General features: G+C 61.1%; 445 protein-coding genes, 10 tRNA genes, 1 other RNA gene, 4 pseudogenes and 2 riboswitches (2 of these 462 running past the window's edge). Of the genes and pseudogenes, 288 read left to right on the top strand and 172 right to left on the bottom strand.

Going from position 1 to position 451,544, the window contains the following annotated elements:
• From WDB91_RS13160 to WDB91_RS13135, 6 genes are all read right to left on the bottom strand, one after another.
• Positions 1 to 93, bottom strand: partial view of a TRAP transporter substrate-binding protein gene (locus WDB91_RS13160; protein ID WP_339112997.1) — the start only. Its footprint begins 1,011 nt before the window's first position; 93 of the gene's 1,104 nt are visible here — the first part of the coding sequence; the start codon lies at positions 91 to 93; its stop codon lies off the left edge, out of view.
• A gap of 196 nt (positions 94 to 289) precedes the next feature.
• A complete protein-coding gene (locus tag WDB91_RS13155; RefSeq protein ID WP_339112996.1) occupies positions 290 to 1,384 on the bottom strand; it encodes a TRAP transporter substrate-binding protein in 1,095 nt (364 codons plus the stop codon).
• A gap of 176 nt (positions 1,385 to 1,560) precedes the next feature.
• Positions 1,561 to 2,391: an arginyltransferase gene (locus WDB91_RS13150; protein WP_339112995.1), complete on the bottom strand. Its 831-nt coding sequence runs from the start codon at positions 2,389 to 2,391 to the stop codon at positions 1,561 to 1,563.
• Between the two features lie 162 nt (positions 2,392 to 2,553).
• Complete coding sequence (locus WDB91_RS13145) at positions 2,554 to 3,033, bottom strand: DUF2852 domain-containing protein (RefSeq protein ID WP_339112994.1); 480 nt, start codon at positions 3,031 to 3,033, stop codon at positions 2,554 to 2,556.
• 128 nt (positions 3,034 to 3,161) lie between these two features.
• Entirely contained in the window at positions 3,162 to 3,629 is a 468-nt protein-coding gene (locus WDB91_RS13140) for a YbaK/EbsC family protein (protein ID WP_339112993.1), read from the bottom strand.
• Between the two features lie 55 nt (positions 3,630 to 3,684).
• A complete protein-coding gene (locus tag WDB91_RS13135; RefSeq protein WP_339112992.1) occupies positions 3,685 to 3,987 on the bottom strand; it encodes an HNH endonuclease in 303 nt (100 codons plus the stop codon).
• A gap of 112 nt (positions 3,988 to 4,099) precedes the next feature.
• On the opposite strand from WDB91_RS13135, the gene WDB91_RS13130 reads away from it, so the two are divergent.
• Both WDB91_RS13130 and WDB91_RS13125 read left to right on the top strand, forming a co-directional pair.
• Complete coding sequence (locus WDB91_RS13130) at positions 4,100 to 6,877, top strand: glutamine-synthetase adenylyltransferase (RefSeq protein WP_339112991.1); 2,778 nt, start codon at positions 4,100 to 4,102, stop codon at positions 6,875 to 6,877.
• The gene (locus WDB91_RS13125; protein ID WP_339112990.1) at positions 6,877 to 7,167 is read left to right on the top strand and encodes a hypothetical protein; all 291 of its coding nucleotides are present in this window, start codon (positions 6,877 to 6,879) and stop codon (positions 7,165 to 7,167) included. The genes WDB91_RS13130 and WDB91_RS13125 overlap by 1 nt, the downstream gene beginning before the upstream one ends.
• A gap of 80 nt (positions 7,168 to 7,247) precedes the next feature.
• On the opposite strand, the gene eda is transcribed toward WDB91_RS13125, so the two are convergent.
• Together eda and edd are read right to left on the bottom strand one after the other, a co-directional pair.
• Complete coding sequence (gene eda / locus WDB91_RS13120; RefSeq protein ID WP_339112989.1) at positions 7,248 to 7,889, bottom strand: bifunctional 4-hydroxy-2-oxoglutarate aldolase/2-dehydro-3-deoxy-phosphogluconate aldolase; 642 nt, start codon at positions 7,887 to 7,889, stop codon at positions 7,248 to 7,250.
• Positions 7,890 to 7,910: 21 nt separating this feature from the next.
• Positions 7,911 to 9,731 (bottom strand): phosphogluconate dehydratase, encoded by a 1,821-nt coding sequence (gene edd / locus WDB91_RS13115; RefSeq protein ID WP_339112988.1) that lies wholly within the window; start codon positions 9,729 to 9,731, stop codon positions 7,911 to 7,913.
• 243 nt (positions 9,732 to 9,974) lie between these two features.
• On the opposite strand from edd, the gene WDB91_RS13110 reads away from it, so the two are divergent.
• The 3 genes from WDB91_RS13110 to WDB91_RS13100 all read left to right on the top strand — a co-directional run bounded on the left by WDB91_RS13110 (position 9,975) and on the right by WDB91_RS13100 (position 13,118).
• Positions 9,975 to 11,168 carry a class I SAM-dependent rRNA methyltransferase gene (locus WDB91_RS13110; protein ID WP_339112987.1) on the top strand — a complete coding sequence of 398 codons (1,194 nt, stop codon included), beginning with the start codon at positions 9,975 to 9,977 and terminating at the stop codon, positions 11,166 to 11,168.
• Positions 11,168 to 11,713 (top strand): PIN domain-containing protein, encoded by a 546-nt coding sequence (locus WDB91_RS13105; protein ID WP_339112986.1) that lies wholly within the window; start codon positions 11,168 to 11,170, stop codon positions 11,711 to 11,713. The genes WDB91_RS13110 and WDB91_RS13105 overlap by 1 nt, the downstream gene beginning before the upstream one ends.
• A gap of 184 nt (positions 11,714 to 11,897) precedes the next feature.
• A complete protein-coding gene (locus WDB91_RS13100; RefSeq protein ID WP_339112985.1) occupies positions 11,898 to 13,118 on the top strand; it encodes an MFS transporter in 1,221 nt (406 codons plus the stop codon).
• A gap of 34 nt (positions 13,119 to 13,152) precedes the next feature.
• On the opposite strand, the gene pgi is transcribed toward WDB91_RS13100, so the two are convergent.
• The 5 genes from pgi to WDB91_RS13075 form a co-directional block, all read right to left on the bottom strand.
• Positions 13,153 to 14,757, bottom strand: a complete 1,605-nt coding sequence (gene pgi, locus WDB91_RS13095) for a glucose-6-phosphate isomerase (protein WP_339112984.1) — start codon at positions 14,755 to 14,757, stop codon at positions 13,153 to 13,155.
• Positions 14,758 to 14,810: 53 nt separating this feature from the next.
• Positions 14,811 to 15,482 carry a 6-phosphogluconolactonase gene (gene pgl, locus WDB91_RS13090; RefSeq protein WP_339114523.1) on the bottom strand — a complete coding sequence of 224 codons (672 nt, stop codon included), beginning with the start codon at positions 15,480 to 15,482 and terminating at the stop codon, positions 14,811 to 14,813.
• Positions 15,482 to 16,954 (bottom strand): glucose-6-phosphate dehydrogenase, encoded by a 1,473-nt coding sequence (gene zwf / locus WDB91_RS13085; RefSeq protein WP_339112983.1) that lies wholly within the window; start codon positions 16,952 to 16,954, stop codon positions 15,482 to 15,484. The genes pgl and zwf overlap by 1 nt, the downstream gene beginning before the upstream one ends.
• A gap of 128 nt (positions 16,955 to 17,082) precedes the next feature.
• Positions 17,083 to 17,553 carry a DUF2478 domain-containing protein gene (locus WDB91_RS13080; protein WP_339112982.1) on the bottom strand — a complete coding sequence of 157 codons (471 nt, stop codon included), beginning with the start codon at positions 17,551 to 17,553 and terminating at the stop codon, positions 17,083 to 17,085.
• On the bottom strand, positions 17,553 to 18,770 hold the full coding sequence (locus WDB91_RS13075; RefSeq protein ID WP_339112981.1) for an MFS transporter: 1,218 nt from the start codon (positions 18,768 to 18,770) through the stop codon (positions 17,553 to 17,555). The genes WDB91_RS13080 and WDB91_RS13075 overlap by 1 nt, the downstream gene beginning before the upstream one ends.
• 65 nt (positions 18,771 to 18,835) lie before the next feature.
• On the opposite strand from WDB91_RS13075, the gene WDB91_RS13070 reads away from it, so the two are divergent.
• From WDB91_RS13070 to WDB91_RS13020, 11 genes are all read left to right on the top strand, one after another.
• Positions 18,836 to 19,468, top strand: coding sequence for a DNA-3-methyladenine glycosylase 2 family protein (locus tag WDB91_RS13070; protein ID WP_339112980.1), 633 nt, complete (start codon positions 18,836 to 18,838; stop codon positions 19,466 to 19,468).
• Positions 19,465 to 20,127, top strand: coding sequence for a dienelactone hydrolase family protein (locus WDB91_RS13065; protein WP_339112979.1), 663 nt, complete (start codon positions 19,465 to 19,467; stop codon positions 20,125 to 20,127). The genes WDB91_RS13070 and WDB91_RS13065 overlap by 4 nt, the downstream gene beginning before the upstream one ends.
• Positions 20,128 to 20,330: 203 nt before the next feature.
• Positions 20,331 to 20,930 carry an HNH endonuclease gene (locus WDB91_RS13060; RefSeq protein ID WP_339112978.1) on the top strand — a complete coding sequence of 200 codons (600 nt, stop codon included), beginning with the start codon at positions 20,331 to 20,333 and terminating at the stop codon, positions 20,928 to 20,930.
• Between the two features lie 537 nt (positions 20,931 to 21,467).
• On the top strand, positions 21,468 to 22,598 hold the full coding sequence (locus WDB91_RS13055) for an NAD(P)H-dependent glycerol-3-phosphate dehydrogenase (protein ID WP_339112977.1): 1,131 nt from the start codon (positions 21,468 to 21,470) through the stop codon (positions 22,596 to 22,598).
• A gap of 1 nt (position 22,599) precedes the next feature.
• On the top strand, positions 22,600 to 23,382 hold the full coding sequence (locus WDB91_RS13050; protein WP_339112976.1) for an HAD-IIB family hydrolase: 783 nt from the start codon (positions 22,600 to 22,602) through the stop codon (positions 23,380 to 23,382).
• Between the two features lies 1 nt (position 23,383).
• Entirely contained in the window at positions 23,384 to 24,883 is a 1,500-nt protein-coding gene (gene ggpS, locus WDB91_RS13045; RefSeq protein ID WP_339112975.1) for a glucosylglycerol-phosphate synthase, read from the top strand.
• A gap of 354 nt (positions 24,884 to 25,237) precedes the next feature.
• Positions 25,238 to 25,444 carry a cold-shock protein gene (locus WDB91_RS13040; protein ID WP_339112974.1) on the top strand — a complete coding sequence of 69 codons (207 nt, stop codon included), beginning with the start codon at positions 25,238 to 25,240 and terminating at the stop codon, positions 25,442 to 25,444.
• Positions 25,441 to 25,671, top strand: a complete 231-nt coding sequence (locus WDB91_RS13035; RefSeq protein WP_339112973.1) for a hypothetical protein — start codon at positions 25,441 to 25,443, stop codon at positions 25,669 to 25,671. The genes WDB91_RS13040 and WDB91_RS13035 overlap by 4 nt, the downstream gene beginning before the upstream one ends.
• A 59-nt stretch (positions 25,672 to 25,730) precedes the next feature.
• Positions 25,731 to 25,889, top strand: a complete 159-nt coding sequence (locus tag WDB91_RS13030; protein ID WP_339112972.1) for a hypothetical protein — start codon at positions 25,731 to 25,733, stop codon at positions 25,887 to 25,889.
• Between the two features lie 183 nt (positions 25,890 to 26,072).
• The gene (locus WDB91_RS13025; RefSeq protein WP_339112971.1) at positions 26,073 to 26,573 is read left to right on the top strand and encodes a pyridoxamine 5'-phosphate oxidase family protein; all 501 of its coding nucleotides are present in this window, start codon (positions 26,073 to 26,075) and stop codon (positions 26,571 to 26,573) included.
• Between the two features lie 158 nt (positions 26,574 to 26,731).
• The gene (locus tag WDB91_RS13020) at positions 26,732 to 27,436 is read left to right on the top strand and encodes a YoaK family protein (protein ID WP_339112970.1); all 705 of its coding nucleotides are present in this window, start codon (positions 26,732 to 26,734) and stop codon (positions 27,434 to 27,436) included.
• An 82-nt stretch (positions 27,437 to 27,518) separates the two neighbouring features.
• On the opposite strand, the gene WDB91_RS13015 is transcribed toward WDB91_RS13020, so the two are convergent.
• Together WDB91_RS13015 and WDB91_RS13010 are read right to left on the bottom strand one after the other, a co-directional pair.
• Positions 27,519 to 27,929, bottom strand: coding sequence for a hypothetical protein (locus WDB91_RS13015; protein ID WP_339112969.1), 411 nt, complete (start codon positions 27,927 to 27,929; stop codon positions 27,519 to 27,521).
• 240 nt (positions 27,930 to 28,169) lie between these two features.
• A complete protein-coding gene (locus tag WDB91_RS13010; RefSeq protein WP_339112968.1) occupies positions 28,170 to 29,237 on the bottom strand; it encodes an SDR family oxidoreductase in 1,068 nt (355 codons plus the stop codon).
• A 99-nt stretch (positions 29,238 to 29,336) separates the two neighbouring features.
• Between WDB91_RS13010 and WDB91_RS13005 the strand changes: the two genes are divergently transcribed.
• Positions 29,337 to 29,735: a helix-turn-helix domain-containing protein gene (locus WDB91_RS13005; protein ID WP_339112967.1), complete on the top strand. Its 399-nt coding sequence runs from the start codon at positions 29,337 to 29,339 to the stop codon at positions 29,733 to 29,735.
• On the opposite strand, the gene WDB91_RS13000 is transcribed toward WDB91_RS13005, so the two are convergent.
• The 4 genes from WDB91_RS13000 to WDB91_RS12985 form a co-directional block, all read right to left on the bottom strand.
• Positions 29,732 to 30,991, bottom strand: coding sequence for an MFS transporter (locus WDB91_RS13000; RefSeq protein ID WP_339112966.1), 1,260 nt, complete (start codon positions 30,989 to 30,991; stop codon positions 29,732 to 29,734). The two genes, WDB91_RS13005 and WDB91_RS13000, sit on opposite strands and share 4 nt — an antisense overlap.
• Positions 30,992 to 31,176: 185 nt before the next feature.
• Entirely contained in the window at positions 31,177 to 34,224 is a 3,048-nt protein-coding gene (locus tag WDB91_RS12995; RefSeq protein ID WP_339112965.1) for a M10 family metallopeptidase, read from the bottom strand.
• A gap of 137 nt (positions 34,225 to 34,361) precedes the next feature.
• Positions 34,362 to 34,790, bottom strand: a complete 429-nt coding sequence (locus tag WDB91_RS12990; protein ID WP_339112964.1) for a hypothetical protein — start codon at positions 34,788 to 34,790, stop codon at positions 34,362 to 34,364.
• 1,499 nt (positions 34,791 to 36,289) lie between these two features.
• Positions 36,290 to 36,379: transfer RNA gene (locus WDB91_RS12985), tRNA-Ser, on the bottom strand.
• A gap of 347 nt (positions 36,380 to 36,726) precedes the next feature.
• Between WDB91_RS12985 and WDB91_RS12980 the strand changes: the two genes are divergently transcribed.
• Positions 36,727 to 37,290 carry an outer membrane beta-barrel protein gene (locus WDB91_RS12980; protein ID WP_339112963.1) on the top strand — a complete coding sequence of 188 codons (564 nt, stop codon included), beginning with the start codon at positions 36,727 to 36,729 and terminating at the stop codon, positions 37,288 to 37,290.
• A gap of 65 nt (positions 37,291 to 37,355) precedes the next feature.
• Here the strand turns inward: WDB91_RS12980 and WDB91_RS12975 are convergent, their stop codons facing one another.
• From WDB91_RS12975 to WDB91_RS12950, 6 genes are all read right to left on the bottom strand, one after another.
• On the bottom strand, positions 37,356 to 37,973 hold the full coding sequence (locus WDB91_RS12975) for a TetR/AcrR family transcriptional regulator (RefSeq protein WP_339112962.1): 618 nt from the start codon (positions 37,971 to 37,973) through the stop codon (positions 37,356 to 37,358).
• Positions 37,966 to 38,862: a polyphosphate kinase 2 gene (gene ppk2, locus WDB91_RS12970; protein WP_339112961.1), complete on the bottom strand. Its 897-nt coding sequence runs from the start codon at positions 38,860 to 38,862 to the stop codon at positions 37,966 to 37,968. The genes WDB91_RS12975 and ppk2 overlap by 8 nt, the downstream gene beginning before the upstream one ends.
• 108 nt (positions 38,863 to 38,970) lie before the next feature.
• Positions 38,971 to 39,939, bottom strand: a complete 969-nt coding sequence (locus tag WDB91_RS12965) for an alpha/beta hydrolase (protein WP_339112960.1) — start codon at positions 39,937 to 39,939, stop codon at positions 38,971 to 38,973.
• Positions 39,914 to 40,834, bottom strand: coding sequence for a homoserine O-succinyltransferase (gene metA, locus WDB91_RS12960; protein ID WP_339112959.1), 921 nt, complete (start codon positions 40,832 to 40,834; stop codon positions 39,914 to 39,916). The genes WDB91_RS12965 and metA overlap by 26 nt, the downstream gene beginning before the upstream one ends.
• Positions 40,835 to 40,889: 55 nt before the next feature.
• On the bottom strand, positions 40,890 to 41,762 hold the full coding sequence (locus WDB91_RS12955) for an ATPase (RefSeq protein ID WP_339112958.1): 873 nt from the start codon (positions 41,760 to 41,762) through the stop codon (positions 40,890 to 40,892).
• 74 nt (positions 41,763 to 41,836) lie between these two features.
• Positions 41,837 to 42,982 carry an outer membrane protein transport protein gene (locus WDB91_RS12950; RefSeq protein ID WP_339112957.1) on the bottom strand — a complete coding sequence of 382 codons (1,146 nt, stop codon included), beginning with the start codon at positions 42,980 to 42,982 and terminating at the stop codon, positions 41,837 to 41,839.
• Between the two features lie 293 nt (positions 42,983 to 43,275).
• Between WDB91_RS12950 and WDB91_RS12945 the strand changes: the two genes are divergently transcribed.
• Positions 43,276 to 44,175 (top strand): GNAT family N-acetyltransferase, encoded by a 900-nt coding sequence (locus WDB91_RS12945; protein WP_339112956.1) that lies wholly within the window; start codon positions 43,276 to 43,278, stop codon positions 44,173 to 44,175.
• Positions 44,176 to 44,262: 87 nt separating this feature from the next.
• Here WDB91_RS12945 and guaB read toward each other — a convergent pair whose 3' ends face one another.
• Positions 44,263 to 45,711, bottom strand: coding sequence for an IMP dehydrogenase (gene guaB / locus WDB91_RS12940; RefSeq protein ID WP_339112955.1), 1,449 nt, complete (start codon positions 45,709 to 45,711; stop codon positions 44,263 to 44,265).
• Positions 45,712 to 45,957: 246 nt separating this feature from the next.
• Between guaB and WDB91_RS12935 the strand changes: the two genes are divergently transcribed.
• Together WDB91_RS12935 and WDB91_RS12930 are read left to right on the top strand one after the other, a co-directional pair.
• Positions 45,958 to 47,127 carry an RsmB/NOP family class I SAM-dependent RNA methyltransferase gene (locus WDB91_RS12935; RefSeq protein ID WP_339112954.1) on the top strand — a complete coding sequence of 390 codons (1,170 nt, stop codon included), beginning with the start codon at positions 45,958 to 45,960 and terminating at the stop codon, positions 47,125 to 47,127.
• 98 nt (positions 47,128 to 47,225) lie between these two features.
• Positions 47,226 to 49,571 carry an ATP-binding protein gene (locus WDB91_RS12930; protein WP_339112953.1) on the top strand — a complete coding sequence of 782 codons (2,346 nt, stop codon included), beginning with the start codon at positions 47,226 to 47,228 and terminating at the stop codon, positions 49,569 to 49,571.
• Here the strand turns inward: WDB91_RS12930 and WDB91_RS12925 are convergent.
• Positions 49,559 to 50,167 carry a hypothetical protein gene (locus WDB91_RS12925; RefSeq protein ID WP_339112952.1) on the bottom strand — a complete coding sequence of 203 codons (609 nt, stop codon included), beginning with the start codon at positions 50,165 to 50,167 and terminating at the stop codon, positions 49,559 to 49,561. The genes WDB91_RS12930 and WDB91_RS12925 overlap by 13 nt on opposite strands.
• Positions 50,168 to 50,382: 215 nt before the next feature.
• On the opposite strand from WDB91_RS12925, the gene recA reads away from it, so the two are divergent.
• The 4 genes from recA to WDB91_RS12905 all read left to right on the top strand — a co-directional run bounded on the left by recA (position 50,383) and on the right by WDB91_RS12905 (position 55,530).
• Positions 50,383 to 51,450: a recombinase RecA gene (recA, locus tag WDB91_RS12920; RefSeq protein WP_339114522.1), complete on the top strand. Its 1,068-nt coding sequence runs from the start codon at positions 50,383 to 50,385 to the stop codon at positions 51,448 to 51,450.
• A gap of 112 nt (positions 51,451 to 51,562) precedes the next feature.
• Positions 51,563 to 52,441 carry a helix-turn-helix domain-containing GNAT family N-acetyltransferase gene (locus WDB91_RS12915; protein WP_339112951.1) on the top strand — a complete coding sequence of 293 codons (879 nt, stop codon included), beginning with the start codon at positions 51,563 to 51,565 and terminating at the stop codon, positions 52,439 to 52,441.
• An 89-nt stretch (positions 52,442 to 52,530) separates the two neighbouring features.
• A complete protein-coding gene (gene alaS / locus WDB91_RS12910; RefSeq protein WP_339112950.1) occupies positions 52,531 to 55,185 on the top strand; it encodes an alanine--tRNA ligase in 2,655 nt (884 codons plus the stop codon).
• Between the two features lie 54 nt (positions 55,186 to 55,239).
• Entirely contained in the window at positions 55,240 to 55,530 is a 291-nt protein-coding gene (locus tag WDB91_RS12905) for a DUF1330 domain-containing protein (RefSeq protein ID WP_339112949.1), read from the top strand.
• 25 nt (positions 55,531 to 55,555) lie between these two features.
• Here WDB91_RS12905 and WDB91_RS12900 read toward each other — a convergent pair whose 3' ends face one another.
• Positions 55,556 to 56,494 carry a hypothetical protein gene (locus tag WDB91_RS12900; protein ID WP_339112948.1) on the bottom strand — a complete coding sequence of 313 codons (939 nt, stop codon included), beginning with the start codon at positions 56,492 to 56,494 and terminating at the stop codon, positions 55,556 to 55,558.
• A gap of 278 nt (positions 56,495 to 56,772) precedes the next feature.
• Between WDB91_RS12900 and cysS the strand changes: the two genes are divergently transcribed.
• From cysS to WDB91_RS12865, 7 genes are all read left to right on the top strand, one after another.
• Positions 56,773 to 58,158 carry a cysteine--tRNA ligase gene (gene cysS / locus WDB91_RS12895; RefSeq protein WP_339112947.1) on the top strand — a complete coding sequence of 462 codons (1,386 nt, stop codon included), beginning with the start codon at positions 56,773 to 56,775 and terminating at the stop codon, positions 58,156 to 58,158.
• Positions 58,159 to 58,183: 25 nt separating this feature from the next.
• On the top strand, positions 58,184 to 59,800 hold the full coding sequence (gene cimA, locus WDB91_RS12890) for a citramalate synthase (RefSeq protein ID WP_339112946.1): 1,617 nt from the start codon (positions 58,184 to 58,186) through the stop codon (positions 59,798 to 59,800).
• A complete protein-coding gene (locus WDB91_RS12885) occupies positions 59,797 to 60,552 on the top strand; it encodes a squalene/phytoene synthase family protein (RefSeq protein ID WP_339112945.1) in 756 nt (251 codons plus the stop codon). The genes cimA and WDB91_RS12885 overlap by 4 nt, the downstream gene beginning before the upstream one ends.
• A 115-nt stretch (positions 60,553 to 60,667) precedes the next feature.
• Positions 60,668 to 63,793 (top strand): methyl-accepting chemotaxis protein, encoded by a 3,126-nt coding sequence (locus tag WDB91_RS12880; RefSeq protein WP_339112944.1) that lies wholly within the window; start codon positions 60,668 to 60,670, stop codon positions 63,791 to 63,793.
• Positions 63,794 to 63,875: 82 nt separating this feature from the next.
• Complete coding sequence (locus tag WDB91_RS12875) at positions 63,876 to 64,922, top strand: chemotaxis response regulator protein-glutamate methylesterase (protein ID WP_339112943.1); 1,047 nt, start codon at positions 63,876 to 63,878, stop codon at positions 64,920 to 64,922.
• 68 nt (positions 64,923 to 64,990) lie between these two features.
• Positions 64,991 to 65,431, top strand: a complete 441-nt coding sequence (locus tag WDB91_RS12870) for a chemotaxis protein CheD (RefSeq protein ID WP_339112942.1) — start codon at positions 64,991 to 64,993, stop codon at positions 65,429 to 65,431.
• A gap of 109 nt (positions 65,432 to 65,540) precedes the next feature.
• Positions 65,541 to 66,797, top strand: a complete 1,257-nt coding sequence (locus WDB91_RS12865) for an ATP-binding protein (RefSeq protein ID WP_339112941.1) — start codon at positions 65,541 to 65,543, stop codon at positions 66,795 to 66,797.
• On the opposite strand, the gene WDB91_RS12860 is transcribed toward WDB91_RS12865, so the two are convergent.
• Together WDB91_RS12860 and mnmA are read right to left on the bottom strand one after the other, a co-directional pair.
• A complete protein-coding gene (locus tag WDB91_RS12860; protein ID WP_339112940.1) occupies positions 66,798 to 68,168 on the bottom strand; it encodes an MFS transporter in 1,371 nt (456 codons plus the stop codon).
• Positions 68,169 to 68,359: 191 nt separating this feature from the next.
• Complete coding sequence (mnmA, locus tag WDB91_RS12855; RefSeq protein ID WP_339112939.1) at positions 68,360 to 69,499, bottom strand: tRNA 2-thiouridine(34) synthase MnmA; 1,140 nt, start codon at positions 69,497 to 69,499, stop codon at positions 68,360 to 68,362.
• 126 nt (positions 69,500 to 69,625) lie between these two features.
• Here mnmA and WDB91_RS12850 point away from each other — a divergent pair, with 126 nt between their 5' ends.
• From WDB91_RS12850 to recG, 4 genes are all read left to right on the top strand, one after another.
• Positions 69,626 to 69,904, top strand: a complete 279-nt coding sequence (locus WDB91_RS12850) for a DUF1153 domain-containing protein (protein WP_339112938.1) — start codon at positions 69,626 to 69,628, stop codon at positions 69,902 to 69,904.
• A gap of 96 nt (positions 69,905 to 70,000) precedes the next feature.
• The gene (locus WDB91_RS12845) at positions 70,001 to 70,708 is read left to right on the top strand and encodes a response regulator transcription factor (protein ID WP_339112937.1); all 708 of its coding nucleotides are present in this window, start codon (positions 70,001 to 70,003) and stop codon (positions 70,706 to 70,708) included.
• 202 nt (positions 70,709 to 70,910) lie between these two features.
• Positions 70,911 to 73,031 (top strand): NAD-dependent DNA ligase LigA, encoded by a 2,121-nt coding sequence (ligA, locus tag WDB91_RS12840; RefSeq protein WP_339112936.1) that lies wholly within the window; start codon positions 70,911 to 70,913, stop codon positions 73,029 to 73,031.
• Positions 73,031 to 75,121 (top strand): ATP-dependent DNA helicase RecG, encoded by a 2,091-nt coding sequence (recG, locus tag WDB91_RS12835; protein ID WP_339112935.1) that lies wholly within the window; start codon positions 73,031 to 73,033, stop codon positions 75,119 to 75,121. The genes ligA and recG overlap by 1 nt, the downstream gene beginning before the upstream one ends.
• A 340-nt stretch (positions 75,122 to 75,461) precedes the next feature.
• Here recG and WDB91_RS12830 read toward each other — a convergent pair whose 3' ends face one another.
• Both WDB91_RS12830 and WDB91_RS12825 read right to left on the bottom strand, forming a co-directional pair.
• On the bottom strand, positions 75,462 to 76,871 hold the full coding sequence (locus tag WDB91_RS12830; protein ID WP_339112934.1) for a methyl-accepting chemotaxis protein: 1,410 nt from the start codon (positions 76,869 to 76,871) through the stop codon (positions 75,462 to 75,464).
• A 56-nt stretch (positions 76,872 to 76,927) separates the two neighbouring features.
• Positions 76,928 to 77,359: an iron-sulfur cluster assembly scaffold protein gene (locus WDB91_RS12825; RefSeq protein ID WP_339112933.1), complete on the bottom strand. Its 432-nt coding sequence runs from the start codon at positions 77,357 to 77,359 to the stop codon at positions 76,928 to 76,930.
• Between the two features lie 61 nt (positions 77,360 to 77,420).
• On the opposite strand from WDB91_RS12825, the gene hisI reads away from it, so the two are divergent.
• Positions 77,421 to 77,783 carry a phosphoribosyl-AMP cyclohydrolase gene (gene hisI / locus WDB91_RS12820; protein ID WP_339112932.1) on the top strand — a complete coding sequence of 121 codons (363 nt, stop codon included), beginning with the start codon at positions 77,421 to 77,423 and terminating at the stop codon, positions 77,781 to 77,783.
• Here the strand turns inward: hisI and gluQRS are convergent.
• The 7 genes from gluQRS to WDB91_RS12785 form a co-directional block, all read right to left on the bottom strand.
• Positions 77,780 to 78,610 (bottom strand): tRNA glutamyl-Q(34) synthetase GluQRS, encoded by an 831-nt coding sequence (gene gluQRS, locus WDB91_RS12815; RefSeq protein ID WP_339112931.1) that lies wholly within the window; start codon positions 78,608 to 78,610, stop codon positions 77,780 to 77,782. The genes hisI and gluQRS overlap by 4 nt on opposite strands.
• A 6-nt stretch (positions 78,611 to 78,616) precedes the next feature.
• On the bottom strand, positions 78,617 to 79,960 hold the full coding sequence (trmFO, locus tag WDB91_RS12810) for a methylenetetrahydrofolate--tRNA-(uracil(54)-C(5))-methyltransferase (FADH(2)-oxidizing) TrmFO (protein WP_339112930.1): 1,344 nt from the start codon (positions 79,958 to 79,960) through the stop codon (positions 78,617 to 78,619).
• A gap of 158 nt (positions 79,961 to 80,118) precedes the next feature.
• Positions 80,119 to 80,469 (bottom strand): DUF6614 family protein, encoded by a 351-nt coding sequence (locus WDB91_RS12805; RefSeq protein WP_339112929.1) that lies wholly within the window; start codon positions 80,467 to 80,469, stop codon positions 80,119 to 80,121.
• Positions 80,470 to 80,715: 246 nt separating this feature from the next.
• Positions 80,716 to 81,420 carry a porin gene (locus WDB91_RS12800; protein ID WP_339112928.1) on the bottom strand — a complete coding sequence of 235 codons (705 nt, stop codon included), beginning with the start codon at positions 81,418 to 81,420 and terminating at the stop codon, positions 80,716 to 80,718.
• 96 nt (positions 81,421 to 81,516) lie between these two features.
• Positions 81,517 to 84,228 carry a DNA gyrase subunit A gene (gyrA, locus tag WDB91_RS12795; RefSeq protein ID WP_339114521.1) on the bottom strand — a complete coding sequence of 904 codons (2,712 nt, stop codon included), beginning with the start codon at positions 84,226 to 84,228 and terminating at the stop codon, positions 81,517 to 81,519.
• A 237-nt stretch (positions 84,229 to 84,465) separates the two neighbouring features.
• Positions 84,466 to 84,930: a disulfide bond formation protein B gene (locus WDB91_RS12790; RefSeq protein WP_339112927.1), complete on the bottom strand. Its 465-nt coding sequence runs from the start codon at positions 84,928 to 84,930 to the stop codon at positions 84,466 to 84,468.
• The gene (locus WDB91_RS12785; protein WP_339112926.1) at positions 84,927 to 85,505 is read right to left on the bottom strand and encodes a YqaA family protein; all 579 of its coding nucleotides are present in this window, start codon (positions 85,503 to 85,505) and stop codon (positions 84,927 to 84,929) included. The genes WDB91_RS12790 and WDB91_RS12785 overlap by 4 nt, the downstream gene beginning before the upstream one ends.
• A gap of 193 nt (positions 85,506 to 85,698) precedes the next feature.
• Between WDB91_RS12785 and WDB91_RS12780 the strand changes: the two genes are divergently transcribed.
• Positions 85,699 to 85,782: transfer RNA gene (locus tag WDB91_RS12780), tRNA-Leu, on the top strand.
• 111 nt (positions 85,783 to 85,893) lie between these two features.
• Here WDB91_RS12780 and WDB91_RS12775 read toward each other — a convergent pair.
• The 7 genes from WDB91_RS12775 to WDB91_RS12745 form a co-directional block, all read right to left on the bottom strand.
• Positions 85,894 to 86,889 carry a tyrosine-type recombinase/integrase gene (locus WDB91_RS12775; protein WP_339112925.1) on the bottom strand — a complete coding sequence of 332 codons (996 nt, stop codon included), beginning with the start codon at positions 86,887 to 86,889 and terminating at the stop codon, positions 85,894 to 85,896.
• A complete protein-coding gene (locus tag WDB91_RS12770; protein ID WP_339107146.1) occupies positions 86,886 to 87,059 on the bottom strand; it encodes a hypothetical protein in 174 nt (57 codons plus the stop codon). Before WDB91_RS12770 ends, WDB91_RS12775 begins: the two co-directional genes overlap by 4 nt.
• Positions 87,060 to 87,216: 157 nt before the next feature.
• On the bottom strand, positions 87,217 to 87,597 hold the full coding sequence (locus tag WDB91_RS12765; protein WP_339112924.1) for a hypothetical protein: 381 nt from the start codon (positions 87,595 to 87,597) through the stop codon (positions 87,217 to 87,219).
• Positions 87,598 to 87,729: 132 nt separating this feature from the next.
• Positions 87,730 to 88,005: a DUF2312 domain-containing protein gene (locus tag WDB91_RS12760; protein WP_339114520.1), complete on the bottom strand. Its 276-nt coding sequence runs from the start codon at positions 88,003 to 88,005 to the stop codon at positions 87,730 to 87,732.
• A gap of 160 nt (positions 88,006 to 88,165) precedes the next feature.
• A complete protein-coding gene (locus WDB91_RS12755) occupies positions 88,166 to 88,315 on the bottom strand; it encodes a hypothetical protein (protein ID WP_339112923.1) in 150 nt (49 codons plus the stop codon).
• Between the two features lie 179 nt (positions 88,316 to 88,494).
• A complete protein-coding gene (locus WDB91_RS12750) occupies positions 88,495 to 88,680 on the bottom strand; it encodes a hypothetical protein (RefSeq protein ID WP_339112922.1) in 186 nt (61 codons plus the stop codon).
• Positions 88,681 to 89,067: 387 nt separating this feature from the next.
• The gene (locus tag WDB91_RS12745) at positions 89,068 to 89,712 is read right to left on the bottom strand and encodes a S24 family peptidase (protein ID WP_339112921.1); all 645 of its coding nucleotides are present in this window, start codon (positions 89,710 to 89,712) and stop codon (positions 89,068 to 89,070) included.
• A gap of 351 nt (positions 89,713 to 90,063) precedes the next feature.
• Between WDB91_RS12745 and WDB91_RS12740 the strand changes: the two genes are divergently transcribed.
• The 18 genes from WDB91_RS12740 (at position 90,064) to WDB91_RS12655 (ending at position 101,986) form a co-directional block, all read left to right on the top strand.
• Positions 90,064 to 90,417, top strand: a complete 354-nt coding sequence (locus tag WDB91_RS12740) for a hypothetical protein (protein ID WP_339112920.1) — start codon at positions 90,064 to 90,066, stop codon at positions 90,415 to 90,417.
• 5 nt (positions 90,418 to 90,422) lie between these two features.
• The gene (locus WDB91_RS12735; protein ID WP_339112919.1) at positions 90,423 to 90,617 is read left to right on the top strand and encodes a hypothetical protein; all 195 of its coding nucleotides are present in this window, start codon (positions 90,423 to 90,425) and stop codon (positions 90,615 to 90,617) included.
• Between the two features lie 14 nt (positions 90,618 to 90,631).
• Entirely contained in the window at positions 90,632 to 91,588 is a 957-nt protein-coding gene (locus WDB91_RS12730; RefSeq protein WP_339112918.1) for a hypothetical protein, read from the top strand.
• A complete protein-coding gene (locus WDB91_RS12725) occupies positions 91,588 to 91,821 on the top strand; it encodes a hypothetical protein (RefSeq protein ID WP_339112917.1) in 234 nt (77 codons plus the stop codon). The genes WDB91_RS12730 and WDB91_RS12725 overlap by 1 nt, the downstream gene beginning before the upstream one ends.
• A 187-nt stretch (positions 91,822 to 92,008) precedes the next feature.
• Positions 92,009 to 92,467, top strand: coding sequence for a DUF1937 family protein (locus tag WDB91_RS12720; protein ID WP_339112797.1), 459 nt, complete (start codon positions 92,009 to 92,011; stop codon positions 92,465 to 92,467).
• A complete protein-coding gene (locus WDB91_RS12715; protein ID WP_339112916.1) occupies positions 92,467 to 93,102 on the top strand; it encodes a hypothetical protein in 636 nt (211 codons plus the stop codon). Before WDB91_RS12720 ends, WDB91_RS12715 begins: the two co-directional genes overlap by 1 nt.
• 181 nt (positions 93,103 to 93,283) lie before the next feature.
• The gene (locus WDB91_RS12710; protein WP_339112915.1) at positions 93,284 to 93,877 is read left to right on the top strand and encodes a hypothetical protein; all 594 of its coding nucleotides are present in this window, start codon (positions 93,284 to 93,286) and stop codon (positions 93,875 to 93,877) included.
• A complete protein-coding gene (locus tag WDB91_RS12705; RefSeq protein WP_339112914.1) occupies positions 93,874 to 94,548 on the top strand; it encodes a hypothetical protein in 675 nt (224 codons plus the stop codon). The genes WDB91_RS12710 and WDB91_RS12705 overlap by 4 nt, the downstream gene beginning before the upstream one ends.
• A 184-nt stretch (positions 94,549 to 94,732) precedes the next feature.
• On the top strand, positions 94,733 to 94,996 hold the full coding sequence (locus tag WDB91_RS12700; protein WP_339112913.1) for an HNH endonuclease signature motif containing protein: 264 nt from the start codon (positions 94,733 to 94,735) through the stop codon (positions 94,994 to 94,996).
• The gene (locus tag WDB91_RS12695; RefSeq protein WP_339112912.1) at positions 94,996 to 95,217 is read left to right on the top strand and encodes a hypothetical protein; all 222 of its coding nucleotides are present in this window, start codon (positions 94,996 to 94,998) and stop codon (positions 95,215 to 95,217) included. Before WDB91_RS12700 ends, WDB91_RS12695 begins: the two co-directional genes overlap by 1 nt.
• Positions 95,218 to 95,338: 121 nt before the next feature.
• Positions 95,339 to 95,815: a hypothetical protein gene (locus tag WDB91_RS12690; RefSeq protein WP_339112791.1), complete on the top strand. Its 477-nt coding sequence runs from the start codon at positions 95,339 to 95,341 to the stop codon at positions 95,813 to 95,815.
• Complete coding sequence (locus WDB91_RS12685) at positions 95,802 to 97,511, top strand: terminase large subunit (RefSeq protein WP_339112911.1); 1,710 nt, start codon at positions 95,802 to 95,804, stop codon at positions 97,509 to 97,511. The genes WDB91_RS12690 and WDB91_RS12685 overlap by 14 nt, the downstream gene beginning before the upstream one ends.
• 8 nt (positions 97,512 to 97,519) lie before the next feature.
• Positions 97,520 to 98,734, top strand: a complete 1,215-nt coding sequence (locus WDB91_RS12680; protein ID WP_339112910.1) for a phage portal protein — start codon at positions 97,520 to 97,522, stop codon at positions 98,732 to 98,734.
• A 44-nt stretch (positions 98,735 to 98,778) separates the two neighbouring features.
• Positions 98,779 to 99,567: a head maturation protease, ClpP-related gene (locus WDB91_RS12675; RefSeq protein WP_339112909.1), complete on the top strand. Its 789-nt coding sequence runs from the start codon at positions 98,779 to 98,781 to the stop codon at positions 99,565 to 99,567.
• Positions 99,568 to 99,593: 26 nt separating this feature from the next.
• Entirely contained in the window at positions 99,594 to 100,886 is a 1,293-nt protein-coding gene (locus WDB91_RS12670) for a phage major capsid protein (protein ID WP_339112908.1), read from the top strand.
• Between the two features lie 52 nt (positions 100,887 to 100,938).
• Complete coding sequence (locus WDB91_RS12665) at positions 100,939 to 101,379, top strand: hypothetical protein (protein ID WP_339112907.1); 441 nt, start codon at positions 100,939 to 100,941, stop codon at positions 101,377 to 101,379.
• Positions 101,376 to 101,651 carry a head-tail connector protein gene (locus tag WDB91_RS12660; protein WP_339112906.1) on the top strand — a complete coding sequence of 92 codons (276 nt, stop codon included), beginning with the start codon at positions 101,376 to 101,378 and terminating at the stop codon, positions 101,649 to 101,651. The genes WDB91_RS12665 and WDB91_RS12660 overlap by 4 nt, the downstream gene beginning before the upstream one ends.
• Positions 101,651 to 101,986 (top strand): head-tail adaptor protein, encoded by a 336-nt coding sequence (locus WDB91_RS12655; protein WP_339112905.1) that lies wholly within the window; start codon positions 101,651 to 101,653, stop codon positions 101,984 to 101,986. The genes WDB91_RS12660 and WDB91_RS12655 overlap by 1 nt, the downstream gene beginning before the upstream one ends.
• Here WDB91_RS12655 and WDB91_RS12650 read toward each other — a convergent pair whose 3' ends face one another.
• Entirely contained in the window at positions 101,987 to 102,241 is a 255-nt protein-coding gene (locus WDB91_RS12650; RefSeq protein WP_339112904.1) for a hypothetical protein, read from the bottom strand.
• Between the two features lie 35 nt (positions 102,242 to 102,276).
• Here WDB91_RS12650 and WDB91_RS12645 point away from each other — a divergent pair, with 35 nt between their 5' ends.
• The 18 genes from WDB91_RS12645 to WDB91_RS12560 all read left to right on the top strand — a co-directional run bounded on the left by WDB91_RS12645 (position 102,277) and on the right by WDB91_RS12560 (position 116,302).
• A complete protein-coding gene (locus WDB91_RS12645; RefSeq protein WP_339112903.1) occupies positions 102,277 to 102,681 on the top strand; it encodes a DUF3168 domain-containing protein in 405 nt (134 codons plus the stop codon).
• A gap of 18 nt (positions 102,682 to 102,699) precedes the next feature.
• Entirely contained in the window at positions 102,700 to 103,134 is a 435-nt protein-coding gene (locus WDB91_RS12640) for an HK97-gp10 family putative phage morphogenesis protein (protein WP_339112902.1), read from the top strand.
• A complete protein-coding gene (locus WDB91_RS12635) occupies positions 103,127 to 103,312 on the top strand; it encodes a hypothetical protein (RefSeq protein ID WP_339112901.1) in 186 nt (61 codons plus the stop codon). The genes WDB91_RS12640 and WDB91_RS12635 overlap by 8 nt, the downstream gene beginning before the upstream one ends.
• Before the next feature lie 2 nt (positions 103,313 to 103,314).
• Positions 103,315 to 103,767: a phage tail tube protein gene (locus tag WDB91_RS12630; RefSeq protein WP_339112779.1), complete on the top strand. Its 453-nt coding sequence runs from the start codon at positions 103,315 to 103,317 to the stop codon at positions 103,765 to 103,767.
• The gene (locus WDB91_RS12625) at positions 103,767 to 104,117 is read left to right on the top strand and encodes a gene transfer agent family protein (RefSeq protein WP_339112778.1); all 351 of its coding nucleotides are present in this window, start codon (positions 103,767 to 103,769) and stop codon (positions 104,115 to 104,117) included. Before WDB91_RS12630 ends, WDB91_RS12625 begins: the two co-directional genes overlap by 1 nt.
• 47 nt (positions 104,118 to 104,164) lie before the next feature.
• The gene (locus WDB91_RS12620; protein WP_339112900.1) at positions 104,165 to 104,320 is read left to right on the top strand and encodes a hypothetical protein; all 156 of its coding nucleotides are present in this window, start codon (positions 104,165 to 104,167) and stop codon (positions 104,318 to 104,320) included.
• Between the two features lie 3 nt (positions 104,321 to 104,323).
• Positions 104,324 to 106,795 (top strand): hypothetical protein, encoded by a 2,472-nt coding sequence (locus tag WDB91_RS12615; RefSeq protein ID WP_339112899.1) that lies wholly within the window; start codon positions 104,324 to 104,326, stop codon positions 106,793 to 106,795.
• Positions 106,792 to 107,466, top strand: coding sequence for a hypothetical protein (locus tag WDB91_RS12610; RefSeq protein ID WP_339112898.1), 675 nt, complete (start codon positions 106,792 to 106,794; stop codon positions 107,464 to 107,466). The genes WDB91_RS12615 and WDB91_RS12610 overlap by 4 nt, the downstream gene beginning before the upstream one ends.
• A complete protein-coding gene (locus WDB91_RS12605) occupies positions 107,463 to 108,032 on the top strand; it encodes a hypothetical protein (protein ID WP_339112897.1) in 570 nt (189 codons plus the stop codon). Before WDB91_RS12610 ends, WDB91_RS12605 begins: the two co-directional genes overlap by 4 nt.
• Positions 108,020 to 108,415, top strand: a complete 396-nt coding sequence (locus tag WDB91_RS12600; RefSeq protein WP_339112896.1) for a hypothetical protein — start codon at positions 108,020 to 108,022, stop codon at positions 108,413 to 108,415. Before WDB91_RS12605 ends, WDB91_RS12600 begins: the two co-directional genes overlap by 13 nt.
• Complete coding sequence (locus tag WDB91_RS12595; protein ID WP_339112895.1) at positions 108,416 to 110,437, top strand: hypothetical protein; 2,022 nt, start codon at positions 108,416 to 108,418, stop codon at positions 110,435 to 110,437.
• A gap of 63 nt (positions 110,438 to 110,500) precedes the next feature.
• The gene (locus WDB91_RS12590) at positions 110,501 to 112,366 is read left to right on the top strand and encodes a sialidase family protein (RefSeq protein WP_339112894.1); all 1,866 of its coding nucleotides are present in this window, start codon (positions 110,501 to 110,503) and stop codon (positions 112,364 to 112,366) included.
• Positions 112,367 to 112,379: 13 nt separating this feature from the next.
• Positions 112,380 to 113,120, top strand: a complete 741-nt coding sequence (locus WDB91_RS12585) for a hypothetical protein (RefSeq protein ID WP_339112893.1) — start codon at positions 112,380 to 112,382, stop codon at positions 113,118 to 113,120.
• Positions 113,121 to 113,208: 88 nt separating this feature from the next.
• Positions 113,209 to 113,598, top strand: coding sequence for a hypothetical protein (locus WDB91_RS12580; protein ID WP_339112892.1), 390 nt, complete (start codon positions 113,209 to 113,211; stop codon positions 113,596 to 113,598).
• Entirely contained in the window at positions 113,595 to 114,041 is a 447-nt protein-coding gene (locus WDB91_RS12575; protein WP_339112891.1) for a hypothetical protein, read from the top strand. The genes WDB91_RS12580 and WDB91_RS12575 overlap by 4 nt, the downstream gene beginning before the upstream one ends.
• 42 nt (positions 114,042 to 114,083) lie before the next feature.
• Positions 114,084 to 114,857 (top strand): lysozyme, encoded by a 774-nt coding sequence (locus tag WDB91_RS12570; protein ID WP_339112890.1) that lies wholly within the window; start codon positions 114,084 to 114,086, stop codon positions 114,855 to 114,857.
• Positions 114,839 to 115,228 (top strand): hypothetical protein, encoded by a 390-nt coding sequence (locus WDB91_RS12565; RefSeq protein ID WP_339112889.1) that lies wholly within the window; start codon positions 114,839 to 114,841, stop codon positions 115,226 to 115,228. Before WDB91_RS12570 ends, WDB91_RS12565 begins: the two co-directional genes overlap by 19 nt.
• A 309-nt stretch (positions 115,229 to 115,537) precedes the next feature.
• Positions 115,538 to 116,302 carry a CatB-related O-acetyltransferase gene (locus WDB91_RS12560; RefSeq protein ID WP_339112888.1) on the top strand — a complete coding sequence of 255 codons (765 nt, stop codon included), beginning with the start codon at positions 115,538 to 115,540 and terminating at the stop codon, positions 116,300 to 116,302.
• Between the two features lie 416 nt (positions 116,303 to 116,718).
• Here WDB91_RS12560 and qatD read toward each other — a convergent pair whose 3' ends face one another.
• The 11 genes from qatD to WDB91_RS12505 all read right to left on the bottom strand — a co-directional run bounded on the left by qatD (position 116,719) and on the right by WDB91_RS12505 (position 125,574).
• Positions 116,719 to 117,486: a Qat anti-phage system TatD family nuclease QatD gene (gene qatD, locus WDB91_RS12555; RefSeq protein ID WP_339112887.1), complete on the bottom strand. Its 768-nt coding sequence runs from the start codon at positions 117,484 to 117,486 to the stop codon at positions 116,719 to 116,721.
• Complete coding sequence (gene qatC / locus WDB91_RS12550) at positions 117,483 to 118,646, bottom strand: Qat anti-phage system QueC-like protein QatC (RefSeq protein ID WP_339112886.1); 1,164 nt, start codon at positions 118,644 to 118,646, stop codon at positions 117,483 to 117,485. Before qatC ends, qatD begins: the two co-directional genes overlap by 4 nt.
• A gap of 148 nt (positions 118,647 to 118,794) precedes the next feature.
• Positions 118,795 to 119,115, bottom strand: a complete 321-nt coding sequence (locus tag WDB91_RS12545; RefSeq protein WP_339112885.1) for a hypothetical protein — start codon at positions 119,113 to 119,115, stop codon at positions 118,795 to 118,797.
• A 447-nt stretch (positions 119,116 to 119,562) separates the two neighbouring features.
• Positions 119,563 to 121,320, bottom strand: a complete 1,758-nt coding sequence (locus tag WDB91_RS12540) for a P-loop NTPase fold protein (protein WP_339112884.1) — start codon at positions 121,318 to 121,320, stop codon at positions 119,563 to 119,565.
• Between the two features lie 704 nt (positions 121,321 to 122,024).
• The gene (locus WDB91_RS12535; protein ID WP_339112883.1) at positions 122,025 to 123,065 is read right to left on the bottom strand and encodes a tyrosine-type recombinase/integrase; all 1,041 of its coding nucleotides are present in this window, start codon (positions 123,063 to 123,065) and stop codon (positions 122,025 to 122,027) included.
• Positions 123,062 to 123,262, bottom strand: a complete 201-nt coding sequence (locus WDB91_RS12530; RefSeq protein ID WP_339112882.1) for a hypothetical protein — start codon at positions 123,260 to 123,262, stop codon at positions 123,062 to 123,064. The genes WDB91_RS12535 and WDB91_RS12530 overlap by 4 nt, the downstream gene beginning before the upstream one ends.
• Positions 123,263 to 123,481, bottom strand: coding sequence for a hypothetical protein (locus WDB91_RS12525; protein ID WP_339112881.1), 219 nt, complete (start codon positions 123,479 to 123,481; stop codon positions 123,263 to 123,265). It abuts the gene before it with no gap.
• A 125-nt stretch (positions 123,482 to 123,606) separates the two neighbouring features.
• On the bottom strand, positions 123,607 to 123,876 hold the full coding sequence (locus WDB91_RS12520) for a hypothetical protein (protein WP_339112880.1): 270 nt from the start codon (positions 123,874 to 123,876) through the stop codon (positions 123,607 to 123,609).
• Positions 123,877 to 124,092: 216 nt separating this feature from the next.
• Positions 124,093 to 124,344 carry a DUF2312 domain-containing protein gene (locus WDB91_RS12515; RefSeq protein WP_339114519.1) on the bottom strand — a complete coding sequence of 84 codons (252 nt, stop codon included), beginning with the start codon at positions 124,342 to 124,344 and terminating at the stop codon, positions 124,093 to 124,095.
• Between the two features lie 209 nt (positions 124,345 to 124,553).
• The gene (locus WDB91_RS12510; RefSeq protein ID WP_339112879.1) at positions 124,554 to 124,703 is read right to left on the bottom strand and encodes a hypothetical protein; all 150 of its coding nucleotides are present in this window, start codon (positions 124,701 to 124,703) and stop codon (positions 124,554 to 124,556) included.
• 265 nt (positions 124,704 to 124,968) lie between these two features.
• Positions 124,969 to 125,574 carry a helix-turn-helix domain-containing protein gene (locus WDB91_RS12505; RefSeq protein ID WP_339112878.1) on the bottom strand — a complete coding sequence of 202 codons (606 nt, stop codon included), beginning with the start codon at positions 125,572 to 125,574 and terminating at the stop codon, positions 124,969 to 124,971.
• A 421-nt stretch (positions 125,575 to 125,995) separates the two neighbouring features.
• Here WDB91_RS12505 and WDB91_RS12500 point away from each other — a divergent pair, with 421 nt between their 5' ends.
• The 29 genes from WDB91_RS12500 to WDB91_RS12360 all read left to right on the top strand — a co-directional run bounded on the left by WDB91_RS12500 (position 125,996) and on the right by WDB91_RS12360 (position 157,452).
• Complete coding sequence (locus WDB91_RS12500) at positions 125,996 to 126,460, top strand: hypothetical protein (RefSeq protein WP_339112877.1); 465 nt, start codon at positions 125,996 to 125,998, stop codon at positions 126,458 to 126,460.
• Complete coding sequence (locus tag WDB91_RS12495; RefSeq protein WP_339112876.1) at positions 126,460 to 126,918, top strand: DUF1937 family protein; 459 nt, start codon at positions 126,460 to 126,462, stop codon at positions 126,916 to 126,918. Before WDB91_RS12500 ends, WDB91_RS12495 begins: the two co-directional genes overlap by 1 nt.
• Positions 126,918 to 127,532, top strand: a complete 615-nt coding sequence (locus WDB91_RS12490; protein ID WP_339112875.1) for a hypothetical protein — start codon at positions 126,918 to 126,920, stop codon at positions 127,530 to 127,532. Before WDB91_RS12495 ends, WDB91_RS12490 begins: the two co-directional genes overlap by 1 nt.
• 261 nt (positions 127,533 to 127,793) lie before the next feature.
• Entirely contained in the window at positions 127,794 to 128,372 is a 579-nt protein-coding gene (locus WDB91_RS12485) for a hypothetical protein (RefSeq protein WP_339112272.1), read from the top strand.
• Positions 128,369 to 129,040, top strand: a complete 672-nt coding sequence (locus tag WDB91_RS12480; protein WP_339112874.1) for a hypothetical protein — start codon at positions 128,369 to 128,371, stop codon at positions 129,038 to 129,040. The genes WDB91_RS12485 and WDB91_RS12480 overlap by 4 nt, the downstream gene beginning before the upstream one ends.
• A gap of 98 nt (positions 129,041 to 129,138) precedes the next feature.
• Positions 129,139 to 129,426 carry a hypothetical protein gene (locus WDB91_RS12475; protein ID WP_339112274.1) on the top strand — a complete coding sequence of 96 codons (288 nt, stop codon included), beginning with the start codon at positions 129,139 to 129,141 and terminating at the stop codon, positions 129,424 to 129,426.
• Positions 129,419 to 130,129, top strand: coding sequence for a hypothetical protein (locus tag WDB91_RS12470; RefSeq protein WP_339112275.1), 711 nt, complete (start codon positions 129,419 to 129,421; stop codon positions 130,127 to 130,129). Before WDB91_RS12475 ends, WDB91_RS12470 begins: the two co-directional genes overlap by 8 nt.
• Positions 130,130 to 130,261: 132 nt before the next feature.
• Positions 130,262 to 130,924, top strand: a complete 663-nt coding sequence (locus tag WDB91_RS12465; RefSeq protein WP_339112276.1) for a DUF1441 family protein — start codon at positions 130,262 to 130,264, stop codon at positions 130,922 to 130,924.
• Positions 130,925 to 130,927: 3 nt separating this feature from the next.
• Positions 130,928 to 133,153 carry a terminase gpA endonuclease subunit gene (locus tag WDB91_RS12460; protein ID WP_339112873.1) on the top strand — a complete coding sequence of 742 codons (2,226 nt, stop codon included), beginning with the start codon at positions 130,928 to 130,930 and terminating at the stop codon, positions 133,151 to 133,153.
• 2 nt (positions 133,154 to 133,155) lie between these two features.
• Entirely contained in the window at positions 133,156 to 133,359 is a 204-nt protein-coding gene (locus WDB91_RS12455) for a hypothetical protein (RefSeq protein WP_339112278.1), read from the top strand.
• A gap of 5 nt (positions 133,360 to 133,364) precedes the next feature.
• On the top strand, positions 133,365 to 134,822 hold the full coding sequence (locus WDB91_RS12450) for a phage portal protein (protein ID WP_339112279.1): 1,458 nt from the start codon (positions 133,365 to 133,367) through the stop codon (positions 134,820 to 134,822).
• Positions 134,806 to 136,926 carry a head maturation protease, ClpP-related gene (locus tag WDB91_RS12445; RefSeq protein WP_339112872.1) on the top strand — a complete coding sequence of 707 codons (2,121 nt, stop codon included), beginning with the start codon at positions 134,806 to 134,808 and terminating at the stop codon, positions 136,924 to 136,926. The genes WDB91_RS12450 and WDB91_RS12445 overlap by 17 nt, the downstream gene beginning before the upstream one ends.
• Before the next feature lie 91 nt (positions 136,927 to 137,017).
• Positions 137,018 to 137,350: a DUF2190 family protein gene (locus tag WDB91_RS12440; protein ID WP_339112871.1), complete on the top strand. Its 333-nt coding sequence runs from the start codon at positions 137,018 to 137,020 to the stop codon at positions 137,348 to 137,350.
• Complete coding sequence (locus tag WDB91_RS12435) at positions 137,347 to 137,667, top strand: hypothetical protein (protein ID WP_339112870.1); 321 nt, start codon at positions 137,347 to 137,349, stop codon at positions 137,665 to 137,667. The genes WDB91_RS12440 and WDB91_RS12435 overlap by 4 nt, the downstream gene beginning before the upstream one ends.
• Before the next feature lies 1 nt (position 137,668).
• Positions 137,669 to 138,079, top strand: coding sequence for a hypothetical protein (locus WDB91_RS12430; protein ID WP_339112869.1), 411 nt, complete (start codon positions 137,669 to 137,671; stop codon positions 138,077 to 138,079).
• Positions 138,080 to 138,117: 38 nt separating this feature from the next.
• A complete protein-coding gene (locus WDB91_RS12425; protein WP_339112868.1) occupies positions 138,118 to 138,321 on the top strand; it encodes a hypothetical protein in 204 nt (67 codons plus the stop codon).
• Between the two features lie 3 nt (positions 138,322 to 138,324).
• Positions 138,325 to 138,774 (top strand): hypothetical protein, encoded by a 450-nt coding sequence (locus WDB91_RS12420; protein WP_339112867.1) that lies wholly within the window; start codon positions 138,325 to 138,327, stop codon positions 138,772 to 138,774.
• Positions 138,775 to 138,885: 111 nt separating this feature from the next.
• A complete protein-coding gene (locus WDB91_RS12415) occupies positions 138,886 to 139,341 on the top strand; it encodes a hypothetical protein (protein WP_339112866.1) in 456 nt (151 codons plus the stop codon).
• Between the two features lie 80 nt (positions 139,342 to 139,421).
• The gene (locus WDB91_RS12410) at positions 139,422 to 139,691 is read left to right on the top strand and encodes a hypothetical protein (protein ID WP_339112865.1); all 270 of its coding nucleotides are present in this window, start codon (positions 139,422 to 139,424) and stop codon (positions 139,689 to 139,691) included.
• Positions 139,692 to 140,340: 649 nt separating this feature from the next.
• A complete protein-coding gene (locus WDB91_RS12405) occupies positions 140,341 to 146,400 on the top strand; it encodes a hypothetical protein (RefSeq protein WP_339112864.1) in 6,060 nt (2,019 codons plus the stop codon).
• Positions 146,397 to 147,311 (top strand): hypothetical protein, encoded by a 915-nt coding sequence (locus tag WDB91_RS12400; RefSeq protein ID WP_339112863.1) that lies wholly within the window; start codon positions 146,397 to 146,399, stop codon positions 147,309 to 147,311. Before WDB91_RS12405 ends, WDB91_RS12400 begins: the two co-directional genes overlap by 4 nt.
• On the top strand, positions 147,311 to 148,294 hold the full coding sequence (locus WDB91_RS12395) for a hypothetical protein (RefSeq protein WP_339112862.1): 984 nt from the start codon (positions 147,311 to 147,313) through the stop codon (positions 148,292 to 148,294). Before WDB91_RS12400 ends, WDB91_RS12395 begins: the two co-directional genes overlap by 1 nt.
• A 10-nt stretch (positions 148,295 to 148,304) precedes the next feature.
• Complete coding sequence (locus tag WDB91_RS12390) at positions 148,305 to 148,640, top strand: hypothetical protein (protein ID WP_339112861.1); 336 nt, start codon at positions 148,305 to 148,307, stop codon at positions 148,638 to 148,640.
• 37 nt (positions 148,641 to 148,677) lie between these two features.
• Positions 148,678 to 149,262: a hypothetical protein gene (locus WDB91_RS12385; RefSeq protein WP_339112860.1), complete on the top strand. Its 585-nt coding sequence runs from the start codon at positions 148,678 to 148,680 to the stop codon at positions 149,260 to 149,262.
• A 799-nt stretch (positions 149,263 to 150,061) separates the two neighbouring features.
• Positions 150,062 to 150,868 carry a DNA adenine methylase gene (locus WDB91_RS12380; RefSeq protein WP_339112859.1) on the top strand — a complete coding sequence of 269 codons (807 nt, stop codon included), beginning with the start codon at positions 150,062 to 150,064 and terminating at the stop codon, positions 150,866 to 150,868.
• 64 nt (positions 150,869 to 150,932) lie between these two features.
• Positions 150,933 to 151,649 carry a lysozyme gene (locus WDB91_RS12375; protein ID WP_339112858.1) on the top strand — a complete coding sequence of 239 codons (717 nt, stop codon included), beginning with the start codon at positions 150,933 to 150,935 and terminating at the stop codon, positions 151,647 to 151,649.
• Positions 151,631 to 152,005 carry a hypothetical protein gene (locus tag WDB91_RS12370; RefSeq protein ID WP_339112857.1) on the top strand — a complete coding sequence of 125 codons (375 nt, stop codon included), beginning with the start codon at positions 151,631 to 151,633 and terminating at the stop codon, positions 152,003 to 152,005. The genes WDB91_RS12375 and WDB91_RS12370 overlap by 19 nt, the downstream gene beginning before the upstream one ends.
• A gap of 781 nt (positions 152,006 to 152,786) precedes the next feature.
• Positions 152,787 to 153,263, top strand: coding sequence for a hypothetical protein (locus tag WDB91_RS12365; protein ID WP_339112856.1), 477 nt, complete (start codon positions 152,787 to 152,789; stop codon positions 153,261 to 153,263).
• 949 nt (positions 153,264 to 154,212) lie between these two features.
• Complete coding sequence (locus WDB91_RS12360; RefSeq protein ID WP_339112855.1) at positions 154,213 to 157,452, top strand: metallophosphoesterase; 3,240 nt, start codon at positions 154,213 to 154,215, stop codon at positions 157,450 to 157,452.
• A gap of 718 nt (positions 157,453 to 158,170) precedes the next feature.
• Here the strand turns inward: WDB91_RS12360 and WDB91_RS12355 are convergent.
• Positions 158,171 to 158,722: a fasciclin domain-containing protein gene (locus WDB91_RS12355; protein WP_339112854.1), complete on the bottom strand. Its 552-nt coding sequence runs from the start codon at positions 158,720 to 158,722 to the stop codon at positions 158,171 to 158,173.
• 300 nt (positions 158,723 to 159,022) lie between these two features.
• On the opposite strand from WDB91_RS12355, the gene WDB91_RS12350 reads away from it, so the two are divergent.
• The 5 genes from WDB91_RS12350 to WDB91_RS12330 all read left to right on the top strand — a co-directional run bounded on the left by WDB91_RS12350 (position 159,023) and on the right by WDB91_RS12330 (position 163,116).
• Positions 159,023 to 159,742, top strand: coding sequence for a hypothetical protein (locus tag WDB91_RS12350; protein WP_339112853.1), 720 nt, complete (start codon positions 159,023 to 159,025; stop codon positions 159,740 to 159,742).
• A gap of 96 nt (positions 159,743 to 159,838) precedes the next feature.
• Positions 159,839 to 160,072 carry a hypothetical protein gene (locus WDB91_RS12345; protein WP_339112852.1) on the top strand — a complete coding sequence of 78 codons (234 nt, stop codon included), beginning with the start codon at positions 159,839 to 159,841 and terminating at the stop codon, positions 160,070 to 160,072.
• Positions 160,073 to 160,275: 203 nt separating this feature from the next.
• Complete coding sequence (gene fdhA, locus WDB91_RS12340) at positions 160,276 to 161,457, top strand: formaldehyde dehydrogenase, glutathione-independent (RefSeq protein ID WP_339112851.1); 1,182 nt, start codon at positions 160,276 to 160,278, stop codon at positions 161,455 to 161,457.
• 329 nt (positions 161,458 to 161,786) lie between these two features.
• Positions 161,787 to 162,620, top strand: coding sequence for a polysaccharide pyruvyl transferase family protein (locus WDB91_RS12335; RefSeq protein WP_339112850.1), 834 nt, complete (start codon positions 161,787 to 161,789; stop codon positions 162,618 to 162,620).
• A 226-nt stretch (positions 162,621 to 162,846) separates the two neighbouring features.
• Positions 162,847 to 163,116, top strand: coding sequence for a hypothetical protein (locus tag WDB91_RS12330; RefSeq protein ID WP_339112849.1), 270 nt, complete (start codon positions 162,847 to 162,849; stop codon positions 163,114 to 163,116).
• A 187-nt stretch (positions 163,117 to 163,303) separates the two neighbouring features.
• Here WDB91_RS12330 and WDB91_RS12325 read toward each other — a convergent pair whose 3' ends face one another.
• From WDB91_RS12325 to WDB91_RS12305, 5 genes are all read right to left on the bottom strand, one after another.
• Positions 163,304 to 164,674, bottom strand: coding sequence for an IS1182 family transposase (locus tag WDB91_RS12325; protein WP_339112261.1), 1,371 nt, complete (start codon positions 164,672 to 164,674; stop codon positions 163,304 to 163,306).
• Between the two features lie 155 nt (positions 164,675 to 164,829).
• The gene (locus WDB91_RS12320) at positions 164,830 to 165,267 is read right to left on the bottom strand and encodes a hypothetical protein (protein WP_339112848.1); all 438 of its coding nucleotides are present in this window, start codon (positions 165,265 to 165,267) and stop codon (positions 164,830 to 164,832) included.
• The gene (locus WDB91_RS12315; RefSeq protein WP_339112847.1) at positions 165,267 to 165,650 is read right to left on the bottom strand and encodes a hypothetical protein; all 384 of its coding nucleotides are present in this window, start codon (positions 165,648 to 165,650) and stop codon (positions 165,267 to 165,269) included. Before WDB91_RS12315 ends, WDB91_RS12320 begins: the two co-directional genes overlap by 1 nt.
• 8 nt (positions 165,651 to 165,658) lie before the next feature.
• Positions 165,659 to 167,029: a hypothetical protein gene (locus WDB91_RS12310; RefSeq protein ID WP_339112846.1), complete on the bottom strand. Its 1,371-nt coding sequence runs from the start codon at positions 167,027 to 167,029 to the stop codon at positions 165,659 to 165,661.
• Between the two features lie 294 nt (positions 167,030 to 167,323).
• On the bottom strand, positions 167,324 to 168,151 hold the full coding sequence (locus WDB91_RS12305) for an oxidoreductase (protein ID WP_339112845.1): 828 nt from the start codon (positions 168,149 to 168,151) through the stop codon (positions 167,324 to 167,326).
• 95 nt (positions 168,152 to 168,246) lie between these two features.
• Between WDB91_RS12305 and WDB91_RS12300 the strand changes: the two genes are divergently transcribed.
• Positions 168,247 to 169,134 (top strand): AraC family transcriptional regulator, encoded by an 888-nt coding sequence (locus WDB91_RS12300; protein ID WP_339112844.1) that lies wholly within the window; start codon positions 168,247 to 168,249, stop codon positions 169,132 to 169,134.
• A 323-nt stretch (positions 169,135 to 169,457) separates the two neighbouring features.
• Here WDB91_RS12300 and WDB91_RS12295 read toward each other — a convergent pair whose 3' ends face one another.
• Complete coding sequence (locus tag WDB91_RS12295) at positions 169,458 to 169,688, bottom strand: hypothetical protein (protein WP_339112843.1); 231 nt, start codon at positions 169,686 to 169,688, stop codon at positions 169,458 to 169,460.
• 41 nt (positions 169,689 to 169,729) lie between these two features.
• Between WDB91_RS12295 and WDB91_RS12290 the strand changes: the two are divergent.
• Positions 169,730 to 170,992: pseudogene (locus WDB91_RS12290) on the top strand (IS3 family transposase).
• A 31-nt stretch (positions 170,993 to 171,023) separates the two neighbouring features.
• On the opposite strand, the pseudogene WDB91_RS12285 reads toward WDB91_RS12290, so the two are convergent.
• Positions 171,024 to 171,831: pseudogene (locus WDB91_RS12285) on the bottom strand (transposase); the annotation flags it as partial.
• A gap of 87 nt (positions 171,832 to 171,918) precedes the next feature.
• Entirely contained in the window at positions 171,919 to 173,103 is a 1,185-nt protein-coding gene (locus WDB91_RS12280) for an MFS transporter (protein WP_339112842.1), read from the bottom strand.
• A 97-nt stretch (positions 173,104 to 173,200) separates the two neighbouring features.
• Between WDB91_RS12280 and WDB91_RS12275 the strand changes: the two genes are divergently transcribed.
• From WDB91_RS12275 to WDB91_RS12255, 5 genes are all read left to right on the top strand, one after another.
• Entirely contained in the window at positions 173,201 to 173,800 is a 600-nt protein-coding gene (locus WDB91_RS12275) for a TetR/AcrR family transcriptional regulator (RefSeq protein WP_339112841.1), read from the top strand.
• Between the two features lie 334 nt (positions 173,801 to 174,134).
• Positions 174,135 to 175,538, top strand: a complete 1,404-nt coding sequence (locus tag WDB91_RS12270) for a gluconate:H+ symporter (RefSeq protein WP_339112840.1) — start codon at positions 174,135 to 174,137, stop codon at positions 175,536 to 175,538.
• A gap of 758 nt (positions 175,539 to 176,296) precedes the next feature.
• A complete protein-coding gene (locus tag WDB91_RS12265) occupies positions 176,297 to 179,665 on the top strand; it encodes a Hint domain-containing protein (protein ID WP_339112839.1) in 3,369 nt (1,122 codons plus the stop codon).
• A 224-nt stretch (positions 179,666 to 179,889) separates the two neighbouring features.
• A complete protein-coding gene (locus WDB91_RS12260) occupies positions 179,890 to 181,149 on the top strand; it encodes a Hint domain-containing protein (RefSeq protein ID WP_339112838.1) in 1,260 nt (419 codons plus the stop codon).
• Positions 181,150 to 181,376: 227 nt separating this feature from the next.
• Positions 181,377 to 181,976: a Hint domain-containing protein gene (locus WDB91_RS12255; protein WP_339112837.1), complete on the top strand. Its 600-nt coding sequence runs from the start codon at positions 181,377 to 181,379 to the stop codon at positions 181,974 to 181,976.
• 98 nt (positions 181,977 to 182,074) lie between these two features.
• Here WDB91_RS12255 and WDB91_RS12250 read toward each other — a convergent pair whose 3' ends face one another.
• The gene (locus WDB91_RS12250) at positions 182,075 to 182,212 is read right to left on the bottom strand and encodes a DUF1127 domain-containing protein (protein ID WP_339112836.1); all 138 of its coding nucleotides are present in this window, start codon (positions 182,210 to 182,212) and stop codon (positions 182,075 to 182,077) included.
• Between the two features lie 170 nt (positions 182,213 to 182,382).
• On the opposite strand from WDB91_RS12250, the pseudogene WDB91_RS12245 reads away from it, so the two are divergent.
• From WDB91_RS12245 to WDB91_RS12225, 5 genes and pseudogenes are all read left to right on the top strand, one after another.
• Positions 182,383 to 182,568, top strand: a pseudogene (locus WDB91_RS12245) (GntR family transcriptional regulator); the annotation flags it as partial.
• A gap of 108 nt (positions 182,569 to 182,676) precedes the next feature.
• Complete coding sequence (locus WDB91_RS12240; RefSeq protein ID WP_339114518.1) at positions 182,677 to 183,798, top strand: PLP-dependent aminotransferase family protein; 1,122 nt, start codon at positions 182,677 to 182,679, stop codon at positions 183,796 to 183,798.
• A 120-nt stretch (positions 183,799 to 183,918) separates the two neighbouring features.
• Positions 183,919 to 184,809 (top strand): ABC transporter permease, encoded by an 891-nt coding sequence (locus WDB91_RS12235; protein ID WP_339112835.1) that lies wholly within the window; start codon positions 183,919 to 183,921, stop codon positions 184,807 to 184,809.
• Entirely contained in the window at positions 184,806 to 185,612 is an 807-nt protein-coding gene (locus WDB91_RS12230) for an ABC transporter permease (RefSeq protein ID WP_339112834.1), read from the top strand. The genes WDB91_RS12235 and WDB91_RS12230 overlap by 4 nt, the downstream gene beginning before the upstream one ends.
• 5 nt (positions 185,613 to 185,617) lie before the next feature.
• Complete coding sequence (locus WDB91_RS12225) at positions 185,618 to 186,712, top strand: ABC transporter ATP-binding protein (RefSeq protein ID WP_339114517.1); 1,095 nt, start codon at positions 185,618 to 185,620, stop codon at positions 186,710 to 186,712.
• A 156-nt stretch (positions 186,713 to 186,868) separates the two neighbouring features.
• On the opposite strand, the gene typA is transcribed toward WDB91_RS12225, so the two are convergent.
• From typA to WDB91_RS12205, 4 genes are all read right to left on the bottom strand, one after another.
• On the bottom strand, positions 186,869 to 188,686 hold the full coding sequence (typA, locus tag WDB91_RS12220; RefSeq protein ID WP_339112833.1) for a translational GTPase TypA: 1,818 nt from the start codon (positions 188,684 to 188,686) through the stop codon (positions 186,869 to 186,871).
• A gap of 72 nt (positions 188,687 to 188,758) precedes the next feature.
• The gene (locus tag WDB91_RS12215; protein WP_339112832.1) at positions 188,759 to 189,091 is read right to left on the bottom strand and encodes an SMR family transporter; all 333 of its coding nucleotides are present in this window, start codon (positions 189,089 to 189,091) and stop codon (positions 188,759 to 188,761) included.
• Positions 189,092 to 189,144: 53 nt separating this feature from the next.
• Positions 189,145 to 189,852, bottom strand: coding sequence for a YitT family protein (locus WDB91_RS12210; RefSeq protein WP_339112831.1), 708 nt, complete (start codon positions 189,850 to 189,852; stop codon positions 189,145 to 189,147).
• A gap of 84 nt (positions 189,853 to 189,936) precedes the next feature.
• Complete coding sequence (locus tag WDB91_RS12205) at positions 189,937 to 190,536, bottom strand: YitT family protein (RefSeq protein ID WP_339114516.1); 600 nt, start codon at positions 190,534 to 190,536, stop codon at positions 189,937 to 189,939.
• 240 nt (positions 190,537 to 190,776) lie between these two features.
• On the opposite strand from WDB91_RS12205, the gene WDB91_RS12200 reads away from it, so the two are divergent.
• Positions 190,777 to 191,097, top strand: a complete 321-nt coding sequence (locus WDB91_RS12200) for a hypothetical protein (protein WP_339112830.1) — start codon at positions 190,777 to 190,779, stop codon at positions 191,095 to 191,097.
• A gap of 58 nt (positions 191,098 to 191,155) precedes the next feature.
• On the opposite strand, the gene WDB91_RS12195 is transcribed toward WDB91_RS12200, so the two are convergent.
• The 4 genes from WDB91_RS12195 to WDB91_RS12180 all read right to left on the bottom strand — a co-directional run bounded on the left by WDB91_RS12195 (position 191,156) and on the right by WDB91_RS12180 (position 194,332).
• The gene (locus WDB91_RS12195) at positions 191,156 to 192,364 is read right to left on the bottom strand and encodes an NADP-dependent isocitrate dehydrogenase (RefSeq protein WP_339112829.1); all 1,209 of its coding nucleotides are present in this window, start codon (positions 192,362 to 192,364) and stop codon (positions 191,156 to 191,158) included.
• 249 nt (positions 192,365 to 192,613) lie between these two features.
• Positions 192,614 to 193,237 (bottom strand): HD domain-containing protein, encoded by a 624-nt coding sequence (locus tag WDB91_RS12190; RefSeq protein ID WP_339112828.1) that lies wholly within the window; start codon positions 193,235 to 193,237, stop codon positions 192,614 to 192,616.
• Between the two features lie 205 nt (positions 193,238 to 193,442).
• Complete coding sequence (locus WDB91_RS12185) at positions 193,443 to 193,673, bottom strand: hypothetical protein (protein ID WP_339112827.1); 231 nt, start codon at positions 193,671 to 193,673, stop codon at positions 193,443 to 193,445.
• Entirely contained in the window at positions 193,673 to 194,332 is a 660-nt protein-coding gene (locus WDB91_RS12180) for an alpha/beta hydrolase (RefSeq protein ID WP_339112826.1), read from the bottom strand. The genes WDB91_RS12185 and WDB91_RS12180 overlap by 1 nt, the downstream gene beginning before the upstream one ends.
• Before the next feature lie 296 nt (positions 194,333 to 194,628).
• Between WDB91_RS12180 and WDB91_RS12175 the strand changes: the two genes are divergently transcribed.
• The 10 genes from WDB91_RS12175 (at position 194,629) to WDB91_RS12130 (ending at position 202,870) form a co-directional block, all read left to right on the top strand.
• Complete coding sequence (locus tag WDB91_RS12175; protein ID WP_339112825.1) at positions 194,629 to 195,087, top strand: Rrf2 family transcriptional regulator; 459 nt, start codon at positions 194,629 to 194,631, stop codon at positions 195,085 to 195,087.
• A gap of 142 nt (positions 195,088 to 195,229) precedes the next feature.
• Positions 195,230 to 196,309 carry a cysteine desulfurase family protein gene (locus tag WDB91_RS12170; RefSeq protein WP_339112824.1) on the top strand — a complete coding sequence of 360 codons (1,080 nt, stop codon included), beginning with the start codon at positions 195,230 to 195,232 and terminating at the stop codon, positions 196,307 to 196,309.
• Positions 196,310 to 196,398: 89 nt separating this feature from the next.
• Entirely contained in the window at positions 196,399 to 197,913 is a 1,515-nt protein-coding gene (gene sufB / locus WDB91_RS12165) for a Fe-S cluster assembly protein SufB (RefSeq protein WP_339112823.1), read from the top strand.
• A gap of 18 nt (positions 197,914 to 197,931) precedes the next feature.
• Positions 197,932 to 198,246 (top strand): heavy metal-binding domain-containing protein, encoded by a 315-nt coding sequence (locus WDB91_RS12160; protein WP_339112822.1) that lies wholly within the window; start codon positions 197,932 to 197,934, stop codon positions 198,244 to 198,246.
• Positions 198,247 to 198,260: 14 nt separating this feature from the next.
• A complete protein-coding gene (gene sufC, locus WDB91_RS12155; RefSeq protein WP_339112821.1) occupies positions 198,261 to 199,034 on the top strand; it encodes a Fe-S cluster assembly ATPase SufC in 774 nt (257 codons plus the stop codon).
• The gene (locus tag WDB91_RS12150) at positions 199,034 to 200,344 is read left to right on the top strand and encodes a SufD family Fe-S cluster assembly protein (protein WP_339112820.1); all 1,311 of its coding nucleotides are present in this window, start codon (positions 199,034 to 199,036) and stop codon (positions 200,342 to 200,344) included. The genes sufC and WDB91_RS12150 overlap by 1 nt, the downstream gene beginning before the upstream one ends.
• A gap of 3 nt (positions 200,345 to 200,347) precedes the next feature.
• Complete coding sequence (locus tag WDB91_RS12145; protein ID WP_339112819.1) at positions 200,348 to 200,845, top strand: YIP1 family protein; 498 nt, start codon at positions 200,348 to 200,350, stop codon at positions 200,843 to 200,845.
• A gap of 2 nt (positions 200,846 to 200,847) precedes the next feature.
• Positions 200,848 to 201,432: a YIP1 family protein gene (locus WDB91_RS12140; protein WP_339112818.1), complete on the top strand. Its 585-nt coding sequence runs from the start codon at positions 200,848 to 200,850 to the stop codon at positions 201,430 to 201,432.
• A 67-nt stretch (positions 201,433 to 201,499) separates the two neighbouring features.
• A complete protein-coding gene (locus tag WDB91_RS12135; protein WP_339112817.1) occupies positions 201,500 to 202,720 on the top strand; it encodes a cysteine desulfurase in 1,221 nt (406 codons plus the stop codon).
• 73 nt (positions 202,721 to 202,793) lie between these two features.
• Positions 202,794 to 202,870: transfer RNA gene (locus WDB91_RS12130), tRNA-Arg, on the top strand.
• Between the two features lie 66 nt (positions 202,871 to 202,936).
• Here the strand turns inward: WDB91_RS12130 and WDB91_RS12125 are convergent.
• From WDB91_RS12125 to WDB91_RS12055, 15 genes are all read right to left on the bottom strand, one after another.
• Positions 202,937 to 204,061, bottom strand: coding sequence for an integrase (locus WDB91_RS12125; RefSeq protein WP_339112816.1), 1,125 nt, complete (start codon positions 204,059 to 204,061; stop codon positions 202,937 to 202,939).
• A 188-nt stretch (positions 204,062 to 204,249) separates the two neighbouring features.
• Positions 204,250 to 204,888, bottom strand: a complete 639-nt coding sequence (locus WDB91_RS12120) for a hypothetical protein (RefSeq protein WP_339112815.1) — start codon at positions 204,886 to 204,888, stop codon at positions 204,250 to 204,252.
• A complete protein-coding gene (locus WDB91_RS12115) occupies positions 204,885 to 205,805 on the bottom strand; it encodes a hypothetical protein (RefSeq protein WP_339112814.1) in 921 nt (306 codons plus the stop codon). Before WDB91_RS12115 ends, WDB91_RS12120 begins: the two co-directional genes overlap by 4 nt.
• A 42-nt stretch (positions 205,806 to 205,847) precedes the next feature.
• On the bottom strand, positions 205,848 to 206,024 hold the full coding sequence (locus WDB91_RS12110; RefSeq protein WP_339112813.1) for a hypothetical protein: 177 nt from the start codon (positions 206,022 to 206,024) through the stop codon (positions 205,848 to 205,850).
• Between the two features lie 13 nt (positions 206,025 to 206,037).
• Positions 206,038 to 206,217: a hypothetical protein gene (locus WDB91_RS12105; protein ID WP_339112812.1), complete on the bottom strand. Its 180-nt coding sequence runs from the start codon at positions 206,215 to 206,217 to the stop codon at positions 206,038 to 206,040.
• Positions 206,218 to 206,658: 441 nt separating this feature from the next.
• Positions 206,659 to 208,731, bottom strand: a complete 2,073-nt coding sequence (locus WDB91_RS12100; protein WP_339112811.1) for a DNA cytosine methyltransferase — start codon at positions 208,729 to 208,731, stop codon at positions 206,659 to 206,661.
• A gap of 211 nt (positions 208,732 to 208,942) precedes the next feature.
• A complete protein-coding gene (locus WDB91_RS12095) occupies positions 208,943 to 209,260 on the bottom strand; it encodes a hypothetical protein (RefSeq protein WP_339112810.1) in 318 nt (105 codons plus the stop codon).
• A 12-nt stretch (positions 209,261 to 209,272) separates the two neighbouring features.
• Positions 209,273 to 209,554 (bottom strand): hypothetical protein, encoded by a 282-nt coding sequence (locus tag WDB91_RS12090; RefSeq protein ID WP_339112809.1) that lies wholly within the window; start codon positions 209,552 to 209,554, stop codon positions 209,273 to 209,275.
• Positions 209,551 to 209,802: a hypothetical protein gene (locus WDB91_RS12085; protein WP_339112808.1), complete on the bottom strand. Its 252-nt coding sequence runs from the start codon at positions 209,800 to 209,802 to the stop codon at positions 209,551 to 209,553. The genes WDB91_RS12090 and WDB91_RS12085 overlap by 4 nt, the downstream gene beginning before the upstream one ends.
• A gap of 214 nt (positions 209,803 to 210,016) precedes the next feature.
• Positions 210,017 to 211,000: a DUF2303 family protein gene (locus tag WDB91_RS12080; RefSeq protein WP_339112807.1), complete on the bottom strand. Its 984-nt coding sequence runs from the start codon at positions 210,998 to 211,000 to the stop codon at positions 210,017 to 210,019.
• 3 nt (positions 211,001 to 211,003) lie between these two features.
• Positions 211,004 to 211,393, bottom strand: a complete 390-nt coding sequence (locus WDB91_RS12075; protein WP_339112806.1) for a hypothetical protein — start codon at positions 211,391 to 211,393, stop codon at positions 211,004 to 211,006.
• Positions 211,394 to 211,537: 144 nt separating this feature from the next.
• Positions 211,538 to 211,723 carry a hypothetical protein gene (locus WDB91_RS12070; RefSeq protein ID WP_339112805.1) on the bottom strand — a complete coding sequence of 62 codons (186 nt, stop codon included), beginning with the start codon at positions 211,721 to 211,723 and terminating at the stop codon, positions 211,538 to 211,540.
• A gap of 308 nt (positions 211,724 to 212,031) precedes the next feature.
• Positions 212,032 to 212,448, bottom strand: coding sequence for a hypothetical protein (locus WDB91_RS12065; protein ID WP_339112804.1), 417 nt, complete (start codon positions 212,446 to 212,448; stop codon positions 212,032 to 212,034).
• Positions 212,432 to 212,629 carry a hypothetical protein gene (locus WDB91_RS12060; RefSeq protein WP_339112803.1) on the bottom strand — a complete coding sequence of 66 codons (198 nt, stop codon included), beginning with the start codon at positions 212,627 to 212,629 and terminating at the stop codon, positions 212,432 to 212,434. Before WDB91_RS12060 ends, WDB91_RS12065 begins: the two co-directional genes overlap by 17 nt.
• 181 nt (positions 212,630 to 212,810) lie before the next feature.
• Entirely contained in the window at positions 212,811 to 213,506 is a 696-nt protein-coding gene (locus WDB91_RS12055; protein WP_339112802.1) for a LexA family transcriptional regulator, read from the bottom strand.
• 97 nt (positions 213,507 to 213,603) lie between these two features.
• On the opposite strand from WDB91_RS12055, the gene WDB91_RS12050 reads away from it, so the two are divergent.
• The 18 genes from WDB91_RS12050 (at position 213,604) to WDB91_RS11965 (ending at position 225,805) form a co-directional block, all read left to right on the top strand.
• Positions 213,604 to 213,825: a hypothetical protein gene (locus WDB91_RS12050; protein ID WP_339112801.1), complete on the top strand. Its 222-nt coding sequence runs from the start codon at positions 213,604 to 213,606 to the stop codon at positions 213,823 to 213,825.
• A 1-nt stretch (position 213,826) separates the two neighbouring features.
• Positions 213,827 to 214,180: a hypothetical protein gene (locus WDB91_RS12045; RefSeq protein WP_339112800.1), complete on the top strand. Its 354-nt coding sequence runs from the start codon at positions 213,827 to 213,829 to the stop codon at positions 214,178 to 214,180.
• 199 nt (positions 214,181 to 214,379) lie between these two features.
• Positions 214,380 to 215,351 (top strand): hypothetical protein, encoded by a 972-nt coding sequence (locus WDB91_RS12040; protein ID WP_339112799.1) that lies wholly within the window; start codon positions 214,380 to 214,382, stop codon positions 215,349 to 215,351.
• A complete protein-coding gene (locus WDB91_RS12035) occupies positions 215,351 to 215,584 on the top strand; it encodes a hypothetical protein (protein ID WP_339112798.1) in 234 nt (77 codons plus the stop codon). The genes WDB91_RS12040 and WDB91_RS12035 overlap by 1 nt, the downstream gene beginning before the upstream one ends.
• Before the next feature lie 187 nt (positions 215,585 to 215,771).
• A complete protein-coding gene (locus WDB91_RS12030; protein ID WP_339112797.1) occupies positions 215,772 to 216,230 on the top strand; it encodes a DUF1937 family protein in 459 nt (152 codons plus the stop codon).
• Positions 216,230 to 216,865, top strand: a complete 636-nt coding sequence (locus WDB91_RS12025) for a hypothetical protein (RefSeq protein ID WP_339112796.1) — start codon at positions 216,230 to 216,232, stop codon at positions 216,863 to 216,865. The genes WDB91_RS12030 and WDB91_RS12025 overlap by 1 nt, the downstream gene beginning before the upstream one ends.
• A gap of 181 nt (positions 216,866 to 217,046) precedes the next feature.
• Positions 217,047 to 217,640, top strand: coding sequence for a hypothetical protein (locus WDB91_RS12020; RefSeq protein ID WP_339112795.1), 594 nt, complete (start codon positions 217,047 to 217,049; stop codon positions 217,638 to 217,640).
• Positions 217,637 to 218,311, top strand: coding sequence for a hypothetical protein (locus tag WDB91_RS12015; RefSeq protein ID WP_339112794.1), 675 nt, complete (start codon positions 217,637 to 217,639; stop codon positions 218,309 to 218,311). The genes WDB91_RS12020 and WDB91_RS12015 overlap by 4 nt, the downstream gene beginning before the upstream one ends.
• A 184-nt stretch (positions 218,312 to 218,495) precedes the next feature.
• Positions 218,496 to 218,759 (top strand): HNH endonuclease signature motif containing protein, encoded by a 264-nt coding sequence (locus WDB91_RS12010; protein ID WP_339112793.1) that lies wholly within the window; start codon positions 218,496 to 218,498, stop codon positions 218,757 to 218,759.
• The gene (locus WDB91_RS12005; RefSeq protein ID WP_339112792.1) at positions 218,759 to 218,980 is read left to right on the top strand and encodes a hypothetical protein; all 222 of its coding nucleotides are present in this window, start codon (positions 218,759 to 218,761) and stop codon (positions 218,978 to 218,980) included. The genes WDB91_RS12010 and WDB91_RS12005 overlap by 1 nt, the downstream gene beginning before the upstream one ends.
• Before the next feature lie 120 nt (positions 218,981 to 219,100).
• On the top strand, positions 219,101 to 219,577 hold the full coding sequence (locus WDB91_RS12000; protein WP_339112791.1) for a hypothetical protein: 477 nt from the start codon (positions 219,101 to 219,103) through the stop codon (positions 219,575 to 219,577).
• On the top strand, positions 219,564 to 221,273 hold the full coding sequence (locus tag WDB91_RS11995) for a terminase large subunit (protein WP_339112790.1): 1,710 nt from the start codon (positions 219,564 to 219,566) through the stop codon (positions 221,271 to 221,273). The genes WDB91_RS12000 and WDB91_RS11995 overlap by 14 nt, the downstream gene beginning before the upstream one ends.
• Positions 221,270 to 222,496: a phage portal protein gene (locus tag WDB91_RS11990; protein WP_339112789.1), complete on the top strand. Its 1,227-nt coding sequence runs from the start codon at positions 221,270 to 221,272 to the stop codon at positions 222,494 to 222,496. Before WDB91_RS11995 ends, WDB91_RS11990 begins: the two co-directional genes overlap by 4 nt.
• Positions 222,493 to 223,329, top strand: a complete 837-nt coding sequence (locus WDB91_RS11985) for a head maturation protease, ClpP-related (protein ID WP_339112788.1) — start codon at positions 222,493 to 222,495, stop codon at positions 223,327 to 223,329. Before WDB91_RS11990 ends, WDB91_RS11985 begins: the two co-directional genes overlap by 4 nt.
• Positions 223,330 to 223,355: 26 nt before the next feature.
• Positions 223,356 to 224,648, top strand: a complete 1,293-nt coding sequence (locus WDB91_RS11980) for a phage major capsid protein (protein ID WP_339112787.1) — start codon at positions 223,356 to 223,358, stop codon at positions 224,646 to 224,648.
• A gap of 52 nt (positions 224,649 to 224,700) precedes the next feature.
• On the top strand, positions 224,701 to 225,198 hold the full coding sequence (locus WDB91_RS11975; protein WP_339112786.1) for a hypothetical protein: 498 nt from the start codon (positions 224,701 to 224,703) through the stop codon (positions 225,196 to 225,198).
• Positions 225,195 to 225,470 (top strand): head-tail connector protein, encoded by a 276-nt coding sequence (locus WDB91_RS11970; protein ID WP_339112785.1) that lies wholly within the window; start codon positions 225,195 to 225,197, stop codon positions 225,468 to 225,470. The genes WDB91_RS11975 and WDB91_RS11970 overlap by 4 nt, the downstream gene beginning before the upstream one ends.
• The gene (locus WDB91_RS11965) at positions 225,470 to 225,805 is read left to right on the top strand and encodes a head-tail adaptor protein (RefSeq protein ID WP_339112784.1); all 336 of its coding nucleotides are present in this window, start codon (positions 225,470 to 225,472) and stop codon (positions 225,803 to 225,805) included. The genes WDB91_RS11970 and WDB91_RS11965 overlap by 1 nt, the downstream gene beginning before the upstream one ends.
• Here WDB91_RS11965 and WDB91_RS11960 read toward each other — a convergent pair whose 3' ends face one another.
• Complete coding sequence (locus tag WDB91_RS11960) at positions 225,806 to 226,060, bottom strand: hypothetical protein (protein WP_339112783.1); 255 nt, start codon at positions 226,058 to 226,060, stop codon at positions 225,806 to 225,808.
• A 35-nt stretch (positions 226,061 to 226,095) separates the two neighbouring features.
• Here WDB91_RS11960 and WDB91_RS11955 point away from each other — a divergent pair, with 35 nt between their 5' ends.
• Genes WDB91_RS11955 through WDB91_RS11910 form a run of 10 tightly spaced genes read left to right on the top strand, consistent with a single transcriptional unit; the run spans position 226,096 to position 232,056 of the window.
• On the top strand, positions 226,096 to 226,500 hold the full coding sequence (locus WDB91_RS11955; RefSeq protein ID WP_339112782.1) for a DUF3168 domain-containing protein: 405 nt from the start codon (positions 226,096 to 226,098) through the stop codon (positions 226,498 to 226,500).
• A gap of 18 nt (positions 226,501 to 226,518) precedes the next feature.
• The gene (locus tag WDB91_RS11950; RefSeq protein ID WP_339112781.1) at positions 226,519 to 226,953 is read left to right on the top strand and encodes an HK97-gp10 family putative phage morphogenesis protein; all 435 of its coding nucleotides are present in this window, start codon (positions 226,519 to 226,521) and stop codon (positions 226,951 to 226,953) included.
• A complete protein-coding gene (locus WDB91_RS11945) occupies positions 226,946 to 227,131 on the top strand; it encodes a hypothetical protein (RefSeq protein ID WP_339112780.1) in 186 nt (61 codons plus the stop codon). Before WDB91_RS11950 ends, WDB91_RS11945 begins: the two co-directional genes overlap by 8 nt.
• 2 nt (positions 227,132 to 227,133) lie before the next feature.
• A complete protein-coding gene (locus WDB91_RS11940) occupies positions 227,134 to 227,586 on the top strand; it encodes a phage tail tube protein (RefSeq protein WP_339112779.1) in 453 nt (150 codons plus the stop codon).
• The gene (locus WDB91_RS11935; protein ID WP_339112778.1) at positions 227,586 to 227,936 is read left to right on the top strand and encodes a gene transfer agent family protein; all 351 of its coding nucleotides are present in this window, start codon (positions 227,586 to 227,588) and stop codon (positions 227,934 to 227,936) included. The genes WDB91_RS11940 and WDB91_RS11935 overlap by 1 nt, the downstream gene beginning before the upstream one ends.
• Positions 227,937 to 227,983: 47 nt before the next feature.
• Positions 227,984 to 228,139: a hypothetical protein gene (locus tag WDB91_RS11930; protein ID WP_339112777.1), complete on the top strand. Its 156-nt coding sequence runs from the start codon at positions 227,984 to 227,986 to the stop codon at positions 228,137 to 228,139.
• 3 nt (positions 228,140 to 228,142) lie between these two features.
• Positions 228,143 to 230,608: a hypothetical protein gene (locus WDB91_RS11925; protein WP_339112776.1), complete on the top strand. Its 2,466-nt coding sequence runs from the start codon at positions 228,143 to 228,145 to the stop codon at positions 230,606 to 230,608.
• A complete protein-coding gene (locus tag WDB91_RS11920) occupies positions 230,605 to 231,279 on the top strand; it encodes a hypothetical protein (protein WP_339112775.1) in 675 nt (224 codons plus the stop codon). The genes WDB91_RS11925 and WDB91_RS11920 overlap by 4 nt, the downstream gene beginning before the upstream one ends.
• On the top strand, positions 231,276 to 231,845 hold the full coding sequence (locus WDB91_RS11915; RefSeq protein ID WP_339112774.1) for a hypothetical protein: 570 nt from the start codon (positions 231,276 to 231,278) through the stop codon (positions 231,843 to 231,845). The genes WDB91_RS11920 and WDB91_RS11915 overlap by 4 nt, the downstream gene beginning before the upstream one ends.
• Before the next feature lie 34 nt (positions 231,846 to 231,879).
• The gene (locus WDB91_RS11910; RefSeq protein ID WP_339112773.1) at positions 231,880 to 232,056 is read left to right on the top strand and encodes a hypothetical protein; all 177 of its coding nucleotides are present in this window, start codon (positions 231,880 to 231,882) and stop codon (positions 232,054 to 232,056) included.
• Here WDB91_RS11910 and WDB91_RS11905 read toward each other — a convergent pair.
• Complete coding sequence (locus WDB91_RS11905; RefSeq protein ID WP_339112772.1) at positions 232,053 to 232,205, bottom strand: hypothetical protein; 153 nt, start codon at positions 232,203 to 232,205, stop codon at positions 232,053 to 232,055. The genes WDB91_RS11910 and WDB91_RS11905 overlap by 4 nt on opposite strands.
• 109 nt (positions 232,206 to 232,314) lie before the next feature.
• Between WDB91_RS11905 and WDB91_RS11900 the strand changes: the two genes are divergently transcribed.
• The 16 genes and pseudogenes from WDB91_RS11900 (at position 232,315) to WDB91_RS11825 (ending at position 246,316) form a co-directional block, all read left to right on the top strand.
• Entirely contained in the window at positions 232,315 to 232,713 is a 399-nt protein-coding gene (locus WDB91_RS11900; protein WP_339112771.1) for a hypothetical protein, read from the top strand.
• Positions 232,714 to 234,735 carry a hypothetical protein gene (locus WDB91_RS11895; RefSeq protein WP_339112770.1) on the top strand — a complete coding sequence of 674 codons (2,022 nt, stop codon included), beginning with the start codon at positions 232,714 to 232,716 and terminating at the stop codon, positions 234,733 to 234,735. It abuts the gene before it with no gap.
• 63 nt (positions 234,736 to 234,798) lie between these two features.
• Complete coding sequence (locus WDB91_RS11890; protein WP_339112769.1) at positions 234,799 to 236,418, top strand: SGNH/GDSL hydrolase family protein; 1,620 nt, start codon at positions 234,799 to 234,801, stop codon at positions 236,416 to 236,418.
• Position 236,419: 1 nt separating this feature from the next.
• Entirely contained in the window at positions 236,420 to 237,127 is a 708-nt protein-coding gene (locus WDB91_RS11885) for a hypothetical protein (RefSeq protein ID WP_339112768.1), read from the top strand.
• Positions 237,128 to 237,169: 42 nt separating this feature from the next.
• A complete protein-coding gene (locus tag WDB91_RS11880; protein ID WP_339112767.1) occupies positions 237,170 to 237,859 on the top strand; it encodes a hypothetical protein in 690 nt (229 codons plus the stop codon).
• A gap of 40 nt (positions 237,860 to 237,899) precedes the next feature.
• On the top strand, positions 237,900 to 238,616 hold the full coding sequence (locus WDB91_RS11875) for a lysozyme (protein ID WP_339112766.1): 717 nt from the start codon (positions 237,900 to 237,902) through the stop codon (positions 238,614 to 238,616).
• Entirely contained in the window at positions 238,598 to 238,972 is a 375-nt protein-coding gene (locus WDB91_RS11870) for a hypothetical protein (protein WP_339112765.1), read from the top strand. Before WDB91_RS11875 ends, WDB91_RS11870 begins: the two co-directional genes overlap by 19 nt.
• Before the next feature lie 559 nt (positions 238,973 to 239,531).
• Entirely contained in the window at positions 239,532 to 240,704 is a 1,173-nt protein-coding gene (gene opgC / locus WDB91_RS11865) for an OpgC domain-containing protein (RefSeq protein WP_339112764.1), read from the top strand.
• A gap of 148 nt (positions 240,705 to 240,852) precedes the next feature.
• Complete coding sequence (locus tag WDB91_RS11860) at positions 240,853 to 241,524, top strand: class I SAM-dependent methyltransferase (RefSeq protein ID WP_339112763.1); 672 nt, start codon at positions 240,853 to 240,855, stop codon at positions 241,522 to 241,524.
• Positions 241,525 to 241,607: 83 nt separating this feature from the next.
• Positions 241,608 to 242,984, top strand: a complete 1,377-nt coding sequence (locus WDB91_RS11855) for an amidohydrolase family protein (RefSeq protein WP_339112762.1) — start codon at positions 241,608 to 241,610, stop codon at positions 242,982 to 242,984.
• A gap of 110 nt (positions 242,985 to 243,094) precedes the next feature.
• Positions 243,095 to 244,033, top strand: a pseudogene (locus tag WDB91_RS11850) (pirin family protein).
• Positions 244,034 to 244,287: 254 nt separating this feature from the next.
• Positions 244,288 to 244,364, top strand: a tRNA-Asp gene (locus WDB91_RS11845).
• 38 nt (positions 244,365 to 244,402) lie between these two features.
• Positions 244,403 to 244,479: transfer RNA gene (locus tag WDB91_RS11840), tRNA-Asp, on the top strand.
• A 32-nt stretch (positions 244,480 to 244,511) separates the two neighbouring features.
• Positions 244,512 to 244,588, top strand: a tRNA-Asp gene (locus WDB91_RS11835).
• Positions 244,589 to 244,694: 106 nt separating this feature from the next.
• Complete coding sequence (locus tag WDB91_RS11830) at positions 244,695 to 245,960, top strand: glutamate-5-semialdehyde dehydrogenase (RefSeq protein WP_339112761.1); 1,266 nt, start codon at positions 244,695 to 244,697, stop codon at positions 245,958 to 245,960.
• A 122-nt stretch (positions 245,961 to 246,082) separates the two neighbouring features.
• On the top strand, positions 246,083 to 246,316 hold the full coding sequence (locus WDB91_RS11825) for a hypothetical protein (protein WP_339112760.1): 234 nt from the start codon (positions 246,083 to 246,085) through the stop codon (positions 246,314 to 246,316).
• Positions 246,317 to 246,393: 77 nt separating this feature from the next.
• Here WDB91_RS11825 and WDB91_RS11820 read toward each other — a convergent pair whose 3' ends face one another.
• Positions 246,394 to 247,032 carry a histidine phosphotransferase family protein gene (locus WDB91_RS11820; RefSeq protein WP_339112759.1) on the bottom strand — a complete coding sequence of 213 codons (639 nt, stop codon included), beginning with the start codon at positions 247,030 to 247,032 and terminating at the stop codon, positions 246,394 to 246,396.
• On the opposite strand from WDB91_RS11820, the gene WDB91_RS11815 reads away from it, so the two are divergent.
• The 3 genes from WDB91_RS11815 (at position 247,031) to WDB91_RS11805 (ending at position 248,940) form a co-directional block, all read left to right on the top strand.
• On the top strand, positions 247,031 to 247,204 hold the full coding sequence (locus WDB91_RS11815; RefSeq protein WP_339112758.1) for a DUF3553 domain-containing protein: 174 nt from the start codon (positions 247,031 to 247,033) through the stop codon (positions 247,202 to 247,204). The genes WDB91_RS11820 and WDB91_RS11815 overlap by 2 nt on opposite strands.
• Before the next feature lie 135 nt (positions 247,205 to 247,339).
• Positions 247,340 to 248,107, top strand: coding sequence for a GNAT family N-acyltransferase (locus tag WDB91_RS11810; protein ID WP_339112757.1), 768 nt, complete (start codon positions 247,340 to 247,342; stop codon positions 248,105 to 248,107).
• Positions 248,104 to 248,940, top strand: a complete 837-nt coding sequence (locus tag WDB91_RS11805; protein ID WP_339112756.1) for a lysophospholipid acyltransferase family protein — start codon at positions 248,104 to 248,106, stop codon at positions 248,938 to 248,940. The genes WDB91_RS11810 and WDB91_RS11805 overlap by 4 nt, the downstream gene beginning before the upstream one ends.
• Here the strand turns inward: WDB91_RS11805 and WDB91_RS11800 are convergent.
• Together WDB91_RS11800 and WDB91_RS11795 are read right to left on the bottom strand one after the other, a co-directional pair.
• Positions 248,929 to 249,156 carry a ribbon-helix-helix domain-containing protein gene (locus WDB91_RS11800; protein ID WP_339112755.1) on the bottom strand — a complete coding sequence of 76 codons (228 nt, stop codon included), beginning with the start codon at positions 249,154 to 249,156 and terminating at the stop codon, positions 248,929 to 248,931. The genes WDB91_RS11805 and WDB91_RS11800 overlap by 12 nt on opposite strands.
• Entirely contained in the window at positions 249,153 to 249,353 is a 201-nt protein-coding gene (locus tag WDB91_RS11795) for a DUF4169 family protein (protein ID WP_339112754.1), read from the bottom strand. The genes WDB91_RS11800 and WDB91_RS11795 overlap by 4 nt, the downstream gene beginning before the upstream one ends.
• Before the next feature lie 151 nt (positions 249,354 to 249,504).
• Between WDB91_RS11795 and WDB91_RS11790 the strand changes: the two genes are divergently transcribed.
• The 6 genes from WDB91_RS11790 (at position 249,505) to WDB91_RS11765 (ending at position 256,407) form a co-directional block, all read left to right on the top strand.
• Positions 249,505 to 251,190 (top strand): ATP-binding cassette domain-containing protein, encoded by a 1,686-nt coding sequence (locus WDB91_RS11790; RefSeq protein WP_339112753.1) that lies wholly within the window; start codon positions 249,505 to 249,507, stop codon positions 251,188 to 251,190.
• 1 nt (position 251,191) lies between these two features.
• The gene (locus WDB91_RS11785) at positions 251,192 to 252,832 is read left to right on the top strand and encodes an ATP-binding cassette domain-containing protein (RefSeq protein WP_339112752.1); all 1,641 of its coding nucleotides are present in this window, start codon (positions 251,192 to 251,194) and stop codon (positions 252,830 to 252,832) included.
• Between the two features lie 120 nt (positions 252,833 to 252,952).
• Positions 252,953 to 254,563, top strand: coding sequence for a cytochrome ubiquinol oxidase subunit I (locus WDB91_RS11780; protein WP_339112751.1), 1,611 nt, complete (start codon positions 252,953 to 252,955; stop codon positions 254,561 to 254,563).
• Between the two features lie 6 nt (positions 254,564 to 254,569).
• Positions 254,570 to 255,730: a cytochrome d ubiquinol oxidase subunit II gene (gene cydB / locus WDB91_RS11775; RefSeq protein WP_339112750.1), complete on the top strand. Its 1,161-nt coding sequence runs from the start codon at positions 254,570 to 254,572 to the stop codon at positions 255,728 to 255,730.
• 15 nt (positions 255,731 to 255,745) lie between these two features.
• Positions 255,746 to 255,856, top strand: coding sequence for a cytochrome bd-I oxidase subunit CydX (gene cydX, locus WDB91_RS11770; RefSeq protein WP_339112749.1), 111 nt, complete (start codon positions 255,746 to 255,748; stop codon positions 255,854 to 255,856).
• A 92-nt stretch (positions 255,857 to 255,948) separates the two neighbouring features.
• Positions 255,949 to 256,407, top strand: coding sequence for an NUDIX domain-containing protein (locus tag WDB91_RS11765; protein WP_339112748.1), 459 nt, complete (start codon positions 255,949 to 255,951; stop codon positions 256,405 to 256,407).
• A 49-nt stretch (positions 256,408 to 256,456) separates the two neighbouring features.
• Here WDB91_RS11765 and fumC read toward each other — a convergent pair whose 3' ends face one another.
• The 4 genes from fumC to ssrA all read right to left on the bottom strand — a co-directional run bounded on the left by fumC (position 256,457) and on the right by ssrA (position 259,554).
• Positions 256,457 to 257,851 (bottom strand): class II fumarate hydratase, encoded by a 1,395-nt coding sequence (gene fumC / locus WDB91_RS11760; RefSeq protein WP_339112747.1) that lies wholly within the window; start codon positions 257,849 to 257,851, stop codon positions 256,457 to 256,459.
• 159 nt (positions 257,852 to 258,010) lie between these two features.
• The gene (locus WDB91_RS11755; protein ID WP_339112746.1) at positions 258,011 to 258,484 is read right to left on the bottom strand and encodes a ClpXP protease specificity-enhancing factor SspB; all 474 of its coding nucleotides are present in this window, start codon (positions 258,482 to 258,484) and stop codon (positions 258,011 to 258,013) included.
• A gap of 104 nt (positions 258,485 to 258,588) precedes the next feature.
• Positions 258,589 to 259,017 (bottom strand): ester cyclase, encoded by a 429-nt coding sequence (locus WDB91_RS11750; protein ID WP_339112745.1) that lies wholly within the window; start codon positions 259,015 to 259,017, stop codon positions 258,589 to 258,591.
• A 181-nt stretch (positions 259,018 to 259,198) separates the two neighbouring features.
• Positions 259,199 to 259,554: a transfer-messenger RNA gene (ssrA, locus tag WDB91_RS11745) on the bottom strand.
• 170 nt (positions 259,555 to 259,724) lie between these two features.
• On the opposite strand from ssrA, the gene ndk reads away from it, so the two are divergent.
• On the top strand, positions 259,725 to 260,147 hold the full coding sequence (gene ndk / locus WDB91_RS11740; protein ID WP_339112744.1) for a nucleoside-diphosphate kinase: 423 nt from the start codon (positions 259,725 to 259,727) through the stop codon (positions 260,145 to 260,147).
• Between the two features lie 79 nt (positions 260,148 to 260,226).
• Here ndk and WDB91_RS11735 read toward each other — a convergent pair whose 3' ends face one another.
• Positions 260,227 to 260,712 carry an Rrf2 family transcriptional regulator gene (locus tag WDB91_RS11735; RefSeq protein ID WP_339112743.1) on the bottom strand — a complete coding sequence of 162 codons (486 nt, stop codon included), beginning with the start codon at positions 260,710 to 260,712 and terminating at the stop codon, positions 260,227 to 260,229.
• Between the two features lie 170 nt (positions 260,713 to 260,882).
• Here WDB91_RS11735 and speB point away from each other — a divergent pair, with 170 nt between their 5' ends.
• From speB to WDB91_RS11710, 5 genes are all read left to right on the top strand, one after another.
• Positions 260,883 to 261,854, top strand: coding sequence for an agmatinase (speB, locus tag WDB91_RS11730; RefSeq protein WP_339112742.1), 972 nt, complete (start codon positions 260,883 to 260,885; stop codon positions 261,852 to 261,854).
• An 80-nt stretch (positions 261,855 to 261,934) separates the two neighbouring features.
• The gene (locus tag WDB91_RS11725) at positions 261,935 to 263,551 is read left to right on the top strand and encodes an FMN-binding glutamate synthase family protein (RefSeq protein ID WP_339112741.1); all 1,617 of its coding nucleotides are present in this window, start codon (positions 261,935 to 261,937) and stop codon (positions 263,549 to 263,551) included.
• 234 nt (positions 263,552 to 263,785) lie between these two features.
• Complete coding sequence (locus WDB91_RS11720; RefSeq protein ID WP_339112740.1) at positions 263,786 to 265,015, top strand: MFS transporter; 1,230 nt, start codon at positions 263,786 to 263,788, stop codon at positions 265,013 to 265,015.
• A gap of 121 nt (positions 265,016 to 265,136) precedes the next feature.
• Entirely contained in the window at positions 265,137 to 265,532 is a 396-nt protein-coding gene (locus tag WDB91_RS11715) for a glyoxalase superfamily protein (RefSeq protein WP_339112739.1), read from the top strand.
• A 127-nt stretch (positions 265,533 to 265,659) separates the two neighbouring features.
• Complete coding sequence (locus WDB91_RS11710; RefSeq protein WP_339112738.1) at positions 265,660 to 267,975, top strand: Tex family protein; 2,316 nt, start codon at positions 265,660 to 265,662, stop codon at positions 267,973 to 267,975.
• Positions 267,976 to 268,003: 28 nt separating this feature from the next.
• Here WDB91_RS11710 and WDB91_RS11705 read toward each other — a convergent pair whose 3' ends face one another.
• The 9 genes from WDB91_RS11705 to WDB91_RS11665 form a co-directional block, all read right to left on the bottom strand.
• Positions 268,004 to 268,396: a hypothetical protein gene (locus WDB91_RS11705; RefSeq protein ID WP_339112737.1), complete on the bottom strand. Its 393-nt coding sequence runs from the start codon at positions 268,394 to 268,396 to the stop codon at positions 268,004 to 268,006.
• A complete protein-coding gene (locus WDB91_RS11700; RefSeq protein ID WP_339112736.1) occupies positions 268,393 to 268,779 on the bottom strand; it encodes a response regulator in 387 nt (128 codons plus the stop codon). Before WDB91_RS11700 ends, WDB91_RS11705 begins: the two co-directional genes overlap by 4 nt.
• A 12-nt stretch (positions 268,780 to 268,791) precedes the next feature.
• Positions 268,792 to 269,637 carry a protein-glutamate O-methyltransferase gene (locus tag WDB91_RS11695; protein WP_339112735.1) on the bottom strand — a complete coding sequence of 282 codons (846 nt, stop codon included), beginning with the start codon at positions 269,635 to 269,637 and terminating at the stop codon, positions 268,792 to 268,794.
• The gene (locus WDB91_RS11690) at positions 269,634 to 270,101 is read right to left on the bottom strand and encodes a chemotaxis protein CheW (RefSeq protein WP_339112734.1); all 468 of its coding nucleotides are present in this window, start codon (positions 270,099 to 270,101) and stop codon (positions 269,634 to 269,636) included. Before WDB91_RS11690 ends, WDB91_RS11695 begins: the two co-directional genes overlap by 4 nt.
• A 5-nt stretch (positions 270,102 to 270,106) precedes the next feature.
• Positions 270,107 to 272,293, bottom strand: coding sequence for a chemotaxis protein CheA (locus tag WDB91_RS11685; RefSeq protein ID WP_339112733.1), 2,187 nt, complete (start codon positions 272,291 to 272,293; stop codon positions 270,107 to 270,109).
• Positions 272,294 to 272,304: 11 nt separating this feature from the next.
• Positions 272,305 to 272,670 (bottom strand): response regulator, encoded by a 366-nt coding sequence (locus WDB91_RS11680; RefSeq protein ID WP_339112732.1) that lies wholly within the window; start codon positions 272,668 to 272,670, stop codon positions 272,305 to 272,307.
• Positions 272,667 to 272,942, bottom strand: coding sequence for an STAS domain-containing protein (locus WDB91_RS11675; protein WP_339112731.1), 276 nt, complete (start codon positions 272,940 to 272,942; stop codon positions 272,667 to 272,669). The genes WDB91_RS11680 and WDB91_RS11675 overlap by 4 nt, the downstream gene beginning before the upstream one ends.
• 122 nt (positions 272,943 to 273,064) lie before the next feature.
• Positions 273,065 to 274,042 carry an ROK family protein gene (locus tag WDB91_RS11670; protein ID WP_339112730.1) on the bottom strand — a complete coding sequence of 326 codons (978 nt, stop codon included), beginning with the start codon at positions 274,040 to 274,042 and terminating at the stop codon, positions 273,065 to 273,067.
• A gap of 81 nt (positions 274,043 to 274,123) precedes the next feature.
• Positions 274,124 to 275,149, bottom strand: a complete 1,026-nt coding sequence (locus tag WDB91_RS11665; protein WP_339112729.1) for a LacI family DNA-binding transcriptional regulator — start codon at positions 275,147 to 275,149, stop codon at positions 274,124 to 274,126.
• A 234-nt stretch (positions 275,150 to 275,383) separates the two neighbouring features.
• Between WDB91_RS11665 and WDB91_RS11660 the strand changes: the two genes are divergently transcribed.
• Together WDB91_RS11660 and WDB91_RS11655 are read left to right on the top strand one after the other, a co-directional pair.
• Positions 275,384 to 277,015, top strand: a complete 1,632-nt coding sequence (locus WDB91_RS11660) for an alpha-amylase family glycosyl hydrolase (protein WP_339112728.1) — start codon at positions 275,384 to 275,386, stop codon at positions 277,013 to 277,015.
• A 78-nt stretch (positions 277,016 to 277,093) separates the two neighbouring features.
• Entirely contained in the window at positions 277,094 to 278,572 is a 1,479-nt protein-coding gene (locus WDB91_RS11655; protein WP_339112727.1) for a trimethylamine methyltransferase family protein, read from the top strand.
• A 55-nt stretch (positions 278,573 to 278,627) separates the two neighbouring features.
• On the opposite strand, the gene WDB91_RS11650 is transcribed toward WDB91_RS11655, so the two are convergent.
• From WDB91_RS11650 to WDB91_RS11635, 4 genes are read right to left on the bottom strand one after another with little or no spacing between them, the layout of a single operon-like run.
• On the bottom strand, positions 278,628 to 279,953 hold the full coding sequence (locus WDB91_RS11650) for an HlyC/CorC family transporter (RefSeq protein ID WP_339112726.1): 1,326 nt from the start codon (positions 279,951 to 279,953) through the stop codon (positions 278,628 to 278,630).
• A gap of 30 nt (positions 279,954 to 279,983) precedes the next feature.
• On the bottom strand, positions 279,984 to 280,931 hold the full coding sequence (locus WDB91_RS11645; RefSeq protein ID WP_339112725.1) for a site-specific tyrosine recombinase XerD: 948 nt from the start codon (positions 280,929 to 280,931) through the stop codon (positions 279,984 to 279,986).
• Positions 280,928 to 282,544: a hypothetical protein gene (locus tag WDB91_RS11640; protein ID WP_339112724.1), complete on the bottom strand. Its 1,617-nt coding sequence runs from the start codon at positions 282,542 to 282,544 to the stop codon at positions 280,928 to 280,930. The genes WDB91_RS11645 and WDB91_RS11640 overlap by 4 nt, the downstream gene beginning before the upstream one ends.
• A gap of 22 nt (positions 282,545 to 282,566) precedes the next feature.
• Entirely contained in the window at positions 282,567 to 282,716 is a 150-nt protein-coding gene (locus WDB91_RS11635; RefSeq protein WP_339112723.1) for a hypothetical protein, read from the bottom strand.
• Positions 282,717 to 283,030: 314 nt separating this feature from the next.
• Between WDB91_RS11635 and WDB91_RS11630 the strand changes: the two genes are divergently transcribed.
• From WDB91_RS11630 to guaA, 3 genes are all read left to right on the top strand, one after another.
• Positions 283,031 to 283,549, top strand: coding sequence for a shikimate kinase (locus WDB91_RS11630; RefSeq protein WP_339114515.1), 519 nt, complete (start codon positions 283,031 to 283,033; stop codon positions 283,547 to 283,549).
• Positions 283,542 to 284,651: a 3-dehydroquinate synthase gene (gene aroB, locus WDB91_RS11625; protein WP_339112722.1), complete on the top strand. Its 1,110-nt coding sequence runs from the start codon at positions 283,542 to 283,544 to the stop codon at positions 284,649 to 284,651. The genes WDB91_RS11630 and aroB overlap by 8 nt, the downstream gene beginning before the upstream one ends.
• 150 nt (positions 284,652 to 284,801) lie before the next feature.
• Positions 284,802 to 286,364, top strand: coding sequence for a glutamine-hydrolyzing GMP synthase (gene guaA / locus WDB91_RS11620; protein ID WP_339112721.1), 1,563 nt, complete (start codon positions 284,802 to 284,804; stop codon positions 286,362 to 286,364).
• 681 nt (positions 286,365 to 287,045) lie between these two features.
• Here guaA and WDB91_RS11615 read toward each other — a convergent pair.
• The 7 genes from WDB91_RS11615 to WDB91_RS11585 all read right to left on the bottom strand — a co-directional run bounded on the left by WDB91_RS11615 (position 287,046) and on the right by WDB91_RS11585 (position 294,585).
• Positions 287,046 to 288,812, bottom strand: coding sequence for a hypothetical protein (locus WDB91_RS11615; RefSeq protein ID WP_339112720.1), 1,767 nt, complete (start codon positions 288,810 to 288,812; stop codon positions 287,046 to 287,048).
• A 273-nt stretch (positions 288,813 to 289,085) separates the two neighbouring features.
• Positions 289,086 to 290,384, bottom strand: coding sequence for a pyruvate dehydrogenase complex dihydrolipoamide acetyltransferase (locus WDB91_RS11610; protein WP_339112719.1), 1,299 nt, complete (start codon positions 290,382 to 290,384; stop codon positions 289,086 to 289,088).
• A 12-nt stretch (positions 290,385 to 290,396) separates the two neighbouring features.
• The gene (locus WDB91_RS11605; RefSeq protein ID WP_339112718.1) at positions 290,397 to 291,770 is read right to left on the bottom strand and encodes a pyruvate dehydrogenase complex E1 component subunit beta; all 1,374 of its coding nucleotides are present in this window, start codon (positions 291,768 to 291,770) and stop codon (positions 290,397 to 290,399) included.
• Between the two features lie 14 nt (positions 291,771 to 291,784).
• Positions 291,785 to 292,810 (bottom strand): pyruvate dehydrogenase (acetyl-transferring) E1 component subunit alpha, encoded by a 1,026-nt coding sequence (gene pdhA / locus WDB91_RS11600; RefSeq protein WP_339112717.1) that lies wholly within the window; start codon positions 292,808 to 292,810, stop codon positions 291,785 to 291,787.
• A 186-nt stretch (positions 292,811 to 292,996) separates the two neighbouring features.
• Positions 292,997 to 293,293 (bottom strand): septum formation initiator family protein, encoded by a 297-nt coding sequence (locus WDB91_RS11595; RefSeq protein ID WP_339112716.1) that lies wholly within the window; start codon positions 293,291 to 293,293, stop codon positions 292,997 to 292,999.
• 199 nt (positions 293,294 to 293,492) lie between these two features.
• Positions 293,493 to 294,053, bottom strand: a complete 561-nt coding sequence (locus tag WDB91_RS11590) for a peptidylprolyl isomerase (protein ID WP_339114514.1) — start codon at positions 294,051 to 294,053, stop codon at positions 293,493 to 293,495.
• A gap of 25 nt (positions 294,054 to 294,078) precedes the next feature.
• A complete protein-coding gene (locus WDB91_RS11585; protein WP_339112715.1) occupies positions 294,079 to 294,585 on the bottom strand; it encodes a peptidylprolyl isomerase in 507 nt (168 codons plus the stop codon).
• Between the two features lie 213 nt (positions 294,586 to 294,798).
• On the opposite strand from WDB91_RS11585, the gene WDB91_RS11580 reads away from it, so the two are divergent.
• Both WDB91_RS11580 and WDB91_RS11575 read left to right on the top strand, forming a co-directional pair.
• Positions 294,799 to 295,989: a phosphoglycerate kinase gene (locus WDB91_RS11580; RefSeq protein WP_339112714.1), complete on the top strand. Its 1,191-nt coding sequence runs from the start codon at positions 294,799 to 294,801 to the stop codon at positions 295,987 to 295,989.
• A gap of 218 nt (positions 295,990 to 296,207) precedes the next feature.
• A complete protein-coding gene (locus tag WDB91_RS11575; protein ID WP_339112713.1) occupies positions 296,208 to 297,110 on the top strand; it encodes a fructose bisphosphate aldolase in 903 nt (300 codons plus the stop codon).
• 204 nt (positions 297,111 to 297,314) lie between these two features.
• On the opposite strand, the gene tyrS is transcribed toward WDB91_RS11575, so the two are convergent.
• Positions 297,315 to 298,565, bottom strand: a complete 1,251-nt coding sequence (tyrS, locus tag WDB91_RS11570) for a tyrosine--tRNA ligase (RefSeq protein ID WP_339112712.1) — start codon at positions 298,563 to 298,565, stop codon at positions 297,315 to 297,317.
• 59 nt (positions 298,566 to 298,624) lie between these two features.
• Between tyrS and WDB91_RS11565 the strand changes: the two genes are divergently transcribed.
• Both WDB91_RS11565 and WDB91_RS11560 read left to right on the top strand, forming a co-directional pair.
• Positions 298,625 to 299,722, top strand: a complete 1,098-nt coding sequence (locus tag WDB91_RS11565; RefSeq protein ID WP_339112711.1) for an anhydro-N-acetylmuramic acid kinase — start codon at positions 298,625 to 298,627, stop codon at positions 299,720 to 299,722.
• Between the two features lie 124 nt (positions 299,723 to 299,846).
• Positions 299,847 to 300,164, top strand: coding sequence for a hypothetical protein (locus tag WDB91_RS11560; protein WP_339112710.1), 318 nt, complete (start codon positions 299,847 to 299,849; stop codon positions 300,162 to 300,164).
• Here WDB91_RS11560 and WDB91_RS11555 read toward each other — a convergent pair whose 3' ends face one another.
• From WDB91_RS11555 to WDB91_RS11540, 4 genes are all read right to left on the bottom strand, one after another.
• Positions 300,165 to 300,590 carry a cupin domain-containing protein gene (locus WDB91_RS11555; RefSeq protein WP_339112709.1) on the bottom strand — a complete coding sequence of 142 codons (426 nt, stop codon included), beginning with the start codon at positions 300,588 to 300,590 and terminating at the stop codon, positions 300,165 to 300,167.
• Positions 300,587 to 301,501, bottom strand: coding sequence for a DMT family transporter (locus WDB91_RS11550; RefSeq protein ID WP_339112708.1), 915 nt, complete (start codon positions 301,499 to 301,501; stop codon positions 300,587 to 300,589). The genes WDB91_RS11555 and WDB91_RS11550 overlap by 4 nt, the downstream gene beginning before the upstream one ends.
• A gap of 201 nt (positions 301,502 to 301,702) precedes the next feature.
• Positions 301,703 to 302,980 carry a phosphopyruvate hydratase gene (eno, locus tag WDB91_RS11545; protein ID WP_339112707.1) on the bottom strand — a complete coding sequence of 426 codons (1,278 nt, stop codon included), beginning with the start codon at positions 302,978 to 302,980 and terminating at the stop codon, positions 301,703 to 301,705.
• Between the two features lie 168 nt (positions 302,981 to 303,148).
• The gene (locus WDB91_RS11540) at positions 303,149 to 303,856 is read right to left on the bottom strand and encodes an endonuclease/exonuclease/phosphatase family protein (RefSeq protein ID WP_339112706.1); all 708 of its coding nucleotides are present in this window, start codon (positions 303,854 to 303,856) and stop codon (positions 303,149 to 303,151) included.
• A 166-nt stretch (positions 303,857 to 304,022) separates the two neighbouring features.
• Here WDB91_RS11540 and WDB91_RS11535 point away from each other — a divergent pair, with 166 nt between their 5' ends.
• Positions 304,023 to 304,697: a hypothetical protein gene (locus WDB91_RS11535; RefSeq protein ID WP_339112705.1), complete on the top strand. Its 675-nt coding sequence runs from the start codon at positions 304,023 to 304,025 to the stop codon at positions 304,695 to 304,697.
• 3 nt (positions 304,698 to 304,700) lie between these two features.
• Here the strand turns inward: WDB91_RS11535 and WDB91_RS11530 are convergent, their stop codons facing one another.
• Positions 304,701 to 306,128: a YdiU family protein gene (locus WDB91_RS11530; RefSeq protein ID WP_339112704.1), complete on the bottom strand. Its 1,428-nt coding sequence runs from the start codon at positions 306,126 to 306,128 to the stop codon at positions 304,701 to 304,703.
• 102 nt (positions 306,129 to 306,230) lie between these two features.
• Here WDB91_RS11530 and WDB91_RS11525 point away from each other — a divergent pair, with 102 nt between their 5' ends.
• Positions 306,231 to 306,449: a DUF2945 domain-containing protein gene (locus WDB91_RS11525; protein WP_339112703.1), complete on the top strand. Its 219-nt coding sequence runs from the start codon at positions 306,231 to 306,233 to the stop codon at positions 306,447 to 306,449.
• Complete coding sequence (locus WDB91_RS11520) at positions 306,449 to 307,429, top strand: DNA topoisomerase IB (RefSeq protein WP_339112702.1); 981 nt, start codon at positions 306,449 to 306,451, stop codon at positions 307,427 to 307,429. The genes WDB91_RS11525 and WDB91_RS11520 overlap by 1 nt, the downstream gene beginning before the upstream one ends.
• On the opposite strand, the gene WDB91_RS11515 is transcribed toward WDB91_RS11520, so the two are convergent.
• Positions 307,426 to 308,361 carry a nucleoside hydrolase gene (locus WDB91_RS11515; RefSeq protein WP_339112701.1) on the bottom strand — a complete coding sequence of 312 codons (936 nt, stop codon included), beginning with the start codon at positions 308,359 to 308,361 and terminating at the stop codon, positions 307,426 to 307,428. The two genes, WDB91_RS11520 and WDB91_RS11515, sit on opposite strands and share 4 nt — an antisense overlap.
• 79 nt (positions 308,362 to 308,440) lie before the next feature.
• Positions 308,441 to 309,442, bottom strand: a complete 1,002-nt coding sequence (locus tag WDB91_RS11510) for a Fe(3+) ABC transporter substrate-binding protein (RefSeq protein WP_339112700.1) — start codon at positions 309,440 to 309,442, stop codon at positions 308,441 to 308,443.
• A 243-nt stretch (positions 309,443 to 309,685) separates the two neighbouring features.
• Between WDB91_RS11510 and WDB91_RS11505 the strand changes: the two genes are divergently transcribed.
• Together WDB91_RS11505 and WDB91_RS11500 are read left to right on the top strand one after the other, a co-directional pair.
• Entirely contained in the window at positions 309,686 to 310,528 is an 843-nt protein-coding gene (locus WDB91_RS11505; protein WP_339112699.1) for a MipA/OmpV family protein, read from the top strand.
• Positions 310,529 to 310,664: 136 nt separating this feature from the next.
• Positions 310,665 to 312,071, top strand: a complete 1,407-nt coding sequence (locus WDB91_RS11500; protein WP_339112698.1) for a sulfotransferase — start codon at positions 310,665 to 310,667, stop codon at positions 312,069 to 312,071.
• Here the strand turns inward: WDB91_RS11500 and WDB91_RS11495 are convergent, their stop codons facing one another.
• The 5 genes from WDB91_RS11495 to WDB91_RS11475 form a co-directional block, all read right to left on the bottom strand.
• The gene (locus tag WDB91_RS11495) at positions 312,072 to 313,925 is read right to left on the bottom strand and encodes an ABC-F family ATP-binding cassette domain-containing protein (RefSeq protein WP_339112697.1); all 1,854 of its coding nucleotides are present in this window, start codon (positions 313,923 to 313,925) and stop codon (positions 312,072 to 312,074) included.
• Positions 313,926 to 313,973: 48 nt separating this feature from the next.
• Entirely contained in the window at positions 313,974 to 314,621 is a 648-nt protein-coding gene (locus tag WDB91_RS11490) for a hemolysin III family protein (protein WP_339112696.1), read from the bottom strand.
• Between the two features lie 111 nt (positions 314,622 to 314,732).
• Positions 314,733 to 315,824, bottom strand: coding sequence for an amino acid permease (locus WDB91_RS11485; RefSeq protein ID WP_339112695.1), 1,092 nt, complete (start codon positions 315,822 to 315,824; stop codon positions 314,733 to 314,735).
• Positions 315,825 to 315,962: 138 nt separating this feature from the next.
• The gene (locus tag WDB91_RS11480) at positions 315,963 to 316,391 is read right to left on the bottom strand and encodes a hypothetical protein (RefSeq protein ID WP_339112694.1); all 429 of its coding nucleotides are present in this window, start codon (positions 316,389 to 316,391) and stop codon (positions 315,963 to 315,965) included.
• Between the two features lie 230 nt (positions 316,392 to 316,621).
• Positions 316,622 to 317,668 carry an extracellular solute-binding protein gene (locus WDB91_RS11475; RefSeq protein ID WP_339112693.1) on the bottom strand — a complete coding sequence of 349 codons (1,047 nt, stop codon included), beginning with the start codon at positions 317,666 to 317,668 and terminating at the stop codon, positions 316,622 to 316,624.
• A gap of 177 nt (positions 317,669 to 317,845) precedes the next feature.
• Between WDB91_RS11475 and WDB91_RS11470 the strand changes: the two genes are divergently transcribed.
• The 5 genes from WDB91_RS11470 to WDB91_RS11450 all read left to right on the top strand — a co-directional run bounded on the left by WDB91_RS11470 (position 317,846) and on the right by WDB91_RS11450 (position 324,816).
• Positions 317,846 to 319,261 carry a deoxyribodipyrimidine photo-lyase gene (locus WDB91_RS11470; protein WP_339112692.1) on the top strand — a complete coding sequence of 472 codons (1,416 nt, stop codon included), beginning with the start codon at positions 317,846 to 317,848 and terminating at the stop codon, positions 319,259 to 319,261.
• Between the two features lie 75 nt (positions 319,262 to 319,336).
• A complete protein-coding gene (locus WDB91_RS11465; RefSeq protein ID WP_339112691.1) occupies positions 319,337 to 319,825 on the top strand; it encodes a TrgA family protein in 489 nt (162 codons plus the stop codon).
• A 47-nt stretch (positions 319,826 to 319,872) separates the two neighbouring features.
• Entirely contained in the window at positions 319,873 to 321,012 is a 1,140-nt protein-coding gene (locus WDB91_RS11460; protein ID WP_339112690.1) for an NUDIX domain-containing protein, read from the top strand.
• A 253-nt stretch (positions 321,013 to 321,265) separates the two neighbouring features.
• Positions 321,266 to 322,297: a cysteine synthase A gene (locus WDB91_RS11455; protein ID WP_339112689.1), complete on the top strand. Its 1,032-nt coding sequence runs from the start codon at positions 321,266 to 321,268 to the stop codon at positions 322,295 to 322,297.
• Positions 322,294 to 324,816: a DUF3772 domain-containing protein gene (locus tag WDB91_RS11450; RefSeq protein WP_339112688.1), complete on the top strand. Its 2,523-nt coding sequence runs from the start codon at positions 322,294 to 322,296 to the stop codon at positions 324,814 to 324,816. The genes WDB91_RS11455 and WDB91_RS11450 overlap by 4 nt, the downstream gene beginning before the upstream one ends.
• 33 nt (positions 324,817 to 324,849) lie before the next feature.
• On the opposite strand, the gene dld is transcribed toward WDB91_RS11450, so the two are convergent.
• On the bottom strand, positions 324,850 to 326,529 hold the full coding sequence (gene dld, locus WDB91_RS11445; RefSeq protein WP_339112687.1) for a D-lactate dehydrogenase: 1,680 nt from the start codon (positions 326,527 to 326,529) through the stop codon (positions 324,850 to 324,852).
• A 181-nt stretch (positions 326,530 to 326,710) separates the two neighbouring features.
• Here dld and prfA point away from each other — a divergent pair, with 181 nt between their 5' ends.
• The 3 genes from prfA (at position 326,711) to WDB91_RS11430 (ending at position 329,757) form a co-directional block, all read left to right on the top strand.
• Complete coding sequence (gene prfA / locus WDB91_RS11440; protein WP_339112686.1) at positions 326,711 to 327,772, top strand: peptide chain release factor 1; 1,062 nt, start codon at positions 326,711 to 326,713, stop codon at positions 327,770 to 327,772.
• Positions 327,773 to 327,774: 2 nt separating this feature from the next.
• The gene (prmC, locus tag WDB91_RS11435; protein ID WP_339112685.1) at positions 327,775 to 328,620 is read left to right on the top strand and encodes a peptide chain release factor N(5)-glutamine methyltransferase; all 846 of its coding nucleotides are present in this window, start codon (positions 327,775 to 327,777) and stop codon (positions 328,618 to 328,620) included.
• Between the two features lie 324 nt (positions 328,621 to 328,944).
• Positions 328,945 to 329,757: a DUF4167 domain-containing protein gene (locus WDB91_RS11430; protein ID WP_339112684.1), complete on the top strand. Its 813-nt coding sequence runs from the start codon at positions 328,945 to 328,947 to the stop codon at positions 329,755 to 329,757.
• Between the two features lie 56 nt (positions 329,758 to 329,813).
• On the opposite strand, the gene rsmA is transcribed toward WDB91_RS11430, so the two are convergent.
• From rsmA to lptF, 6 genes are all read right to left on the bottom strand, one after another.
• Positions 329,814 to 330,656 carry a 16S rRNA (adenine(1518)-N(6)/adenine(1519)-N(6))-dimethyltransferase RsmA gene (rsmA, locus tag WDB91_RS11425; RefSeq protein WP_339112683.1) on the bottom strand — a complete coding sequence of 281 codons (843 nt, stop codon included), beginning with the start codon at positions 330,654 to 330,656 and terminating at the stop codon, positions 329,814 to 329,816.
• Between the two features lie 95 nt (positions 330,657 to 330,751).
• Positions 330,752 to 331,723 (bottom strand): 4-hydroxythreonine-4-phosphate dehydrogenase PdxA, encoded by a 972-nt coding sequence (gene pdxA / locus WDB91_RS11420; RefSeq protein ID WP_339112682.1) that lies wholly within the window; start codon positions 331,721 to 331,723, stop codon positions 330,752 to 330,754.
• A 79-nt stretch (positions 331,724 to 331,802) separates the two neighbouring features.
• Positions 331,803 to 333,083: a peptidylprolyl isomerase gene (locus WDB91_RS11415; protein WP_339112681.1), complete on the bottom strand. Its 1,281-nt coding sequence runs from the start codon at positions 333,081 to 333,083 to the stop codon at positions 331,803 to 331,805.
• Positions 333,084 to 333,139: 56 nt separating this feature from the next.
• Positions 333,140 to 335,401, bottom strand: coding sequence for an LPS assembly protein LptD (gene lptD, locus WDB91_RS11410; RefSeq protein ID WP_339112680.1), 2,262 nt, complete (start codon positions 335,399 to 335,401; stop codon positions 333,140 to 333,142).
• A gap of 3 nt (positions 335,402 to 335,404) precedes the next feature.
• Complete coding sequence (lptG, locus tag WDB91_RS11405) at positions 335,405 to 336,520, bottom strand: LPS export ABC transporter permease LptG (protein WP_339112679.1); 1,116 nt, start codon at positions 336,518 to 336,520, stop codon at positions 335,405 to 335,407.
• The gene (gene lptF, locus WDB91_RS11400; RefSeq protein ID WP_339112678.1) at positions 336,517 to 337,638 is read right to left on the bottom strand and encodes an LPS export ABC transporter permease LptF; all 1,122 of its coding nucleotides are present in this window, start codon (positions 337,636 to 337,638) and stop codon (positions 336,517 to 336,519) included. Before lptF ends, lptG begins: the two co-directional genes overlap by 4 nt.
• A 229-nt stretch (positions 337,639 to 337,867) precedes the next feature.
• On the opposite strand from lptF, the gene WDB91_RS11395 reads away from it, so the two are divergent.
• From WDB91_RS11395 to tgt, 4 genes are all read left to right on the top strand, one after another.
• Entirely contained in the window at positions 337,868 to 339,331 is a 1,464-nt protein-coding gene (locus WDB91_RS11395; protein WP_339112677.1) for a leucyl aminopeptidase, read from the top strand.
• A gap of 3 nt (positions 339,332 to 339,334) precedes the next feature.
• Complete coding sequence (locus WDB91_RS11390; protein ID WP_339112676.1) at positions 339,335 to 339,796, top strand: DNA polymerase III subunit chi; 462 nt, start codon at positions 339,335 to 339,337, stop codon at positions 339,794 to 339,796.
• Positions 339,797 to 340,009: 213 nt separating this feature from the next.
• Positions 340,010 to 340,762 (top strand): YoaK family protein, encoded by a 753-nt coding sequence (locus tag WDB91_RS11385; RefSeq protein ID WP_339112675.1) that lies wholly within the window; start codon positions 340,010 to 340,012, stop codon positions 340,760 to 340,762.
• Positions 340,763 to 340,879: 117 nt separating this feature from the next.
• Positions 340,880 to 342,010, top strand: coding sequence for a tRNA guanosine(34) transglycosylase Tgt (tgt, locus tag WDB91_RS11380; protein ID WP_339112674.1), 1,131 nt, complete (start codon positions 340,880 to 340,882; stop codon positions 342,008 to 342,010).
• 111 nt (positions 342,011 to 342,121) lie between these two features.
• Here tgt and WDB91_RS11375 read toward each other — a convergent pair whose 3' ends face one another.
• Positions 342,122 to 342,826 carry a hypothetical protein gene (locus WDB91_RS11375; RefSeq protein WP_339112673.1) on the bottom strand — a complete coding sequence of 235 codons (705 nt, stop codon included), beginning with the start codon at positions 342,824 to 342,826 and terminating at the stop codon, positions 342,122 to 342,124.
• A 3-nt stretch (positions 342,827 to 342,829) separates the two neighbouring features.
• Positions 342,830 to 343,450 (bottom strand): thiamine phosphate synthase, encoded by a 621-nt coding sequence (locus WDB91_RS11370; protein ID WP_339112672.1) that lies wholly within the window; start codon positions 343,448 to 343,450, stop codon positions 342,830 to 342,832.
• A gap of 129 nt (positions 343,451 to 343,579) precedes the next feature.
• On the opposite strand from WDB91_RS11370, the gene WDB91_RS11365 reads away from it, so the two are divergent.
• The 5 genes from WDB91_RS11365 (at position 343,580) to WDB91_RS11345 (ending at position 349,020) form a co-directional block, all read left to right on the top strand.
• On the top strand, positions 343,580 to 344,347 hold the full coding sequence (locus WDB91_RS11365) for an RNA methyltransferase (RefSeq protein WP_339112671.1): 768 nt from the start codon (positions 343,580 to 343,582) through the stop codon (positions 344,345 to 344,347).
• Between the two features lie 39 nt (positions 344,348 to 344,386).
• On the top strand, positions 344,387 to 344,638 hold the full coding sequence (locus WDB91_RS11360) for a hypothetical protein (protein WP_339112670.1): 252 nt from the start codon (positions 344,387 to 344,389) through the stop codon (positions 344,636 to 344,638).
• Positions 344,639 to 344,742: 104 nt separating this feature from the next.
• Positions 344,743 to 345,885, top strand: a complete 1,143-nt coding sequence (ctaA, locus tag WDB91_RS11355; RefSeq protein WP_339112669.1) for a heme A synthase — start codon at positions 344,743 to 344,745, stop codon at positions 345,883 to 345,885.
• Between the two features lie 5 nt (positions 345,886 to 345,890).
• Complete coding sequence (locus tag WDB91_RS11350) at positions 345,891 to 347,363, top strand: carboxypeptidase M32 (protein ID WP_339112668.1); 1,473 nt, start codon at positions 345,891 to 345,893, stop codon at positions 347,361 to 347,363.
• A gap of 202 nt (positions 347,364 to 347,565) precedes the next feature.
• On the top strand, positions 347,566 to 349,020 hold the full coding sequence (locus WDB91_RS11345) for a sugar porter family MFS transporter (RefSeq protein ID WP_339112667.1): 1,455 nt from the start codon (positions 347,566 to 347,568) through the stop codon (positions 349,018 to 349,020).
• Between the two features lie 27 nt (positions 349,021 to 349,047).
• On the opposite strand, the gene WDB91_RS11340 is transcribed toward WDB91_RS11345, so the two are convergent.
• The 8 genes from WDB91_RS11340 to queF all read right to left on the bottom strand — a co-directional run bounded on the left by WDB91_RS11340 (position 349,048) and on the right by queF (position 357,214).
• Positions 349,048 to 350,412, bottom strand: a complete 1,365-nt coding sequence (locus WDB91_RS11340) for a cytochrome P450 (RefSeq protein WP_339112666.1) — start codon at positions 350,410 to 350,412, stop codon at positions 349,048 to 349,050.
• Positions 350,409 to 351,641, bottom strand: coding sequence for a hypothetical protein (locus WDB91_RS11335; RefSeq protein WP_339112665.1), 1,233 nt, complete (start codon positions 351,639 to 351,641; stop codon positions 350,409 to 350,411). Before WDB91_RS11335 ends, WDB91_RS11340 begins: the two co-directional genes overlap by 4 nt.
• Before the next feature lie 60 nt (positions 351,642 to 351,701).
• Positions 351,702 to 352,403 (bottom strand): M48 family metallopeptidase, encoded by a 702-nt coding sequence (locus tag WDB91_RS11330; protein WP_339112664.1) that lies wholly within the window; start codon positions 352,401 to 352,403, stop codon positions 351,702 to 351,704.
• The gene (locus WDB91_RS11325; RefSeq protein ID WP_339112663.1) at positions 352,400 to 353,050 is read right to left on the bottom strand and encodes a DedA family protein; all 651 of its coding nucleotides are present in this window, start codon (positions 353,048 to 353,050) and stop codon (positions 352,400 to 352,402) included. Before WDB91_RS11325 ends, WDB91_RS11330 begins: the two co-directional genes overlap by 4 nt.
• On the bottom strand, positions 353,047 to 353,415 hold the full coding sequence (locus tag WDB91_RS11320; protein WP_339112662.1) for a hypothetical protein: 369 nt from the start codon (positions 353,413 to 353,415) through the stop codon (positions 353,047 to 353,049). The genes WDB91_RS11325 and WDB91_RS11320 overlap by 4 nt, the downstream gene beginning before the upstream one ends.
• Positions 353,412 to 354,593 carry a VWA domain-containing protein gene (locus tag WDB91_RS11315; protein WP_339112661.1) on the bottom strand — a complete coding sequence of 394 codons (1,182 nt, stop codon included), beginning with the start codon at positions 354,591 to 354,593 and terminating at the stop codon, positions 353,412 to 353,414. Before WDB91_RS11315 ends, WDB91_RS11320 begins: the two co-directional genes overlap by 4 nt.
• Positions 354,594 to 354,706: 113 nt before the next feature.
• Positions 354,707 to 355,966 (bottom strand): DUF2927 domain-containing protein, encoded by a 1,260-nt coding sequence (locus WDB91_RS11310; RefSeq protein WP_339112660.1) that lies wholly within the window; start codon positions 355,964 to 355,966, stop codon positions 354,707 to 354,709.
• A 783-nt stretch (positions 355,967 to 356,749) separates the two neighbouring features.
• Positions 356,750 to 357,214, bottom strand: coding sequence for a preQ(1) synthase (gene queF / locus WDB91_RS11305; protein ID WP_339112659.1), 465 nt, complete (start codon positions 357,212 to 357,214; stop codon positions 356,750 to 356,752).
• Positions 357,215 to 357,421: 207 nt separating this feature from the next.
• Here queF and WDB91_RS11300 point away from each other — a divergent pair, with 207 nt between their 5' ends.
• The 6 genes from WDB91_RS11300 (at position 357,422) to WDB91_RS11275 (ending at position 362,881) form a co-directional block, all read left to right on the top strand.
• Positions 357,422 to 358,534, top strand: coding sequence for a Ppx/GppA phosphatase family protein (locus WDB91_RS11300; protein WP_339112658.1), 1,113 nt, complete (start codon positions 357,422 to 357,424; stop codon positions 358,532 to 358,534).
• A gap of 3 nt (positions 358,535 to 358,537) precedes the next feature.
• Entirely contained in the window at positions 358,538 to 359,290 is a 753-nt protein-coding gene (locus WDB91_RS11295) for an RlmE family RNA methyltransferase (protein WP_339112657.1), read from the top strand.
• Positions 359,291 to 359,408: 118 nt separating this feature from the next.
• The gene (locus WDB91_RS11290) at positions 359,409 to 360,380 is read left to right on the top strand and encodes a helix-turn-helix domain-containing protein (protein WP_339112656.1); all 972 of its coding nucleotides are present in this window, start codon (positions 359,409 to 359,411) and stop codon (positions 360,378 to 360,380) included.
• A 158-nt stretch (positions 360,381 to 360,538) separates the two neighbouring features.
• Positions 360,539 to 362,068: an aldehyde dehydrogenase gene (gene adh / locus WDB91_RS11285; RefSeq protein ID WP_339112655.1), complete on the top strand. Its 1,530-nt coding sequence runs from the start codon at positions 360,539 to 360,541 to the stop codon at positions 362,066 to 362,068.
• 82 nt (positions 362,069 to 362,150) lie between these two features.
• A complete protein-coding gene (locus WDB91_RS11280; protein ID WP_339112654.1) occupies positions 362,151 to 362,492 on the top strand; it encodes a DUF779 domain-containing protein in 342 nt (113 codons plus the stop codon).
• A 149-nt stretch (positions 362,493 to 362,641) separates the two neighbouring features.
• Entirely contained in the window at positions 362,642 to 362,881 is a 240-nt protein-coding gene (locus WDB91_RS11275; protein WP_339112653.1) for a hypothetical protein, read from the top strand.
• 159 nt (positions 362,882 to 363,040) lie between these two features.
• Here WDB91_RS11275 and WDB91_RS11270 read toward each other — a convergent pair whose 3' ends face one another.
• On the bottom strand, positions 363,041 to 363,907 hold the full coding sequence (locus tag WDB91_RS11270) for an AraC family transcriptional regulator (RefSeq protein WP_339112652.1): 867 nt from the start codon (positions 363,905 to 363,907) through the stop codon (positions 363,041 to 363,043).
• A gap of 98 nt (positions 363,908 to 364,005) precedes the next feature.
• Positions 364,006 to 364,896 (bottom strand): tRNA (adenosine(37)-N6)-dimethylallyltransferase MiaA, encoded by an 891-nt coding sequence (gene miaA / locus WDB91_RS11265; RefSeq protein ID WP_339112651.1) that lies wholly within the window; start codon positions 364,894 to 364,896, stop codon positions 364,006 to 364,008.
• Between the two features lie 133 nt (positions 364,897 to 365,029).
• Between miaA and pyrH the strand changes: the two genes are divergently transcribed.
• The 12 genes from pyrH (at position 365,030) to lpxB (ending at position 377,162) form a co-directional block, all read left to right on the top strand.
• On the top strand, positions 365,030 to 365,764 hold the full coding sequence (gene pyrH, locus WDB91_RS11260) for a UMP kinase (protein ID WP_339107381.1): 735 nt from the start codon (positions 365,030 to 365,032) through the stop codon (positions 365,762 to 365,764).
• 100 nt (positions 365,765 to 365,864) lie between these two features.
• A complete protein-coding gene (gene frr / locus WDB91_RS11255) occupies positions 365,865 to 366,428 on the top strand; it encodes a ribosome recycling factor (protein ID WP_339112650.1) in 564 nt (187 codons plus the stop codon).
• 144 nt (positions 366,429 to 366,572) lie between these two features.
• Positions 366,573 to 367,256 carry a polyprenyl diphosphate synthase gene (uppS, locus tag WDB91_RS11250; protein ID WP_339114513.1) on the top strand — a complete coding sequence of 228 codons (684 nt, stop codon included), beginning with the start codon at positions 366,573 to 366,575 and terminating at the stop codon, positions 367,254 to 367,256.
• The gene (locus WDB91_RS11245) at positions 367,253 to 368,047 is read left to right on the top strand and encodes a phosphatidate cytidylyltransferase (RefSeq protein ID WP_339112649.1); all 795 of its coding nucleotides are present in this window, start codon (positions 367,253 to 367,255) and stop codon (positions 368,045 to 368,047) included. Before uppS ends, WDB91_RS11245 begins: the two co-directional genes overlap by 4 nt.
• A gap of 4 nt (positions 368,048 to 368,051) precedes the next feature.
• Positions 368,052 to 369,215 (top strand): 1-deoxy-D-xylulose-5-phosphate reductoisomerase, encoded by a 1,164-nt coding sequence (gene dxr / locus WDB91_RS11240; RefSeq protein WP_339112648.1) that lies wholly within the window; start codon positions 368,052 to 368,054, stop codon positions 369,213 to 369,215.
• A 13-nt stretch (positions 369,216 to 369,228) separates the two neighbouring features.
• Positions 369,229 to 370,575, top strand: coding sequence for an RIP metalloprotease RseP (gene rseP, locus WDB91_RS11235; RefSeq protein WP_339114512.1), 1,347 nt, complete (start codon positions 369,229 to 369,231; stop codon positions 370,573 to 370,575).
• Positions 370,576 to 370,715: 140 nt separating this feature from the next.
• Positions 370,716 to 373,061: an outer membrane protein assembly factor BamA gene (gene bamA / locus WDB91_RS11230; RefSeq protein WP_339112647.1), complete on the top strand. Its 2,346-nt coding sequence runs from the start codon at positions 370,716 to 370,718 to the stop codon at positions 373,059 to 373,061.
• A gap of 3 nt (positions 373,062 to 373,064) precedes the next feature.
• Positions 373,065 to 373,784, top strand: coding sequence for an OmpH family outer membrane protein (locus WDB91_RS11225; RefSeq protein ID WP_339112646.1), 720 nt, complete (start codon positions 373,065 to 373,067; stop codon positions 373,782 to 373,784).
• 137 nt (positions 373,785 to 373,921) lie between these two features.
• On the top strand, positions 373,922 to 374,383 hold the full coding sequence (gene fabZ / locus WDB91_RS11220) for a 3-hydroxyacyl-ACP dehydratase FabZ (protein WP_339112645.1): 462 nt from the start codon (positions 373,922 to 373,924) through the stop codon (positions 374,381 to 374,383).
• Positions 374,384 to 374,393: 10 nt separating this feature from the next.
• Positions 374,394 to 375,194 (top strand): acyl-ACP--UDP-N-acetylglucosamine O-acyltransferase, encoded by an 801-nt coding sequence (gene lpxA / locus WDB91_RS11215; protein WP_339112644.1) that lies wholly within the window; start codon positions 374,394 to 374,396, stop codon positions 375,192 to 375,194.
• Positions 375,195 to 375,216: 22 nt separating this feature from the next.
• Entirely contained in the window at positions 375,217 to 376,014 is a 798-nt protein-coding gene (gene lpxI, locus WDB91_RS11210; RefSeq protein WP_339112643.1) for a UDP-2,3-diacylglucosamine diphosphatase LpxI, read from the top strand.
• Positions 376,014 to 377,162: a lipid-A-disaccharide synthase gene (gene lpxB / locus WDB91_RS11205; RefSeq protein WP_339112642.1), complete on the top strand. Its 1,149-nt coding sequence runs from the start codon at positions 376,014 to 376,016 to the stop codon at positions 377,160 to 377,162. Before lpxI ends, lpxB begins: the two co-directional genes overlap by 1 nt.
• A gap of 27 nt (positions 377,163 to 377,189) precedes the next feature.
• Here the strand turns inward: lpxB and WDB91_RS11200 are convergent, their stop codons facing one another.
• The 6 genes from WDB91_RS11200 to cobU all read right to left on the bottom strand — a co-directional run bounded on the left by WDB91_RS11200 (position 377,190) and on the right by cobU (position 386,285).
• Positions 377,190 to 378,083: a transglutaminase family protein gene (locus WDB91_RS11200; protein WP_339112641.1), complete on the bottom strand. Its 894-nt coding sequence runs from the start codon at positions 378,081 to 378,083 to the stop codon at positions 377,190 to 377,192.
• 6 nt (positions 378,084 to 378,089) lie between these two features.
• Entirely contained in the window at positions 378,090 to 380,507 is a 2,418-nt protein-coding gene (locus tag WDB91_RS11195; protein WP_339112640.1) for a circularly permuted type 2 ATP-grasp protein, read from the bottom strand.
• A 25-nt stretch (positions 380,508 to 380,532) separates the two neighbouring features.
• A complete protein-coding gene (locus WDB91_RS11190) occupies positions 380,533 to 383,865 on the bottom strand; it encodes a transglutaminase family protein (RefSeq protein WP_339112639.1) in 3,333 nt (1,110 codons plus the stop codon).
• Between the two features lie 115 nt (positions 383,866 to 383,980).
• Complete coding sequence (locus WDB91_RS11185) at positions 383,981 to 384,733, bottom strand: adenosylcobinamide-GDP ribazoletransferase (protein ID WP_339112638.1); 753 nt, start codon at positions 384,731 to 384,733, stop codon at positions 383,981 to 383,983.
• Entirely contained in the window at positions 384,730 to 385,776 is a 1,047-nt protein-coding gene (gene cobT / locus WDB91_RS11180) for a nicotinate-nucleotide--dimethylbenzimidazole phosphoribosyltransferase (RefSeq protein WP_339112637.1), read from the bottom strand. Before cobT ends, WDB91_RS11185 begins: the two co-directional genes overlap by 4 nt.
• A complete protein-coding gene (gene cobU, locus WDB91_RS11175) occupies positions 385,773 to 386,285 on the bottom strand; it encodes a bifunctional adenosylcobinamide kinase/adenosylcobinamide-phosphate guanylyltransferase (RefSeq protein WP_339112636.1) in 513 nt (170 codons plus the stop codon). Before cobU ends, cobT begins: the two co-directional genes overlap by 4 nt.
• A 47-nt stretch (positions 386,286 to 386,332) precedes the next feature.
• Here cobU and WDB91_RS11170 point away from each other — a divergent pair, with 47 nt between their 5' ends.
• Genes WDB91_RS11170 through cobD form a run of 4 tightly spaced genes read left to right on the top strand, consistent with a single transcriptional unit; the run spans position 386,333 to position 389,696 of the window.
• A complete protein-coding gene (locus WDB91_RS11170; protein ID WP_339112635.1) occupies positions 386,333 to 386,929 on the top strand; it encodes a histidine phosphatase family protein in 597 nt (198 codons plus the stop codon).
• On the top strand, positions 386,920 to 387,762 hold the full coding sequence (locus WDB91_RS11165) for a propanediol utilization protein (RefSeq protein WP_339112634.1): 843 nt from the start codon (positions 386,920 to 386,922) through the stop codon (positions 387,760 to 387,762). Before WDB91_RS11170 ends, WDB91_RS11165 begins: the two co-directional genes overlap by 10 nt.
• Entirely contained in the window at positions 387,759 to 388,697 is a 939-nt protein-coding gene (cbiB, locus tag WDB91_RS11160) for an adenosylcobinamide-phosphate synthase CbiB (RefSeq protein ID WP_339112633.1), read from the top strand. Before WDB91_RS11165 ends, cbiB begins: the two co-directional genes overlap by 4 nt.
• Positions 388,698 to 388,709: 12 nt before the next feature.
• Positions 388,710 to 389,696: a threonine-phosphate decarboxylase CobD gene (gene cobD, locus WDB91_RS11155; protein ID WP_339112632.1), complete on the top strand. Its 987-nt coding sequence runs from the start codon at positions 388,710 to 388,712 to the stop codon at positions 389,694 to 389,696.
• On the opposite strand, the gene WDB91_RS11150 is transcribed toward cobD, so the two are convergent.
• Both WDB91_RS11150 and cobO read right to left on the bottom strand, forming a co-directional pair.
• On the bottom strand, positions 389,676 to 391,121 hold the full coding sequence (locus tag WDB91_RS11150) for a cobyric acid synthase (protein ID WP_339114511.1): 1,446 nt from the start codon (positions 391,119 to 391,121) through the stop codon (positions 389,676 to 389,678). The two genes, cobD and WDB91_RS11150, sit on opposite strands and share 21 nt — an antisense overlap.
• A gap of 230 nt (positions 391,122 to 391,351) precedes the next feature.
• Positions 391,352 to 391,996 (bottom strand): cob(I)yrinic acid a,c-diamide adenosyltransferase, encoded by a 645-nt coding sequence (cobO, locus tag WDB91_RS11145; protein WP_339112631.1) that lies wholly within the window; start codon positions 391,994 to 391,996, stop codon positions 391,352 to 391,354.
• Positions 391,997 to 392,035: 39 nt separating this feature from the next.
• A riboswitch (cobalamin riboswitch) is annotated at positions 392,036 to 392,263 on the top strand.
• Positions 392,264 to 392,358: 95 nt separating this feature from the next.
• Between cobO and WDB91_RS11140 the strand changes: the two genes are divergently transcribed.
• Genes WDB91_RS11140 through cobJ form a run of 7 tightly spaced genes read left to right on the top strand, consistent with a single transcriptional unit; the run spans position 392,359 to position 400,364 of the window.
• Positions 392,359 to 392,724: a DUF1636 domain-containing protein gene (locus WDB91_RS11140; RefSeq protein WP_339112630.1), complete on the top strand. Its 366-nt coding sequence runs from the start codon at positions 392,359 to 392,361 to the stop codon at positions 392,722 to 392,724.
• Between the two features lie 3 nt (positions 392,725 to 392,727).
• Positions 392,728 to 393,771, top strand: a complete 1,044-nt coding sequence (cobW, locus tag WDB91_RS11135) for a cobalamin biosynthesis protein CobW (protein ID WP_339112629.1) — start codon at positions 392,728 to 392,730, stop codon at positions 393,769 to 393,771.
• 3 nt (positions 393,772 to 393,774) lie between these two features.
• Entirely contained in the window at positions 393,775 to 397,044 is a 3,270-nt protein-coding gene (gene cobN, locus WDB91_RS11130) for a cobaltochelatase subunit CobN (protein WP_339112628.1), read from the top strand.
• Positions 397,035 to 398,231 carry a precorrin-3B synthase gene (gene cobG / locus WDB91_RS11125; protein WP_339112627.1) on the top strand — a complete coding sequence of 399 codons (1,197 nt, stop codon included), beginning with the start codon at positions 397,035 to 397,037 and terminating at the stop codon, positions 398,229 to 398,231. The genes cobN and cobG overlap by 10 nt, the downstream gene beginning before the upstream one ends.
• A 30-nt stretch (positions 398,232 to 398,261) precedes the next feature.
• The gene (locus WDB91_RS11120) at positions 398,262 to 398,891 is read left to right on the top strand and encodes a precorrin-8X methylmutase (RefSeq protein ID WP_339112626.1); all 630 of its coding nucleotides are present in this window, start codon (positions 398,262 to 398,264) and stop codon (positions 398,889 to 398,891) included.
• A gap of 1 nt (position 398,892) precedes the next feature.
• Positions 398,893 to 399,609 (top strand): precorrin-2 C(20)-methyltransferase, encoded by a 717-nt coding sequence (locus WDB91_RS11115; RefSeq protein WP_339112625.1) that lies wholly within the window; start codon positions 398,893 to 398,895, stop codon positions 399,607 to 399,609.
• On the top strand, positions 399,606 to 400,364 hold the full coding sequence (gene cobJ, locus WDB91_RS11110; RefSeq protein ID WP_339112624.1) for a precorrin-3B C(17)-methyltransferase: 759 nt from the start codon (positions 399,606 to 399,608) through the stop codon (positions 400,362 to 400,364). Before WDB91_RS11115 ends, cobJ begins: the two co-directional genes overlap by 4 nt.
• On the opposite strand, the gene WDB91_RS11105 is transcribed toward cobJ, so the two are convergent.
• The gene (locus WDB91_RS11105) at positions 400,361 to 401,098 is read right to left on the bottom strand and encodes a cobalt-precorrin-6A reductase (protein WP_339112623.1); all 738 of its coding nucleotides are present in this window, start codon (positions 401,096 to 401,098) and stop codon (positions 400,361 to 400,363) included. The genes cobJ and WDB91_RS11105 overlap by 4 nt on opposite strands.
• Here WDB91_RS11105 and cbiE point away from each other — a divergent pair.
• The 17 genes from cbiE (at position 401,097) to WDB91_RS11020 (ending at position 417,233) form a co-directional block, all read left to right on the top strand.
• Positions 401,097 to 402,272: a precorrin-6y C5,15-methyltransferase (decarboxylating) subunit CbiE gene (gene cbiE / locus WDB91_RS11100; RefSeq protein ID WP_339112622.1), complete on the top strand. Its 1,176-nt coding sequence runs from the start codon at positions 401,097 to 401,099 to the stop codon at positions 402,270 to 402,272. The genes WDB91_RS11105 and cbiE overlap by 2 nt on opposite strands.
• Positions 402,269 to 402,643, top strand: coding sequence for a cobalamin biosynthesis protein (locus WDB91_RS11095; protein ID WP_339112621.1), 375 nt, complete (start codon positions 402,269 to 402,271; stop codon positions 402,641 to 402,643). The genes cbiE and WDB91_RS11095 overlap by 4 nt, the downstream gene beginning before the upstream one ends.
• Positions 402,640 to 403,425, top strand: a complete 786-nt coding sequence (gene cobM / locus WDB91_RS11090) for a precorrin-4 C(11)-methyltransferase (protein WP_339112620.1) — start codon at positions 402,640 to 402,642, stop codon at positions 403,423 to 403,425. Before WDB91_RS11095 ends, cobM begins: the two co-directional genes overlap by 4 nt.
• Positions 403,422 to 404,726 (top strand): cobyrinate a,c-diamide synthase, encoded by a 1,305-nt coding sequence (locus tag WDB91_RS11085; RefSeq protein ID WP_339112619.1) that lies wholly within the window; start codon positions 403,422 to 403,424, stop codon positions 404,724 to 404,726. The genes cobM and WDB91_RS11085 overlap by 4 nt, the downstream gene beginning before the upstream one ends.
• The gene (cobA, locus tag WDB91_RS11080; protein WP_339112618.1) at positions 404,723 to 405,451 is read left to right on the top strand and encodes a uroporphyrinogen-III C-methyltransferase; all 729 of its coding nucleotides are present in this window, start codon (positions 404,723 to 404,725) and stop codon (positions 405,449 to 405,451) included. Before WDB91_RS11085 ends, cobA begins: the two co-directional genes overlap by 4 nt.
• 73 nt (positions 405,452 to 405,524) lie before the next feature.
• A riboswitch (cobalamin riboswitch) is annotated at positions 405,525 to 405,737 on the top strand.
• Between the two features lie 53 nt (positions 405,738 to 405,790).
• Entirely contained in the window at positions 405,791 to 406,456 is a 666-nt protein-coding gene (locus WDB91_RS11075; RefSeq protein WP_339112617.1) for an energy-coupling factor ABC transporter permease, read from the top strand.
• A gap of 105 nt (positions 406,457 to 406,561) precedes the next feature.
• Positions 406,562 to 407,317, top strand: coding sequence for a precorrin-6A synthase (deacetylating) (cobF, locus tag WDB91_RS11070; RefSeq protein WP_339112616.1), 756 nt, complete (start codon positions 406,562 to 406,564; stop codon positions 407,315 to 407,317).
• A gap of 456 nt (positions 407,318 to 407,773) precedes the next feature.
• On the top strand, positions 407,774 to 408,070 hold the full coding sequence (locus WDB91_RS11065) for an STAS domain-containing protein (RefSeq protein ID WP_339112615.1): 297 nt from the start codon (positions 407,774 to 407,776) through the stop codon (positions 408,068 to 408,070).
• 75 nt (positions 408,071 to 408,145) lie between these two features.
• Positions 408,146 to 408,511 (top strand): response regulator, encoded by a 366-nt coding sequence (locus tag WDB91_RS11060; protein ID WP_339112614.1) that lies wholly within the window; start codon positions 408,146 to 408,148, stop codon positions 408,509 to 408,511.
• Entirely contained in the window at positions 408,511 to 410,466 is a 1,956-nt protein-coding gene (locus tag WDB91_RS11055) for a chemotaxis protein CheA (protein ID WP_339112613.1), read from the top strand. The genes WDB91_RS11060 and WDB91_RS11055 overlap by 1 nt, the downstream gene beginning before the upstream one ends.
• Positions 410,463 to 410,948: a chemotaxis protein CheW gene (locus WDB91_RS11050; protein WP_339112612.1), complete on the top strand. Its 486-nt coding sequence runs from the start codon at positions 410,463 to 410,465 to the stop codon at positions 410,946 to 410,948. The genes WDB91_RS11055 and WDB91_RS11050 overlap by 4 nt, the downstream gene beginning before the upstream one ends.
• A complete protein-coding gene (locus tag WDB91_RS11045) occupies positions 410,939 to 412,579 on the top strand; it encodes a methyl-accepting chemotaxis protein (RefSeq protein ID WP_339112611.1) in 1,641 nt (546 codons plus the stop codon). The genes WDB91_RS11050 and WDB91_RS11045 overlap by 10 nt, the downstream gene beginning before the upstream one ends.
• Positions 412,576 to 413,070, top strand: a complete 495-nt coding sequence (locus WDB91_RS11040; protein ID WP_339112610.1) for a chemotaxis protein CheW — start codon at positions 412,576 to 412,578, stop codon at positions 413,068 to 413,070. The genes WDB91_RS11045 and WDB91_RS11040 overlap by 4 nt, the downstream gene beginning before the upstream one ends.
• Before the next feature lie 39 nt (positions 413,071 to 413,109).
• A complete protein-coding gene (locus WDB91_RS11035) occupies positions 413,110 to 413,955 on the top strand; it encodes a CheR family methyltransferase (RefSeq protein ID WP_339112609.1) in 846 nt (281 codons plus the stop codon).
• 6 nt (positions 413,956 to 413,961) lie between these two features.
• Positions 413,962 to 415,056 (top strand): chemotaxis response regulator protein-glutamate methylesterase, encoded by a 1,095-nt coding sequence (locus tag WDB91_RS11030; protein ID WP_339112608.1) that lies wholly within the window; start codon positions 413,962 to 413,964, stop codon positions 415,054 to 415,056.
• Positions 415,056 to 416,675: a hypothetical protein gene (locus WDB91_RS11025; protein WP_339112607.1), complete on the top strand. Its 1,620-nt coding sequence runs from the start codon at positions 415,056 to 415,058 to the stop codon at positions 416,673 to 416,675. Before WDB91_RS11030 ends, WDB91_RS11025 begins: the two co-directional genes overlap by 1 nt.
• A gap of 90 nt (positions 416,676 to 416,765) precedes the next feature.
• Entirely contained in the window at positions 416,766 to 417,233 is a 468-nt protein-coding gene (locus WDB91_RS11020) for a DUF3429 domain-containing protein (protein ID WP_339112606.1), read from the top strand.
• Between the two features lie 62 nt (positions 417,234 to 417,295).
• Here WDB91_RS11020 and WDB91_RS11015 read toward each other — a convergent pair.
• From WDB91_RS11015 to WDB91_RS11005, 3 genes are all read right to left on the bottom strand, one after another.
• A tRNA-Asn gene (locus tag WDB91_RS11015) sits at positions 417,296 to 417,370 on the bottom strand.
• Between the two features lie 55 nt (positions 417,371 to 417,425).
• A tRNA-Asn gene (locus WDB91_RS11010) sits at positions 417,426 to 417,500 on the bottom strand.
• Positions 417,501 to 417,570: 70 nt separating this feature from the next.
• Positions 417,571 to 418,488 carry an MBL fold metallo-hydrolase gene (locus tag WDB91_RS11005; RefSeq protein WP_339112605.1) on the bottom strand — a complete coding sequence of 306 codons (918 nt, stop codon included), beginning with the start codon at positions 418,486 to 418,488 and terminating at the stop codon, positions 417,571 to 417,573.
• A gap of 41 nt (positions 418,489 to 418,529) precedes the next feature.
• Between WDB91_RS11005 and WDB91_RS11000 the strand changes: the two genes are divergently transcribed.
• A complete protein-coding gene (locus WDB91_RS11000) occupies positions 418,530 to 419,873 on the top strand; it encodes an ATP-binding protein (protein ID WP_339112604.1) in 1,344 nt (447 codons plus the stop codon).
• Positions 419,874 to 419,880: 7 nt separating this feature from the next.
• Here the strand turns inward: WDB91_RS11000 and WDB91_RS10995 are convergent, their stop codons facing one another.
• Positions 419,881 to 420,057 carry a hypothetical protein gene (locus WDB91_RS10995; protein WP_339112603.1) on the bottom strand — a complete coding sequence of 59 codons (177 nt, stop codon included), beginning with the start codon at positions 420,055 to 420,057 and terminating at the stop codon, positions 419,881 to 419,883.
• A 276-nt stretch (positions 420,058 to 420,333) separates the two neighbouring features.
• Here WDB91_RS10995 and lon point away from each other — a divergent pair, with 276 nt between their 5' ends.
• From lon to WDB91_RS10980, 3 genes are all read left to right on the top strand, one after another.
• Positions 420,334 to 422,751, top strand: coding sequence for an endopeptidase La (gene lon / locus WDB91_RS10990; protein ID WP_339112602.1), 2,418 nt, complete (start codon positions 420,334 to 420,336; stop codon positions 422,749 to 422,751).
• 127 nt (positions 422,752 to 422,878) lie between these two features.
• Positions 422,879 to 423,226 carry an HU family DNA-binding protein gene (locus WDB91_RS10985; protein ID WP_339112601.1) on the top strand — a complete coding sequence of 116 codons (348 nt, stop codon included), beginning with the start codon at positions 422,879 to 422,881 and terminating at the stop codon, positions 423,224 to 423,226.
• A gap of 59 nt (positions 423,227 to 423,285) precedes the next feature.
• Positions 423,286 to 423,360 (top strand) — tRNA-Val (locus WDB91_RS10980).
• Between the two features lie 646 nt (positions 423,361 to 424,006).
• Here WDB91_RS10980 and WDB91_RS10975 read toward each other — a convergent pair.
• Positions 424,007 to 424,096, bottom strand: a tRNA-Ser gene (locus WDB91_RS10975).
• Between the two features lie 199 nt (positions 424,097 to 424,295).
• Here WDB91_RS10975 and WDB91_RS10970 point away from each other — a divergent pair.
• From WDB91_RS10970 to WDB91_RS10955, 4 genes are all read left to right on the top strand, one after another.
• Positions 424,296 to 425,381 carry an AI-2E family transporter gene (locus WDB91_RS10970; protein ID WP_339112600.1) on the top strand — a complete coding sequence of 362 codons (1,086 nt, stop codon included), beginning with the start codon at positions 424,296 to 424,298 and terminating at the stop codon, positions 425,379 to 425,381.
• 430 nt (positions 425,382 to 425,811) lie between these two features.
• Positions 425,812 to 426,300, top strand: coding sequence for a CHAP domain-containing protein (locus tag WDB91_RS10965; protein ID WP_339112599.1), 489 nt, complete (start codon positions 425,812 to 425,814; stop codon positions 426,298 to 426,300).
• A 144-nt stretch (positions 426,301 to 426,444) separates the two neighbouring features.
• Positions 426,445 to 430,197, top strand: coding sequence for a methionine synthase (gene metH, locus WDB91_RS10960; RefSeq protein ID WP_339114510.1), 3,753 nt, complete (start codon positions 426,445 to 426,447; stop codon positions 430,195 to 430,197).
• The gene (locus WDB91_RS10955; protein ID WP_339112598.1) at positions 430,197 to 430,871 is read left to right on the top strand and encodes a DUF1045 domain-containing protein; all 675 of its coding nucleotides are present in this window, start codon (positions 430,197 to 430,199) and stop codon (positions 430,869 to 430,871) included. Before metH ends, WDB91_RS10955 begins: the two co-directional genes overlap by 1 nt.
• A 14-nt stretch (positions 430,872 to 430,885) precedes the next feature.
• On the opposite strand, the gene WDB91_RS10950 is transcribed toward WDB91_RS10955, so the two are convergent.
• Positions 430,886 to 431,449: a DUF882 domain-containing protein gene (locus WDB91_RS10950; RefSeq protein WP_339112597.1), complete on the bottom strand. Its 564-nt coding sequence runs from the start codon at positions 431,447 to 431,449 to the stop codon at positions 430,886 to 430,888.
• A gap of 304 nt (positions 431,450 to 431,753) precedes the next feature.
• On the opposite strand from WDB91_RS10950, the gene WDB91_RS10945 reads away from it, so the two are divergent.
• Genes WDB91_RS10945 through WDB91_RS10930 form a run of 4 tightly spaced genes read left to right on the top strand, consistent with a single transcriptional unit; the run spans position 431,754 to position 436,036 of the window.
• Positions 431,754 to 433,391, top strand: coding sequence for a L,D-transpeptidase family protein (locus tag WDB91_RS10945; protein WP_339112596.1), 1,638 nt, complete (start codon positions 431,754 to 431,756; stop codon positions 433,389 to 433,391).
• Positions 433,392 to 433,440: 49 nt separating this feature from the next.
• Positions 433,441 to 434,541 carry a UDP-3-O-(3-hydroxymyristoyl)glucosamine N-acyltransferase gene (locus WDB91_RS10940; RefSeq protein ID WP_339112595.1) on the top strand — a complete coding sequence of 367 codons (1,101 nt, stop codon included), beginning with the start codon at positions 433,441 to 433,443 and terminating at the stop codon, positions 434,539 to 434,541.
• Positions 434,542 to 434,548: 7 nt separating this feature from the next.
• Positions 434,549 to 434,827, top strand: coding sequence for an acyl carrier protein (locus tag WDB91_RS10935; RefSeq protein ID WP_339112594.1), 279 nt, complete (start codon positions 434,549 to 434,551; stop codon positions 434,825 to 434,827).
• Positions 434,828 to 434,830: 3 nt separating this feature from the next.
• Entirely contained in the window at positions 434,831 to 436,036 is a 1,206-nt protein-coding gene (locus WDB91_RS10930) for a beta-ketoacyl-[acyl-carrier-protein] synthase family protein (RefSeq protein WP_339112593.1), read from the top strand.
• A 45-nt stretch (positions 436,037 to 436,081) separates the two neighbouring features.
• Here WDB91_RS10930 and WDB91_RS10925 read toward each other — a convergent pair whose 3' ends face one another.
• Positions 436,082 to 436,717, bottom strand: coding sequence for an invasion associated locus B family protein (locus WDB91_RS10925; protein ID WP_339114509.1), 636 nt, complete (start codon positions 436,715 to 436,717; stop codon positions 436,082 to 436,084).
• Between the two features lie 523 nt (positions 436,718 to 437,240).
• Here WDB91_RS10925 and WDB91_RS10920 point away from each other — a divergent pair.
• The gene (locus WDB91_RS10920; RefSeq protein WP_339112592.1) at positions 437,241 to 438,788 is read left to right on the top strand and encodes a helicase HerA-like domain-containing protein; all 1,548 of its coding nucleotides are present in this window, start codon (positions 437,241 to 437,243) and stop codon (positions 438,786 to 438,788) included.
• A 3-nt stretch (positions 438,789 to 438,791) separates the two neighbouring features.
• Here WDB91_RS10920 and WDB91_RS10915 read toward each other — a convergent pair whose 3' ends face one another.
• Positions 438,792 to 439,091 carry a DUF6477 family protein gene (locus WDB91_RS10915; protein ID WP_339112591.1) on the bottom strand — a complete coding sequence of 100 codons (300 nt, stop codon included), beginning with the start codon at positions 439,089 to 439,091 and terminating at the stop codon, positions 438,792 to 438,794.
• A 206-nt stretch (positions 439,092 to 439,297) separates the two neighbouring features.
• Between WDB91_RS10915 and WDB91_RS10910 the strand changes: the two genes are divergently transcribed.
• A complete protein-coding gene (locus WDB91_RS10910; protein ID WP_339112590.1) occupies positions 439,298 to 440,302 on the top strand; it encodes a DUF6456 domain-containing protein in 1,005 nt (334 codons plus the stop codon).
• Positions 440,303 to 440,348: 46 nt separating this feature from the next.
• On the opposite strand, the gene WDB91_RS10905 is transcribed toward WDB91_RS10910, so the two are convergent.
• Positions 440,349 to 441,854, bottom strand: a complete 1,506-nt coding sequence (locus WDB91_RS10905; RefSeq protein ID WP_339112589.1) for a catalase — start codon at positions 441,852 to 441,854, stop codon at positions 440,349 to 440,351.
• A 107-nt stretch (positions 441,855 to 441,961) separates the two neighbouring features.
• Here WDB91_RS10905 and WDB91_RS10900 point away from each other — a divergent pair, with 107 nt between their 5' ends.
• The 5 genes from WDB91_RS10900 (at position 441,962) to WDB91_RS10880 (ending at position 448,153) form a co-directional block, all read left to right on the top strand.
• Positions 441,962 to 442,903: a LysR substrate-binding domain-containing protein gene (locus WDB91_RS10900; protein ID WP_339112588.1), complete on the top strand. Its 942-nt coding sequence runs from the start codon at positions 441,962 to 441,964 to the stop codon at positions 442,901 to 442,903.
• A 152-nt stretch (positions 442,904 to 443,055) separates the two neighbouring features.
• Positions 443,056 to 444,006: a lipoyl synthase gene (gene lipA / locus WDB91_RS10895; RefSeq protein WP_339112587.1), complete on the top strand. Its 951-nt coding sequence runs from the start codon at positions 443,056 to 443,058 to the stop codon at positions 444,004 to 444,006.
• Positions 443,954 to 444,385 (top strand): DUF4186 domain-containing protein, encoded by a 432-nt coding sequence (locus tag WDB91_RS10890; RefSeq protein ID WP_339112586.1) that lies wholly within the window; start codon positions 443,954 to 443,956, stop codon positions 444,383 to 444,385. The genes lipA and WDB91_RS10890 overlap by 53 nt, the downstream gene beginning before the upstream one ends.
• Positions 444,386 to 444,508: 123 nt before the next feature.
• The gene (locus tag WDB91_RS10885; RefSeq protein ID WP_339112585.1) at positions 444,509 to 447,199 is read left to right on the top strand and encodes a Hint domain-containing protein; all 2,691 of its coding nucleotides are present in this window, start codon (positions 444,509 to 444,511) and stop codon (positions 447,197 to 447,199) included.
• 102 nt (positions 447,200 to 447,301) lie between these two features.
• Positions 447,302 to 448,153: a bestrophin family ion channel gene (locus WDB91_RS10880; protein ID WP_339112584.1), complete on the top strand. Its 852-nt coding sequence runs from the start codon at positions 447,302 to 447,304 to the stop codon at positions 448,151 to 448,153.
• 58 nt (positions 448,154 to 448,211) lie between these two features.
• On the opposite strand, the gene WDB91_RS10875 is transcribed toward WDB91_RS10880, so the two are convergent.
• Positions 448,212 to 449,384, bottom strand: coding sequence for an ROK family protein (locus WDB91_RS10875; protein WP_339112583.1), 1,173 nt, complete (start codon positions 449,382 to 449,384; stop codon positions 448,212 to 448,214).
• Positions 449,385 to 449,561: 177 nt separating this feature from the next.
• On the opposite strand from WDB91_RS10875, the gene WDB91_RS10870 reads away from it, so the two are divergent.
• Complete coding sequence (locus WDB91_RS10870) at positions 449,562 to 450,869, top strand: extracellular solute-binding protein (protein ID WP_339112582.1); 1,308 nt, start codon at positions 449,562 to 449,564, stop codon at positions 450,867 to 450,869.
• On the top strand, positions 450,869 to 451,544 hold the 5' portion of the coding sequence (locus WDB91_RS10865) for a sugar ABC transporter permease (protein WP_339114508.1). 299 nt of this gene lie beyond the right edge of the window; only the first 676 of its 975 coding nucleotides appear in the window; it begins with the start codon at positions 450,869 to 450,871; its stop codon lies beyond the right edge, outside the window. The genes WDB91_RS10870 and WDB91_RS10865 overlap by 1 nt, the downstream gene beginning before the upstream one ends.

Raw genomic sequence — 451,544 nt, 5'->3', positions numbered from 1 at the left:
GGTTTCCTGCGCGATGGCCGGAGCTGCAAGCGAGGCACCGGCTGCGGCCATGCCGCCCAAAGCACCTTTGCGAATAAACGAACGACGATCCATGTTTCCTCCCAATCGTCAGAAAATCTTTCGGCGATAACTCCTCTTATCGCCTCGTTTGGATATATTGCCTTACCAATTCGACTTGTAAAGAACTTCCTCCTTTCAAGCTTGCGCTTTCTGGCTGTCTCGCGCAAGAAAAAACCCGAGCCATCGGCCCGGGTTCTTTTCTGCTTGGTTTATAAGCGGATGCTCTGGCTCAGAGCGCGCCCTGACGTTGCTGGACCATCATGAACGTGTCGTAATTATACTCGGCGACCTGCGTCCACAGATAGTATTCCTTCTCGAAAGCAACCATCGAGTCATACATCTTCTTGAAGGTCGGGTTGGTTTCCGAGATCTCGGCATAGACGGCCTTGGAGGTCTCGAAGCAGGCCTGCAGGATCTCTTGGCTGAACGGACGCAGCTGGGCGCCTTCTGCCAGGAGGGTGCGCAGCGCCTTCGAGTTTTCGTAGTCATAGGTCTCGAGCATATTGGCATTCACGCTCTGGCAAACGGTCTGCAGAAGCGATTTATATTGCTCGGGCAGGGCGTCATAGGCGGGTTTGTTGAACAGGAAGTGCACCATCGCGCCACCTTCCCACCAGCCGGGATAGTAGTAATAGGGCGCGACCTTCACGAAGCCCAGCTTCTGGTCGTCATAGGGGCCGACGAATTCGGTCGCGTCGATGGTGCCTTTCTCGAGGGCGGCATAGATGTCACCGCCCGACAGCTGCTGCGGCACGACGCCCAGACGCTCGAGCATCTTGCCCGCAAATCCGCCGACGCGGAATTTGAGGCCCTTGAGGTCATCGACGGTATTGATTTCCTTGCGGAACCAGCCGCCCATCTGCGCACCGGTATTGCCCCCCGGGAAGCCGATCAGGCCCTTGTCCGAAAGGAACTCGTTGAACATGTCATTGCCGCCACCCATGCGCATCCATGCGTTCATGCCGCGCGCCGACAGGCCGAAGGGAAGCGCGGTCGGGATCGCCCAGACCGGGTCTTTGCCCCAGTTGTAATAGGTCGGGAAATGCGCGACCTCGACGGTGCCGGCGGCTGCCGCATCTGCCGATTGCAGGCCGCCCACGATTTCACCCGCCGAGAAGGACTGGATCTGGAACGCGCCATCGCTGGCCTCGGCCACGCGTTTACCAAGCTCCTGGCTGTTGCCATAGAGTGCGGGCAGGGAGTTCGGGAAGGCCGAAGCCAGACGCCATGTGATCTGCGGCTTTTCCTGCGCGATGGCAGGGGCGGCAATGGCGGATGCGGTCGCGCCAATCGCGGCCGAGGAAAGGAAGGAGCGGCGGTCCATGATGATCGTGTCCTGAGCGTTTTACTAAGTCTTGCGGGCGCATTCCTGTCAGGCCGCAAGGGATCTGTAAAGCTTTTATACAAGGGCACAGGCCGCAAAAGGCCGGTTTCGGCCCATCGGGCGCGGGATGGGAAGGGCTAGCCCTCGGACGTAATCAGGCTTATTTTGGCGGAGCGTTATTTCTTGGTTGTGTCCGGCAGGTTGATCTGTGCGACCTGCTCGGCGATCGGATCGACCGAGAGCGGGTGGATCTGGTCCTCATGCTCCTGCGGATCCCCGATATCGATCCACTTGCCGCCCTTGAAGATTTCGAGAGCCCCAAATTTTGCCTTGTAGCCCATCTTGCGCGAGCCGGGCACCCAATAGCCCAGATAGACGTAAGGAAGCCCCGCCTTCAGCGCGATATCCACATGATCAAGGATCAGATAGGTGCCGAGGCTGTTTTTCTGTAGCATCGGATCATAGAAGGAATAGACCATCGACAGCCCATCATCGAGCACATCGGTCAGACAGACGGCCATCAGATCGCGGGTCGAGCCCGGACGGTCGGCGGATTCGCGATATTCGATCACGCGCGATTTGATGGGCGTTTCCTCGATCATCGCGGCGAATTCGAAAATATCCATATCGGCCATGCCGCCATCGGCGTGACGGCTGTCGAGATAGCGCCGGAAGAGGGCGAATTGCTCCTCGGTGGCCCAGGGACTGGTCGCGTTACGCTTGAGCCAGTCGTTCTTTTTCAGCACGCGTTTCTGGGTGCGGGTGGGGACGAAATCGGCCACACGGATACGCGCCGACAGGCAGGCTGTGCATTCGGCGCAGGAGGGACGGTAAAGCACGTTCTGCGAGCGCCGGAAGCCCTGCCGCGAGAGCGCGTTGTTCAGCTTTTCCGCTCCCTCACCCTGAAGGGCGGTGAACAGCTTACGCTCGGCCCGCCCGTCCAGATAGGGACAGGGCTGCGGAGCGGTCACATAGAACTGCGGTGCAAGCGGGAGGGAATGACGCATGAAACTCGCGGCGGTTTTGAATTATTACCCTAAGGTAGCAAGCTTGCGCCCATGCGCCAAGGCCCCTGAACGAGGTTGTGACGGCGAAAAAGCAAACTCCCGACGTTTTGACGCCGGGAGTTGTTAAATTCGCCTTAAGCTTGGGCGGAATGGAGTTGTATCTTACTTAGCGTCACCTTTTTCGGCATGTGCTGGATCGAGCGCGGCGTCGTTTGGTGCATCGCTCTCGCTAGCCGCACGGGCGCGCTCGTCCATATACTGGTCGAATTCGGCTTTGTCGCGGGCGTCACGCAGGCGCTTGAGGAAGGCCTCGAAGTCATTCTGCTCGCGTTCGAGGCGGGCAATGGTGTCGGCTTTGTAATTGTCGAAGGCGGCATTCCCCGAGGGGCGCGACATATGCACGCCATAACCTGCAAATCGCTCGCCTCCGAAACGGCGCGCCTCGGTCCTGCGGCGGCAGCCCTTTCCGAACCGTCCGGTGAACAGGATGAAACCCAGCACCAGAAGGCCGAACGGGCCGGTGAAGATGAAGGCCGCGACCATCAACGCGATCCAGGAGATCGGCCCGTTCTCGTCCATCCATGCGACAGCACGGCGGATCGGTCCGAGGCGAGGGGCGGCAGAGGCATCGAGATAGGACATCGGGATTTGGCTCCTGAAAGCGGGTTGGGATCATGTGAATGCTTTTCACATGAACAGAGGTAAGAGACCTCCACCCGCCGTTCAAGTCCTCATGTAAATCTTTTTTACATACCCTTTCGGTTGAGGGACTATTCGGTGAAAAAACCGGTTTGCGCCTGTGTGGCCTGCACCAGATCGGCAGGCGTGATCCGGAACAGATGGCGCGGAGTGCCGGCTGCTGCCCAGACCGTCTCGAACTCGGAGAGGCGCGGATCGAGATAGGCTCGGACCGGCGTCAGATGCCCCACGGGCGAGACACCGCCAATGGCAAAACCCGTGACCTCCCGCACCTTGGTGGCATCGGCGCGCGCCAGCGCCTGTCCGGCCAGACCGGTGGCGCGGGTCTGGTCCACGCGGTTGCCGCCCGCCGTCAGAAACAGCAGGATCTCGCCCGTCTCGGCCCCCTCGAAGATGATGGATTTCGCGATCTGGTCGATCTCGCAGCCGACCGCCTCTGCCGCGTCCTGCGCGGTGCGGGCATTCTCGGTCTCGATGATCTCGATCTCGAGGCCCGCGGTCTCGAGGGCGGCTTTCACGCGTTTCAGGGATTTGCTCATGGGATATCCTTTCCTTGTGCCCTTGGTTGCACTGCAGGGCCGGAAAGGGAAGCCTCTAGCGCGTCTTGCGCCGTCCGCCGCTGGAGCGTGCATGGAATGTGGGCGGGCGCCTGACGATCCAGTTCAGGAAGGGCGCCATCGCAGGATGGGCACGCAGCGCCTCGGGCGTGTTCAGATCGCGCGCCAGTTCGGTCTCGCTGAAAGTCTTGTGAATCTCGTTATGGCAGATCTGGTGTAGCAGAACAGTCGGGCCGTTCTTGCCGCCGCGCAGCTTGGGAACCAAATGGTGCAGACTTTGGCGCGCCTCGCGTGGTATAGGTCGCAGACAGAGGGGGCAGATCGGGTCGTCTTGGCGCATCGGAGGCCCTCACAGGAAATATTAACCGGATAGGGTAATTGGCGGCGCCTGCCCGTCAAATATCCGCTAAGCTGTTATTGACCCTTGAGGGTTGCCAAGCCACTGTCGAGCCATGAGTTTTACATCCAGATTAACCCGTCTTCCCATCGTTGTGGATCAGGAGCGTGCCGATACGGTTGTCGCGCTCTATCAGGGGCTTCCGCCCGAGGTTATGGCATTGGTCGAGGGGGTGTCGGGGACAAGCCCCTTCCTTGCCACGCTTCTCGAACGCGAGCGCGACTGGCTCGGGCCCTATCTGGAGCGCAATCCCGAGGATGCGATCCGTGCCGAGTTCGACCGTCTGCCGGAGGTGGCGCCGCCCGAGATGGGCGTCGAGCTGCGCCGCGCCAAACGTCGGGTGGCACTGATCATCGCACTGGCCGATCTGGGGGGGATCTGGGGGCTCGAGGAGGTGACGCGCACGCTCTCGGCCTTTGCCGATCTGGCGGTGGATCTGGCGCTGAAATCGCTTCTGTCCGAGGAAATCCGGCGTGGCAAGCTGCCCGGTGTGTCGCCCGACAGGCTGGAGACGGCCTGCGGGATGGTGGCGCTGGCGATGGGCAAGATGGGGGCGGGAGAGCTGAATTATTCCTCCGATATCGATCTGATCTGCCTTTTCGACCAGACCCAGTTCGACCCCGACGATATCCTCGAGATCCGCGCGGGGCTCGTGCGGGTCACGCGCAAGATGGCGAAGATGCTCACCGATATCACCTCCGATGGCTATGTCTTCCGCACCGATCTGCGGCTGCGCCCCGATGCGGGGGCGACGCCGGTCTGCCTGTCGATGGCGTCGGCCGAGCTGTATTACGCCGCCGAAGGCCGGACATGGGAACGCGCGGCCCATATCAAGGCACGTCCCTCGGCAGGCGATCTGGCGGCGGGGGCTGCATATCTGGAGCGTCTCTCGCCCTTCATCTGGCGCAGGCATCTGGACTTCGCCACCATTCAGGACACGCATGACATGCGGCTGAAGATCCGCGACCATAAGGGGCTGAACGGGCCACTCAAGGTCGAGGGGCATAATCTCAAGCTCGGTGTCGGCGGTATCCGCGAGATCGAGTTCTTCACCCAGACCCGCCAGCTGATCGCGGGCGGGCGCGACCCCGACCTGCGCGACCCCACAACGGTGGGCGGGCTGGCGGCATTGGCGCAGAAAGGCTGGATCCCGCGGGAGGTGGCCGCCAGGCTGACGGTGCATTACCGCGCCCATCGCGAGATCGAGCACCGGTTGCAGATGGTCAATGACACCCAGACCCAGATCCTGCCGCAAAGCCCCGAAGGGATCGCACGGATCGCCGCGATGATGGGCGAGGGTGACCCTGTGCGCTGGATGACGCAGTTGAAAGAGCGGCTCGAAGAGGTGGAGACGCTGACAAGCGATTTCTTCGCGCCTACACAGGAAGCAAGCCCGCGCCCTGCGCTCTCGGAGCGCGCCGAGCAGACGGTCTCGCGCTGGACTTCCTATCCCTGCCTGCGTTCGGCGCGGGCGCGTGGCATTTTCGCTCGGATCGAGCCGGAGATCCTGCGCAAGCTGCAGAGGGCCGCCGATTTCGAGGAGGCGCTGGGCCAGTTCGATACGTTCCTGCGGGGCCTGCCGGCGGGGGTGCAGCTCTTCTCGCTTTTCGAGGCCAATCCGCAGCTGATCGATCTTCTGGTCGATATCTGCGGCACCTCGCCGATGCTGGCCAATTATCTCTCGCAGAATCCTGGTGTTCTGGATGCGGTGATCGGCGGCAGTTTCTTCGAGGCCTGGCCCGGCATCGCACGGCTGGAGGCGGATCTGGACGCCACCCTGGCACGGGCCAGCGATTACGAGAATGCCCTCGATCAGGCGCGGCGCTGGGCCAAGGAGTGGCGCTTCCATGTCGGGGTGCACCATCTGCGCGGTCTTATTGAGGCCTCCGAAGCGTCGAAATATTTCGCCGACATCGCAGGTGTGGCGATCGAGCGGCTCTGGCCTGTGGTGTGCGATGAATTTGCCCGCAAATACGGCCCGCAGCCCGGGCGTGGGGCCTGTGTGATGTCGATGGGATCGCTGGGGGCAGAACGGCTGACGGCGGCCTCCGATCTGGATCTGATCGTGATCTATGATGCGGCGGGGGTCGAGATGTCGGAGGGACCCAAACCCCTGCCATCGCGCCAGTATTTCGCCCGTTTGACGCAGGCGCTGATCACCGCCGTCTCGGCGCAGCTGCCGCAGGGACGGCTATACGAGGTCGATATGCGGCTGCGCCCGTCGGGGCGGTCCGGGCCGGTGGCAACCTCGCTCGAGGCGTTCACCACCTACCAGATGGAAGAGGCCTGGGTCTGGGAGCATCTCGCGCTCACGCGGGCACGGCCCATCACGGGCGATCCCTCGCTCGCGGCAGATCTGGAATACCAGCGCCGCGAGGTGCTGCGGGCGCGGGGCCGCGATGCGCGGGTGATCCCCGATCTCAGGGAGATGCGGGCGCGGATCTTTGCGGCCAAACCCAGCGACGATCCGTGGGAGGTCAAGACCGGTCCGGGGCGGCTGCAGGATATCGAGCTGTTCGCGCAGAGCCTCGCCTTGCGGGCCGGTGCGCCGGCGCGGCGCGTCGAGCTGCAGCTGCGGGCAGGCGCGCGCGAAGGGATGATCAGCCGGGAGCAGGAGGCGCGTCTGGCCTCGATTTATCGCAGCCTGTGGCAGCTGCAATCGGTCAAGCGCCTCCTGAGCGAGACAGGGTTCAATATCGATACGATCGGTGAGGGCGGCCGGGCCTTCCTTCTGCGCGAGACAAGCCAACCCGATATTAAGACTTTGCAGGCTATGGTTGCATCACTGACAAGAGAGGCCGCGATGATTTTAGACCTTGTGCTGGGCGCCTGATGGGGCGTGCCGTATTACCGCTCGGGCGTGTCGATCCGCGCGCCTATATCCGGACCGCCTTCGAGAGCGGGGCGATCGAGGCGGAAACCTGCCGGAGGCTGATTCTGGAATGGGCGTTACGCTTGCCGCAGGATGTGCAACCGACCGAAGCGGCGCGGGTGCTTCTGGCCGAATATCACGGGCATGATGCGCATCCGATGTATCAGCTGTTGCTGAAGGTGCTGGCCGATCCCGTGGCCCCGGCGCAGGCGGCCCAGAGCGAGGAGCCGCCCCAGCATAAGGATCCGTAGGGCAGTGAAGGGCCCGGTGGGGTAACAAGGCCGCGTCGGTGTGACGCGGCCTTTTTCGGTTGGTCTTCTGGGGCGGGGGCTCAGGCGCGCAGCGCTGCGGCTTCGCGGGCCAGCGTCTCGATCCCCGCCCAGTCGCCCGATTGCACCAGCTTGTCGGGGGCAACCCAGGATCCGCCACAGCAGATCACGTTTTTCAGCGCCAGATAGTCGCGGGCATTGCCCATATTGATGCCGCCGGTGGGGCAGAAGCTCATCTGCGGTAGCGGGCCGCCGAAGTTTTTCAGCGCCGGCGCGCCACCATTGGTTTCGGCGGGGAAGAACTTCACCATGTCATAGCCGAGTTCCAGAAGCTTCATGACATCCGAGGGGGTCGCCGTGCCGGGCAGGAGCGGCAGCCCCTCATCGGCGCAGGCCTTGAGGAGAGTGTCGGTGATCCCGGGGCTCACCCCGAATTTGGCGCCTGCCGCCTTTGCGGCCTTCACATCGGCGGGCGTCAGAAGCGTGCCTGCGCCGACCACGCCACCCTCCACATCGGCCATCGCACGGATCGCCTCCAGCGCGCAATCCGAGCGCAGGGTGACCTCCAGCGCGGGAAGCCCGCCCTTGACGAGCGCCTTGGCCAGAGGCACCGCATGGGCGACCTCCTTGACGACGATCACGGGGACGATGGGGGCCAGTTCGCAAATCTTGCGGGAGGCGGCGGATTGTTCTGCGGGGGTCATGTGAGACTCCTTTCGTGATGATCAGACGACAACGGCTGCGCCGCTGGTCGAAGGCCCGACCTGATTGCGGAAGGCCTCGAACAGCTCGCGCCCGAGACCGACATGATTTGCCGAAAGATCCTCGACCACGGCCTCGCGCGTGTCCAGATCCGCCGAGAGGCAGGTCAGTTCGCCTTTGGGTGCATCGAGCCGGACGATATCGCCATCGCGCAGCTTGGCCAGCGGCCCACCATTGGCGGCTTCGGGCGAGACATGGATCGCGGCGGGCACCTTGCCCGAGGCACCCGACATCCGGCCATCGGTCACCAGCGCGACCTTCAGCCCGCGCTGTTGCAGGACGGACAACACCGGCGTCAGCGAATGCAGCTCGGGCATGCCATTGGCCTTGGGCCCCTGGAAGCGCACGACAACGATCGTATCTTCGGTGAATTCGCCACGGGTGAAAGCGTCCTTGACCTCGGACTGGTCCTTGAAGATACGCGCCTTGGCCTCGACCACGCGATGCTCCTCGGCCACCGCCGAGATCTTGATCACGCCACGGCCCAGATTGCCATTGAGCTGCTTGAGGCCACCGGTTTTGGCAAAGCCCGAAGAGGCGGGGCGCAGGATCTTGTCGTTAAGGCTTTCCTCCGCGCCGTCCTCCCATGTCAGCTTTCCGTCGATTAGCTTGGGCTCCTGCGCATAGCGCGCCATGCCATCGCCCGCGACGGTCTTGGCGTCGCCATGCATCAGCCCCTCTTTCAGCAGCTCGCGGATCATGAACTGCAGGCCGCCCGCCGCGTGGAAATGGTTCACATCGGCCAGACCGTTGGGATAGACCTTGGCCATCAGCGGCACGACATCCGAGATATCGTCGAAATCCTCGAGATCGAGCGCGATGCCTGCGGCCTTGGCCATTGCGGGAAGGTGCAGCACGAGGTTGGTGGAGCCACCGGTGGCCATCAGCCCCACCAGACCGTTCACAAAGGCCCGTTCGTCAAGGATTTCGCCCGCGGGGCGATAATCATTCCCCAGTGCGGTGATCTCGGCGGCGCGTTTTGCGCCCGCAATGGTCAGCGCCTCGCGCAGGGGCGTGTTGGGATTGACGAAGCTCGCGCCCGGCAGGTGCAACCCCATGAACTCCATAAGCATCTGGTTGGTATTGGCGGTGCCGTAGAAGGTGCAGGTGCCCGGACCGTGATAGGAGGCCATCTCGGCCTTCATCAGTTCCTCGCGGCCCACTTCGCCGGTGGCATAGAGGTTGCGGATACGCGATTTCTCGTCATTGGGCAGGCCGGAGGTCATTGGCCCTGCGGGCAGGAAAATCGCCGGAATATGGCCGAAGGTTGCAGCCGCCATTATGAGACCGGGCACGATCTTGTCACAGACACCCAGATAGATCGCGGCATCGAAGGTGTTGTGCGAGAGTGCCACACCCGAGGCGAGCGCGATCACATCACGGGAAAAGAGCGACAGCTCCATCCCCGGCTGGCCCTGGGTCACACCGTCGCACATGGCGGGCACACCGCCTGCGACCTGCGCCGTGGCACCGGCTTCGGCGGCAGCTTTCTTGATCAGCTGCGGGAAGGTCTCGTAGGGCTGGTGGGCCGAGAGCATATCGTTATAGGCAGTGACGATACCGATATTGGGGGCGCGTCCGGCGGCCAGTGCTTCCTTGGCATCGCCCATCGCCGCATAGGCATGGGCCTGATTGCCGCAGGTTAGATGGGCGCGGGCAACACCTTTGGAGGCGGCCTCGCCAATGCGGGCAAGATAGTCGTCGCGCATACCCTTCGACCGTTCGCGGATCCGGTCGGTGACACGGGCGATGGTGGAGTTCAACGGGGTGGCTGTATCAGTCATGATGGGCTTTCCTGATCAATTGACACGCGCAGCCCGAGGCGATGAAAATGACTCGGGCACCGTGCTTGCGACGACTTTAGTCGGTTAGCGCTAACAGTGCAACCGACGGGTATATGTCCGATATTTGGACTCTTGCGGCCCTTTGGCAAGGCGATCCCCGTCGTCAGGGGCTTTGCAAGGGGGGCACTTGGCGCTAGGAGGGGCCCAACACCGCTATTCCGCGCCTGTCCGAGGAGACTTCCCATGTCCACCGATCTGCCCGTCGTCCGTCTGCGCCCCAAAGGGGAGGCACGCGCCATCCGTCATGGTTTCCCGTGGGTCTATGAGGACGAGCTGGTGCTGGACCGCCGCACCAAGGCGATCGCGCCCGGCACCTTCGCCATATTGGAGGATGACGCGCGTCGTCCGCTGGCGCTGGTGACGGTGAATCCCAAATCCAAGATCATCTGCCGTGTGATGGACCGCAACGCCGAAGCCGTCATCGACCGTGCGTGGCTGGTGGAAAAGATCGCCCGCGCAGCCCAGATGCGCGACCGTCTGTTTGGCGCGCCCTTCTACCGTCTGATCCATGCCGAGGCCGATGGCCTTCCGGGCGTGATCATCGACCGCTTCGGTGATGTGGCGGTGATCCAGCCCAATGCGGCATGGGCGGAAGCCATGATCGGAGATCTCTCCGCCGCGCTGGTCGAGGTGACGGGCGTGGGAACTGTTATCAAGAACGGTTCGGGCCGTGCTCGTAACCTCGAAGGGCTGGCCGAAGAGATGGTCACGCTGCAAGGGGGGATCGATGCGCCGGTGCCGGTGCAGATGAATGGCGCGGTCTATATGGCCGATATCATGGGCGGGCAGAAGACGGGTCTCTTCTATGACCAGCGTCCAAACCATGCCTTCACCGCGCAGCTCTCCAAAGATGCGCGTGTTCTCGATGTGTTCTCGCATGTGGGTGGGTTTGCATTGGCCGCTCTGGCCAATGGTGCGGCCTCGGCGCTGTCGGTCGATGGCTCGGCTTCGGCGCTGGATCTTGCCGAACAAGGTGCCAAGGCCATGGGGATGGGGGATAGGTTCTCCACCCGTAAGGGCGATGCCTTTGTCACGCTCGAAGCTCTGGCGGCAGAAGGGGCGGAATATGACGTGGTCATCTGTGACCCGCCCGCCTTTGCGCCCGCAAAGCCCGCGCTTCAGGCCGGTCTGCGCGCCTATGAGCGGATCGCGCGTCTGGCGGCCCCTCTGGTGGCCAAGGGCGGCTATCTGGTGCTGTGCTCGTGCTCGCATGCCGCCGATCTCTCAAGCTTCCGTGGTGCATCGACCCGCGGGATCGGCAAGGCAGGGCGTTCGAGCCAGTTGCTCCATACGGGCTTTGCGGGGGCTGACCACCCGATGCTGCCGCAACTTGCGGAAAGCGGCTATCTGAAATCGCTTTTCTTCCGGCTTGACTGATGAAGCTGGTTCTTGATGCCTGTGTTCTCTACCCGACCGTGTTGCGGGAGATCCTGATCGGGGTTGCGGCCAAGGGGCTTTACCAGCCCCTCTGGTCGGAACGATTGCTGGAGGAATGGGCACGCGCAGCCGCCCGCCGCAACGAAGCTGACGAGGTAATCGCCCGTGGAGAGGTCGCGATGCTCAAGGCGCGCTTCCCGCAGGCGATGATTGCCCGTCACGAGGGGTTGGAGAACCGTCTGCATCTGCCGGATGAGAACGACATCCATGTTCTGGCCACGGCGATTGCCGGACATGCCGATGCGATTGTCACGATGAATGCCGCCGATTTCCCGCGCGGGGTGCTGCAATCCGAGGGGCTCGACCGCCGGAGCCCCGATGATGTGCTCTGGGCGCTTTGGTCGGATCATCCGGAGAAGGTGGCCCAGGTGGTGGAGGCCGTGCGCCAAGAGGCCGAGCGTTTGTCGGGCCAGCCCCAACCGATGCGCGCGCTTCTCAAACGCATCCGGCTTTCGCGTCTGGGGCGCGCCCTTGAAACCAAGTGAGCCGCTTGACGGCTTGCATTTCCTGAGATAGCTCATGATAACCGGAGCGGATCAGCCGTGATCGCACATCTCCGGTCGTAAGCGTTTAACGTCAACCAACGCACCTTCTTCCCGCTCGGTCGGGGAGGGTGCTGGCATGACCAAACGCCCCTCCTGCCGATGTGGACAACATCGGAGTGAGTATATGTCTGACAGACTGTCCGAAACCATCAGTGACCCGCCCTATGATGACCGCAAGGGCACGCAGCTTCTGCTGGTCCTCAGTGCCATCCTGTTCTTCGCCTATATCTGTGTCGCGATGCCGCTGCCGGTGGTCTCGGTCCATGTCGTGCAGGCGCTGGGCCTGAGCAATGCCTGGGGCGGGCTGGCCGCCGGTATGGCCTTTATCACCACCATCTTCAGTCGCGCATGGGCGGGCGGGGTTGGGGACCGGATCGGCGCCAAACCTGCCATGGCGCGCGGGCTGTGGTTCTATCTTTTGGGCGCCATTATCTGTATCGTGGCGGGTTTCCTCACCGCGCAGCCATGGCTGGCGCTGGGCGTGTTGCTACTGGGACGCGCGGTGGTGGGCATAGGCGAGAGCTATGTCTCGGTCAGCATGGTCTCATGGGGGATCGGGCTTGTGGGCACGCATCGCTCGGGCAGGGTGATCGCCTTCATGGGCGCTGCGATCTATGGCGCGCTCGGGGTCGGGGCGCCGCTGGGGCTGGGCCTCTATCATCTGGGAGGCTTCAGCCTCGTGATGTGTCTCAGCGCAGTGCTGCCCGCGCTCAGCCTGATTGCCATCGTCAAACTGCCCGCCGTGGCTCCACATGCCTCAACCTTGCGGCGCTCGTTCCTGAATGTCATCGGCACGATCTGGAAACATGGGTTTGTGATCATGGCGCAGGGCATCGGCTTTGCAGCGATCGGGGCGTTCTTCTCGCTCTATTTCATCGCGCAGGGCTGGCAGGGAGCCGGGCTCGGTCTCTCGGCCTTTGGCGCGGGCTTCGTGCTGGTGCGGATGCTGTTCGGCCACTTGCCTGACCGGATCGGTGGGCTGCCGGTGGCGATGGTGTCCCTGATGGTCGAAGTGGTGGGGCAACTTCTGATCTGGGGCGCACCGATGCCGACGCTGGTGCTCTTGGGGGCGTTCATGACGGGGCTCGGGTGTTCGATGATCTACCCGTCGATGGGGCGCGAGGTGGTGGCGCTGGTGGCGCCGCAGCAACGCGGCATGGCTCTGGGCGGATTTGCGGCCTTTCAGGATCTGGCCTACGGGTTGACGGGGCCGCTGGCGGGGATTCTGGCCGACCGTGCGGGCTATGGCCCGATCTTCCTGATTGGCGCCTGTGCCGCGGGTGCAGGACTGGTGATGGTGCTCTGGCTGAAGCGTGCAGCCAGTCTTTCCATCCAGAAAGCCTGACATGAAAAAGGGGGCCGTTCGGCCCCCTTTCTGATCAGTGTTGGGCGTCGCGCACCATCTGCGCGAGCCTTAGCGTCGAGCCATCCTTGCCCGCGCCATCGGCCTCGCCAGTCAGCACCGGCTGGAGCGCGAGCGCCAGCTCTTTGCCCAGCTCCACCCCCCATTGATCGAAGCTGTTGATGCCCAAGATCACACCCTCGACAAAGACGCGGTGCTCGTAAAGCGCCACGATCCCTCCGAAGACCTCGGGGGTCAGCATCGGGTAGATCAGCGTGGTCGAGGGGCGCGAGCCGGGGAAGACGCGATGCGCCGCCTGACGCTCCAGTTCCGCACCCTCGAAGCCCTTGGCCGCCATCAGCGCGCGGGCTTCCTCCATCGAGCGGCCCCGCATCAATGCCTCCGACTGCGCGAGGCAGTTGGCCGCGAGCAGGATGTGCTGATGCGCCAGATCGGGCTCGTGACCCTTGGTGGCGATCATGAATTCGCACGGGATGATCCGCGTGCCCTGATGGATCAGCTGGTAGAAGGCATGCTGGCCATTCGTGCCGGGCTCGCCCCAGACCACGGGACCGGAATGATAGGGCAGGGCCTCGCCATCCATCGAGACGCGCTTGCCGTTGCTCTCCATCTCCAGCTGCTGCAGATAGGCCGGAAGCCGCGACAGGCGTTGGTCATAGGGCAGCACGGCGCGGGTCGCGAAATCGCAGAACTGGTTGTGCCACATGCCCACAAGCGCCAGCATCACGGGCAGGTTCTCGGATAGCTCGGCTGTGCGGAAGTGGTCGTCCATGGCGGCGGCGCCCGACAGGAAATCGCGGAAATGCTTCGGGCCGATGGCGATCATCAGCGAGAGCCCGATTGGCCCCCACATCGAATAACGCCCACCCACCCAATCGGCAAAGCCGAAGACACGCTCGGGCGTGATGCCGAAGGCTGCCGTCTTCTCGGCCGAGGTGGAAAGCGCCACGAATTGCTCTGCCGGATCCTCGACCTTGGCCGCCATCCATGCCTTGGCCGTCTCGGCATTGGTCATGGTCTCGATGGTGGTGAAGGTCTTGGAGGCTACGATCACGAGCGTGGTCTCGGGGTCGAGCCCCGCCAGCGTGTCATGGATATGCGCGCCATCGACATTGGAGACGAAATGGCAGCGCGGCCCGTCATGATAGGGGGCAAGCGCCAGACAGGCCATGGCCGGACCCAGATCCGAGCCGCCGATACCGATATTGACCACATCTGTGATCCGCCCGCCCGCCGCGCGGAATTTGCCGCCGCGCACGTCATCGGCAAAGCGCACCATCCGGTCATAGGTCTCGCGGACACCGGTCATGACATTCTCGCCATCGATCTCGATATCCGTATCCAGATGGCGCAGGGCGGTATGCAGCACCGCGCGACCCTCGGTATCGTTGATCTTCGCCCCCGAGAACATCGCCTCGCGCTTCTCGGCCAGACCCGATTGTTCGGCCAGCTGGATCAGCAGATGGCGGGTCGGGGTGTCGATATTGGTTTTCGAGTAGTCAAAGACAAAAGGACCGGTCGCGGCGCTGTATCTCTCGGCACGATCCCCGTCGAACAGGTCCAGAATCTTACGATCGCGCACATCCTCGGCACGGCTGCGCAGGGTCTTCCAAATGCTCATGGATCTTCCTTTATTTGACCTGATCTTGGTGTTTTTTGTGGCGCTGACTCGGGTCAGGCCGCCCAGTGCACGGTGGCGTTATGCAGGATGGATTTGATCGGGGCCTGTTCGATGGGCAGGTTCTGCGCCGCCTCGATAGCCTTCTTCTTTTCTTCGCCGGTGATCAACACATGGGTATGCATCGCATCTTTCAGCACCCGGGCGGTCATGGTGATGCGCGGCTCGCCCGCAGCTTCGGCCCTGAGCGCCATCAGCTCGGGTGCGTCATCCGAGAGCGCCTCTTCCAGACGGTCGGCACCGGGGAAGAGCGAGGCGGTGTGCATATCCGCCCCCATCCCCAACAGCAGCACCGAGATGGGCAGGTTGGGGCGCAGGTTGTCCGAGAGCGCGTCAAGGCGCTCCTCGGGGGTGTCGGCATTCATATAGAGCGGCAGCAAGCGGGCCTTGGCGGCCCTGTTGGTCAGGAGCCGCTGCGAGATCAGCGCGGTGTTCGAGCGCGGGCTGGAGACCGGCACCCAGCGTTCGTCATTGAGCACCACCGCAACATTGGCCCAGTCGAGATCGATCTCGCTGAGGATGTCGAATATCGGCCCCGGCGTGGTGCCGCCCGGCACCGAGAGCGTCGCGCGGCCTTCCTGCGCCAGTGCTGCACGCAGCTGCGAAGCGATCTGGTCGGCCAGCGACACCATCAGCAGCTCGCGGTCGGGATAGGTTTTGAATTCCATCATTTGATATGTCTCCAGCGCCGCCCGTCACGATGCATCAGCATGAGCGCATCATCAGGGCCGGTCGTTCCGCTATCATAGGGGCTCGGCGTGTCACCACGCTCTTCCCAGCCTTGGATGATCGGATCGGTCCATGCCCATGCGGCCTCGACCTCGTCTCCGCGCATGAAGAGCGTCTGGTTGCCACGGATGACATCCATGATGAGGCGCTCGTAGGCGTCGGGCATATCGGTGCCTTCTTCGCCAAGTGCCTGGGCGAAGGACATGTCCAGCGGCACCTGTTTGAGGCGCATACCGCCCGGACCGGGCTCCTTGATCATCATCTTGAGGTTCATACCCTCATTGGGTTGCAATCTGATGACAAGCTGGTTGGGCTGCCAGCTGCCTTCCGCCTCGTCAAAGATCGAATGCGGCGGCTCCTTGAAGGTGATCGCGATTTCACTGGTGCGGGCGCGCAGGCGCTTGCCGGTGCGCAGGTAGAAGGGCGTGTTCTTCCAGCGCCAGTTGGCGATATGCACCTTCATCGCGATATAGGATTCGGTCTTGGAGTTCGGGTCTTCGGAATCCTCGAGATAGCCCGGCATCGGCTTCTCCTGATCGTCGCGATGCCAGCCCAGATATTGCCCGCGCACGATATCCTGCGGCGGCACCGGTTGCAGGGCCCGGATCACTTTCAGTTTCTCGTCGCGCACGGCGTTGGGGTCGAAGTGATAGGGCGGTTCCATCGCGATCATGCACAGAAGCTGCATCAGGTGGTTCTGCACCATGTCGCGCATCGCACCCGATTTATCGTAATAGCTGCCGCGACCGCCCACTCCGACCGTCTCGGCGACGGTGATCTGCACATGGTCGATATATTGCGAGTTCCAGATCGGCTCGAAGAGGATATTGGCAAAGCGCACGGCCATCAGGTTCTGGACGGTTTCCTTGCCCAGATAATGGTCGATCCGGTAGATCTGGTGTTCTTCGAAATGTTCGGCCAGCGCGGCGTTGAGTTTGCGCGCCGAGGCCAGATCGCGACCGAAGGGCTTCTCCACCACGATACGGGCGTCATTGCCGGCAATGCCATGGGTCTTGAGACGTTCGGCCAGATCGCCGAAGAGGGCGGGGGCGACCGAGAAGTAGAAGGCGTTGATCACCTCGGGACGGATCAGCGATTTCAGCTCGGACCAGCCCGCCTCGCCGCGTGCATCGATCGAGACATAATGCAGGCGTTCGATGAAGGCGTCGATCTGGGTGGCGTCCTGTTTGGCAGGAGCCACGAATTCCTTGATCGCGGCGCGGATCTGGGTCTGGAACTCCTCGCGCGATTGCTCGGTCCGGGCCGCACCGATAAGGCGCGCTTCGTCGGGCATCTGGCCCGCAAGAAAGCGCCGGAACAGACCCGGAAAGATCTTGCGATTGGCAAGGTCACCGGTCGCGCCGAAAATAACCAGATCGAATGCGTCCACCGGGATGATGCGCGAAACCATGATATCCTCCGTAAATCACTGTTACCTTGGCGATGTTAGCGGTAACGGACCGCAATTGGCCATAACAGCACTCAAAAGTCTAGTGCCCGAACGGGATGTGCGCAAATTCTGAGCGGAAGTTTTTGCCTTCAACCGCGAAGAAATGCTTCAAGTGCATGAATATCCAGTTCTAATTTCTGTGCAAGGGGGGCCGCAAACGCATGGAAGGCGGCTTCCGTCTGGGCAGGGACGCCCAAGAGCACGGGGCGTCCGTCTTCGATTGCCTGCGCAATCAGTGGGCGCACGCCGCGTCCTTCGGCTTCCTGCTTGCCGAATTTGTTCAGAATCAGCGGGGTCGCGGGGGGGAGCTTTGCTACATCCTGCGAGAGGCGGAATACCGCCTCTTCCAGCGCGCCACCATCGAGCGTGCATGAGGCTGCCCCCGTGCCCAGATCCTGCCGGATCGGCCAGCGCAGATCGGCGGGCCAGAGATGGACCAGCAGGTGATCCTCGGGGTCAGGGCTGACCAGAGCGGCCACATTAGGGCGCATATGCTGTGCCAGTTCAGCCAGAATTCGGTCGGTCTCGCCGCGGATCGGAGATTGGATATAGCCCAGCATCAGAGGCGCTCCTTCGGGCGCAGGGCCAGCCAGATCAGCGCCGCCCCCGCCAGCGTGACCAGTGGAACCATCGCCAGATTGACCGCCTGCCAGCCTGCCTGCGGATCACCGCCTTCGAGGCAGTTCATCAACCCGCCCGAGCTGAGCGACGCGAGGAACACGCCGCCGAAGACGATGGAATCATTGAGCCCCTGCACGGTGGCGCGCTCTTCGGGCGCGTAGCTTTTGGCCAGCATCGCAGTGCCACCGATAAAGCCGAAATTCCAGCCGATCCCCAAGAGCACCAGCGCGCCGAAGAAATTCATCAGCTCCACTCCGCTCAGCGCTACAGCCCCTGCGCCGATCAGGATCACGAGCCCGGTGCCCACGATCATCTTCGCCCCGAACCGCGCGATCAGATGGCCGGTGAAGAAGGAGGGAATATACATCGCCAGCACATGCGCCGAAACGATATCGGCGGCGTTATTTGGGGTAAAGCCACAACCCACCACCGCTAGCGGCGAGGAAGTCATCACGAGGTTCATCAACGCATAGGAGACCATCGCGCAGATGATCGAGACGGTGATCGTCGGGTCGCGCAGGAGTGCCATCTTGCCGCGTCCCTTGGGGGCTGTGGCTTGGGCGTGCTGGTCGGGGCGCGGAATATCGAGGAAGCTGAACAGCACCGGTCCGATCGCGTTGAGCGCGATGATCACCAGATAGGTTGCCATGAATGGCACGAGCGTAGCCTGCGCGGTCAGCTTGACCAGTTGCGGCCCCAGAAGAGCCGCCACCAGCCCGCCCGCCATCACATAGCTAATCGCCTTTGGGGCAAATTCGGGCGAGGCGGTATCGGTTGCGGCAAAACGGTAGAAGCCCTGCGAGGACATATAGATGCCGGTGAAGAGCGCGCCAAAGGTAAATAGCGTGAAACTGCCCCAGTAGAGCCCGCCCGCACAGATCGCAGCGCCCAGAGCCCCCGCGATATTAGCAAGGATGAAGCCTCGCCTGCGCCCGTGCCGCCCCATGAAACGTGACAGCGGCTGTGCTGTGAGCACCGACCCCAGAATGATGAAGGACAGGGGCAGGGTGGCCAGACAGGCATTGGGCGAGAGCATCTGCCCCGCCAACCCGCCAATGGTGAAGATCATCGGCATCTGCGCCCCAAGAATGGCTTGGGCCAGAACCAGAATGAGCGTGTTGCGGCGGTCGCGCGCGAGGGGGAGGGTGCTGTTCATGCGCCTATGGTTAAGGCGGGTTTTCGGGGCTGGCAAGCGGGCTTCATTTCGGTCAAGCTCGGATCATGCAGATGAGGATCATCACCACCGCCGAGGACGTGGCCGAAGGGGCCGCCTATCTGGCCCGTATCGAGCCGCGTTTTGCCCATGTGCTTGATCTGACAGGCCCGTGGCCGCTGCGCCGCCGCCTCGCGGGCTTCGAGGCGCTGCGCGATGCCATTCTGGGCCAGCAGGTCTCGGTGGCCTCGGCCAATGCGATCAGGGCAAAGCTCGAGGCGGCAGGGCTGGGCGGACGCCGCGCGATTGCGCAGGCCGCGCCCGAGGATCTGCGCGCCTGCGGATTCTCGCGCCCGAAGATCCGCTACATGCAGGCGCTCGCGCAATCGGATGTGGATTTCGAGGCCTTCGGTGCCATGTCCGACGAGGCGATTTTCGATACGCTCCTGCCGGTTCCGGGAATCGGGCGCTGGACCGTGGAAATCTATCTGATGTTCGCAATGGGCCGCGCCGATGTGTTCGCGCCCGATGATCTGGCACTGGCGGAAGCCGCCCGAATGCTGTTTGATCTGCCCGAGCGCCCGAAGCCGCGCCCGTTCCGCGAGATGGCCGCCCGTTGGGCGCCGTGGCGGGCGGTGGCGGCCCGCGGGCTCTGGGCCTATTATGCCCATCAGAAAAAACGGGAAGGGGTGTCACCATGACGCGCGAATTGAAACAGGGCCGCAAGGGTCCGAAATCTGGCGAGACGAAATCGGTGGTGGTGCTCTTGCATGGCTATGGCGCCGATGGTGCCGATCTGCTGGGGCTCGCGGACCCTTTGGGCGAGCATCTGCCCGACACGCTGTTCATCGCGCCCGATGCGCCCGAGAGCTGCGCGGCCTCGCCCTTTGGCCGGCAATGGTTCCCCATTCCGCGCTTTGATGGCTCGACCGAGGCACAGGCGATGGCAGGTATGGAGGCCTCCGAGGCCGACCTCAACGCCTTCCTTGACGGGGTGCTGGAAGAGACCGGCCTGCCGGCCAGCGCGATGGCGATCATCGGGTTCAGCCAGGGCACGATGATGACGCTGCAGGTCACGCCGCGCCGCGCTGCGCCGGTGGGCGCGGTGGTGGGCTTTTCGGGCCGCCTGATCCGCCCCGAGCTGCTGGCGGCCGATGTGGTCTCGCGCCCGCCCGTGCTGTTGTGTCATGGCGATGCCGATGAGGTCGTGCCGTTCTCGTGTATGTCCGAGGCAGGGCAGGCGCTCGTGGAGAACGGGTTCGAGGTCTATGCCCATGTCCAGAAAGGCACCGGTCACGGAATCGCTCCGGACGGTCTTTCGGCCGCACTGGGCTTCCTGAACACGCATCTGCCGAAATAACAGGCAGGTCGCGAGCTGTCATGGCTCTGTCGTGCGGACCTGTTATCGGTTCTTACGACCGAGGCGCATCGTGAAACTCCGACCAGATCAAGAGGCTTGTCAGAATCCGAACGCCATATATAGTCAGGATATCGGCTGGGGCGCTCCCCTGCGCCCCTGGACATGTTTCGGACATGCCCCGCCGCGCGAGAATGGAGTGACTTATGCTGGACCACGCAGACAGGACGGATTTCAGGCATTATTTCACACGGGAGGCCGCGTCGCTGCGCCGTCATCCGGCGCTTGTGCTCAATGCGGACTTCCGGCCCCTGAGCTACTATCCGCTTTCCCTCTGGCCGTGGCAGGAGGCAATCAAGGCGGTCTGTCTCGATAGGGTGACCATACTCGCCGAATACGAAGAGGTGGTGCGAAGCCAGCGTGCCGAGATACGCCTCCCCTCTGTTGTGGTGCTGAAAGAATTCGTCCAACCCAGAAAGCGCGTGGCCTTCACGCGCTTTAATCTTTTTCTGAGGGACGAGTTCGAGTGCCAGTATTGCGGTTGCAAGGACCACCTCACCTTCGATCATGTGATCCCGCGCTCGCGGGGGGGAGTGACCAGCTGGGAAAACGTGGTGGCGGCCTGCTCGCCCTGTAATCTGAGAAAGGCCAACAAGCCGCTCTCGCGCTGCGGGCTGAAGTTGCGCCGCCTGCCAAAGCGACCCAGCTCCGAGGACATGCTTCGCGTCGGTCGCCGTTTCCCGCCGGGCCATCTTCACAAGAGCTGGATGGACTTCCTTTACTGGGATGCCGAATTGGAGGCGTGATCGCTTTCTGCCATTCGTTGCCGGTCGTGCGGTATGGGGATGTGTTCCGACAGGCTCGATGGCCCGAGGTGCTATCTTTGATCAATTCCGGAAAATGCACCTGCGCATCGCGTCTTCGTCCAGAACTTTCCAGGCGAAGTTTCATGGTTATGGGTAATCAAGGCGTCTGCGCAGCTTCCAGCTCACGCTTGCCCGGTATGCCTTCTTTTTAAGCGCCTTGGCCATCTCCTGTAACGCGCTGTCAGACCTTGCAAACCGGAGCTTTCCTGTTCTTTCTGATCAAAAAGTTCTTCTGCAGCGCGGCAATCGCGGTTGACAGGCTGCGCTGCGCTCCTACCATTTAGGACAGGGTTGGTGACAGACCTGTTCCGCGCCGGCGTCGGTTGAGTTTCTCCTGATTGCCTTTCGCGCGGACCCGCGTGAGCGCGATACTGTCTGCAGTATCTTCCGCCCTATGTCACGGTCGCCGGTTTCGGCGTGTGGGCGCGCATGGCCATGTATGAAGCAGTCCAGAGCCCCCTGAAAGGAGCTCCGTCCATGAAGGATTCCGAACCGGTGTCCACATCACATCCTCCCTCGCGCCCCTATGAACGGATTGCCGTTCTGGGCGCGGGAAGTTGGGGAACCGCACTTGCCTCCGTCCTCGCCCGCAACGGCCATCAGGTTCGCCTCTGGGCCCGCCGCCCCGAGCTTGCCGAGGAAATCAACGGCGCATCCGAAAACAGGCAGTATCTCAAGGGCATCGTACTTCCTCGCGGGATCGAGGCCACAAGCGATCTGGAGCGGGCGCTTGACGGCGCGGAGACCGTTCTGGTGGTCACGCCCTCCTCGACGCTGCGCAATATGTGTCAGGCGATGCGCCCGCACCTGCCCGAGGGGGCGCCGATCGCGCTGGCCTGCAAGGGGGTGGAGCGCCGCAGTGGCTATCTGTTGTCCGAGGTCGTGAGTGAGGAGCTTCCCGGCCATCCGGTGGGCGCCGTCTCCGGCCCGACCTTTGCTGCGGAGACCGCGCTCGACCATCCGACCGCCGCAACTGTGGCGTTTCTCTTCTCCTATGCGGACCGCCTGAACCCCGAGAAAAGCCCTGCCGTCCGGCTGGCCATGTCGCTTTCGGGAGGCGGGTTCCGGCCCTATGTCTCGGATGATCTGGTGGGCGTCGAGGTGGGCGGCGCGGTCAAGAACGTGATCGCGATCGCCTGCGGCATGATGTCGGGCGCGGGCTTTGCCGAGAACACACGCGCCGCGCTCATCACCCGCGGGATTTACGAAATGAAGGCGCTGGCCGAGGCGCTTGGGGGTAAACGCGAGACCGTGACGGGGCTGTCCGGCGCAGGCGATCTGACGCTGACCTGCAGCTCGACCACCTCGCGCAATATGTCGCTCGGGTTCCAATTGGGGCAGGGCATACCGCGCCCGTCCTGTTTCGAGGGGCGCGATATCGTGGTCGAGGGGGAGGTGAACGCCGTCTCGGTGACCGATCTGGCACATCGCATCGGGGTGCCGATGCCGATCTGCGAGACCGTGAATGCGGTGCTGCACAAGGGCGCCGACCTGCGGGAGGCCTTTGCCGAGCTATGGGCCCGCCCGATCGAGGCCGAGCCGAATGCGCTCAACCTGTCCTTCGCCCATCCTTCGCCAGATATGCCGCTACAATTCGGAGACGTTTGAGATGAACGTACATATGTCCCCCCGCCCGTCCATTGCCGCACGCCGCTTCACCCTTGCCACCGATCTGGATGGCACCTTTCTGGGTGGGGCCGAGCAGGAACGCGCGATGCTCTACCGATGGATCGAGGAAAACCGTGACAGTGTCGGGCTGATTTTCGTCACCGGACGTGATCCGGAATTCATCATGGAGATGTGTCGCGAGCGTGGTCTGCCTTGGCCCGAATATGTCGTGGGCGATGTCGGCACCACGATCGCGCGGGTGCGCGAGGATGGCCATGTCGAGCCGATCCCGGTGCTCGAGGAAGATATCGCCGCGATCTGGAACGATGCGGGGCCGCATGTGCGTGCGGCACTGGAGGGCCATCCCGGTCTGACGCTCCAGCCGACGGCCTTCCGCTACCGTGTGAGCTATGATCTCGACCCTGAGACCTTTGACGAAAGTGCCAAGGACAAGGTGAGCCGGATGGGTCATGACTGGCTGATTTCCGACAATAGATATTTCGACGTCCTGCCAAAAGGCATCTCCAAAGGGCCATCGATCCGGCGGCTGGTCGAGCATCTCGGCATTCCGCCCGCGCGCGTGCTCTGCGCCGGCGATACGCTCAACGACCTGTCCATGCTGGTCTGCGGCCTGAATGCGGTTGCCGTCGGCAACTCGGAGGCCGCGCTCATGGCTGGAGTGACCGGCTGCGAGACCGTTTATTCCGCCAAAGCCCATGGCGCGGGTGGCATCATGGAAGCCATCAACGCGCTCGACCTTCACGACGCCCCGAAAGGAGTCTGATATGTCCTCGGATCTTGTTATCGTCTATCACCGCCAGCCCTATGAAGAAGTCGAGGTGGATGGCAAAATCGAATATCGCGAGAATAAATCACCCAACGGGATCGTGCCGACGCTCAAAAGCTTCTTCGGGCGTGTCGACAAGGGCGCATGGGTTGCGTGGAAGGAAGCCGCCGATCCGGAGCGGCCCGATTTCGAGCGGATCATCGAGATCGATGATCCGCATGGCAAATACACCGTCTCGCGTCTTCCGCTGACCAAGGAACAGGTCTCGAGCTTCTACCACGTCTCCTCGAAAGAGGCGTTCTGGCCGATCCTGCACGGGTTCAAGGAGCGTTACAGCTACGACCCTGTCGACTGGCCGACATTCCGCGAGGTGAACTGGGCCTTTGCCGAGGCCGCTGCCGCCGAGGCGGCCCATGGTGCCGTAGTCTGGGTGCATGATTACAATCTCTGGCTCGTGCCCGGCTATCTGCGCACCCTCCGCCCCGATGTGAAGATCAGCTTCTTCCATCACACGCCATTCCCCAGCGCCGATATTTTCAATGTCCTGCCGTGGCGCAAGGAAATCCTCGAGAGCCTTCTGGCCTGTGATGTGGTGGGCTTCCATATCCCGCGCTATGTGAATAATTTCGTCTCCGCCGCGCGCTCGCTTCTGGAGGTCGAGCCGGTCAAACGGGAGAAGGTAAAGCCCGAGATGAACGCGCAGACCTCGGCGCTATCCGAGCAGTCGGTCGTCACCGAACTCGAATACGAGGGGCGCAGTATCCGTCTGCAGGCAAGCCCCGTGGGTGTCGACACCGGATATATCCAGGACCTCGCGCGGAGTGCTGAAACGGAGGCCAAGGTTCAGGAGATCAGGGCCGAGAAGGGCGATGCCAAGCTGATGCTCTCGGTCGGGCGCACCGATTATACCAAGGGCGGGATCGAGCAGCTGGAGAGCTACGAGCGGCTGCTGGAAACCCATCCCGAGCTGCGCGGCAAGGTGCGTCTTATGCATGTCTCGGTCGCCGCCAATGCCAATATGACGGCCTATTTCGAAATACAGGAACAGCTCGAGGCCATTGCTGGCAGGATCAACGGGCGCTACGGCTCGTTCGAGTGGCAGCCCATCGCCCTGATCTCGCGCCCCGTGCCGTTCAGGGATCTCGTGGCCTATTACCGCGCGGCGGATGTGGCCTGGATCACGCCGCTGGCTGACGGGATGAACCTTGTGTGCAAGGAATATGTCGCGGCCCGCACCGATGGGGACGGGGTGCTGGTCCTGTCCGAATTCGCGGGCGCCGCCGTCGAGCTGGCAGCCGCCGTTCCGACCAACCCGTTCTCGCATAAATCCATGGATAGCGCGATCCATTTTGCTCTCGAGATGCCCGAGGAGGAGCGCCGTGGCCGGATGAAGGCCAACCGTATGATGGTCGAGAAACAAGATATCCGCTACTGGGCCGAAGACCAGATGCAGGCTTTCGCGAATGCCCTCGCGCGGATGGATGTCGCGGTCGGATAAAGGATGCCCCGCGCATCAATGGCCGGAACAGGCGCTGTAACCGCGAACGCGCGGTTATGGCGTTTTCCTATGATGACGGATCGGGAACAGAGGGCAGGGTCTCGTGCGGGCAGAGGGACGCTAGATGAGCGATCCGATAATGAAATTATAAAATCCGCAATTTTATAGAAATTTATCTTTGCGCGTTTTCCAGAAATTCCTTGCTATCTACCTGTAGGCGGTCCATATAAGGCAGGCTTAGGCTTTTCTCTTCGAATTTCTGCCGCCGGCTCGTCCGGCCTCGGTGATCGACTTGGATCGATTTTTGCCGGGTTGCCGCATGTCGCGGGCAGCATAATTCAGGAGTTTACGGATATGGCCAATGGCACCGTGAAATGGTTCAACGCAACTAAGGGTTTCGGTTTTATCGAGCCCGAAAATGGCGGGACCGATATCTTTCTTCATATCTCCGCGCTTGAGCGCGCCGGTATCAACCGCGTTGATGATGGTCAGAAAGTGACCTTCGACACCGAACAGGGTCGTGACGGTCGCGTATCGGCCAGCAATCTGGCGATTGCTTGAGCCGTCTGCTGACTGATTTCGTAACGCAGATCTCTCGGGATTCGGCCTCCGGGACGAAGCGCCTCGGGACGCAGAAACTTTCGGTGCAGAAGGCTTTCAAGCCTGAAAAGCGCGCGGAAAAGACCGCCCCCGAGTTCAGGCTCATGCAGGAGGCTGAGGCCAAGGAGCGCGCCGAGAAAACGGCGCGCCTCAAGGCCGCACGATTGGCGCGTGACGGGAATGAATAGTCCTTATCAGGGCTGTTCCAACCGGCCAGCTCCGCTCTGGTCTCTCGAGGAGGATCGCGATGGGATATTCGCCCACCAAAAAGCAGCTTGATCTGAAAGAATTCCTCAGCCAACCCGGCAAGAAGAATACTGGCAGGAAAAGCTTCGGTTACCGCAGCGGTCCAAGCAAAACGAAACCGGTCGAGACCGATCATCCGGTCGATAAGAAGGACGATTGAACAGGCGCGACAGCCGCCGTTCTCTATCCGTTCGCAAACGAGGGGCAGGCCACAGGTCTGCCCCTTTTGCATGGCATCTCTGCGTCGTCTACCTCTGCGATCTCTCTTCCGGATCATGTGGCAAGGAACGCTTCCGCCAAGGATGCGTTGTGGCACCAAGAGATCAGACCGAGGAGGATCGTTATGAGCGTTTACAAAGATCTGGAGAAAGACCCGAAAGAGACCCTGATCAAACAGGCCAAAGCGCTTCGGGCAGGGATGCTCGGGGTTCAGGGATCCACCCAGCACATGCAGCCGATGACCCATTATCCTGATTGGGATGCGGGCGAGATCTGGTTTATCACCTCGAAGGAAACGGATCTGGTGAAACAGCTGCCGCCCGATGCGATGGCGCATTTCTGTCTGATGGGCGGCGATCAGGACTTTCAGGCCTGCCTGAGCGGTATGCTCTCCGAAGTGAATGCGCCGCAGAAGCTCGAAGAACTGTGGAGCCCGATTGCGGCGGCCTGGTTCGAGGGGGGCAAGGAGGATCCGAATATCACGCTGCTGCGGATGACGCTGCGCGAGGCCGCACTCTGGGGGGCAAGCAGTAGCGCGCTCAAATTCGGGATCGAGATCGCAAAGGCCAATATGAAGGACGAGCATTTGCCCGATATCGGGACGCATAAGGTGATTTCTTTCTGAAATCAGTTGTATAGCCGCATGATGCGGAAGAGGGGGGCGGACCGCGCGGTCTGCCCCTCTTTTTTGGGGCGGGGTGGCACCGAGGGGAGAGTCTTGGGGAGAGGTTTGCCATTCGTGACAGGGCGGCTATGCTGCGGCCAGTCAGGACGGGTGGGGCGATGCTTATTCGGGTCGGTGAGGAACGCACGGAAGCGATCGATATCAGTCTGGCGGGGGTGCTGTCGTTTGTTGCGGGCGGATTGAATGCGGTCGGGTTCATTATCGTGGGCTCGTTTACGGCAAATATGACTGGCAATGTCTCCGCTATGGCGGACGAGATCGCGACCGGGCATCCCGGGGTCGGCCTCTTGCTGGCGGTCTATGTGTCGGCCTTCATCGCGGGCGCGATGGTGGCCGCATTGATGATCGCCGCCGGCGAAAAGCGCGGTGTGAGATCCATCTACGCGCTGGGGATCGGAGTCGAAGGGATTATTGTGGCGGCGCTCGGGGCCGCCTTGCTTGCCTTTGGCCAGACGCCGCTCCAGCTGGCGACGATCCTGCTGCTCAGCTTCGTCATGGGCCTGCAGAACGCGGTGACGACGATGATCTCCAAAGCAAAGGTGCGCAGCACACATGTCTCGGGCATGGCAACCGATATCGGGATCGAACTGGCGGCGTTATTGGGGGATGCACAGGCGCGCAAGGCAGCGCTGCCCAAACTCCGTCTGCATAGCGTCACGCTCGCCGCGTTCACGCTCGGGGGTATCGTCTGCGCGGTGCTCTTTACCGCAATAGGGATGTGGGTCTTTTGGGTTGCGGCGTTCGGGCTGATGATGGTTTCCGGTGCCGAGTTGTATCGGGCCTGTCGCTTGAACCGTCCCTAACTTATAGCAAACATGCCGCCCTCCGGCACATGGCGGAAGGCGGCTCACTGGCTACATCTCAAAAGCCGTTACCGGCGATGCCTCACTGGGCCGTGATAGTTTGCATTACCAGCTTGTCATCGACCTTGATCGGGCCGTCTTCCTTGGCACCGAGCGTGTATTCGAAGGCGCCGGTCTGCATGCCACCGGCTTCGCTATGGACCATAAGCATCAGCATATCGCCCGGCTCCACGGCTTCGGTCAGGATGGCCGGAACATCCATGTTCTCGCCCGCGCGCAGCGGTGCATAGCCGACAACGGGACCGGGCTTCATGTCGGCATCGGTCCGGTGCACAACGAGCCAGCCGTTTTCGGGTGCCATGATCTTCTCTGCGCTCACGATGCCATTGGCGACCGACTGGTCCGATGCCATGACCATCGGCGTCATGTGGTTGTCGGCATGGGCGATACCGGCAGTTGCGATGGCGAGAGCTGCGAGGGTCAGGGTTTTCATTTCGGGTTTCTCCTCCGTTGAATGTGCCGAAGTCACGAACCTCGTAAGAATTAGTTTCACAAAATCCCACAAAGTCTCGCATGGAGGTGATAAGTATTTGATATTCAATCAGAAGAATGTGAAATATTTCTTGGAAATATCGGCAGGCTGGGGCAGGGTGCGGGCCCATGCCCCGGCAAATTCTCTGGATGCGACAGGCGCCTGCAGGAGAGGGAGTCCCTTCCGCAAGCGCCTGCGACCTTATTTGGCGGGGATGATCCGCTCCGCAACGAGCCTCTCGAAGAGGTCAAAGAAGGCGTCATCCGTGGCGATGTAGCCCGTGAAGCCCAGTTTGCGGCTTCGGGACATATCCGTGACGACCTCGATCGGTCGACCGAGATCGGCATCGGTGTGCCAAGGCGAGGCGAGCCGGTCCAGATCGCGCTCCGCAAGACCGTATTTATCGGCGATCCCTGCCCAGATCTCGCTGTCTTCGGCCATCTGCTCTTCCAGCGGACGGGATGTGCCGTCGAACTCCACCGCCTCGATGCCGAACCACTCGGCGATCCGGTGCCACATCCAGTTCCAGCGGAAGACATCTCCGTTGACGATGTTGAACGCCGTGTCATGCGCCTGCGGGGACGTTGCCGCCCAGATCGTTTGAGCCGCAAGCTGGCGGGCATCGGTCATATCGGTGAGCCCTTCCCATTGGACCTGCGAGCCGGGGAAGCGGAACGGACGCCCGGTCTCGCGGCAGATCGTGGCATAAACCGCCAGTGTCTGGCCCATATTCATGGCATTGCCCACGGCCTTGCCGATCACGGTATGCGGGCGATGGACGCTCCAGGTGAACCCATCACGCTCTGCGGCCTCGAATAGCGCGTCTTCCTGTGCGTAGTAAAAGTTTTCCACATCCAGCCGGCCCTGTTCCTCGCGGAAGGGCGTTTTGGGCAGCGTACCCTGTCCATAGGCCTCGAACGGGCCGAGATAATGTTTGAGACCGGTCACGAGGGCGACATGCTCGACACATTTCTGGGGCCGGAGAGCCGCAAAGAGATTGTTCAGCATCTGAGCATTGACGCGGATATTCTCGGCTTCGCTCTCCATTCGCAGCCATGTGGTCAGGAAGACATGGGTGGGGGCGATCCCGTCGAGTGCGTGCGCAAGTGCTTCGGGGTCAAGCAGATCGGCGGCAACCGGCGTTACGCCGGTTGTTGTGTTCGGGCGACGGGCGAGGCCGAACACCTCGAACCCCTCCCTCATGAGCTGTTCGGCGATTGCAGTGCCTTGGATGCCGGTCACTCCGACGACGAGGGCGCGTCTGGTCATGTCTTGCTCTCCTTTTCTTTCGACTTTGTGCTACCTAGACACGCGATCGTGCCGCCGCTAGACGGCACCGAATTGGAACGTAGGCACCAAGAGGTAACCATGCAGGCGGGCAGCAAAGATCGGGAATGGCGTGAGGATTGCGCACCCAGAAGGGTGCTCGAGATCTTCTCGACCAAATGGACAAGCATGATCCTGCATACGCTGCACGCCGTTCATGACGGTCAGGCGCGTAGCGGTGCGCTGCAGCGTAGCCTGCCCGGGATTTCCAAGAAGATGATGATCCAGACCCTGCGCGACATGGAAGAGAGCGGCCTGATCGCGCGTCATGTCGAAGCTGTCGTGCCGCCCGCCGTCAGTTACAGCCTGACGCCGCTGGGGCACCGTTTTGTGGATCTGGTCGAGACCGTCTATGACTGGGGGCGGCGCAATAGCGATGCGCTGGACGGGCTGCAGGCACGTGCGTCCTCGCGCCGTGGTTCGGGGGAAGTATCTGGCTAGGCCTTGTCGGACGCGTCCTCCTCGGCCTGCTCGACTGCCCATGCCGTTGCAGCTTCCACGGCAACGGGCGAGGTGGAGGGCAGGACGTTGAGATAGCTCTCTGTGTTCTCGACCCTGATCGGCGGACGCTGTGTCATGCGGAACAGCGCATAGAGCACGATCAGGGCAAAAGTCGCCGACAGAAAGAGCCAGAACCCCTGCGGGCCGATTGCCTGCATGGCCCAGCCGCTGATCAGCGGCCCGCCCACCGCGCCGATCCCGAAGACAAAGACCAGCCCTCCCGAGGCTGCGGGCATGTCATCTGGCGGCAGGTCATCGTTGGTATAGGCAAGAAACAGCGAGTAGAGAGGGGTCGTCACCCCGCCACCAAGGAAAGCCGACAGAAGCAGCAGTGCCTGGCTGCCGCCACTCAGGAATCCGAGCGCGCAGGCCACCGCCCCGAGCAGGGCTGTGCCAAGGATCAGCTTGCGCCGGTCCATCATATCGGAGAGCCAGCCGATCGGATATTGCAGAAGCAACGCGCCCGCAAAGATCATCGCCACGAAGAGCGCGATCTGCTCGGTTGAAAGCCCGATCTGGACGCCGAAGACGGCCCCCATCCCCGATTGCGTGGCGTAGATCCCGCCCAGCAGAAAGATCCCGATCGTGGCGAGCGGCGCATGGCGAAAAAGCGCCTTGAGCGACATCGGCCGCGTGACCGTGACGACAGGGGTCGGGGCGACCGAGAGCAGGATCGGACCGAAGGAGAGGGAGACGAGGATCGAGGCGACGATAAACAACGTGGCCTGCTGTGCATCGCCCAAGGTCAGCAGCCATTGCGCGCCGATGATCCCGAGCGTCTGGGCCATCATATAGGCCGACAGCACCTTGCCCCGCGTGGTGTTGGTAGAAGCGTGATTAAGCCAGCTTTCCGCAGAGACATAGACCCCCGACATGCAAAAGCCGATGACCAGACGCAGGCCGGTCCATGCCCATGTCTCGGGGATGAGCGGCAGCGCGATCAGACCGGCTGACATGAAGCTGCCCAAAGCGGCAAAGACCCGCACATGGCCCACGCGCCGGATCAGCTGCGGTGTCTGGTAGGCACCCAGAAGGAAGCCCACATAATAGCCCGAGGTAATGATCGCCAGCGCGCTTGCGGTAAACCCCTCGAGATCCCCACGCAGGCCGATCAGGGTAAACTGCATGCCGTTTCCGAGCATGATGAGAAGGGTCCCGAGCAAGAGGGCCCAGATGCTACCAAGCACAGAAAACATCACGCACCTCTCGCGACAGACGGACTATTCCGAGAGCCTTTCAGGCTGCGCCATACTGTCGCGGCCATGAGCGGCATGGAGGTGGCGAGACGCGACATCTTTGGCGCAATATGCGGGGCGTCTCCATCCGGAAGAGGGCAGGCGGGGCGGGCCATTCCTGTGGCGCGCCCTCGTCACTTCAGATTTCAGACGAACCAGCTGCTGTCGATCTCGGTTGCTGCCGAGAGACCGCGCAGCGTGGCCAGGTGGATCGCATCGCCACTGCCTGCTGCACCATCGGTGTCGATATCGAGATAGCAGGTGCTGGCATTGATCGCGGTCAGCGAGACCACTCCGCCGGACACGGCATCGTCCAGACCGAAGCCGAGATCTGCGAGAATATAGGAGATATCGATCTTGTCGCCCAAGCGGATCGAAAAATCTGCAACCAGATCACCCGCATCGCCGAGATCGGTGAAGGCAAAGGTATCGGCGCCCGCACCCCCGCGCAGGATGTCTGCCCCCAGACCGCCGGTCAGAATATCATCACCCGCGCCGCCATTGAGATCATCCGCACCGGCACCGCCCAGCAGGGTGTCATTGCCGGTGCCACCGGCCAGCTTGTCGATCCCGTCTCCGCCATCAAGCACATCATCCTCGGTGCCGCCATCAAGACGGTCATCACCCGCCCCACCCGAGAGGCTGTCATTGCCCTGCAGACCGGTCAGGATATCGGCGCCGTCATCGCCAAGGATGGTGTCGGCCCCGTCAAGTCCGGACAGGCGATCATCACCCGCTCCGCCATAGATCAGGTCATCGCCCGCATCGCCATTGACACGGTCATTGCCATCGCCGCCCGACAATGTGTCATGCCCGTTGCCGCCGCTGAGCAGGTCATTCCCTGCACCGCCATCGATCTGGTCATCATCATTATCGCCATAGGCGCGGTCATCGCCGTCACCGGCAAAAAGGATGTCATTGCCATCGCCGCCCTTGAGCATATCGCTCTCCGCGCCGCTATCGAGGAGATCGTCACCGGCATCGCCTTTCAGCTGGTCCTTGCCGCTGCCCGAGAAGATGATGTCGATCCCTGCGCCACCCGCAATGTTGTTGCGACCGTCACCGGCATTGATCACGTCATCTCCCGCACCGGCATCGATACGGTCATTGCCATCGCCTGCGGTCACGATGTCATTGCCTGCACCGGCATAGATCATGTTATTGCCATCGCCTGCGTCAATCAGGTCATCACCGAGATCGGCATAGATCTTGTCGGCCCCAGCACCGGCATAGACGGTATCATTGCCGTCGCCCGCATAGAGGCGGTTTGTGCCGTCGCCCGCGTCGATATAGTCGTCGCCCGCATCGCCATAGGCGAGATCATTTCCTGCACCGGCATAGACCACGTCATTGCCGATCCCTGCATAAAGCCGGTTATTGCCCTCGCCGCCATCGATCAGGTCATCACCGGCCTCGCCATAGAGCTGGTCGTTGCCCGTCTCGCCCAGAAGCGAATCCGTGCCCTCGCCGCCATAGAGCATGTCATTGCCAGCCCCGCCAAGCAGGCTGTCATCGCCGCTCATACCGTAGATCTTGTCATTGCCCGCACGCCCGTCGATGGTGTTGTCGGCCTCATTTCCATAGGCCTGATCGCGTCCTGCGCCGAGAACGGCATTCTCGATCTGGGCGCTGGCATCCAGCGTCAGGCTGCGTGCGCCGATCTTGCTGACGGCACCGCTGGCGAGGTCGAGTTTGATTATGCCGGTATAGGCGCTGAAATCGAGCGTGTCGGAACCGCCATCGAGATCGGTGATCGTGTGGCCGGTGCGCGCCCATCCCAGAACATCGGCATTGGTATAGCTATAGACCGTATCGAGCCCCGACCCGCTGCCGCCCGCACCGCCTGCAGTGCCGTCGAGAATGCCCGAAACAGGGGTGCTGGCCGAGACGCCTGCGAGGAAGGCCAGGGTCACGGTGCCGCCCGCGCCTGTGCCATAAGGGTCGAAGATCAGGTTCGAGCCGCCGGAGGTCGCGCTGAGATAGAGCAAACCGTCGGCCACGGCATCGCTGCCGGTATAGCCCACGGAATCAAGAAGTGCGGAGACATCGATCCGGTCGCCATCCGTGCCGGAGAAATCTGCGATCCGGTCGCCTGCATCCGTCACCGCGGTGTAGGAAAACACATCGGCACCGCTGCCACCCACCAGCGTGTCGCTGCCCGCGCCACCCACCAGCGTATCATTGCCCGCTCCGGCATAGATCGCGTCATTGCCCGCGCCGGTGATGATCAGGTTATCGGCCGTATTTCCGGTTACCGTGTCATTGCCCGAACCCGTGACCGCATTCTCGATGATGGTGCCGCGCGCGATGGACAGGTTTCCGGTCTTGCCCTCGATATCGGAATAGGTCTCTGCATTGAGGTCGATGCGCTGGTTGGCGCTGCGCGAGGAGAGGTTGATCGTGTCGGTGCCACCATTGTCATAGAGGCAGACCGCCCAGCCATCTTTCAGATCCATCCCCGTCTGGCTGAGCGAGGTGCTGTCGCCATAGACCGTATTGCCGGTATTGACCGTGGTCGAGCTGCCGTAAAGGGTCTGGATGGCCACGATATCGGCCAGCATCGGGGTGGCTACGAAAGCATAGCTGAAGGTGCTGTTGGGGTTTTCGAGCTGGTCGAAATAGGACATCACCGAGATCGCCCAGCTGTCATTGGCAAAGACCGCATCGGTGCCGAAATTGGCCGAGCCGTTATAGCTGCCCGCATGGCCCAGACCCAGCGCGTGGCCGATCTCGTGGATATAGGTCTGAAGGTAGTAATCGCCGTAATTCTGCCAGCTGTTATTGACGTTCACGACCGAGCTGAGGATCGTGTTGCCGCTGGTCGAGGAGGTGGCATAGGCGCCCGAGGCCGAGGTCTGGAAGGTGATGCTGGCCGTGCCTGTGGTTTGCACGAACGTCAGCCCCGTCACCTGTTCCCAGGCCTCGAGCGCCTCGAGCGCGGTCGTCTTGGCCAAGCCGGTGAGCTTGGTCAGGTTTACCGTCAGCTGGCCGCCTGTCGAGACACTGAAGCTGCGTTGCTGCGCCCCCACCGAGGTCCAGAAATCATTGGTCAGCTGTTTGGCGGCCTGATCAAGCGTATAGGTCGGCAGCGAGGCTGAGGTCATGGAGCTGCCGGTGCCGCTCTCGAGATTGGTCAGCCCGTGGCTGTCATATCCGGTTACGGCAGGATTGAGGGATTGGCAAAGGAGACACATCGGCTGGTCCTCACTGGCAGGGTCTGGCGATCTCGGGCGAATGTTCTGGCGGGATCTGGGTTGGAAAGGGTCGGGCTCCAGCAGGGGAGCCGATCATGATGATGCGGGACCAGTGATGGCCCTGTCAGGGATGGACCTCAGAGAGGCAAGTCGAAATTCTGCGTAAGATCCGCTGCGAAATCGCGCAGCAAATCATCGCCGATTTCGCGGTCCATGGCCGAGAGCCCGATCGTCGGGCCGGTTGCCCCATGGCCGGTTGCGTCTTCCCAGCTGAGAAAGCCGCTGATCACAGTGTTGTTGAAAGTGGTCGAGGAGTAACGCACGAGGATCTGCCCGCCGTCGAGCGGCGCGTCCTGCATGGGAACGGAAAGAACCTTCTCGCCTTTGGCAAGCTGGCTCAGGGCCGATCCCAGTGCCTCGCGGAAGACAGTCGGTAGCGCGGGATCGCTATAGAGAAGGATCGCTGCGCGGTCAGCGGATTCCTGCGGGGCACCGAGAAGACTGAAGGGCAGGGCGGCCAGCAGAGTGGTCGCAGTGGTGCCGATAAGGGTGGACGCAAGACGCATGGGACAGACTCCGCTCGAAAAGGGGCTGAGTTCTTCAGCTTTAGCGAGACCGTTCTGGCTCTGTAGGTTTATTGGCTTACGGAGCGTCAAAGGAAACTTGGCGGCGCAATTGTGGCTGAAACGGGGCGCATCCCGAAAACTGGAAAAGTTACGGGTGTTATGTTTTCCAGTGGATTGGGACGGAGCTATACGCGCGCCAAAGACCTGGTCAGCTCGGCTGTGCAAGCAGATACGAGCCCGTAGGACCAGAAAACCGGACTGCGGTTCCGGGCTTTCGGCTCTTGATGAAATTCATCATGGAACCAAAACGTTTTGCGGGAGATTATTGGATTTCTGCCCCTGAGCATGGGGCAAAACGCACCGTGTGACCTTGGCCGTCTGGCAGATTTCTTTTTCGGAGGAGAGAGGACTGGCTGTGGGAATGCCGGAACGGGTCAGGGAGCTGATGTGGCCGTGCGAAGGCGATGACAGTTGAAAAACGAGAGCCGGAAGGGGGACGCTGGGGCGCGACAGTTTGCTGATGAGGGAGCGAAGGCGCGGTCAAGCAGAACCTTGTCGCGTTCGAAGTGCTAGCGCCGAGCCTGAGGCTGGTCTGCACTTTCTGGAACCGACATATGTCTAAGCTTGGGACGCCGCGAAGATATCCCGCAAAGCGCAACCCGTCTAAAGGGACGCGGCTTCGGTCGCATTCATGTCAAATGAAACATGCCGCGAGCTCGAGGGGATCCATGGAGGGGGGCTATGCGCAACTGACCGGCGCCTGCGCGTGTCTGCCAGCGCCTTCCCTGAAGCCATTTCGCTGCGCCAGTCACTCGGTTCTCTTCTCGCCACGGTCCGTGCCGGTCCTGACACCAGCCGCCAGTCCCATTAGCTGCTCGGCGGCCAAGGCGATCATCTTGCGCAAGGTTGAGGCGCAGGGCGACCTTATCAGGGTATCCGATGATCACACGGAACTACACCATTGGCTGGGACACGGTCGCCTAGCCTGACGCGCCGCGCAAGCTAACAGGCCCAAGTCAAACGGCGCTGGTCCGATTGGCTGGTATCGGGTGTCACCCTGTCAGCCATTTGAAATGTAAGCCCGTGAGAGATGGCAGGGCATGGGCAATAGGGCGGATGCGGCTCGTTCTGCCCTATTGCCTATGCCCCGTAAGTGCGTGGCATGGGGGTGATGCTGCGGAAGACTGAAACGTTTGAAAAGACGATGGTCAAAAAAGCTCGCATCACATGTGGCCAAAGACCCGGAAAGGCGAACCGTGCCAAACTCTGGCGGTCGTGTGAAAGAACCGCTGGGCGCCTCACGGCGCGCTAGCTACGGGACGAAAGGCGCTGAAGGGTGAAGCCGTTATCGCCCTTGCCAAGCGCACGCCTTGGTATGCGTATCGAGAAAAGGTCTCAGCAAGGAAACAGCAAGCACGTCTAGCACTTCGGCTTTCGATGTGTCGGATATTGAGCCAACTCTGTTTTCATTAAAATTATACAATGAAAACAGAGATAAATGGCGGAGAGACAGGGATTCGAACCCTGGGTAGGCTTTCACCCACAACGGTTTTCGAGACCGCCCCGTTCGACCGCTCCGGCACCTCTCCGCACTGGATCATCTTTCGATCGGGTAGCGGGGATGTACCCAGAAGCCGGAGGGAGCGCAACAGCTTTTTTCAGCTTTTTCCAAATTTTTTTCCGGCGTTCAGAAAATGCCGTTCGTGATCAAGCAAGAGGCTGAAATAGCATCTGAACGAATGAGTTCACTTCTGGATGTCTAAGAAAATACTTATATATTTCCTTACCTTGCGTAATCTTCGGGAACCATTCACGCTCACGTGTTGCGCCGTTTCTTGTGAACGCGACCCCTCTCGCAATTCTGGACAGCAGGTATATGTGAGGCGGGTGAGCTTGAGAGGGACAGCCCTCAGGATAACAATAAAGGAGAGTTACGATGAAAACTCTGGTTCTGGTTTCGACCGCACTTATCGCAGGCGCCGGCGCAGCAATGGCTGGTGGCTATTCGCAACCCGTCGTGGAAGCAGCTCCGGTTGCAGCCCCCGCTCCGGTCGTTGTGCCGGCAGCAAACTGGACCGGCTTCTATGCTGGTGCACAAGTTGGCTACAACAACATGGAAGGCGACTTCTCGGATGACCGTGGCGGTTCGCTCGGCGTTCAAGCTGGCTACAAATACGACCTCGGCAAATATGTCGTTGGTGGCGAAGTCGACTATTCCGCGCTCGACGCGAACACCTATGACAACATGGGCCATATCAAAGCCCTCGCCGGTGTGAAAAATGGCCAGTGGCTGTACTACGGCACCCTGGGTGGCGCCTATTACGACGCAGACGACAATTCCGACTGGGCACCGTCCATCAGCGCAGGCGTCGACTACATGTATAACGACAACTGGGTTGTGGGTGGCGAAGTCTCCTACGCCGATACCGACGATTTCGACGGTACCGATCAAGACTTCAACAACACCACGGTTGCTCTGAAAGCATCCTACAAGTTCTGATTTTTTCCGGAAATCGGACTTGGGAGGCGCGCCATAGGCGCGCCTTTTCTCTTGCGGTGAGGTAATTAGCGGTCGGGAGGCAGAATTCCCAAGCCGCGCAGGTAGATCCCCACGCCGCTTTCCAAGAGATCTTCGGGGCTGTAGGGGCTTGAAGAGCCAGCGGGCGGACGGGCATGCAGCTCGATAACGCCGTGTGACATTGCTGCGATATGGGCCGAGACCATTGCAACCGGTGGGCGGCGCTCGGCAGGGATATGCGCCAAAAGGGCTTCAGTTGCCTGATCCATTACCTGACGCGCCTTCAGCGCCACTTGCCCCACGACATCGGAGGTTTGCGGCGAGAGCCCGCTTTCGAACATTGCCATATAATGGCCGGGGTAGCGCTTGGCGAAAGCCAGATAGGCGCGGCCGACCGCGCTGAAGGCGGTCAGCGCCGATGGTTTGCCGCGATTCCAAGCATGTTCCAGTAGATCCCCGAAAATCAGGAACCCCTGACGGGCGCATTCGGTGATCAGATCCTCGCGTCCGGCGAAATGGCGATAGACGGCGGCAGGTGTCACACCTGCGGTCTTTGCCGCCTCCGAAAGCGTAAAGCCCGTGGGGCCTTTTTCCTCGATCAGGCGTAGGGCCGCCTCCACCAGTGCTCGGCGCAGATCGCCGTGATGATAGCCTTGTTTAGACATTCAGGATGTCGAGCCCGCCGCAAATTGTTGGATCGATCCCGCCTATAGCATCGCGATCCTTGCCGGGATAGCTGATCGCGTTGAGAATCGTCTGGATCGCGGCGATACGCGCGCGTTTCTTGTCGTCGGAGCGGATGATCGTCCAGGGCGCATGCAGATTGTCCGAGCGTGTCAGGGTTTCGGTGATCGCTTGGCTATAGGCCTCCCATTTACGCAGGCCCTCGACATCGATCCAGCTCAGTTTCCACTGTTTCAGCGGGTCTTTCTCGCGGTCGAGGAACCGGCGCAGCTGCTCGGCGCGGTCCACGTTGAGCCAGAGCTTCACAAGGATGATCCCGTCATCGACGAGCATCTTCTCGAATTCGGGAAGCTGGTAGAAGAAATGTTCGCGCTGTGCCTGTGTGCAGAAATCGAAAACCTTCTCGACAACGCCACGGTTATACCAGCTGCGGTCGAAAAGCGCGATCTCGCCCTTGGCGGGAATGCGCTCGACATAGCGCTGGAAATACCATTGCGAGGCCTCGCGGTCATTGGCTTTGGGCAGCGCCACCACATAGGCCGAGCGCGGGTTGAGGTTTTCCTGAACCCGTTTGATCGTGCTGCCTTTTCCGGCGGCATCGCGGCCCTCGAAAAGCACCATCATCCGCTTACCCGAGGCTTTCAGCCCGTAATGCATTTTCACGAGCTCGATCTGCAGCGCCTGCATATGCCTGTCATAGTCCTTGCCCTTCATCGCCACCCGATAGGGGTAGGAGGGGCTGAGCATATTCTTGGGGCCACACCTCCGTATCGCGTCACGGATCTCCTGCGGTGCGCCATTCTCGAGATAATCGGTAATCTGGCCGATAAAGGGCACTGGCTGCGTTCCGGGCTGCGGGATCTCGCTCATGGGCTCTCCTCTGGGTTACCCTACTATGCAAAAGCGGCGCAGACGGAGCAAGAGGCCGCAAAGAAGATCTTGAAAACTCGAGGTTTTCCTGACCCACGTAGCAGCGGGTCAATTTTCGAGCCGCTTGATGGCCTCTAGCACATCAGGCACGCGGGTCTGCTCGATCATATGGCCTGCACCTTTGAGCACAGTCAGACGCGCATGGGGCAGGGCACGGGCCGTGGGGCGCGAATGGATCTCTAGCCCCACGGTGGTGTCCTGATCGCCATGCAACAGCTCGACCGGCACGCTCACCTTGCCATAATCGGGGACCATCTGCGCAATCTCGGCCTTCAGATGCGCCCGCTGGCGTGCATTGGCCCGCATCGTGACGCGGCGCAGGGTCATATCGGGGCCGAAATGCGCGATATAGCCGTCGGGCATCGCTTCGGGCTCGAAGACCTCTTCGACTGCGGATGTCACAGCGCTCTCGGGGGCCCAAGCGGTGATCAGCGGCACGGCAAGCGTCTGGCCCAATGGCGGCGCTGTCAGCTTGTAAAGCCATGGCAGATCGCCCTCCCATGTCTGGGACGCCGCTGACAGAAGCACCAGAGAGCTGAGGCTGTCGGGCGCTTGCGTGGCCCATGCCAGCGCCACTGCCCCGCCATAGGAATGGCCCAGAACCATCGGGGTCTTCGCGCCCAGTTGGTCCACTGCCTGTCGCAGCACGGCGGCTTGCTGGAAAATGCTGTCATCTTCCATCGGCTGCGAATAACCGAAACCGGGGCGGTCGACGATGAAGAGCCGGTGGTCCTCGACAAGCGCGGGGGCCAGCCGGAAGGTCATGTCGCGCAGGCTGCCCGATGCGCCGTGGATCAGCACGATCTGGGGCGCATCTTCCGGACCTTCGACCTTCACATGCACGATCTGGCCGGCATGCGGGCCATCCGCCAGCGTCACCATTGTGCCGGTAGGCGGATAGCGGGCCTCTGCGCGCGCCTCGCGATGTTCAGCCTTCAGCACGGTGCAGCCCGACACCACCCCCGCGCAAAGCGCCAGTAAAAGCGGATATTTAAGCGCCGATATCGCGAAGGTCATAAGGGGTATCCTGATAAATCTGGTTGATCCAGTTGCCGTAAAGAAGATGGGCATGGCTGCGCCAACGATTTTTAGGCATCCGGCTGGGGTCGTTCTCAGGATAATAATTCACGGGAAGGGCAACCGGTTTCCCCGATGCCAGATCACGATCATATTCTTCTTTCAGCGTGGTGCTGTCATATTCGAAGTGGTTGAACACATAGAGTGCGCGCGAAGCGCTGTCCTCGACAAGACAAGGGCCGGTTTCATGGCTGTCGAGCAGCATCTTGAGCCCCGCGGCCTCCATCTCGGATCGGCGCATCTCGGTCCAGCGCGAGACGGGCACCAGACAGTCATCGGAAAATCCGCGCAGGAATACCGAGGTCGGGTCACAATTGTCGTGGCGGTAGAGGCCGAACTGTTTCTTGGGCAGGATATGTTTGGGAACAGCGTTGTTGTGATAGGCCATCGCCATGCCGCCCCAGCAGACGCCGAAGGTGGAAAACACATGGGTCCGCGCCCAGTCGAAGACGCGGCGGAGCTCGTCCCAATAGGTGACCTCCTCGAAGGGCAGATGTTCTATCGGGGCACCGGTGATCAACAGCCCGTCAAAGCGCTCGTCCGCGGCCTCGACCTCGGCGAAGGGGCGGTAGAAGGCCTCCATATGTTCGGCCGCCGTATTCTTGGTCTGGTGCTCGCTCATACGGATCAGCTGGAAATCGATCTGCAGGGGCGTCGCACCGATCAGACGCGCGAACTGGTTCTCGGTCTGGATCTTCTTCGGCATCAGGTTCAGGAGCCCGATCCGCAGGGGCCGGATGTCCTGCGTCGCTGCACGCCCCGGGCTCATCACCATGACGCCTTCCTTCGACAGGATGTCAAAGGCGGGAAGCGTTTCGGGGAGGGTGATGGGCATTGGTCTAATCCTGAAAAGGGGTATTGGCGGGATTTAGCAGATAGGTGCTAACAGGTTATTTGGGAAGGGCGGAGGCGATCAGCTGCGTGAAGTCCTGTTCATCGCGCACGGTTGCCACCTGTTCGGCCTTCAGCGTGATGCCCCAGTTCCGCGCCATCGCGTCGTAGCGCGGCTGACGGTGTTCGAGCGCCTGACGGTAGGTCCAGCGGACAAAATCATCAGGGTTCACCTCGTCTTCCTTGAGGCCGCGCTCCACACGGTATTCCACCCATTTCCGTTCGAGGAACTGGGGTTGGTAATACATGGGCTTGGGGGCACGATCAAAACGGCGCACCAGCTCGTCGGTATGGGCGTCAGAGCCCTCGATCCAGACCATCAGATTGTGGGTGGAAAGCTCCGACAGGATCGGGTCCTTTGGATCCTCGGGGTTGACCACCTCGCAGATCGAACCACCGGAATCACAGATGAAATTCGGGATGTTATAGATGTTACGGGCGCGACGAATGAAATGGGTCGTGTCCAGCAGGGCCGCCGTCTCGGCGCGCATATGCTGGTTCTGGCGCAGCATGTATTCCTCGAAGGGCAGACCACCCTTTTGCGGCGATCCGGGTTTGCCCAGATAGGTCGAGAGGGGCGCCAGATTGTCGAATGTGATGTTGGAGGCGATATAGACCGCATCCTGCAACAGCAGTTCACGCAGGAACGGGACCTTCATCGCCTCGCTTTTGAAGTTGTCGGCGATATACTCGCCCATATAGCGGGTGCCGATCCGGTAATCGACGGAGTAATGGAACCAGCCGCCCGCCGCGCGGAGCATCGACGAAAGATAGGTCTTGCCCAGACCCGACATGGCAAACAGCAGAACCTGCTTGTTCTTTGTCGAAAGCCACTCGGCCTGTGTTTTGTAGATCGGTGATCTGTAACTCATCGGCATGCCCACCCCGTCTGCATTTGGTTGCAGCTTTATCGGGTTATGGGGCGAAGGTCACGGGTGTTTTGCGCTCAGAAACGGTAGCTGATCCGCATCCCCGCACCCCAGCCGGAATTGTCATCGAACCCGGCGATGCGTGTGTCGGCGCCGCCAATCTCGACATAGCGCAGTGCAAAGCTGCTCGACACGGCCTCATGGGTCCAGGTCGCGGCAAGCGTGAGGCTTCGATAGCCATCGGTCGGACCGAGATTGCCCACGATATTACCGCTCGAGGGTTCATAGGTCGCGATCACCGCGCCCGACCAGCTTTCGGTGAAACGATGCCCGAGACCGAGCGAATAGGTCACCGTATCCTCGATCGGATCAACGAGATTGCTACCGTCGCTGCTGAAGGCGGTGGCGCGGTAGAGGCCGGGAGCCACCGAGAACGCACTCCAGTCGGTCCAGCGGATGGTGCCGAAGAGAAGCGTGTCGGGGGCGATACCGGTTTGCGCTTCCAGGAGCACCGATTGCGGGATCTCGCTCGTCCAGCTCGTGGTGGCGGTCTGGCTGCCATAGGGCGTGCTATAGGTTTCCCGCCCGTCGAAGTCATGCGTGATCGAGGAGAGATAGGTGAGCGCCACGCGCGCGCCGATCTCGGGCTTTTCCCAAGCCACCCCAAGGATATACCCCATATCCGTCTCGCGCGAGGCGTCCACATCATAGCCGAGGGTGACGCCCGGCAGGCTGGGCGGGGCAAGGTTCAGACTGGCGATCCCTGTCATCTGTTCCACGAGAATACCTGCGAGGGTGGAGATGGCAGGGGTCAGGCGGTAACGCAGAACGCCGGTCAGAGCGCTGCTATCCAGAGTTGCGGAGGAGCCCTCGAGAATATAGCCGGAGCCGGTCCGCGGATAGGAGACATCGGCCCCGTAGGGATGATCGAAGCTGATCATCAGATCCGTTCTGTCCCCCAGAAGCAGCTTGGCGCCCAACGTCCAGAGACCGAAATCCGTCGTCATATCTCCCGATCCTGTGCCCGCCAGCGGCCCGAAGGCCGGAGAAAGCCGCCCCGAGACATCAGGCCGGAAGCCGCCCAGCTCGAATTGCACGACACGCCCCTGTTCGAAGAGGAGGCCGGTCGAAAAGGCAGTTCGCTCGATGCCGCCTGCAAATACCGGCGCGGTCGAAAGAGCGCAGAGGGCACAAGTCGTCATCAGCGTGAGCGGTGCAAGCATAGCAAAGGTCCATCAAGGGAAATATCAAAGAAATCGGACGTGTGAGGCTACGTCTGGCGCAACTCGCCCCCTAGGTGTGTTTGCGCTATAAGTCACCAGAAATTATGAAAGATCGTGAATCCGATCAACCATATGGCAGAAAGCGCACAGGCGATGATAGCTGCGGCCCAGACCGTATATCGCGGGGCCGGTATCTCCGGCAGGTTCATTTTGCTCGACATTTCCGGTCCCTTTTTTCGAGAGTTCGGATGGCATTAAGCACGCGTTAGGTGAATTTGTGCTTAACAGAGACTATGAACAGGATATCGGTTACAGAATCGCGCTTGGATGCCGAAGGGTGGAATGCCGCTCTGCAGGCATTCAATGCTGCATATCCACCTGCCTATCAGCAATTCGGTGCCTATGGCGAGATTGCGCGGGCGGGGGGGCGGCGTGTGGCCCGTTTGGTGCTTTCGCTGAAGGAAGAGCGCATCGCGCTGGCGCAGGTGATCGGACGGCGCGGTCTGTGGTGGCTCGGGCGTGGGCCTGTCTTTGCCAAGGGGGTTTCCGAGGCGGATCGGGCACGGGCTTTGCGGGCACTCGCACGGCGTTTTGCGCCGGGTCTGTTTATCGCAACGCCCGAGGCACCGGTTGCTGGGCGTGGCCTGATCCCCATCGTCACCGCGCGCCATCAGGCGCTCTGGGCCTTGGGCCCGGATGTGGCCAATCTGCGGTCTTCTCTGGACGGAAAATGGCGCAACCGCTTGGCTTCGGCCGAACGAAAGGGGATGCGGATCACGCTGGAGGAAGATCCGGCTTGGCTTCTGGATGCCGAGCATCAGCAAAGAAAAAAACGTGGTTACAAGGCCTTGCCGCGTGACTTTACCACCGCATGGGAGATGGCGATGCCCGGATCGGTGCTCTCTCTTGGGGTGCAATCCGATGCGGGAGAGCGGCTGGCAGGGGTTGTCATGATGTGCCATGGGCGCTCGGCGACCTATCAACTGGGCTGGTCCGGTGAGGAAGGGCGCAAGACGGGGGCGCATAACTTCCTGCTCTGGCAGGTCTCGATCGCGCTTAGGGCGCAGGGTATTCGTTATATCGATCTGGGCGATATCAATTCCGAAGAGGGCGCCGGGCTGATGCGTTTCAAGCTTGGCACAGGCGCGAGTGTGCATCGCCTCGGGGCAACCATGCTGGTGCTGCCGATCTAGGCACCTCCGCCTGAGCGTCTTCGGGCAAAGAAAAATCCGGAGCATTCCCATGCTCCGGATCGGGGTTCTGTCACCAAAGGCCCGCAATCAGCCGATGCGGTAATTCGGGCTTTCACGGGTGATCTGCACGTCGTGCACATGGCTTTCCTTCAGGCCCGCGCCGGTGATACGGACAAATTCGCAGCCCTTGCGCATATCCTGGATCGTGGCCGAACCGGTATAGCCCATAGCCGCGCGCAGACCGCCCACCATCTGGTGGATCACGGCACCGGCTGCCCCTTTATAGGGAACCTGACCCTCGATCCCTTCAGGCACGAGCTTGTCGGATGCGGCATCCTTCTGGAAGTAACGGTCGGCCGAGCCGCGTGCCATCGCACCCAGTGACCCCATCCCACGATAGGACTTGTAGGAGCGGCCCTGATAGAGGATGACCTCGCCCGGAGATTCATCGGTCCCGGCAATCGCCGAGCCGACCATGGCACAGCTGGCACCTGCCGCGATGGCTTTGGCGAAATCGCCCGACATCTTGATGCCGCCATCGGCGATGATCGGGGTATCACCTGCGCCGGCCACACAATCCATGATCGCGGTCAACTGCGGAACACCAACACCCGCCACAATACGGGTGGTGCAGATAGAGCCCGGACCGATGCCGACCTTCACAGCATCCGCGCCCGCATCGATCAGCGCCTTGGTAGCGGCCGCCGTTGCCACATTGCCTGCAACAACCTGCACATCCGAACGGTAGGCCTTGATCGCCTCGACAGCCTTGGCAACACCCGCAGAGTGGCCATGCGCGGTATCGATCACGATCAGATCGCACCCCGCATCCACAAGCGCGGTCGAACGTTCATAGCCTGCATCGCCGACGGTCGAGGCCGCAGCCACGCGCAGGCGACCTTTCTCGTCCTTGCAGGCGAGCGGGTTCAGAACAGCCTTCTCGCTATCCTTCAGCGTGAGAAGACCCGTCAGATGGCCATTGGCATCGGTCACCAGAAGCTTCTCGATCCGGCGCTCTTTCATCAGCTTGCGGGCCTCGTCGCGGTCGGCGGGCTCTTGCAGGATGGCGAGATTATCGCGGGTCATCATCGCCGAGACGGGCGTTTTGGCATCCGAGGCAAAGCGCATGTCGCGATTGGTCACGATGCCGACCACGCGGTTGTTCTCGTCCACCACGGGGAAGCCCGAGACATTGTAGCGGGTCACCAGATCCTGTGCATCGGCCAGCGTCTGGTCGGCGCGCAGGGTGATCGGGTTGTAGACGATGCCGGATTCGAACCGCTTCACACGGCTGACTTCCTCGGCTTGCTGGTCCACCGACAGGTTGCGGTGGATTACGCCCATTCCGCCAGCCTGAGCCATGGCGATCGCCATGCGGCTTTCGGTCACGGTATCCATGGCCGAGGAGAGAAGAGGGATATTCAGGCGGATCGATTTGGTAACGAAGGTCGAAACATCGGCCGTCGAGGGCAGCACACTGGATGCTGCTGGAACTAGAAGGACATCGTCGAAGGTAAGCGCCTCGCGAATCTGCATAACCGGGTCTCCGTGGCAGGGTTCGTTTGACGCTTCCTCCTTTCACCACTTCACAGGAAAAGCAACCCCATGAACGTAATGATTCGTGCATAGGGGCTGTGCATCCCGAGAAAAGGGCAATGGGTCGGGGTGTGGGGCTCACGCAACGTCGGGAGTTTGATTGCCACAAGGCACTGGCTAAATCGTGAACAACACTGGCAAAGTCACCGATCTTTGCGTAGCGATAGGAAAAAGGAAGAGGTTCCCATGACCCCGGCAGCCCGGGTCGCAGCAGCGATCGAGATTTTGGATTTGGTTCTGTCGGGCAATCCGGCGGAGCGGTGCCTGACGACATGGGCACGCAATAACCGCTTTGCAGGCTCGAAAGACCGTGCAGCGATCCGCGACCATGTGTTCGATGCGCTGCGTTGCCGCGAGAGTTTTGCCCGTCTGGGCGGGAGCGCGGGCGGACGGGGTCTGATGATCGGGGCCTGCCGCGCCGAGGGGCGGGATCTGGCCGAGGTGTTTTCCGGCATCGGGCATGCGCCTACGCCGCTCTCGCCCGAGGAAGAACAGGCGCTGCTGGGGCCGGTTCCCGAGGGGGTGGAGCTGCTTGACTGGCCCGAATGGCTGGTTCCCCGGCTCAAGGACGATCTGGGCGCGGATTTCGGGCCGGTCAGTCTGGCGCAGCGCGAACGCGCGCCAGTGTTCTTACGGGTCAATCTGGCGAAATGCACGCGCGAGGATGCACAAGCCCAGCTGCGCTGCGATGATATCGATGCCGAGCCGCATCCGGCGGCGCTGAGTGCGCTGAAGGTGACGCGGGGCGCGCGCAAGCTGCGCAATGCCCGTGCCTATCAGGAAGGTTCGGTCGAGCTGCAAGATCTTGCCTCGCAGATCGCCATAGAGGCGCTGCCGCTCGAGGGCGTCTCGCGCGTGCTCGATTACTGCGCGGGCGGTGGCGGCAAGGCGCTGGCGCTTGCGGCGCATGCACCGCATCTGAAGATCGACGCGCATGATATCGATGCGGGACGGATGAAGGATCTGCCGGTCCGTGCCGGGCGCGCGGGCGCGCGGATCAATGTGCTCCTGCCCGAGACCGTGGCGGGAGAGTGGGATATGGTGCTGATCGACGCGCCCTGTTCGGGATCGGGCACCTGGCGGCGGACACCCGATGCGAAATGGGCACTGACGCCCGCCCGCCTCGATGAGCTGGTGCGTCTTCAGGACCGGATCCTGCGCGAGGCTCAGGCCTATGTCGGGCCGGGCGGATATCTCGTCTACATGACCTGTTCGCTGCTTAAATGCGAGAATGACCAGCAGGCTCAGAAAGTTTCGGTTAACCCTGAATGGGAATGGATTGACCATCGCCAGCTGACCACTCAGGATGGCTCGGACGGGTTTTTCTATTCGATATTCAAGCGTGTGGCCGAATGATCTGTGGTCGCTGGCCTCGTATATATCCGCCGCAGGAGACACAATTAGAGGTTGTGCTTTGATGCCTGTTAATTTGCCCTTAACTGATTTGATGCTTCATGCCTGAGAACAAAGACAAAAACGAGGTTCATAAGGTGGCGCATCCCGATCAGCCCGTGGAGAACATTGGCAGAAATGCCGGTGTTGCGAGCTCTGGTGCCGTATATCTGCTGATGGCGGCGCTGGGGGCGATCGTGGCGGGGCTGGTGGTGCAGGACCGGATCGTGATGATCGCGCTGTTTGCGGTGGCCACAACTTTTGTGGCGATCTCGGTCGGAATGAAGCTGACCCAGGTCTGGGCGCGCAGGCAGCGGCGACAGATGCATCTGCAGATCGCGAATTTCGTGGCGCAGGATGCCTCGCCCTCCTTCACGACCGATGCGGAAGGAGAGATCGGCTATCAGAACCGCGCGGCGCTGGAACGGTTCGGCTCGCGCGGGCAGCAAAGCCTGACCCATACATTGGGCGAGCTGTTTGCCAATCCCGGATCGGTGCTGAACCGGTTGCAGGCAAAGGCTACGGCTCTGGGCGCTGCGCGCGAGGATCTGGTAACCCGTCGCGGCCATGTGCGGTTGTCGGTGCATCAGATCGGCGATGGTGATTTCCTCTGGCGGCTGGAAGATATGGCCGAGCGCCCCTCTGGCGGGCGCGGGGCCGAGACCATCAGCCTGCCGATGCTGACCGCGTCTAAAAACGGCACGATCCTGTTTATGAATGAGGCACTGCGCCGCCTAACGGGCGAACGGTATCGCACGCTCGACCGTATTTTCAATGACCTGCCTCTGCGTTCGGGCGAAGAGCACGAGATCGGAACGCCGAACGGCCCGATCCGCTGCCTTGTGTCCGAGATCGAGGCTCGCGCGGGTCGGCGCGAGATCTATCTGCTCCCTGTGTCGGAAAACCGGCCGATCCCGCATGATCCGGCCTCGTTCGAGGCGCTTCCCGTGGCGCTTTTGCGTGTGGACGGGCAGGGGCGCATCATTGCTTCCAACCGCGCCAGCCGGGCGCTCCTAGGGCTTTTGCCGCCCAATCCGACGATGGTCGATATGTTCGAGGGATTGGGGCGGCCGGTGAATGACTGGGTCGTCGATGCGCTGGCAGGACGTGCCGAACATCGCCCTGAAGTGCTCCGGACCCGTCACGGCGATAAGGAGACCTATCTTCAGATCACGCTCAGCCGTGTGGTCGAGGAGGGGCGTCCCGGATTGGTTGCGGTTCTTTCGGATGCGACGCAGCTGAAAACGCTGGAGGCGCAATTCGTCCAGAGCCAGAAGATGCAGGCTATCGGCCAGCTGGCTGGCGGTGTTGCGCATGATTTCAACAACCTGCTGACGGCGATTTCGGGCCATTGCGATCTGCTGATGCTGCGCCACGATAAGGGCGATCCCGATTTTGCCGATCTCGACCAGATCTCGCAGAATGCCAACCGTGCGGCGTCGCTGGTCGGACAGCTGCTGGCCTTCTCGCGCAAGCAGACCTTGAAACCGCAGGTGCTGGATCTGCGCGATACGCTCTCCGATCTGACCCATCTGCTAAATCGCCTCGTTGGGGAGAAGGTCTTGCTGTCGCTCCAGCACCCCCTCGATCTGCGCCAGATCAGGGCCGATAAACGCCAGCTCGAACAGGTTCTTATGAACCTCGTGGTGAATTCGCGCGATGCCATGCCGGAAGGCGGAGAGATCCGGATCGAGACGGAGAACCTCTATCTCAAGGAAGATTTCAAACGCGATCGAGTCTCGGTACCCAAAGGCGATTACGTCTCCGTCAAGGTGATCGACGAGGGTATGGGGATTGCGCCCGACAAGCTGATCAAGATTTTCGAACCCTTCTACACGACCAAGCGCACGGGCGAGGGCACCGGCTTGGGGCTTTCGACGGCCTACGGGATCATCAAGCAGACGGGGGGCTATATCTTCTGCGACTCGGTGCTCGGCTCGGGCACCTGTTTCACGATCCTGCTTCCCGCGCATGACAAGACACAGGCCGATGAGGAGGATGTTGCCAAGCCGATCGTCACGCAGGAACTGGCGCAGAATGACCGCACGGCCACTGTATTGCTGGTCGAGGACGAGGCCCCGGTGCGGGCTTTTGCGTCGCGCGCGCTCAAATTGCGCGGCTATACCGTTTTCGAAGCCGAGAATGCCGAAGAAGCGCTGGAAATCCTCGAGGACGAGGGGCTGACAGTGGATATTTTCGTGACCGACGTCATCATGCCGGGAATGGATGGGCCGACATGGGTGGTCGAGGCGCTCAAGAAGCGTCCCGGTACGGCGGTTGTCTTCATGTCGGGCTATGCCGAGGATGTTTTCCTCGATGGCAAACCGCCGATCAAGGGCTCGGCCTTCCTGCCCAAGCCTTTCTCGCTCAGCGAACTCACGGCGACGGTGCAGAATCAGCTTGGCTGAGGCTGAGCCATTTCCTCATAGAGGTGGAAATCATCTGCCATGAATGCAACCAAGCGCGCCTCGACGGGCGCGCTCAGATCCGTGTTGACCATAGGCGGCACATTGATCCGTGGCAGCGATATCTCGAACATCAACCGGTCTTCGAGAAAATGTACGAAATCCTGAATGTTTTCGTAGCGGTAGAGTCGATCCACAAGCAGTTTGCCTTGACCGTCGGTCAGATAATGGGCCTGAGTTTTGAGTTGCGCATAAGCCGGAAGAGAACCTGTCATGAAATCCAGGGTAAAGGTCTCGAAGCTTTTCCCCTGAAGGGGGTTCTCGGGTAGATCGAAGCTATCCCGCAGCAGGAAACGATACCATGAGCGCAACCACTCCACGGGATGCCGGATCAGGGCGACGGTTGTGAAAGGGGTGTCGGAATTCTCTGTCAGATAGGGCTTGAGATGGTTGTGGAAATCGAGCGCCGTCATATGCTTGAGAGGAACCGGACGCTGCATCGAAACAGAGGCGAGGGGTTCCAGCGCGGTTTCGATCGCTGTCGATCCGGCCTTTGGTGTCGCAAGAAAAACCAGCTTTTGGTCCCAGAATATGAGCATTGTCCGCCTAAAATTTTATCGATCCTGTGCATCTGCCGCGATGCAATTGGCATATAAACTATTGATTAACCAAACGGGCGCAAGGTTTATGAAGCCGATGGCTTGAATTGTTCTTGTTTTGGTCCCAAATTCGGCTTAACGAACATTACTAGAACATTCACCATGTCCGGGCAATTGTGATCCGGCGTGCACTGTGAAATAAGGAGATGATCCTAATGGTAACGGCGGGCCTTTTCGATATGGCGGACAAGATGAAAGCAGATAAGCAGAAAGCACTGGAATCGGCGCTTTCGCAGATTGAGCGACAATTTGGCAAAGGCTCGATCATGAAGCTTGGCGAAGGCGCCAAGATCGATATTGAATCGACCTCGACAGGCTCTCTGGGGCTGGATATCGCACTGGGTATCGGTGGGTTGCCGAAGGGCCGGATCGTCGAGATCTACGGGCCCGAAAGCTCGGGCAAGACCACGCTAACGCTTCACACGGTCGCGGAAGAACAGAAGAAGGGCGGGGTCTGTGCCTTCGTCGACGCCGAACATGCGCTGGATCCGTCCTATGCACGCAAGCTGGGCGTTAATCTTGATGAACTACTGATCTCGCAGCCCGATACCGGCGAGCAGGCGCTTGAAATCGTCGATACGCTCGTGCGCTCGGGCGCGGTGAGCCTTGTTGTGGTCGATTCTGTCGCGGCACTGACGCCGAAAGCCGAGATCGAGGGCGACATGGGCGATGCGACGGTCGGTGCGCAGGCACGCCTGATGAGCCAGGCCATGCGCAAGCTGACCGCATCGATCGGCCGTTCCAACTGCATGGTCATCTTCATCAACCAGATCCGTATGAAGATCGGCGTCATGTTCGGTAACCCCGAAACCACATCGGGTGGTAACGCGTTGAAATTTTACGCCTCCGTGCGTCTGGATATCCGCCGTACCGGCGCGGTGAAGGACCGTGACGAGGTGGTGGGGAACGCGACCCGCGTGAAGGTGGTCAAGAACAAGGTGGCGCCGCCCTTCAAACAGGTCGAATTCGACATCATGTATGGCGAAGGCATCTCCAAGGTTGGCGAGTTGATCGACCTTGGCGTAAAGGCCGGTGTCGTCGAGAAATCGGGCGCGTGGTATTCCTACGGAGATGAGCGGATCGGGCAGGGGCGCGAGAACGCCAAGCAGTTCATGCGTGATCATCCCGATGTTGCGGATGCGATCGAAGCGAAGATCCGTTCGAGCCATGGTTTGAACCTCGATTCCGACGATAAGGATGATGCGCTGACAGAAGAGGAATAAGCCTCTTTTGTAAGCGTAGTAAGAAAACCGGACCGTCATGGCCCGGTTTTTTATTGCTTGGCAGATTAAGCTGACTAAAGTCAGATATAATGTAAAACATAGGTCAGGTATTATGCGGGATGTCGAAAGAGGCGTGGATCGCCTGCGGCGCTTCAACAGGGTGGTGACGCTGGAACTCGGAGCGCTGGATGCGAGCTTTCTGGGGCGCGGGCGGCCGCTTCTGGAGGCGCGGGTGCTGCATTCGGTAGGATCGGGAGTTTCCGATGTCGGTGAACTGCGTGAGCGGTTGAATCTCGATTCCGGCCTGATGAGCCGGCTTTTGCGCAAGCTCGAGGCCGAGGAGCTGATCGTTCTCTCGCCCGATCCGAAAGACGGCCGCCGCAAGCGCATTTTGCGCACGCGTAAAGGGGAGCGGGAATTCGAGGCTTATGAGGCCCTATCCGATCAGGCGGCGCAGGCCGTGCTTGCGCGGGTGAAAGATCGCGACGCGTTCCTGAAGGCTGTGGATCTTGTCGCCTCGGTGATCGGAAGCGAGCGGATCGAAATTATCGAGGTCGATCCCGATGATGCCCGCGCGATCGCCTGTGTGAACGCCTATGTGGCCGAGCTGTCACGTCGTTTTGGCGAGGACTTCGACCGCGCGCGCTCCGGCGAGCCCGAGGCCTATGCTATGCGCCCGCCGCGTGGGACCTTCCTTCTTGCCCTTTCCGAAGGGGTGGCGATGGGATGTGTCGCGCTCAAGGATATGGGGGAACGTGCTGAAATCAAACGGCTCTGGGTCGATCCCTCGGCGCGTGGGATGCGGCTCGCTCAGCGTTTGATGCGCGAGGCCGAGACACGCGCCTATGCTTTGGGGCATCGGGAACTGGTGCTCGATACTTCGGCAAAACTTCCCGAGGCACGGGCTTTCTATCTTAAAACCGGCTGGTCCGAGATCGAGCGCTATAACGATAACCCCTATGCCGATTATTTCTTCCGCAAGGAATTATAGACCACAACAGCCCGATCTCGCCGCGCTTTGCTGGACAGCCAGCCCGCGCGGCGCTAAACGGGTGAAAATCCCCAAAAAGGGCGCATGATATGGTCTCTCTGAACGAAATCCGGTCCACCTACCTCAACTTCTTCGAGCGGAACGGGCACCGGATCGTGCCCAGCTCGCCGCTGGTGCCGCGCAACGACCCCACCCTGATGTTCACGAACTCCGGCATGGTGCAGTTCAAGAACTGCTTCACCGGTGTCGAGAAACGGGATTATACCCGCGCGACCACCGCGCAGAAATGCGTGCGCGCAGGCGGCAAGCATAACGATCTCGACAATGTGGGCTATACCGCGCGTCACCACACGTTTTTTGAAATGATGGGGAATTTCTCCTTCGGTGACTATTTCAAGGAAGGTGCGATCAATTACGCATGGGAGCTTCTGACGAAGGATTTCGATATCCCGAAGGACAAGCTTCTGGTCACGGTTTACCACACCGATGACGAGGCCGCCGAGATCTGGAAAAAGGTCACCGGTTTCGAGGATCACCGCATCATCCGCATCCCCACGAAGGATAACTTCTGGCAGATGGGGCCGACCGGCCCTTGCGGCCCCTGCACCGAGATCTTCTTCGACCACGGCGAGCATATTTCAGGTGGGCCTCCGGGCAGCCCCGACGAGGATGGCGACCGTTTCATCGAGATCTGGAACAACGTCTTCATGCAGAACGAGCAGTTCGAAGACGGTTCGATGGTCGAGTTGGACATGCAGTCGATCGATACCGGCATGGGTCTGGAACGGATCGGCGCGCTCCTGCAGGGCAAGCACGACAATTATGACACCGATCTGATGCGCCATCTGATCGAGGCCTCGGCCCATGCCACCTCGACCGATGCCGATGGTCCGGGCAATGTCCATCACCGCGTGATCGCCGATCACCTGCGCTCGACCTCGTTCCTGATCGCCGATGGCGTGATGCCTTCGAATGACGGGCGCGGCTATGTGCTGCGCCGCATCCTGCGCCGCGCCGCGCGTCATGCGCATATGCTGGGGGCCAAGGATCCGGTGATGTTCAAGCTGGTGCCGGCGCTGGTGCGCGAGATGGGCGCGGCCTATCCCGAGCTGGGTCAGGCGCAGGCGCTGATCGAGGAGACGCTGAAGCTGGAAGAGACCCGCTTCAAGGTCACGCTCGACCGTGGTCTGAAGCTGCTCGATGACGAACTGGCGAACCTTCCCGAGGGCGCGGCCCTTCCGGGCGAGGCGGCGTTCAAGCTCTATGATACCTATGGCTTCCCGCTGGATCTGACGCAGGACGCGCTGCGCGAGAAGAAACTGACCGTCGATACCGACGGGTTCGATGCGGCGATGGCCGAGCAGAAGGCCAAGGCGCGTGCTGCATGGTCCGGCTCGGGTGAGGCGGCAGATGGCAAGATCTGGTTCGAGCTGGCCGATAAGCTGGGCGTGACCGAATTCTTGGGCTACGATTCAGAAGTGGCCGAAGGCCAGATCACCGCGCTTGTCGCGGAAGGGGCAGAGATTGCCGACAGCACCGGCACCTGCATGATCGTGGTCAACCAGACGCCGTTCTACGGCGAGTCCGGTGGTCAGGTTGGCGATACCGGCCTGATCGAGACCGAAACAGGCAAGGCGCGCATTACCGACACCAAGAAGGTGGCGGGCGTGTTCATCCACATCGCCGAGGTGACCGAGGGAAAGATTGCCCGCGGTCAGGGCGCACGTCTGGTTGTGGACCATGCGCGCCGCTCGGCGATCCGTGCGAACCACTCGGCCACGCACCTCTTGCACGAGGCGCTGCGCCGTGCGTTGGGCGATCATGTGGCCCAAAAGGGCTCGCTCAATGCCGAGGACCGTCTGCGGTTCGATTTCAGCCATGCCAAGGCGCTTTCGCCTGAGGAAATGGCCCGCGTCGAGGCCGAGGTGAACGAGTTCATCCGCCAGAACACTGCCGTTGATACTCGCATCATGACCCCCGATGACGCCCGCGGCCTTGGCGCTCAGGCGCTCTTTGGCGAGAAATATGGCGATGAGGTCCGCGTGGTCTCGATGGGCAAGCTGGCGGGCTCGGGCAAGGGCACGGCGGGTGATGTCTATTCGCTGGAGCTTTGCGGCGGCACCCATGTGACCCGCACCGGTGATATCGGGGCCTTCGTGGCGCTTGGCGATAGCGCCTCCTCCGCGGGTGTGCGCCGCTTCGAGGCGCTGACCGGTCAGGCCGCGATCGACTATCTCAAGGCGCAGGAAGCGCATCTGGTCGAGGCAGCTCATGTTCTCAAGGCGGCGCCTGCTGACCTGGCAGAGCGTGTGAAAGCGCTTTCGGACGAGCGCAAGGCTCTGGCCAATGAAGTGGCACAGCTGCGCCGGGAACTGGCTATGTCGGGTGGGTCCACCGGCGGTAACGAGGCCGAAGAGATCAACGGCATCAAGGTTGTGGCGCAGTTCCTGACTGGTGTCACCGGCAAGGATCTGCCGCCGCTGGTGGATGAATACAAGACCAAGCTCGGTTCGGGCGCGGTGCTTCTGGTGGCCGATGCCGGTGGCAAGGCGGCTGTGGCCGCAGGTGTGACCGAGGATCTGACCGCGCGTCTGTCGGCTGTGGATATGGTCCGTGCGGCGGCCGGTGCGCTGGGTGGCAAGGGCGGCGGTGGCCGTCCCGATATGGCGCAGGCAGGCGGTGCCGATCCGTCGAAATCGGATGAGGCCATTGCCGCGGTCAAAGCGCTGATCGAAAGCAAATAACCAAACGGGGCTGCAGGGAAATCCGCGGCCCTTTTTTCTGACAGGAGAGAACCGATGCCGGGTGCTTATTGGATTGCCCATGTGACCGTGACCGACCCCGAGGCCTATGGCAAATATGCCGAGCTGGCAGGCCCTGCTATTGCCGAGAGTGGCGGTAAGTTTCTGGCGCGTGGGGCGCGTTTCGTGCAACTCGAGGGCAAGGAGCGCCCGCGCAATGTAGTGGCCTGGTTCCCGAGCCTCGAGGCCGCCGTGGATTGCTATAACGGTCCGTCCTATCAGGCCGCGCTCACCCATGCCAAAGGCGCAGCCGAGCGCGAACTGCTCGTCGTCGAGGCGATGGACTGACCCTCAGATCTTGCGCGAGGCGCCTTCAGGGGCGCGTCGCGACGCGGGCCTCACTGTCGCCCGTGGTAGTGCGCAGGCTTTTGCGGAGTTTTCTGAGTTTCCAGTGATCGGTCTGCCGCAATGCCAGATCGGTCCCGCGCATCGCCAGCGCGTCATGCCCGCGCGCGTGGGCATTCGTCAGCATCAACGTCGTGTAATACACATATTGATGGCGCACGCGGAGCGCCCGGGCCAGCCATCTGTCGCTCAGATCGCCCGTCAGCGCGTGGAGCGACACCTCTTTGAGGAGACGGAGTTTCAGCAGAACGAACGGGAGCTTATGGCCGAAATGGCGTAGCTGGTGAAACCGGACCTGCGGGGCGGTAAGCCGTTCGGCATGGGCTTTATCCTGGGCGATGAACGGGTCGTAGAAGATCTCCGCCGAGGCGAGATCTCTCGTACTATAGGCGGCATCACCATAGGGAAGGGACCAATCGCCTTTCAGGGCCGCAGCGGCGTACCGGTCCTCGAAAGGCACGCGGGAGGGATCGAGCGTCGATTGCGGCGCAAAGGCCACCACATGCGCCCCCGGCGCGAGCCGCGAGAAGGTCAGCGCCCCGAACCCGCCCATCGAGGCGCCGTAAAAGCTCACACGGTCGAAGCGTTTGAAAAAGCCTTCGTCGCGCAGGGTCTCGAGCGCCGCGATCAGTTCTGCATCGCGATACCAGTCATTGCGGTTGTTGATGACGCCGAGCACCGACCAGCCTTGTCCCTGAAGCAGGTGTTGTCCCCAAGGATGCTGCTCGCCGCCAGTCTGGCTTGTCGTGAGATTGCCGAAGCTGACCACCAGATGCCGCCCCGCGGCCCCGCCTTGCGGCAGATAGGCCAGCGCGTGATGCGCCAGCTCGTGACAGAATCCACCCGATTGACGGGCCTCGTCGGTCACGGCGCGAAAGGAGCGGTCAGGGATCACGGTCTCGTTCATGCGTATTTCCTGTTTGTCGCGGGAAGGATAGTCCCGTAAGGCATCAAGGTAACGCGCCGTTTGTCCTGACGTTCCGATTGGCCCCCATGTGTTGAGTTTGCGCTTCACATCTGTCCGCACTCAGGCTAAGAGATGGCCCATGACCCAGACCGCAACCATCACGATCTGCTGCATTATCGGCTGACATCCGTCGGGCGGTCCGGTCATGCTTTCCCAAAGCTCACACCCCGAACCCGCCCGAGCGGTGGCCGTTTCATGCTGTGGGGGAGAGATTAGAGATGACCCAGATACGCTTGCGCAACACGATGTCCCGTCAGGTGCAGGATTTCGCGCCGATTGATCCGACAAATGTGCGGCTCTATCTGTGCGGGCCGACGGTCTATGACCGCGCGCATCTGGGCAATGCCCGCCCTGTGGTGGTGTTCGATGTGCTGCAGCGGCTGCTGCGCCATGTTTACGGGGCGCAACAGGTGACCTATGTCCGCAACTTCACGGATGTGGATGACAAGATCAACGCGACCGCTTTGAAACGCCGCGAGGAGGGGGCCGCAGGCACGCTCGAGGAGCTGATCCGTGCCCGCACCGAGGAAACCATCGCCTGGTATCATGCCGATATGGACGCTTTGGGGGCCGAGCGCCCGGATCACGAACCGCGCGCGACCGATTACATCAATGCGATGATCGCGATGATCGAGCGTCTGATCGAACAGGGTCATGCCTATGCCGCCGAGGGCCATGCGCTCTTCCGTGTGCGCTCGTATAAGGACTACGGCAGGCTTTCGGGGCGCTCGGTCGATGATATGATCGCGGGCGCACGGGTGGAGGTGGCGCCCTATAAGGAAGATCCGATGGATTTCGTGCTCTGGAAACCTTCGGATGACGGTTTGCCGGGGTGGGACAGCCCGTGGGGCCGTGGCCGTCCGGGCTGGCATATTGAATGCTCGGCCATGAGTTATGAGCTTTTCGGCGAGAGTTTCGATATCCATGGTGGCGGCATCGATCTGCAGTTCCCGCACCACGAGAACGAGGTGGCGCAAAGCTGCTGCGCCCATCCCAAAGGCGAGTTTGCCCGTTTCTGGCTACATAACGAGATGCTGCAGGTGGAGGGCAAGAAGATGTCCAAATCCCTGGGCAATTTCTTCACCGTGCGCGATCTGCTCGATGAGGGCATTCCGGGCGAGGTGATCCGCTTCGTGTTCCTGCAGACGCATTATTCGAAGCCGATGGACTGGACGGCCGAGAAGGCGCGCCAGGCGGAGGCGACGCTGCGCAAGTGGCGGGCGGCCGTTGCGGGCATCGAACCCGCGCCGGCCGCAGCGCCCTCGGTCATCGACGCGCTGGCGGATGATTTGAACACGGCGGGCGCCATCGCGGCATTGCATGCGTTGGGCGATCCGGCGGAGTTGAAGGCATCGGCACAGATGCTGGGGCTGTTGCTGGATGATATGGGCGCGTGGGCCGAGGCACCGGTGGTGGATCTGTCGGCCTATGCCGAGCATCTCGCCGCCCTGCGCGCGAGCGCGATGGAGACCAAGGATTTCGCCCCCGTCGATGCGATGAAGCAGGCGCTGGTTGCGGCGGGGGTCGAAGTGCGGATGTCGAAGGCGGGGGTGGAGCTTTTGCCAGCCGTGGGATTTGCACCGGAGAAGCTGCCTGCGCTCTGAGGTGCGGCAGAGAGGGAGAGAAACGGTGAAAGAGCGTCTTTATCTTTATGACACGACCCTGCGCGACGGGCAGCAGACCCAAGGGGTGCAATTTTCGGTGGCCGAAAAGGTCAAGATCGCGCAGGCGCTCGACCGGATCGGGGTGGATTACATCGAGGGCGGCTGGCCGGGGGCAAACCCGACCGATAGCGATTTTTTCGAGGCGCGTCCCGAGACCCGCGCGACCTTTACCGCATTTGGCATGACCAAGCGGGCGGGGCGGTCAGCGGCCAATGACGAGGTGTTGGCGGGGGTGATGAATGCCAAAACGCCTGCGGTCTGTCTGGTCGGCAAGACCCATGATTACCATGTGTCCACAGCGCTCGGGATCACGCTCGAAGAAAATCTCGAAAGCATTAGCGCCAGTGTTGCCCATATGGTGTCCGAGGGGCGTGAGGCGCTGTTTGATGCCGAGCATTTCTTTGACGGATTCAAGGCGAATCCCGGCTATGCGCTGTCCTGCGCGCGGGCGGCCTATGAGGCGGGTGCACGCTGGATCGTGCTATGTGATACCAACGGCGGGACGCTGCCTGCCGAGATTTCCGCCATCGTGGCCGAGGTGATTTCGGCGGGTATTCCGGGAGAGCGTCTGGGCATCCATTGCCATGATGATACAGGCATGGCTGTGGCCTGTTCGCTGGCCGCGGTGGATGCGGGGGTGCGCCAGATCCAGGGCACCCTGAACGGGTTGGGCGAGCGCTGTGGCAATGCCAATCTCACCGCATTGATCCCGACGCTCCTTCTGAAAGAGCCCTATCGCTCGCGCTTTGACACGGGAGTGCCGGAGGCCGAGCTTGCGGGGATCACGCGGCTCTCGCGCAAACTCGATGATATTCTCAATCGCGTGCCTTTGCGCTCGGCCCCCTATGTCGGCGCTTCTGCCTTTACCCATAAGGCAGGGCTTCATGCCAGCGCGATCCTGAAGGATCCGGCGACTTACGAGCATATCCCGCCCGAGACGGTGGGCAATACGCGGCAGATCCCGATGTCCAATCAGGCCGGGCAGTCGAACCTGCGCGCGCGTCTGGCGGATATGGGGCTCGATATCACCAAAGGCGACGAGCGGCTGGGGCAGATTCTCGACGAGATCAAGCGCCGCGAGGATCACGGCTATGCCTATGACGGCGCCCAGGCGAGTTTCGAGCTGGTGGCGCGCCGCGCACTGGGGGAATTGCCGCGCTATTTCAAGGTCGAACGTTACCGCGTCGTGATCGAGCGCCGTCATAACGGGCGCGAGATGGCAAATTCCTCCGAGGCGGTCGTCGTGCTGGAAGTGGGCGGGGAGCGGATGCTCTCGGTCTCGGAAAGCTGGGATAACGAGGGCTATGATCAGGGGCCTGTCAACGCTTTATGGCAGGCGCTGGCCAAGGATCTCGGGCCCTATCAGTGCCATATCGAGGATATGAAACTGGTCGATTTCCGCGTGCGGATCACCGGCGGCGGGACGGCGGCCGTGACGCGCGTGGTCATCGATAGCGAGGATGGCAATGGCAACCGCTGGTCGACAGTGGGCGTGAATGCCAACCTCGTGGACGCTTCCTTCGAGGCGCTTCTGGAAGCGATTCAGTGGAAATTCCTGCGTGACGGGGTGCGCCCGCTATGAGGGGGTTGACCGAGGCCGAGGCGCATTGTGCGAAACTTGTCGAGGAGGGGGATCCCGAACGGTTTCGCGCACTGATGGCGACGCCCGCGGCCGACCGGCGCAGGCTCTGGCCGCTCTATGCGGTCAATCTGGAGCTTGCGCGTGCGCCCTGGGCCTCTAAGGAGCCGATGATTGCCGAAATGCGCGTGCAATGGTGGGTCGATGTGCTGGAGGCGCTGCGTGATGATGGATCGCTGCCGCCATCGGAGATCGGTCCGGCACTGGCAGGGTTGCGCCCCGTTGCGGGGTATCTGGTCGCGCTGGCCGAGACGCGACGGCGTGATTGCTGGCCGGAGGAATTTGCCGATGGGGAGGCGCTCTGGGCCTATCTCGACGGAACGTCCGGGGCGATTTATTGCGCGGCGGCGCAGCTCATTGGAGCCTCCGATGCGGAGGTGGCCATGCGGCCACACGCACAGGCGGCGGGGCTTGCGGCCTATCTACGCGCGGTGCCCGAGATCGTGCGGCGGGGACGTCACCCCTTGCCTGACGGACGGCCGGAGGCCGTGGCGGCGCTGGCGGCAGAGGGCCTGATGCGGCTTGATGCAGGGCCCTTGTCGCGTCTTGGACGGCGCGCATTGCTTCCGGCGTGGGAAAGTCGTGCAATTTTGAGCGATATTCTTCAGGATCCAGAAAGTGTTAGCCAAGATTTTCCAATAAAAAACAGGTTGAAGCGACAGTTTTCCTTCCTGTTTGCGGCGATGAGAGCCTAAGCCTATTCCAGCTTAAATGAATCTTCAGCAGTTCACAGCATGGTCGTGACCTAACGCGGGGGCAAAGCTCCGTATTGGGTTTGGGTACTGCTGGTGCCCGAGTGGAGGCTGCTGGATGAAAGTTGTTGATAATATGAAGATCGGGGTCAAGCTGCCCCTGTTCTTGTTTACTATTGCTCTTATCGCTTTGTCGGTTATGGCATTTACCGCCTATCGGGACTCGCGGGCGCTCCTGGAAGACGCCGCGATCGAACGTCTTAGTCATGTCGCCGATGTCCAGTCAGATCGGGTGCAGGAGTGGGAAGCCAATATCCGCTCCGAAGTCCGCAACACGATCGGTTCCGATATCGTCCGGGAAGCCCTGCGCGATTTCCAGAATTCGTGGACCCGGCTCGGGGATGGTGCAGCAGACCAGATCCATTCTGCCTATGTCACCGATAACGCTTATCGTGCCGAGGACCGCTGGAAGCTGAACGGCTCCAGTGACGGCTCTCTCTATACCAAACGGCACGAGAAATATCACCCCCTGCTCCTGCAGATGGCGCAGCGCGCAGGGTTCTCTGATATCTTCGTGGTCAGCGCCGAAGGCGACATTCTCTATTCTATCGAGAAAGCCGACGATTTCGCGACCAACATCATCGATGGCCCTTTCGCGGGTAGCAATGTCGGGATGCTGCTCCAGCAAGCCCTGAAGGCGAGCACCGAGAACCCGCTTGTTTCCGATGCCAGCATGCATTCCGCCGACCACAGCGGCACGCTGTCCTATTTCATGGCGGCGCCGATTCTCGATCGTGCGGGAGAGGTCAAGGGGGCGCTGGCCTTCGAGATCCCGCTTTCAGGTCTGGATGCGATCCTGGCCGATAATCGCGGTCTGCAGGAGACGGGGCAGAGCTATCTCGTCACGGATGATTTGAAATACCAGAATAATCTGCGTCTGGCGGATGGACCGACGGTCATGAAAACCGCCCCCGACAACGCGGCGATCCAAGGTGCATTGGCCGGACAAAATGGGGTGTCGGAGATCAAATCGGTTCTGAGTGACCGTGATGTCACGGCCGCCTATGTCCCGATCAATCTTTTCAACCACAAAGCGGCTCTGGTCGTGGAGCAAGGGAATAGCGAACTTTTCGCACCCATCCTCAAGCTGGCAGAATCGATGAGCCTGCATGGTGGACTGGTCCTTCTGGCCTTGATCGGACTGGCATGGTGGATGGCGCGTGGACTGTCCAAGCCGCTGCTCGGGCTGAAGGCGACTATGGATAAGCTGGCGGCAAAAGACTTCGATATCACCGTCCCGTTTACCCGCCGCAAGGACGAGGTAGGCAAGATGGCGGTTGCGCTCGAGGACTTCCAGCTCGCACTTGCCACGGCCGAGGCTGCATCGCTTGATGTTACCCTAAAGGGAGCAGCGTTCAACGCAGGCTCGTCATCAATGATGATGGCTGACACCGATTTTAACATCAGCTATGTCAATCCTGCCATGACCGAGCTGATCGCGACAAGGCTTGATGATTTCCACGTTCTGGATCCGTCGATCACTGCGGATTCGATGGTGGGCCGTTCAATCGATACCTTCCATAAAAACCCGCAGCGGATCCGAGATTTCCTGTCCGATAGCGCGAACCTGCCTTATTCGGCCAATCTGAAAATCGGTCAGGCGCAATTCGCGCTGGGGATTTCCGAAGTCATTATGCCCGGCGAGGGACGGATCGGCTATGTGGTGGAATGGCGCGATGTCACCGAGATCGGTATCTCGCGTGCGGTCCTCAAAGCACTCGATTCAGCGCAGATGTTGGGCGAGGGTGGTCTGGATGGGCGTATTACCCATGTGAACCAGAACTATTGCGACGCCGTAGGTATCAGCGCCGACGAGTTTATCGGCCAGCCCTTCGTTGACGTCACCGATACAGTAGATAGCGAGCTGACCATGGCAGATGTGGCGCAGCGTGTTGTGGGCGACGGTGTCTCCGTCACCGGCACCTGGCGGATCTATACCAAGGACGGTCGAGAGGCCATCTCGGAAGGGATCATTTCGCCGGTCCATGACGAGATGGGGGAAGTGGTCAAGATCATCTTCATCGGTAGCGACGTTACGGCCGCGCGCAAAGCACTCGCGGCGTCTGCCGAGGCCAGTCGCCAGATGACGTTGCGCCAGACCAAAGTTGTCGAAGCGCTGCGCGTTGGGCTGAAATCACTTTCGGACGGCAATCTGACTTCGCAAATTTCCGAGCGCCTCGGGGACGAGTACGAAGAGCTGCGCGGAGATTTCAACACAGCCGTCGATCGTCTTGCCGACGCGATGCGGATCGTTATCGACAATGCCGTAGCTATCGATAATGAGGCGCGCGAGATTTCGAATGCGGCAGAAGATCTGAGCCGTCGGACCGAACAGCAGGCAGCGACCCTCGAAGAGACGGCAGCAGCACTTGATCAGCTGACCTCTTCGGTTGCCAGCGCCTCCGACGGTATCAACGAAGCTGATCTGATTGTCATGCAGGCCCGCAAGGATGCGGAAAGCTCAGGTCAGGTCGTGCAGCAGGCGGTCGAGGCGATGGGCGAAATCTCGGAAAGCTCGCAGAAAATCTCGAAAATCATCAGTGTCATTGATGACATTGCCTTCCAGACGAACCTCCTCGCTCTGAATGCTGGCGTCGAAGCTGCACGGGCCGGGGAAGCGGGGCGCGGCTTTGCGGTGGTCGCCTCGGAAGTGCGCGCTCTGGCCCAGAGATCCTCAGAGGCGGCCCGCGAAATCGATGGTCTGATCACCGCCTCGTCCGATCAGGTCAATCGTGGTGTGGGCCTCGTCGGTCAGGCCGGGAATGCGCTGGAGACGATCCTTCGCTCCGTAAGCGACATCGCCGAGCGCGTCGGAAGAATTGCGACTTCGGCCAAAGAGCAGGCCTCCGGTCTTTCGGAGATCAATACATCGGTGAACCAACTCGATCAGGTGACACAGCATAACGCGGCAATGTTCGAAGAAACGACGGCGGCAAGCCAGTCTCTGAGCCAGAGCGCGAATGCCCTCAACGAGACGACCCGTCGGTTTGCTCTCGGCGATAGAAAGGCTGTTCCGACGGCGATGCCGGAAACCAAGCCTGTGGTCAAACCGAGCATAACGGTCAAAAGTGCAGCCAAACCGAAAGCGCCGGCTCTCAAGGCACCTCCCGTACCTAAAGTCGAAGGTAATCTGGCGAGAAAGGTCGAGCCTCCGCCGGTGAATGACGACTGGGAAGACTTTTAAGACCTGTCCGAGGGGCATGATCCCCTCGGCATGACTAGCAAGAAACTTAGCACGTCGATTTTGACGGCAGGAAAGGCAAGAAATGAGTGCCAAACGTGTTTTGATCGTCGATGACTCTCCTACTATCCGGCAGTTGATCCGCGCCCAGTTGCAGGGGGATCCGCGCTTGGTGGTTGTGGGTGAGGCTTCTGACCCATATGATGCACGAGAAAAAATAAAGGCTTTGGCGCCCGATGTTCTAACGCTTGACGTCGAAATGCCGCGTATGAATGGGCTGGAATTTCTAGAAAAGATTATGCGCCTTAGGCCGATGCCGGTCATTATGGTCTCGACCTTGACACAACGCGGGTCGACAAAGGCCATGGAAGCGCTTTCGCTCGGTGCGGTGGACTGTATTGGGAAGCCCAAATACGGAAACCCGATCGAGGCGTTCGGTATTTTGCCGGATCTGCTCGTCGCCGCCGCCGATGCCCGCCTTCGTTCCGGACCACGAAAGAAGATCGAGCCGGCAAGCGGTTTTACCTGGAACGGCAAGATTATTTTGATCGGATCATCGACAGGCGGGGTGGATGCATTGGAGACGGTGCTGTCCGGCTTTCCGGTAAACTGTCCGCCGACATTGATCACCCAGCATATGCCGGAAAGCTTCCTCGCGAGTTTTGCGCGACGTCTCCAAGGCTGTATCGCACCCAACATGGCGCTGGCTAGAGACGGGGTGCCGCTTGCACAGGGCAATGTCTATCTGGCGCCGGGGGGCGCGCACCACCTTGCGCTAAGACCGGGAGAACCGGCCAGATGCCGGCTCGATACAGGAGAAAAACGTAACGGACACCGACCCTCTGTCGAGGTGCTCTTCGACTCGGCCTTACCGATGGCCTCCAAAGTTGTCTCCGTTATGCTGACCGGTATGGGGCGTGATGGCGCCGATGCGATGTTGCGGTTACGGCAGGCTGGGGCGCGGTGCTTTGCGCAGGATTCGGCCACCAGCGTCGTCTACGGGATGCCGCGGGCTGCGGTCGAGAATGGTGCCGCCGAGAAGGCCGTGCCACTCGGCCGGATCGCGTCGACGGTTCTTGCGCAATGCGGCCGTCAGGCAGCCAGTGTCGCACGCGGAGGGCGGTTTGCATGAACACGCTTGGTATTGGGCGACCAAAACACATCTCTCAGGGAGAGTTCTCGGTGGGCACTCTGGATGGTATGTCGATCACAACCATCTTGGGCTCCTGCGTGGCGACCTGCCTCTATGACGAACATAGCGGCGTCGGGGGAATGAACCATTTCCTCCTCCCCGAAGGTACGGGCTCGACCGCAAGTTTCGGCGTCAATGCGATGGAACTTCTTATCAACGAAATCATCAAGAATGGCGGCAATCGTGCGACCTTGAAGGCGAAGGTTTTTGGGGGCGCGCGGATGATTGCCGGGCTTTCGGATGTGGGCGCGAAAAACGGCAGCTTCGTTCTGGATTTCCTGCGTCGTGAGGGCATCGCCTGTGTCGGTCAAAGCCTTGGCGGCACACAGGCGCGACGTGTCGAGTTCTGGCCAAATGGAGGGCGGGCACGACAGCGTCTTCTGGGCGAGGCGCAAGTGATCGAGACGCCGCCGCCGCCGCCGCCGAGTAATGATGTCGAGCTTTTCTAATCCGAGTACGGCTGAATCAATGCAACGTGATACCCTCCATCCCATGGATCATAGGCGCGAGATCGACAGGCTGATGAGGCTTGAATTCGGTTCACGAAGCGAGTTGCTCTTGCGTTATCTTGCTGTGTTCAACGGTGGCCTCACCTTGCATTTCTATCTCCAGTGGACTTCGGCATTGTTATGGACACCGGTCTATTTCGCGCTGCAGGCGCTCTATTTCGTCTTCCTGCGCACGCGCGGCAAAGTCTGCACTGCGCGCGACACCTATATAGCCTGCGCGATGTTTCTCGTTCTGCTCGCTTGGTTCATCTGGCTGCCCGCATTGATGCTGCTCGAGCAGGACACGGCGCTTCGTATCAGTGCAGCAGCGGGGCTGGGGTGCCTGATGGTTTTCCTGATCCGGCGGAGTGACCGGTTGATGGTGATGATCTACGGGGAGATCCTGCTGGTGGGCGTGACATTGGGCGCGGTCGCCTTTCTGGTGCTGCCACAGGTTTCCTCGTTGAGTGCCAAATCTGCGATGCTGGTCTGTTGTGTAGCGCTGATTGTCTATTTCGCCAATGCCTTGCTCGAAGGTCGCAAAATGCGGCTTGATGCCGAGCGCGCATCGGAGCGGACGCTGCAGGCCCAGAAAATGGAGGCCGTAGGGCAGCTTGCGGGCGGGGTCGCGCATGACTTCAACAATATTCTCACCGCGATCATTGGCAATCTGGATCTTTACGAACTCACCGACGAGCGGCCCGAGCGGGATGATATGGTGCGCAATGCCAAAGAGGCGGCAGAACGTGCCGCGACCCTGGTCCAACAGCTTCTGGCCTATTCGCGCAAATCCAACCTGCAAGCGGAAGCTCGCGATATCGAGGTGATGCTCGAGCGGGTCAGGGTGCTTGGTGCACGGCTCATTCCGGCATCTATCTCGCTTGAGGTGGTCAGCACGCATCGGCAGAACTGGGTCAAGGTCGACGAGACCCTGCTGATGACCGCCCTGATCAACCTGATCGTCAATGCACGCGATGCGATGCCCAAAGGGGGGCGCATCCGAATTTCGGCCATGCACCGGCATTTCGACAGCCCCGAACTGATGGCGGACGGGCATATTCTCCAGCCCGGGAATTATGTTGAACTGACTGTGGCCGACACCGGAACTGGCATTCCGGAAGCGGTGCTGGATCATGTGCTCGAGCCCTTCTTCACTACCAAACCGGTCGGGAAAGGGTCGGGGCTAGGGCTTTCGATGGTATTGGGCTTCGCGCGCCAGTCGGGTGGCGGATTGACGTTGCGCAGTTCGGTGGCCGGAACGCATATATCGATCTACTTGAGCGAGGTTGATCCGCCAGCACATGCGATATCGCATCGCGCTGCCTGATCAATGTTGCGTCGACAATCGCGGCTTGACATCCTTATGGCGCAGGGCCGCGCCGTCTTCGGGGCGTAATCTGCTGAAAACCAGCATGGCGATCGGGCCGGTCACGGCAACAAGGGCGAAGGCCAGCGTGAAGGCATGGAGCGGGATCAGACTGTTGCTGATCGTCAGATCCAGAGAATAGGCCGAAAGTTCGAGCGCGCCTCCGGCCAGGGCAATACCCAGTGTCAGGGACATCTGCTGGGCGACGGCCGAGAGGGAGGCGCCCTTGCTCATCTCTTCGGGCGGAAGATCTGCGAAGGTGATAGCATTGATCGCGGTAAAGGTCAGCGCTTGCGCCACGCCTCCGGTCAGAAGCAGGGGAACGAGATACCAGTCGGTCGGGCTACTGATGGTCCCGAAGCCGAGCAGGCTAGCCGCCCGAATAAACGTGCCGAATATCAGGACCGGCCGGAAGCCGAAACGGTCGACGACGCGACCGGAAAATCCCCGGATGCTCAAGGCTCCGATCGCAGTCAGTCCGGCCAATGCGCCCGAGGCAAGAATGGACATACCGAGGCCCAACTGGAAGAGGAGCGGCAGTAACAAGGCAATGGCTCCGTTGCTCAACCGAAAGGCCGTGCCTCCCCATATCCCAATAGAGAAGGTCCGGTGCCGGAACAGGCGCGGATCGAGCAATGCGTCGCTGCGGCCTCTGGCGCGCAGCGTATAGAGGACCATCAGCCCAAATCCCATCACACTCAGGCCCAATGCGGCGGGCATCGGCATGATATGTTCTCCGAGTGAGCTCAGCCCTGCCATGATCGCCGCAAGACCTATTGCCGAGAGGATGAACCCCATGATGTCGAACGGAACGGGATCTGCGGGCAGATCCCGGGGCAAGTGTCGCGCGGCCAGTATCAGGGCGATGCTCCCGAGCGGGATATTGATGAGGAAGATCCATCGCCAGCCGAGAGATTGCGTCACGAGCGCACCGATGAACGGACCCAGTGCCGGCCCGAGAAGGGCGGGCGCGGTCAGGTACACCATCGCGCGGACCAGTTCTTTCCGATCGGTGTTGCGCAGTACGATCAGTCGGCCGACCGGTGTCATCATTGCAGCCCCCAGTCCCTGGAGGGCGCGAGCGGCGACCAGCCCACCCAGATCGGACTGCATCGCGCAAAGTGCGGAGGCGCCGATAAACACACTCATCGCGGAGAGAAACACCCGTCGGGCCCCGAACCTGTCCGCGATCCAGCCCGACACCGGCACGAATGCCGCGAATGCGATGAGATATGTGGTCATCGCCATCTTTAGCGAGAGCACGGCGACATCCAGATCGCGCGCCATCACGGGAAGGGCGGTTGACAGGATCGTCGCGTCGATCAGCTCCATCAGCAGAGCAAAGGCGATGGTCAGGGGCAGAATATTTTCGCGGAGTCTGTGCATGATCGTGCCTTATAGAATGGCCCGATCCTAATATGTCTCGTAGGCCTGTCCATGTCAGGGGTGCACAGGCCTATGTGTTTCAGTTCGATACGCGATTTATGTCATGCTGGCACTGGTGCGGTCCTGCACAGGCTCGCTCAGCGTCCCTTCCAGATCCAGCCGCCGCCGAAGATACGGCTGTCGTCATTGGAATAGAAGACGCAGGCCTGGCCCGGCGAGACGCCTTCTTCCGGCACGATCAGCTCGACTTCCGCCTCGCGGTCAGAGAGAGGCCGGATAATGGCGGCCCGCGGCGGACGGGTGGAGCGCACCTTCACCGAGACATGCCATTCCTTACGGGAGGTGAAGGGCTCGTCACCGAGCCAGTTGATCTCGCGCACGGGGATGGTGCGGGTGGCCAGTGCCTCTTTCGGGCCGACGATAACCCGCCGGTTATCGGGGTCGAGTTTGACGACATAGAGCGGATCTGCCATGCCGCCGATGCCCAGACCGCGCCGCTGTCCGATGGTATAATGGATCACACCGCGATGCTCTCCCAGAACATTGCCGTCCATATCGACGATTTCCCCGGGATCGGCTGCCCCGGGACGGAGTTTCTCGATCACGCTGGCATAATTGCCATCAGGCACGAAACAGATGTCCTGGCTATCGGGTTTATCTGCGACGGGAAGGCCGTGTTTTGCCGCCAATGCGCGGGTTTCGGCTTTGGAATGCAGATGTCCGAGGGGAAAACGCAGGAAGGAGAGCTGTTCGGGGGTCGTCGAGAACAGGAAATAGCTCTGGTCACGATTCGAATCGGCTGCGCTGTGAAGCTCGGGGCCATTGGCGCCCATCTTGCGCTGGATGTAATGACCCGTGGCCATGCAATCGGCGTCGAGATCTTTGGCAGTTTCCAGAAGATCCTTGAACTTCACCCGTTCGTTGCAGCGGATGCAAGGTACGGGCGTGGCTCCACCAAGATAGGCATCGGCGAATTCGTCGATCACCGCCTCCTGAAAGATGTTTTCATAATCAAGCACATAATGTGGGAAGCCCATGGTTTCCGCAACACGGCGCGCATCATGGATGTCACGTCCCGCGCAGCAGGCCCCTTTCTTTGCAAGTGCCGCACCGTGGTCATATAGCTGCAACGTCACGCCCACGACATCATAGCCCTGTTCCGCCAGTTCTGCCGCAACGACAGAGCTATCGACGCCGCCAGACATGGCTACGACGACTCGCGTGTCTTCGGGGCGCTTGGCAAAACCGAGCGAATTGAGTGGCATATCCTTGCTCATGGAAAACGTCCTTTAACCAGATGGGCAGAAATATCAGAAAATGCTACCTATTCTCAAGGGTTAGTTTCACCCGTCGTTAAGACCCGTCAGTCACATTGCTTTACATCGAAGTGAAGGGGTGTGCCCATGTATCTTAAAAAAGTCGATGGTCCGAGGTCGATCACACTACCTGATGGTACGATTCTGACCCGCGCGGACCTCCCGCCTGCCGAAACGCGCCGTTGGGTGGCGTCGCGTAAGGCAATTATTGTGAATGCCGTATCCCACGGCCTCATCACGCGCAATGAGGTCCTTGAACGGTACGATCTGTCCGATGAAGAGCTCGATATCTGGACCCAGGCGGTTCAGAAACACGGGCTTGCGGGATTGAAAGTGACGGCAATCCAGAAATTCCGACAACCTTAGGGGGAATTGAAAAAATTAACGTTCTGGGGTAAGAGTGTGTTAACCATTTGGTGCGAGGGTTTCAGATAACCAAGGAATTAATGCGGAGAACGGAATATGCGGATTTTGTTGGTGGAGGACGATCCCACGACGTCGAGAAGCATTGAGTTGATGCTGACTCATGCGAATCTAAACGTCTATTGCACTGATCTTGGTGAAGAAGGGATCGATCTCGCCAAGCTGTATGATTACGATCTTATTCTGCTCGATCTCAATCTGCCCGATATGAACGGTCACGAGGTTCTGCGTCAGCTACGTCTGTCGAAAGTCGACACGCCGATCCTGATTTTGACCGGTGCCGATGACACCGAGAACAAGATCAAGGGCTTCGGCTTTGGTGCCGATGACTACATGACCAAACCCTTCCACCGTGAAGAGCTTGTGGCACGGATCCATGCGATTATCCGGCGCTCCAAAGGCCATTCGCAATCCGTGATCCGTACCGGCAAGGTCTCGGTCAATCTCGATGCGAAAACGGTCGAGGTCGAAAACAAGCCTGTCCATCTCACGGGCAAAGAGTACCAGATGCTCGAACTGCTCAGCCTGCGCAAGGGGACGACCCTCACCAAAGAGATGTTCCTCAATCACCTCTATGGTGGTATGGACGAGCCCGAGCTGAAGATTATCGACGTGTTTATCTGCAAACTGCGCAAGAAGCTCGCGGATGCAACTGGCGGCGAGAATTATATCGAGACCGTCTGGGGCCGTGGCTATGTTCTGCGTGATCCCGATCCGGGTGAGATGGAGCGTCGGGTTGCTGTTTAAGGCCGGCCTCGTAACCACCTGTTCCTTGTAGAGCCATCGGAAGCCGCGCGAAAGTGCGGCTTTTTCTTTTGGTTAACGCCATTAACGAAGAGCGCCGCGGACGTCATAGGGTGCGGCTTTGTGCCTGCGATGCGCTGGACGAGGGCAGGAGAAGATCATATCTGTGGGGCGCGCGATCGAGCTTAGACACAGGACCCCGCCCATGACGACTTCCGCCACTCCCATCGGTGATTTGACTAAAGAGGCCGCTGTGCAGGAGGTGGAGGAGCTCTCGGCAAAGCTCGGGCAGGCCAATCAGGCCTATCATACCGAAGATGCCCCCGAGATTTCCGACGCGGATTATGATGCGCTCAAGCGTCGTCTTCTTGCCCTCGAAGAGGCGTTTCCGGAGTTGCGTCGCGCGGATAGCCCGACGCAAAAAATCGGCGCGGCACCCGCTGATGGCTTTGCCAAGATCCGCCATGAACAACGAATGATGAGCCTCGGCAATGCCTTCGAGGACGCAGATGTCGAGGATTTTGTCCGTGGTATCCGAAAATATCTGGGACTTGCCGCCGACGCGCCCCTGCCGTTTACGGCGGAGCCGAAGATCGACGGGTTGTCGCTCTCGCTCCGGTACGAGCAGGGAAAACTGGTTTATGCGGCCACTCGCGGTGATGGCGAGACCGGCGAGAACGTCACCGAGAATGCCAGAACCATCCCCGATATCCCGAAGAGCCTGCAGGGCGCGCCCGATATTCTGGAGGTGCGCGGCGAGGTCTACATGGGCCATGCCGATTTCGCGGCGCTCAATGAGGCGCAGGAAGAGCGTGGCGACAAGCGCTTTGCCAATCCGCGCAACGCGGCCGCAGGCTCCCTGCGCCAGCTCGACCCCAAGGTGACCGCGCGCCGCCCGCTGAAATTCTTCGCCTATGCGTGGGGCGTGCTCTCGGCCCCGCTGGCCGAGACGCAGAAAGGCGCCATCGAGCGTCTGGCCGAGCTCGGCTTCTCGACCAATCCGCTTACGAAGCTCTGCACCGGATCAAAGGAGATGATCGCGCATTACCACGCGATCGAGGCGGATCGCGCCGCTCTGGGCTATGATATCGACGGCGTCGTCTACAAGGTGAACGAGCTTGCATTGCAGGGACGTCTGGGCTTCCGCTCGACCACGCCGCGTTGGGCGATCGCCCATAAATTCCCTGCCGAACTGGCCTGGACCCAACTCGAGAAAATCGAGATTCAGGTCGGTCGCACCGGCGCACTTAGCCCCGTGGCCCGTCTGACGCCGGTGACCGTCGGCGGTGTCGTGGTGTCCAATGCCACGCTCCATAACGAGGATTACATCGCAGGGCGCGATTCCAGGGGGGCGGAAATCCGTGGCGGGCGTGATATCCGGGAGGGAGACTGGGTGCAGGTGTATCGCGCCGGTGATGTGATCCCGAAGATTGCCGATGTCGATCTGAGCCGCCGGAGCGAGGACGCTCAGCCCTATGATTTCCCGCATCACTGCCCCGAATGCGGGTCCGACGCGATCCGCGAGGAAGGCGATGCGGTGCGCCGTTGTTCGGGCGGCCTGATCTGTCCGGCCCAACAGGTCGAGAAGCTCAAGCATTTCGTCTCGCGCGCGGCCTTCGATATCGACGGGCTGGGTGCCAAACAGGTCGAGGCTTTCTACGAGGATGGCTGGGTCAGGGAGCCGGTCGACATCTTCCGTCTGCGCGCGAATTACGGGCCGGGTCAGGTGCGGCAGTTGAAAAACCGCGATGGTTGGGGCGAGAAATCCGCGCTCAAGCTGTTCGATGCGATCGACGATCGGCGCGAGATCGCGCTGGCGCGGGTGATCTTCGCGCTCGGCATCCGCCATGTGGGCGAGCAGACCGCCACGCTGCTGGCACGCCATTACGGCAATTGGACCGCTTTCGAGGAGGCGATGACGCAGGCCGCCGAGGGCAATGCCGCATGGGAGGATCTCATGGGGATCGACGGTGTCGGTAAGGTTCTGGCCGAAAGTGTTGTGAGCACTTTCCATCAGGAGGCCGAGCGCGGCTCCATCGACCGGCTGATTGCCGAGCTGGATGTGCAGGAAGCCGAGAAACCCAAAGCCGATAGCGAGGTTGCGGGACTGACCATTGTCTTTACCGGCACGCTCGAGAAGATGACGCGCTCGGAGGCCAAGGCGCGGGCCGAGGCGCTGGGGGCGAAGGTGGCGGGGTCGGTCTCAAAAAAGACCGACATTCTCGTGGCAGGCCCCGGTGCGGGATCGAAGGCCAGCAAAGCCGCCGATCTGGGCGTGCGGGTGATCGATGAGGACGAGTGGCTCACGCTTGCCGGACAGGGCTGATGGCAGGGCGTCCCGAGATCCTGTTTCCGCTCTTCGGCAAGCTTGAAAGCCTGCCGGGGATCGGCCCGAAGCTCGCGCAGACCATGGCGCAGGCGGGGATCGAGAAGCCCCGCGATCTGCTGCTGACTTTGCCCTACAGCCTCATTGACCGGCGGCCGGTTCCGACGGTGAATGGCATGCCGCATGGGCAGGTGGTCACGACCGAGGTCACCGTGCTGCGCCATATCAAGGCATCTCGGGCGGGGGCGCCTTCGCGGGTGATTGTCGAAGATGCCGAGGTCGAGATCACGCTGGTCTTCTTCCGTGGCAATGACCAGTGGTTCCAGAAGCAGCTGCCCTTGGGCGAGCGCCGGATCGTGTCGGGCAAGATCGAGATCTATGAGGGCCGCGCGCAGATCGTGCATCCCGATTTTATCCTGCTGCCCGATGAGGTAAAGGACATCCCGCGCTTCGAGCCGGTCTATCCGCTTTCGGCGGGGATCACGCAGAAGGTGATGGGCAAAGCCTCAGCCGGCGCGTTGGAGCTGTTGCCGGAGCTGCCCGAATGGATCGACCCCAATCTGAAAACGCGTGAGGGCTGGCCCGATTGGGCGCAGGCCATGCACGGGGCGCATGCGCCCGAGGATCTGGCACAATGTATGCCGCAATCGCCCGCGCGGCTGCGGCTGGCCTATGACGAGCTCTTCGCCCATCAGCTCACTCTGGCGCTGGCGCGACGCACTGCCAAGCGCAAGCCGGGCCGTGTCACGCAGGGCGACGGCAGGATCGCGGCGCGCATCCTGAAGGCGCTGCCCTATAGCCCGACTGCGGCGCAGAGCCGCGCCGTGGCCGAGATCCGCGCCGATATGGCATCGGACAAGCGGATGAACCGCCTTTTGCAGGGTGATGTGGGCGCAGGCAAGACGCTGGTGGCGTTGCTCGCACTGGTTACGGCGGTCGAGGCGGGCGGGCAATCCGTGATGATGGCGCCCACCGAGATCCTCGCGCGCCAGCATATGGAGGGGATCGCCCCCATGGCGCGTGCGGCGGGCATCCGGGTCGAGCTGCTGACTGGGCGTGACAAGGGGTCGGATCGCGCGGCCAAGCTCGAGGATCTGGCCGCAGGGCGGATCGACATTCTGCTCGGCACCCATGCGGTGTTCCAGAAAGATGTGCAGTTCCACGATCTGCGTTTCGTGGTGATTGATGAACAGCACCGTTTTGGCGTGGCACAGCGCATGGAATTGGGGGCCAAAGGACAGGCGGTGGATATCCTCGTGATGACCGCAACGCCGATCCCGCGCTCGCTGGCGCTGACCCAATACGGCGATATGGATGTCTCGATCCTTGACGAGAAGCCACCCGGACGGACGCCGGTCAAGACCGCGCTGATCGCCGACGAGCGGCTGGCCGAGGTCACCGCACATCTGGCGCGCGCGGTCGAGGAGGGGCGGCAGGCCTATTGGGTCTGCCCGCTGGTCGAGGAAAGCGAGAAATCCGATCTGCAATCCGCCGAGGAGCGGTTCAAGCATCTGCGTGCGACGCTTGGCGATGAGGTGGTGACGCTGGTCCACGGTCAGATGAGCCCTGCCGACAAAGATGCCGCGATGGCGGAGTTCGTGTCGGGGGCCAAGCGGGTTCTGGTGGCGACGACGGTGATCGAGGTGGGGGTGAACGTCCCCAATGCCTCGATCATGGTCATCGAGCGGGCGGAGAGCTTCGGGCTGGCCCAGCTGCACCAGCTACGCGGGCGCGTGGGGCGGGGGGCTGCGGCCTCGACCTGTCTGTTGATGTATCGTGCGCCGCTGACCGAAACCGGCGAGCGGCGTCTGAAGGTGCTTCGCGATAGCGAGGACGGGTTCCGCATTGCCGAGGAAGACCTCGCGCTGCGGGGCGCGGGCGATATGATCGGCACGGCGCAATCGGGGTTGCCGCGCTTCCGTGTGGCCGATCTCGAACGTCAGGCAGGGCTGATGGCCACCGCACAGACGGATGCGCGCGCGCTTCTGGAACGCGACCCGACGCTCGAGAGTGAGCGCGGGCGCGCAGCGCGCACCTTGCTCTGGCTGATGGAACAGGATCGTGCCATCCGTCTTATTTCCGTAGGGTAATCTAAAACTTTCTAAAAATGTTCTTTACTTGTTCTCATTTAAGTGAGAACAAAGTGGCAACAGATGTAAGGAGGTTACAGAATGCTTCGTAAAATCGGTTCGATGATTGAGGGCGATAATCTTGTGTCCGACGTGCTTGGTGTTGCGTCGATTTGTGTGACCTTCTTCGGTCTTCTGTGCCTTCCGGGGCTTTTCTAAAGCTCTTCTGCCTCGCGCTTTGGCCGCACTGTCCCCGCGGGCCGCATCCTTATCGTTTGCCTGAACGATGCCTCATCACACCAAGGATGCCTTCAAAGCGCATGACTTGCCGCCATCTCCCCGATGGCGGCTTTTTCTTCACCTAGAACGCATAGGCGATACGCAAGCCGCCCCAGTGGCGTCCGTTGACGGTGATCGGCGCAGAGAGGTCTTTCATCAGAACAAAGTTCCCATCTCCCATGTCGCGGCGGTAGATCTGCAGAACAAAGGGCGCGGTGGAACGGCCCGCGCGCAGGCCCACCCGGTCGTCGAAGATCCTGCGGTTCCGGCAATTGGCCACGTTCCAGACGGGATCTTGGCCCTGTGGTTTGGAGAATTTTCGGTTATGGGTTGGCAGATAACCGTTCTGGTCCACGGCGGCGCAGAACACGATCTTCGGGTCTATCTCGAGAGCCGCTTCCTGAATGGGCGGCAGAACCTCATCGGTGAAACCGGTGAAGCGCGTCATGACCTGCAGCGGATCGCTACCCGCGACGGGCTGATACTGCCTATCGAAGAGGGCGGCCATATCGATACGCCCATTGGCCACCGCCGTGGCGAACAGGTCACTGACCCGTGCTGCCTCGTGCTGCACGAACCTGATAAGCGCGGCATCTTCAATTGCTCCGCCAAGCCGGACGGAATGCTGCACAATGGTTTCGCCAACGGTGATCAGCGCATTGGCGCGGCCCTGTGCCTGCGTCACCTGATCCGCACCCTGGCGCATTGTCTTGGTCATCGCGGCAAAGGCAGGTCCGAAGCGGCTATTGGCCTCCCTGACCTCAGCGGTGCGTTGTGCGATATCCGATATGGCCTGACGGGTCTCGCCGACTGATTGCGTCATGCGCGCCATCGCGCGATCGGTTTCTTCGGTCCCGCTGAGCACCTGTGAGGCATCATTGGTGATAGCTTCTGCCTCGCTACGCAGGGTTTTAATGCCGCGGTCCAAGCCCTCGATCGCATTGCTGATCCCGTCCGCCGTAGTGGCTGTCTTGCGCGAGAGTTCGTTCACGGCCTCGGCCACCACGGCAAAGCCACGCCCCGCATCGCCTGCACGTACGGCTTCGATCTTGGCATTGATGGCGAGGATGTTCACTTGCGTGGCGATCTGCCGGATGCTGCTATTTTGTGATGTCACCTGCGCCAGCGTCTGGCCGATATCCGCCATGCGTGTGGCCACCGAGGTAACCCAGCCAGCGATCTTATGCGCGTGCTCCGCCGTCTTCCGCATCTGGGCTGCGGTCTCTGTGACATTGCTCTGTGTGCGTTCTGCGGCATCGGACACGGCGCTGATGCCGCTCAGCACGCTCTCATTGGCCGACTGGATAGTATGCGCGGCCCGATCGGCGGCAGCCAGATGGGTGCTCTGATCTGCGGCCGCCATTGCGAGCAAATCCAGTGCGGCTGCGATCTCGACGATCTCGCGCCCGAGCGTAATCGCTTCGCGCCCGATCTGGCTCAGATCATCCGACGCAGGACGGGCCTCACTCGCGGAAAAGGACAGATCATTCATCAAAAAGCGCCTCCACACTTATGGGAGGAGCCTTTCAGAGAAGCTTTGAGAAGCCGTTAATCCTGCTCAAAGGCCATCAACGTGGCATCGGGCGCCAGCAGGATAGATCCATGCCGGTTGGGATAGTCCTGAGCCGCGGTCAGAACTTCGTAGTCGCCAAAGGGCGTGTCTGGCACCGGCCCTTGGCCAGCCAGCATCAGTGCCAGGTCGTCGCGCAGTTTTTGCACCTCGGCGCGGGAGCGGCCGATAACATTCTGACCGAAGATCGCAGCAGAGGCCTGACCGAGCGCGCAGGCCCGCACATTCTGGCTGTAACCCGCGATCCGTCCATCCTTCAGATCAAGCGCCACCTCGACCGTCGAGCCACACAGAGGGGCCCGTTTCTTGGCGGTGTGGTGGGGGGCGGGCAGGGGGGCGGTATGGGGAATATCGGCCGCCAGCGCCAGTATGCGCTGCGAATACAGCTTGAACAGATCGCCGTCGCTCATGGTCTTTCCCCTTACTTCCGTTTGCGATAGATAGGGCCTTCACCTTGCAGAGGAAACCCCTATGTCGCTCGATCTTTCCAGCCTGAAATATGATGCCAATGGTCTGATCCCCGCCATCGCCCAAGATGCCGAGAATGGTGAGGTGCTGATGATGGCATGGATGAATGCCGAAAGCCTCGCGAAGACGCTCGAGAGCGGCCATGTGACCTATTGGTCGCGTTCGCGCCAGAGCTTCTGGGCCAAGGGCGAGAGCTCGGGGCATATGCAGCATCTGGTCGAGCTGCGCATCGATTGCGACCGTGATTGCCTGCTGATGAAGGTCACGCAAAAGGGGCCGGCCTGCCACACCAACCGCCGCAGCTGCTTCTATACATTGGTCGAGAATGGCCACGAGGTCATCACCTCCGAGCCGATGGACGACTAAAGTCCGACCATCGCCCGTATCTCGGCGGGCGATGCGCCCTCGTGGCGGTAAAGCGAGATGGCGCGCGCATCATCGCGCTTGGCCAGCCGCTTGCCATTCTCGTCGCGGATCAGCCGGTGGTGATGGTAGCGCGGCGTGGGCAGCTCCAGCACCGCCTGCAACAGCCGGTGCAGCATCGTCGCCTCCGCAAGGTCCGCCCCACGGATGACATCGGTGATGCCTTGTTCGGCGTCATCGACCACCACCGACAGATGATAGGCGGCCGTGCCGATATCCTTGCGCATCAGGACGATATCGCCATGGTCCTGCAGCAGGCGGGCAGGGTCGAGCACATGCTGTCCCGCCCCAAGGCCGGTTTCTTCCCATGTCAGCGGATGCTGGATCGTGCCAAGTGCCGCCGCCATATCCAGCCGCACCGCATCGCCCTCCTGCGGATATTCGCCTTTGCGGTGGCGGCAGGTGCCCGGATAGAGATGGGGGGCAGCCACCCCTTCCTGCGGTGCCGAGAGCGCCTCCTGGATGTCGCGCCGCGTGCAGGCACAGGGATAGGCCAGCCCGCGGTCGATCAGATCATGGATCACGGCCTGATAGGTCTCGCGCCGGTCCGAGAGCCGCATCACGGGTTCGGGCCATGACAGCCCCAACCAGCGCAGATCCTCGTAGCAGGCCGCCTCATATTCGGGGCGGCAGCGCTGCGTGTCGTTATCCTCGATCCGCAGGAGGAAGACGCCGCCCTCGGCCTGCGCCCTATCCCACGCAAGAAGCGCGGAATAGGCATGCCCCAGATGCAGAAGCCCCGTGGGCGAGGGAGCAAACCGCGTGCGCATCGGCCCTCACTTGGGCTGGGCGTCAAGCCACGCGGTGAACTGCTCTTTCGCGCGGTCGGTATAGAGTTTGTACCGGTCCTTGCGGCCGCGCCGCCCGCCACGCGCCTCGACCGGCGGGAATAGCCCGAAATTCACATTCATCGGCTGGAAGGTCTTGGCCTCCGCGCCACCGGTGATGTGGTTCACAAGGCTGCCCATTGCGGTCTCGTATGAGGGCGGCGGCAGATCGCGGCCAAGGATCTCGGCGGCAGCCATCCGGCCCGCCAGAAGCCCCATGGCCGAGGATTCCACATAGCCCTCGACGCCGGTAATCTGCCCCGCAAAACGAATATTGGGGCGCGATTTCAGCCGCATCTGGGTGTCCAGAAGAGTGGGCGAGTTGATGAATGTATTGCGGTGGATACCGCCCAGCCGCGCAAAACTCGCATTCTGCAGGCCCGGGATCATCCGCAGCACTTCCGTCTGCGCGCCATATTTCATCTTGGTCTGGAAGCCTACGATATTATAGAGCGTGCCCAGTGCGTTATCGCGGCGTAGTTGCACCACGGCATAGGCTTTTTCCTCGGGCTTGTGGCTGTTGGTCAGGCCGATGGGCTTCATCGGGCCATGACGCAGCGTCTCGCGTCCACGCTCGGCCATCACCTCGATCGGCAGGCAGCCATCGAAATATTTCGCCGTCTCGCCATCATGGAACTCGGTTTTGTCGGCGGCCAGAAGCGCGTCGATGAAGGCCTCATATTCGGGCTTGGTCATCGGGCAGTTGATATAGGCGGTGCGCTCTTCCTCGGTCTCGCCCTTGTCATAGCGCGATTGCAGCCATGCGATATCCATATCGATCGTGTCGAAATAGATGATCGGGGCGATGGCATCAAAGAAGGCCAGCGCATCGGCACCGGTCTCGAGGCGGATGCTCTCTGCCAGCGCGCCCGAGGTCAGCGGGCCGGTGGCCACGATCCAATGCCCGTCCTTGGGCAGTTCGGTAATCTCGCCATAGCGCGTCTCGATCAGCGGGTGATCCTTGATCGCACGGGTCACACCTGCCGAGAACGCATCGCGGTCCACGGCCAGCGCGCCCCCTGCGGGCAGGCTGTGACGATCGGCCATCGACATGATCAGACCGTTCGCGGCCCGCATTTCCCAATGCAGGAGCCCCACGGCGTTCTGCTCGTCATCATCCGAGCGGAAGGAATTCGAGCACACCATCTCGGCGAAATCACCGGTGCGGTGGGCAAAGGTTTCAACGGTGGGGCGCATCTCGTGCAACACGACACGCACGCCTGCGGATGCGGCCTGCCACGCGGCTTCGGAACCGGCCATGCCGCCGCCAAGGATATGGAGTGTATCTGTCATGGCGCGGGTCTAGGCCAAAGCCGGTAATTTGAAAAGAGACATTCTCGTGGCCAAGCCAACTGGAGCGTTGAGGAGACACAAGGCCCCCTCGGGGCGGGCCACAGGCCCGATCCCGCGCGCGGTGAAGGGGCTCGATGCCGCTTTGCCGCGCGGGACCCTCAGATCAGCGCGATGCGCTCGCGGCGCTCCGGGTCGGGGAACTCGCGGTAGAGCCCCACGCTGCTTGTGGCGATCATACCATGCATCAGGTCATATTTATGAGCCAGCGCATCGTCGCCATGCCCCACGGCGCGGAACGCCTCCTCGAGCATGGCCATATCCGTCACCTCAATCTCCAGCAGGAAATCGGCCTGACCATCGGCCCCGAGCCCCAGCTTGCGCCGCATCAGCCGCCACGAGCGGATCAGTCCGCGCTCCTGCAAAGCCCCATACCAGCCATCGGCTGCCGCAGCAAAAGCCAGCGCCTTACTGCCCGAATTCAATTCGATCATACAATGATAGAGATTCATCTCCGCCCTCCCGGTCACGCCTCGAAAAGAGCAGGAACATTTTGATATTCGATTAAAAAAAAGCCCCTCAAAAAGAACCTTTCTATCGGTTTTGACACAAACCTTTCGAGGCTGGGGACGGGATCCTTCCACCCGCTCTGGTTGCAGACTGTAATAGGCCAGAGCGGAAACAGGGATCACCAGTTTCTGCATATGAAAAGGCGACCCCCAAGAGGGCCGCCCCTGATCTTGCGCAGATCGCCCGGTTCAGTGGCCGACGATCAGATCCGACAGGCTGTGATCGCTGAAGCTCACACCACCCTGACCCAGATCCGCACGCAGGCCGATGCCTACATAGCTTTCCGCATCATCATGATTGGCATCGTTGAAGCCCAGCTCGCCCGTCATCGCATAGCCATTGCCCAGATCATATTCACCGGTGGCCGCATAGCGGCGGCCCGTGACATCATCGGTGTCGTAATAATCAAGGCGGCCGCCAACCTTGACCTGCGAATTCAGCGGCATGGTTGCGGAGACGTTATAGAGGTTGCCCTGCATATCGGCATCATCGCTCTTGACGTGATTATAGGCGCTCTCCACCGAGAACATGCCATAATCGCCCTTATACTCGACGCCTAGCGTGGTGTAATCATCGCCGTCGATCCGCTCGAAACCGGCACGCGCACCGAATTTCATCATGCCATTCATATTGTAGATGGCATGGAGCGCGGTGGTATGGCCATCCCAGCTGTCATCCCAGTAGCGATTGAGCGCCATATCGCCCTGAAGCGAGAATTGCGGCGTGAAGCCGACTTCCATCTGCCCACCGATGTTGGTGCGCGACTGGTCGCGCGAATCCGCGTCGAGATAATTGAAATGTGAAGCGCCGACATTGGCGCCGACGATATCGGCCGCATGGGAGGCCATGGGCGCGAACCCTGCCAGCAGGGCGAGGATGGCTGTCTTTTTCATATGTCTACTCTGCTCGTTGGTCTGTGATCTTGCGCCACAGATTCTGGTAAGCCGTAAAGGAAAGGGCAGGTCACATCGCTGTGCCTGCCCTTGGTTTTACTCGTCTTCGGAAGCGCCGTCAGCGGGTGGCGTATCGTCAGTCTGTGACGTTTCCGTGATTGGCAGCTCCTCGCCATCCTCATCACCCTGATCGGCGATACGGGCGACCGAGACCACCGTCTCGCCGACAGCCGTGTTGAAGACCCGCACACCGCCTGCGCCACGCGAGCGGAAGGAGATCCCGTCCACCGGACAGCGGATCGACTGGCCGGTCGAGGTGGCCAGCATGATCTGGTCTCCCATTTCGACAGGGAAGGATGCCACGAGATCGCCGCCGCGCATCTTCTTCTCGAAGGCGGTGACGCCCATGCCCCCACGCCCGCGCACGGGGTAGTCATGGCTCGAGGAGGTCTTGCCAAGGCCCTTGGCGGTAATCGTCAGGATCAGGTCCTCGGCCGCCGACATTTCGGCATAGCGCTCGGGCGAGAGCTGGCCGCCCTCGACCGCGTCGTCCTCCTCGTCGGTCTCGTCCTCTTCGGTGATACCGGCCATCAGACGGCGCTGCTTGAGATAAGCGGTGCGTTCTTCCGAGGTGGCATCGAAGTGGCGGATGACGGACATCGAGACGACCTCGTCCTCGCCCAGCAGCTTCACGCCGCGCACGCCGACCGAATTACGCGAATTGAACACCCGCACTTCCGGCACGGGGAAGCGGATCGCGCGGCCCTTGGCCGTGACCAGCATCACATCGTCATCCTCGGAACAGATGCGCGCATTGATCAGACGCATGCCCGCATTCTCCTCCTCGAATTTCATCGCGATCTTGCCGTTACGCATGACATTGGTGAAATCCGAAAGGCGGTTGCGGCGGACGGTGCCTGCCGAGGTGGCAAAGACCATCTGCAGATCGTCCCACTCGGCCTCGTCGCGGTCCACCGGTGTGATGGCGGCTATGGAGACGCCCGCAGGGATCGGCAGAATATTGACGATCGCCTTGCCCTTGGAGGCACGCGAACCGGCCGGCAGCTGCCAAGTCTTCATCTTGTAGACCATGCCTTCGGTCGTGAAGAACAGAAGCTGCGTATGGGTATTGGCCACAAACATCGTGGTCACCGCATCATCATCCTTCAGACCGCCGCCCGACAGCCCCTTGCCACCGCGTTTCTGCGAACGGAAATCGGCCAGCGGCGTGCGCTTGATATAGCCCGACTGCGTCACAGTCACGACCATATCCTCGCGCTCGATCAGATCCTCGTCGTCGATATCGCCGATGAAATCGGCAATCTCGGTGCGGCGCGGGACGGCGAACAGCTCGCGTACTTCGCGCAGCTCGTCCGAGATGATCGCCATGATCCGCTCGCGCGAGGCGAGGATGGCAAGGTAGTCCTTGATCTTCTCGGCCAGTTCCGCCAGCTCGTCGGTGACTTCCTTGACCCCGATCTGGGTCAGGCGCTGCAGGCGCAGATCGAGGATCGCGCGGGCCTGCACCTCGGAGAGGTTGTAGGTGCCGTCATCATTGACCGGATGCAGCGGGTCATCGATCAGTTTCAGATATTCGACGATATCATGTGCGGGCCAGCGCCGCGTCATCAGCCGCTCGCGGGCCTCGGCCGCATCGGCCGAGGAGCGGATCGTGGCCACGACCTCGTCCACATTCGAAACCGCCACGGCGAGACCGCAGAGCACATGGCTGCGCTCGCGCGCCTTGCGCAGCTCGAACGCGGTGCGACGCGCGACCACTTCCTCGCGGAAGGTGATGAAATGCGACAGGAAATCGCGCAGGGTGAGCTGCTCGGGGCGGCCGCCATTGAGCGCCAGCATGTTGCAGCCGAACGAGGTTTGCAAAGGCGTCAGGCGGTAGAGCTGGTTGAGCACCACATCCGGCGTCGCATCGCGCTTCAGCTCGATCACCACGCGCACACCGACACGGTCGGATTCATCGGCAATGTTGGAGATGCCTTCGAGGCGCTTGTCGCGCACCAGCTCGGCGATCTTCTCGATCATCGAGGCCTTGTTGACCTGATAGGGGATCTCGTCGACCACGATGGCGAAACGGTCCTTGCGAACCTCCTCGATGCGGGTCTTGGCGCGGATCACCACCGAGCCGCGGCCCTCAAGGTAAGCCTTGCGCGCACCGCCACGGCCAAGGATCAACCCGCCGGTCGGGAAGTCGGGGCCGGGGACGATCTGCATGATCGCCTCGGTCGACATATCGGGATTGTCGATCAGGGCAAGGGTCGCATCGACCACTTCGCCCAGGTTATGCGGCGGGATATTGGTGGCCATACCCACCGCGATACCGCCCGCACCATTGACGAGCATATTCGGGAACCGAGCAGGCAGGACGACCGGCTCGCGGTCCTTGCCATCGTAGTTGTCCTGAAAATCGACGGTGTCTTTCTCGATATCGGCCAGCAGGAAGGCCGCGGCCTTCTGCATGCGGACTTCCGTGTAGCGCATGGCGGCGGCACTATCGCCATCCATCGAGCCGAAATTGCCCTGACCATCCAGAAGCGGCAGCGACATCGAGAAGGGCTGGGCCATGCGGACCAACGCATCATAGATCGCGGCATCGCCATGGGGGTGGTATTTCCCCATCACGTCGCCCACCGGACGCGCCGATTTGCGATAGGGCTTGTCATGCGTATTGCCCGTCTCATGCATCGCATAGAGGATGCGGCGGTGCACGGGCTTGAGGCCGTCACGCAGATCGGGGATCGCGCGCGAGACAATTACGCTCATCGCGTAATCGAGATAGGCCGTCTTCATCTCGGACGCGATGGAGACTATGGGAAACTGTTCGGAGGAGGGGCGCCCCGCCCCGTTTTCCTCGGTGTCCGGCGTATCGGGAGTATCGTTCACGCGCGCCTCAATTCTTCTAGATCTTGTTGGACCTTCTTATAGCGCGCCCGAGGGCTGGTATGCAACTTCCAAACCCCGATGAGTGGGCAAAGAAAAACCCGACGGCCTGTGCGGGCCGTCGGGTCAGGTAAAGCGGTGTGGGGTTCAGCGTTTCGCGCCCAGTGCACCGCGAATCCAGAAGAGGCACAGAACGAGCGAGAGGATCACGTTCAGATTGGCCATGGTCACGCCGAACATCTCCCAGGAGATCTGGTCGCACTGGATCAGCGGGGCGGAGTTGATCTGCGCCATGAGATCATCGACCGAACCCGAGACGCCGCTCGAGGTGCAGCTGGTAGGGCCTTGGATAATGTGCCGCTCGACCAGTGAGTGATAGGCGCCGATGCCTGCGGTCGCCAGCGCGGCAACTGCGCCCAGCCACGCGAACTGGCGCGGCAGGCGCAGCGCGAGGATGGCGATCCCTATGACGATGGCCGCGGCATGGGGCCAGCGCTGCAGCAGACACAGATGGCAGGGCGCAAAGCCAGAAGCCTGAAAGAGGAACGCTCCGGCGAGAAGGGCGGCCGAGCCAAGCGAAGCGAAGAGGATGGAGAGGCGGGAATGGGTCATAGATATTTCACCAGATAGAGCCCGCCAATCAGCAGGACGACAAAGACAGTAAAGACAAGGCCGAGGCGCTTTTCGATGAAGGTGCGCACCGGCTCACCGAATTTCCACAACAGCCCCGCCACGATGAAGAAGCGCAGCGCGCGGGCGAAGATCGACGAGGCGACGAAGAGCGGCAGCGACAGATGGGTGACACCCGAGAAGATCGTGATGACCTTGAACGGGAAAGGGGTCACGCCCGCGATGATCACCGCCCAGACACCGTATTCATTGAAACCCGCGGCCAGCTCGTCGAACTTATCGGCTTTGCCATAGAATTCGAGCACGGGCTGTCCGATACTGTCCATCAGCCCGTAACCGATGCCGTAGCCCGCCAGCCCGCCCGTCACCGAGGCGATCGTGGCCACCAGCGCGATCCGGAAGGCTTTGGTAGGGGCGGCGATGATCATCGGGATCATCAGCACGTCAGGCGGAATCGGGAAGATCGAGCTTTCGAGGAATGCCACCGCGGCCAGCGCCCAAAGCGCATGGCGATGTCCCGCTATCGCGATCATCCAGTCATAGAGACGACGGATCATAATGCCCCCTGATACAGCCTCGCTAAGGGATGCCCCGTCCGCTGCAGGTGGTCAAGCGCTTGCGGGGGAAACCTTCGTGATAGGGCAGTATCTAGCCGGTATTCGACAGAAAAATCATTTCCATAGCCGTTTTAAAGATCTCCGCGTTGACTAAGGTTGTGAAGCCCAGTAAGAGGGCTTGGCACATTGCATTGCGGGCGTGGTGGAATGGTAGACGCGGCGGATTCAAAATCCGCTTCCGAGAGGAGTGCCGGTTCAAGTCCGGCCGCCCGTACCAACTTCAAAACATTGATGTTTTCGAGAGCGCGGCAGGGCCGTTATGCCTCTTGTTTTGTGGCTCTCAACAAATCTCTCAACATTCCTGTTTCGGGCCTGTTCTGTTCCAGCTTCAAATATCGCTCTTGTCGCGCATGGATTGCGCGATTTTTGCGCGCGCTTTCTGCCGGGCGGGGCCTGCATATTTTGCGACCATTGCTTTGGTCGTATGGCCCGAAACAGCCATGATCATATCGTCGTCAAGGCCGAGCGCCCCGAGTTCGGCGCAAGCCGTATAGCGCAGACCGTGAAGGTCGTAATCCTCGGCCCCGATTTCCCGACGCACGGCGATCACGGCCTCATGCGCCGTCCGGTATTTGAGCGGCCTCCCATGATCACCCCATGCGCAGATCGTCAGGCCGATTCTCGGCGTCCTATCCAGAACGCTGCGCAGGTTCTGCGTCATGGGGATCCAGAGCCTGACGCCGGTCTTCCCCTGGCTGACCTTGATCCCCCCATCCTCGATGTCATCCCAGCGCATTTTGAGAACGTCACCGATCCGCTGGCCGGTCTGCAGGCATAGCTCGAAGATCAGGCGCGCTCTCGGCGGTGCGGCTTTCCTGAATTTCTCGACCATTGGAGTGGGCCATGCTTCGCGCGGTTTGGTCTCCGATTTCAGGAGCGAGACCCCTTTGACCGGATTGTCGTCACGCCAGCCAAGATCGATCGCATGCTCGAAAAGGATCCGGGTCACCTGCACCGTGTAGTTGGCAAAGCGGACGGTATCGGCGTTGGCATCGCGCGCCCTGATCGCATCTTTCCGGCGATAGCCCTCGACGGGCAGGGCGCCGAGCTTGTCGCGGACCCAAGCTATGACCTTGTCGTAATCACGACGGGTTCGCTCGGCCAGCTTCCGGTAGCGCGGGCTTCGCTCGTAAGACCGGCAAAGATCATCGAAGGTCCGACCCCGGATCACCGGGGCCTCGGGGCCATTCAGTAGCCGAGCATATTCGAGCGCAAATTCCTTCGTGCCCGGGGCATGCTCCACTCTGACGGTCGGCAAGCCGCGGCGCTGGAAATACAGGACGCCCTTCTTGTTGTAGATGTAGGCCGGTAGATCGCGTTTCATCGCTTAAGGTTCACCATGTCGAAGGGATCGCTGTTGATAGGCTGCTCGGCGGGCTTCACTTCTATCATGCCGTCCGGGCCGATGCGGACAGAAAACCCTTTGGTGACCCATTCGGAGACTGCCCGGCGTAAATCCGAGGGCCGGAATATGCTTTGATCCTGCTTTCCCATGTTGGAACCTCTCTTGTTAATGGGGGTGGGGGAAGTCTTCGCTGTCTAGCTTCTCATCGGGCTCAATGGCGGCCTCCTGAGTTGCCGGATCTGCGGAATCGTGTCGGACAGCGTGGTCTTCCGCTGATCATTCGCGCGAGCGCCGCTCGAGTTACTTTTAGATGATGACTTCGGCGGGGTAGTTCTCTTCGCGCAGGTGACGAAGCTCTTCGGCGATCATGCTGCGCATAAGGTTGCCCAAGGCGCGGCCTTTGATGCCTCTTCGGCGGGTTTCTTTGACGAGGATGATGATCTGGCGTGGGGCCGTCTCTGGGCGGGCTTCCAGCTTGCTGTTGGCCGCGTCCCAAGGGGCGCGAGGCATTGTGACGACACGGGCGCATATGTTGGACTGGCTGAGGCTATCCGGAATGACGACGGCGCGCTTCTCAATCTTGCGATGCTGATGGGAAGACATTCTCTGTCCTTTCATGATGGTCGGCGGACGCGGCAGGCCTCCGAACTGGTTGCCGCGTCCGCCTGTCCGGCGCGCGTGGGACACGCCGAATTCCTGAGTTTGGGGCAGGGCCTGATAGGCGCTGGCCGAAGCTCAGGATCTTAGGGCGGCGCTGGTGGGTATTAAGCGCCGCCCCGTATCGGGCCCCGGGAGGAAAGGGGGTGGGGCCGGATGCTGTCAGTCCATCCCGAGGGTCTGCTTGTAGATGTCCAGTCTGGCCTCTTCCTCGGCGATGTCGTTCTTGTCGCGCTTGCGCAGGGCGATGATCTTCTTGATGATCTTGGTGTCGTAGCCACGGGCCTTGGCCTCGGCCATCACGGCCTTCTGCTGTTCGGCGATGTCCTTCTTCTCGGCCTCGAGGCTTTCGAACTGCTCGATGAACTGACGCAGCTCGTCGCCGGTCACCTGATAGGCCTTGTCTTCGGCCACCTTGAAATCGGCATTGGCTTTCATGGGTGGCTTGCCCGCATTGGCCCGGCTGATGTTATGGGCCGTGCGGGCGAGGAAATCCGGCGTCTCGGTGTCTGGCTGGATATCTGTCATGGCGTTCACGGGTGGGTGCTCCTGCAGGAAAAGGTCGGGCGGTGGCGAGCAGTGAAACAGGCAACCGATCTCAGAAAGCGGGGTTCTCGGCCTGCCATTGGGCGCAGGTCGCCTGCGCGATGGGGTCGAAGTAGGTCAGCAGGAGCAGGAGAGCCGCGCAGGCGCAGACGATGCCCGCGAGGGGCTTCCGTGAGTGTTTGGCTTGGTAAAACGTCTGCATAGCGCGGCTCCATCCTGTGGGGCGGCAGGATCATGTGTCGCTGCCGATGGGGTGAAAGAAAGGCCGGGCGGTGGCGAGGAGCGCACCGCCCGGCAGTTGGGTTGCGAGCAGTGATCAGGCAACCAAATGGGGCGGGGCTTCCTGTGGAACGCCGCAGTATGCGGCAGGAAGCATCGGTGTCAGGCGGCGTCTTGCGGGCCTTGCTGTGTGGGGGCGGGCATCGTGTGAAGGCTGAAGGCGCAACTCTGGCCGCGATCTGCTTTCATGAGCGCCCAAGCACGGCGGCGGGCAAGGGGCGTGGCGCGGCTGGCGCGAACGGGATCGGTGATAAGGGCCACGGCCCAGCGGGAGGATAGGGATTTCATGGTCAACTCCATCGGTTGTGATGAGTTGAATATGATGGGCAAAAATGATCACGTCAAGCATCGGTGAGCATTTATGATCATTTATTTCGACGCGCTGTTTACGAATCGGCATGGTGGCCGCATTGATCAGCGCTGCTGGGGAGCATATTTGACCGCGGAGATCATGCTAAGGTAGACGAAAAAGCCCCGCATGGGGCGGGGCTGGAAGGCGCGACGTTAATTGAGTGGGGTAAGGTGAAGCTCCATAACCCGCTCTTGGCCGATATTGCTTCTGCTGGGGCGTGGCGCCCCATGGAGGCCAAATGCAAGGGCGAAGAGCTTTAGGATGTATTGCGTAACGTTCTCAAGCTCAGGTTTGAGCGTGCGGGAAAGATAGGCGCAACGGGATCAGCGTTGTCTTTTCACGAACTCTGCGGGTAGGTGGAGCCGAACAGGCGTTGCCCAGAGCACGTCGGTATTATGCCGGTTCTCGCCGGTGGGGTTGATCGAGGTGAGGTGGAACTTGCCTTCCTCAGAGCCGTATTTTAGGTGCTTTACCCACGCCTTGCCATCGGGCGTGGCCACGATGCATTTGCGGTTGATGGCCTCGACTGGCACGCCTTCATGGGTCTGCCGCGTGAAGAACAGAATGTCGCCCTCCGAATAGACCGGCTCCATGCTGTCCCCGACGACGCGCACAGCGGCGATCTCTTCATCTTTGAGGTTTTCGGGTACGCCGATCTCTTCTCTATGGCTACCGTTTTCAACCTCGTCAAAAAGGTCGACGTGCGCCCCTGCACCGACCTCACCCACAATACTGATGCTCTTGGCGCTATCGGAGAAATCCTGAGCGATGATGCGCTCGACGGAGAGGCCAAGCTGTAAAGCGATGCTTTCCGCATTCGCGCGTCGAGGGGACTTTACCTCTCCGCTGATGATTTTTCGAATGGCGGACTTATTCAGTCCAGCTGCGGCGCTGACCGTGGCCGGATACACGTCCGGGTGCTGATCAAAATATGCGCGGAGCCCTGCCGCGAATGGATCTTCATGCATGCATGCATTCTCCGCGAAAACGTAGATTACTGCGATGAGCAAAAATGATCTTGCCGATGTGAGCAAAAATGATCATATTGCGATTTATGGATCAGACCCCAGACAATCACCCGCTGCCTGTAGAGCTTACTGCCGCATTCATTGCGGAGGTGCGCGTTTACGCTGATGGCATCGGGCAGACTCCTCAAAACGTCTTGCGCAAAGCGATCAGGGCCACATGGGGGACTTGGGAAGATTGGTGTGCCAGTCGTTCCTATCCGGGCTTCGAGCGCGCTGAGCGTGTGCTTGCCTATATGCGCGCCAATCCGGCGTCTGATCTTTCGCAACCGCAACGTAAGGATGTCGCCTGACATGTCTTCTTCCATTCAACTGATCTCGTCGCAGTCTGGGCCGGTGCCCGCTGCAAAGTCCCATCCCAAAGTTTTGCCGTCATCAGGCGGGCGAGGGCGCGGCCGTGCCGCATTGCGCCGCGCGCATTGCTGGCATTTCGACCCCGTGCCTTATCGCACCGCATTTGCCATGCGGTGGTCGGTCTTCCTGCGCGAGATGTTCCAGTCGCGCGAGGATGTGGCGGCGGCGTTCGGCGTGACCTTTGGCACGGCCTGCAATTGGTGGGACGGGCTGAACCGTCCCTATGGAGATCATGTGGCGCTGGCAGCGCTGGCATGGCCCGAAGACTTCGCCCGGTTGATGGCGGCGGAGTAATGAACATGAGCCGCGCCATATTCACAGATACCTTTCTGCGGCGCGGATGCGCGGCGATGATCGTGCAAAATCCGGCCACGCTGTTTCAGCGCGTGGAACCGCTGGAAGCGGTTGTGAACACTGTTGCGGGGGCCAGTGGTGGCCGGAAAGCCCCCGCGCCAATACTCAAACAAGCTGCTGATATGGAGGGGGCCAAGTGATGACCAAAGAGCTTTTGAGCCTTGATGTGCTTCGGAAGAAAACGGCTGATCAGCATGCGCTGGTGCGCGTGGGCGAGGACATGCAGCGTTTGGGCTGGGAACTGGCCTTTGACATCGACTGCACCAACGGTGCGCTGATCGCCGTAACTTTCGGGCCGGACGCGACAAAGTTGGCTGAAGCTGGCACTGTTCTTGGTAACCATATGAGCTCGCTTGATGGCGAACCCGAGGCAGATCCGGAGAAAATGCTATCCGCCGGCCAGTGTTTGCCCGGTGATGAGGTTGCAGACCTCCATTCGGTTCCGCCGGAAGAGCGGGCTAGCCCGTTTGTCACTGAGCATGCTGGAATGCTAACCAGTGTGGTCTTGGCTGAAGAGGCTGGGGCGGCGGCGCGCGGGCCGGTGATTGGCGATATTCCAGACGAAGCGTCAGACAGCGCTGGGGTCGAGGCTCCGGAAGCAAAGGCTGAGACTGGGGTGAGTGCCGATGCTGAATATCTGACGGGTTCCTATTCAGCGGGGGAGCTGGAGAAGCTCGCCCAGCTTTATGGCGCGGGCAAGACGGTGCCGGAAATTGCCAAGGTGCTGGGGCGCCGCAATCAGTCGGTTGGCTCAAAGATCAAATATATGATCGCCAATGGTCAGTTGGCGGATCGCGAGGCCGCACCGGCTCCAGCGCCCGTCGTGGCCGAGCCTGAGCCGGTCCTCTCGCCTGAGGCGTTGTCTTATCTGGGCAAGCTGAAAGGGCTCAAGGCCGATCCTGCCTTTGACGCGGTGACCGAACTGGCGATGTGCAAGGCGCTGCTGGATGGCCAGAAACAGAACATGGTTGCCGCCGATCTGGCCATTGATGGTAAGGCCATGATGAAGCGTTTTCGGCTGATCTGTGGATCGGCTATCGGGACGGGTAAGATGGCAACCGAGGCCCTGATCGAGGCGCTGCAATATCGCGCAGATCGTGAGGTGGCGTGATGGTCGAGAGAACAGTCGCCGCGCCGCGCCGCCCGCAGGAGGCGCGCACCACGGTTTCCGCCAAAGTCTTCGATCACACCACTGGCGCCGAGGTCGAAGTGTCGATGTCGCAGCGCGGGTTCGTGGTGCGGGTGATCGCGGGCGATGGAAAGCCCGAGGCCTTCGCTGCGCTGAGCGTTCCGCAGGCGCGTTTGATCGCCCGCAATATCCTCGAATTCGTGGGGGATGAGTGATGGATACGATGATTTGCCATGATAAAATCCTTTCTGTGGCAGAGCGCGCGGCACTTCTTTTGAGTGGTGGGTGCCGTGCAAGTGTTTCCCGGCTGATGTGCGCGGTCGGGCGGCGCGATGGGGCGGTTTGTTGGCGCAAGCCGTCCCGCATCTTTCTTCGCTCGCAGGGGTGCAAGGCGGTGATGTCTTGACCTCTACATTTGAAAACTGGGCCGCGCTGTCGCGTTCGGCTAAGCCGCTGGATTGGTCCGGCCCGATTGTGTTCGGGGTTGGCCCGGCGGATGTTGTGGGCCATGCGGGCGGGAAACCTGTTTATGTGGCCTCGACGCTCCGGCTGTGTCTGTGCGAAGTGCCAGAATATATGGTGCTGGTTGCAGCGCGGGCCTGTGCCGAGCTTTCGCGCATGGGCGTCTTGCCGATCTCGCCTGTGATCCTCGGGGCGGCGATGCTCGAGGTCGATATGCATCTGAAAATCAATGAGCCGGTCGGTTGGGCCAAGCAGGTCGCGGGTCTCCGCAATGCGGCCGGCGCGATCTGGGTGCCTGCCTGCCCTGGCTGGGCGAGTTGCCCGCAAATCTGGGCCGATGTGCAATGGGCTGCCTCGCATGGGGTGCCCGTTATGGTCGAAGCGAAAGGGGTGATGTGATGGGTATTGTTGAACGGGCCTTCACGGTCGTCGATACCGAGGACCTTCTCGAATATCCCTTTGACGAGAACACGCGCCTCGACAGCCATCACTTCATGGCATGGGAGCACGGACGCTGGCTCAATTCGTCCATGCGGGCCAAGGGCACGGCTGAATGCCGGGCGCTCTATTTCGACCTGATCTGCATCTCGATGGAGCAGACGCCGGTCGGCACCTTGCCGGATGACCTGGACGAACTCGCCTTTCATCTGCGCATCGACTCGGCGCATTTCAAAGCGCTGTGCCGGATGGATTACGGCCCGCTGCACAAGTGGCAATCTTGCCAGACCAAGGGCGGGGCGCGGCGGCTCTATCACCCACATGTGCTGCTGATGGTCACCGATGCGATTTCCCGCAAGCATGACAATCAGGCCAAGAATGACGCGGCCAACAAGGCCAAGCGTTTGCAGCGTCTGCGCACGACGCTGGCCAGCTATAACGCGGCGCTGGCCGAAGAAGATGGCGCGGTGCTGTGGATTGAAGACTGGCTGTCGGAGCGCTGCTCTGGCTACCGCACTTCGGTCTGGATCGAACAAGCGCTTGGCGCATGGTCGGCCCATACGATGCAGCTGAACCGGACGCGTTCGGCTTTCTGAAATTCTGTCCAAAGTGTCGTCAATCTGTCCGCAAGACAGATTTAGACGAATTTCGGACAGAAACAAAAGTGTCCTGCACGACAGGGACAAAGACAGAGACATAACAGTTACCCGCATCCCGGACGGAAAAGGGTGGTGACTGTGGATAAGTCCGAATTTGCTGAGAGAAAGGAGCGACGACATGGACAGTGCAGTGGGCCAGCAGCTTGAGAATAATCGCGCCCGTGTGCGGCGTATCCTGTTTGAGCCGGTGGGCTTTCGGTTTAAGCGGGGCATGGATGCCGAGGCGCAGGCGAAGTACTTCGCAGAGCTGGCTGACTATATGGCTTACATGAGCGATGAGAGCCTGAAGGTGCTTCGGGATTTCATGATCCAGCTAGGACAAGGCCCAAAGAGAGATCAATGGCCGGAGCCGGTTACTATGCGCGTTTGGGCTGAGCGGGCCCATCCTCGTCCTCTTCATGAGCTGAGCTGCTTGGTATCGTGGTTCTCTTCGGTCGAAGGGCCTGCCGCCGTGCTGAGCGGGACGCTGGTCGAGACATGGGATTACCTCGAACAGCATAAGGTGCCGCCTGCTACGGATGGAGCGCGGCGCAGAGTGCGTGAGGAGGCGCGTGAGCACCACAGCCGATTGGAGCGGATTGAGGAGCGGATCGCGCTGGATCTGCCCGTTGCCCCCGATCAGGCAGCATGGGCACAGGCGTATCGCGACAAGCAGGCGCGGGTCGCTGCGCTTGTCGAAAGGTTTCGGGCAAGCAAAGAGGCAGAGCAATGATGATGGCGGATGTGCGGCGGGACCGGATCGTAGCGGCGGGGCCTCGGGTGATGAGTGTGCGCTCGGCACTGGAATGGGCCTTCGGGCCGGAGAATGCGCGGATGGATTTCGACCATAGTGGGGCGCATGAGTTTGATCGCGTGGGCGTCTCGCCCGAGTGGCGGATGATGCAGCAGGCCAAGCTCGGCTGCCGCGTCGATGGTGGTGGCGCTGGCCCTGCGCCGCATGTGCATCCCGACGCGGCGATGATCGCGGCGGCGGTCGAGGCGCTGGAGTTGAACCCGATGTTCGGGCGCGAGATGGCGGTGCTGGTGGCCACGCATGCTCGGGCAGGGACTGCGCCTGATTGGCGGGGATCGGCACGGCGGCATGTGGTGCCGGTAGGTTGGGACTTCGACGAGGATGGGAACCAAACTGCATCGGTGCGGAAGGGTGAAGTTTGGACCTATCGCCATCCGACATGTCGTAACAGATTGGATGTGCGTTCAAAGTTTTGCCCTATTTCTTACATTGGCGGAGGAGCCGACACCGCCGCCCGCCGAAGGGCCTACCTTGATTGGTATGGTGCCCTTCTGGAGGTGTCGATGCAGCTGCGACTTCCGGGCTATCTGGACACGATCCAAGTCAGCTCGTCGCTGCCTGTGCTCTCTCCGTGGAAAAATAGCCGTTGACTGCATAAGTAAACTTTGACAATCTGCCAGCACCACACGAGCGCCCGAAGGTTGAAAGACCTCGGGCGCTTTGTCTTTCCGAACATTGGTGACATGCATGGGCAGGCTCAAGGCTATGCCAAACAGGCTCGCCCCTGCGCCGAGTCGGCTCCGCCCTGCGACGACAGTCGCCAAGGCGGAACCGATGCGGCAGCGGGTCGAGCCCAGTTGGCGCAAATGGTACAAGACGCGGCGCTGGCAGAAGCTGCGGTGGTCGGTGCTGGTGCGGGATCTCTTCACCTGCCAGCGTTGCGGGAAGATTGAGGCGGACACGAGCCAGTTGGTCGCTGACCATAAGCGGGCGCATCGCGGTGATGAAGCCCTCTTCTGGGAAGATGGCAACCTGCAATGCCTGTGCAAGCAATGTCACGATAGGGACAAGCAACGGGAAGAGAAGCGGGGCTGGTGATGGCCGATGCCTTCATGCTGTCGGTTGCGGCGGGCTTGCTGTTCGAGGATGGCAAGCCCGATGCGTTTGTGGATGAGGTGATGGCGGCGCATGGCTGGCCTATCACCGCTGATGATGCGCGGATCTGGGCGCGTGATCATGGTGATGCCTGCCGCTGTGCTGAATGCAGGCCGGCGCAGACTGTGCCTCGGGTCGATCCGGTGCAGTTGACCTTGATCTGACGGCTCTCGGGCGCGATTGGGCGAAATGTGGCGCGAATGCCACAGGGGAGGGGGTGGGTCGGAAGTCTGGGCGGCCCTTGGCTGCAGACCCGCCACTCCCTCAGTTGGAGGTTTTTTTTCTATGGCTGACGTTTTTGACCTGTTCGGGAACCCTGTAGAGGCCGCTTCTGGGAAGCTCGGTCGCCCACGCAAGACGGCAACATTGGAAGATCGTAATAAAGTCAAGATGTTACTGGCGGTCGGTTGGTCGAACGAGAGGATCTCTGGCGTCATGCATATGTCGTTGCCGACTTTCAGACGCCTTTTTTTTCAGGAGCTTAAGATCCGCTCTCTCGCTCGCGATATGTTCGATGCTCGCCGTTTGGAGGTGGCCATGAACTCGGCCCTGGCGGGGAACGTGGGTGCGATGCGCCAGGTCGATCGCTTGATGGAAAAGTTCGACCAGATGGAAGCCGAGCGATCATTTGCTGGAAAGCCGCGAGAGGAGGCCAAGCCCAAGGTTGGGAAGAAGATCCAAGACGAGGCATTGGCGCTGGATGCAGACGCGGCCCTCGCCGCCGAGCTAGAGCAGGAGACCAAGCAGAATGTCCGTCATTGAGCCTTTGCCCCGCTTCGCCTGCCCTGACTGGTGGGAGAAAATACAAGCGGGAGAGGTTCCGATTGCAGACGTGCCTGTCAACGAGAAGAAGGCAGCCAAGGTTCTGGCATTCTTCAATAGGCTTCGGTTGCCGGACATACCTGGCAACCCGCCGCTGTCAGAGGCATGCGGCGACTGGTTCAAGGCCATCCTTGTTGTGTTCTTTGCGAGTGAGGACCCGGAGACGCACCGCGAGATCGTTTGGGAGCTTCTGTGCCTTGTGCCAAAGAAGAACTCGAAATCCACCTATGTGGCGGCATTGGCTCTGACGGCGCTCTATATGGAGGAAGCCCCAAACCGGCAGATGTTGTTGGTTGGCCCCAGCCAGAATATCTCTGAGCGCCTGTTCTCGCAGGCACAATCAATGATCGATCTCGACGAGAAACTTCGGCAGATCTTTCAAGTGCAAGATCATCTTAAGACGATCACGCGCCGGAAAACCAAAACTGCGCTGGATGTGAAGACCTTCGATACATCGATCGTTACAGGTGAGATCCCTGTCCTGACGATCATTGATGAGCTTCACGAGCTGGGGAAAAAGGCCAAGGCTGCGAAAGTGATGCAGCAGATCAGGGGGGGTGGCATCACCAAGGTGCGTGGCAAGGTGCTCATGATCACCACCCAGTCTGATGAAATGCCGACCGGCGTCTGGAAATCTGAGCTTCAAAAAGCCCGTGCTATCCGTGACGGAAAGGGCGGAAGGTCTCCGATCCTTCTGCCGGTGCTCTATGAGTTCCCCGAAGAACTCCAACGCGATGAGGCCTACTGGCGCGATCAACGCAATTGGAGTTTGGTTCTGCCAAATATCGGCCTCTCGATCGATGAAGAAGCCCTCATCGATGATTACGAAAACAACGGGAAGGCAAATCCGGAAGCTGAGCAGATCTGGGCGAGCCAGCATCTCAATATCGAGATTGGCGTAGGACTTGGCGGGGATGCGTGGTCCGGAGCTCCCCATTGGGACGGTGCTGCTATTCCCGGCATGACGCTCGATGAGCTGCTCGCGCAGTGTGAGGTTTGCACGATAGGTGTGGACTGGGGCGGCGCCGATGACCTCGCGGCCTTGGCGGTGATCGGGCGGAGAACTCGTGACAAAGCGTGGCTGATCTGGGGCAAAGCATGGGCCAGAAAGACTGTGTTTGAACAGCGCCCGAAGATTGCAGATGCACTGCGAGGTTTCCAGGAGGACGGAGATCTTGCTGTCGTGGAGACACCAGAGCAGCAGGCGGCAGAAGCTGCTGAGATTTGCCTGAAGGTCAGCCTTGCAGGGAAACTTCCCGAACAGAGCGGCATCGGCCTAGACGTGGCAGGGGTTGCCCTGTTGCAGGATGCTCTGGAGGAGCTGGAGCTTGTCTATCCTGTGGTGCAATCTGTTGGGCAGGGCTGGAAGCTGCAGATGGCGATTTCGACAGTCGCGCTTAAGCTGGAGTCTCGGCGCATTCTGCACGCTGATCAGCCTATAATGGCGTGGGCAGTTGGTAACGCCAAACAGGTGCTAAAGGGCAGCACATATCTGGTCACAAAGCAGGCATCTGGCGCGGCTAAAATCGATCCTCTGATGGCTATATTCGACGCAGCAATGCTGATGTTTCTGAACCCTGTGGCATCCCAGAAGAACTTGGATGACTTTCTCTCTAACCCGGTGCTGGTGGTATGATCGGAATAATGAAGGCCGCGTGGCGCGGCGTGAAAGCCGAGCTTGCCGCAGGGCACTCCGGCTGGGAAAACCTGACCGATGCGCAGCCGCTATCAAGCTTCGGTCGGAAGTCAAAAGCGGGTGCAGTCGTGTCACCGGAAACGGCGATGTCGCTTTCGGCAGTCTGGGCTTGCGTATCGCGGACAGCGTCGGTGATCGGCTCTCTGCCGCTCGACATGTATCAACGGGGCGACGGGGCCACCCGAGTTTCCGTCGACCATGATCTGGCGGGAATGCTGTCGGAAAGCCCGAACCGAGAACAGACTGGGCTCGAGTTCTGGGAATCTATGGTGGCCCATACGCTGTTGCGTGGAAATGGCGTCGCCGAGCGTTTGCAGGTCGGCAACCGCCTCGTTGGTCTGCGACCATTGATCAACGCGGACCCGCGTCGCGATAGCGATGGCGATCTGGTCTATGATTACTGGGATCGGGGAAAGAAATATACCATGCCAGCCAGCAAGGTGTTCCATATCCGTGGTTTCGGGTCTGGGGATGGTCTGGGGCTGTCCGCTGTTCGCTACGGGCTTCAATCCATGGGCGCGGCGTTGGCGGCAGATGAGGCGGCGGCGACCTTCTTCGAAAATGGGATGATGCCCTCTGGGGTTCTGACTTCCGAACAAGTCCTAACCGATGTGCAGCGAAAGCAGCTGACCGCGATGCTAATGCAATATGCAGGCTCGAAGAAGGTCGGCAAAATTATGGCTCTGGAAGCGGGGCTCAAATACGAGCAGCTTCAGATGAACCCTGAGGATGTTCAGCTCCTCGCCACTCGTCGGCACCAGATCGAAGATGTTTGCCGTTGGTTCGGCACCCCCCCGATTGTCATCGGCCATAGTTCGGAAGGGCAGACGATGTGGGGCAGCGGGGTCGAAGCGATCATGCTGTCGTGGCAGACGATGGGGATCAACCCGCTGCTGACGCGGATTGAGCGGCGTATACAGAAAGATCTGGTTTTGCCAGGTCCCGGACGCCGGTTCTTCTTCGAGTTCAATCGCGAAGCCATGTTGCAGATGGACAGCAAATCCAAGGCGGATCTGCTGAACAAGATGGTGAGCGTGGGCATTCTGACGCGTGACGAGGCCCGTGCGAAACTGAACGAGCAGGCGCGAGGCGGCGCAGCTGATCAGCTGATGGCGCAGATGGCGATGGCGCCTATCGAGAACCTGAAAGGGAATGAAGGATGAGCAAGCGTAACCTGCCGATGGCGGATGTCTCGGTGCGTCCGGGGATGGCGACGCAGATCCCTGATCTGGCATTGAAGCGCTGGAACCCGGACGTTCGCGCCTCGGGTGAGAGCGATGCGACGATCTCCATTCTGGAACAGATTGGCGAGGATTACTGGGGCGAAGGGGTGACCTCTCGCCGTGTCTCGGCAGCTCTGCGTGCGATCGGCGAGCGGGACGTAACCGTGACGATCAACAGCCCAGGCGGAAACTATTTCGAGGGTCTGTCGATCTACAATATCCTGCGCGAGCATAAGGGACATGTGACCGTCAAGATCGTCGGCATTGCTGCCTCGGCGGCGTCGGTTATCGCCATGGCCGGCGATACGATCAAGATCGCCCGCGCTGGCTTCCTGATGATCCATAACGCGGCTGTTCTGGACTTCGGAGATCAGCATGCCAAGCGCGAGGTGGCTGATTGGCTGGAGCCGTTTGATGCAACGGCTGCTGATATCTACCACGCCCGCACTGGCATTGAGGTTACCGAGGTTCGGGAGATGCTGAACCGCGAAACATGGATTGGTGGCAAGGACGCCGTTGATCAGGGTTTCGCGGATGATTTCCTCGACGCGGACGAGATTTCGGCCAGTGTGGTCGAGAATAGCGGGGGCGCGGCGTTGAAGGCCGAGCGCCGCCTGCGCCAGATCTTGCAAAAGCAGGGTGTTTCGAGATCCGAGGAGCGGCAGTTGCTCGCTTCTCTTAAGGGGGGCAAGTCCGGCGCTGCCCCGTCCGGCATGCAAGACGCTGCCGTTTCCCAAGCCCTGTCGGGCTTTCTTTCCACATTGAAGAGCTGAAAGGCCACAACATGAAGAACCTTCGCATGCCCCTCGCCGTTATCTCGGCGGGGATGAACGTCGTGCCCGCAGCCGTGATTGGTGGGGTGATGGGGGACGCGGGCGACGTGTCGCGCCAACTCTCCGAAATCAAGATGGCTCTGGATAAGAGCACTGACGAGGTCAAGCAGACCGCCGAGAAGGCGGTCAAGATGGCCGAACGCAATGGCACCCTGACCGACGAGTTGAAAAACGACTCGGACCGGATGCTCAAGAACTTCAACGAGCTTACCCAGAAGCAGACCGATCTGATCGGGAAGCTCGAACAGCTTGAGACCAAGAACCGCGACCTCGAGCAGGAACTGTCTTCGCGCGGTGGGCGCGGAAACGGGGCCCCGCAGTCGTTTGGCCAGATGGTTGCCGGTCATGACGCAATCAAGCAGTTCGTGGCCGCTGGCGCATCGGGTCGCACCACGTTCCAGGTGAAGAATGCGATCACCACCGTGGGTGGCTCGGGTGGTGGGCTGATCTTCCCGACGCCGGAAACCAGTCCTGTGCGCATGCCGCGCCGGACGCTGTCGGTCGTGGACCTGATCACGCGCGGGCGCACGGATGCCAATCTGGTGCCCTATACCAAGCAAACGACCCGCGCCAATGGCGCGGCGCCGACTGCGGAGGGCACTGCCGCGCCGGAATCGTCCTACGGCTGGACCAAGGCAGAAGCTCCCGTGCGCAAAATCGCCCATGTCACCCACATCTCGGAAGAAGCGATGGCTGATGCGGCGATGCTCGAAACCGAGCTCGACAGCGAAATGCGCTACGGCCTCGATCTGGCCTTGGAAAACCAGATCGTCGCGGGCGATGGTACCGGCGAGAACCTGAATGGTCTGCGCACCCAAGCGACCGCTTTCTCTAGCCCGGCCGGCATCACGATCGAGGCGCAAACGCGGATCGATGTTCTTCGCCTTGGCCTGTTGCAACTGACGCTTGCCGACTATGCGGCGGACGGCCTGCTTCTGCACGATCTCGATTGGACGGCCATTGAGACGATCAAAGACACAGCTGGCCGCTATGTCTTCGGTAATCCCGCGACCGGCACCCTCCCGCGCCTGTGGTCCTTGGATGTGTCGACCACGCGCGCGCAGTCTGCGGGCGAATGGATGGCTGGCAACTTCATGATGGCCGCGACCTACTATGATCGTTCCGATGTCGAGATCCTGATTTCGTCCGAGCATGATCAGAACTTCGTCGAGGGGATGCTGACCATGAAGGGCACCCGTCGCGGCACTCTGGCGGTCAAGCGCCCCGGCGCATTGGTCAAAGGCACCTTCGGGGTCTGATCGAACACGCCTCCGGCGGTTTTCGCCGGAGGCAGTTTGCAGGAGTGAGAACATGAAAATCATCGCAGTATCTGAAACCACGATGACCCGCGTCGGTATGATGCGCCCTGGCATTCCGTATCGCCTCGATCCCAGTATCCAATCCCAGCAGATCGCGCTCACCGCTCTTCTTGCCAAAGGCGGTGTCGGGAAAGAGATCTCTGAGGAAGACGCCTTAGCGTTGCGCCAAGCTTATGTCGCGCCGAGCGAGGACATGAGCGCTCCGATCTTCGAGGGGCCGACCGAAGAGGAAATCGCAGAAGCTGCTCGCGCGGATGCAGAAGCACAGGCGACGGCCGAACAAAAGGCAGCAGCGGCGGAAGAGCAAGCCCGTCTTGAGGCCGAAGCGGAGGCCGCGCGTATTGCGGCCGAGGAAAAAGCGGCTGAAGACGCTGCAAAGGCCGAAGAAGAAGCTCAGGCGACGGCTGCAGCTAAGAAGGCTTCGAAGAAATGAGCGTTGACCTGGCGGACGTGAAAAGCTTCTGCCAGATCGATTTCACCGATCGGGATGTCGAAATACAGGGGCATTTGTCTACCGCCCTGACGTTCGTCGCAGACTATCTGCGGCGGGATATGGATGCAGACTATCCAGACGGTTGGCCCGACCCATGCAAGCAGTCGGTGCGACTTCTGGTTTGGCACTGGCTGTTTGGAAAAGCTGAGGCCGATGTTGGCATGCCGCCCACGGTGAAATCGCTTCTGGCGCAATATCGGGATTTGAGTTGATGCTTTCTCAAAAACTGCCGCACCGCGTCACGTTCGGCGAAATGGTCGAGACCAAGGGCGCTGGCGGGGTTGTCTCGCGCGATTTCGTCAAGCGGCATGAGTGTGCAGCCAAGATGATCTACGCGCGGGGTAACGAGACGGTTGAGGCCGCGCGGCTGGAAGGTCGCGCAATCTACAAGGTCAAAGTCATCTCGTGCATGGCCGCGCGATCGGTCACTTCCGATTGGCGGATGCGAGATGCGCGGTCAGGCGAAGAGTATGCCATCATCGAGGTTGATAAGGTCACCGACCCTGAATGGGTCTATGTCGTTGTCGAGCAGGGGAATGAGACCTGATCAGCTGCGGTAAATAGGCTCTTTCTTCGGAGCTGCTTCACGCTGAATGTCGCGCATTTCCCAGAGCGTGCCTCGGATTTCGCTCAGAAGAAACAGGGCACGATCCATCGCCAAGAAAACGGCGCCAGTTATTACGAGCGATACTGCGCTGGCTACGCTGAGATATGGTGAGTTCATGTCGCTAGTGAATGCAGAAAGCAGGCACAGGGCCGCCAAGACAAAGCTGATCCAAGCAAGTGCAGCAAGAAACTTCATGAGAATCTCTTTCTCTAACTATGTGAGCAAAGACTATGAGCGCAGCAGTAGCCTTGCAAGACGCGATCTATGCCGCGCTCGTGGCTGATCCGGGGCTTTCTGCCCAAGTGGCTGGTCGGGTCTATGACAATGCGCCTTCGAGCGTGGAATATCCCCACATCACGTTTGGGCCCTCGCAAGAGATCTCCGATGATGTCGAGTGCATTGCGGGGGAGCTGCACGCCATCCAGATTGATGTGTGGACGCAGGAAAGTAGCTCAAAACGTGGCAACAAGTTGCTGTGCAAGCTCGTCAAGGCAGCGCTGCACGAGGCAGAGCTGATGCTGGACGAGCCCTATGCAATGAGCTCTTTGCGCGTCGCCGACGTGAAGTACATGGGCGACCCTAGAACAGATGTGGCTCATGGTGTGATCAGCATCGAGGCGCGAACCGAGGGATAGGCCGAAGGAGTCTTTGACGTGGCCCAGCTTTCACCCCGTCTCACTGCTAAACTCAAGCGCATTCCGGCTGTTGCTGTCGATGCGGCCCGCGAGGCGATGGAAGAGGGCGCGGATGTTATCGCCGCGGAGATGCGCAAGCTTGCACCGAAAGGCGCAACGGGCCAGTTGGCCCTGTCGATCGGCTGGACATGGGGCGATCTACCCGCGGGCACATTCATGATCGATGAGGTCCGTAGCGGCGGCAACAAAGGTGATCAGTATGCCACGCTACGGCTCAGGTTCTATGCCGGATCTCGGGAGGCCTTCTACGCTAGATTTCAGGAATTCGGAACGCGGGACATGCCCGCCCAGCCCTTTTTCTATCCTGCATGGCGGGCCAAGCGCGCGGAGTTCCGGCGCCTGATAAGAAAGAGGGTCAGAGACGCCATCAAGAAGGAATTTTCCCGTGGCTAAAGCAAAATTCCACCGCCTTTTCAATGCGACGGACGCCAAGCGCGGCGTGTTGTTGCGCATCCATCCCCATGACGATTTTCGGCCCTATCCGGCATGGGTCATCAAGCTGGCCGAAACAAGCGGGGCGGCGACCAAGTATGTCGCCCCGAAGAAACCCGCTGATACATCAGGAGAATGACAATGGCAGCCCCTCAACTTTTGCATCGTGGCGATATGATCGTCATGGTGGATTGGGATAATACCGAAACCTTTACCAATTTCTGTGGCGCTACGGCAATCAGCCTCAATATCGAAAACGCGATGTCCGAGACTGCTGTGGGTGATTGCGACGACTGGAAGCTGCCGGTGCAGACCGTTGTCGAATACGGTGCGCAGACCTCGACCATGACCATCAATGCCCAGCTGGCGCGTTCGAACCTGAGCAAGCTATTGTCATGGGCCAAGGACCAGCTTGAACTGCCGGTCCGCGTGCATATCGTCGATGCGGCTTCCGGAACGGTCGAGTATATCGATGGGGTCGGCCTGTTGACGTCTCAGGGCATCGAGGGGATCGGCAATACCGAGGGCACTGCGCTGACGCAGACGATTAACGTCCGCTTCAAGCACGGCATCGAATTCACGAACGCCGCATAATGCAGCCGGTTGTCATTCCATGGCCGGGCGGAGAGCATGCTTTCCGCCTTGGCATCAGCGAGCTGGAAACGATCCAGCAGAAAACAGATTGCGGGCCTGAGCATCTTCTCTTGGCCCTCAATGCGGGGACGTGGAACATCACACAGCTCGTGCATGTGATCCGCTGCGGGCTGATCGGCGGTGGCATGGCCCATGTCGAGGCGCTGAAGCTGACACGAAACGCCTTTGATCTTCATCCCATCATCTCGTTCAAGGTGCCCTGTCAGGAAATCCTGTCGGTCGCATTGTTCGGCCCTCCGGATGATCCTGCGGGGGAGGATTTGCCGGTGGAGCCGACACCGGACAGCTGAAAAACGGCAAGCTTAGGTTCAGCACCTATTACGGCCTCGGTGCCGCAATGGGTTTCACGCCCGCGCAGGTGGGCGCGATGAGCCTCTGGGAGTTCATGGCCTGTATGGACGGCTTTGGCCGCGCCAACGGCTGGACAATGAACCCGGGCGGGAAAGCAATGAGCGTGGATCGCATGCGCGAGCTTGGTATCGAGGGATTTTAACCAATGGCACAAGAGCCGGATCTTATCATTTCTGCGGGGTTTTCTGACGCTCAGCTCGTCAAGGAAGCTGACCGGATCGTTGCGATGTATCGCAAGAAAGGCCAAGACGCGCAAAAAGCGTTTCAGGATGCTCAGGGCAAAGTGACTGATACGGCAGCCGCCCGGGCGCATGCGCGCGAACTTGACCGCCTGTCGAAAGCCTATGACCCGGTTTATCGTGCGGCATCCACCTACGAGAAGGAGCTGCGTCGTCTGGATCGTGCCCTTGATGTCGGTGCGATCAGTCAAGACCGATATACCGAAGAAGTCCAGCAATCAGCGGCGCAGATGCAGCGCGTGGTGGCTGCGAGCAAGCAGACCGCGACTGCGACTGCGGGTCTGTCGCAGTCCATGCGTAGCACGTCCACCGCCAGCAATGCGCTCAACGATGGCACGAAGAAAGTCGGTGGCGGAATGCGCAATCTGCGCGGGCAAGTGCAGAACACAGCGTTCCAGTTTCAGGATTTTGTTGTGCAGGTGCAGGGGGGCACTTCAGCGGTGACGGCGGCTGCACAGCAAATGCCACAGCTTTTGGGTGGCTTCGGGGCGCTTGGCGCTGTGCTGGGGCTTGTCTTCGCGATCGCCATACCTGTGGGGGCTGCATTGTTCCGCTTGGGGCGTGACAGCGAGGACGCAGCGAAGAAGTCCGAAGCATTCGACAAGGCGCTCGGAGAGGCGCGCGGCAGCATGGGGGAGTTTGCCGATGCGATCAATGTCCGTGCTGTTGGCTCTATAGACGATATGATCGAGCGGTTCGGGCGGGCCGATGAGGCAATCAAGGGTCTAATGGATCGAATGCGTGACGCCGCAAAAGAGAATGCCTTTGAAGGTTTCGGTGTTTCCGTCGATGAGGCGCTTAAGACCCTTGACGGGGCAGAAGACAGGATCGCCCAGATTTTCAGCCGCCTGACCTCTCTGCGGGATGAGCAGAACGATGCGCAAAGCCGTTTGGCAGATCTGCAATCGCGGCCCAAGATTAACGGTCGCACGGTCTTCGGTGCTCAGGAACTGACAGCAAGGCTAGATCTGCAAGATGCGCAGATCGAACTTCGGGCTCTCAATGACGAAGTCGCCAAGTTCGGCATCAGCCCGACGCAAATCGAGGGTTTCAATGCTGCTTGGCGCGCGCTCGACGGTATGCTTGACGAAGGTAACTTCACAGGGGCGGCTGATCAGCTGGAGATTATCCAAAGCACGTTGCGGGCTACGGGAAACAAAGAGCTCGTCGATGTGGCGAATATGCTCGATCAGGTCACCGAACAGCTGCGAGAAGGGGCCGCCGAGGCGGGCGAAGTTGCACGCAAGGCCGAGGATATAAGCTTTGCCGCGCAGGGCATCAGCTTTGATGGGGCTGTGCAGGGCGCGCAGACGCTTGCCGACGTTCTGGCGGAGGCGTCGCGCAACATGGCGTCGCTGGAAAGCAGCCAAGCACAGCAGTTGGCCCGCGCTCGTATTCGCCGGCAGTATGTTGGCGATAAGGTGGGCGAGGCTGGGGCACTTGCAGGGCTCGAAATGGATGAGATCATACCGGATGGAGCAACGCTTACTGATCAGCAACAGGCGGACTTCGACCGTCGGAGGGCGAAATACGTTTCAGATGCGGAGGATGAGGCGAGGCTAGATTTGGAGAGGGCGGAAGCGGAACGTGCAGCAGCTGAGGCTGCCCGCAAGTCTAAGTCTGGAATGAAGTCCGCTGAAGGCGAGGCGTCAAAGAAGCAAAAAGCGTTGTCGGGTGTCTTTGATGGCGAGCAGCTCACCGCTTTGCAGCGTCAGATCGAGCTGATCGGCAAGTCCTCAACCGAGACTGCTCGGCTGCGGGCGACTTGGGCGGCGATGGACGAGCTCAAGAAAGCTGGCATTCCGCTCAACGATGATCTGAATGCAAAGATCGCCAAGCAGGCGGATGAGGTGGCGCGACTGACGGGCCAGCTCGAGCAGGGTGAGATTTCGCAGCAGAACTTTGATGCGGCAATCGACGGTGTTGCTGGTTCCTTAGCGGGCTTGATCACAAGTGGAGAAAGTGTTCGCGACAGTCTGGCCAACATCTTCAGGTCTATTGCGAACGATATTCTGCAAAGCGGAATTAAGCAGGCGCTTTCCAGTGTCATGGATAGCAGTGGCGGCGGTGGTGTGTTCGGGAAAATCCTGACAACCGTCTTCGGTGGGTTCCGCGCCTCTGGTGGTCCGGTGTCGTCCAACAAGGCTTACGTCGTCGGTGAGAAGGGGCCGGAGATGATTGTTCCGCGATCAGCGGGGACGGTAATTCCCAATCATGCGCTGCGCTCGGGCGGTAGCAGCTCCAATATGTCAATGACGGTGGATCTTCGCGGAACCACTGGGGATGTGGCTCTTGACGCCAAGATGCGGAAGATGGGCCAGCAGGTGCTTCAACAGGTCCCTGCTTATATGAAGAACCATGACGCAAGGACAGGATGATGCGAGCAACTTGGCCGGAACTGGCAAGATGGCAGGACGTAAGCTATCCGCTGACCGGCCTGTCTCTCGATCCGCAGCAAAGTATCAATGGCGCAGAAACAGTGGTGCCAACGATGCGCGGTAAATGGACGATGACGGCGCAGGTCGTTGTCGCGGGCGAGGCGGCGCAATTGGAATGGCAGACGTTTGTTGCGCAGATGGAAGGGCGCATCGGCACTGTTTTGGTGCCGATGCGCTCCCGTTTCCGCCCCATGGACCGGAATGGCAAGTTCACGCCATTCCGGCACACAGCGCAGTTCGCTCGTTCTCAGACATTCGAGCATTGGGGGTTCGAGGCCACGCCAATATCACGGGCAACCGTGGCGTCTGACGCCGCGCTTCGGTCAACACGTCTGAGTATAACCATCACCGACACAACCGGCGTGAGACCGGGGCAGATCATCAGTATCGGCGAACGTGCCCACCGCGTTCAAGCGGCATGGTCCGAGGCCGAAGGGACGCAAAACCTTATGATCCAACCGCCCTTGCGCGAGGCAGTGGCGGCTGGTGCGGATGTCGAGCTATCGCGCCCCGTTTGCCGCATGCGCTTCGCATCGGAGGGCGAGGGCGTGATTGATGAAAACATGGCGCGCGCCCAGTCGGTGTCAGTTAATTTCGTGGAGGCCGTATGAGCCGCGCAGATCTTCTTGCCATCCCTGACGCGGATCTGCGCGAGGGGCGAGTTCAGCATGCTATTTTGGTGCATATGGACTTCCTCGACGCGCCGCGCCGCTGGTGGACCGGCTGGGGCGATATGGAGCATGACGGGTATGTCTGGCAGGGGACGGGCGATCTGATCAGCATCGTAGGTCTGGAAAGCAACTACTCGCTCAACGCCAATCAGGTGACGTTCTCGATGACCGCCACGCCTGAGATGGTGACCAACGCGCTTGAGGCTCGCGCACGGGTGCGCGGGCGGGATGTGACGGTCTCGCTCGGCCTGTTTGCCGAAGGCGCGCCGTCTCCTATGGCCTCCTTCGCGCTGTTTGCGGGGACCATGGAGCGTATGCCCTGGGCGCTGGAAGGCACGACTAACTGGACCCTCACGCTGGAATGCGAGGGGCTGTTCGCGCGCCGCAACGCGCCGCCACGCGGGCGCTGGACGGATGCCGACCAGAAGGCACGGCACTCGGGCGATAAAGGCTTCGAGCGCCTGCCGCTCTATGCCAACGGCTATGAGACCAAATGGCGCGGGTGAGGGTGGCTGATGCCCGCGATGTGCCGCGTATCGTGGATATGATCGAGGCTCTGCGCGAGGCGGTCTCTGGGCCGGTTCCGGTCGATCGTAACTGGACGATCCGCACTGTCTCTGGGCTGATCCGAGATCCTGCCGGATGCGTCTTCGTCACGGATGGCGGGTTTATCGCAGGACTGATGCAGCCCACGGTGATCAGCCCGGCACCGATCGCGAAAGAGGTCGGTTGGTGGGCTGGTGACGGCAGCGGGTTGCGGCTCCTGCGAGCCTTCGAGGCTTGGGCGCTTGAGCAGGGCGCCCAGACCATCCAGCTTTCTACGGCTCCCGAGGGGCCGGATCTTTCAAGGCTCGGCTATGGGCGGGCCGAATTGGCATGGGTTCGATAAATGGCAATCTTCTCGATAATTGCGGCTACCTCTTGGGGGGCGGCTTATGCGGCCACGACCGTGGGTGCGGCAGTGATTGCCGTGGGGCAGGCGGTCACATGGTCACTGGCGTCGTCTCTCCTGATGCGGTCGAATACCTCGCGACAGACCGTGCAGGCCACGATCCAGCAGACCGACCAGCCGCGTGTGCGCGCCTATGGCCGCAACCTGCTGGGCGGCGTGAAGGCCTTTTACGAGTCGCATGATGATAGGCTTTATCAGATCGTTGTGGCGCATCATGGGCCTATTGATGCTGCGGTGAATGTCTGGTGGGACGGCGCTCCGAACTCGCTGGCCTCCGCCGAAGGCAATCACCTATATCTGCGCCGCTACCAAATCTTCGAGTGGCGCGACGGGTCCAGCGCGGGTGGGGATTATGCGGATGTCTTGAGCAACTTCTCGGCTCTCTGGACAGCAGATCATGCATTGGAAGGTCAGGCCACATTCCTCACCGTCTTTGGTGATCCCTCGGATGAGAACTTTCCGAAGGTATTTCCCAAGGGCGCGCAGACCGTCGTGCAGATGGAAGTGCGCGCCAGCCAAGTCGCGGATCTGACCGGCACCATGGTCTATTCGGAAAACCCCGGGCTGATCCTGCGGGACTTCTTCACGCATGCGGATGGTTGGGCGCTGCCTGCGTCCAGATTGGATGATGATAGCTTCGGAACATTTTCGGCAATCTGTGCCTTCTCCATAGCGCTCGCCAATGGCGGGGAAGAGCCTCGCTATTCGCTCTGCGGCTATTACACGCTGGAAGAGCCGTTGAAGAATGTGGCTGCGCGGTTCCTCGCGGTTTGCGATGGCCAGCCGTATATGACGCCCGAGGGCAAGCTCGGCATTTGCGGCGGGGTCTGGTCCGAGCCGGATGTGACGATCACGGCAGAGGATATTCTCGCGATCCAGATGCAAGACGGCATCGATCCCATGACTGCCTATAACGTTTTGCAGGGATCGTTTGTCAGCCCGGCACATGCCTATCAGAGCATCGACGTTGCCGAGCTGCGCGATGAGAATGCGCTTGTCACAGAAGAGCAGCGGACGGACCGGCTCGATCTGGAAGCCTGCCCGTCAGGCACTCAGCTTCAGCGCCTTATGAGCATCAAGATGGCGCAGGATCGCTGTGATTGGAAGGGGACGATCACGACAAACCTTGTCGGGCTCAAGGCGCGGTTTCCAAAAGGGGATGGAGCGCATACGATCCGCATCTATGCGCCGGATCTCGGGATTGATCGCACGTTTAAGGTTACGTCGCATTCGTTTGATCTCGTGAGTGCAACTTGCTCCATCGGTGTGGAAACGCTCGATGCCAGTGCCTATGCATGGGACCCTGCAACGGATGAGCGGGCGCTGCCGCTGACCTATGCCGCCATCGGCACCCCGAGCCACACGCAGCCTGCGCCACAAAACCCTGTCCTTACGCAAACGCGTGTGCAGGTGAGCGGCGACACGCAAGCTGTGAAGCTCAATGTCTCGGTGGATGATCCGGGCAAGGACAGCCTCACGTTCCAAGCGCAGATCGCTGTCGGCTACTGGGAGGATCCGGAGGCCGACACCACTTGGGTAGACATGAGCGCAGGTCTTATCAGCGCGATCTCCGGTGTGCTGGAGGATGGGCAGACCTATACGGTCCGCATGCGCTGGAAAGGCCGTAGTGACTGGGTAGTCGCTGGTTCGGTTCAGGTTAGTGCAAATCCGGATGAGCCGGACCCGCCGACCGACTTCTCGGCACTAGCGACGGGGAGTGCGGTAGCGCTTGATTGGCGCAACGCATCCGAGGATTTCTACCGGACGCAGATCTGGCGTGGCGCTTCGACTGATTTTGCCTCGGCTGTCTTTGTGGCCAATGTCGCTGGCGTGGCCGGCCAGGTCAGCGACTTCACCGACGAGCCTGGCATTGGGATGTGGTCCTATTTCGCCGTAACGATCAACGGCTCTGCTGTCCCGTCCGATCCGGTGGGGCCGCAAACTATCACCATCAGCTGAACCTGACAGGTCATGACCTGCCTTGGCCTCGCCTCGAGCGAGGCCTTTTTATTTGGAGGCCCTATGGCAATTCTTGATGACATAAACGCGGCGCTGCGCGACTTTAATCGCTATACAGGCGACGGGCTACCGAACGAGCCTGTGGGCGCACCGCTTCCAGTGGGCGATGCGACGAGCGGCCGTTATCAGATCCAGCTAGCGCCGTTCCGCGCTGCGCTTGTCGCCATCCTGCAAACGATGGGCGATGAGGACGCACTGCAGGACATTCTTGCACAGGTTACTGCTGCAAAAGACCGCGCCAATCACACCGGCACGCAGTCGGCCGACACGATCACGAATGGCGTCACAAATGCCGCAATGACGCTGCTTGAGCGCTTTACTCTGGCAATGCTGGCGTCGGTGGTTAGCGATGACACCGATGGCCTTGTGCGTGATGCCTACGGCGTCCTCGGCATCACTCGCGACGCCGAAGGCTTTAGCATCGGCGGGGTGCATCTCTCGAGCTCGGCGTTCGAGGATGTCTGGTTCGGTCTGAGGGACAAGCTCGGGAATATCGGCGTGTCGTTCGGCCCCGATGGCCTGAAAATTGGCGGTGTGAAGATCTCTGGGTCGGCGTTCGAGGACGATACCCCATTTGCCGATAAGCGTGGCGTTCCGATGTTCTCTCGCGATCCGAAATCGCGGTCGGGCTATGTCGGAGCGGCGTTGGATGAGGTTTACGATCCGCTCCCCCCTGCGCTTCATCGCGCTAGCCAGAAGGTCTTCGCTACAGGAGGATATTTGCGGTCGCGCGGGTATGAGCCGCCATCCAGTCCATCTCAGTTCATTCGTAATGGCGGCGTCGTCATAAAAGACACATCAGACCCAGATTATATGCAGCGGAACGCGGCGCTAAGCCCACAGATTGCCGTTATAGGGAGTCGCATCTTTGTAAGTTTTACAGGCCTTTGGGCACCATCGAATACAAATCCATTGGGAGAGCAAGCAGGATCCTTCGTGGTTCTCATGTATACTGACGACGGAGGCATAACTTTCAAGGACGCAGCTTATATCGCGCCGGATCCTGTGAACGCGGATGGCCGCTGTACCGAGCCTACGATGGATGTAGTCGATGATCGGCTGTACATTCGCTATCTTCACCACACCGCAAAGTTCGGCGGTGAGGAAGGGATATATGATCGGCAGGATTGCACTTGGAGCGTTTGCCTTACCAACCCTCTAGCGCTGCAATCGCAATTTGTTTTCACAAAGCCCAAGTTCGTCGCACTCGGAATGCCATATGGATCTTTCAGTTGGGGCGGACACACTCACGCTGTTCATACTTATGGCACCGGTGGCTTCGGGACGGCAGTACCCTTTGCTGAGCAAATCGGTCGCTTGATTTATCGTTTCCACAAAGAGCACCACGAATGGGAGGGCGTCCTAGCTCTTCCCTTGGAGGATAGCGCGCTATGGAGCTTCCCGGAGCCCTGCGTGATCGAGACGGATGGAGGTGGGTTGTACACAATCTGCCGGACAAGCGAGGAATATTATGAGGCGCGGTATGACCCAGACGATGAAACATGGTCCGAGCCTGTCGCTTTTACCGCGCTCGGAGAGACCCCCAGTAGCCGCATAGATCTAGTGCGACTGCCCTCGGGCCGAGTAGCGATGTTGATGAACCTTAGCGCTGAGCGAGATCATACAAGCCTCTGCTTGTCTGAAGACGATTGCCAGACATGGTCGTACACCGTTCTCTTGGAGGAAGGGCCTTCTTCAAGCCCCGGCATTGTTGGCACAGAAGACGGAAAGATCCATGTCGTTACCGATCTGCGCGGATCCGGCAATCACGGCATCAAGTACTTCTGTATTGATGAACAATCTGTAATCGACGGTAGCCCCGAGATCACCTCGAACACTGTCTACACCGCAGTTGAATACACGGCCTAAGGAGGGTCGAGACATGACGACTATCACGGATAATGGCGCGGATTATGCCGCGTATGCGGCCATCATGGATGTTCCGTTGATCGAAAACTGTTTGAGCTGGGGGTTCGGCGGGCGTTCGCTTTTGCAATCGCGCAGAAACCACGCATCAGGTGGGCTTAACCTTCAGGGTACGGATGCAGTACCGCTGATCGCTGAAAACTATGTGCGTGGAGGTACTGGGGTCAACGCTGGTGGGATCAATTTAGTTGCTGAGACGAGTGAGATCACCGTCTTTGCTGTGGCGCGATCGCAAAACTACGGTACAAATACCGTATCTTCCTATATCGGCAACAAGAACACTACGGGGCAGAGTGGCCTGTTGCTTGGAACTGGTGCTTCTGGTGCAAGCTTGCAAGCCTATTTCAGCGAGTCAGGTACCCCCGCGCTGCGCGGCTTGACGATCGCTAATACGGATAATTCCTATCATGCTTCGTGGAAGTGCCTCGTTGGACAGTTTTCCGCGAGCGGTCGTCTGATTGCAGACATGACCCACGGCTTTCGCTCTCCGGAAGAGGGAGAGGCATCTCTCACTGGAACACGTATTCTTGGTACGGGGGTTTTGAAAGCCGGCGCCGACTACAGCAATGTCGCCACGACCTCCGGAGATGTTGCTGCATGGGCTGTTTTCAACAAATGGGCGTCCGATGATGAACGTGACTTTGTGTATCGCGTTCTCCGCGGCATCTGTCGTCGTCGAGGCATCCTCGGGGTTTAATCGGCGCCGGATACCACTGAATTGCAACCCGCCCTGGAGGCGGGCTTTTTTATGAGCATGAGGCGCATTGCGCAGGAAGGCGGGCAAGATGCCTGAGAAAGACCCGAGCCTGTGGGAGAACGTCGGGCTCTATATCTCCCTGATCATCACATGGGGCACGGGCGCGGCGGGGCAGATCTATGTCTCTGGCGGCGTCGGTGGCGCCGTGCGCTGGATCATGGAGATCAAGGGCAGGAGCCCGATCAGCTTCCTGCGCATCCTGATCGATGGCGTGACGGCGGTCATCACGGGCGCGATCTTCGCCCGCTATTTGGGGCCTGTCATTGCCAAGTGGCTCTCTGGTGTCGGGATGTGGCCGGATGCCGGGGACGCCACCACGGCGGGGTTTCTGGCGGGCGTGGGCGGCATGTCCGTCGCCAAGGTCGTGATCGCGATGATCGATGCGCAAAGTTCAAAGTTCACGGGTAGCAAGAAATGATCAACGCAATGTGGCGGCAGCTCGCGCGAGAGCGCCAGATATGGCTCCGGCTGGTCCTCGGTTGGCTATTCATCACAACGGTCCCGCCTGTGGTGGAAAGCGCCTTCTGGCCGGTCTCGGGGCCCCTGCATATCACGGAGGTTACCGAGACGCCGGAAGGGGTGCGGATCAAGGGCTGGGCGGAGCGATACCGCGATGATTGCGATTTCCTCGCGCCCGAGTGGTGGCTTGGGGAGAGGAATGGTCGCGCGGTTCGCGTGGTGGCGCGATTCGATGACAAGCCACAGATCCGAGGCAAGGGCCGCATGGAGTTCGAGGCGCTGGTGGTTGGGCTAACCAAGGATCAGCTGGACGACAGCTATTCCGATGTGCGCCACGCCTGTCACGGGCGGAATGGCGATCGGGCCTTCCTCTGGGCCACACGATCCAAGTTCTGGAACTGACACGCCCCGCCATCGAGCGGGGCTTTTTCATGGAGAAATGGAATGAAGCTTATCCCTGACGCATGGCGCGTCGTCATCCTCGCCTATTCTTTCTGGTTCAACGTCCTCGGGTTGCTAGTGCTGATTGCGCCCGAGATCCTTTTCGCCTTCACGGGCATCGATATGGACCCCGTGCTGCGCTGGTGCCTCGTCGTCGGCCTGCTGATCGCGGGGCTTGCCGGTCGGCTGGTGCGGCAAACCTCCCGCGCGTGGGTCCAGTGGCTGCGAATGCTAGCTGTCCTGCTGATCATCATTCTGGCGTCCCTCGGTGTCGCGCGGGCTGATGTGCCCGACCGTGGCCCGCTGGTGGCCGGCGCTGCCGTCAGCGAGGCGCAGATCATGGCCGTGGCCTTGCCGCATATCGAGCAATGGGAGGGCATGCGGTTGAAGGCTTATCTTGATATCGTGGGTGTGCCGACGATCTGCGCAGGCACCACGCGCGGCGTTCATATCGGCATGACCAAGACGCGGGCGCAGTGCGTCGCAATCATGCAGGCCGAGGCGCTGGAATACTGGCGCGGTGTGTCTCGTTATCTGACCAAGGCAACGCTCAAGAATCGGATCACGGCCAGCCGCGGCGCCGCGTGGTCCAGCTTCGCGATCAACGTCGGGATCTCCAGCGCGGGCCGTAGCACGGCCACACGTCGCCTGAATGCTGGGAACGTCACGGGTGCATGTGAGGCGCTGACCTGGTGGAACAAGGCGGGCGGGCGCGTGATCCTCGGGTTGGTCAACCGTCGCAGCGCGGAGCGTGGGCTATGTCTCTCAGCGGCCTGATCCTTCCGGTGTGGTTCAAGGCGAGCGTAATCGCGGCAGTGCTTGCAATCGCGTTTGGTGCGGGCTGGATCGGGCAGGGGTGGCGGTTGACTGCCCAGTTGGCAGCCAAACAGGCCGCATGGGACGCGGAGAGAGCTGCAGCCCTGCTGGCAGAGCGTCAGCGCACCGCCGAAGCAATCCAGAAGGTCAATGCCGCCAACGCGGCGCTGGCCGAGGCGGAACGCGCCCTGACGATCGCGCAGGGTGAACGCGACATAGCCCAACGGAGGCTTATCGATGAAATTGAAGCTGACCCTGATCTTGGCGGCCCCGGTATTCCTGCTGACCGCCTGCAGTCAATCCGCGACCACTGGGCCGGTGATGGCCGATGAAGCACCGCGCCCGCAGGTGGTCTTGCCCAATGCTGCCCGCATTTCGTGCGCGTCTCCGGCGTCCCTTCTCTCGACAGGCGGGACGGTGGCAGATGACGCGGTGAGCATCACGCGCCTTGGAGATGAGCTGATCGCCTGTGATGGGCGGCGGCGCGTGGCGGTCGAGGCGTTTATACAGGCCGTTGGCTCGATGCGTACAAATTAACACTATTCCGCTCTATGGATGTTTCATAACGAATAGCTTGTTTCATTTACGTTGTTCGCTTGCTAGGAATGATTATCCTTTATTCCCAACGTTGCAGTGTCACCATGGTCACTTATCCTTTTAGATTTCAGTACTCTGAGAAAGTCGAAGACTTCTTCATCCGTAATAACATTTTCCTGAGTATGCCGGAGAATATCAAAGGGGTGTATAAATTTGGCGAGCAACTCGTGCTGCAACGTCCCGTCATGATAGAGCCATATTCAGTGATGGCAAAGAAGACCTTCTCATCACTCGGCTCATTTTCTTTTACTCAGTCTGGTCTGAGTATGCCGCATTCGGTAGGTCGTTACTGCTCGATTTCATTTAATGTCAAGCTGATGAGGGGCGATCATCCGCTTCATCACATCAGCACTCATCTGTTCACATATCGGAAATATTACGAAAAGCACCTGCTTCGTGATTTTCAAAGTGCTCCGGCCACGGTGCCCGCGAGAGAGGTGCGAGGCCCTGTAAAAGTAGGAAATGACGTATGGATTGGGCAGGATGTTTTAATACGTAATGGCATCACAATCGGAGATGGTGCTGTTGTAGCTGCGGGCTCTGTTGTCGTTAAGGATGTTCCGCCTTATGCAATTGTCGGAGGAAACCCTGCAAAAGTCATCCGTTATCGTTTCGACGAAGATTTGATTGAGATTCTGTCAAAGCTGAAATGGTGGGAATATCATTGCAAGGACTTTTCAGGTTTGCCGGTAGATGATCCTCGGGCATTTGCCGAGGGTCTCATGGAGCGCATAGAGCGCAATGAAATCTCGAAATATCCAAGTCAGCGGTTGGATCTGGCTGCTGAAATTGAGAAAGTTTCGATCTAGTCGACATAGCTGATACAAGCCGCTGTCGCATTTGCACAGACCTCAGTGCCCGACGCCATTGCCAAGCTCGGGCTGTCCGATGCTGTGCTGGCGGATCTGGCCGAGTCCAAGGTTTCGACGCTGGCCGGTCTGGTGAAGTGATCCGGTAACGAAGAAGGGGAGCCGGTTGGCTCCCCTTTCAGCGTATGGCGGATATCGGTGCGGTTTCGGTGCGGTTATTAGCCATCTGAACCCTGCCGAACCCTGAACGAAATAAGGCGTAAACCAAGAACGAGCCGCGAACAAAGCCGCACGCGCTGCCCTCCGAAGGCAGAGGCCTATCTTACCCAACCGACTTTTCTGTAATGGGCGGATTCCGGGCCTGCTCCCTTGCAGCTGGCGCTCACTTCAAAGGCATGGGGCAGATTGACCGCAGCCTACACCAGATGCGAACGCTGGAGAGCTCTAGCCGTATTTCCATGCTCGGCCATCGTCCTTAGATTAACTGCGAGGGTCTTCTGGGCATCTACCGGCGTGCATTTCCAATGCTTTGCCAGCTCCGCAACTGCAGACGACAAGGCAGCATGAGGATATGCATCACCCTTGGTCGATGCAAAGGGGGCATCCGTCTCCGTTAGAATGCGCTCTCTGGGTATCTTGGCCAGCAGCGATCCGGCCCGCTTGCTACGCAGCATCGGCAGGCCGACCGAGAACCAGGCCCCCATCCCGACGGCGCGTTCGGCGTCACGGATTGAACCTGTAAACCAGTGCAAGACTGGTGTTCCACACCCCGGGTGTTGCTTCAAAGCTTCCAGTACCTCGCCGCTCGCATGCCTACTGTGAATGGATAGGATCTTGCCGCCCGCGTCAGAGCAAGAACGCAACAGTCTGTTGAAGACTTCCTTCTGGAGAACAATGTGCCGAGCGAATTCATTTCCACCGTCAAGCCCGATCTCTCCAACGTAGCGGGTCTCCGAGACCAGGCGACAAAAAAGGTCGACCTCCTGATGTCGTTCATGAGCGAGTTGTGGGTGAAGGCCGAGCGCGGTCCGAATTCTGGATGCCTTGGCCGGAAGGCGAGCCGTCTTAGCGAATGCCTTTGGGGTGGTTGTTACCGAGAGCATATAGATCCTTGCCGCCTCGACTTGCGACGTGACCGCTTGCGGTCGAGGAAACAGATCGAGATGGCAGTGAAAATCGATCACCCCTTTATTCCTTTGCTTCTTAGGTAGTCGCGGATCTCTACAAGACCCCTCTCGTGAACACCGAACCAACCGTCCCTTTCGGCGACGCTGATCGGCAGTGGGCCGCTTGCAATTGCCCGTGTTCGCAGGTTTTCTGCCCGATCACGGCTCGCCAGAAGCACTGCCAGAAGGTCATCGCGGATTTCCGGATCTCGCCACGCGCCACCAACATCATAGCGATAAGAGGTTAAATCGTCGATACCGGCTCGGAAGAAGGCAGCCCGTCGGATCAGGCAGGGCACGCAATAGCCGCACTGCGTGTTCTTCCGCTTCCATTTTCCACAGGAGACGGTCTTCGAAAAGACTTCTGTCGGTCGTCCAGCGCGCGCCGCTTCATCCATCATCTCGCCCTTGGTCTGATGGCGAAACTCATTAACCAGCCGTATCGGCAGACCTACAGAGGCCAGGATGTTTTGGACGAGGCTGAGGAAATGCGGATGGGTGGTCCTTGTACTGTGCGATCCGACACGCCGGCGCGTAAGGGGCGCATTGAGGGCAATGAAGCCATTCTCCGGAACGAACAGCTCTACCTCGCCTTGTGAGGCTCCGCGCTTGGACGCCAGTGCACTAGCGACCGCCGCGCCATAGGCCAAGAAGCCGATACTGCGAGTCCTCATGCTGGTATCGTTCGGGCCGCCGCCTGTATTCGCGGGATTTGCATTTGCCTCAAACCACGGTAGTGATTTACCCAGAAGCGGCGCGAGAGCCTTCTGGTAGCTCTTGTCGCCACGATAAGAATGGCTGACGAGAACAGGGGTTCGTCCGACCGCGACGAGCTTACTGACACCGAGGAAGCTATCGAGCCCCCCAGAAAAAAGCGAAACGCAGTCTGCTGGACCGATCCCAACTGTCTTGCGTTTTCGCAATATCGCGGCTCGGTTTGGTGGACGAGGGCCTCCGGATCGAACGGAAACGCTCCATTGATCGCCACTGAGAAAGTCGAGTGCCCGCTTCAGTGTTGGTAGAACTGGGTTCCAAATCGCTGGTTGAGCAAGGGGGATATCGAGCGCTATTTCCCGGGACCAACCATTCGCTGCCCAACGACTGCGTTCAATAAAGGTATCCGCAGAGATGACCGCCATGGCGATGGTAAGAAAGTCAAACGCACGTTCGTCAACCATGACACCGAGTCCAGCAATCGCAGATGGAAGTTGGTTGCCGACCGATCCCGTCCCTTGGCGCATCGGCCTTGGCCCGTAAAGGACGACATCAATCCGACCATCTTGCGTGACCGCAGGCAGAGTGCTCTCATCGATGTGGAATACCAGCCTATTCACCGTATGCCTCCCAAGTTGCCCAGACTTCGTTGATTGTCTCTCGCATAAGCTGTCTGACGTCCGCTTGAACGATATTCCCTTTCCCTTCGAGCCTTGGACCGAGATTGACCTCAACAACAGCCCTGATGGTCTCAAGTAGCGCTCCCTCTGCCTCCGGAGTGCTCGTTACCGTTCCCGATGCCCAAGAGCCGCCGACTTCTTCAACGATTTCCTGAAACACGGACTGTGAAAGATACTCTCCGAGGATTCGTTGAATCGTCTCGTCGTCCAACTGGGCGGGGTCGAACTCCTTCTCGCCGAGCACCTCGATCATCGCCTGATCGATAGACGCCCGGATTCGATCCGCGTCACCGTTGGCGGGCGCCAATGCTGCGCTCAGCCTTTGACAGACAACGTCCAGCGGTTGCCCTGTGAGCGATGCCTGCGACAGTCCGCGGCTATCAGCAAAAGTGCCGTCCCCGCCTAGAGAGGAGAGGACGGAGTAAAGATCTCCGCCTGTGTTATATACACTTCCGAACCTTCGAGGGCCGACCGACCTTCCGCCCGTGGCGGTGCGCGCATAGTAACCTAACGAGCGCTGTAGGTCGTGCGGATCTCTTGTTCGAAGGTATTTCCCGAAGCTTCGACGAAATGCCTGAAACCGTTTGGGTTCGGCCTGCGGAACCGGCTTTCCGGGCTCGTCGTCTGCCCAAGGAGGCACCAGTGGCTGATCCCGACCTGACCCTTTTGAGGATGCTGACGTACCCATTCCTTATTCCCCTTACCTTTTTTCTTTCATGAGGCTCGCCATCCATGGTGGAACCTTGGGAAGAACGTCAACAAATCGAACCAACCGCGCGTGAGCCTCTTCGGAGGACTGCGCAAGAAGAACGGCGCCGCGGAAATCTGCGCGGATTTTCGACCAGTCGAGATCCCGTTTCATAGAGGTGCAAAGCTCGTCCATGAGATCTCCCATCTCTGCCTCTGCAACTGTCGCAATAGCGTCCTTAGAAGTTTTCGAATTTATGGTGGCGGTTTTTCGGAGTATTTCGAGTGCCGCCGCGGCCGCCGGGCTCAGTCCCACCGAGACAGATTGAATAGGCAGGGTTTCACGAGAAAGATAGAAGACTGCGCGAAGATCTACTCCGCCGAGAGGAGGTTCAAGGCGAAGCCAGTCCTGAATGAAAGCTTTGTGCTTCTGCCACTCCTTCGGGATCTCGTTTTCAAAAGCCTGATCGTCTTCTTGCGGAATGGACTCGAGCCGTGTGAGAAGTTCAACTTTACCTTTTTCTGCTTCATTAACCAGTCGACCGAATGAGCGGATTGCCTCGCCATCCGTACAGCGCTCGAACAAAGCCAGTTTGGCGATCAGGCTTTCATCAAATGGCATCTTCCTTCGACGCGCGACTGCAGCCCGCATGCGAATGACGTTGAGAAGACGTTTTACAATTCGAGGGTTGCCTTGCACGCGCTCAGCGTAAGCCAGTTGGTTGGCCACAAGGTCCATCGTATCAAGATTACCCCGAACCGCATGGCTGGATGAAATCTTCAGTATCGCCGCTACCTCCTCTACAGTAATCGGCGGTTCGTCGGACCAGCTTCGCCGTAGTTTGTCGATGAGCGTGAGGCGAAGCTCCTCCACATCGTGTCCATCAAGATCACCCTGTGAAGCGGCAAGCATGAACAGATACGCTCGGACCTCCTGAAGCCCGAGCTTCGGCACGCGAACTGGTACGTTGATTAGTTTGTCCAGATAGTCCGAGACGTGCCTGTCGCCTGGTCCTGAGAAGTGTTTTGCGACTGAATGCCTGATCATGTCCTCGTCGGCCGCAACGATGAAGGCAGTTTTTGGCAAGAACAGGAACAGCCGCATTGCCTCAAGGGTCGCAATTGTATTGGGGGGCAGGCATCGGTCAAGGTTGTCGACGAAGACTACAAGCCGTCGGTCTATCGCGTTCAGAAGACTAGAAAATTCGGCCCTGAAAGCATCGATTTCTTCCGGGGGATTTTGTGTTTCTTTCTCCCGAAGCAAGCCGCCAAGCCGTTCTTCCCCGTCCTTGATCCCCTTGCGGACCTCGCCGACATCCTCGACATCGCCCTCACCACGAACGATGTTACTAAGCGCTCCCAAGCCCTTGGTAATTCCCCCGAAGGTCGGAATGCCCATTGCCAACGCCCCCATGTCCATGGCAATTCCCATAACCTTCAGCTTGTTCACTCTGCGATAAAAACTGGCGGCAATTTCCTTCTTGTCTTTAGGGGCTGCCGCATAGAGGCTCTTCGCGATCACAGTCATCAGAGCAGACTTGGCCTCGTCGAAGTCCTGGTAGAGCCAAGCATCAAAGTCGACAACAACATACCGATCGTCCGACAGTTCCTGAGAGATAAGGCGCAATATGCTGGACTTACCAACACCCCAAGACCCGTAGACGCCGATGGAGGTTGGCAGCATTGAATCGTCGGCTAAAATTTCGGCGATCATTTCCGAAACTTCCGAGTAATTCAGATAATCGATGCGGCTCTCGCTGTCAGACCACATAGGTGAACACTCCCGACAAACGCCGGACCCCCTTAATAAATAGAATGATACGATATGCGGTGCGGGTCTTCTGCGAGAACGGCTGCCAATCGTACAATAATCTCAATTTGAGCTGACAAATATGCGCGTGTAAAGCCCGCATCTCGCAACTCATTGGAGATGCAGATGGCCTCGCACAGGAAACTGTTGGCCGCCACAATTAGAACAAGGGAGCAGAATCTCCATTCCGTTCGTAGTCTCCACCAGACCATATTTCGGATCTGATAGCAGCTCGCTTACTAAGGCGTAGTGATGGGCTGCGTTTGGGGCAATGTCTGGATCGACGGGCAGCAGCGCAGCATCTTTAACGCCGGGTGGGTGTCAGCAAAGGGCGGATAGCGCGTGCACTATCTCAACCTCTTTTAGCTACAAATGTTTCCGCTCGCAGCTGCAGAAGAATGCTTCTATGGAACTGCGTTATTAGCTAAATACTGGCGGAATGTTGCTCGCACATTTCACGTTATGTTCGGTATACGTTTAGTAGGTATCTCAATCGACTATTGAATAAAATCAATATCTTGATAATGGATTCAAAATCCGCTTCCGAGAGGAGTGCCGGTTCAAGTCCGGCCGCCCGTACCAATCTGAAATTCAATGAAAAACAGGTTGGTTTGCAATAGGGTCGAGCACCTCGCTCCCCACCGTTCCCAATCCGGTTCCCACTTTCATGTTCTGTCCCTGTTCTGTTCCGCAAGCTTGTGGGCCGCTTTCGACAGGCGTTTCCGGCTGGCTTTCTTGCGGTAATAGGCCACCATCTGCGGCGACTGGTTGGTAATGGCCTGGATCTGCGCATCGGTGCAGCCGGCCTCGGCCAGCCGGACGATCGACAGCTTGCGCAGCCCGTGCAGGGTGAAGGGTTTCGCCTCGTCTCCGAGCGTCGCGCGCCAGGCGCTGAAGGCTTTCTCGGCCGCGCTGTAGCTGATCGCCTGGCTCATGTTCTTCGGGACCAGATGGCGCCCTCGAATCGGCAATGCCTCGACATAGCTGCGCAGCCCGTCGGGACAGTAGACCTGATAGGCCTCGTCGCCTTTCTCGTCGGTCACCGTCATGATGTCCCCCTCGAACTGGTCGCGGCGCATCGCGATGGCGGCGCTCGGCCTTTGCCCCGTGCCGAGGATCAGCTCGATGATCGTGCGGACATTCTCCGGCGCGGCTCTGGCCTTTTCGACCATCCATTCCGGCCACGGTTCGAACTCGCGCTGCTTGCCGAATAGGTCGATGCCCTCCGCCGGATTTCTGACATTCCAGTCAAGCTGCTTCGCGGCGAAGTTGAACAGGATCCGCACGATCTGGACGAACCAGTCGGCCTGCCGCGGCGTGTCCTTCAGCTTCTGCTGCATCGCCCGCACGGTGGCGCGGTCCATGTCCCGCACATCCTTGTCGGCATTCTTGGCAAGGATCTTCTCGAGCCAGATATTGTAGGATTGCTTCGTGCGCGGGGCGAGCTTGCGGAATTTCGGGCTCGACCTGTATTCGGTGATCAGGACCCGCCAGCTCGTCTTGACGAGCTGCCGCCTGACCTTCGGGGATTTTCCCGACCGGATGGACCAGTATTCGACCATGAATTCCGGCGTATTGGGATCGGCTGTGATCTCGATATAGCGCTCGCGGCGCTTGCCGCCCTCGAGCCAGGTGGTGCGGTAGAACAGCCGCTCCTTACCCCTGATTTTCTTTGCGGTGAGATATGGCAGGTCGGGCTTCTTCATAGGTCGAATTCGTCTTTCGGCTTGGTATTGTCGCCGCGCAGAACGGCGGCCAATGACTCTCGATCCCAGCGGCCGAGCGGTCCGGGGGCGGGCAGCGCGCCGCGCGCGACGAGCGCATTGAATTCGGAGGTCTTCATGTCGCAGAAGCGGGCGGCGGTGGCATTGCGCATGAAGGCGGGAAAGTCGGGTTTGCCCATCTATTCCGCTCCCCAATAGCGCATGTCTTCGACCGCGCAGGCCTCGGGGCCCTCCTGTCGGGCAAGCGGGTCGTTGAAATAGCCCGTGGCGGCTTCCTTGCAGTAAGCGGCCACCGTGCTGCCATCCTCGAATGTCTCGAACCCTGCAAGCTTGATCGCAGCGATCGTGAACCGGCGCGTGAACTCTTCGAGGCTGATGTCTTCCGAATGTTCGGTCATGCGTCAATTCCACTGATGGGGTCGATCGTAAGGACGGCTGAGAGCGCAGAGCAAGCGCTGGATGCAAAGGTCATGGTGTCTTCTCGCAGGATATACGGCTCGGGGCAGAGGCGGGTGCTGAAAGATCAGAATGAGGGCGTTTTCTTTGGCGCGCCGAGGCTGAGGGCCGCGCGGGCCGCGGGGCTATGGCCGGCACAGATGTTTCCGGCGCATACACCCACATGCGGGCAGAGTTCCTCCATCGTCAGGCCGTGCTCGCGGGCAATCGCGCGCAAAGCGCCGATCCTGTCCTGATCGGAGGGGCAGCCCATAAGGTAGACGCTCCGGTTGCGGTTGATCTGCTCGTGATAGTCATCTGCCGCCGCCGCGAGCTTGCGTCTGGTGGATGCGGTCATCGCGTTTCCTTTCATGATGGTCGGCGGACGCGGCAGGCCTCCGAACTGGTTGCCGCGTCCGCCTGTCCGGCGCGCGTGGGACACGCCGAATTCCTGAGTTTGGGGCAGGGCCCGATAGGCGCTGGCCGAAGCTCGGGATCTTGGGGCGGCGCTGGTGGGTATTGGGCGCCGCCCCGTATCTGGCCCCGGGAGGAAAGGGGGTGGGGCCGGATGCTGTCAGTCCATCCCGAGCGCCTGCTTGTAGATGTCCATGATCGCCTCTTCCTCGGCGATGTCGTTCTTGTCGCGCTTGCGCAGAGCGATGATCTTTTTGAGGATCTTTGTGTCGTAGCCGCGGGCCTTGGCTTCGGCCATCACGTCCTTCTGCTGCTCGGCGATATCCTTCTTCTCGGCCTCGAGGCTCTCGAACCGCTCGATGAACTGGCGCAGCTCGTCGCCGGTCACCTGATAGGCTTTATCCTCAGCCACCTTGAAGTCGGCATCGGGTTTCGTCGGTGGCTTGCCCGCGTTGGTGCGGCTGATGTTATGGGCTGTGCGGGCGAGGAGCTCGGGCGTCTCTGTATTTTGGGGGATTGGCGTCATGGCGTTCACGATGGGCTCCTCGAGAAAAGGCCGGGCGGTGTCAGGCAGAGCACCGCCCGGCAGTTGGGTTGCGAGCAGTAGACAGGCAACCGATCTCAGAAAGCGGGGTTCTCGGCCTGCCATCGGGCGCAGGTCATCTGCGCGATGGGGTCGAGATAGATCAGCAGCAGAAGGAGAGCCGCGCAGGCGCAGACGATGGCCCCGAGGGACTTCCGTGAGTTGGTGGTCTGGTAAAACGTCTGCATAGCGCGGCTCCATCCTGAGGGGCGGCAGGCTCTTGTGTCGCTGCCGGTAAATAGATAGTTCGCACACAGAGAACCCAACGGTCAACAATAAAGTTCGCCATAAGAGAACAAGTTGATTCGTGTGGGATGACGTACCGCGTCTAAGCAGAAAGGCCCGCTATCAGCGGGCCTTTCTGCGGGATGGGCGGATCTCTTGAAAATATTATTGAATGGGGGTGTTTTAGTGGAGGTCTTGCGGCATCCGGTAGTCTGGATGGATTTGTGATTACTGCTTATTGACTAGATCTTTTGGAATATGGAAGCGAACTGGTGCTGCCCATTTCAAATGAACATTGTGAAGGTTCCGGCCCGTTGGGTTTAAGGATAGGAGGCTGAATGTGCCGGCTTCGGTCCCTTCCTTCATATATTTAAGCCAAATCATGCCATCGGAAGTCTCCGCAATTACTTTGCGGCCGATGGCCTCTGTCGGTACGCCATCGTGGGTGTCCCTAGAGAATAGCACGATATCCCCTGAGGAATATGCTGGCTCCATAGAGTCGCCCCTGATCTCAACGGCGACTATGCCTTTTGGCGAAATTTGTGGTGGGCATTGGATTTTATACATCCCGTTGCCTTTGGTGTAGTCATCTACTAGCGAGACTTCGTCGCCCGCGCCGGCGTATCCAGGCACCGCGATCGGTGGGCGGGTGGTGGCTATTTCGGATATATCTGCGTCCAAAGCCTCTAGTATTCGTACGAGTACATCAAAGGAGGGCTTCTTCTTGCCGTTCACTATCTCCGATAGATAGCCTTTTCCGACATCTATCGCGTCGGCGAGCTGTTGTTGGCTCATGTTGCGCTTTTCAAGCGCTGATTTGATGTCGATTTTCATGCATTGATTGTCATCTATGCGGTTTGAAAAATCGATAATCCGTGAGCGAACTGTTCGCTGACAGAAAACTTCACGTTGACTTGACGGTGTTCTCTGTGGGAGAACGTTGTTTATGATGACGCTCAAAGAATATCTCTCTCTACATCAGATTTCCCAAACAGACTTTTCAGGGAGTCTGGGGGTATCCAAAGGGTACCTGAGTGATCTTCTGCGCGGTCGAAAACTTCCCTCTTTGACCATTGCTGTGAAGATACAAGACCTCACTAAAGGTGCAGTTATGGCGGGCTCTTGGGTCTCTCCAAAAAACGGGGAGGCAGCATGATGCGAGCCTCCCCGCTGAAATCTGATTTTTCCAATCCATGCTCTCTTTGTGACGCGGGTCGCGTCCAGATCCTAGCGAACAGTTTTTCCGGAGGTTCACATGCGCCCTGTTGAGGCCGGTTCGATCCAAGATGTGGTGTCGGACGTTTATGACGTGTTTGGCGGGGTGCGGAAGGCGTCGGCGGCGACGGGGCTTGCGCCTTCGGTCCTGAGCTACGGCACCGAGATGCGCGAGGATCGTCCGGGCGGATTGGGGGTGAACTACCTCGACCGCATGGCGCGGATGGATCCCGCAGCGGCGGCCATTCTTGCAAGCCATTTCGCGGCGCTTGCGGGCGGCGTGTTTCAACCGATCGAGGTGGCTGTGGTGGAGGAGCTCACGAGCGCCTGCGCCGATGCCATCAAAGAAAATGGCGAGGCGATCTTCTACGCTCTGCAGGCCGCGCGGTCTGGCCGGTGGGAAGACGCGCAGATAGCGCTGCCGGAAGTCGATGACTCGATCACCGAGATGACCGGGCTTCGCGCGATCCTGATGCAGACGATCCAGACGAAGGGGGGCAGGTGATGGGCGCCCCGTTTGATGAATGGGCCGGACTGTCGCACTCGGCCAAACCGCAGGACTGGTCCGGCCCGATCGTCTTCGGGGTAGGGCCTTCGGATGTTGTCGGGCGCTCGGGCGGAAAGCCTGTCTATGTGACCTCGACTGTCCGCCTTGATCTTTACCAGGTCACCGAAGCCGACGCGCTCTCGGCGGCGCGGGCCTGTGCCGAGCTGTCGCGCATGGGCATCTGGGCGGTCTCGCCCGTGATCCTCGGGGCGGCGATGCTCGAGGTCGATATGCATCTCAAAATCAACGAGCCGGTCGGTTGGGCCAAACAGGTCGCAGGTCTCCGCAACGCGGCCGGCGCGCTCTGGGTGCCCGCCTGCCGGGGCTGGGCAAGCTGCCCGCAAATCTGGGCCGATGTGCAATGGGCCGCCTCGCATGGGGTGCCCGTCATGGTCGAAGCGAAAGGGGTAATGTGATGGGTGCGGAACGCAGCTTTACGGTGGTGGGCGATAACAGCATGCCCTCCTATCCGATCTCCGCCGAAGAGCGGCTCGATAGCCATTTCTTCATCCAATGGAACCTCAAGCGTTGGCGGAAGAGCGAGTTCCGCCAGCTGGCCGAGCCCGATGTGGGCTGGTATGGCTTCCAGCTCTTCTGCGAGGCGCATGACGAGACGCCGGTCGGCACCTTGCCCACGAATGAGCGGCTGCTGGCCAAAGCGCTGGGGATCACGCTCGAGCGCTGGCAGCAGCTTTGTGAACGCGACATCACCCCGCTTCACGGCTGGTACAAGGTGCGCTGCGACAATGGCGAGGTGCGCTATGCCCATAATGTGGTGACCGAGGTGGCCGAGGAGGCGCTGAAGTCGAAGCGCCGCAATGCCGCCGATGCCGAGAACCGCAAGGTGGCCAAGCAGCTCAAGGATCTCGAGGCGATGATCAAGGAGCGGATCGGGGCAGGGCAGCTGATGAACAACCCGATGTTCCTCGACCGGTTCAACGCATTCCTGGAGGAGCACTATCCCGGCAAGCAGCGGCGCGAGGCGCTGGTGCGACAGGCTCTCAACGAGTTCATGGAGGCCCAAGGGTGATGCGGAGTTTCTGTGTAATCAGTGATATTCTGTTACGGTTACAGAATATTCCGGAACGGTTACGGAAAAACACAGATCAAAACGGAAATGACACGGAATTTTCCGTGAATATTCGGCTGTCTTCCCTTTTTTTGCACGGTTTCTGTAACCGCCGAAAGGAGAAGAGAAGAGATGAAAAGAAAAGAGAAATACCGGATCGCACCGCCCTGAGCGTCTTGCTTGCGGCGGGCTTTCGGCCATTGCTGAGAAAGGAGCGGTGACATGGACAGTGTGGAACAGGCGACCGGCGAGAAGCGTGTGCGGGCGGTGCTCTTCGAGCCGCTCATGCGGCTGGGGCTCGGGCGCCCCTCGACCGTGACCAAGGCGGGTTTCGAGGAGATGATCGAGGAGGTGAGCGGCAAGCTCGCCTATATGTCCCAGATCAATCTCGATGCGCTCAAGGAAGAGATCGTCGCGCATCCGGGCGGGGCGCGCGGGGACCGGATCTGGGCGGGCGCGCAGATCCTGAAGAAGGCCGCCGAGATCGATCCGCCCGAAGAGACCGGCAGCCCGCTGATGCGCGCGGTCTTTGCCAGCGGCATGGGGCGCGAGGCGCTGCGCGATGGCTGGGCGCCCGAGCTGCGCCGTGCGGTCAAGGATACCCGCCGCTGGCCCAATGCGTTCGCTGCCAGCCAGCTGCGCGAGAAGGCGCGGGAGAACCTGCGCCGCCTGATGCTGATCGAGGAGAACATGGCCGCCGGCCGGCAGGTCTCCGATGACGACATGGCCTTCCGCCACCGGCGGCAGGTGGCGATGAACCAATGCGAGAAAATCGCGAAGCTGGCAGGGGCAGAGCAATGATGATGACGGATGTGCGGCGGGACCGGATCGTGGCGGCAGGGCCTCGGGTGATGAGTGTGCGCTCGGCGCTGGAATGGGCCTTCGGGCCGGAGAATGCTCGGATGGATTTCGACCATAGCGGGGCGCATGAGTTCGATCGCGTGGGCGTCTCTCCCGAATGGCGGATGATGCAACAGGCCAAGCTCGGCTGCCGCGTCGATGGTGGCGGCGCTGGCCCTGCGCCGCATGTGCATCCCGACGCGGCGATGATCGCGGCGGCGGTCGAGGCGCTGGAGCTGAACCCGATGTTCGGGCGCGAGATGGCGGTACTGGTGGCGACCCATGCGCGGGCAGGGACTGCGCCGGATTGGCGGGGATCTGCGCGACGTCATGTGGTGCCGGTTGGTTGGGAGTTCGATGATGATGGAGAGCAGATTGCTCAGGCCGTGGACGGAGAGACGTGGGAGTATCTGTCAGCATGTCGCCATCGTCGCGAGGTCACCAGCCAGTTCTGTCCAATCAGGATTATCGGTGGCGGCGTCGATGCGGCGCGTCGTCGTCGCGCCTATCTCGACTGGTGCGGAGCGTTGCTAGAGGTGTCAATCCAGCTGCGTGTTCCGGGCTACCTCGATACGATCAGGGTCTCTGCTGGCCAGCCTCCGCTCTCTCCGTGGAAAAATAGTTATTGACTGCGGCAAAGCCATTTGACATTTTGCAGTCACCACACGAGCGCCCGAAGGTTGAAAGACCTTGCGGGCGTTTTCCATTTCCAGACATCGGTGGCGATATGCATAAGGTTGAACGCGTATGGTTCGACCCGTCGGAGGATGGGCGAGGGGTGCGGATGCGGGTGTCCTTCAAGGCTTCGACGGTCGCTCCTGTTGAGACCACGAATGAATGGTGCTGCCGGATGGTCGGACCGGAGGGACCGATCGGCTATCTTGTCCTGCGCTTCTTCGGTCTGATCGGCGGGCGCGCAGTCTTTGAAGTGTCGCGCCTCCTGCCAGCCAATGCCGAGCTCGTGGCCGAGGAGGTGATCTTTCCGCACTCGCCCGAATGGTTCTGCAATGCCTAACCCCATCCTCGACACCTCCGGCTTCACCACTGCCCTCGACACGCTGGCCAAGCGCGATGTGGCGATTGCCTCGACCTGGGCGCTCAATGACACGGTGGAGGAGGCCCGGGCGCATGTGGCGGAGCGAATGAATGTGGTCTTCGACCGGCCCACGCGGTTCACGCAGAACGCGTTCCGAGTTCGCAAAGCCCGCAGCTCCGATCTGGAGGCGTCGGTCGAGGAGCGCGCGACAATCGGCCGGCGCCATTACCTGAAGGTGCAGGAAGAGGGCGGGCCGCGGGGGCAGACGGGTTTCGAGAAGCTGCTTTCGCAGAACCTCGCCTTTGAAGGCATTATCCAGTCGGTGATCCCTGCCGAGGGCGCGCGGCTCGATGCCTATGGCAATTGGTCGACGGGCGAGCGCAATCAGGTGCTCTCGGCGCTGAATGCCCAGCGGGACCGGTCTGCTAACGAGACGACGGCCTCGCGCAAGCGCAAACCCAAACGGGCGCGGTATTTCGTGCCCAAAGCGGGGCTCACGCAGGACATCTACAAGCGCGGGCCCTCGGGCATCGCCGAGCGCGTGGCGATCCTGTCGGACAAGGTGCCGGTCTATCACAAGCGTCTCGGCTTCTTCGCCGAGGCCGAGCGGATCTACGAGACGCGGCTGCCCGTCCATCTGGGCCGGACGCTCGCCAAGATGATCGCCAAGCGCTTCGGGTAAGCCCCACGGGTCCTTCCGGGCCCATGCCCGCATGCGGGTAATTCGCACCCCGTGACTTTCACCTGTTCTGGAGTTTCCCGCAGGTGGGGTTGGGGTTGTTGTTGTTATTCTTGAGATTGGAGGGAGTGTCCGATGGACAACCTTGTCACGCTGGCGGACGGGAGCGTGCTCGATACCGCGCTCTATCCGCTGCCCGACGGGTTGGCGGATGGGGTGATGAACCGCGCACAGCTCGCCATCGCCTTCAATGTCTCGGAGAACTCGGTCAGCAAATGGGTGGGCCAAGGCATGCCCGTGGAGACCGCGGGCCAGAACGGTGTCTCCTACGAGTTCCGGCTCTCGCAATGCTATGCCTGGCGCATGGCGCGGGACGAACAGAGCCGCGCGACCAAGGCCTCGCGCGAGGCGCATGCGATGCAGGCCTCGCTCGCCTTCCGCAACCTCGATGAGGAGCAGGAAGAGGAAGAGGGCGGGCTGACCGCCAAGCAGCTGCGCGAATGGTCCGAGGCCGAGTATCACCGTAACCGCGTGGCCGAGCAGCGGGGCGAGCTGGTGCGGGCGGCGCGGGTCTCCGAGCTCTTGGAGGATCTGATCGGGGTGGTGGCCACGGCCTTGGGCACGATGCCCGACCATCTCGAGCGCGATCTCGGGCTCGGGGTCGAGGAGGTCGCGAAGGTCGAGGCGCGCTGCGACAAGGTGGTGATGAAGATGCGCGAGCGGATCGAGCGCTCGATCCTCGGTGCGGGCGTGGTGGAGGATCTGGCGGAGTTCCGTCAGGACGAGATGGGGCTTTAGGACATGGTCGAGATGATGGATCGCGGGGCGTCGGTGCTGACCATCCCGCCGCTGCCCGCCTGGACGCAGCCGCGCGAGCTATTGGCCGATGCGCTGCCGCTTCTGGATCCGCCCTCGCGGATCTCGGTGACCGATGCGGCCGAGCAGTTCATGCAGGTGCCGATCGGCACGGACTGGTCGCTCTTTGACCGTTCGGTCGCGCCCTATATGGTCGAGCCTGCCGATATCACCCAGTCGCGCAAGTTCAAATCGGTCTGCTTCGTGGGGCCGTCGCAATCGGCCAAGACCACGATGCTGATCACGGTGGCGGTGCATTCGGTGATGTGCGCGCCGGCTCCGGTGCAGATCATCCATATGTCGAAGCCCGATGCCGATGCCTGGGTGGAGGAGAAGCTCGACCCGATGATCGAGCATAGCCGGATGGTGCGCGAGCGGCTGGGACGGGCGCGTGATGACAGCACCTTCTCGCGCAAGCGCTTCAAAGGGATGCGGCTCACCATCGGCTATCCGGTGGCGCGTCAGCTGTCCTCGCGCTCGCAGCGACTGGTGCTGCTGACCGATTACGATCACATGCCGCAGGTGTTGGGGCCGAAGGACGCGCCCGAGGGCAGCCCCTACGGGATGGCGCGCCAGCGGATCCGGACCTTCATGTCGCGCGGCTGCGTGCTTCTCGAGAGCACACCGGCCTTTCCGGTGACCGACGAGACCTGGAAGGCGGGGCCACAGAACCCGCATGAGCTGCCGCCTGTGTCTGGGGGCATCGTGCGGATCTATAACGAGGGGACGCGGGGGCGGTTTTATTGGGAATGCCGCGAATGCGGCGATCTCTTCGAGCCGCACTTCAAACACCTGCGCTATGACAACACGCTCGAGCCTGCCGTTGCAGGGGCGCGGGCCGAGATGGGCTGCCCGCATTGCGGCGCGCTTTACAGCCACCGGCACAAGAACGAGATGAACCGCCAGATCCTCAAAGGGCACGGCGGCTGGCTGCATGAGGGCACGACCGTTGGCGCGGATGGCAAACGGGCACTGGTGACCATTGGTGATCCGGATCTGCGCGCTACCGATGTGGCCAGCTATTCGCTCAACGGGGCGGCGGCGGCCTTTGCCAGCTGGGAAGGGATCGTGACCTCCTACGAGCTGGCACTCCGGCAGGCCGAGCAGTTCGGCGATTATACCGAGCTCTCCCGCGTCTACTTCACCGAGCGCGGCGAGCCTTATGTGCCGCATGGGTTGCAGATCGAGGGCGAGCTGACCACCACCATGCTCTCCGAGCAGGCAGTGAGGCTCGACCGCAGGACCGCGCCCGGCTGGACGCGCTTCATCACCACTTCGGTCGATGTGCAGGGCAACCGCTTCGAGGCGCTGGTCATGGCCTGGGGCGCGCAGGGCGAGCGCGTGATTATCGACCGCTTCGCGCTGGCGCAACCGCCCGAAGGGGCGCCAAAAGCCCGCAACGACGAGGGCGAGGTCCGCGCCCTCGATCCCGGCCGTTATGCCGAGGATGCCGGCGCACTCACCCAGCTGGCCGGCCGCACCTATCCGGTCGAGGGCCAGCCCTGGGCCTTGGCCCCTTGCGCGGTCGCGGTGGACTTCAACGGGCCTGCGGGGTGGTCGGACCATGCCGAGCGCTTCTGGCGCGGGCGGCGCAAGGCGGGCGAGGGGGATCTGTGGTTCCTCTCCATCGGGCGGGGCGGGCCGAACCTCTCGGACCAGGTCTGGTATGCCGCCCCCGCGCGGGGCTCAAAAGGCCGCAAAGCCCGTGCAGTCCGGCTCCTCAATATGGCGACCGACCGGCTGAAGGATTCGGTGATGGCGGCACTCGGGCGGTTCGAGCGGGGCCCCGGCGCGCAGCACACGCCCGACTGGCTGGAGGAAGAGCATCTGGCCGAACTGCTGGCCGAGCGCCGTGGCCCGAAGGGCTACGAGCTGAAGGCCGGCGTCAAACGCAACGAGACGCTCGATCTCTCGGTGCAGGCGCTGGCACTGGCCGAGCATAAGGGCCTGAGCCGCATCAACTGGGAGGATCCGCCCGATTGGGCGGTGCTGGGCGTGGCCAATCCCTTGGCCGTGCGCCTTGCGCCGGAAGCGGGCGAGGCACCCGAACCGGACGCATCCGAGCCGGATCAAGAGACAGAACCAGAGGCGGCGGGTGATCCCGATACGCCTCCCTACACACCGCGCCCGCAACCTGCGAACATGGGCATCAGATATCTTCGGAGACGCTAGAGATGGCTTGGACAGCAGCAGATATCACCCGCATGGAGCGGGCGATCGCGACCGGCGCGCGGGTGGTGCAGATCAATGGCGAGCGGGTGGAATGCCGCACGCTCGACGAGATGCGCGCCACGCTGGTGATGATGAAAGACCAGCTCTCGGGCGCAGGCACGGGCCGCTTCAAGGTGAGCTATCCCAGAACATTGCGGGGGCTCTGAGATCCATGAACCCGATCGACCGTATGGTGTCCTTCTTCAGTCCTGAAGCGGGCTATAAACGGCTGCGCGCCCGAGCGGGGGCCGCACAGCTGATGAACTTCGATGCCGCCTCGCGCGGACGGCGCACCTATGGCTGGAAAGCGCCGGGCTCCTCGGCCGATGCCGCAGCCTTCGGCCATCGCGCGCGGATGCGCAATCTCTCGCGCGACATGATCCGCAACCGCCCCTATGCGGCGCGCGGGCGCGATGTGGTGGTGGCCAATGTGGTGGGTGAGGGGATCACGCCCTCGATCCGCATGGAGGGCGGGCAAGGCAAGGGGCAGGACAAAACGCAGGTGGAGGCCGCGCTCCAGCATCTCTTGACCCCCGATATCGATGCGCTTGGCGAGTATGACCTCTTCGAGATGCAGGGGATCGTGATGTCGACGGTCTTTGCCGATGGCGAGGTGCTGGTGCGTAGGCGCATGCGCAATCCGCGCCATGATCCGCAGCTGCGGCTGCCCTATCAGGTCGAGCTGATCGAGGCTGATTATCTCGATATGACGGTGCAATCGCATGGGCAGAACCTCGTGGTGGAGGGGATCGAATACGGGCCCACCGGCGCGATCGAGGCCTATCACCTCTATAACGAGCATCCGGGCGCCGTGCAGAACCGTCGCGCTCTCAGCTCCACGCGGGTGCATTGGTCCGACATCCTGCATATCCGCCGCTTTGACCGCGCGGACCAGCTGCGCGGTGTGCCGTGGCTGGCGCCGGTGATGATGACGCTGGGCGAGTTGGGCGATTATCAGGAAGCGCAGATCCTCAAGCAGAAGATGGCCGCGCTGATGGCGGTGGTGATCGAATGGGAGGATGCGGCCACCCGTCCGGCCAATGCCGGCGCGGGGCTCGAGGAGCTGGCCCCGGGGGCGGTGGTCAACCTCCCCGCGGGGGCAAAGCCCAACTTCACCAACCCGCCGAGGATCGACGGTTATGACGAGTTCATGCGCCGTGGCCTTGGCATGGTCGCGATGGGCCTCGGCATCAGCTACGAGGCGCTCGCGGGCGATCTGAAGGGCGTGAACTTCTCCTCGGGCCGGATGGGGCGGATGGAGATGGACCGGCTGGTGCGCATGTGGCAGCGCGGGCTGATGATCGGCCAGTTCTGCCGCGGCATGGAGCGCTGGTTCCGCGAGGGGCTGGCGGTCAAAGGGGCGGCGCTTCCCGCCTTCACCATCGACTGGACGCCGCCCCGGCGGATCCTTGTCGATCCGACGAAAGAGATCCCCGCGATGATCGAGGAAGTCGAGGCAGGGCTGAACTCCCGCCAGCGCACCCAGCGCGAGCTTGGGCGCGATCCTGACACGATCCGCGCCGAGCGGGCGCAGGACCACGCGGCAGACGCGGCGGCGGGGCTCGATCCGGTCCAGCCCAAAGCGGCGGCGGGTGCACAGACACAGGAGAGAGATGATGAAAGCGAGTGACCTGATTGTGGGCGGCGAGCTGATCCTGAGCGGGACGGTGCTGCTGGATGACTATGCGGGCTATATGCTCGAGAGCGATATCTTCTTCGCGCCGCGCATGGTGCGCGAAGCGCTGCAGATCATGGGCGAGGGGCCGGTGACCGTGCGGGTCAATTCGGGCGGCGGCCATGTCTGGGCGGGCGAGCAGATCCGCGCGATCCTCGCGGCCCATCCGGGCGGGACCACCATCGTGGTCGAGGGGCTTGCGGCTTCGGCCGCCTCGCTTCTCCTGATGGCAGGGACCAGCCGCCTGATGTCGCAGGGCTCGCAGCTGATGATCCATGACCCGTCGGGTTTTGTCTTCGGGACCGAAGCCGAGATGCGCCGTGAGGCCGATGTGATCGGAGCCTCGGCCCAGACCTATGCCGCCGTCTATGCAAGCGCCTCGGGCAAGACGCCCGAGGAGGTCCGCGAGATCATGAAGGCCGAGACCTGGTATGGCCCCGAAGAGGCCGTGGCACAGGGCTTTGCCGACGGGATCGCGGGCGAGGACAGTGCCGCTGCCACCTCCAGCCTGACAAGATTTGCCACGATGGAGGCCGCGCAGGCGGCCTTCATGAGTGCGGGCGCGAGCTTCGAGCAGCTCCTGTCCCGTGTTCCGGACGCGGCCCGCCGCGCCACCCCCAACCCCAAGGAGATTTTGATGACCACGCCCACGACCACCCAAACCCAGACGCCGCCCGCACCGGCCCCGCAACCGGCACCGGTGATGATGGCCCCGCCGCAACCGGCGCCCCAGCCCGCACCCCAGATGACCGCACCGCAGCCCGATCCGGTGGCGGCCGAGCGGGCGCGGGTGAAGGGCATCCGCGAGATGGCCGCGCCCTTCCTGACCTCGGGCCGGCTGATGCAGGCCGATATCGATGCGCTCATCGATGATGGCACGGCGCTCTGCGATGCCGGCACCCGCTTCATGGCCCAGATGGCCGCCGCCGAAGCGCCAAGCCGCAGCCATAGCCCCGCCCATGATCCGGCCCGCATCACGCGCGATGAGACCGACACCCGTATGGAAGGCATGATCGGGGCGCTGATGAAGAAGACCGATGGGCCGGCCGCCGATTATCGCGGGCTGCGGATCAAGCGCATGGCGATGGATCTCGGCGGGGCCACGCGCGGCTATGATGAGGCAGCGCAAGTCAAGCGCGGCATGATGGCCACCACCATGACCGGCGGGGCGCTCGGTGTCAGCGATTTTGCCTATATCACCACCGAGGTGATGAAGCGCACACTTCTGGCCGCCTATCAGCGCCGCGCGGCCAGCTGGCAGCTGGTGACCGGTGCACCGATCTCGGCAGCCGATTTCCGCGAGCTGCATGCGGTCCGCTTCGGGGGCGACTTCCAATTGAAGCCTGTGGGCGAGAATGGCGAGTATAAACAGGCCCGTCTTGTTGATGAGGCGGAAGGGCTGAAGGTCGAGCGCCGTGGGCGCACGATCAATCTCACTTTTGAAGCGGTGATCAATGACGATATGGGCGCTTTCCAGCGCATCCCGACCGAGTTCGCCACCGCCGCGCGGTTGATGGAAAGCTCGATGGTCTGGACGCTCTTCCGCACTAACGCCAAGCTCAAATCCGATGGCAAGGCGCTCTTCCATGCCGATCACGGCAATCTCGCGGGCACCGCGGCCGCGATCTCGGTCGCTTCGATTGCCGCCGCCCGCAAGGCGATGTGGGAGCAGCGGGCGTTCGGCTCGAAAGACAGCGATGACTTCCTCTCGATCGAGGCCGACCGGCTGATCGTGCCGCCCGCGCTCGAGATGGTGGCGGGGCAGTTCATCACCACGATTACCCCGGCCAAGACGGCGGATGTGAACCCGTTCTCGAACTCGCTGACGCCCTCGACGGTGGGGCATCTGGGCGCCGCGGCGGGCGGCTCGGATACCGCCTGGTATCTGGTCTCCTCCGACATGCCGCCGATCCAGCACGCCTATCTCGAGGGTTATGAGGCCCCGACGGTGGAGACGCTCGACGGCATGAACCCCGATGTGGTGACGATGAATGCGCGCCACATTTTTGGGGCGGCGGCGGTCGAGTATCGCGGCACCTATAAGAACGCGGGCGCCTGATCGGGCGTGACGTGAAGAGACCGGATCTGACGAACGGGCGCCCTTTGTGGCGCCCGTCGTCATTTACGACCCATGCGAGAAGGAGATCGCGATGAAGAATTATGTGCAAGCGGGCGAGAATATCACCCTGACCGCCGAGGCCGCAGTAACGGCAGGCCAGCTGGTGAAGATCGGAGGCCTCACGGGGGTGGCGCAAGGCAAGGCGGCAGCGGGGGATCCCGTGACGCTGATCCGGCGCGGCGTGTTCGAGCTGCCCAAGACCTCGGCGCAAGCCTGGACGGTGGGCGCCAAGATCTATCTGGCGGCCGCAGGCGATGTGGTGACCACGGTGGCTTCGGGCAATAGCCTCGTGGGCGTGGCGATGGAGGCGGCGGATGATCCGTCGGAGATCGGGGTGGTGCTCCTCGATGGCGGCATCCGGTGACGGGTGTCTTTGCGGGCATGGCGGGGGTGCTGAGCGCGGTGTTTGGCGATGTGGTCAGCTACATGCCCAAAGGCGGGGCCCCGCGCGAGATCCAGTCGATCTTCCGCACCGCTCCCATCGAGATCGAGGGCGAGGACGGCGCCCCGATCGTGATTGCCGCGCCCACATGGCGGGTGAGCCGCGATCTGGTGCCGGAGCTCGCACGGGACGACCGGATCGATCCGGGGCAGGGCAAGATCTATCGCCTCGCCACGATCCACCCCTCGGGCTCCCCCGCTGGGGATGCGCTGATCCTGTGCGAGTTGAAGGAGGTCTGACATGAGCCGGACCCAGTTCCGCGAACTGGCCAAGGCCGCGCTCGCCAGCGCCCCTGATCTCGCGGGCGTTACGCTGGTCTCGGCCTGGGCGGGCAACTTCTCGGCCAATGACCTGCCGGTGATGGGGGTTGCCACTCCGCGAGAGCGGGGGCGGGCGGGCACGCTCGCCTCTTTCGAGCGCGAGGTGCTCCTGCAGGTGGTGATCAAACGCTTGGGCGGCGCGGAGATCGAGGATCAGCTCGACCGCGATGTCGAGGCGATCGAGGCGGCGGTGATGGGGGCGTTTGGCACCGAACGGGTCACCCTCACGCCCGAGGAGGTGACCACCACGCTCAATGGCGAGGGGGAGGCGGTGATCGGCACCGCCGTCATCAGCTTCACGCTCCAATATCTCAAACCTCTGCGCCGGTAAGGCGCGGGGATCCTTCCTCACAGTAAAGGAGCTTCGCGATGCCGAAGGTCAAGAATACCGGGGCCAGTGATCTGACCCTGCCAAGCGGTCATATCCTGCCCGCAGGCAAAGAGACCGAGCTGCCGCAACCGGTGCTCGATCTGATCGACAACCGCAACGTGCTGGGCGGGCGGATCCGCTCGGGCGCGATCGTGATCGCGGCGGAGGCCAAACCCGCCGCCACTCCCGAGAAGAAAGGCTAAGCCATGACCCAACGCACCTATATCGGCGCCACTGTTGAAGTGGCCGAGGGCAAACCCGCGACGCTTGATGCAGCGGGCTATGCGGCGCTCACCGGCTTTGCCGAGGTGGGCGAGATCACCGAGTTCGGCGAGATCGGCGATACCTCCGAGGATACGACCGAGACCACGCTCAAGGGCCGCACGCTGCACGTCAATGGCGCGCTCGATGGCGGCACCTGTGACTTCACCTTCCTTCTCACCGGCGAGACCGATGCGGGGCAGGAGATCCTCAAGGCCAAGTCCAACACCAACGAGGATGTGTCGGTAAAGATCACCGATCCCGATGGCGAGGTGATCTACTTCCACACCAAGGTCGCCAATATCCGCGACCGCTCGCGCACGGCCTCGACCGCCAAGGGCATGACCGGCCAGTTCCGCATCAACTCGGCGCTGGTACGCGTCGCGGCGGCCTAAGCCAACACACAGAGATCTCCGGCGCGGGCGTGCGCCGGAGCCGGGCGGTTGCGGGCGTGGTTCACCCGCAGCCGCCCTTTTGCTTGAACCCGAACCCCAAGGATATGAGCCATGGACTTCACCAAATTCGACAGCCGCTCGGCCGCAGACAAACCCGCCCGCCTGCATCTCAAAGACCCCGCCTCGGGCGAGGAGCTCTTTGCCGATGAGGCGCGGACCAAACCCTGCGTGGTGCTGGTGCGCGGCACCGAGAGCCGCGCGGTGCAATCGGCCCTGCGCGCGGTCCAGCGCGCCAAGCTGAAGGACAAGCCGAAGAAAGAAAGCGAGGAGGCCCGCACCCTCGAGGATCTCCACGCCCAGATGGTCGATGGCGCCGTGCCGCTGATCACCGGCTTCGAGAATATCGCGCGGGGGGAAGCGGCGCTGACCACCTCCGAGGACGATCTGCGCTGGTTCCTGAACCTGCAGATGATCAACGGGCAGGAGGGCGAGAAGAGCTTTGCCGAGCAGGTGCTGGCCTTTGCCTCCAAGCGCGAAAGTTACTTGGGAAACGCAAACGCGCGCTGATCGCTTACGCAAGCCAGCTGGGCCATCTGCATTCCACGCCGAAATCGTGGAACGAGACCCGGCTGGCCTTCGCCGAGCGCATGGGCCGCCCTCTCGGGCTGCCCGAACTCGATGCGGGCGGCTATCTGGTCGAGGCGATGATCCGCCTCGATCCGGTCCGCTCCACCGGCCTCGATCTGCGCGCCACCGACTGGCCCGAAATCAGCGCCTTCATGCAGGCCACGGGGCGCATCACCGAAGGATGGGAGGCGGAGCTCCTGTTCGAGATGTGCGCGGGGTATTTTGCGGCGCGGCAGGCGGGGGAGGATCCGTTGGCCGTGGGGGGCGTGGAAGCTTTATGCGATCAGTAAAAAATTATTCGCTTATTAACTGATATACTTAACTACAGTTGGTTCAATACAGACAAATATGGGAATTAATATGTGGGATAATTGTTATTGCTCGAAGATCAAGACAATGCTCATTAGAGTAGCTCTGGCTTGGATCGCTGCTCTTATAATTGCAGTAGGATTATCGCTATTGATGTTTGGCACGTCGTCAAATTTACCGATTACCTTGATCGTCATTTTTTTACCTCTGATAGCTACCATTATCGGTCTTGGTGCATACGGATATGTATCTAAGAATAAAAAGGACTGGGTAGTTTTGTATTTATGGGGAGACGTGTGTCGCGTTTTCTCGGGAGCATCAATCGGGGCCGCATATGCGCTAACACTTAATAGCTTAGCGTCAGGTGGTACGGAGGCACTCGCAGAATCCAAGGTAAATATGTTCCTCGTTTTGGTGGCATTTTCCAGCTTGTTTCTTTCAGAAATGAGTAGTCATCCAGAAGGAAAATGGTCGTTGTGCTCAACAATCAAAAATATAGCGCTCTTCGCTCTAGTGCCTGGGATCTCTGCATACATGTACTTGGATTAGGGCTTCTAAAATTTTTTGCCAACCAACCCCAAGGGGCGGACCACACGGTCTGCCCCTTTTTCCATTCAGAAGAGGTGTGCCATGGCGATGGGCCAGATGGGTGCGATGCAGGCGAAGCTCGGGCTGGACCTGAGCCAGTTCCAGTCGGGGGCGCGGGCGGCGAGTGCCGAGGCGCAGAAGATGGCGGGCAATATCAATCAGGCCTGGGCGGGGGTGCGGGCGTCTGTCGAGGTCAAGGCCGCGCGGTCGTTTGACCAGCTGCGCGCCTCGATCGATCCGGCCTTTGCGGCGAGCCAACGCTATGCGGATGTGCAGCGTCAGGTGGCGGGGTTTGTCGAGAGCGGGGTGGCGAGCCAACGGGCGGCCAATCAGGTGCTCGAGCAGGCGGCGGCCAGATATCTCGGCGTGGCGAGTGCGTCCGATCGGGCGGCACAGGCGGCCCGGGCGGGCGAGGCGGCACAGGCGGAGGCCGCGCGCACGGCGCAAAATGCCGCGCGCAGCTATGAGAGCCTGCGCGCCTCGGTCGATCCGCTCTATGCCAGCTCGCAGCGCTACAGGCAGGCGGTGGAGGTGCTCAATGCCGCGCAGGCGGCGGGGGTGGTCGATGACCGTGCGCGGGCCAATACCCTGCGGCTTCTGGGCGAGCAGCTCTCGGCCACAAGCGGCGTGATGCAGCGCACGGGCGGGATCTCGGGGCGGATGTCCTCGGCCTTCTCGAATGCGTCGTTCCAGGTGCAGGACTTCTTCGTGCAGATCGCGGGTGGCACCGATGTGATGCGGGCCTTTGCGATGCAGGCGCCGCAGCTTCTGGGCGCTTTGGGCTTCTCTGGTAAGCTCGCGATGATCGGTAGCGCCTTGGGCACGCTGGTGGCGGTAGGCGCGGTGGTGCTGCCGATGCTCGGGGATTTTGGCCGCAAGGCCAAGGATATGGGCGAGGCGGTCGATGATCTCGAGGGCTCGCTCGGAGATCTGCGGTCTGCCCTCGATGTGGCGGCGATCCCGATGGCCGCTCTGCGCAAGGAATTCGGGCTCAATGCCGAGGCCGCGCGCGAGATGAACCTCGCGATGCTGGATCTGGCGCAGCTGAAGGCGATGAATGACCTTGATGCTTCAACCGAGGCGCTGCGCACCCGCTTTGCGGATCTGGTGGCACAGGTCGACCGCTTCGATGCGGCGACCCGTCAGGCGGGTGGCGCGCTGCGCGAGGATTTTGTGGCGATGGCGCAGACGAGCATCCGCCAGCTGCAGAGCCAGTTCGGGCTGACGATTATCGAGGCGCGCGGCGTGGCCGATGCGATGCGCAGGATCAATTCGGGCGATGTCGATCAGGTGGCGGCCGGAGCCAAGGATCTGACGCAGGTGCTCATGGCGGTGAAGGATGCCACGGGCCGCATTCCGCCCGATCTGCAGGAGGCGGCCTCGGCGGCAGCCCAGACGGCGATCGAGGCGCTGCGGCTGGCGGGCTATGTCGAGCAGGCGGAAAAGATCGCGGCCAATCTGCCGGTGGGGCTCAACAGTGCGGCGGATGCCGCCCAGCGTCTGGCCTCGGCCATGGCGGCGGCCACCGGCTTCTCGGCCAATCTCGATGCGCAGATCAGAACGCTCGACGTGCAGATCGAGGCCACGCGCACCAAGCAGAATGTGGCCAATGCCACGCGCATCGCGGGGCTCGAGCTGGAAGCGCAGGCGCGGCGCGACGCGGCGGTGGCCGCGGGCGAGGATGCGCTGGCCGCCGATGCGCGGCTCGCCATCGATCAGGCGCAGATCAAGACGATGTCCGAGAAGCTCGCGACACTCGACCAGCTGACGGCGGCGCAAAAAGCCTCGACCCAAGCGGGCACGGCGGGCGTCAAGGCCGCCCAAAAGCTCGAGAAGGCGCAGGCGAAAGAGGCCGAGCGCTGGCGCGATCTGATTGATCCGATGAACCGCTATCGCCGCGAGCTGGGCGAGCTGAACACTCTGGCGAAGGACGGCCTTCTGACGCCGGAGGAAGTGCAAAAGGCCGTGGCGCAGCTCAATGCCGATCTGGCCGATAGCCTGCCGCTGGTGGGCGAACTGACCGACACGCTGGTCGACGGGCTTTTTACAGGGTTCCGGACCACTTTGGGGAGCATTGGCGATATGTTCAAATCCTGGCTCAAACAGATGATCGCCACGGCGGCGAAGAACCGCATTCTGGTGGCAATGGGGGTGACGGGCGCGACTGGCGTGGCCGGCACGGCCGCGGCGGCCACGGGCGTCATGCCCGGCGGCCTCGGGTCGATCGCGACCAGCGGGCTGGGACTTGCCGGCACGCTGGGCTCGCTCGGCTCTGCGGCTGTCTCGGGGGCAAGCGGGCTCGTGACCAGCCTCACCGGCGCAGGCGGTGGCCTGGGCGCGGCGGGCAGCTATCTCACGGGCGTGCTGGGCGGGGCGACCTCGAGCCTCACGGGCTTTGCGGCGGCCGTGGGCGCGATCGCGCTGCCGGTGGCGGCGGTAGGCTTTCTGATCTCGGGGCTGATCGGCAAGACGAAGGTGCTCGATACCGGCATCCGCGCGCTGATTGGCGGGAGCTATATCACCGTCCAGACCTATGAGAAGATCGAGAAGTCGAGGTTCTGGGGGCTCTCCAAATCGAAGCGCACGAACTACTCGGCCGCCTCGAGCGAGATCGCGGATCCGATCCGTCGGGCCGTTTATGGCGTGCAGGACAGCATCGCCGCCGCAGCCTCTGCCTTGGACATTGGCGCCGAGGCCTTTGACGGCTTTGCCTATGAGCTGAAGTTTTCGACCAAGGGGCTCTCGGAAGACGAGGCGCTGGAGGTGCTGCAGGACAGGCTCACCGGGCTGGGCGATGCCTATGCGGGGCAGATCACAGGGCTCGAGGCCTTCTCGGCCTCGGGCGAGGGCGCGATGGAGACCATCAACCGTCTGGCCTCGGCGCTGCAAACGGTGAATGCGGCGATGGATACGCTGGGCAATAGCTTCCGCGCCACGGGGCTGGTGGGGGCCAATATGGCGAGCCAGCTGACGCAGCTCTTCGGCGGCGATGAGGCCTTCGGCACCGCCGTGAGCAGCTATTACCAGGCGGTCTATTCCGAGAGCGAGCGTCTGGCCACGCTGACCCGCCAGACGACGGAAGCGCTGGCCGAAATGGGCCTCGCGATGCCGGCCTCGCGCGATCAATACCGCGCCCTGGTCGATGCGATGGATCTGACCACCGAAGGCGGGCGCGAACTCTGGGCCACGCTGGTGGGCATGGCAGGGGTCTTTGACGAGATCCTGCCGCAGGTCTCGGCCTTCACTGCGCAGATCGAGGCGCTCTCGGGGCAGGTCTCGACCTCGCTCGATGGGGCGATCACCGCCTATACGGCCGCGCAACAGGCCTCGGCGCAGGCCGCGACCAACTGGTATAAGGCGGCCGACAGTATCGCGGAGTTCGTGGCGGAGATGCGGGGCACCTCTTCGGCGATGGTGAGCCCGCAATCGGCACTGGCCTTCTCGGCCGCGCGGTATCAGAGCACTCTGGCCTCGGCTAAAGCGGGCGATCTCGATGCCACAAGCGGGCTGACCGGCGTGGCGCAGACCTATCTCGATCGGGTCTCTGCCACGGCCACCAGCGCGCTCGATGTGGCGCGAGCTCAGGCACGGGTGGCCTCGGATCTGGGACAGGTGGAAGGCATCGCCCAGATCGAGGGGGCAAAGTCCGAAGCCATCGCGAGCCTGACGCAAAATCAGGTCGATCTGATGACCGAGGCCCGCGATTATCTCGCGGCCGGCAATGCGCTGAGCGAGGAGCAGATCGATATGTTGCAGACCCAGCTCGGCGATCTCGACAGCGCCATCACGGCGGCTGCCGAGATCAACTACGCGAGCCTGCAGAAACAGATCGATCTGGCCATTGATGTGGTCGAGGATGCGAAGATCCCCGACTATCTGAAGGCGATGCTCTCCGATAGCGCCTCTGGTGTCACCCGCTATGTGGACTTCATCACCCGCTCGGATCTGACAGCCGATCAGAAGTGGCTGGCACTTACGGGGGCATCGGAACATGTGAAGACGATCAGCCTGATCGCGGATCAGGGGCAGATCAGCGGGGATCTCCTGGATCTGGCGCTCACCTCGGCCGATACGCTGGTCAAGACCATCAGCTATATGTCGGGGACGCTGCTGCCCGCGGATCTGCAGGCGCTGGCGCTCGAGGATGCCTCGAGCCTTCTCAAATCGATCCGCTGGGTGGCACAGAGCCTGCCGGCGGATCTGCGGGCGATCGTGTTCAACGATATCGACGCGCTCGACAAGGTGATCAACTTCCGTGTCGGGCAGTCGGTCTCGGGCACCGTGCAGAAGCTGGCCCTGGGCGAGGCGGAGGAGTTCCGCCGGATCCTGAATCTGGTCTCGGGCCAGCTGGTCTCCTCCCGAGTGCAGGCACTGGCGCTCGACGATCCGTCGGGCTTCCGGCGCAGCCTGTCGATCGTGGCGGGCGCGCTGCCCTCGGGGCGGGTGCAGACGCTGGCCCTCGATACGGCCAAAGCCTTCACGCGTGTGCTCGACTTCCAGCTCGGGCGCACACCGCAGGCCAAGGTCTGGTCATTGGCGCTGGCCACGACGTCGAAGCTGCAGAAGACGGTGAACCTGCTGACGGGCCGCAAGCTTGATGCAGAGACCATGCGGGTGGCGCTGGCCGGCAATAGCGAGTTGGCGCGGGTGGTGAATGTGGCGCTGTCCTCCAAGGCGGATACGCGGGCGGTCAAACTCGCGCTCGGCAATCTCGGCGCCTATGCGGTGACGGTGAATGCGGCTTTGGGCAAAGGGATCACCGGCGATCTGCGGCAGCTCGTCTTTGCCGGGCAGGGCAGCTATGCGGCGATGATCGAGGCGGCCTTCTCGAAGGGGCTCACCGCCGATCAGCGCCGGATCCTGCTCACGCAGCAGGGCGGCTATATCGCGCAGATCACGGGCGTGCTGGCGGGCAATCAATCGGCGCAGATCAAGGCGCTGCTCTTGAACGCCAATACATCGGCCGCGCGGGCGATCACCATCCGCGCCGCCTTTGCCTCTAACCTCTCGGCCGATCAGCGGGCGGCGCTCTCGAGCGCGGCGCTCACCGTCTCGCGCATCATCGTGGGCACGATGCGGCTGGGCTCGCTCTCGGGCGACCAGATCCGCATGCTCAGGGCGGCGAGCGGGACACTGACCCGCACGCTGAAGGGCACGGTCGATCTCTCGGGGCTCACCGCGCAGCAGAAGAGCCTGCTGGCGGCGGTCTCGGGGGCAAGCTCGGGCCGGATCACATTGGGTGGGTCCTTCCGCTTTGATCCAAGCTCGGCCTTTGCCAACCTGATGACCAACTCGGTCAAGGCGCCGATGGAGGCGGCGCGGGCCAGCATGGTGGGGCTGCGTGCGAGCTTAGGTGGCCTTCGGAGCGCAGTGGAGGCACAGAGCGATCTGCTGAAAGCGCAGCAGAAACAGGCGCAGGTGGCCGCGGCACAGGCGAGCTATGACAGCCTGATGGACCAGCTGGCCAACTTCACGCCGGATCAGGCGGTGGGGGCCCCGAGCAAGCTCTCGACATGGTCCTCGGGCGGGCTGGCCGCACTGGCCTCCTATCAGGTGGGCAACAAGACATTCAGCGCGCAGGACAGTAAAAAGCAGCTGGTCATGCTCGACCGGAAGGAGGACCGGGCGACCTACAATGCCATCGTCGCGCAGCTCAACACCAGTGCCTATGAGCAGGCGATGGCCTACGCCACCCGCCTCAATGATGCGGCGGCCGCGAGTGACCTGAAAGAACAGGCGCTCGAGACCTCGCTGCAGGAAGCGGCCCGCGCGCTGCGCGATCTCGGCGTCGATATCGAGATCCCGCAATTTGCAGCGGGTGGCCTGCATACAGGCGGGCTCAGGCTCGTGGGTGAGAAGGGCCCCGAGATCGAGGCCACGGGCGCGAGCCGGATCTGGTCGGCCGATCAGACCCGCCGGATGCTTTCGGGTGGTAACGGCGGCGGGCAGGGCGCTGACACGGCGCTTCTGGCCGAGGTGAAGGCGTTGCGCGAAGAACTGGCCGGTATGCGCACCGAACAGCGCCAGCTCGGACTGAGTGGCACCAATGACATGCGCAAGCTGCGTATGATCGAAGAACGGCGGGAGGCCGAGACGCAATGACGCAAGCCCTGATGATCATCCCCGTGCCTTTGGGCGCGGGGAACATGCAGGCCTCGAACGTATCCGAGGATGACTATGGCAACTGGGCCTCGGGCACCTCTTATGCGGTGGGCGATCGGGTGATCCTCACCGCCACCCATCGCATCTATGAGGCCCTCGCCCCCGGATCCGGCGTGCATCCGGTCTCGGGCAGTAATGCCGGAGATTACTGGGTGGAGGTCGGCTCGACCAATCGCTGGCGGGCGTTCGATGCCACGCTGGGGCAGGCCACCACGCGGGGGGAGAGCATCACCTATACGCTGGGGCTCCCCGCGCGGGTCGATGCGATCGCCTTCATCGATCTGGTCGCGATCTCGCTGCAGGTGGTGATCCGCGATGCGGGGGGCGGCGTGGTCTATGACCGTACGGCCGATCTCCTCGACACAAGCCAGATCCAGAGCTGGGCCGACTTCTTCACCTATGAGGATAGTTTCGACCCCGAGCAGGTCTTTGTCGATCTGGGCGCGCTCTCGGGCTTCACGCTCGAGATCACCATCTCCAATCCGGGCGGCACGGCCTCGGTGGCCGAGATCGTCATGGGGCGGGGGGAATATCTGGGTGATGTGCTCGATGGCTCGCGCTCGGGCTTTACCGATTACTCCCGCCGCGAGACCGATGACTATGGCAATGTCTCGATCGTCAAACGCCCGACGGCCCGCAAGGCCGAATGGCAGCTGGCCTTTGACACGGCCGCCAATCGCCGGATCCAGCGCGCGCTCGAGCAGGCGCGCGGCGCACCCGCTTACTTCTACCCGGGCGACGGTATGACGCCCTTCGCCCTCGCCGTCTATGGCGTGGCCGATGACTTCTTCCCCGCGCTTTCGGGCGGCGGGCGCACGATTGCAACCCTTACCCTGACAGGAGTGGCCTGATGGCAAAACCCACCTATACCCCACCACCCAACGAGGCCCCGATCCTCGGCGACCCGAGCTTTGCGGCCAAGGCTCAAGGCTTCCTCGGCTGGTTCCCCGTCATGGGCGAATACATGCAGGGCATGGGCGACTGGATCGAGACGATGATCGGCGATGTGCCCTCGGACAATATCGCGGCCTTCGCGCATCTGGGTGGCGCGGCCAACAAGCTGCCCTACTTCACGGGGGCCGGCGCGATGGCCATGGCCGATCTGACGGCGGATGGGCGCAGCCTGATCGGCCAGAGCGGGGTGCTGAAGGCGTCGGGTGCGCTACTCGCGGGCACCGGTGTCACGCAGAGCAAGTTCGACAATACCGTCGGTCGCCTGTTGAAATCGGGTGATGCTGGCGTTTTAGGACCCACGGTGTCGATGGGATCGATTGGGATCACGAGCCTGAATAACGCACCTTCAGGGGCATCCGTCTCTTTCTATGGTGTGCATACCGAACGCCCGGATGATGTAAGTGTCGGCATGGTGCAAACCTTTGAAGGTCCGAGTGGCGAGAAAACTCAGGTTTGTTATCCGACTTATCCATATTCTGAAGTCGGCCAGATATATTATCGAACGTATATCTCCTCAGCTTGGTCCTCTTGGAGCTTTGTGTTTCCGAAGCGCGGCTCAAACTCGAATGGAGAGTATGTCAGATTTCCTGAGGGGACGCAGATCTGCTGGCGGCGCTCCTCACACGGCGGGTATACATGGACAACTGCCGATGGGGCCCTGTTCATGCAGGGAAGTTCTTCTAACTGGACTTTTCCCGCGTCGTTTTCGGCGATCCCAACTGTTAGTGGTGATGCAGAAACTGCGGCGGCATCTATCACGGGAGTGGCCTTTGGTTCAGCCACGACAACCGTGGTGCCTTTCCGGCCATGGAGCTCGACCTCGCTATCTGGCTCGATTGAGAAATATGTACACACGCGCGCTGTAGGTCGCTGGAAGTAAGGAATACATCATGCAGATCATCTTCTCACCCATCGTCCGCCGTCCGGGCACCGATTACGAACTCCACGAGCTATCCGTGGAGGGCGCCACGCTGACCGTCAACGGCACCGACTACGATCTGACCGCCCTCGCATATGACGAAGAAACGAGGCTTGCCGGCTACATCCAGAGCGCCACGCGGGATGCGACAAGCGGCTGGACCGTCACGCTGCTCCTGCCGATCGGAGATAATGCCTCCGAGGCGCAGCGTTTCCCCGAAGCCGTCACGGTAGCCAGCGGGACGGTGCCGCTGCCGGCGCCACCCGATCCGGAGGCCAACGAGACCAGCACAGAAGACGCAGGATGACCCGCCCCTCGAGGCGGGATTTTTTATGAGGCGATACATGGATAAGACACAGGCGCGAAAAGCCGGGAAGTTCTTCGGCGACGAGCTGCTGAAGTTTGCCGTGCGCTGGTTGATCGGCGCGCTGGCCGTTGTGGCCGTATGGATCTTCACTCCCGTGAAGGAAGGTGTGCTGCGGTTCTGGACGCTCCCCGATCGGGTCAACGGATGGGAGGCAAAGCTCGACACCCTGACCAAAGCCGTGGCTTCGGCCACGGGGGCGGATCGGGTGATCCGTGAGCCCTTCGGCATGGCCTATATCGAAGAGCCGGTACAGCAGGGACAGAACGTGGTGCTGCACCTCTTCGTACAGCGCACCGAACTGGGTGAGGATTGCCGTCTCATGCAATGGGTGCCGCTGTTCCGCGATGTGACGAATGTGGATCTGCCGGGCATGCGCGCGTCCTCGGCGCCGATCCAGCAGATCGGCACGGATCTCTCGCGCGTCAGGATCGAGCTGGTCCCGCCAGCGGCGCTCTATCCCGGGCGCATCACGGTCCAGTTGCAGCTGCAATATGACTGCGATGGGAAGCTCATTCCCGAAAAGACCAAGCCCGTGGCCTATCGTCTGCTGAAGAAGGGATGAAAAAGGCGCGGCCGTTCGCCCAAGCCGCGCCTTAGTGCTCTCTATGGAGTGGTGTAACAAGTTCCGGAGCATCTTACGAATTAGGGCACCGCGAAGCTCTGACAAGATTAGATTTTCTGCCCCGCCATCGAACGGGGCTCTCCGTGATGCAATGAGGGATGCCTGCCACAACCTGCCTCACGGCCATCGTGGAGCGCAGGGCCACGCGAGGGAAAGGGGAAACGGGCGCGGAGGAGTGGTGGTTCGGAACCCGCGCCCGGTACTGGTTACAACTTGGAGCCTATGCGAGTTCTGTTTAAAATCAATCACAACATGTGTTGACTTTGCGGCATGCAGGCAAGGGGCAAGCGGCTCGGTCCGCAGGCTGGCGCACTACCGGAGCGGCGCTTGAGTGCGCCCTGTCGGGTGAAGCCATTGATCGCATGGGAGAGATACGGGAAAGGCGCGGGTTCCTGGCAGCTACCCGCGCCTTTGAGCCTGTAGAAACGGCAACTCATGACGCCGCAGATCAACACTAGTTGATGATCAAAAACCCGACAAACCCGAAATACCGGCTGCGCTGCCTGACGCAGAGTCGCTGCCTAATAATTTGGCCGTGAGCGCAGAGCCCCCGCGGCTCCCATGCAAAATTCATGACGCCCCGCCACCGTGTGGGGCGTTTTGTTTACCCCTTTCAGGGGCCGAGGTGCGCTAACACCCCGACCGTGCGACTGCCTAGAAAACACCGCACCGACCCAAGCAGCTGCAAGACTGGTCGCCTGACCCCCGAGAGGGCGGGCGCCGTATCAGGCAGAATCATATGTATAATCAAGTCAAAAGCGCCCAACCCGTTGCGCCGTGGCTGGGCGGCAAGAAACATCTGTCCGCACGTCTCGTGCAGAAGATCGAGGCGATCGACCATCACGCCTATATCGAGCCGTTCGTGGGCATGGGGGGCGTGTTCCTGCGCCGGCGTTTTAAGCCCAAGCTCGAGGTGGCCAACGATATCAATGGCGAGATCGTCAATCTCTTCCGGATCCTGCAGCGCCATTACCCCCAGCTGATGGAGGTGATGAAGTTCCAGATCGTCTCGCGCCGCGAGTTCGAGCGGCTGCGCACCCAGCCGCCCGAGACCCTGACCGATCTCGAACGGGCGGCGCGTTTCCTCTACCTCCAGCGGCTGGCCTTTGGCGGGCAGCTGGGCGGGGTGTTCGGGGTCGCGACCGATCGGGCGCGGTTCTCGCTCTCGCGGATCGGGCCGCTTCTGGAGGATGCGCATGAGCGGCTCGAGGGTGTGGTCTTCGAGTGTCTCGACTGGTCCGAGCTGGTGCGCCGCTATGACAGCGCGGGCAGCCTCTTCTATCTCGATCCGCCCTATTACGGCGGGGAGAATGATTACGGGAAGAACATCTTCGACCGCGCCCAGTTTGCCCGCATGGCCGAGCAGCTCGGCCAGATCAAGGGCAGTTTCGTGCTGTCGATTAATGATACGCCCGAGATCCGCGAGACCTTCGCGGGCTTCGAGTTCGAGGAGGTGGCGCTCAAATACAGCGTCTCGGCCAAAGGCGCGACCGAGGCGCGCGAGTTGATCATCTCGAACCGCTCCGAGGCCGGACGCCTGCTTTAAGCGCCGCCTTCGATCCCCCACCACGCCCCGCCAATTCGGCGGGGCTTTTTCATGGAGAAATGGAATGTTCAAACTCTTGCCCGACTGGCGCGAGGTGCTGCTGCGCGCCTGGTCGATCCGCTTGATCCTGCTGACGGCGGTGCTCTCCGGCCTCGAGGTCGTGGTCTCGCTTCTCGATGCGGATCTTCTCGGCATGCCGCCCGGGGCGTTTGCCGCGCTGGCGGGCCTCATCTCGATCGCGGCCACCATCGCGCGTCTGGTCCAGCAATCCGGCATCTGGTCCGAGGATCTCAGCCGAGACGAGAGCGGGGCGCTGCGCAAGCGCCATGCGGCGGGCGTGGCCGGTGTGGCGGCCGCCATTGCGCTGGCCATTACCACGATCGCGCCCTGGGAGGGCAGGGAGCTGCGCGCCTATCGCGATATCGTGGGCATCCCGACGATCTGCTTTGGCGAAACCGAAGGCGTGAAGATGGGCGATGTGGCGACCGAGGCCGAGTGCCGGACGCAGCTTGCCAAGCGCGTGGCGCAGTTCGAGGCTGAGATCCGGCCCTGTCTGCCCGCGAGCCTGCCGGAGCGGACCCGCGCGGCCTTTATCAGCGCGGCCTACAACATCGGGTCACATGACTTCTGCCGCTCGAGCATGTCGCGCCGGGCCTTGGCGGGCGATCTGCGCGGGGCCTGTGATGCGCTTCTGATGTGGAACAAGGCCGGCGGCCGCGTCGTGCGCGGCCTGACCAACCGGCGCAAGGCGGAGCGTGAACTATGCCTGTCCGGTCTGTAATCACGGGCGCCGCCTTCCTGCTGATGATGGCGGCGAGCTTCGGGGCAGGGTGGTCCGCTCAGGACTGGCGGCTCGGTGCGCAGCTCGCGGCCAAGCAGGCGGCATGGGATGCGGTGAAAGCTGCAGCCCTGCTGACAGAGCGTCAGCGCACCGCCGAGGCAATCGAGAAGACCAACGCTGCAAACGCGGCGCTGGCAGAGGCAGAACGCGCGCTGTCGATCGCGCAGGGCGAACGAGACACAGCCCGAAGGAGGCTTATCGATGAGTTTGAAACTGATCCCGATCTCTCTGGCCCCGGCATTCCTGCTGGCCGCCTGCAGTCAATCCGCGAGCACTGGGCCGGTGGTGGCCGATGAAGCACCGCGGCCGCAGGTGGTGTTGCCCGCGGCCGCCCGCATACCGTGCGCCTCACCGGCATCCCTTCTCGCGACAGGCGGGACGCTGGCGGATGACGCGGTGAGTATTACGCGGCTTGGGGATGAGCTGATCGCCTGTGAGGGACGGCGGCGCGTGGCGGTTGAGGCGTTTGATCGTGCGGTGGAATGAAAAGAACGACCGAGTGACGGCTTTCGTGCAAAGTGCAGCGGACGACTGGCCACACAAGCTTGCACGATGTGGGCTCAACCTTCGTGCCAGTCTCCAGCGCTTTGGAATAGGATTGCAAGCCATCTAGTCATGGCTATCAGTCCTTTAGGAATGCGCTAGACTGCTGGGAATCGCAGCGAAATTGAGGTGCATATGCCATATGTTAGATCTTCAGCCATTTCTCGCATCGAGTGGACTAACGGAACCCTTTCAATCTGGTTTAATGAAACTGGGAGATACGACTATCACGGGGTCCCCGAGAGGCTTTTTCACGAATTCTTAGCTGCCGGATCAAAGGGGTCATTTTACAATAGTTACATTAGGGATCGTTATTAGCGACTTGGCTAGATCATCTGGGTCGATCCCAGAAGCCATGCTTTTAGCGCTTTCGGCCTTTACCGGCCGGCCGGGCATGCTCCCTTGCCGCAGTGCAGCTTCCCCGAAGCGCTCGATCGTTGCAAGGTGCCGCGAGACTCGGAGCGAACGTCGCTTATGCGGACAAAGTGGACGGTCCAGGCTATTCATCAGAACCGCAGACAATGGAGTTGACTCATGCCAGTTCTCGGTAGGCGGACGGTAAGAATAGGCGACGTCTTTCAGATCCTGACGTCTGAAGGCGTCTGCTACGGGCTGGTGACGCATAGCCACGAGAAGTGGGGATTCGTAATCTCGGTGTTCAGGGATTTCTACGATCAAGAACCGGAGGATTTCGCTTCGGTGGTGGCGGGCAGCCCGCAAATTACCACAACATTCCTGATACAACACGCCGTGCGCTCCGGACTTTTCGCGCTGGTTGCCCATGTTGAGGTGCCTGATCACCTTCAAGATTTTCCAACTTTCAGAGGAACCAACAATCTGAAGGGAGATGACACTCTCTGGTTCTTTTGGAATGGGAAAGAAGAATGGCGTGTTCAGCGCCCTCTCAGCGAGGCCGAAAAAAGGTATCCCGAGGGGCCTTCCCTTCCAAGCGCGCCACTTTTAATTGAGATGATCCAGAAGAACTACCGGGCCGAACTAGACTACATTTAGCCTGAACTCGGCAGGACAATCACTGACGGCGATGGGCTCAAACCGATCATGCAGCGGCGCGGCGGCCCCATCACGAGGGCCGCGCCAACCTATCGACGCGTTCGGCCCATAGCCGACCTTCGGATAAAGCTCCGCAGATGGTCGCTCGCACCTCATAACTGCCGGCCCCGCAGGTCGACGAACAAGTGAAAAAAATGAAAGAATGTTCGCTTGTTTTCAGCGCTAGGTCGGGCGAATAGCTGCCCAGAAGTCCTAGCTGCAGTTGTGCTAGCTACCAGCGACGGGAAATGGTAGCTAGCGGTAGTTGATGCGCACTATGAGACTACTACTATAAATGGTTCGAAGGAACGCCCGCTCTCATCCGCTCAGGTTTCTTGATGCCGTGGCAGGGTCGTGACGGCAAGCACAACATCGCTTAGACGTTCGTTCGATCCTTGATCTGACCAAACCGAGCGCGTCCTTGGTCATGGTTTCGTTCGTCACCATTGATCTCTGATGTCACGCGATACGTCTCACTACATCTGGTGAAACTCTCTCCTGTGAAACCGAATACCCCGTAACGCTGCAACTGTTGCGATAAAGCATCTAACAAGGTTAACTCTCTTTCCATGTTTGCCCTATAAGTTAAGGAAATTGGTATTCTCTTTCGGTTGCGGCCCCAGTTCGACTTTCCCTTCAATTAGATTCGTAGCGAATCCAGGGGCTACGGTGTTTCTTCGACGATTTAGTGTTGTGTGTTTGGAAGGATATGTCGAAAACTCGGATAGTTTATGGAGAAAACGTTAAGAAAGCTCTACCATTCCCCGCGGTGATGCCAGACATATAACATTCGGAAGGAATCACGCATTAGATGCTAAAAGCTTTTTCGGTAATATGCATGGCTTGAATAGCCAGCGATATCTTTTGCGAGTTCACAAGGTTTTGACATGATGACACACTGGGGCGTTTGATGGCTAAATTCTCATTCCTGCACTTTTCGGATGTGCACTGGTCGGAGGCGAAGCGGAATGACATTTCTATCGTCCGTGATGCGCTATTGAATGATCTAGGTTCCTTGATGGACGACAAGGGGGTGTCCATTGATTTTGTAGTTTGTACGGGTGATTTGGTGCAAGCTGGAGAGAAGTCTGAAGACTTCGATCTTGCTCACGCTGAATTTGTCGAGAGCATCATTAAATTCACGAACCTGGACAAGGAGCGGTATTTCATATGCGCGGGAAATCATGACATATCGAGATCCAGCGTTAGAAAGAATAAGATTCTTGAGAACGGTCTGAAGGTAACATTGAATTCCACGGAAGAGGTTAATCGTTTCATTGATGACGCGAGGAATGAAGAGCCTAATGCACTGCTCGCGCTTGATAGATGTTCGAACTTCACCAAGTATCAATCAGTTAAATCTGCGACCCCAAGTGTTTCGCATGCATTACATAGATCCTACGTTTTGAATCTGAACGGCATGCAGGTCTTAATAACTAGCTTCAACAATTCTTGGAGAAGTAGTGGGGAATCGGGTAACATTGACAACGGCAAACTCCTCCTTGGCGAGCGAAATGCGGACGACGCAATATCCTCTCTGCCTGACGCAGATGTAAGGATAGCGCTGTTTCATCACCCGCTGAGTTGGCTTTGTGACTTTGATGAGCTGTCGGTTGAGCAACGGCTCAGTCAGAATTACGACATTATGGCTTTCGGGCACTTGCACGGTGTAAGACCCGAAGCAAGGCAGACAATCTCAGGAAAATCTGTATTTCTCCAAGCGGGTTCGATCTTCGCTGAAAGGAAGCACCTTAATAGTTATCACGTCGTAACTGTTGACAGTGATACGGGTGAGGTGGAGCTTCAGATTCGAACATATTTTGATGGTGCGCGACGGTTTGGGGCAGGAGAGAATGTCGCTGAGGGAGGAGTAGCGCGCTTCTCATATCAACCTAAAAAAAAAGAGCTAAACGTCGAGCTTGAGAAATATTTAAGAGATTGCCGCCCAGTTATCCGGCAAAAAGCCCTAGAGCAGTTCAATATTTCGGATCTTTCGGCGATTCACCGGAGCGACCCACATAGCGCTTACATTGTCCCGCCTTTATTCCATAGCTCCGGCGTTTTTAGTTCTTCAGGAGCACTGGAAGAAACTGCGGAGAATGAAGATTGCGCTTTTGTTGAAGCTGGAAAACCAGGCGATGAGGCTAATCTCTCCGCTTTGCTCCGAAGTGGCCGGAATCTAATTTTTACTGGGGATCGAGAGATTGGAAAGACGAGCCTTGCCCACTATTGTTCAGTCTTGCTAGCCGAGGGCGCCTCAGGCAAGCCGGTTGTTCCTGTTATCGTCAGCTCCAAGATCTTCAAGGGGTCTATCTACGAGCTAGGCAGAGCAGTCTCCAATTACTTACCAGTATCAAAGTCAGGGTTTGACCTGGAAAAGAGTTTGGCATCGGGTGAACTGACGCTCCTAATCGATAACTTCTCTGGAGAAAATTTAAGTAGCAAGAGAGAGATTATCAAATGTATCGAGAACTATCCGAACATCCGCTGGCTTCTCTTTTCCACAGAGAGGCTTGCCAGTATGAACCCGAAGAGTCCGAATTCAGATTACATAGATAATTTTGATTTCATTAAGATAAAGCCACTGAAGAGGCGCCTGATCCGTGAGCTGACACATAGGTGGTGTGATATCACGGGCTCTGACCGTGACACGACCTATGAGCTACTAATGGAGCAGATTCGTACCAGTGATCTACCCAAGACGGGTTATATTGTGACTCTTCTGCTTTGGGCAATGCATGCGGAGCGTAGGCTGGAACGGATTAATGAATCTGTCCTTATCATGAATATGGCCGATTATCTGCTCGGCAAAGCGGACTTCTCAAACATTCTTCGTGAAGGTATGGATGTCATTGGCAAGGAAATTGTACTCAGCTCTGTTGCGATGTTTATGAAAGATAACGGCGGGCAGGCGACGCCAAATCAACTTTTGACTCATTTAATTGATTTCTTCAGGACCAAAGCCCTTAATACTGACGCGTCTGAAGCAATTCAAACTCTGGTTGCATGTGGCATTCTAAGCCGAACGGAAGATTACATATGTTTTAAATATCAATGCTTCGAAGAGTATTATGCTGCGAAGCACATTGGTGCTTCGCACGCAAGACTTACGGGCATACTTAATTCCGCCGACTTCCTCCGCTATTCGCGTGAGATCGAAATTCACTCTGGGCTTTCTCGAGAAAACGACAGCATAGTTGAGATCCTGTGCGATAAGATTAAGAGTGGTTGCCCCGAAGATTTACGCCATGTGGACTTATCAAACTTAATAGAGATCGCAGATCAGAGCGATGCGGTACATGCCACAAAAGCCAAGTTGAATAGGATTCTAAACAAGAATCTTTCGCGTGAGGAAATGGATGATATTGTCGATGAGGCTGAGGCTAGATTGTCAGAGAATAAGCGACGCCCCCCCTCTGGCTCCAAGATGGAAGATGATGAAGGCAAGCCAGTAGACAGTGCGGATTATGGGGCGACGGCCGATCCAGAAAACAAGGACATCGCCACAAGCTTGTCGATGCCGGAGTATAGAGCGACGCTGATTCTCCTAGGGCGGGTCTTGCGTAACTCAGATTATACTGACGCGAGCTATAAAATCATCGCCACAGAGGATTACTTTAAGGGGAGCGCGAAGTTTTCTCTATTTCTACTCCAGTTGGCTGGCGATGTTCTCGCCAACTTTTTAAAGCGTATGAGTGAGAGTGATCGCCCGTTGTCCAAAGATGACCGAGCGATGATAGTCTACTCTTTCAAGTTGAAGCTATTCTCGTTTATGTGCTCGGATGTGGGTGACAATATCGCGACAGCGAAGCTCTGTGATATCTTTGATGGAATCTCGAAAGATTCTACGACATCGCTTACTGAACGAATATTTTCTGCCTGTGCTCAACTGGATTCTAGTGATCCGAATTGGGTGCATCGCTGGAAGATTATGATCGACGACAACGCAAAAGACAGGGTCTTTTTGGATATTATGGCGGAGAAGCTACTCGCATTCTCTACATCTAAGACAGCAGCAGTTCCCTTGCGTAAAGGAATCGAAGAAGTGACATATGAGATAAAGCGAATACTAGGTGCTCCCAAAAGTGCGAAAGGCTCCATCCTCAAGGGGGTGCGCGCAGCGGTCGCATTGACGGAGAAGGATGATTGATGCGTCAATATCGCCTACTGCGAGATATCCTTTTGTCGATTTTTCACACTTCCGATAACGCAACGTAGTGCCATTGAATGCCGAATTGGATCACCCTTCGATTTTCCAATTCGGCACGCATCAGGGCAGAGCATCGGTTCGGGAAGGGGTTGGCATATTATGTCCTCCAGAGGTCGCGAGACTTCGCTGACTCAAAAAGGCTGTTTGCCCTGGAATATTACAAGGGTGAATAGCCGCCGTCCGGCAGAGGGCCAGACTGTTAAGCTTCTGCAGTTGCGCGTGCTGCAACCGATTGATCTGCCATCGGATCTAGATGCGAAGTGCTTCTGACATTCTGAAAACTAGCGAGAGGCTTTTGGATCAAGTGGAACTCGGCGCGGTGAACCGACGGACGGTTCTCGGGTCTGCCGCAAATGCTGAGTCGATGGGCCGCTTCTGCGCTTTTCTGCCATTCGTCGGCGGTGCGACGAATGGCGGCAATCCGCCCTTTTTCCACAGGAAAGGCCTTTGCCCTAGCGCGTTAATAAAACTGTAATCCAAAACATGTGCCAATATACCGCTGTAGGACTGCTCTGTTGAGCAAACAACGCAGGCGCATGGGATGAAGATCGATTTCTTGTGACAAAAATATTTTTAGCAGGAAGACCGCTCGATTTAGGAAATAAAGAAGGCTGCCGCGACACGCAGGGCGTCGCGGCGGCATCAATCGGTAGGGCGCTTATTTCGGCACCAAGACGTGATCGACCACATGGATTACGCCATTCGACTGATCGACATCGGGGATTGTCACACGGGCAACCGTACCGCTCTCGTCATAGATATAGAGCATGCCGTTCCGCATCTTCGCCGAGAGGGCGTCGCCTGAAACGGTCGTGAAGTTGGCCAGCCCGTCGGAACTCATTTGTGCCTTCTGCGCGATCTTCGCCGCGGTCCAGTCGCCTGCGACCACATGCGCCGTCAGAACCTTGGTCAGCATCGGTTTATTTTCCGGCTTCAGCAGGGTCTCCACCGTGCCGGCCGGGAGCATATCGAAGGCTGCGTTGGTGGGGGCGAAGACCGTGAAGGGCCCCGGGCCCTGAAGGGTATCGACCAGACCGGCTGCCTTGACTGCAGCAACCAGCGTCGTGTGATCGGCCGAGTTGACGGCATTCTCGACAATGTTCTTGGTCTCGTACATCGGCGCACCGCCAACCATCGGGTTTTCGGCAAAGGCCGGAACTGCTGCGCCAAGGGCTGCGACGAAGCCGAGTGCGAACTTGATATTGGTCATGAACTTTCCTCCTCAAAGCGCCGGTTTCGTCCGGAGCTGTAAGAGCCACGAGACCGTGATGTCCGAAGTTGCACCATGATGCAGAAATATTTTGCGCGTATGGCCGGGGCTCCGCGCTCCTGCCAGCGCGGACCCATCGGGAGCGGCGGGGTTCCAAACTGACAAGCACATGCCAGTGCCTGCGGCGCCGCAAAACTGCACCGCTCAAAATGCTTCGTGAGGTGAATTTCCGCCTCGACGTTCCTCGTCCGCAGGCTAGGTCGCGCGGTCGGGAAAGCCGAGATCGGGAAGGGCATGATCATGTGGAACTGGATAACCGAGAATGTCACGGCCTTGCAGGCAATGGTCAGCCTCCTATCGACGGTGGTGTGGATCGTCTATCTGAACCTGTTCCTGTCAAGCTATCAGCGCCAGAAACGTTCGAGCATCCTGATTTCCCGCGCGGGGAGCAACCAGATGGGGGCGCATTGCATCGTGTCGAATATGGGATCCGAGCCGGCCTTTCTGGTGGATGTGCTGGCAGAGATCGCGACCGACGAACGGATCATTACGGCCAGCGTTGCCGATCGTCTGGAAAGCTGGGATGAAGGCGCATCTCCGAGCACGACGGTCTCTGCCGAAGGGCCGATCGAGAGCGGCGGATATACCGATATCGGGACCTTCGAGCAGCTCTTCGATCGCGTCTGCCGCCAGTCCGAGATCGAGAATTGCGCCCATCGCATCTCCCACGTTAATCTGATCGCGATTGCAGCAACCAATCAGGCGAGAGAGCTTGTGGCCGCGCACCGCAGTTTCGAAGTGAACCGGTCTGAAGGACGTGCGCCACGTCTGCATCCGGTTCAGGTGGAGGCCATCCAGATCCGCTCGCGGCATAAGCGCAAGAAGCTCACCGCTATCCTGAAACAGATGCAGGATTATCAGGCCATAGAAGGCTCGGTCATGGGAGAGCTGGGGCATCCCCGACACCACCGGCTTGTGTTCTGGCGGCGGGGCGCAGGGTCTCAGGCCCTCGCGACATGACCGAAGCGGTGTCGGGCGCCTTCGGAGCTCGCCTCGGCATCCTCCCGTCCTACCTGTCATCGGCCATACTACCGAGGTAATTGGAGGAGAAACCCGATGGGCAAACGCGAAGACTTCTTGTGGATCGTTCAATCGATCATGATCAAGCATCATGACAACATCACCGGCTGGTCGAATGTCGTCGGTGATGCCGTGGCGGCAAGCTATTGCATCCCGGAAGATATGACAGCACGGAAGGCTGCCTCTGATTTCTGCTCCGCAAAGGTCGAGGGTTTTGCCGAGGATGCCGACGTGCCGATGTGGATGGCAAACCTCGAAGATCCCGTCTGAACGTCTTTTGTTGAAAGTAAGGTGGGCCGAGGTCTGGGCCGCGGGTGATCCGGACATCCGCCTGTCGTTGGCGGCCGTGGCGGTGTCGTATTCCGCCATGTAATCCAGCTCATGAAATATAGCCTCCTTCAACGGGGCTCCGCATCCCTCGGTATACCGACATGCGGCGCCCCGCCTGTGCAAGATCAAGGGAGGAGATGCACATGAGCAATATCGGAGTTGTTTACACCGGTCCGGGCGTCGTCGAGGTTCAGAAGATCGATGATCCGAAACTCCAGGCGCCGGATGGGCGCAAACTGGAGCACGCGGTCATCCTGAAGGTCATCTCGACCAATATCTGTGGGTCCGACCAGCATATGGTGCGCGGGCGTACCACGGCCGCGCCGGGCCTCGTCCTAGGCCACGAGATCACGGGGGAGGTGATCGAGATCGGGTCCGACGTCGAAATGCTGAAAGTGGGGGATATCGTCTCGGTGCCGTTCAACGTGGCCTGCGGCCGCTGCCGCTGCTGTCGCGAGGGGGACACGGGCGTCTGCCTGACGGTCAATCCGGAGCGCGCGGGTGGCGCCTATGGCTATGTCGATATGGGTGGCTGGATCGGTGGGCAGGCCCGCTATGTCACCGTGCCATATGCGGACTTCAACCTCCTGAAATTCCCCGACAGGGATCAGGCTTTGGCGAAGATACGCGACCTGACCATGCTTTCGGACATTCTCCCGACCGGCTTCCACGGAGCCCTTCAGGCGGGCGTCGGTGTCGGCTCTATCGTCTATGTCGCAGGCGCCGGCCCCGTAGGGCTTGCGGCGGCAGCCTCGGCGCGCATTCTTGGCGCGGCGGTGGTCATGATCGGCGACTTCAACAAGGAACGTCTCGACCATGCGGCCAAGGTCGGCTTTACACCGGTCGACCTCTCCAAGGGGGACAATCTACCGGAGATGATCGCGGAGATTACCGGATCTCCCGAGGTCGACGCGGCAATCGATGCGGTCGGTTTCGAGGCGCGCGGTCATTCGGGCGGAGAGCAGCCGGCCATCGTGCTGAACCAGATGATGGAAATCACCCGCGTGGCAGGCGGCATCGGCATTCCCGGTCTCTATGTCACCGAGGATCCCGGCGCTGCAGACGAGGCGGCGAAATCCGGTAACCTGTCGATGCGGTTCGGTCTGGGCTGGGCCAAGGCACAAAGCTTCCACACCGGCCAGACGCCTGTGCTGAAATATAACCGCCAGCTCATGCAGGCGATCCTGCACGACCGCCTGCCGATCGCGGACATCGTCAACGCAACGATCATGCCGCTGGACCAGGCTGCAGAAGGCTATAAGAGCTTCGACAGCGGCGTCGCGAAGAAGTTCGTCCTCGACCCGCACGGCATGCTCGCCTCCTGAGCCCTGTCCCGACGCCACAACCGTCGCCCTGAGGGGCGGCGGTTACTTTATGCTGCGTGCGGCCTCACAAATCGGCAAGCGCTCCGCGCGCATGTGCTCGAGCCGCCCCCAGCAGCCGGCATTCAGAGAGTGCCCGATCTGGTATCTGCCCAGACGATACGAAGGGCGGAATGCCACCGTTCATGTTTGAACTCTTGGGCGCTAATACTTTTCCTTATGCTCGCCTTACAATAAAATTGCTCCCAGAAAGGTGCTTGCACACCAAATTTACGTTGCCCTTTCAACTGCAGCATTGCAGGCTCAGGAGTGATGATTGAGGGGTGCCAACTATGCGAAATGTATTGGAAGATTTTTTGGTCGATGAAGAAAGGCTGATCGTCAATGCAAACGGCGAGGTGCCGCTTGTTTACTGGCCAGTCACGCCAAATTTCGGGGACGACATGTCTCAGTGGCTAATGGAAAAACTGACTTCTAAGCGAGTTGTTCGAGCCGCCGAGGGTGAACCGTGCTATGTCGCCATTGGCTCAATTATCAATCGAGTAACGAATGAAGCGCAAGTTTGGGGAACAGGATCGTTCGGACCTGAGCCGCCGCGACAAGTCAATCCACGAGCAACGTATCACGCAGTTAGAGGGCCTCTTACTAGGGCACGGGTTCTGGATCGAGGTCGTGAATGTCCAAGGGTTTATGGTGATCCCGCTCTTCTTGCACCGCTTTTTTTCCAAGATAATATCCCAAAAGACGCTGATATCGGCATCGCAATCCGCTGGTCTGACGATGATTGGAAAAAGCTCGATGTGGGAAGCGGAATAAAACTAATTGACTTCGGGACTTCCGACGTCGAAGGAACTCTTCGAGAGCTGCTCTCGTGTAAGAAGATCATCACTTCGTCGCTTCATGGTCTTATAATTGCGGACACTTACGGAATTCCGTCGGCTTGGCTTTCTTCGACCACTCCTAAGGGAGGGGAGTTCAAATTCTACGACTATTTTCTCTCGGTAGATAAGGTTCGACACACTTACGAAGTTAGACTGCAAGACATCGAATTGACAGTTGAAGCGCTTGAAACTCATTTTAACTTCGACGCGCGACCAATCAATTTTGATCCGCGTGAGCTTTTGGGCGCCTGCCCATTCTTGAAAGCTGCTCCAAGCAACCCTTGAGGCGAGGGATGACTAATGAGCCGTGAGCTGATGCTTGAAACAGCGGCCAGGGTAGTTAACAGCTCATCATGGAGGGGCCTTACCAAAACGTAACCTCTTTTTGGGGCTTCTCTACTCTAGACGCTGCATAGAGATCTCATGCTTTTCTAACAGCAGGATCTGCATTCCGCGTACGATGTGATTGATGCGATGAAGCGGATCACAGCATAGAAAAGGAGCAAGATTCATGAACAATATGCAATTCAAAGAGGCTCGAGAAATGCTAGGGCTCTCGGTCATCGAAATGGCTGAGATGCTTGACACCGATGAGCACACAATTAGCCAGATCGAAAGCGATCCGGGAGTAATTCAGCATCAGGCCCTTGCGCCGCGTATAGTTCGACTTATGAATGCTTATATCGACGGGCACAGGCCCGATGATTGGCCGGGTGAATTACTGGATGACTGGCCGGAGGTAGATACCCCGCGCGATGATTGGCCAGCAATGGACACGTGAACTAGCTGTGCCCCGCCCGATTGAGATATTCGTGCAAAATGCGCAGACGCCCAAGGCCGAAGAAAGGGCGGATAGCGGAAGTTCACTGCTGTCTGAACGAACGGCAGCTATGCGATGATATTGTTGATAAAGTCGACGTTCGAAGCGTTTTGCGTACGATCCTAAAAGATCGGATTGCCGGCTCCGCTCATGCGGGGGCTGGCCCGGGCACCAACTTGGCCAGTTTGCGGAGGTTCTGGGCGGTTGCGGCGAGTTGGAATTGCTCGGTTGCACCCTTGGGTCCGCGCAGACGCATCATGCGCAGGCCGATGTAACGCTTCAGATGGGCAAAGAGCATCTCGACCTTTCGCCTTTGCATGAACGAGGTCATGTAGGCGTCGGTTTTGCGAATTTCGCGAGCGATGTCTCGGGCCGCTTCGTGAACCGAGCGGAGCACTTTTCGGGCGGGTTGGGTCGGACAGCATTGCGCTTTTAACGGGCAAATGTCGCAATCCTGCTTGCGCGCGCGGTAGCGGATCAATCCGTCCTTGCTGACATTCGTGGTGCGCGGCGTAGAGAATTTCCGGCGGGACGTCTCGAGCGTATTTCCGGCAGGGCACGTATACCGATCGGTGGGCGTATCGTAGACAAAGTCGTCCCGCGAGAAGGTGCCGTCGGTGCGTTTCGATTTGTCCCAGACGGGGATGTGAGGGGCAATCTTGCGCTCCTCCACCAGCCAGCCCAACATTTCGGCCGATCCGTAGCCTGTATCGCCGACCAACTTTCCGGGTTTGATGCCAAAGCGTTGCTGAACGCGGTCGATCATGTCCCGTGCGGCGCGCGCCTCCGCTGGCCGTATCGGAGCTGTTGGCTCGACATCGACGATCACAGCATTATCCAAGTCCACCAGATAATTGGTAGAATAAGCGAAGTATGCGGCACCGCCGTCGGCTCCCGTCCAGCGGGCAGCCGGGTCTACTGGCGAGATGTACTTGGGAACGACTGCGGTTGCGGCGCCGAAAGCTGCATCGTCGAGTGTTTCAATATATTCGTTCACGGCTCGAGACAGCAGGTCTGGCGACAGGCCTTCCTTGCTGTCGACGCCTCGCGTCTGATTGGCATTCGCCGGGATCAAGCTGGCATCGACGCCGAAGCTGTGACCGCCGACCAAACCTTCATTGATGCATCGTTGCAGAACGGTCTCGAACAGATGCCGGAACAGCCCGCTCTCACGGAAACGCCCGTGCCGGTTCTTGGAAAATGTCGAATGATCCGGCACCGCGTCGGTCAGATCGAGCCGGCAAAACCAACGATATGCCAGATTAACATGAACCTCGTCGCAAAGCCGCCGCTCGGACTGAATGCCCATGCAATAGCCCAGCAGAAGCATGCGGATCATCAGCTCGGGATCGATCGAGGGGCGCCCGCCAGAACTGTAGAACGGTGCCAGCATTGGCCGTACATCCGAAAGGTCGAGGAACCGGTCGATACCCCGCACCGGGTGATCCAACGGCACGAAACTCTCAATAGAGAAATCGTAAAACAAAGCGCCCTGCGCAACTTGCCTTGGCCCCATCATTGCAATGCCCTCCACTCTCAGAACGAGTGAATCAAAGCCTCGGGCGTCAAGCAACGGACTTTTTCAACAATATCCGATGCAAGCAGACTTACAAAAGTGGTCGTGTTGGCGCATACTTGAAGGGGGTGCAAGGCCCGTTCGCCTTCGCTGACGTCCTATGATGTCTCGTCTTCTTCCTCAGCATCATCAAGGTCTTCTGCGTAATCGGCCTTGAGTTGATCAATCAGTTCTTCGGTTATCCATTGGTAGCCCATCCGCGAGACGCTCCGATAGTGCCTTTCCTTGAATGAGGCGAGGGCCGACTTAAATTGAACCATGACAAGAACGGCATCGCTGACCTGCGGCAAGTCGTCGTCGTCTAGAGCCTCAAGATATTTTGCGTCGGGTTGACCTTCGAGCACGACCAACAGGTTTTCAAGAACGCGGTTCACGATCTTGACTTTGCCTGCACTCATAGAAGCGTCGGGCTTTTTCTTTGAAAGCTCTTTCACTTCGTTGAGCAAGGACGAGAACACATCGTGGCTTGCTTCATACTCAGCGACTTTGGCATCTGTCGTGATATAGGAGAAATAGTAGTCGTCTTCAAATGCCATTATTTTCTCCCGATCTTTGTCGGTGGGCCAGATCGAATCTCGCTCGGCACCCCATTCACAACATACTTCCACACACCATTCGCGAACCGAACATTGTCGGAGCGAAACCTCTCCGCTTCTTCCATATACTGAGAAATGACCATCGTAACGTCACTCGTAGAAGGCGCGTCGTCAGGCTCGAATTGATCGAACTCCTCAAATGGTTTGTATTTCTGGCCAAGCACTTCGTTTCCCATCGCTAGGACGCGATTGATAAACTTGAGCTTGAATGTATTCACCGCATCATTCGGGCTCTTCTTGGCGAGCGTGCCGATTTCCGCATATAGGCCTTGCAATTGACCAACTAGCTTTTCCAGCCGCTCTACATCTTCTTTGCTGTCCATGATCTCTCCTATGGGCAAGCTCGCCGAAACTCGACGTATTTTTTGTTCAAAATGTCAAGCGGCGCGCGTTGTTTACTGTCAAAGACCTCGACCATCTGCTCTAAGTCCGCATCGGTGAGTGTGATAGCGGCCTTTCGCTGACCACCCCATAGATTGATCGTGCGCTGAAACTCAGCACGCTTGAGCGGCTTTCGGGTCACAAACACCCCGAACTTGCCAAGCTCGTCTGTCAAGTAGCGGTTGATCTGGTCGATGTGGGTTCGCTCAATCGCCGCCACGTTTTTCATCTCGAAGGTGATTTGCCGCGACCCGTAGTCGTCCATTAACTCTTGCAGGAGGGGCGTCGAGCGGGTGTTGTAGAAGATCAAGTCGCGGATGGAAACGCCGTCATCCGTGCGCGCCTGCTCCTTTGCAAAGTCAAGGTGCGGATAGAACAGCGAGGGCAACAACCTTCCGACCAACTGCTCATACTTCACATCTGCGCCGTTAGTTTTCCCTGTCGGCAGCTTCTTTATCTCAGCAAAGACCCGCTTTGCCGAAGTGACGGGGATTTGCGAGAATAGCGGATCGCTCGCACAATCGTCTGCCGTGCGTTCCTTTAACTGGATATATTGATCAATGACGCCGTAGTTTTGCCGGTTAAAGCCTAGAACCTTAACTCGCGTCAGTTCCTCTGGCTTGTGCGAAATCTCGTCCTGCGGGCAGTGCTTTTCAAAGTAATCGTCGTAACTAATCCACGGGGCAAACCGGAGCCATCGCTTTGGCACGAAGATAATCGGTGAGCCTTTTTCAGGGTTCACAGGTAATGGAACGCCAAGTTCACGTTTAAACATGCCTGAGCGAGCATCGTAAATATGCTCGACAGTGCAATCATGAGTTGGAATGCCGAGCTTGTGGCATTGCTCAATCGTGAAGTCGATCAAGAACGACTTCAGGAAGTTGCAGCCAATATCAGAAATGCGGTCCTTTGATATTCCTTCAATGAAGAACTGAATCTCCTCGAAGTGTCTGAAGCCGCTCTGCTGATAGCGCGGAATCACTTTGAATAGGTCAATTATCTCGCGAGCCTTACTTGCCCCAATCCGCTTTCCCTTTCGGGTAAGGGACGTGCCCAAGCCGACTTCGTCGCACTCGGAGGCGATAATCAAAGTCTCGATTGCCTGCGCTTCTTTGCCTTGCGCGGCAAGAACTCCAAGGTGATTGAAGGCGTTGATTAGGCCTATGTGTAGCCCATGATCCTGCTGAGAGGGCGACCGCCAGAGCATGAAGGGGTCAAGGTAGAGGGGAATGTCCTCGTCAAGAAACGGAATAGCAAAGTCGAGATCAGCCTGTGCGGCGTGAATCCCATGATAATCTGTCAGACGAGGACGAATAAGCAACGATACCGCCGTATGCTGGGTTAGGCTGCTCTACCGATACCAAATGATGTGTGTATTTGGCAACCGGGGGGTGCCGGTGTGTGTTGTTCGATCTGTCCCTCTTTGGGACCTGCCCTACGTTTTGATCGTCTGCTTTGCCTTGGAAGCGGTCATTCGTTGCGGCAGGCAGGAAAGTTCGCTAAGGGCCGGATACGTCGATGCGCGGCAGTAAAATTTCGGAAATATACGTCTTATCGTCGATGCGGCAATCGGGCCTGGTGAGCAGAAGTCACCGGCCCCGACCATTTTGAGCCCTTAGCCGTCTGTCGACGAGGAGATGGCTTTCCATTCCTCGATCTCCTGCAGCATCGACTGAAGGCGGTTGCGCACCAGGCTGAGCGCATCGCTACCGAGCAGAAGCTGCGGGGGAGGGGTGTCCGAATTCACGAGACCGAGGACGGCTTCAGCCAGCTTGTCGGGGTCGCCGAGCTGGGCGCCGTGTTTGTCTTGGCGCGCCTCGCGGATCGGATCGAAGAGGCTATCGTAGTCGGAGATCGAGCGCTCGGTCCGGATCATCGATCGTCCCGCCCAGTCGGTGCGGAAAGAGCCGGGGCAGAGGGTCGTGACATGCACCCCGAAAGGAGCCATCTCGCTGCGCATGACCTCGGAGATGCCTTGTAGCGCGAATTTGCTCCCGCAGTAATAGGCGATGCCCGGCATGGTGATGAGGCCACCCATAGAGGTAATATTGAGGATGAAACCAGCACGGCGCGTCCGGAACCTCGGGAGAAACGCTTTGGCGACCGCCACGGCCCCGAAGACATTGACGTCGAACTGGCGCCGCATTTCCGAGAGTGGGGATTCCTCCAGCACGCCCTCATGCCCGTAGCCGGCATTATTCACCAGAACATCGACCGGCCCGAAATCAGCCTCGGCCTGATCCACGATCCGGTCGATATGGTCGAAATCGGTGACGTCGCAAAGAACCGGTTGCACGTCCGGAAGGCGTTCGAGAAGGGAGGTCCGCGCCGCCTCCGAGCGCACCGTGCCGATCACGTTATGTCCCGTATTGCGCGCCGCGCGGGCGATTGCAAAGCCGAAGCCCGAATTGGCGCCGGTGATGAAGAAGGTCTTGGTCGACATGAGCTGTCCTCGCTTGCGAATTCTAATGGGGTGACAGATAGTCTGACCCAGTCGCGATAAATACGGCGGATTATCTCCAAGAATTGCCCGATCCTATGAAATCCCATCCCCTTATCGATCAGGCGGCAAGGCTCGCCCCACGCGCGGGCTATAATCCCACGGCCCTCTCGGGGCTGCGCATCCTACGCTCGGAAGCCGTGCTGGAGGATGTGCCGGTCCTCTACCGGCCGGGGGCGGTCTTTGTGCTGCAGGGCGCCAAGCAGGGCTTTCTGGACGGGAATGTCTATCGCTACGATGCCGATCACTATCTTGCCGTCTCGGTCCCCGTGCCGTTCCGGATGGCCTCGCAGGCGGATCCCGAAGAGCCTCTGCTGGCGCTCTATCTGGAATTCGACCTCCAGCTCGCTGCCGAGATCGCCGTCGCGCTGGAGGCGGTGGGCGAGCCGATGCCCGCGCAGGCGCGCAGCCTTGTCTCGAGCCCGCTGGAGCCGCGGATGCGGGAGTTGCTGGGCAGGGTTCTGGCCACGCTTTCGGATCCGCAGGAATGCGCGATCCTGGGCGCGGGGCTTTTGCGGGAGCTGCATTACCGGGTGCTGGTGGGGCCACAAGGCAGTGCTTTGCGTGCGGCACTGCGCCAGCGGGGTCCGGCCGGCCGGATTGTCGAGAGCCTGGGGCGCATAAGGGAGAGCTTCATGGCGGGGCTTTCGGTGCCTGATCTGGCGGCCGGAGCCGGAATGAGTGTTCCGTCCTACCATGCCCATTTCAAGCAGCTGACGGGCACATCACCGGTCCAGTATATCAAGGCGATGCGTTTGCACGAGGCGCGGCTGAGGATTGCGCGCAACCACGGCTCTATTGCCGGTATCGCGATCGAGGTCGGCTATCAGAGCGCCTCGCAATTCAGCCGGGACTTCCGCAGATATTTCGGGCGCAGCGCGAAAGAGGAGGCGCGCTGGATGCGGGATCACCTCGGAGAGGCATGATCAGGGGCGCGGTTTTCATAGCGAAAGGCAGCGGGGGATCGTGAAAAGGAATCAGCTAATTTGCCATTTCGCCGCCGTTCCCAGATTGCCAGTTTGTGCTCTATTTGTTCTTGTTGGAAAAATGGCCTAATGGCATGATTTCAATATATTTCGCCACAATTCAAAATCCGCTTCCGAGAGGAGTGCCGGTTCAAGTCCGGCCGCCTGTACCAACTTCAAAACATTGATGTTTTCGAGAGCGCGGCAGGGCTGTTATGCCTCTTGTTTTATGGCTCTCAACAAATCTCTCAACATTCCTGTTTCGGGCCTGTTCTGGTCCAGCCTCAAATATCGCTCTTGTCCCGCATGGATTGCGCGATTTTGGCGCGCGCTTTCTGCCGGGCAGGGCCTGCGTATTTTGCGACCATCGCTTTGGTCGTATGGCCCGAAACGGCCATGATCATATCATCGTCAAGGCCGAGCGCCCCGAGTTCGGCGCAAGCCGTATAGCGCAGACCGTGAAGGTCGTAATCCTCGGCCCCGATCTCTGGTCTTGCCCCACTGAAGTGGTCCACCTTTTGGGATAACTTATCCCGTATGATGGAGGAGTACTTCGATGGCAGGCAAACGCGAAAAGCCGGAAGATATTGTCATGAAGCTGCGTCAGGTTGAGGTCTGTGCCAGGGCCAAGGCGCGAATCTGGCGGATGCGGTGCGCCAGATTGGCGGTGAGGCATGTGCCCGCCACTGGTTCGAGGGCCATGCCGAACCAACAAACCTACTACCGCTGGCGGCGTGAGTTTGGCGGGATGAACCGCGATCAGCTCAAGCGACTGAAGGAACTCGAGAAAGAGAATACGCGGCTCAGGCGCGCCGTGTCGGATCTGACACTCGACAAGCTGATCCTAACGGAAGCCGCAAAGATGAGGGGCGTGTAGCAAACCCTCCAGTGGAGGGCTTGTAGCCCCGAACGCGAAGCCCTTCTAAGCCCGCAGCAATGTCGTCAGTGCATCGACCATGTCCGCTCGGCGCTCGGCATCTCCGAACGCCGTGCCTGTCAGGCGCTTGGGCAGCACCGGTCGACCCAACGCAAGATCCCGCTCGGTCGTCAGGACGAAGCCTTGGCTCGACCGCTGACATCATTGAACTGGCAAGGCAATACGGACGGTATGGCTATCGCCAGATCACTGGCTTGCTGCACCAGGCGGGATGGTGTGTGAACCACAAGCGGGTCGAGCGGATTTGGCGGCGCGAGGGGCTTAAAGTGCCGCAAAAGCAGAAGAAACGTGGACGGCTCTGGCTGGCGGATGGCTCCTGCGTTCGGCTGCGGGCCGAGCGGCCGAACCACGTCTGGTCTTACGATTTCGTCCAAGACAACACCGCGGACGGGCGAGCCTACCGCATGCTCAATATCGTCGATGAATACACCTAGGGCAGGTGCTGGTGATACGTGTCAAATGCAAGCTCAACTCGGTCGACGTCATCGATGCGCTGACTGATCTGTTTATCCTGCGAGGCCCGCCCGAGTTCATTCGGTCCGATAACGGACCTGAATTCATTGCCACCAAACTGCGCAACTGGATCGAGGCGGTGGGGGCTAAAACGGCCTATATCGAGCCGGGATCGCCTGGGACTGAGGAGGATCAGAAAACAGTCCGGGGGACTGTTTTCCCGACGAAGGGTATGTGGAGAGCTTCAATGCTAGGCTTCGCGACGAATTGCTTGATGGGGAGGTGTTTTATTCGCTTAAAGAAGCCCAGATCCTGATCGAACGCTGGCGCCAGCATTACAACACGCTGCGCCCGCATAGCTCTTTGGGATATCGCCCACCAGCACCAGAAAGCATCGTGCCAGTAGACCAAAGCCCCACGATGCACTAACTTTTAAACTGGACCACTCAAGTGGGGCAGACCATTCCGGGCCATTGTCGACCCTGATCGTCTTGGGCGGGCCGCGCCATTCGATGATCTGGTTCAACGCTCGGACAACGCGCTCGGACAACGCGCCCAGCGGGGAGCGAGAAGTCGATCTCGATCCCTAGGCCTTCGCGGTTGAAATCGTCTAGGACGTTCAGCAGCCGGAACTGGCGACCGTCCCCGAGGCGGTCTGCTATGAAATACATCGACCAGACTTCGTTCGCGGCCTCTGGAACCGCCGACGCCTCTGGCTTGTCCCGCTTCAGCCGCTTGCTGGGCTTAATCCTGAGATTCAGCTCCAGCTCGCGGTAGATCCGGGATAGGCGCTTGTGGTTCCACCCGTGCCCTTGGACGTTGCGCATGTAGAGAAAACACAGGCCGAAGCCCCAGGTCTTCTTTGCCTTTGTCAGTCCGGGCAGCAGACCGGCAATCTGTTCGTTCTCGTCATCGAGCTTCGGGCTGTATCGAAAGCACGTCTCGCTGACATCGAAGGCCCGATACGCTAGCGCAATGCTGACGCCCTTCATCGCCACCGCTTTTACGGCCAACTCCCGGCGTTGAGTTGGCGACTTCAGGCCTCCTTGAGCAGATCATTCTGCATGCTGACGTCAGCATACATGCGCTTCAGGCGGCGATTCTCCTCCGCTATCGCCTTCATCTCGCTGACGATACTTGGCGCGCCACTTGTACAGTGTCGTGCTGCTCATCCCGTGCTCACGGCAAAGCTCGGCTGCTGGCACACCGCCTTCCACCTGGCGCAGCACGCCCATGATCTGGACCTCGGTGAAACGTGTGTTCTTCATCGGAATCTCCTCGTTCATCCTGCCGAGAAAATTCTACTTCCGCATTCCTTTAGGATCAGGGGGGATTACCATAGGACCGGTCGATCCTCAGGCGCGCGCAAAGGCGCTTTTGCGCTCGCGGAAGATCAGTGCGGCAAGGAGTGCACCTGCCAGAGCGGCCACGGAGAAGGCCATAAAGGCGAGGTGGAAACCGCCCGCCGTGATCAGAGGCTGGGTCAGGATCGGCGAGATGAATTGGCCGATGAACAGGCTGAAGGTCAGTGCGCCCGACGCCATGCCGTGATGGCGCATCGGCACCGCATCCAGCGTTGAATTGAAGAGCGTGGGCACAATCAGACCGGGCCCCATGCCAACGAAGAGCGAGGCGACGGCGATCATCGGCACCAGCTGGACATAGCTCATCAGCAGGAAGCCCGCCGCAAGCATTACAAACCCCGCCGCCAGTACTCCGCCGCGCCCGAGCGTGCGGCGCAGGAACGGATAGACCATTGCGATAGCGCCCGCCGCGAAGGTGACGCAGACCATCATCAGGGCGGCGGTGCTCGGATCGGCATGGCCGAGTTGGCGCAGATAGAAGGCGATCTGCGTGGGCAGGATATAGAAGGTGGCGAAGGTCAGCGCCATCAATAGAAGTCCGAGCCCCAGAACCAGGGGCCAGCCGTCCTGACCCTGCGAGCTGGGGTGGCTGCCATCCGTATGCGCGTGGCTCCTTGGCTCGTCGAGGCACAGATAGAGGATCGGCAGATAGACGAGGCCCGCCAGATAGAGCGCGAACGGATAGAAGGAGGAATGGTTGGCCAGCTGTCCGGCCACAGCGATGAAGATCAACCCGCCGAAATTGATGAAGGTCATCTGTAGGCCCATGAACCTGCCACGTTCGGCGCCATGGAAATATTGTGCCACCAGCGCGGTCATCGCCGTCATCAGCATGGCGACGCTCACCCCCAGAACGAGGCGGGTGCCGAGTAGCACAGGGAGAGTGGGGGCCCAGAGCCCGGCACTGCCCGCAAGCCCGAACAAAGCGGCACCGGTGATCAGCATGGCCTTGCGCCCCACACGGTCAACCACGAAACCCGCAAACGGGGCGATGATCGCGACGGTCAGCGAGGGGGCGGTGATCAGCAGAGGGGTCAGCAGATCGGCATTCGGGGTGCCTGCGAAATAGGCCCCGATGCCTGGAAGGCCGGGGCTGATGATGGCGTTGGACATGACCGTCAGCGTGGCGGCGAGCAGCAATGCAACGGCGCGACGGTCCTTCAGCAAAGAACCCATGGGAGGCACCTATGACAATGAGGGGATTACAGTTTACAAATTCTGTAACTTGTAAGAAGTAGATATTCAAGTGCAGTAAATCCCCGAGGCCGGACCTATGCCCAGAACAGGACTTTCCTCCGAAACGTTGAAATGCCGTGCGGTCGAGGTGGCCCAGCAGCGCATAAAAGCGGTGGGATATAGCAAGTTCCGTGTCACTGATGTGGCGGCCGAACTGGGGGTCAGTCATGCCGCGCTCTATGCCCATTTTTCGGGAAAGGCGGATATTCTGGATGCGGTGGTGGGCCATTGGTTGGATCTGGCACATGAGGAGTTGCGCGCGGCGGTCTCGGGTCCCGGCACCGCTGAAGAGCGACTTGAAAGCTGGCTGATCCAGCGGCTGCGGCTCAAACGCGAGGCGGCGGTGAAGGATCCCGAGCTTTACGAGGCCTATTGCGAGGCCTCCGACCGGTTGCGCGACGTCGTCCAGCGTTACAAATCCATCTGGCGTGACCAGATTGCCAAGCTTCTGGTGCAGGCGATCCCCGGTCTGAAAGATCCGATCCATGCAGCCTGTCTGGTGCAGCAGGCGATGTATGGCTTCAACCATCCGCGGCTGGTTCTGGACTATCTCGACGCCGATACCGAAGAGGTGGAGACACGCCTGCGCGATGTCCTGCGCACGCTTATTGCGGGTTTGCGCGTCCTCTCCCGATAATCTTTTCCGAGAGGCCGGAGAGATCAGCCTCTGCCGATAAGTGGCATGGCGGGTCGGGCCTTTCTGCTCGAGCAGGTGAAGCTGCGCGTTCTGCCGCAGATGCCGGACGCATCTGGGTCCGCTCCACGGATCACGGATCGTATACGACTTCGTGAAGCCCGCGAGATTGACAAATGCTTGCCCGATGGACGCTATGCGCTCGTTCGGACATATGCATGGCTGTTTGCCCTTCAAGCAGTTGCGCCATGTTGCCGGACCCGAGAGATGCAGGTGGAGGCCCCGCATCTTCCGGCCCTGATCGGGCCGCGTGTCGTGTAACAAGTATAGGGGAGATATGACGAGTTCCGACATCCAATTACTGGCTATCGCTTTGGCTGGCGTTCTATTCCTCGTGGGGCTGATCGTCTCGCGGATCAGGCTCCATCCACTTCTGGCGCTTCTGGTTACAGCACTGGCTGTCGGACTGGCCGTGGGAATGCCCGTAGACAAGATCGTCTCCACCATGACCGGAGGCGCGGGAAAAACGCTGAGCGGCGTCGGTCTCGTGATCGCGCTTGGCGCAATGCTGGGCAAGATCCTTGCCGATACTGGCGTGACAGAGAGCATCTCGGAGGCCCTGATCCGCAAGACGCCCGCACATCTTCTGCCATGGGCTATGGCGGCGACCGCCTTCGTGGTGGGGATCCCGATGTTCTTCGAGGTCGGTCTGGTGGTCATGCTGCCATTGATCTTCTCCGTGGCGCGGAAGCTGAAAAGCGCATCGGAGACCCCGTCGGGGGTCAGGGGCTCGAGCTATATGTTTGTGGGGGTTCCCGTCATTGCCGCGCTGGCCTCGATGCACGGGATGGTTCCGCCCCATCCCGGTCCGCTGACGGCCATTGCGGCGCTTGACGCTAGTGTCGGTGCGACCATGATCTACGGTTTCTGCGCGGCAATTCCCGCAATCATTCTGGCCGGACCGGTCTACGGCCGGTTTATCGCGCCGAAGCTTGCCGCCGTTCGCCCCGATGGGGAGATGATTTCCCAGTTTACCGAGAAGACGGGGGAGGACAGGTCCGCGATGCAGCCCCCTTCGGCAGGGCTGTCCTTGCTGACGGCGCTGATGCCTGCGCTTTTGATGCTGTTGCACTCTCTCACCCAGCTCGCTCTGCCCGGGGGATCGGGCCTGCTGACGGTCACGGCTTTCCTCGGCAATCCGGTGATTGCCATGCTACTCAGCGTGCTGTTTGCGGCTCTTGTGCTCGTCTATCTGCGGCAGGGGGATGCGGAGGTTCTGCGCAGTTCAATGACGGCAAGCCTGCGTCCGATCGGGAATGTCTTGCTGATCATTGCGGGCGGCGGTGCCTTCCAGCATGTTCTGGCGGCCGCCAATGTGGGCGATGCGATCATGCATCTGAGCCTGCAATTCCATCTCTCGCCCCTTCTTCTCGGCTGGATCATTGCCATGCTGCTCTCGGTCTCGACGGGGTCGGCCACGGTCGGGATCGTGGGGGCGGCGGGCCTTCTGGCGCCGCTTGCGGGGGCGGGCAATGTGAATACCTCGCTTCTGGCGCTCTCGATCGGGGCGGGGTCGCTGTTTTTCAACTATGCCAACCATGCGGGATTCTGGCTGGTGAAGGAAAGCTTCAGCATGTCGATGAAAGAAGCTACGTTGTCTATCTCGATCATCCAGTCCATCGTGGCGCTGGTCGGTCTCGCGATGGTGCTGGTTATGAACCTGCTTCCGGCCATCGGCTGAGATCGTATCGTCGGGCAGGCGGGCAATGTCTGCCTGTCGCGTCCCTCGCCACCATGTCTATGAGGGGCCTGTTCGTCTGCAGACGATCTGGGGCTGGCAGCGGTTGTCCGGGCAGGCTTCTCCCAACAGTCAGGTCGGCGCTGATTGATTTACCAGACAGACGGCCTTGGCGCGATTCGAGAAAGTGTTTCGGATCAGGCGACAATGTTGCTGAAAACTGGCATTTAAAGCGAAAATGATTGGTGCCGAGTTAACCTCTCTCTCGGATTCTTTCCTCTGTTTTAAAAAGCTGATCGGCATGATGAGAGCCGTCTATTGTTTCCAAGAGAGATGGTTATCGACAAGAAATCGCCCCGATCTCTCGGTTTTTATCTCGTTTTGGCGTGAATTGTCGCCAATACCGAGACACAACTTTGGCAAAGATATGACGCCTCGCGCGTGGGTTGTGGTTAAGGCTTCAGCTGGTGACGGCGCGGAAGGGGGTGCCGCTCAAATATCTCTTTTTTTATGTAATCCCATTGAGTATTCCCTTCGGTAAGGCATCTGACTGCGGCCAGCGGAGAGGCTCACGCTGGACTCGCTCGCCCCCTATCGGGGATCGGCGAAAGATCTCTGGACGTGTGTCTCGATCGCGCTTTATCACGAAGGGGTCAGGCTTTCGCGCCACAGTCTGCCCCGCTGAAGACCGGCGTTTCCAAAGCGCCTAGCGCTTGTGTTGTTTACCGGAGTGAAGGCCGGTTTCAGGTGAGGTGAAAAGTATGACGTATACTACGAGTAAAACGGCCCCTTCGTGCAACACAGGCGGGACGACAAGCAGTGACGGCGTTGTCAGCGGCACCAGCGGGAATGATACCATCGACGCCACCTATGTCGACCGCGACGGCGATCGTGTGGATGACGGCAAGGGAACGTATACTTATACCGACAGCTACGGCAACACCTACACCTTCACCGGCAATCAGGATGTCATCTCGGCGGGAGATGGCAATGACCTGATCAAATCGGGCACGGCGCAAGACGCGGTCGTCGCAGGGAACGGCAATGATACCGTCTATGCCGGCGACGGTGATGATTACGTCTGGGGGCAGGCGGGTAATGACAGCCTCATGGGCGAGGCGGGGAACGACTCCATCGCCGCTGGCACCGGCGCGGATTATGTATCGGGCGGTGCGGGCAACGATTACATCTGGGGCGAGGATGGCAACGACACCATTGATGGTGGCGATGGAAATGACGTGATCGATGCGGGCACCGGCGACGACAGCGTCACGGGCGGTGCGGGCAATGATGCGATCGCCGGCAATGACGGTAATGACGTCATCAATGGCGGCGCGGGCACCGATTATATCTGGGGCAATGCCGGCGCTGATACCCTGTCGGGCGGCGATGATGCTGATGCGATCTCTGGCGGCGACGGCGCCGACAAGATCTATGGCGATGCCGGTAACGACTCTCTTTACGGCAATGCCGATAACGACTCCATCTGGGGTGGGGACGGCAATGACTATATCGATGGCGGCACGGGCAGCGACTATGTCTCGGGTGGAGCCGGCAACGATACCTTCGTCGGTGGCGCTGAATCGGATTATTTCTCCGGCGGCACCGGTCTCGACATGGTCGACTATTCCGGCTCGACCTCGGCGGTCAATGTCAACCTGTCCTCGATGTCGGGCACCGGCGGCTATGCCGATGGCGACAAGTATGACGGCGTCGACGGGGCCTATGGCTCGGAATATGACGATACGCTGACCGGCTTCGACGGTGAAAGCACCAGCGGTTCGGATGCTTATACCAATGTCTTCTACGGCAATGGTGGCAATGATTATATCGACGGCGCGGGCGGTTCCGACTCGCTCTATGGCGGCGACGACGATGACACGATCGTTGCCGGTTCGGGGAACGATTACGTCGAGGGCAATGACGGCAACGATTCCATCACCGGCGGTGACGGTAACGATACGCTCTACGGCGATAATAGCGCCGCGACCAATACCAGCGCGGGCAATACGCTGACGGTGACCATCACCAGCACGAGCGCGGGCTATGTGAACTCGGTCTTCGTCTATAGCGTCGATCCCGATACCGGCGATATCACGACAACGACCCTGACCGCCAATGCGGCCAATTCCGTCGGCACGACCTATACCTACGACACGACCGATGGCGAGATCGTCGGGATCGGTATCACCACCTCGGCTGGCTATACCTATTATTCCTCTGCCTATGGCGAGAACGTGGGTATGAACCCCGACGGGATCAGCCATACCTCGGTCTTGGGCCAGGAGGATGACGGCTCCTACAATATCGGCTTCGAGGATATCTATGGCGGCGGCGACGAGGATTTCAACGACGTCGTCCTGAACGTCAATCTCTCGAATTCCGGCGCGGTGGTGGATACGCCCGATGGTGTGCTCAGCGCGGGCGGGGATGACTATATCTCCGGCGGGGCAGGCGACGACTCCATCATCGGGGGCGGCGGAAACGATACCCTGCTGGGGGATGCGGGTAACGACACGATCAGCGGTGGCACCGGCGACGATTCCATCACCGGCGGCGCAGGCAGCGACTCTGTCGATGGCGGCGATGGCGATGATTACATCAACACCGCCGATACTTCTGCCACGGCGCTGCCCGATCGCGGCTATAGCGGCTATTATTCCGCGGATACCGATCCCTATAACGACCGTGACACCGTCATGGGCGGCGCGGGCAATGACACGATCCTCACCGGCGATGATAATGACAGCATCGATGGCGGCGATGGCGATGACAGCATCGACGCGGGCTATGACGATGACACCGTCACGGGCGGCGCGGGCAATGATTTCATCGTTGGCAGCGAAGGGCGCGATTCCATTGACGGCGGCGACGGCAATGACACCATTTATGGTGGTGCCGGCCCGATCGGCTATGACGTCAATATCGCGGATGATAACGGCGACAAGGTCACCGATAACGGCATGGACACGCTCTCGGGCGGCGCTGGCGATGACGTCATCTATGGCGAGGATGACGACGATCTCATCTATGGCGGCACCGGCAACGATTATCTCGATGGCGGCGTCGATGACGATACGATCTATGGCGATGAGGGCAATGACACCCTGATCGGCGGGCAGGGCAATGACTCCCTGCTCGGTGGCACCGGCGACGACTCCCTCTCGGGGGGCACAGGGGCCGATTACCTCGAAGGCGGTTCGGGCGTCGACACGGTCAAGGGTGGTGCCGGGAATGACACCATTCTGGGCGGGGATTCGGACAGCCTCGCCGGTGGCGCGGATGCTGATGACTTTATCATCAGCAACACCGATGCGACCAACGGCAGTAATACGACCGTGACCGTTGAGGGCGGTTCGGGCGGGAATGACTGGGATACGCTCGATTATTCGGGGCTGATCTCGGCGGGCTATACGGTCACCAGCATTACCAAAACGGCCGAGACCAATGGTAATCCGGGCTTTGACGGGACGATCAAGTTCTACAATGCCTCGACCAATTCCTGCCAGACGATCAACTTCACCGATATTGAAGAACTGGTGCCGTGCTTCACGCCGGGGACGCTGATTGCGACACCGCATGGCGAGACGCCGGTCGAAGATCTGCAGGTGGGCGACAAGGTTATCACCCGCGATAACGGGATCCAGGAGATCCGCTGGGCGGGCCGTCGCGATCTGACCAAGGCCGAGCTGAATGCCGCTCCCCATCTCAAGCCGGTTCTGATCCGCGCAGGCTCGCTGGGCCCCGATCTGCCCGAGCGCGACATGATCGTGTCGCCCAACCACCGGATGCTGGTGGCCAACGCGCAGACAAGCCTCTTCTTCGAAGAGCACGAGGTCTTCGTCTCGGCCAAGCATATGCAGGGCATGGCGGGCGTCTCCACGGTCGAGACGCTGGGTACCAGCTATCTCCACTTCATGTTCGACCGTCATGAAGTCGTTCTGGGGAATGGCGCATGGACCGAAAGCTTCCAGCCCGGTGACCAGACGCTCGGCAGCATGGGCAATGCCCAACGCGACGAGATCTTTGCGCTGTTCCCCGAACTGCGCACGCATAAGGGTGTCGACGACTATCAGGCCGCGCGTAAATCGCTCAAGCGGTTCGAAGCAGAGCTTTTGAAAATGGCATGATCCTGCCAGCCGCGTCCTCCTATAGGGCGCGGCTGTTCCATCTCTTTGGCAGACCGATCCTTTTTTGCCTGTTTTTTGAAATTTCCATTCTGGAAACAGACTAATTCAATTTTTTCACGAGCTTTCACTTTTACGCTGGCTGCCCCGACGGTAAGATTTTTTTAATCGTTTAGAGCCGGGGCTGAGCAGAATCCTGGCCGAATCACGTATGTGAGGGGGTGGGTATGACCTTTAGCCTTTCTGGTATTTTTTACGATAAAAACGGTTACGATAAAGACGGTTATAACAAGGATGGCTATGACTGCGATGGATATAACCGCAGTGGCTATGACAAAGACGGTTATGACCGCGAAGGCTATGATTGCGACGGTTATGACAAGAACGGTTATGACTGTGACGGCTATAACCGCGACGGTCGCGACGAAAACGGATGCGACAAGGATGGACATTGCGAGCCGATCACCGGGACCGAGTGCAACGATATCCTGATCGGTTCCGATAGCTGCGATGACACGATTACCGGTTTGGGTGGCAACGACCTTCTTTACGGGGCGGATGGCGATGACCTGCTTGATGGCGGGGCAGGGCGCGATGTTCTCTGGGGTGGGCGCGGCAATGATACGCTGATCGGCAGTGCCGGTGACACGCTGAACGGCGGCAGTGACGCGGATTCGATCTATGTTACGGGCGATCACTCGGGGACGATCTATGTCGATGGCGGCTCGAGGGGGGACGACAACGACACCCTTTATTATGGCGCACTCCTTAAGGCCGGCTATACACTTCAGACCGAGGAGCCCTGTGGCGGATGGAAAGAATCCGGCGTTCTGAAGTTCTACAATTGCGAGACCAAGAGCTGCATCACTGTCAGCTATTGCGATATCGAAAACGTCGTTCCCTGCTTCACGCCCGGTTCGCTGATTGCAACGCCCACCGGTGAAATCGCGGTCGAACGGCTGCGGGCTGGCGACAAGATCCTGACCCGCGACAATGGTGTGCAGGAGATCGCTTGGGCCGGTCAATGTGATCTGGGCGGGGAGGCGCTTCGCCGCAACCCGGATCATGCGCCGATCCTCATTCAGGCCGGGGCTTTGGGGAACGGTCTGCCCGAGCGGGATATGTGCGTCTCGCCCAATCACCGGATGCTGCTGACCGGCAAGCGCGCACAGCTCTATTTCGAGGAATACGAGGTGCTGGTGGCTGCCAAATATCTGGTGGGAATGCCGGGGGTTATGACGATGGCGGTCCCGCAGGTGAGCTATATCCATTTCATGTGCGAGCGCCACGAGATCGCGCTGGTCGACGGGGCATGGACGGAAAGCTTCCAGCCGGGCGAGGTGACGCTCAGCTCGATGGGGGTGGCGCAGAAGCGCGAGATCTTCGCGCTCTTCCCCGAGCTGGCCAATGATCCGACGCAGCCGAATTTCACGGCCGCGCGCCGGAGCCTGCGTCGTCACGAAGCGACCCTTCTGTTCAACGCCTGATCTTCCACGAAACCGGAACACCAAAGCTGCCTCGGTTTTGCCGAGGCAGCTTCAATATTTATTAAGGCCCATTTTGCATAGTGACCGGTGACTGCCTGTATCCTTGGCGCTTGCCGAACGGTTGAACAACAATGCCCCATCTCCTGTCCAATGCCCCAGACGTGGTTCACCCCGAAAGCGGAGGGCGACCAGGCTTTGTGATCTCGGGATTGGCAGGGGCTTGCGAAGTGCGCTACGCCTTTGCGGATTATGAGGAGCAGCAGGGCGCTGTCTCTTTCGCGTTCGAGGGTGAAGAGGCGCCACTGTCGGGCTGCTATCGCGAGCTTTGCGCCCTGGCCACTGGACTGACCGCTTCGACGCAGGTTGTGACCGCGCGGGGCGTGCTGCGCGCCGACGAGATTGTTCGGGGGGATCTGGTGCTGACCCGTTCCAACGGTATGCAGCCCGTCAAATGGGTTGGTCACCGGCATCTGGACTGGAAAATTCTGGGGCTGGTTCCGGCATTGCGGCCCAAACAGATCCCTGCGGGAAGGCTGGTGGCAGGTCTACCCGACAAGCCGGTCGAATTGATGCAGCATCAACGCTATGCCACAGGCGGGTCGGATGTAGTGTCTCTTATGGAGAGCCAGACCGAGATCGAATTCGAGCCGGTGTCTGCGCCATGCTGCCACCTTGTACAGCTACTGTTCGAGGGGGTTCAGTTCATCCATTGCGACGGGCTCTGGCTCGAGAGTTTCCGACCTACCCATCTCAATACCGGGCTTTTGGCCGAGGATGACCGGATTGAAATTATGATGATCCAGCAGTCGTCTAGAGTTGTTTCTTGATGTAATGCATTAAAAAAGGCCGAGCGTTATTGCTCGGCCAGTTCAGTAGTGCCGACAGGGGTTGCCGCATCTACTGGGGATTGGGGTCGGCGGCGCCATCAGTGCCAGAAGGGGCGTTGGGCTTCCTGCTGCGCGTCTTCTGCCGTAAGGCCGATATCTTTCAAAATGTAATCAGGCAGCGTCGCGAGGTTGCGACGGGTGCGGATACGGAACGCCCAGAGTGTGACCAGCTTCATGATCGACGGTTTCGCATTCGATTTTGCGTGCTGTCTGAGGAGAGGTAGGCTTTGCATGATGCACCTGAGCGTTTTGTATTGATACAATCTTTGGTTTCCGATATAGAAGGGATACAATACGCTTTGTATCTACCGCCAGAAATATATTGTATCGGTTACAAGAGGGCCGGATGGACGATCAGACCACGCAATGGAAGCCCGAACTTTCCAATCAGAAAGGGCCGAAATATCTCGCGCTCGTTCGGGCATTGCGAGAGGGAATTCGTGCAGGAAAGTTATTGCCTGGACAGAAGTTACCAACGGTGCGGGATCTGGCTTGGCGGCTTGGTGTGACGCCTGGAACCGTTGCGCGTGGCTATCAGATCGCCACGCAGGAAGGGTTGTTGCAGGCTGAGGTCGGACGCGGGACTTTTGTATCAATACAATCAGGACGTCTGGGGCCAACAGAATCAGTCTATCCACTCATGTCCTACGAACATAGTGAAGGCATTGTCGATTTCCGCTCGCCCATTTTGCCCGATGTCGGGCAGGTCGCGGCACTGGCCAAGGCCATGGCCGAGGCGGCAAGAGAGGTGGATGATCAGTATCTCAAATATCCCGGCTTGCGGCGCGATGAATATTGCCGCGAGGCCGTGGTTAACTGGTTTCCGGCAGGCTGCAGCGTGCGTCCGCTGGCCCAGCCAGAGAATATCGTGCTGACACTTGGCGGGCAGAACGGGCTGTCACTGGTGCTGCAATGCTGTCTCCGCGGTGACAGGCCGGTGGTCTTTGCCGAAGAGCTGGCCTATCCCGGTTTCCGCCATGCCGTGCGTCTCCATCGTGCCGAGATCCAGCCGATCGCGCTGGACGAGGAGGGGATGATTCCCGAGGCGCTGGACCGGGCCGCGCGCCGGTATAACGGGCAGCTCGTCTTTATCACGCCGGATGCGCAAAATCCGACGGCTGTGCGGATGAGCACCAAACGGCGTCTCGAGATCGTCGAGGTGGCGCGCCGTCATAACCTGCAGATCGTCGAGGATGATTGCTATACCGCGCCAGTCAACGATCTTCCGGCATTTCGTGCCATAGCGCCCGAACGCGCATGGTATGTGACCTCGCTTTCGAAAACGATCTCGGCGGGCATGCGGTTCGGGATCGTTGTGGCACCCGAAGGCATGGGCGAGGCAGGGCGTCTGACGGCGCAGCACAGCTATTTCGGTCTTCCGCGTCCTGTGACCGACATTGTGACCCGTCTGCTGAACTCGGGCGAGGCCCTGCGCCTGCGGCTTGCCGCGCAGGCCGAGATGGACCGGCGGCTCAAGCTCGCGATCAATATATTGGGCGGTTACGAGATTTCGTGGCAGGAGGGGCTTTCCTTCCTCTGGCTTCGGCTTCCCTTGGGATGGCGCGGTTCCACCTTCGTGCGTATGGCAGAGGCAGAAGGGGTTTTGTTGCGTTCGGCCGATGAATATGTCCTGCAGGACGGGCATGCGCCCAATGCAGTGCGGATCGCACTGGCCGGTGGCGTAACCGAGAATATGATGTGTCAGGCCTTGGGGCGACTGACGGGAATCCTGCAAAGCCAGCCGAACGAGATACCTGTCTAGGTGTTTAATATTTAATCGCTTGCTGTCGGATCGGGCGCAAAATACTGCTCTGTCCCTTTCATCCGCCCAATTGCTGTGCTTTTGTCACCTCTAGAATGCGTCAGACAGCAGGAGGGAGAGATGGCGGCATCCTCATGGCGACGAAGCGAAACGGCGCAAGGGTATACCACCCTCAGCCCCGTCCTGATCTATGCGCTGGTTATGCTGGCAGCACCCTTGCTGACCATCTTTGCCTATTCCTTCTTCAAGGACGGCTATCTGACGATCATCCACGAGTTCACGTTGCAGAACTATATCGCGGTCTGGAAGGATCCGATCTTCCGTGCGATCCTGTTACGCTCGATCATCGTGGCGCTCATCGTGACCGCGTTGACCGTCTGCACCGCGTTCCCGATCGCCTATTTCATCTCGTTCCACGTCTCGCCCGCGCGCAAGAGTTTCTGGCTCTTCCTGATCACCATTCCGTTCTGGACCTCCTATCTGATCCGGATTTTCGCGTGGAAAGTCATCATCGGCTATAATGGTGTGATCAATTCGGGCCTCGAGATGCTGGGTCTGATGGGGGACGGGCGGCTTTTCGAGGATCCGTTCCGCATGATGGGCACCGTGCCCGCCATCGCCGTAGCCTTGGCCCATGCCTATGCGCCTTTCGCCATCCTGCCGATCTTCGTGGCGCTCGAAAAGATCGACCGCTCGCTGCTGGAGGCCGGTCGCGATCTGGGCGAGGGCTATTTCAACAGCTTCCGCCGCATCACCCTGCCGCTGGCCATGCCCGGCGTCGTGGGGGCCGTGCTGGTGGTCTTCATCCCCGTTATCGGCGATTATGTAGCGCCCGAACTCATCGGGGGGGGGAAGCTTCCGATGGTGGCCAATCTCATTCAGGCCCAGATGCTACCGCTCGATAACAAGCCGATGGGCTCCGCGATCACCATCTCGGCTATGGCCGTGGTGGCGCTGATCGCAGCGGCCTTCGTGCTCGCAAACCGGAAATATCTGCGAGGTCCCAAATGAAGTTCTCGGGGCTGAAACTCTATACGATCCTCTATCTCGTCTTCCTCTATGCACCTATCGTGCTGCTGCCGGTCTTTGCTTTCAATAACGGCACTATCGTGGCCTTCCCGCTGACCGGCTTCACCACGCAATGGTTCAGTGATATGGCCGCCAATGACACGCTGCGCCGCGCCCTCTCGAATTCGCTGATCATCGGGCTGTCGACGGCGGTGCTGTCGACGGTGCTGGGGCTCTTTGCCGCCCGCGCCACCACGCGCTACAAATTCCGCGGCAAGGGGCCGGTGATGGGCTTCATCATGCTGCCTCTGGTGTTGCCCGAAATCATGATCGGGGGCTCGCTGCTGATCGTGCTTTTGGGGATGGGGGTAAAGCTCTCGATCCTGACTGTGATCTTTGGCCATGTATTGATCGCCACACCCTATGCGGTGACGATCCTCTCGACGGCCTTCTCCTCGCTCGACCCCGCCTACGAGGAAGCCGCCTATGATCTGGGCGAGAGCAAATGGTCCACCTTCCGTCTGGTGACCCTGCCTTTGGTGCTGCCCGGCATCATCTCCTCGATGCTCATCAGTTTCACCATCTCGATGGACGAGTTCATCATCGCCTTCTTCCTGGCGGGCAACGAGCCCACTTTGCCCACCTATATCTTCTCGCAGCTCCGCTTCCCGAAATCGGTGCCCGTCATACTGGCGCTCGGCACCTGTCTTGTGGCGGCCTCCATCGTGCTGCTGACCATTGCCGAATATTTCCGACGCCGCGGGATCGCCAAGACCGGTGGTAAGGATCAGGGAGGTTTCCTGTGAATAAATTGAAATCCGATGCGAAACCGATGATCGAGTTCCGCGATGTCCAGAAATATTACGGCGATTACCACGCGCTGCGCGGTATCAATGCGACCATCCGCGAAGGCGAGTTCTTCTCGCTTCTGGGCCCGTCGGGCTGCGGTAAGACCACGCTCCTGCGCACGATTGCAGGGTTCGAGGACATCTCCTCGGGTGTGGTGATGATCGATGCCAAGGATATGGGCGATGTGCCCGCCAACCGCCGGCCCACCAATATGGTGTTCCAGTCCTATGCGATCTTCCCGCATCTGACGGTTGCCGAGAACGTGGCCTTCGGGCTGCGTCGCGATCCGCGCACCAAGCTGGAAAAGGCACGGCTTGTCGAGGACGCCCTCGCGATGGTCGGGCTCAAGGGCTATGGAAAACGGGCCGCTCACGCGCTCTCGGGCGGTCAGCGCCAGCGGGTGGCACTGGCGCGTGCCCTGATCCTCAAACCCAAGGTGCTGCTCCTCGATGAGCCCATGTCCGCGCTCGATCGCAAGATTCGCGAACAGATGCAGGTCGAGCTGATCAAACTGCAGCGCGATCTGGGCATCACCTTCGTCCTCGTCACCCATGACCAGGAAGAAGCCCTCGTCATGTCCGACCGGATCGCAGTGATGTTCGAAGGCGAGATCGCCCAGCTCGACGATCCCGAAGAACTCTATCGCCGCCCCAAATCCCGCCGCGTCGCCGAATTCATCGGCGCGATGAATTTCCTGCCCGCCCATCTCGAGACGGAGGAGAATGGCCAGCTCAAAACAGTGGTGGCAGGGCTTGGCACCTGTATGCTGGCGCCCGATCAGGTCTCGTTTGCCCATGACGGGCAAGTCTCCGTTGGCTTCCGCCCCGAAACCATGACCATTCTCTTCGATGGCCAGACAGCGTCGGGCCGCGAGGCTCCGGGCACGATCGAGGAAGTCGTCTATTACGGCGATATGACCTATTACGATGTGCGCCTCGACGGGGTCGAGCAGACCATCCGTCTCTCGATGCGCAATGTCTTCGGCCGTCCTGTCCTCGAGGTTGGAACCCGCGCGCGTATCGCCTGGAACGAGGGCGCCCTGATCCTTTTCCGGTAAGCGTCCCATAACCGGATGTAAAAGGCGCGCAGGGTCTTCCCGCGCGCCTTTTGTCGTTTCCAGCGTCCCCAAAATATCCTCGGGGGGAATTTTTCGGCGCAGACGAAAAAGGGGGGCAGACAGCCCCCCTTCCTCGAACAGTCGCCAGAACCCCGATCAGGATTCGCGCGAGGCGCGCTTGCGCTCATGGGGATCCAGATGGACCTTGCGCAGACGGATCGCTTTCGGCGTCACTTCGACCAGCTCGTCATCATCGATATAGGCAATTGCCTCTTCGAGCGACATCCGCACCGGCGGGGTGAGGCGGACGGCTTCGTCGGTGCCCGAGGCACGAACGTTGGTCAGCTTCTTGCCCTTCAGCGGGTTCACTTCCAGATCATTATCACGCGAATGCTCGCCGATGATCATGCCGGTATAGACCGCTTCCTGCGCACCGATGAACAGCTTGCCGCGTTCTTCGAGGTTCCACAGGGCGTATGCCACCGAGGTGCCGTTTTCCATCGAGATCAACACACCCTGACGGCGGCCTTCGATGGCGCCCTTATAGGGGGTCCAGCTGTGGAACAGGCGGTTGAGCACGCCCGAGCCACGGGTATCGGTCAGGAACTCGCCCTGATAGCCGATCATCCCGCGCGAGGGAACGTGGGCTACAATGCGGGTCTTGCCACCTTCGGCAGGACGCATCTCGACCAGTTCGCCTTTACGGTAGCCGGTCAGCTTCTCGATCACGACGCCGGAATATTCGTCATCCACGTCGATGATGACTTCTTCGACCGGCTCCATGCGCACGCCGTCTTCCTCGCGGAAGATGACCTTCGGACGCGAGATCGACAGCTCGAACCCTTCGCGGCGCATATTCTCGATCAGAACGCCCATCTGGAGTTCGCCACGGCCCGATACCACAAAGGCCTCGCCACCGGGGGTGTCCTCGACGCGGATCGCGACATTGGTCTCGGCCTCTTTCATCAGGCGGTCACGAATGACGCGCGACTGGACCTTGGAGCCGTCCTTGCCTGCAAGCGGGCTGTCATTGATGCCGAAGGTCACCGAGATGGTCGGCGGGTCGATCGGCTTGGCCTGGATCGCCTCGTCGACTTCCAGCGCGCAGAGCGTGTCGGCCACAGTGGCTTTGGTCATGCCCGCGACGGTAACGATATCACCGGCCACAGCTTCGTCGATCGGCTGCTGGCTCAGGCCGCGGAAGGCGAGGATCTTGGTGCAGCGGAACTGCTCGATCTTGTCGCCCTTGCGCGAGAGCGCCTTGAGGCTGTCGCCCACTTTCAGCGTGCCGGATTCGATACGGCCGGTCAGGATGCGGCCGATGAAGTTATCGGCGGCCAGCGTGGTGGCCAGCATCGCGAAGGGCTCGTCTTTTTTGGCAACCTGCTTGGGGGCCTCGACATGCTTCACGATCAGGTTGAACAGCGCGCTCAGGTCTTTGCGCGGCCCGTCCAGCTCGTCATCGGCCCAGCCGCCGATACCGGAAGCGTAGACATGGGGGAAGTCGAGCTGCTCTTCGGACGCGCCGAGGTTGGCGAAGAGATCGAAGACCTCGTCAAGCGCGCGGTCCGGATCGGCGGCCGGCTTGTCGACTTTGTTGAGCACCACGATCGGCTTCAGACCGAGGGCGAGGGCCTTCGAGGTCACGAATTTGGTTTGCGGCATCGGGCCTTCGGCCGCGTCGACCAGAAGGCAGACACCGTCGACCATCGACAGGATGCGCTCCACCTCGCCACCGAAATCGGCGTGACCGGGGGTGTCGACGATATTGATGCGGGTGCCTTCCCACTCGACCGAGGTCGCCTTGGCGAGAATGGTGATCCCGCGCTCGCGTTCGATGTCGTTGCTGTCCATGGCGCGTTCTGCGACGGCCTGGTTTTCGCGGAATGCACCGGATTGTTTCAGAAGCTGGTCGACCAGGGTTGTCTTGCCGTGGTCAACGTGCGCGATGATCGCGATATTGCGAAGTTCCATAAGAAATCTTGCCTGCTAGGGAGGATTGCCCCTGCGCATAGTCCATTTGGGCCGGTCAATCCAGCCCTCAAGTCAATGAACCGCCGATTTAGACAGGAGATTGATCACCAGAACCCCTGCAATGATCAATCCGATGCCGCAAATCGCTGCAAAATCCAGCCGCTGTTTGAAGATCACGAGGCCGATGATGCTGGTCAGCACGATGCCGATGCCGGACCAGAGCGCATAGGTCAGCCCGAGGGGGAGGGTTTTGAGCACCTGTGTCAAAAGGAAGAAGGCGCCCGCAAAACCCGCGAGCACCCCGAGCGAGGGCCAGAGCCGCGAGAATTGCTGGCTGGCCTGTAAACAGGACGTTCCGAAGACTTCGAATAATACGGCCAGCAGCAACAGACCATAGGTTTTCATCTGGGGAACGCTCCGGCTTCACAGGAAATGGTTATTGGCCCGACCCTGACAGATCAGGTGACAACATACCAGTCCCGCCGGTGATTGAAGGCGATCACCGCATTGAGGACCACGGCGCCCAGAAGCGACCATGCAACCGCGCTCCATGGCAGAACGAAAAGCGCGATCACGAACAGGCACAGGTCATGAATGGTCTGCGTCCAGCCCGCCTTGAAGCCGAACCGGTCCTGCAGCACCAGCGCCACGATCGACACGCCCCCCAGAGAGCCCGAATGGCGGAATAGCCCCAGCAGCCCGACACCCGCGCTCACCCCGAAGAGAAGTCCCGCAACGGCAGGGTGGATCTGGTCCACATGCAGGAAGGGCTTGAGTGCCTCCGCCATCAGCGAGACCAGAGTCACCGACGCGAGGCTCTTGATGCAGAAGCTCACACCCCGCGCCTTGTAGGCGAAGGCATAGAAGGGGATGTTGATGGCAAAGAAGATCATCCCGAAGGTCAGACCCAGCCCGTGATCCTTCGCGATATAGGTCAGCAGGAGGGCAAGCCCCGCCGTGCCCCCGGTCATCAGACCCGCCGCACGCAGGAGGTGGATGCCAAGCGCGGCCTGCGCGCAGGCCACCAGGAGCCCCTGGATATCCTCGAAGCGGGTATAATGTTTTTCATCAGGATGGCGTGCGCCCTTGCGAGCAACCAAACGTTTGCGGCGTCCGGTCGGCGGGGGGCAACGCAGTTTGAGATCGGCATTAATGTCAGCACACATGACCTAATTATGCGCTGATCTACGTAAAAATCAAGGCCGCTCGCGGCGGCCCTGACAGATTATCTGAGGATGCTTAATAAATCATCAGGTCGCGACATAACGATCGCGCCGGTGGTTGATGCCGATCACCATATTCATCACGACAGCGCCAAGGAAGGACCATGCCACGGTCTCCAGATCGCGCAGCGTCAGCGCCAGTGCGAAGACGGCCACATCGAACCCCATCTGGGTCCAGCCCGCGCGCAAGCCGGTCTTGTCTTGCAGGTAGAGCGCCACGATCCCGATGCCGCCAAGGCTCGATCCGTGCCGGAACAATGCCAGCAGTGCCGAGCCTGTGATCAGACCGAACAGGATCGCGCCCGCCGCCGGATGCAGAAGGTCGAAATGGACATAATGGGGAAGGACCGCCGTGGTCAGCGACAGCAGCGTGACCGCCGCCAGAGATTTCCACACGAAAGCCGGACCGATACGTTTCCAGCCCAGCCAGTAAAAGGGGATATTGATGAGGAAGAAGACGGCCCCGAAGGACCATCCGGTAGCATAGGAGATCAGCACCGCCATACCGGCGGTTTGCCCCGTTACGAAGCCCAGCGAGGTCAGGATCAGCAGGCCAAAACCGGCAACGATCCCGCCATAGGCAATGCCCTGAGCGTCATCGAGGGGGGTATGGGAGGGATTGGTCATAGAGGTCATGGTATATGCTGTAGCGCAGCCTGCGTCAGGCGCAAGATTTTCCATGCACTGCCCTGACAGATCCTGCTTTGTGCCACATTTTCGCCATGCGTTAATTTTAGTAAATAAATCATTAAGTGGTGACTGGGGGAATTAATGTCTGACTTATCAGTGTTTTGCCTTGGTATATTGATGTGTTGTCTTACGGTTGCATTTACGATTGTCCAGTTTCGTCTCGCCTTGGTGGACCGCGTGACGAGGCACAGGTTTGCACAGGCGCAGCGGGCGCTTGCGTGGCACGGGATCATCCAGATCGAACAGGAAGAGCGTTATTTGCGCCATTACGCGCTTCTGACGGTTCTGGAGGAGCAAGGGGTGAATTTGCGGGGGCCTGTGCCGCAGTGGGAGGACCTGAGCGAAGATATGCGCGAGGCGCTCCGGATCATGATTTTCGTGATCTATTTCGAGGGACCGAGCCAGCTCTATCTGCGCTTCCTTGCCCGCCGTCAGGACCGTGAAGCCCTGAACGAGATGCGCCACTACTGGCACGATCTGCAACTTATCGCTGCCTGACAGTTGCAGGTTGTGTCATGAAAAAGGCCGGGCGTGATGCCCGGCCTTTTTAGCTGGATCAGAACGCTTTGTTCAGGTTCTCGTCGACTTTCTCGAGGAAGCCCATCGTGGTGAGCCATTTCTGGTCGGGACCGACCAGCAGGGCGAGGTCTTTCGTCATGAAGCCCGACTCGACGGTTTCCACAACCACACGCTCGAGCGTCTCGGCGAAGGTCATCAGCTGCGCGTTATTGTCGAGTTTCGCGCGGTGCTTCAGGCCGCCGGTCCAAGCGTAGATCGAGGCGATGGAGTTGGTCGAGGTCTGCTCGCCGCGCTGGTGCTGGCGGTAGTGGCGCGTTACGGTGCCGTGGGCGGCTTCCGCCTCGACGATTTTCCCGTCCGGCGTCATCAGCTGCGAGGTCATCAGGCCCAGCGAACCGAAGCCCTGTGCCACGGTGTCCGATTGCACGTCGCCATCGTAGTTCTTGCAGGCCCAGACAAACTTGCCCGACCATTTCATGGCCGATGCCACCATGTCGTCGATCAGACGGTGTTCGTACCAGATCTTGCGCTTCTTGAATTCTTCTTCGAATTCATTGGCGTAGACTTCTGCGAAGATATCCTTGAAGCGGCCGTCATAGGCTTTCAGGATGGTATTCTTGGTCGACAGATAGACCGGCCAGTTGAGCGACAGACCGTAGTTGAACGATGCCCGCGCGAAATCGTAGATCGAGCTGTCGAGGTTATACATCGCCTGATAAACGCCTGCCGAGGGCGCATCATAGACGACCTTCTCGATCACGGTGCCATCATCGCCGACATATTTCATCGTCAGCTGACCCTTGCCCGGGAAGGTGAAATCGGTCGCTTTATACTGGTCGCCGAAAGCATGGCGGCCCACCACGATCGGGTCGGTCCAGCCCGGCACAAGGCGCGGCACATTGCGGCAGATGATCGGCTGGCGGAACACCACGCCGCCCAGAATGTTGCGGATCGTGCCATTGGGCGATTTCCACATTTTCTTGAGGCCGAATTCCTCGACGCGCGCCTCGTCAGGGGTGATGGTTGCGCATTTCACGCCAACGCCCACCTCTTTGATTTTATTGGCGGCATCGATGGTGATCTGGTCATCGGTGCGGTCACGCTCCTCGATGCCGAGGTCGTAATACAGCAGATCGACATCCAGGTAGGGTTCGATCAGTTTCTTCTTGATGAAATCCCAGATGATCCGGGTCATCTCGTCGCCGTCGAGTTCGACGATCGGATTCTCTACCTTGATCTTGGACATATGAACCCCTTCCTAGGCTATATTTGAGTCGGGACAGGCTTCATCTAGCGCAAAAATCCCGTGATGACCAGAGTTTGTATGCAGTAGTATACGACGGTATTCACAAAAAGCCGCAGTCTGGCACGAGCATGCCGCGCAAGGGCGTCCTGCGATAGGCCGATCAATAGCGGGCGAGTGCAAAGATAAGGTTTCGAAATGGCGTCGGCTAAAAAATAGCCTGCTTCCGGGGAGAAGCAGGCGGCAGAGCGGTCAGACGCGGCGGTTATCCTGGAACCACGGGAAGATGCGGGCTTTGATCGCTTCCCAGACACCGGGAATGCCGCGGTTGATCTTGCAGCCCACGCGGTCTTCGAGCTGGGTCCATGTGACCTTGTATTCGCGCCATGATCCGCCACCTGATTGCAGATTCAGCATCACCGGCTGCGCACGGTCGAGCGATTTGGCATAGATCGCCGTCGGTGTCTCATTGGCCTCGAATTCGCGCCATGTGGCAAGGAAATCCTCGGCCATATCTGCAGGCAGGAGGCCGAAGATACGCTCCGCTGCGCGATCTTCTGCCGCAGCGATCTCGGCGCTGTCATGGGCCTTGCCGCCCGCCGAGTGGATCGGCACATCACCCACATCGATCTCCACGATATCATGCAGCAGCAGCATCTTGATCGCACGCACGGGATCCACCTCGGGGGCGGCCTGATCGGCCATCACCAGCGCCCAGAGGGCCAGCGACCAGCTATGCTCGGCGGAATTCTCGAAACGGGAATCATCCATGACAGGGGTCGCGCGGACAACACCTTTCAGCTTCTCGGCCTCGGCCAGAAAGGCCAGTTGCTGGTCGAGCCGTTGGGTGGAGGCGGTGTCTGCGGTCTGGGTCATGAGCCTGTTCCTTTCGTCCCGGCGGACAGGAAGGGCACCCCGGACTGCGCCGAGATCAGCCGGCATACCGCAGAGGGTATGGGGGTGCCGGGGCCGGTGCTAAGCCAGCTCTCGGTCTAGGCGTAACGGGTTTGCGATGAAGTGACCAGAGCCTGGGCACGCGCAGGGCTGCACAACGCGCCCGACCGCACAGCACGTCGAGGGGTCAGCCTGCGTCTTTGAGCGCCTTGATCCGGCGCGCGAGGAACTCGTCGCCGCGCAGGGCCGCCATATGTAGGCGGCAGGCGGTGAGGAAGGCTTCCTCGAGAGAAGGTGAGGAGGTGCCGATATGGGCGGCGACCTCCTGATAGAGGCGATCGGCCGCGGGGCCGATCTCCTTCTGGGCCTGCATGCAATCGAAGGCCAGCTTTTCGGCCAGATCTTCGATCAGCGCCATTAGCGGGTATTCTCCGTCAGGCGGCGCTTCACATAGGACTGGACCGTATCGATCATCGGCTTCATATGCGCCTCGTCATCCTTGAAGAAGTGATCGGCACCTGCGATCTCTTCATGGGTGACGGTGATGCCCTTCTGCTCGCCAAGCTTGCCAACCAGAGTCGCGGTGTCTTTCGGCGGCGCCACGCGGTCGGCGGTGCCATTGATGATCAGACCCGAGGAGGGGCAGGGCGCGAGGAAGCTGAAATCATACATATTCGCGGGCGGGGCCACCGAGACAAAGCCGGTGATCTCGGGGCGGCGCATCAGCAGCTGCATGCCGATCCAGGCACCGAAGCTGAAGCCCGCAACCCAGCAATGCTTGGAATTTGGGTTCTGCGATTGCAGGTAATCGAGCGCCGAGGCGGCATCCGACAGCTCGCCGATGCCCTGGTCGTATTCGCCCTGGCTACGGCCGACGCCGCGGAAGTTGAAACGCAGAACGGTGAAGCCCAGCTTGTGGAAGGCGTAATGCAGGTTGTAGACGACGCGGTTGTTCATCGTGCCGCCGAATTGCGGATCGGGATGCAGGACAATGGCAATCGGCGCGTCAGGGGCGGCCTGCGGGTGGTAGCGGCCTTCTAGGCGACCTTCAGGGCCGGGGAATATGACTTCGGGCATCGGTTCTCGTCTGCTCTTGCAAGGGCACTATCCGGGAAGAGGGCAGCGCTTGACGCGCAACCTGCATCTCCCTTAGGCAGGGCCATCCCGGCACAATGCCGGATCTACGGGTGGAACCGAAGTAAGGGGAGCGGGGCGCAAGGTCAATGGTTCTTGCGGTTTTTGCCCTCGATTGGCGGGTGACATCCGGCAAACTTCGCGTAAATTTGCCGCGATTCGGCGCGCCCTGTGATAGGGTCGTGTCTCATGAACGGGTCTGCGGCTGCGGGCTCACGAAAAAAGCTGGAGGAAGCTGCATGAAACTATCGACCAAAGGGCGTTATGCAATGGTGGCATTGTCGTCTCTGGCTTTGTCGGGCGCCAATGGTCGGGTCTCTCTGTCCCAGCTTTCGGAAGCCGAGGATATCTCGCTGGCCTATCTCGAGCAGATCTTCGTGCGCCTGCGCCGGGCGGGGCTTGTGCAATCGGTGCGCGGTCCGGGCGGCGGCTACCAGCTGGCGCGGCCGGCAGCGGAGATCCGCGTGAGCGAGATTTTCGAGGCGGTGGACGAGAAGGTTTCGGCCATGCATGTGGGTGCGGGTGCCTCTGGCGGCAAATCCGGCACGCGGGCGCAATCGATGTCGAACCGCCTGTGGGAAAGCCTTTCGGCGCAGGTCTTCGTTTTCCTGCACCAGACTACGCTGCAAGATGTGATCGGCAACGGCCTGAAGCCTTGCCCCGCCGTGCCGTCGCTCTTCTCGGTGGTGGACGACTGACAGTCTGGCGGTTCTGTGCACTAAACGCGTAACCCGAGTCTATCGCTCGGGTTATTGTCTTTTGGGCAGTCTGCGCCTATGTCCCGACGCGAGACCGCGTCCTGCCGGATAAAGGGCGTTCGGAGGGGAAGGATACGATCAGATGCAACGGCTCTATCTCGACTGGAACGCAACCACGCCACTTCGCGCCGAGGCGAAGGCCGCGATGATCGAGGCCATGGACATCGTGGGCAATCCATCCTCGGTGCATATGGAGGGCCGCTCGGCGAAATCCCTTATGGAGAAATGCCGTGCGCAGATCGCCTCGGCCATCGGTGCGGACGGGCAGGATATCGTGTTCACCTCCGGCACGACCGAGGCCTCGGCGCTGGTCCATGCGGGGCGCGACATCCATTGTGCCGCGATCGAACATGATGCCGTAACCGCTTGGTGTGACCCCGATCTTCCGGTCGATGGCTATGGCCGTGTGACGGTTGCGACCCCTCAACGCAGCAGCCTGCAAATCGCCAATTCCGAAACCGGCGTGATCCAGACCTTGCCCGAGGGGCTGTGGTCCACCGATCTGACGCAGGGTTTCGGGAAGATCCCTCTGGCTTTCAACTGGATGGGGGCTACCTGCGGATTGATCTCGGCGCATAAGCTGGGCGGCCCGAAAGGCATAGGTGCTGTTGTGCTGAAACAGGGCACCGATCTGTCTTCGGCGCTCAAAGGCGGCGGTCAGGAAATGGGTCGCCGCGCAGGAACGGAAAATCTGATCGGTATCGCCGGATTTTCTGCTGCATCCGAGGCCGCGATGAGGGATCTGGCCAATGGCGTCTGGGAAGAAGTGGCCGAATTTAGAAATATTCTAAAAAAGGCACTGGCAGAGGCCGTCGAAGATGTCTATTTTCCGGGCTATGACGTAGCCCCCGCGGGCACGGCGGCAGGAGAGGCTCCGGCGCTATTGCCCAACACTCTTTCGGTCATCAGTCCTGCTTGGAAAGGCGAGACACAGGTGATGCGGATGGATCTTGCGGGGTTTGCGGTTTCTGCCGGATCGGCCTGTTCATCGGGTAAGGTCCGGGCCTCGGGCGTATTGCGCGCTATGGGGTGGGGCGAGGATCTGGCGGGATGTGCGATGCGCCTCTCGCTCGGGCCGGGGATCACGCACGAGGCAATCGACCGCTTCGTGGAGGCCTGGGCCAAAGCGCGACGCAAGCACGGTGAGAAGCTTCGCGCATAATTATAAAACGTCCGGTGGATCGGCTGACGATCCTGCGGACTTCGGGAAACGGTCGCGCCGGACGTGACCAGAGCTATAGGGAATGACACGTGGCAGACGAGTTGCAAATCCGCGAAGGCGTCGACCGCGAGACGGTTGAAGCGGTCCAGAACATGGAGTCGTATAAATACGGCTGGAATACTGAGATCGAGATGGAATACGCCCCCAAGGGCGTCAACGAAGATATCGTCCGCCTGATCTCCGAGAAGAACGAAGAGCCCGAATGGATGACCGAATGGCGTCTTCAGGCCTTCGCGCGCTGGAAAGAGATGGAAGAACCCGATTGGGCGCTTCTCAACGTGCCGGAAATCGATTTTCAGGACCAGTATTATTACGCGCGTCCGAAGTCGATGGAAACCAAGCCGAAATCGCTCGACGAGGTCGATCCGAAGCTGCTGGCGACCTATGAGAAACTCGGCATCCCGCTGAAGGAACAAATGATCCTCGCGGGTGTGGAAGGTGCCGAAGACTACGATCCGAACAAGCGTCAGGTTGCCGTGGATGCGGTCTTCGACTCCGTGTCTGTGGGCACCACCTTCAAGGAGAAGCTGCGCGAAGCGGGCGTGATTTTCTGCTCGATCTCGGAAGCGATCAAGGAACACCCCGAGCTGGTGAAGAAATATATCGGCTCGGTCGTGCCGCAGACCGATAACTATTACGCTACGCTCAACTCGGCCGTCTTCTCGGATGGGTCGTTCGTCTATATCCCGCCGGGGGTTCGCTGCCCGATGGAGCTGTCGACCTATTTCCGCATCAACGCGGAAAACACGGGGCAGTTCGAACGGACGCTGATCATCGCGGATAAAGGGTCCTATGTGTCCTATCTCGAGGGCTGCACCGCCCCTAAACGCGATACTGCCCAGCTGCACGCGGCTGTGGTCGAGATCGTGATCGAGGAAGATGCCGAGGTCAAATATTCGACCGTGCAGAACTGGTTCCCGGGCGACGAAGAGGGCCGTGGCGGTATCTATAACTTCGTGACCAAGCGCGCCGATTGCCGTGGTGATCGCGCCAAGGTCATGTGGACGCAGGTTGAAACCGGCTCCGCGATCACCTGGAAATACCCGTCCTGCATCCTGCGCGGCGAGGAATCCTCGGGCGAGTTCTACTCGATCGCGATCGCCAATAACTACCAGCAGGCCGATACCGGCACCAAGATGATCCATCTCGGAAAAAACACGCGCTCGCGGATCGTGTCCAAGGGCATCTCGGCTGGCAAGGCGCAGAACACCTATCGTGGTCTTGTGTCGATGCACCCGAAGGCGGCCAATTCGCGCAACTATACGCAATGTGACAGCCTGCTGATCGGCTCCGAATGCGGGGCGCATACCGTGCCCTATATCGAGGTCAAGAATAACACGAGCCGCGTCGAGCACGAGGCCACCACCTCCAAGGTCGATGACGACCAGCTGTTCTACTGCCGCGCCCGTGGCATGGACGAGGAAGAGGCGGTCGCTCTGGTGGTGAACGGATTCTGCCGCGAGGTGCTGCAGGCCCTGCCGATGGAATTCGCCATGGAAGCGCAATCGCTGGTGGCGATCTCGCTCGAAGGCTCGGTTGGCTAATATCAGGGGAGAACGCGCATGATTGTCACCACCACGGCCAATATCGAGGGCCATAAGATTACCCGCTATCACGGCATCGTCGTGGGCGAGGCGATCATGGGGGCTAATGTTGTGCGCGATTTCTTCGCCCAGATCACGGATATCGTGGGCGGCCGTTCGGGCGCCTATGAGGCCAAGCTCGCCGATGCGCGGGAGGTGGCCTTCAAAGAACTTCAAGAGCGCGCTCTGGCCATGGGCGCAAACGCAATCGTTGGCGTCGATCTAGATTACGAGGTCGTCGCGGATTCGATGTTGATGGTGTCGGCCTCCGGCACGGCAGTCACCATCGACTGAACAGGAAAAAGACTATGCTAGAGATCAAGAACCTGCACGCGGAACTGGAAGAGGGTGGCAAGAAGATCCTCAAGGGCGTGAACCTGACCATCGAAACCGGCAAGGTCCATGCGATCATGGGTCCGAACGGTTCGGGCAAATCGACGCTCTCCTATGTGCTGTCGGGCCGTGACGGCTATGCGGTCACCGAGGGCTCGGCGACGCTGGATGGCAACGACCTGCTGGAGCAGGAACCCGAAGAGCGCGCCGCCGAAGGCCTGTTCCTCGCCTTCCAATATCCGGTCGAGATCCCGGGCGTGGGGAACATGACCTTCCTGCGCACCGCCGTGAACGCGCAGCGCAAAGCGCGCGGCGAGGCCGAATATTCCGCAGGCGAATTCCTGAAGGTCGTACGCGAGAAGGCGAAATCGCTGAAGATCGACGCCGAGATGCTCAAGCGTCCGGTCAATGTGGGTTTCTCGGGCGGTGAGAAAAAGCGCAACGAGATCCTGCAGATGGCGATGCTCGAGCCCAAGATGTGCATCCTCGACGAGACCGATTCCGGTCTGGACGTGGACGCGATGAAGTTGGTGTCTGAGGGCGTGAACGCGCTGCGTTCGGAAGGCCGGTCCTTCCTCGTGATCACCCACTACCAGCGTCTTCTGGACCATATCAAACCCGATGTCGTGCATATCATGGCGGCGGGCCGTATCATCAAGACCGGTGGCCCCGAGCTGGCGCTGGAAGTCGAGAAGAACGGCTATTCAGACCTGCTGAAAGAGCATGGGATCTCGGAGGTGATGGCGTAATGGCAACCGCAAAAGAACGCAATCTGGCGCTCAAAGCGGATGCTCTGGACGCCCGTCTGGCCGCGATGGACCTGCCCAAAGGCGGGTTTACGGCGACTGCCCGTGCCGATGCTTTGGCACGTCTGAAGGCCATGGGCCTTCCGGGGCGCCGTGACGAATACTGGCGCTGGACCAACCCGACCGCGCTGAACGCGCCCGAGGCGCCCGAGGCCGCGATCTTCAACCCCAAGGACGAGCGCGCGAATTTCGACACGTTCGAACGCGTGCGTCTGGTCTTTGTCGATGGCGTCTTCAGCGAGGACCTGTCGGATGATCTGGTCAATACGGGCGTCGAGATCTCGCGTCTGGCAGAGGCCGATGCCGCCGATATCCATTGGGCGCAATCGCTTTATGGCAAGCTCGAAGCCGACGGCCAGAAACCCGTTGACCGCCCCTATGCCGCGCTGAATACGGCGGCGGCAACGGATGGTCTTCTGATCAAGGTAACCGGTCAGGCCGCCAAGCCCGTGCATATCGATTATCTCCACGAGGACACCACCTCGGATGCGATCCTGCATCATGTGGTGAAACTCGAGGAAGGTGCCGAGATCACGCTTCTCGAAAGCGGAGCAGCGGCGGCGCGCTTCAGTATCGTGACCGAGGTCGATGTGGCCAAGGGGGCGAAATTCCACCATATCCGTGTGCAGGGCCGCTCGCAGGAGCGTCTGGCCAATACGCATATCTTCACCCGTGTGGGCGAGGAAGGGCTCTTCAAGTCCTTCACCATGACCTCGAACGGTCAACTGACCCGCAATGAATGCGTGATCGATATCGTGGGCGATAACGCGATGGCGCATGTCGCCGGTGCTGCCGTGGGCGACGGTCGTAAGGGGCCGTTCCATCATGATGACACCGTCTTCATCACCCATGGCGCGCTGAATGGCGAGAGCCGTCAGGTGTTCAAGAAAGTGCTGAAAAACGGCGCGCAGGGCATCTTCCAGGGCAAGATCCTCGTGAAGGAAGGCGCGCAGAAGACCGATGGCTACCAGATCAGCCAGTCGCTGCTGCTGGACGGGGACAGCCAGTTCCTCGCCAAGCCGGAACTCGAGATCTATGCCGATGACGTGGCCTGCTCGCATGGCTCGACCACCGGCGCGATCGACGAGACGGCGCTCTTCTACCTGCGCTCGCGTGGTGTGCCGAAGGGCATCGCGGTGAACCTGCTGGTGCTGAGCTTCATGGCCGACGCGGTCGAGGAGATCGAGGATGAGGCGCTGCGCGATGACGTGCTGTCGCGTCTCGAGGGCTGGCTGGCACGCCACGCCTCCTGATCGATGTCTGCGCTTACGGATATCCTGAGAACCTATCGCGCACCCCGTCAGGTGGTGCGCGATCATCTATCCCATGCCGTATCTGAGCCACGGGCGCTGACCTTCCTGCTATCCGCGCTGATCCTCGTGTTCATCGCGCAATGGCCCGGTCTGTCGCGCTTTGCCTTCCATAATCCGCAGGTGCCGCTTCCGGCGCTGATGCTGGGGCAGGCGCTGGGGCTCCTCGTTGCGGCCCCCGTCCTCTATCTGGTGGCATTCGTCGCTCGGGGCGTGGCGCGTCTCATGGGCGGGCAGGGCACGGGCTATGGTTCGAGGGTGGCGCTTTTCTGGGCGCTTCTGGCCTCGGCACCGCTCCTCCTCTTGCGCGGGCTGGTCACTGGCTTTATTGGCATGGGTCATCAGGCGAATGTGATCAGTGTGCTGACCTTCATCGCCTTCCTTATCTTCTGGATCTCGGGATTGCGCGTCGCCTTTTTCGAGACGGGCGCAAAGCGGAGCTAATCTTGGAACAGTTCAACCTTAAATCCGCCATCCTGAACACGCTGACCCAGCCGCAGGCCGTGGCCCGCGCGCTGATCGAGTGGAACCCGCCGACGCAGGCGCGCTGGCTGGGACTTGCTGTGGTGGTGGTGCTCTCGGCCTGTCTGGGGCTTGCGGGGCAGGTGATCGCCTCGGCCATGATCCCCGATACCGAGGAGCTGAACTTCAACCCGATCCCGCTGATCGTGCTGCAAGCGATCATCCTCGTCTATGCGGCGGCGGCGATGACCTTTGTCGGACGACTGGGCAATGGCGTGGGCAATTTCCGTGACGCGCTCCTGCTGATGAGCTGGGCCGAATTTGTCATGGTTATCCTGCAGATCGTGCAACTGGTGCTGGTTGTGGTTGCGCCGGCGACGCTCGGGGTGACAACGATCCTCCTGCTGTTCCTGATGTTCTATCTGGTGGTCAATTTCGCGGCGACCCTGCACGGGTTCCGCAATCTGGCCGTGGTGGCCATCGGCACCATCATCACCTTCTTCGCCTCGGCCTTTGCCGCCGGCCTGATCCTGATGATCCTTGGCGTAATGCCGTCACCTTCGGCCTGACCTGACCGTTCCGGCGGGCCTCTCGGGCCCGCCTCAATTCTTTCCTTCCCGCGCTCTGGGGGCCAATATGTTCGATGTCGAAACGATCCGCGCCGATTTTCCGATCCTGTCGCGTCAGGTAAACGGCAAGCCGCTCGTCTATCTGGACAATGGCGCCTCGGCGCAAAAGCCGCGTGTGGTGATCGACGCGATGACGCGGATGTATGAGGAAGACTATTCCAACGTCCATCGCGGGCTGCATACGCTCTCCAATATCTCGACCGAGAAATACGAAGGCGTGCGGAGCATCATCGCGCGCTTTCTGAATGCGCCGGACGAGCACGAGATCATCTTTACCACCGGCTCGACCGAGGGGATCAATCTCGTCTCCTACGCCTGGGCCGCGCCGCGCCTGCAGGCGGGTGACGAGATCGTGCTCTCGGTGCTGGAGCACCATGCCAATATCGTGCCGTGGCACTTCCTGCGCGAGCGTCAGGGCGTCGTGCTGAAATGGGTCGAGCCCGAGCCCGATGGCTCGCTGCCCGCCGAGAAGGTGCTCGAGGCGATCGGCCCGAAAACCAAACTCGTCGCGGTCACCCATATGTCCAATGTGCTGGGCACGCTGGTGGATGTGGCCGCAATCTCCAAGGGTGCACGCGAGAAGGGCGTGCCGGTGCTGGTCGATGGCTCGCAGGCCGCGGTGCATATGCCGGTCGATGTGTCGGCTATCGGCTGCGATTTCTACGCGATCACGGGCCATAAGCTCTACGGGCCCTCGGGGTCGGGGGCGATCTGGATCTCCAAGGAGCGTCAGGCCGAGATGCGGCCTTTCCTTGGCGGTGGCGATATGATCGACACCGTGACCCGCGACACCGTCACCTACCATAGCGCGCCGATGAAGTTCGAGGCGGGCACCCCGGGCATCGTGCAGCAATATGGTCTGGGCGTGGCGCTCGAATATATGATGTCGATCGGCATGGCGAATATCGAGGCCCATGAGCAGGACCTGCGCGCCTATACGGCCGAGAAATTGCAGGGGCTGAATTGGCTCAACCTGCAGGGCCTTCCGCCCGAGGGTGGGGCGATCTTCTCGATGACGCTCAATGGTCCTGCCCATCCCCATGACATGTCGACGATTCTCGACAAGCGTGGCGTGGCCGTGCGGGCGGGCAGCCATTGCGCGATGCCCTTGATGCAGCATCTGGGGGTGACCGCCACCGCGCGGGCATCTTTTGCGATGTATAACACGCGGGCCGAGGCCGATGCGCTGGTCTCGGCGCTGGAGCTGTGCCACGATCTGCTTGGTTGAAGGCGAATAATTGCGACGGGCAGTCGGTTTGCCCGTTGCGCAGCTTTTATGCCTCCGGTATAGGAGGCGCTAGGCACCCATAGCTCAGCTGGATAGAGCGCTGCCCTCCGAAGGCAGAGGCCTCAGGTTCGAATCCTGATGGGTGCGCCATCAAATCAATCAGTTACGATTTCGGCTTTGTTCGCTCGGTGCGGAAATGGTGCGGTTATTCGCGATTTAGGCGCGTTTATCCATCGCCGCGACCGCCGATTCTTGGTGCATAGGGCTATGATGCCCATAGGTTTTCTCGATCGTCTGGGCACTCGTTCCGAAGTATCCAGCGGCGTCCCAGAATGTTGCCCCGCGCTGTAGCGCCCATGTAATCGCCGTGTGCTTCAGCGTATGTGGCGTCACGTCCGACAGGTTGATCCTGATGCCGCGCTTCCATGCCATCTTCTGGCCAAGCTCGCGGGCGCGAGCCCATCCCTTGCGGACCTCTGCCACCATCTCGCGGCAGACCTTTCCTTCGCGCTCGACCTGCCGCTCGACTACATAGATCCGGCCTTTGGCGGCCTGCCTGCGGAGGTGCGCCAGATAGCGCTTCGGTATCCGCGCGGTCGGCTGCCGCTTCTTCGTTTCTGTCTTTCCGCGTGGGCGGCGATAGAGGATGCCGTTCACGGTGTCCACATAGCCGCCGGTCGGGCTTTGCCGATCGATGTGCATCGATAGAATCGTTTCCTTGCGTGAGCCGGTGTAGAGGCCGTGCAGGATAAAGTCCTGCAGGTGGCGGCCATCGCGGTTCAATGCGCGCGCCCCGCGCAGTAGCCATGCCGCTTCCTGCCGGGTCATCCAGCGCTCTTTGCTCGGCGGCTTGGCCGGCATGGCGACGCGCGGGGCTTCGAGCAGATATCCCTCTCGGTGGCAGTGATTGATCGCGGCTTGAAGCGTGTTCAGCTCGCGGCGAATCGTGCCCGCGCTGACTGGCTCGCCTGTCTTTGCGTGGACGCGGCTTTTCGCATATCGGCGGCATGTCTCGCCTTTGACCGCCCCAACTGGCAGGGTTCCCCAGAACGGTTCAAGAGCCGCGATTGCATAGCCGATCCGCTGTGGGCTGGTCACATGGGCGGCGTGTTCTTCGGCATAGATGCTCAGGGCCCACTCGCAGGTTATTTCTGACGGGTGAGCGGGACCACTTGGGCGGTGGCGGCGCGAGATGTATTCCGCGAGCTGGCTTTCAGCCTCGCTGCGGCTGTCAGTGCCGGTCGAGATCCTGACGTTTCCGGCGTCGCGGATTTCCCAGACGCCCGGACGGTCTTTGGCTTCGCGCCAGTAGAGGCGGGCTCCTTTGCTTGGACGCGGCATGATGCGATTAACTCCTTGATATCGTCGTGGTAGATGCCGACTGTGCGGCCTATGCGGATAGTGTGCCCGCAATCGTCGCTTACTCTGCGCAGGGCTTCGGCGGGAACCCCCAGTCGCTCGGCGACGACGGGAAATGGCAGGATGAGCGGATCGCCATCGCGCCAGATTGTGCTGTCGTGTTTCCCCATCTATTCCTCCTTCTCCTGATAATCTTCCTTCCGTTCCAGCCGCCGCCGGCAAGGCGCGATCCAGTGGAAGCGCGTGGGCTCGCCCGCTATGTCCTTGCGCCAGACGATCCAGCAATAGGCCGTTGCGGTGCTGCCGTTCTCGGATAGCTTGCCCTTGTGCATCACCACGCGCTCGGTGAATTGTAGGATGTCCGTGGGCGGGTACAGCGAGAATAGCCGCGTGTGCCGCCCGACGCCCTCGAGGAAGGCGCTGCGCACGATCACAGCCACGCCTGCGCGGCTTTGGGTGAGCGCCTTCAGAATGAACTGTTCGGCCAGTCGGAAGGGCGGGTTTGTGATCGTCCAGTCGAACAGGTAAGGATTCGCCGGATAGAATAGGTAATCCTCGACCAAGAAACCCACGTCGTAATCGTGAACGTCGCTGCCTTTGACAAACTCGAACGCCTCGCGCAGCGGGCGGACCATATGGCCACGGTTCGCGGCTGGTTCGTGGCAGGCCATGCTGCCCAGATCCTGACCGATCGACAGAAGCCAGTCGCACAGGGCACGGGTGGCCCAAGGCGGGGTCGGGAAGTCGTCCAGGCTTTCGTGCGGTTCGGTGCGCTGCTGCATGACGGCGCTGCTGGTGTTGCGGGTCATGCGTCACCTTTGCGGATGGCTGCAGCTGCCTCGGGGTCCGCCCGCAGATAATCCAGACCGGGGTGCATGAAATCCGCCATCGCCGTGATGAACGCACGGCGCAGCGCATAGGTGCCTTCATCGCCGCGACCGGCCCGCTCATACGCCTCGGCTGCGAAAGTGGCGGCATCGGCCATGCGGCGCGACAGGGTGTCGTTCAGCGGCTTGTCGAGGTGGGTCATGGCCTCCGCCCATGCCTCCTGTCTCACCCGTTCGTCGCGGGCGGCAAGCGAACCATCTGGGCCAATCTTTGCGCCCGCAAATCCATGCAGATATGCGACCATCAGCGCATCTGGGTCTTGTTCAGCCCGCAGCGCGTCACGCTCTGCGGTCAGGCGCTCGATCAGGTCGGCAGCATTCTTCGCGGCCTCCCTTGCCGCACATTCACAGCCATAGCCCCCTTGAGCCATATTGCAGCAAAAATCCGCGCCGATAATGCGTTTAGGCGCGTCTGTGGGTGTCTGGCTCATTGGGTGGTGTCCTGTGTGGTGGGGGGCGGGATCTTCGCAGAGCGCCCTAATCTCGTCATCGGTCATGCTTGCCCAGAGTTCGGCATCTTCCAGTAGACAGATCGGGTCATGCGTGTCGTGAGGCTCGCCAGTAATGTCGAGCCCCGGAGGGCAGTGCAGGATCAGCCCGCGCGGGATAGCCTGATCAGCGACAAAGCCTGATTGCGAGATCCACTCAGGGCGATACTTCGGCCAGCCGCCGAGGCACGGCTCGTCATCATCCGACACCGTGTAAAAGTCTTCTTCCCTGTAACCATGACGCTGAACGAGAAAGTCTTTCGCGGCCTCGGTGCGGCGTATCCACTCTTCGGTGGTAAGGATGTTTGGGCCGGTGATCGCCCTCACGTGCTCTGGGATCGGGTTCGGCATATCTCTCTCCTTCATTCGCTTGTCAGGGGCGGCGCGGTGTCGTCAGGGGCGGCCAAGGCGGCTAATCATCATGGCCAGCGTGGCGATCGAAGGCCCGCTGGGGTGACGGTGCGCTATGATACCCACACGGCGCTCGGGCTTCGGCTTGGGCGCCTTTGCGACTTCCTCTGCGCGGCGTTGCGCTTGGATCTCTTTTCGCCGGTTCTTCTTTCTCGGCATGGTGCCTCCGGGGTTATCTGGGTTGGGACATTTCGGCGTCTATCCGCCGGTCTAGGTCGTCGCCGTTCAGGACGACATTTTCCGGCGTCAGACCGGCGAAAACGCCGCCTCTGCGAATAGTGTCCAGGTCGCGAGACTTGAGCCACCTGTAGCGGGCGGCATCGCGCTCGGTATCGGTCAGCTTCTCGGTCACATCGGCCTCCTTATCTCTGCTGTTCTGAGCGGGGCCGGTGGCCCGCGCTGGGGGTTAATCGTCGCTAGGCGGGGGCAATGGAGTGCGAGCGGATGCAGATGCTCTCGGCTGTGCTGAGCGGGGCCGATCGCGGCTGCTGTGCCACAAGCGGTCAGCCCCATCGATCTTCCGACCAAGCCCGTTTACCGCGCCAAGGACAGCCTGCTCGCTGTTCAATCGGCTGGTGTTCTCGCGGGCCAAATCTGCCTCGATTTCGTCGATGCCAAGCCATTTGCGGAGGAATGCGCGGATCACAGCCACACCCAAGCGGACAGCCCGCCCCCGATCATGACGCCGCCGACGCACAGGGAGAGGATGATCCACCATCCGGAAAGGGCGCGGCGGGGCGGGGCGGCACGGGGTCAGGCTCGCAGCCACAGAGGCCGATGCAACGGGGAGTGGTCATGCAAATTTCTCCTGTGTTGCGGGTTGCGCCTTCAGGTGCTGGCAGTTCGCCTCGACCAGCGCGCGGGCCATGTCCGGGCAGACGCTGTTTCCGCAGCAGCTGACCTGCACGTTCTTTGTGAAGGCCTTGAAATCGTCGCCCTGCCACACGCCGTCGATGACGTAATCGGCTGGGAAGCCCTGCGCATTGAAAAGCTCGCGCGGGGTGAGCATGCGTAGGCCGATATCGACCACGACATAGGTCTCGCCCTTGATCGTCAGCGTGACAAACTCGCCGCCCGCCCAAGCATCGTGCGCGCGAAGGAACGCGGCCACCTCACGCGCGCGGGCCTCATGTTCGGGGCCGAAGGTCAGCGCCAGCTGGGCCTGCACATGCGCGAACCGATCGCGGACAGTGACGGTGTGCATTGGGTCACGATGCTCGGCCCCGTCGCCGGTGCCGTAGTATTTCGCGAAATAGGCCGCGACAGGCGTCTGGTGGCTGCCGCTGGCGGCGATGGTGGTCAGCGGCTCGCGCGCGTCGTGGCCGGAATGAGCCTCCATGCGCGGGCCGCCGTTCTGCTGGGCGAGGAAGGCCGCGCAGGCGGCGTGTTTCACCCCGCCCGCGACAACGGTCCCGAGGGGGCGGGTCATGTCCAGCGCGCGCGGCGCTTGGCCCGTGCGCTCGCCATAACCGGTCTGGATTAGCGTCGGGCTGATCAGGGCATGCTGGACGCCGCGCGCCGTCACGGTGCCGAGGATCTCGGCCATAGGGTATTCGCGCCGCCCGCCACTGTCGCCATGGGCGATGCTGGCAAGATAGGGAGCCACCATGGCGCTGTGCCCGCCACCGGCCAGCACGGTCGGGTGGGGCGCGGTGATGGCCATGTCACGGCGCGTCGTGCCCTTCAGGCTCATGAGGCTAGGGGCCAAGATGCCGATCGGGGCCGCACCGCCTGGACGTTTGATATAGCTGTTCGCGGTGACGGTTGGGGCAGGCTCGCGCATATCCGAGCCGGTCGCGCCAGAATTGAAGCGCGTGAGGCTCGGTACGATCAGGGTGATGCCTGCACCGCCGGCGGTCACGGTATGGGTCGGCTCGGTGATGGCGCTCCACGGCTTTTGACTATTGCGCATGGTGGCCAGTAGCGGGGCGGCGAGGGCCTTCTCGCCACGATGCGCGCCAGTGATTGTCCGCAAGGGCGCCGCTAGATCCTCGACCCGCCCGCCATGCGTCAGGTTCACGATGAAGGGCGAGGCTGCGTCCAGGACATAGCGCTTCATGCCGCGCGCTACACGGGCCAGAGTGTTCGGCTTGAGCGGGCGGATCGCTCGAATGCCGAGGCTTTCCTTGATCGCTTCCGAGCTGTCGAAGATCGAGGGGCAGGGCAGTGACCAGTCGATGATCTCCGCCGCCGCGCGCCACGGTTTCAGCTTGCCTGCTTGAACCTCTTTCGAGGCAGGATCGCCATGGGTGGGCTTCGGCCATACGATCGGTCGACCATCGCAGCGGGCCACGATGAACAGGCGCTTGCGGATCGTCGGCGCGCCGTAATCGCAGGCGCGCATCTCGCGCCACTGGACCTTATAGCCCAGCTCCTGCAGTTGCTTCACCCAAAGCTCAAAGGTCTGGCCCGCAAATTCCTTAATCGGCTGGCCGTCCTCGCCCACAGGGCCCCAGGTGACGAATTCCTCGACATTCTCCAGCAGGATCACATCGGGGCGCTGCGCCTTCGGCAGTCGGGCCCAGCGGTGCACGACCCAGCCCAGATCGCGGATATTGCGGTCGCGCAGGCTTGAACCTTTGGCCTTGCTGAAATGTTTGCAGTCCGGGCTGGCCCAGATCATCCCGACCTTTCGCTTGCCCGCCACATCCGCAGGCTTCACGGCCCAGATATCGGTGATCATGTGCAGCGTCTCGGGATGGTTCGCCGCATGCAGCGCGATCGCATCTGCGTTGTGGTTGATCGCCACATCCGGCGAGCGTCCGAGGGCAAGCTCGATGCCCGTAGAGGCACCGCCACCGCCCGCGAAGTTGTCGATGATCATCGGGGGCAGGCCATCCCCGATATGCATGTTCGATCCGTCCATCAGTCGATCCCTCGGAGAGCTGCGATTGTCAGGCTGGCAATGATGGCCGCGCCTGCGATGATGGCTATTCCCATGATTGCCTCCTGAATTTCCGGATCTGCGGGGGCGCATCGGACAGCGTTTCCCCCGCAGATCATCCGCGCGACCACCGCACGAATTCCTGTTCTTCGGGATCTCCGCCCACGCGGGGCGGATCACCGGAAGATCAGGCTTAAATGCCGCGTTGGATGCGATGAGCGGTCGATGGTGGCGAGGGGATATCTGCCCCGGTGTAACGCGACGAGATCTCGACCGCGCGGTCTGCCAGCTTCTCGATGCGCTCGATGTCAAACCAATGGACGTCCTTCAGTTCGTTGTCCTTATCGGATTTGGGCAGAACGCAGAGCTGATTGCAGCCGGTGAGGTATTCGACGCGGCCAATAACGATGCCTGTAAAGCCCGTGAGCGTGTCTTTAACCTGATCGCCTAAAGTGACGCCGCAGAAAGGGTCATTTCCGGTGTCGATCTTGCGTTTGAAAATGCGCAGCATGTGTCTTTCCTTTCAGATGAAAACTTCGGTGGGGCCATACTCGTCGCGCGGGCGGCGGAGTTCTTCGGCGATCAAGCTGACCATGGCTGCGCCGAGAGCAGCGCCCTTTGTCGGCCTGCGTGGCGTTGCGGTGAGGATGATGGGTTGGCGCGGGGCGGTCTCGGGGCGCTCGGCCAGAGAGCTGCGGCTAGCATCCCAAGGGGCACGGGGAAGACTGACATCGCGGCGGCTGAAATCGACTTTGCCAAGCCCATCGGGGATCGTGACGATCCGCTTCTCGGTGCTGCGCATCATGCGGCTCCTTTCTCGCTAAGGGCCGCGCGACCGGCGGCGGTGTGACCTTTGCAGTGGCCGCCACAGATCCCGACCTGCGGGCAAAGCTCTTCCATCGTCAGATCATGGGCGCGGGCTGCTGCGCGGAGCGCTCCGATGCGATCGGCATCGCTCGGGTGGCCCATGATGAAGAAAGGCCGGTTCTTGCTGATCTGCTCGTGATAGTCGTCTGCTGCCGCCGCGAGCTTGCGTCTGGTGGATGCGGTCATCGCGTTTCCTTTCATGATGGTCGGCGGACGCGGCAGGCCTCCGAACTGGTTGCCGCGTCCGCCTGTCCGGCGCGCGTGGGACACGCCGAATTCCTGAGTTTGGGGCAGGGCCTGACAGGCGCTGGCCGAAGCTCGGGATCTTAGGGCGGCGCTGGTGGGTATTAAGCGCCGCCCCGTATCGGGCCCCGGGAGGAAAGGGGGTGGGGCCGGATGGTTATGCGGAGGTCGATGCTTCCGGCTTGCCAATGAACAGGGGCAGGCCGGTGTTTTCCTTGGTCTCTGCGAACGCCTCTTCAACAGCATTGCGCAGGGCGATCTTCGGCTCGTGCATCGTGATGATGAACACGACGTTGCTGCCCTTCTTCCGGTAGCGGAAGCGCACGGGGATGCGGTAAAGCGGCCCGCCATCGAAGACAGGGATAGCGATGATGAACAGGTTCGGAATGCTGATCGGCTGGCCGTTCGGATCTTTGTGCTCGTCCTGGAACTGGATCACTTGTTCGCCCGTGTCGCGGTTGAAGGAGGTCGAGAGGTTCGACACCTCGTTCACGGTGAACTCGCGTGACAGCATGTTGAGGCGCTGATAGGTCGCGAAACGGCCATTCAATTGGGTGGCAATCTCAAGGAAGCCATTCTCCCAGTCCTCTTTCACCTCACCGCCGCCCAGGAGCGCGGGGGTTGGAGCAAGAACATCCTTGGCGTGGGCTTCGATGAACTCGCCCATATCGGGGCCGGTCAGTTCTTCGCCATCGATCTTGTCCCAGTCCTTCCATTCCTCGGACATCGGGAATTTGTAATGCGCACGGTGCTGGCCGTGGCGGGCGCGCTGATCGCGGTCGAGGTTGACCTCGGCAGGGCCTGCGCGGTTGTAATCGATAACGGCGGTCATGCTGGGCGTGGTCGAGATCTCGCCGAAGATCACACTGTCTTCGTCCTTGTGGCGATTGATCCATTCAATGAAGCTCGCCAGATCCAGCATGGTGGAGATGCCGCGGCGCTGGAGAGGCGCAAGCGTTTCCGCATTTTGCTTGATGATGGCATGCAGGTTCTCGATCTTGCGGCCTTGCGGCACAGACAGCAGGAAGGGTTCGCTGTGGTCATAGACTGCGCGCGAGAAATCGATCTCTTTCACGTCCAGCAGGGCTGGCAGCTGGTCGAGGATCGTCTGTGCGATGTTCTCTTCGGTTTTTTCGGTCATGGCTTAGGCCTCTTTGGGTTGCGATTTTTCGGTGAAGCTGGATGTGGCAAAGGCACGCTTGCCATTGCCTGCATCGCGGATTTCCATCCGGGCTTGCGCGGGATTGTGGGCGGAAATACCGCCTTCGCCGGTCAGCCATGCCACGCCCTTGCCTTTGGGCGGCTTGGGGCCGGTAATCTTGTGATCGACTTGCAGGTCGAGCTGGCCGAAGCGGTCGATCTTCATGTCCAGCGTGATCGAGATCTTCGACTTGGCACCATTGCCGAAATCCTGCGCATGCTGGCGCATCTCGACATTGTTGCCTTCCATCTCTTCGACAAGGCGCTGCAGATACATGCCGTCATCGACCAGCGACAGGATCTGGTCGAGGCCGCGCAGGGGGCGTTCCGTCATGGGAATATCCTTTGGGGTTGGAAAAGGCCGGGCGGTGGCGAGCAGCGCACCGCCCGGCAGGTGGGTTGCGAGCAGTGATCAGGCAACCGAATGAGGACAGGGCTTTCTGTGGAACGCCGCGGTGTGCGGCAGGAAGCACCGGTGTCAGGCGGCGTCTTGCGGGCCTTGCTGTGTGGGAGTGGGCATCGTGTGAAGGCTGAAGGCGCAGCTCTGGCCGCGATCAGCTTTCATCAGCGCCCAAGCGCGGCGGCGGGCAAGGGGCGTGGCGCGGCTGGCGCGAATGGGATCGGTGATCAGGGCCACGGCCCAGCGGGAGGATAGGGATTTCATGGTCAACTCCATCGGTTGTGATGCGTTGAATATGTTGGGGAAGTTTCCCCATGTCAAATACTATTTGGGGATTTGTCCCCATTTTATTTCTGGAACGCTGTTTGCGAGTCGGCATACTGGCCACATCGATCGGCGCCGCTGGGGCGCATATTTGACCTCGTAAATCAGGCTATGGCAGCCGAAAAAGCCCCGCTTGGGGGCGGGGATTGAAACGAGGGTTTTCCCTTGTTGGTAATGTGGGGGTGCTGAACTAAGTTCGGAGATGCGTCGGATGCCTGTCTAGGTGTCCGGCGCTTTGGTTTGCGTGGCTAGAGGTGCTGCATCATCAGCCAGGCAACTTCCTTCTGGAGATGCTCTGGAAGCTGGCCACGCCGCGGGCTCTGTGTGCCGGACCATAGGCAGAAGTTGTCTGCATTCCATTCCAGCAGGGTCTGCTGTTTTGGATCGATAACAAAGCGGGTCGCGCGCAATAGGCCGCATGCGTCGAGATCTGACGAGTTCTGTATGATCAGGTCGATATTGGCGCGTTGCGGGAATTTGACCTTGGTTGTGCCATAGCAGACGCGCAAGGCAATTTTACCACTACTCTTGCCCTGAAGCACCTGCATCACAAGCAAAGGGCGGCACTTTGCGGTGCCGCCTTCTGGTTTGGCTTCGGGGAAGAAGCCGGTCACGATCGAATAAGCGGTCGGGGGCTGTTGCGCCCAGTTAGGCGGTCTGTTCATAGGGGAAATTCAACCCGTCCACGACTTCCCATTCCTCGTCTGCGAGGGCGAGCTCTTGCTTGCGCTTAAATTCGATCACGGCATCTACCGGAAATTCATCGTAGTTTTCGGCGGCTTCTGGCGGGAACGCGTTGTTGCCCCACTGGCTTGCCGATGTGGTCTTGCGGTTGCGATTTGGCATAGTGTTGCCTCCTGTCTGACCGGTAATTTGGGATACCGGTTGTCTCGGGATTTTGTGGAACTGCCGAGACCTGCGCCGATGACGCTTTCGCCATCTATCATCATATATATAACGGTTGTCTACCGGTTTTAGGTCCCATTGCCTGATAAACGGTAAATACCGGCGTAGAGACGCAACGGGATTAGCGTTGCTTCATTACGAACTCGGCAGGTAGGTGGAGCCGAACGGGAGTTGCCCAGAGCACGTCGGTATTGTGCCGGTTCTCGCCGGTGGGGTTGATCGAGGTTAGGTGGAACTTGCCTTCTTCAGAGCCGTATTTCAGATGCTTGACCCACGCTTTGCCATCAGGTGTGGCGACGATGCATTTGCGGTTGATGGCCTCGACCGGCACGCCTTCATGTGTCTGCCGCGTGAAGAACAGAACGTCGCCCTCTGAATAGACCGGCTCCATACTGTCTCCGATGACGCGCACAGCGGCAATATTCTCGCCGGAAAGACTCTCTGGAGCGAGTATTTCATCAGTTTCGTTGCCATTCTCGATCTCGTCAAAGAGGTCAACATGCGCCCCAGCTCCCACTTTCCCGGAGATGGTAATGGTGGCGGGGCTAGGAGTTGCTGCAAAACCCAAGCCTCGCTGGATGACCTGATCAATCGTAAGGCCTAAGGTTTTTGATAGGGCAAACGCTGTTGAGACCTTCGGGGACGCCGATTTACGAAACAAATCGCGCACTGCGCTAGTTCCGAGGCCTGAAGCTTCGGATAAGGGAGCCGCTTTTAGATTGCGCTCCTCAATCAAAACTTTCAGCCCACGCACGAAGGCGTCGAGATCATCATTATTCATATGGGGAAGTATACCCATAGGTGCGTCAATCTCCATCGGGAAGAATCCCCTTTACTTTCTGGGGATGTTTCCCCATTGTCGCGATATGGATCAGAACCCCGATACACCTAGCCCGCAGCTTCCACAGAGCGTGATGACCGCATTTCAGTCCGAAGTGCGCAGTTTCGCTGCTGCGGCTGGGAAAACGCCGCAAAATATCCTGCGGCTTTCGGTCGGGGCCAATTGGGACACATGGGATGCGTGGTGCCGAGGGGCCGTGTCGCCCCGCGTCGAAACGCTGGAGCGTGTGCTTGCCTATATGCGCGCCAATCCGGCGTCTGATCTTTCGCAACCGCAACGTAAGGATGTCGCCTGACATGTCTTCTTCCATTCAACTGATCTCGTCGCAGTCTGGGCCGGTGCCCGCTGCAAAGTCCCATCCCAAAGTTTTGCCGTCCTCAGGCGGGCGAGGGCGCGGCCGTGCCGCGTTGCGCCGCGCGCATTGCTGGCAATTCGAGCCCGTGCCTTATCGCGCGGCATTTGCCGTGCGGTGGTCTGTCTTCCTGCGCGAGATGTTCCAGTCGCGCGAGGATGTGGCGGCGGCGTTTGGCGTGACCTTTGGCACGGCCTGCAATTGGTGGGACGGTCTGAACCGCCCCTATGGTGATCATGTGGCGCTGGCGGCGCTGGCGTGGCCCGAAGACTTCGCCCGGTTGATGGCAGCGGAGTGATGAACATGAGCCGCGCCATATTCACAGATACCTCTCTGCGGCGCGGATGCGCGGCGATGATCGCGCAAAATCCGGCCACGCTGTTTCAGCGCGTGGAACCGCTGGAAGCGGTTGTGAACACTGTTGCGGGGGCCAGTGGTGGCCGGAAAGCCCCCGCGCCAATTCTCATACAAGCTGCTGATATGGAGGGAGCAAGGTGATGACCAAAGAGCTTTTGAGCCTTGATGTGCTTCGGAAGAAAACGGCTGATCAGCATGCGCTAGTGCGCGTGGGCGAGGATATGCAGCGTTTGGGCTGGGATCTGGCCTTTGACATCGAATGCGCCAACGGTGCGCTGATCGCCGTGACTTTCGGGCCGGACGCGACCAGGCTGGCTGAAACTGGCACTGTTCTCGGCAACCATATGGGCTTGCTTGATGGCGAACCCGAGGCAGATCCGGAACAAATGCTATCCGCCGGCCAGTGTTTGCCCGGTGATGAGGTTGCAGACCTCCATTCGGTTCCACCGGAAGAGCGGGCTAGCCCGTTTGTCACTAAGCATGCTGGAATGCTAACCAGTGTGGTCTTGGCTGACGAGGCTGGGGCGGCGGCGCGCGGGCCGGTGATTGGCGATATTCCGGACGAAGCGTCAGACAGCGCTGGGGTCGAGGCACCGGAAGCAAAGGCTGAGACTGGGGTGAGTGCCGATGCTGAATATCTGACGGGTTCCTATTCAGCGGGGGAGCTGGAGAAGCTCGCCCAGCTTTATGGCGCGGGCAAGACGGTGCCGGAAATTGCCAAGGTGCTGGGGCGCCGCAATCAGTCGGTTGGCTCAAAGATCAAATATATGATCGCCAATGGTCAGTTGGCGGATCGCGAGGCCGCACCGGCTCCAGCGCCCGTCGCGGCCGAGCCCGAGCCGGTCCTCTCGCCTGAGGCCTTGTCTTATCTGGGCAAGCTGAAAGGGCTCAAGGCCGATCCTGCCTTTGACGCGGTGACCGAACTGGCGATGTGCAAGGCGCTGCTGGACGGCCAGAAACAGAACATGGTTGCCGCCGATCTGGGCATTGATGGTAAGGCCATGATGAAGCGTTTTCGGCTGATCTGCGGATCGGCTATCGGGACGGGTAAGATGGCAACCGAGGCCCTGATCGAGGCGCTGCAATATCGCGCAGATCGTGAGGTGGCGTGATGGTCGAGAGAACAGTCGCCGCGCCGCGCCGCCCGCAGGAGGCGCGCACCACGGTTTCTGCCAAAGTCTTCGATCACACTACTGGCGCCGAGGTCGAAGTGTCGATGTCGCAGCGCGGGTTCGTGGTGCGGGTGATAGAGGGCGATGGAAAGCCCGAGGCCTTCGCTGCGCTGAGCGTTCCGCAGGCGCGTTTGATCGCCCGCAATATCCTCGAATTCGTGGGGGATGAGTGATGGATACGATGATTTGCCATGATAAAATCCTTTCTGTGGCAGAGCGCGCGGCACTTCTTTTGAGTGGTGGGTGCCGTGCAAGTGTTTCCCGGCTGCTGTGCGCGGTCGGGCGGCGCGATGGGGCGGTTTGTTGGCGCAAGCCGTCCCGTATCTTTCTTCGCTCGCAGGGGTGCAAGGCGGTGATGTCTTGACCTCTACATTTGAAAACTGGGCCGCGCTGTCGCGTTCGGCTAAGCCGCTGGATTGGTCCGGCCCGATTGTGTTCGGGGTTGGCCCAGCGGATGTGGTGGGCCATGCGGGCGGGAAGCCTGTTTATGTGGCCTCGACGCTCCGGCTGTGTCTGTGCGAAGTGCCCGAATATATGGTGCTGGTTGCAGCGCGGGCCTGTGCCGAGCTTTCGCGCATGGGCGTCTTACCGATCTCGCCTGTGATCCTCGGGGCGGCGATGCTCGAGGTCGATATGCATCTGAAAATCAATGAGCCGGTCGGTTGGGCCAAACAGGTCGCGGGTCTCCGCAATGCGGCCGGCGCGATCTGGGTGCCTGCCTGCCCTGGCTGGGCGAGTTGCCCGCAAATCTGGGCCGATGTGCAATGGGCTGCCTCGCATGGGGTGCCCGTTATGGTCGAAGCGAAAGGGGTGATGTGATGGGTGTTGTGGAGCGGGCCTTCACGGTCGTCGATACCGAGGACCTTCTCGAATATCCCTTTGACGAGAACACGCGCCTCGACAGCCATCACTTCATGGCATGGGAGCACGGACGCTGGCTCAACTCGTCAATGCGGGCCAAGGGCACGGCGGAATGCCGGGCGCTCTATTTCGACCTGATCTGCATCTCGATGGAGCAGACGCCGGTCGGCACCTTGCCAGATGACCTGGACGAACTCGCCTTTCATCTGCGCATCGACTCGGCGCATTTCAAAGCGCTGTGCCGGATGGATTACGGCCCGCTGCACAAGTGGCAATCGTGCCAGACCAAGGGCGGGGCGCGGCGGCTCTATCACCCACATGTGCTGCTGATGGTCACCGATGCGATCTCGCGCAAGCATGACAATCAGGCCAAGAATGACGCGGCCAACAAGGCCAAGCGTTTGCAGCGTCTGCGCACGACGCTGGCCAGCTATAACGCGGCGCTGGCCGAAGAAGATGGCGCGGTGCTGTGGATTGAAGACTGGCTGTCGGAGCGCTGCTCTGGCTACCGCACTTCGGTCTGGATCGAACAAGCGCTTGGCGCATGGTCGGCCCATACGATGCAGCTGAACCGGACGCGTTCGGCTTTCTGAAATTCTGTCCAAAGTGTCGTCAATCTGTCCGCAAGACAGATTTAGACGAATTTCGGACAGAAACAAAAGTGTCCTGCACGACAGGGACAAAGACAGAGACATAACAGTTACCCGCATCCCGGACGGAAAAGGGTGGTGACTGTGGATAAGTCCGAATTTGCTGAGAGAAAGGAGCGACGACATGGACAGTGCAGTGGACCAGCAGCTTGAGAATAATCGCGCCCGTGTGCGGCGTATCCTGTTTGAGCCGGTGGGCTTTCGGTTCAAGCGGGGCATGGATACCGAGGCGCAGGCGAAGTACTTCGCAGAGCTGGCTGACTATATGGCTTACATGAGCGATGAGAGCCTGAAGGTGCTTCGGGATTTCATGATCCAGCTTGGACAAGGCCCGAAGCGCGATCAATGGCCGGAGCCGGTTACTATGCGCGTTTGGGCTGAGCGAGCCCATCCGCGCCCTCTTCATGAGCTGAGCTGCTTGGTATCGTGGTTCTCGTCGGTCGAAGGGCCTGCCGCCGTGCTGAGCGGGACGCTGGTCGAGACATGGGATTACCTCGAACAGCATAAGGTGCCGCCTGCTACGGATGGAGCGCGGCGCAGGGTGCGTGAGGAGGCGCGCGAGCACCACAGCCGATTGGAGCGGATTGAGGAGCGGATCGCACTGGATCTACCTGTCGCCCCGGATCAGGCGGCATGGGCACAGGCGTATCGCGACAAGCAGGCGCGGGTTGCTGCGCTTGTCGAAAGATTTCGGGCAAGCAAAGAGGCAGAGCAATGATGATGACGGATGTGCGGCGGGACCGGATCGTAGCGGCGGGGCCTCGGGTGATGAGTGTGCGCTCGGCGCTGGAATGGGCGTTCGGGCCGGAGAATGCGCGGATGGATTTCGATCATAGCGGGGCGCATGAGTTCGATCGCGTGGGCGTCTCGCCCGAATGGCGGATGATGCAACAGGCCAAGCTCGGTTGCCGGGTCGATGGCGGTGGCGCTGGCCCTGCGCCGCATGTGCATCCCGACGCGGCGATGATCGCGGCGGCGGTCGAGGCGCTGGAGTTGAACCCGATGTTCGGGCGCGAGATGGCGGTGCTGGTGGCCACGCATGCTCGGGCAGGGACTGCGCCTGATTGGCGGGGATCGGCGCGGCGGCATGTGGTGCCGGTGGGTTGGGACTTTGACAAAGAGGGCAGATCGATTGCGTTCGAGGTCAAAGGTGATGACTGGTCCTATCGCTCGGCTCGGTCGCGCAACCTGCGGAAGGTTGGCAGTCGATGCTGTCCGATCTCTTTCGTTGGTGGTGGCTTGGAGACGGCCAAGCGCCGTCGAGCCTATCTTGACTGGTGTGGTGCGCTTCTGGAGGTGGCTTCGCAGCTTCGCGTTCCCGGCTATCTCGACACCATCATCGTTACCAGTGCTCAGCCTGTGCTCTCTCCGTGGAAAAATAGTTATTGACTGCATCAGTCCGATTTGACAATCTGCCAGCACCACACGAGCGCCCGAAGGTTGAAAGACCTCGGGCGCTTTGTCTTTCCGAACATTGGTGACATGCATGGGCAGGCTCAAGGCTATGCCAAACAGGCTCGCCCCTGCGCCGAGTCGGCTCCGCCCTGCGACGACAGTCGCCAAGGCGGAACCGATGCGGCAGCGGGTCGAGCCCAGTTGGCGCAAATGGTACAAGACGCGGCGCTGGCAGAAGCTGCGGTGGTCGGTGCTGGTGCGAGATCTCTTCACCTGCCAGCGTTGCGGGAAGATTGAGGCGGACACGAGCCACTTGGTCGCTGACCATAAGCGGGCGCATCGCGGTGATGAAGCCCTCTTCTGGGAAGATGGCAACCTGCAATGCCTGTGCAAGCAATGTCACGATAGGGACAAGCAACGGGAAGAGAAGCGGGGCTGGTGATGGCCGATGCCTTCATGCTGTCGGTTGCGGCGGGCTTGCTGTTCGAGGATGGAAAGTCCGATGCCTTTGTCGATGAGGTGATGGCGGCGCATGGCTGGCCGATCACCGCTGATGATGCGCGGATCTGGGTGCGTGATCATGGTGATGCCTGCCGCTGTGCCGATTGCAGACCGGTGCGGGCAGTGCCTCGGGTCGATCCGGTGCAGTTGACCCTGATCTGAAGGTTTGCGGGCGCGATTGGGAGAAATGTGGCGCGAATGACACATGGGAGGGGGTGGGTCGGAAGTCTGGAGGGCCTTTGGCTGCAGACCCGCCACTCCCTCAGTTGGAGGTTTTTTTCTATGGCTGACGTTTTTGACCTGTTCGGGAACCCTGTAGAGGCCGCTTCTGGGAAGCTCGGTCGCCCACGCAAGACGGCAACATTGGAAGATCGTAATAAAGTCAAGATGTTACTGGCGGTCGGTTGGTCGAACGAGAGGATCTCTGGCGTCATGCATATGTCGTTGCCGACTTTCAGACGCCTTTTTTTTCAGGAGCTTAAGATCCGCTCTCTCGCTCGCGATATGTTCGATGCTCGCCGTTTGGAGGTGGCCATGAACTCGGCCCTGGCGGGGAACGTGGGTGCGATGCGCCAGGTCGATCGCTTGATGGAAAAGTTCGACCAGATGGAAGCCGAGCGATCATTTGCTGGAAAGCCGCGAGAGGAGGCCAAGCCCAAGGTTGGGAAGAAGATCCAAGACGAGGCATTGGCGCTGGATGCAGACGCGGCCCTCGCCGCCGAGCTAGAGCAGGAGACCAAGCAGAATGTCCGTCATTGAGCCTTTGCCCCGCTTCGCCTGCCCTGACTGGTGGGAGAAAATACAAGCGGGAGAGGTTCCGATTGCAGACGTGCCTGTCAACGAGAAGAAGGCAGCCAAGGTTCTGGCATTCTTCAATAGGCTTCGGTTGCCGGACATACCTGGCAACCCGCCGCTGTCAGAGGCATGCGGCGACTGGTTCAAGGCCATCCTTGTTGTGTTCTTTGCGAGTGAGGACCCGGAGACGCACCGCGAGATCGTTTGGGAGCTTCTGTGCCTTGTGCCAAAGAAGAACTCGAAATCCACCTATGTGGCGGCATTGGCTCTGACGGCGCTCTATATGGAGGAAGCCCCAAACCGGCAGATGTTGTTGGTTGGCCCCAGCCAGAATATCTCTGAGCGCCTGTTCTCGCAGGCACAATCAATGATCGATCTCGACGAGAAACTTCGGCAGATCTTTCAAGTGCAAGATCATCTTAAGACGATCACGCGCCGGAAAACTAAAACTGCGCTGGATGTGAAGACCTTCGATACATCGATCGTTACAGGTGAGATCCCTGTCCTGACGATCATTGATGAGCTTCACGAGCTGGGGAAAAAGGCCAAGGCTGCCAAAGTGATGCAGCAGATCAGGGGGGGTGGCATCACCAAGGTGCGTGGCAAGGTGCTCATGATCACCACCCAGTCTGATGAAATGCCGACTGGCGTCTGGAAATCTGAGCTTCAAAAAGCCCGTGCTATCCGTGACGGAAAAGGTGGAAGGTCTCCGATCCTTCTACCGGTGCTCTATGAGTTTCCCGAAGAACTCCAACGCGATGAGACCTACTGGCGCGATCAACGCAACTGGAGTTTGGTTCTGCCAAATATCGGCCTCTCGATCGACGAAGAAGCCCTCATCGATGATTACGAAAACAACGGGAAGGCAAATCCGGAAGCTGAGCAGATCTGGGCGAGTCAGCATCTCAATATCGAGATTGGCGTAGGACTTGGCGGGGATGCGTGGTCCGGAGCTCCCCATTGGGACGGTGCTTCTATTCCCGGCATGAACCTCGATGAGCTGCTCGCGCAGTGTGAGGTTTGCACGATAGGTGTGGACTGGGGCGGCGCCGATGACCTCGCGGCCTTGGCGGTGATCGGGCGGAGAACTCGTGACAAAGCGTGGCTGATCTGGGGCAAAGCATGGGCCAGAAAGACTGTGTTTGAACAGCGCCCGAAGATTGCAGATGCACTGCGAGGTTTCCAGGAGGACGGAGATCTTGCTGTCGTGGAGACACCAGAGCAGCAGGCGGCAGAAGCTGCTGAGATTTGCCTGAAGGTCAGCCTTGCAGGGAAACTTCCCGAACAGAGCGGCATCGGCCTAGACGTGGCAGGGGTTGCCCTGTTGCAGGATGCTCTGGAGGAGCTGGAGCTTGTCTATCCTGTGGTGCAATCTGTTGGGCAGGGCTGGAAGCTGCAGATGGCGATTTCGACAGTCGCGCTTAAGCTGGAGTCTCGGCGCATTCTGCACGCTGATCAGCCTATAATGGCGTGGGCAGTTGGTAACGCCAAACAGGTGCTAAAGGGCAGCACATATCTGGTCACAAAGCAGGCATCTGGCGCGGCTAAAATCGATCCTCTGATGGCTATATTCGACGCAGCAATGCTGATGTTTCTGAACCCTGTGGCATCCCAGAAGAACTTGGATGACTTTCTCTCTAACCCGGTGCTGGTGGTATGATCGGAATAATGAAGGCCGCGTGGCGCGGCGTGAAAGCCGAGCTTGCCGCAGGGCACTCCGGCTGGGAAAACCTGACCGATGCGCAGCCGCTATCAAGCTTCGGTCGGAAGTCAAAAGCGGGTGCAGTCGTGTCACCGGAAACGGCGATGTCGCTTTCGGCAGTCTGGGCTTGCGTATCGCGGACAGCGTCGGTGATCGGCTCTCTGCCGCTCGACATGTATCAACGGGGCGACGGGGCCACCCGAGTTTCCGTCGACCATGATCTGGCGGGAATGCTGTCGGAAAGCCCGAACCGAGAACAGACGGGGCTCGAGTTCTGGGAATCTATGGTGGCCCATACGCTGTTGCGTGGAAATGGCGTCGCCGAGCGTTTGCAGGTCGGCAACCGCCTCGTTGGTCTGCGACCATTGATCAACGCGGACCCGCGTCGCGATAGCGATGGCGATCTGGTCTATGATTACTGGGATCGGGGAAAGAAATATACCATGCCAGCCAGCAAGGTGTTCCATATCCGTGGTTTCGGGTCTGGGGATGGTCTGGGGCTGTCCGCTGTCCGATATGGCCTGCAATCCATGGGCGCGGCACTGGCAGCAGATGAAGCTGCGGCGACCTTCTTCGAAAATGGGATGATGCCGTCAGGGGTTCTGACTTCCGAGCAGGTCCTGACCGATGTTCAGCGAAAGCAGCTGACCGCGATGCTGATGCAATATGCAGGCTCGAAGAAGGTCGGAAAAATCATGGCTCTGGAAGCCGGGCTCAAATACGAGCAGCTTCAGATGAACCCTGAGGATGTCCAGCTCCTCGCCACTCGTCGGCACCAGATCGAGGATGTGTGTCGTTGGTTCGGCACTCCACCGATTGTCATCGGCCATAGCTCGGAAGGGCAGACGATGTGGGGCAGCGGGGTCGAGGCGATCATGCTGTCGTGGCAGACGATGGGGATCAACCCACTGCTGACGCGGATCGAACGGCGCATACAGAAAGACTTGGTCTTGCCGGGTCCCGGACGCCGGTTCTTCTTCGAGTTCAATCGCGAAGCCATGTTGCAGATGGACAGCAAATCCAAGGCGGATCTGCTGAACAAGATGGTGAGCGTGGGCATTCTGACGCGTGACGAAGCCCGTGCGAAACTGAACGAGCAGGCGCGAGGCGGCGCGGCTGATCAGCTGATGGCGCAGATGGCGATGGCGCCTATCGAGAACCTGAAAGGGAATGAAGGATGAGCAAGCGTAACCTGCCGATGGCGGATGTTTCGGTGCGTCCGGGGATGGCGACGCAGATCCCTGATCTGGCATTGAAGCGCTGGAACCCAGACGTTCGCGCCTCGGGTGAGAGCGATGCGACGATCTCCATTCTGGAACAGATTGGCGAGGATTACTGGGGCGAAGGGGTGACCTCTCGCCGTGTCGCGGCAGCTCTGCGTGCGATCGGCGAGCGGGACGTAACAGTGACGATCAACAGCCCAGGCGGAAACTATTTCGAGGGTCTGTCGATCTACAATATCCTGCGCGAGCATAAGGGGCATGTGACGGTGAAAATCGTGGGTATTGCTGCCTCGGCGGCGTCGGTTATCGCCATGGCCGGCGATACGATCAAGATCGCCCGCGCTGGCTTCCTGATGATCCATAACGCTGCAGTTCTGGACTTCGGAGATCAGCATGCCAAGCGCGAGGTGGCTGATTGGCTGGAGCCGTTTGATGCAACGGCTGCTGATATCTACCACGCCCGCACTGGCATTGAGGTTACCGAGGTTCGGGAGATGCTGAACCGCGAAACATGGATTGGTGGCAAGGATGCCGTTGATCAGGGTTTCGCGGATGATTTCCTCGACGCGGACGAGATCTCGGCCAGCGTGGTCGAGAATAGCGGGGGCGCGGCGTTGAAGGCCGAGCGCCGCCTGCGCCAGATCCTGCAAAAGCAGGGTGTTTCGAGATCCGAGGAGCGGCAGTTGCTCGCTTCTCTCAAGGGGGGCAAGTCCGGCGCTGCCTCGTCCGGCATGCAAGACGCTGCCGTTTCCCAAGCCCTGTCGGGCTTTCTTTCCACATTGAAGAGCTGAAAGGCCACAACATGAAGAACCTTCGCATGCCCCTCGCCGTTATCTCGGCGGGGATGAACGTCGTGCCCGCAGCCGTGATTGGTGGGGTGATGGGGGACGCGGGCGACGTATCGCGCCAACTCTCCGAGATCAAAATGGCTCTGGATAAGAGCACTGACGAGGTCAAGCAGACCGCCGAGAAGGCGATCAAGATGGCCGAACGCAATGGCACCCTGACCGATGAGTTGAAAAACGACTCGGACCGGATGCTCAAGAACTTCAACGAGCTGACCCAGAAGCAGACCGATCTGATCGGGAAGCTTGAACAGCTGGAAACGAAGAACCGTGACCTCGAACAGGATCTGTCTTCGCGCGGGGGGCGCGGCAACGGGGTTCCGCAGTCGTTTGGCCAGATGGTTGCCGGTCATGACGCGATCAAGCAGTTCGTGGCTGCTGGCGCATCGGGTCGCACCACGTTCCAGGTGAAGAATGCAATCACCACCGTGGGTGGCTCGGGCGGCGGGTTGATCTTCCCGACGCCGGAAACCAGCCCTGTGCGCATGCCGCGCCGGACCTTGTCGGTCGTGGATCTGATCACGCGCGGGCGTACGGATGCCAATCTGGTACCCTATACCAAGCAAACGACCCGCACCAATGGCGCGGCGCCGACTGCGGAGGGCACTGCTGCGCCGGAATCGTCCTACGGTTGGACCAAAGCGGAAGCGCCTGTGCGCAAAATCGCCCATGTCACCCATATCTCGGAAGAGGCGATGGCTGATGCGGCGATGCTCGAAACCGAGCTCGACAGCGAAATGCGCTACGGCCTCGATCTCGCCTTGGAAAACCAGATCGTCGCGGGCGATGGTACCGGCGAGAACCTGAATGGTATGCGCACCCAAGCGACAGCTTTCTCTAGCCCGGCCGGCATCACGATTGAGGCGCAAACGCGGATCGATGTTCTGCGTCTTGGTCTGTTGCAACTGACGCTTGCCGACTATGCGGCGGACGGCCTGCTTCTGCATGATCTCGATTGGACGGCCATTGAGACGATCAAAGACACAGCTGGCCGCTATGTCTTCGGTAATCCGGCGACAGGCACCCTCCCGCGCCTGTGGTCGCTCGATGTGTCGACCACGCGCGCGCAGTCTGCGGGCGAATGGATGGCTGGCAACTTCATGATGGCCGCGACCTATTATGATCGTTCCGATGTCGAGATCCTGATTTCGTCCGAGCACGATCAGAACTTCGTCGAGGGGATGCTGACCATGAAGGGTACCCGTCGCGGCACTCTGGCGGTCAAGCGCCCCGGTGCATTGGTCAAAGGCACCTTCGGGGTCTGATCGAACAAGCCTCCGGCGGTTTTCGCCGGAGGCAGTTTGCAGGAGTGAGAACATGAAAATCATCGCAGTATCGGAAACCACGATGACCCGCGTCGGTATGATGCGCCCTGGTATTCCGTATCGCCTCGATCCCAGTATCCAATCCCAGCAGATCGCGCTCACCGCTCTTCTTGCCAAAGGCGGTGTCGGGAAAGAGATCTCTGAGGAAGACGCCTTAGCGTTGCGCCAAGCTTATGTCGCGCCGAGCGAGGACATGAGCGCTCCGATCTTCGAGGGGCCGACCGAAGAGGAGATCGCAGAAGCTGCTCGCGCAGATGCGGAAGCACAGGCGAAGGCCGAACAAAAGGCAGCGGCGGTGGAAGAGGCCGCTCGTCTCGAAGCGGAGGCCAAAGCTAAAGCCGATCAAGAGGCGGCTGAAGAGCAAGCCCGTCTTGAGGCCGAAGCGGAGGCCGCGCGTATTGCGGCCGAGGAAAAAGCGGCTGAAGACGCTGCAAAGGCCGAAGAAGAAGCGCAGGCGTCAGCCGCAGCGAAGAAGGCTTCGAAGAAATGAGCGTTGACCTGGCGGATGTGAAAAGCTTCTGCCAGATCGATTTCACCGATCGGGATGTCGAGATACAGGGGCATTTGTCTGCCGCCCTGACGTTCGTCGCGGACTATCTTCGACGAGATATGGATGCAGACTATCCAGATGGCTGGCCGGACCCGTGCAAGCAATCGGTACGGCTTCTGGTCTGGCAATGGCTGTTTGGTAAGGCAGAGGCTGATGTCGGCATGCCTCCCACGGTGAAATCGCTTCTGGCGCAATATCGGGATTTGAGTTGATGCTTTCTCAAAAACTGCCGCACCGCGTCACGTTCGGCGAAATGGTCGAGACCAAGGGCGCTGGCGGGGTTGTCTCGCGCGATTTCGTCAAGCGGCATGAGTGTGCGGCCAAGATGATCTACGCGCGGGGTAACGAGACGGTTGAAGCCGCGCGGCTGGAGGGTCGCGCAATCTACAAGGTCAAAGTCATCTCGTGCATGGCCGCGCGCTCGGTCACTTCCGATTGGCGGATGCGAGATGCGCGGTCAGGCGAAGAGTATGCCATCACCGGAGTTGATGCGATCACCGACCCTGAATGGGTCTATGTCGTTGTCGAGCAGGGGAATGAGACCTGATCAGCTGCGGTAAATAGGCTCTTTCTTCGGAGCTGCTTCACGCTGAATGTCGCGCATTTCCCAGAGTGTGCCTCGGATTTCGCTCAGAAGGATCAAGGCTCGATCCATCGCCAAGAAAACGGCGCCGGTGACTACGAGCGATACTGCGCTGGCTACGCCGAAATACGGTGAGTTCATGTCGCTGGTGAATGCAGAAAGTAGGCACAGGGCCGCCAGGACAAAGCTGATCCAAGCAAGTGCAGCAAGAAACTTCATGAGAATCTCTTTCTCTAACTATGTGAGCAAAGACTATGAGTGCAGCAGTAGCCTTGCAAGACGCGATCTATGCCGCGCTCGTGGCTGATCCGGGGCTTTCTGCCCAAGTGGCTGGTCGTGTCTATGACAATGCGCCTTCGAGCGTGGAATATCCCCACATCACGTTTGGCCCCTCGCAAGAGATCTCCGATGATGTCGAGTGCATTGCGGGGGAGCTGCACGCCATCCAGATTGATGTGTGGACGCAGGAACGTGGCTCGAAACGTGGCAATAAGTTTCTGTGCGGGCTCGTCAAGGCAGCGCTGCGCGAGGCAGAGCTGATGCTGGACGAACCCTATGCAATGAGCTCTTTGCGCGTCGCCGACGTGCAGTACATGGGCGACCCTAGAACAGATGTGGCTCATGGTGTGATCAGCATCGAGGCGCGAACCGAGGGATAGGCCGAAGGAGTCTTTGACGTGGCTCAGCTTTCGCCCCGTATCACTGCTAAACTCAAGCGCATTCCGGCTGTTGCTGTCGACGCGGCCCGCGAGGCGATGGAAGAGGGCGCGGATATTATCGTCGCCGAGATGCGTAAGCTTGCACCGAAAGGTGCAACAGGCCGGTTGGCCCTGTCGATCGGCTGGACGTGGGGCGATCTACCTGCGGGCACATTCATGATCGATGAGGTCCGTAGCGGCGGCAACAAAGGTGATCAGTATGCCACGCTAAGGCTCAGGTTCTATGCCGGATCTCGGGAGGCCTTTTACGCTAGATTTCAGGAATTCGGAACGCGGGACATGCCCGCCCAGCCCTTTTTCTATCCTGCATGGCGGGCCAAGCGCGCGGAGTTCAGGCGCCTGATAAGAAAGAGGGTCAGAGACGCCATCAAGAAGGAATTTTCCCGTGGCTAAAGCAAAATTCCACCGCCTGTTCAATGCGACGGACGCCAAGCGCGGCGTGTCGTTGCGCATCCATCCCCATGACGATTTTCGGCCCTATCCGGCATGGGTCATCAAGCTGGCCGAAACAAGCGGGGCGGCGACCAAGTATGTCGCCCCGAAGAAACCCGCTGACACATCAGGAGAATGACAATGGCAGCCCCTCAACTTTTGCATCGTGGCGATATGATCGTCATGGTGGATTGGGATAATACCGAAACCTTTACCAATTTCTGTGGCGCTACGGCAATCAGCCTCAATATCGAAAACGCGATGTCCGAGACTGCTGTGGGTGATTGCGACGACTGGAAGCTGCCGGTGCAGACCGTTGTCGAATACGGTGCGCAGACCTCGACCATGACCATCAATGCCCAGCTGGCGCGTTCGAACCTGAGCAAGCTATTGTCATGGGCCAAGGACCAGCTTGAACTGCCGGTCCGCGTGCATATCGTCGATGCGGCTTCCGGAACGGTCGAGTATATCGATGGGGTCGGCCTGTTGACGTCTCAGGGCATCGAGGGGATCGGCAATACCGAGGGCACTGCGCTGACGCAGACGATTAACGTCCGCTTCAAGCACGGCATCGAATTCACGAACGCCGCATAATGCAGCCGGTTGTCATTCCATGGCCGGGCGGAGAGCATGCTTTCCGCCTTGGCATCAGCGAGCTGGAAACGATCCAGCAGAAAACAGATTGCGGGCCTGAGCATCTTCTCTTGGCCCTCAATGCGGGGACGTGGAACATCACACAGCTCGTGCATGTGATCCGCTGCGGGCTGATCGGCGGTGGCATGGCCCATGTCGAGGCGCTGAAGCTGACACGAAACGCCTTTGATCTTCATCCCATCATCTCGTTCAAGGTGCCCTGTCAGGAAATCCTGTCGGTCGCATTGTTCGGCCCTCCGGATGATCCTGCGGGGGAGGATTTGCCGGTGGAGCCGACACCGGACAGCTGAAAAACGGCAAGCTTAGGTTCAGCATCTATTACGGCCTCGGTGCCGCAATGGGGTTCACGCCCGCACAGGTAGGCGCAATGAGCCTCTGGGAGTTCATGGCCTGTATGGACGGCTTTGGCCGCGCCAACGGCTGGACGATGAGCCCGGGCGGAAAGGCAATGAGCGTGGATCGCATGCGCGAGCTTGGTATCGAGGGATTTTAACCAATGGCACAAGAGCCGGATCTTATCATTTCTGCGGGGTTTTCCGACGCTCAGCTCGTCAAGGAAGCTGACCGGATCGTTGCGATGTATCGCAAGAAAGGCCAAGACGCGCAAAAAGCGTTTCAGGATGCTCAGGGCAAAGTGACTGATACGGCGGCCGCCCGGGCGCATGCGCGCGAACTTGACCGCCTGTCGAAAGCCTATGACCCGGTTTATCGTGCGGCATCCACCTACGAGAAGGAGCTGCGTCGTCTGGATCGTGCCCTTGATGTCGGTGCGATCAGTCAGGATCGATACACGGCCGAGGTTCAAGAATCCGCAGCGGAGATGCAGCGCGTGGTTGCCGCGGCCAAACAGACCGCCACTGCTACCACTGGTCTGTCGCAGTCCCTTCGTAGCACGTCCATGGCAAGCAATACCCTTAACGATGGCACGAAAAAATTCGGTGGCGGAATGCGCAATCTGCGCGGGCAAGTGCAGAACACAGCGTTTCAGTTTCAGGATTTTGTTGTGCAGGTGCAGGGTGGCACTTCAGCGGTGACGGCGGCTGCACAGCAAATGCCGCAGCTTTTGGGTGGCTTCGGGGCGCTTGGCGCTGTGCTCGGACTAGTCGCGGCAATTGCTATTCCCGTAGGGGCTGCATTATTTCGCCTAGGGCGCGATAGCGAGGATGCCGCGAAGAAGTCCGAAGCATTCGATAAAGCCCTCGGAGAAGTTCGTAGCAGCATGTCCGAATTCGCCGATGCAATCGACACCCGCGCTGTTGGCTCGGTAGATGATATGATTGATCGGTTTGGCCGCGCCGATGAGGCTATTAAGAACCTCATGGACCGTATGCGTGACGCCGCAAGAGAAAATGCCTTTGAAGGTTTCGGTGTTTCCGTCGATGAGGCGCTTAAGACCCTTGACGGGGCAGAAGACAGGATCGCCCAGATTTTCAGCCGCCTGACCTCTCTGCGGGACGAACAAGGCAATGCGCAATCTAGGCTGGATAGCCTTGAGCCAAGCGCGTTCACGTCGGGACGAAATGCCTCTCAAGAGAGAGTTTCGCGGCGAGAAATTCTGGACGCTCAGCGTGAGTTTGAGCGTCTGAACGAAGAAGTCGCCAAGTTCGGCATCAGCCCGACGCAAATCGAGGGTTTCAATGCTGCTTGGCGCGCGCTCGACGGTATGCTTGACGAAGGTAACTTCACAGGAGCGGCTGATCAGCTGGAGATTATCCAAAGCACGTTGCGGGCTACGGGAAACAAAGAGCTCGTCGATGTGGCGAATATGCTCGATCAGGTCACCGAACAGCTGCGAGAAGGGGCCGCCGAGGCGGGCGAAGTTGCACGCAAGGCCGAGGATATAAGCTTTGCCGCGCAGGGCATCAGCTTTGATGGGGCTGTGCAGGGCGCGCAGACGCTTGCCGATGTCCTGGCGGAGGCGTCGCGCAACATGGCGTCGCTGGAAAGCAGCCAAGCACAGCAGTTGGCCCGCGCTCGTATTCGCCGGCAGTATGTTGGCGATAAGGTGGGCGAGGCTGGGGCGCTTGCAGGGCTCGAAATGGATGAGATCATACCGGATGGAGCAACGCTTACTGATCAGCAACAGGCGGACTTCGACCGTCGGAGGGCGAAATACGTTTCAGATGCGGAGGATGAGGCGAGGCTAGATTTGGAGAGAGCGGAAGCGGAACGTGCAGCAGCTGAGGCTGCCCGCAAGTCTAAGTCTGGAATGAAGTCCGCTGAAGGCGAGGCGTCAAAGAAGCAAAAAGCGTTGTCGGGTGTCTTTGATGGCGAGCAGCTCACCGCTTTGCAGCGTCAGATCGAGCTGATCGGCAAGTCCTCAACCGAGACTGCTCGGCTGCGGGCGACTTGGGCGGCGATGGACGAGCTCAAGAAAGCTGGCATTCCGCTCAACGATGATCTGAATGCAAAGATCGCCAAGCAGGCGGATGAGGTGGCGCGACTGACGGGCCAGCTCGAGCAGGGTGAGATTTCGCAGCAGAACTTTGATGCGGCAATCGACGGTGTTGCTGGTTCCTTAGCGGGCTTGATTACAAGTGGAGAAAGTGTTCGCGACAGTCTGGCCAACATCTTCAGGTCTATTGCGAACGATATTCTGCAAAGCGGAATTAAGCAGGCGCTTTCCAGTGTCATGGATAGCAGTGGAGGCGGTGGTGTGTTCGGGAAAATCCTTACAACCGTCTTCGGCGGGTTCCGCGCCTCTGGTGGTCCGGTGTCGTCCAACAAGGCTTACGTCGTCGGTGAGAAGGGGCCGGAGATGATTGTTCCGCGATCAGCGGGGACGGTAATTCCCAATCATGCGCTGCGCTCGGGCGGTAGCAGCTCCAGTATGTCAATGACGGTGGATCTTCGCGGAACCACTGGGGATGCGGCTCTTGACGCCAAGATGCGGAAGATGGGCCAGCAGGTGCTTCAACAGGTCCCTGCCTATATGAAGAACCATGACGCAAGGACAGGATGATGCGAGCAACTTGGCCGGAACTGGCAAGATGGCAGGACGTAAGCTATCCGCTGACCGGCCTGTCTCTCGATCCGCAGCAAAGCATCAATGGCGCAGAAACAGTGGTGCCAACGATGCGCGGGAAGTGGACGATGACGGCGCAGGTCGTTATCGCGGGTGAAGCGGCACAATTGGAATGGCAGACGTTTGTTGCGCAGATGGAAGGGCGCATCGGCACTGTTTTGGTGCCGATGCGCTCCCGTTTCCGTCCTATGGACCGGAATGGCAAGTTCACGCCATTCCGGCACACAGCGCAGTTCGCTCGTTCTCAGACATTCGAGCATTGGGGGTTCGAGGCCACGGCAATATCACGGGCAACCGTGGCGGCTGACGCCGCGCTTCGGTCAACGCGTCTGAGTATAGCCATCACCGACACAACCGGCGTGAGACCGGGGCAGATCATCAGCATCGGCGAACGTGCCCACCGCGTTCAAGCGGCATGGTCTGAGGCCGAAGGGACGCAAAACCTGATGATCCAGCCGCCCTTGCGTGAGGCAGTGGCGGCTGGTGCAGATGTCGAGCTATCGCGCCCCGTTTGCCGCATGCGCTTCGCATCGGAGGGCGAGGGTGTGATTGATGAAAACATGGCGCGCGTCCAGTCGGTGTCAGTCAATTTCGTGGAGGCCGTATGAGCCGCGCAGATCTTCTTGCTATCCCTGACGCGGATCTGCGCGAGGGGCGGGTCCAGCATGCGCTTCTGGTGCACATGGACTTCCTCGACGCGCCGCGCCGCTGGTGGACTGGCTGGGGCGATATGGAGCATGACGGGTATGTCTGGCAGGGGACGGGCGATCTGATCAGCATCGCAGGGCTGGAAAGCAACTACTCGCTCAACGCCAATCAGGTGACGTTCTCGATGACCGCCACGCCAGAGATGGTGACCAACGCGCTTGAGGCTCGGGCACGGGTGCGCGGGCGGGATGTGACGGTCTCGCTCGGCTTGTTTGCCGAAGGTGCGCCGTCTCCTATGGCCTCCTTCGCGCTGTTTGCGGGGACCATGGAGCGCATGCCCTGGGCGCTGGAAGGCACGACAAACTGGACCCTCACGCTGGAATGCGAGGGCCTGTTCGCGCGCCGTAACGCGCCGCCACGCGGGCGCTGGACAGATGCCGACCAGAAGGCACGGCACTCGGGCGATAAAGGCTTCGAGCGCCTGCCGCTCTATGCCAATGGCTATGAGACCAAGTGGCGCGGGTGATGCCTGCGTTGGAAATCAACAGGAGAATGGAACTATGAGCTTGATTGGCGCCCTGATTGCTATTCTGTTTTGCGCGGTGCTCGCCTTGTTTGCGATCACCGCTTTTTTGTATCGCAAAGTGAAACGGCTTCGCTCCGCGCTCGATCTGAGTTTTGCGGATATCAGCGAGCTGTCGTGCAGGTTGGATATTCCCCCAGATCGGCGGTATTAATCGTAACGTCGCATCACTTCATCGCGTAGCCTCATAAAACCGCCCGCGTCCATCACGGCTTTGGCGCGAATCTGCGCGACTAGTGCTTTCAGCTGCGCAATCTCAGCTTCCATCGCGGCTAGCCGCGCTTCTGTATCTTTGTTTTCCATGTGGCGTTTCCTTCTCGGGCCATGTGGATGTTGCGCCGCTTCCCCTGCATGGGTAGCGGCGCAGGCAGGATCATCATTATTTTCCATCTTGTCGAGTCAGGTCGCTCCCATGTCGTTACAGGTGAAACGCGCTGATGCCCGCGATGTGCCGCGTATCGTGGATATGATCGAGGCTCTGCGCGAGGCGGTCTCGGGGCCGGTCGCGGTCGATCGTAGCTGGACGATCCGCACTGTCTCTGGGCTGATCCGAGATCCTGCCGGATGTGTCTTCGTCACCGATGGAGGGTTTGTCGCGGGCCTGATGCAGCCCACGGTGATCAGCCCTGCGCCGATCGCGAAAGAGGTCGGCTGGTGGGCCGGTGACGGCAGCGGGTTGCGGCTCCTGCGAGCCTTCGAGGCTTGGGCGCTCGAGCAGGGCGCCCAGACTATCCAACTTTCTACGGCTCCCGAGGGGCCGGATCTCTCACGGCTCGGCTACAGGCGGGCTGAATTGGCATGGGTTCGATAAATGGCAATCTTCTCGATTATCGCGGCCACCTCTTGGGGGGCGGCTTATGCGGCCACGACCGTGGGTGCGGCAGTGATTGCCGTGGGGCAGGCGGTCACATGGTCTCTAGCGTCGTCTCTCCTGATGCGGTCGAATACCTCGCGACAGACCGTGCAGGCCACGATCCAGCAGACCGATCAGCCGCGAGTGCGCGCCTATGGTCGCAACCTGTTGGGCGGCGTGAAAGCCTTTTACGAGTCGCATGATGATAGGCTCTATCAGATCGTTGTGGCGCATCATGGACCTATTGATGCCGCGGTGAATGTCTGGTGGGACGGCACTCCGAACTCTCTGGCTGCCGCCGAGGATAACCACCTATATCTGCGCCGCTACCAGATTTTCGAGTGGCGCGACGGGGCCAGCGCGGGTGGGGATTATGCGGATGTCTTGAGCAACTTCTCTGCTCTCTGGACAGCCGATCATGCCTTGGAAGGGCAGGCCACTTTCCTCACCGTGTTTGGTGATCCCTCGGATGAGAACTTCCCGAAGGTATTTCCGAAGGGCGCCCAGACCGTCGTGCAGATGGAGGTGCGCGCCAGTCAAGTCGAGGATCTGACCGGCGCGATGGTCTATTCGGAAAACCCCGGACTGATCCTGCGGGACTTCTTCACGCATGCGGATGGTTGGGCACTACCTGCGTCCAGATTGGATGATGATAGCTTCGGGACATTCTCGGCAATCTGTGCCTTCTCCATGGCGCTTGCCAATGGGGGCGAAGAGCCTCGCTATTCGCTCTGCGGCTATTACACGCTGGAAGAACCGTTGAAGAATGTGGCTGCGCGTTTTCTCGCGGTCTGCGATGGGCAGCCGTATATGACGCCTGAGGGCAAGCTCGGCATTTGCGGCGGGGTCTGGTCCGAGCCGGATGTGACGATCACGGCTGAGGATATCCTCGCCATCCAGATGCAAGACGGCATCGATCCCATGACGGCCTATAACGTGTTGCAGGGATCGTTTGTCAGCCCGGCACATGCCTATCAGAGCATCGACGTTGCCGAGCTGCGCGATGAGAATGCGCTCGTTACGGAAGAGCAGCGGACGGACCGGCTCGATCTCGAAGCTTGCCCTTCTGGCACTCAGCTTCAGCGCCTCATGAGCATCAAGATGGCGCAGGACCGGTGCGACTGGAAGGGAACGATCACGACAAACCTTGTCGGGCTCAAGGCGCGGTTTCCGAAAGGGGATGGGGCGCATACGATCCGCATCTATGCGCCGGATCTCGGGATTGATCGCACGTTTAAGGTCACGTCGCATTCGTTTGATCTCGTGAGTGCAACCTGCTCCATCGGTGTGGAAACGCTCGATGCCAGTGCCTATGCGTGGGATCCTGCCACGGATGAGCGGGCGCTGCCGCTGACCTATGCCGCCATCGGCACTCCGAGCCATACGCAGCCTGCGCCACAAAACCCGGTGCTCACGCAAACGCGCGTGCAGGTGAGTGGTGATACGCAAGCTGTGAAGCTCAATGTCTCGGTGGATGAGCCGGGCAAGGACAGCCTCACGTTCCAAGCGCAGATCGCTGTCGGCTACTGGGAGGATCCGGAGGCCGACACCACTTGGGTAGACATGAGCGCGGGGCTTGTCAGCGCGATCTCCGGTGTTCTTGAGGACGGGCAGACCTATACGGTCCGCATGCGCTGGAAAGGCCGAAGCGACTGGGTCATTGCCGGATCGACGCAGGTCAGCGCAAATCCGGATGAGCCTGATCCGCCGGCCGAGTTCTCGGCGCTCGCGACGGGGAGTGCGGTCGCGCTTGATTGGCGCAATGCATCCGAGGACTTCTACCGGACGCAGATCTGGCGTGGCGCTTCGAGCGATTTCGCCGCAGCTGTGTTCGTTGCGAATGTCGCGGGGGTGGCCGGTCAGGTCAGCGACTTCACTGACGAGCCGGGCGTGGGGACGTGGTCCTATTTCGCCGTCACGATCAACGGCTCTGCCGTCCCGTCAGATCCGGCGGGGCCGCAAACTATCACCATCAGCTAAACCTGACAGGTCATGACCTGCCTCGGCCTCGCCTCGTGCGGGGCCTTTTTATTTGGAGGCCCTATGGCAATTCTTGACGATATAAACGCGTCGTTGCGCGACTTTAATCGCTATACAGGCGACGGACTGCCGAACGAGCCTGTGGGCGCACCACTGCCGGTGGGGGATGTAACAAGCGGTCGCTATCAGATCCAGCTGGCACCGTTCCGCAATGCGCTTATCGCCATTCTGCAAACGATGGGCGATGAGGACGCACTGCAGGATATTCTTGCACAGGTCACTGCCGCCAAGGACCGTGCCAATCACACCGGCACGCAGGCGCCTGAGACCGTGGTGGGTCTGCCGGAGGCGATTGCAGGTCTCGCTGATGAAGTCGCAGAACGTAAGAGCATGATCGTCCAACGCGATGGCTCTCTGGTGATTAAGGACCAATACGGCAACGTCATTATGCGCCTCAATGAGCTGCTGCTGTCACTGATGGGAGGCACCACTCTCGCCAACTTCCTATCATCTGAATTGGTGGTAACCGACTCCGACGGCTTTGTGATTTTCCGCGCCGATCCTGACGTTATCTCGCATATGGGGGTCCCACTCGGTGCGGTGGATGCGTCTGATATCCTTGCAGCACAATACTCTGCGCAGAATTATCGGACGTGGGGCGATCAGCCCCTGAAAAAAATCCGCCATGCCCTCGCTTCGGTCATGCAAAAACTGGGTAATGCTCGGGTCGCTTGTGTTGGGGACAGCAATACGATGGGGTGGCAATCGGGCGGCGTGACTATTCACCGTCGGGCTCTCTCCTATCCCGCCGCTCTGAGCCGCTTCCTCGCCGAATACGCAGGAACCGATCTCAACACGTTCGGGCGGGCGCTCACCGGAACGGCAGGGTATGAGGATTATGACCCTCGCGTGACCTTGAACGGCTGGCTGGCAAGCGGTGCTACCAGTGTTGGCGGTGAGATGTGGGATGGCTCGACGCAGACCGCTCCGTTTGAGTATCTACCGGAGAGTGCATGGGACACCGTGGACGTGTGGGTTGGGCTGTCTTCGGCTGGCGAGATGACAATCGGGGTCGATGGCGATGAAACGACTTACACTCCCGCAGTCGGTGAGGTCGTCAAGATCACATATTCGGCTCCGTCGCTCGCGGTGCAGGCGCTGAAGCTGGGCTACACCAGCGGCGCCAGCGCTGTCATCGGCTGGTCGTGCTATGACAGTAGCACCCCTGGCGTGGAGGTGTTGAATATGGGTCGCTCCGGCTGGCGCTCTGACCAGTACGCGGACGCGGCTTCATTCTACAGCCCGCTCAATGCGCTGGCGGCAGTAGCGCCTGACCTGACGCTGGTGCAGCTTGGGCTGAATGATTTTAATCAGAACCGCGATCCTGAACTGTTCCGGGCCGACATGCAGACCATTATCGACACTGCTTCGCAATACAGCGATTTGGTGCTGATTGTGCCCATGCATCCGAGCTACGCGCGCACCTATTCGTGGTCCTCCTATGTGGCGGTGATCGAGGAGCTCGCGGAACAAAATTCAGTTCCCGTTGTCAATATCACAGGCAGGTTCGGGACATGGTCCGAGGCGGACGCCGCTGGCTTTATGGCGGACGGCTTGCACCCTAACGCTTACGGCTACGGCGACACTGCCGCACTTGTTTCTCAACTTTTGAAAGGGGCATGATATGCCGTCCATAATCATCTCCGGGGCTAATGCATCCAAAAGCCTCGATTTCGATCTTCCTTTCGACGATATCGCATATCTCAATTTCTTTGAGGATTCCGATCTGATTGAACGGAACCTCGGGACGGGCGCAGCAGCAGTTACCAGCGGCACGGCTACGGTCGGTAGCGGGTATGTTAGTCTGACAGGCAGCGAAGGTTTTTTGCAAACTGACGCCGTCGAAACGGAGGAAATGACCATAATCTCGGTCAGCCGCGCAGTCAGCATTGGGACCGGTGCGGCTCGCCCTTTGTATATCAGCAACTATGCGTCTTCGACGCTGGGGAACGGCGGGACTTCCATCTACGCAAACGGCACTGCTGTGGTTACTGGCGCGACTTATCTCAACAATGCTGGCGCGACCGCAAATGTGTCGAGCAGCCTCGCTGCCACTCCGCAGAATTGGTCGATGAAAGCACTTCGCGTTGACGCAGAAAGTCTCTTGATGGAGGACTTTACCACCGGCCTTTCCGGATCTCAGGCAATTACATATGCGCGAGACCTCAATGCTAACCCGTATCGCATCGGTTGGGGGTATGCGACATCCTTCGACGGAAACAGCGACCATGCGTCCGCCTGTATCGTAAATCGTCGGATTGCCGACGATGAGTTAAACGAGATTGCGGCTCTCATGCGCAGGCGCGCCGCCCTATTCGGGATCACCGTTTAACCCGCCCCCGAGGCGGGATTTTTTATGAGCATGAGGCGAGATATGAAGGAAACGACACGGGCCAGCTGGTCCGCATTCGCGCGCAATATGGCCGCAACAATCGCCTCTGCGGGCGTCATTTGGGGAGCGGCTGTCTGGCTGCTGCGTCCCCATGTGGAGGATTGGTTGTCATCATTCATCACGGCAGAGATTGGGGTGACGGCGGCAGACATGCGCGACGTACGGTCGTCAATCAGACAGCAGCAGGCAACAATCGCGACTATCAGCGATACGCAGGCGCAGGTGGCCGATACCGTTAACAAGGTTGTGGAGCGCATAGCCTCGTTGGAAAAGGCGAAGGCGCTCGACAGCACTCCTCCGATCCGGTTCGCGACAACTGGCAACAGCGTCACTGCAACCAAAATCGGCGGTCTTGCTTTTCAGGAGTGGCATATGCGCAAAGTGCGCGATTGCGGAACGCCCAGATCCCGCGCCTATTTCCGAAACGGCGGCGGACGCGTCCACATTTTCTCGCATAAATCGAACGGCGACGATGACGGCTGGACCGTTCCTCTGCCGCTCGAAGATGGCTGGCAGACTTCGAGGTTCTCGGCCCGCATCCCGGATAATGACGGGGTGGAGCCAACAGGCGACGGGCTGGCCATGGCGTTCCTGATAGTCGATTGGCCAGAGAAGTGCCCGAACGTGCCACCTCTCAAGTCCCCCGAAGTTCCGTTCCGGATTTTGCAATAACGCCCCGCCATCGAGCGGGGCTTTTTCATGGAGAAATAGAATGTTCAGACTCTTGCCTGACTGGCGCGAGGTGCTGCTACGCGCCTGGTCGATCCGCCTGATCCTGCTGACGGCGGTGCTCTCCGGCCTTGAGGTCGTGGTCTCGCTCCTCAATGCCGACATTCTCGGCATGCCGCCCGGGGCGTTTGCCGCGCTGGCGGGACTCATCTCGATCGCCGCCACCATCGCGCGGCTGGTCCAGCAGTCCGGCATCTGGTCCGAGGATCTCGGCCGAGACGAGAGCGGGGGACTGCGCAAGCGCCATGCGGCGGGCGTGGCCGGTATGGCGGCCGCCATCGCGCTCGCCATCACCATGATCTCGCCTTGGGAGGGAAAAGAGCTGCGGGCATATCGCGATATCGTGGGCATCCCGACGATCTGCTTTGGCGAGACCAAAGGCGTGAAGATGGGCGACGTAGCGACGGATGCCGAGTGCCGGACGCAGCTTGTCAAGCGGGTCGCGCAGTTCGAGGCCGAGATCCGGCCTTGTCTGCCCGCAGAGCTTCCACCGAAGACGCGGGCCGCCTTTATCAGCGCAGCCTATAACATCGGGTCTTATGGCTTCTGCCGATCGAGCATGTCGCGCCGCGCCTTGGCCGGCGATCTGCGCGGGGCCTGCGATGCGCTTCTCATGTGGAACAAGGCCGGCGGCCGCGTGGTGCGTGGCCTGACGAACCGGCGCAAGGCGGAGCGTGAGCTATGTCTGTCCGGTCTGTAATCGCGGGCGCCGTCCTCCTGCTGATGATGACGGCGAGCTTCGGGGCAGGGTGGATGACGCAGGGATGGCGGCTCGGTGCGCAGCTCGCGGCCAAGCAGGCGGCATGGGACGCGGAGAAAGCGGCAGCCCTGCTGGCAGAGCGTCAGCGCACCGCTGAAGCAATCCAGAAGGTCAATGCCGCCAACGCGGCGCTGGCAGAGGCAGAACGTGCCCTGACCATTGCGCAGGGTGAACGCGACACAGCCCAGAGGAGGCTTATCGATGAAATTGAAGCTGACCTTGATCTTGGCGGCCCCGGCATTCCTGCTGGTCGCCTGCAGTCAATCCGCGACCACTGGTCTAGTGGTGGCCAATGAAACGCCGCGTCCACAGGTCATCCTGCCCGCTGCCGCCCGCCTTCCGTGCGCGTCTCCGGCGTCCCTGCTAGCGACAGGCGGGACGGTGGCTGATGACGCGGTGAGCATCACGCGCCTTGGAGATGAGCTGATCGCCTGTGATGGGCGGCGGCGCGTGGCTGTGGAAGCGTTTGATCGCAGCTCATAACGATGGGAAGTCGATTGGCTCCCCATTTAGCGTATGGCGGGTCTCGGTGCGGTTTCGGTGCGGTTATTGACCATGTGAACCCTGTCGAACCCTGAACAAAACAGGGTGAAAACCAAGAACGCGCCGCGAACAAAGCCGCACGCGCTGCCCTCCGAAGGCAGAGGCCAGAGGTTCGAATCCTCTTGGGTGCGCCACTTCTCCCATTTCTCTCCCGCCCGTTTTCAGGGCAGTTCTTCGCCGGATCGTGTTTCTGGCGTTTTGGATGCCCATTATTTTTGCTGGGTTTCGTTATGCAACCTATCGTTGTTTATCTTTTGTAAACTTCTCTTAATCTGGCATGTGGCGCTGCTTATTCCAGATAGGATGTTTGCAATGAGATTTCAGATAATTGACGGCTTTCGCGGCTTTTTCCTCTTTTTTATGGTCTGGATGCACTCGGCTGCGGTGTTCCATTCCGATCTGCATTACATTTCGCACCATAGCCTCGGCTGGGTCGAGGATGCGCAGGGCTTCGTGTTTTTCTCGGGGCTGGTGATCGGCCTCGTCTTCATGAAACGGCTGGTGAAGAGCGGAGAGCGCGGCCTCTGGGCATTGGTCCGCAAGCGCGTCAAAACGATCTATATCGCCCATCTTCTGGTGCTGGTGGCGGCTTTTGTGGCGCTGTGGGTCGCGGGCGCCGACACACGGACGGATATGTTCACATATTTCGCGCAGGCACCTTTCGGGAATGTCCTCGCGGGGGTCTTTCTCATGGGCCGGATCACCTATGCCGATATCCTGCCGATGTATCTGGTCTTCATCCTCTTCACGCCTGCAGCTCTCTATCTGGTGCTCGAGGGTAGGACGATGCTGTTACTGGCAATCTGCTTCGCGCTCTGGGGCGGGGCGCAGACGGGGGTGGTCGAGTTCTTCTGGCGCAAGCTCGGGGATGTCTCGGGCCTGACCGAGGACGGCGTAAGGCTCGGGATTTTCTTCAACCGCTTCGCATGGCAGGCACTTTATTTCGGCGGGCTGGCCATCGGCGCCAATATGGCGCTGGGGCGCTTCGATCCGGCCATGTTCAAAGACCCCAAATGGCGTCCCGTCGCGATGGTCTGCCTGATGCTTGCGGGTCTGTTTGCGGGATGTGATCTGCTCCAGACCATCATGGGTCTCGAAGCCGAGCAGGAGCGCAATATCCTCGATTCGGTCTATGTTGCCAATTTCCTCGCCGATCTGGGGATCATGACATGGCTGCTGACCGCAGGTCTGAGCGACGGCAATGCCGTGCTCAGGACGGTGGCCCATGCGTTCAGGCGCCTCTTCACATGGCGTCCGCTGGTCTTTCTCGGGCGCCATAGCCTGCAGGTTTATGCGTGGCATGCCATAGGCCTATGGCTACTTGCGCTGGCGGTCGGGCCGACCGAAGCGCTAAGCCAGCTGGACCGTGCGATACTGGTGGTGGCAATGTCGGCGACGCTCTGGCCGGTGGCCTGGCTGAATGCGCGCTGGCAGTCTTTCAGGGCGATGCGGCGGGCAGGCGGTCAATCCGTCCCTGCCGAGTGATCGCTGGAGGCCCCCTGTTGCAGGTGCGAAAATGCTTGCGATAGGGGAAAAGCCCGATTAGGTCAGCGCGGGCCTTCTCCTGCACGGGGTGCAGAGCGGGCTTTTCCCTGACCCGCGCCCGCGCGCCCCTGATGCGAGACCCGATTTTATGTCCCACGCGCATGCGCCCTATACCCGCCCCGGTTTCTATGACGAGATGATCGGCCGCGGGATGCATCGTGATATCGTCGGCGGGCGCTGGGAAGAGACCGGCGAGCGCCAGATGGAGATCGTCGAGGATGCGGGGATCCTGCCGCATCATCACCTGCTCGATATCGGGGCGGGGCCGTTGCGGCTTGGCTGTAAGGTTATCAATTATCTCGAACCGGGGCATTACTGGGCCACCGATGCCTCGCGCGAGCTGATGCTGGTGGGGCATGAGCGAGAACTGTCGGACCGCTCCCGGCTCGATCCTGCGCAACTGGTCGAGGATAAAGCGTTCGAATTTCCACAAATTCCTCCGCGGATCACCCATGCCATCGCTTTCGGGCTCTTTCCGCATCTCCCGCATGAGATGCTGGGTCTGTGCCTGCGCAACCTGCAGCGCCTGCCCAATCTCGAACTCTTCCTGTTCACCGTCTTCCTGCGCCCCGATGAGGTGGCCGAGGATGCCCATTACCGGCAGCGCGATGGCGTGGTCACCCATTACACCCGTGCGCCCTATGATATGCGCGCCTCAAGCGTGCATGAGATGGCCCGCGATGCAGGATGGACGCTGTGGGAAGATCCGCGCAAATTGCCGCGCGGGCAGGTCCTGTTTCATGCACGGCGCACCGTTTAATACATCACGGATGCGTGAGAGGTGCTGACCGTTGCGGTTAGGGGCATAGCTCTATGCGATGTTCCTAGCTGAAAGAGATTTCCATGACACGTCTTTCTCTCGTCGCGGGATGCGCGGCCCTTCCCCTGAGCCTGCCACTGACGGCCCTCGCGCAAGACGATGATCCATCCGGCCGCCGCTATCTCCTGAGCGGAGCGCAGGTGATCACGATGCAGGGTGGCTGGACCCCCTCGGCGCCGTTGGATATCCTCATTGAAGACGGTAAGATTGCGCGGATCGATGCAGATATAGAGGCAGCCGATGCGACCGAAATCGACCTGTCCGGCCATCTTCTGACCCCCGGTCTTGTCGATAGCCACTGGCATATGTGGAACACCATCGCGCGCGGCTATGAGCGCAGTGATCAGGGCGGGTTCGCGGGCACGATGAAGCCGCTTTCCGGAGCATGGACGCCCGAGGCATCGGCGCTCTCGGTCGAGCTGGGAATGGCGCTGGCTGTCAATTCGGGCATTACCTATGTCAATAACTGGGCGCATAACGTGAAGGCCCCCGAATTCGCCGATGCCGAGATCGCGGCGATGGCGGCCTCCGGCGTGCGCGGACGGTTCAGCTATGGCTATCCGCAGGCTTTGGGGCAGGGCGCTCTGATGGATCTCGCCGATCTGGAGACGACGCAGTCCGACTGGCCAGAGGATAGCCTGATCGGGCTCGGTGTGTCGCTGCGCGGGCCGGACCGTTCGACGCCTGAGATCTGGACGCAGGAAATCACCAAGGCGCGTGATCTCGGGTTGCCGGTAACCTTTCATATGGGTGGGGCCCCCGAGGCCGCAGAGAAACACAACGTGGCTGCGCTGGCCGAACAGAAGATGCTGGGGAAGGATATCCATGTTGTCCATATGACCTCGGCACCCGAAGAGGATCTGCGCAAACTGGCCGAGGGCGGTAGCCCGCTGATCATCTCGCCATGGACCGAGCTGGAGGTGGGATACGGCGTGCCTGATCCGGGGATGATGAAGGATGCGGGGCTCGAGATGGCTGTCTCGGTCGATAACACGGTGCTGGCGGGGCAGATCAATATGTTCGAGGTCATGCGCCTGACCGCCGATCTGGCAGATGGTCATGCGCATAAGCAGCAGGCATTGCCCGATGCGGATGTGTTCGACTGGGCGACCCGTCAGGGCGCACGCTCGATCATGGCGCCCGAAGGCGTGGGCACGCTGACGGAAGGCGGGCCGGCGGATCTGATCGCGATCTCTACCGAGGGGCTCAACACACGCCCTGCCGCCTCGCCCGATTTCCTGCTGACCCATGCGGCCGAGCCCGAGGATGTGTCCTTTGTGATGATTGCGGGGGAGATCCATAAGGAGAACGGTAAGTTGATCCGCGTCGATCTGGGAGACCTCACAGCGCGGGCAGATGCGATGATGGGCGATCTGGCCGCGCAGGCAGGCGTGCAATAGGCCCGCGCGGGCGAGGGCGTGCACAGACCCTGCGCGCCCCTGCCTGTTTTCATCACCCCCCTTGCGCGGCACATTCATCCCAAGCCGAATTGCCAAAATGGAGCGCCAAGATGAGCTGGAACCCGATTCTCGATGCCGATATCCCGATTGGCGATGCCGTTGATCTCGTTGATATGGAAATCGTGCCGCGTGCGCGGGATCTGGGGTCGTTCGAGGTGCGCCGTGCGCTGCCTTCGGCCAAGCGCCAGATGGTGGGGCCGTTCATCTTCTTCGACGAGATCGGGCCTGTCGAGTTCCTGTCGGGGCAGAAGGGCGTCGATATCCGCCCGCACCCGCATATCGGCCTCGGCACGGTAACCTATCTGCTTCAGGGACGGCTGCATCACCGTGACTCCCTCGGAACCGATCAATGGATCAAACCGGGCGAGGTGAACTGGATGAATGCGGGTTATGGCATCACCCATTCCGAGCGCACCGACGAGGATCTGCGCTAGACGGGCGATACGATGTTTGGTATCCAGACCTGGATCGCGCTGCCCAAAGATGCCGAGGATGATGCGGCGGAATTCGCCCATTCGGGGGCAGGGACGCTGCCGGTTCTGGAGGCCGAGGGTAAAAAAGTGACGCTGGTTCTGGGGGATGCCTGGGGGGCGAAAGCGCCGCTCGCCATGCCGTCGGAGCTGTTTTACGCCGATGCCGATCTGGCGCCCCATGCCGCGCTGCCGCTGCCCGACAATCACGAGGATCGCGGCGTCTATGTGCTGCGCGGCTCGGTGAATGTGGGCGGGGCGCATTACGGGGCGGGACGTATGCTGATCTTCCGTCCCGGTGACCGGATCTCGGTCAAGGCAGGGGCCGAGGGGGCACGTCTGATGGTGCTGGGTGGGGCCACGCTTGAAGGGCCGCGCTATATCTGGTGGAATTTCGTGGCCTCTTCGCAGGAACGTATCGAAGCGGCCAAGGAATCCTGGCGCGCGGGCGATTGGATGCACGGGCGATTCCAGCTCCCGCCGACGGATCGCGACGAGTTTATCCCGCTTCCCGACTGAACGCGCTAGGATGGAGCGGCAAGCCACGGGGATCACGGCCCCTCCGGCGATATGATTCCCCTGATAACGGCGCTCCGTTGCCCCCGCTGTGCTGATGCCAACCAATTGAAGAAGCGTTGTTTTAAAGGGTTTCCTAAAATACGCGGCAGGGTTTTTGGGTTTTTTTGAAAAGAATGCGAAACCATGCTTGACGGGCGCGTTAGTGGCCCGTATTACCCACCCCACGCTCCGGGCGATGCCGGAGAGGATGAAGAGCGGTTGTAGCTCAGTTGGTTAGAGTATCGGCCTGTCACGCCGAGGGTCGCGGGTTCGAGCCCCGTCAACCGCGCCATTCATCCTCACCTAGTCGCCCTTAGCCGAAACATATGCGCGGTTGTAGCTCAGTTGGTTAGAGTATCGGCCTGTCACGCCGAGGGTCGCGGGTTCGAGCCCCGTCAACCGCGCCACTGTTTCGGAATTGGAGTTTGGAAGATGCTGTGCGGTTGTAGCTCAGTTGGTTAGAGTATCGGCCTGTCACGCCGAGGGTCGCGGGTTCGAGCCCCGTCAACCGCGCCACCATCTTCTCGTCAGAAAGCACCCCAATGGGGTGCTTTTGTCGTTTTGGGCTTCTTTTGGTCGGGCAGGGTCGCTATATGCGGGCTGTCACATAAGGAGTAGACGGATGAAAGACGCGTTGGATGCAAAGCAGCTGATCGACACCCTCGGTGCCGCTGCCCGCGAGGCAGCAGCAGAGCTGGCCTTCGCACCAGCGCCTCAGAAAACCCGTGCGCTCGAAGCGGCCGCCGATGCTGTCTGGGCGCAGCGCGCCGAGATCATTGCCGCGAATGCCGAGGATCTGGCCTATGGCGAGGCAAAGGGGCTCACGCCTGCCATGATGGACCGCCTGAAGCTTGACGAGGCGGGGATCGAGGGGATCTGCAAGGGCCTGCGCACCATCGCCGCACAAGAGGATCCTGTGGGCGCGGTGATCACCGAATGGGACCGCCCCACGGGGCTGCATATCCAGCGTGTGCGCACGCCGCTCGGTGTGGTGGGGGTGATCTACGAATCGCGTCCCAATGTGACTGCCGATGCCGGTGCACTCTGCCTGAAATCCGGCAATGCGGTGATTCTGCGTGGTGGCTCGGAGAGCTTCCATTCCTCGCGGGCGATCCATGCCTGTCTGGTCGAGGGGTTGAAAGCCGCAGGTCTGCCCGAGGCGGCGATCCAGCTGGTGCCCACCCGTGACCGTGATGCCGTGGCCGCGATGCTGCAGGCGGTCGAATATATCGACGTGATCGTTCCGCGCGGGGGCAAGGGGCTCGTAGGGCTCGTCCAGCGCGAGGCGCGCGTGCCGGTCTTCGCGCATCTGGAAGGGATCTGCCATATCTATGTCGATGGCAGCGCCGATCTGGACAAGGCCCGCCGTATCGTGATCAACGCCAAGACCCGCCGGACGGGGATCTGCGGGGCAATGGAATGCCTGCTGATCGACCGCGCTTTCTGGGACAGGCATGGTGATGTGCTGATCCGTGATCTTCTGGCCAAGGGCGTCGAGGTGCGCGGGCAGGGGGATCTGCTGGGCACCGAGGGCGTGGTCGAGGCCGCCGAGGATGATTACGGGCGTGAATTCCTCGATATGATCTGCGCGGCCAAAATCGTGGAGGGGGTGGATGAGGCCATTGCCCATATCCGCCGCTACGGCTCCAACCATACCGAAGCGATCCTGGCCGAGGACAAGGCGCCTGTGGCACGCTTCTTCCAGCGGCTCGATAGCGCGATCCTCATGCATAACGCCTCGACCCAATTCGCCGATGGCGGGGAATTCGGGATGGGTGCCGAGATCGGGATTGCCACCGGCAAGATGCATGCGCGCGGCCCCGTGGGGGCCGAGCAACTGACCTCGTTCAAGTATCTTGTCACGGGGGATGGCGCGACCCGCGCCTGAGTATCGCCCGATTTAAAGGCCGCAGTGCAGAAAGCATGTGCTGCGGCTTTTTGTGTCTTTGACATAAGATAGGCATGCTTTCTATATTTCCTGCGTGCCAACCGCCCTTCCGGAGAATTCCCATGACCGCCCAGATCCCCCCCGGCCGCCGTCTGTTCTCGCGCAATTTGCGTCTGAGTTTCTTTGTCCTTTGTGCTATCTACCCGCTGGTCACGGCGCTCCTCTATGTGGTGCTGCCGCTGATGGACGGGCATCCGCTCTTTACGGTGACTGCCGTGGTCTGTCCCATTGTCGTGCTGTCGATGGTCTATGCGATCATCCCCACCATCCATCGCCGTCTTGGGCATCTACTTTAAGATCATATTCCAACCATTTGCAAAAAATAAAAAACCGGCGTCTTGCGCCGGTTTTCTGTTTGCTGCTCGCGCATGGATCAGAAGCCGATACGGGCTTCGGTCTCGCCGATCTCCCATGCGATATGGCGTCCGTGGAGTGCCGCCTCGCGCGGTAGCAGCAGAAACTGGACCTGCGCCGGACGGAGGTCTTCGGGCGCCTGTCCGTTCAGCGCATTCCACAGTGCCTCGTCGGGTTTGGTGCGCCGCGTTTCGGCCACCAGATGCCATTCGCCATTGATCTCTGTAATCACCAGCCGCCCGCCGAAGGGCAGCGCGGTTTCCATGCAGAGCATCGCCAGATAGGCCATCTTCACGAAATGACGGGGCTGGTCGCCTTCAGCCTGCCATTCATATTTCATCCGGCCCGTCGCGGACATCTCGGCCAGAAGGTTGCGGATCTCGTTCTGGCTGACGCGCTGCTCGGTGCTCGATTGTCCGAAGGCCACGCGGAAGAACTTCACCCGCGCATTGGCCGCGTTCACGCTCTCGGCGATCAACTGCATCTCGGGGCTCATCGCGCCACCTGCCATCGCCAAAAGCTCTACCCCATTGCTGATTGCGCCCAAAGGGCTGATAAGGTCATGACACAGACGCGAACCGACAAGGGCCACCAGATCGGCCTCGGAAGTCTCGGTATTGGCGTCAGAAGGAAGCAATTGAGAAGACAGGGCAGTCATGAACGAATTCCTCGAGCCGGGTATGTTGGTCCGGAACCCGAAAGCGCCGGAATGGGGTGTAGGTCAGGTGCAATCGCGCGTGGGCGACAAGATCACCGTCAATTTCCGCGAGGCGGGTAAACAGGTGGTTGACGGTCGGGTGATCGCGTTGACTCTCGTTATTGAAGATTAAAGTTGAGGAAAGGTTAACGCCGATTTTGCCACGCGGGTCAATCGGCGCCTCCCAACCTGCTTGCCTTTTGAGCGCTCTCTTGCCACAAACTCGGCAAGAGCGTGCGACATGCTTGCAAAAGTGGATTGAAATGCCATGGAATCCAGTCGTTTAGAGGTTCGTCTTGCGGCGAGCGAGGAAGATCTTCTGGCCTCGCAACGGCTGCGCTATCAGGTCTTCGTGACCGAACTGGGCGGGGGTGGCGCGATGGTTAATCACGCAGCCCAACTCGAATGCGACGCCTTCGATCCCGTTTACGATCATCTTATATTGGTTGATCCCGCCATCGATCCTGAGACGCTCAGCCATGTGGTGGGGGTCTATCGTCTCCTGCGTTCGGATCGTGCGGCGGCCTTCGGGCGCTATTATTGCGATGAGGAATACGATCTCGGGCCGCTCAAGGCCCTGAACCGCCCGATGCTCGAGCTTGGGCGCTCCTGCGTCCATCCCGATCATCGCGGAGGCGCGGCGATGTTCCTGCTCTGGAACGGGCTGGCAGACTATGTGCTCACGAACCGGATCGAGATCCTGTTCGGGGTGGCCTCTTTCCATGGCACCGACCTGCAGGCGCTGAAGATGCCTCTTGCGTGGCTCCACCATCATCACCGCGCCCCAGACGCGCTGCGGGCGCGGGCACGCGTCTTCCAGCCGATGGATCTGGTGCCGCCCGAGGCGCTCGACCGGCGCGCGGCGATGGCGGCCATGCCCAATCTGATCAAGTCCTACCTCAAGCTCGGTGGCTTCGTGGGCGAGGGTGCTTTTATCGATCATGATTTCAACACGACCGATGTGCTGGTGATGATGGACACGACCGCCATGAGTGCGAAACACCGCAGCTTCTATACCCGCAGGGTCGAGGTATGACCCGCCCCGTACCGTCGCCCACTTGGATGGGTGAGGCGCCCCCAGCGCCGCCCACACCCCGTGCGGGCGACAGGCTCCGGCTAAGCGCTCGGTGTGTCTGTGTGGTGCTCGTGTTCCTGTGCGGGCTCGGGGCGATGGGCGTTACACGGCTGATCGAGACCGTTCTGCGTCGGTCCGACCGGCCGCTTTCGGTGCATATCCCGCGGCTGGTCTCGCGGGCGACCGTCGCAATCCTGGGGATCGGCCTCACGATCCGGGGCCGACCGATGCGTCATGCGGGGGCGGTGGTATGCAATCACGGATCATGGTTCGACATTCTCGCGCTCAATGCCGCGAGTAATGTGTTTTTCGTGGCCAAATCCGAGGTGGCCGGCTGGCCGGGGATCGGGTTTCTGGCACGGATCGCGGGGACGGTCTTCATCCGTCGTGACCCGCGCGAGGCGGCCGCCCAGGCCCGCCTGTTCGAGACCCGGATCCGCGCAGGCCACAGGCTTCTGTTCTTCCCCGAAGGCACCTCCAGCGATACGCGTCGGGTTCTGCCATTCAAATCGACCCTGTTTCAGGCCTTTTTCACCGAGGATCTGCGCGCGCGGATGTGGGTCCAGCCGGTCAGCCTGCGCTATCATGCCCCTTCAGGCGAGGATCCGCGCTTTTACGGATGGTGGGGCGATATGGCCTTTGCCCCGCATCTCGAGAAGCTTCTGAAGGCAAGACGCGGGGGACGGATCACGCTGGTCTTTCATCCGCCTCTGGCCGTGGCCGCGCATCGCGACCGCAAGGCGCTGGCCGCGGCCTGTGAGGCGGCGGTCAGGGACGGCTTCTCAGCCCTGTAAAAGCTGCGCGCGGTAATAGCGCAGCACATGGAGACGGATGGCGGTGGCCAGCCCCATCTCGACCCCGCGGGCCACATCGATTTCCGCGGCCAGCGCATTGATCCCCAGATCGCGTTCGCGCGCGATGTCGCGGAAGGCCTGCCAGAACTCGTCCTCCAGCGTAACCGAGGTGCGGTGCCCGCCGAGTGTCAGGGAATGTTTGCGCGGGCGGCTCATGTCTCGCTCTGCTCCTCATCATCCTTGTCCAGACGATGAGCGTCGAGATGGCGCTTGGCGGCCAGATCGTCCGCTTCGTCGCGCGCGCGCTCGGCCTTGGTGCGACCGAATTTCACAGCATTGGCGTCAGCCGCCGCGCGCTTCTCGGCGCGGGCCTTGGCTTTGCGGAACTGGTTGAGATTGATCACATTGCTCATTGCGTGATTTTGCCATGACAGAGGCAGGCTGAAAAGACCCCGCAAACATATATCGGGACTGCGCGTTTTCTGCGCCGATATGATGCAGATCAAATGAGCAATTTGCCAATGCGGTTACGGAGGGACGGCAAAGAGTAGGACGGGGTGCATCATGACAGGCCATGGCAGCGCAAACCAAGCGGCGCAGGACGAGGCGCTCTCGCGCGCAAAACGCGGGCGCAGGGTGCTGAACTCTCTGATGGCGCCCGAGGCGGGACGGTTGCGCGGAGCCTCGGGCCTGTCGGTTCTCGCGGCACTGGTCTGGCCCTTGCAGGCGTGGTGTGTGGCGCATGTTCTGGGCGCGCTCCTTGCGGGACAGAACGCCGGGGCGCTGATACCGTCGCTCGTGTTCGGCTTGCTCGGGGGGCTCAGGGCGGCGCTCAACTGGGGCGCGGAGGGGCTGGCGCAAGGGGCGGCCAACCGCACGGTCGGGTGCTTGCGCGCGCGGATCGTGGCGCAGGAAGCCGCGTCGGGCGAGGAGAACCGCTTTGGCGGGGCGGGGGCCATCGCCGCCCTTGCCGGCGAGAAGGCCGAGTTGTTGCGGCCCTATATCACCCGCTACCGCCCCGCACAGTTCCGCGTGGGGGTGGTGCCGCTCCTGTTTCTCGGGGTGGCGCTCTGGCAGTCCTGGGCGGTGGCCGTGATCTTCGCGGTTTCGGGCCCGCTGATTCCGGTCTTCATGGCACTTGTGGGGATGGCCGCGAAAGAGGCCTCCATGCGCCAGCTGGGCGAGATCGGCACGCTCAACGATATGCTGGTCGAGCGGCTGGGGGCGGTGCTCGATATCCGCGTGCTGGGCGCACGGGACCGCGTGATGGAGGGGTTTGTCGTCCAGACCGGTCGGCTGCGCCAGCGTACGATGGCGGTGCTCGGGGTGGCGTTCCTGTCCTCGACGGTGCTGGAACTCTTCTCGGCCATCGGGGTGGCGATGGTCGCCGTATTCGTGGGCTTCTCGCTTCTGGGCGAGATCTCTTTCGGCACTTGGGGGGCGGGGCTTTCGCCCGAGGCGGGGATTTTCCTTCTGCTGATCGCGCCGGAATTCTACCAGCCTTTGCGCGATCTGTCGGCGGCATGGCATGACCGTGCATCGGCAGAAGCGGTGGGCGCCGAACTCGAGGATTGGCAGAACGGCCAAGCCGCGCCTCTCGTCGGGAAAGGCGCGCAGGCCGCACCGCTGGCAGGGCTGTGCACTGTGCAGGCAAGCGGGCTCGTGATCCATGGTCGTGCCTTGCCGGATGTGAGCGTCGATGCAGGAGAGAGTATCGCGCTGGTCGGGCCCTCCGGGGCGGGCAAGACCACACTTTTACGCCTGTTGGCAGGGGGGCTCACGCCCGAGGCAGGATATGTCCGTGTGGGGGGGCAACCGCTTGTGCCCGAGACCGCCGATGCGTGGCGGGCGCGTTTGGGCTGGATGCCACAGGCCCCGCATTTCCTTTCGGGCACGTTGCGCGAGAGCCTGATGTTGCCCGAGGGGGCAGATCCTTGGCCCGCGCTGGCACAGGCGGGTGTGGCGCAGGTCGTGCGCGCGCTGCCCGAAGGGCTCGAGACGCCTCTAGGCGAGACGGGAGGTGGTCTGTCGGGGGGCGAGGCGCGGCGGATCATGCTGGCGCGGGCGCTGGCGCGCCGCCCCGATCTGCTGCTGGCTGATGAACCCACTGCCGATCTGGATTCCGAGACTGCAGCCGCCGTTACCACTGGGCTGCTGGCGGCCCACGGGCGCGGCATGGGGCTGGTTATCGCGACCCATGACATGGCGCTGGCGGAGAAAATGGACCGGATCATCCGGCTGGAGGCGTAAGATGAGAGATCTTTTCGCGATATTCCTGCGTCTTCTGCGGGCCAATTCCTGGGCGATGGCGCGGGGCTGGGCGCTGAGCCTGACCGTGCTGGTCATGGGAGCCGCGCTTCTGGGGCTGTCGGGGTGGTTCATCGTGGCGGCGGCGGCTGCGGGGCTGATCGGGATGGGTTCGGTCTTCGATGTGTTCCGCCCCTCGGCCATGGTGCGCTTTTTGGCGCTCGGACGGGCGGCGGGGCGCTATGGCGAGCGGCTTCTCACCCATGATGCCACCCTGCGCGGGCTCGAGGCGCTGCGGGCCGATGTGCTGCGCGGCTATCTGGGGGCAGGATACCGGACGATGACCCGCATCCGTGGCGCGCAGGCGCTCAATCTGCTGACGGCCGATGTCGATGCGCTGGACGGTGTCTCACTGCGACTGTTCCTGCCGGTGATGGCGGCGCTTGGCACCCATGCGCTGGTCTATCTGGTGCTTCACTGGTTGTTGGGCGGCATGATCGCCGCATGGATCGGATTGGGCTATACCTTGGGCGGGGCACTGATCCTGATTTGGGCCGCACGGGCCTCGGCCCGCGTGGCGCGTGCGCGCGAGGAGGCGGCCCAGTCTTTCCGCACGGGCCTGATCGACATGATCCGTGCCCGTCGTGATCTGGCGGTCTACGGGCGCCTTGCGGGGCAGGCCGTGCAGGTGCAGGCCGCCCAAGACTTGCACGACGGGTTTAGCCAGCGGCAGGATGCGGCCGAACGCAGGGTCGGGCTGACGCTCAACCTGCTCCTGCAGCTGGTTGCGGCAGGGGCGCTCGGGCTCGGGATTGCCACGGTGAATGCGGGCGGCTTTGCGCCGTCTTATGCCGCGCTCGGGTTCTTTGCGGCGCTCGGGCTGGCAGAGACGATCGCGCCGCTGCGCCGCCTTGCGCCCGATCTGGGGCGGATGCGGATGGCGGCCACGCGGGTGCGCGGCCATCTGCCCGGTCCCGAGGCACCGGCCAGCCCCGCCGTTACACCACCGCGCAGCGCGCAATTGACGGTGTCGCATCTGTCGCTCTGCCGGCCCGATACCGCACAGCCCATTATCGAGGATCTGTCCTTCGATCTCGGACCGGGGCAGTGGCTTGCCGTGACCGGAGCGAGCGGGCGGGGTAAATCCACGCTCCTTCTGGCGCTGGCGGGGTTGATGTCCTTTGGCGGCGAGATCAGGCTCGGGCAGGTCCCGATCGCCACGCTCGACGAGGCGTCCCTGCGCGAGAGGGTGGCCTATCTGCCCCAGCGCAGCGCCCTGATGGCGGGCACCCTGCGCGAAAACCTCTGTCTTGGCGATGACCGGATCACCGATGCCGATCTGGACGCGGTTATCGACGCCTGTGCTTTGCGGGAGGTGATCCGCCTGCGCGGTGGCCTCGATATGGTCATCGGTCCGCGTGGCGAAGGGCTTTCGGGCGGCGAGGCAAGGCGCGTCACTTTGGCGCGATTACTCCTGCGCCGTCCCGATCTCCTGCTCCTCGACGAGCCGACCGAGGGGCTCGACGACGCCACCGCGCTCCATGTGCTAAGGGAAATCCGTGCCATCCTGCCGCAGTCCGCCATTCTTTCCGCCTCGCACAAACACGTCGAGGTTGAAATATCTGACAGGGTGATAACCCTGTAATTGCGCATTTGATTTCTACTTTTTGACCCAGATCAAGGAGGCCGCGCGAGTGCAGGCTTACTCGGGTCGCATAAGAAAACGCGAATGGGAAACTCATCTTTCCCGCTAGGAGCTGAGGATATGGATTTCGGTATCGTCGAGCTGTCACGGTTTCAATTTGCCATGACTGCGATGTATCACTTCCTCTTCGTGCCGCTGACGCTGGGTCTGTCGATCCTCGTGGCGATCATGGAGACGGTGTATGTGATGACCAACCGCCCCATCTGGCGCCAGATGACCAAGTTCTGGGGCCTTTTGTTCGGGATCAACTTTGCCATCGGGGTCGCCACCGGCATCACGATGGAATTCCAGTTCGGGATGAACTGGAGCTATTATAGCCATTATGTGGGCGACATTTTTGGCGCGCCTCTGGCCATCGAGGGGCTGATGGCCTTCTTCCTCGAGGCGACCTTCGTGGGGCTGTTCTTCTTCGGCTGGGACAAGATGTCGAAGACCGCGCATTGCGTCGTGGCGTGGCTCGTGGCCATCGGCTCGAACTTCTCGGCGCTCTGGATCCTTATCGCCAATGGCTGGATGCAGAACCCCGTGGGGGCCGAGTTCAACCCGATGACCATGCGCATGGAGATGGTGGATTTCTTCGCGGTGCTCTTCAACGAAGTGGCGCAGGCGAAATTCGTCCATACCGTTTCGGCAGGCTATGTGACCGCTTCGGTCTTCGTGATCGGCGTCTCGGCATGGTTCCTGCTGCGCGGGCGTCATACCGAGCTTGCGCGCCGTTCGATCACCGTCGCCGCAGCCTTCGGTCTGGCCTCGGCGCTCTCTGTGGTGCTTCTGGGCGACGAGTCGGGCTATAATGCGACCCATACGCAGCGCATGAAACTTGCCGCCATCGAGGGGATGTGGGAGACCGAGCCCGCGCCTGCGCCCTTCACCGCTTTCGCCATCCCCGATCAGGAGGCGCGCGAGAACCGCTACGCGATCCATATCCCCTATCTGATGGGGCTGATCGGTACGCGCTCTCTGACCACCTCGATCCCCGGGATTGACGATCTGGTGGAGGAATCAGAGGCCCGTATCCGCAATGGTCTGATCGCCTATGACGCCTTGATGACCGTCCGTCAGGACCGTGCAGCCACCGCGCCCGAGGTAATGAAAACCTTCGAGGACCATTCCGGCGATCTGGGTTATGCGTTCTTGCTGAAGAAATATGTCGAGGATCCGCGCGAGGCATCCGATGCGCAGATCAAGCAGGCGGCGGCGGACACCGTGCCGCAGGTCTGGCCGCTCTTCTGGGCCTTCCGCATCATGGCGGTTCTGGGCTTCCTGATGATCGGCACGATGGCCTATATGTTCTACCGCTCGTCCTTCAAGGGCATGCATTATCCGCGCCCGATGCTGCGCTTGGCGGTCTGGATGATGCCTGCGCCGTGGATCGCCGCCGAGATGGGGTGGTTCGTGGCGGAATTCGGGCGTCAGCCATGGACGGTAGACGGGATCCTGCCGACGGCGCTTTCGGTCTCCGCGCTCTCGGCCACCGAAGTCCTGATGACCATCATCGGCTTCATCCTGTTCTATACCGTGCTCTTCATTATCGAGATGGGTTTGATGCTGAAATACATCAACAAGGGCCCGTTCGAGGATGTGGCGGAAACCGAAAGCTGGATGGCCAGCCACAAGACCCGTCTGAGCGGCAAGGCGGCAGCCGATGCCATCGCGGAACCTGCGGAGTAAATTACTATGATCCTTCATGACCTTATCAGCTATGACGTGCTGCGGGTGATCTGGTGGGTGCTCCTGGGCATCCTGCTGATCGGCTTCGCCGCGACCGACGGGTTCGACATGGGCACCGCCGCCCTGATGCCCTTCATCGGCCGCACCGACACCGAACGCCGCGTGGTGATCAACACCGTCGGCCCCGTCTGGGAAGGCAATCAGGTATGGTTCATCCTCGGCGGTGGCGCGATCTTCGCGGCCTGGCCGCCGCTCTATGCGGTCAGCTTCTCCGGCTTCTATCTGGCGATGTTCGTGGTGCTTGCATCCTTCATCGTGCGTCCGGTGGCGTTCAAATACCGCTCCAAACGCGAGGGTCTCGTCTGGCGGCGCAACTGGGACTGGGCTTTGTGCCTCTCGGGGGCGGTTCCGGCGCTTCTCTTCGGCGTGGCCGTGGGCAATGTGATCCAGGGCGTGCCCTTCCATCTGACCGATGATTTGCACACCGTCTACGAGGGCGCTTGGTATATGAAATTCATCGGGCTTCTCGATCCCTTCTCGCTGCTGGCAGGGGTGGTCTCGCTCTCGATGCTCGTCATGCATGGTGGTGCATGGGTGAACCTGAAGGCCGAAGGGATCGTGGCGGCGCGCGCCCGTGCTATCGGCGCCAAGGCAGCCCTCGTCGCGGTGGCGGCCTATGTGCTGGCCGGGATCTGGCTGGCCTTCATCCCGGGCTATGCCTTCAGCGGTGATGTGCCGGTCGATGGCCCCTCGAACCCGCTGCATTTCACGGTGATCCGCTCGGCCACATGGCTTTCGGCCTATGCTGACCGCCCGTGGATCGTGATCGCACCGGCCTTGGGCATCGTATGCGCGCTCCTGACCCATCTGGGCCTGAAAGCGGGGCGTGAGGGCTCGACGATGATCCTCTCGGGTGTCGCGGTGCTCGGCGTGATCTCTTCGGTCGGGCTCACGATGTTCCCCTTCATCATGCCCTCGAGCACGGCGCTCAACTCCTCGCTTGCGGTCTGGAACGCGTCCTCCTCGCATCTGACGCTGTTCATCATGCTGGTCTCGGCGGTGATTTTTGTCCCGATCATCCTCGCCTATACGAGCTGGGTCTATAAGGTGCTCTGGGGCAAGGTCACCGAGGATGACATCACCGGCAACTCCCATTCGGTCTATTGAGGAAAGGAACGACAGATGTGGTATTTCGCATGGATTCTGGGTCTTCCGCTGGCCGCCATCTTCGCCGTCATGAACGCGATGTGGCTTGAGCTGAAGGAAGACCAGAAGCGGATCGACGGTAAATAGGCATAGGCCCAAAACGACTTGTGCGGGCGAGGGGCGGCAGGGATGCCGCCCCTTTGTCTTGAGGCGGTCTCGGGGGCAGGTTAGGGTGGGCTATGACACAGTGGCGTCCCGCTCCCCGTATCCGGTTCAAAGTGCTTGGCCTGCATTGGCGCGACGGGCGGCTTCTGGCCGCCGAGGTGCCCGATGATGCCGGTCGGGTCAAAGGTGTTCGGCCCTTGGGGGGCACAGTCGAATTTGGCGAGACGGCCGAGGCCGCGCTCCGGCGCGAATTCCACGAGGAGTTGGGGGTCGAGATTGGCCTGCGTGGAGCGCCGGTTTTCATCGAGAACCTCTACCATCATGAAGGCCATCAGGGGCACGAGATCCTCGCGCTTTACGAGATCACTCTGCCGGAGGGCGCGTTCGAGGGCGAGACGCGCCTACAGTTCCACGAGGATAGCGGTGTCGTGTGCTTTGCCCAGTGGTTCGATCCGGCGACGCTTGATCAGGACGGTGGTCCGAAGCTTTTTCCCGACGGCCTGAAAGCCCTTTTGAAACGCTTGGGATCATGAAAAAGGCCAGCCCGAGGGCTGGCCTTTCCGTTACCCTTTGACGGGAAGATCAGTCATTGGGGCCGATCATCAGCTCGGGACGGACGACCTCGTCGAAGGTCTTCTCGTCCACGAAGCCGAGCGCGATGGCTTCCTGCTTCAGCGTGGTGCCGTTCTTATGCGCGGTCTTGGCAACCTTGGTGGCGTTGTCATACCCGATGGTCGGCGCAAGGGCAGTGACCAGCATGAGCGACTCGTGCAGGAGCTTCTCGATACGCGGCTCGTTGGCCTCGATGCCCACTACCATGTTATCGGTGAAGGCCGAGGCGCTATCGCCCAGAAGCTGCATGGATTGCAGCACGTTATAGGACATCATCGGGTTGTAGACGTTCAGCTCGAAATGGCCTTGGGAGCCTGCAAAACCGACAGCGGCATTGTTGCCCATGACATGGGCGCAGACCATGGTCAGCGCTTCGGCCTGCGTCGGGTTCACTTTACCCGGCATGATCGAGGAGCCCGGCTCGTTTTCCGGCAGGATCAGCTCGCCCAGACCGCAACGCGGGCCCGAGCCCAGAAGGCGGATGTCATTGGCGATCTTGAACAGAGAGGCCGCAACCGTGTTCAGTGCGCCCGAGAACATGACCATCGCATCATGCGCGGCCAGAGCCTCGAATTTGTTCGGAGCGGTCACAAAGGGCAGACCGGTGATCTCGGCCATATTTGCCGCAACCGCCTCGCCCCAGCCTTTCTTGGTGTTCAGACCGGTGCCGACGGCGGTGCCGCCCTGTGCCAGCTCGTAGATGTCACCAAGGCAGGCCTCGACGCGCGCGATACCCTTGCGGACCTGATGCGCATAGCCGCCGAATTCCTGACCGAGGGTCAAAGGGGTCGCATCCTGCGTATGGGTGCGGCCGATCTTGATGATGTCCTTGAAGGCTTCCGATTTCGCTTCGAGCGCCTCGGCCAGCTTGGTGAGGCCCGGGATCAGCACATCACGTGCCGACATGGCGATACCGACATGCATCGCGGTCGGGAAGGTGTCGTTGGAGGACTGCCCCATATTGCAGTGGTCATTGGGGTGGACGGGTTTTTTCGAGCCCATCTCGCCGCCCAGCATCTCGATGGCGCGGTTCGAGATCACCTCGTTCGCGTTCATGTTGGACTGGGTGCCCGAACCCGTCTGCCAGACGACCAGCGGGAAGTTGTCATCGAACTTGCCGTCGATCACTTCGCCTGCTGCCGCGATGATCGCATCAGCGATCTTGGCATCCATCGAGCCATTGGCCTTGTTGGCCATCGCGCAGGCTTTCTTGATCACGCCGAGGGCGCGGATGATCGGCACCGGCTGCTTTTCCCAGCCGATGGGGAAATTCAGGATCGAGCGCTGCGTCTGCGCGCCCCAGTATTTGTCTGCGGGAACTTCCAGCGGACCGAAGCTATCGGTCTCGGTACGGGTCGCGGTCATAGTGGGCCTCCGTAATAACCAGCTCTGGCCGCTAAAAATCGGGCCAGCCGTGAACGTGTTTTTGTCTAAGCGGTAGGGCGCGGGAATGCAAACGGTATACGCATGTATACGGGCGCTAACACAGTAAAAGACCGCCCCGAGGGGCGGCCGCTGCAACAGTTAGGATTTGCGGAATTTATCGAGGCTGACAACTTCGGCCTCGGGCCGCACGCCCGAGGGGGGCGGATCGTCGTCATCATTCTCGGTATCATCCGTTTGATCGTCGCCATCCTCGTCCGAATCCTGCGTCTCGAATCTGAGGCCGAACTCAACGGAAGGGTCCACAAAGGTCTGGATCGCATCATAGGGGATATAGAGCGGCTCGGGATTGTTGCCGAAATTCAGCGTCACGCCGAAGCCGTCATCATCGACATTGAGATTGTCGAACCAGTGCTGGATCACCACCGTCATCTCTTCGGGATAACGCGAATGCAGCCAGTCGGCCATCTCGACACCATCTGCCTGCGTGTCGAAGGTTATGAAGAAATGATGCGCGCCGGGAAGTCCGTTCTCGGCCACGTCTGAGAGCACATCCTGAATCAGGCTGCGCATCGCGCGATGCATCAGGTTTCCGTAATCGATGCTGCGGGTCATTCCTTGTCCTTCCATACCTTAGCAGGTGTTCCCTCACCATAGGGGTTTTCATGCCTTTGGAAAGGGGCACTTTTCTGTTGAAGGTTTTCTAGATCGTAGAAACGTTACGAAATCTTTTCGCTCGAGAGGCATAGGGCAACCGTATCCACAGGCAAAAATCCTAGCTGGCTAAACAGACCGATAAGATCGTAATGGTCATGCATGGCCACGATCTTGCCATCGCGAAAACGCAGAAGCGACTGCCCGCTGAATTCGACGTGATTCCCCGATACTTTCGACGTGCCACTAACCGTCATCAGCACATGCAGGATATCCCCGCTCTCGTAACTGTGCCGGATGTCATGACGGATATCGTCGAGATGGGCACGCAGGGCGGGGACGAGCTCTTCTATATCCTCCCGCGTCATCTCGACATCGCTGATCAGTCCGGTGGCATGGGAACAGTCCGACACATAAAGCGACAAGCATTCGGCCCGACCATTGGACCAGACTTCCTGAAGGAATTCTTTATAGAAGCTGAGCTTATCGGACATGAGACCTCGGTGTTATCTTAGCTACAGGTGGTCTTGGGCAGGCTCGGCCTGCGTCAATGGCACTATGTCGATGAATAACAACCAGTTTCACAACGCAGTCGTGAGAACCTCGGATCAGACTGCACGGCTTTGTCGCCTCATGCAAGCGCCGCGTGCCGAAAGAGCGGAGAGGATGGGAAAAGGTGCAGGATTCTGTTGCAAGGCTCCTGCGGGCCCCGCCTTACGCTGCTAAGCGCAAGGAGTTAGGTTTCGGAGCTTAAGCTGCTTACGCAGCCAGAGCTACCGGAGCACGATTGTCGTTTGCAATTGTACTTTTTGAACCGATAACGGTGGTATCTCACCGAGACAAAGCTACATCTTTAGACGTTCGTCGATCCTATTTCGGCCCCATGATCCCAAACGAAAGGATATATGGTGGAGCCGCCGGGTACCGCCCCCGGGTCCGATCCGTGTATTACATGCGCGTTTATGTCCATAGTCCGAGGCAAGCCCCGAACAGGATTGGATATAGGCCGCCATTTTTCGGGTTTCAAGCTCTCTACGCGATCTGTCGCCTAAAAAGGTTACAAAACGCCGTCTGATGGGGCGCAAGAACGCAGCGCGGGGCTTTTCAACCCCGCGACCGCATGCTAGCAGGCGAACGATATTCATTCTCCCGTGCCCGCAGGATCACCCGCGCGGGCAAGACGCAAAAGAAAGAGCTTAGCATGGCTACCGAACGCACGCTGTCGATCATCAAACCCGACGCAACCCGCCGCAACCTGACCGGTAAGATCAACGCCAAGTTCGAGGAAGCGGGTCTCCGCATCGTCGCACAAAAGCGCATCAAACTGTCGATGGAACAAGCCGGTAAGTTCTATGAAGTCCACAAAGAGCGTCCCTTCTACGGCGAACTGTGCGAGTTCATGGCCTCCGAGCCGGTTGTCGTGCAGGTTCTGGAAGGCGAAGGCGCTATCCTGAAAAACCGTGAAGTCATGGGCGCAACCAACCCCGCAGATGCGGCAGAAGGCACCATCCGCAAGGAATACGCTCTGTCCGTCGGCGAGAACTCGGTCCACGGTTCGGACGCACCGGAAACCGCAGCGGAAGAAATCTCCTTCTTCTTCTCGGGCCTCGAGCTGGTCGGCTGATTTCGGGTTATTCCGGAAGGTCAGAACATGGAAAAGCCGCCCCTCAGGGGGCGGCTTTTTCAATTTGGCGCATAGGCAATCAGGCGCGTGCCGAGATCCGGTGGCTACAGGCCGAGACAGGCGGTATCCCTTCAGGCAGAAGCAGGATCTCTTCAAGCCGGTCGTTATTGTCGACGAGATCGGCGAGGCTGTAGCGGTCCAACTCGCCGAAAAAGGCCTCCAGCGCCTTGGCAAGGGCTGTGCGCAACATGCAGCCCTGCGCCAGAGGGCAGGTATTGGCCTCGGCGTCGAAACATTCGGCAAAGGGCAGGCCGCCCTCGAAATCGCGAAATACCGCGCCCACCGAGATTTCCGAGGCGGCTCGCGCCAGCTGCATGCCGCCCGCACGCCCGCGACGGGTCTCGATATATCCACGCTGGGAAAGTGTGTTGATCACCTGCGCCAGATGGTTTTCCGACGCATTGCAGTTCTCGGCGATCTCGGATTTGCGGACCGTGCGGCCCGCATTGATGGCACAGAACATCAGGCTGCGCATGGCGAGATTGGTTCGGATGGTAAGTCGCATGGGATCTCCTCGTTTCGGCTATCCTACGCCTGCTGTGAAAAGAGGGATTTGACATAGATCATGTAGCGAAAATCCATGTTTGGACTTTTCCCGCTCCACAATTGGGGGTTGACGCTTAGCGGCCTTCGCGTCACGGCTTGCGTATCGGGGTTTCGCATGGGAGGCGGATCATGGCGCTTGAGGATGCAAAACATCAGGTAGACGAGGCCTTTACCCGACAGAACCGGCGCGGGCTCAGCTACGAGAACGCATTTGGCGGCGCGACCAGTTTCCTGCGCAGGCGCTACAGCAAGGAGCTGGTGGGGGCTGATATCGCCGTAACCGGTATTCCCTTCGATCAGGCCGTCACCAACCGTCCCGGCGCGCGGTTCGGGCCGCGCGCGATCCGCGAGGCGTCGACCCTTCAGGCATTTGACGCGCCCTATGGCTGGGGCTACGATCCGCTCTCGGCACTCAATATCATAGACTACGGTGATCTGGCCTTCGATTACGCCAATGTCGCCAAGACTCCGTCGCGGATCACCGAGCACTTGCGCCAGATCGTACAGGCCGGCGTGACGCCGCTCTCCATGGGGGGCGATCATTATATTACGTTGCCGATCTTGCGCGCCGTGGCCGAGCGGTTCGGCCCCGTGGCGCTGATCCAGTTCGATGCGCATTCCGATACATGGGCCGATGATGATCCGGCGCGGATCGATCACGGCACATTCCTTTACAAAGCCATCAAGGAAGGGCTCGTCGATCCCAAGGCCTCGGCCTCGATCGGTATCCGCACCGATAACCCCGACACGCTCGGGGTCACTATCCTCGATGCGCCCTCCGTGCATCGCAACGGGGTGGATGCGGTGGTGACGAAGGTCAAACAGCTTGTCGGTAAACGGCCCTGCTACATCACCTTCGATATCGATTGCCTCGATCCGGCCTTCGCGCCGGGGACGGGCACACCGGTCTGGGGTGGGCTTGCCAGCTGGCAGGCCGCCGAAATCCTGCGCGGCCTGCGCGGTGTGACGCTGATCGGTGGCGATGTGGTGGAGGTCTCGCCGCCCTATGACACGACGGGTGCCACGGCCATCGCAGGCGCCCATGTATTGAGCGAACTGATCGCGCTGCGCGGGCTCGTGGATGCCGGAACAAGTCTTTAATACGTCGGGTAAGTTTCCGGTTACATTAGGGAGCTAAACTCGCTACTAGCCCGTCGAAATGCGCTTTAGAGGAGAAAGCCATGCATTCAAAAGATGTTAGCCGCTTTATGCCCATGATCCTATGCGGGGTGCTGGCGCTGTTATCGCTACTCGGTGTCATCTTCCACAGCATCTTCTGGCTCACATTCCTGATCTTTGGTGCACTCTTCTTTGTTGGCTTCTACGATGTCCGTCAAACCCGCCACGCGGTGCTGCGCAACTATCCGATCATGGGGCATATGCGCTACCTGCTGGAAAGCATCCGCCCCGAGATCCGGCAATATCTGATCGAGGCCGATCAGGACGAGGAGCCCTTCTCGCGCGAGGAGCGGACGCTGGTCTATCAGCGCGCCAAGGATGTCGAGGATGCGCGTGCCTTCGGGACCAAACAGCGGGTCTATGATTCGGGCTATCAATGGCTGACCCATTCGGTCCAGCCGCGCCATATCGAAAGCCATGATTTCCGCGTCACCATTGGCGGCCCGGATTGCCAACAGCCGTATTCCGCCTCGATCTACAATATCTCGGCCATGTCCTTCGGGGCGCTGTCTGCCAATGCAATCCAGGCGCTCAATACCGGTGCCAAACTGGGCGGCTTTGCCCATGATACGGGAGAGGGGTCCATCTCGCGCTACCACCGCGCGGGCGGGGGCGATCTGATCTGGGAGATCGGGTCCGGCTATTTCGGTTGCCGCAACCATGACGGCTCGTTCAATCCCGAGACCTTCGCGCAGCGCGCGCAGGAGCCGCAGGTGAAGATGATCGAAATCAAGCTGAGCCAGGGCGCGAAACCGGGGCATGGGGGCATGCTGCCTGCGGCCAAAATCACGCCCGAGATCGCCGAGGCGCGTGACATCCCGATGGATCAGGACTGTATCTCGCCCGCCTCGCATTCGGCTTTCTCGACGCCGCTGGAATTGTGCCATTTTATCAAACAGCTGCGGGATCTTTCGGGTGGCAAGCCAGTGGGCTTCAAGCTCTGCGTCGGTCACCGCCGCGAGTTCATGTGCATGCTGAAGGCGATGATCGAAACCGGCATTACCCCCGATTTTATCGTGGTTGATGGCAAGGAAGGTGGCACGGGGGCGGCACCGCTGGAATTTGCCAACCGTCTGGGTATGCCGCTTGTTGAAGGGCTTACCTTTGTCCACAATGCGCTTAGGGGGGCGGGCTTGCGCGAGAAGATCAAGATCGGGGCCTCGGCCAAGATCATCTCGAGCTTCGATATCGCGCGGGTGCTGGCGCTCGGCGCAGACTGGTGCAATTCGGCGCGCGGCTTCATGTTCTCCATTGGCTGCATTCAGGCACAGGCTTGCCACACCAACCGCTGTCCCGTGGGCGTTGCCACCCAAGACCCGCGCCGCTCCAAGGCGCTGGTGGTCGAGGATAAGGCGACCCGCGTGGCCAATTTCCATCGAAACACGATGAAGGCGCTCAAGGAGATGACAGGGGCTGCCGGGCTGGATCATCCCTCGAAATTCCTGCCACACCATCTGATGATGCGGGAGAAGGACCGTCAGATGGTCGTGGGCAGCGAGGTCTATCCCTATATGCCTATAGGTTTCCTGCTGCGCGAGGAAGAGGACCGCTTCGGCTATCTGGCCCGCTGGCACCGTGCACGGGCCGACAGCTTCTTCCCGATCGATGACGGCGTGTGATTTGCCGCTTAAATAGCTCTGCGGCGGCGTGTCGCAGTAGCTGAGTATAAAAACGGCGGCTGTTAAGTCGCCGTTTTATATTGAAAAATAACAGCTCTGCGCTTGGATGTAAGCGGGCTTGCAGTAAGTGCATATAGAAAATGATTTACGGCGCTTGTTCTTTTAGGAAACTCTCCCTAGTTGGGCGAAAGAGGCCAACGGGGTTTCGACCCCCCGAACGCTAGGAACTACCCTATGACAATCGAAAACACTCCCCACGGGGCTACGGTGCAAGGCATCGAGCCTCCCGTTATCAATGCTTCGTCGCGCCTGATCATTCTGGCGCTGGCGCTGGGTGGATTCGCGATCGGTACGACGGAATTCGCCTCTATGGCGGTGCTGCCATATTTCTCCCAGGAACTGGGTGTTGATTCGGCCCGTGCGGCCGATGCGATCAGCGCCTATGCCCTAGGGGTGGTCATCGGTGCGCCGACACTTGCCGTGCTGGGCGCAAAAGTGCGCCGTCGGCTGATGCTGACTTGGCTGATGGTCGCCTTTGCGGTCTTCAATATCCTTTCGGCCTTCGCCCCGACCTTCGGCAGCTTCATGGCAATGCGTTTCCTGTCGGGGCTGCCGCATGGTGCCTATTTCGGCGTGGGTGCGCTTGTGATCGCGGCCGCTGTGCCCAAGGGGAAACGCGCGGCGGCGGTCTCGAAGATGTTCCTCGGACTGACCATCGCCACTACCTTGGGGGTGCCGATGGCCAACGTGCTGGGACAGACAGTGGGTTGGCGCTGGACCTTCGGGCTGGTGGGGATCATGTCGCTCCTGACGGCGATCTCGGTCTTCCTGACGGCACCGCGCGTGCCGGTTGATCCCACTGCAAGCCCCCTGAAAGAACTGGGTGCGCTGAAGAACCGTCAGGTCTGGCTGACGCTGGCAACCGGCGCGATCGGCTATGGCGGTTTCTTCGCGGTCTATACCTATCTCGTGGATACCTCGACCAAGTCCATGAACCTGCCGGCGTCCTACGAGCCCTTCATCCTGATGCTTGCAGGCGTTGGTATGACTGTCTTCACGATGGTTTACGGCTGGGCATCTGACCGCAGCTACACGGCCACCACGTTCTTTGCGCTGATCGTCGGAACGATCCTGCTCATCGCCTATCCTTGGGCAACTGCTAATGTCGTGACCTTTGCGGCGGTGGTGTTCCTGCTGGGGATTCTCAGCGGTGTCTCGATGCCGCTTCAGATCCGCCTGATGGATGTGGCCAAGGAATCGCAGCAGCTTGCAGCGGCGCTCCATCATGCAGCCTTCAACGTGGCCAATGCGCTGGGGCCGTTCCTTGCCGCGAAGGCGATCGGGGCAGGGTATGATTATCCGGTCTCCGGCCATGTCGGCGCGGTGCTCAGCATCATCGGTCTGGCGATTTTCGGGGTGACCATTCTCGACTGGCGCCGCCGGACCCGTCTCGGGCACGCCTGAGCGCCCTCCACACTATGCGTCAAAGCGGCCCTTCGGGGCCGCTTTTTCATGTCCGGTGCTTGCATCTTCCGCGTTGCGATGCTCCTTTCGGCCCGGAATTCCATTCGCGAAAGGATGCCTAATGGCCAAGATGATACACTCGATGATCCGTGTGCTGGACGAGGCCAAAGCCTGTGCCTTCTACCGAACCGCTTTCGGGCTCGAGGTGGCCGAGCGCCTCGATTTTCCCGAATTCACGCTTGTCTACCTTTCGAATGCCGAGACCGGCTTCGAGCTGGAACTGACCGTGAACAAGGGGCAGACGACGCCCTATGACCTCGGCAATGGTTATGGGCACCTTGCGGTTTCGGTCGCCGATCTTGATGCCGAACATGCCCGTTTCGAGGCTGCAGGCCTGGCGCCGCGCAAGATCGTCGAATTCGCACCGGCAGGCACCAGGATCGCGCGGTTCTTTTTTGTCGCCGATCCGGATGGTTACCAGATCGAGGTGCTGGAGCGCTCGGGCCGTTTCGGCTGATATCGGCTGAAGCTGACCGATGTGATACATGCCTCAAGAGCTTGTGCGGAGATAGGCTCTTGGCGGGCTGCGGGAACAGGGGTAGACCCGTGTTTCCGAAGACTGCCCGAGACGCATGGAGGAAGCCTTGGACCCCGATCTCCGCATATCCCGTCAGATTGCCACAGATATCTCCGCCCGCACCGATCAGGTGGTTGCGGCGGTAAAACTTCTGGATGAAGGGGCGACGGTTCCTTTCGTCGCGCGTTACCGCAAGGAGGCGACGGGGGGGCTGGACGACAGCCAGTTGCGTCTGCTTTCGGACCGGTTGGTCTATCTGCGCGAGTTGGAAGCGCGGCGCAGCGCGATTGTCAAATCCATCGAGGAGCAGGGCAAGCTGACTGACGCCCTTGCGGCGCAGATTACCAAGGCAGGCACAAAGGCCGAGCTGGAAGATCTCTATCTCCCCTACAAGAAAAAGCGGCGCACCAAAGCGATGACCGCGCGCGAGAACGGGCTGGAACCGCTCCTCGAAGCGATTCTGGCCGATCACGGGGCAGATCCTGAAGGGCTGGCCTCCACCTATCTTTCGGAAGCCGTGCCGACCGAGAAAGATGCGCTGACCGGCGCGCGTGATATCCTGGGCGAGCGCCTCACCGAGGATGCGGCTTTGCTGGGCCGGTTGCGCGAATGGATGCAGCAGAATGCGATCCTGCGTGGAAAGTTGATCGATGGGCAGGCCGAAAAAGGTGCCAAATTCTCGGATTATTTCGATCATAGCGAAAAGTGGCAGAGTGCGCCCTCCCATCGGGCGCTGGCATTGTTGCGCGCCTCGAATGAAGGGATCATCACGCTCGATATCGCCCCCGCCGAAGAGATGGCGGGACGGCCGGCCGAGATCGTGGCCGCGTCGCTGGGGTTGCGCGGGCAGGGTGCGGGTGCCCTTTGGCTGGGGCAGGCCGCGGCATGGGCATGGCGGGTGAAACTGTCGCTGTCTATGATGCTCGATCTGCTCGGTGATCTACGCGCGCGCGCGCAGGAGGAGGCGATTGCGGTCTTTGCCCGCAATCTGAAGGATCTGCTTCTGGCAGCTCCGGCTGGTGCGCGGGCGACGCTCGGTCTCGATCCGGGGATCCGAACGGGTGTGAAAGTGGCGGCCATCGACGCGACTGGGAAGGTTTTGGAAACGACCACAATCTACCCGTTCCAGCCCAAGAACGATCTGCGCGGATCGGAGGCGGCGCTACTTGCGTTGATTGCGAAACACCGGATCGAATTGATCGCTATCGGCAATGGCACCGCGTCCCGAGAGACCGAACGCCTCGTCGTGGATGTGCTCAAACGGCTGCCCAAGGGCGTTGCCATTCCGACCAAGGTGATCGTTTCCGAGGCGGGAGCCTCGGTCTATTCCGCGTCAGAACTCGCCGCCCGCGAATTTCCCGATCTGGATGTCAGCCTGCGCGGGGCCGTGTCGATTGCGCGCCGTCTGCAGGACCCCTTGGCGGAACTGGTAAAGATCGAGCCGAAAAGCATCGGCGTCGGGCAGTATCAGCATGATGTCGATCAGCACAAGCTGGGCCGATCCCTCGAGGGTGTGGTCGAGGATGCGGTAAATGCGGTGGGGGTCGATCTCAACACAGCCTCTTCGGCGCTACTGTCCCATGTTTCGGGCCTCGGTCCGGCCCTCGCAGAAGCGATCGTGGCCCATCGTGAGGCGAACGGGGCGTTTGCGACCCGCAAGGAGCTCTTAAAGGTCAGCCGTCTGGGTCCGCGCGCCTTCGAGCAAGCCGCTGGATTCCTGCGTATCCGTGACGGGAAGGAGCCCCTCGACGCATCAGCGGTCCACCCGGAGGCCTATGAAATCGCTCGGGATATCGTGAAATCCTGTGGGCGCGATCTGCGGTCGGTGATGGGGAATGATACAGCATTGCAGAATTTACGGGCGGAGGATTTTCTGCGCGACGGATTCGGTCTCCCGACCATTCGTGATATTCTGGCAGAGCTTCAGAAGCCTGGACGAGATCCGCGCCCTGATTTCAAAACTGCAAGCTTTACCGAAGGGGTGGAAGAGATATCCGATCTTCGTCCCGGTATGCGTCTTGAGGGAACCATAACCAATGTCGCGGCTTTCGGGGCCTTTGTCGATATCGGCGTCCATCAGGATGGGCTTGTCCATGTGAGCCAATTGGCGGACCGTTTTGTCAAGGACCCGCATGAGGTCGTCAAAGCGGGTGATGTGGTCAAAGTCGTGGTGACGGAAGTTGATGTGCCGCGCAAGCGCATCGGGCTCTCGATGCGTCGAGATGGAAAGACCGAGCGGCCCGAGCCGAGCCGAGGTCCTGCATCAAAAGGTCAGTCGAAATCATTGCAGCATAAAAAAAGCGGAACCGGGGCTTCTGCCGTGTCCGGTACCAATAGTGCATTGGGCTCCGCGCTCGCGCAGGCACTCAACAAAACCAGATGATTTGTCAGGTTCTGAGCGGGTAACCCGCTTAGAACCATTCAATCTCCCCATCCGCTTCATCATGGCTCAGCACTATCCGCTCTTCCGCAGGGTTCAAATTCGTGATGAGTTCATGCAGGCGAAGGCGCGAGAGGATCGGAACGGCATGCAGTTTCACACCTTGGGGCATCTCTCCCGAAACCGCAGCCATGAGGCGGCCTAGATCCTCTAGGGACTGAGTGATCCGGTCGATACCCTGCATACCACGGATCGCTTCGGCCTGCGTATGTTCCGCGAATTCGCAGGCTGAAATCGCTTTCTGGACGTCGGCGGAGAGGCGAGCCAGTGTCTCGAGCTCGTCCCCCACGCGGGCGGCCAGCGCATCAAGAGGCAGGTCTTGATGCTTTGGCGGGATTGTTTCCTGTGCGGTGCTTACAATCATAGGCGCCCCACGACCGCCTCGATGCAGTTACGAAGGTCCTGCGGTTGGAACGGCTTTTTGATGAAGTTGTTCATTCCCAGCTTTTTGCCGTTCTCGATGATTTCCTTATCGGCCCGGCCGGTGATCAGGATGAAACCGCTACGTTGCGTCTTCGGGTTCTTGCGCATCGCATGGAGCAGCTGCAGCCCATCCATGCCAGGCATGTTATAGTCGGAGATGACCAGGTGAACCGGCGTCTTTTCCAGAATACCCATCGCGCCTTGACCGTCGACAGCATATCCGACTTGGCGAATACCCATCGCGTCCAGCGCCTGCAAAATCAGGCCGCGGCTCGTGGACATGTCATCGACCACCAAAACTTTAAGTTGGTCTCGCAATGCCATTTGTGGCCTCCTTCATTGTCCCTCTGCGGGGAGTCGATAAGTGGTGATTCCGGCCGGCACGAGTTTACTACCAGTATCGAGCGGAACCCGCTCCGAATGTCCGACAAACAGCCATCCACCCGGGGCAAGAATTTTCTCAAAGCGCTTCCACAGGAGGTTTTGCGCCTCAGGGGAAAAGTAAATCATCATGTTCCGGCAGAAGATGATGTCGAACTGGCCCTTCATGGGCCAATCGGAATGAATATTGAGTTCGCGAAATGTGGCCCGTTTACGTAGGCGATCCACGACCTGCTGATCTGCCCCGGCCGCTTGGAAGTATTTTTTCTGGAGCAGCGCCGGTACGGCTTCAAGGATACTGCTCGAGTACACCCCCTGAGTGCCGCGACGTATCATGACCGGATCAATATCGGTCGCCAGAAGCTTGATATCGGACTGATCGAATTCTCGCACTGTTTCAGCGGCCGTCATCAGGATCGAGTAGGCTTCTTGCCCGTTGGAGCAGCCGGCCGACCAGATCCGCAGCCGTTTTCCGCGCGCGGCAATGAGCTTTGGCAGAGCCTCTTTTTGCAGCGTCTCGAAGTGATGGTTCTCCCGGAAGAAGTTGGTGACGTTGGTTGTGAGCGCGGAAATCATTTCCTGCCGTTCGGGGAGACCGTCAACGCTGTTTACCAGATCGATATAGGCGCGATAGGAGCTCAGCCCCAAAGCACGAAGCCGTTTTTGGAGGCGGGACTGGACCATTGATCCCTTGCCCGGTGCCAGAACGATCCCTGCATGTGTCATAAGGATCGCAGCAATCTCGGAGAGTTCGCGGTCACTTGGTGACATCTGGGAGATATTTGGGGTCAGGGCGTTCATGCAGCTTCCGCAGTGTCTTCAGGCAGAACAGTTGCGAGATCCAGCACACGGATCATGCGGCCTTCTACGATCGTTAGAGCAGAGATGAAGCTGTGCGACAGATCCGCAGCGAGATCCGGCGGAGGCTGAAGCTCTTCGCGCGGAATGGAGAGAATGTCCGACACAGCATGTACGAGAAGTCCTGCTGTTTGATTGCCGAACTGTACAACGATAATCACGTTACGAGCGTCGCCTTCGACCGGGTCCATACCTAGGCGGATGGAGAGATCAACGACCGGCAGAACGGTGCCGCGCAAGTTGATAACACCTCGGACATGGGGTGGTGCGTGCGGGAGCGGGGTTGCTCGCGTCCAGCCACGGATCTCACGAACCGACATGATGTCGACGCTATATTCTTCGTCTGCCAAGCGGAAAGACAGAAGTTCAATTTCGGACGAGGTTTGGGTCGATGCTACGTCAGTCATCTTTATCATCCTGCTAGAGCAAAGTCGGACCGGGTGTGGCCGGTTGCGTTTTGGACAAGGTCGGCGGGGTCGAGGATCAGCGCGATCTGACCGTCACCAAGGATAGTTGCGGCGGCAATGCCGGGAATGTGGCCATAGGCTTGTTGCAGACCTTTGATCACTACCTGACGTTGCTCCATAATCTGATCGACGATCAGAGCGTTGCGGCGGCCGTCTTCTTGGGCTGTCAGCAACACGATACAGCCTTCGTAGTTGCTCTTGGCGCCACGATATCCGAGCTCTGCACCCAGGTCGTAGAGGGGTACAAATTCACCACGAACATGGATAACATTCGTTGTCGGTCCAAGCTTGCGGAGATCCTCGGCGGTCAGCGTCTGCGTCTCAAGGATCGCATTCAGCGGAACAACGAGCGTCTCGCCAGCGACCGTCACCACCATTCCGTCCAGAACAGCGAGCGTAAGCGGGAGCGAGATTGAGAAAATCGTACCTTTGCCAGGTTCGGACTGGATGGTGATACGCCCGCCCAAAGACTGGATCGAACTGCGCACCACATCCATTCCGACACCTCGGCCCGACAGAGCGGAGACCTGATCTGCCGTGGAGAAACCGGGCAGGAACAGGAGGTTATCGATCTCCGCATCGGTCAGCTGTGCATCGGGTGCGACAAGACCTTTCTCGATGGCTTTTGCCAGAACCTTGGGACGGTTGATGCCTGCACCGTCGTCCTCGATCTCGATGACCACACGCCCGGAGCGGTGCTGCGCCGAAAGTGTGATAACACCTTCTTCCGGTTTGCCAAGCGCGCGGCGCTTGTCAGGGGTCTCCAGGCCATGGTCAACCGAGTTCCGGATCATATGCGTCAGCGGATCGGCGAGACGCTCGATCACGGTCTTGTCGACCTCGGTCGTTTCACCTTCGACTTTCAGACGCACATCCTTGCCGATCGCGGCGGAGGATTCGCGCACGATCCGGCCCATCCGCTGGAAGAGCGGTTTGACGGGCTGGGCGCGGATCATCATCACCGAGTCCTGGATATCACGCGTCAGCATCATGAATGCTTCAAGACCTGTCATGACTGCCGAGTTCGGCGGTAGGCCCGCTTCCGCGACGCTTTGCGCAAGCATGGCCTGGTTGATGACCAGCTCGCCCACTAGGTTCACCAGCCGGTCGATACGATCGAGATCGACACGCACCGTCGGCGATGGATCACTGCCATGTTTGGCCGCGCCGCCTGTATTGGCCGCACCTCCCTCGGTTTCCTTCGGTGCCGGAATGTCCGCGCCTGCGGCGCTCGGCATCGGTGCTTGTGCGACCTGAGTCGCCGGTGCGGCTATGGGGTGCGGGGCATCCATGAAATCACTGTTCATGACGGCGTCAAAAGATGCCTCCGCACCGTCATTGGCAAAAGGGAGAAAACTATTTTCGGCATCAGAGTCCTGATGGATCTCGAGCTCGCTAACATCTTCGACAAAATCGAAGATCTCGCGAACATCCATCTCGTTTACATCGCCAGTCAGAACGGCATGCCACGAAAGGTGGGGAATTTCGGGGCTGAGGTCATCGAGGGCAGGAACCGCATCCAGATCGAGAGAGACTTCGATTTCGGGACAGAGTTCATGAAGCGCACGGAAGAGATGCAAAGGCTCGTTGCCTGACGCAAAAAGTTCCGCTTTGGGCGCGAATTTGATCTCAATGCGGGTCTCGCTGACGTCATCGGTCGTCCCGAGATCCAGATCGAAGCTCAGACCCATCGGCTGGAAGTCGTCCGCCGACACTTCTTCACTCTCTTCTGTCGCTCCGCCCGGAGCCATTCCCATTAGGGCTTCCAGCTCGCACAGCGCCTGCTCTGCACCCTCGGGAGGAGGGTCGCCGGCCTGGGCTGCACGAACATGATCCGATAGGAAATCGGCGCATTGGAAGAACTGTTTCACTGCCTCCGGAGACAGCTGCAATTTTCCGGAGCGGACCTCGTCCATGACCGTTTCATAACGGTGTGCAAAAGCGACGAGCGCGTCCAGTCCGAAGGCACCAGCGCCGCCCTTGATGGAATGCACCGCCCGGAAAACGACGTTGATCGTTTCGTTATCATAGGCGCCTTCATCCATTTCGATGAGGGCATCCTGAAGACTTTCGAGCAATTCCTCGCATTCAACGAAGAAACTGGCTCTGATTTCTGCCATCGGATCAGACATAGATCCCTCCCTTAGCCAGCAACCATCTGCAATGCCTTGACCAGCTTCGGCGGATCAAACGGTTTGACGATCCAGCCGCTGGCCCCTGCGGCACGTGCCCGTGCTTTCAGCTCGGGGGCGGATTCGGTGGTCAGGACAAGGATCGGGGTCGCCCGGTGCTTTTCCTGACCGCGAACGGCCTCGATGAAGCCGAAACCGTCAAGGCGCGGCATATTGATGTCGGAAATGATGGCGTCGGGTTCGATGCCTTCCAGCACCTCCAGCCCATGCACGCCGTCTTCGGCAACGTGGAGTTCCATGCCCGCGTCTTTCAATGCAAGTTTGAGCATGTCGCGAATGGTGCGGCTGTCATCGACGGCCAGAACTGTCAGGCTCATGCGGCCTCCGTGGATTGTAAATCGTCGAGGGAAACCCCGTAGAGCCCAAGCGCTTCATCGAAGGCTTCGGAGCGGGGCGAAATCGTCAGCGAGTGACCGCTGTCACGCCAGCTCTTTGCGGCAGAGACTAGCACCTGCAGGCCAAGGGCCCCCAGATGGGTCACTTCTGTCGCGTCAATCACCAGATCGCTGCCTTTATGGGAGCGGATGGTATCTGTAAGAGCCGCGACCTTGGTCAGGTCCAGCTTCGGGTCCAGAGGCAAAACCGTCATTGGCTGCCCCCAGGGATGTCTGAGTGAGAAAACTGCACCTAGTTCCCCTTTCATTCGGTAATGAAACGGGTTTAGCGCAGGTCTATTAACATAGACTTGACGGCGCAGGGGCCGTGAGAGGTTTACGACAGACCGAGCTTGTGGGTGGCGATATAATTCGCGCATCCCGCGAGTGCGGCGAAGTCATCCTCAACTACATGGATCGGGAATTTCGTCATGTAATCAGAGAAAGATCCTTTATCCATAAAGGCTTGCCTGAAATTCATCTGTTCGAGCCAAGGCTCGACCGCGCGCGCCGCCCCCCCGATCAAATAAATTCCGCCAAATGGAAGATGGGTTAGGGCCAGATCGCCCAATGCACCCCCAAGGAGAGTTACGAAGATCTGGGCCGCCTTCAGAGCGTCCTCATCTTTACCGTGCATTAGCGAAAGAATCTCTTCGCCGGTTACGGTGGCGTCCTCGCGCCCGGTCACGAACGCATAGATTCGCTCGAGGCCCCGACCCGCACAGGCATGTTCGACGCTCGCAAAGCGGTGTTTACGCTCGAAATAGCGCTTGACCTCGGTGTGGATCTCGGAGCGGACGGGCATGGTGATATGGCCGCATTCCGAGGCAGGCACAACCATCAGCCCGCCGGGCGCGTGATGGACGGGAGCCGCATTGAAACCGGTCCCGACACCGACCACCAGCTTGGGCGACAAGGCAGGCGCGGGTTCGCCCGCCTGCACCTCGCGCAGCACTTCCGGCGAGAGCCCGGCGAGTGCGTGGCCCTGTGCCTGCAGATCGTTGAGCAGCGATACATGCGCCGCACCCGTCACCTCGGCCAGCGCCTCCGCACGGATCGTCCAGTCGAGATTGGTCATCCGCGCATGGGTCCCGTCAACGGACACCGGACCTGCCACGGCCACGCAGACACCCACCAGATCACTGATCCGTTCGGCCACCATGTATTCGCGAATGATTTCCTCGAGCGTGGCGCGCCCTTTATTGGGGAAACGCGCGATGGAGGCAGGCACCAGCTGCGCACCTTGTGCCAGAGCGACCCGTGTATTGGTCCCGCCGATATCGGCCAGTAGGGTATAGCGGCTGGTCATGGTCATCTCTGTCTCCTCCACAGTGCTCGGTCTCCCTGATAGATTGGCCCGAGGGCTTGGGCAAGGGCAGGGTACACCTGACCGCTCTCACATTTTCAGCGGGCCAAGGGACTGGCCCATGAGCAGGGCGGGCTCCAGAAGAAGTGGGGTCTGCGCGATATCGGGCGTCTCGATCCGGTCGATCAGCATCTGTGCGGCGCGCTGGCCCGCCTCGCGGACCGGAGATTTCATTGCGGTATAGATCGGGTTCAGGCCGCGGTTGGTCACGAAGGACAGCCCGTCATCCCATGTCACCAGAGAAATATCGCGCCCCAATGCAAGCCCCGTATCCTCGACGGCCCGACGCACGCCCATCGCCCCCATCAGTGAGGCGGTCACAAAGGCACTGGGGCGGCTTCGCCAGCTCAGCATCTCGGCTGCGGCATCGCGCCCCGTCTCGTCCGAAACCTCGCCCGACACCATGTAGAGCCGCGGCACTTCCAGCCCGCGCGCCAGAAATGCTCTCTCGAACCCCGCGCGACGGTGGGCCGAGGCGCGCAATCCCTCGGGGCCGTTGATCAACGCGATGTCGCGATGCCCCTGATCGATCAAGAGCAGCACCAGCTGTTCGAAGGCGCTCTCGTGGTTGGTGTCGATCCACAGATCCCCCGATGCAGGCGTCTCGACACGACCGTGGATCACAAAGGGCAGGCCCAGTTCGCGGCACAGGTCGGGGCGCAGATCCAGATCGCGCGCGCCATGCAGTATGACGCCGTCTACGTTGCGCTTGGCCGCCATCGCACGGTAAGCGGCGTCCTCGTCGCCCTCTTTCACCAAGGTCATGATCAGGTCGTAGCCGCGCAGGGCATAGATCTCGCCCGCACCGGCAATGAAATCGGCAAAGATCGGGTTCACCAGATCATGGGAAGGCGCCATCGGCAGGATATGCCCGATGGCCATGGCGCGGCCCGTCGCCAGCCTGCGGGCCTGCAGATTGGGGTGGTATCCGCTGGCCTGCGCCGCCTCGCGGACCTTGATCCGCGTGGCTTCGGATACTTCGGGGAACCCGTTCAATGCACGGCTGACGGTGGTCGGAGAGAGCCCAAGCTGGCGGGCAAGTTCTTTGAGCGTCATCGGGTTACCTGAGATCCTACCTGAAAGTCTTTGCGATAGAAGGATAACGCTAGAACGCTTTGGTCCGGTTCCAAACCGATTTCGGAGAGGGTAAAGGCCGAGGGGCGCGGGCTGTTGCAATCGCGCGTCGCCCGTCCCCGGTTTCAGCTTTTTGTCATCGGGGTTTCGCTCGGGGGTATCCCCTCCTATCCTCGGGGCAGGCAAAGGGTATACCGATCAGAAGGAGACCGACGCATGAGCGTGATGCGAAAAGACCCCGACTGGTGGCGTGGCGCTGTCATCTACCAGATCTATCCGCGCAGCTATCAGGACAGCAATGGCGACGGTGTGGGCGATCTTCTGGGGATCGTGCGCAGGCTCCCCCATATTGCACGGCTCGGGGCGGATGCCATCTGGATCTCCCCTTTTTTCACCAGCCCGATGAAGGATTTCGGCTATGATGTGGCCGATTACTGCGATGTCGATCCGATGTTCGGCACGCTAGCCGATTTCGATCAGGTGATCGAGACCGCCCATGCGCTGGGGATCAAGGTGATGATCGATCTGGTCTTCTCCCATACATCCGACCAGCATCCGTGGTTCAAGGAAAGCCGCGCGAGCCGCGACAATCCGAAAACCGACTGGTATGTCTGGGCCGATCCCAAACCCGATGGCACGGCACCCAATAACTGGCTGGGAATGTTTGGCGGCTCGGCATGGCAATGGGACACCCGCCGCGAGCAGTATTACCTGCACAACTTCCTGACCCAGCAGCCCGATCTCAACCACCACAGCGCCGAGGTGCAGCAGGCGCTTCTGGATGTGTCGAAATTCTGGCTCGATCGCGGGGTCGACGGGTTCCGGCTGGATGTGATCAACTACTACATGCATGACGAGAAGCTGCGCGATAACCCCGCGCTGCCACCGGCAGATCGCAATGATGTCGCCGCGCCCAAGGTGAATCCCTATAACTATCAGCTGCATCTCTATGACAGGAATCATCCGCGTAATCTGGAATTCCTGCGCAAGCTGCGCACCCTGATGAACGGCTATAATGCCGCCGCGGTGGGCGAGGTGGGAGACGCTCAGCGCGGGCTGGAACTCCTGGGCGAATATACCTCGGGCGAGGACAAGGTGCAGATGTCCTATGCCTTCGAGTTTCTGGCAGGGCATGCGCCGCTCTCGCCGCAGACGTTCAAGACGGTGCTCGACAAGGTGGCCGAAGTGGCTGCCGATGGCTGGGCCTGCTGGGCCTTCACCAACCATGATGTGGCTCGCCATATCAGCCGTTGGGGCCTGAGCCCGCAGGCCGCGCGGGTCTATACAACATTGATGGTCTGTTTGCGCGGCTCGCTTTGCCTCTATCAGGGGGAGGAGTTGGGCCTCCCGGAGGCCGATCTCGATTACGAGGATCTGCAGGATCCCTACGGGATCGAATTCTGGCCCGAATTCAAGGGCCGCGACGGCGCGCGCACGCCGATGGTCTGGGAAGAGGAGGCGCCCTATGCGGGGTTCTCGCAGGCCAAGCCCTGGCTTCCGGTCCCGCGGGCCCATGCGCGGCTGGCGGTGGATGCGGCCGAGCGTGATCCTGCCGCGCTATTGCATCACTATCGCCGTGCGCTGGCCTTCCGTCGCGCGCATCTTGCCCTGCGCAAGGGGGATATGAACGAGATCGCGGCGGGCGAACAGGTCCTGTCGTTCAAGCGTAGCGGCAACGGGGAGCAGATCCAGTGCTACTTCAATCTTTCCGGGCACCCTGCGCGGGTCACGGTGCCTGCGGGGCGCTGGGTCACCATCGCGGGCGAACTGGGATCGATCCGGCCTGATCCCGATCATAGTCTCCATCTGGGGCCGTGGCAGGCAAGCATCCTGATCCTGCAGGCGTGAAACTCGGGGCAGGTGGTTGCCTTCCTGCCCCGATCAGGGGCAAGATCGCCCCCCAATGCCCCACCCACGGAGATATAAATGCCTTCATCCGTTCTTCCGCATCAGATTGCCGCGCAGTCGATAGGGCGGATACCTCCCTGCACGATCCTCAGCGAGGCGCGCGCGGCAGAGATCGAGGGGCTGGCAGAAACCATCCTTGCCGAGATCGGTGTGAATTTCACCGACAACCCCGCCGCACTGGCGCGCTGGCAGGAGGCGGGGGCCGAAGTGCAGGGCGAGCGGGTCTATATCCCGCGTGGTCTCGCGCGCAGGCTCTGCGCCACAGCACCCGCCTCCTTCGTGCAGCAGGCCGTCAATCCGGCCCGTAGCGTGACGATCGGCGGTGGCAAACCCGTGATCGCACCGGTCTATGGCCCGCCCTTCGTGCTCGATCCGGTGGAGGGCCGCCGTGCCGCGCGGTTTGGCGATTTCCAGATGCTGGTGCGGCTGGCGCAGGCGAGCGAGGCCATCTCCCATGCCGGTGGCACGCTCTGCGAGCCGACCGATCTGCCGCTCGAGACGCGTCATCTGGATATGCTGATGGCGCATGCGCTGCTGTCGGACAAGCCCTTCATGGGTTCGACCACCGACCCCGAGCGTGCCCGCGACTCCGTCGCCTTTGCCAGAACGCTCTTCGGGCTCGAGGGGGATGACCTGCCGGTGCTGCTGAGCGCGCTGATCAATATCGGTTCGCCGCTGAGTTTCGACGCGACGATGAGTGAATGTCTGGAAGTCTATGCCGGTGCGGGGCAGGCCTGCGTGATCTCGGCCTATGCGATCATGGGGGCCACGGCGCCGGTGACGGTGATCGGGACGCTCGCGCAGGCGCTGGCCGAGGTGATGGCGGGCACGGCCTACGCCCAGCTCGTGCGGCCCGGCGCGCCGGTGGTCTTCGGGCTCTACGCCAATGCCCTCGACACCAAGACCGGCGCGTCGATCTTTTCCTCTCCCGAGATGACGCAGCTGACGCTGGCCGCAGGGCAGCTCGCGCGCCGCATGAGGCTGCCCTACCGCGCGGGCGGCTGTCTGACGGCGGCATTCGAACCCGATGCCCATGCCGGATACGAGGCGGCCAATTCGCTTTGGGCCAGCCAGCTGGCGGGCGTCGATTTCATGCTGCACGGGGCAGGCTGGCTGGAGAGCGGGCTTGTGGCCTCGCCCGAGAAATTCGTCCTCGATGCCGACCAGATCTCGGCGACCCTGCGCCAGTATGACGGCCTTCAAAGTGCTTCGGGCGATCCGCTGGCCAGCCTGCGCGAGGTCGGGCCGGGAGGGCATTTCCTCGGCGCCGAGGAAACGCTGCGTGAGGGCGAGGCGCGGCTCTGGAAAAGCGCTGTGCTGGAGGACAGGACCCATGATGCGTGGGAGGCGGCCAATCGTCCCGATACGGTCTGGCATGCGCGCCAATGCGTGAACAGGCTGCTCGACGCTTCCCAGCCGCCGAGCCTTGCGCCCGAACGCCGCGCGGCGCTCGAAGCCTTTGTCGCCCGCCGGAAAAAAGAGATCGCGGGCCTCTGAACGCCGGAGGCTTTGCCAGAAGAAAGCCGGTCGGGAGAGCCCGACCGGCGTTTTATTATTCCTCTTCGCCTGTTACAGGACGCAGCTGCCGGATCTTCAGCCGCGTGATCCGGTTGTCCTTGCGCGCCAGAACCTCGAAGCGGAAGTTGTGGAAGCTGAAGACCTGACCCGTGGTCGGGATGGTCTGGGCCTCGTGGATCACCAGACCGGCGATCGTATGGGCCTCGTCATCGGGCAATTGCCAGTCCGTCTCGCGATTGAGGTCGCGGATCGTCATGCCACCATCGACGATGTAATCGCCCGCCGCATTCGGCAGAAGACGCGAGGGCGCGGTCGGATCGTGCTCGTCGGTGATCTCGCCCACGATTTCCTCGAGGATGTCTTCCAGTGTCAGCAGCCCGCGCAGGTCGCCATATTCATCCACCACCAGCGCGAAATGGGTCCGGCGCTTGAGAAACTCGCGCATCTGTTCGTCGAGCGGCGAGGTTTCGGGGATGAAATAGGGCTTCATCATCACCTGCGTCACATCCAGCTTGGCGATGCTTTCCAGCGTCGAGCCTTCCTGACGCAGGAGTTTCTCCACCGCGCGCAGCAGGTCTTTCGAGTGAATGATGCCCACCACATTCTCGCGCTCGCCGTCATAAAGCGGCAGACGGGTATAGGGAGAGGAGAGCACGGCGGTCAGGATCTCGCTCGGATCCGCCTTCACATCAATCATCTCGATATGGCTGCGGTGGAGCATGATTTCTTCAACCGTGCGGTTGCCCAGATCGAGCGCGCCCAGAAGGCGGTCGCGGTCTTCCTTATCCACCGTGCCTTCCGATTGCCCCAGTGCCAGAGCCCCCGCAATCTCCTCGTGGATCGAGAACATATGGGTGTCCGCATTGGTATGCTGGCCGAAAAGCCGCAGGATGCCGCGCACCAGAAGACGCACCACCGACACGACAGGGGCGAGCAGAATGGTGATCAGCTTGATCGGACGCGCGACTTTGCTCGCCACGGTTTCGGGATTATTGATCGAATAGGTCTTGGGCAGCACTTCCGAGAAAATCAGCACCAGGACGGTCATCGCCAGCGTTGCCAGTGCCACACCGGAATCGCCGAAGACCCGCGTGAGCAGGGCGGTGGCCAGCGAGGTCGCCAGAATATTGACCACGTTATTGCCCAGAAGGATCGCGCCGATCAGCTTCTCGCTATCCTCGGTGACATCGAGGGCGATATCGGCGCCCTTGTCGCCCTTATCGGCTCGCGAGCGCAGCTTGGCGCGGCTCGATCCGGTCAGCGCCGTTTCGGAGCCCGAGAAAAAGGCCGAGAAGGCCAGAAGGATCAGGATGGTGATTGCCGAGCCGAAAAAGGCCGCATCGAGAAAATTGCTGTCCATAACCGTGTTCTATATCGCTTTCGCCGTGCTTCAAGACCGTTTTGCGAGCGGATGGTGCTGCATGACCAGAGTTTTCAGCCGCTCGTCAAGCACATGGGTATAGATCTCTGTCGTTGAAAGATCCGCATGGCCAAGAAGCATCTGGATCGCGCGCAAATCCGCGCCCCCTTGCAGCAGATGGGTGGCAAAGGCATGGCGCAGCACATGGGGCGTGACCTTTGCGGGGCTGATCCCCGCCTCGACCGCGAATTCCTTCAGAAGTCGATGGAAAGCCTGCCGCGTCAGATGCCCGTCCTTGCCCGAGGAGGGAAACAGGAAGCGCGAGAGTGGCTTGCGCTTCTTGGTATGGGCCTCGTCCTCGGCGGCGTCCCGCAGCACGATCCAGTCCGCCAATGCCTGACGGGCATGGTCCGACAAGGGCACCATCCGGTCCTTGCCGCCCTTGCCATTGACGAGAAGCATCGCCGGATTGCCGCGCGCCCCGGAGACGGGCAGGGTGACCAACTCGGTCACGCGCATCCCTGTGGCATAAAGCAGCTCCATAAGACAGCGGTTGCGCCCGTGATCGAGAGCGGTGCGCCCGTAATGCGGCGCAACCGCCAGCAGTCGGTCCACCTCCTCGATGCTTAGCACTTTGGGGAGCGCCTTCACACGGCCGGGGCCCGAGATCCGCAGCGCGGGGTTATCCTCGCGCCAGCCTTCCTCATAGGCAAAGCGGTAAAGCTGGCGGATCGCCGAGAGCCTGCGCGCGCGGGTCGATTGCGCCAGCCCCTCCGCCTCGCAGCGGATGAGATAGGTCTCGATATCGTCTTGCGTAAGCGTGCCGAAGGCGAGGTTCTTTGCTGTGACAAAGCCCATGAAGTCGCTCAGATCCCGTCCGTAGCTCAGCACGGTATTGCGCGCGGCACCGGCTTCGGCGGCCTGTGCTTCGAGAAAGATGGACAGCCAGTTGGGGTCGCTCGGGACCGGATCGTTCATCCGCGCCGCTCCAGTATGATCATTTCGAGCGCCGTGCGCCGCGCGACGGTTTCCAGTCCGACGAAACGAAGCAGGTTCAACCCGTTCACCATACGCGGATAATCTCCTCGCGCGCCATTGTCGATATCGTTTACCGCCTGCAGGATCGCCGCACCCAGCTGGTCGGGCAGCAGCTCGCGATAGGGGGCGGGCGTCGCTGTCTGGGGCGCATCGAAAACCCGTTTAAGCGCCAGTCCCAGCTGGTCCTGGGCAGGCACTGCCTCGGTATTGCCCAGAGCGATGGCGATGAGCAGCGCGTCATCAGGCGCCTCGTCATCGGCATTGCGAGCGACATTCTCGTAATCCTGCGATAGCAGCCCCAGCCGGAAAGCGGCCTCCTTGGCCGCCCCCTTGAGATCCATCGCTGCCAGCACCGGCCCGTAAAGCTCTGCCAGAACCGGTTCCAGCTCCGCCCGTTCCATGGCCTGATAGGCTTCGGGAAGGTCGGTCTCGATTGTGTCGATATCGTTATCGGTAATTGCCCGATCCAGCGCCGATACCGCCGAAACCCTGTCCCACAGGCTGCCCGAGGCGGCGGCGCGCCGCTCGGTATAGAGGCCAAGCAACTGGTTGGGGTCGATGGCGCCATGCGGGGCCAGCCGCTCGGCCGCCTCGATCTGCGCCTTCCAGCCATTATTCGAGCGCAGATCGGCATGGGCAAAGGCCAACGGCAGCCCCGTTGTGGGCAGCGGCTGGCCGATCGCCTCCATCATACGGAAATTCAGCGGTGTCACGCGGGTGGGCGGAGGCAGATCATCCGCATCCTCGCCCAGCTCCGGTTCGAGGAACCGTTCCAGAAGGGTCGCCGTCTCGGGGTCGAACTGGCCCAGTGCCTCGCCGCTCCCGAGTGAAAGTGCCGCCGCATCCCAATCACCATTGCGCGCGAAACAGAAGATCCGCGCGCCAAAAGACGGCGCCACATCCGGCATCTCGTCCATCAGCTTGCAGGCGGTATCTTCCTCCCCCAAAAGCAGCGCCACATCGAAACGGCGGCGGAAGACCTGCGGATCATCGCTATGGTCCTGCTCGAGCATGGCCAGCGCGGGTTCCAGCGCGCCTTGATCGAGCAGCTTGTCGATCCGCGCCAGAAACAGGCTGTCGGTCCGGCTCGGATCCGAGATCTCGGGCGGGTCCAGCTCGGCCAGCATCAGTTTCTGCATCAGTTGCTGGATCGCGGGCAGGGCGTTCACGACCTGCGCCTGACGCAGCAGATCGATCAACTCGGTTTCGGGCGTTTTGCCCCAAAGCGCTTTCGGAAGGCCCGCACGCTTGGCAGGCAGGAGCCCGATCCCATTGGGGTCCGGACCGCCCAGATCCAGCACGCTGATATCTTCCGTGCCCACACCCTTGCTCACCGGCGGCTCGCCCGGCACGGGTGGCATCACCGAGAGCGTGCTACCGGGCACAACAGGACGCGCCGTCCCGAAGGTCGGATTGGCCGGCATGGCCGAGGGCGTGACAATGGAATTCGAAAGCCAGTCGATGGCAGAGATCGGGGCCGCCCCCTGCGCAAGCGCGCCCGAGACGGTGACAGCCCACAGACCGGCCGCCACGATGACACGCTTGTCGCCCACGCCTCTCACCATCAGCGCCCCGTTACTGTTGCGCGGCGGGTTGGTCGGGCAGGGTGACTTCGACCGAGGCCGGTTCCTGCCGCGGTGCCATATCGCCGATATAGGCATAGCCGATCACGCCCAATGCGCCCAATACCAGAAGGATCAGAATTACCTTGAAGATGCGCCCCATGGGTCCCCACGTCTGCTTAGTGTTTTTCTCGTTCTGCTCGTATGATCGCGCGTGAAGCAGATGCAAGGTGCAAGCGGTCGGTTTGCTGCAAAACCCCACGGCCCCCGCGAAATCCTGCACATTATAACTGGCATTTTTGGGAAGTTCACGCCATTGAGGGGGGAAATCTTCACGATTGCGCCAAGCAAGCAGCTTCTCTGGAAAATTGCGCCATTTGGTGCGATTACGCACAGAAGTGATGCAGGAAAAGGCAAGAGGAACGCGTGGGCGGACGAGTAAGAGAGCGGCTTCAGAAAAGCATCGTGCTGGTGGGTATGATGGGATGCGGCAAGACCACGATCGGTCAGTCGCTGGCACAGGCTTTGGGCGTGCCGTTTCTGGACAGTGACGAGGCCATCGAGGAGGCCGCGCAGATGAGTGTGACGGAAATCTTCGCCCGTGATGGCGAGGCGTTCTTCCGTGCCCGCGAATCCGAGATCATCGAGCGGCTGCTGCGCGGGGCGCCTGCGGTCATCTCCACCGGTGGCGGGGCGTTTCTCTCCGAGGCCAATCGTCGCATGATCGCCGAGCGTGGCATGTCGGTCTGGCTGAAAGCCGATGTGGAAACGCTCTGGACGCGGGTAAAAGCCAAAAGCAACCGTCCGTTACTGAAAACCGCCGATCCCAAAGCGACCCTGCGTCACATGCTCGAGACCCGCCTGCCCGTTTATGCCATGGCGCAGGTCCATGTCGAAGCGGGCCCCCAGACCGGCGTGAATGCGATGACCGACCGCGTGATCGCCGCGCTTCACCAACAGCCGGGACTGTTCAGAACGGAGTGCCAGAATGGATGATATCGTTTCCGTCAATCTAGGTGCGCGATCCTATGAGGTCTGTATCGGGACGGGGCTTCTGGCCCGTGCCGAGGCCCAGATCGCGCCTTTGTTGCGCCGCCCCCGCGTGGCGGTCGTCACCGACGAGACAGTGGGCCCGCTGCATCTCGACGCGCTGCGCGCAGGGCTCGGGCAGATCGAAATGGTCTCGCTGACCCTGCCTGCGGGCGAATCGACCAAAAGCTGGCCGCACTTTACCCGCACGGTCGAATGGCTTCTGGAACAGAAAGTCGAGCGCAAGGATATTGTCATCGCCTTCGGGGGCGGTGTGATCGGGGATCTGGTGGGCTTTGCGGCCTCGGTCCTGCGTCGCGGCGTACGTTTCGTGCAGATCCCGACGACGCTTCTGGCACAGGTCGACAGTTCGGTCGGCGGCAAGACGGGGATCAACTCCGTGGTGGGCAAGAACCTGATCGGCGCCTTCCACCAACCCACCCGGGTGCTGGCCGATATCGATCTTCTGGGCACGCTCGCGCCGCGCGATTTTCTGGCAGGCTATGGCGAGGTGGCCAAATACGGGCTTCTCGGATCTGCCAGTTTCTTCGACTGGCTCGAGCGCAATGGTCCTGCATTGGCGCAAGGCGACACGGCCCTGCGCCAAGAGGCCGTGCGCCGCTCGGTACAGATGAAAGCCGATATCGTCGAGCGTGACGAGACAGAGGAAGGCGACCGCGCGCTTCTCAATCTCGGCCATACCTTCGGCCATGCACTTGAATCCGCAACCGGCTATTCTGATCGGCTTCTCCATGGGGAGGGCGTCTCGATCGGCTGCGCACTGGCGTTCGAGCTCAGCCAGCGTCTGGGCCTGTGCGCGCAAGAAGCCCCCTCGCGGGTGCGCGCGCATCTGCGCGCCATGGGCATGAAAACCGACCTCTCCGATATTGCGGGCGATCTGCCCGATGCCGATGGTCTCATTGCCCTCATGGCGCAAGACAAGAAAGTGCTCGACGGCAAGCTGCGTTTCATCCTCGCCCGCGGCATCGGCGAAGCCTTCGTCACCGCCGAGGTGCCTGCTGACATCTTGAAAGCCCTTCTGCAGGACGCGCTGGCATCGAGATCGTGAGATCCGCTTCCAGCGTCCCTAAATATCCCGGGGGTGAATTGCGCCGAAGGCGCAAGAGGGGGCAGCGCCCCCATCCCCATCTCCACTCTTGCATCGGGCAGGGCTGCAAAGTTATTGCCTTTGTAATCCTGCCCCCTTAAAGGCTCGCATATGGCACAGCATCAGACCCTCCTTATCATCGACTTCGGATCCCAGGTGACGCAGCTGATCGCGCGCCGCCTGCGCGAGCTGAACGTCTATTGCGAAATCCGTCCCTACCAGTCCGTCACCGAAGAGGTGATCCGCGAGATCGCGCCTCTGGCCGTGATCCTGTCGGGCGGTCCTGACAGCGTGACGCGCGAAGGCTCCCCCCGCGCGCCGCAAGCCCTCTTCGAGATGGGCCTTCCCGTCTTCGGCATCTGCTATGGTCAGCAGGTCATGATGGAACAGCTCGGCGGCCGCGTCGAAGCCGGCCACCATGCCGAATATGGCCGCGCATTCGTCACTCCCGCCGATGGCCACAAGCTCGATGGCATCTTCGCCGGTCTCTTCCTCGATGATGGCCGCGAGCAGGTCTGGATGAGCCATGGCGACCGCGTGACCGCATTGGCTCCGGGCTTCGAGGTGATCGGCACCTCGCCCAACGCGCCCTATGCGATCACCGCCGATGAAAGCCGCCAGTTCTACGCCGTGCAGTTCCACCCCGAGGTGCACCACACGCCCAATGGCAAGGCGCTGATCGAGAACTTCCTGCGCAAGGCAGGTTTCACCGGCGACTGGACCATGGCCGCCTATCGCGAGGAAGCGATCAAGACGATCCGCGAGCAGGTGGGCGACAAACAGGTCATCTGCGGTCTTTCGGGTGGCGTCGACAGCTCGGTCACCGCGATCCTCCTGCACGAAGCCATCGGTGACCAGCTGACCTGCGTCTTCGTCGATCACGGCCTCCTGCGCCTCGACGAGGCCGAACAGGTCAAGACCATGTTCCGCGAGAACTACAATATCAAACTGATCGCGGCAGATGAATCCGATCTCTTTATCGGTGCGCTGGAAGGCGTGTCGGACCCCGAGGTCAAGCGCAAGACCATCGGCAAGCTCTTCATCGATGTGTTCCAGAAATACGCCAACGAGATCGAGGGCGCCGAATTCCTCGCCCAAGGCACGCTTTACCCCGACGTGATCGAGAGCGTAAGCTTCTCGGGCGGTCCGTCGGTCACCATCAAATCGCACCATAATGTGGGCGGTCTGCCGGAGAAGATGGGCCTGAAACTGGTCGAGCCGCTGCGCGAGCTGTTCAAGGACGAGGTCCGCGAGCTTGGCCGCGAACTCGGTCTTCCCGACAGCTTCATCGGGCGTCATCCGTTCCCCGGTCCGGGTCTGGCGATCCGCTGCCCCGGCGAGATTACCCGCGAGAAACTCGAGATCCTGCGCAAGGCGGATGCGGTCTATATCGACCAGATCCGTAAGCACGGGCTCTATGACGAGATCTGGCAGGCATTCGTTGCGATCCTTCCGGTGCGCACCGTAGGTGTGATGGGCGATGGCCGCACCTATGATTTCGCCTGCGCGCTGCGTGCGGTCACTTCGGTGGACGGGATGACGGCGGATTACTATCCCTTCACCCACGAGTTCCTCGGCGAGACGGCCACGCGGATCATCAATGAAGTCAAAGGCATCAACCGTGTGACCTATGACATCACTTCGAAGCCCCCGGGCACGATCGAGTGGGAATGAACCCGGGTCTGGCACCGACAGGTAGCCACCGGCAGAAAAACACATCTAAGCCCGCGTTACTGCGGGCTTTTTTGCATTTTGGTGCTGTATCGACCGGGATGGTCTGGCGCTGATCGTCGGAGCGGTGGTTGTTCGGGTTCCGATGCTGGCGTCCGACCGTGCACTTGACCACGATGCAGATCAGCTCACAGGATTTGAAAAGGCGACACACCGGAACCTTTGTCACAGAAGCTTTCCGGATCAGTCAACTTTACCGCCGATATATGCGGTGATCGCCCGGGCAGTTTTAGCGCCAAGGTCACGTTGTGAACGCGAAGCGCTAGCGGCCTGCGGAACCAGCGCCGAGCCCCCCCGTGGAGAGCGATCTTCTATTGCCTCAAGCCCATATCCAAGGCCACAGTCGGGCGCGGCCCGCATCAGGACCTGATTGACGGCGAACTATTCAAAAGGACGCTCCGCCACGCGCTGAACGGCGCCCTCATCCTCTTGAGGCGGGGAGACGGGCGAACGCCCGAATGCAGCGGATCTGCTCGGCGACAAAGAGTATCAACGTCGGCTGTTTCGACGGAGTTTTCCGGCAATGGCGCCCCGTCGTGTTGGGACAGTCTGGCATAAGCGCAGAAAAAGACCCGCCACGCGTGGCGCGGCAGGTCTGGTGCTCACTTCCCGGATCGCGGGTCGTCAGTTGCTCTGATTGGCATCCGTGACACGCATCGCAAGCGCGGCAAGGATGAAATAGCACAGCGTCAGCGCCATTGCGATCGAGTGGAAATTGGTGCGCAAAAGCTCATAGGCGCCGAGATCGGGTGCCGTGAAGGCCAGTTGCAGTGCCAGTCCCAGCATCGACAGGAGCATAATTCCTGCACCGCCCAGCAGCCATTTGGCGATCTTGGCCGTGTGCTCGTTCGATGGATCCTCTTCCTCGTCATCCATCTGGGCCTGCGCATCACGGCGCTCCTCGAAGGCCGCGAGATATTCCTCGCGCTCGGCCTGCTGGGCTTCTCGCTTGGGCCAGTTTCCTTTCGCGCCCATGAAGGAGGCGAGGATCGGGTAGGAGACCAGCGCCAGAATATATTCCGGCAGGAAGATGAAGTAGAAGCTGATGGCTTCGGTCACCAGCAGGGTGATGGCGAAAGCGAGAGCGATCATCCATGTCACCAGCGCGGCAGGGTTCAGCTTTTTGCCCAGATAGCGTGACCAGTAGCGGGTCAGGCCCAACTTGGGGAAGAACCAGTGTTCAGCCACCACGATTGCGCCGATCGGTGAGAGGAGCATCGCGCCGTATACGGTCAGCGGCATGATGGATTGCGCCACGAAGGGGAAACATGCGGCAATCGCAATGAAGATACCAACGCCGAGCGTGACCTTTGCCCGCGATTTGCCCGGGAAAAGGGAGGTTGCTGCAAGCCCTGCACGGTAGAGGCAGGCATTGGCCGTTGTCCAACCGGCACACACCACAACAAGGATGCCGATGACGCCCAGTGTCGCGAAGGCCACATCGGCGCTATCGAGGCTGGTCAGGCTGGCGCTGACAATCAAAGCGGCACCGGCGCCCATCAGACCTGCCGAGATCCAGCCAATATAATGGCCGAGGAACATCCCGATCCCCGAGAAGAGGCCATAGCTCTTGTGTTTGGCGAAGCGGAAGATCGCCATGTCGATGAGGCCCAGATGGACCATTGCGCCATTCGCCCAGGCAAAGGCTGCCACTTCCCAAACGCTGATCCCGGGATCTCCAGTAGGGGTGCGACCCGTCCAGATCGTGTCCTGTGCTGCTTGCAGGAAGCCGCTGAAACCGCCGAAGCCCACCGAACCGGTGGCGTTATAGGCAAGGATCGGCAGGGCAATGGCTCCGCCGCAGATGAAACAGGCCAGCATCCAGGGCGCACAGATCGTTGCAAAATTCGCCATGGCCTCGAAACCGATGGCCGCCACGGCCACAACGACCGCGCCCACCAGAAGCGTGATCAGAACGAAGGTTCCGGAGGTCGGATACCATTCCGTCTGCACCGGCAGACCGAAAGCGAAGCGTACCGCATAGGCAGAGATAGTGATCATCGCCGCTGCAAGAGAGCCGTAAAACAGCAAGATCGCAATATTGTAGACCTTGGTGAAGTAGGGCCCCGCGATATGTTCGAGATAGGAGAAGAGAGAGCGGCGTGTCTCGACAGCGATCGGCGTGGTCACCAGCGTCCAGCTGGCCACCGCCAGCGCGTTGCCGATCAGGAGGCCGATCAGGACTTCCTTGGCGCCGACCCCCATCATCACGAAGGTGACGCCGATGACGAATTCGGTCGCGGCGATATGCTCACCGCCGAAAAGGCCGGCGAAGTAGCGCCAGCCGCGCACATGGCGAGCCGCAGGCGGAATGGCACCGCGCAGGTGTTTACGATGTTTTTGGGGCGAGGGAACGGAGGAAGCCAGGCTCTGGTCGTTCGAGAGTGTCATCTTTTTCCAGATGTTGTTGCATGGAGCGGACAGCCTTTCAGACCATCCCATGCAACTAAACCCTTAGAGCATGACAAGGTTTCGCAGATCCGTGAGCTTTTGTGAGTTTACCTCAAAATGACGTGAATCCGACGGCGTTTTGCAGGATGTTATCGCGAGTGCAAAAATCATGAAGCAATCTTGAAGCGCAGCAAGCTGCGTGACCTATCTCCCGAGGGTAAATAGGAAAAGGCGCCCGGTGCCGGGCGCCTTTCAAACCGGTTCGAGAGGCAATTATGCCAGCATGGTCATCGGGTTCTCGAGGTTCTCGACGATAACCTTCAGAAGGTCCGCACCAAGCGCCCCGTCGATCACGCGGTGATCGACCGACATGGTGACCGACATTACGGTGGCCACTTCGATCTCGCCTTCGGCATTCACCACCGGCTTTTTCACACCACCACCGACGGCAAGGATACCGGCATGGGGCGGGTTCACGATGGCATCGAAATTGTCGATACCGAACATGCCGAGGTTGGAGATTGCGAAGGAGCCGCCCTGATATTCATGCGGCGCGAGTTTGCGATCGCGGGCACGTTTGGCCAGATCCTTCATCTCGGAAGACAGCGCGGAAAGCGACTTCATATCGGCGTCTTTCAACACCGGCGTGAAGAGGCCGCCCTCGATCGCCACGGCCACGGCCACATCCGACGGTTTCAGCTTCAGCACCCGGTCGCCCGCCCAGACGGCATTAGCGTCCGGCACGGCCTGCAGCGCTTGCGCCACGGCCTTGATGATGAAGTCGTTCACCGACAGTTTGACCCCACGGCCTTCCAGCTGCTTGTTCAGCTGCGAGCGGAACTTTAGCAGCGCATCCAGCTTGATGTCGCGGCGCAGGTAGAAATGCGGGATCGTCTGCTTGGCTTCCGAGAGGCGCGCGGCAATCGTCTTGCGCATCCCGTCCAGCTTGACCTCTTCGAACTCGCGGCCCTCATACATCTTGATGACGGCATCGGCCGAGGGGCCAGCAGGTGCAGCTTTGGCGACAGGCGCGACGGTTTTGGCCGGAGCTGCAGCTGCGGCTTTGGGAGCTGCGCTTGCACCTTCGACATCGGCCTTCACGATCCGGCCACGAGGCCCGGAGCCTGCGATGGTCGCCAGATCCAGGCCTTTCTGGGCCGCGATACGGCGGGCCAAAGGCGAGGCGAAGAGACGCTTGCCATCCTTGGCGGGGGCTGCCGGAGCAGCGGCTGCTGCAGGGGCCGCCTCTGCTTTCGGTGCCTCTGCCGGCGCCTCGGATTTCGCGGGCGCTGCCGGATTGGAGGCGGTCTCGATGGCCGAGGCATCCTCGCCCTCTTCGAGCATAACAGCGATGGGCGTGTTGACCTTCACGCCCTCGGTGCCTTCGGCGATCAGGATCTTGCCCAGAACACCTTCATCCACCGCCTCGAATTCCATCGTCGCCTTATCGGTCTCGATTTCCGCGATGATGTCGCCGGAGGCGACGGTGTCGCCTTCCTTCTTGAGCCAGCGCGCCAGCGTGCCTTCTTCCATCGTCGGAGAAAGGGCCGGCATCAGGATTTCAGTTGCCATCTCTGGATCTCCTTAGCGATAGGTGACTTTTTTCACCGCAGCGATGACTTCATCGGTGGTGACAAGAGCCAGTTTCTCGAGGTTGGCGGCATAGGGCATCGGCACGTCTTTACCGGTGCAGTTGATCACGGGCGCGTCGAGATAGTCGAAGGCGCGTTCCATGATGACAGCCGAGAGGTGGTTGCCGATGGAACAGACGGGGAAGCCTTCTTCGACGGTGACGCAGCGGTTGGTCTTCATGACCGAAGCCAGCACGGTGTCATAATCGAGCGGACGGATCGAGCGCAGGTCGATGACCTCTGCCGAGATGCCATCTGCCGCGAGCTTCTCGGCCGCTTCCAGCGCATAGGTCATGCCGATCCCGAAGGAGACGATGGTCACATCGGTGCCTTCGCGCCAGACTTTTGCCTTGCCGATCGGAACCGTGAAATCATCCATCACCGGCACTTCGAAGGATTTCCCGTAGAGGATCTCGTTTTCGAGGAAGATGACGGGGTTCGGATCACGGATTGCCGATTTCAAGAGACCCTTCGCATCGGCTGCCGAGTAGGGCTGCACGACCTTGAGGCCCGGGATCTGCGCATACCATGCGGCGTAATCCTGGCTGTGCTGCGCGCCCACACGGGCGGCGGCGCCGTTCGGGCCACGGAACACCATCGGTGCGCCCATCTGGCCGCCCGACATGTAGAGGGTCTTGGCAGCCGAGTTGATGATCTGGTCGATCGCCTGCATGGCGAAGTTGAAGGTCATGAACTCGACGATCGGACGCAGGCCGCCAAAGGCCGCGCCGACCGCGATACCGGCGAAGCCATGCTCGGTGATCGGCGTGTCGATCACGCGCTTCGAGCCGAACTCGTCCAGCAGGCCTTGGGAGATCTTGTAAGCGCCCTGGTATTCGGCCACTTCCTCACCCATCAGATACACGTTCTCGTCGCCGCGCATCTCTTCGGCCATCGCGTCGCGCAGGGCTTCGCGGACCGTCTGGGTCTTCATCTCGGTGCCTTCGGGCCAGTCTGCGGCGGTATTCGGCGCCAGCGGTGCCTCGGGGGCCTCATCGGATTTGGCGGTTGCAGGAACCGATGCGGGGGCAGGGGCGGCTTCTGCGGCAGGTGCCGAAGCCGTCTCGATATCATCGGCGGATTCGCCTTCCTCGAGCAGCACGGCGATGGGCGTGTTGACCTTTACGCCCTCGGTGCCTTCCTCGATCAGGATCTTGCCCAGCGTGCCCTCGTCGACCGCTTCGAACTCCATCGTCGCCTTATCGGTTTCGATCTCGGCGATAATGTCCCCTGCGGAGACGGTATCGCCTTCTTTCTTCAGCCAGCGCGCCAGAGTGCCCTCTTCCATGGTGGGCGACAGGGCGGGCATCAGGATTTCAGTTGCCATTCGTGTATTCCCTCTCAGGCGTTCTGCGGTGCGACTTCGGCGTAGATATCGGTCCAGAGCTCTTCGAGCGCGGGCTCGGGGCTTTCTTTCGCGAATTCGGCCGACTCGTTGACGATCGCCTTGATATCCTTGTCGATGGCCTTCAGGTCATCTTCGGTTGCGTGCTCGCCGGTCAGCAGGAGCTGGCGCACATGCTCGATGGCATCACGCTCTTCGCGCATCTTCTGCACTTCATCGCGGGTCCGGTATTTCGCGGGGTCCGACATCGAGTGGCCGCGGTAACGATAGGTCTTCACTTCGAGGATATAGGGGCCTTTGCCCGCACGGCAGTGCGCCACGGCTTTTTCGCCTGCGGCTTTCACGGCCAGAACATCCATCCCGTCAACTTCCTCACCCGCGATGCCATAGGCCTCGCCGCGCTTCCAGAGCGCCGGGGATTTGGTCGAACGCTGGACGCTCGTGCCCATCGCATACTGGTTGTTCTCGATCACGAAGACGACCGGAAGATCCCATAGCTGCGCCATGTTATAGGTCTCATAGACCTGGCCCTGGTTGGCCGCGCCATCGCCGAAATAGGCGAAGGTCACATTGTCATTGCCCTTGTATTTGTCGGCAAAGGCCAGACCCGCACCGATCGGCACCTGTGCGCCCACGATGCCATGGCCACCATAGAAATGTTTCTCTTTCGAGAACATGTGCATGGAGCCGCCTTTACCTTTCGAATAGCCGCCCTCGCGGCCCGTCAGCTCGGCCATCACGCCTTTGGCGTCCATGCCGCAGGCAAGCATATGCCCGTGATCGCGATAGGAGGTAACGCGCTTGTCGCCCTCTTTCGCGGCGGCCTCGAGACCGACAACAACAGCCTCCTGACCAATATAGAGGTGGCAGAAACCACCGATCAGACCCATACCATAAAGCTGGCCTGCCTTCTCTTCGAAGCGGCGGATCAGCAGCATGTCACGGTAGTAGCTGAGTAGCTCGTCCTTGGAGACGTTGGCACCGGCCTTCGGTGCAGTCCCCGAACTCTTGCGAGCAGCCATAGGCATCCTCCCTAAAAGCGGATAGTTCAGTATTAAACCATTTCTAGCGGAAAGCTTTCAGGAACACAATCACCGCATTGCCTGCCAATGAAAAAAGGGCGAGCGACACGATTATGTCAGACAGGGTAATGCAAAAACCCGCAAGCCTTGCCTGCGGGTCCGGATGTGGCGCCACTGTGGAGGGGCTCAGCGGATGACGACCTCGTCGCCGCGCACCAGCCCGAGAATATTGCGGGCCTGCTGGTCGAGGAGGTCGAGATCGAGATAGTCATCCGAAAGCCGGTGCGTGAGATTCGCCATCCTCGTCACCTCGTCGCGCAGCGTGTCGCGCTTCTGGGTCATATCGGTGATCTCCGCCTCGATCTGGACGCGCTTGAAGATCCCGTAAGACCCCTGCACAGCCGCAAAGGTGAAATACGCCGCAAGCACGAAGGCGATGGAAAAGAAGATCAGCGGCCCGACCGCCCGGTTTTTCTGCTGCATGTTCTGCCTATGTCGGGCGCGGGGACACGCGCCTCACTGCTCTGCCAAATATGGTGCGAAACTCGCGATGCCTCTTGTCGGGCAATGGACGAATTATGGCATGAAGGGAGCTTTACGCCTAGCTATTTCTGGCGGGGCCGAGGGCGGAAAATGAAAAAGGCGCCCGCGGGGGCGCCTTCTATGGAAACCTGAGGCCGGATTACTTCTCGACCTTGGCCGAGACGATATAATCGGGCTCATCCACCAGACCATTCTTGGCGCTGTCGCCCTTCTTGATCTGGTCGACGATGTCCATGCCTTTTACGACATGACCCACAACGGTGTATTGGCCATTCAGATGGGGCGCATCGGCAAACATGATGAAGAACTGCGAATTGGCCGAATCCGGGTTTTGCGAGCGGGCCATGCCGACGATGCCGCGCACGAATTTCCGGTTCGAGAATTCTGCCGGAAGGTCGGGTTCGGTCGAACCGCCCATGCCGGCCATCGAAATCTGCGACGATCCGCGCTTTCCGAACTGCACGTCACCGGTCTGTGCCATGAATCCGTCGATGACGCGGTGGAAGACCACGTCATTATACTCGCCTTTCTCGGCCAGCTCTTCCAGACGTTCGGCGGCTTTGGGAGCCACATCGGGGAGAAGGTCGATGACCACCTCGCCTTGAACCGATCCGCCGATCTCGAGCACAAGATTCGGACCGGGCCCGTCAGGGGCCGTGTCCTGAGCATAGGCTCCGGTGGTCATTGCCCCGGCGCCCATTGCAAACAGGGCTGCCGCAACAAGATTACGCATCGGCAGCCACCGTGACCTTGATCATACGGTCGGGGTTTTTCGGGGGCTCGCCGCGCACGATCTTGTCGACATTGTCCATACCTGCGATCACGCGGCCATAAACGGTGTATTGGCCGTTGAGGAAGTGGTTGTCCGAGAAGTTGATGAAGAACTGCGAGTTGGCCGAGTTCGGGTTCATCGAACGCGCAGCACCCAGCGTGCCGCGATCATGCGGGATGCGCGAGAATTCTGCGGGAAGATCATCATATTGCGACCCGCCGGTGCCTGCGCGGCCCGGATTGTAGTCTTTTTCCATATTCGCGTTTTCCACGTCGCCGGTCTGCGCCATGAAACCGTCGATCACGCGGTGGAAGGCCACGTTGTCATAGGCTCCGTCGCGGGCCAGCTGCTTCATGCGCTCGGCATGTTTCGGCGCGATCTCGGGCATCAGTTCGATGACAACCGGACCATCCTTCAGCTCGATGATGATGGTGTTTTCGGGATCTTTATATTCGGCCATAAGGTCCTCCTGAATCTGGCCTGCAATCTACACGACCATGCCGCCATGGAAAGCCGAAACCTGAGTTTTTCGCTCTCACAGCCTGTCACAGCCCGTCACGGGGTGTTCAGGGCGGGTGATCGCCTCTGTTGACGGGCCCCGATCCGCAGTGCAAGTTGCCGCCAAAGAGGCGCCGTCTATATGAGCCAAGGCGCCGGAATGAGGAGACACCCTATGGCTTGGAAAACCCTTGATGATCTGGACCTGGAGGGCAAGGTTGCTCTGGTTCGCGTCGACATCAATGTCCCCGTCGAGGACGGGCGCGTGACCGATACCACGCGCATCGACAAGATCGTGCCGACCGTGAAGGACATCTTGGCCAAAGGCGGAAAACCCGTTCTGTTGGCACATTTCGGCCGCCCCAAGGGCAAAATCGTGCCGGAGATGAGCCTCAAGCCGCTGGTGCCCGCATTGGCCGAAGCCTTCGGCGTGCCGGTGCATTTCGCCGAGGATTGCATCGGCGGTCCGGCCAAACGCGCGGTGGCGGCACTGCCCGAGGGCGAGGTTTTGCTGCTGGAGAACACCCGCTTCCATGAGGGCGAGGAAAAGAACGACCGCGAGCTGGCCGCTGCCATGGGCGCGCTCGGGTCTGTCTATATCAATGATGCCTTCTCGGCCGCGCACCGTGCCCATGCCTCGACTGAAGCGCTGGCCCATGTGTTGCCCTGCGCGGCGGGTCGGCTGATGGAGGCCGAACTGAAGGCGCTCGAGGCGGCACTTGGCGAGCCTGAACGTCCGGTCACGGCGGTCGTGGGTGGGGCGAAGGTCTCGACCAAGCTGGACCTCTTGGGCAATCTTGTCAGCAAGGTCGATAATCTGGTGATCGGCGGGGGCATGGCCAATACCTTCCTCGTGGCGCAGGGTATCGATGTCGGCAAATCGCTCGCGGAACGGGATATGGCCGACACCGCGCTCGAGATTCTCGAGAAGGCAAAAGCGGCAGGCTGCACCATCATCCTGCCTGCGGATGTGGTGGTGGCGCGCGAGTTCAAGGCCAATGCCGAGAGCGAGACCGTGGCGGCGGATGCCTGCCCCGAGGATGCGATGATCCTTGATGCCGGTCCCGAGGCCGTGGCGCAGATCGTCAAGGCCTTCGAGGGTTCGCGCACGCTGATCTGGAACGGACCGCTTGGGGCCTTCGAGATCGCGCCGTTCGATGCGGCCACCAATGCCGCCGCCGCCAAGGCCGCCGAACTGACGGCCGAGGGCAGGTTGATTTCGGTCGCCGGTGGCGGGGATACGGTTGCGGCGCTCAACAAGGCGGGCGCTGCAGAGACCTTCAGCTATATCTCAACCGCAGGCGGTGCTTTCCTCGAATGGATGGAAGGCAAAACCCTGCCCGGCGTGGCAGCGCTTGGCGCGTAACAGGTCCTTGTAAACATGACACGAAGGGGCGGCCTGAGGGCTGCCCCTTTTGCCATCTGGCGTGAAAGATGCCCGAATACTGGCAGCATTGCGCCAAGCTTCATGACAAAATGAAAGAATCCGAAAAGGTTAGCGCCATCAAGATTGTCTAAGCTCCTCCGTCGCGCTAGGTCTGGACTTGGCCCATTATTCATACTCCGTGCTGGAGGGAGAGACATATGCCGAACGCGCAACAAACCGAACAGATTTCAAAAGGTGACGGGTTTATCGCCGCGCTTGACCAATCGGGCGGTTCGACTCCGAAGGCGCTGCGCCTTTACGGTATCGAGGAGAGCGAATATTCCAACGATGCCGAAATGTTCGACCTGATCCACAAGATGCGGACGCGGATCATCAAATCGCCGGCCTTCTCCAACGGCAAGGTGATCGGGGCGATCCTGTTCGAGCAGACCATGGATCGCGAGATCGACGGTATCCCGACCGCCACCTATCTGGCCGAGAAATGCGGCGTGGTGCCCTTCCTGAAGACCGATAAGGGGATGCTCGACGAGGAGAACGGTTGCCAGCTTCTCAAGCCGATCCCGGGCTTCGAGGATCTTCTGGACCGCGCGGCGGCAGCAGGTATCTTCGGCACCAAGATGCGCTCGGTCGTCTCGGCCGCCAACCCCGAGGGGATTGCCGCCGTGGTGGCACAACAGTTCGAGCTGGGCGCGATTGTCATCAAGCACGGTCTGATGCCGATCATCGAGCCGGAAGTGACCATCTCGATCGCCGATAAGGTCGAGGCTGAAGCGATCCTGCGCGAAGAGATCCTCAAGCAGCTCGACGCCCTGCCGGAAGACCAGCAGGTGATGCTGAAGCTCTCGCTGCCGAGCGTGCCGAATTTCTACAAGCCGCTGGTCGATCACCCGCGTGTGCTGAAGCTGGTGGCCCTGTCGGGCGGCTACTCGCGTGACGAGGCCAATGCGATCTTGGCAAAGAATGATGGCATGATCGCCTCCTTCTCCCGCGCGCTGACCGAAGGCATGTCGGACAAGCAGACGGACGAGGAATTCGATGCGGCACTGGCGAAGGCGATCGACGATATCCATGCGGCGTCCCTGGCGCATGAGCCCGCCTGATTGTATCCGGAACTGAGTTGGGAAGGCGGGGCGTTTGCTCCGCCTTTTCCTTTTGGCATGCGGGGTAAGGGGACGCTCGCGCCCCCTCTTTGCGCTGCGCGCAAATTCACCCCCGAGGATATTTAGAGACGCTGGAATTGCAAAAGGGCGCCGGTGAGGGCGCCCCTTCAAGATGGATATGGCTCGGATCTGGCGTTGTGGGGATCAACCCAGTTGCACGAGCGCGTGGCGTTTCTTGCCAGCCGAGAGTTTGACCGGTGTCTCGAAATCGGTGGCGGTGAACATACGGCCCGCTTCGGTGCAGGTTTCGTCATTCACTTTCAGCCCGCCTTCACCGATCAGGCGTTTGCCATCCTTACCGGTTTTGGCAAGGCCCGAACGGGTTACGAGTTGGGCCAGGCTGATGCCATCGCCCAATTCTTCGGCCGAGAGGCTGAGGGTCGGAAGATCCTCGCCGGTGCCGCCTTTTTCGAAGACCTCACGCGCGGTGGCCTCGGCGGCGGCGGCCGCCTCGGCACCATGCAGAAGCGTGGTGACCTCGCGGGCGAGGATGATTTTGCCCTCGTTGATCTCCGAGCCCTGAAGGGCTGCAAGGCGGTCGCATTCCTCGACCGGCAGTTCGGTATAGAGTTTGAGGAAGCGGCCGACATCGGCATCCGTGGTGTTGCGCCAGAACTGCCAGAACTCGTAGGGGCTGAGCATCTCGGCATTGAGCCACATCGCGCCGCCTTGGGACTTGCCCATCTTGCGGCCATCCGAGGTGGTCAGCAGTGGCGTGGTCAGGCCATAGATCTCGTTATCGAGCACACGACGGGTCAGGTCGATCCCGTTGATGATATTGCCCCATTGGTCCGAGCCACCCATCTGGAGCGCACAGCCATAGCGGCGGTTCAGCTCGAGGAAGTCATAGGCCTGCAAGATCATGTAGTTGAATTCGAGGAAGGACAGCGACTGTTCGCGGTCCAGACGCGATTTCACGCTCTCGAAGGAGAGCATCCGGTTGACCGAGAAATGCCGCCCGATATCGCGCAGGAAGTCGAGATAGTTCAGGCTGTCGAGCCATTCGGCATTATTGAGCATGAGCGCGCCATTGCCGCCCTCGCTATAGTCGAGATAGCGGTCGAAGACTTGCTGCATGCCGTCGATATTCGACTGGATCTGCTCGGGTCCCAAAAGCGGGCGCTCATCCGAACGGAAGGAGGGATCGCCCACCTTGGTCGTGCCGCCACCCATGAGCGTGACCGGCTTATGGCCACATTTCTGGAACCAGCGCAGCAGCATGATGTTGAGCAGGTGACCCACATGCAGCGAGGCGGCCGTCGCGTCATAGCCGATATAGGCAGTGACCGTCCCGGAATAGAGTTTCTGGTCCAGCTCCTGCAGGTCGGTGCAGTCGGCCAGGAATCCGCGCTCGGTGATGATGCGCAGGAAATCCGATTTGGGATGGTATGTCATCTGGCTTGTTCCTTTCTGATAGGCATGCGTATATCGCTTGGTCAGGTAAAGGGGAAGCCATGTTGAAAGCAGGACCTGTCTGGGCAGTTGGCGCGATGTCGGGCACCTCGCTCGATGGCGTGGATGCGGCCGTCGTGCTGACGGATGGTGAGCGGATTCTCGATTTCGGGCGCGTGGATTATCGTGGCTATAGTGACGAGGAGCGCGGTATCCTGCATGCGGCTCTCGGGCTGTGGCAGGGCGAGCCTGCGGTCGAGCCTGCGGCGGAGGTCGTCGAGACGGTGCATGCCGAGATCCTCTCGGGCTTTTCCGAGGCCGAGATTGTGGGCTTCCATGGTCAGACACTGGCGCATGATCCGGGCGGGCGTGGCACCCATCAGGCGGGCGATGGCGCGGTGCTGGCGGAGGTGCTGGGCAAGCCTGTGGTCTGGGATTTCCGCACGGCGGATGTCGCACTTGGCGGGCAGGGCGCGCCGCTTGCGCCCTATTTCCATTTCGCCTGTGCTAAATGGGCGGGGCTCACCGCGCCTTGCGTTTTTCTCAATCTCGGCGGGGTCGGCAATGTGACATGGGTCGATCCGCGTCTGACCGGACCAGAGGCCGACGGGGCGGTTCTGGCCTTTGACACAGGTCCGGCCAATGCACCGATCAACGATCTGATGCGTCTGCGGTTCAATCTCTCGCAGGATGAGGGAGGCGCGCTGGCGTTGCAGGGGAATGTCGACGAGGCTGTGGTCGCGCGGTTTCTGGAGCATCGCTATTTCCTGAAAATGCCGCCCAAATCATTGGACCGGAACGATTTCCACGGGGTGCTCGAACTGGTCTCCGGCATGGGAGATGCCGATGCGGCGGCAACGCTGACCGCCTGTTCGGCGGCGTCGGTGGCGCGCGGGTTCGAGCATTTTGCGACCCCGCCCGAGAGGCTCTATCTTTGTGGGGGTGGCCGGCTCAATGCAGCACTCGTGGCCGAGATCGCAAAACGCGTGCCGTGCCCCGTGGAGCTTGTCGAGGATATCGGGCTTGATGGCGATATGCTGGAGGCGCAGGCATTCGCCTATCTGGCGGTGCGGGTGGCGCGTGGATTGCCCACCTCGGGACCGTCGACCACGGGTGTGGCTGCGCAGGTGGGCGGGGGTCAGATCAGCCGGCCTGCCTGACATCGCGCTCTTTCCGCAACAGCATTAATCAATTGTTAATCCTTTGGTGCTCGCGACTTTGTGATGTCTGGCGGTGCGCGTAATTTCGCTCATGCCGATAACGATAAAAACGAGGCCGAGCATTATGAAAGCGCTGATTCTTGTCCTGCCCCTGATGATGGCGGGCTGTGGTCATACGCCCGACATTGCGTCACGGCTGCCTGCGATCCAGTTCGTCCCGGATCTGCCCTCTCCCGCAGCTCTGATGCGCCAGAAGGCACCCGATTACACCTATAACGGCCAGATGATTAGTTTCACGCAGGTTGATCCGACCTTTGACGATGATGCGCCTACTGGGCGTAATTACGCGCAGGCGCAGGGTGTCTGCACAGATCACGGCTTTGATTTTGTTGAATATTGGGGCGTAACCGGAAACGGTCAGCGCTTCTTCTGTAGTAACTGATCAGCCGCGCGGAATGTCGAAGCCTTCCGGTGCAAGGGTAAAGCCCTCGAACCGGAAACCGGGTGAGACGGTGCAGCTGACAAGGCTATAGTCTCCTGTGCTGCGTGCCGCCTGCCAGTGATAGGGCGGCACGATCACCTGCGGGCGGTCTCCGGCGAGAATGTCGGGGCCGAGCCGGTGATCCTTTGCCGGCCCCCTATCGCTTGGCGCAAGCGACAGGGTCAGCGGTGCGCCTGCATGCCAAAGCCAGATCTCGGTCGAATCGACCTTGTGCCAATGGCTGGCTTCACCTGCTTTCAGAAGGAAATAGATGCAGGTGCCCGCTGTGCGGCCTTCGCCTTCGGCGATCCATGTCTGGCGATAGTGGCCCCCTTCGGGATGGGGGGCCAGCTGGAGTGTTTCGATGATATCATCTGCAGTGCTCATGGCGCATTGAGCGTTGGTTGGCGGCGCAGTGTCAAGCGTGGACTGGTGATCTGGGACAGGCTGACCCCGAGGAGTGTCAGAGCCGTGCCGATGATCTGCAGGAGGGCAGGTGTCTGTCCGAGCGCCCAGCCGATCAGCACCGCAAAGAGCGGCACGAGATTGAACAGGATGGCGGTCTTTGCCACGCCGCGCGCGGCGATCGCCGCCGTCCAGAAAATATAGGCCAGCATTGAGCCGAGGATCCCCATCCACAGAGAGGCGATCAGGCTGGGCGGCGATGCGGCTAGAGTGATGGCAACAAGATTGCCCTCATGGAGGCTCGTTCCGATCAGGGCGAGGGTGCCGAAAACCATCGTCCAGCTTGTTGTGGCAAGCGGGGAGGAGCCCCGTATAAAGCGCGTGCAACCCACCCCATAGGCCGCCCATGCCAGTGAACCGGCAAGAATGACCAGATCGCCGGAGTTGAGCCTTCGGGAGATATCGTCAATGTGCCCCTGTGCGAGCACCAGTGCGACGCCCGCAAAGCTGAGTGCCATGCCGGATAATGCGGGCCAGCTTGGGCGTTTACGCGACAGGACCGCGTCAAAGATGGCAGAGGTGATCGGGGTGGTGGCCATGATCAGTGCCGCTGTTTGCGGGTTCGTGCTTTGCAGCCCGATGCAGAGCGCCGCATTGAATCCGGCAACCCCGAGACTGCCCAGAATGATATAGGCGAGCAGGTTCCGCCTGAGAGGCGCCATGGCCAACCCTTCACGCCAGATAAGGAGCACGAGGATCGCGATTGTCGCGATGAGAAAGCGCAGGCTTGCCACGCTTAGAGGCGGCAGGCTGCCAAGGGCGATGCGGGTCGCCTCGAAATTGCTGGCCCAGAAAGCCGTTGCGGCAACACCCAGAATAAGCGGTCTTTGCATGAGATGTCCTTCGGAGAAGATCCGGCCCATGAGGGGCAGGATAGGGATCACGCGACCGGTAGCGCAGGGGCAAACTACGCGTGGTTTCGTTTTCCGTCTTCCCTCAACTACGCGTAACCGCTTTCCAAATACGGAAAGTATCGCCACTAAAAAAAGGCGCGGAGAATCTCCGCGCCTTTCTCCGAAGTATTCACCGAAGTCTTATTTCTTCAGGATCGAACGGCCCGCATAGATTGCGGTCTCGCCCAGCATTTCCTCGATACGGATCAGCTGGTTGTATTTTGCCAACCGGTCCGAACGCGCGAGCGAGCCGGTTTTGATCTGGCCGCAATTGGTGGCAACTGCGAGGTCCGCGATGGTCGCATCCTCGGTCTCGCCCGAGCGGTGCGACATCACATTGGTGTAGCGTGCGCGGTGGGCCATATCGACGGCCTCGAGCGTCTCGGTCAGCGAACCGATCTGGTTCACTTTCACCAGCATGGAGTTTGCCACGCCTTGCTCGATGCCATCGGCCAGACGCTTGGGGTTGGTCACGAACAGATCGTCGCCCACCAGCTGGATCTTGTCGCCGAGTTTCTCGGTCAGGATCTTCCAGCCCGCCCAGTCATCTTCCGCCATACCGTCCTCGATCGAGATGATCGGGTATTCTTCGCAGAGCTTCACAAGATAGTCGGCATTCTCTTCCGAGGTGAGCGAGAGGCCTTCGCCCTTCATCTCGTATTTGCCGTTCTTGTAATATTCGGTCGAGGCGCAATCCATCGCCAGATAGATATCCTCGCCCGGCTTGTAGCCCGCTTTCTCGATGGATTTCAGGATCACGTCGAGCGCTTCCTTGGTCGAGGAGAGGTTCGGCGCGAAGCCGCCCTCATCGCCCAAACCGGTGGACAGACCCATCGCGGTCAGCTCTTTTTTCAGCGTGTGGAAGACTTCCGAGCCCATGCGCACGGCTTCGCGGATATTCGCGGCCGAGACGGGCATGATCATGAATTCCTGAATGTCGATCGGGTTATCAGCATGTTCGCCACCGTTGATGATGTTCATCATCGGAACCGGCAGAACGCGGGCCGAGGTGCCGCCGACATAGCGGTAGAGCGGCTGGGTGGTGTAATCGGCGGCGGCTTTCGCGCAGGCCAGCGACACGCCGAGGATCGCGTTCGCGCCAAGGCGGCCCTTGTTCTCGGTGCCGTCCAGCTCGATCATCGTGCGGTCGATCTCGACCTGCTCGGTGACATCGGCGCCCACGAGGGCTTCGGCGATCTCGCCATTGACGGCCGCAACCGCGTCCAGCACGCCCTTGCCCATATAGCGGGCCTTGTCGCCATCACGCTTCTCGACCGCTTCATGCGCGCCGGTCGAGGCCCCCGAGGGCACAGCCGCGCGGCCCATGGTGCCGTCTTCGAGGATCACGTCGACTTCGACGGTCGGATTGCCGCGGCTATCGAGGATCTCGCGCGCGTGGATATCGATGATGGTGCTCATATTACTCTCTTCCCTTGTCGTTGCACATGCGTGCTTAATGGGCCGCGTAAAGCTATAACTTCGCCAAGCCCCAGTGAAAAGGGCGTTGTTACCGCTAACGCGAGTGTTAGCGACACAACTTCATGAAATTTGTGGAATGTTCGTATGACATCCGCATAGTCAGGTAGATCAGCGCCGGCGCCGCAGACCTTTCACATCAGCCCAGATCGGCAGATGGTCCGAGGCACGCCGCGTCAGCTGGGTGTCGAGCACAGCCATTTTGGCAATGCTCGCACGGTTGCAGGTCACGATTCGATCCAGCTTGCCGACAGGCGCGACCGAGGGGTAGGTGGCGCCAGGTGCATGGACCGAGAAGCCGCTCAGCGCCTCGAAGCCGGAACGCCCCGACCATTCGTTGAAGTCACCAATGGCGAGGGCGGGCGCGGGAGAGGCTGCCAGCATCTCCTTGGCTATCCGCGTCCATTGCGCGCGCCGGTCCGCCCGGCGTAGCCCCAGATGGGCTGCAAAAATGGAAAAGGGCAGATCGCCCTCGGCCTTGATATGCAGATGCAGCGCGCCGCGCGGCTCGAGGCCGGGCAATTCGATCCCCTTGCAATCGATCATCTCGACGGTCTTGCGCACCAGAAATGCCTGACCGTGCCAGCCCAGACTATCGGGTCCGGTGCGGGGTTGCTCGATGGTGCAGAAATCCGTCTCGGCCTCGATAAGGGACGCAGTCAACGCAGCCGGACGCGCGCCGCGCCGGCGGTCAACTTCTTGCAGCGCAACGATATCGGCATCCAGCGTGTTGAGCACCTCGATAATCCTGTTGGGATCTCGGCGGCGGTCCACACCTACGCATTTATGAATGTTGTAAGAAGCAATTCGGAGAGTCATTGGTCGTCAGCATGGTCAATTTCACGCAGAGATATAGATCTAATGCGCGGGATGTCACCTTGCCGTCGCGAAAAATTCCAATATTGCGATATATTCGCCGAGAATTTTTTGTGAGCGGAGCGTGAGCATCTTCCCCGCACTGCGATTTGCCCCCATCATGAGAGCTATGAAAAACTTCCTCCTCCTCGCGGCCTTTTTGCGCCAGCCCTGGCCGGTGCGCGTGATCTGGTCGCTTCTGGCCATCGAGTTATGTCTGGCCCTTGTCGAACGGCAATGGCCACTTGCGGGGGTGGCGCTGTTTACCTTCGGGCTGACACTCGTGCCGCTCTATGTTAGCTCGCGCATCGGAATTTCCATGCCCACGGCGCTGGTTGTGGCGATCACCGGCTTTATCTTCGCCACGATTTTTCTCGGCGAGGCGTTCGATTTCTACAACCGCTTCTGGTGGTGGGACATCGCGCTGCATGGCGGATCGGCACTCGGCTTCGGCCTTGTAGGCTTCATGTTCGTCTTCATGCTGTTTGAAGGCGACCGCTATGCCGCGCCTCGCTGGGCGATGGCGCTAATGGCGTTCTCGGTGGCGGTCACCATTGGCGCGGTCTGGGAGATCTTCGAGTTCGGCATGGACCAGATCTTCGGCACCAATATGCAGAAATCCGGCCTGATGGACACGATGGGCGATCTGATCGTGGATGTGATCGGCGGCGCTTTGGGGGCGCTTGCGGGCTGGGCCTATCTCTATGGTCGCGGTCCCGGTTTTACCCGCGCTTTCTTCGAGGATTTCGTCGCCCGCAACCGCCGGTTCTTCCGCAAGATCGGCAATCGGGTCGGGCGACGCTAGGGGTTATGTCCCGCAGAAGGTGCGCATAACGCGCTCACCCAGATCGGGCGCCTTCTCGTAGGCGGCAAAGCCCGGTGCTTCCGCATAGGGCTCGGCCAGCGCCTGCATCAGGCGCTCGAACGGGGCCAGATCACCGGCCTCGGCGGCATTGATCGCCTCCTCCACGCGATGGTTGCGCGGGATGCGCAGCGGATTGGCTTCGGCCATCACCGCCTGCGGATCGGTCTCCCGCGCCAGACGTGCCCGCCAGTCGGGCGCCCAGGCTTGCCACAGGGCAGGGTCCATGAACTCCGCCCCCGCATCCTCTCCTCGGCGCATCGCCGCAAAGACCCGCGTGAAATCGGCCTGACCCTGCGCCATCGCGGTCAGGAGCCCCTGGATCAGGTCCAGCTCCTCCATCCCTGCATCGGCAATTCCGATCTTCTGCCCGAAACGCTTCAGCCACTGGCTCTGGTAGAGCGGACCGAACGCATTGATGGTCAGTGTGGCGTCCTCGATGGCCTTCTCCTGCTCGCCCATCAGCGGGATAAGGCAGGTGGCGAATTGCGCCAGATTCCACGTGGCGATCTGCGGCTGCGCGCCATAGGCATAGCGGCCATATTGGTCGATCGAGCTGAACACCATCTCGGGATGATAGATATCGCTGAAAGCACAGGGGCCATAATCGATGGTCTCGCCGGAGATCGCCATATTGTCGGTATTCATCACGCCATGGATGAAGCCGAGGCTCATCCAGCCCGCGATCAGCGTCGCCTGCGCCGCGGTCACCGCCTTGAGGAGGTCGAGCGGGCTCTCGCATTCGGGATAGAGCCGCGCGATCACATGATCGGTCAGGGTCCGCAGCCCCTCCACATCGCCGCGCGCGGCGAAATACTGGAAGGTGCCGACCCGCACATGGCTGCGTGCCACCCGCGCCAGCACCGCTCCGGGGCGCTGTTTCATGTCGCGCAGGATGGTCTCGCCGGTAAAGGCCGCGCCAAGGGCCCGTGTGGTGGGCAGGCCAAGCGCATACATTGCCTCCGACACCACATATTCGCGGATAACCGGCCCGGCCCATGCCCGTCCGTCGCCACGGCGCGAAAACGGTGTGGGGCCGGAGCCTTTCAGCTGTAGGTCGAACCGACCCTCGGGGGTCGTGACCTCGCCCAGGAGCACCGCGCGCCCATCGCCCAGTTGTGGCACCCAGCCGCCGAACTGGTGACCGGCATAGGCCTGCGCGATCGGGGCCGCGCCTTCGGGGACATGGTTGCCCGCGAGCATAGCCACACCCTCGGGACTGCGCAGGAAGGCGGGATCGATGCCCAGATTGCCTGCCAACGCATCATTGACGGCGATCAGCTGCGGTGCTGCCACGGGTGTGGGGGCTTGCGGCGCGAAGAAACGCTCGGGCAAGGCGGCATAGCTGTTGGTGAAGCGGATGGGTGCGGTCATGAGAGGCCTCCTGTTGGTTCCGATATAGGCCCCATGGCCGCTGACGGGAACCCCGCCCCTCCGAATTCGTTTGGGCGGTAGCTAATCGTGAAGGGGGCGGCTATGGGGAATTCTTACCGGACCGGACAATGGGTCACATGGAACTGGGGGCAGGGCGAGGCCAGAGGCAAGATCGCCGCGCGCCATGAGGAGCGTGTCGAGCGCCAGATCGACGGCTCCAAAATCACCCGCAATGGCAGCGCCGAGAACCCCGCCTACGAGATCCATCAGGAGGACGGGGCGCGGGTGCTCAAGCTCGGTTCCGAGTTGGAGGCGGGGTGATGGACGGCGCGCGTCTGGCGGATCTGCCGAAAGGCCTGTGCTTCTATCCCGATAGCCGTCCGGGGATCGCGCGCAGGCGCTGTGGGCGGGGCTTCAGCTACATGATGCCCGATGGCACCACACTTGCCCGTGGCCCCGAGCGGACCCGCGTCGAGGCTCTGGGCATTCCGCCCGCTTATGAGAATGTCTGGATTTCTCCGCGCGAGAACGGGCATCTGCAGGCCACGGGGTTCGATGCGCGCACGCGCAAGCAATATCGCTATCACACACTCTGGTCCGAGGCGCGGGCCGCCGAAAAATTCGGCACACTTGCCGCCTTTGGCCATGCGCTGCCACGGATCCGGCGCGGCGTGACGCGGGATCTGGCCGAGGGGCCGGGCGAGATGGGGTTTGCGCTGGCGGCTGCCGTGCTCTTGATCGACCGTCTGGCGATGCGGGTCGGCAATGCGGCCTATACCGAGGCCAATGGCAGCTACGGGGCGCTGACGCTCCGCCGCCGCCAGATGCGACTTTGCGATCAGGGGCTGCGACTGAGCTACACGGCCAAGGGCGGCAAGAAGGTGCGGCGCCTGCTCACAGACCGCAAGCTGTTGAAAGTGCTCGACCAGGCGCGCGATCTGCCGGGGGCCGAGCTGATCACATGGCTCGATGATGCGGGCTCACCGCATGCGTTGGCCTCCGATCAGCTCAATGCCTATCTGTCTGACCTAGGTCAGGGAGATTTTACTGCTAAGACCTTCCGCACATGGTCGGGGTCGCTGGCGGCATTCGAGGCGGCAGAGGCGGGGGGCGAGACCATCAAGGCGCTCTCCACGGCTGCAGCCAAGCGGCTGAACAACACGCCCACCGTCGCCCGCAACAGCTATATCCACCCCAAGGTCATCGCGCTGGCCGAAGAGGGCCTGCCCGAGATCACGCCCGTGAAGCTGCGCGGGCTGACCGTGGCAGAGACCCGCCTTCTGGCGCTTCTCGAGGGTTAGAGCGTGGCGAGGCGGTCGCTGATCAGCGCGAAGAAACGATCGCGATCGACCTCGCCCATGAAGGTGGCGTTGGGCGCGCGCTTGCTGACGCGCCACCAGTCCGCCACCGTCATACCAAGGGTCAAGGGCGAGTCCACCTCGATCTCGACATTGATGAGACGGCCGGAAAACAGCGTCGGATCGATCAGGTAGCCGATAGTGCAGGGGTCGTGTAGTGGCGCGCCGCCCGATCCGTATTTTTCCATGTCGAAGCGCTCGAAGAAATCGGTCCAGGAGGCCACAGCTTTGCCCAGAGGCGTGCCCAGATCGCGCATCTGCTGCACCCACGCCGCGGAGGTCATAGCCTTATGCGTCACATCAAGCGGCATCATCGTCACCTTCACCCCCGCGTCCAGCACGATCTTGGCCGCCTCCGGGTCGACATAGATGTTGAACTCGGCGGTGGGAGTGATGTTGCCGACCTCGAAATAGGCCCCGCCCATCAGCACGATCTCCTCGATCTTCGCAGCCAGTTCGGGGGCGCGGTGCAACACGGTCGCGATATTGGTCAGCGGACCGATCGGGACCAGAGTGATCGAGCGGTCCCCAGCGGCCCGCAACGTTTCGATGATGAAATCCACCGCATGTTGCTCCTGCACGGGCATTGTGGGCTCGGGCAGAACGATCCCGTCAAGGCCGGTCTTGCCGTGGACATGCTCGGCCGTCACCAATGCGCGTGACATAGGTCTGTCGCAGCCCGCAAAGATCCTTACATCGCGGCGTCCTGCCAGTTCGCAGATCTTGCGCGCATTGCTTACCGTCAGATCCAGCGGCACATTGCCTGCGACACAGGTGATGCCCAGCAGCTCCAGCTCGGGGCTGGCCAGCGCCAGCAGAATGGCCACGGCATCGTCCTGGCCGGGATCGGTATCGATGATGATTTTGCGCGTCATGTCTGCTCTCCTTTGGGGGGCAGGTTGAGCGTAGGCGCGGGATTTGTCCAGCGGGCGTCATGCCCGCCGGACGCTTGAGTCAACCGTCGAAGTTCACCGCCTCGATCAGCTTGAGGGCCTCGGGACGCATCCTGGCGATCTCCACAAGATCGAGCCCGTCGGGGGTGAAGGCGCCCCAGCTTTTGACCAGATCCGAAGGATCTACGCCCTCTTTCACCGGAAACTCGTGATTGGTCTCGGCATAGATATGCTGCGCCTCATCGGAGACGAGGAACTCCATCAGTCTCAGCGCCTCGTCCTTGTTGGGGGCGGATTTGGTCATCGCGACGCCCGAGATGTTCATATGTGTGCCACCGCCTTCGAAGACGGGGAAGCGGATCGACACGCTATTGGCCCATTCGGCGCTCTCGTCATTGGCCAGCATCTGGCCCATATAATAGGTGTTACCAAGGCTGATATCGCATTGACCCGCCCAGATGGATTTCACCTGACTGCTGTCATTGCCCGAAGGCTTCAGCGCCAGATTGGCCTTAAGCCCTGTCAGCCAGTCACGCGTGGCCTCCTCGCCGTGATGGATCAGATAGGCGGCGGTCAGCGCGACGTTGTAATCGGAGGTGAAGGGGCGGGTGCAGATACGGCCCTTCCATTTGGGGTCGGCCAGATCCTCATAGGTGGTGATCTCGCCCTCGGCCACGCGCTCCTTGGAGGCATAGACGATCCGCGCCCGTGTGGTCAGTCCGAACCACTGATGGGCAGGGTCACGGAAGGCCCCCGGGATCGCGGTATCAAGGGCCGGATCCTCGACCGCTTGCGTGACGCCGCCATCCACAACTTGCGTCAGCCGCGCGATATCGACCGTCATCACCAGATCGGCGGGAGAGCGGCGGCCCTCGGCCTGCAGGCGCTCGACCATACCCTGCGCGATATAGGCGACATTGACCTTGATACCGGTTTCCTTGGTGAAAGCATCCAGCAGCGGCTGAACAAGCTCGGGCTGACGGTGCGAATAGATGTTCACATCGGCCATCGCAGGCAGGGGCAGGGCCGCGAGAGCTGGCGCGAGAAGCGGAAACAGACGCATGGAAACCTCCTATTGGGACGCAACCGATATGCCAATTCCGTGAAAACCGGTCAATACCTGATCTTTTTTATCGGTATATCGACGGGTTTCGCAGGGGCGTGACATATCCATGCAACAGTTTCGCGCGAAATTGAGCGGGAAGGTAGCAAGTTTTGTGATCTGCGCTAAGATAACCGCAAATGATTGACAGGCGGGGTGCTGCATCACTGCAGGGGCCGCGCTCAAGAACGAGGGAATCATACCGTGACCCAGATCACTGCGAAAATCGCCGCCGCTTCTGTTGCCCTTATGCCGCTTGTGGCCGGTGCCGCCTTTGCCCAGGATAGCCAGTCCGAAGGCTATCACTTCGATACGCCGCGCGTCTCCACCCAGTCGTCGGGCGCAGGGGTGAAATTCACGCTGGGGGCAGGCGTTGCGGTCACTCCCGAATATCCCGGCTCGGATGATTTCACCGTCGGTCCCGATATGGTCGTGCGCTTCCACGCTCTGCAATATGGCGGGATGACCTATGGCAATCCCGACCCCTATGCCGAGAAATCGGGCTTCTCGGTTGCGGGGTCGTTCCGCTATATCGGCGAGCGCGATGCCAGCGACTATTCCGAGCTGCGTGGGCTCGACGATGTGGAGGATTCTCTCGAGCTGGGTCTCGGCTTTGCCTATGACACCCCTGTCTATGAGGTCTTCAGCACCGTGCGTTACGGCGTTATCGGTCATAACACCTGGGTTGGTGAGGTCGGTGCCGACCTCAAGATGCACCCGACGGAGCGTCTGACCGTCACCTTCGGGCCGCGCGCCTTCTGGGGCACCGAGCGTTATGCTGACACCTACTATGGTGTGACGGCGGCGGAATCGGCGGCGTCCGGCGGATCGCTTGCCGCCTATGACCCCGATGGCGGTTTCCTGTCGGCTGGTGTCGAGCTGGGCGCGAATTACCGCTTCGACGGCGGTTGGGGTGTCGAGGGCGCGGTGCGCTACGACAAGCTGATGAACGATGCCGAAGACAGCCCGATCACGCAGGCCGGATCGGACGAGCAGTGGAGCATGTCCTTCGATGTGACGCGCGTGTTCACGCTGGGCGCGATGTAAGCCCGCCCATAGCCGATCTTAGACAGCCCCCCGCGAGGGGGCTGTTTTCATTTTCGGGGTGATTTTTCCGAGATGGTAAAGGGTTTGTTTGCCAATTTCGCCGAACCTGCAGGCGAGTTTGCGAAAGAGAGACCCCATGCGCGCCATCCGTTATCAAGATCATCGTGACGACCATCTCCAGTTGATGCAGCGCGGCAAGTATCAAGAGGCCTTCGCCATGCTGCAGGAGATGGCGCCGATGCATGGGGATGATCCGGTCTATATTGCCGATCTCGCCGAGGCGATGTGGTATATGGGCGACGAGAAACAGGTGCTTGATCTGTTGCATATCCTGGTCACCCGCTTCCCCGACTACTATCGCGGCTGGCTGCAGTTGGGGTTGCGCATGGGCAGCTATGGCGAGACGGAGCAGGCGGTCGCCTGTTTCAGGAAAGCTTTGGAACTGAAGCCGGAATCGATCGCAGCGCGGACCGAGCTTGCCAAACACGAGCCGTTCAGCCCCAACAGCCAGCAGGCACGGGTGCTGCGAAAATATCTGGAAGACGATATCGCCGATCCGGTAAAGATCGAGATCCTGATCGCACTGGCCAATGCCGAGGCGCGCTCTGGCAGTGCGGTCAAGGCGTTCCATTACTGGACGCAGATGAACGCGTTACGAAAGCTCGATTATGACACCGAGGGGCTGTTGCAGATGGTCAAGGAGATCGGTCGCCTTGCGCCCGCGATGCCGCGCGCCGCAACCGACGCCGCGATGCCGCGCTTCCTCTTCATCACCGGTATGCCGCGCTCGGGCACCACGATCACCGAGACCGAGCTTGCCAAACATCCCGATGCCCACCCGATGGGCGAGCTGCCGACGCTGCAGATCGCGGTGCAGGCGTTGAAACTGCCCGCGTTCTCGGGGCTGCGCCGCGACTGGATTGCGCATCTGCACTCCATCGATGCCGTCCAGATCGCCCAGATCCGTGCGGCATTCCTGAGCCAGCTGCCCCGGAACGCCCCGCGCGGCAAGGTGCTGATCACCAAGACGCCTGCCGATGCGTTCAGCATCTGGGCGGCACGGCTGATCATCCCCGAGCTGAAGGTGCTGCATATGGAGCGACATCCGCTGGATGTGGCGCTCTCCAATTTCAGCACCAATTTCGGCACCTTACGCGGCTATCATACGACTCTCGACGGGATTGCCGATGTGACACGCGCCACATGGCAGGTCCGCGATATCAATGCCGGTCTTCTGGGTGCGGATATGCGGGTGCAATCCTATCGCGCAATGGTCGAGGATCAGGAGAACCAGCTCGCGCACTGTCTGGCCTTTGCAGGGCTTGCGCCCGAGCGGATGCAGACAGAGGCCGATCCGGAGACGTTACGCGCGGTGCGCACGGCCTCTGTCCATCAGGTCCGGCAGGGTGTGAATACCAAGGGGCTTGAGAAATGGCGCAAGTTCGAGCGCCAGCTTGCGCCATTTGTGAGCCGCCTTGGCGGGCCGGAGGTGATCGCGGCATGGGAAGCGCAGGATCGGGCCCGCGATTTCCGGCCAGGATAATTACCCGGCTTCGGCGCTTTCCAGCTTTTCGAGAGCTGCCATCCAGAGCGTCTCCGCCCTATCCATCGCCTCACGCAGCTCGGCATATTTGGCATTCCACGTCGCCAGCTCGCCCGCTTTGCCATCCTCGTAAAGCGCGGGATCGGCGAGTTTCTTGGAAAGCTTTTTGGCCATTTCCTCGAGCTTCTGGACCCGCTCCTCGCATTTGCGCGCCTCGGAGCGCAGCGTAAGGATCTGCTCGCGGGGCGCACGTTTGGGCTTGGGTTTGGGGGCCTCGGGTGGCGCTTCCTTCTTGGGCGGCGTCAGCAGCTCCTGCCGGTAGCTGTCGAGATCGGCCTCATAGGGTGCGACACGACCCTCTTTCACCAGCCACAGCCGGTCCGCGACCATCGACAGCAGGTGCATGTCGTGGCTCACGAGGATCACGGCGCCGGTATAGGCGTTGAGCGCCTCGGTCAGCGCCTCGCGGCTCTCGATATCGAGGTGGTTGGTCGGTTCGTCGAGGATCAGCATATGCGGCGCATCGATGGTCGAGAGCAGCAGGGACAGCCGCGCTTTCTGCCCGCCCGAAAGCCGCCCGACCTCCGTCTCGGCCTGATCGGCGCCAAGACCGAACCCCGCCAGCCGCGCACGCAGCTTCGATTGACCCTCGTCGGGGCGCAGGCGCTGCAGATGCAGGAGCGGCGTGGCGCCCAGATCCAGCTCGTCCACCTGATGCTGTGCGAAATAGCCCACCCGCAGTTTCGAGGATTTCACCATCGATCCGGTCATCGCCGGAAGCTTGTCGGCCAGAAGTTTCGAGAAGGTCGATTTGCCCTCGCCATTGCGGCCCAGAAGCGCGATCCGGTCATCCTGATCGATGCGCAGGTTCAGCCGCTGAAGGATCGCCTTGCCGTCATAGCCCACCGAGCCGCCCTCGATCGCCACGATCGGCGGCGAAAGCTGCTCGGGTTCGGGGAAGGTGAACACCGTCTTGGCGCGATCCTCGGGCGCGGTGATCGTCTCCATCTTCTCGAGCATCTTCACGCGGGCCTGTGCCTGTTTGGCCTTGCTGGCCTTGGCCTTGAAGCGGTCCACGAAAGCCTGCAGATGGGCGCGACGCTCGTCCTGTTTCTTGGCGGCAGCGGCCTGCTGCTCGCGATTGGCGGCACGCTGGCGGACGAAACTGTCATAGCCGCCGGAATAGAGCGTGAGCTGTTTGTTCTCCAGATGCAGGATAGAGCCGACCGCACGGTTGAGAAGCCCACGATCGTGGCTGATGATGATGACCGTATGCGGGTATTTGGCCAGATACTGTTCCAGCCACAAAGCCCCCTCGAGGTCGAGATAGTTGGTCGGTTCGTCGAGGAGCAGAAGATCGGGCTGTGCGAAAAGCACCCCCGCCAGCGCGACACGCATCCGCCAGCCGCCCGAGAAATCGGAACAGGGCATGAGCTGTTGCTCGGCATCAAAGCCCAAGCCTTTCAGGATCGAGGAGGCGCGTCCCTCGGCCGACCACGCATCGATATCCACCAGACGGGTCTGGATCTCGGCAATCCGCGTGGGGTCGGTGGCGGTCTCTGCCTCGGCCATCAGGCTCGCGCGTTCGGTATCGGCGGCCAGCACCGTGTCCAGAAGGCTCGTCGAGGAGGAGGGCACTTCCTGCGCCACGCCACCGATCTTGGCGCGCGAGGGCAGCGAGATATCACCCTTTTCCAGCACCGCCTGCCCACGGATCAGGCGGAACAGTGTGGTCTTGCCGGCGCCATTGGGGCCAACAAGCCCCACTTTATGGCCGTCGGGAATGGTCGCGGAGGCGCCTTCGAACAGAGGGCGGCCTTCGATGGCATAGGTGATATCTGAAATTTTCAACATGACCGAGCCATGCCGAAACCTTCGGGCAACGTCAACGGGGATTTACGCTCAGGCGCGGGCTGCCACCAGCACAATGGCAATAAAATGCGTCACGGCCCCCGCCAGCACCGCCCCGTGCCAGATCGCGCGCGAGAAGGGGATGCGTTCGATGACATGGAAGATGGTGCCCGCGCTATAGATCAGGCCGCCCGCAAGGATCAGGATGACGGCAGCCAAGGGCAGGGAAGTCACGATGGGGTAGCTTGCGATCAGCCCGATCCAGCCGAGCGCCAGATACATGACAAAGCCTAGCCGTTGCCAGCGGTCGAAAAATCCGAGTTTCATCACCATGCCGATGGCGGCGATGACCCATGCGCTGATGGCCAGTGCCCAGCCCGCGGCGCCCCCCATCCCCAGAAGCGCCATTGGCGTATAGGTGCCAGCGATCAGTAGATAGATCGCGGCATGGTCGAAACGGCGCAGCACCGCACGGGTCGGCTCATGCAGCGTCAGGTTATAGGCGGCCGAGAACCCGAAGCTTGCCACCAGCCCGCCCGCATAGATGCCCAGCGGCCAAAGATGCGCGAGCGGTCGGGTGATCGCCGCCCAGACCATCAGCCCGCTGATCCCCGCAATGACAATGATCAGCCCCAACACATGCATCACACCATCGGCCACATGTTCGCGCAGGCTATGGGGCAGCCTGTATCTCTTCATGGTCCCATCCCTAAATCGGCTCGCACTTGCAGCATAACGCCTTTTTGCGACATATGGATGATGCGGGGCCTAAAACAGCCCCTGCACGGGCAGTCTCACGCGAATGTGGCCTTATCCTTCGGCAGAGATCCCGAAAATGGCGATTGCCGCGCCAAGCACCGCAAGCCCGCAGTAGCGCAGACGCCGTCCGCCGGTGGCGTGCAGCGCGGCAAGTCCTGACTGGAGGGCATAATAGGCGGCAAAGGCGCGCGAGGCATAGGAGATGATCGCGAACAGATCGGTGGTCCATGTCAACGCGATGCCCAGCCCCACCAATATAATATAGGCCAGTGCGGGACGCAGACGGTTATGGCTGAGTTCCGCCGCCAGCCCGCCGGCACCACCCGTATCGGCGACAGCCGCCGAGAATTGTGCGGCCAGAGCGGCCGCCACCAGCATTACCGGCAGGATCGGCGCAACCACACGCATCATCTCGATAATGGCCGTTTCGGTCAGCTTCATCTCGCCGGGTGGAAAGACATAAGCCAGCAGCAGAATATAGACCATATAGATTGCCGCCGAGAGCCATTGTGCCCATTTCATCGCGCGAATGCGGGTCGCGGCATCATAGTCGCGGCTCATATAGCGCGCTGTTTCAAAGCCTTGGACAGTGACGATCAGACCGAAGCCCAGACGCAGGGCCTCCACCGGCCCCAGATCGGGCGGCAGGATATAGAGCGTGCCCTTGGAGGTTTCGGAGACGAAATAGACCGCCAAGCCCAACAGAAGCCCCGCAATGATCGCCAGTTTCAGGGAGACGCTGGCATATTCCATCTTCTCGAGCCGTTTGAACCCGCCAGACAGGCCCGCGGCGCCAATGATGATAAAGACGGCGGTGGTCACGATCTTGGCGGTGGCGCCATTATCCCATGGTGTAAGAGAGACCGCGAAGGCACCGAAAAGATTGAGATAATAGGCAACTGAGATCACATAAGCGAGGCCGAGTGCCACCGAGGAGAGCGTCTCCAGCCCGCGGATGCGGCGCGGAGGGGTGGTCTCGGTCTCGATCCGGGCGATGTTGAAGCGGATCGCGCTGCCAAAGGCCCATGCCGTCAGGCAGAGCACGGCCATAACCGCAGGTGCAAGCCAGCCATAGCGGACCTGAAGGATTGGCCCGAGCACCAGAAACCCCGATCCGATGATCGAGGCGAGAGGGGTGATCATGGCTCGCCACCCGGCACGCGCGCGCAAGCTCGGCAGGAACATGACGGCGCCCATAATGAGGGCAAGAGCGAGAATGGAAATATCGAGTATCATAGGCTCTATCTGCGCCGAGCTGGCGCCGATGGAAAGCCCTTTTTGTCAGTCGCGTGTCCGGAGGGCCTGCCAATGCGAGATCCGCGCGGCAATGTCTGGGCCATGCGCGTCAATGGCCGAGCGTGCCAGTTCCAGTCGCATGATGGCTTTTTCCAGACGGGCGGAGATGGTCTGGATCTCGCGCTCGAGGATCGGGCAGATATGGGGGCTCCTTGTATGATCGCGGCGCAGCTGCAGGCGGGAGAGATGGTTGCTCCACATGGAGACGGCGCGCTCTTGCACGGCGACAGTGTCGCGCATCACTTTGGCACGGATGGTTTCCGCATGGATTACGGCGCTGACAGAGCGGGTCTGGATCTCGGAGCTGCGTAGCCTGTCAAGGCGCGTGCGTTGCCCGAAACCGGGTTGATCGATGCCGCCGACGAGACTATCCGGCCGCGGTGCGACATGGGGGATCTCAAATCTGTATGTCACCTGACTGCCTGCTTCTGTTCTGAGACGACTGCCTCATGCGGTGGAGCCAACTCGCTAATGAAACAACTGTTGCGCGTGATGGTTAATCAAATCTTAACATCCTGGATCTTGCTGTAGGGTCGTATCACCAAACTGCAATCTATTCGTCATATGTCGTTTCCATGTCGCATTCGGAACGCAAAAAGCCACCCCGAGGGGTGGCTTTGATGGTGCAGAGAGGGGCTGGTGCCTTAGAAGCCGGCTTTGATTTTCTCGAACTCTGCCAGCTGGCGTTCGCGCATCTGCGGATCGTTCGGCGTCTGGGCGAGGATCGGTGCGTCGACATGGCCAAGGCCCGCTTCATCCAGATCCTCTTTCGAGAACTGTTCCATCGCCTTCACGTTCGAATGGCCATAGCCGATCTCGTCCATGAGCGCGGGGGCGGCTTCGGGGCGCAGCCACGAGTTGATGAAATCATAGGCCTGATCTTCCGAACCGGGGCCGTCCTTGAGGTTCACATAGCCGCAGAAGAAGGTCGAGGAGCCTTCCTTGGCCGCGCGCTGGAAGGCCACCGGATAGCCGTCGGCCTTGAGATAGGTCACGCCGTCATTCCACGACCACGAGATCAGCACTTCGCCCGAGGCCATGGTCTGGGCCTGTTCGGAAGGGTCGGTCCAGTAGGATTGCACGTTCTTATGCGCCTTGCGCAGCCAGTCGGCGGCGGCCTGGAACTGGTCTTCGGTGACATTGGTCCAGTCGGAGACGCCGGTGGCGAGATAGGCCAGTGCCCAGACATCGTCCGAGCTGTCGGGCAGCGAGATACGGCCTTCATATTTGGGGTTCAGGAACACATCGAGCGAGGCCACATCTTCGGCAGGCACTTCGTCGGGGTTATAGGCGATGGCGGTCGCACCCCAGTCGGTGGGGATATACCAGACGCCTTCATCATCCTTGAAGATCTTGGAATCGAGGAATTTCGGGTCGATATCCTTGAAGGCGGGAATGCGCGAGACATCCCACGGCTCGATCAGGCCGGCGTCACGGTATTTCGACACCATCTGCGAGCAGGGATGGGCGACATCGGCTTTGAAGCCGGAGGCGAGCTTCTGGTAGGCCTCGTCGTCATCGCCGTAGAAGGTATATTGCGGACCTGCGCCGTATTTCTCGGCATATTGCGCGAAGATCCCCGGAATCTCGAAGCCGGACCAGTCGAAGACCAGCAGGTCGGGGCTTTCGGCCTGTGCCTGCAGGCCGAAGAGACAGGCCGCGCCTGCGAGCAAGGAGGAGATGCGTTTCATGGAAAACCCCTGTTTTGTTCTAATCTGCCCACGACGCTAATTCGGCCCGCTTTCACCGGCAAGGGGGATTTTCACGCCACCGTGCCTGCATGTGATATTGTGATCGGGCTGGACGCGGGGCCTTTGCCAGCTACCTAGCGGTATCAATAGTTTGATGCTTGGATGCGGGAGGCCGTCATGGCAAAAAAACCGGTAATTCTATGGCTCCGGCGCGATTTGCGGCTGCATGACCATCCCGCCATGGTCGCGGCCGCAAAAGATGGCGCACCCGTGATCTGTGTGTTCATCCATGACGAGATCGTGGCGCAAACAGGGGCTGCGGCAAAGTGGCGCTGGGGCGAGGCGATCGCCAGCTTCGCTGCCCGCCTCGAGGAAATCGGCAGCCGTCTGATCCTGCGTCGTGGCGAGGCGCTCGAGGTCTTGCAGGCGCTCGTCAAGGAAACCGGTGCCGAAGCGGTGCATTGGTCGCGCGCCTATGATCCGGCCTCGATCGCGCGGGACAAGGCGGTCAAGACGGCCCTGAAAGAAGAGGGGATCGAGGCACAGAGCCATAAGGGGCATCTGATGTTCGAGCCGTGGGATGTAGCCACCGGAAAGGGCGAGCCCTATAAGGTCTACACACCCTATTGGAACGCGGTGAAGGGGCGCGGGGTCGAGCCGCCCTGCGACACGGTCAGCGCCCTCGAGCCGCCCCAGACATGGCCCGAGAGCGAGACGCTTGACGACTGGCAGATGGGGGCTGCAATGCGGCGCGGTGCGGCGGTTCTGGCACAATATGCCTGTATCGGCGAGGCCTCCGCGCAGGGGCGGATGGCCGCCTTTCTTGGTCAGAAGATCGATGGATACAAAACCGCTCGCGATCAGGTCGATCAGAACGGCACCTCCAACCTGTCGGAGAACCTGACCTATGGCGAGATCAGCCCGCGCAGCCTCTGGCATGCCGGTTGGTCGCGCATGGAGGCGGGCAGTGCAGGGGCCGAGACCTTCCTCAAGGAACTGGTGTGGCGCGAATTCGCGTGGCATCTGCTCTATCATTTCCCCAAGCTCGACCATGCGAACTGGCGGGAGGAGTGGAACGGGTTCGAGTGGCGGCGCGATAATAACGAGGCCGAGGACTGGCGGCGCGGACGCACCGGCGAGCCCTTCGTCGATGCCGCCATGCGCGAGATGTTCGTAACAGGCCAGATGCATAATCGCGCGCGGATGATTGTGGCCTCCTATCTGACGAAACATCTGCTGACCGATTGGCGGGTGGGGCTGCGCTGGTTCGAGGACTGTCTGACCGATTGGGATCCGGCCTCCAACGCGATGGGCTGGCAATGGGTGGCAGGGTGCGGCCCCGATGCCTCACCCTATTTCCGCATTTTCAATCCTGCCGCACAGGCCGAGAAATTCGACCCCAAGGGCAGCTATCGCCGCAAATGGATCGCGGAAGGGGCGAAAAACCCACCGCAGACCGCGCTGCATTATTTCGAGGCGATCCCGAAATCATGGGAGATGACGCCCGATGACCGCTATCCCGATCCGCTGGTGGACCTCAAGGCGGGGCGCGAAAAAGCGTTGGCGGCCTATGAGCGCCATCGTAACGGGTAAGCGGGCGTCGAATTGCGCCAGTATTTCCAATTTTCGACATATTCCTATGGCATCAAGCCTCTTATCTGAGGCGGCATGGGGCAGGATATGCAGAAGATCGGCTATGGCAATCCGCGGGCGCGAATGCCCACGGCCTCGCGCGCGGTTGCAGCAGTACTACTGGCGGCAGTGGCGGGTGGCGGAGCGGTGCTTGCGCTGAGGGCATTGCCAGGGGCCGCCATCTATAGTGGCTATAGCATGGTCATGGCAGCCACGGGACTTTTGTGTGGCTGGTACGGGCTCGGGCGCGAAGGGCTGAACTCGCTCTACCGCGCGATCCTCGGCGGTTTGCGGATGGCCCTCTATCTGGGGGCGATGACCGTAGTCTATCTGGGCGGCTCCGAGATGTTCCGCCATGCGCAGATGGTGAAAAGCACCAATGTTCTGGGCACATTGCTTGATGGTGTAGGCTTCGGGATCGGGGCGGCCGAAAAATTACTTTCTGTTGAGATTGCCGGTATGGTTGTTGCGGGTTGCGTTATGGCTGCTATCTTGACATGGCTTACACAGCGGCGTCTGCCCTGAGGGTGGACCGTTCTTGTATGACCTCCAAGTCCTGATCGGGTGATTGCGTGACCAAAACCTATTTCTTTTACGGAACACTCAGTTACCCGCCGCTTCTGGAGCGCGTTCTGGGGCGGATGCCCAATATGCGCCCCGCTTTTCTGGATGGCTTCGAGCCGCGCATCGCGCGCCGCAATGGCGAGGACCAGCCCTTTCCGATCCTCGTGCCCTCCGATCTGGGCGTGCCCGGTATCCTGATCGACACGGAGACCGAGGCGGAAGAGACCAGACTTGCCGATTACGAGGGCGGCTATCGTCTGCATGCGGTCGAGGTGGTGGCGGATGGCACCGGCGGCACGACACCCGCACAGGTCTTTATGCCCGACGAGGGTGCATGGGAGGTTGGCGAGCCGTGGGATATTGCCGAATGGGCAGAGACATGGGGCGAGCTGGCCACGGAGGCGGTCGAAGACACTATGGCGAGCCTCGCCGATCTGAGTTTCGACGAGATTTATGACCGCCGCGAGCAGATGCTGGTGCGTGCCGCCGCCCGTGTGCGGGCGCGCGAGACGAGCCCTGCATCCTTGCGCCGGCAGGCCGCTTTGACGGATGTGGTGGTGCGCGAACGCCGTTCGCCCTATGCCAAATTCTTCGCGGTCGAGGATTATGATCTGCAGTTCCGCAAGTTCAACGGTGCGTTTTCCGCACCGATGGAGCGGGCGGTGTTCGTATCTTGCGATGCGGCGGTTGTGCTGCCCTATGACCCGCTGCGCGACAGGGTGCTACTGATCGAGCAGTTCCGCGTCGGACCTATGGCGCGGGGCGATGGCAATCCGTGGCTTCTCGAGGCGATCGCGGGGCGCGTAGATGCACTGGAAAGCCCCGAACAAACCGCTCTGCGCGAAGCCGAGGAAGAGGCGCATCTGGCGCTCAAAGAGCTGGTGCCGGTGGCGCAATATTACTCCTCGCCGGGAGCCAAGACCGAATATATCTATTCCTATATCGGGATTGCGGATCTGGATGATCAGGCGGCCGCACCCGGTGGTCTGGACGAGGAGGGCGAGGATATCCGCCCGCATATGATCAGTTTCGAGCGCATGGTCGAGCTGCTCGATAGCGGCGAGCTGAACAACTCCATGGTCGTCATTTGTGCACAGGCCCTGATCCGCAAGCGCGAGGCGCTGCGTGCGCAGTTCGGTGCGGCCTGACCTCCTTGCGGGGTGCAGGATAAACTAAGGACATTGGCACGTTTGTCGGAGCTTTGATCCGATCACGGCCCGTTCCTGTCCTATACACGGAACGTATGTTTCGCGTATTGCTGTTTCGATATACGTTTGTTCGCCGATATGGCGCAGTGCCGTCCCATCCTGATAAGAATATGACTTGAGGCCGCTCTGGTGGCGTCCTAAGTCTGGTGCCAAGAAAACGGCCGTGACGCGCGGCAAGCGATGGAGGAAGACCATGAGAACATGCGAGGATCTGGCACAGGCGGTTGGTAATACGCCGCTGATCAAGCTTAAGAAAGCCTCCGAGCTGACCGGTTGCGACATCTACGGCAAGGCGGAGTTCCTTAATCCGGGCCAGTCTGTGAAAGACCGCGCGGCATTGTTCATCATCCGTGACGCCATCGCGCGCGGGCAGCTGAAGCCTGGCGGGACGATCGTCGAGGGGACTGCGGGCAATACCGGCATCGGTCTGGCGCTGGTTGGCGCCTCGATGGGCTTCAAGACTGTGATCGTCATCCCCGAGACCCAGTCTCAGGAGAAAAAGGACATGATCCGTCTGGCAGGCGCCGAACTGGTGCAGGTGCCGGCGGCGCCCTACAAGAACCCCAATAACTATGTCCATTACTCGCGCCGTCTCGCCGAGGAACTGGCCAAGACCGACCCCAATGGCGTGATCTGGGCCAACCAGTTCGATAATACCGCCAACCGCGAGGCCCATATCCAGACTACGGGCCCGGAAATCTGGGAACAGACAGACGGCAAAGTGGATGGTTTCATCTGCTCGGTGGGCTCGGGCGGCACCTTCGCCGGCACCGGTATGGCGTTGCAGCCCAAAGGCGTGAAGATCGGCCTTGCCGATCCCGATGGTGCGGCGTTGCACAGCTATTATACGACCGGCGAGCTGAAAGCCGAAGGGTCTTCCATCACTGAAGGCATCGGTCAGGGTCGGATCACCGCCAATCTCGACGGGTTCAAACCGGACTTTTCCTATAACGTGCATGATGCCGAAGCGCTGCCGATCGTGTTCGATCTGCTGCAGGACGAAGGGCTCGTCTTGGGGGGCTCGTCGGGCATCAATATCGCTGGTGCGATCAGGATGGCGCAGGAAATGGGGCCGGGCCACAAGATCGTGACGATCCTGTGCGACTATGGCAACCGCTACCAGTCCAAGCTCTTCAATCCCGAGTTCCTCAAAGAGAAATCGCTGCCGGTTCCTGATTGGCTAGACCGTGCGCCCAAAGCGATGCCCGAGGTCTTCGAGGGATGATCTCAAGCCTTCTGCGCGCAGTCGCCACCGTCTTCTTCCTTATGGTTGCGGGCATGGCCTGCGCGCAGGACCAGACTACCCCCGATTATAAATCATGGGAAAAGCAGGCCGCCTCCGCACAGGCGCTGCTTGATAAGGATCAGGCAAAAGTTGGCGATAAGGATCTCGAGGATCTGCGCGCGAACCTGGTCAGCTGGCGTGATAAATTTACCGCCGCGCGTGACACGAATTCCGGTCAGATCAAGACGATACGCGATCAGATTGATGCGTTGGGTCCAGCGCCTGCCGAAGGCGAGACCGAAGACGAGGCGATTGCCAAACGGCGTAGTGACCTCAATGATCAGCTGTCGAAATTGCAGGCTCCCTCGATTACCGCGACCGAGGCCGCGACGCGCGCCGACGGGTTGATCCGCTCTATCGATAGCGAATTGCGCACCCGCTCCACCGACAAGCTACTGCGGCTCTCTCCATCGCCTCTGAACCCCGTCAACTGGGGCTCTGCGCTTTCGCTTGCGGGCACTCTGACCGGTGCGCTCTATGACGAGAGCGTCACTCAGCTCGAAAGCACGACGCGTTTCGAGCAGCTGCGCGAGAACGGCCCCGTCATAGGCGGGCTTGTCTTGGTGGCGCTGGTGCTCTTGGGGCGTGGGCGACGCTGGATGGAGGACCTTTCGCAATGGCTTCTGGACAGATCCTCGATGCGGGCGCGGATGCTGATCGAGATGATCGTCTCGATCGGGCAGATCCTCGTGCCGCTGGGCGGGATCGTTCTGCTGCTTCTGGCGCTGCAATATTCAGGGCTGTTCGGCGCGACCTGGCAACAGTTCCTGCGTGTGCTGGCAGGGGTGGCAACGGTCACGCTGTTCTCGGCATGGCTGGCGGGGCGGCTTTTCCCGTGGAATGACCGTCAGGCAAGCCCGTTCAACCTGCTCAGCGAGCGCCGCGCCGAGGGACGGCTCCTCGTTGTGTCCATGGGCTTCCTGCAGGCTATGTGGGACCCATTCGGGCGCTGGGTCGTTGATCAGTCTATGGTGCTGACGCGGGCGGAGATCAGTTCGGCCACTGCTGATGCGGCAAGTTCGGCGGCTACCCAGATGGACGGGGCGCTGGCCTCTTTGACCTTGCCGCTGCAGATCCTTGCGGGGCTGGCGCTGTTCCGCACAGGCGCGATCCTGCGCCGTCATGTGCGCAACGATGACCGGCAATCGGCAGACCGTGCCTTTGGAGACGGAATCGTCAAGCTCGTCGGCAATGCGGTCATTCTGGTGGCCGTCATGGGGCCCGTGCTGGGCGCGATCGGCTATATCAACGCCGCCAACCAGCTGATCTGGCCGATGATCAAATCGCTCTTCCTCGCGGGGCTTGTGCTCGTGCTGCAGCGCTTCTTTGCAGAGCTTTATGTGGTGGTGACCAAGCGTGAGGATGACGGGCGCGACAGCCTCGTGCCGATTCTCGCGGGCTTCTTGCTGGTGTTGGCGGCCCTGCCGGTTCTGGCGCTCAACTGGGGCGCGCGGGTCGAGGACCTGATGGAGCTGTGGACGACCTTCCGCAACGGGTTCGACATGGGAGGCGTGCGGATTTCGCCCAGCATCTTTATGGTCCTGGCGATTGTTTTCAGCATCGGCTATGTGATTACACGCGGTGTTCAGGCGGCCCTGCGCTCCACGATCCTTCCCAAAACCAAGATCGACAAGGGCGGGCAGAACGCGATCCTGTCAGGGATCGGCTATCTGGGGATTTTCCTTGCCGCTCTGGTGGCGATCTCCTCGGCGGGGATCGATCTCAGTTCGCTTGCCATCGTGGCAGGGGCGCTGTCGGTGGGCGTGGGCTTCGGTCTCCAGACCATCGTGCAGAACTTTGTCTCCGGCATCATCCTTCTGATCGAGCGTCCGATTTCCGAGGGCGACTGGATCGAGGTGGGCACCCAGATGGGGGTGGTGAAGGCGATCTCGGTGCGCTCTACGCGGATCGAGACCTTCGACCGCACCGAGGTCATCGTGCCCAATGCCGATCTGATCTCGGGGCAGGTCACCAACTGGACGCGCGGCAATATGACGGGGCGGCTTATCGTGCCGCTGGGCGTGGCCTATGGCACCGATACCCGCAAGATCGAGAAGATCCTGCTGGAGATTGCCGAAGACCAGCCGACGGTCATGATGGATCCGGCGCCCAATGTTGTCTTCATGGGCTTTGGTGCCGATAGTCTGAATTTCGAGATCCGGGTGATCCTGTCGGATGTGAACTTCAAGCTGCGGGTCATGTCGGAGATCAACCACCAGATCGCGGCGCGCTTCGCACGCGAGGGGATCGAGATTCCATTTGCACAGCGCGATATCTGGCTGCGGAACCCCGAGGCGCTTTCGGGGCGCTACGAGGACCGTCCTGCGCGTTGGCGCGATACCGATGACGAAGGGCATCGCCGCAAGGCAGGCGATCTGGCACAGGCCGAAAAGCCGCGCCCGCTCGGAACACCACAACCCGGTGAGGGGATGGAAGATCCCGGAGGAGATGGCCGCTGAGGCAAATGGAAAAGGCCCCCGAGGGGGGCTTTTTCAATAGTAGTGCTTCTTGCGGGACTGTTTGCCAAGCCCCGGATTGAAACTGTTTGTCGGATCGCAGGCGCAATAATGGGCGGCCAGTTCTGGCTTGGCCTCGTAGAGATGGCCCACATTATGCTCGGCCGGATATTCGGCCCCGCGCTGGTCGAGGATCTCGAGCATCGCGTGTTTGAGCACCTTGGGATCGGCGCTTTTCTTCACGACATAATCCTGATGCAGCACATGGCAGAAGAAATGCCCGTAATAGAGCTTGTGCGCAATCTGGGCGTCGAGCGCTGCGGGCAGGGTCTCGAACCAGTCCTCGTCATTGCGGCGCAGCGCGATATCGAGGGCGACGATATCGGCCACATCCTTCTCGTGCAGCGCCATATAGCGCACCGCAGCCCCTGCGGCGGCAAAGCGGTGTAGCCCTGCGATCTTGGTCTCCCGCGCATCGCAGGCGAAGAAATCTGCCTCCTCGCCGTTACAAAGCGTTTCGAGCGTCTGTTCGGCAGCCTCGATCCCCTCATCTCGCATCTTCAGGATCAGATGATGCTCGAACCGGTCGCGGAAGGCGGTCAGCCGTTTGGGCAGGATCGAGGGCCAGAGAGTGGCAAAGAGTTGCAGGGCCTTGTCGGTCAGGTGGCGGGTCGGGCCGAACCGGTTCAGACGTCCGTCGATCGCGCCCTTGAGCGCGAAGAAGGCGGGCAGCCGGTCTGTGCCGAGCTTGTCGATGGCCAGCACGGTGTCCTTGCCGTATTTCTCGGTGATGTCGAAGGCGTCGCGATGCATGTATTCGCCGGAGATCGGCAGGACGGGGAAATCCTTGAGGATCGTCCGGCGCAAGCGCGTGAGGATCTCGGTCGAATTGGTGCCGATATAGAAGGTCTTGGAACGGTCGGGCCGCGCGAAAGTGTCGAGACGCACGGCAAAGACCGCGAGCTTTCCGGCACAGCCCGAAGCCTCGTAAAGCCGTCCCGGATCGGCGTTGAAACGCGCAGGCGTCGCGGCCTCGATATCGCGCACCCGCGCCGCATAGCCCTGATCGGAGGCATTGCGGTTACCGCCCGTGTCGATAGCCCCCCAGTCCCCGTGCTCGACGCGGCGCAAGATCTCTTCGGGTGATGATCCAAGATCGATTCCCAAGTGATTGACAAGATGCAGATTTCCATCGGCGTCGAGCTGGGCGAAAAGCGCCATCTCGGTATAGGAAGGGCCGCGCTCGATCAGGGCACCGCCCGAATTGTTACAGACACCGCCGATGACAGACGAGCCGATACAGCTCGATCCGATCACCGAATGCGGATCACGTCCGAGCGGGTCGAGCGCCTTTTCCAGTCCGAATAATGTGGCTCCCGGAAGCGCCACGACCTGCCGGCCCCCATCGAGAAGGTGGATCGCGTCGATGCGCAGCGTGGAGAGGATCACCACATCACGGTCATAGCTGCCCTTGGGGGTCGAGCCCTCGGTGAGACCGGTATTGGCCGATTGCATGATGATGATTGTGTCCGCCTTCACGCAGGCCTGCAGCACCTTCCACTGTTCCACGAGAGAGCCGGGGCGCACGACCGCCAGCGCCTCGCCGCTCCCCGAGCGGTAGCCATGCCGGAAGCGTTCGGTGGCGCGCGGATCGGTCAGGACATGGCGCGCACCCACGATGGATTTCAATTCGGCAATCAGGGGCGTCTCGGCCATGGGGCTCATCCTCGGGTGAAGGGTTACAGACTGGATCGGGATCAAGGATAGGGCTTGGATCCGGTGCAGTCATCCGAAAAATCGGTAATTGGTAAGAAAGTTTATCCAATACTGGTATTGGGTCGCGTAATCCGGCGCGAGCCTCTTGACCGGCGGGTGGAAAACGGCAACAGCGAAACGCATGATACCCACTGACCGCCTGCATCAGATCCGCGACCGTTACGGTTTTCTCGAAGCCCAGCTTTCGAGCGGGCCGGACCCTGCCGCCATTGCGCGTATCTCGCGCGAATATGCCGAGCTAAAGCCGGTGGTCGAGCAGATCGAGAACTGGTTGCAGGCGCAAAACGATCTGGCCGAGGCCGAGGGCTGGCTGGCAGATCCCGAGATGAGGGATCTGGCCGAGGAGGAGCTGCCGCTGATCCGCGCGCGCCTGCCGCAACTCGAACAGGCGCTGCGTCTGGCACTTCTGCCCAAGGATGCCGCCGATGCGCGGCCCGCAATTCTCGAGATCCGTCCCGGAACGGGGGGCGATGAGGCCGCGCTTTTTGCGGGCGATCTTTTGCGGATGTATCAGCGCTATGCCGACCAACGTGGCTGGCGCGTCGAAATGCTGGAATATGCCGAGACCGAGCTCGGCGGGATCAAGGAAGTCATGCTGCGGATCGAAGGCGAGGGCGTGTTCGCGCGGCTCAAGTTCGAATCGGGAGTGCATCGGGTCCAGCGCGTGCCCGCGACCGAAGCGGGCGGGCGTATCCATACCTCTGCGGCCACTGTGGCCGTGCTGCCAGAGGCCGAGGAGGTTGATATCGACATTCCTGCCAGCGATATCCGTATCGATACGATGCGGGCCTCGGGCGCGGGCGGCCAGCACGTCAATACAACCGATTCTGCCGTGCGGATCACGCACCTGCCCACGGGGCTCGTGGTGACCTCCTCGGAGAAATCACAGCACCAGAACCGCGCCAATGCCATGGCGGTGCTGCGCGCAAGGCTCTATGATATGGAGCGCGCGCGGATGGATGCCGAGCGTTCTGCCGCGCGCAAGGGGCAGGTCGGCTCTGGCGACCGCTCCGAGCGCATCCGCACCTATAATTTCCCGCAAGGACGGTTGACCGATCACCGGATCAACCTCACGCTCTATGCGCTGACACAGGTGATGGCGGGCGAGCTGGACGAGATCATCGACGCGCTGATCGCCGACGATCAGGCGCGGCTTCTGGCCGAGATGGAAGGGCAGTCGTGAGGATGCCAGTCATACTGCAGGGCGGGGTCTTGTTGCGCGAGGGCGTGGTGCTTTTGCGCGAGGCGGGGGTGGAGAGTGCCGCGGGTGATGCGCGCAGGCTTCTGGCCCATGCGCTGAAGATCGCGCCGGACCGGTTGACGCTGGCGTTGCATGACCCGGTGGACGAGGCGGCACAGGCGCGTTTCCGGACCTATATCGCGGCGCGCAGCCAGTTCCGGCCGGTGGCGCAGATCACCGGCGAGCGGCTGTTCTGGGGGCGGCCATTCCGTGTGACATCCGATACGCTCGATCCGCGCCCCGAAACGGAGGTTCTGATCGAACATGCGCTCGCGGCGCCGTTTGAGAGAGTGCTGGATCTGGGCACCGGAACGGGCTGTATCCTGTTGACCCTGCTTGCCGAAATGCAATCCGCGCAGGGGCTGGGGGTGGATGTGTCCAGCGCGGCTCTGGCCGTCGCGCAGACCAATGCCGTAGATCTCGGGCTCCAGCAACGTGCGGAATTCTGTCTCTCGGACTGGTTTTCCTCGGTGAGCGGACAGTTCGATCTGATCGTCTCGAACCCGCCCTATATCGCTGAAGACGAGATGGCGGGGCTGTCACGCGATGTGCGCGACTGGGAGCCCCATCTGGCGCTGACCCCCGGAGGGGACGGTCTCTCGCCTTACCAGCGGATTGCCGAAGGGTTGGCGCGGCATCTGGCCCCTGCGGGGCGCGTGCTTTTCGAAATCGGTCCGACTCAGGGCAAGGCAGTCTGTGACTTCTTGGAGCATCAGGGGCTTGAAGAGTGCCGTATTTGGCCCGATCTTGATGGAAGAGACCGCGTGGTCGCGGCACGACGCCCCGCCTGAGGCGGCGCGCGCACATCATTGCGGGCGGAGCGGGCTTCGCTTTACGAAAATGTCACGCCATTTCGGCGACAATGAGCGAAAAAAGCGGAGAGAGAGGCAAATCCAGCTTGCAGGAACCGCCGTGACATGCTTATCAGGGGATGTGCACGGAGAAACCGAGTTTCCCGGCATGGCTCAGCTTCACACTGCGGGCTTGGTTGGAGGGCGCTAGACGCTTCGCACAACCAGACTGTCCCGCTCGGCGCGGTCTGATCACTTTCTGATCCGACCCAGACCTTGTCAAAACCGCTAGAATATATAGGCGGATAAATCGAACGAAAGCAGATGAGATCATCCAAATCACGTTCGCGTTCCAAATCGAACCGGCAGCGTTCCATCGGTAACATCATCAACCGGGTTTTCGAAAGCTCGGGGCCGGAGGGCAAGGTTCGCGGAACGCCGCAGCAGATCATCGAGAAATATCTTGGACTTGCACGGGATGCACAGCTCTCCAACGACCGCGTTGCAGAGCAGAACTTCCTGCAGCATGCCGAGCATTACACGCGTCTTCTGCATGAAGCACAGCGCGAGATGGCGCAACGCCAGAACAACAATCAGGGCAATGGCAACCAGAGCAATGGAAGCCAGAGCAACGGCAATGACGGGCAGGACGGGAATGGCCAATCGAACGGTCAGCCCAATATGCACTCGAACGGCAATGCCGATCAACGGCAGCCCGAAACGTCGGATGCAGAGACAGACACCCAGAGCGAATCCCGGAGCTGGCGCAAGCACGAGAGTGCAGGCGAGAGCGATGCCGTCGAGGCCGATGATTCCAATCTGGTAGAGACCCCCGAGAGCCGTTCGGAGCCACGCGGGAACCGCCGCGCGCCGCGTTCGGTCGAGACGGTCGTCTCCGATGCCGCCGATCTTCCGCTGGAGGCGCCGAAATCCTCGCAACCCGAGGACGCTCCTGCAGAGGCCCCTGCGGCCGAGGAAAAGCCCAAACGCCCGCGCAAGCCGCGTGCGAAGAAAGCCGATACGGCCGAGGGCGAGAAGCCCAAGACCACGCGCAATCGTCGGAAGCCCAAAGCGGCTGAGGGGGATGTAGCGGACGGCGCGAAACCTGCCGAAGATACATCCAAAGCAGCGAGCTGATCTTCCGTTTCCTATTGAAAAGCCGCCCGTGGTGACCACGGGCGGCTTTTTAGTGTTCAGCGGGCATCGATAATGCGGGACAGGCGGCACCATTCCTCGATGGTGACCCGCTCGGCGCGCTGGGTCGGCGGAATACCGGCGGCATCCAGCTTGGCCTCGATATCGGGAGCGACCGATTTGAGCGAGGCACGCAGCATCTTGCGCCGCTGGTTGAAGCCAGCCGCCACGACGCGCGAGAGGGTCTTGGCATCGGCCGGATAGCGTGGCTCGGGCAGGGCCTTGAGATGGACGACTGCCGAATGCACCTTGGGCGCAGGCGTGAAGGCCTCGGGCGGCAGCGACATCACGATACGTGCTGTCGTGCGCCACTGCGCCAGAATTGCCAGCCGTCCGTAATGGTTATCCCCCGGCTGCGCGACGATCCGTTCGGCCACCTCGCGCTGGAACATCAGGGTCAGGCTATCCCATTGCGGAGGCCATTCCTTGGGGGTAAGCCAGCGCACCAGAAGCTCGGTGCCCACATTATAGGGCAGGTTGGCGGCGATCTTGTAGGGCGTGCGCAGATGGGTGCTGACATCCACCTCCAGCGCATCGCCATTGATCACCTCGAGCCGTCCGGGATAGTGCGCTGCGATCTCGGCCAGCACCGGCATACAGCGCGGATCCTTCTCGATCGCCAGCACCTTGCGTGCGCCCTCGGCCAAAAGGCCACGGGTCAGCCCTCCCGGACCGGGGCCGACCTCCAGCACGTCATGGCCCTCCAGCGCACCGGCGGCACGGGCGATCTTGGCGGTCAGGTTCAGATCCAGCAGGAAGTTCTGGCCAAGCTGTTTCTTCGCAACCAGCTCGTGGTCGCGGATTACGTCCCGCAGAGGCGGAAGCCCATCGATCGCTGCCATGGCTCTATCCTGTCTGTTCTCATGCAAAAGGCCCGAAAGCACGGGCTTCCGGACCTGCATGGGGATAGGGGAGCCTCGCGCCTTAGGCAAGGGCCTTAGCGGCGGGCACGACCCATCGTATCGGCCATCTCGAGCGCGGCAATCAGGCTTGCGGGGCTGGCTTGACCGGTGCCCGCAATGTTGAAGGCAGTGCCATGATCGGGCGAGGTGCGCACGAAGGGCAGGCCCAGCGTGACATTTACCCCCGAGTCGAAGGCCAGCGTCTTGATCGGGATCAGCGCCTGATCGTGATAGGCGCAGATGGCGGCGTCATATTGTGCGCGGGCGGCCTTGTGGAACATGGTATCGGCGGGAAGCGGACCGCTGACTGCATAGCCCTCCGCGCGCAGATTGGCGATCTCGCGGATCATCCAGTCCTGCTCCTCGGAGCCCATCGCACCGCCTTCGCCTGCATGGGGATTGAGGCCTGCAATCGCGATCTGCGGATTCTCCAGCCCGAAATCCTGGCTCAGCCCGTTATGGGTGATCCGCACCGCTTTGCGCAGAACTTCCGCATTGAAAGCGGTTGGAACCTCGCTCAAAGCGATATGGATCGTGGCGGGCACAACGCGCAGCTCGTCACAGGCCAGCATCATCACCACATCGGCGCCGCCTGCCAGATGGGCGAGATATTCAGTATGGCCGGGAAAGGCGAAGCTGGCGCCGTCCTTGAGCACCTTCTTGTTGATCGGGGCCGTGCAGAGCGACGAGCCCTCGCCGCGCATCACCAGATCGACGCCGCGCGCGATCACATCGACCACGGCGCGGGCATTGTCGAGATCGGGCTCTCCGGGAATGGCGGCCTTGGGGAATTCATGCACCAGCACCGGCATGGCGCTTCCGGCATGGCTGACGGCCTCGGACGGATGGCCGATCTCGCGGATCTTGCTGCCACGCGGCAGATGGGCCGGATCGCCCAGCCACACGAAGGGAAGCCGCGCGCCCAGGGCTTCCCATGCCTTCACGGCCAGTTCCGGACCGATACCCGAAGGCTCTCCGCAGGTAAGGATGACAGGTGGTTGAGCCATGGGACTTATCCCTTGTTTACAATTGGTTGAAAGGAACAGCTAGGTCTGTTCCTTCCGCAATCAAGCCCGAAGCCGCCGCTCAGGGACGGGTGATCACCGCCGCATCCCGCAGATCGGCCAATAGCCCGTCCGCCTGGATCTGGATCTGACGGTTCTCGAGACCCGATTGTGCGGATTTCGCCGTAGGCGTCTCGATCTGGCCATCCTCGCCCTGGCGTGCCACCTCGCGCGAGCACAGCATCAGTAGCGCCGTATTGCCGCCCTGCGACAGAAGCTCGGTCTCGCCCGGATCAAGCGTGCTCAGCGCGACCGAGATATCCTGCGGGAAGCTCGACGGGCTGCCGCTCTCGCGCACCAGCCGGCTTGCGGGCAGATCCTGCGCCAGCGGGTAGAGCGCATCGCAGGTATGATGGGCCGCACGGACCTGCGCCAGACGGCGGGCCGCTTCCTCGCTGCCTTTGGCGCCCAGCGTATAGAGCGCGTAATCGACCTTCTGGCTGCCCGATTGCGCGGGGCCGTTCTCGTCGATCGCGCGCAGGCGGAACACGGCCACCGCATTCGGGATCTCGATCGGACCGGTGGTCTGGCCCGGTTTCAGCGCAAGGATACGGGCACGCAGCGGCCCGGGCAGGTTCGAGACCGGCATCCAGTCGAGCGCCCCCCCGTTCTCGCGCGAGCGCGAGGCGGAGACATGGCTGGCGATATCGGCAAACTGGGCGGCGCTTGCGCTGCTGGCCTGCTGAGCCAGTTGCATGGCTTCCTGTTCATGGCCCTCGGTGGGGATGATCAGCTCGGACATCAGCACGCGGGTAGTCTGGCCGCGCTGCGAGGTCGGGCTCAGAGCGCGCTGGACCTGCAGTTCGGAAATCGCGATCCGGCCGCCGAATTGCGCCCGCACCACCTTGCGCCACAACAGGCCCGCTTTGGTGAAATCGCGGAATGTCTGCGCATCGACGCCTTCCTGACCGATGGCTGCGAGGAATTTCTTCGCATCGAGATTGGCGCGCGAGGCGAATTCTTCCATCCCTTGCTGGATTTCCTCATCCGTCACGCTCAGCCCCATACGCTTGGCTTCCCAGACCTGAAGCCGGTCGGAGATCAGCGCATCGATTGCGGCCTGGCGCGGGTTTTTCTCTGTCGTGCCAAGCACTTCGAGCATCCGCTCTCGCTGGCTGATCTCGTAGCTGGTGATCCCGAGGCCGTTCACGGTCAGCTCGGGGGCAAACATGCCCTGCGCGCTCACCGTGCCTGCGGGGGCCAGAAGGGCCAGTGCCAGAACCGAAACGCAGCCAAGTCGCGCCACCGTCCCACGCAATGCTTTAAAGCTCTTGCTTGTCGCCATGCCTGTGATCGCCGTCATGAATATACCTGCTTTTTCGTCATTGGCCCGCCTGCCGCGACAGAGGGGCAACTGCCTTATCTTACACAGACCTTGCTGGCCGAGGTTCCGTCATTGGCACCGCCAAATCCGGCCAGAGCAACAGAAAGTCCGACGCTTGTTTCGGGGTCCACATTAGTCGAGGACGTGAAGCGGCGCGAGAGGGAAAGATCGACGCTCACGCAATCATTTACCCATGTCACGCCGAGTTTAGCCTTGGCTGCGCGCTCGGCCACCAGATCGTAGCGCGCATCGAAGGTGCCCGACCAGCCGCGTGCCCATTTCCATTCGCTATCAAGTTGAAGCTCGGAAATATCCTCGCTCGTGCCGGCCAGGATATCCTTGTCCATCCACAGATAGCCTGCCGCCAGATCGTATTTCTCGCCCGAGAAGGCCAGACGCAGCTCTTCGCGGGTGGCATCGAACTCGTCATCGAACTGGGCGCGGTTCGAGAGCGTCAGCCCGTTCGATGTCTGCAAATTGCTGGCCAGCAGCCAGTCCGAGCGGTTGCCCGACAGCGCGCTGGTGGAGGAGAACTGGTCCAGATCCTCGGCATAGAAGACGCGGCCCACCGTGCTGCCCAGCGACCAGCCGGTGGCATCATAGCGCGTATAGCTGACGCCCAGATTGGCGCGCAGGCCACGCTCGCGCGCATCAAGGCCGGGGTAGCGCGAGAGGCTGAAGAGATTGCCTTCGTCGAACTCGCGCAGCGTGCTGTCCTCGTTTGGCGCGCGGGTGAGATTGTTGGGCGCCCAGACGACCTGCGCGATGGGTTCGATCACATGGGCGGCGCGACCCGTGGATTTGGTCCAAGGCCAGCGGATCTCGGTTGCGAGCTGCGGCTGGGCGCGCAGGATCGTGCTGTCGAAGCTGTCGTCATTATTGATGGCAAAGGCATCGGCGGCCAGCTGCGCCTGCGTGCTGGCGAGAATGCCATAGCCCAGAAGCCAGTTGCGCCGCCAGTTCGCGGTCAGCGAGCTGCGGGTCATGTCGCGCCCGTCGGAGATATTGTCCCAATCGGGGCCATCGGTGGTGGCGTTCGAGCTACGGCGATAGGTCTCGAAATCCCAGCTCGCGGTCAGCTCGCCGCCGATCGTGGAAGGATGGAAGACCTTGGTCCATTCGGCATCGCCCGCGAGCATGGGGTCGGTCTCGTTGCTCTCGTCATCGCGCAGCGTATGGGTGCGACCGGCACGGGCCCAGACCAGCTCGTCGGGGCGCACCCGTTCGAGCTTCAGCCCCGACCACAGCCGGTCCGCATCGTCGATATCGTAATTCAGCAGATAGGCATCATCGGAGACGAGCTGCAGCTGCAGCCCCAGCTTGAACTCGTCGGGCAGGGTGAAGGAGCCATTGGCAAAGAGATAGCCCCGATTTGCCCCCTTGATGATCCCGTCATTGGAGAAGGCGCCCGAGATATCGATATTACCGTCATTGAATACACGGCGGTAGCGTAGGCCAAGGGTGCGGGTCCAGCCGCTCGAGATATAGGGTTCGACCAGGAGATCCTGCGTGGGATCGATGGCGAAGAAATAGGGGATCTTGACGCCCGTGCCGAGGCTCGAGGTGCTGCGGTAGCTCGGCGCCAGAAAGCCCGACATGCGGGTCACCGTCGGGTCGGGCAGACGCAGATGCGGCACCCATAGCAGCGGCACACCCCCGACGCGGAACTGTGCATCGTCGAAAGTTAGCTGGCGGGCGGCCTTGTCATGCGAGATCTGCCGCGCGCGGATCTCCCAGAGTGGGCGTTCGCCAACCACGCAGATCTGGCAGGACGAGGCCACGACATTGGTCATCCTGGTGGTGTTCTCGTCCTCGCGCTCGATCTTGGCGGCGGCGAGTTGCAATTCGCGTGCCAGAACCATCCGTGCGCCCAGAAGGATCCCGTGCTGGAGATCGCGCGACAGCTCGGCCTGATCGGCCAGAATGACCGCACCGGCTTCCTTGGGTTCGGTCAGCCGGATCGGGCCTTCCATCTTGATGGTGTTGGCATCGCGGTCATAGGTCACACGCCGTGCAGTGACGCGGTTTCCCTCGTAATAGATCTCGACCGAGCCATCGGCGACCAGCGTGGTCTTGCCGGCAATCGAGATCCGGTCGGCGATCAGGCTGGCGGGCACATCGGACATCTCGCTTTGCGTGCCCTCGCGGTCCTGCGCGAAGACGGGTGTGCCCAGAGCGGCGGTGCCGAGCACCGTGCCAAGGCACAGCGCCGCCATCAACCTTGCCGCCGGTTGGCCGTGGAAAGTGCCGGAACGGGTCGAAGGACGGGTTGCGGGCAGGGTCACGGGCAAGGTCATGGCTCAGCCATCCTCCAGATGCAAAAGCAGGGCAATCGAAAACATCACCGCAATTCCCGGCGGTGCCCATGCCGCCAGAAGGATCGGGATCTGGCCGCTATCGCCCAGAACCTGCGCCACGTTGCGCAGGAAGAAGACCCCCAACCCAGCGATCAGCGCCAGAAGAACCCGTTTGCCGATCCCGCCAAAACGGGTCGGGCGCATGGTGAACCCTGCCGCCAGTAGCACCATTGCCATCATCATAAGCGGTTGTGCAAGCTCCATCTGGAACCAGACCCGATGCTTGAGGGCCGAGAACCCTGCGGCATCGAGCGTGTCGATGAAGGCGGGCAACTGCCAGAGCGGAATCGAGGAGGGCGCGCCAAAGCTGTCACGGATCGAGCTTGCGGTAAGGCTCGTGGCCACCGTCAGCTGCGAGGAGGTCGAGGCATCGCGCTCGGGATTGGTCGAGCGGCCCAAGGGCCAGTCCTTGGCATTGAAGAGCCGCCAATGGCCTTTTTCCAGAACCGCACGGTCGGCCACGATACGGCGCACGGCGAGGTTGTCGCCATCAAGCACGAGGAAGCTGACATCATAGAGCGAGGTCGCATCGCCATTGGCGCGGGCCGCCGAGATGACCGCCTGACCGCTGCGCTGGACGCCTGCGCTGTCCTTGTAGACGGCGCTCTGGCGCATCCAGACGCCATTGCGCCCGACCGAGACCACATCGCGCGTGCCATCGGTCTGGCTCAGTTCGTCATAGCGGTTCTGCGTGGCCGAAACCATCGGGTTGCCGACGCTGATCAGCAGCCCGCCCAGCACGAGCGCGGTCAATAGAGGGCTGATCAGGATGCCCAGAGCCGAGCGTCCCGAGGCGCGTATCACCACCAGTTCCGAGCTGCGCGCGAGATTGAGAAACAGCACCACCGCCCCGAGCAGCATCACCAGCGGCATGATCGTATAGAGCGTCTCGGGAATATTCAGAAGCGACAGCACGACGGCGCGGGTGAAGGTCGCATCCTCGTCAAGCTTGCGCACTTCCTCGACCAGACCGATCAGGAACAGGATGCCCCAGAAACTGCCCAGCACCAGTGCGAAGCTGCGCAGGAATTTGCGCGCGGTATACCAAGCGAGGATCATACCGCACCTGCCTTATGTCTCACGCGCTTGCGCCGCGCTGAAAGAGCCAGTAGCCCGATACTGAAAATCGCCCCGATGACCGCTGGCGCGAAGAGCACGGGCCAAAGGTCGGGCTGCGATTTGGCGAGGCTTTCGCCGACATTGGTCAGCACCTGCACCAGCACCAGAATGACCACCGCAAGCACGATCTGACGCCAGATCCCGAAGCGCGAGAAACTTCCCACCATCAGCGCGGCAAAGCCCACAAGGGCGGCCACCGGCGCCAGCAGCGGCTGGGCCAGACGCATCTTCAGTTCGAGCCCGATCTGGCCGGCGCTACTGCCTGTCTCCTGCGCCGATTGCGCGGGATGGCGCACGAGTTCCCATGTGGTCAGCTGTTCGAGTTTGCGGTTCACCTCCGTCGAGCCCTTGATCAGGCTGCCCAGATCATAGGTAAAGCTCGAGAACCGCGTGACCGAGAGATTGCGTCCCTCCGCGCGCAGGCTTTGCGCGATCCCGTTGAACAGCACGAGTTTCGGGCCGGTCTCTGTGCGCATGATGACCGCCTTCTTGGCCAGATAGCTCATCCGGTTCTCGGGCTTGCGGTTGTCCCAGAGGTAGAAATCCTCCAGCTCGCCATTATCCGAGATCTTGCGAATGTAGATCGAGACCCCGTTCACCGGATGCTGGAACCGTCCCGGTGTCAGCAGGCTGGCGGTAACATTCTCGGCCAGCTGTGCCTGTCGTACGGCCAGTTGCGCGCGCGATTGCGGCACCAGAAAATGGGTCAGCACCGCCATCATCAGCCCGACGAGCACTCCGAAGAACAGGACCGAGCGCGCGATCCGCCACGGCGAGGCCCCTGCGGCCTGCATCGCCACCAGCTCGGATTCGCTCGATAGCCGGTTGATCGCATAGACCGTCGCGGCAAAGGCCGCCAGCGGCAGCACGACCCGGATCACATAGGGCAGGGTGAGGGCCGTGAATTCCAGCACCACGAGTGCGGTCTGGCCGTCCGAGATCAGTTGCTCGAACAGGCTTACCGCCCGGTTGACCCAGTAGATCGATACCAGAACGAGGGCGAAAAACCCGAATATCGCCATGAATTGCGATAGAAGATATCGGTCCAGACGGGTCACGGGGGCGTTTCTCTCCAAATCGCGGCGCTTGCGCGGCAGTCTTTGTCCCGTCTCTACCGCCTTGGCGCGCGCGGGAAAAGCCCGCATGCGGAATTTAGGCGCACCAAACCTGTGAAACCGTGCAGAAATCCGCCGCTCTCCTGCGCTCCACCGCTTTGCCGCATCCGCTTTTCAATCCCTCCGAAGCTTTGTAGGGTCGGGCCAACCGTGGACCAAAAGGGAGACCACCATGACCGACCCCGTTGCCATCAGCTTCACCGAAACAGATCTGGACGCGCTCGAGACCGCGCCCGGTCTGGTGGTCGTCTTTGCCGAGGCCGGACGCAATCTGGGGCTCGCGGGGCGGCGGGTGAACCGGCTGACGCGCGGGGCGCTCAAGCGCGCGGCGGACTCGGAGGCGTTTGCCAAGCTGGAGGCAGGGGCCGCGCTTCGGCTCGAATGGCCCTCGGGGATGGAGGCCGAGCTGGTGCTTCTGGTGCAATTGCCGCGCCGCGCCGATGTGGCGGTTGCCCGCAAGGCGGGCGCCACAATCGCCAGGGCTCTGGGGGAGAAGGGCGCGACCGTGCTCGTCGAAGGTCAGGTGCGCGCGGCGGAGATTTCCTTCGGGCTGGCATTGCGGGCCTACCGCTTCGATTACCACAGCACCGAGACACCCGCCTATGGGGCTGTGCGCTTCATGGCGACGAACCCCGAGAAGCTGGCGCAGGAAAGCGCGCCGATGGCCGCCTTGGCCGAAGGGGTGTTCTTTACCCGCGATCTGGTGAACGAGCCCGCCAATATCCTGACCACCTCCGATTTTGCCGCCCGTCTGGCGGCGATGCAGGAGCTGGGGCTCGATGTCGAGATCCTCGAGGAGGCCGATCTGGAGGCGCTCGGGATGCGCGCGCTTCTGGCTGTGGGGCAGGGCTCGGAAAGTCCTTCCAAGGTTGTAGTCATGAAATGGAATGGCGGAGGGGACGAGCCGCCGCTCGCGCTGATCGGTAAGGGCGTGGTGTTCGATACCGGCGGGATTTCCCTCAAGCCGGGCGCGGGTATGGAAGAGATGACCATGGATATGGGCGGCGCGGGCACGGTGGCGGGCGTCATGCGCACGCTCGCGCTGCGCAAGGCGCGGGCCAATGTGGTGGGTCTGGTCGGCCTCGTCGAGAACATGCCCGACGGGAAGGCCCAGCGTCCGGGCGATATCGTGACCTCGGCCAAGGGCGTGACCATCGAGGTGATCAATACCGATGCCGAAGGCCGCCTCGTGCTGGCCGATGTGCTCTGGTATGCGCAGGAGCATTTCGCGCCCTCGGCGATGATCGATCTGGCAACGTTGACGGGGGCGGTGATCGTGGGGCTCGGGCACGAGAATGCGGGCGTGTTCACCAATAACGAGAGCTTCTCCGAGGCCGTGCTCAAGGCGGCAAAACTCGAGGGCGAGGGCGCATGGCCGCTGCCCTTGCAACCCGCCTATGACAAGCTGATCAAATCGCGTCTGGCAGATATCAAGAACACCGGCGGTCGCGCGGCCGGTTCGATCACGGCGGCGGCCTTCCTCAAGCGCTTTGTCGAGGCGGATGTACCGTGGTGCCATATCGATATCGCAGGCGTGGCGCTGCCGCCCTCCGAGACGGAACTGGCACCGAAAGGCCCGACCGGCTGGGGCGTGATGACGCTCAACCGGCTGATTGCCGAGAAGTTCGAGGGCTGATCGATGGGGGCTGCGCTGTTCTATCATGTCACCCAGTCCTCGGTGCCGGAAGTGGTGGTCAATCTGGCGACCCGCGCGCTCGATCAGGGATGGAAGATAGAGTTGCGCGGCACGCATCCCGAACGGATGCAATGGTATGACCGCAGCCTGTGGGAGATGGGCGGGCCGGAAGGCTTCCTGCCGCACGGGCTGTCGGGGGGCGCATATGACGCGCTGCAACCGGTCCTGCTGTCGACCTCGCCCATGGGCGAGGGACGTCAGGCGGTGCTCAGTGTCGACGGGGCTGCCGTGACCCCCGAGGAGCTGGACCGCCACGAGCGTGTCTGGATCCTGTTCGACGGCCATGACCACGAGGCGCTCGCAACCGCACGCGCCCAGTGGAAAGAGTTCACGCAGGCCGGTGCCAAGGCGCAATACTGGTCCGAGGAAAGCGGGCGCTGGCAGATGAAAACCGAGAGCAGATAACCTCTGGTTGCGTTATCATCACGATAAGTTCATGGAAATGCTGGATAAGGTTTTTTGATACCGGCATATTGATGCCTCAATCTTACACCTTTGGCGGGAATTTGCTGCATCGCCGCATATCCGACGCGGGGACACTCTTGCCCGCGCGAAAATACTCCCGACATGATGGGAATGGTCCTCCAACCTCCCCGCAACTTCATCGAGGGTTTGCCCATGCCTCATAGAAACGCCTCCCTGAAAGCGATGCGCCTGTTCACTGCCCATCGCCGTGCCCCCGAAGCCGATCGCTGGCTCGGGATCGTTCTTGCGCTGATCTCCGGCTCGCTCAATGCGGGCGCATTTCTTATGATGAGCCAGTATGCCTCGCATATGACGGGCCATCTGTCGCAGATGGCGGGCAGTCTGGTAGCCCATAACATGCGGCTTGTGCTGCTCAGCTTCTGTGTGCTGGTCCTGTTTGTTTCGGGGGCGGCGCTGGCTTCGGCCATGATCGCGCGCGGCTTTACCCGTCACTCGCGGCTCACCTATTATGCGCCGCTTGCGCTGCAGGCGCTGCTGATGGCGGTTCTGTCCAGCGCCGAGATCCTGCCACAGCCCTGGGAGGGGCATGTGGGGTTGGGTCTTCTGGCCTTTATTATGGGGCTGCAGAATGCCACCATTACCCGTATCTCGGGCGCGCGGATCCGCACCACCCATGCCACAGGTCTGCTGACCGATATGGGAATCGAGATCGGGCGCGGGCTATACGGGCGCGGTCGCGAGAGCTGCGAGGACGGGTTCGACCGCGCGCGGCTGATGCTCTTCGTGCAACTTGTTGCGGCCTTCGTGCTGGGCGGGATCGCGGGCGGGCTGGGTCATGGCGCCTTTGGCTGGACCTTCGCGCTTGTGCCGGCGGTCGTGCTGTTGGCGATTGCCGGTCTGACCGCGCCGCGTGCGGTGAAGGCCATGAGCCAGAACATCGCCTGAAACCTGCCGGAAATGCGCGAAACGGGGCCGCTTTGGCCCCGTTTTCATATTGTCCTGCAGGAGATGCTTTTCAAATGCCCGCATTCGGCCTATGGGGGCTGCGCAAGGAGACAGGTGATGACAGAAAAATTCAGCTTCGAGCTTCAGTCGACGGATGGTGCGGCCCGTAAGGGGGTGATCCATACCCCGCGCGGTGAGATCCGCACACCTGCCTTCATGCCGGTAGGGACGGCAGCGACCGTGAAGGGCATGATGCCCGAATCCGTGGCCGCAACCGGTGCCGATATCCTGCTGGGCAATACCTATCACCTGATGCTGCGTCCCACTGCCGAACGTGTGGCCGCGCTCGGGGGCTTGCACAAATTCATGAACTGGCAAAAACCGATCCTGACGGATTCGGGCGGGTTCCAGGTCATGTCTCTGGCAGGGCTGCGCAAGCTGACCGAAGAGGGCGTAACCTTCTCTAGCCATGTTGACGGCTCCAAACATATGCTGAGCCCCGAACGCTCGATGGAGATCCAGAAGCTTCTGGGGTCTGACATTGTGATGTGTTTCGATGAATGCCCCGCGCTACCGGCAACCGATAAGGAAGTGGCCCGCGCGATGCAGCTGTCCATGCGATGGGCGCAGCGGTCCAAGGACGCATTTGGCGACCGTCCGGGCCATGCGCTCTTCGGGATCATGCAGGGCGGTGTGACGCCTGAGCTGCGCGAGGAATCGGCCAAAGCCCTGACCGAGATCGGTTTTGACGGCTATGCCATTGGTGGTCTGGCCGTGGGTGAGGGGCAGGAGGCGATGTTTGGCGTGCTGGACTATGCCACCGATTTCCTGCCTGCCGACAAGCCGCGCTATCTGATGGGCGTGGGCAAGCCCGACGATATCGTGGGCGCGGTCGAGCGCGGCGTCGATATGCTGGATTGCGTTCTGCCCTCGCGCTCGGGGCGCACGGGCCAGGCCTGGACCCGCCACGGGCAGATCAACATCAAGAACGCGCGTCACCGCGACGACCCGCGCCCGCTGGACGAAAACTGCGCCTGCCCAGCCTGCCGCAGCTATTCGCGCGCCTATCTGCACCATGTCTTCCGCTCGAACGAGATGATCTCGGGGATGCTGATGACATGGCACAACCTGCATTATTATCAGGATCTTATGCAGGGGATGCGCGATGCGATCGAGGCGGGGACATTCAAGGCGTTTGTCGCCGATTTCCACGCCAAACGTGCCGAGGGCGATATCGAGCCGATCTGAGCGGCCTGTGTTCGGGGATGGAATAAAAAGGGGGCGCTCGCGCCCCCCTTCTTCCAGTCTCCCTGCGGGAGCCGGAATTCAACCCCCGAGGATATTTGGGGACGCTGGAGATCAGCTGTAATCGAGAACGCGCAGATCGGCGGCGCGGCCTTCGGTCAGCAGGATACGGCCATTGGGCAGGTCGTTCTCCTCGACGCGGCGCGTGATTTCATCAGCGGGCAAGCCGTATTTCTTCCAGCGGCGCGTGAGGCGGTCGCGGAGTTCGTCTTCGGGCACATGCAGCCGGATCGTAAGATCGAAAAGCGGGAAGAGATCGCGCCAGCCGTCGCGGTTGAGGAGCAGGTAATTGCCCTCGGTGATGATGATGCGCGTCTGTGCTTCGATCTCGCAGCCTGCGGGAATCACCGCATCTGTATCTCGGTCGAAGGTCGGCACGCTCAGCGGCTGGCCGGCCATGCGCGCCTTTTGCAGGAGTGCGGCAAAACCTGTCGTATCGAAGGTTTCGGGTGCGCCCTTGCGCGGACGCAGGCCATGCGCATCGAGCCAGTCATTGGAGCGGTGGAACCCGTCCATCGGCAGGATGGCGGCAGAGGCGGGGGCTTTGGCGTTGAGCGCGTCGCAGATCTCTTGTGCGAGGCGCGATTTTCCCGAGCCCGGCGCGCCCGCCACGGCGATCACCAGACGCTCGCCCTCGAGCTGGCGGATATGGCTCGCCAGATCGGCGCGGTCCACGCGCAGTTCCGAATGCATGAACGCGCCCCAGTCGCCCATCGGACCGTCGCGCTGGATCGTGGTGTCTTCGGTGCGCGTGACCATGGTTCAGCCCATTGCCGCGATGAGCGTGCCGAGGGTCGCCACCGGATCCTCGGTCTTCCAGATCTCGTCGCCGAAGGCGAACCAGTCGGAGACGGGCGCGAATTGCTGGACGAGTTCGATGGTCAGCGCGCCTTCGGCCACCACCGGCACCTCGATCACCTCGGACCACCACTGGAACAGGTCGAATTCGGCGCGTGCGCCGGTGCCGAGCGCGCTCTCGCCGATCGGACCGAAGCAGATGTAATCGGCGCCGGCCTCGCCCGCATTCATGCCGTCATGCCGCTGGGTGCCGCAATAGGCCCCTACGATCGCATCCTCGCCCAGCTCCTTGCGGGCATGGCGCACGGTGCGCGCGCCATCGGTCAGATGCACGCCGTCAAGGCCATGGCGCTCGACCAGATGGATATGGCTGTCGATCACCAATGCCACATCCTTGGCATGGGCGATCTCGCGCATGGCATCGGCGATCCGGCCCAGTTCGGCCTCGTCCTTGGAGGCATGGCACAGGCGGATACAGGCGATGTCATGCGCGTCAAGCACCGCCTTGAGTTTGGGCAGGAACGTCTCCGGCTCGAAGCTCGTGGGCGTCAGCAGGTAGATTTGCGGGCGATCTTCGTCTGCCATGGTATGTCCTTGACTGCATCGGCCCTCATCCCGGGCCGGAAAATGGTTTGTGCCCTCATAGCGCAGGAGCCGCTTGCTTGAAAGAGCTTTGCGATGGGCTTATGGGAGGCGTTGTAAAAGGAGCCCGTGATGATCGATCAAGCCGCCGATACGAAAAATGCCCCGAAGCCCAACCAGCCGCATATGGTTCTGGTGCGTCCGCAGATGGGGGAGAATATCGGTGCGGCCGCCCGGGCCATGCTGAACTTCACGCTCAACAAGATGCGCATCGTCGAGCCGCGCGATGGCTGGCCGAACCCGAAAGCAGTGGCGATGGCCTCTGGCGCGGCGGGGCGTGTGCTGGATCATGCGGGCGTGTTCGACAGCGTGGCAGACGCTGTGGCCGATTGCGATTTCGTCTTTGCGACCACGGCGCGCGGGCGCGAACTGCCCAAGCCCATCTACACGCCCGAGACTGCAATGGTCGAGGCGCATCGCCGCATTCAGGCAGGGCAGAAAGTGGCCGTGCTTTTCGGCCCCGAACGCACGGGTCTGGAGAATGACGATATCATCCGTGCGAATGCCATCATCACCATTCCCACCAATCCCGAATTCTTTTCCCTGAACCTCGGGCAAGCTGTGCTGTTGACCTCCTACGAGTATTCGCGACATATTCTGGAGGCGGAGGAGATTGCTCCGGGGCTGGCGGGCCATGATCCGGCCAGCGCGGGCGATGTCGAGGCATGGGGAGATCACATCGAGGGCCGACTGGAGGAGGCAGGGTTCTTCTACCCGCCGGAGAAGGCGCCGATGATGAAGCGCAATATGCGCAATATGTGGACACGGTTCGCGATGACGCGGTCCGAGGTCCAGACGCTGCACGGGGCGCTCAAGCAGCTTCTGCGCGGCAAGGGGTAAACCGGTCCGGTCTGGGCCGGCACTGGAGGGAGACCGGTGATGGCACAGATAGTTCCGATCCTGCTGCATCCCGCCTTTTGGGCGGTGCTCTGTGTGGCGATGATCGTGCTGGATGCGGGGCTTCATCTGTGGATGTTCCGGCTGGGCCGTCAGGGGCGGCTGCAGGAAATGTTTGACGATCTCTCGCGCTGGCAGTCGAAAGCCCTGCATCTGGGGATGCAGACGGCCGGAAAGCTGATCGTGCTCTTTGGTGGCTGCACGGCGGTAGCGCTCCTGCATCAGGTTCTCTGAGCGCAGGGGCTCACAGCTACGATAGCGGCCGGTGATCGGCGGAATGGTGCTTGAATGCGGCCCGCCACCCGCCTAGTTTGCGCGGCGACTGAAGGAGAGCCTTGATGAGCCAGAAACGCAGCATTTTCGAGGACGTGGCCGATGCCACCCAGACCCGTGCCGAGCCGAAGGGCGGGATGATCGACCGCCAGCCCAAAGGCGCGCGCAAATGGATCCGCGCCTGGCTGATCGTGATCTTCGCGCTTGTGGTGTGCATGATCGCGCTCGGGGGCGCGACACGTCTGACCGATAGCGGGCTGTCGATCACCGAGTGGAAACCGATCTCGGGGGCACTGCCGCCGATGAACGAGACCCAGTGGCAGGCCGAATTCGACAATTACAAACAGATCCCGCAATACGAGCTGGTGAACCCGAATATGACGCTGGAAGGCTTCAAAGGCATCTTCTGGTGGGAATGGGCGCATCGCAACCTTGGCCGTTTGATCGGTATGGTCTGGGCGCTTGGCTTCTTCGGCTTCCTTGTCGCGGGGCGTATTCCCAAGGGATGGGTGCCGAAACTTCTGGGGCTGGGCGCGCTTGGCGGGCTGCAGGGGGCAATCGGCTGGTGGATGGTCCATTCGGGCCTGTCGGGGCAAATGGTCGCCGTGGCCTCCTACCGTTTGGCGACGCATCTGGGCATTGCCTTCATCATCCTTGGCACCATCGCATGGTTCTGCCTGCAGCTCTCGCGCCGCGAGGGCGAACTGTTGCAGGCCCGCCGGATGGGCGAGCGCAAGCTGTTCGGCATGGGCACCGGCGTGATGCATCTGGCCTTTCTGCAGATCCTGCTGGGTGCATTGGTTGCGGGTATCGATGCAGGGCGTGGCTATATCGACTGGCCGTGGATGAACGGACAGTTCTTCCCCTCGGACGCGCTCAATTACCATCCGCTCTGGAAGAACTTCTTCGAGAATCCCGGCATGGTGCAATTCGTGCACCGGATGGTGGCCTATCTGCTGTTCGTCTTCGGGCTGGTTACCGTGCTGAAAGCGCGTAAATCGGCGCATCCCAACACGCGCGGGGCCTTCATGGCGATGGGCGCGATGCTGGTTCTGCAAGTCATCCTCGGGATCGTCACGGTGATGCATGCCGCGCCGATGCCGCTGGGCCTTGCGCACCAGTTCGGGGCTGTGATCTTGTGGGTGCTGATCATCCGTGCACGCTTCCATGCGCGCTATCCGGTGGTGCAATCCGTCAGAGGAGCCTGACCCGTATGACTGCCTATCAAGACCTGCTGTCGCATCTGCGTGAAACCGCAGCCCTCGAGAAGATCGCCCAGCGGCTGTCTTGGGATCAGGAAACGGTGATGCCGCGCGGTGCCGCCGATGACCGCGCGGAAGAGACGGGGGCCCTGGAGGCGATCTTGCATGCGCGGCGCACCGATCCGCGTATATCCGACTGGCTGGCCCGCGCCGAGGCCCGCAACGAGGTGGAAGCGCGTGTGCTGGATATGGCCTCGCGCGACTATAACCGTGCGATGCGTATTCCGGCGCGGCTGGCCTCCGAGCTGGCCCGCCTGACCTCGCTCTCCCAGGGGATCTGGGCCGATGCGCGCGCGGCAGAGGATCCTTCGGCCTTCCTGCCGACGTTTGAAGAGGTCGTGCGGCTCAAACGCGAGGAGGCGCAGGCGCTGTCAGACGGGCGTGACCCCTATGACGCGCTCCTCGAAGCCTACGAGCCCGGCACCTCCGCCAAGGAAATCGGCCGCGTGTTCGACCGGATGCGCCCGCGTTTGGTGGATCTGTGCGAGCGGGTGGCGGGGTCTTCGGTCAAGCCTGCCGCCCTCGATCATGTCTTCCCCGAACAGGCGCAGATGCGGCTCTCGCGGATCTGCGCCTCTGCCTTCGGCTATGACTGGACGCGAGGCCGGATGGATCTGGCGGTGCATCCGTTCTCGACCGGCTCGGGCAATGATGTGCGCATTACCACCCGTGTGGTCGAGCGCGACCCGTTCAATAATATCTACTCGACAATCCACGAGACGGGCCATGCCTGCTACGAACAGGCCATCGATCAGGCCTATAATTTCACGCCGCTCGGCGCGGGTGTGTCGATGGGGGTCCACGAGAGCCAGAGCCGGATCTACGAGAACCAGCTGGGCCGCTCGCGCGCCTTTACCGGCTGGCTCTATCAGCGCATGACCGAGATGTTCGGCGATTTCGGTGTGGCGGATGCAGACGCGTTCTTCGCCACCGCCAACCGTGTGGCGCCCGGCTATATCCGCACCGAGGCCGACGAGCTGCACTACAATCTGCATATCATGATGCGATTCGATCTCGAGCGGGACCTGATCTCGGGCAAGCTGGATGTCATGGATCTGGAAGAGGCATGGAACACCCGTTTCAAGGCCGATTTCGGGCTGGTTGTCGATAAGCCCTCGAACGGGTTCTTGCAGGATGTGCATTGGCCGGTGGGGCTGTTTGGCTATTTCCCGACCTATGCTCTGGGCAATCTCTATGCGGGCTGTCTGATGAAATCGCTCCGCGGGTCCGTGCCTGATCTCGATACATCGCTGGCCGAGGGGCATGCCGCGCCGGCAACCGACTGGCTGCGCGAGAATCTGCAGCGCCATGGGGGGCTACGCGAGCCGGTCGAGACGATCCGCACCGCCTGCGGATTTACCCCTGACGAGACACCGCTTCTGGATTATCTCGAAGAGAAGTTCAGCGCGATCTACGATCTCTGATCCGGCAGGAGCGGGATTTGTAAGAAAATGTAACAACATCGCCCGATAACTGGCGGTGTTGACAGCGTTTTTATCGCTTGAGGCCTCTCTGACCGGGCACTCGCCTTGACCTTTTGAGCTAGCACATCAATTGATGCTCCAAACACCGTGAACGCCCGTGGTGACTGTCTCGGGCACGTATTTGAGGTGGAGGAGGAGTATTATGAACGATAATTCGGACGACGGAGTAATGTCCGGTAAGCTATTGATGATTGCCTGCACCGCAGCGCTTGGCGGTTTCCTGTTTGGCTATGACAGCTCGATCATCAATGGCGCAGTCGACGCCGTGCGCAATGGCTTCGATCTCTCGGCAGCGGCCATTGGCTTTACCGTGTCCTGTGCGCTCTTGGGCGCGATGGCGGGCGCGTGGTATGCGGGGGTCTGCTCCGATAAATTCGGGCGCGTGAAGACGATGATGATCGCCTCGGCGCTTCTGTCGATCTCGGCGCTTGGATCGGGGATCGCATTCGGGCAATGGGATTTGATCCTGTGGCGCTTTGTGGGCGGCATCGGCGTGGGCTTTGCCTCGGTGATCGCGCCTGCCTATATTGCCGAAGTGGCGCCCAAGGACGAGCGGGGCCGGTTGGGCACGATGCAACAGATGGCCATCGTCTCGGGCATCTTCGTGGCACTTCTGGTCAGCGCGGTGGTGGCGCGCGTTGCAGGGAGTGCCGCGGGCACGCTCTGGTTCGGTATGGAAGCTTGGCGCTGGATGTTCCTCTCCGAACTGATCCCTGCGATCCTCTATGGGGTGCTGGCGCTGCGCCTGCCGGAAAGCCCGCGCTATCTGGTCGAGAAGGACCGCACCGAGGAAGCGCGCGGCATTCTGGAAACCATCGTCGGTGTCCGCCGCGAGCGTCTCGACAGCAAGATCTCCAAGATCCGTGAGACCCTGCAACGCGAGGATAGCAAGAGCTTTGCCGATCTGACGGGCGGCGCCTTCCTGTTCCGCCCGATTGTCTGGGTAGGTATCCTGATCGCGGTCTTCCAGCAGCTCGTTGGGATTAACGTTATCTTCTACTATTCGACCACGCTCTGGCAGTCGGTGGGCTTCCAGGAGAGCGACAGCTTCATGATCTCGGTCTTTTCCTCGATCGTGAATATCGTGGCCACCATCATCGCCATCCTGCTGATCGACCGTGTGGGCCGCAAGACGCTGCTTCTATGGGGCTCGGCGCTGATGACTGTGTCGCTCGGGGTGATGGCGCTGGCCTTCAGCCACGCCAATGTGACCGACGGCGCCGTGTCGCTGCCCGATCCGTGGGGGCCTGTGGCGCTGGTCATGGCCAATGTCTTCATCATCGGCTTCGGTGCCAGCTGGGGCCCTGTCATGTGGGTGCTGTTGGGCGAGATGTTCCCCAACAAGATCCGCGGTATGGCGCTGGGTGTGGGCGGTGCAGCCAACTGGCTTGCGAATTTCGTGGTCTCCACGACTTTCCCCGTGCTTTCGGCCATCGGGCTCGATCTGGCTTATAGCCTCTATGCGGGTTTTGCACTGATCTCCTTCTTCATCGTCTGGAAGATGGTGACTGAAACGCGCGGGATGAGCCTTGAGGACATGGTCGAGGGGAAACCTTCGGGCAGGGCGCGACAGGCCGAGCGTGTTGCCGGAGAATAAGGGAGAGCCGCCCCTCGGGGCGGCTTTTTACTGGCGCGGGCTCAGCGTCAGCCAGATGCCGTTGCGGCTGCGCACCGTCAGCTGGGCCGCAGGCTCGGGGATGCGGTCGCAATGGGCCTCGAGCCGGAACCTTTGCAAGATCATCGACAGGATCAGCACGCCCTCGGCCATGGCAAATCCCGCACCGGGGCAGACCCGCGCACCGGCGGAGAACGGAATATAGGCAGAACGTGCGCATGTTTTGCCATTCTCGGTTTCCCAGCGGGCAGGATCGAACCCGTCGGGGTTCTCCCACAGCCCTTCATGCCGGTGCAGATGCCAGGGCGAGATGACAATCTGCGAGCCGGGTTTTACCTCACGCTCGCGGAAGGTCTCGAGGCAGGTGGCCTCACGCACAAACATCGGCACGGGCGGATAGAGCCGCATCGCCTCGCGGAAGACGGCGCGCGAGATCTTGAGCTGTTTGAGCACTCCCATCGGCGGCGCGGCCCCGGTGTCGGGCAGGGTGGCGGCCTCAATGGCCACACGTTCCTGCCACTCGGGATGGGTCGCCAGCAGATAGAGCGCCCAGGCCAGTGCCGAGGCCGACGTCTCATGCCCCGCCAGAAAGAAGATCGCCACCTGATCGACCATCTCGCCGGTGCTCAGCCGCGTGCCTGTCTGCGGGTCTTCCATCGTCATGATCTTGGTGGCCAGATCATCGGGGGCTGTGCCTGCACGGATCGCCTCGGCGCGTCTTCGGGTGAGGGTCTCGATCAGCTGGCGGATCACTCTGGCGGTCTGCAATGTCTTGCGCGAATGCGGGCGCGGCAGCCAGCGCGGCAGCGGCAGAAGGGCCGCCAGATTGACCACCGGAGCCGAATTCTGATGCGCTCGGAAGCTCTCGAAGACGCGGGCCGCCGTCTTGTCCTCGATCGGGACGGAGAACAGCGTGCGGAAGATCACATCCGCCGCGACATGGGAGGTTTCTGGTTCTATATCAATTAGTTCCGAGGTGTTCTTTGCAAGGCGGTTCACGCAGTTACGCCCTGCCTGCCACATATCGGGGAAGCTGTGATGCAGCTTGCCGCCCTCGAAGGCCGGATCGATGATACGGCGCTGGCGGGCCCATGTCTCGCCATTGGTCACAAAGACCGAATTGCGCAGCAAAGGGGCCAGTCCCTCGCGGATACGGTCCGATTTCGGAAAATCGCGCGGACGCTGGCGCAGCACCAGATCCACCAGTTCGGGCGTGTTGCAGAAATAGGAGCGGAAGAAGGGTGTGCGGAATTCGGCCATCTTGGCACGGTAAAGCCGTGCGGGCTGCGCCGAGAGGATGTCCTGCCGGAAGAGCTGGAAATAGCGCCACAAAGATACGCGGTCGGGACGTGGGGCTGGTTTGGGCGGGCTCATGACATAGACCGGTATCGGTTGACCGGCGCGGATAGGCGGCTTGGGGAATGCGCTCGGGCACCATAGCGTTGCGCCAGCGTCAGCGGGCCGGCCGTGATGCGGAAGTAATCGTAATCCTGCACGCGATCAAAGGCGCAGAGATACTGGAAATGGAGCTGGAAATAGCGCCGTCTGTCGGCCTTCCAGCGCTCGGGGCTCAGCGATTGCGAGAAGGCTGCGGAGAAGACCAGCGGTCCGGTCTGCTTCTCGGGTGCGACGCCTGTCACCCCTGCGGGATCGACCAGCGCGAAGGTGCAGCCATCGCCCATCGCGGTGACATCGACCCATGTGAGGCGGCTCGTGGCGCTGAGATCATGCAGGTCGCGCCGGAGCCGCTGCGCACGGGGCAGGAAACTGACCATCGGCACCACATGGCCCAGCGTCAGGAGCGAGAGGGCTGCGCCCGACACAGCGCGCCGGTCGAGCGCGGCCAGAACAGAGATCGCCACATGCGCGCCCGAACTATGGCCCACCACCAGAACCTCGTCCCAATCCTCCTCCAGTGCCTGTGCGATGCGGTCGGCAAAGACCTCGATCCGGTCCTCGAGGGCAGGCGGGTAGGCCCCGTTCCAGCGTGCCGTGAAGGCATAATCATGCATCAGGTAATAGGCATAGAAGCGGTTATCATGCGCACGGAACCAGCGTAGCCCGAAAATCACCACGCCGATTGCGGGCACCAGCGCCAGCCCGTGCAGCGGCCAGGCGGGCGCGATCATGCGGGCCAGAGTGGCAAGCCCCCAATAGAGCGCTCCCGCCGCCGCCATCACAGCGATGAGCTGCACCAAAAGAGCCACTACCGGATAGAGCGCGGCCAGAACCGGCCCGTTGCGTAGCCGCATCAGCCGGAAGAGCGCCCCCGAGCCGATATAGAGAAAGGCAGTGCGCAGCAGCTGCATGTAGGTTGCAAGGATCGACGAGCCCATCGAGCCGCGCACAATATCGGACCATAGCAGCACCTCGACCAACGCCTCGACAGAATGGCCGTCTTGCGTCGAGTGGACCTGCCAGCCGTATTTGCCCCCCTCGCGACTGGCTTTCTGGTGGATCTCGTAGCCCGAGATCCGCGCCTGAGCGGTGCTTTCGCGCCGATACAGTTCGCGGTAGCGGCGCGGCGGGAACGGGTCATAGCCGGGAATATAAAAGACCCGCCGTTTTCCTAGCGGGCGCAAGGGAGTGTCTTGGTGATCCATGGGCCTGTCCGCTTTCCTCACGCCCAGACTACCGCCTGATTCCTGAAAATGTAACAAATTTCACGGCTTCGAGAGGCGTGGTCCGGTCCATTTCGCCACATTCGTGCGGATCACCTCGATCCGCCGGTGGGTCTCGGGATGGGTCAGCAGCCAGGCGGGTGTCATCCGTGGGCCCTGCTGGGTCAGAGCATCGAGTTTCTCGAAAAGGCTGATCTGCGGATCGGCGCTGAAGCCTGCCTTGATCAGAAGGGCTGTGGCAAACTCGTCGGCCTCGTATTCATCCTGCTGGCTGAGCCGCGCGGCCAGCGCCTTGGTCGCCATATTGGCAATTAGCGGCCCGATCACGGGAATCAGGCGCCCCAGAACGGTCGTAAGCAGCATCCGGATCAGGTTCTGGCCCGAAAAGTCGATCATCCGCCGTTTTGAATGACCGAGCGCTACATGCCCCAGCTCGTGCGCCACCACCGAGATCAGCTCCTCGCCCGTGACCTCGCCCGCCTCATAGCGGCGCAGGAATCCGCGCGTCAGGAACACCCGTCCGTCGGGCGCGGCCAGCCCGTTGACCACCGGCGTCTCGTGGATATGGACAGGGATATGGGCCAGTTCCATCGCAGCGGCCAGCCTGTCCACCAGTGCCAGCAGCGCAGGATCACGCAGGCGCGTCGAGTTGCGGTCGAGGCTACGCGCCCCCGACCATGCGGAATATTTCCACATCACAACCGCTACGATAACGGGCAGGAGCAGAACCAGAAGGCGGGTCATTCGCGAAGTGATCCGATCGGTTGGGACGCGGGGGCCTCCGCGCCGGTTTCATCCACCTTACGCCGGACAGAGCGCCAGAGCCAGCGGCCCAGCAAAACGGCTACGGTGGCCGCGGCAATCGTGCCGATCATGCTGCCAGCCAGATCGGCGGCCGCAGACAGATTGGCGCCGAAGAGCATACCGAGCCCGAGATAGAGCGTCACCCAGACCGCCTCACCGGCAATGGACGCCACCCAGAACCTGTGGCGCGGATAACGCGCGGTGCCTGCGGCGAAATTGACATAGGGCCCCAAGGGCGAGAACAACCAGCGAGACAGGAAGATCGCCCAGCCGCCATTGCGGTCGAGACGGGTGATGGCTTTGGCCATCAGGCGGGCGCGCTTGCTCTCCGGTTCGGGCAGACGGCGCGCCAGAAGCCGCCCGATCGCATAGCCGCTGCGGTCTCCGGCCAGCGCACCGCCCAGAGCGGCAGGGGCGAGGCTCCACAGATGCAGATCGCCCGAGGCCACGAAGGCGCCACCGGCCAGCATCACGAGCGAGGCAGGCACCGGCAGCGCGAGGCAGCTGCAGAAGGTGACAAGTGCCACCAGCCACGGTCCCCAGACCGGCAGTAGCAAAAGAAGCTCGTCGGTCAGCTCCTGCGTCATGGGCGTGTATCCTGCGCCGATCTGGCCAAGCCCGATTGCAGGCGGGCGATCAGCTCGTCGACAGGGATCCCCTCGGCACGCGCCAGATCCCGCAGGCGCTGTTTGCGCAGGGGAGATGTGGTGCCCGACAGCTGCAAAAGCGCCTCGACCTGTGATTGTGGGATATCCCATGAGCGCGCGATATAGCGTGGCGTCATCCAGCTTTCGGGGCTGCGCTCGTGATGGTCGGGATCGGCCCAGTAGATTGCACGGTCGATCGTATGCCATGCGAAATTGGCCGTGAGGACGACCGCCAGCAGGAAGACGATCGACAGAAGCCTATGGCGGCACCAGATCCGTTGGCAGCGGCGCAAACGGGTTTTCATGAGAGGGCCTTCGTGGCTCGGGTTATTCCCTCCAATGTGAGAGGAAACATACGGTTATCAAAGATATCGGAGATCATGGCAGTGGATCGGGTATGTTCCCAGTAGCGCTCGGGCGCGGGGTTGAGCCAGATATGGCGCGGCCATTGGCTGCGGGCGCGGCGTAGCCAGACCTCGCCGGTTTCCTCGTTCCAGTGTTCGTTCGCGCCGCCTTTGATGGCGATCTCATAGGGAGACATGGCGGCATCGCCTACAAAGATACAGCGATAATCGGAACCATACTGGTTGAGGATGTCCCAGGTCGGGATCTTGTCGGTGAAGCGGCGGCGGTTTTCGGTCCAGACCTCCTCATAGAGGCAGTTATGGAAGTAGAAATGCCGGAACTGACGAAATTCGGTCTTCAGGGCCGAGAACAGTTCGTCCACCATCGCCACATGCGCATCCATCGATCCGCCGACATCCAGAAACAGAAGAAGTTTCACGCCGTTGCGTCGTTCGGGGCGGGTTTTCACATCGATATAGCCCGCATCCGCCGAGGCGCGGATCGTGTGGTCGAGGTCAAGTTCGGCCTCAGCCCCGTCGCGGACCCATTGCCGGAGCCTGCGCAGCGCGACCTTGATATTGCGCGTCCCCAGTTCGAGACTGTCATCGAAATTCCGGAATTCCCTTCGGTCCCAGACTTTTACAGCCCGTTTTTCGCGGGATCTATCCTGCCCGATCCGCACCCCTTCAGGGTTGTATCCATAGGCGCCAAAAGGCGAGCGCCCCGCAGTGCCCACCCATTTATTGCCCCCTTGATGGCGGGATTTCTGCTTTTCCAGACGCTGGCGCAAGGTCTCCATCAACTGCTCGAAACTGCCCGTTCCCGCGATCTCCGCTTTCTCGGTATCAGTGAGCGTGGTCTCGGCCAGTTTTGTCAGCCAGTCCTGCGGCAGATCAAGGGCTGTTACGACATCTTCTAAAGAAAGTTCCTCAACGCCTTGGAAAATTGTAGAAAACGCCTGATCGAAACGGTCTATATGCGCCTCGTTCTTGACCAGGGAGGATCGCGCGAAGAAATAGAATGCCTCCAGATCATAAAGGCATAGCCCCGTCGTTAACCCTTCAAGAAAGGTCAGGTATTCCCGCAGGGACACAGGCACCTGATGGCGACGTAACTGTGCGAGGAAGGGGTGGAACATTCTGGATCGGTCCTTCTGCCGGTGCCTTAGTCTGGCAGATCCGGTCCGAAAAGCTACCCGTAATGACACCGCCGCCATTTTCATGGCGGCGGTGTCAGGAGCAAGGATAGCCTTCAGTCCGCGAAGGCCAAAATCTGGCTGGAACCGACTGTCTTCTGCGCCTTGGCGCGGATGGTCATCAGCTGGGCCGAGAGTTCACCATTGCCGGACTGGCTGGCATTTAGCAGGCCACGGGTGCTGAGTTGCATGGCCTGTTGCGCACGGCCCGAACCGAGCGCATAGGCGGCAAGCTGCATATCCGTATGGGCGGTCTGCATATAGGCGCGTGGCGTGATGGCGAAATATTCGGAAGCCTGTAGATAGGCCTGCAGGGCCTGATCGGGATTGTTGGGCGACAGCCGGCCCAGAAGATACCACGCAAAGCCCATGCGCGTATCGGTCCAGCCCTGAGCTGCGGCAATCTCGATCGCCTGTTTGGCCGCGGCCTGACGGCCCCGCGCCCCACCTGCACCCATCGCCCGATTGACCGCATTCTCGTAGCTGCGCGGCGTCGGATCGGACAGCACGCGGCTGAACTGGCCACCGGCCGGATTGATGCGCGACAGAACCGAGGGCAGCGCCGACATGACCTCTGGCTGGCTCATGCCCGAGTGGAGCGCCGGATCATACCAAGCGCGCAGGATCGTCATGTCGTGGCGGGTCAGCGTCGAGACGAAATTATCGTCATTCCAGACTGAATCCGGAATACGGTAGAGATCGTTGAGCGGTCCGAGAGCCTGACTAATTTCCTCGTTCAGGCAATCATGCAGCTCCTGAGCGCTGACATCTGCCGGAATGAAGACCGATGCCTGACGGCGCTGCGTCACACGGGTCCAGTCCGAGAGGGCCGTGCGCCGTGTCTTGCGGTAGTCTTCCCAGCTGGCCGCATTGGGCGTCACGAAGCAGGCAACAGCCGGAACGAGGCCCTTCATCTCGCGGCGCGGAACAAATTCGACATTGATCCGGTTGGCATTTCCGGGCTTCGCGGTCACCGGAATACCGGCCTCGCTTTGTAACCGGGAGATCAATGTGCCCAATTCGCTCGGTGCGCGTGGCGGAACATTGCCCTTGAGCGTTACCGAGATCGGTCCCTCGAAGCGCGTGAACTGTGCCAGTGGGCGACCCGATTCCAGCTGGAAGCCAAGCTCCAGAAAATCGGTTGCCAGCTGGCTGTTACCCGCCATACCGGTTGTAGGTGCCCGCTGGATCACTTTCGACGATATATCGTCATGTGATGCCGCAAAGGCCGCGCTGGAGGCGCGTACCGACGGCTTGACCTTTGCCGGCTCGACCGTACAACCGGCCAGAAGCGCGAAGGCGGTTCCCGCAGTCAATCCTGCAAAAACGCGTTTGGTTCTCGTGCCATAAGGCACAGTTTTTGAGTGCAGTGAACACGACCCCTCGTGCTCGACTGCTTTACGCAGATATTGGAACCGCATGGCAGTGCGTTCCCCCGTTGTTTTACCCCACTACACGCTAAAACGTGCATCTTTCTGCGTAAACGTTTCGTTTACGATTGCATAAATATTAAGGCAAATTGGAAGTAAACCTGCCGCATTTATCTCGGTTTTGCCGTGGTTTGAACACGATCTCCGATGGGCGCGGGGTTTTGCGGGAAAGCTGCCAGATTGCTGCCACATTTCCCTCGTTTCGAGGGGCGAAATTTGGGCAAATCAACGGTTTGTTTCTTAAATTTCATATAATTTGTTTGTATCTGCCGCAGTCTTTTTCGGCAGTGCGGCGATTAATATCCTTAATTCATCATAAGCAGGCTCTCATGTTCCTCTCCTGTTCTCAGGAGAGGGCAGAATCACTGGTTGGCATCCCCGCCCGGGACCCGCTGCCACAGGTTCCGGGCGGTGATGGTTGCGCGCTGATGGCGGGGGTGTGGGGTGAATGCCACCGTCAGGCGCTTGACATAGGGAGAGTGTCGATCAGCTAGGTTACGGTATTGTAAATATGCTTATCATAAGTCGATAATTTAGACCCGATTTTCAATTCAAGGTTTAGTCAACTTGGCAAACTGTTGAATTCTAGTATCCGAAGGCACATGGGCAGAACGCAAATGGCGCACCCCGATCAGGGCGCGCCATGGTTTCTAGCTTGCGATATCTTGCTCAGCCGCGACCGCGATAGGGCGGAACACCCTGATCGGGGATCCAGATGCCTTCGGGCTGCGGGCCTGTCTGGAAGAAGACGTCGATCGGGATGCCGCCGCGCGGATACCAGTAGCCGCCGATGCGCAGCCATTCGGGATCCAGCGTCTCGGCCAGACGTTTGCCGATGCCCACGGTGCAGGCCTCGTGGAAATCGCCGTGATTGCGGAACGAACCGAGGAAGAGTTTCAACGATTTCGATTCCACCAGCCAGTCGCGAGGCACATAGTCGATCACCAGATGTGCGAAATCGGGCTGTCCGGTCATCGGGCAGAGCGAGGTGAATTCGGGCGCCACGAAGCGCACCGTATATCCGGTGCCCTTATGCGGATTGGGCACGCGCTCCAGCACCGCCTGATCGGGGGAGGTCGGCAGCTGTGTCTCGCCCCCCAGCTGGGTCAGATGGCTATAGATAGACTCGCTCATGCAATACTCCTTTTCCGGCGGTTCTGTTTCGGGTCGCTGCGCACCTGCCCGAGGCGCGTGAACAGGTCAAGCGTGTTCGGTCAAAACCTGCGTGAGCGTGCCTGCCGCAGCACCGCTCCCCGAGTTGCGCGAAATCGCCCGCGATCCCTTGCACCTTCATAGTGCAAAGTTTAGGTTAGAGATAACTTGAAATCGGAGGGCGTAATCATGGCGCCCAAGCGTCCCAGGGCTGCGGGCGCGTTCCCGACACTATCGGTAGAGCACCCCGTGCGCCCCAGTGCCGATTCCGGCGAGCTTTATGCTGCGCTGGATCTGGGCACTAATAGCTGCCGCATGCTGATCGCCCGTCCGAAGGGCTCTCAGTTCCATGTGGTGGACAGCTTCTCGAAGGCTGTCCAACTCGGTCAGGGGCTCGAAGCCTCCGGCCGGTTGTCCCGGTCTGCCATGGCGCGAACCGTGCAGGCATTGCAGATATGCCGACGCAAGATCGACAAACATCATGTGAAGCGGATGCGGCTCGTCGCCACCGAGGCCTGCAGGCGGGCCAGGAACGCGCGCGATTTCATCCGCTATGTCCGGCGCGAGACCGGATTGCCGCTGGAGATTATTCCGGCGGAAGAGGAGGCGCGCCTTGCGGTGATCTCCTGCGGCTCGCTGGTGCGCCCCAATACCGAGCAGGTGCTGGTGGTCGATATCGGCGGTGGGTCCACGGAGCTGGTCTGGATCGATCTCGAGGATGTGCCGCCCGGTGACCGCGCCCGCGCGATCATGCGACTGGCACAGGGGTTCGACCAGAGTAACCTCCCCGGACCGGCGGCGCGGGTCGTTGACTGGATCTCGGTGCCGCTGGGCGTCGCCACGCTCAAGGACCAGTATGGCGATGTCGAGGATGATGCCGCCCGCTTTGCACTGATGAGCTGGTTTTTCGAGGAGAAACTGGCCGATTTCACCCCCTATGCCTCGGGCAGCCCGCAGGAAGGGTTCCAGATTATCGGCACTTCGGGGACGGTAACCACGGTTGCGGCTTGCCATCTCGGCCTGCGTCGCTATGACCGCAATCGGGTTGACGGGCTGATGATGAACACCACCGAGATCGACGGGGTAATCCGATCCTTCCTGAAACTCGGACCGGACGGCCGCAGGCTCGACCCGCGGATCGGGCGCGACCGTCATTCGCTGATCATGTCGGGGGCTGCGATCTTGCAGGCGCTGATGCGGGTCTGGCCCACCAACCAGCTTTCCGTGGCCGATCGTGGCCTGCGCGAGGGCCTATTATATGCACAGATGGCCGCCGATGGCGTCCTTGAAGAACTGGAGTAAGACATGGTCAAGACACCTACGGGCAAGAATACCTCGGGTCGCGGCCAGCGGGACCTGCGGGTGCGGGTCAAGACCGCGAAGGGCCGCAAGTTGAGCTCCACGCTCTGGCTGGAACGCCAGCTCAACGACCCCTATGTCGTGCGGGCGCGCAAGGAAGGCTATCGCGGGCGCGCGGCCTACAAGATCCTCGAGCTGGACGACAAATACCGCTTCCTCGTGCCGGGCGCGCGGGTCGTCGATCTGGGCTGTGCGCCGGGCGGCTGGTGTCAGGTGGCCGTCAAACGCGTGAACGCGCTTGGCGAGAAATCGGGCAAGAAGGTGGGCACCGTGCTGGGGGTGGACCTGCAGGAGATCGATGCCATCGCGGGCGCCGAGCTGCACCAGCTGGACTTCCTCGAAGAGGGTGCCGATGACAAGGTAAAGGAATGGCTGGGCGGCACTGCGCATGTGGTGATGTCGGATATGGCGGCGGCCTCCTCGGGCCATCAGAACACCGACCACCTGCGCATCATCACGCTGTGCGAGGCCGCGGCCTATTTCGCCTTCGATGTGCTCGAGGAGGGCGGCACTTTCGTGGCCAAGGTTCTGGCGGGCGGGGCCGAGAACGAGCTTCTCACCATCCTCAAGAAGAACTTCACCAAAGTCGCCAATGTGAAACCTCCGGCGTCGCGTTCCGACAGTTCCGAGAAATTCGTGGTGGCCCAAGGCTTCCGTGGTAAGCGCCACGAGGGCGAGGCCGACGACGACGAGGAGTGATCGGCAGGCGCGGATCACCGGTCCTTCCGCGCGATCCGTGTTGAGACAATGTTTGCAATGAAAAGCGCTTCCGTCCTATCCTTGGTGCCAGCAAGGAAGAGAGGGGAGGCTTTTCATTTTGCGTATCGACAGACATCATGCCGGGGAGCGCCATAGCGAGCGCATCCAGTCGGTGATCGCATCCAGCTCCGCCGCCAGCCGTCCGGGCGTGGCCGCAAGTTGGCGACGGTCTTTCATCCATTACAAACTCGATCCCTCGGTCCGACCCGGAGGCGAACGGCTGAGCGCGCGCGAATTGCGGCTTCTGCAGGAAGAGGCGGGGCCGATGATCCGGCTGGCCGAGGCACATCTGGACCGGCTTGCCGCCAATGTGGCCGATGCAGGGTGCAGCGTATTCCTGTCGGATGCGCGCGGCGTGGTGCTGGCCGAACGCATCCGCGCCGCCGATATGGGCGGGTTCCAGTCCTGCAATCTGGTGGCGGGCACCGACTGGTCGGAACAGGCCGAGGGCACCAACGGTATCGGCACCTGTGCCGCCGAGGAACGCCCCGTGACCATCTGGCGCGACGACCATTTCCGCGAGAGCAATACGGCGCTGTGCTGTAGCGGTGCGCCGATCTTCGGGGCATCGGGCGCTCTGGCGGGAGTGATTGATGTCAGTTCCGCCCGCCACACGCTCGATGCGGCCTATGCGCGGCTCTTGGCCTCGAGCGTGCAGGAAACCGCGCGCCGGATCGAGGCCTCGCTGTTCCGGCAGGCCTATGAGGGCGCGCGGATCGTGTCGCTGGCCGAGGAGGGCACCGGTGCGCAGGAGATCGCGCTTCTGGCGCTCGACCGCGACGATCTGGTGATCGGGGCCAATCGTGCGGCGCGCAGGCGGCTCGATCTGGAGGAGGCCCAAATGGGGTCGCTGCCCGCCTCGGACCTTCTGGATGGCGCACCCCGTCAGGGGCTGGCCGATGCGCAGCGCGCCGAGATGGCGCGGGCCCTTGCGCGGACAGGAGGCAATGTGACAGCTGCCGCCCGTGCACTCGGGATCGGACGGGCGACCTTCTATCGCAAGGCCAAGGCCTTGGGGCTGGAGGTCTGAGGGCAGACTTTCTGGCGGTGAACTGTCTCGGTGCTGAGACAGTTCACCTCGTCGCCAGACGCATGGCACCTATGCGGTAGAGGAATATGTGTTAGAGTGGGGGCAGGATGGTCGACCACCAAACGGGCCGACCGGATTTCTTTGGGAGGAGAAAGACAATGGCCAATGATCTAACAGCAGACTTCAAGGGCGTGATGGTCTCGCCGTTCCGCAGCCGCTATGACAACTTCATCGGTGGCACCTTCAAGGCCCCCAATGCGGGCCGCTATTTCGATAATATCACCCCGCTAACCGGTGGCGTGATTGGCGAGATCGCCCGCTCGGATGCCTCCGATGTCAATGATGCGCTCGATGCCGCTCATGCCGCAAAAGAGAGCTGGGGCCACAAAACCTCGCCCGCACAGCGCGCACAGGTGCTTCTGGCGATCGCCGACCGCATGGAAGAGAACCTCGAGTTGCTGGCGACGGCGGAATGCTGGGATAACGGCAAGCCGATCCGCGAGACCCGTGCGGCCGATGTGCCGCTCGCCATCGACCATTTCCGCTATTTCGCCGGTGTGCTGCGCTCGCAGGAGGGCACCATGTCGGAGATCGATGCCGATACGGTCGCCTATCACTTCCACGAGCCGTTGGGTGTTGTGGGCCAGATCATCCCGTGGAACTTCCCGCTTCTGATGGCGGCATGGAAGATGGCGCCGGCGCTGGCGGCAGGCAATTGCATCGTCCTGAAACCCGCCGAGCAGACGCCCGCCACGATCATGGTCTTTGCCGAACTGATCGCCGATATCCTGCCGCCCGGCGTGCTGAATATCGTGAACGGCTTCGGGCTTGAGGCGGGCAAGCCGCTGGCATCGAGCAAGCGCATCTCGAAAATCGCCTTCACCGGCGAGACCTCGACGGGCCGGCTGATCATGCAATATGCCTCGGAAAACCTGATTCCGGTCACGCTGGAACTGGGGGGCAAGTCGCCCAATATCTTCTTCTCCGATGTCTGCCGCGAGGATGATGCTTTCTTCGACAAGGCGATCGAGGGCTTCGTGCTGTTCGCACTCAATCAGGGTGAAGTCTGCACCTGCCCCTCGCGGGCGCTCATCCAGGAGGATATCTACGAGGAGTTCATGGAACGTGCCATCAAGCGCACGCAGGCCATCATTCAGGGCGACCCGCGCGATGCCGCCACCATGATCGGGGCACAGGCCTCGGCCGAGCAGAAAGAGAAGATCCTGTCCTATATGGAGATCGGCCGCAAGGAGGGCGCCGAGGTGCTGACCGGCGGCGGGGCGGCACAGATGTCGGGCGAGCTGGCAAACGGCTACTACATCCAGCCCACCATCCTGCGCGGCCATAACAAGATGCGGGTCTTCCAGGAGGAGATCTTCGGGCCGGTTGTGTCGGTGACGACCTTCAAGGATGCCGATGATGCGCTCGAGATCGCCAATGACACGCTCTACGGGCTCGGTGCGGGCGTGTGGTCGCGCGATGCCAATACCTGCTACCGCTTCGGTCGCAAAATTCAGGCCGGCCGTGTCTGGGTCAATAACTATCATGCCTATCCGGCCCATGCGGCCTTCGGGGGCTATAAGCAATCGGGTATCGGGCGCGAGACCCATAAGATGATGCTCGATCACTACCAGCAGACCAAGAACATGCTGGTCAGCTATAACCCCAACAAGTTGGGCTTCTTCTAACGAGTTAGGATGTAACGAGTGGGGATCGCCCGACCCGCGAGGGGCGGGCGATTTTCGTCAGGGGGCATGAGAGGAGGAAGCGATGACAAAGGTTACAGCCACCGAGGTGGCACTGGCATTTCTCGAAGAGATCGTGGCCGATCACGGGCCGGTTCTGTTCCATCAATCGGGCGGGTGCTGTGATGGCTCGGCGCCCATGTGCTATCCGCAGGGCGAGTTCCGGATCGGCGAGAATGACGTGAAACTCGGCGAGATCGGCGGCATGCCTGTCTATATCTCGGGCGCGCAGTATGAGGTCTGGAAACATACCGACATCACCATCGACGCGATCCCGGGGCTGGGGGGCGGCCAGTTCTCGCTCGATAACGGGCGGCCTTTGCGCTTCCTGACACGCTCGGAGATTTGCGACCTGCCCGAGAGCTAGGCAGTTCCTGCCCAAATTGCACGCTTGGCGGGAAGTGCCCTGTTATAAATCAGGACTGGGGTGTATTTTGTTAAATTACTGTTAACTCTTTCATGTAATCTCGTAAGCATGGGCGGTAGGAAGCTGCCTATGCAGATGGGAGGAAGTGAATGTACCAGTCCCGTATTGTTGCGCCGGGTTTGGGGTCAGATGTGCTGGCCCGGGCGAGAACTGGTTTGGAAACATCCTGCTGTGATTATGTGCCGCAATCGGTGAGTGATCATGGTCGCGCGATGAAATTTATCGATACACATAAGTCCCGTATTCTACAGACCGATGCACAGGTCCGACCGATGCGTAGCCGTATCACCGCCGAGCTGGATTGTATCAGGGCTGCCAACGGTTACTGAGCGGCATTCCCGCAAGAGTGGATCCTGATCCTGCACCAAAGGCCATGGGCGCATATGGTCTCCGCCTGCGAAGGGTCGGGACAGGCTCCTATGTGATGAACTCTCCCCGAGCTTTTCAAACTGCAGCCGTGTCGTTTACCCAAGGACGGGTGCCCAGCCTCAATGACCCGATTGGCGGAATTTACTGGGGGTCGAGCCGGTCTGCGCGAGAAAGTTGCGCGAGAAGTAGGTCTGGCTGCGAAAGCCGAGCCGCGCGGCAATCTCCTTGATCGGCATCTGGGTATCCAGCAATAGCCTTCGTGCCTCGTAGAGGCGGCGTTCCTGCAGCAGATCGGAGGCTGGCCGCCCGCAGGCATCCCGGCAGACACGCGACAGATGGGTGGGCGTGACCCGCAATTGGCGGGCATAATCCGAAACGGTTTGGCTCGAGCGGAAATCACGTTCCACCAGCGCGGTGAAGCGGTTCACCAGCTTGCGCGCGTTTTTGGGGGGCAGGCTGTCTTGCGGTGCAACGGCTATTTGGCGTTCCAGCCAGACCGAGATCAGCCCCATCTGGAACTCCGCCGCCCTGTCCGAGCCGATCCTTGGTTGGCTGCTCTCGCGGTTGAGTGCCTCAAGAAGAGCGGTCAGCTCGCTTTGCGCGGTGGCCTCCCTGACCCGCAGATGCTGCGGATTGGCCGGCAGGGTCGGGTCATGATCGCGCCCGAAGAACAGCACGAGCCCTTGGGTGTTGGCCCCGAGTTCGAGGCCGTGCATCACGCCTGCTGGCAGGAAGATCGCATTATGGACCCCGTAACCCCGTTGCACGCCGCCCACCGTGACGCGGCCCTGACCGCGGGTGATCCAGTAGAGACAGGGCTCGGACAGGGCCCGCATCGCCTCCATCCGCCAGCGCCCGCCCTGGGCCAGATGCTGGATCGTGTCCAGCCGATGGGCAGGGCCTGTCTGTGGGGGCAGGGTGTCGGGGGCACCTCGTTGGGAAAACGGTGCGGAAGTCAGCAACAACTTAGAGGAAAAGACGGCCATTCGAAAACTCCGAGCACTCGGATATACCCCACATGCCGGAGCGTAAGGCGGGTGCGGGCTTTGACCAAGTGTTTTTTGCGAATGCAGCGAGCGCGGGTTCAGGGCCGCTCTATCTTGTGCCAGTCCTTCATGCGGGCACGAAACCATGTGCGCTGCCGTTTGGCATATTGGCGCGAGGCCGCCTGTGCGCGCGCGCGCGCTTCCGCCAGAGTGGCGCGACTCAGCAGATAGTCGACCAGTTCCGGCGCACCGATCGCCTTTGCCCAGAGCGCGTCACGGTCCCAGACAGGTAGCACCGCCCGCGTTTCCTCGAGCGCGCCCTGTTCCAGCATTAGATCGAAGCGGCGGTCGATCCGCTCGGCCAGCCAGTCGCGCTCGGCATCGATCACGAAACAACTTGCCTGATCGCGCGGCAGAAGGGCCGGTGGCGTCTCGTCCTGCCATGCGGCCAGCCCGCGCCCCGTGGCCCGTAGCACCTCCCATGCGCGCTGCACCCGCACGGGGTTCAACCTGTCCACGCGCGCGGCGCTGGCGGCATCCAGTTCGGCAAGGAGCGCGGCATGTCCCTCGGTCTCGCGCCGCCGGTTGGCCTCGGCTCGGATCGCCTCGGGCGTGGGAGGAATCTCGGCCAGCCCCTCGGTCAGCGCACTCAGATAGAGCCCCGTGCCGCCCACGATGATCGGACGCGGCCCGCCCGCCTGATGGGCGGCCAGAATATCCCCGACCTCGCGCAACCAGTGGCCTACCGAATAGCTCTCGCCACAGTGTTTATGGCCGTAAAGCAGATGCGGGGCCTGTGCCTCTTCCTCGGGCGAGGGGCGCGCGGACAGTACCCGCCAGCAGTCCCAGATCTGGAGAGCATCCGCATTGACCACCACTCCGCCCTGCGCCTGCGCGATCTGGAGCGCAAGCGCCGATTTGCCGCTCGCCGTCGCGCCGCCGATCACGACGGGCCGCGATGGGTCGAGATTTTCCAGGATATCGCGCATCTGCTGCCTTCCGTCTCTAGCTTCGCCAACCCCATCGACCAAATATCGCCGAAAGATCATTTCCCGAGTTGAACCCGACGCGCATTTGCGACATTTTGCGCACCGATGACAACTGACAAATGAGGAACCCGAGATGTCTGCGGACCAACACCCGGCAGCGAAGTATAAACGTGTCCTCTTGAAAATCTCGGGTGAGGCCCTGATGGGCGACCAGGGCTACGGCCTGCACCCGCCAACCGTTGCCCGCATCGCCAGCGAAGTGAAATCCGTCCATGATCTGGGCGTCGAGATCTGCATGGTAATCGGTGGCGGCAACATCTTCCGCGGTCTGGCCGGCAGCGCGCAGGGCATGGAACGGACCACGGCCGACTATATGGGCATGCTCGCTACCGTGATGAACGCGCTCGGCATGCAGGCACAGCTCGAGGCGCTCGGCATCCATACCCGCGTGATTTCCGCCATCCCGATGGACGAGGTCTGCGAGCCCTATATCCGCCGTCGTGCCGTTCGCCATCTCGAGAAGAAGCGCATCTGTATCTTTGCGGCAGGCACCGGCAACCCGTATTTCACCACCGATACGGCCGCGACCCTGCGCGCCAACGAGATGAATTGCGAAGCGATCTTCATGGGCAAGAACGGCGTCGACGGGGTCTATGACAAGGATCCGAAGAAATTCGATGATGCCAAGCGCTATGATCATGTGACTTATGACGAGGTGCTGCAGAAGAACCTCAAGGTGATGGATGCCTCGGCCATCGCGCTTGCACGCGACAATAACCTGCCGATCATCGTCTTCCCGCTCGACGAACCGGGCGGGTTCAAAGGAATTCTGGCAGGTCAGGGCACCTATACGCGCGTTCAGGGCTGAGACATCAGTCTTGAAAAGCGACGGGCCGCTTGGCCTATACAAGCGGCGCTTTGCGCGCTAGACACTGTTCAAGCAAGATAAAGAAGCAGACGGAGACGACATGTCTGACGATTTCGAAATCGACACCGATGATCTGGAGCGCCGCATGGAAGGCGCAATGGGTGCGCTGAAAACCGAATTTGCCTCGCTGCGCACCGGCCGTGCGGCAGGTTCCATGCTCGATCCGATCACGGTGGATGCCTATGGTCAGGCAACGCCGATCAACCAGCTGGGCACCGTCAACGTGCCCGAGCCGCGTATGGTCACCATCAATGTGTGGGACAAGGGCATGGTCGGCAAGGTCGAGAAGGCCATCCGCGAGTCCGGTCTGGGGATCAACCCGCAGCTCAACGGCACCATCATCATGCTGCCGATCCCCGAGCTGAACGAGGAACGCCGCCGCGAGCTGACCAAGGTTGCCGCCTCCTACGCCGAATCCGCGCGTGTGGCCGTGCGTAACGTGCGCCGCGATGGTATGGACCAGATCAAGAAAGCCAAGAGCAATGGCATGTCGGAAGACGATGTGAAGCTCTGGGAAGGCGAGGTTCAGGATCTCACCAACAAATACACCGCCATGGTCGACAAGGCGCTTGAGACCAAGCAAGCCGAGATTATGCAAGTCTAAGCACTCGACGAGAGTGCCGTGCGAAAGGCGGCCCAAATGGCGCTGAACAGGCGAAAACAGGGCAAGGCTCTCTTGGGGTCCAAGCCGTCCGATCCGGTGCAGGAAGGCGATGTCGATTATGGTGTGCGCCATATCGCCATCATCATGGACGGGAACGGGCGTTGGGCCAAGAACCGTGGCTGGCCGCGTCTGGCCGGTCACCGCAGAGGCGCGGAGCGGATCAAGGAAATCACCAAGATCTGCCCGACGCTCGGCGTGCGCTACCTGACCGTCTATGCGTTCTCGACCGAGAACTGGAAACGCTCGACCGAAGAGGTTCTGGGGCTGATGGCCATTTTCTCGCGCTATATCGAGAAAGAGGCTGACAGCCTGTCCGCGCTCGGTGTGCGGATGCGCTTTATCGGCGCGCGCGGGCGGCTTGATGGCAAGCTGGCCAAGTTGATGGCGAGTATCGAGGAGCGCACCAAGCATAACGAGCGGCTGACGATGACCGTGGCCATCAATTATGGTGGCCGTCACGAGCTGGGTCGTGCCGCGGCCCAGATGGCGCGCGATTTTGCCGCCGGTCTTATCACCGAGGAAGAGCTGAATGCGGAGGCAGAGGCGGCGCTCGAGGCGCGGCTCGATACCGCAGGGCTCCCTGATCCGGATCTGGTGATCCGCACTTCGGGCGAGACACGGACCTCGAACTTCCTGCCATGGCAGGCCGCCTATGCGGAATACGAATTTACCCAAACCCTCTGGCCTGATTTCAGCCCTGACGAGCTGGAAGATATTCTGGCACGGTTCGGCAATCGTGAGCGGCGGTTTGGCGGAGTGAAAACATGACAGCAGCAACCGGACGCTGGGGAGACCTGCGCAAGCGGGTCGCATCGGCCATTGTAATGGCGGTGATCGGTGCCGTGGCGATCGGATGGGGCGGGCTCGCCTTCAAGGCGCTGGCCTGTATTGTGACGGGGTTGATGATCTGGGAGCTGTCGGCGATGACCGCGCCCGACCGCTCCACGCGGGCGATCCTGCTGGGGCTCATTGCGGCGGGCACGCTCTCGCTGATCCTGATCATGCATTCGCCCTTCTATCTGCCGCTTCTGATCCTGCCGCCCATCGCCGGTCTCTGGCGTCCGCGCCGCGACCGGCGCTTCTTCACCCTCTATGCTTTGGCGATCATGCTGACGGGCTACGGACTTGTGGCGCTGCGCGAGGGGCAGGGCGTGGGCGCGATCACATGGATTATTTGTGTGGTCGTGGTGTCGGATGTGCTGGGCTATTTCGTGGGCCGCATGGTCGGCGGGCCGAAATTCTGGCCCAAGATCAGCCCCAAGAAAACCTGGTCGGGCACGGTGGCCGGCTGGATCGGCGCGCTTATCCTGGGCTTTGTCTTCACCCGTATCGGCGGCGGCACGGCGCTGATCTGGATGTCGCCGCTTCTGGCCTTTGCCGGACAGCTGGGTGATATTTTCGAGAGCTGGCTGAAGCGACGCTCGGCGGTCAAGGACAGCTCCTCGCTGATCCCCGGCCATGGCGGCGTTCTGGACCGGTTCGATGCGCTGATCGGTGTGGTGCTGGTGCTTCTCATTCTTGCACAATTCGGAGAGCTGCCGCTGACGGCAGCCGGTTAAATCAATGCGCGTTACAGTTTTCGGGTCGACGGGGTCTATCGGCGAAAGCACCTTCGATCTCTTGCAGCGATCCGATCATCAGGTCGTGGCGCTGACCGGCGGGCGCAATATCAGGCGTCTGGCCGAGCAGGCGATTGCCCTGAAGGCCGAACTGGCGGTAACCGCCTATGACGACTGCCTGCCCGCGCTGCGCGAGGCGCTTTCGGGAACCGGCATCGAGACAGCGGCCGGCACGCAGGCCCTGATCGAGGCGGCAGAGCGTCCGACCGATTGGGTGATGTCGGCGATCGTGGGGGCCGCGGGCCTTGCGCCGGGGTTCCGCGCGCTCCGGCAGGGCGCGACACTGGCGCTGGCCAACAAGGAAAGCCTCGTGACCGCAGGCCCGCTTCTGCTGGCCGAGGCCGAGAAACACGGCGCCCGCATCCTGCCCGTCGATAGCGAGCATTCGGCCATCTTTCAGGCGCTGGTGGGCGAGGATATCGACGCGGTCGAGCGGATCATCATCACCGCCTCGGGCGGCGCCTTCCGCGACTGGCCGATGGAGAAACTGGCAGGCGCCACCGTGGCGCAGGCGTCGAGCCACCCGAACTGGGATATGGGCCAGCGGATCACCATCGACTCGGCGTCGATGTTCAACAAGGCGCTCGAGATCATCGAGACGCGCGAGTTCTTCGGTGTGGAGCCCTCGAAGATTGAGGTTCTGGTCCATCCCGAGAGCATGGTCCATGCGCTTGTGGGCTTCCGCGACGGGGCGCTGATGGCGCATATGGGCGCGCCCGATATGCGCCATGCCATCGGCTATGCGCTCAACTGGCCCAATAGGGCGGAACTGCCGGTCGAGCGGCTCGATCTGGCAAAACTCGGTAGCCTGACCTTCCGCGCCCCCGACGCCGCGCGCTATCCCGCGCTGCGTCTGGCCTATGAGGTGATGGAGATCGGCGGCACAGCGGGAGCGGCCTTCAACGCCGCCAAGGAAATCGCGCTTGATGGGTTTATCGATGGCCGGATCGGGTTTCTCGATATGGCCCGTGTGGTCGAGGAAGTGCTGACGGAGATGTCAGCGCGTCAAGGCCTTTGCAATACGGCGATAAGTCTGGATAACATTGCCCATACCGATGCGGAGGCCCGTGCGCTGGCGCGGCGTTTTCTGACCAAAGTCACCCAGTGACCCCAAGCCAAGGATTGATCGCGTGGACTTGCTGCCGGATCTCGGGAATTTTCTCTATACGATCGTGAGTTTCGTGATCGCTCTGTCGATCATCGTCACGGTCCATGAATATGGCCATTACATCATCGGGCGCTGGTCGGGGATCAAGGCGGATGTGTTCTCGCTGGGCTTTGGCCCCAAGCTGATCTCGCGGGTCGATAAACATGGCACCCGCTGGCAGATCGCGGCGCTTCCCTTTGGCGGTTATGTGAAATTCCGGGGCGATGCCAATGCGGCCTCGGCCAAAGGCGATGAGGCCGAACTTGCGGCGCTGAGCCCCGAGGAGCTGCGCCAGACCATGCATGGCGCGCCGCTCTGGGCGCGGGCCGCGACGGTTGTGGCGGGGCCTGTGTTCAACTTCATCCTGTCGATCGGGGTGATTGCGGGGCTGATGCTCTATACCGGCACGCCGACCGACAAACCCGTTGTGGGGGTGCTTTATGCGCTGCCCGATGGCACGGGCGGGCTGCGCAGCGGTGACGAGATCGTGGCGGTGGCGGGCGAGCCCACGCCCGATTACCCGAGTTTCAACGAGGCACTGGCCGACGCTCCCGAGGGTGCGAGACTGCCCCTGCAGGTCGCGCGCGACGGGCAGGTGATGGATATCGAGGGCCCGCAGCTCTTTCCGCCGCGCCTGACGGGGGTCGCCCCCAAATCCGCCTCCTATGCGGCGGGGCTAGTGGAAGGTGATGTGATCACCGCGGTGGATGGCAATCCGATCTGGACCTTCGAGGATCTGCGTCAGGCGGTCTCGTCCTCCAAGGGTAAACCGCTCGATCTGACGGTCTGGCATGCAGCCACCCGGACAACGTCACAGATGGTGCTCACGCCCAAGCGCACCGATGTGCCCAGCGTTGACGGCGGCTTCGAGACGCGCTGGATGATCGGGGCGACGGGGGGCTTCATCTTCGAGCCGCTGACCCGCCCGACCGGTTTGGGCGAGGCGCTGACGGGGGCCGTGTCCCAGACATGGGGCATTGTCACCCAATCGGTCTCGGGGCTGAGTAACATGATCCTCGGCAATATTTCCTCGTGCAACCTGCAAGGGGCGATCGGGATCGCGCAGGGCTCGGCTGCGGCGGCCAAATCGGGGCTCGAAAATTTCATCTGGTTCATCGCGCTCCTGTCGACCGCCGTGGGCTTCCTGAATCTCTTTCCGATCCCCGTTCTCGATGGCGGGCACCTGATGTTCTATTGCTATGAGGCGATCGCCGGAAAGCCGCCTTCCGACCGCATCATGAACGTGCTGATGTCGATCGGCGTGGCGCTTGTTTTCGGGCTGATGCTTTTCGGTCTGTCCAATGATATTCTCTGTCCCTGAGGCAGAATGCAGGCGGGAGGCAGTGACATCGGGGCACTGTCTTCCGAATTGATTAAATGGGGGCTCTTCGCTTTGACAAGCCCGCATAGACTCGGTATCGACAATTAACGAATAATGCTGCCGAAAGGCTGGAGAGGGCGATGACAAACAGGCAAACTGGCCGGCAAGGTCTTGGACAATTTTCCGGTATTCTCGTGCCGGCGGCTCTGTCGCTTGCCGTGGCTCTTACCAGCGTGGCACTCCCCGAAACGGTCTGGGCGCAGAGCTACAGCTTCTCCAGCGTTTCGATCACCGGTAACCAGCGCGTCGATAACGCGACGGTACTGGGCACGGCAGGTATCAAAGTGGGCGAGAGCATGAGCGCGGGCGAGCTGAACGCCGCCTATCAGAAGCTGCAATCCTCCGGTCTCTTCGAGACGGTCGAACTGGTGCCGCAAGGCTCGACTCTGAAAATCAATGTGCAGGAATACCCCACGATCAACGTGATCGCCTTCGAGGGGAACAAGCGCCTGAAAGACGAAGCGCTTGCGAAGATCGTCAAATCCGAGAGCCGTCGCGTCTATAATCCGGCAACCGTCGAGGCCGATGCCCAGCTGATCGCCGATGCGTATGCCGAAGGCGGCCGTGTGAATGCGCGTGTGACGCCCAAAGTCATCCGCCGCTCGAATAACCGCGTGGATATCGCCTTCGAGATCAAGGAAGGCGCGGTCACCGAGATCCAGCGCATCACCTTCACCGGCAACAAGGCGTTTTCTGACCGCCGCCTGCGTCAGGTCCTGCAGACCAAACAGGCCGGTATCCTGCACCAGTTCATCCAGCGTGACACCTTCGTGGCCGACCGCGTCAATCTGGATCGCCAGCTGCTGACCGATTTCTACCGCTCGCGTGGCTATCCCGATGTGCAGGTCAATGGCGTCTCCTCCGAGATGACCCGCGACCGTGACGGGTTCTTCATGACCTATAACATCTCCGAAGGTCAGATGTTCAAATTCGGCAAGATCACGACGGTCTCCGAAGTGAACGGTCTCGACGTGTCGGAATATGCGCCGCTGTCGAAGATCCGCACCGGCGCGATCTACTCGCCCAATGCCATCGATCTGGCCGTCACGCGGATGGAAGAGAAAGCCCGTCAGGAAGGGCTGAACTTCGTGCGCGTCGATCCGCGGATCACCCGCAACCCGCGCACCGGCACGCTGGATATCCAGTTCGCGCTGGTGAAAGGGCCGAAGATCTTTGTCGAGCGGATCGATATCGAAGGGAATACCGCAACGCTGGATCGCGTGATCCGTCGCGAGTTCCACACGGTCGAAGGCGACCCCTACAATCCGCGCGAGATCAAGCGCTCGGCAGAACGTATCCGCGCGCTCGGCTATTTCTCGAATGCCGATGTGAACACCAAGCCCGGCACCAATCCCGATCAGGTGATCGTGGACGTGAACGTGACCGAACAGCCCACCGGCTCGCTGACCTTCGGCGCAAGCTATGGCGCCTCGGCAGGGTTCGGGATTACGGCGGCCCTCAACGAGCGCAACTTCCTCGGCCGTGGCCAGCATCTGGCCGTGTCGATCGGAACGACCTCGGACAACCAGAGCTCGGTCATCAGCTTCACCGAACCCTATCTCTTCGGTCGCGATCTGGCGGCAACGGGCAAGGTCTTCTACACGACGACCAGCGATGACAACTCGGATTACGACACCGAACGCGCCGGCATCGAGCCGTCGATCGAGTTCCCGGTCTCCGAGAATGCGCGTCTGAAGCTGCGCTATAACCTCACGAGCGAACGCCTCTCGGGTGTCGATGACTATGATGCCGACGAGGATACCGGCTCCTCGCCGATCCTCAGCCGCGAGGAAGGCACGCGCTGGAAATCCGCAGTCGGTTATACCTATACCTATGATACCAGCGAAAATAATATCGATCCGCGTTACAGCTACCTGTTCCGCTTCGATCAGGAATTCGCGGGTCTTGGCGGGGATGTGCAGGCGGTGACGACCACCGCTCTTGGCCGCGCACAGCGTAAGGTCTGGAACGACGAGGTCACGCTGCGGGCCGAGCTGGAAGGCGGCGGGATCATCGCGGCCTCGGGCGACACCACGATCCTCGACCGCTTCACCGGCAATAACAAGATCCGTGGCTTCGAATCGAACGGCATCGGTCCGCGCGATACGGCTGCGCCCAACGAGGACGCGCTTGGCGGGAAGTATTTCGCCGTCGCACGTCTGGAGGCACAGTTCCCGCTGGGTCTGCCCGAGGAATACAAACTCGGTGGTGCGGTCTTCCTCGATGCGGGCTCTGTCTGGGGGCTTGACGATACCGATGGTGTGGAAAATGTCGATGACGGCTTCCACCTGCGGTCGGCAATCGGTGTCTCGGTCCTGTGGGACAGCTTCATCGGTCCGCTGCGTCTGAACTTCTCGAAAGCCATCGTGAAGGAAGATTACGACGAAGAGCAGAACTTCGATCTGACCGTTTCGACGAAGTTCTGATCCATGATGTCGCTGCGGCATAGGGTCGGGCTGATCGGGCTGGCGGGGTTGACCGCGCTTGTCTCGGTGCCCGCCCTTGCTCAGACGGCTGCGCAGAACGGCCCTTCCGCCACGCGCGACGGGGCCGTTTCCGCCAATATGCCGATCCTCACGCTGGATTGGGACGAGCTTTACCAGAGTTCGGAATGGGCCCGCAGGGTCAAGCAGCAGTTGGCCCGCGAGACGGCCTCGCTCGGCAGCGAGAACAAGCGCATTGCCGATGATCTGGTCAGCGAGGAAAAATCGCTGACCCAGCGCCGGGCGAGCATGACCCCGCAGGCCTTCCAGAAGGCGGCGGCTGAATTCGACAAGAAAGCCACCGATATCCGCGCGGCCCAGAAAGCCAAGGCCGAGGCGCTCGCGCATCAGGTCGAGGCCGAGCAGCAGGCTTTTCTGAAAGCGGCGCTGCCGCTTCTGGATGATCTTCTGCGCAAGAAAGGTGCCCAGATCGTGATTGACCGGCGGGTGATCATCCGCGGGCTGTCTCAGATCGATGTGACCGATGACATGCGCGATATTGTTGATGCCAAACTCGGATCCGGCATTCCGCAGCCCGTGCCCGAGGAGCTCGGTGGCACGGCGCCCGATCCGGCCTCCGCTGCCGCCTCCGAGGCCGCAGCGCCCAAGGACGGTGCCGATCTGCTGGAGCAAGGCGAGATGCCGCCGCTTTCGACCGCGCCGTAACCTCTACCACGCCCGTATCGTTTTACGATGTGCGGCCCGCGTGGTTACCTTGCAATGTCTTGCGGGGGTTGGTATTTCATGGCTCCGGCCCGATCGGCGATCCGTCGTCGGCAAAAAGATATACAAGGGACAGAAGAATGACCGAAGCCGCCCCCTATACCGAAGCCGATCTGGCGCTCATTAAACGTATGCTGCCGCATCGTTACCCCTTCCTTCTGGTGGACAAGGTCACGGACATCGTGCCTATGGAAAGCGGTGTAGGCATCAAATGCGTCACCTCGAACGAGCCGCATTTCGAGGGCCATTTCCCGCAGGAGCCCGTCATGCCGGGCGTGCTGATCGTGGAAGCGATGGCGCAGACGGCCGCGGTGATCACCGGGATCTCCAAGAACCTGATCGACAAGGATATGTCGGTCTATTTCATGTCGATGGATAAGGTGAAATTCCGCCGCAAAGTGGTGCCGGGCGATGTTCTGCGCATGGAAGTGAAGCTGCTGCGCGGCGGCGGCAAGGTCTGGAAATTCGAGGGCCGTGCGCTGGTCGATGGCGAGCTGGCCTGCGAGGCAGAGCTGACCGCCATGATGGCGACCGGCAAGTAAGGAGACGGGCATGGCGATCGATCCCACTGCCGAGATCCACGCCTCTTCTATCATCGAAGAGGGCGCCACCATCGGCGCGGGCTGCAAGATCGGTCCCTTCTGTCTTATCGGCCCCGAGGTTTCTCTCGGGGCGGATGTCACGCTGCATTCGCATGTGGTGGTGACCGGTGCGACCGAGATCGGCGAGGGGACGGAGGTCTATCCCTTCGCCTCGCTGGGCCAGATCCCGCAGGACCTGAAATTCCGCGGTGAGAAGACCCGTCTGGTCATCGGCAAACGCAACCGTATCCGCGAATATGTCACCATGAATACCGGCACTGCAGGCGGTGGCGGTGTGACGCGCGTGGGCGATGACGGGCTATATATGTCTTCGTGTCATGTAGGGCATGACTGCATCATTGGCGACCGCGTGATTCTGGTGAATTCCGTGGCGGTCGCGGGGCATTGCCATATCGGCGACGATGCGATCGTGGGCGGGCTTTCGGGCGTGCACCAATGGGTGCGCATCGGACGCGGCGCGATGATCGGCGCCTTGTCGATGGTGACGGCCGATGTCATGCCGAATGCGTTGGTCGCGGGCCCGCGCGCCCATGTCGAGGGGATGAACCTCGTGGGGTTGCGGCGCCGTGGCACCGACCGCGCCGAGATCACCGCGCTGCGCGATCTCTACAAAGCCCTTGGCGAAGGCAATTTCCGTGAAGTTGCCCGTGAACAGAACGAGGCAGGCTCCGACAGCGAGCTGGTGCGCGAAGTTCTTGATTTCATTCTGGGCCCGTCGGATCGTTCTTTCCTGACGCCCCATCATAAGTAAGGCCAGCATAATGGACGGACAGATGAACCCCAACACCATCGCATTGATCGCAGGCCAAGGGGCGGCGCCCAAAATGCTGACGCAAGCCGTGCCGGGGCTGACCGTCTGCGAGATGGACGGGTTCCCTTGCGAGGTGGAGGGCGAGGTCCTGCGCTTCCGTTTCGAGCGTCTGGTGCCGTTCCTCGACGAGCTGGTCTCGCGCGGGGTCACGCATGTGGTCTTTGCGGGATCGCTGTCGCGTCCCAAGATCGAACCCGAGATGTTCGATCTCAAGACCGCGCAGCTTGTCCCGCGATTGGTGGGCGCCATGCAACAGGGCGATGATGCGACGCTGCGCGCGGTGATCGAGCTGTTTTCCGAATGGGAGATCGAGACGCTGGGGATCCACGAGATCCTGCCGCAGCTTCTGCCGCCTGCGGGATTCCGTCTGGGCACGATCAGCGAGCGCGACGAGAAAGATGCCGAACGCGCCGCGGCCATTCATGCCGCGATGGGCGAGGCAGATGTGGGGCAGGGATGTGTGGTCTCGAACGGGCTATGTCTGGCCGTCGAAACCCAGCCCGGCACCGATGCCATGCTCGAGTTCGTGGCACAGCACAAGGCGCTCAACCCGGGCGGCGGCGTGTTCTTCAAGGCCCCCAAGCCCACCCAGGACCGACGGATCGATCTGCCGGTGATCGGGCCGCAGACGGTTGCGCAGGTGGCCAGAGCGGGGCTCAAGGGCATCGTGATCGAAGCCGGCGGCGTGATGGTGCTCGATCAGGCGGCCACCGCTGCGGCTGCGACAGAAGCCGGTCTCTTCCTCTGGGTGCGTCCCTGATGCGGGTCTTCATCATCGCGGGTGAACCCTCGGGCGACAAGCTCGGTGGCGCGTTGATGGCGGGTCTGAAGGCGATGGTGCCGGAGGTCGAGTTCACCGGGATCGGTGGCCAGCACATGGAAGAAGAGGGGCTGTCCTCGCGCTTCCCGATGGAAGAACTCTCGGTCATGGGCATTGCCGAGATCCTGCCGAAATACCGCGAGCTGAAACGCCGCATCCGAGAGACTGCCGAGGCGGTCATCGCGGAGAGACCCGATGTGGTGATCTCCATTGACAGCCCCGATTTCTGCCTGCGTGTCCATAAGATCGTAAAACAGAGCCATCCGTCGCAGAAGGTCGTGCATTACGTCGCTCCATCTGTCTGGGCGTGGCGGGCAGGGCGCGCGGCCAAGATGGCCAAGACGGTCGATCATGTGTTGGCCCTGCTGCCTTTCGAACCGCCCTATATGGAAGAAGCCGGAATGAGCTGTGATTTCGTGGGCCATCCGGTCGTGACCGAGCCGTTGGCCAGCCGCGAGGAGGCGAGCGCCTTCCGCGAGACCCATATGATCGGGGCGGACCAGCCGCTCGTCCTGTGCCTGCCCGGATCGCGCAAATCCGAGGTCTCGCGTCTGGGGCCGCGGTTCGATGAGGCGCTGATGCAGCTGCGCGACCGGGAGCCGGGCCTGAGGGTCGTGGTGCCCACCGTGCGGGGGGTGTCGAAATTCGTGCGGCAGATGACGGCGCGCTGGCCGGTGGCCCCGATCGTGGTCGAAGCCACCGAGGACAAACGTGCGGCTTTTGCCGCAGCCGATCTGGCGCTTGCGGCCTCGGGCACGGTCTCGCTCGAACTGGCGGCCAACCGCACACCGATGGTCATTGCCTATGATGCCTCGCGCATCACATGGCATATCGTTTGGAACATGATGAAGATCGATACGGTCACGCTGGTCAATCTGGTATCGGATACCCGCGAGATCCCCGAGTTTCTGGGGCCCAACTGCCAGCCCCGACTGATTTCGGAGAAGCTTTCGCAGATCCTCGACGATCCCGAGACGCGGGCCGGTCAGGTGGCGGCGATGGAACTGACGATGCAGCGTCTGGGCGAGGGCGGCGAGGCCCCGGGTCTGCGGGCCGCCCGCTCCGTGCTGGAATTCATGGGCCGCTAGATTCGGGACAACGGCCTGCCGTTGGCATCACACCGCGCCAAGATGCGGGCGCGGGATCACATCCACGGCCTGTGTTGTCTTGGCGCCGCCCACACCGCGCAGCGCCCCGCGCACGGGGGCCACATCCGCGTAATCGCGACCATAACCCACGGTGATGTAATCGGTGCCCGCGAACTGGTCGTTGGTCGGGTCGAACTCGACCCAGCCCATCTCGGCACCGGCCCAGGCACGCACCCATGCGTGCATCGCATCCGCGCCCTCCAGCCGCTCCTGCCCTTCGGGGGGATTGGTGCGCAAAAAGCCCGAGACATAGCCTGCCGGAATACCGATCCCGCGCAAAGCGGTGATCATGATATGCGCGAAATCCTGACAGACGCCGCGCCGTGCCTCGAAGGCCTCATGCGCAGGCGTCTCGGCCGTTGTGGCAGAGGCGTCGAATTCCATCTCGCGATGGATGGCATGCCCGATTGCCGCAATCGCCTCATAGGTGCTCATGGCGGGGCTCACACAATCCGCGCCGAAAGCCGTGATGGCCGGCACGCGCGGAATGCGCGGCGAGGGATGGGTGAAATGGTGGGGCGCATCGGGTTTGAGTGACATCGATGCCGCCAGATCACGCGGCAGGGCAGTCAGGCGCGCCGAGAAATCCATCTTGCGCGGGTCTTCCTTGCGCTCGACCTTGGCCCGCACCTCGAACCGCAGCGAGGACACGGGCCGCGCCCATGCTACCTGGGACATGCAGGTGCCGAAATAATCGGTCAGATCATGCTGTTCGTCAGGGACAGGATCGATGTGAAGGGTCGCTTCATGGACCGCTTGCACCCCCGCCAGAGAGCGGGGCATCAGCCGCAGCATATTGCGGGCGCGATCCGTTGGATAATCATAGTGATAGGCGATGACGAGTTTCAGATCATAGAACATGGGTCATCATCTCAGATAGGCTGTGGTCAGGAGGTCGGACAGCTCGCCCAGTTCGCGCCGCAGCCGTGCAAGACGCTCGGGGGTCATGTCACGCGGCTCGGCACAGCTGAACTCGGTCGAGAGCTGCATCAGACGGCGCATCAAGGGCCCCGGACGGGCATGATCCATAGCGTTGGGCATCCTGCGCGCGATGTTCTCCATCCGGCAGATCAGGAAGGCGAGCGCACGCGGATTGTCACCATCGAGTGCGAGCAGGTCCAGCACCGTGTCACGGCTGGTTTCCACGCGGAAGCGCCGCTGATGGGTGATCACGCTGTCACAGACCTCGACCGCCAGATCGAGCCCGCCCTCGGGCGCGTCAGGGGCGGCGTAAAGCTCGAGAAGCGTCGCGGTGGCATCGGCACGTTCAAGCGCCCGCCCGAAGGACAGGAAATGCCATGCGGAGAAGCGATACATATTCTCGTGCACCAGCCCCGAGAAGCCGGTGATCTTGCGCAGGAACACCGACATCGCGCGCGCCGCGTCATCTCCGTTCTTGGTCTTGCCCTGCAGTCGGCGGGCGGTCTCCAGAAGATCGCTCAACGCATTCCAGCCATCGGTCGAGAACCGGTCCCGCACCTTGGCGGCACAGCTGCGCGCCATCTCGAAGCGCCCCAGAAGCGTATCGGGGATCGCTTTCTCGAATGTATAGCCCACCGAGGACAGGTAGACGCGCATCAGCCTGAGCCGCGGATCGGCGGCATTGCCGGTGGCGGCAAGGCGCAGGTGATAGGCCCGCAGGAGCCGAATCGCATCCTCCGTGCGCTCGATATAGCGTCCGAGCCAATAGAGGTTATCGGCCGCGCGCGCGGGCAGGATGCCCTGATCGCTGCGCTGGAACCGTCCTGTGGTCTCTGCGGCAAGGCTCTCTTGCGGCACGGGTCGGTCAGACACCACCCAGACATCGGCCACCGATCCGCCGCGCTGCATCGCGAGTGCTGTCGGATCCTCGGACTGGCCGATACGGGCGTAGCCGCCATGCAGGAAGCGCCAGCCGTCTTCGGTGCGCGCGGCAAAGACCCGCACCGTCATCGGGCGCGGGGTGATCCTTGCCTGACCGTCTCCTTGGCGCGACCATGCGGGTGTGGTCGAGAGCGTGACGGCTTCCTGACCCACCAATGCGCGGCCTTCCTCCTCGAGCCACTGGCTGACAGAGCCTTTGGCGCGGCCACGAAACTCCCCGCCGAGCGCGGTTGTGGCGTTCAGGTCGAAGGGCAGATCCACCGCATAGGCCGATCCGATCATCATCCGCTTGACATTGGCTTCGACATAGGAGCGCGCCTCGGGTGCACCGCACCACCATGTGGCGATATTGGGGAGTTTGAGCGGCTCGCCCAGCATCACCTCGCTGATACGCGGCAGGAAGGCCAGCATCGAGCGCATTTCCATGATCCCCGAGCCGAGCGCATTGGCCATCCCCAGATGCCCGCGCCGCACGGCTTCCATCAGACCGGGTGTGCCGATCTGGCTGGTCTCGTCGAGTTCGATCGGGTCGGCAAAGCCCGAATCGATGCGCCGCCAGAGCGCCCCCAGCGGCTGCGGCCCCGAGATCGTGCGCACCTTGGCACGGCCATCCTCGACGACGATATCCTCGCCCTCCAGAAGCGGCACCCCAAGATAGCGCGCGATATAGGTGTGTTCGTAATAGGCCTCGTTGGAGGGGCCGGGGGTGAGGATCGCGGGGATCGCCTGACGCTGGTCCCGATCCTCGGCCAGCCGCTCGGAGGCACCCAGAAATGCTCCGAAGAACCCTGCAAGCCGGTGGATATAGGCCCGCGGGAACCGCTCGGGGAAGGCACGCCCCGTGGCCATCCGGTTCTCGAGCGCAAAGCCCGCCCCCGACGTGGCCTGCGTCCGGTCCCCCAGCACGAACCACGATCCATCAGGCGAGCGCCCGATCTCGAAGGCCAGAAAATGCAGATAATGCCCGCCCTTGGGTTTGACCCCCACCATCGGGCGCAGGAACTGTTTCGACCCCGCGATCAGCTCGGCCGGCAGATGACCTTGCGCCACCAGATCGGCGGAGCCGTAAAGATCGGCCATCACATGTTCCAGCAGCTCGGCGCGCTGGGTGAGCCCCTCGCAGATATGGTCCCACTCGCTATCATGCAGGATCACCGGGATATGGCTGAGCGGCCAGCTGCGCTCGGTCAGCGGATCGTTGGAATATTGCCGGTAGAACACCCCCGCATCGCGCAGATAGAGATCGGCCCGCTCGAACCGCGCCTCGATTTCCTCGGGGCTCAGCCGCACAAAGCGGTCGATGAAACGCCGCCAGACAGGGCGCATGCGGCCCTGTGCGTCGAAGAGCTCGTCCGCGACCCCCTTTACAGGGCGATAGCCTGCCAGCAGGGCGCTGGCAGGATGCTGCTTTTTCTCGGCCATTGGTCTGCCTTGATAACTTCCGGGCTCAGATCAGCCCGATGGGACGTCGAAGGTCAAGCGTCAAGGGGAATTCGGGATGCGGATGTTCCATCGGCGGCACATAGGCCCCCGGGGTATGCCCGAACGGCTGGAACCGCGCCAGACGCCGCGCCTCCGCCTCATTGGCATTGACAGGGAAGGTGTCGTAGTTGCGCCCGCCCGGATGGGCCACGTTATAGGTGCAGCCTCCGATCGCGCGGTTTGACCATGTGTCATAGATGTCAAACACCAAAGGCGCATTGGTAGGCAGGGTCGGATGCAGCGATTCCGGCGGCTTCCATGCCTTGTAGCGCACGCCCGCGACCGAGGTGCCCGAGGTGCCCGTGGGCGTCATCGGCAGGAAGCGCCCGTTGCAGGTGACCTTGTAGCGGTCCTGATGGAGCGAGGTCATCTTGACCTGCATCCGCTCGACCGAGCTGTCGGTATAGCGCACAGTGCCACCGATCGCGCCGGTCTCGCCCAGCACATGCCACGGCTCGAGCGCCTGTTTCAGCTCCAGATGCACGCCCTCGACGGTGATCTGTCCGCAGAAGGGGAAGCGGAACTCCTCCTGCGCCACGAACCATGCCGGATCGAACGCATAGCCATGCTCTTTCAGCTCGGCCAGAAGGCTCAGGAAATCCTCCCAGATGAAATGCGGCAACATGAAGCGGTCATGGAGCACCGTGCCCCAGCGCACCGGACGCCCTTCGACGGGCGCTTTCCAGGCCCGTGCGATGATCGCACGGATCAGGAGCTGCTGGGCCAGCGACATGCGCGGATGCGGCGGCATCTCGAAGCCGCGGAACTCCACGAGGCCCAGACGGCCTGTCGGGCCATCGGGCGAGTAGAGCTTGTCGATACAGATCTCGGCGCGGTGGGTATTGCCCGTCACGTCTATCAGGATATTGCGCAGCAGGCGGTCGGTCAGCCATGGCGGCACGGCCATGCCCGGCTGGATCTGGTTCAGCGCGATCTCGAGCTCGTAGAGGCTGTCATGGCGGGCCTCGTCGATGCGGGGCGCCTGCGAGGTCGGGCCGATGAACATGCCCGAGAAGAGATAGCTGAGCGAGGGATGGCGCTGCCATGTCAGGATCAGCGATTTCAGAAGGTCGGGGCGGCGCAGGAAGGGGCTGTCATTGGGCGTCTCGCCGCCCACCACCACATGATTGCCGCCGCCCGTGCCGGTATGGCGTCCATCGATCATGAACTTGTCGGCCCCGAGCCGCGAGAGGCGCGCCTCTTCGTAGATCGCCTCGGTGGTGGCCACGCAATCCTCCCAGGAATGGGCAGGGTGGATATTGACCTCGATCACGCCCGGATCGGGGGCCACGCGGATGACGTTGAGACGAGGATCATTCGGGGGGGCATAGCCCTCGATATGGACCTTGAGCCCCAGATTGGCCGCCGCCGTCTCGGCTGCGCGCAGAAGGTCGAGATAATCCTCGAGCCAGACTACCGGCGGCATGAAGACACACAGCCGCCCGTCACGCGGCTCCACCGAAAGCGCGGTGCGCACGAAGCCTTCGATCTCGGGCGAGCCTTGCGGTGTGAAGCCTTCCCCCATCGGTTCGGAAGGGATGAAAGAGGCCATCGGCTGGCTCAGCCGCTCGGCCGGTTTCACCGGATCGCGCTTGGGCAGGGGCGGGCGCGGGATCGTCGGGTCGGCGGGGTTGTGATAGGGGTATTGCGCCGCACTCAGATGCGGCAGCGAGGCCAGCGGCAGACGGTAGCCCGCAGGGCTGTCACCGGGAGCCAGAAGCATCGCGCCGCGCCGCAGTTTCCAGCGCTCCGAGCGCCAGCCCGCACCGCCCGCCTTGGCCTGCCAGCGCTGGACCGGCAGCACGAAGGCAGTGGGCGTGGTCAGGCCACGGTCGAAGACCCGCGCTATGCGGTGGCGCGCCTCGGCATCCTCCAGCTTGGAATTGGCAGGCGTCACATTCTCGGGAAGCTGCGCCTCGCGCACCAGCCATTCGGCAGGGTCCTCATAGGCGGGAATGACGTAATTCTCATCCACATCCAGCTGGCTCGCGATTTCCCGCATCAGCTCCTGCGCCTGCAGCGGCGTGGCATCTTGCGATGTGCCCTCGGGGGCGATCAGGTCAGTGTTCGACCAGACCGGCTGCCCATCATGGCGCCAGTAGAGAGAGAAGGTCCAGCGCGGAAGCGTCTCGCCCGGATACCATTTGCCCTGACCGTAATGCAGGAAGCCACCCGGTGCGAAACGACCCTGCAGCTTGCGGATCAGCACATCGGCACGGTCGCGCTTCTGCGGGCCAACGGCGGCGGTATTCCATTCCTCGGACTGGAAATCATCGATGGAGACGAACGTCGGCTCGCCGCCCATCGTCAGGCGGACATCGCCCGAGGCCAGATCGCGGTCGACCTGTTTACCCAGATCGTTGAGCGCCTCCCATGCCTCGTCCGAAAACGGCTTGGTAATGCGCGGGTGCTCGGCCACGCGGGTCACCTCCATGTCGAAATCGAATTCGACCTCGGGGGTGCCATCGGCGGTAAAGCCACCGGCGATAGGGGCGGCGGTGCGGTAATGCGGCGTGGCGGCCAGCGGAATATGGCTCTCGCCGGTCATCAGGCCGGAGGTCGGGTCGAGCCCGATCCAGCCCGCACCGGGCAGATAGACCTCGACCCATGCGTGCAGATCCGTGAAATCATGCTCGGTCCCCGAGGGGCCATCGAGCGCCTTCACATCGGGTTTGAGCTGGATCAGATAGCCCGAGACAAACCGCGCGGCAAAGCCAAGCCGCCGCAGCACCTGCACCAGAAGCCAGCTGCTGTCACGGCAGGAACCCGATTTAAGCGTCAGCGTCTCCTCGGGCGTCTGCACGCCCGGTTCCAGCCGGATCGTGTAATCGACGAGGTTCGAGACCTGCATGTTGAGGCCCACGAGGAAATCGACCGTGCGCTCCTTCTTGCGCGGGATGGTCGCAACGAATTCGTCGAGCGCCTCCGAGCCTTCCTCGGGTTTGCGGTAGACGGCAAGATCTGCGGCATAATCCGACGGATAGTCGAAGGGCCAGTATTCGGCACATTCCTCGACGAAGAAATCGAACGGGTTATAGACCGTCATATCGGCCACCAGATCGACCTCGATCTTGAACTCGCGCACCGGCTCGGGGAAGACAAACCGCGCCAGCCAGTTGCCATAGGGATCCTGCTGGAGGTTCACGAAATGCTCGGCCGGTGTGACTTTCAGCGCATGCGAGATCACCTTGGTGCGCGAGTGCGGCGCCGGTCGCAGACGGATGATCTGCGGGCCAAGCATGACGTCGCGGTCATATTTGTAATGGGTAAGATGATGAATCGATGCGTAAATCGCCATAGCACGCAGTCCTTGGAAACAGGTTATGCCAAACTAGGCAAGTGCTGGGATCAAGGGCCAGTGTTTTCGACATTCCGGCCAAATTATCGCCGGATACGCTTAAAATTTACGCACTCTACAATAGCGACATCAGGGCGATCCAGCCGAGGATCTCGGAGGCCTGCTGGCTTGCGCCCAGCACATCGCCGGTCTGCCCGCCGATCTGGCGCTTGGCGAGATAGGCCACGGCCGCCCCGCCCAGCACCACGGCCAGCCCGATGAGCGGCGCATAGATCCCCGTCAGCGTCAGCCCCAGCGCGCCATAGACTAGCGCGAGGATCAGGGCGTTTTTCGGAACCCCGGTGGCGGCATGGCCCATCCCGTCGGGGCGGGCCACCGGCATCAGGCTTTGCCAGATGGCGATCTGCGCGCGCGAGGCCATAGCCAGCGCGATCAGCGCCGCTGCCGCCAGATGGGCGCCCTGGGCATAAAGCGCCGCGATACCGCAGGCGCGCAGGCCATAGGCCAGGATCAGCGCGGTTACCCCGTAGCTGCCGATCCGGCTGTCGCGCATGATATCGAGCTTTTTCTCACGCTCGCGACCACCGCCGAACCCGTCCGCCAGATCGGCCAGCCCGTCCTCATGGAGCGCGCCCGTCAGGAAGGTCAGCGTGACAAGGCACAGGAGGGCCGCCGCAAAGGGCGGCAGCCCCAGAAGGGCCGAGAGCCCCAGCGCCAGCGCTCCTCCCGTGCCGATCAGCAGACCCGCGATCGGATAGGCCCAGACCGTCTGGCCGAGATTGATCTTATCCTCCGGCAACCGGCCTGCAGGCAGGCGCGAGAGCAGGATGACGGCAAGCTGCAATTCGGCCAGACGGGCGCGGATCATTGGGCGGCATCCATGGTCGTGTCATCCTCGTGCGCTTCATCGACACCCGCCTCCGAGAAGGTCGCCATGCCGTTATGGCATTCGAGCGCCGAGCGCAGGATGCCGAGTGCAAGGGCCGCGCCGGTGCCTTCGCCCAATCGCATGTCGAAACCGAGGATCGGATCCTTTCCAAGGTGACCAAGGATCTTGCGATGGCCGGGCTCGGCGCTGACATGGCCGACGAGGCAGTGCTCCAGAAGCCGCGCATCGACCCCGAAGAGGGGGGCGGCCGAGGCCGTGCAGATGAATCCGTCAAGGAGCACCGGAATCCGGTAGAGCCGTGCGGCCAGCACCGCGCCGCAGATCGCAGCCTGCTCGCGCCCGCCAAGGGCGGCAAGCGTTTGCGCCGCGCTCAGGCCCTGATGGCGTTCGAGGCCACGTTCGATAGCCGAGATCTTGCGCGCGACCCCCGCATCGTCCGACCCCGTGCCACGCCCGACCCAATCGGCCACATCGCCCCCGAAGAGCGCCGAAGCCAGTGCCGCCGCAATGGTGGAATTGCCAATACCCATCTCGCCCAATATCAGCACATCCGCCTTTGGGTTCACGGATGCCGCACCGCGATTGAGCGCCTCGAGCGCCTCGGCCTCGTCCATCGCGGGGCCTTGCGTGAAATCACGCGTGGGGCGGTCGAGATCGATGGCGACGGCCGACAACTCGGCCCCGTTCGCGCGGCAGAGCTGGTTGATCGCAGCGCCGCCATGTTCGTAATTGGCCACCATCTGCGCGGTGACCGATTGCGGGAACGGGTTTACCCCTTGCGCGCAGATCCCGTGGTTTCCTGCAAACACAATCGCCTGTGCCTTGCCGATGCGGGGCCTGTCGGTGACCCGCCAGCCTGCCATGAAGACCGCCAGATCCTCCAGCCGCCCCAAGGATCCCGGCGGCTTGGTGAGCTGGCCCTGCCGCGTGCGGGCCGCCTCGGCGGCCTCGTTGTCGAACGCGGGCAGCCTGTCGGCGAGACCGTCGAGCTGGGACAGGGTGGAAAGCGGAAAGAGGCTCATTGTGGTTTGACCTTTAGTGCATAGCCGCAGGTGACAAGATGGACCTCATCCGCCACGGCGGCTATTTTCTGGTTAAGCTGTCCTTGCGCGTCGCGGAAGCGGCGCGCAAGAGCGTTTTCAGGAACGATTCCCATTCCGACCTCGTTGGTGACGAAAATAACCGGCGCGTCGAGCTGTGGCAAACAGCCGATAAGGGCCTCTGCCTCCGCCTCGATATCGCGGTTCTCCATCATCAGGTTGGTCAGCCACATCGTCAGGCAGTCGACAAGACGCGGCGCGCCCCCGTCGGTATCCCTAAGAGCGCCGACGAGATCGAGCGGCGCCTCGATATCGCGCCAGCCCGTAAGACGACGGGCGCGGTGTTCCTCGACCCGCGCCTGTGTCTCGGCATCCCAGATCCGTGCCGTGGCAATATAGATCGCGGGAGAGCCGAGGCTCAGGGCCTGGTTCTCCGCGAGGCGAGACTTGCCTGAACGCGCGCCGCCGGTCATTAGAATGATCTTGCTCATCGGGCGATGAGAAAGCAGAAACGGGCTGGAAAGCAAAGAGGTAGTTTATGTCGATCACGCAGCCGTCAGCGCTCCCGCCGCCCGAGGACGGTCCGCAATGCGAGCTGGTGCTGATCCGCCATGCCCCCGTTATAGGCGATGGGTGTGTCTATGGACGCCGCGATCTCGGCGCAGATCTCGCGGACCGGACGGCCTTGGCGCGGGTGGCGGAGGCGGTGCCAGAGCCTGCGCGCATCGTGGCAAGTCCCGCGCTGCGCTGTGTCCAGACCGCGCGCGCGCTCTGGCCCGATCTGCCGATCGGGACCGAGCCGGATTTCTGGGAACAGGATCTCGGGGAATGGGAGGGCCGTCCCTATGCCGAACTGCCCGATCTGGGGCCGCTACCGCTCGAGGTGCTGGCCGCACATCGACCGCCCGGGGGCGAGAGTTTTCTCGATCTCTGCGCACGGGTGCCGCGTGGTCTTGCGCCGCTGTCGGGGCGGGTGACGGTGCTCGCCCATGCCGGAACCATCCGCGCCGTGCTGGGGCTGGCCTTGGACGTGCCCGCTGCGGGGCTGCGCTTCGAGATCGCGCCGCTATCGCTCACGCGGGTGAGTTTCCTGTCCGGGGGCGCGGTGATCCACGAGGTCAACCGATGCGTCTGACCCGTAGCACGCGCCTGCGGGTCGCCGGACATTTCGGCGAGTTCCTGCAGGGACGGATCGGCAGCACGGGGCCGGTTGCGCTGGTCTCGGTGCCCTGTCCGGTGCTGGGCGTCACGCTCGATGTCAGAGCCGCACCCACAGGCCATGTGCATGACCCGCAACGCCTTCTGCCTGCGGGGGCACTGGCGCAGATCCAGCGGATGCTGCGGCGCCCCTTGCGCGGAGCGGTCCGGCTCGGCGCCTCAATGGTGGCGGGGGCGGGTTGTGGCGCCTCGACCGCCGCGCTGACGGCGCTGATCCGCCATATGGCGCCCGCGCTGCCCGCGTCGCAGATCATGCGGCTCTGCTGGAAGATCGAGGGCGCGAGCGACCCGCTGGCCCATACCTATCCGGACTGCCATCTCTGGGCCTCGCGTCAGGGAGAAAGCCTCGGCGTCTTGCCCGCGCCGCCGCCAATGCGCCTGATCGGCGGGCTCTGGGGTGCGCCCGAACCCACCCGTCCGCAAGATCAGCACTTTGCCGATATTTCGGATCTTCTGCCAGCCTGGCGGGCGGCCTGCCTGCGCGGGGATCTGGCACAGGTGGCTGCACTGGCGGCCCAGAGCGCCGCGCGCACGACCGCTCTGCGGGGGCCCGCGGCCGATCCCACATCAGGGCTCGCATGCGAGGTGGGGGCCTTGGGCTATCTGCGCGCCCATACGGGATCGGCACGGGCGCTGGTCCTGCCACTTTCGGCGTCGCGCCAACAGTGCGATACAATCCGTGACAGGCTGCGCGCGGCAGGCTATGGGCGGGTGGTGGAATTCACGCTCGGCCAGCGGAGGGGATCATGACCGGAGCACTCATCATGCTGATCGGTTTCGGGATCGATGCGGTCCTTGGATGGCCCGCAGCCGTATTCCGGCGCATCGGCCATCCGGTGACATGGCTGGGGGCGTTGATCCATGCGCTGGAGGGGCGCCTCAATCGCGCGCATTGGTCCGATAACGGGCGGTTCTGGGGCGGGGTTGCGACCACGCTCTGCGCGATTTTCTTGCCCGTGATGCTCGCCATCACCATCACATGGCTTGCGCCCGCGAACTGGCTCGGGACGCTGATCCTGTCGCTTTGTGCTTGGCCGCTGATTGCCGCGCGCTCGATGTATAGCCACGTGGCCGCCGTTGCCCGCCCGCTTTCTGCGGGCGATGTGCCGCAGGCCCGCGTGGCGGTGTCGATGATCGTCGGGCGCGATCCGGCCCGGCTGGATGAGGCCGGGGTGGCGCGTGCGGCGCTCGAAAGCCTTGCCGAGAACAGTTCTGACGGGATCATCGCGCCGCTCTTCTGGGGGGCGCTTCTGGGGCTGCCGGGGATTGCGGCTTATAAGGCCATCAACACGCTCGATTCCATGATCGGCCATCGCAATGACCGCTATGAATGGTTCGGCAAATTCGCGGCCCGTCTGGATGATGGGGTGAACCTGATCCCCGCGCGCCTGACTGGGCTGATCTTTGCGCTGGTCTCCGCGCCTGTGCGGGCGCTCAAGGTGATGGCGCAGGATGCGGGCAAACACCGCTCGCCCAATGCCGGCTGGCCCGAGGCGGCCTTGGCGGCGGGTTTGAGCGTGCGCCTGTCGGGGCCGCGGGTCTATGGTGACCATGTGGCGCATGAACCCTATGTCAATGAAGGCGCCCCCGATCCGCGCCCGCAGGATCTGACGCGCGGGCTCTCCCTCTATCTCAGGGCGATGGGGCTTGCGGCCTTGTGTCTTGCCCTTCTGTCCTGTCTCTGAAAAGGCCCCGATATGCGTGATCACGGTGGAAATCTCGATTGGGCCATGGCCGAATATGGCCGGACGGGCGGGCAGGGCGAGTGGGTCGACCTCTCCACAGGGATCAACCGCGTGCCCTATCCCGTGGGCACGCTCCCGCCTGCGGCCTATACCGACCTGCCCACCGGCGCGTCCATGGCGGCGCTGCTGGCCGTGGCGCGCCAGAGCTACGGCATGACCGGTGGGGGGATTGCCGCGCTGGCCGGTGCACAGGCGGCCATCCAGATGCTGCCGATGCTGCTGGACGGCCCGCGCAAGGCCCGCGTCCTCTCACCCACCTATAACGAGCATGCCGCGTGCCTGCGTCAGGCGGGCTGGCAGGTCGAGGAGGTCCGTCACCTTCGCGATTTGGAGGGCGCGCGGCTGGCCGTGGTGGTCAATCCCAACAATCCCGACGGGCAATGCCACAGCCCCGAGGTACTGATGGCCTTGCGCGGCAGGGTCGGCACGCTGGTGGTCGATGAAAGCTTCGCCGATCCGCGCCCCGATCTGTCGCTTGCGGGGCAGGTTGGAGAGGAGGATCTCTTCGTGCTGCGCTCGTTCGGCAAGTTCTACGGGCTGGCGGGGCTACGGCTTGGCTTTGCATTGGGGGCCGAAGCCCGGATCGCGCGGTTGCGCGAGATGGCAGGCCCTTGGCCTGTCTGCGGTGCGGGGCTTGCCATCGGCACCAGAGCGCTGGCAGATCGCGACTGGCAGAGCACCACGATCGCGCGGCTGGTTCAGGACATGGCCCGTATGGACGCGCTGGCCGCGCAGGCAGGCTGGGACCTTGTGGGTGGGACAGAGCTATTCCGGCTTTACGCGACCCCCGATGCGGTTCGGGCGCAGTCCCGACTGGCCCGCGCCCATATCTGGAGCCGCATCTTCCCGTGGCATCCGCGCTGGATCCGCCTCGGCCTTCCCGGCAACGAGACAGAATGGGCGCGCCTTGCGCATGCACTAACGGGCAAGGCCGAGTAAGCCGTCCACATCCAGATGCGCCTCCAGATGGGCGGCCAAGGCGTCGAGCGTGGCTTCCACCAGGGCTCCATGCGCAATATTGCCCGACCGCGCTCCGAGCGTGCCCAGCCATGCCGCACGGAACCCGTCCTCACCGAACATCCCGTGCAGATAGCTGCCCATGATCCGGCCATCGGGCGAGATTGCCCCTTCGGGCACGCCCGCGACCATCGCAAAGGGCCGTGCACGATCAGGCCCGTCACTACGCCCGATATGGATCTCGTAGCCCGAGAATCCGCATCCCGTCGGTGCATGGAGGGCCTCCACCCGTGTCAGGCGCTTGTCCTCTACCATCACCGTTTCGATATCGAGAAACCCCAGACCGGGATCGCTGCCCGCAGGCCCTTCAAGCCCGTGCGGATCATGTACGACACGCCCCAGCATCTGGTAGCCGCCGCAGATCCCGAGGATCCGCCCGCCACGCCGCACATGCGCCTGCAAGTCCACTTCCCAGCCCTGCGCGCGCAAAAAGGCCAGATCGCCACGGGTGGATTTGGAACCGGGAATGATCACCAGATCGGTATCACCGGGCAGGGGCTGGCCCGCCCGCAAAATGCTCAGCGACACATGCGGCTCCTGCATCAGCGGATCGAGATCGTCGAAATTGGCAATCCGCGAAAGCCCCAGACAGACCACCCTGAGCCCCGAGCCACCCGAGGCATTCGGCAAATCCAGCGCATCCTCGGCCGGCAGACGGCCAGCCTCCGCAAACCACGGCAAAACGCCAAAACCGCGCCAGCCCGTGCGCGTCTCGATCATCCGGTAACCTTCGTCAAACAGCCGCGGATCGCCACGGAACTTGTTGATGAGAAATCCTGCGATCCGCGCGCGGTCGCCCGCGCCGAGCACGGCCTGCGTCCCCACGATCTGTGCGATCACCCCGCCACGATCGATATCTCCGGCCAGCACCACCGGCACATCGGCCGCGCAGGCAAAGCCCATATTGGCAATGTCATTCTTGCGCAGGTTTACCTCGGCAGGACTACCCGCCCCCTCGACGATGACCAGATCATGCGTGGCCTTAAGGCGCGCGAAACTCTCCAGAACCGGCGCCATCAGAGAGGGCTTCAATGCCGCATAATCGCGCGCCTTCACGGTCGCCCGCCGCTTGCCCTGCACGATCACCTGCGATCCGGTCTCGCTCTCGGGCTTGAGCAGGATCGGGTTCATATCGACCACAGGCTCCACTCCGCAGGCCATCGCCTGCAAGGCCTGCGCCCGCCCGATCTCGCCACCATCCACGGTAACGGCGGCATTGTTGGACATGTTCTGCGGCTTGAAGGGCGCAACGCTCAGCCCGCGCAGCCGCGCCGCCCGACACAAGCCCGCAACCAGCATGGATTTTCCCACATTCGAGCCCGCGCCCTGGATCATCAGCGCCTTCATGATGCCACACAGTCCATGGGGAAGGGCCGAGGCACCGCATCTCGACCGTGCCATTGGCAGCTGGCTGCGGGAGATGCGGTGCGCCCACCTTCTGCCACCATCGGGACCCTGCCGAGTGAGGCAGCACCTTTATCGCGCAACATCGTTAATTTTGCCTTGTTTTCCATTGTCCGAAAATATCCCGGGGGTGAATTGCGCCCGAAGGCGCAAGAGGGGGCAGAGCCCCCTTTTCAGAACTCGACGCCCTTCTGGCCCTTGATGCCTGCGCGGAACGGGTGTTTCACCAGCGTCATCTCGGTCACCAGATCGGCCAGCTCGATCAGCGGCTCCTTGGCATTGCGCCCCGTCAGCGCCACATGGGTCATCGCGGGCTTCTCGTCGCGCAGGAACGCCACCACCTCGTCGATATCGAGATAGTCATAGCGCAGAGCGATATTGATCTCGTCAAGCAGCACGAAGCGGATCTCGGGGTCGCGGATCAGCTCCTTGGCCTTTTCCCAGCCACGCTCGGCCATCGCCACATCCCGCGCGCGGTCCTGTGTCTCCCAGGTAAAGCCTTCGCCCATCGCATGGAACTGGCACAGACCGGAGAAATGCTCCTCGATCAGACGCCGCTCGCCGGTATCCCACGCGCCCTTGATGAACTGAACCACCGCACAGGGCATCTCATGGGCGATACAACGCAGGATCATCCCGAACCCTGCCGAGGATTTCCCCTTGCCAGCGCCGGTATTGACGATGATCAGGCCCTTCTCGCCCTCTTTCGTCGCCATGATCTTGTCGCGCGCGGCCTTTTTCTTGGCCATCTTCATCGCGTGGCGGTCCTCAGTGGCGGCGTCCTGATCCAGCATTCCTTCGGGGGCGGTCTCGCTCATGGGGGATCTCCTTCCTTGACAAAGCGCGGGCTTGCGCGTCTTTTAAGCGCGCACACAGGTTCCTGTTTATGACAGGTGAAAAGGGAATGCGATAGGGGACGGGATCCTCAAGCGCAGCCGCCCCCGCGACCGTGACCGAAGAGGTGGCAGGCCACTGGACAGATCCGGACCACCGGATCCCTCCGGGAAGGCGTCATCGGCAGGCAAGGCCCTACAGCCCGCCTGACTTCGCAAGCCGGGAGACCTGCCTGTGGCGAAAGACAAGGACGGGCGATCGGGGTGTGTCGCAGCGGGAAGAGGGTCAGAACCTTGTGGTTCCGGCGTTCGACCTTTGCTATGCGCAGCCCGAAGAGGGAGAGCATATGAGCAATGTAACGGTCACGATCTGCACCACCTGCCGCCGCACGGGCGATGACACGAGCCCGCGTCCGGGTGCGCGGCTGCGCGATGCGGTGGCGCAAGCCTGCATTGACGGTGTGAAGGTCAGGGGGGTCGAATGCCTCTCCGCCTGTTCGCGCTCCTGCTCGATGGTGCTGTCGGGCGGGCCGGACCGCTGGAGCTATATCTATGGCGATCTCGACCCCGCCACCCATCTCGATGACATTCTGGCGGGCATCCGCGCCTATGGCGAGACCGCCGATGGTCTGGTGCCGTGGCGCGCGCGTCCCGTTGTCTTCCGTAAACAATCCATCGCGCGTATACCGCCGCAAAACGATCCGCAGGAGTGATCCATGAGCAATCTCGCAAAAGTGCCGGTGACCATCGTCACAGGGTTTCTGGGGGCGGGCAAGACCACGCTGATCCGTCACCTGATGCAAAACCCGCAGGGCAAGCGTCTGGCCGTTCTGGTCAATGAGTTCGGGACCGCGGGTGTGGATGGCGATATCCTCAAATCCTGCGCCGACGAGAACTGCCCCGAGGACAATATTCTGGAACTGGCCAATGGCTGCATCTGCTGCACTGTGGCCGATGAGTTCATCCCGACCATCGAGCGTCTTCTGGCGCTGCCCGAGATGCCCGATCACATCCTGATCGAGACCTCGGGTCTGGCGCTGCCCAAACCGCTTCTGAAGGCATTCGAATGGCCCGCGATCCGCTCGCGGATCACCGTCGATGGTGTGGTGGCGCTGGCCGATGCCGAGGCTGTGGCTTCGGGTCAGTTTGCCCCCGATCTCGCGGCGGTCGATGCACAACGCACCGCCGACCCCTCGCTTGAGCACGAGACGCCGCTCTCCGAGGTCTTCGAGGACCAGATCGCCTGCGCCGATATCGTGCTTCTGTCGAAGGCCGATCTTGCGGGCGAGGAGGGTCTGGCCCGCGCCCGCGCCGTGATCGAGGCCGAGGCGCCGCGCAAGCTGCCGATCCTGCCGATGTCCGAAGGCGTCATCGATCCGCAGGTGATCCTGGGGCTCAATGCGGCCGCCGAGGATGATCTCGAGGCGCGCCCCTCCCATCATGATGACCATTTCGACCACGAGCATGACGATTTCGATACGATCGTCGTGGACTTGGGCGAGATCGAGGATGTTGCCGCGCTCGAGGCGCGGATGGTCGCCATGGCGGGCGATTTCAATATCCTGCGGATAAAGGGCTATCTGGCGGTCAAGGGCAAGCCGATGCGCTATCTGGTGCAGGCCGTGGGCACGCGCCTGCGCGGCCAGTTCGACCAGCCTTGGGGGGCACGCCCGCGCGCCTCACAGCTGGTGGTGATTGCCGAGCATGACCATATCGACCGCGCCTCCATCGAGGCGGCGCTGGGTCTGGCGGTGGCCTGACCGATGCATGTGGTCTTTCGCGAAACGCATGGGCTGGACCAGTCGGACCAGCCGCAGGATCTGGGGCAGCGCCCTGCCGATCTTGTTGTGCTGTCCTTCAGTGACAGCGACCTCGGTGCGTTCGCGGCGGGCTGGAAACGGGCAGGGACGCTGCCGAGCCTGCGCCTTGCCAATCTGGTGGCGCTGAAACATCCGCTCTCGGTCGATACCTATCTCGACCAGACCCTGCGCCATGCCAAGGGCATTCTGGTGCGGATCATCGGTGGCGAGAGCTACTGGCCCTATGGGCTGGCCTCGCTACAGGATCTGGCGCGGCGACAGGGTATCGCTCTGGCCGTGCTGCCCGCCGACGGGCGCGAGGATGCCCGCCTCGATGCGCTCTCCACGCTGCCGGTCTCCACGTTGCGGCGCCTTCAGGCGCTATGTGATGCGGGGGGCGCGGTGGCAGCCCAAGCCGCACTTGCACAGCTCTCGCTTGCAGCGGGGCTCTATGCGGGGCCGGTTTCTGGGGTGAAATCGGTGCCCGATTGCGGGTTCTACCTGCCACAGACAGGGATCGTGGCGGCGCCGGAGGCGGGAGAGGATATCGCTCTGGTCACCTTCTACCGCTCCTATCTGACCGCGGCCGATACCGCGCCCGTGGATGCGATGATCGAGGCGTTGCGGGCGCGTGGTCTGAACGCCTATGGCGTGTTTGCTCCCTCTCTGAAGGCACAGGGCGTGCCGGATTGGCTGCGGCGCGAGATTGCGCGGCTCAAACCGGTTACAGTGGTCAATGCCACCGCGTTCTCGGCGCAAGGCGCCGAGGGTGGCTCGCCCTTGGATGCGGCAGGTGTGCCGGTGGTGCAGGTTGCACTCACGACTGCGCGCAGGCGCGATTGGGCAGGTTCCGAGCGCGGGCTTGCGCCCTCCGATCTGGCGATGCATGTCGTATTACCGGAAGTCGATGGCCGGATCTTTGGTGGTGTGATCTCGTTCAAATCTCCCTCGCAACGCGACCCCGATTTGCAATATTCGCGCTTCATTCATCGGCCCGATCCGGGCCGCGTGGCGCAGGTGGCCGATCGGGTCATGGCGCTGTGCCGCTTGGCGCGCCCTGCGGCAGAGAAACGACTGGCCTTCGTGCTCTCGACCTATCCGGGCAAGAGTTACCAGATCGCCCATGCAGTGGGGCTTGATGCGCTGGCCTCGGTGGAGGGGCTTGTCGCGGCGCTGCAGGCCGAAGGGTATCCCCTGACCAAGGTCAGCGACCTTGGCGCGGTGCTGCAGCATGCAACGCTTGACTGGCCCATTGACGACTACCGCTTGGCTCTGGCCGATCTGCCCGATAGGTTGCGTGATGACCTTCACGAGGCTTGGGGTGCGCCCGAGGAGGATCCGCTCTATCGCGATGGGGTCTTCCGGTTTCCCGCCATCCAAAGCGGTTCGGGTCTTGTTGCGCTACAGCCGGAGCGGGCGGATCGTGCACGCCGCGATGCCGATTACCATGACCTCTCGCGCGTGCCGCGCCATGGCTATGTGGCCTTCTACCTCTGGCTCCAGCGTCAGGCGGATGCGCTGATCCATATGGGGGCGCATGGCACAATGGAATGGCTACCGGGGAAATCGGTCGCTTTGTCGGAAACCTGCTGGCCCGAAGTGCTGACCGGTTCCCTGCCGGTGATCTATCCGTTTATCGTCAATGATCCGGGCGAGGCCGCGCAGGCCAAGCGCAGGATTGCAGCGCAGACCATCGGCCATGTGCCCCCGCCCTTGGCCCAAGGGCGGATGCCCGACACTCTTATCCGCCTCGAGGCATTGATGGATGAGTATTCCACCGCTGACGGGCTCGATCCCGCGCGGCGTGACCGGCTGATCGCCGATATCCGCGCCGAGGCGCAGGGACGGGGCGTCGAGGAGGACCTGGGGATCGAGGCTGCGGCCTCGCCCGCCGAGGCGATCACGCGGCTGGATGCTTTTGTCTGCGATATCAAGGAGAGCCAATATGCCGAAGGGCTTCATGTCTTTGGCACCGGCAGATACGGCGCGGATGAAACGCAAGGTGTGGTCCGCGCGCTTGCGGGGCAGTTCGTGGCTCCCGGCCCGTCGGGCAGCCCGCATCGGGGGCGCTCGGATGTGCTGCCAACAGGGCGCAACCTCTTTACCACCGATCCGCGCTCTGTGCCCTCGCGCGCGGCCTATGCCCAGGGCGTGAAACTGGCCGAGGAGCTGGTGCGGCGCCATCTTCAGGATCATGGCGATTGGCCGAAAGGTCTGGTGGTCGATCTCTGGGGATCGGCCACGATGCGCACAGCGGGCGAGGAATTCGCCATGGCGCTGCATCTGGCAGGTGTCAAACCGGTTTGGGATGCGGGTTCCGAGCGGGTTTCGGGGGTCGAGATCCTGCCGCTGGCGTTGTTGAACCGTCCCCGGATCGATCTGACACTGCGGGTTTCGGGGCTTTTCCGCGACGTCTTCCCGGGGCTTGCGCAGATGTTCGAACTGGCCTGCGAGGCTTTAGCCCAGCGCGACGAAACGCCCGAGGACAATCCCTATCTGGCAAGGTCTCCCCGCGTCTTCGGTCCGAAACCCGGTCTTTACGGGCTGAATATGGGCGGTGCGCTCGAGGATTACACCGAAGAAGGCCGCGCTTTGGCGGGTGAGGCATGGCTCGATGCCTCATCGCATGCGATCGATGCGCAGGGCAATGTCACGCCCGCACGCGCGGCGCTGGAGCAACGTCTGGCGGGGGCAGACAGCTTCGTTCATCTGCAGGACCTGCCAGAAACCGATCTTCTGGTGGCCTCCGATTATGCCGCCCATGAGGCCGGATTTGCTGCGGCGCTGGCGCGTCTGGGGCGGCCTGCGCCTAAATCCTATCATATGGATGCAACGCGCCCCGACCAGCCGCGTGCACGGGCACTGACCGAGGAGATCGCGCGTGTTGTGCGCGCCCGCGCAGCCAATCCCGACTGGGCCGACAGCATGATGCGTCACGGCTTTCGTGGCGGGGCGGAGATCGCGGCGACGCTTGACCATCTCGCGGCTTTTGCCCATCTGTCGCGCGCGGTACCCGACCATCTGTTCGACCTCTATTTCGAAGCCACGCTTGGCCGCGCGGATCTGGTCGAGTTTCTCGGCCGCGAGAATCCGCAGGCTTTAAGGGCGCTCTGGGACCGTTTCAAGGCCCTTGCCGCGGCGGGGCTCTGGACGAGCCGGCGCAATTCCATACAGAATGCTCTGGCCGGTTCGAATTCCGGAGAGGTTTTTTCGGGAATGCAGGAATGGCAGTAAGCACCGCCTGGTATCGCAGCAAGGCAAAGATCTCACCGGCCGATCCGCAGATCCGTGGCTGGTGCCCGGGCGCGCGCCGTCCGATGATGTCGGGCGATGGTCTGGTTGTGCGGGTGCGCCCGTGGTATGGGCGTCTGACCAAGGGACAGGCAGGCGCGCTGGCGGGGATTTCCGCGCAGTTCGGCAACGGGTTGATCGACCTCTCCTCACGCGGCAATCTGCAGCTTCGCGGCATTCGACGCGAAGATCATGACGCGCTGCTGATGGCGCTGGCCACGCTCGGTCTGCTCGATGCCTCCGTCGCCGGAGAGACGCGGCGCAATGTGATTACGCAGCCTTTCTGGCAGATGGGCGATCTGACCCAACGGCTGGGCGATGATCTGAGCGCGGTCCTTTCGCAAGAGGACGGGCCGGAGCTGCCTGCCAAATTCGGCTTTGCGGTGGATTGTGGCCCCGTGCCGCTTCTGCAGGGAAGCTCTGCCGATATCCGCATCGAACGGACGCAGGATGCGCTGATCATCCGCGCCGATGGCGCCGAGCGTGGGCGCGCAGTCAGGCCCGAAGATGCGGTTGCGGCGGCACTCGAGATGGCACAATGGTTTCAGGACACTGGCGGCATTACAGACGGGCGTGGACGTATGGCGCGCCATCTGGAGGCGGGGGCCACGCTGCCTGCGGCATGGCGCACTCATGCCATGCACAGAGGCCTGCCACCGCCGGCGCCCGGGATCTATGACGAGGGAGCGCTGTTTGGTGTGGGCTTCGGGCAGATCCATGCCGAGGAACTGGCCGAGATCGCCAGCATGGGCAAGTTGCGCCTGACCCCATGGCGGATGATCCTGATCGAGGGCGCGCGGGTCTTTCCCGAAGTTGCAGGGGCGGTCACCGTCCCCGATGATCCGCGGCTGCGGATTTCGGTCTGCACGGGCGCGCCCGGTTGTCCGCAAGGGGCGCAGCCGACCCGTGCGCTGGCGCGCCGGATTGCTCGTCAGGGACTGCCGGAGGGGCAGGCGCTTCATATCTCGGGCTGTGCCAAGGGATGTGCGCATGCCGGGGCTTGCGATCTGGTAGCGGTGGCGTCAAAGGAAGGCTGGGCATTTGGGCGCGACCAGCGTGCCCGCGACCTTACGCAAGGCACGCTCGACGAGCGCGCGCTGAGAGAAAAAATCAAGACGGGCCAGAAGTGAACTGGCACGAGGACGGGCACGGGGGACGACATGCCACATAGCTATGAAACCGACGGCGCGAAGATCTATGCCGAGAGTTTCGCCACGATCCGTGCCGAGGCAGATCTGGCGCGGTTCGATGCGGAGGAAGAACCGGTCGTGGTGCGGATGATCCACGCCGCCGGTCTGGTGGGGCTCGAACGCGATGTGGAATTTTCCACCGGAATGGCGAAGGCGGCGCGTGCTGCGCTGCAGGCGGGCGCGCCTGTCCTGTGTGATGCGCGGATGGTCTCCGAAGGGATCACCCGCGCGCGTCTGCCCGCGCAGAATGAGGTGATCTGCACGCTGCATGCGCCCGATATCGTCGAGCGCGCGAAAGCGGTGGGCAATACCCGCTCGGCGGCAGCCCTCGAGCTGTGGCGTCCGCATCTGGAGGGGGCTGTTGTGGCTATCGGTAATGCGCCGACCGCGCTCTTCCATCTGCTGAACATGCTTGAAGACCCCGATTGCCCGCGTCCTGCGGCAATTATCGGCTGTCCGGTGGGTTTTGTGGGTGCGGCCGAGTCGAAAGCCGCGCTGATGGAGGTCCAGCCTGTGCCCTCGCTCATCGTGCGCGGTCGTCTGGGCGGATCGGCGATCACGGTGGCCGCCGTTAACGCGCTTGCCAGCCGGAAGGAATAAGATGGGACGGCTCATCTGTGTGGGGCTCGGCCCCGGTGATCCCGATCTGATGTCGGTAAAGGCGCATCGGCTGGTGTCGGGCGCGCGTCATGTGGCCTTCTTCCGCAAGAAGGGCCGGATGGGGCAGGCACGCCGTATCGTCGAGGGGATGCTCTTGCCGGAGGCCGTCGAATATCCGATGGATTATCCTGTCACCACCGAGATTCCCTTCACCGATCCCGAATATAACCGTCTCCTCTCGGCCTTCTATGACGGTTGGGCGGAGCGGCTTGCTGCGCTTTGTGCCATGCAAGATGTGATCGTGCTCTGCGAGGGTGATCCCTTCTTCTACGGCTCCTTCATGCATCTTTATACCCGCCTCAAGGACCGGATTGCGGTCGAGGTGGTGCCGGGGATTACCGGCATGTCGGGCTGCTGGACGGCCACGGGACTGCCTGTGACATGGGGCGATGATGTGCTGACGGTTGCTATGGCGACACTCCCCGAAGAGGACCTGACCGCGCGGATCGGTCAGACCGATGCGCTGGTCGTCATGAAGATCGGGCGCAACCTGCCTAAGCTGGCCCGCGCCTTGCAGGCCGCCGGAAAATATGACGATGCGTGGCTTGTGACCCATGGCACGATGGCAAACCAGACCGTGCAGAAACTCTCCGAGATCAGCGGCGAGGTGCCTTATTTCTCGATCGTGGTCGTGCATGGTCAGGGGCGCAGGCCATGAGCGGGCGTCCCTCTGGCTGGGTGCAGGTGGCAGGGCTCGGCCCCGGTGACGAGGCTCTGGTGACGCCGCAGGTGCAGGCCGCCTTGGCCGAGGCCACCGATATCATCGGGTATATCCCCTATGTCCGCCGCGTGCCGGACCGCGCGGGCCTGACCAAGCATGAAAGCGATAACCGCGTCGAGCTGGACCGCGCGACCCATGCGCTCTCGCTTGCGGCACGGGGTGCGCGGGTGGTGGTCGTCTCCTCGGGGGATCCGGGGGTATTTGCGATGGCCTCGGCGCTCTTCGAGGCGCTGGAGGCAGGGCCGCTCGACTGGCTCGATCTCGATATCCGCATCCTGCCGGGGATCACCGCGATGCTGGCGGCATCCGCGCGGATAGGTGCGCCGATGGGCCATGATTTCTGCGCCATCAATCTGTCGGACAATCTCAAACCCTGGACGGTCATCGAGACGCGGCTGAGGCTGGCCGCGCGGGCGGGATTCGCTATGGGGTTCTATAATCCGCGCTCGGCCTCGCGCCCGCACCAGTTCGGGCAGGCTTTGGCGATCTTGCGCGAGGAACTGCCGGCCTCCGTGCCGGTTTCATTCGCACGCAATGTCTCGCGTCCCGACGAACGGATCGTGACGGTGCCATTGGGGCAGGCGCAAGCCGAGATGGCGGATATGCGCACCGTGGTCATCGTGGGCACCGCCGAGACCCGTCAGGTCGGGCGGTTCTACTATACCCCGCGCTCGCTGGCACAGGAGCGTTAGAGCCCGTGTCCGAGCCAGCCCATCACATCCTCTGCCGCGTGGAAGACCTGCCGTGCCCCCGTTTCGGGGCGCTCGATCATGAGGACGGGCAGGCCGAGGCGCCGCGCGGCATCGATCTTGGCGCGCGCGCCCGTGCCTCCGGCATTCTTGGCCACCACCAGATCGATCCGGTGCTCCTGCAGCAGCGCCAGATCCTCATCCTCGAGAAACGGTCCCCGCGCCAGCACCACGCGGCAATCGGGCAGAGGCAGCGGCAGGGTTGGGGGATCGACCAGCCGGAGCAGGTAATGGTGCTGCGGGACGGCGCCGAAAAGCCCGATATGCTGGCGACCGATGGCAAGAAACACGCGTCTTGCCTCGATGGGCAGGGCACTGGCGGCGGCCTCCATATCGGGCACAGAGGTCCAGCGGTCACCGGTTTGCGCAACCCATGGCAGCCGCTCGAACCCGCACAGCGCCACGCCTTGCGCGCGACAGGCCGCAATCGCGTTGCGGCTCATCTGCGCGGCAAAGGGATGGGTCGCATCGATCACATGGGTGATTGCCTCGCGCGCCAGATAGGCCCGCAGCCCGTCAACCCCGCCAAAGCCCCCGACCCGCAGGGGAAGCGGCTGGGCCACTGGCGATTGCGTGCGCCCCGCATAGGAATAGACTGCCCAGAGCCCTGCGCGCGCCAGAATGCGGGCCATTTCGGCGGCTTCGGATGTGCCTCCGAGCAAAAGGATACGCGGCATGGATAGGCCCTGGCTCCATATTATCGGTCTTGGCGAAGATGGACCGGCGGGGCTGTCGGATGCAAGCCGCGAAATCCTCTCTCAGGCTTCGGTCATCTTTGGCGGGCCGCGCCATCTGGATCTGGTGGGCGCGGGCGCGCGAGGGCGGGCATGGCCTGTGCCCTTCGATCTGGCCCCGGTTCTGGCGCTGCGCGGGCAACGGGTTGTGGTGCTGGCATCGGGCGATCCGTTCTGGCATGGGGCGGGCGGGTCGCTGGCGGCCGCGCTGGCCCCTGAGGAGTGGATCTGTCATCCAGCGGTGTCCTCGGTCGCATGGGCGGCCGCACGGCTGGGGTGGCGGCTCGAGGAGGTCGAGACGCTGGGCCTGCATGCCGCACCTCTTTCGCGCCTGCGTCCCTCTCTCGCACAGGGCAGCCGCCTGATCGTGACGTTGCGGGGCGGGGCACAGGTGGCCGAACTCGGGGCGTATCTCGACACTCTGGGCTTTGGTGCCTCGATACTCCATGTCTTCGAGGCCATCGGCGGTCCGCGCGAGATCCGCCGCGATCTGCCAGCGGATGCGGTCACCGGAGAGTTCGGGCAACCTGTTCTGGTGGCGATTTCGGCGCAGGGCGGGCCCGGTCTGCCGCGTGGCTTCGGGCTCGACGATAGCCTCTTCACCCATCATGGCCAGATCACCAAACGCCCCGTCAGGGCATTGACGCTATCGGCGCTTTCGCCTCGTCAGGGCGAATATCTGTGGGATCTCGGCGCGGGTTCTGGCTCGATATCTGTCGAATGGGCGCTGGCGGGCGGGCGGGCCGCAGCTCTCGAGCCGCGCGCCGACAGGCTCGGCCAGATTACCGAGAACGCGATGAAATTCGGGATCGATCACCGGATCGATGTGCTTCAGGGCCACTGGCCCGAAACGCTGCCTGAAGTGCGTCCCGATGCGGTGTTCATCGGCGGCGGGCTTACGCGCGAGGGGTTTGCCGCGCTCTGGGAGCGGCTCCCGCAAGGCACACGGGTCACCGGTAACGCGGTGACGCTGGAAAGCGAGGCGCTTTACCTCGGATTGCAGGCCGAGCGTGGCGGAACGCTCCTGCGGATCGAGCTGGCCGAGAATGCTCCCTTGGGGCGCATGCGGGGCTGGGACCGCGCCCGCCCGATCCTGCAATGGAGTGTGACGCGATGAGCCGCGTGCTGGGTATCGGGCTGCGCAGGGAGGCGACGGCGGAGGCACTGGCGCAGGCAATTGCCGATGCGGGGCCGGTCGATCTGCTGGCCGTGCTGGGGGATAAGGGCGCGCATCCGGCACTCACCGCACAGGGAATCCCGCTGCGCCTCCTGCCGCGTGCGGCCTTGCGCGGAGTGCAGACCCCCACGGTGTCCTCCCGCATCATGAACGCATTCGGCACGGGCTCGGTGGCCGAGGCACTGGCGCTCGGGGCTGCCGGCGTGGGCGCGCAGATCCTGTCGCCCCGCAGGGTCTCGCCCTGCGGCACCATCACAACGGCGCTGGCCGGTTCACCGGACGCCGGAGCAAAGGAAGAGGATCACCCATGACCGTCCATTTCATCGGCGCAGGCCCCGGTGCGGCCGATCTGATCACCCTGCGCGGGCGCGATCTGATCGCGCGGGCGCCTGTCTGTCTCTATGCCGGATCGCTGGTGCCCGAGGCGCTTCTGGCGCATTGCCCCGATGGCGCGAGGATCATCAACACCGCGCCTCTGTCGCTCGACGAGATCATGACGGAGATCCGCGCCGCCCATCAGGCAGGGCAGGATGTGGCGCGGCTCCATTCGGGGGATCTGTCGATCTATTCGGCGATGGGCGAACAGCTGCGCCGCCTGCGGGCCGAGGGCATCCCCTACGAGATCTGCCCCGGTGTCCCCAGTTTTGCGGCAGCCTCCGCCGCGCTCGGCACCGAGCTGACCCTGCCCGGCGTCGCGCAATCGCTGGTGCTCACGCGGACCTCGGGGCGGGCCTCCCCCATGCCCGACACCGAGACGCTCGAGAATTTCGCGGCAACCGGCGCGACGCTCGCGATCCATCTCTCGGTGCATGTGCTCGAGGAAGTCGTCGCGCGGCTCTTGCCGCTTTATGGCGCGGACTGTCCGCTGGCCGTCGTCTGGCGTGCGAGCTGGCCCGACCAGAAGATTGTGCGCGCCACGCTCGGCACAGTGCTTGTGGCATCGGAGGGCATGCGGGGGCGCACCGCGCTTATTCTGGTGGGACGGGCGCTGGCGCAGGAGGGGTTTGACGAGAGCCGTCTCTATGCCGGCGATTACGACCGCCGCTACCGACCCGTAGGGACCGATCCGCGTTTTCCGGAGGGAACTGAATGAACGGGCTCATCATCTCGGCCACTGGGTCAGGCACCGGCAAGACCACGCTCACTCTGGGCCTGCTGCGCGCCTATCACCGCGCGGGTGTCGGGGTCCGTTCCTTCAAGGCGGGGCCGGATTATATCGATCCGGGCTTCCATCTGGTGGCTTCCGGCCTGCCTTCGGCCAATCTCGACAGCTGGGCGATGCCCGAGGGGGTGATGGCGCGGATCATATCAGGCGCCGAAGGGGCGGATCTGGTGATTGCCGAAGGGGCGATGGGGCTCTTTGACGGGGTCGCGCAAACCGGGGCCACCGCGCGTGGCAGTGCCGCGGATCTATCGGTGCTGACAGGCTGGCCGGTGGTGCTGGTGATCGATGCGGGCGGGCAGGCGCAATCGGTGGGCGCGGTCGCCTTGGGGTTCGCGCGGCTGCGTCCCGAGGTCAAGATCGCAGGGGCCGTGGTCAATCGCGTGGCCAGCCCGCGCCACGAGATGATGGTCCGCGAGGGGCTTGCCGAGGCTGGCATTGCCTGCCTCGGATGCCTGCCGCGCCTGAAGGATCTCGAGATGCCCTCGCGCCATCTGGGGCTCGTGCAGGCCTCCGAGCGGCCCGAGCTTGACGCGCAGATTGAGGCGATGGCCGATCTGGTGGCAGGGCATCTCGACCTTGCGGCGCTACGCGCGCAAGCCGCGCCCACACGCGCGCTTGCGGGTGCTGCGGCTCCGCTCACGCCCCCCGGCCAGCGCATTGCCATCGCCCGCGATCAGGCCTTTTCCTTCCTCTATCCTCATCTTTTGGACGGCTGGCGGCAGGCCGGTGCGGAGATCGGGTTCTTCTCGCCGCTCGAGGACCAGTCACCCGACCCGACGGCCGATTGTGTCTGGCTCCCGGGCGGCTATCCCGAACTCCATGCGGGGCGGCTTGCCGGAAAGGCGAGCTTCCTAAAGGGGCTTCGCGACTTCGCGCAGACCCGTCCCGTGCATGGCGAATGCGGCGGCTATATGGTGCTGGGGCAGGGGCTGGTCGACAAGGACGGAACACGCCACGCGATGGCGGGGCTTCTGGGGCTCGAGACCTCCTATGCCAAACGTAAGATGCATCTGGGCTATCGTCACGCGCGGCTTCTGGCGCCCATTCCGGGGCAGGCCGAAGGCACGGCGCTGCGCGGGCACGAGTTCCATTTCTCGACCATCCTGTCGCAGCCCGACGCGCCTCTGGCCCGCGTGACCGATGCGGCCGGTCTTTCGGTGGTGGAAACCGGATCGCGCAGGGGCTATGTCACGGGCACCTTCTTCCATCTGATTGCGGAGGATATATGAGCGGGTTCGTCAGTTTCGTCTCTTCCGGTCCGGGGGATCCCGAACTTCTGACCCTGCGCGGGGCCGAGCGTATCCGGCAGGCCGATGCGATCCTCTTCGACGATCTCTCTGCCGGTCCGATCCTCGATCTGGCGCGGCCCGAATGCGATCTGATCGGCGTGGGCAAACGGGCCGGACGTCCGTCGCCAAAACAGGACCATGTCAGCCAGCTTCTGGTCGATCATGCCCGCGCGGGCGGCAGGGTCGTGCGGCTGAAATCGGGCGATGGCGGCATTTTCGGGCGGCTCGAGGAAGAGCTGAGCGCCTGTCGTGCGGCGGGGATCGGGTTCGAGATCATCCCGGGGGTGACGGCGGCCTCGGCGGCAGCGGCGGCGGCACAGATCCCGCTCACGCGACGGCTGACCGCGCGCAGACTGCAATTCGTGACCGGCCATGACGTCACGGGTGCGCTGCCCGAGGAGTTGAACATGGCGGCACTGGCCGATGCGCAGGCGGTCACGGCGGTCTATATGGCGCGGCGCACCTTTGTGGCGCTGGCACAGCGGCTGGAGGCTGCGGGGCTGAGCCTCGAAACGCCGGCCATGATGGCGGAATCGATTTCCCATCCCGACGAGGTGATCTGGCGTGGGACCATGCGCGAGCTGGCGGCCCAGATCACCGGACAGGCCGCGAATGGCGCGATTCCAGTCAAGCCCGCGCTGATCTTCTATGGCGCGCTGGCCTGAACGGGCCAATTCTTGTCCGGCTGTGCCAATTTCTGCGCTCCCGCTTCGCGCGGCTTGACCTGACGACCCCGTTCGCCAAGAGTGATCCCACGGTTTCCGGTGGCCGAGAGGTGCTGCCGGATGAAAAGGGAATCCGGTGCGGTGTAGCCATCAGGCGCCAAATCCGGAACTGCCCCCGCAACTGTAAGCGGTGAGCCTGCTCCGGAATGCCACTCCGCAAGGGGGAAGGCGGCATGCAGGTGACGAGTCGCGAGTCAGGAGACCTGCCGTGGATATGGGCCGCTGGCCCGTCGTCAGTCACCATAAATGCCGTCGGGGTCGACGGCAGGGAGAACGTATATGCATATCGAACCGGGCATCGTGCATGGTGCCAAACTTCTTCTAAGCTACGCCACCGCCGCAGGTGCCGCCACTTATGTCGCCCATGAGGGGGTCAGGACGCTCAAAACCGCAGAGCTGCCGATGATGGCGGCCCGTGCCGCAGCCGCAACCGCTGCGGTTTTCGTCTCGTTCCAGATCCTGCCGCATCATCCGGCGGGCGTGTCTGAGGTCCATCTGATCCTCGGTTCCACGCTGTTTCTGATGCTGGGCTTCGTGCCGGCGGCCATTGGCCTGGCGCTGGGGCTTCTGACGCAGGGGCTGTTCTTCGAGCCGCAGGATCTGCCGCAATATGCGATGAATGTCACCACGCTTCTGGTGCCGCTCTTTGCGCTTCAGGCGCTGGCCCAACGCCTGATCGCCCCCGATACCGCCTATGCCGATATCACCTATAAACAGGCGCTTGCGCTTTCGACGGCCTATCAGGGCGGGGTAATCGCATGGGTCGCGTTCTGGGTGCTTTACGGTGAGGGTGTGTCGGTTGCAACGCTGGCCAATGTCGGCACCTTCGGCATCGCCTATATGTCGGTCGTGCTGGTCGAGCCGCTCATCGATCTGGCCGTGCTGGCCGGTGCCAAGGCGCTGGGGCGCAACCGCTTCGTCCTCGCACGCGTCTATTCCGCCTGAGTGCTGGCACAGCCCTGGCGCACCTGCTAAGGATCCGACCGCAGCCTGTCACGGGCTGCGGTTTTCTTTTGCGGTTCTTTTTCTGCGAAACGTCTGGGGGCGGTAATGTGGGCAATCTCTCTGATCGGGATCGGGGCCGGTAACCCTGACCATCTGACGCTTCAGGCCATCGAAGAGATGAAAGCCTGCGAGGTGATCCTGATCCCGCTCAAGGGTGCAGCAAAGGATGATCTGGCACAGGCACGACGCGCGATTTGCGCGCGTGTATTGCCCGATAGCGGGCCTGCGCTGCGCGAGTTCACCCTTCCGGTGCGCGATGCGTCCGAACCCGATTACCAGCGCCGCGTGGCGGATTGGCATGACGCCATCGCGAGGATCTGGGAAGAGGAGTTGCGCGCCGCTCTCCCGCAAGGCGGGCGCGCGGGCTTTCTCGTCTGGGGGGATCCATCGCTCTATGACAGCACGCTCCGGCTGGCCGAACGGGTGGCCGCGCGGATGCCGCTCGAGCTTCGCGTCATTCCCGGAATTACGGCCATTCAGGCGATGACGGCGGGCCATGCCATCCCGCTCAATACGGTCGGCGGGCCGGTGACCATCACTACGGGGCGCAATCTGCGCCATAACGGCTGGCCCGAGGGCGCCGAGAGTGTCGTGGTCATGCTCGACGAGGGTGGGGCCTTCACCGCGATCGATCCGGAGGGGGTGGAGATCTGGTGGTCCGCCTATGCCGGTATGGCGGAAGAGCTGCGGTTGTCGGGCCCGCTTGCCGAGGTCTCGGAGCGAATCCTGACCACGCGGGCCGAGGCCCGCAGCCGCCATGGCTGGATCATGGATATCTATCTGTTGAGAAAATCCCGATAAGACATCGGGGCGCGCGCGGCCAGGGAGTGGTGCGCGAACAGCAAGAAAAGGTCACTCGTTACGCCTTCTACAACGTCGAAGGTTGCGTCGGTTATACGGGCTTGGTGCTGGCGCACAACTCACGTTTGCGCGCGGTAGATATGCACAACGGGCAATAGACATGCGATCGAATTTCTGATAAGGATATCAGATACATCTAAGAAATAGATTGATGACGAGCAGCTTTCTGGCATGAAGATTTCATTATGCCGTATCTGGGCTTGGCGCAGCGATCCGCAGCCACTGTGATTGATGCATTCCGGGACCTGTCCACCGGCCCTTCCGGCCGCGACACCAGCCCTAAATTTTCATAGCTTTTTAATTAAGCCGTCAGGTTTTGTGGCGTATTTAGCTCTCCGTTAATTCTTTGGGGCGATCTCTTGCTAGATGATGCAACCCAGAAGAGTAATTTCTCACATGATGGTCAGCGAGATCACGATTGCCAATGCCAAGGCCGTCGCCAGCCAGCTCGACAAGGCACTTGTCGCTGGTGCGTCCATCCGCCTGGAGACCGCCCGATGGACGGCCTGCGACATGGCCGGAATGTCGGTGCTGATCGCGGCCTTCCGCACGGCGCAGCTCCGCAAGGCGCGGCTTCAGGTCACGCTGGAGGATACCTCTCCTGTGCCCGCGATACTTGCGCAGTCCGCGCTCACCGATGACCAGCTCAAACGCGATCCGGATGGTGTCTGGGTCGATATCATTCCCTGTTAGTTTCCCGTCCCGCGGCACCGCACCTGATCCGTGACGGCGCATCTGTCGCAGGGCCCCAATCCAAGGCCGCACTTCATGACCAAAACGATTGTCACCATCGATGATTCTCCCTCCGTCCGCCAGATGGTCAGTGCAACGCTGACCCGCGCGGGCTATCGGGTGATCGAGGCCGCTGATGGTGAGGATGCACTGGCCAAGCTGCAGGGCGAGCGACCCAATGCGATCCTGACCGACCAGAACATGCCCAAGATGGACGGTCTGACCTTCATCCGCACCTATCGTGCGCGCCCCGAGGCGCTTGGCGTGCCGATCGTCTTCATCTCGACCGAAACGCGCGACGATCTGAAACAGCAGGCGAAGGCGGCAGGGGCGATGGGCTGGATGGTAAAACCCTTCGACCAGCAGCAGCTTCTGAATGTGGTCAAGAAGGTCGCGGGCTGATGTCGATGGATGACGACGCTGCCCAGATCTTTCTTGCCGAGGCGCTGGAGTTGCAGGCCTCGATCGAGGCAAACCTGCTGGATCTGAAATCGCGTCCTGCGGATCGGGAGCTGATCGATTCCCTTTTTCGGGAATTGCATACGCTCAAAGGGTCGAGCGCGATGTTCGGGCATTCAGCGCTGTCGGCCTTCGTGCATGAATTCGAGACTGCTTTCGAGACCCTGCGCCAGCCCGGAGCCTGCGCGACCGATGCGCTGATCAAGGTGGCCCTTGCGGCCTGTGACCAGTTTCTGGCCTTGCTCGATGCGCCGGAGGCTGCGGCACCGGCGAGCCCCGCGCTCTTGCAGGCGCTGGCGGATGCCCTCTCCCAGAAGGCCCCGCAGGCTGCGCCGGCGCCCTCCCGAGGCGCCGATTGGCAGGTGACGCTTGCCGCGGGCCCCGAGGCGCTGGGGCTGGGGATCTCGATCCCCGCGCTCCTGCAGGAACTGCGCGAGCTGGATCCGGAGGTCACACTGCGCGCAGATCTCTCCGAGGTTCCCCCGCTCGAGGCGCTGAACCCGCTGGTGCCACCGATCCGCTGGTCGATCAGGCTGCCATCGGGGGTGACGCGCGACCAGATCGATGGGGTTTTCGTGTTTTCCGCGGATGATCTCGTTCTCGACATCCGGCAGGAAGATGGTTCTCCCGACCTGACCGTGGCGACGGGCTCCCCCCAGCCGGAGGCCGGCGAGACGGGTGGGGGCGATGCCCTGCCAACGGGGCGGGAAGCGGCGCTGTCGACCATGCGGGTCGCGACCGAGAGACTGGATGAGCTGATGGACCGTGTGGGCGAGCTGGTCATTGCCGAGGCCCGCCTGCATGACCTGAGCCAGGAGATGCGCCTGCCATCGCTGATGTCGGTGGCCGAGGATATCCGACGGCTGACATCGGGTATGCGCGACACCACCATGTCGATCCGCATGGTGCCGATCGGCACGCTGTTCGGGCGGTTCCGTCGCCTCATCCATGATCTCTCCGACCGCCTTGGCAAGCCCATCGACTTCGTGACGCTCGGGGGCGAGACCGAATTGGACAAGACGGTGATCGAGACGCTGGCCGATCCGCTGGTCCACCTGCTGCGCAACTCCATCGACCATGGTCTCGAGGATAGCGCCACGCGCGCGGCGCAGGGGAAATCCGGCAATGGCCGGATCGAGCTGTCGGCCACCCATGCCGGTGCCGAGGTGCTGGTGCGTATCCGCGATGACGGGCGGGGCCTCGATCTGGCGCGTATCCGTGCCCGTGCCCTCGAGCGCGGCCTGATCACCGAGGACCAGATCGTCACGCAGCAGGACCTGCGGATGATGATCTTCGCGCCGGGTTTCTCGACCGCGGAGACCGTCACCGATCTTTCGGGGCGTGGCGTGGGTATGGATGTGGTGCGCTCTGTCATCGAAGGTCTGCGGGGGCAGATCGAGGTGTCCTCCGAGCCCGGTTATGGGACGGAGATCACCCTGCGTCTGCCGCTGACACTCGCTATTATCGACGGCCTGCTGATCGAGGTCGGACAGGAGCGCTATACGATCCCTGTTGCGGCGGTCGAGGAATGTGTCGAGCTGCCGTCCGAATTGGCGCAGAGCGATACCAGCTCGAATTTCCTCAATGTCCGTGGGGGCATGGTGCCCTTTATCCGGCTCGCTGATCTCTTCGATGTTCCGGGCCCGCGCTCCGATTTCCAGAAAGTGGTGATCGTGACGGCGCTCGGTGGGCGCGTGGGCGTCGTGGTGGACCGGCTGGTGACCAATAACCAGACGGTGATCAAGCAGCTCTCGCGGCTGCATGCGGGGCTCAAGAGCTTTTCGGGTGCGACCATCCTTGGCGATGGCACCGTTGCCCTGATCCTTGATGTCGCAAATCTCGTCGCGGCGGGCCGGTCAATGGAAGAGGCGCTCCGTATGCGCGAGAGGGTCGCATGATGAAGGTCGTCACACTCATCCTTGGCACCGAAACATTGGCGATCCCGACCTCGGCGTTGCGCGAGATCCTCGAGCCGGTCCCCGTTACGCGGGTGCCGCAGGCGGGGCGCTTTGCCACCGGTCTGATCAATGTGCGCGGCGGGGTCGTGCCCTTGGCCGATTTGCGGATCGCGCTGAATATGAAAACGCGCGAGCCGGACGAAAACACCCGCATGTTGGTGCTCGATATACCGCTTGCGGGCGAGGTGACGACGGTGGCCGTGCTTGCCGACCGTGTGCTGGATGTCACCGATATCGACGATGGCGCCATCGATCCGATCCCCGAGGTCGGTATGCGATGGCCGCCCGATTTTGTGAAGGGCATCGCCCTTATGGACGAAAAATTCGTCATCATACCCGATCTCGAACGGATCTTTGCCATTGCCGTGCCGGGGAGTGCGGCTCATTCCCAAAACGAACAGGAACCGGCCAAATGCGTTTGACCATTAAAGTGAAGCTTGCGCTTGCCTTCGCTGCCATCATCGTGATGGTGGGCGTGGCCCAGATGATCGCGATCCGTGATCTCGGGAATCTGAACCAGAGCCTCAATACCGTCGTCGACGAGGATGCCCTGCGCGTCCGTCTGACCGAGGAGCTGATTTCCGAACAGCTCAAGGTGCAGCGCGATGTGCGTGACTATCTGTTGACCAGCGATCAGTCAGGCAAGGAGCGGATCATGGAGCGGATGACGCAAGGCCGTGCAATAGCGCTCAGCTATCGGGAACGGCTCGAGGCGATCGCGACCGATGAAGGCAAGACCCAACTGGCCGAATACGAGCGCGTCGCGCAGGAGATCAAAGCGACGAATGACCGCGCGATCGCTCTGAGCGATAGCGGCAATCTGGCAGCTGCCACACGCATCCTCACCGTCGATGCGGAGAGGCTCTGGTCCGAGATGCAGTCCTCCCTCGCCGTCATCCTGCAGGAAAACATGAGCCGGATGAGCGAGGCGTCGGCCCGCACCGACGAGATCTATGCCGATGCGCGCATATTGCTGTTCACGATGCTCTCTGTCGCGGTAATCGTCGGACTTATCTCTGCCATCTGGCTTGTCACCTCGATCTCCCGCGGGCTGCAACGCGCAATCGATCTGGCGCGAGAAGTGTCCAAGGGCAATCTTACCGAGACGGCCTATCTGCGTGGCAATGACGAAGTGACCGATCTGATGCGGGCGCTTAATTCGATGGTCGAACAGCTACGCGAGACCGTGTCCGAAGTGACCGGTGCGGTGCGTAACGTCGCCGCGGGTGCCGACCAGATGGCTTCGACCTCCGAAGAGATGAGCCAGGGCGCAACCGAACAGGCCAGCTCGACCGAACAGGCATCGGCGTCGATGGAGCAGATGGCGGCCAATATCCAGCAAAATGCAGATAATGCGAGCGAGACCGAAGCGATGGCCAAGAAATCGGCCCTTGATGCGCGCGAGAGCGGTGAAGCGGTCGCGCGGGCTGTCGAAGCGATGCAGACCATTGCCGAGCGGATTCTGGTGGTGCAGGAGATCGCCCGCCAGACCGATCTGCTGGCGCTCAATGCTGCCGTCGAGGCGGCCCGTGCAGGCGAACATGGACGCGGCTTTGCCGTGGTGGCCTCCGAGGTCCGCAAACTGGCCGAACGCAGCCAGACCGCTGCGGGCGAGATCTCGAGCCTGTCTGGCAACACGGTAAAGGCTGCGCAGGAGGCGGGCCAGATGCTCGCGGGTCTCGTGCCCGATATCGAAAAGACCTCCGAACTGGTCGCGATGATCTCGCGCTCGACGCAGGAACAGGCCACGGGCGCGTCGCAGGTCAATCTCGCGATCCAGCAGCTCGACAAGGTCACGCAGGAAAACACCTCGGCCTCCGAGGAACTGTCGGCCACCGCAGAGGAGCTGACCAGTCAGGCAGAGCAGCTGCAATCCGCCATCGAGTTCTTCCGCGTCGCGGCCTCTTCGGGCAACCAGGTCAAACCCAAGATGCGCAAAGCTCCGACCAAGGCGAAACGGCAGAATGTCGGGTTCGATTTCGATCTGGGGTCTGCCGAGGATGCGCTTGATGCGGAATTTACACAACATTCCCGCAAGGACCGCGTCGCATGAGCGGTGAGGGAGCCGGGCTGGGGCAGGTCGTGATACTAGGTGTGGCGGAGGATCTCTTCGCCATTCCTGTGAGCCGCGTTCAGGAAATCCTCGACCGCCGTCAGATTGCACGGTTGCCCGATGCACCGCCGCATGTATTGGGTGTGATCGATGTGCGTGGTGCAGGGGTCTCGGTGATCGATCTGCGCTCCATTCTCGGACTCGCGCCAAAAGCCGAGGATGACAGCACGCGCATCCTCGTCCTCTGGATCGAGGAGGGCGGACGCAAGGCACGGATCGCCATGCGGGCGGATCGGGTGATCGAGGTCCGCGAGCTGGATAATGACCGGCTCGATCCTGTGCCGGAGGCAGAGCTTCTTCACTGGGACCATCGCACGATAGCGGGCCTCGGTCGGCGCGCAGGCGAGTTTGTGTCGGTGCTCGATATCGACCGTTTGCAACAGGTCTTTGGCGGATCGGTTCCACAGGCGCCCCGTATCAGTGCGGCCTGACAGACAGCATTTGCTTCCCCCCCAACCAGTTTATCCCTCATGAATCTCAATTCCGTGCAAAGCGCCAAACACCTCTATCATCAGTTCACCAGCTTCGTGCAGGACGAGATCGGCGTGCAGTTGGGCGAGAGCAAACGCACCATGGTCGAAAGTCGCCTGCGTCACAGGATGGCCCAGTTGGGGCATGCTACTCTGGACAGCTATCTGCATTATCTTTTCGAGGAAAATGCCCTGGCCGAGGAACGCGCTGCGATTTTCGATGCGGTGACGACCAACAAGACGGATTTCTTCCGCGAACCCGCGCATTTCAACCATCTGATGAATGTGGCACTTCCCGAGGCCGTGGAGCGCAAACGGTTGGAGGGACAGAGTGTGAAGCTCTGGTCGGCCGCCGCTTCGAGCGGTGCCGAAGCCTGGACCATCGCCTTTTGTGCCGCGACCTGGGCTGCGACCCATCGGGAGTTCCGCTGGTCGATCGTGGGGACCGATATCAATCGGGAGGTGCTTGATCTCGCGCGCATGGCGATCTATCGCGATGCTCTACTGGAGCCTGTGCCGCAGAATATGCGCGAGGCGTTCCTGATGCGCGGGACGGGGCGGCTGGAGGGGCAGTCACGCGTTATTCCCTCATTGCGCCGACATGTGCGCTTCCACCAGATGAACCTGCTCGATGACAGCCTGCCGCTCGATCGCGATGTCGATGTGGCCTTTTTGCGCAATGTGTTGATCTACTTCTCGCCTGCGGATCAGACACGGGTGATACGCTCTGTAACGCGCCATATTTCTCTGGGCGGTTATCTATATCTTGGGCATTCGGAATCCATGATGATGCGCGACCCGCAGCTCGAACAGACCGCCCCCGCAATCTTCCGGAAAATTGGATAATTCACGATGCAATCCGATCCGATCAAAGTCATGATTGTCGATGACAGCCCCTCCGTGCGGCGGATGTTTGCATCGCTGATCGCCGATGAGGCCGATATGGAGCTGTTCGCGCAGGCCGAGGATCCGTTTGTCGCGGTCGAGCAGATGCGCAGTGTTCTTCCGGATGTGATCCTGCTCGATCTGCATATGCCACGGATGGACGGTTTGACGTTCCTGCGCAAGATCATGTCGCAGCGCCCGATCCCTGTGGTGGTCATCTCATCGCTCGCGCAGGAAGGATCGGAGACGATGATGAAAGCGCTGGAATATGGAGCGGTCGAGGTGCTCGAGAAGCCTCGCCCGCGCACACCGGATGAACGACAGGAGATGGTGATCCGCATCTCCGATGTGATCCGTGCTGCCGCGCAATCGCGCCGTGCAAAGCGCCGTCCCGCGACGCCGATCAAGCCCGTGGGCGAACGGCATACCGCAGATATCATCCTGCCCAAACTCTCCCATCCGCCGCGGGTGGCAGGGCCGCCGCTGATCGCCATCGGGGCCAGCACGGGCGGGACAGAGGCCTTGAAAGCGGTGCTGGAGACATTGCCGCCCACATTGCCGCCGATTGCCATTGTCCAGCATATGCCGCGCGCCTTTACCGCGGCCTTCGCCGAACGGCTGGACCGCTATAGCGCGCTCGAGGTGTTCGAGGCCTCAGAAGGTCGCACGCTCGGTCGGGGGCAGGCGGTGCTTGCGCAGGGCGACCGGCATCTGCTGCTGGGTCGCCACGGGACCGGCTACAGGGTGCAGCTGAATAACGGGCCTGCGGTGGCGCGCCACCGGCCGTCGGTGGACGTTCTGTTCCGCTCGGTCTCGCAGGTGGTAGGTGGATCGGCGCTGGGGATTATCCTGACGGGGATGGGGGACGATGGTGCCGCCGGAATGGCCGAGATGCGGGCGGGCGGCGCGCGGACCTTGGCGCAGGACGAGGCGAGCTGTGTGGTTTATGGTATGCCCCGTGCCGCGATGGAGACGGGGGCGGCAGAAAAGGCGGTTCCTCTGTCGCAGGTGGCCGAACAGATCATCAGATGGGCCGCGGCGCAGGAAAGGGCAGGTGTGTGATGTCTATTGCCCGCGCCGCCACGCTGCCTGGTTCCGATGTCTCATGGCCGGTGGTCCAGCAGATCCAGCGACAGATCGAATCGCATTTCCTCGATATGGGGTCGCTCCTGCTGCGCACGGGCCATGCGCTTGACGAGCAACGGGTGCCGATCGACGAGCTGACGCGGTTGAAGGATGACATGATCGAGGCGACCTGCCGCAGGCTTGCTCAGGCCAAGACCGGCAGCCATGATCTGGAACAGGCCATGGTGACCTCGATGGAGGCGGTAAAGACGCTTGATACGCAGGTGGAAATCCTTGCGCGCGAGCTTAAATGCCTTTGGCGCTCCGTGCGCACGATGAAGATCGTGGGCCTGAACGCCAAGGTTTCGGCCTCGGAGCTTGCAGGGCGCCACAAGGGGTTGAGCGTCTTTACCACAGCAACGGGCGAGATCGTGCAGAATTCCGAACAGGTGCTGACCGATGCGGATACGCTGGTCGAGAAGATCCGCGACCGGATCGCCCGACTGGCGACATCGGGCTTCGGGCGCCAGCTGGAGGATATGCGCCAGTTCACCCAGAATCTCGTGGCATTGGCGGGGATGTTCGAAGGACTGACGAACGGCGATGAGGCGCAGTTACAGCTTGGCGGGGCGCTTTTACAGCGCAATGCCGATCTCGCGGCGGCGTTGGGCGAGGGGCTGGTCGCGTTGCAGGTGGGCGATGCCACGCGCCAGAGGCTTGAACATTGCGAGCAGATCCTTTCGCTGCCGGATCCTGCCGGTCATTCCCAGATCGAGGATCTGGCCTGTGCACAGCTGCGGGTGGCGAGCGATACATTCACGCTCGAGGCCGACCGGCTGTCGGAGAAGCTTGTCGAAGCGCTTCGGATCTCGCAGGAGCTCGCCGGCAAGGGTGGCGGGCGCCAGAGCAAGGGAACTCTTTTCTCGCAGGTTGGCGATATTACCGCAGCAGCAGAGACACAGCTTGGCCTGATCCGTATGGTCCTACTGGAGACGGGGCGGCAATCCTCCACGCTTTTCTCAGAATTCGGGCAACTCTCGGATCGCCTACGCGATATAGGCGCACTGGAGGAGCAGATGCGGATCGTCGGGATGAACGCGATTATCGGCTGTGGCCAACTGGGCGATGACGGCATGGCACTGAAGGAGATCGCCCGTCAACTCGGGCAGCTCGCAGCCGAGAACTCTCGGATCTATAATGATGTAAAGGCCGCATTGAACGGGATCGAGACCCATATCGGCAAATTCATAACGATGATGGAACAGCCCGCGGAACTGGTGGACAGGATCGAGACCGAGACGCGCGCGATCATCGACGAAAGCGGCAAGTTGGTCCGGTCGGGCCAGCAGTTGCGGGCGGGGCTGGTCGCTGCGGTCACCGAGGTAGGTGAGGGTCTGCCGAAAGCGCGCCGCGAACTGGATCAGCTCAAGCGCCGTCTTGCAGAGGAGGCGCGCAAGGCACAGCCATCGCAGTCGCTTCAGGCACTGCCCGAGGCGCTCGATGCCAAGATCATGGAGATCTACAGCATGGAAGAGGAGCGCGCGCTTCACCGTGCGCTGTTCGGCAAAGAGGATGCAGCGGCCTCGCCGCCACCCGCTGACGATATTTTCTTCTGATTGTGTGTGGGTGTGAGCGCGCTTTCGTGGAACCGCTTGCCAAAGCAAAGCTTTTCCCAGTGACCGGCCATGATCCTGAGGAGAGTTCCCATGACACAAACGCAGCGTAGCTTTACCATTCGGGAAACAGCGGGAATACCGTTCGATGGAGAAGTTTTCGGCTGGCTTCCGGTTATGCCGATGGCACTAGGTATGCTGGGGATGTTCTTTTTGCCCGGAGCATGGCAGGGGGTCTGCGCCGCGGCAACTGCGGTCTGGGGCAGTGCGATTCTGCTTTTTCTGGCAGGTGTCCGCAGGGGGCTCAGTTTCCGCACGCCGGGCGGGGTCAGAGCTGTCCAGCTGCTGACGATGCTGGTCTATTTCCTGTGGGGGCTTGCGAGCCTTCTTGCACCGCTCTCCGTTTCACTCTGGATGCTGTGTCTTGGCTACGCGGCGATCGCATTGATCGATCCGATCGCGGCACGCCGCGGCGAGGCGCCGCTCTATTTTGCGCGCCTGCGTCCGGTCCAGATGGGCGCTGCGGCAGTCATTTACGGCGCGGTGGCACTCGGGTTTTAAAACCAAAGGAGACGTGCTTTTCAAACCGTTTTGAACGACTGTAACGCAAATGTCTGTAAATGTGGCTCCGGCGGTAGGGATCGAACCTACGACCAATTGATTAACAGTCAACTGCTCTACCGCTGAGCTACGCCGGAACTGGCTCCCTCTCTCGGTCATGTTCACCAACATCCCCGATCGGGGAAAGGATGTTGGCTCCGGCGGTAGGGATCGAACCTACGACCAATTGATTAACAGTCAACTGCTCTACCGCTGAGCTACGCCGGAACATGTGGCGCTGTATAGCGACGGGTTTTCGGGCATGCAAGAGCCTAAATGACGTTTTTTTGGCAGAAAATCATCGCAGCCCGAAAATTGCCCGATCGGTGATGACACCGTCAACGGAAACCTGATCTTTTTCCATCATGTCAATAAGATGGGCGAGGCAGTTACGGGTTGCTGCGGCCATCACACGCGGCGGCAGATCGCCATAGACCTGCATGGCAATGCCCTGAGCCGAGGCAGGACCGCCTGCGAGCACATTGAGGATCTGTGCATGACGAGCAAGCCGGTGCGCGCGCAGATCGTCAATCCGTTTTGCAGGCTCGCGCACCGGATCGCCATGACCGGGCAGGAAAAGCGTGGCCTTGCAGGCCTGCAGCCTGTCGAGGGCGCGGAAATACGATCCGAGATCCCCATCGGGAGGCGAGATGACGGTAGAAGTCCAGCCCATCACGATATCGCCGGTCAGCACCGTATCGCCAATCTCAAAGCTCAGATGGTTGCCGAAATGGCCCGGTGTATGATGTGCGGATACAGACATCCCGCCCAAATCCAGACAGTCGCCATCAGCGAGGGTGATATCAGGGGTAAATCCATGATCCACCCCTTCGCCGCCGCCCAGATGCCCCTCCTCGGCCAGCTGTTCCATTAGCGCGCTGCGCCCTGCGGTGACCCCGCCGAAGCCATAGACCGGGGCGTTATGTGCAACGGCGAGGGCGCGGGCGGAGGCACTGTGATCGACATGGGAATGCGTCACCAGCACGGCTGCGATCCGCTCCCCCGGCGCGAGGCAAGACTGGAGTGCGGCCAGATGGCTTGCCTCCATCGGTCCCGGATCGACGACCGCCACATCGCCTCGGCCGAGGATATAGCTGTTGGTACCCTGATGGGTCATCGGCGAGGGGTTCGGGGCCAGCACATGCCGGATTCCATCGGGCAGGGAAATCTGCCCGCGACGCTGACTTGGCGCGGAATTTTCATCTGACATGTGCATCGTGACTTTTCCTTTCCACAGGGCCTCGTTACGGTTCTGCCATGAAATTCCACTGGCTGAAACAACTGATGCCGCGCGGGCTTTATGGTCGCGGCGCCCTTATCCTCCTGCTGCCGATCGTGACGATCCAGCTGGTCGTCTCTGTCGTATTCATCCAGCGCCACTTCGAGCGGGTGACAGAGCAGATGACGGGGTCGATGCTGCTCGAGATCGATCTCATGATCGATACCGTTGATGACGCGGTCGATCTGGGGGAGGCGCAGACGAAGCTGTCGGCGCTTGGAAAACCGCTACAGATCCGGACCGATCTGCCGGCCGTGCTTGACGAGACCCGTGGCGATCACCGGCGGTTCTATGACCTGACAGGGCTCGTGGTCATGGATGTGCTCCATCAGCTGGTGCGTCCGGTGCAGGCCATCGACCTGACCGACGGGGATCGGGTCGTTCTCTGGGTAATGACCGATAAAGGTCTGATGAAAATCGACTTCGCGCGCGGGCGGGCCTCGGCGTCCAATCCACACCAGCTTCTGGTGCTGATGATGGTGGTGGGGCTTCTGATGAGCGTCATCGCCTATCTTTTCCTGCGCAACCAGCTCAAGCCGATCCGGCATCTGTCGATGATGGCCGAGGCGTTCGGGCGCGTGCAATCAGTGCCCTACAGGATATCGGGGGCCACCGAGGTCCGCTCGGCGGGCGCGGCCTTTCTGGATATGCGCAACCGGATCGAGCGCCATATCGAGCAGCGGACCATGATGCTCTCGGCGATCAGCCATGACCTGCGCACGCCCTTGACACGGCTCAGGCTCGGATTGTCGATGCTGCCGCGGAACGAGGAGGATGCCAAGGATATCGAGGATATGGAGATGGATGTGGCCGAGATGGGACGGCTGATCGATGCGTTTCTCGAATTCTCGCGCAATCAGGCACAGGCTTCTGCGCCGGATGATACAGATATCGGCGCTCTGGTGCGCGATGCGGTGCAATATGCACAGCGTAGCGGCAAGCCGGTCATTCTGGGCAATTGTCCACCCGATGGCGAGGTGATCGTGAAACTGCGCAGCGAAGCGATCCGCCGCGCGCTGGACAACCTCATCGGCAATGCGCTGCGCTATGGCGGGCAGGCCGAGGTTACGGTGACGCTAGGCGGGAAAGTGCTGAAGATTTCGGTGGAGGATCCGGGGCCGGGCATTCCGCCCGAACGCCGCGAGGAGGCCTTGCGGCCCTTCACGCGACTCGATCCCGCGCGCAATCAGGATCTGGGGCAGGGCGTCGGGCTGGGGCTGTCGATTGCGTCCGACATCGTGCGCGCGCATGGAGGCTCGCTGAATCTGCGCAAAAGCGAGTCGCTTGGCGGCCTTCAGGCCGAGATCGTCCTGCCGCTCTGAGCGCAGGTCAGGCGAGATGCCAGAGCACGAGAGCTGCAAGCGAATAGGCTGCAAGGCCCAGAGCCGCGCCCGGCAGGATCCACCATCCTTGAGGCTGCTGCTGCTGCGGAAGGACCTTGGCGACCGCCATGCTGCGCGGTGCCATGCGTTGGCTTTGCCGGTTATGGAGGCGCTGCGGGGTCATTCTGTCGGTCCTTTCAGATTTCCTGCGGGGAGCGTATTTATGAATTATAATTACCATGTAATTTAGTAATTGGCAATATTGTTGCGGGCGCGGTGGTGAAATAATCTTCGCCCCGATGCGTTCCATATATCGCCATCCGCGTATGGGTGGCGTAACATTTGCGTAACGCAGAGGTGGTTGAACCGGCACGGGACGCCGCCTATCTATTGCTGGACTAGGGAAGAGACGGGGCTGCCTATCCGGGGCCGGTGCTCTTTCGCCATATAAGGAATGACCATGACCGAAATCTCCTCGCAAACCCATCCGGTCCTGCCGCTGCGCGATATCGTTGTGTTCCCGCATATGATCGTGCCGCTGTTTGTGGGCCGTGAAAAATCGGTGCGTGCGCTGGAAGAGGTGATGGCCGAAGATCGTCAGATCCTTCTGGCCAGCCAAGTCGATCCCAGCGTCGACGAACCCGATACCGATGGCATCTTCCGCATCGGCGTTCTGGCAAATGTGCTCCAGCTCCTCAAGCTGCCCGATGGCACCGTAAAGGTGCTCGTCGAGGGTAAAACGCGCGTGCGGATCACCGAATTCGTCGAGAACGAAGAATTCTTCGAAGTCCATGCCGAGGCGCTTGAGGAAGTGCGCGGCGATGAGGAGACGATCTCCGCGCTTCTTGGCTCGGTCGCCGAAGAGTTCGAGCGTTATGCCAAGATCAAGAAGAACATCCCCGAGGAGGCGCTGACGGCTGTCTCCGACACGCATGAGCCTGCCGAACTGGCAGACCTTGTTTCAGGTCATCTAGGCCTTGAGGTCGGGCGCAAGCAGGAGCTTCTGGAGACGCTCGACATCTCGGCGCGCCTAGAAAAAGTCTATGGTCTGATGCAGGGCGAGGTCTCGGTTCTGCAGGTCGAGAAAAAGATCAAGACCCGCGTCAAGAACCAGATGGAGAAGACCCAGCGCGAATACTACCTGAATGAGCAGATGAAGGCCATTCAGAAGGAGCTGGGTGACGGCGAGGAGGGTCAGAACGAGATCGCCGAGCTGGAAGAGAAGATCGCCAATACCAAGCTCTCGAAAGAGGCGAGCGAGAAGGCTGATGCCGAGGTCAAGAAGCTCAAGAACATGAGCCCGATGTCGGCCGAGGCGACCGTTGTGCGCAACTATCTCGACTGGATGCTCTCGATCCCATGGGGCACCAAATCGCGCGTCAAGAAGGATCTTGGCCGTGCCGAGGACATCCTGAATGCCGATCATTACGGTCTGGAGAAGGTCAAGGAGCGCATCGTCGAGTATCTCGCGGTGCAGGCGCGTTCGGCCAAGCTGAAAGGCCCGATCATGTGCCTTGTCGGCCCTCCGGGCGTGGGCAAAACCTCGCTGGGCCGCTCGGTTGCCAAGGCGACGGGGCGTGAGTTCATCCGCATCAGCCTTGGTGGTGTGCGCGACGAATCCGAGATCCGCGGTCACCGCCGGACCTATATTGGCTCCATGCCGGGCAAGATCATCCAGGCGCTCAAAAAGGCGAAAACCACGAACCCGCTCATCCTGCTCGATGAAATCGACAAGATGGGTCAGGACTTCCGTGGCGATCCGGCCTCGGCCATGCTCGAGGTGCTCGATCCCGAACAGAACGGCACCTTCGTGGACCATTATCTGGAGGTCGAATATGACCTCTCGGATGTCATGTTCCTGACTACGGCCAATAGCTACAACATGCCGGGCCCGCTTCTGGACCGGATGGAGATCATCTCGCTGTCGGGCTATACCGAGGACGAGAAACTCGAGATTTCCAAACGTCACCTTCTGCCCAAGCAGGTGAAGGCGCACGGGCTGAAGAAATCCGAGTTCGAGATCGAGGATGAGGCGATCACCGATATCGTGCGTTACTATACGCGCGAGGCCGGTGTTCGTAGCCTCGAGCGCGAGATGGCCAAGGTGGCGCGTAAAGCCGTGACCGAGATCATCAAGTCCAAAGGCCAGACCAAGCATATCGATGTCGATAGCGCCAAACTGGAAGAGTATCTGGGCGTGAAGAAATTCCGTTACGGACTCGCCGAGAAGGAAGATCAGGTGGGGGTTGTGACCGGCCTTGCCTGGACCTCCGTGGGGGGCGATCTCCTGCATATCGAGGCGCTGCGTCTGCCCGGTAAGGGCCGGATGAAGACCACCGGTAAGCTGGGCGATGTGATGAAGGAATCGATCGACGCCGCGTCGAGCTATGTCCGCTCGATCGCGCCGGAGATCGGGGTCAAACCGCCGCGCTTCGAGAAATGGGATATCCACGTCCACGTCCCCGATGGCGCAACGCCGAAGGATGGCCCATCGGCCGGCCTGGCGATGGTGACCTCCATCGTTTCGGTGCTCACCCAGATCCCGATCCGCAAGGATATCGCGATGACAGGTGAGGTGTCCCTTCGCGGGAATGCCATGCCGATCGGTGGCCTGAAAGAGAAACTTCTCGCCGCGCTGCGCGGTGGCATCAAGACCGTGTTCATTCCCGAGGAGAACGAGAAGGATCTGGCCGATATTCCTGACAATGTGAAGGAAGGGCTTAAGATCATTCCCGTGACCCATGTGCGCGAGGTTCTGGAACAGGCGCTGGTGCGCAAGCCCGAGCCTGTCGAATGGGACGAGGAAGCCGAGGAGGCCGCCGCTGCCGCCAAGGCCGCCTCGGAGGCCACATCGGGGCAGGGCGCCATCGCACACTGAACCTTGAACGGATGCTGGAAAGGCGCGGGGCTTCCCGCGCCTTTTCCATTTGCCACTGCAGCAATTCCCGCTAGCCTGAAAGGTGCCGGTGCTGATTCAGCGTGGCCGGCAGAAAAGGATTCTGGATATGTCCTCAGACGACACTCAAACCGCCGAAGGTCTTGCGGCGATGCCCGTCGATGCCGATGCCGCGACGCCGCCGCAGGCCCAGCTGGCGCTTCGCAAGAAGGATCTGGTCGATCGCGTGGTCGAGCGCAGCGGGCTGAAAAAGCCACAAGTCAAAGCCGCGCTCGATGCCCTGCTCGAGGAACTGGGCGAGCAGCTGGCCGAAGATACGCCGCTGATCCTGCCGCCTCTGGGCAAGCTGCGCGTGACGCGGCGTGACGCCAAGGGGCAGGGCGAGGTTCTGGTGCTCAAACTGCGCCGCTCCGCACCGGCCTCCCATGGTGCAGGCGACGACGAAAAAGAAGTGTGAAAAACTTCACATAGCCTCTTGCGCCCCCGAGCGCGGGAGGCTAAACACCGCGCCACGGAGGGCGATTAGCTCAGTGGTAGAGCGCATCGTTCACATCGATGATGTCGGGGGTTCAAATCCCTCATCGCCCACCATCCCTTCCTTTGAGTATGTGGCAAGTAATTTTTTGCCTTGTATCATGCGCAGCGCGCATGTCGCACTTTGCTATGCGAAATATCCGAACGCTTTCTATCGCGCCCTCTAATGGGTGATTGCTGGATTTCCTGAAGTTAGCCGTGAGTAGGAAACCGCGCAGCCGGTATGCCTCTTGCTGCAGCGGGCAGCTCCCGCTGATCGAGATTGCAACATACCTAGTTGCCTCGCAGGAATGCGGATCAAGATGGAGCGTGCGCTCCAGACCAGTTTCCAAATCGGTTTGGATGATTGTTTAGCCCTCGTTTACTTGGCTGTGGCGAATCCTGAAGGGCGTCATGCCGCCAGCAATAGGGCGCAGGGCTGATCGCGCGCCAGGCCCGCACACATCTACCGCAGATCCACGATTCGATCTTTCAAGGCAGCAGCAGGTTGCACTGGTCCGCCATAGCCAGCGGCAGGCATTGTTTTTCGCTGATCCGGAGAAATACACTGCCACTACGAAGTTGCTCGGCACCCCTATGCTCGACAATCACAATCCGGGTATTTCCGACTATCTCACCATGACGGGCCGTGACCGCATCGTCGGCCTGAAATACCGGCGAGCTTGCGAGAGGCAAGTTGAGGTATCTGTAAAATGGGGGTTAATGGCGGACAGGAAGGGATTCGAACCCTCGAGACGGTTCCCCGCCTACACACTTTCCAGGCGTGCGCCTTCGACCACTCGGCCACCTGTCCGAGGGGGTGTCTAATTAAAACGAACGGGGCGTGCAAGAAGGTTTTTTCAAAAATGTCATTTCTTTTTTTCAAGCCCTTAGAAAGCAATCCTGCACGCGTTCTTGTTTTGCCATGCGCGGGAATTTAGGGTGGGAAAACAGCGAATGGGATCATGGGATACCCCTGTTGAACCACGCAGTATCTAGCCGACGGGATTGCCATGCCAGACGATATCTCCCCCCAACCGCGGCTTGGTTTGCGCCGCGAACCGCGCCAGCTGACCAATACTCTTCTGGGAATCATCGCCTTCGTATTGATGCTGTTCCTGCTGACGCAGGCGCGTTTCGTGCTGATCTCGCTGGCGATCGCGATCATCCTGTTTTCTCTGACCTCCGAGGCAATCAATGCCATCGCGCGGCTCAGGATCGGGCCCGTGCGAATCCCGATGTGGCTGGCCTCGATCTTTGCCATGGTGCTGATCGCGACCGGTTTGATTTCGGCATCGGCCTTTATTCTGGCGCAGGCCAATCAGGTGCTGACCCTCGCGCTGACCTATACCGAACCCGCACAACGCGCCATCGCCCAGATCTTCAGCTGGATGGGGGCCGATGTGGAGCAGGCGGTGTTGCAATATATGCAGAATATCAAGATCGGCGGTTACCTGACAGCACTTGCGGGGCAGGCTTCCTCGCTGCTTTCCGGCGCGATCCTGATCACACTGTTCGTGGGCTTTCTCTTTGTCGAGCGGATCTGGTTCCGCTCGAAGCTCCTGAGCCTTCTGGGCGGTGAAGGGGCGCGGGCGGACCGGATCGCGGCCATGGTCGAGCGTATCATGCAACTGGTGAACCATTACCTGCTGGTGAAAGCCATCGTCTCCGCCGCCACGGCACTGGCGGTCTATGCGGTCTTCTTCTTCGGCGGGCTGGAGCTGGCACTGCCGGTGGCGATTCTGACCTTCTTCCTGAATTTCATTCCCTCGATCGGCTCGATCATCGCGACCGTCATTGCGGGACTTGCAGCCTATATTCTGACCGGCGATCTCACCTCGGCCTTTATTGTCTTCGCGATTGCGGGTGGCATCCAGTTCGTGATCGGCAATATTATCGATCCGATGCTGATGGGACATGCGCTGCGGCTCTCGAGTTTTGGCATCATCATCTCTCTGGCGTTCTGGGGAGCCGTCTGGGGTCTGCCGGGGATGTTTCTGGCGGTCCCGATCATGGTGGCTCTGATGATTTCCTGCGCCCATTCGCCGACGCTTCGCCCGCTGGCGATTCTTCTGTCGCGCGAGGGACTACCGGATTGATTTGGTTTCCTCTCTTAGGTTCACATTCCGTTCTTGAAACGTGATCACGCTCATCAAGAGCCATGCCCGCAAGGGAGTGCGGCAATTTTGCCAAGCACCCCTTGCAGAAAAGTCACTTCTGAAAGATTTCTCAATTTAACCAAAGCCATGCGTCCTATTCCTGAGTTTTCGCATCAGGGCGGTTCCATCACATTTTGCACAATGAGCAGATTTTCGCCGAGCTTGGTTCTCCTCACTTTCCCTTAACGATGTTTTTGGGCACAAAACTCCCGTGCTCCGAGCCAGATCCGAACCGGCTAGGCGTGCCCATAAAAAAACAGTCGAGGTCCCGAGCGTGACAGGCGTTCTTTCCACTTTGCGTGGGCCGGCACTTGCTGCCGCAGCCCTACTATCTCTTGCGGCTTGCTCGTCAAAAGGCGATCTGGGCCAGATGAGTTCGATGAATTTTGCTTCGGCGCGGATGGATCGTCAGGCAACGATCGGCCTCGATCCGGCTCGCCGCGACGCAGCCGTGCAGATCGCGGCAGCAATGCGAGCCAAGGGCGAACGCGTCTGGTGCGTGCCCTTCGCCCGCAATGCAAGCGGCATCGAGCTTCGCGGCAATGCACGCACCTGGTGGGGTCAGGCCGACGGGTCCTACCTGCGCCGCCACAGCCCGGCACCCGGCGCGGTGATGGTGTTCAAGGGCACCAAGCGTCTGCCGATGGGTCATGTGGCCGTGGTGTCCAAGGTCGTCGATAGCCGCAAGATCCTTGTCGATCACGCCAATTGGAAGCGCAATCAGGTCTCGCTCGGCATGGAAGTGATCGATGTCTCCGCCAAGAACGACTGGTCCGAGGTGCGGGTCAAATCCACCAAAGCCGCTTTTGGCAGCGAATATCCGGTCTATGGCTTCATCCAGAACGTCCATCGTGGCTGATATCAGACCCCACCCATCGCGGTGGGGTTTTTGAATCCAACTCATATAGTTCTTGACCGATATGAGTTGGATTTACATTTCGCGACGGGCTATGTAACCCACTCTGGAACCAAAGGAGTGCTGTCAGCCGTGTCCCGTAAAGCCATGACCCGTTCTGCCGTTTTCGACCAGATCAGATCCGCCGCCAAAGACCGTATCCTGATCCTCGACGGGGCGATGGGCACGCAGATCCAGAAGCTCCATCTGTCGGAACCCGATTTCCAGATCTCCGAACGCAGTGGTCCTTTCGAGGCGCATCTCGAGGGCAATAGCCATCCGCAGCAGGGCAATAACGACCTCCTCAACCTGACGCTGCCCGAAGCGATCGAGGAAATCCATTACAAATACGCGATGGCAGGCGCCGATATCGCCGAGACGAATACCTTCTCGTCAACCACGATCGCACAGGCCGATTATGCGCTCGAAGGCGCGGTCTATGACCTGAACTTCCAGGGCGCGCGTCTGGCCCGCAAGGCGATGGATCGCGCCGAGGCCGAGGATGGCCGTAAGCGATTTGTCGCAGGCGCTCTTGGACCGACCAACCGCACCGCATCGATCAGCCCCGATGTGAATAATCCCGGCTACCGTGCTGTTACCTTTGATGATTTGCGCATCGCCTATACGCAGCAGATCAATGCGCTCATTGATGGCGGCGTCGATATCCTTCTGATCGAAACGATCTTCGACACGCTTAACGCCAAAGCTGCGATCTTTGCCTGCGAGGAGGTCTTCGTCGAGCGCGGGATCGAGATGCCAGTGATGATCTCCGGCACGATCACCGACCTTTCGGGGCGCACGCTCTCGGGGCAGACGCCCACGGCTTTCTGGAACTCGGTTCGTCATGCCAGCCCGCTGACCATCGGCCTGAACTGTGCGCTTGGTGCCGAGGCGATGCGCGCGCATATCTCCGAACTCTCTGGCGTGGCCAACACGCTGATCTGTGCCTATCCCAATGCCGGTCTGCCCAACGAGATGGGCGAGTATGACGAGTCGCCCGAGCATATGGCCGAGCAGGTCGCCAGCTTCGCGCGTGATGGACTTGTCAATATCGTGGGCGGCTGCTGCGGCTCGACTTTTGATCATATCCGCGCCATCGCCCAAGCCGTGAAGGATATCGCCCCGCGCGAAATCCCCGAGCCTGCGGTCCTGATGCGCCTGTCGGGGCTCGAGCCCTTCACGCTGACCTCGGATATTCCCTTCGTCAATGTGGGCGAGCGGACCAATGTCACGGGCTCCGCCAAATTCCGTAAACTGATCACCGCCGGCGATTATGCAAGCGCTTTGGATGTGGCCCGCCAACAAGTCGAGAACGGCGCGCAGATCATCGACATCAACATGGACGAGGGTCTGATCGACTCGAAGGCCGCGATGGTCGAGTTCCTGAACCTGATTGCTGCCGAGCCCGATATCGCCCGCGTGCCGATCATGATCGACAGTTCCAAATGGGAGGTGATCGAGGCCGGTCTGAAATGTGTGCAGGGCAAGGCGATCGTCAACTCGATCTCGATGAAGGAGGGCGTCGAGGCCTTTGTCCATCACGCGCGCCTATGCAAGGCTTACGGTGCCGCCGTGGTGGTGATGGCCTTCGACGAGCAGGGGCAGGCCGATACTTGTGCCCGCAAGGTCGAGATCTGCCAGCGCGCCTATAAGATCCTCACCGAGGACGTGGGCTTTGCCCCCGAAGACATCATCTTCGATCCCAACGTCTTTGCTGTGGCGACCGGCATCGAGGAGCACGACAATTACGGCGTCGATTTCATCGAGGCCACCAAGATCATCACCGAAACCTGCCCGCATGTGCATATCTCGGGCGGCGTCTCGAACCTGTCCTTCTCCTTCCGCGGCAACGAGCCCGTGCGTGAGGCGATGCACGCTGTCTTCCTCTACCACGCCATTCAAAACGGTATGGATATGGGGATCGTCAATGCGGGGCAGCTTGCGGTCTATGACCAGATCGATGCCGATCTGCGCGAGGCCTGCGAGGATGTGGTTCTCAACCGCACGCCCGCGAATGGCGGCTCGGCCACCGAGAACATGCTCGAGATCGCCGAGAAATATCGTGGTCAGGGCGGTGCCAAGGGCCGTGAGAAGGATATGACGTGGCGCACATGGGGCGTCGAGAAGCGCCTCGAGCATGCGCTGGTCAATGGCATCACCGAATTCATCGACGAGGATACCGAAGAAGCCCGTCAGAGCGCCGAGCGTCCTCTGCATGTTATCGAAGGCCCGCTGATGGCGGGGATGAACGTGGTGGGCGATCTCTTTGGCGCGGGCAAGATGTTCCTGCCACAGGTGGTGAAATCGGCCCGTGTGATGAAACAGGCCGTGGCCGTGCTCTTGCCCTATATGGAAGAAGAGAAGCGCCAGAACGGCACTGCCGAGAGCGAGGCGGCCGGTAAGGTCCTGATGGCGACCGTAAAGGGCGATGTGCATGATATCGGCAAGAATATCGTGGGCGTCGTGTTGGCCTGCAACAATTACGAGATCATCGATCTGGGCGTGATGGTGCCCGCCGAGAAGATCCTCGAGACGGCCAAGCGCGAGAAGGTAGATATCATCGGGCTCTCGGGGCTCATCACGCCCTCGCTTGACGAGATGGTCCATGTGGCCTCCGAGATGGAGCGGCTCGGCATGGATCTGCCGCTGCTGATCGGCGGAGCGACCACCTCCAAGGTGCATACCGCCGTGAAGATCAATCCGCGCTATAACAAGGGGCAGGCCATCTATGTCACTGATGCCTCGCGCGCGGTAGGTGTGGTCTCGCAACTGCTGTCCAAGACGCAAAAACCCGATTATGTCGCGAGTATTCAGGCGGATTACGCCGAGACGGCCGAGAAACACGCCCGTGCCGAACTGGCCAAGAAGCGGCTGCCATTGGCGGATGCCCGCGCCAATGCCTACAAGGCGGATTTCGCGGACTACACGCCGAAAGCGCCCAGTTTCCTTGGCACCAAGACCTTTGAAAACTGGGATCTGGCCGAGCTGGCCCGCTATATCGACTGGACGCCCTTCTTCCAGACCTGGGAGCTGAAAGGCGTCTATCCGAAGATCCTCGAAGACGAGAAACAGGGCGAGGCAGCGCGGGCACTCTTTGCCGATGCACAGGCGATGCTGGCCAAGATCATTGACGAGAAATGGTTCACGCCCAAAGCGGTTGTGGGCTTCTGGCCCGCCAATACGGTGGGGGATGACATCCGTCTTTATACCGGCGAGGACCGCAGCACCGAATTGGCGACCATGCACACGCTGCGCCAGCAGGTGACCAAACGCGAGGGCCGCCCCAACGTGGCGCTGTCGGATTTTGTCGCACCCGAAGGCAGCAAGGCCGATTATCTGGGTGGCTTCGTGGTGACCGCAGGCCCCGAGGAGCAGGCGATTGCGGAGAAGTTCGAGGCCGCGCATGATGACTATAACTCGATCCTCGTGAAGGCATTGGCTGACCGTTTTGCCGAAGCCTTCGCCGAGCGCCTGCACGAGTTTGTCCGCAAGGAACTCTGGGGCTATGCTCCTGACGAGGCCTGCGACAACGCCGCTCTGATTGCCGATAAATATGACGGTATCCGCCCGGCACCGGGCTATCCGGCACAGCCCGATCACACCGAAAAAGAGACGCTTTTCAAGCTCCTGGACGCGACTTCTCAGACAGGGGTCGAACTGACCGAAAGCTATGCGATGTGGCCCGGTTCGTCCGTGTCGGGGATCTATATCGGCCATCCGGAAGCCTATTATTTCGGGGTTGCACGGGTCGAGAAAGATCAGGTCGAGGATTATGCCCAGCGTAAGGGCATGGACCTGTCCGAGGCCGAGCGCTGGCTTGCGCCGATCCTGAACTACACGCCGAAAGCGCCCGACGCCTGATGGCAGTCCCGCGCTATGCGATCTATGCCGTCCCCGAAGGCGTGTTTTACGCACGGGGGGCGGCATGGTTGGGTTGGGACAGCGCGGCGGGCAGGGACATCGCGCAACCCGCGCTGGCGGGTCTGTCGCCGGAAGTGACTGCACGGCCTGCACGTTACGGGTTTCACGCAACGCTTCGTGCGCCCTTTGTCCTGCAAGACGGGGTCAGCTATGAAGACCTTGTAACACTGTGCGAAAATCTCGGCCGGAGCTTGCCCGCTCTGAGCATCGGGCCGCTACAGCTCGTTCGGCTCGGACGGTTTCTTGCCCTCATTCCTGAGCCACAACCAGAAATTACCGCGTTTGCCTCAGAGATCGTGCGCAGAACCAACGACATCCGCAGGCCTCTTTCGGAAGAGGAAATCGAAAGACGAAGCTCGGATCGCTTCGGGAGTTCTGATCGGGACTATCTGAGACGCTGGGGCTATGCGCATGTCATGGACCGGTTCAAACTGCATTTCACGCTGACCGAGAAGCTGGCGAAAACGCAGCTCGACACCTTGGAGTCCGCCGCGGCAGATTGGTTCCAAAGCGCTTTGAATGACCATCTAGCCATCAATTCGCTGTGTATTATGGTCGAGGAACCGCATAGCAAACGTTTCCGGCTTCTCCACAGGATCTCTCTCAAAGGCTGATGAGGCGCGGGTGCTCAGGCGCCCCAAGACCGGACCGGACCGCAATCCATATGGACGAAGTTCGAGCGACTGTATTTGCCGACGCCCCCCGCATGGCAGGCCATGGCCGCTTTATACATCTGGTTGACCGAACGCGACTTGAGCCGCAGATCTGCTGCCTGACCGCGCATATGGAGGGAGTTCCGGGCCACGCCGCCGGACCGCGAGCGCAACATCGCATTGGTCTTTGGAGAACGATACCCCGAAAGCATGATATAGGGCTCTTGGATATCCATCAGATTATGCGAGGCCGCGGCGATATCGATCGTGCGGCGGTCGATCGTTTTCTTTGTGCCGGTACGCCAGTCCCGCATGAAATGGGTGATCTCGTTGAGCGCATCGTCGATATATTCACCATCAATCCAGTAGACTGTATTGATGCTCTCACCTGTGCGGCCCGAATACATGCGGATACGACGCACATCGCCCGCGCCGCGCAAAAAACCGAACGCATTGGACATGGTAGGCGCTGCGACGACTGCGGTAGCTGCAAAAGCCCCGAGAAGACCACGGCGGGTGAACAATAGGTTGCTTGCCATTTTTATGCCTGCCTAAGTTTTTTTGCGCGCCGCTTATCTGCGACTTTACGCATGCCTCTCGTCAGATCGCGATCACGTTAGGTCCCCCACGTCTTCGCGATCAACTGTGAATTCTCTAGTTAACGAATGGTCAACTAGGATTTAGGCGGAAAATTGCCACTCATGGCGCCACAAGGGGACGATTGTTGAGGTAATGCGACATAGTTGCCATGAAAATGGTTAACAAAGCCTTGATGCTGGACATTCGTGATGCTGCGCGCGATCCCTCATGTAGAATGTGCAGATGACTTTCAGCAGGCGGACGATGATCGATTCTCTCAGATATGCGGGTCTGGCCGGCTTATTGGCGGCGTCCTTCGGCAGCAGCCTCCATGCCCAGACCAATCTCGCAACAGTGGCCGGTGCGGTGCCCGCATCGCAGATAACCATCTCCGGCTTCATGCAGGCCGTGGCCGAAGGGGCGACCGACCATCCGGCGCTTGTACAGTTCTATTCCGCACGCGACTACCAGCCGATATGGACCGGCGCAGGCGATGCCTCCCGCCGCGCCGCCTTTTTCCGCGTGCTGGATCAAGCTGGCGCTCAGGGGCTTCCGAGTGAACGCTATGACGCGCAGGGGCTGCGTCAGGCCTTTGGCGAGCTGCGCTCGGAACGCCAGCGCGGGCAGCTCGAGATCCGGATGTCGGAAACTTTCCTACGCTACGCACAGGATCTCTCGCGCGGCATATTAACGCCCAAGAAGGTCGACCCGACGATCGTGCGCGAGATCGACCGGCCCGATAATCTTACCCTGATCCGCGCATTCAGCCAGAGCCAGACGCCTCTGGCATGGCTGCATGCGCTCGCGCCCCGCAGTCCGGCCTATGCACAGCTCGTCAAAGCCAAGCTCGATCTCGAGACCACGATTGCCGATGGTGGCTGGGGGCCCGAGGTCCATGCCGGTATCCTGCGACCTGGCGCCCAAGGGGATGCAGTCATTGCGCTACGCAACCGGCTTCAGAATATGGGGTATCTCGGCTCCCATCCGACGGCCAGCTATGACGGCGCGATGCAGAAGGCTGTCCAGCAGTTTCAGGAGGATCAGGGGCTGATCACCGATGGCGTGGCCGGAAGCTCGACTCTCGAGGCGTTGAACGCGGCCCCTCAAGAGCGGCTGAAATCCGTACTTGTGGCGCTTGAACGGATGCGCTGGATGAACGGCACTGATCTCGGCAAGCGCCATATCTGGGTCAATATCGCCGATTTCTCGGTCAGGGTTGTAGATGACGACAAAACCACGTTCAAATCGGTAACGGTCGTCGGCCAGAGCACGCCAGACCGCCAGACGCCGGAATTTTCCGATATGATGGACCGTATGGTGATCAATCCGGCATGGCATGTGCCGCAGTCTATCGTGACCAAGGAATATCTTCCCATGATGCAGCGCAATCCGAATGCGGCGGCACAGCTGCAGCTGGTGGATTCGCGCGGGCAGGTGGTGCCGCGTGGCGCGGTGAATTTTAGCCAGTATACCGCCAGCAGTTTCCCCTTCGCCATGCGCCAGCCACCCTCGCAGCATAACGCTCTTGGTTTGGTGAAGTTCTTGTTCCCGAACAAGTATAACATCTATCTCCATGATACGCCGTCGAAATCTCTGTTCTCGAAAGAGCAGCGCGCTTTCAGCCACGGCTGTGTGCGTGTGGGCGAGCCATTTGAACTGGCCTATACGCTGCTCGCGCCCCAGACCGACAACCCCAAGGCCTATTTCCAGCGCATTCTCGAGAGTGGCAACGAGACAACCGTGAAGCTGACACCGCCGGTGCCCGTGCATTTGGTCTATTTCACTGCATGGCCAAATGCGAAGGGCAAGATCGAGTATCGCCGCGACGTCTATGGCCGCGATGCACGCCTTTACGCCGCCTTGCACAAGGCCGGGGTGGAATCTGCCGCGCTGACGAATTAAGTCAGGGCAAAGGGCCGCAGGACGGCCCGCAAGATGGAAAGGCAGAGTTATGGCACATCGCGTTGACGCAATCGCGCAAGCACTCGGGGCAAGATTCGAGGGTGACGGGACGCTGGCCGTGTCGGGCGCCTCCGAGCCGTCCAGCGCGAAAGCGGGTCAAATCGCTTTGGCTATGGATCCGAAATATGCAGCGGGCTTGGCCGAAGGTGAAGCTCGCGTCGCAATGCTCTGGGAAGATGCGGATTTTTCTGCGTTCGACCTCGATGCGGCCATTTTTGTGCCGCGCCCACGTCTTGCGATGGCTGGCCTGTCGAAAGTCTTCGATCCGGGTCCGGAAATCGCCCCGGGTATCCATCCTTCGGCAGTGATCGACCCGAGTGCCGAGATCGGCGAGGGCGCGGCAATCGGTCCCTTCACCTATATCGGGCGCGGCGTGAAGATTGGCGCGCAAGCCCGTATTTCCGCTCAGGTTTTCATTGCTGAAGGGGTGCAGATTGGCGACGATGCGCTGATCCATTCAGGTGCGCGGATCATGTCCTATGTCAGGATCGGCGACCGGTTCATCTGCAATCCGAATGCTGTCTTGGGCGGGGATGGCTTTTCCTTCGTGACGCCCGAAAAATCCGGCGTCGAGGAAATCCGCAATACGGTTGGCAAGCGCGAGGAGATCCACGCGCAACACTGGACCCGCATCCATTCTCTGGGAACCGTGATCATTGGCGATGATGTGGAAATCGGCGCCAATGCGACGGTCGATCGCGGAACGGTGCGCGCCACCAGAATCGGAAACGGGACAAAACTCGATAACCTCGTTTGTGTTGGTCATAACGTCCAGATTGGCGATGACTGTATGATGTGTGGTCAGGTGGGGATCGCAGGATCGGTAAAGATCGGGAACCGTGTGGTGCTTGGCGGGCAGACCGGCGTATCGGATAATATCTTTATCGGTGATGATGTTATTGCCGGAGGTTCAACCAAGATCTTCACCAATGCACCGGCAGGGCGGGTGTTGCTCGGCTCTCCTGCGGTCAAGATGGAGACACAGGTCGAGATCCAGAAATCCATCCGTCGGCTACCGAGATTGTTTGCACAATTCGCCGATCTTCGTAAAACTGTTGCAGAGCTGAGAGACAACAAGGGCACCGAGTAATCATCTCATGAGGTCTGACGTGCAAGAGCAAATCATCTCCATCATCGCGCGCGAAGCTGTCATGGCACCCGCCGATGTGCAGCCGGATATGACGCTTGAGGATCTGGGGCTCGACAGCCTCGGGCTCGTCGAAATGATTTTCGCGATCGAGGAGACTTTCGATATCTCAGTGCCTTTTAACGCCAACGAGCCGAGCCAGTCCGAGTTCGATATCTCTTCGGTCGGTGCGATCGTCAACGCCGTTGAGCGGATGATTTGCGGCCAGAAGGGCGAGGCCTTCGTGTAAGCCATGCAGCGCGTTGTCATTACCGGCGCTGGCACTGTCAACGCGCTTGCCTTGGATGTTCCCGGAACATTGCGCGCCATGCGAGAGGGGCGCTGCGGGATAGGGCCGCTCTATATTCCTGATCTCGACCGGTTGCAGGTGCGGATCGGGGCGCAGATCAAGGGGTGGGATGCGGAAGCCCGTTTCAGCCGCGCGCAGCTCGGCCTCTATGACCGCTTCACCCAGTTTGCGTTGGTGGCCGGGCAGGAAGCGATGTCGCAAGCTGGTTTAAGATCGGTCAGCAATCCTCTGAAATGGGGGTGTATTATGGGAACGGCTGGTGGTGGGAACAGCACCGTGAACGACGCGTTCCACACGGTTTTCGCTGAAGGCAAAAGCCGTGTTCATCCGTTTACCGTGCCTCGTTTGATGAATAATGCCGCCGCCTCGCATCTGTCGATGACGTGGAACCTGCAGGGCCCGTGCTTCTCGGTCGCCACGGCCTGTGCCAGCTCCAACCACGCCATCGGGCTGGCCTATCAGATGATCCGCTCGGGTATGGCGGAGGGAATGTTGGCAGGCGGCTCTGAATCCATGCTGAATTTTGGCGGGCTCAAAGCGTGGGAAGGGCTCCGCGTGATGTCCAGAACCGGGTGCCGGCCATTTGCGAAGTCCCGCGACGGGATGGTGCAGGGCGAGGGCGGCGCCGTTTTCGTGCTCGAAAGCCTCGAGAGCGCCAAGGCCCGTGATGCCTCGATTTTAGCCGAGATCTGTGGTTTCTCCATGACGTCGGATGCAGGCGACATCGTCATGCCCTCGCTCGAAGGGGCCACGCGTGCCATAAGTGGTGCACTTGCCGATGGCGGTATAGCGGCCGATCGCGTGGGCTATATCAACGCGCATGGTACCGGCACTGCAGCCAATGACAGAACCGAATCCGCAGCCATCCGAAGCGCTTTGGGAGCACAGGCGGATCATGTTCTGGTGAGTTCGACAAAGGCCATGCATGGTCACTGCATAGGTGGCACTGGCGCAATCGAAGTGCTGGCCTGCCTCATGGCGCTGAACGAGGGCGTGATCGCGCCGACAATCAATCATGATACACCTGATCCCGATTGCGACCTCGATGTCGTGCCGAACGAAGCCCGTGAGGCATCGATCGATATCGCACTCTCCAACGCTTTCGCCTTTGGCGGTATGAACGCGGTGCTCGCGCTCAAGCGGATATGAAAAAGGCCGCCACGGACGGGCGGCCTTCACGGGGATTTTCCTGGCTTACTGAGCTGCCGCAGGCTTGTCTTTGGCCTGCGCCTTGGTGTTCGAGGCTTTCACCTCGTCATAGGCGGCCGTGAAGCCTGCAAGCGAGATCGCCACATTGACTTTCTGGTTCGGTGCAGCGACCGGAACGATAGTCATCTCGATCTTGCTGCCCTTTTTATATTGCGTCAGCTCGTCGGCAGTCAGACCGATACGGGCAAAACAGCCCGCCTGCGCGCAGAAGGTGAAGGGGTAGACCTTGGGCTCGTTACTATCGAGCTTCATCACCATATTCTGCGTCAGCAGCGTTTCGAGCGGCACCATGATGGTCGCACCGACAGCCGCGCGATTATTCTCGGGCAGGGGGAACATCGAGATATCGGCGACATTATTGCCGCTCTGGTCTTTCAGGAGTTGGTAGAGCTGGCAGGGGTCGGAGCCGTCTTCGGTATGGACACATTGCACTTTCCAGTCGCCATGGGTCGAGGCGATATAGGTCGTGCCGGGGCCATCCTTGGCAGGGGTTTGAGCGGCCGGAGCCGCTGTATCGGGCGCACTCGCCGCAGGCGCATCGGCCGCAGGCGCGGTCGGAGTTGCAGGAGCATCGGTTGTTGGCGCAGTCGTATCCTGTGCCATAGCGAAAGAGGCGGACATGCTCAGCACGGCGGCGAACATCAATGTCTTGTTGAGATTGGTCATACTGCCTTTCAATCCTTCATTCTGGCCGGTTCGGGGCCGTCGGCTCACGCATATCACGGTGCGTTGGGACTGTCAGGGCAAAAACCTTGTGATCACCTGTGGACGACAGAGATGTGATCTGGGTAAGGTGTTGTTTAAATGAAGAAAAGGGCCCGATATTTCGGTGCCCTTTTCAATAGGTTCCCCCTGTCGGACTTGGCCGACTTCGTTCTTTGATTGGACGCTACGAGGCGGACACAATGTCGTCAACAGGGTTTGTGTCATTCGCACGACATGGCTTCGATTTTTTGGTCGATTGCACAAAAAAAAGCCGCACTTTGAAAGCGCGGCCAGTCTGACAGGGAGGAAAAGTCGGAAACTGGCGCGATGCGCAGCTGATCCGACAAATATGACATTGCCCCGAATTGGCTAATTTTCCGTTGTTGCACAGGAGCGCACGACATATTTTCAATTAAGATTTTTTGCCGGAGGCCCTGTAATGACTGCATCCCGCCCAGAGACTGCCATAAACACGCTCGTTGGTGACGCCCTTTTCATCGGCGGTGGCGGACCGGATTACGGGGTCGTGCAATCGCTGCGGCTCGACAAGGCCAACCGTCACGGGTTGATCGCGGGAGCCACGGGGACGGGGAAGACCGTGACATTGCAGACCCTTGCCGAAGGGTTCAGCGATGCGGGCGTTCCGGTCTTTCTGACCGATGTGAAAGGGGATCTGTCGGGGCTTGCGGCGGCCGGTGCTCCCGTGGACAAGCTGAAATCGGCATTCGAGGCACGCGCAGCGCAGATCGGCTTCGATCTCTGCTATCGGAGCTATCCGGTCGAGTTCTGGGATCTCACAGGTGCTAAAGGCATACCTGTCCGGATGACAGTGTCCGAGCTCGGGCCAGTTCTGCTATCGCGGCTGCTGGATCTGTCTCCTGCTCAGGAAGGGGTGCTGCATATCGCCTTCCATCTTGCCGATGAAGAAAAGCTAGCGCTTCTCGATCTCTCGGATCTACGCGCCATGCTTCACCATGTGGGCGAGCGCGCGAGCGAGCTGACCATGCGTTATGGCACTGTCGACAAGCGTTCGATTGGCGCGATCCAGCGGCAGCTCCTGATGCTGGAAAGCGAAGGGGCCACCGGATTTCTGGGCGAGCCGGCGCTCGAGCTGGCAGATATGATCCGCATTGCAGAAGACGGGCGCGGGCAGGTGAATATTCTGACGGCAGACAAAGTGATCAATACGCCCAAAACATATGCAACCTTCCTGTTATGGTTGCTTTCGGAGCTTTTCGAGACCCTGCCCGAAATCGGGAACCCCGAGAAGCCGGTCTTCGTACTGTTTTTCGACGAGGCGCATCTTCTGTTCGATGACGCGCCGAAGCCGCTTCTCGACAAGGTCGAGCAGGTTGTCCGACTGATCCGCTCGAAAGGGGTTGGCGTCTATTTCGTGACGCAGAACCCGACCGACATTCCGGAGGATGTGTTGTCCCAACTCGGCAACCGCGTGCAGCATGCGTTACGCGCCTTTACGGCCAAGGACCACAAAGAGCTGGAGCAGGCGGCCAAAACCTATCGGGCGAATCCGGATTTCGGGATTATCGAAGCCATTCGAGATGTCGGCACAGGCGAGGCGGTGACGTCGTTTCTCAATTCAAAAGCCGTTCCGGGACAGGTGGAGCGTAGTCTGATCCGCCCACCCGTTTCGCTGCTCGGTCCGGTGCCTGCGGCAACCCGTGAGCGCGTGATCGATCAAAGCGCGCTTTATGCCAAATACCGGACGGCGCTCGACCGTGAGTCCGCAGCCGAACTCCTGCAGGCGCGTATGGTCGCGGATGATCCGCAAGCGCCCCGGAGTGCCCCGGAGAGCCTGAGCCGTGGCCGCCGCTACAGGGGTGCAAATTCTCCCGAGGCAAAACCCCAACGCCGGAGCAGTTCCGATACGCTCATGGAAACCTTTGGAAAAAGCATTGTCCGCCAGATCGGCACCCAAGGCGGAAAGGCCATCGTGCGCGGGATATTGGGCTCGCTTTTCCGCAAGTAACCGCTAGAGCGCGCGCAATTGCGCCGTGTCCCGCGCTTCCCAAATGATCGCGGCAAGTAGTTCGATATGGCGCGCAGGGTCGTATTTGCCCCACTGGGTGGCAACGCGGCGACGGACACTGTCAATTTCGGCCTCTTTCTCGAGGAGTTGCGTCAGAATGTCTGCTGTATTTGTGATCTGGTAGAGAACCATGATCCTGCGCAGATCGCGCTCCGGTTTATACAAAGCCGCACCTATGCGAGCTGCGCGCACCAGAAGTTTCGGGCGTTTGAGCTTCTCCAGCCGATTGTCGAATTCTGTCACTTTTGCCTCCATCCAAAGATGAAGCAGTCTGAATACAACTCTAGGTAGTGTTGCGTATTATTGTGAAGGACCGTTCGCAGGCATTGGTAATCTTTATACTATTCACGACGAACATTCTCTCGAAACATAGTTAACTAGATGGCTTTGCGATTATTTTCTAGCACTCATTCAACCTGCGCGTGCCATCCAGTTTTGGGAGAACCGAAATGCATTCTGACCTGCGTCATGGCTCGATACCGAATTGGCTAACGACTTACGCAAAGCTTTATCTCACCCATGTCGAGGAAGGCGTCTCCATCCGTCAGCTCGCACGCGAGGAGGGCTGCCATGCCTCTACGATTCTTCGCCGGATCCGCCGCATAGAGGAGCGGCGGGAAGATCCGCTCGTCGATCAGGCGCTTGACCACATCCGCGAAGGCGCGCCGGTCACAACGCCCGAAGTCAGGGATCCGGAGCGCCCCGACACACCAGCGTTTCTGGTTGAGGCGCGGCGCGTTCTGCAGCGGTTGACCGAACTTGGTGCATTGCTGATCATGGCTCCGAATATGGAGAAGGCGGTCGTGCTGCGTGGCACGGTGCGCCTCCTTGTGGTGGACGTCGCGCAGGCCGAGACCTTCGCGCTTCGGGGCTGGATCGCGATCAAGCACAAGGGTAGGGTCACCAGCTACGAGATCACCCGCAGCGGACGGGACGCACTGCGCAGCTTGGCGGACGATACCCCGAGAGGCCGCCGCCGCGACGGGCCGGAGGGCGTGGATCGCAAGCCGGTCGTGAATACTTCCGAAAGTCCGCTGGCGGTTCTGGCACGCCGCCGTGATCGGGATGGCAAGCTGTTTCTGGAGCCCCAGCTTGTGGCGGCGGGCGAGAGGTTGCGCGAGGATTTCGAACTGGCGCAGATGGGACCCCGCGTCACGCAGAATTGGGACCGGTTCCTCACGGCAGGCGTTTCGGGCGGGTTCTCGGTGCAGGGAAATCTAGAGGCGGGATCCGAGGCGGCCAAGCTGCGGGTCGGCGCGGCGCTTCAGGATCTGGGGCCGGGGCTTGGAGATATTGTGCTGCGCTGCTGCTGTTTTCTCGAAGGGCTGGAGACGACCGAGCGCGATATGGGGTGGTCCGCGCGCTCCGGCAAGATCGTGCTGCGCATCGCGTTGATCCGGTTGCACCGCCATTACGAGGAACGCTATGGCGGAAAAAGCCCGCTGATCGGATAAAAAAGGCCGCCGGAGGATCCGGCGGCCTTTTCCTTTTCTCGCGCCCTTACTTGGTCGGCACGGGACTGTCATTGGTGACTGGCACCGCGTTCACGTCGCTGCCATCTGTCGCCAGCGCCTTGCGCACGCCTGCCTCGTAATCGGGATGGACACGGCCCAGCACGGTCAGCCAACGCTCGGTCACAGCTTCCGAACAGGGGCCCATCGCCTCAGCCATGTTGTGATGCAGGCGGTCACGTTCGGCATCATCCATTACCTCGGCATAGAGCGCGCGCGGCTGGATATAATCGGCGTCGGCATCATCCTGCACATAGCGGTCGGCATCGCCATTGATCCGCAGCGGCGGCTCGGCAGCTGCCGGATCGGCAACGGCCGCGCTTTCATACTGGTTGGGCGAATAGTAGGCATCGGGATGGCCGGTCTCGGCGGGGAAGAACCGCATCGGACCATCCTTATGGTAGTGATGCACCGGACATTTGGGCGCATTCGCAGGCAGAGCCTCGTAATGCGTGCCCAGACGGTAGCGATGTGCATCGGCATAGGAGAACACCCGCGCCTGCAGCATCTTGTCGGGGCTGTAGCCGATGCCCGGCACCTTGTTCGAGGGCGAATAGGCCGCATTCTCGACCATCTGGAAATAGTTGTCGGGGTTGCGGTTCATCTCCAGAATACCGACCTCGATCAGCGGATGATCCTTATGCGGCCAGACCTTGGTCAGATCGAAAGGATTGAAATCAAGGTTCTCGGCTTCTTTCTCGGGCATCACCTGGATCATGAAGCGCCATTTCGGGAAGTTACCTTCTTCGATCATGTTGAAGAGGTCTTCCTGATAGCTCTCGCGCGTCTTGCCGATCAGCGCCTCTGCCTCGGCATTGGTATAATGCTTATGGCCCTGCAGGGTCTTGAAGTGGAATTTCACCCAGAAGCGCTCGCCATCCGCATTCCACATGGAATAGGTATGCGAACCATAACCGTTCATATGGGCGGGGTTCTTGGGAATACCACGGTCCGACATCAGGATCGTCACCTGATGGATACATTCAGGGCTACGGCCCCAGAAATCGAACATCGCCTCGGGCGAGCGCAGATTCGTGCGCGGATGGCGTTTCTGGGTATGGATGAAATCGGGGAACTTATAGGCGTCGCGGACGAAGAAAACGGGGGTGTTATTCCCCACCATGTCCCAGTTGCCGTCTTCAGTGTAGAATTTCAGGCTGAAGCCACGCACGTCACGCTCGGCATCGGCCGCGCCCATCTCGCCGGCCACCGTCGACCAGCGCGAAAGAACCTCGGTCTGTTTACCGATTTCGGAGAAAAGCTTGGCGCAGCTATATTTCGTGATGTCATTGGTAACCGTGAAGGTGCCCTGCGCGCCCCAGCCCTTGGCATGGACGGTGCGTTCGGGGATCCGCTCACGGTTCTGATGGGCCAGTTTCTCGATCAGCTGGTAATCCTGCATCAGGACAGGACCGCGCGGGCCTGCGGTCTCCGAGGTCTCGTTGGACACCCAAGGCGCGCCGGCACTTGTGGTAAGTTTTGTGCGGTCTGACATTTTTTACTCCATCAGCGGTTTTTATTTGGCTTCCTACGACGGAACTATGTAGCGGTCGCGTGATAAAGGGAAATCGGTAATACTATGAGTAATGATAAGGCACCCTTATGAACATCACCCTGCGCCAACTGCAATACATGTTAGCCCTGGAAAAATTCCGGAATTTTTCCAGGGCCGCTGAATCCGTGCATGTAACGCAGCCCGCGCTGTCGATGCAGATTCGCGAGCTGGAACAATCCCTTGGACTGACATTGGTCGAGCGGCGGCCACGCGACATACGGCTGACGCGGGCAGGGCGGATGGTGATCGACCATGCACTCCGCATCGATGCCGAGCTGAAATCGCTCGAGGCCGATCTGCGCCGCGGGCAGGGACAGGTGAATCTCGGCGTCATTCCGACGGTTGCGCCCTATCTGATGCCGCGCGCATTGCCCAAGCTGCAGGCGGTGCAATCGGGCTTCCGGCTGCGCGAGGCGCAGACCCACGAGTTGCTGGAAGACCTGCGCAAGGGGCGTCTGGATGCGGCTGTCATCGCGACCCCTGCGCCCGATACGGAGGAAATCACGCTCTTCGAGGACCATTTCCTGCTGGCGGGCCTGCCAGAGGCGCTCGAACGGCTCGAGGGGATCAGTCCCGATGCGCTCGATCCGGGCGAGTTGTTGCTGCTCGAAGAGGGACATTGCCTTGCCGACCAGACGTTGAAGATCTGCAATGTGAATCGCGATGCGCGATCGGTCGATCTGGGCGCTGCCTCGCTCACGACGCTCTGTGCGCTGGCCTCGGGCGGCATGGGCGTGACGCTCATCCCCGAAATCTCGGCTGTGGCCGAACAGCATGCCAGCCCGAAACTTGCGGTGACGCGCTTTGCGAAGGAACCCGGTCGCGTGTTGCGGCTGGTGCGCCGCGCTGATGCGGTCGATGATGGTGAATGGTTCGAGTCCGTGGCGAACATCCTGCGCGAGGCGGGTCAAAGCGTTCTGGATGATGCGCGCCGCGATATTCCGGTGCAACCCGCCGCGCCGCGCATGAAGATGCAAGCCGCGCAATAACCTCGCATAACCGGCATGCCGGAGCCTTTTCCGGCATGCCACAGACGCAACAGTGCCTTTCCACGAGGGAGAGGCAAACTGTCGCACTCTCCGTTGCATTCGGTCCCGTTTCGGAATATGGGGGTGGGCAAAGCCGAAAGGATACCCATCCCATGCGCGATCTCAAAATCCCCGACCAGCGCCACCCGGAAAAGGCACACCGGCCCGATAACGCCCAGCCGAAGAAACCGGACTGGATCCGCGTGAAGGCCCCCACCTCGGCCGGCTACAAGCAGACCCGCGACCTGATGCGCGAGAACAAGCTCGTCACCGTTTGCGAGGAAGCGGGCTGCCCGAATGTCGGCGAGTGCTGGAGCCAGGGTCACGCGACGATGATGATCATGGGGGATATCTGCACCCGTGGCTGTTCCTTCTGCAATGTCGCGACCGGTCGTCCCGATGCGCTCGATGTCTTCGAGCCGGGCCGGGTCGCGCATGCGGTCGAGAAGCTGGGTCTTAACCATGTCGTGATCACCTCGGTGGACCGTGATGATCTGGAAGATGGCGGGGCCGAACATTTCGCCCAGACCATCCGTGCCATCCGGCACCGCAGCCCCTCGACCACGATCGAGATCCTGACGCCCGACTTCCTGAAATGCACGCCCGACGTGCTCGAGAAGGTCGTGGAGGCGCGCCCCGATGTGTTCAACCACAACCTCGAGACCGTGCCCTCGCTCTATCCGACCGTGCGTCCGGGTGCCCGCTATTTCCACTCGCTGCGCCTTCTGCAGCGGGTCAAAGAGCTTGATCCGGCGATGTTCACCAAATCCGGCATCATGGTGGGTCTGGGCGAGGAGGCGCAGGAAGTGCGCCAGGTGATGGATGATATGCGCTCCGCCGATATCGATTTCCTGACCATCGGCCAATATCTGCAACCCACGCCGAAGCACCATGCGGTGGCCAAATTCGTCACGCCCGACGAGTTCAAATCCTACGAGAAATCCGCCTATTCCAAGAACTTCCTCATGGTCTCGGCGACGCCTCTCACGCGCTCGAGCTATCACGCGGGCGATGATTTCGCGCAGCTGCGTGCCGCGCGTCTGGCCAAGCTCGGCCGCGCCTGATCCCGTGCCCGCGCAGGCGGATCTCTTCGCACGGCTGGCCCGTTCAGCGTTCAGATCCCGTTTCCATCTAGGCCCGCGCGAGCGGGCCTATTGCAACGCGAAAGGGCGGAGCACGATAGAGCGCCATGCCCGCGACTTCGTCGCACAGCGTATCGCGCCGGCCCAGCCGAGAAATGACGGCAAGCAGACGCCCATGCGCGGACATCCGGTCTTCATCGCCCAACACGCCACCGCCTGCTGCTGCCGTAGCTGTATTGCCAAATGGCACCAGATTGCTGCGGGAATTCCGCTCGGGCCCGATGAGCAGAGCCGGCTGGTCATTACCTTGATGACCTGGATTGACGCGGAAATGGGCCACCAACCCGCGCCTCCGCTTTGAAATAAAGGCAAAATTTTGGAAACTAGGCAGAATTTGACAGAATAAGTTAACCAGACTTTCGAACATTTGGGGAACAATGGCCGCAGGGCAATCTGCGCCAGTTTGACTCGCAAGTGAGATGGTATGGCCACTTATACATTCGTTGGATATAGCACGAGCGATTTCCAACTGGTCAGCGGCGGTTACCGGCTGCGGCCGGATTGGGAAGCTGCGACCAACGGCCTGACCTATACCTTCACCGATGATGACACGCAGATCTCGGGCGATACCGTCACCGATAACGTCAGTAACGATACCAGCCAGCAGACCGTTGTCATCCGCAATTCCAGCGGGACGATCGTCAATTCCGGCACGGCCTATATCGAGGATGCGTATAACTATACCGACGCACAGGGCAATCCGCAGACCTTCTATACGATCAAGATCGGCAATACGGTCGTTGGGTATCTCGCAAGCTCCGAGATCCAGCCCGGCGTTGTCATGTCGCCCAGCTCCACGATCAATACCGCGGGCGTCAACTATTCCGCGATCCATTCCGCCACCTACAGCTCGACCGGCAATAACACGATCACCGGCGCCTCCTACGGTGACTCTCTGGCCGGCGGCGCGGGTGACGATTCCATCTCGTCGGGTGCGGGGGCCGATACCATCTCCGGCGGCACCGGCAACGATACCATTCTCTACGGGCAGGGCGGTGCCACCTCGCTCGATGGTGACAGTGTCTCGGGCGGCGACGGGAACGATTCCATCGATGATGTGAGCGGCGATCCGAACTGGGTCTATAACGACACGATCGATGCGGGTGCGGGCAACGATACCGTCTGGTCGGGCAGCGGCAACGACTCGATCCTCGGTGGCACGGGCGATGACCGCCTCTATGCGGAAGGTGGAAATGACACCGTTTACGGTGGTAGCGGTAATGACTGGATCGGCGGCGGCGCGGGCAACGACCTCATCTATGGCGAGGCGGGCAGTGACACCATCCTCGGCGATGATGGCAATGACACGATCTATGGCGGGGATGGTAGCGACCATATCGCAGGTGGCAATGGGAATGACAGCCTGCTCGGTGGCGCCGATGCCGATACCTTCTATCTGAGCGATAACTGGGGCGTCGATACGATCCTCGGGGACAACACGACGACCACAGGCTCCGATAACGACAGTCTGAACTTCTACTACATGACGCATGGCGTCACCATCACCGCAACCGACTGGGAAGACGGTACGGCAACTGATGGCACCAGCTCGCTGACCTATGACAATATCGAGGGATATCGCGGCTCGGAATATAACGACTCACTGCGCGGCGATGCCGATGGATCGGGCTTCTATGCCGATATGGGCGCGGGCGATGACACCGTCGGCGGCGGCTCCGGTGATGATACGATTTATGGTGGTGCCGGCAATGACAGCCTCTTCGGGGGCGATGGCAACGACTATATCGAAGGCGGTGACGGCAATGACGGCCTGAACGGCTGGAACGGCAATGATACGCTCTGGGGCGGTGCGGGCCAGAACACCCTCTGGGGCGAGGCTGGCAACGACCTCTTCGACCTGCGCTCGACCGATGGTGGCAGCAGCATCTTCGGTGGCACCGACTATGACACGGTCTCCCTCTCGGGGGCGGCGGCGAATGTCACATGGACCTCCGATACCGGCGGCGTCGGCACGATCTCCTATGATGGCGGGGTCACCACCACCTATTTCTGGGAAATCGAGCAGATCGACGGCTCAAGCTATAGCGACAATTTCAATGCCGCTCTCGCGGGTAGCCCCGTCCATATCCTCGCCGGAGCGGGTGACGATACGATAACTGGCTCTGCCGGCAGTGACACACTGTCTGGCGGCACCGGAAATGACAGCATCACCGGCAATGCCGGTGATGATACGATCACCACCGGCACCGGTGCGGACCGGTTGATCCTCGATGATGGTTTCGGCAACGATGTCGTCACCGATTTCGACATGACCGATGATGGCGCAGGCCGCTCGATCGACCAGCTCGATGTTTCGGCGCTGACGGATGCCGAGGGTAATCCGGTCAATGCATGGGATGTGGTGATTACCTCGGACGGGGCAGGCGGCTCGATCCTGACCTTCCCCAACGGCGAGACGCTGAGGCTGCAATCGGTCGACCCTGCCTTGCTGTCCACCGCGCCGCAGCTCTACTCGGTGGGCATCCCCTGTATCGCCGCTGGCACTCTTGTGGCCACACCTGCCGGTCCGCGCCCGATCGAGACCCTCATGGCAGGTGAGGAAATCATCACGCATGACGGCTGCGCGCGTTTGGCATGGTGCGGTCAACGAAGCCTTGGCCCTGCGGAGCTTGCCGATCGCAGGCTGCGTCCTGTCGAGCTGCGCGCGCAGGCTCTGGGGCAAAGCGCGCCGTTGGTCGTGTCGGGACTGCATTGTCTCTGGCTTCGGGTCGATGGCACGTCGTGCCTGATCCGCGCCCGCCATCTGGCCGAGAGCGGCTGGAACGGCGCGCGGATCATGAATGGCAAACGCCAGATCACCTATGTCCATCTTCTTCTCGAGCGCCACGCGGCGATCCTTGCCAATGGTGTCTGGGTGGAAAGCTTCTGGCCGGGCCCTATCGGTTTCCGCGCCCTGTCGCGCAGGGACCAGATAGCCCTTCTGGGGGCCCGTCCTGATCTTGCCGCGGCCCTGCTGGGCAATCGTCCGGTCGAGGAAGTCTACGGGATGCGCCTCGCCCCCGTTCTGCCTCGCCGCGCCGTTACCCGAGACGCCCTCGCACGCTGGTTCGGCAAGCCACGCCCCCCCCTGAGACAATTTGCCCTGCCTTCGTAGACATCCCGAGCCTTGTGAACGGACGCGCAGCTATTTACCGCAACGCGCATAGTCCACGCCATGCCGGCGCGTGATCACTCATTCAGGCAAAAGGGGATCATCGTGATCGTCCGCAAACGCCCCACATTTCTGGGGTTGTTCTTTATTCTGCAAGGTTCGGTAATCCAGATCATCTGGCCCCAGATCCTGCTTGTATTTCTTATCGGTATCGGGGTTATCGCGGGCCACGACTACTTTCCGTCCTATGTGACGGGGCTCGATCCGTCGCCTTTCGCGCTGATCGGGATCGCGCTCTCGATCTTCCTGAGCTTCCGCAATGGCGCCTGCTACGACCGCTGGTGGGAGGCGCGCAGACATTGGGGCGTCATGATCCAGTCCTGCCGCGACATCCAGCGCCAGACCAGCCATCTGCCCGATAATGACGACAGGCGCGCGCTGTTCCACGCACTTATCCGTTTCGGCCATCTCGCCGAGGGACAGCTGCGCGGGCGCAACCCCTATTGGGAAACCGACGCCGCTCTGGCCGAGGCGGAACAGGCGATCGGGCGGATGGAACGGGCAGGGCATCTGACCCATGTCGAAGCCTTGGTGCTGCATGAAAGCATCGCGCGGATTGCCGCGTCCATTCTGGCCTGCGAGCGGCTGGCCAATACGCCGGTGCCCTTCGCCTATTCGCTTCTGCTCCATCGCACGGCCTATATCTACTGTATCATCCTGCCCTTCGGCTTCGTGGATACGCTCGGCGCGATGGCGCCTTTCGTCGCGGCATTGGTGGCCTATGCCTTCTTCGGTCTGGATGCGCTGGCCGAAGAGCTGGAACAGCCGTTTTCCGACCGTCCGAATGCCTTGCCGCTCAGCGCCTATGCCACAGCGATCGAGATCGCATTGCGCCGCGCTTTGGGGGAGACGGAGCTGCCGGAGATGCCCGCGACGGTCCGCTATGTCCTGAGATAGGCCGGTCCGCCGGTTCTTGCATAAGCGGGCACTGTAGGCGGCCCCGAGGGGCCGCCGCTCACCGCTGCAGACGCAGGCCGGAGGGCATGACCGGATCCTCCCCGAACAGCAGATCGAATCCCAGATCGGCCGCACCGCGTATGGCCGCAATCTCCTCCAGCGGTCCGTCCTCGATACGCAGGAGCGCCGCGAGGGCAGGCGGCATGCGTCTGGTCAGGCTTTCCCGTATCCCTGCCTGCAAATGCCCGCCCGCACGTCCCAGCACCCCGCCGACCATCACTACATCAGGGGCAAGCGCAATGACCGGACCGGTCAGCGCCTCCCCGAGATTGCGTCCGGCCTCGCGCAGGGCAATGATCGCCTCGAGATCCCCGTGCTCGACCAGCTTTGCCAGAGCAAGGGGATCCGCCACGGGGCGCGCCACCGTCGAGACCTGCCGGACAAGCGCGGGGTTCGAGGCCACCGCTGCGACGCAGCCCTCACTGCCGCAGACACAAGGCATCCCCGCCGCAGCGGCCACCGGTATATGGCCTATTTCTCCCGCCCATCCCTGCGCGCCACGGTGCAGCTCACCCGAGAGCGCCAGTCCCGCACCGATCCCGATATCAATAAAGACATAAAGCAGGCTCTCGTCGGGTCTCGCCTGCAGGCGTGCCCCCAGCGCCATGAGATTCGCGTCATTCTCGATCAGCACCTCCATGCCCATTATTTCGGCAAGATTTTCCGGCAGCACGCCGACTTTCGACCACGGCACGGTCCGCGAGCGCCCGTGAACCGGCCCCGGAACACCCAGCACGAGCGCGGCGATACAGGAACGGTCTATGCCGGTTTCGGCAACGAGCCGCGCCAGCATGGTCTCGATCTCGCGCACTGTTCCTTCTGCCGTAAAACCATGCGGCAGGGCCGAGCGGGCCTCCCCCAGAACCTTGCCGCGCAGGGTCGAGATCGCCCCCATCAGCGCATCCGGTCCGAACCGGACGATAAAGAAAAATCGCCCGTTCGGATTGAGTTCATAGAGGTTTGAAGGGCGTCCACGTTCCGCACGCGGCGCGTCACGGCGGGCAAGCCAACCCTGATTTTCGAGATCCTGCAAACGGGCTGCGACCGTATTGCGCGACCAGCCGGTTTCGACCACCAGCTGGGCGCGATCCTTGGCCTGATCGCGCAGCGCGCGAGCCAGCTGCCGGTGTCCTGAATCGAGCCGTGCGAGAGGCTCTGCATGCTTGGCCATAGACGCTCCTACTGAGGTTTTTTCAGCCCTAACGATAAATGTTCAATATTGACGCATTAATGTCAATCGAGGTCATAATTCAAGTATCGTCCGATTTCCCGGATCCGCAAGCCCGGTTCTAAATGCCCGGGTCCATGCGCCCCGACGAGGGGTCCATCTTCACTGGAGTGACTGACCGTGATTAAGCCAACCCGTTATCTTGCAACCACCTCGCTGCTGGTCGTGACCGGCATCGCTCCCGCTTTTGCCCAGGACAATCCCTATTACGATGCCGCCGTCGCCGAGGCCAAAAAGATCGCCGCGGGCAAGGATCTTGCCGGCAGTCTTGAAATGATCGGGCAGGCCTCGGGTGCCGAGGGCCAGACGCTGCAGACCGTCTATGATGCCTTCAAGGCAGGCACGGGCGTTGATGTGCGCTATACCGGATCGCCCGATACGGCCACCGTGGTGCAAAGCCGCGTTCAGGCCGGCAATCCACCGGATGTCGCCGACATCGCTCTGGGGGCCGCACTGAACTACGCTAAGGAGGGCGTGACACTCGATCTGTCATCTTTCATGGGTGACGAGCTGTCGGCGAATTACAATTCGATGCTCCTCGATACCGCCAGCTATGAGGGCAAGACCTTCGGGATTTTCCAGCATATGAACACCTTCATGGTCTGGTATAATCCCGAGACCTATACCGGTCCGAACCCGCCCGAAAGCTGGCAGGCGCTCTCGGACTGGGCCGACGGGGAGGCCGCCAAGGGCAATCCGGTCTGGTGTGCGGCGCAAGGCGCGGGAGGCTCGTCGGGCTTTCCGGGCGCGCAGATGGTCGACAATATTTTCCTCAAGACCTATGGCCCCGAACTCTATGCCCAATGGGGCAAGGGCGAGCTGGCCTGGACCTCGCCGGAGGTCAAAGGGGCGTTCGAGGAATTCGGGCGCACCATTGGCGCGGCCGATCATCTCTCCGGTGGACCAATCGGCGCGATTTCGACCCCGATCTCGGTGGGCTATAACGGCCTGACCTCCACGCCGCCCACCTGCCAGCTGGCGCTCTGGGCCGCATGGGTGCCGGGGCTCATCGGTGAAACCGCCAAACCGGGCGAGAATATCGATTTCTTCCGTGTGCCCGCCGCCGATCCGGCCTTCGCCAATTACGAGCTCTATCAGGCCTCGATCTCGGTCGGTCTGACCGATACGCCCACAACCCGCGCCTTCCTCGAATTCATGGCCTCCGATGCGGCGCAGAGCTATCTGGCCTCGCAAAACCGCTGGCCTGTGGCCAACAAAAACGTGCCTGTCGATGCTTATTCGAGCAAAACCCTGCATGAAGTCGCCGAAGAGTTCTTCGCCAATCCCGATGTGGAATTTGTCGCAGGCCCCAACACGCTGAACGCGCCGGCCACCTCCTCGGCCTATTACAAGGCGGTCGTAGGCTATATGCAGAACCCCAAGAAGCTCGATAGCCTTCTGCAATCGGTTCAGGCGACTGTCGAGTGATGGAGAGCCTGTCCTATATCCCCCTGCTGATCGCCATAGGGGCGATCGGCCTGCCGGTCCTCGTCTATGCGGGGCTCGGCATGGGCGAGGCGATCCTGTCGATACTGCCCGTGCGCACGGGCCGCGGGTTGCGCCCCTGGGTCTGGCTCTCGCTGCCGATCCTTCTGGTGCTGCTGATCCTCGTCTATCCGGTGATCGTGACGCTCATTACCTCGCTCAAGGGCGCGCGCGGCACCGAATGGCTAGGCGGGGCCAATTATGTCTGGGCTTTTTCGGGCGAGATGGTCGATGTGGTCTGGAACAACGTGATCTGGCTTATCGGCTTTCCGCTGGCAGTGCTGGTGCTGGCGCTGCTGAGTGCGGTCCTGTTCGACAAGATCTCCTACGAGCCGCTGGCGATGACCGTCGTCATCCTGCCCACCGCGATCTCCTTCACCGCCGGTTCGGTGATCTGGACGCAGATGTATTCCTACCAGCCCGCGATGATGGCGCAGATCGGCACGTTCAATGCGGTGCTGAAACTCTTCGGGATCGCGCCTGTGCCATGGCTGATCCAGCCCGTGGTCAACAATCTCGCGCTGATCTTCATTGCGGTCTGGCTGCAACTCGGGATCGCCACGCTGATCCTATCGGCGGCGATCAAGAATATCGGCACCGATATGGTCGAGGCCGCGC

Source organism: Thioclava sp. GXIMD2076 (genome assembly GCF_037949795.1).
GTDB lineage: Bacteria > Pseudomonadota > Alphaproteobacteria > Rhodobacterales > Rhodobacteraceae > Thioclava > Thioclava kandeliae.
The sequence above is the reverse complement of the archived record's forward strand: the minus strand, read 5'-3'. Positions and strand labels throughout refer to the sequence as shown.

Bases quoted from the DNA above. Each gene is read 5' to 3' on its own strand.
- alaS (WP_339112950.1), top strand. From the start codon at position 52,531: ATGGTCTCTCTGAACGAAATCCGGTCCACCTACCTCAACTTCTTCGAG.
- WDB91_RS10940 (WP_339112595.1), top strand. From the start codon at position 433,441: ATGGCACATCGCGTTGACGCAATCGCGCAAGCACTCGGGGCAAGATTC.
- ggpS (WP_339112975.1), top strand. From the start codon at position 23,384: ATGTCCTCGGATCTTGTTATCGTCTATCACCGCCAGCCCTATGAAGAA.
- WDB91_RS12530 (WP_339112882.1), bottom strand. From the start codon at position 123,262: ATGGGCAAACCCGACTTTCCCGCCTTCATGCGCAATGCCACCGCCGCC.
- WDB91_RS11935 (WP_339112778.1), top strand. From the start codon at position 227,586: ATGCAGCCGGTTGTCATTCCATGGCCGGGCGGAGAGCATGCTTTCCGC.
- WDB91_RS11390 (WP_339112676.1), top strand. From the start codon at position 339,335: ATGGGGGCTGCGCTGTTCTATCATGTCACCCAGTCCTCGGTGCCGGAA.
- WDB91_RS11555 (WP_339112709.1), bottom strand. From the start codon at position 300,590: ATGAGCACTGCAGATGATATCATCGAAACACTCCAGCTGGCCCCCCAT.
- WDB91_RS12495 (WP_339112876.1), top strand. From the start codon at position 126,460: ATGGGCGCCCCGTTTGATGAATGGGCCGGACTGTCGCACTCGGCCAAA.
- WDB91_RS12670 (WP_339112908.1), top strand. From the start codon at position 99,594: ATGCCCCTCGCCGTTATCTCGGCGGGGATGAACGTCGTGCCCGCAGCC.
- WDB91_RS12480 (WP_339112874.1), top strand. From the start codon at position 128,369: ATGATGATGACGGATGTGCGGCGGGACCGGATCGTGGCGGCAGGGCCT.
- lon (WP_339112602.1), top strand. From the start codon at position 420,334: ATGACCGAAATCTCCTCGCAAACCCATCCGGTCCTGCCGCTGCGCGAT.
- WDB91_RS11630 (WP_339114515.1), top strand. From the start codon at position 283,031: ATGATGGGATGCGGCAAGACCACGATCGGTCAGTCGCTGGCACAGGCT.
- WDB91_RS12210 (WP_339112831.1), bottom strand. From the start codon at position 189,852: ATGTGTGCTGACATTAATGCCGATCTCAAACTGCGTTGCCCCCCGCCG.
- WDB91_RS11880 (WP_339112767.1), top strand. From the start codon at position 237,170: ATGAAGGAAACGACACGGGCCAGCTGGTCCGCATTCGCGCGCAATATG.
- WDB91_RS11980 (WP_339112787.1), top strand. From the start codon at position 223,356: ATGCCCCTCGCCGTTATCTCGGCGGGGATGAACGTCGTGCCCGCAGCC.
- trmFO (WP_339112930.1), bottom strand. From the start codon at position 79,960: ATGACAGATACACTCCATATCCTTGGCGGCGGCATGGCCGGTTCCGAA.
- WDB91_RS12945 (WP_339112956.1), top strand. From the start codon at position 43,276: ATGAACAGGATATCGGTTACAGAATCGCGCTTGGATGCCGAAGGGTGG.
- cysS (WP_339112947.1), top strand. From the start codon at position 56,773: ATGACCCAGATACGCTTGCGCAACACGATGTCCCGTCAGGTGCAGGAT.
- ppk2 (WP_339112961.1), bottom strand. From the start codon at position 38,862: ATGAGCGAGATCCCGCAGCCCGGAACGCAGCCAGTGCCCTTTATCGGC.
- WDB91_RS12850 (WP_339112938.1), top strand. From the start codon at position 69,626: ATGTATCTTAAAAAAGTCGATGGTCCGAGGTCGATCACACTACCTGAT.
- WDB91_RS13145 (WP_339112994.1), bottom strand. From the start codon at position 3,033: ATGTCCTATCTCGATGCCTCTGCCGCCCCTCGCCTCGGACCGATCCGC.
- WDB91_RS13015 (WP_339112969.1), bottom strand. From the start codon at position 27,929: ATGAAAACCCTGACCCTCGCAGCTCTCGCCATCGCAACTGCCGGTATC.
- WDB91_RS11055 (WP_339112613.1), top strand. From the start codon at position 408,511: ATGTCGATGGATGACGACGCTGCCCAGATCTTTCTTGCCGAGGCGCTG.
- WDB91_RS12710 (WP_339112915.1), top strand. From the start codon at position 93,284: ATGGACAGTGCAGTGGGCCAGCAGCTTGAGAATAATCGCGCCCGTGTG.
- WDB91_RS12420 (WP_339112867.1), top strand. From the start codon at position 138,325: ATGACCCAACGCACCTATATCGGCGCCACTGTTGAAGTGGCCGAGGGC.
- WDB91_RS12825 (WP_339112933.1), bottom strand. From the start codon at position 77,359: ATGAGCGACGGCGATCTGTTCAAGCTGTATTCGCAGCGCATACTGGCG.
- WDB91_RS13025 (WP_339112971.1), top strand. From the start codon at position 26,073: ATGAGCGTTTACAAAGATCTGGAGAAAGACCCGAAAGAGACCCTGATC.
- WDB91_RS11605 (WP_339112718.1), bottom strand. From the start codon at position 291,770: ATGGCAACTGAAATCCTGATGCCCGCCCTGTCGCCCACCATGGAAGAG.
- WDB91_RS12425 (WP_339112868.1), top strand. From the start codon at position 138,118: ATGCCGAAGGTCAAGAATACCGGGGCCAGTGATCTGACCCTGCCAAGC.
- WDB91_RS11035 (WP_339112609.1), top strand. From the start codon at position 413,110: ATGAATCTCAATTCCGTGCAAAGCGCCAAACACCTCTATCATCAGTTC.
- qatC (WP_339112886.1), bottom strand. From the start codon at position 118,646: ATGGTTGACGAACGTGCGTTTGACTTTCTTACCATCGCCATGGCGGTC.
- cobU (WP_339112636.1), bottom strand. From the start codon at position 386,285: ATGAGCAAGATCATTCTAATGACCGGCGGCGCGCGTTCAGGCAAGTCT.
- WDB91_RS12350 (WP_339112853.1), top strand. From the start codon at position 159,023: ATGTGGAACTGGATAACCGAGAATGTCACGGCCTTGCAGGCAATGGTC.
- cobF (WP_339112616.1), top strand. From the start codon at position 406,562: ATGTGGGCAATCTCTCTGATCGGGATCGGGGCCGGTAACCCTGACCAT.
- WDB91_RS12440 (WP_339112871.1), top strand. From the start codon at position 137,018: ATGAAGAATTATGTGCAAGCGGGCGAGAATATCACCCTGACCGCCGAG.
- WDB91_RS12215 (WP_339112832.1), bottom strand. From the start codon at position 189,091: ATGAAAACCTATGGTCTGTTGCTGCTGGCCGTATTATTCGAAGTCTTC.
- WDB91_RS11295 (WP_339112657.1), top strand. From the start codon at position 358,538: ATGGTCAAGACACCTACGGGCAAGAATACCTCGGGTCGCGGCCAGCGG.
- WDB91_RS12055 (WP_339112802.1), bottom strand. From the start codon at position 213,506: ATGGAGATTGACGCACCTATGGGTATACTTCCCCATATGAATAATGAT.
- WDB91_RS12390 (WP_339112861.1), top strand. From the start codon at position 148,305: ATGCAGATCATCTTCTCACCCATCGTCCGCCGTCCGGGCACCGATTAC.
- WDB91_RS11585 (WP_339112715.1), bottom strand. From the start codon at position 294,585: ATGGCCGAATATAAAGATCCCGAAAACACCATCATCATCGAGCTGAAG.
- WDB91_RS11395 (WP_339112677.1), top strand. From the start codon at position 337,868: ATGACCGACCCCGTTGCCATCAGCTTCACCGAAACAGATCTGGACGCG.
- WDB91_RS11120 (WP_339112626.1), top strand. From the start codon at position 398,262: ATGCCACATAGCTATGAAACCGACGGCGCGAAGATCTATGCCGAGAGT.
- WDB91_RS11830 (WP_339112761.1), top strand. From the start codon at position 244,695: ATGAAAGACGCGTTGGATGCAAAGCAGCTGATCGACACCCTCGGTGCC.
- WDB91_RS10965 (WP_339112599.1), top strand. From the start codon at position 425,812: ATGAGTTCGATGAATTTTGCTTCGGCGCGGATGGATCGTCAGGCAACG.
- WDB91_RS12790 (WP_339112927.1), bottom strand. From the start codon at position 84,930: ATGACCCATTCCCGCCTCTCCATCCTCTTCGCTTCGCTTGGCTCGGCC.
- WDB91_RS12450 (WP_339112279.1), top strand. From the start codon at position 133,365: ATGAACCCGATCGACCGTATGGTGTCCTTCTTCAGTCCTGAAGCGGGC.
- WDB91_RS11270 (WP_339112652.1), bottom strand. From the start codon at position 363,907: ATGGCCGTCTTTTCCTCTAAGTTGTTGCTGACTTCCGCACCGTTTTCC.
- WDB91_RS12725 (WP_339112917.1), top strand. From the start codon at position 91,588: ATGGTCGAGAGAACAGTCGCCGCGCCGCGCCGCCCGCAGGAGGCGCGC.
- WDB91_RS12580 (WP_339112892.1), top strand. From the start codon at position 113,209: ATGCCTGAGAAAGACCCGAGCCTGTGGGAGAACGTCGGGCTCTATATC.
- WDB91_RS12980 (WP_339112963.1), top strand. From the start codon at position 36,727: ATGAAAACTCTGGTTCTGGTTTCGACCGCACTTATCGCAGGCGCCGGC.
- WDB91_RS11575 (WP_339112713.1), top strand. From the start codon at position 296,208: ATGCCGAACGCGCAACAAACCGAACAGATTTCAAAAGGTGACGGGTTT.
- WDB91_RS11990 (WP_339112789.1), top strand. From the start codon at position 221,270: ATGATCGGAATAATGAAGGCCGCGTGGCGCGGCGTGAAAGCCGAGCTT.
- WDB91_RS10935 (WP_339112594.1), top strand. From the start codon at position 434,549: ATGAGGTCTGACGTGCAAGAGCAAATCATCTCCATCATCGCGCGCGAA.
- gyrA (WP_339114521.1), bottom strand. From the start codon at position 84,228: ATGAAGACGGCCTATCTCGATTACGCGATGAGCGTAATTGTCTCGCGC.
- WDB91_RS11660 (WP_339112728.1), top strand. From the start codon at position 275,384: ATGAGCGTGATGCGAAAAGACCCCGACTGGTGGCGTGGCGCTGTCATC.
- WDB91_RS11905 (WP_339112772.1), bottom strand. From the start codon at position 232,205: ATGGAAAACAAAGATACAGAAGCGCGGCTAGCCGCGATGGAAGCTGAG.
- WDB91_RS11860 (WP_339112763.1), top strand. From the start codon at position 240,853: ATGTCCCACGCGCATGCGCCCTATACCCGCCCCGGTTTCTATGACGAG.
- recG (WP_339112935.1), top strand. From the start codon at position 73,031: ATGGCAGGGCGTCCCGAGATCCTGTTTCCGCTCTTCGGCAAGCTTGAA.
- WDB91_RS13070 (WP_339112980.1), top strand. From the start codon at position 18,836: ATGCAGATGAGGATCATCACCACCGCCGAGGACGTGGCCGAAGGGGCC.
- WDB91_RS12770 (WP_339107146.1), bottom strand. From the start codon at position 87,059: ATGGGAAAGCAGGATCAAAGCATATTCCGGCCCTCGGATTTACGCCGG.
- WDB91_RS12250 (WP_339112836.1), bottom strand. From the start codon at position 182,212: ATGAAGCTGGTCACACTCTGGGCGTTCCGTATCCGCACCCGTCGCAAC.
- WDB91_RS11645 (WP_339112725.1), bottom strand. From the start codon at position 280,931: ATGAACGATCCGGTCCCGAGCGACCCCAACTGGCTGTCCATCTTTCTC.
- WDB91_RS11000 (WP_339112604.1), top strand. From the start codon at position 418,530: ATGAAATTCCACTGGCTGAAACAACTGATGCCGCGCGGGCTTTATGGT.
- WDB91_RS12925 (WP_339112952.1), bottom strand. From the start codon at position 50,167: ATGCTCATATTCTGGGACCAAAAGCTGGTTTTTCTTGCGACACCAAAG.
- ctaA (WP_339112669.1), top strand. From the start codon at position 344,743: ATGAGCCAGAAACGCAGCATTTTCGAGGACGTGGCCGATGCCACCCAG.
- cbiE (WP_339112622.1), top strand. From the start codon at position 401,097: ATGGATAGGCCCTGGCTCCATATTATCGGTCTTGGCGAAGATGGACCG.
- WDB91_RS12740 (WP_339112920.1), top strand. From the start codon at position 90,064: ATGTCTTCTTCCATTCAACTGATCTCGTCGCAGTCTGGGCCGGTGCCC.
- WDB91_RS12395 (WP_339112862.1), top strand. From the start codon at position 147,311: ATGGCAAAACCCACCTATACCCCACCACCCAACGAGGCCCCGATCCTC.
- edd (WP_339112988.1), bottom strand. From the start codon at position 9,731: ATGACTGATACAGCCACCCCGTTGAACTCCACCATCGCCCGTGTCACC.
- WDB91_RS11415 (WP_339112681.1), bottom strand. From the start codon at position 333,083: ATGACGGCGATCACAGGCATGGCGACAAGCAAGAGCTTTAAAGCATTG.
- WDB91_RS12535 (WP_339112883.1), bottom strand. From the start codon at position 123,065: ATGAAGAAGCCCGACCTGCCATATCTCACCGCAAAGAAAATCAGGGGT.
- WDB91_RS13110 (WP_339112987.1), top strand. From the start codon at position 9,975: ATGTCCACCGATCTGCCCGTCGTCCGTCTGCGCCCCAAAGGGGAGGCA.
- WDB91_RS11550 (WP_339112708.1), bottom strand. From the start codon at position 301,501: ATGCAAAGACCGCTTATTCTGGGTGTTGCCGCAACGGCTTTCTGGGCC.
- guaB (WP_339112955.1), bottom strand. From the start codon at position 45,711: ATGCAGATTCGCGAGGCGCTTACCTTCGACGATGTCCTTCTAGTTCCA.
- lipA (WP_339112587.1), top strand. From the start codon at position 443,056: ATGCGCGATCTCAAAATCCCCGACCAGCGCCACCCGGAAAAGGCACAC.
- WDB91_RS12070 (WP_339112805.1), bottom strand. From the start codon at position 211,723: ATGAAATCCCTATCCTCCCGCTGGGCCGTGGCCCTGATCACCGATCCC.
- WDB91_RS12490 (WP_339112875.1), top strand. From the start codon at position 126,918: ATGGGTGCGGAACGCAGCTTTACGGTGGTGGGCGATAACAGCATGCCC.
- WDB91_RS11280 (WP_339112654.1), top strand. From the start codon at position 362,151: ATGACAAAGGTTACAGCCACCGAGGTGGCACTGGCATTTCTCGAAGAG.
- WDB91_RS13105 (WP_339112986.1), top strand. From the start codon at position 11,168: ATGAAGCTGGTTCTTGATGCCTGTGTTCTCTACCCGACCGTGTTGCGG.
- WDB91_RS11955 (WP_339112782.1), top strand. From the start codon at position 226,096: ATGAGTGCAGCAGTAGCCTTGCAAGACGCGATCTATGCCGCGCTCGTG.
- WDB91_RS11680 (WP_339112732.1), bottom strand. From the start codon at position 272,670: ATGAGCCTGACAGTTCTGGCCGTCGATGACAGCCGCACCATTCGCGAC.
- WDB91_RS10875 (WP_339112583.1), bottom strand. From the start codon at position 449,384: ATGGCCAAGCATGCAGAGCCTCTCGCACGGCTCGATTCAGGACACCGG.
- WDB91_RS12705 (WP_339112914.1), top strand. From the start codon at position 93,874: ATGATGATGGCGGATGTGCGGCGGGACCGGATCGTAGCGGCGGGGCCT.
- WDB91_RS13030 (WP_339112972.1), top strand. From the start codon at position 25,731: ATGGGATATTCGCCCACCAAAAAGCAGCTTGATCTGAAAGAATTCCTC.
- WDB91_RS12330 (WP_339112849.1), top strand. From the start codon at position 162,847: ATGAACAATATGCAATTCAAAGAGGCTCGAGAAATGCTAGGGCTCTCG.
- opgC (WP_339112764.1), top strand. From the start codon at position 239,532: ATGAGATTTCAGATAATTGACGGCTTTCGCGGCTTTTTCCTCTTTTTT.
- WDB91_RS11670 (WP_339112730.1), bottom strand. From the start codon at position 274,042: ATGACCATGACCAGCCGCTATACCCTACTGGCCGATATCGGCGGGACC.
- WDB91_RS11500 (WP_339112698.1), top strand. From the start codon at position 310,665: ATGCGCGCCATCCGTTATCAAGATCATCGTGACGACCATCTCCAGTTG.
- WDB91_RS11165 (WP_339112634.1), top strand. From the start codon at position 386,920: ATGCGTCTGACCCGTAGCACGCGCCTGCGGGTCGCCGGACATTTCGGC.
- WDB91_RS11385 (WP_339112675.1), top strand. From the start codon at position 340,010: ATGCCTCATAGAAACGCCTCCCTGAAAGCGATGCGCCTGTTCACTGCC.
- WDB91_RS12620 (WP_339112900.1), top strand. From the start codon at position 104,165: ATGGGTTTCACGCCCGCGCAGGTGGGCGCGATGAGCCTCTGGGAGTTC.
- WDB91_RS13140 (WP_339112993.1), bottom strand. From the start codon at position 3,629: ATGAGCAAATCCCTGAAACGCGTGAAAGCCGCCCTCGAGACCGCGGGC.
- WDB91_RS12475 (WP_339112274.1), top strand. From the start codon at position 129,139: ATGCATAAGGTTGAACGCGTATGGTTCGACCCGTCGGAGGATGGGCGA.
- eno (WP_339112707.1), bottom strand. From the start codon at position 302,980: ATGAGCACCATCATCGATATCCACGCGCGCGAGATCCTCGATAGCCGC.
- WDB91_RS12745 (WP_339112921.1), bottom strand. From the start codon at position 89,712: ATGCATGAAGATCCATTCGCGGCAGGGCTCCGCGCATATTTTGATCAG.
- WDB91_RS12630 (WP_339112779.1), top strand. From the start codon at position 103,315: ATGGCAGCCCCTCAACTTTTGCATCGTGGCGATATGATCGTCATGGTG.
- WDB91_RS11490 (WP_339112696.1), bottom strand. From the start codon at position 314,621: ATGAAGAGATACAGGCTGCCCCATAGCCTGCGCGAACATGTGGCCGAT.
- pdhA (WP_339112717.1), bottom strand. From the start codon at position 292,810: ATGGCTGCTCGCAAGAGTTCGGGGACTGCACCGAAGGCCGGTGCCAAC.
- WDB91_RS11335 (WP_339112665.1), bottom strand. From the start codon at position 351,641: ATGGATCACCAAGACACTCCCTTGCGCCCGCTAGGAAAACGGCGGGTC.
- WDB91_RS11535 (WP_339112705.1), top strand. From the start codon at position 304,023: ATGAAAAACTTCCTCCTCCTCGCGGCCTTTTTGCGCCAGCCCTGGCCG.
- WDB91_RS12805 (WP_339112929.1), bottom strand. From the start codon at position 80,469: ATGAATCTCTATCATTGTATGATCGAATTGAATTCGGGCAGTAAGGCG.
- WDB91_RS11330 (WP_339112664.1), bottom strand. From the start codon at position 352,403: ATGACCCGCCTTCTGGTTCTGCTCCTGCCCGTTATCGTAGCGGTTGTG.
- WDB91_RS12950 (WP_339112957.1), bottom strand. From the start codon at position 42,982: ATGCTTGCACCGCTCACGCTGATGACGACTTGTGCCCTCTGCGCTCTT.
- WDB91_RS11825 (WP_339112760.1), top strand. From the start codon at position 246,083: ATGACCGCCCAGATCCCCCCCGGCCGCCGTCTGTTCTCGCGCAATTTG.
- WDB91_RS12190 (WP_339112828.1), bottom strand. From the start codon at position 193,237: ATGACCCAGACCGCAGACACCGCCTCCACCCAACGGCTCGACCAGCAA.
- WDB91_RS12035 (WP_339112798.1), top strand. From the start codon at position 215,351: ATGGTCGAGAGAACAGTCGCCGCGCCGCGCCGCCCGCAGGAGGCGCGC.
- WDB91_RS11065 (WP_339112615.1), top strand. From the start codon at position 407,774: ATGATGGTCAGCGAGATCACGATTGCCAATGCCAAGGCCGTCGCCAGC.
- WDB91_RS12505 (WP_339112878.1), bottom strand. From the start codon at position 125,574: ATGAAAATCGACATCAAATCAGCGCTTGAAAAGCGCAACATGAGCCAA.
- WDB91_RS11810 (WP_339112757.1), top strand. From the start codon at position 247,340: ATGGAATCCAGTCGTTTAGAGGTTCGTCTTGCGGCGAGCGAGGAAGAT.
- WDB91_RS11895 (WP_339112770.1), top strand. From the start codon at position 232,714: ATGGCAATCTTCTCGATTATCGCGGCCACCTCTTGGGGGGCGGCTTAT.
- WDB91_RS11940 (WP_339112779.1), top strand. From the start codon at position 227,134: ATGGCAGCCCCTCAACTTTTGCATCGTGGCGATATGATCGTCATGGTG.
- WDB91_RS11995 (WP_339112790.1), top strand. From the start codon at position 219,564: ATGTCCGTCATTGAGCCTTTGCCCCGCTTCGCCTGCCCTGACTGGTGG.
- WDB91_RS11705 (WP_339112737.1), bottom strand. From the start codon at position 268,396: ATGATTGTAAGCACCGCACAGGAAACAATCCCGCCAAAGCATCAAGAC.
- WDB91_RS13040 (WP_339112974.1), top strand. From the start codon at position 25,238: ATGGCCAATGGCACCGTGAAATGGTTCAACGCAACTAAGGGTTTCGGT.
- WDB91_RS11275 (WP_339112653.1), top strand. From the start codon at position 362,642: ATGTACCAGTCCCGTATTGTTGCGCCGGGTTTGGGGTCAGATGTGCTG.
- WDB91_RS12575 (WP_339112891.1), top strand. From the start codon at position 113,595: ATGATCAACGCAATGTGGCGGCAGCTCGCGCGAGAGCGCCAGATATGG.
- WDB91_RS11105 (WP_339112623.1), bottom strand. From the start codon at position 401,098: ATGCCGCGTATCCTTTTGCTCGGAGGCACATCCGAAGCCGCCGAAATG.
- WDB91_RS12170 (WP_339112824.1), top strand. From the start codon at position 195,230: ATGCAACGGCTCTATCTCGACTGGAACGCAACCACGCCACTTCGCGCC.
- WDB91_RS11925 (WP_339112776.1), top strand. From the start codon at position 228,143: ATGGCACAAGAGCCGGATCTTATCATTTCTGCGGGGTTTTCCGACGCT.
- WDB91_RS12930 (WP_339112953.1), top strand. From the start codon at position 47,226: ATGCCTGAGAACAAAGACAAAAACGAGGTTCATAAGGTGGCGCATCCC.
- WDB91_RS12585 (WP_339112893.1), top strand. From the start codon at position 112,380: ATGACGACTATCACGGATAATGGCGCGGATTATGCCGCGTATGCGGCC.
- WDB91_RS12300 (WP_339112844.1), top strand. From the start codon at position 168,247: ATGAAATCCCATCCCCTTATCGATCAGGCGGCAAGGCTCGCCCCACGC.
- WDB91_RS12520 (WP_339112880.1), bottom strand. From the start codon at position 123,876: ATGACCGCATCCACCAGACGCAAGCTCGCGGCGGCGGCAGATGACTAT.
- sufC (WP_339112821.1), top strand. From the start codon at position 198,261: ATGCTAGAGATCAAGAACCTGCACGCGGAACTGGAAGAGGGTGGCAAG.
- WDB91_RS12680 (WP_339112910.1), top strand. From the start codon at position 97,520: ATGAAGGCCGCGTGGCGCGGCGTGAAAGCCGAGCTTGCCGCAGGGCAC.
- WDB91_RS11370 (WP_339112672.1), bottom strand. From the start codon at position 343,450: ATGGCAGACGAAGATCGCCCGCAAATCTACCTGCTGACGCCCACGAGC.
- WDB91_RS11700 (WP_339112736.1), bottom strand. From the start codon at position 268,779: ATGGCATTGCGAGACCAACTTAAAGTTTTGGTGGTCGATGACATGTCC.
- WDB91_RS11610 (WP_339112719.1), bottom strand. From the start codon at position 290,384: ATGGCAACTGAAATCCTGATGCCGGCCCTTTCTCCGACGATGGAAGAA.
- queF (WP_339112659.1), bottom strand. From the start codon at position 357,214: ATGAGCGAGTCTATCTATAGCCATCTGACCCAGCTGGGGGGCGAGACA.
- WDB91_RS12135 (WP_339112817.1), top strand. From the start codon at position 201,500: ATGTTCGATGTCGAAACGATCCGCGCCGATTTTCCGATCCTGTCGCGT.
- WDB91_RS12645 (WP_339112903.1), top strand. From the start codon at position 102,277: ATGAGCGCAGCAGTAGCCTTGCAAGACGCGATCTATGCCGCGCTCGTG.
- WDB91_RS11985 (WP_339112788.1), top strand. From the start codon at position 222,493: ATGAGCAAGCGTAACCTGCCGATGGCGGATGTTTCGGTGCGTCCGGGG.
- WDB91_RS11805 (WP_339112756.1), top strand. From the start codon at position 248,104: ATGACCCGCCCCGTACCGTCGCCCACTTGGATGGGTGAGGCGCCCCCA.
- pdxA (WP_339112682.1), bottom strand. From the start codon at position 331,723: ATGGCTCAACCACCTGTCATCCTTACCTGCGGAGAGCCTTCGGGTATC.
- WDB91_RS11325 (WP_339112663.1), bottom strand. From the start codon at position 353,050: ATGACGCAGGAGCTGACCGACGAGCTTCTTTTGCTACTGCCGGTCTGG.
- WDB91_RS11650 (WP_339112726.1), bottom strand. From the start codon at position 279,953: ATGGACAGCAATTTTCTCGATGCGGCCTTTTTCGGCTCGGCAATCACC.
- WDB91_RS12665 (WP_339112907.1), top strand. From the start codon at position 100,939: ATGAAAATCATCGCAGTATCTGAAACCACGATGACCCGCGTCGGTATG.
- WDB91_RS12510 (WP_339112879.1), bottom strand. From the start codon at position 124,703: ATGCAGACGTTTTACCAGACCACCAACTCACGGAAGTCCCTCGGGGCC.
- WDB91_RS13100 (WP_339112985.1), top strand. From the start codon at position 11,898: ATGTCTGACAGACTGTCCGAAACCATCAGTGACCCGCCCTATGATGAC.
- WDB91_RS11510 (WP_339112700.1), bottom strand. From the start codon at position 309,442: ATGCGTCTGTTTCCGCTTCTCGCGCCAGCTCTCGCGGCCCTGCCCCTG.
- WDB91_RS11915 (WP_339112774.1), top strand. From the start codon at position 231,276: ATGAGCCGCGCAGATCTTCTTGCTATCCCTGACGCGGATCTGCGCGAG.
- WDB91_RS12560 (WP_339112888.1), top strand. From the start codon at position 115,538: ATGGTCACTTATCCTTTTAGATTTCAGTACTCTGAGAAAGTCGAAGAC.
- WDB91_RS10900 (WP_339112588.1), top strand. From the start codon at position 441,962: ATGAACATCACCCTGCGCCAACTGCAATACATGTTAGCCCTGGAAAAA.
- WDB91_RS11245 (WP_339112649.1), top strand. From the start codon at position 367,253: ATGACAGCAGCAACCGGACGCTGGGGAGACCTGCGCAAGCGGGTCGCA.
- WDB91_RS12180 (WP_339112826.1), bottom strand. From the start codon at position 194,332: ATGCCCGAAGTCATATTCCCCGGCCCTGAAGGTCGCCTAGAAGGCCGC.
- WDB91_RS13010 (WP_339112968.1), bottom strand. From the start codon at position 29,237: ATGACCAGACGCGCCCTCGTCGTCGGAGTGACCGGCATCCAAGGCACT.
- WDB91_RS12100 (WP_339112811.1), bottom strand. From the start codon at position 208,731: ATGGACGGATCGAACATGCATATCGGGGATGGCCTGCCCCCGATGATC.
- WDB91_RS11615 (WP_339112720.1), bottom strand. From the start codon at position 288,812: ATGACACTCTCGAACGACCAGAGCCTGGCTTCCTCCGTTCCCTCGCCC.
- cobN (WP_339112628.1), top strand. From the start codon at position 393,775: ATGCATGTGGTCTTTCGCGAAACGCATGGGCTGGACCAGTCGGACCAG.
- WDB91_RS11755 (WP_339112746.1), bottom strand. From the start codon at position 258,484: ATGACCCGCAGCATCGATTACGGAAACCTGATGCATCGCGCGATGCGC.
- WDB91_RS12305 (WP_339112845.1), bottom strand. From the start codon at position 168,151: ATGTCGACCAAGACCTTCTTCATCACCGGCGCCAATTCGGGCTTCGGC.
- guaA (WP_339112721.1), top strand. From the start codon at position 284,802: ATGGCACAGCATCAGACCCTCCTTATCATCGACTTCGGATCCCAGGTG.
- WDB91_RS12875 (WP_339112943.1), top strand. From the start codon at position 63,876: ATGAGTGCCAAACGTGTTTTGATCGTCGATGACTCTCCTACTATCCGG.
- WDB91_RS11115 (WP_339112625.1), top strand. From the start codon at position 398,893: ATGGGACGGCTCATCTGTGTGGGGCTCGGCCCCGGTGATCCCGATCTG.
- WDB91_RS12260 (WP_339112838.1), top strand. From the start codon at position 179,890: ATGACCTTTAGCCTTTCTGGTATTTTTTACGATAAAAACGGTTACGAT.
- WDB91_RS12175 (WP_339112825.1), top strand. From the start codon at position 194,629: ATGAAACTATCGACCAAAGGGCGTTATGCAATGGTGGCATTGTCGTCT.
- lpxA (WP_339112644.1), top strand. From the start codon at position 374,394: ATGGCGATCGATCCCACTGCCGAGATCCACGCCTCTTCTATCATCGAA.
- fumC (WP_339112747.1), bottom strand. From the start codon at position 257,851: ATGACCGCGACCCGTACCGAGACCGATAGCTTCGGTCCGCTGGAAGTT.
- rsmA (WP_339112683.1), bottom strand. From the start codon at position 330,656: ATGGCAGCGATCGATGGGCTTCCGCCTCTGCGGGACGTAATCCGCGAC.
- WDB91_RS11060 (WP_339112614.1), top strand. From the start codon at position 408,146: ATGACCAAAACGATTGTCACCATCGATGATTCTCCCTCCGTCCGCCAG.
- WDB91_RS12195 (WP_339112829.1), bottom strand. From the start codon at position 192,364: ATGTCCAAGATCAAGGTAGAGAATCCGATCGTCGAACTCGACGGCGAC.
- pgl (WP_339114523.1), bottom strand. From the start codon at position 15,482: ATGGAATTCAAAACCTATCCCGACCGCGAGCTGCTGATGGTGTCGCTG.
- WDB91_RS12500 (WP_339112877.1), top strand. From the start codon at position 125,996: ATGCGCCCTGTTGAGGCCGGTTCGATCCAAGATGTGGTGTCGGACGTT.
- WDB91_RS11150 (WP_339114511.1), bottom strand. From the start codon at position 391,121: ATGAAGGCGCTGATGATCCAGGGCGCGGGCTCGAATGTGGGAAAATCC.
- WDB91_RS11765 (WP_339112748.1), top strand. From the start codon at position 255,949: ATGACACAGTGGCGTCCCGCTCCCCGTATCCGGTTCAAAGTGCTTGGC.
- WDB91_RS12615 (WP_339112899.1), top strand. From the start codon at position 104,324: ATGGCACAAGAGCCGGATCTTATCATTTCTGCGGGGTTTTCTGACGCT.
- WDB91_RS12065 (WP_339112804.1), bottom strand. From the start codon at position 212,448: ATGAACAGACCGCCTAACTGGGCGCAACAGCCCCCGACCGCTTATTCG.
- WDB91_RS11780 (WP_339112751.1), top strand. From the start codon at position 252,953: ATGGATTTCGGTATCGTCGAGCTGTCACGGTTTCAATTTGCCATGACT.
- WDB91_RS11350 (WP_339112668.1), top strand. From the start codon at position 345,891: ATGACTGCCTATCAAGACCTGCTGTCGCATCTGCGTGAAACCGCAGCC.
- WDB91_RS13050 (WP_339112976.1), top strand. From the start codon at position 22,600: ATGAACGTACATATGTCCCCCCGCCCGTCCATTGCCGCACGCCGCTTC.
- WDB91_RS12150 (WP_339112820.1), top strand. From the start codon at position 199,034: ATGGCAACCGCAAAAGAACGCAATCTGGCGCTCAAAGCGGATGCTCTG.
- WDB91_RS11695 (WP_339112735.1), bottom strand. From the start codon at position 269,637: ATGAACGCCCTGACCCCAAATATCTCCCAGATGTCACCAAGTGACCGC.
- WDB91_RS12160 (WP_339112822.1), top strand. From the start codon at position 197,932: ATGATTGTCACCACCACGGCCAATATCGAGGGCCATAAGATTACCCGC.
- WDB91_RS12270 (WP_339112840.1), top strand. From the start codon at position 174,135: ATGACGAGTTCCGACATCCAATTACTGGCTATCGCTTTGGCTGGCGTT.
- WDB91_RS12525 (WP_339112881.1), bottom strand. From the start codon at position 123,481: ATGACCGAACATTCGGAAGACATCAGCCTCGAAGAGTTCACGCGCCGG.
- WDB91_RS11085 (WP_339112619.1), top strand. From the start codon at position 403,422: ATGAACGGGCTCATCATCTCGGCCACTGGGTCAGGCACCGGCAAGACC.
- recA (WP_339114522.1), top strand. From the start codon at position 50,383: ATGGTAACGGCGGGCCTTTTCGATATGGCGGACAAGATGAAAGCAGAT.
- WDB91_RS12385 (WP_339112860.1), top strand. From the start codon at position 148,678: ATGGATAAGACACAGGCGCGAAAAGCCGGGAAGTTCTTCGGCGACGAG.
- WDB91_RS12325 (WP_339112261.1), bottom strand. From the start codon at position 164,674: ATGATGGGGCCAAGGCAAGTTGCGCAGGGCGCTTTGTTTTACGATTTC.
- WDB91_RS12370 (WP_339112857.1), top strand. From the start codon at position 151,631: ATGCCTGTCCGGTCTGTAATCACGGGCGCCGCCTTCCTGCTGATGATG.
- WDB91_RS11520 (WP_339112702.1), top strand. From the start codon at position 306,449: ATGGACGGCGCGCGTCTGGCGGATCTGCCGAAAGGCCTGTGCTTCTAT.
- WDB91_RS11485 (WP_339112695.1), bottom strand. From the start codon at position 315,824: ATGATCACCCCTCTCGCCTCGATCATCGGATCGGGGTTTCTGGTGCTC.
- WDB91_RS11870 (WP_339112765.1), top strand. From the start codon at position 238,598: ATGTCTGTCCGGTCTGTAATCGCGGGCGCCGTCCTCCTGCTGATGATG.
- WDB91_RS12735 (WP_339112919.1), top strand. From the start codon at position 90,423: ATGAGCCGCGCCATATTCACAGATACCTTTCTGCGGCGCGGATGCGCG.
- tyrS (WP_339112712.1), bottom strand. From the start codon at position 298,565: ATGACATACCATCCCAAATCGGATTTCCTGCGCATCATCACCGAGCGC.
- WDB91_RS11525 (WP_339112703.1), top strand. From the start codon at position 306,231: ATGGGGAATTCTTACCGGACCGGACAATGGGTCACATGGAACTGGGGG.
- lpxI (WP_339112643.1), top strand. From the start codon at position 375,217: ATGAACCCCAACACCATCGCATTGATCGCAGGCCAAGGGGCGGCGCCC.
- WDB91_RS11315 (WP_339112661.1), bottom strand. From the start codon at position 354,593: ATGTTCCACCCCTTCCTCGCACAGTTACGTCGCCATCAGGTGCCTGTG.
- WDB91_RS12750 (WP_339112922.1), bottom strand. From the start codon at position 88,680: ATGAAATCCCTATCCTCCCGCTGGGCCGTGGCCCTTATCACCGATCCC.
- cobJ (WP_339112624.1), top strand. From the start codon at position 399,606: ATGAGCGGGCGTCCCTCTGGCTGGGTGCAGGTGGCAGGGCTCGGCCCC.
- WDB91_RS12125 (WP_339112816.1), bottom strand. From the start codon at position 204,061: ATGCCGCGTCCAAGCAAAGGAGCCCGCCTCTACTGGCGCGAAGCCAAA.
- WDB91_RS12280 (WP_339112842.1), bottom strand. From the start codon at position 173,103: ATGGGTTCTTTGCTGAAGGACCGTCGCGCCGTTGCATTGCTGCTCGCC.
- WDB91_RS11455 (WP_339112689.1), top strand. From the start codon at position 321,266: ATGAGAACATGCGAGGATCTGGCACAGGCGGTTGGTAATACGCCGCTG.
- cobD (WP_339112632.1), top strand. From the start codon at position 388,710: ATGCGTGATCACGGTGGAAATCTCGATTGGGCCATGGCCGAATATGGC.
- WDB91_RS12605 (WP_339112897.1), top strand. From the start codon at position 107,463: ATGAGCCGCGCAGATCTTCTTGCCATCCCTGACGCGGATCTGCGCGAG.
- WDB91_RS11715 (WP_339112739.1), top strand. From the start codon at position 265,137: ATGGCCAAGATGATACACTCGATGATCCGTGTGCTGGACGAGGCCAAA.
- WDB91_RS13065 (WP_339112979.1), top strand. From the start codon at position 19,465: ATGACGCGCGAATTGAAACAGGGCCGCAAGGGTCCGAAATCTGGCGAG.
- WDB91_RS12380 (WP_339112859.1), top strand. From the start codon at position 150,062: ATGTATAATCAAGTCAAAAGCGCCCAACCCGTTGCGCCGTGGCTGGGC.
- WDB91_RS12625 (WP_339112778.1), top strand. From the start codon at position 103,767: ATGCAGCCGGTTGTCATTCCATGGCCGGGCGGAGAGCATGCTTTCCGC.
- WDB91_RS11875 (WP_339112766.1), top strand. From the start codon at position 237,900: ATGTTCAGACTCTTGCCTGACTGGCGCGAGGTGCTGCTACGCGCCTGG.
- WDB91_RS11200 (WP_339112641.1), bottom strand. From the start codon at position 378,083: ATGTTCTATGATCTGAAACTCGTCATCGCCTATCACTATGATTATCCA.
- WDB91_RS11470 (WP_339112692.1), top strand. From the start codon at position 317,846: ATGGCAAAAAAACCGGTAATTCTATGGCTCCGGCGCGATTTGCGGCTG.
- WDB91_RS12785 (WP_339112926.1), bottom strand. From the start codon at position 85,505: ATGATCCGTCGTCTCTATGACTGGATGATCGCGATAGCGGGACATCGC.
- lptG (WP_339112679.1), bottom strand. From the start codon at position 336,520: ATGATCCTCGCTTGGTATACCGCGCGCAAATTCCTGCGCAGCTTCGCA.
- WDB91_RS11965 (WP_339112784.1), top strand. From the start codon at position 225,470: ATGCTTTCTCAAAAACTGCCGCACCGCGTCACGTTCGGCGAAATGGTC.
- WDB91_RS13060 (WP_339112978.1), top strand. From the start codon at position 20,331: ATGCTGGACCACGCAGACAGGACGGATTTCAGGCATTATTTCACACGG.
- zwf (WP_339112983.1), bottom strand. From the start codon at position 16,954: ATGGTTTCGCGCATCATCCCGGTGGACGCATTCGATCTGGTTATTTTC.
- pgi (WP_339112984.1), bottom strand. From the start codon at position 14,757: ATGAGCATTTGGAAGACCCTGCGCAGCCGTGCCGAGGATGTGCGCGAT.
- WDB91_RS11820 (WP_339112759.1), bottom strand. From the start codon at position 247,032: ATGACTGCCCTGTCTTCTCAATTGCTTCCTTCTGACGCCAATACCGAG.
- WDB91_RS12410 (WP_339112865.1), top strand. From the start codon at position 139,422: ATGGGCCGCCCTCTCGGGCTGCCCGAACTCGATGCGGGCGGCTATCTG.
- cobT (WP_339112637.1), bottom strand. From the start codon at position 385,776: ATGAGCCTCTTTCCGCTTTCCACCCTGTCCCAGCTCGACGGTCTCGCC.
- WDB91_RS12885 (WP_339112945.1), top strand. From the start codon at position 59,797: ATGAGGGGGTTGACCGAGGCCGAGGCGCATTGTGCGAAACTTGTCGAG.
- WDB91_RS12080 (WP_339112807.1), bottom strand. From the start codon at position 211,000: ATGACCGAAAAAACCGAAGAGAACATCGCACAGACGATCCTCGACCAG.
- WDB91_RS11020 (WP_339112606.1), top strand. From the start codon at position 416,766: ATGACACAAACGCAGCGTAGCTTTACCATTCGGGAAACAGCGGGAATA.
- uppS (WP_339114513.1), top strand. From the start codon at position 366,573: ATGGACGGGAACGGGCGTTGGGCCAAGAACCGTGGCTGGCCGCGTCTG.
- ndk (WP_339112744.1), top strand. From the start codon at position 259,725: ATGGCTACCGAACGCACGCTGTCGATCATCAAACCCGACGCAACCCGC.
- WDB91_RS12955 (WP_339112958.1), bottom strand. From the start codon at position 41,762: ATGAGTTACAGATCACCGATCTACAAAACACAGGCCGAGTGGCTTTCG.
- fabZ (WP_339112645.1), top strand. From the start codon at position 373,922: ATGACCGAAGCCGCCCCCTATACCGAAGCCGATCTGGCGCTCATTAAA.
- typA (WP_339112833.1), bottom strand. From the start codon at position 188,686: ATGGAACTTCGCAATATCGCGATCATCGCGCACGTTGACCACGGCAAG.
- WDB91_RS11540 (WP_339112706.1), bottom strand. From the start codon at position 303,856: ATGACTCTCCGAATTGCTTCTTACAACATTCATAAATGCGTAGGTGTG.
- WDB91_RS11690 (WP_339112734.1), bottom strand. From the start codon at position 270,101: ATGACTGACGTAGCATCGACCCAAACCTCGTCCGAAATTGAACTTCTG.
- WDB91_RS11975 (WP_339112786.1), top strand. From the start codon at position 224,701: ATGAAAATCATCGCAGTATCGGAAACCACGATGACCCGCGTCGGTATG.
- WDB91_RS12650 (WP_339112904.1), bottom strand. From the start codon at position 102,241: ATGAAGTTTCTTGCTGCACTTGCTTGGATCAGCTTTGTCTTGGCGGCC.
- WDB91_RS12915 (WP_339112951.1), top strand. From the start codon at position 51,563: ATGCGGGATGTCGAAAGAGGCGTGGATCGCCTGCGGCGCTTCAACAGG.
- WDB91_RS11170 (WP_339112635.1), top strand. From the start codon at position 386,333: ATGTCGATCACGCAGCCGTCAGCGCTCCCGCCGCCCGAGGACGGTCCG.
- WDB91_RS12935 (WP_339112954.1), top strand. From the start codon at position 45,958: ATGACCCCGGCAGCCCGGGTCGCAGCAGCGATCGAGATTTTGGATTTG.
- WDB91_RS12600 (WP_339112896.1), top strand. From the start codon at position 108,020: ATGGCGCGGGTGAGGGTGGCTGATGCCCGCGATGTGCCGCGTATCGTG.
- WDB91_RS12430 (WP_339112869.1), top strand. From the start codon at position 137,669: ATGAGCCGGACCCAGTTCCGCGAACTGGCCAAGGCCGCGCTCGCCAGC.
- speB (WP_339112742.1), top strand. From the start codon at position 260,883: ATGGCGCTTGAGGATGCAAAACATCAGGTAGACGAGGCCTTTACCCGA.
- WDB91_RS12995 (WP_339112965.1), bottom strand. From the start codon at position 34,224: ATGTGTCTCCTTTGCCAATCCCTCAATCCTGCCGTAACCGGATATGAC.
- WDB91_RS11910 (WP_339112773.1), top strand. From the start codon at position 231,880: ATGAGCTTGATTGGCGCCCTGATTGCTATTCTGTTTTGCGCGGTGCTC.
- WDB91_RS12315 (WP_339112847.1), bottom strand. From the start codon at position 165,650: ATGGACAGCAAAGAAGATGTAGAGCGGCTGGAAAAGCTAGTTGGTCAA.
- WDB91_RS12185 (WP_339112827.1), bottom strand. From the start codon at position 193,673: ATGGCGCTGATCGAAGATCTGGCCGAAAAGCTGGCCTTCGATTGCATG.
- pyrH (WP_339107381.1), top strand. From the start codon at position 365,030: ATGTCTGCGGACCAACACCCGGCAGCGAAGTATAAACGTGTCCTCTTG.
- WDB91_RS11530 (WP_339112704.1), bottom strand. From the start codon at position 306,128: ATGACCGCACCCATCCGCTTCACCAACAGCTATGCCGCCTTGCCCGAG.
- cydX (WP_339112749.1), top strand. From the start codon at position 255,746: ATGTGGTATTTCGCATGGATTCTGGGTCTTCCGCTGGCCGCCATCTTC.
- WDB91_RS12400 (WP_339112863.1), top strand. From the start codon at position 146,397: ATGACGCAAGCCCTGATGATCATCCCCGTGCCTTTGGGCGCGGGGAAC.
- WDB91_RS11800 (WP_339112755.1), bottom strand. From the start codon at position 249,156: ATGAGCCGCCCGCGCAAACATTCCCTGACACTCGGCGGGCACCGCACC.
- WDB91_RS11345 (WP_339112667.1), top strand. From the start codon at position 347,566: ATGAACGATAATTCGGACGACGGAGTAATGTCCGGTAAGCTATTGATG.
- WDB91_RS12540 (WP_339112884.1), bottom strand. From the start codon at position 121,320: ATGTGGTCTGACAGCGAGAGCCGCATCGATTATCTGAATTACTCGGAA.
- WDB91_RS11590 (WP_339114514.1), bottom strand. From the start codon at position 294,053: ATGGGCGCCGGGGCAATGACCACCGGAGCCTATGCTCAGGACACGGCC.
- WDB91_RS12040 (WP_339112799.1), top strand. From the start codon at position 214,380: ATGACCAAAGAGCTTTTGAGCCTTGATGTGCTTCGGAAGAAAACGGCT.
- WDB91_RS11960 (WP_339112783.1), bottom strand. From the start codon at position 226,060: ATGAAGTTTCTTGCTGCACTTGCTTGGATCAGCTTTGTCCTGGCGGCC.
- WDB91_RS11790 (WP_339112753.1), top strand. From the start codon at position 249,505: ATGACAGGCCATGGCAGCGCAAACCAAGCGGCGCAGGACGAGGCGCTC.
- WDB91_RS12025 (WP_339112796.1), top strand. From the start codon at position 216,230: ATGGGTGTTGTGGAGCGGGCCTTCACGGTCGTCGATACCGAGGACCTT.
- WDB91_RS11595 (WP_339112716.1), bottom strand. From the start codon at position 293,293: ATGCAGCAGAAAAACCGGGCGGTCGGGCCGCTGATCTTCTTTTCCATC.
- WDB91_RS11720 (WP_339112740.1), top strand. From the start codon at position 263,786: ATGACAATCGAAAACACTCCCCACGGGGCTACGGTGCAAGGCATCGAG.
- WDB91_RS13005 (WP_339112967.1), top strand. From the start codon at position 29,337: ATGCAGGCGGGCAGCAAAGATCGGGAATGGCGTGAGGATTGCGCACCC.
- WDB91_RS11375 (WP_339112673.1), bottom strand. From the start codon at position 342,826: ATGGTCACGCGCACCGAAGACACCACGATCCAGCGCGACGGTCCGATG.
- WDB91_RS12060 (WP_339112803.1), bottom strand. From the start codon at position 212,629: ATGCCAAATCGCAACCGCAAGACCACATCGGCAAGCCAGTGGGGCAAC.
- WDB91_RS12015 (WP_339112794.1), top strand. From the start codon at position 217,637: ATGATGATGACGGATGTGCGGCGGGACCGGATCGTAGCGGCGGGGCCT.
- WDB91_RS12695 (WP_339112912.1), top strand. From the start codon at position 94,996: ATGGCCGATGCCTTCATGCTGTCGGTTGCGGCGGGCTTGCTGTTCGAG.
- WDB91_RS11320 (WP_339112662.1), bottom strand. From the start codon at position 353,415: ATGAAAACCCGTTTGCGCCGCTGCCAACGGATCTGGTGCCGCCATAGG.
- WDB91_RS12975 (WP_339112962.1), bottom strand. From the start codon at position 37,973: ATGTCTAAACAAGGCTATCATCACGGCGATCTGCGCCGAGCACTGGTG.
- WDB91_RS10920 (WP_339112592.1), top strand. From the start codon at position 437,241: ATGACTGCATCCCGCCCAGAGACTGCCATAAACACGCTCGTTGGTGAC.
- WDB91_RS11560 (WP_339112710.1), top strand. From the start codon at position 299,847: ATGAAAGCGCTGATTCTTGTCCTGCCCCTGATGATGGCGGGCTGTGGT.
- tgt (WP_339112674.1), top strand. From the start codon at position 340,880: ATGACAGAAAAATTCAGCTTCGAGCTTCAGTCGACGGATGGTGCGGCC.
- fdhA (WP_339112851.1), top strand. From the start codon at position 160,276: ATGAGCAATATCGGAGTTGTTTACACCGGTCCGGGCGTCGTCGAGGTT.
- aroB (WP_339112722.1), top strand. From the start codon at position 283,542: ATGGATGATATCGTTTCCGTCAATCTAGGTGCGCGATCCTATGAGGTC.
- WDB91_RS12405 (WP_339112864.1), top strand. From the start codon at position 140,341: ATGGCGATGGGCCAGATGGGTGCGATGCAGGCGAAGCTCGGGCTGGAC.
- WDB91_RS11855 (WP_339112762.1), top strand. From the start codon at position 241,608: ATGACACGTCTTTCTCTCGTCGCGGGATGCGCGGCCCTTCCCCTGAGC.
- WDB91_RS11675 (WP_339112731.1), bottom strand. From the start codon at position 272,942: ATGACGGTTTTGCCTCTGGACCCGAAGCTGGACCTGACCAAGGTCGCG.
- gluQRS (WP_339112931.1), bottom strand. From the start codon at position 78,610: ATGCGCACGCGGTTTGCTCCCTCGCCCACGGGGCTTCTGCATCTGGGG.
- WDB91_RS11785 (WP_339112752.1), top strand. From the start codon at position 251,192: ATGAGAGATCTTTTCGCGATATTCCTGCGTCTTCTGCGGGCCAATTCC.
- WDB91_RS12760 (WP_339114520.1), bottom strand. From the start codon at position 88,005: ATGAAAGCCAATGCCGATTTCAAGGTGGCCGAAGACAAGGCCTATCAG.
- WDB91_RS12715 (WP_339112916.1), top strand. From the start codon at position 92,467: ATGGGTATTGTTGAACGGGCCTTCACGGTCGTCGATACCGAGGACCTT.
- WDB91_RS13055 (WP_339112977.1), top strand. From the start codon at position 21,468: ATGAAGGATTCCGAACCGGTGTCCACATCACATCCTCCCTCGCGCCCC.
- eda (WP_339112989.1), bottom strand. From the start codon at position 7,889: ATGACCCCCGCAGAACAATCCGCCGCCTCCCGCAAGATTTGCGAACTG.
- cbiB (WP_339112633.1), top strand. From the start codon at position 387,759: ATGACCGGAGCACTCATCATGCTGATCGGTTTCGGGATCGATGCGGTC.
- WDB91_RS12335 (WP_339112850.1), top strand. From the start codon at position 161,787: ATGCGAAATGTATTGGAAGATTTTTTGGTCGATGAAGAAAGGCTGATC.
- WDB91_RS12010 (WP_339112793.1), top strand. From the start codon at position 218,496: ATGCGGCAGCGGGTCGAGCCCAGTTGGCGCAAATGGTACAAGACGCGG.
- WDB91_RS11665 (WP_339112729.1), bottom strand. From the start codon at position 275,149: ATGACGCTCAAAGAACTTGCCCGCCAGCTTGGGCTCTCTCCGACCACC.
- WDB91_RS12230 (WP_339112834.1), top strand. From the start codon at position 184,806: ATGAAGTTCTCGGGGCTGAAACTCTATACGATCCTCTATCTCGTCTTC.
- WDB91_RS11050 (WP_339112612.1), top strand. From the start codon at position 410,463: ATGATGAAGGTCGTCACACTCATCCTTGGCACCGAAACATTGGCGATC.
- WDB91_RS11225 (WP_339112646.1), top strand. From the start codon at position 373,065: ATGATGTCGCTGCGGCATAGGGTCGGGCTGATCGGGCTGGCGGGGTTG.
- frr (WP_339112650.1), top strand. From the start codon at position 365,865: ATGTCTGACGATTTCGAAATCGACACCGATGATCTGGAGCGCCGCATG.
- WDB91_RS11365 (WP_339112671.1), top strand. From the start codon at position 343,580: ATGATCGATCAAGCCGCCGATACGAAAAATGCCCCGAAGCCCAACCAG.
- WDB91_RS13135 (WP_339112992.1), bottom strand. From the start codon at position 3,987: ATGCGCCAAGACGACCCGATCTGCCCCCTCTGTCTGCGACCTATACCA.
- WDB91_RS12700 (WP_339112913.1), top strand. From the start codon at position 94,733: ATGCGGCAGCGGGTCGAGCCCAGTTGGCGCAAATGGTACAAGACGCGG.
- cobA (WP_339112618.1), top strand. From the start codon at position 404,723: ATGAGCGGGTTCGTCAGTTTCGTCTCTTCCGGTCCGGGGGATCCCGAA.
- WDB91_RS11900 (WP_339112771.1), top strand. From the start codon at position 232,315: ATGTCGTTACAGGTGAAACGCGCTGATGCCCGCGATGTGCCGCGTATC.
- WDB91_RS10950 (WP_339112597.1), bottom strand. From the start codon at position 431,449: ATGGCAAGCAACCTATTGTTCACCCGCCGTGGTCTTCTCGGGGCTTTT.
- WDB91_RS11635 (WP_339112723.1), bottom strand. From the start codon at position 282,716: ATGGGGCGCATCTTCAAGGTAATTCTGATCCTTCTGGTATTGGGCGCA.
- WDB91_RS12090 (WP_339112809.1), bottom strand. From the start codon at position 209,554: ATGATGCGCAGCACCGAGAAGCGGATCGTCACGATCCCCGATGGGCTT.
- WDB91_RS12445 (WP_339112872.1), top strand. From the start codon at position 134,806: ATGATGAAAGCGAGTGACCTGATTGTGGGCGGCGAGCTGATCCTGAGC.
- WDB91_RS11185 (WP_339112638.1), bottom strand. From the start codon at position 384,733: ATGATCCGCGCCCGTCTGGCCGAATTGCAGCTTGCCGTCATCCTGCTC.
- WDB91_RS11685 (WP_339112733.1), bottom strand. From the start codon at position 272,293: ATGTCTGATCCGATGGCAGAAATCAGAGCCAGTTTCTTCGTTGAATGC.
- WDB91_RS11190 (WP_339112639.1), bottom strand. From the start codon at position 383,865: ATGGCGATTTACGCATCGATTCATCATCTTACCCATTACAAATATGAC.
- cobW (WP_339112629.1), top strand. From the start codon at position 392,728: ATGAGCAATCTCGCAAAAGTGCCGGTGACCATCGTCACAGGGTTTCTG.
- cobM (WP_339112620.1), top strand. From the start codon at position 402,640: ATGACCGTCCATTTCATCGGCGCAGGCCCCGGTGCGGCCGATCTGATC.
- WDB91_RS12000 (WP_339112791.1), top strand. From the start codon at position 219,101: ATGGCTGACGTTTTTGACCTGTTCGGGAACCCTGTAGAGGCCGCTTCT.
- WDB91_RS12145 (WP_339112819.1), top strand. From the start codon at position 200,348: ATGTCTGCGCTTACGGATATCCTGAGAACCTATCGCGCACCCCGTCAG.
- WDB91_RS12045 (WP_339112800.1), top strand. From the start codon at position 213,827: ATGTCTTCTTCCATTCAACTGATCTCGTCGCAGTCTGGGCCGGTGCCC.
- WDB91_RS12830 (WP_339112934.1), bottom strand. From the start codon at position 76,871: ATGAATGATCTGTCCTTTTCCGCGAGTGAGGCCCGTCCTGCGTCGGAT.
- WDB91_RS11735 (WP_339112743.1), bottom strand. From the start codon at position 260,712: ATGCGACTTACCATCCGAACCAATCTCGCCATGCGCAGCCTGATGTTC.
- WDB91_RS11815 (WP_339112758.1), top strand. From the start codon at position 247,031: ATGAACGAATTCCTCGAGCCGGGTATGTTGGTCCGGAACCCGAAAGCG.
- WDB91_RS10970 (WP_339112600.1), top strand. From the start codon at position 424,296: ATGCCAGACGATATCTCCCCCCAACCGCGGCTTGGTTTGCGCCGCGAA.
- WDB91_RS11465 (WP_339112691.1), top strand. From the start codon at position 319,337: ATGGGGCAGGATATGCAGAAGATCGGCTATGGCAATCCGCGGGCGCGA.
- WDB91_RS10890 (WP_339112586.1), top strand. From the start codon at position 443,954: ATGATTTCGCGCAGCTGCGTGCCGCGCGTCTGGCCAAGCTCGGCCGCG.
- WDB91_RS11885 (WP_339112768.1), top strand. From the start codon at position 236,420: ATGCCGTCCATAATCATCTCCGGGGCTAATGCATCCAAAAGCCTCGAT.
- WDB91_RS13000 (WP_339112966.1), bottom strand. From the start codon at position 30,991: ATGTTTTCTGTGCTTGGTAGCATCTGGGCCCTCTTGCTCGGGACCCTT.
- WDB91_RS10910 (WP_339112590.1), top strand. From the start codon at position 439,298: ATGCATTCTGACCTGCGTCATGGCTCGATACCGAATTGGCTAACGACT.
- WDB91_RS12235 (WP_339112835.1), top strand. From the start codon at position 183,919: ATGGCGGCATCCTCATGGCGACGAAGCGAAACGGCGCAAGGGTATACC.
- WDB91_RS12660 (WP_339112906.1), top strand. From the start codon at position 101,376: ATGAGCGTTGACCTGGCGGACGTGAAAAGCTTCTGCCAGATCGATTTC.
- WDB91_RS12860 (WP_339112940.1), bottom strand. From the start codon at position 68,168: ATGGAGCTGATCGACGCGACGATCCTGTCAACCGCCCTTCCCGTGATG.
- WDB91_RS12675 (WP_339112909.1), top strand. From the start codon at position 98,779: ATGGCGACGCAGATCCCTGATCTGGCATTGAAGCGCTGGAACCCGGAC.
- prmC (WP_339112685.1), top strand. From the start codon at position 327,775: ATGCCAGTCATACTGCAGGGCGGGGTCTTGTTGCGCGAGGGCGTGGTG.
- WDB91_RS11580 (WP_339112714.1), top strand. From the start codon at position 294,799: ATGGCTTGGAAAACCCTTGATGATCTGGACCTGGAGGGCAAGGTTGCT.
- WDB91_RS12775 (WP_339112925.1), bottom strand. From the start codon at position 86,889: ATGAAACGCGATCTACCGGCCTACATCTACAACAAGAAGGGCGTCCTG.
- dxr (WP_339112648.1), top strand. From the start codon at position 368,052: ATGCGCGTTACAGTTTTCGGGTCGACGGGGTCTATCGGCGAAAGCACC.
- cobO (WP_339112631.1), bottom strand. From the start codon at position 391,996: ATGAGCGAGACCGCCCCCGAAGGAATGCTGGATCAGGACGCCGCCACT.
- WDB91_RS12345 (WP_339112852.1), top strand. From the start codon at position 159,839: ATGGGCAAACGCGAAGACTTCTTGTGGATCGTTCAATCGATCATGATC.
- metH (WP_339114510.1), top strand. From the start codon at position 426,445: ATGACCCGTTCTGCCGTTTTCGACCAGATCAGATCCGCCGCCAAAGAC.
- WDB91_RS12545 (WP_339112885.1), bottom strand. From the start codon at position 119,115: ATGATCGAGGTGCTCGGCGAGAAGGAGTTCGACCCCGCCCAGTTGGAC.
- WDB91_RS10995 (WP_339112603.1), bottom strand. From the start codon at position 420,057: ATGACCCCGCAGCGCCTCCATAACCGGCAAAGCCAACGCATGGCACCG.
- WDB91_RS12465 (WP_339112276.1), top strand. From the start codon at position 130,262: ATGGACAACCTTGTCACGCTGGCGGACGGGAGCGTGCTCGATACCGCG.
- WDB91_RS11795 (WP_339112754.1), bottom strand. From the start codon at position 249,353: ATGAGCAATGTGATCAATCTCAACCAGTTCCGCAAAGCCAAGGCCCGC.
- bamA (WP_339112647.1), top strand. From the start codon at position 370,716: ATGACAAACAGGCAAACTGGCCGGCAAGGTCTTGGACAATTTTCCGGT.
- WDB91_RS11890 (WP_339112769.1), top strand. From the start codon at position 234,799: ATGGCAATTCTTGACGATATAAACGCGTCGTTGCGCGACTTTAATCGC.
- WDB91_RS11750 (WP_339112745.1), bottom strand. From the start codon at position 259,017: ATGTCCGATAAGCTCAGCTTCTATAAAGAATTCCTTCAGGAAGTCTGG.
- WDB91_RS12415 (WP_339112866.1), top strand. From the start codon at position 138,886: ATGGACTTCACCAAATTCGACAGCCGCTCGGCCGCAGACAAACCCGCC.
- WDB91_RS13020 (WP_339112970.1), top strand. From the start codon at position 26,732: ATGCTTATTCGGGTCGGTGAGGAACGCACGGAAGCGATCGATATCAGT.
- WDB91_RS10905 (WP_339112589.1), bottom strand. From the start codon at position 441,854: ATGTCAGACCGCACAAAACTTACCACAAGTGCCGGCGCGCCTTGGGTG.
- WDB91_RS12460 (WP_339112873.1), top strand. From the start codon at position 130,928: ATGGTCGAGATGATGGATCGCGGGGCGTCGGTGCTGACCATCCCGCCG.
- metA (WP_339112959.1), bottom strand. From the start codon at position 40,834: ATGCCCATCACCCTCCCCGAAACGCTTCCCGCCTTTGACATCCTGTCG.
- WDB91_RS11725 (WP_339112741.1), top strand. From the start codon at position 261,935: ATGCATTCAAAAGATGTTAGCCGCTTTATGCCCATGATCCTATGCGGG.
- WDB91_RS11450 (WP_339112688.1), top strand. From the start codon at position 322,294: ATGATCTCAAGCCTTCTGCGCGCAGTCGCCACCGTCTTCTTCCTTATG.
- WDB91_RS11930 (WP_339112777.1), top strand. From the start codon at position 227,984: ATGGGGTTCACGCCCGCACAGGTAGGCGCAATGAGCCTCTGGGAGTTC.
- WDB91_RS11075 (WP_339112617.1), top strand. From the start codon at position 405,791: ATGCATATCGAACCGGGCATCGTGCATGGTGCCAAACTTCTTCTAAGC.
- WDB91_RS11300 (WP_339112658.1), top strand. From the start codon at position 357,422: ATGGCGCCCAAGCGTCCCAGGGCTGCGGGCGCGTTCCCGACACTATCG.
- ligA (WP_339112936.1), top strand. From the start codon at position 70,911: ATGACGACTTCCGCCACTCCCATCGGTGATTTGACTAAAGAGGCCGCT.
- WDB91_RS12355 (WP_339112854.1), bottom strand. From the start codon at position 158,722: ATGACCAATATCAAGTTCGCACTCGGCTTCGTCGCAGCCCTTGGCGCA.
- WDB91_RS10885 (WP_339112585.1), top strand. From the start codon at position 444,509: ATGGCCACTTATACATTCGTTGGATATAGCACGAGCGATTTCCAACTG.
- WDB91_RS12590 (WP_339112894.1), top strand. From the start codon at position 110,501: ATGGCAATTCTTGATGACATAAACGCGGCGCTGCGCGACTTTAATCGC.
- WDB91_RS12845 (WP_339112937.1), top strand. From the start codon at position 70,001: ATGCGGATTTTGTTGGTGGAGGACGATCCCACGACGTCGAGAAGCATT.
- WDB91_RS12685 (WP_339112911.1), top strand. From the start codon at position 95,802: ATGTCCGTCATTGAGCCTTTGCCCCGCTTCGCCTGCCCTGACTGGTGG.
- WDB91_RS12965 (WP_339112960.1), bottom strand. From the start codon at position 39,939: ATGACCTTCGCGATATCGGCGCTTAAATATCCGCTTTTACTGGCGCTT.
- hisI (WP_339112932.1), top strand. From the start codon at position 77,421: ATGTCGCTCGATCTTTCCAGCCTGAAATATGATGCCAATGGTCTGATC.
- WDB91_RS12085 (WP_339112808.1), bottom strand. From the start codon at position 209,802: ATGACCGCATCCACCAGACGCAAGCTCGCGGCGGCAGCAGACGACTAT.
- WDB91_RS11140 (WP_339112630.1), top strand. From the start codon at position 392,359: ATGAGCAATGTAACGGTCACGATCTGCACCACCTGCCGCCGCACGGGC.
- cydB (WP_339112750.1), top strand. From the start codon at position 254,570: ATGATCCTTCATGACCTTATCAGCTATGACGTGCTGCGGGTGATCTGG.
- WDB91_RS12110 (WP_339112813.1), bottom strand. From the start codon at position 206,024: ATGCCGAGAAAGAAGAACCGGCGAAAAGAGATCCAAGCGCAACGCCGC.
- WDB91_RS12900 (WP_339112948.1), bottom strand. From the start codon at position 56,494: ATGAACGAGACCGTGATCCCTGACCGCTCCTTTCGCGCCGTGACCGAC.
- WDB91_RS12240 (WP_339114518.1), top strand. From the start codon at position 182,677: ATGTCCTACGAACATAGTGAAGGCATTGTCGATTTCCGCTCGCCCATT.
- WDB91_RS12455 (WP_339112278.1), top strand. From the start codon at position 133,156: ATGGCTTGGACAGCAGCAGATATCACCCGCATGGAGCGGGCGATCGCG.
- WDB91_RS13150 (WP_339112995.1), bottom strand. From the start codon at position 2,391: ATGCGTCATTCCCTCCCGCTTGCACCGCAGTTCTATGTGACCGCTCCG.
- WDB91_RS12905 (WP_339112949.1), top strand. From the start codon at position 55,240: ATGCCGGGTGCTTATTGGATTGCCCATGTGACCGTGACCGACCCCGAG.
- WDB91_RS11475 (WP_339112693.1), bottom strand. From the start codon at position 317,668: ATGAAACGCATCTCCTCCTTGCTCGCAGGCGCGGCCTGTCTCTTCGGC.
- WDB91_RS11045 (WP_339112611.1), top strand. From the start codon at position 410,939: ATGCGTTTGACCATTAAAGTGAAGCTTGCGCTTGCCTTCGCTGCCATC.
- WDB91_RS12265 (WP_339112839.1), top strand. From the start codon at position 176,297: ATGACGTATACTACGAGTAAAACGGCCCCTTCGTGCAACACAGGCGGG.
- WDB91_RS12075 (WP_339112806.1), bottom strand. From the start codon at position 211,393: ATGACGGAACGCCCCCTGCGCGGCCTCGACCAGATCCTGTCGCTGGTC.
- WDB91_RS11565 (WP_339112711.1), top strand. From the start codon at position 298,625: ATGTTGAAAGCAGGACCTGTCTGGGCAGTTGGCGCGATGTCGGGCACC.
- WDB91_RS12115 (WP_339112814.1), bottom strand. From the start codon at position 205,805: ATGCCGAACCCGATCCCAGAGCACGTGAGGGCGATCACCGGCCCAAAC.
- WDB91_RS12570 (WP_339112890.1), top strand. From the start codon at position 114,084: ATGAAGCTTATCCCTGACGCATGGCGCGTCGTCATCCTCGCCTATTCT.
- WDB91_RS11095 (WP_339112621.1), top strand. From the start codon at position 402,269: ATGAGCCGCGTGCTGGGTATCGGGCTGCGCAGGGAGGCGACGGCGGAG.
- WDB91_RS12655 (WP_339112905.1), top strand. From the start codon at position 101,651: ATGCTTTCTCAAAAACTGCCGCACCGCGTCACGTTCGGCGAAATGGTC.
- WDB91_RS11030 (WP_339112608.1), top strand. From the start codon at position 413,962: ATGCAATCCGATCCGATCAAAGTCATGATTGTCGATGACAGCCCCTCC.
- WDB91_RS13130 (WP_339112991.1), top strand. From the start codon at position 4,100: ATGAGTTTTACATCCAGATTAACCCGTCTTCCCATCGTTGTGGATCAG.
- lpxB (WP_339112642.1), top strand. From the start codon at position 376,014: ATGCGGGTCTTCATCATCGCGGGTGAACCCTCGGGCGACAAGCTCGGT.
- WDB91_RS12095 (WP_339112810.1), bottom strand. From the start codon at position 209,260: ATGCTGCGCATTTTCAAACGCAAGATCGACACCGGAAATGACCCTTTC.
- WDB91_RS11340 (WP_339112666.1), bottom strand. From the start codon at position 350,412: ATGAGCCCGCCCAAACCAGCCCCACGTCCCGACCGCGTATCTTTGTGG.
- WDB91_RS12005 (WP_339112792.1), top strand. From the start codon at position 218,759: ATGGCCGATGCCTTCATGCTGTCGGTTGCGGCGGGCTTGCTGTTCGAG.
- WDB91_RS10945 (WP_339112596.1), top strand. From the start codon at position 431,754: ATGATCGATTCTCTCAGATATGCGGGTCTGGCCGGCTTATTGGCGGCG.
- WDB91_RS11515 (WP_339112701.1), bottom strand. From the start codon at position 308,361: ATGACGCGCAAAATCATCATCGATACCGATCCCGGCCAGGACGATGCC.
- WDB91_RS11430 (WP_339112684.1), top strand. From the start codon at position 328,945: ATGAGATCATCCAAATCACGTTCGCGTTCCAAATCGAACCGGCAGCGT.
- WDB91_RS12360 (WP_339112855.1), top strand. From the start codon at position 154,213: ATGGCTAAATTCTCATTCCTGCACTTTTCGGATGTGCACTGGTCGGAG.
- WDB91_RS11005 (WP_339112605.1), bottom strand. From the start codon at position 418,488: ATGCACATGTCAGATGAAAATTCCGCGCCAAGTCAGCGTCGCGGGCAG.
- lptD (WP_339112680.1), bottom strand. From the start codon at position 335,401: ATGACCTTGCCCGTGACCCTGCCCGCAACCCGTCCTTCGACCCGTTCC.
- WDB91_RS12565 (WP_339112889.1), top strand. From the start codon at position 114,839: ATGTCTCTCAGCGGCCTGATCCTTCCGGTGTGGTTCAAGGCGAGCGTA.
- prfA (WP_339112686.1), top strand. From the start codon at position 326,711: ATGATACCCACTGACCGCCTGCATCAGATCCGCGACCGTTACGGTTTT.
- WDB91_RS12120 (WP_339112815.1), bottom strand. From the start codon at position 204,888: ATGACCCGCAACACCAGCAGCGCCGTCATGCAGCAGCGCACCGAACCG.
- WDB91_RS13155 (WP_339112996.1), bottom strand. From the start codon at position 1,384: ATGGACCGCCGCTCCTTCCTTTCCTCGGCCGCGATTGGCGCGACCGCA.
- WDB91_RS11040 (WP_339112610.1), top strand. From the start codon at position 412,576: ATGAGCGGTGAGGGAGCCGGGCTGGGGCAGGTCGTGATACTAGGTGTG.
- WDB91_RS12205 (WP_339114516.1), bottom strand. From the start codon at position 190,536: ATGACCAATCCCTCCCATACCCCCCTCGATGACGCTCAGGGCATTGCC.
- WDB91_RS12870 (WP_339112942.1), top strand. From the start codon at position 64,991: ATGTCGATCACAACCATCTTGGGCTCCTGCGTGGCGACCTGCCTCTAT.
- adh (WP_339112655.1), top strand. From the start codon at position 360,539: ATGGCCAATGATCTAACAGCAGACTTCAAGGGCGTGATGGTCTCGCCG.
- mnmA (WP_339112939.1), bottom strand. From the start codon at position 69,499: ATGAGCAAGGATATGCCACTCAATTCGCTCGGTTTTGCCAAGCGCCCC.
- WDB91_RS12990 (WP_339112964.1), bottom strand. From the start codon at position 34,790: ATGCGTCTTGCGTCCACCCTTATCGGCACCACTGCGACCACTCTGCTG.
- WDB91_RS11195 (WP_339112640.1), bottom strand. From the start codon at position 380,507: ATGGCCGAGAAAAAGCAGCATCCTGCCAGCGCCCTGCTGGCAGGCTAT.
- WDB91_RS11920 (WP_339112775.1), top strand. From the start codon at position 230,605: ATGATGCGAGCAACTTGGCCGGAACTGGCAAGATGGCAGGACGTAAGC.
- WDB91_RS12755 (WP_339112923.1), bottom strand. From the start codon at position 88,315: ATGCAGACGTTTTACCAAGCCAAACACTCACGGAAGCCCCTCGCGGGC.
- WDB91_RS10955 (WP_339112598.1), top strand. From the start codon at position 430,197: ATGGCAGTCCCGCGCTATGCGATCTATGCCGTCCCCGAAGGCGTGTTT.
- WDB91_RS12275 (WP_339112841.1), top strand. From the start codon at position 173,201: ATGCCCAGAACAGGACTTTCCTCCGAAACGTTGAAATGCCGTGCGGTC.
- WDB91_RS11495 (WP_339112697.1), bottom strand. From the start codon at position 313,925: ATGTTGAAAATTTCAGATATCACCTATGCCATCGAAGGCCGCCCTCTG.
- cobG (WP_339112627.1), top strand. From the start codon at position 397,035: ATGGCAGTAAGCACCGCCTGGTATCGCAGCAAGGCAAAGATCTCACCG.
- WDB91_RS13080 (WP_339112982.1), bottom strand. From the start codon at position 17,553: ATGCTGGGCTATATCCAATCTCCGATCCGCGGCGAGACCGACCGAATT.
- WDB91_RS12485 (WP_339112272.1), top strand. From the start codon at position 127,794: ATGGACAGTGTGGAACAGGCGACCGGCGAGAAGCGTGTGCGGGCGGTG.
- WDB91_RS11360 (WP_339112670.1), top strand. From the start codon at position 344,387: ATGGCACAGATAGTTCCGATCCTGCTGCATCCCGCCTTTTGGGCGGTG.
- WDB91_RS11655 (WP_339112727.1), top strand. From the start codon at position 277,094: ATGCCTTCATCCGTTCTTCCGCATCAGATTGCCGCGCAGTCGATAGGG.
- WDB91_RS11025 (WP_339112607.1), top strand. From the start codon at position 415,056: ATGTCTATTGCCCGCGCCGCCACGCTGCCTGGTTCCGATGTCTCATGG.
- WDB91_RS10985 (WP_339112601.1), top strand. From the start codon at position 422,879: ATGTCCTCAGACGACACTCAAACCGCCGAAGGTCTTGCGGCGATGCCC.
- WDB91_RS10930 (WP_339112593.1), top strand. From the start codon at position 434,831: ATGCAGCGCGTTGTCATTACCGGCGCTGGCACTGTCAACGCGCTTGCC.
- WDB91_RS12800 (WP_339112928.1), bottom strand. From the start codon at position 81,420: ATGAAAAAGACAGCCATCCTCGCCCTGCTGGCAGGGTTCGCGCCCATG.
- WDB91_RS12690 (WP_339112791.1), top strand. From the start codon at position 95,339: ATGGCTGACGTTTTTGACCTGTTCGGGAACCCTGTAGAGGCCGCTTCT.
- WDB91_RS12020 (WP_339112795.1), top strand. From the start codon at position 217,047: ATGGACAGTGCAGTGGACCAGCAGCTTGAGAATAATCGCGCCCGTGTG.
- WDB91_RS12320 (WP_339112848.1), bottom strand. From the start codon at position 165,267: ATGGCATTTGAAGACGACTACTATTTCTCCTATATCACGACAGATGCC.
- WDB91_RS10925 (WP_339114509.1), bottom strand. From the start codon at position 436,717: ATGTCCGCCTCTTTCGCTATGGCACAGGATACGACTGCGCCAACAACC.
- WDB91_RS12880 (WP_339112944.1), top strand. From the start codon at position 60,668: ATGAAAGTTGTTGATAATATGAAGATCGGGGTCAAGCTGCCCCTGTTC.
- miaA (WP_339112651.1), bottom strand. From the start codon at position 364,896: ATGCGCGATATCCTGGAAAATCTCGACCCATCGCGGCCCGTCGTGATC.
- WDB91_RS12365 (WP_339112856.1), top strand. From the start codon at position 152,787: ATGCCAGTTCTCGGTAGGCGGACGGTAAGAATAGGCGACGTCTTTCAG.
- WDB91_RS12595 (WP_339112895.1), top strand. From the start codon at position 108,416: ATGGCAATCTTCTCGATAATTGCGGCTACCTCTTGGGGGGCGGCTTAT.
- dld (WP_339112687.1), bottom strand. From the start codon at position 326,529: ATGGCCGAGACGCCCCTGATTGCCGAATTGAAATCCATCGTGGGTGCG.
- WDB91_RS13125 (WP_339112990.1), top strand. From the start codon at position 6,877: ATGGGGCGTGCCGTATTACCGCTCGGGCGTGTCGATCCGCGCGCCTAT.
- WDB91_RS12470 (WP_339112275.1), top strand. From the start codon at position 129,419: ATGCCTAACCCCATCCTCGACACCTCCGGCTTCACCACTGCCCTCGAC.
- WDB91_RS12375 (WP_339112858.1), top strand. From the start codon at position 150,933: ATGTTCAAACTCTTGCCCGACTGGCGCGAGGTGCTGCTGCGCGCCTGG.
- WDB91_RS12050 (WP_339112801.1), top strand. From the start codon at position 213,604: ATGACCGCATTTCAGTCCGAAGTGCGCAGTTTCGCTGCTGCGGCTGGG.
- WDB91_RS12610 (WP_339112898.1), top strand. From the start codon at position 106,792: ATGATGCGAGCAACTTGGCCGGAACTGGCAAGATGGCAGGACGTAAGC.
- WDB91_RS13075 (WP_339112981.1), bottom strand. From the start codon at position 18,770: ATGAACAGCACCCTCCCCCTCGCGCGCGACCGCCGCAACACGCTCATT.
- WDB91_RS11970 (WP_339112785.1), top strand. From the start codon at position 225,195: ATGAGCGTTGACCTGGCGGATGTGAAAAGCTTCTGCCAGATCGATTTC.